Source organism: Candidatus Poriferisodalis sp. (assembly GCF_965208895.1).
Classification (GTDB): Bacteria; Actinomycetota; Acidimicrobiia; order Acidimicrobiales; family Poriferisodalaceae; genus Poriferisodalis.
Genome location: NZ_OZ242363.1, coordinates 519,045 through 850,000, shown reverse-complemented (window position 1 = coordinate 850,000; position 330,956 = coordinate 519,045). Strand labels below are relative to the sequence as shown.

Genomic DNA, 330,956 nt, shown 5'->3' with positions numbered 1-330,956 from the left:
CGAGACAGAGGCCACTGTGGCCTCTGGTCTCAGACGGAGATTCCCAGTTGGAGCACTGGTGCTGTCTGATACCAGTCAGCTCGTCCTCTGTTCTGCTGCCAGGGAGCGCTGCGTCGCGCTCTCACGCCGCAGCTCTTTGATAACTGCATAGCGATGCACGAGCATCAAGACCCTCTGCAATTGAGCAGAGGGGATTTGATTCTTCGAGACTGAGTATCGATATACCAAGCTACGAAGAGCCAATGGTGAATGCCTTGGCGCCGAACACCGATGAAGGACGTGATAGGCTGCGATAAGCCACGGGGAGCCGCCGAATAGGCTTTGATCCGTGGATATCCGAATGGGGAAACCCGGCACCTTTTATCGGGTGTCACTCCTGCCTGAATCTATAGGGCAGGTAGAGGGAACGAGGGGAATTGAAACATCTCAGTACCCTGAGGAAAAGAAAGCAACAGCGATTCCCGGAGTAGCGGCGAGCGAAATGGGAATAGCCTAAACCGAGTCCGGTGGTAAAGCCTGGTGGCGTTGCCGGATCGGTGTTGTGGGACATCCCCGACCGAGCACCAGATCGGTCAAGGAGTTACAAAGCAAGTAGATAGCGGAACCGTACAGGAAAGGCGGGCCACAGAGGGTGACAGCCCCGTACGCGAAATCTATTTGCCTCCTGGGATTGCTCCCGAGTAGCGCCGGTTCCGTGAAGGCCGGCGTGAATCTGCGAGGACCACCTCGTAAGGCTAAATATGTGTCGGCGACCGATAGCGAACTAGTACCGTGAGGGAAAGGTGAAAAGTACCCCGGGAGGGGAGTGAAATAGTACCTGCAACCATTGGTTTACAAGCAGTTGAAGCGCTACTGGACACTTGTGTTCAAGCGCGACAGCGTGCCTTTTGAAGAATGAGCCAGCGAGTTACGGTGTGTGGCAAGGTTAACCAGCGATGGGAAGCCGGAGCGAAAGCGAGTCCGAATAGGGCGCACAGTCGCATGCTGTAGACCCGAAGCCGTGTGATCTATCCATGGGCAGGGTGAAGCGGAGGTAAGACTCCGTGGAGGCCCGAACCGACCTAGGTTGAAAACTGGGCGGATGACCTGTGGATAGGGGTGAAAGGCCAATCAAACACGGTGATATCTGGTTCTCCCCGAAATGCATTTTGGTGCAGCGTCGCACGTTCAGCCATGGAGGTAGAGCACTGATTGGGCTAGGGGGCCCACAAGCTTACTGACCCCAGTCAAACTCCGAATGCCATGGCTCCAGAGTGCGGCAGTGAGTCCACGGGGGATGAGCTTCGTTGGACGAGAGGGAAACAGCCCAGAACGCCGGCTAAGGCCCCTAAGTGTGTATTAAGTGGCAAACGATGTGGGATTGCCCAGACAGCCAGGAGGTTGGCTTAGAAGCAGCCACCCTTGAAAGAGTGCGTAATAGCTCACTGGTCGAGTGGTCCTGCGCGGATAATGTAACGGGGCTAAATACACCGCCGAAGCCGCGTCTTTGAATTCGCCTGCGTCGGGGTGGTCTTGACCACCCGCGAGCGGCAGTTTGAGGGGTAGGGGAGCGTCGTGCCTGCAGCGAAGCCGGAGCGTGAGCGCCGGTGGAGCGGGTCCGAGCGAGAATGCTGGCATGAGTAGCGAGAGAGGGGTGCGAATCCCCTCCGCCGTAAGCCCAAGGGTTCCTGGGGAAGGCTGGTCCTCCCAGGGTTAGTCGGGAGCTAAGGCGAGGCCGAGAGGCGTAGTCGATGCACAACCGGTTGATATTCCGGTACCACCGCGTGCGCGCCCAGTCTGAAACACGGTTGCTAAGGGGCTGTCCTCCCTTCGGGGAGGGCGAACCGACCCACCGAGTGGAGGACAGCAATGAGGGGACGCAGGAGGATAGGTGAACCCAGGCGATGGTAGACCTGGGGTAAGCGAGTAGGACGGGGACTAGGTAAGTCCGGGCCCCATGAAGTCTGAGACGCGATGCCGAGCCGCTACAGGCGAAGTCACTGATTCCATGCTGCCTAGAAAAGCCTCTAGCGAGTTCACGTGGTGCCCGTACCTAAACCAACACAGGTAGGCAGGTAGAGCATACTCAGGCGAACGGGAGAACTGTGGTTAAGGAACTCGGCAAATTGCATCCGTAACTTCGGGAGAAGGATGACCCCAAGATGGTGACGACACTTGCTGTCTGAGCCTGAAAGGGTGGCACAAAATAGGGGAAAGCGACTGTTTACTAAAAACACAGCAGCGTGCGAAGTCGTAAGACCATGTATACGCTGTGACGCCTGCCCGGTGCCGGAAGGTTACGGGGAACGGTTAGCTCTTCGGAGCGAAGCTGTGAACCTAAGCCCCGGTAAACGGCGGCCGTAACTATAACGGTCCTAAGGTAGCGAAATTCCTTGTCGGGTAAGTTCCGACCTGCACGAATGGCGTAACGACTTTCCCACTGTCTCAACCACAGACCCGGCGAAATTGAAGTACGAGTAAAGATGCTCGTTAGCTACAGAAGGACGGAAAGACCCCGTGGACCTTTACTATAACTTGGTATTGGGTTGTGGCACGTGTTGTGTAGGATAGGTCGGAGACTAGGAAGCGTGTGCGCCAGCATGCGTGGAGTCAACCTTGAAATACGACCCTGCTCATGTCGGAACTCTAACCTAGGACCCTGATCGGGTTCGGGAACAGTGCCAGGCGGGTAGTTTGACTGGGGCGGTCGCCTCCCAAATGGTAACGGAGGCGCCCAAAGGTTCCCTCAGACTGGTTGGCAATCAGTCGTCGAGTGCAATGGCACAAGGGAGCTTGACTGTGAGACATACAGGTCGAGCAGGTGCGAAAGCAGGGCATAGTGATCCAGCGATTGCGTGTGGAAGCGTCGTTGCTCAACGGATAAAAGGTACCCCGGGGATAACAGGCTCATCTTCCCCAAGAGTCCATATCGACGGGAAGGTTTGGCACCTCGATGTCGGCTCATCGCATCCTGGGGCTGAAGCAGGTCCCAAGGGTTGGGCTGTTCGCCCATTAAAGCGGTACGCGAGCTGGGTTTAGAACGTCGTGAGACAGTTCGGTCCCTATCCTCTGTAGCTGTAGGAGATTTGAGGAAAGCTGTCCGTAGTACGAGAGGACCCGGATGGACGCAGCTCTCGTGTGCCAGTTGTTCCGCCAGGAGCACGGCTGGTTGGCGACCTGCGGAAGGGATAAGCGCTGAAAGCATCTAAGCGCGAAGCCTGTTCCAAGATGAGATCTCCCACTGGTACAACCAGGTAAGGCCCGTGGCAGATAACCACGTTGATAGGCCGGATGTGTAAGCGCAGCAATGTGTTCAGCAGACCGGTACTAATCGGCCGAGGGCTTGGTATCGATACTCAGCCTCGAGGAAGCGCATGGCACGTCCGTGCGCAGCGCGTGCATCGCTATTGCAGGAATCGCCGTGCGGGCAACACCGCACGCACTCTGGAACTGTGTGAACGGGAAATCCGGGCGCACTGGATCTCCGGTGGTTATGGCGGCAGGGCCACACCCGTTCCCATTCCGAACACGGAAGTTAAGCCTGCCAGCGCCGATGGTACTTGGGGGCAATTCCCCTGGGAGAGTAGGTCGCTGCCGGAACCCGAACCCCCGTCGTGCAAACGGCGGGGGTTCTTCGCGTCTGGGACCTAGCCTCGAAGGGTGTCAGAGAATCGGCGGCCACCTCGCAAAGGCCCGAAACGGCGTCCTGACAGCGATCGCGATCGACGGCAGACGCCCCGCAATCGAGATCAAACCGGTCGCCGTCGCAATGAACCCGCTGGCGGCGATCGTCGACGAGGGCGAGGTGAGGGCCCCCGAGCGCCGCAGGATCGATCGGGTCCTGCGCGCCGCCGCGACAAGCCGATTGACGAGGTTGCAGAGCAGGCGGCTCGCCGCACCGATTGGGGCGGCGTGGCCCGCAAAGGTGCCGCAGTGCTCAGACCGATCCCTGGCGCCGACCGGGGCGACGCTTACGCGGCCAAAGTGCCCGAGCGCCAGAATCGCCGACCTGAGCCGCCGCAGGGACCTCAGCGTGCCAAGCCGTCGGCGGCCCCCGCCCAGCGCCGCCGACGGCCCAACGTGCGCCTGGAGCTGCCCCAGCTGGACCCGGCATCGGTTCGAGGTATGCCGACCTCCGAGCAGGAGCGGCTGGCCCGGCGCCTGCGTGACGCGGGCGAGGACTTCTTGGCAGAGCGGTTCGGCGACGCGCTGTCCATATTGCGACCGCTGGCATCGAGATATGCCGCCGTAGCGGAGGTGCAAGAGCTCTACGGCCTCACGCTGTACCGCCTCGGCCGTTGGACGGCTGCGTCTCACCGGCTCGAGCACTACGAGACGCTGACCCGCTCTGTCGACCAGCTGCCGGTGCTGGCGGACTGTTACCGGGCGCTGGGCCGTCTCAATGACGTTCAGGAGGTGTGGGACCGGCTGAGGCATGCCGACCCAGATGCCCAGACGATGACCGAAGGACGCATCGTCGCTGCCGGTGCTCTGGCCGACGAGGGTCGGCCGCGCGACGCCATTCGCCTGCTCGAAGCGGGCCCGCTGCGCCCAAAGCGTCCTGGCGAGCATCACCTCAGGCTGTGGTACGCCCTCGCCGATCTGTACGACAGGGTCGGCGACCTACAGCGTGCCCGGCGCGGGTTCGCCAGGGTCGCCGATGTCGAGCCCGGTTTTGTGGATGTACACGACCGGCTGGCGGCGCTCGGCACCGGTGACGGCTGAGGGCAGCGCTTCGCGCCCGCTGCGCTGCCTGTCTGGCGCCTGCTCGTGTGCCCTGGTCTCATGCGATGGGTTTCACGGGCCGCTCGGGTCACGGCTGCGCAGATAGAGTGGACGCGCCATTCGGCGAGCGCCTCCCCCGGTACCGACCCCCGGTTCCGGTCCCCCCATACCGGTGCCGCCAGATCGCGCGAGGCAAGCGACCGACATGACGACCGACATCGAGCGCCTGCTCGGCGAGCAGGCCTCCTATCTGCTTGACCACACATGCGAAGGCATCGGGCGAGACCTGCTCACCCTGCCCGGGCCAGACTTCGTGACCGATGTGGTCGCCGGCACCGACCGCTCGCCGCAGGTCATGCGGAGCCTCCAGTCGCTGTTCGACAACGGTCGGCTCGGCGGCACCGGATACGTCTCGATTCTGCCGGTGGACCAAGGGATCGAGCACTCGGGTGCCGCATCGTTCGCGCCGAACCCGATCTTCTTCGACCCGGCATCCATCGTGGAGCTGGCGCTCGAGGGCGGCTGCAACGCCGTGGCCACAACATTCGGCGTCCTGGGAGCGGTATCCCGCCGTTACGCCCACCGCATCCCGTTCATCGTCAAGATCAACCACAATGAACTGCTGACGTACCCCTCCAAGTACGACCAGATCATGTTCGGCTCGGTCCAGCGGGCGCACGAACTCGGCGCCGCCGGTGTCGGGGCGACCATCTACTTCGGCTCGGCCGAGAGCGGTCGCCAGATTACTGAGGTCGCCGACGCATTCGAAGAAGCGCATGGCCTCGGCATGTTCACCGTGCTGTGGTGCTACCTGCGCAATCCGGCTATCGACCTGTCCGGCGAGGCTGGCGGCGTCGACCATCATGTGTCCGCCGATGCCACCGCACAGGCCAACCACATTGGTGTGACGATCGAAGCCGACATCATCAAGCAGAAGCTGCCCGAGAACAACGGTGCATTTGTCTCGGTGCCCGGCTTCGGCAAGACCCACGCCGCGGTGTACGACCGGCTGACGACCGATCACCCGGTCGACCTGTGCCGCTGGCAGGTGGCGAATTGCTACATGGGACGTGTGGGTCTCATCAATTCCGGTGGTGCCAGTTCAGGGTCCACCGACTTGGCCGAAGCCGTCAAGACCGCAGTCGTCAACAAGCGCGGTGGCGGCGTCGGATTGATCTCGGGCCGCAAGGCGTTCCAGCGACCCATGGCCGAAGGCGTTGAACTGCTCGGAGCCATCCAAGACGTGTACTTGGACCAGGCGGTGACCATCGCCTGATCGATGCGCAGACCCGGCCGTACCGATGCGGCCGCGACTAGCGTGGTCGCTTGGAGCGACCGCAATTGCCCCCAGGAGCCCCTTCTCTAGGAGACAACAGTGACCGATACCGCATCGCGCGAACTGCCGCTGCAGGAGATCGATGAGGTCATCATTCGCTTCGCCGGCGACTCCGGCGACGGCATGCAGCTCACCGGTGACCAATTCACGAGCATCTCCGCCGCGCTCGGCAACGACCTGTCCACACTGCCGGAGTTCCCCGCCGAGATCCGCGCCCCCCAGGGGACGCTCGCCGGCGTCTCGGCGTTCCAGGTCCGCATCTCCGATTTCGACATCACCACGCCGGGCGATGCCCCGACGGTGCTCGTGGCGATGAACCCGGCGGCACTGAAGGCGCAGCTGCACAACCTCACCCAGGGCGGCGCGCTGATCCTGAACACAGACGCCTTCAACGAACGTAATCTCGAGAAGGCCGGCTACTCGTCCAATCCGCTCGATGACGGCACGCTGGACGATTACCGCGCCTACCCGGTGCCGATGAGCCAGATCACCCGCGACGCTGTGGCCGAGCACGGGGTCAAGCCACGCGACGCGGAGCGATCCAAGAACTTCTTCGCTCTCGGCTTGATCTCGTGGATGTACACCCGGCCGGTCGAGCCGACGTTCGAGTTCATAAACACCAAATTCCGAGGCCGCGAGCAGGTCATCAACGCCAACACGGCGGCGTTCAAGGCGGGCTACAACTTCGGCGAGACGGCCGAGATCTTCGAAGCCCATTACGAGGTGAAGCCGGCCCCGCTGGCGCCCGGCGAGTACACCAACGTGAACGGGAACACCGCGCTGGCCTGGGGCTGTGTCGTTGCGGGCCAGCTCGCACGCCTGCCGGTCTTCCTCGGCTCGTATCCCATCACGCCGGCTTCCGACATCCTTCACGAGATGTCGTTGAAGAAGAACTTCGGCGTGCGGACGTTCCAGGCTGAAGACGAGATCGCCGCGGCAGCATCAGCCGTGGGAGCGGCGTTCGGCGGGGCGCTGGCCTTCACCTCCACATCGGGGCCGGGATTGGCGCTGAAGGGCGAGACGCTCAGCCTTGCGGTGAGCCTTGAGCTGCCGATGGTGGTGCTCGACATCCAGCGTGGCGGACCGTCGACGGGCCTGCCCACGAAGCCTGAGCAGGCCGACCTCATGATGGCCATGTACGGGCGGCACTCGGAATCGCCGCTGCCGGTGGTGGCGCCCCGCAGCCCAGCCGACTGTTTCGACATCGCCATCGAGGCGTCGCGCATCGCATTGAAGTACCGGACGCCCGTCATCGTGCTGTCGGACGGTTACCTGGCGAACAGTTCAGAACCTTGGCTGCTTCCCGACGTCGACAGCCTGCCCGACATCGGCGTCGAGTTTGCGACCGAATTCAACGGCACCAACGAAGACGGCGACGGCATCTATCTTCCCTATCTGCGCGATCCCGAGTCTCTGGCCCGCCCGTGGGCCATTCCCGGCACGCCCGGACTGATGCACCGCGTCGGCGGCATCGAGAAAGAGGACGGCACCGGCAACATCTCCTACGATCCGGAGAATCACCAGTTGATGGTGGACGTGCGGCAGGCCAAGATCGACGGGGTCGACGTACCCGATGTCGAGGTTGCCGGCGATGTCGATGCCGATCTCGTCATGTTGGGCTGGGGCTCCACGTGGGGCGCCATCGACGCGGCTGCGGGACGGCTGCGCGATGACGGCTTCGAGGTGGCCCACGTACACCTTCGCCACCTCAATCCGCTGCCCGCAAACCTCGGCGACGTGCTGCGGCGCTACCGGGCCGTCGTGTGTCCCGAGATGAACAAGGGCCAGCTGAGCGATCTGGTGCGGGCGAGATACCTGATCGATGTCGAGCACTTTGGCAAGATCGACGGCGTGCCCTTCACCACCGGAGAGGTGACCGCTGCGGTCCGCAAGCGCCTCGAAGAGCTGTCGGTCAGCAACTGAGCCCCAACTCACCCGTAACGAACGAGACCAGCCAACACCAACAGAGGCAAACTCCACGATGACAGATACCTCGATGACGCCCACCACACAGCCCGGAGACTGGGCCTCGGACCAGGAGGTTCGTTGGTGCCCGGGCTGCGGCGACTATTCCATTCTGACGGCGATGCGGATGCTGATGCCCAGCCTCGGCACCGAACCGCACAACACGGTGTTCGTTTCGGGCATCGGTTGTGCCGCCCGGTTCCCGTACTACATGAACTCCTACGGCGTGCACGGCATCCATGGCCGCGCGCCGGCGATCGCCACCGGCTTGGCGATGGCCCGGCCGGATCTCGACGTGTGGGTCATCGGCGGCGACGGCGACATGCTGTCGATCGGCGGCAATCACCTCATCCACGCATTGCGTCGGAATGTCAAGATCAAGGTGCTCCTGTTCAACAATCAGATTTACGGCCTCACCAAGGGCCAGTTCAGCCCCACCAGCGAGGTCGGCAAGGTCACCAAGAGCTCGCCGATGGGTTCGCTGGACGCCCCGTTCAATCCGCTGGCGGTAGCACTTGGCGCCGAGGCGTCCTTTGTGGCCCGGACCCATGACATGGACCGCCAGCACATGATGGAGACGTTCCGGCGCGCGCACGAACACGACGGCGCCGCGTTCGTGGAGGTGTTCCAGAACTGCAACGTCTTCAATGACGGCGCGTTCGAAGGGGTGACCAAGAAGCAGAACCGCGATGCCAACCTGATCCCGCTGAAGAATGGCGAACCCATCCAATTCGGGGCCGACGGCGAGTTCGGCGTCATCGACGAGTCAGGCTGCGCCCGAGTCGTGCACACCGCCGATGTGGGCACCGATGAATTGCTTGTGCACGACGAATCGAAGCACGATCCCTCGACGGCGTTCATGCTGGCTCGTCTGGCACGAGGACCATTCGAGCCGACGCCGGTCGGTGTGTTCCGCGCTGTGCGGCGCAGTGAGTACGCAATGGCCTCCACGCGACAGCTGGCTGCGGCCCAGGAAAAACAAGGTCCGGCCGACATTTCGCAGCTGCTGCGTTCACGCGGCACTTGGTACGTCTGACCGGCTCGTACCTCGAGCGGAAATCACTGCGGCGCGCCACGGGCGCGCTGGTACTTTCGGCTGCATGAACGTCGCCCGACGACGCCTCGACAACGAGCTGGTCCGCCGTTGCATGGTGCCGTCGCGGGCGGCAGCACAGGCACTCATCTCGAGCGGTCGCGTTCTGGTCGGGGGATCCGTCGCGCACAAGCCGTCCCGAATGGTGGCGGCTGGCGAGCCAGTCCACGTCAGCGGCGAACCCCCGCGATTCGTGTCACGCGGCGGGGACAAGATCGACGCTGCGCTGGACACATTCGGGATCGCCGTAGCGCGACGGCGAGTCGTCGATGCCGGTTCCTCTACGGGTGGGTTTGTGGACTGCCTGCTGCAGCGCGGGGCCGCGCAGGTCGTTGCCGTCGACGTCGGCTGGGGTCAGCTGGACGCTCGCCTGCGAGACGATCCGCGAGTGATAGTGCAGGAACGCTGCAACGTGCGCCATGTCGGGCCCGCCGACATCGGCGGCGCCGCAGACATCGTGACCGCTGACCTGTCGTTCATCTCGCTCGAGACGGTGATGCCGAACCTGGCGGCGTGCACGGCGCCGGGCGGGGACGCCGTGCTGCTGGTGAAACCGCAGTTCGAGGCCGGCCGGAGGGAGGCCTCGCGGGGCAAGGGCGTGGTACGCGACCCCGAGGTCTGGCGCAGAGTGCTCAGCGACGTGGCAACCAGGGCCTCGCTCAACGGTCTTGCACCGTGCGGCGTCACTGCCTCGCCATTGCGAGGCGCCGCAGGCAACGCCGAGTTCTTCCTGCATTGTCGGCGCGTTGTGGATGGCACATTCGCAGCGACCGACGATGCTGAGCCCCGGGCGTTCGACCTGGAGGCCGCCATCGAGATCGCCGTCGAGATTGCCCTCGAGGTGCCGCCCAGCGCTGGCGCAGCAGGAGCCGGCGGCATCCCCACCACCGGGGAGGCGTCACCATGAGCGGCGTGCTGGTGATCGCCCATGCCGAGCGGGCTGAGGCGCTGGCGGCGTCGACGCATCTCGTGGACTGGCTGGAAGGCGAGGGTCACACTGTCGAGATGGGTGGCGTGGAGGCGGCGGCGATCGGTCGTCCCGATCTTGAGGCCGGCGAGCTGACCGGCTCCGTCTGGGACCTTGCCGTCAGCGTGGGCGGCGATGGCACCATGTTGCGCTCGTTTGATCTGGTCGCGTCCGCAGGCGTCCCGGTGCTCGGCGTCAATGTCGGCCACCTCGGCTATCTGACCGAATTCGAGCCGGGACAGCTCACCGAAACGGTCGCCGCAGCGCTCGCAGGGGCCCTAGGGGTCTCCGAACGGATGATGGTCAGCGCACGAGTGCGCCGAGCCGCGGGCGAAGGTCGTGACGACGCAGGCGATCACGATCGAGATCCGCAAGACACCGAAGACACCGATGTGTGGACAGGACTGAATGAGGTCGTGCTCGAGAAGCGCGATCCAGGTCACACGGTCAGGCTGGAGGTGTGGCTCGACGGCGAGGTGTTCGCGACCTATGCGGCAGACGGCCTCATCGTCTCGACGCCTACCGGTTCCACGGCCTACAGCCTCTCTGCGGGCGGTGCGGTCGTTGCGCCGACGCACTCATCGCTGCAGGTCACGCCGGTCGCGCCGCACATGCTGTTCGACCGTTCGTTGCTGCTGCCGCCGGACACGGAAATCGGCGTTCGGGTGATCAGCGAACGGCCGGCGCTTGCCGCCGTGGACGGCCGCTCGGCCACGATGCTGCACACAGGCGACGAACTCGTGGTGACGCGCGCTCCCTACGAGGCCCGCCTCGTCACCGCCGGCGGTGGCAGTTTCCATCGTGTGCTGAAGCACAAATTCGGTCTGAAGGATCGCTGATGCTCGCCGAGCTGGCGGTGCGCAATCTCGGCGTCATCACGGGGGCCAATCTGGTGCTCGGTGATGGCATGACAGCGCTGACCGGCGAGACGGGCGCCGGCAAGACGCTTGTGGTGCAGGCGGTGCAGCTGCTGATGGGGGGGCGAGCCGATCCTGGGATGGTGCGTGCCGGCGCCTCTGAAGCAATCGTTGAGGGCAGGTTCGTGAGCCCTGACGGCAGCGAGCGCGTGCTGCGCCGCGTGGTCCCCGCAACCGGTCGCAGCCGCGCCTACCTCGACGGCGCTATGGCGTCGGCGCCGGAGCTCGCGGAGCTGGGAGCCGAACTCGTCGACCTTCACGGGCAGCACCAGCACCAGTCGTTGCTGCGGACACGCACTCAGCGTGAGGCGTTGGATCGCTGGGGCGGCATCGATCTGCGCCCGCTGACCGCAGCACGTGAGGAACTGCGGGCGTTGGGGGAGAACCTGGCCGCACTCGGCGGTGATGCGCGGGCGCGGGCGCAAGAGATCGATCTCCTGCGGTACCAGGTGGACGAGATCACTGCGGCACGGCTGGATGACGCCAGCGAGCTGGAGCGGATCACCGAGCGAGAGGACCTGCTGGCCGATGCCGCTTCGCACCTCGCGGACGGTCATGGCGCTCGCCAGGAGCTTGCCGGCGACGACGGGGCGATCGATCGGCTCGGGTCAGCGGCGGCCTTGCTGGCCGCTCGCAAGGCGTTCGCCCCCGTGAGCGACCGACTCGCCGCTGTGGCCGCCGAACTGGACGACACCGTCGCGCAACTGCGCGGCGTGCTCGAGACGATCGAGGACGATCCCCACGCGCTGGCCGACGTCCGTGCCCGGCACCAACTGCTGCGTGAGCTGACTCGCAAGTACGGCGACACGCTTGCCGAGGTGGCGTCGTTCGGCGCCCGAGCGGCGGAACGCCTCTCCCAGCTTGAGCGCCACGCCGAGCTCGCAGCTGAGCTGGAGGAAGGCATCGTTGTCGCCCAACGGCGTGTCGAAGCCGAGGCTCACGCCGTGGCCGCTGCTCGTCGTGCCGCTGCACCCGGACTCGCTGCCGCAGCCAGCAAGCACCTGGCGTCGCTGGCGCTGGCCGCGGGCACGCTGCAGGTCAACGTCAGCGGCGAAGGTCCGAGCGACAACGTCGAGCTGGCATTCAGTGCGAACCGGGGAGTTGCGCCGGGACCCCTGTCGAAGGTGGCCTCCGGCGGCGAGCTGGCGCGCGTGATGCTGGCACTGCGACTGGTGTTGACCGCTGGCCCCCCAACGCTGGTGTTCGACGAGGTCGACGCCGGCATCGGCGGCGAGACGGCGCTGGCGGTCGGCCAGGCGCTCGCCAACCTTGCCGAGCACCACCAAGTACTGGTGGTCACCCACCTCCCGCAGGTTGCAGCGTTCGCGCATTCCCAGGTCGCCGTCCGAAAGACCGACGACGGCGACGCGGTGGCCTCAGACCTCGTTGCAGTGGCGGGGCAGGATCGCGTCAGCGAACTCGCACGAATGCTCGCTGGTCAGCCGGCGTTGGCCAGCGGCCGCCAGCACGCGACCGAGTTGCTGGAGGTCGCCGCAGCGGGTCGAGCTGCGCGGGATCCGGCGCAGCTCGCCGCCGAGTTGGATCTGCTGTCCGAGCGCAGCGGCTCACCAGGGTGAGCATGTCCCGCTCGCGGTCGTTGTGGGGGCGCCAGCGCTTGCGCCGCAGCGGGGGTAACGGCCACGTCGAATTCGCCGGAAGGTGTCGCGTGGATCGCCGTACCAAGAACTTGGTGCGGCGCTTGGAGCGGGGCGAGATCGCCGTGGTTCACCACGCCGATCTCGATCGGGTCGCTGCCGATGGCCTTCTCGCAGCAGGTGCGATCGCCGTGGTCAACGCAGAATCGACGATGACCGGGCGGTACCCGGCATTAGGTGGGCTCACGCTCGCTCAGGCAGGAGTGCCGGTACTGGACGACATCGGTGAGGAGGCGTTCGCATCGCTCCGCGACGGCGAGGAAGTTGCTATCGCAGGCGATGAGGTGCTGCGAGATGACCAGGTGATGGCGACCGGGTATCGCCGCGATGCCGAACACTTCGAGCAGGTGCTGGAATCGGCGCGCATCGCGGTGCGCAGCGAGCTCGGCAGCTTCGCCCGCAACACGCTCGAGTACCTCGAGAAGGAGCCGCAGGTCCTCACGGACGAGCTGGAGATCCCGCCGCTGCGACATGAGCTGAGCCGCCGCCATGTGCTCGTCGTGGTGCGCGGCATCGACTACCGCGAGGATTTGGCGGCGCTTCGCCGCTCGGGCTACATGTCCGACATGCGACCCGTCATCATCGGGGTGGACGGGGGCGCCGATGCCCTTCTCGAAGCCGGTCTTGTGCCCCACATCATCATCGGCGACTTCGACTCGGTCTCACCGAGAGCGCTGAAGTGCGGGGCACAGCTCATCGTGCACGGATATCCCGAAGGGGGCGCACCGGGCGCGCAGCGGCTCGACGACGCCGGACTCAGCTACGACGTCATCGCTGCGCCGGGCACCAGCGAGGACGTCGCATTGAGGCTCGCCTTCGAGCGGAGGGCCGAGCAGATTGTCGAGGTCGGCTCGCATACGTCGATGGCGGACTTCTTCGACAAGGGCCGCCGAGGCATGGCGTCGACCTTCCTGACCCGGATGCAGGTGTCTTCGGCACTGGTGGACGCAAAGGGAGTGAGCCGCCTGTATCGCACCCAGGTGCGCAAACGCGACATGGCAATGCTCATCGTCTCGGCGCTGGTCACCATCGGCGTCATCGCTGCGGTGACCGAGCCAGGCCGGCTCCTGCTGCGCACGCTGTGGATCAACATGGGCCTCTAGGCCCCTCAGGCGCATGATCAACCTCCGCTACCACATCGTCTCCATCGCCGCAGTGTTCCTGGCTCTGGCGATCGGCTTGGCACTTGGCTCGACGTTTGTGGACTCGGTGCTGGTGAGCAACCTCGAGTCACGCGTGGACCAGCTGCAGGCCGACACCGAGTCGGCAATCGAGCGGCAAGCGTCGGCTGAAGAGTCTCTCGGCGAAGCCGAGGCCGCGCGCGATGCGGCGCTCGCCAGCGTCGAAGCCGCTGCGTCCGTGCGGTTCGAGGTGGAGGATCTCGTGCGGCCATACCTGCCGCAAGGGCGATTGAGCGGCACGACCACGCTCATCGTCGCACCGGAGTCCACTGACCGTGACGCGGTTGCGGCCATCCGGGCACGCCTTGAAGCAACCGACACGCAGCAAGGCGGGGTGCTGTGGCTCAGCGATGATCTGCGCTTGGACGATCCAGCCGTGCGCGAGAACGTCGCCGAGGCGTTCTCCTTGGCGGGCAACAGCCGCAACGCCATACAGCGGGCGTTGCGATTCTTGGTTCCTCAGGCGCTCTTCCGGCCGACCGAGGCCGGCTCCGCCAGGACGCTCGGCTCTGATGTCGACGCCATCACCGATTCTGGAGCACTCGACGGCTTTTCCCGCGGTTTCGCGTCGGTCCCCCAGACTCGTACTGCGCTCACCTTGCTCCGAGACCTGGAATTGGTCACCCACGACGGCACGGGCGCGGTCGCGCTTCATCGGCTCGGCGGGGAGAACCTGCGGCTCGTGGTCGTGACCGATGACGCGGCTGTCGGGTTGAACGAAGATTTTGTCTTCGACCTGCTGGCGGCGGTCGCCGATGATGGGCACGCGGGCACCGGCGTCATCGTCGAAGTTCGGGCGCCCGCCGCAGCCGGTGTCGGCTACGGCGCCGTGCTGGAGCGGGTCCGTTCCGACCCGGTGCTCGCGCAGGGCTACTCGACTGTCGACGAGGTCACGTCCTTCTCAGGCGATCTGGCGCTGCTGATCGCACTGGAGCGGCTGCCTGCTGTCAGCCACTTCTCCGGGGCGGACCTCAACCATGGATTGGGCCCGTCATGACCCATGCCGTGGCCATCGTGCCCGCCTTCAACCGGGCGGACACCGTTGGTGCCACGGTGACCGCGTTGGCGACTGTGCCCGATGTGCTCGACATCATCGTGGTCGACGACGGGTCCCGAGACCGCACCGCGGCCGCTGCCGCTGCCGCCGGAGCGCGAGTCGTCGAGCTCGCGCGCAATCGCGGCAAGGGAGCGGCGATCACTGCCGGCATTGCGGCGTCTGGCGCGCCCGATGCCTACTTGCTCATCGATGCCGATCTGGGCGATTCCGCCGCGCTGGCCGGCGATCTGCTGCAGCCGGTTGCGCTCGGAAAGGCGGACATGACGATCGCCGTGCTCGGCTCTACCGAACGCGGGGGCGGGTTCGGGTTCGTCAAGGGCTTCGCGGCACGCGTCCTGCGTTCAGAGACAGGAATGTTTCTTGCGGAGCCTCTCTCGGGTCAGCGTGCCGTGCGAGGTTCGCTGTTGCGGTCTCTGCATCTCGCCCCCGGTTTCGGTCTCGAGATCGGTCTGACACTCGATGCGGCCAACCGCGGGGCATCCATCTGCGAGGTGGAGGTCGGCTTCACGCATCGCCTCACCGGGCGTGACCTCAGCGGCTTCGCGCATCGGGCACGAATCGGCCGCCACGTGTACCTCGCCGCGCTGCCCCGCGTCGGCAGCCTCAAGTTGAACTACTGCCTGACCGCCTCCGTGCTGAGCCGCGTCCGGCTGCAGAGCCGGCCAGCGTCCCGACAGCAACGCCGTCGGGCCATCGAGGTGTTGCGAGCCAAGCGGTGGCGGCAGCGCCCGTGGCCGAGACTGGGCGCTTTGTCCCTGCGGCGCGTGCGGTCGTTCGCGGATTCGGGACCGCTGCAGCGCATGTGGTCCCGCTGGTGCCGACGCTTGCATCTGCTGCTGCAATCTTGGCGTCAGCCGCGGTGACGTTCGATCTCGAGCGAGACGTGAACCGCGTGCGTTGCTGCACGACCCGTAGCCGGTGACGATGACGGCCGATGCCGCCCTGCGGACTGCGGCTGGGTTGGCATTGATCTTCGTTGCCTCAGCGATCCTGTCGGCGATGCTGTGGCGTCTGGCGAGATCCCGGATGCGACGGGAGCGCTGGATGGGGGTCAACTACCGCGGCCAGCGGATCGTTGCGACCTCGGGGCTGCTCGTGGTCGCGATCGGTGTCGCCAGCTCGAGCGTCGTGGCGGCCTTGGCACGCCGTGCGACGGGATGGTTCGTCTACGTCTCGAATCCGATGGATCGTTCTTCGGCCGAGATGTTCGAAGGCTTGGGTCCACTGGATCTGATTCCCATCGACGCGCTCCGCACGCCCACGGCGGCCAGCGCCACCGGTGCAGCGGCGACCGCGTTGGCTCTTATGGCGTTCGGATTGCTGGGATACCGGGACGACACCCGAGGCGGCGGTGATGCGAGCGGATTCGTCGCGCACTTCTTGCGCAGCCTGCGCCGGTGCCGGCTGACGACCGGAGCGCAGAAGGCTCTCGGCGGGGCAGCAGTTGCGCTCCTCAGCGTGCAGTTGGTGCTGTTCGGCAACGTCGCCGCCCTGTGGAGCAGCATGGGATGGAGCGATGGGTACTCGGTGATGCGATCGCTCGAGCACCTCGTGAACGGGTCACACGAGAGCTGGACCGTGATGCCGTGGCTGCGGGGGGGTGCTGTCGTAGCACTCGCCGCCAACCTGCTGAACCTGCTCGACCGAGCGCCGGGTCGGGCAACCAAAGTTGCGCTGGCATGGTGGCTATGCGGGCTGGTGCCAGTTGCAGTGTTCGGTCCTGCTTGGCCGCAAGGCTTTCAATTCGCGGGGGTCGGCACCGGAGGATTGGCCTGGCAATCGCCGGCATTGTGGGCAGCCGGGGCCGTCGGCGCCGCGGTCGGCTTGCTGCGCAGTGAACTGGCGGAGGCACACATGCTGGGCGACACTGGCGTCAATCCCCTCGGTGCGGCCCTGGGACTGGCCACTGTCGCGATGTCCCCGGCCTCAGTCGAGTGGGTCGTGCTTATAGGGCTGGCGGTGCTGAACGTGGCGAGCGAGCGCTGGTCGTTCAGCCGGGTCATCGACGCGGTGCCGCTACTGCGGTGGCTGGATCGGCTCGGCTCGCCGTACCGGAGCTGAGAGACGGCAGCGCGGCGGCTCGCTGCATGGCAGCGGCGCTGGTTTCTATGCCCGCTGCATGGCAGCGGCGCACAGGCGGTGTTCGGCTAGGCGCTCGTCCAGGCTGGGATGAACGATCTGGCCGCCGGTGACGACCGGGCGACCGGCCACGATCGTGTCGCGGGCCGACAACGGTCCGCACCGCAGCCACGCCTCGATCGGATCAGACAGCGCGCCGGCGAATGCAGGGCCGCCGAGTTCCCAGACGACCAAATCGCCGCATGCGCCGGGTGACAGCTCGCCGATCTCGCCCACCCGGCCGAGACAGCGCGCACTGCCGCGGGTCGCCACATCGAGGACATCACGGGCGGAGAAGTAGACCGAGCTGTCATGTCCGGCGTCATCGCCGCCGCGGTCATGTCCATCGGCGGGCCTGCCGCTGTCCAGCCCTTTCTCGGCGCTCAGCTGCCGCTGGCCGTCGCGCAGCCGCCCCACCAGCAGCGCATTGCGTGCCTCGGTCCACATCGACGCCGAATCGGTACTGGCCGAGCCGTCCACCCCGAGCCCCACAGGTACGCCGGCAGCGCGCAGCTCGCGCACCGGCGCCAGGCCCACGCCGAGCAGCAGATTCGAACTCGGGCAGTGCGCCACGCCGGTGCCCCACCCGCCCAAGCGGGCGATCTCGGCAGGGTTTGGCTGCACGCCGTGCGCGATCCACGAGCGATCCGAGCCCCAGCCGCAGTGCTCGAAGTAGTCCACCGGCCGCATCCCGAACATCTCCAGGCAGAACCCGTCCTCGCCGGGGTCCTCGCACAAGTGCGTGTGCAATCGCACGTCGAGGCGTTCAGCCAGCTCCGCTGTCGCCGTCATCAGCTCAGTAGAGACCGAGAACGGTGAGCACGGCGCCAACGCGATGCGGACCATCGCGTTCGGCGAACGGTCATGGTGAACGCCGACCAATCGCTCCGATTCGGCAAGGATTTCCTCGGGTGTCTGGCAGACCTCATCGGGCGGCAACCCGCCGGCGGACTGGCCGAGCGACATCGAGCCGCGGGTGGGATGGAACCGCATGCCCAGCTCGGTCGCTGCGCCGATCTCTGCTGCGATCAAGTCGCCGGCACCGTGCGGGTGCACATACAGATGATCAGTGCTGGTGGTGCAGCCGCCCAGGGCCAGCTCGGCGAGACCCACCCATGCGGACAGGTACGCGCCGTGCTCATCGAGCCGCGCCCACAGGGGGTACAGCGTGGTCAACCAGTCGAACAGCCCGCCCCGAAGTGCCGGCGCGTACGAGCGCGTGAGGTTCTGGTACATGTGATGGTGGGTGTTGATGAGCCCAGGCGTCACTAGGCAGCCTCTGGCGTCGATGCGCTCCCTCGCCGCCGGAGGCGGATCGGCGGCACCCCCGATGGCACTGATGAACCCGCCGGTCACGGCGACCCAGCCGCCGCTGATCTCACGGTGCTGGTCGTCACAGGTCGCCACCAATGCGGCGTCATGCACCAAGAGGTCTGCCGGCGCCCTGGTTGATTCGTCTGGTGTGTCGTTCATGTTGTCCCGTCCGGTTGGTTGCCCTGTCGGAACGACGATCCCAGCGGGCTCGGTGAGCAGTCGTCAGACGCTCGCAGGGATCAGCCAACACGGTCCGATGCGACGGTAGCTTGATGACACATGCTCCACAGATCACCCCGACAACCGCGTGGCTAAGCACATTTTCGTCACCGGTGGAGTTGCCAGCTCTCTCGGCAAAGGGCTCACCGCAGCGTCGCTCGGCCGCCTGCTCGTGGCCCGGGGTCTGCGGGTCACCATGCAGAAGCTGGACCCGTATATCAACGTCGACCCCGGCACCCTCAACCCCTACGAGCACGGCGAGGTCTTCGTCACCGACGACGGAGGCGAGACCGATCTCGACCTCGGCCATTACGAGCGGTTCATCGACGTATCGCTGACGCGCGACTCGAACGCGACGACCGGTTCGATCTACCAGAAGGTGCTCGCCGATGAGCGGCGGGGCGAATACCTGGGCCGCACGGTGCAGGTCATCCCGCACATCACCGACGAGATCAAAGAGCGCATCCGAAAGCTGGCCAACAGCGACGTGGACGTGGTCATCACCGAGGTCGGCGGCACGGTCGGCGACATCGAGATCCTGCCGTTCCTGGAGGCGATCCGTCAGATGCGTCTCGAGGTCGGCCGGCAGAACATCTGCTACGTCCATGTCACGCTGGTGCCGTTCATCGGCCCGTCGGGGGAGCAGAAGACCAAGCCCACCCAGCACTCGGTCACCGAGCTGCGCAGTCGCGGCGTGCAGCCCGACGCCATCGTGCTGCGCAGCGAGGGTCCCATCGAGGACGGCTTGCGCAACAAGATCTCCAATCTCAGCGATGTCGAGCTCGCTGGCGTGGTGAACGCCCCAGACTCGTCGGTTCTCTATGAGATCCCGATGGTGCTGCGCGCCGAGGGACTCGACAGTTTCCTGTGCGGGATCCTTGGATTCGAAGACGTCGAGCCCGACCTGGCTGAGTGGGAAGCGATGATCGCACGCATCAAAGCGCCCCAGGCGAAGGTGCGCATCGGCATTATCGGCAAGTACGTGACCCTGCCCGATGCCTACCTGTCCGTCGTGGAGGCGCTCCGCCATGCGGCCTCCCACCACGGCGTGGAGGTCGACATCGAGTGGATTCACTCAGAGGAGATTGAGGGCCTGCTCGCCGCGGGGAGGCTGCGGCACCTCGACGGGATGGTGATCCCGGGAGGGTTCGGCTCGCGCGGCATCGAAGGCAAGATCGCTGCGGCTGCCTACTCGCGCGAGCACGACATCCCTTGCTTGGGGCTGTGCTTGGGACTGCAGGTCATGGTCATCGAGTTCTGCCGCAATGAGCTGGGCCTGCTGGGTGCCAACTCGACCGAGTTCGATGCCAACACGTTGCACCCGGTGATTGATCTCATGCATGCGCAGCGGGGCATCCAGGACATGGGCGGCACGATGCGGCTCGGTGCCTATGTGGCCCGGCTGGCGCCCCGCAGCCGTGTGGCTGCCATGTACGGCGACACGCTGGTCAACGAGCGGCACCGGCACCGCTACGAGGTGAACAGTGCCTACCGCCAGCGGATGGAAGAAGGCGGCCTGCAGTGCAGCGGGCTGTCGCCCGACGGGCGGTTGGCGGAGTTCATCGAGCTGGACGGTCACGCGTTCTGGGTGGGCACGCAGGCCCACCCGGAGTTCAAGAGCCGGCCGAACCGCCCCGCCCCGCTGTTTTGCGGTTTGGTGGGCGCCGCACTGGCTCGTGCCGAGGGACGCAATCCGCAGCTGCTGCCGGCATCTTCTGGAACCGGGCCGCTGGTCAACGACCCCTTGGGCTGAGGGTGGCCGGCGCACTGGCCCTCGAAGCCGAGGACTATCTGGGCTGGTTGTCAAACGAGCGGGGTCGAGCGGCGCGAACCGTGGCGTCGTACCGGGCCGACCTCGATTCTTTCGCCGGGTGGTTGGAGGCGCGCGGCAGCGGCCTGCTCGATGCCGCCTCATCCGACATCGCCGCCTACTTGGCGTTCCTGCGAGACGACCTCGGGCGAGCTCCCTCGACGGTGGCCCGGGCCGCGGTCAGCTTGCGAGGCCTCTACCGGTTCCTCGTGGCAGAGGACCTGGCGCCAACCGATCCAGCCGGTGCACTCGACGTGCCGCGCACCCCGGCGGGACTGCCCCGGGCGTTGCGGCGGGATCAGGTTCTTCAGCTGCTGGCCTCCCCGGTGGGAGACAGCCCGCTGGCGCGGCGCGACCGGGCGATGCTCGAAGTGCTCTACGGCATGGGCCTGCGGGCCAGCGAGCTGGTGGCGCTCTCGCTTGGCGACGTCGACCTCGACGAGCGGCTGATGCGGGTGTGGGGCAAGGGTGGCAAGGAGCGTGTCGTGCCCGTGGGGCGTCACGCCGCCGATGCGGTGGGCGAATGGCTGAGCGGTGCCGGCCGTGGCGCCGTCGAGCCGCCTGCCTGGCGGACGAGGGACGATTCCGCTGCGCTGTTTCTGAATGCCCGGGGCCGCCGCATTACCCGCCAGGGCGTGTGGCTGATTGTGCGCCGCCACGGCGACCGCGTCGGTCTCGGTCCCGATCAGCTGACGACCCACGTGCTGCGCCATTCATGCGCCACGCACATGCTCGACGGCGGCGCGGACATCCGCAGCGTGCAGGAGTTGCTGGGCCACGCCTCCATCTCGAGCACCCAGCGCTACACCGCCGTCTCCCAGGAACGGCTGACCGAGGTCTACCGCCAAGCACACCCCCGCGCCCGCTACTGACACACGAGCGCGACGACGTATATATGAATAAGGTGACCTGGATATACTACGGCTCGTGACGAAGCGGCTCATTGACATCGACGACGCACTGCTGGAACAGGCGCGGCAGGTGACCGGCGCCGCCACCATGAAGGACACCGTGAATGCCGCGCTGCGGCACACTGTGGAGGCACAGTTGCGCCTCAGGCACGTACGCCGTCTCGCGGACCTTGACGGCACCGATCTTGCCGATGAAGGCGTGATGGCCGCTGCATGGCGCTGAGACCGCTGTTCCTAGCGGACAAGAGCGCGCTGGCGCGCATGCACCACGATGAGGTCGCGAACCGGCTCTCGCCCCTGATTGTCGACGGGTACGTGGCGACATGTCCCATCGTCGATCTTGAGGTCCTGTACAGCGCTCGCTCACTCCAGGACTACGAGTCGATCGCAGCGGAACGTCGCGCCATGACGTCGTTTCCGATCACCGAGGTGATCACCTCGCGGGCGCTGGAAGTTCAGCATCAGCTAGCGCAACGCGGTCAGCACAGGGTCGCACTGCCGGACTTGTTGATCGCCGCAGTCGCCGAGCTGAACGGCCTGACGGTCCTTCACTACGACGCCGACTACCAACGGATTGCTGCGGTGACTGGCCAGCCGACCGAGTGGATCGTGCCCCGGGGTTCGCTCTGACGTCTTGGACGCGTCAGGCCCTGCTTCGGCCACTTGGACTGATCCTGCGACCCGGCGTGCAGAGCTTGAACCCTTGCAGATGTAGCTCGTGCAACAATGAGCAAGACTGATTGCATGGCTGGCCGGGATCACATCCGCGAGCACCTGCGTCGATGGCGCGAGGAACTGATCGATCTCAGCCGGAGAAATCGGCTGCTGTATTTCAGGCACCTGCGGTCGGGTTCGCTCGAATTCGAGCAGGCAGCCGGGGACGTGTGGCGGCGCCTTCGGCGAACCGGCTCATCGGGCGGTTGGGGCGTCTTTCTCCCATCTCCCGAGTCTGACGACGGAGAGGTGATCGACCCTGAGGTTCCGCCGCAGCCGTCTCCGAGGACCGACGAGCTAGTCGTGGTCGAGAGTCTGGGGAAGAAGCGCTCCGACATCGAGAAGAGCCTCAGAACGCTTCGAAGCAAGTCTCGCTCCGAGTTCATGGACACCGGTCTCCATGTGCTTTATCTCGGGCTCGGCATGCTCAGTTGGCCCGAGCCGGGAAGTGACGAGACGGTCCACAGCCCGCTGTACTTGCTCCCTGCCCAACTTGAGCATGACGCCGTCACCGGCGCTTGGCGGCTGATTGAATCCGCAGATGCTGAGCCCGCCATCAATCCGGCCTTGGCAGCGGCACTCGACAGGAACTACGGCATCAAGTTGCCCACGCTGGACGAACTGGGCGACGACAGCTACACCGAGGCAGTCGAGGCACTTCGCACGAAGCTGCCCGACCGGGAAGCCTGGGCCATCGACGAGCGCGTCGTGCTGAGCACCTTCAGCTTCCACAAGTACGCGATCTACCGCGATCTCGAGGAGAACGAAGACCGGGTCGTTGCCCACGATCTGATCCAGCTTCTCGTTGAGGGGCCGACGAGCGAAGTGCACGACGCAGTCGACTTCGCGCCGGTGCCGGAGGAGCACCTGGATCAAAGGCATCCCCCTGAGGAGCTCGCGTGCATCCTCGACGCGGATGCGTCACAGCGCCAGTGCGTTGTCGCCGCTCGAGCAAGCCGCAGCTTCGTCATGAGCGGCCCACCGGGCACTGGCAAGTCGCAAACGATTGCCAATTCGATCGCGCAGCTCCTCTATGACGGCAAGACGGTCTTGTTCGTCTCAGAGAAGGCGGCTGCGCTCGACGTCGTGCTCAAGCGTCTTGCTGATCTTCACCTCGATGAATTCGTGCTCGAGCTTCACAGCCACAAGGCGACACGCAAGGCCGTCGCCCAAGAACTCGGTGCGGCCTTGACGAAGCGCCCGAACGCGCCAGTTGGCTTCACCGATGACGAGCGGGACCGCGTCGCCGAACTTCGCCGGCTGCTGACTGACCACGCAATCGCCGTCAATGAAGTTCGCCAACCGCTCGGTCGCAGCGTCCACGACGTCGTCGGCGAAATCGTCAGTGTCGATTCATCTCCGGTTGCCCCGCTCACGACGCTTGAGGCATCTGATCTGTCTGCCCGACGCTTCCGGACGATGCTCGAACAGGCTGAGCGGCTCAGCGAGAACTGGGCTCCATTTGAGCGCGGGAGCGCGTTTCTCTGGCGCGAAATGGTCCAGAACGACGTATCTCGGACGAGCGTCGTTCAATGCCGCTCTCTCGTGGAGGAGCACCGATCAGCAGCAGCAGCTCTCCACAGCCTGTGCAAGGAGATCCACGAGGAATTGCACATCGTGGATGATCCCGCGCTAGGTGACATCGATTGGCTCTCGGCGTTGATCGATCTCATTGAACGGCGGCCTTCAGTGTCGCCGGACTGGCTCACGGTCAGCAGTCACGACGCCGTCAGCGAGCAAGTCAATCACCTCGCCGATCTGGTTGACGCGCTGCAAAGGGTCAAGAGCGACCTGAGCGCGTGGCAGTCCGAATGGCGTGAACTCGACCCGGTCGCGTCCGCCCAGCTTCTGCAAGCCTTGGCAACGGCAGAAACACTCGACCCGCCGGTGAGTGCCTTGCGGGATCGGGCGGTGTCCGAACTTCAGGATGTTCGATCCGCGTGCGACGCTGCAACACGGCACATCGAGGCTGCTCGAGGGCACGCATCGTCGCTGCTCGACGCCTTCGAGTTCCGCGACGAGGCCACCGTGGGTTCGTTGGCGACGCTCGCCGACTTGGGCAAGCTCGCCAGCTCGGAGTCGCCGCCAGAACCGAACTGGTTCCACGGGGATCGGCTGCGTATGGCGCGCGCTGCCGTTTCTGCACTTGAGCCACTTGTCACGCAATGGCGCGACTACGCAGCAGAACTCAGGCACACCTTCAAGCGCGGCGTCCTTGAACTTGAACTTGCGGGGCTGCGGCAACGTTTCGGCGCGCTGCATCGAGGTGTGCGCAAGCTCAGCAAGCAGTACCGGCGCGACAAGCGAGACCTCGCATCGGCCACCGTGATCGGCGCCGTCACCAAGCAAGTGATCGAACGTCTCGATGACGCTGTGCGGTGGCAGGAAACCGACCAGAAACTCAGGAGCGAGATCACTCGTCACGCTGACGCTCTCGGCGAGTACTGGCGGGGCATCGACGATACGGACTTCGAGCAGATCAGACGGGCGACCGGCATCGCTGATCAGGCAATTGAGAGGTCAGGCGGCACGGTCAGCCGGGAGGGCCTCGCCCGGGTCCTTGGTCGCGGTTCGGAACTTGTCGCCGTAGCGGTAGCAACCGCTGAGCAAACAGCCGACGAGATTGCCCAATTCCGAGGTTGTCGACTGCAAGCGGTGGAGCGACGAGCGATCGAGGAGCTTCAACGCCTTGCAGTGCCCGCTGCTGTCAAGTGGTGTCAGGACCAGAACGCGGTCCTCGGCGACATCGAGACAGCCGTCGCCGGTGTTGTCGGAATGGTCGGCAGCGCGGTGACGGTGAATAAGGCCGTTTCGATCCTCGGCAAGCGGACTGAGCACGCACGGCTCGTGGAAGCTGCTGATGAGTCAATCGGACCGCTGCGCGAGTATCTCGCCGAATTGGCAACGGCGCCTCAGGCCGAGTCGTTGCGCGAAGCGTCGGCATGGGTGCGCGAGGTGCGCGGGCACTTCGCGATGAAGAATCCAGATGGCGGCAACGATGTCGCGCCGGGGCCGGAGACTGCAGCTGCGATCTTGGTGACACCGCTCACGTCGGCTCGCATAGCCCAAGCATTCGGCCAAGCTGAGCGCTCTCGCGAGCAACTGCTCGAGGTCTTCCAGGCGGACTACGCCACCTCGATTCGCGCACGACTCGCAGAATCATTCGACGCGGCGTTCGACTTGCTGGACGGGCTGGCATCAAGCGTCGCCGATGTCGAAGTCTGGTCGCACTTCGACCAGTCGCAGCGTGAGCTTGCACAGCTCGGCCTCCAACCAGTCCTCGACCTCTGCGAGCGCCGCTCAGTCTCGGGATTGGACATCCCGCGCATTGTGAAGCATTCGGTGCTACGACGCTGGGGAGACGCCGTCATGAATAGCGATCCCCGACTGGGGGCGGGTATCGCGCTCGATCACAACCGGATTCGTCAGGAGTTCCAGCAACTCGACCGCAGGTTGGTGGAGCTGTCGGCCTCCGCCGTCATCAACGCGTGTGCGCAGCGTCGGCCGACGTCAGTAGCCGGCGGTGCAGGACTCATCAAGCGCGAGGCGCAGAAGTCGAGACGGCACTGGCCAGTGCGTCGGCTGCTTGACGAAGCAGGCGATGCGGCGCGACGGCTGAAGCCGTGCTTCATGATGAGTCCGCTGTCGGTGTCACAATTCCTGCCGTCTGACCTTCGGTTCGATGCCGTCATCATCGATGAGGCTTCTCAGGTCACCAAGTCGGACGCTGTGAATTGCATCTACCGCGGCCGCCAGCTCATCGTCGCAGGCGACGAGAAACAGCTGCCCCCCACCAACTTCTTTGCCAAGCTGGTCGACGACGATGCTGACGACGGAGACGATGGTCCGGACGACTTCGAATCGATCCTTGGCGACTGCAAGGCGCACGGATTCCCCGACCTGCCGCTGAGGTGGCACTACCGCAGCCGCCACGAGCACTTGATCGCATTCTCAAATCGCAGCTTCTACGAAGGCGAGTTGCAGACTTTCCCCAGTGCCGATTTCGACGCACCAGACCTAGGGGTCGAATTCTTCCGTGTCGACGGCATCTACCGGCGCGGAACGACGAGGGACAATCGCGAGGAAGCGGCGATGGCGGTCGCGCGCATTCTGCATCACCGGCGGAATCACCCGAGCCTGACGATCGGTGTCGTAGCGCTTTCGTCTGCGCAGGAGGATGCCGTTGAACGCGAGTTGGAGCGCCAAGCGCGCGGCGAGCCCGAGTTGAAGGGCCTGCTCGATAGCGATGACCGCTTGTCGGGCCTTTTCGTGAAGAACTTGGAAACCGTTCAGGGTGACGAGCGCGACATCATCATTCTCACTGTGGGCTATGGCCGAGACGAGAACGGCAAGCTCACGATGGGTTTTGGGCCGCTCAACCGAAAAGAAACCGGCTGGCGTCGGCTCAACGTCGCCGTGACGAGGGCTCGACGGCGAGTCGAGGTCATCGCGTCCATCTCGGCCGGTGACATCGTCTCCGACAACCCATCGATAGTGCATCTTCGCCGCTATCTCGACTATGCCGAGCGCGGCCCCCAAGCGCTCGCTCTCGAACCTGCAAGTTCGCAGGGCGATGTCGAGAGTCCATTCGAAGCCGACGTGCTGCGGGCAGTGAGAGAGATGGGCTACGAGGCTGACCCGCAAGTCGGTGTCGCCGGATACCGGATCGATATCGGTGTCCGGCATCCCGACCGACCGGGTGCATATGTGCTGGGTATCGAGTGCGACGGCGCCAGCTACCACTCCTCCAAGGTGGCACGGGACCGTGACCGGTTGCGACAGGACGTACTCGAACGTCTGGGCTGGACGATCTACCGGATCCGGAGCACATTGTGGTTCACCAATCGCGCCGCAGAAGTGGCCAAGCTCCGCGAGGCACTCCAGCGAGCCATCGATGCATCGGCCGACGACATGGTGAGTGTGACGGCGCGTCACGTGTCTGCAGAGACCACGCTTGATCCCGGGAGTCCCGGAGATTCGCTCGAGCCGGTCACGGTGCCGTGGGAGAGCGGCCAAGGCGGCTGGCCGGACGACCCGGGGCTTGGTGGTGGCAGCCGAGAGACTCACCGGGACGACGCTCTGCACGTGGTATTCGACGAGATCGAATTCGATGCGGTCCCAGAATGGGCGACGCCCTACGACGCACCTCAACTGCCCCGAGTACAAGGTGACGGGTGGGAGTTGCATGACCCCGTTTCGCGGCCAGCCGTCGCGGACCAAGTGCTCCGTATCGTCGACGATCATTCGCCGATCCACCGAGAAGATGTTCTGCGCGCTGTTCGGGAATCATGGGGACTTCAACGCGCTGGCGCACGTGTGCGCAAGGCGTTCGACGAGATTGTTGACCAAGCTCAAATCGATGGCCGCATAGAAGCTCGCGGCGTGTGGCTGTCCAGCAGCGTTGTCGAGGTCGCTGTACGCGTGCCCACGTCATCTGAAGCGCCGCGCCGCGCGGTGGCGCGGGTCCCCCCTGCGGAGATCCAAATGGCCGTTCGCTGCATTCTTGAAGATGCGGGTCCTTGCGACCGGGATGATCTCTGCCGAGAATGGGCACGCATCTACGGCTGGAAGCGGACCGGCTCCGACATCGATGGTGCATTCGATCAAGCAGTCGAGGCGCTACGGGATACCGGTGTGGTTATCGGCCAGAACCCGTTGCGTCTCGTGGCGAAGCCTGGCGAGTAATCGGAGAGTCTCGATACTCCCGTGCTCGCCGGCGCATGAGCTGAGAGCTCCAAGGCGTCCGATCTGTCAGTGCCGACGGCTCGTCGGAAAGGCTGTTGCTGCCCGACGCTTGCCCGAGCGCCGTCAGGGACTGCGTGCAGCAGCTTGTCGACTGGCGGAATTGTGATCAGGCGCACCGTCTTCGAACTCAGGAGACGACAGTCGAGGTTGCCCGTCGGATCGGGTGTGAATCTTGCGTTCGTGCGTGTGAACGTCTCGGTGGCACGGCTCGCAGAGTGAGGCGAGATTCGGAATCTCGGTGAGGCCGTCGTTTTCGAAGTAGTCGATGTGGTGCGCTTGGGTATGTTCGGAGGTGAGTTCGCAGCCGATACAGCCGCCGTCGCGTGCTGCGAGCACGAGCCGTTGGGCGTCGTTGGCGTTGCGTGTGCGCCCCAGCGCAAGCTGCGACCAGTCGGCCGAGAACATGGCCGGCAGCACCTTGGCGTTCACGCCGTACTCGACGAGCATCTGCGCTGACAGGGGAGTGCCGTCGTCGAGGCGGGGGTTGGCGAGCCGGTCGCTGGCGATGTCGTAGTCGGCGATGATGAGCAAGTTGGTTGCAGCGCGCCGGGCGGCTTCGTTGCCCAGCAGCAGATCGCACAAGGCATCGGCCGTGAGCTGCGCCCGTGACGGAGCGTCGTCGTCGCCGCTGTCGTCAGGGTTGTCTTCAGCATGGCGTTGGCGCATCGAGCGCACCGCAGCCTGCAGGGCCGCGCTGAGCTGGCGCCCGGCGAGGAAGTCGAACTTGCCGCGCAGGTGCCACATGCCGTCGTCGCCCATCCGCAGCGACGCCGAGCGCTCATGACGCTGCAACGCCAGCTCGGCGTCGATGGGGCTCAGATCCTTGGCGGCAGCCTCGGCCGCCAGTTCGTCTGCGATCTGCAGGCTGTAATTGGCGAGCGGGTGGCGGGCAATCGTGTCGGACGGGTAGGCGCGCGCCAGTTCCAAGAAGTCGTCTTCGCTGCGGCGGTGCTTCTTGGGTGCTTCGCGGGCGATCACCTTCGCATGGGACATATGAATCTCGCCGGCCTGCATCGCGTCGAGCGTGTCGGTGAAGCCCTCTGAGACCAAGCTCTCGGCCAGGCGGGCCTCGGAGCGGGCCTGCGCGCCGTTCATGCGTGTCTGGTCGCGTAAGACATACGCGGTGGCTTGTGCGCCGTAACGCGACGTCATCTCGCCCACCGCCGCTAGATAACGGCCCTCGATGCGAGCGCGCTCAGCGGTCAACTCGACCAGCAGATCCGTGAGTTCACCAACGTCCAGCGCATCTAGATCGGCATCGCAACTGGCCGCATTGCCGCCGACTATCGCGCCGTCAGCAGCACATCCAGCGGCAGTATCACGCCGCTTGGCAACCTCTGCGGCCGAGAACGCGCTGAGTGAGCTGTTCCGATGGTCGGCGGAACCGGCGATATCTTCGACAGGTCCGAAATCGCCACCCGCCCACACCGCCGCCTCATTGGGCCATGCCGAACCGGCAGTGGGCCATGCAGACGCAGTGTCGACGCTGGCTTCGGGTGCATCCACATAGTCAGGAGCGAGTTCTCGCACGACATCGCCGAACATGGAGAGAGCATACACCCGTTTGCGGACAAAAGCAAACATCCGCGCGCACGAATCTCAGCGAGATTCGCGATGGGCTCCGCTACTTGGGCAGGAAGCCCATCGATTCCTTGGCGCGAGCCAAGGTGACGCACGCCACGGCCTCGGCTTTGTCGGCACCGGCGGCGATGATGCGGGCGAGCCCGGCGGGGTCTGCATCGAGTTCGGCCCTCTTAGCGGCGATGGGCTCGAGCATGGCGACGACCGCGTCGGCGGTGTCGGACTTCAGGGTGCCGTACTGGCGGTAGCCCGTTGTGGCCTCAGCGGGGCTGCGACCCGTGGCAGCGCCCAGGATCGACAGCAGGTTCGACACGCCGGGCTTGTTGTCGGGGTCGTATCGCACCTCGCTTTCCGAGTCGGTCACCGCCCGAGCGAACTTGCGTGCAATGTCGGCAGGGTCGTCGAAAATGCCCACCGATCCTTGGGGGCTCTCGGCAGACTTGGACATCTTGGCAGTGGGGTTCTGCAGGTCCATCACACGAGCGCCGACCGTGGGAATCGCTGCCTCAGGAATCACGAACGTGTCGCCGTAGCGGCTGTTGAACCGTTGTGCCACGTCACGGGTCAGCTCGAGGTGCTGGCGCTGGTCGTCGCCCACCGGCACCCGGTCGGCGTCGTAGATCAGAATGTCTGCCGCCATCAGCGCCGGGTACGTGAACAGGCCCGCGGAGACATGGTCGCCGCCGTGGTCGCCTCCCTCGGTACGGGCCGACTTGTCCTTGAACTGGGTCATCCGGCGCAGTTCGCCGAGCGACACCGTGCACTCGAGCAGCCACGACAGCTCGGTGTGCTGGGGGACGTGGCTCTGGACGAACAGCGTGCAGACGTCGGGGTCGAGGCCGACCGAGATCAGCGTGGCCATCGTGCCAAGCGTCGCAGCGCGCAGTTGCTGCGGATCCTGCTGGATGGTCACCGCATGCAGGTCGACGGCGCAATAGAACGCGTCGGCATCGTGCTGGTCGATCGCCCATTGGCGCAGCGCACCGAGATAGTTGCCGAGGTGTACGTCGCCGGTGGGCTGGATGCCCGAGAGCACTCGTGTCATGGCGCCTGACGGTACCGGAACGGTGTTCGCCGACCGCAAAGAATTCGGCGGGCCGGGCCTGCCAACCTCACAAGAGACGTCGGTGGCAATCGGGCAAATATCCCAAGCGCTCACCACATGCCGCGGTACCTTCGGGCCGCGTGACCCACGAGGTGCACACCGAGGCCTTTGCCGGCCCGCTGGATGTGCTGGTGAAATTGGTTGTCTCCCAGGAGGTGGACATCTGGGAGGTGTCGTTGACGCGCCTGGTCGACGACTTCGTCGCCGTCATGGCCGCCATGGACGATGACCACCCGAAACACGAGCGGGAAATATTGGGGGACGCTGTCGGCCACACCGTCGGCGACGGCAGGATCGACATCGACGCTGCCAGCGCGTTCGCCCTGCTGGCTGCGACCTTGATCGAGCTGAAATCCCGCCGGCTGCTGCCCACCCCGCCGGTCGAGTTGGACCTTGAGGAAGAACTGGCGGCGTACGGACTGCGAGACACCGCATTTGCGCGGCTGGTCGAGGGTCGCACGTTCGGCGCAGCCGCGAGCCTGCTGCGTGAGCGCTGGGATGCCGCAGCGCTGCGGTGGCCCCGTAGCGCGGGTCCCCCCGAGTCTTTCCTGGCATTCGCACCGGATCTGCTCTCAGGAGCGTCTCGAGAAGACCTTGCCGCAGCGATGGAACGGGTGCTTGCGCCGCGGCCGGTACCGCAGGTCGACCTCAGTCACCTGAGGGCCGCCGGCATCACGGTGGACGAGGCGGCTGCAAAGCTCGTCGATCGACTCGCATCCATGGGCTCGGCGACGTTCCGTGAGCTCACCAGCGAGATCACCGAGCGCATCGTGGTGGTGGTGTTTTTCTTGGCAGTGCTCGAGCTGTTCGGATCGGGGCTTGTCGAGCTGACGCAAGCTGAGCGCTTCGGCGACATCGGCGTGGATTGGATCGGCGACGGCGTGGCGCTGCCGGCTGTAGCGGGCGGCTTCGGAGAAGACGCTGCGTGAGCGGCACCGCGCAGACCACAAGGTCGTACGCGCGCACGCACGCGCAGGGTCGCCGCGTCGAGGACGTTTCGTGAGCGGCACGCTCCCGCCGACCGGGGCCGCGCGAAGTCTGAGATTGGTCAGCGACGAGGGTCGTACCGTCGTCGAGCCTCGCGATGCACCAGCCGATCCGGCCGCTGCGCCACCGGCCCAGCCACCGGCCCATCCTTCGATCCCCGCCAGCGGCGGCACGCGCGATGGCGCATCGCAGACGCACAACGGCTTCGCAGACATCGCGGCTGAATCCGGGGTCGGAGACCCGCAGTTCGACGGGTCGCGTTCTGTCGATGACAGCGAGCTGTACGCGGCTATCGAGGCGGTGTTGATGGTCGCGACCGAACCTGTGCCGGCCGATGTACTGGCCGCGGTAACCGGGGCACCCACCGCAGACGTCCACACGGCGTGCAACGAGCTCGCCCGGGAGTACGGGAGGGCCGAACGCGGCTTCACCCTGATGCAGGTTGCCGGTGGCTTCCAGCTGCAGACCGCGGCGGCAGTCGCGGAATACGTTGAACGCTTCGTGGGCTCCCGCCGATCGGCCCGGCTGTCCGCTGCAGCGATGGAGACACTGGCAGTCGTGGCCTACAAGCAGCCGATCTCACGTGCGCAGATCAGCGCCATCCGGGGTGTCAATGCCGAGGGCGTGGTCCGCACGCTCGCCGACCAAGGCTATGTCGCCGAGGTTGGCCGCGACCCGGGTCCGGGCAACGCTGCCCTGCTGGGCACGACGACGATCTTTTTGGAGCGATTGGGCCTCCACAGCCTCGACGAGCTTCCGTCGTTGGCGGAGCTGAGCCTGGACACCGATGCGGTAGAGGCCATGGACCGCGAGGTTGCCTCCCTGGGCCCGAGCGGCCCGTGAGCCCGTATCGATTCGAGACTGGGAACATGAGCGGGAAGCGGCGGGCAGCGCAGCCAGAAAGTTCGCCTCTCCTCGCATGTGCGGTGCCCGGCCAGACGATGTGACCCCTACGGACGGGCCGAAAGACGAACCGGAACGGCTGCACAAGGTCATGGCCCGCGCCGGTGTTGCGAGCCGTCGCACGTGCGAGGAGCTGATCGCAGCCGAGCGCGTCACGATCAACGGCAAGACCGCCCGGATCGGAGATCGCGCAGGCCCGGCTGACCGGATCGAGGTCGACGGCGCGATCGTCACGTGGGACGCGGCGACGGTCCACTACCTGGTGAACAAGCCGCGTGGCGTGCTGAGCGCAGCTTCCGATGATCGGGGAAGGCGCTGCGTGACCGATCTGGTCCCCGCAGGAGTGCGCATCTACCCGGTCGGGCGGCTGGACGCCGACTCTGAAGGGCTGATCATCGTGACCAACGACGGCGAGCTGACCCACCGGCTGACGCATCCGTCATGGGGAGTCGCCAAGGAGTATCTCGCTCACGTGGACGGGGTGCCGTCGCGCGGGGCACTGGCACAGCTGCGAGCTGGCGTCGAGCTCGACGACGGCCCGACGGCGCCGGCCGTGGTGTCGATGCCGCAGCCGTCGGTGCTGCGCATCGTGATACATGAGGGGCGCAACCGTCAGGTCAGGCGAATGTGCGATGCCGTGGGACATCAGGTGCTGCGTCTGGTGCGCACCAGAATCGGCCCCCTCTCCGATCCCGCCCTGGCCCCCGGCGAGCACCGGCGGCTCACCGACGACGAAATCCGTGAGATGCACCGCGCCGCGCAACGGCGCGGTGGTTGATGTTGGCCGCGCAGCGGCGCGGTGGTTGATCTTGGCCGGCGCAGCAGTGCGCTGCGCCGGCGGCGACGCAAGGTGCGTTCGGCGTCTTCGCTGTGCCACAGGCAGCGACCACAATGGACGTGACGCACGGAGGGCCTCTGGCATGACCGACGCGAATCGCTGCCAGTACACGGGAGCACGAAGATGAGCCTCGCTGAGACGTACCGGCTGTCGGGGCGCTACACCGACGACAGCGGCACGACGTTCATGACCGGGCTGCAGGCGCTGGCTCGCCTGCCGATCGAACAGCTGCGGGCCGACCGGCGCGCCGGGCTGCGTACGGCCGCCTTCGTTTCGGGCTACCCGGGTTCGCCCCTCGGCGGGTATGACGCCGCGGTCGAGGCGGCCCGCAGCGCAACCGATCTGCCGATCGTCCATTCGCCGGCTGTCAATGAGGAGCAGGCCGCGACCGCTGTCATGGGCAGCCAGCTGGCCACCAGCCGGCCCGATGCCACCTACGACGGCGTGCTCGGGTTGTGGTACGCGAAGGCGCCCGGCGTGGACCGCGCTACCGATGCGCTGCGCCATGCGGTGTTCGCCGGCGCTGATCCCTGCGGCGGCGCAGTCGCCATCGCCGGCGACGACCCCGCCGCCAAGAGCTCGACGATCCCCTCGAGCTCTGCGGGGTCGATGGCTGACCTGCACATCCCCGTGCTCTATCCGGGCACGCCCGCCGAAGCGCTCGACCTGGGCCGCCACGCGATTGCGATGTCTCGGACGACGGGGCTGTGGACGGGTCTCAAGATCGCGGCCGATGTGGCAGACGGCGCCGCGACGGTGCTGCTGGATCCCGACAGGTTCGACCCGGTCATCCCGCTGGTCGACGGCGAGCTGTACCGCCACCGGCCCGACGGCTACCTCCTCACGCCCCACACGGTCGACATCGAGCGCGAGATTGTCGAAGTCCGCTACGAGCTGGCCATCGCGTATGCGGCGGCCAACCACCTGAACGACGCCACCGTCGACCCGCCCGATGCCTGGATTGCAATCGTGGCGTCGGGCATTACCTACCGCGAGGTTCGCGAGGCGCTGCGGCGTCTGGGCCTCGGCAGCGACGAATCGATTCGAGACGCCGGCGTGCGGCTCGTGCGGATGGGCATGCCCATTCCGTTCAGCGCCGAACGGGCCCGCCACTTCGCTCGTGGCGTCACGGAGATCTTCGTGATCGAGGAGAAGAGCCCCAACATCGAATCGCTGCTGAAGGACTCCCTCTACAACCAGTCGCACCATCCCCGCATCGTCGGCAAGACCGACGAGCACGACCGGTCGCTGCTCGCCTCGTTCGGCGCGCTGACCGCTGACGACTTCATCGAGCCGCTGCGCAGGCGACTGGAGGTTCGCATCGGTGACCGGCTGGTGCCCGCCCGCCCCGAACGCGTGCGCATCGAGCTTCCGTTGGCACTGCCGCCCGAACAGAGCCGCTCGCCGTATTTCTGTTCCGGTTGCCCGCACAATCGTTCCACCGAGGTACCCGACGGTGCCGTGGTCGGTGCCGGTATCGGCTGCCACACCATGGCGCTGTTCATGGATCCTGAGCGAGTCGGCGACATCGTGAGCGTGACGTGCATGGGCCAGGAAGGCACGCAGTGGATCGGCATGTCGCCCTTCGTGGAGACCCAGCACATCTTCCAGAACCTGGGCGACGGCACCTATTTCCACAGCGGGCAGCTGGCGATTGTGGGCGCCGTGGCTTCGGGCACCAATATCACCTACAAACTCCTGTGGAACCGAGCCGTCGCGATGACTGGGGGGCAAGATCCCGCCGGTCAGCTGGAGGTGCCCGACGTGGCAGCCGGGCTGCTCGCGGATGGCGTAGCCAAGGTGCTCATCACCACTGATGACCCCACGGCATACCGGAGCCGTGCCCTGCCTTCGGGCGTCGAGGTCTGGCACCGCGATCGTCTGATTGAAGCTCAGGAGATGCTCGCCGGCATCGACGGCGTCACCGTGCTGATCCACGATCAGCAGTGCGCGGCCGAGGCGCGGCGGGCCCGCAAGCGAGGCACCCAGCCGACGCCTGCCAAGCGAGTGGTGATCAACGAGCGAATCTGCGAAGGGTGCGGCGACTGCGGCGCCAAGAGCAACTGCCTGTCGGTGCAGCCCGTCGACACGTTCTTCGGCCGCAAGACCCGCATCGACCAGACGTCATGCAACTTGGACTACTCGTGTCTGGACGGCGACTGCCCGTCGTTCATGACGGTCAGCGAGCCCGGGCCATTGCGCGCGGCAGTACGCGAGATGCTGGCGCCGCTGCGACGCACCCGCACGCCTGCCACCGGTGATATATCGGACGATGCTGTCAGGCCCGAGCCGCCTGATGAGCTTCCCGATCCGGTGCCGCTGGTGGGTCCCGATGAGGTGTCGGTGCGCATGTGCGGGATCGGCGGGACCGGCGTCGTGACGGTGAACCAGTTGCTCGGCACAGCGGCGATGTTCGACGGCTTCGAGGTGCGAGGTCTCGACCAGATCGGGCTGTCGCAGAAGGCGGGAACGGTCGTGGGTGATCTGCGGCTGAGGCGGATCGGCGGGCCGGCAACGGCACGCCTCGGCAGCGGCCAAGCCGACGTCATCGTGGCCTTCGATCTGCTCGTGGCGGCATCGGCGGCGGGCCTCGATGTGGCCGACCCCAACCGGACGATGGTGGTCGGTTCGACGTCGCCGACGCCGACCGGCGCCATGGTTGCCGATCCGGGCATCGACATGCCGGCGACCCAGGATCTGCTCGACCGGGTGGCTGCGGTCACCGTCGAAGGCAGCCGGCACTGGGCCGACGTCGCTTCGCTCGTGACGGCGCTGTGCGGCTCTGCGGTGAGCGCGAACGTCTTCGTGGTCGGCATGGCCATCCAGGCGGGTGCATTGCCGATCACACCGGCCAGCGTGGAGTCCGCCGTCGAGCTGAACGGCGTGGCAGTCGCGCAGAACATCGTTGCGTTCCGTTGGGGACGAGCGATGATCTGTGATCCCGCGATGGTGACGGCGGCCGCAGAGCAGTACACGGCCGCTGCAGCAGACCGCGGTACCTCCGACTCCGCAGGGGCCGATGTGCGCAGTGTCGGTGAGTCGGGGCCGTCGAGCGCCCTGTCAGGGCGCTTGGCGTCCCGCATCGATGAGATGGTGGACGGGTTGGCCAGCGAGGGATCTACGGGAGACCTCGACGGGCTCCGTGCGGGACTGCGCCGGTACGTCAGCGAGCTGCGCGCCTACCAGTCAGATCGGCTGGCAGCGCAGTTCCTCGACGCGGTGGAACGCGTGGCGCATGCGGACCAAGCCGCCGGAGACGGGTCCGTGCGGTTGACCGCAACCGCCGCAGCGGGGCACTTCAAGCTCATGGCCTACAAGGATGAGTACGAGGTCGCCCGACTCATGTGCGATCCCGAAGCGAATACAGCGGCCACCGACGTGGCGGCATCCGTCGGCGGCACGGTGTCATGGAGTCTGCACCCGCCGTTGCTGCGGGTGCTGGGGCGCACCGCCAAGATCCGGTTCTCGACATCGTGGCGACCCCTCTTCGCATTGCTGGCGCGTGGCAAGCGCCTGCGAGGTCGCTGGTGCGACCCGTTCGGCCATACCGAAATCCGCCGGACCGAGCGGTTGCTGCCAGGCGAGTACAGGGAGGCTCTCGAAGCGGCGCTCGAGGCGCTCGAGCGGGACGCGGGTGCGGCCCGTCGTGAGGCTGAGCCGGTAGGCGAAGCCGTGGCCCGAGCGGCCCGTGAGCGCAGCGAACAAGAGCGGGAAATGAATGGCATTTCAGCGGGAAGGCACAGCAGTTCGCGCAGTCTCTATGAGCAGGCCGTTGCCATCGCCAGGCTCGCTGAGCTGGTGCGCGGCTACGAAGACGTCAAGATGGCCACGGTGGCAACGTTCCGTGCCGAACTTGGTGAACATGTCGGCGAGCTGGCGCCGCGTGCCTGAGTGACCTGGTTGGGCGATCGCTGCCCGCAGAATCTCACCGGATCCACGCTGGGGACATTCAGAGCCATCGGTACCCTTCGGTGCGTGGCCTCGAGTCCTGCCGAAACAACGCGGCTGCGGTCGCACACCGACTCGTCGTCGAGGCGCGCCCAAGTCGTGGGCACGGGCTTGATCGGCGGATCTGTCGCAGCCGCACTGCGCAAGTCGGGATGGCACGTGACCGGGCGCGATGCCGTTGGCGACTACGCACAGCGAGCATTCGAGCTCGGCTGCCTCGATGCCGTCGGCACGGATCCCGACGCGACGTTCTGCGTGGTGGCGGTGCCTGCCGCTCTGCTGGCCGATCAGGTTGCGGCTGCGCTGGTCGACACGGCAGCCACGGGCGCCGTGGTGACCGATACGGGCAGCGTCAAGACGCCCGTCGCCCGAGCAATCGCCGACCCCCGCTTCGTGCCGGGTCATCCGATGGCCGGCTCGGAACAGGAAGGCATCGAGGGCGCGAACCCGGACATGTTCGCCGGCGCAGTGTGGACGCTGACGCCGAACGAGACCACTGACGACGATGCGCTGCGGTCCTGCCAGGCAGTGCTGGCAGGGTTCGGGTCCGATGTCGTGACGATGACGCCCGAACGTCACGATGCCCTCGTTGCGGTGGTCAGCCATGTGCCGCACCTCGCTGCGGCATCGCTGATGTGCCTGGCCGACGACCGAGCCCTCGACGACGCACCGCTGCTTCGCCTCGCCGCAGGCGGATTCCGGGACATGACACGGATTGCCGCTGGTCATCCAGGCATCTGGCTGGACATCTGCGGCGAGAACCGTGACGCCATTGTGAGCGTGCTCGACGAGCTGGCTGAGCGAATGGCGCGGATGCGAGATGTCGTAGCTGAGGCAGACCGCGACGGACTGCGCGCCGTGCTCACCCAGGCGCGGCGCGCGCGCACCAACCTGCCGTCCCGCTACGTGCGACCCCAGGAGATGCTCGAGGTGCGGGTGCCGATCCCTGACCGCAAGGGCCAGATCGCAGCCATCACCATGCTCGCCGCGGATTGTGACGTGAACGTGGCCGACATCGAGGTGGCCCACTCGCCCGAAGGCGCCGAAGGCGTGCTGGTGCTGGTGGTGGCACGCACCGAGGCGCAGCGCTTCCTGGCGGCTCTGGCCGGGCAGGGCTATCACCCCACGACGCGCGATCTGGCATGAGCGCCGGACGGGCGATCGGGGTCATCGACCCTTTCACCAATGGCGCGTCGGGCACCGCGCGTTTGCCGGGTTCCAAGAGCATCACGAATCGGGCGGTGCTGTGCGCCGCCTTGGCTTCGGGGCGCAGCACACTCGACGGTGTCCTGTTCGCGGACGACACCGAGGCGATGATCGAGGCGGTGACCGCCCTCGGCGCGGTGGTGCGGGTCAACCGCGGCAAACGCCGACTCGTCGTCGACGGCATCGGCGGCCGGCGATCCCGATCCCATGACGCCGCAGACGAGCCGGTCATGGTGCACGCGCGGTCATCGGGCACGACCGCTCGGTTCATCCTGCCGGTCATGGCAGCCCTCGGCGGCCGGTGGCTGCTCGACGGCGATCCCCAGCTGCGCACGCGCCCGCTGGATGATCTGCTCGCGGCGCAGCGCTCGCTGGGTGTCGAGGTGCACGAGCTCGGCGAGCACGGCTGCCTGCCGATCGAAGTGATCTCCGCCGGCGATGTTGACGCACCACTGCTGCGCCACGTGCGGATCCGGGCCGATACCTCCAGCCAGTTCGCGACCGGGCTGCTGCTCGCGGGACCGCTGCGCGGCGGCATCCACGTGGAGATCGACGCGGCGTTCGACACCGTGAGCCGGCCGTACATCGACATGACGGTGGCGGTCATGGAGGCGTTCGGCGCCAACGTCGTCGTGCCCAGTGCCGATCGTTTCGTCGTGACCGAAGGCGGCTATCGCTCGACGGTGTACCCGATCGAGCCGGATGCTTCAGCAGCGAGCTACGTCTGGGCAACGGCTGCGCTGTGCGGCGGCGAGGTGCGAGTGGAGGGGCTCGGCAGCAACAGCATCCAAGGCGATGTGCGCTTCGCCGAGGTTCTCGGCGAGATGGGCGCGGAAGTCACGGTGAGCGACGATGCCATCACGGTCGGCGCGCCGCCGGGCGGGACGCTGCGTGGAGGCTCGTTCGACCTGCGCGACTTCTCCGACACCGCGCAGACGCTGGCAGCGGTGGCGGCGTTTGCCGAGGGCACCACTGCCATCGAGGGCATCGGCTTCATCCGCCGCAAGGAGACTGACCGCATCGCCAATACGGCGGCCGAGCTCGCTAGGCGCGGCATCGACGCCGTTGCCGAACCCGATGGCATCACCATCCGCCCGAACCCCTTCGGGCTCCGGGCGGGCCTCGTGGACTGTCATGGCGATCACCGCATGGCGATGGCGATGACGCTCGTAGGTTTGCGGGTGGCCGGGATCGACATCGACGACCCGGATTGCGTCGCCAAGACGTTCCCCGACTTCTTCGATGCGCTCGAATCGCTCAGGGCTTCGCCGGATTCGCTCTCGGGGCCGACCGAGCCCTCCGGTCCGGTCATCGCCATCGACGGTCCTGCAGCGTCAGGCAAGTCCAGCGTGGCTCGTGCTGTGGCGGCTGAGCTTGGAATGGACTATCTCGACACGGGGGCGATGTACCGGGCGGTGGCGTGGGCAGCCCTGCAAGCGGGCATCGATATCACCGACCAGGCAGCGGTAGCGAAGATTGCACGCACGGCGGAGATCGAGATCTCCAGCGCGAATGGCGCCCAGCGGGTCACCGTTGACGGTGACGATGCCACGGCGGCGATCCGCAGCGCAGAGGTGGATCGCCACGTCAGCGTGGTGGCCGCCAACCCGCAGGTGCGTTGGGTGCTGACCCGCCGTCAGCGTGATTGGGCGAACCGCGTGGGCGGGGGAGTGATGGAGGGTCGCGACATCGGCAGCGTGGTGTTCCCCGACGCCGTGCTCAAGGTGTTCCTCACCGCCGCTGCGGCCGAGCGGGCCCGCCGCCGACTGATCCAGCAAGCGGTTGCCGCCGGCAGAGCGGATGGCGCGAATCCCGATGGCGAGGCGGTCGCCGAGCTGGCAGCGGAGCTGAGCGCGCGGGATCGGCTCGACTCGGGCAGGGTTGACTCGCCGTTGCGAGTGGCACCCGGAGCGGTCATTGTTGACACGAGCGAGCTGTCTCAGGACGAGGCCGTCGAGACCATCACCGCGTTATACCGCCTCGCGACCGAGCCCCAGGAAACTGTTGGCCCGCATCGGGCGGGGCGCCGATGAGCGGAACCGACCGACCCGAGACCGAGCTGCGCGACGGGCCGCTGAACAGAGCCGTCTACAAGATCATGAAGTACGCCATCTGGGGGGTCTTTCGGGCCTGGAACCGCATCTGCGTCGACGGGCTGGAGAATCTGCCCGACGGCCCGTGCGTGTGGGTGCCCAACCATCGCAGCTACATCGACACGCCGATTCATGCCGCGATTCCAGCGCGGATGCGGGTAATGGGCAAGGACTCGATGTGGAAGTACCGCTTCTCAGCCTGGCTGTTCACGACGATCGGCTGCTTCCCGGTGAACCGCGACGCGCCTGATCGGGCGGCACTGCGCACTGCACTGGATGCACTGCGCCACGGCGACGACCCGGTCGTGATGTTCGGCGAGGGCGAGCGCAAGGACGGCCCGCGCGTGCTGCCGCTCATGGACGGACCGGTGTACCTGGCAGCGCGGGCACAGGTGCCGATCGTGCCCGTCGGCATCGGCGGCACGGCCGCGGCCATGCCGCGCGGCGCCAAGTTCATGTACCCGCGGCGCATCAAGTTCATCATCGGCGAACCGATGGACCCGCCGCCGCCAGGGCCCAATGGCCGGGTGTCGCGCCGAGCAGTGAGCGAACTCACCGAGGAGCTGCGCGAGCGCATCCAGGAGCTGTACGACCAGGCACAAGCCGACGTCGGCACACCCAACGTGCGCTGAGCGACCTGACTCTGTCGCATCTCGCCCGGCCGAACTCGGTCTGCCTCAGCGGTAGGCGTCCTTGCGCGGGGTGATAGCGGCGATGCGGATCACGTGGCCCGAGACTCGATAGATGATGCGGTGGCTTCGGCTGAGGCGGGTCGAGCGCAGACCGCGTAGCTGTCCTTGCAGCCTTTTGCCGAGCGCTGGGTTGTGGCCGAGGCGCCGGATAATCTCTATCGCCCGTTTGCGTTGCTGTTCGGGCAGGTCTCTCAGCGACTTGGCAGCACTGCGAGACAGCTCGGGCACGGCCGAGATCTTGTGCTGCTAGATCTCGTCGAGTCGAACGAATTCGCCGGCGGCGAATTCGGCCTCGCCCTGTGCGATGGCTGTCATCGTGTCGCTGTCGCCCAGGATGTTCAGGGTCTCGATGAGCGATTCGTACTCGTCGCTCGACACGATGACGGCCACCGGCCGTCCGTGCTTGGTGATGACGCACTGTGTCCCTGTCCGGTCGATCTCGTCGACGATCTCGCTGAGGTTGCTGCGAACGTCGGTCAAGGGCGCCGTCGCTGGGATCGGATCGAGCCGCGATGACACAGCGTCACTGTACATATTTCTGTGCAGAAGTTGCGACTGATACTTCGGTGGCTGAGCGAGGCCGCATGTCGGCCCGGTGAATCGGAGTGCCGGCTGTCACAGCTCGGCTGCGTTGGCGCCGAGTCTGTGCATATCGGCTGCGTCGGTGGTGAGGACCTTGACGTCGAGTTGGTCGGCAAGCACGGCGAGGCTCGCGTCGACGACATCGCTCGTGCCGGTGCGGGCACAGCGCTGGCCGATGACGCGAGGGTCCCCGAAGGGGTACACGTTGACCGACTTGACGAGCATCGCCAAGGGCACCTGTCTGGCAGGTTCGCGCCATGCTTGGGCCAGGGCAGCATCGTTCGTCGCCGGGATCACTCCGTCGGCGTGCATCTGGCGGACCAGCGCCAACACGACACGCCTTTTCGAAGGGTTGTCGAGCGCGATGAACACGCCGGCGTCGAGAATCACCGGCTTGACCAGATCTCCTCGGCGCGGGCCGTCTCCGCCTCGGTCGGCTCTCCCCATTCGGCGGTCGCCCACTCGACGAATTCGTTCATGGCATCAAGCTGAGCGTCTCTCGTGGCCAAGAGCCGGAGCCCTTCTTCGACTGCCTCGCGTTCGGTGCGACGCCGAGCTGCAGTCGACCTGAGGTCGCCCAGCGCTTGAGGCCCAAGGAACATCGCCTTGCGCTTCGGCTTGTCAAAGATGGCTTCAGGCATACAACCAGCATACGTCGGCATGCAAACAGTGCAGGATTCGGTGTCGGGGTCGCTTGGCGGAAGGCGTCGGCGCTCCCGGCAGTCCGAGTTCTAGCATCACTCGATTCATGAGGTCTACTGAATTTTCCTGAAATATGGCGAAAGTTAAGATGCCGCAGAGGCGAGTCCAGCGAGCACATCGCTCGCGGCTGTCGTGCGGTCAGCGGCGCTCACGCGCGCCGAAGGCGCGACGGCGAGGGTGGCATGCACGGCAGCCTCCATGGCGCTGAGGAGGTCGCGCAGTTCTCGCGGCGGGGGAAAGTACTCGTCCTCGTCGGTGATGGTCACTTCGGTGGTGCCGTCCTGGGGAGCCAGCTTGGCGATGACCGCCTCGACGAGTTCCTCCGGCGCGGACGCCCCAGCGGTGACGCCCACGGTGCCGAACAGATTGTCGGGCAGCTCGGAGGCGGCGTTCACGCGCAGCACGCGCTCGCAACCCGACTCGGCGGCCACCTTGGCGAGGGCCATGGTGTTCGAGGAATTCGCCGAGCCGATGACCACCACCGTGTCGCAGCCGGGCGCGATCTTCTCGAGGGCGCCTTGGCGGTTGGTGGTGGCAAAACAGAGGTCCGAGCGCCCCGCCATCCAGACGTCGCCGAAGCGAGCCTTGGCGGCGTCGGCAACATCGGACCAGTCGCGGTGGCTCAGCGTGGTCTGAGCCAGCACGGCCACCGGTGCATCGGTGTCGTCGAGCGAGTCGATGTCGGCGGGCTCGGACACCAGCGAGATCGACTCAGGTGCCACCGCCATCGTGCCAACCGCTTCGTCATGACCCTCGTGGCCGACATAGACGACCCGAAAGCCCTTGCCGGCGCGCACCCGCACCTCGTGGTGCACCTTGGTGACCAGCGGGCACACTGCGTCGACCACGTAGCCTCCCCGCAGGCGAGCCTGCGACACCACCTCGGGTGCCGAACCGTGCGCTGACAGCATGAGCGGCCGCCCTGCCGGCACCTCCGCGACATCGTCGACGAACACCACACCGAGCCGCTCGAACCGGTCGACCACAAGGCGGTTGTGGACGATCTCGTGGTAGCAGTACACCGGCGGCGGGAACGAGCGGACGAGCCAGGCGAGCGCCTTGATGGCCATTTCCACGCCGGCACAGAAGCCGCGGGGCGCAGCCAGCAGCACCCGGTCCACAGCCACCCAGACGACGCTACCGACACGGCACGTCGGGTTCCTATCCTGAGTGTGTGTCAAGGCCGGTTGTGGTGGCGGTGGAGCCCGGCTCGGCGGCCGAGATCGCTGGGTTGGCCCCCGGCGACGAGGTGATGTCGATCTCCGGCGTCGTGCCCACCGACGTCATCGCCTGGCAGCTGCTGGTGGACGAAGCCGATCCCACCCTCGCGGTGCTGCGCGGCGGGCACGAGGTCACGGTCGGCGTCGGCAAGGCCGCCGGGGTGCCGCTCGGCGCCGAGGTGCATGCGGCGATCTTCGACCGGGTGCAGACCTGCGACAACCACTGCGAGTTCTGCTTCATCTACCAACTTCCGCCCGGGCTGCGCCGCAGCCTCTACTTGAAGGACGACGACTACCGGCTGTCGTTCCTGTACGGGAACTTCACAACGCTCACCCGATTCACCGAGCTGGATCTCGAACGGGTGCTCGATGAGCGCTTGTCGCCGCTGTACGTGTCGATCCACGCCACCGATCCCGAAATCCGGGCTCGGATGCTGCGCAACCCGCGAGGCGCGACCAGCCTGCGGTGGCTCAGTGCTCTGCTCGACGGAGGCATCGAGGTACACGGCCAGGTGGTGGTGTGCCCAGGCGTCAACGACGGGGCCGTGCTGGCCGACACGCTGCTGGGCGTGCTGGATCGCTTTGGGTCACTGGAGACGCTGGCCGTGGTGCCGCTGGGCGTGAGCTCGCACCAGCGGGAGCCGGCGATGCGCCCGCACACCGCCGCCGAAGCTGCAGCGGTTGTCGACCTGTGCGAGGAGTGGCAGCAGCGCTTTTGCGATGTGCTGGGCAGGCGACTGGTGTACGCCGCCGACGAGTACTACCTGCTGGCGGGCCGCCCCTTCCCGCCCGCAGCCACCTATGGCGACTTCCCGATGCACGAGGACGGCATCGGCATGGCGCGGGCGTTCGAGCAGGAATTCATGTCTGCGGGCACAGGCGGATGGAGCGATGCCGGCCGCGAGCCCCCTCCCGAGCCCGCCGCGACCCACCGGGCACCGGCCGCGGGGTTCTTCTCGTGGGTGGACGGGGCCCCCGCCGAGGGCTACCGGGCCGTTCGCGCTCCCGGGCACGGGGCGAATCGCAGCGGGGAGATCGACCCCGGCGGCCTGCCGCTGTCGCTGCGCCCGACCCCGGTGACCCTGTCGTCGCGGTCCCCGCAGCGGCGAGGCCGCGGCCACCAGGACCGCCCGATCGGCATTCTCACCGGCACCTATGGTGCTGCGGTGCTGGGTCCGCTGGTGGCTGCGTGGCGCAGCGAGACCGAAGCCGCCATCGCCCCGCCGTCCCCCGACGTGCGGGTCATCGCCGTTCCCAACGAATTCTTCGGCGGCAACATCGGTGTCACGGGCCTGCTCGCCGGTGCCGACATCGCAGCCACGCTGCACTCCGAGCCGGCGGGTCACCGCTACCTCGTGGCCGATGTGTGCCTGTCGGGCGGGCGGTTCCTGGACGGCGTCGCACCGGCGGACCTGCCGCGCGACGTTGAGATCGTCCCGACCAGCGGTGCGGCGCTGCGGCGGCTGCTCGACACCGCAGTCGTGCCCGAGCATGGGCGCTCCGGCGCCGAGCCAGCCGCACCCACCGCAGCGGGAGCGCCGCGATGAGCGCAGATCTGCCGGTCGTCGGCATCGTGGGCCGGCCCAACGTGGGCAAGTCCACCCTGTTCAACCGGCTGGTCGGGCGCCGCGAGGCGGTCGTGGCGCCTGAACCGGGCGTGACGAGGGATCGCAAGGCAGCCGGGGCCGCTTGGCGAGGCCACCGGTTCGTGGTGGTGGACACGGGTGGTTGGTCGGCTGTCGGCGACGTGCTCGACGGCAAGGTGTCGCACCAGAGCGAGCGAGCGATGGCCGACGCCGATGTGCTGCTGCTGGTGGTCGACGTGACGGTCGGCATCACCGAGCCCGACGCCCGCATCGCCGCCATGCTGCGGCGCAGCGGCCGACCGACCCTGGTCGTGGCCAACAAGGCGGACAGCGGATCCCGTGACGACGGCCGGTGGGATTTCAATCGCCTGGGACTCGGCGAAGCTTGGGCAATGTCTGCCCTCCACGGCCGCAACGTCGGCGACATGCTCGATCGCGTGCTGGAACTGCTCGAGCTGGACGAGGCCGACATCCCCCGCAGTCTCCCTGGGAGCGACGAGATGGGTTCAGATGCTGCCGGCGAGCCCATTGCGGCGGGCGGCGGGAGCGGCGAGGACTCGGTCGGCGGAGGCGAGGATCCCGTCGACGAAGAAGCGGACGTGCCCGCAGTGGCCATCGTGGGGCGGCCCAATGTCGGCAAGTCGACGCTGTTCAACCGGCTCATCGGCGATGAACGCTCGGTCACCCACGACCGGCCCGGCACAACCCGCGACACCATCGACACGCTCGTAGAAACCGAAGCGGGCCCGGTGCGATTCGTCGACACCGCGGGCATGCGGCGCAAGGCCCGGGTCGACGCAGATACCGAGTACTACGCCAATCTGCGGGCTCTTCGCGCCATCGACGCCTGCGACGTGTCGCTGCTGGTCATCGACGCCGCCGAAGGTGTAACGGCGCAGGATCAGCGTCTCGCCGAGCGCATCGATGCGGCCGGCTGCCCCATCTTGGTGCTGCTCAACAAGTGGGAGACGCTGGACCCAGAGCACCGTGAGGGCGTACTGGGGGAGCTGGCACGTCGCCTGCATTTTGTCGGGGAAGCGCCCGTGCTGCGCATCAGCGCACTGACGGGACGGGGAGTGCACCGGCTGGTGCCTGCGATCTCCGCCGCGATGGAGGCATATGAATCGAGGGCGCCGACCGCCAAGGTGAACGAGATTGTCCAGCTCGCGCAGTCCGCGCAGCCGGCGCCCGGCGGCGCCCGAGTGCTGTACGCCACCCAGGCCGCGACACAGCCGCCGACGTTCACGCTGTTCGCGAACCGCGAAATCCCGGCCACCTACCTGCGATATCTCGAGCGGCGCTTGCGGGAGGAATTGGGCTTGGCGAAGACGCCGCTCAAACTCAGGGTGCGGCGACGATGAGGCCGCTGTCTGGACGACGCGAAACGGCCCCGCCCGCCCAGCGGCAGAATCGCCGGCCGTCGCCCCAGGTCCACGACCATCCGCGCACGCCCCTGGGCAGCGAAGGCGACCCTCCGCAGCCGCAGCGCTCGAGCGCGCCCTGGCACTTCTGGCTCGTCGTCGTCATGGCCAGCGTGTACCTGGGCTGGCGCGCGGTTGAAGGCGTCGTGTGGCTGATCCAGTGGGTCGCCTGAGCGATCGAGCCAGTATCGTGCCAGCGGTACGGGCTGTGGCGCAGTCTGGTTAGCGCACTGGTCTGGGGGACCAGGGGTCGGAGGTTCAAATCCTCTCAGCCCGACCACAGTGAGGTCCGAGACGCCAAGGAGACACATCATGAGCAGTGCAGCGACGAAGCAACGCAAGCCCGAGATAGCAGTCGTCGAAGAGCCGGGACGGGTCACCGTCGAGGTGGACGGCGTGGTCGTGGCAGATTCGACGTCTGCGGTGGTGCTCACCGAGGGACGCCTGCCGCCGCGCCACTACCTGCCTGTCTCGGACCTGAAGATGGACGTGTTCATCCCGAACGACTCATCGACCCATTGACCGTGGAAGGGCGATGCCCGCTACTGGTCAGTAGCAGTCAACGGTCAGCGCTTTGACGACATCGTGTGGTCGTATCCCGATCCGATCCCTGAAATGGCCGAGATCGCCGGGCTGATGAGCTTCTACGCCGAGCGCGACGAAGTGTCCCAGATCATCTCCTGACATCGACGGAGCCTCGCTGCCATGAACGACCGTGGTGTCGCGGGATTCCCCCGATTCAGGCCCGCACCCGCATGGCACTGTCGCCGCCTTGAGCGCGAACCGCCCGTAATCGTTACAGGCAGGTCTGGAGAATTCTGAGAGGCTGCAGAATCATGGAATCTGACCAAGCAGCGCTCGACAGAGTAGAGCGCCAGCAGAGCCTCGCCGCTGATGCAGCGTCTGAATCGAGGTCTGCAATGGGCGGAACTCCGCCTTCGGCGGCGAGTCCGCAGCGAGTGCGCTACGCGTCTGTGGACACATTCCGGGGCGCTGTCCTCGGTCTCATGATATTCGTCGCACCAGCGACAGGACTCGCAGGTCACTATCCAATGCTCGGGCATGCCGAATGGAACGGAATCACAATTGGTGACCTCGTTTTTCCTTCCTTCCTGGTCACGAGCGGGCTGAGCCTTTCGTTCCTATTGCGTGCACCGCTTGTGCGGGCGACGTATGCGCGATTGATTCGGCGACTGCTGGCGCTCATTGTGCTGGGTTTGGCCTATAATGCCTACGGGGACACTTGGCTTGATCTCTCAGACCTTCGGTTCACCGGTGTTCTGCAGATGATAGGAATATCCGGTGCCTGTGCTGCGTTCTTGATTCTGATAGCTCGGAAGTGGAGCGAGACTGATCGTGTGGGACTGCTGATCGGTATTGCGACTGCCATGCTTGTGGCGTATGGAATCGGACTCTATAGTGGCTCTTGCGGACCTGCAGGCCGGTGCAGTGTCTATTCTGGCATCGATGCTGCCCTGCTGGGGGCAAGCCATCTATATCGAGGCGGACAAGCAGGTTTCGACCCTGAAGGCATCATGGCCTCTCTCGCAGCTACGGCATTTGTGCTTTTCGGTTTCAGCGCCGGCACCATGCTGCAAAGACATGGCAGCCTAGACTTTCGCAAAGTCCTCATGGGCGTGGGCGCACTTGTCGCGTACTGCCTCGCTAGCGGCCTAGCGCTGTCGTTGTGGATGTTGCCCAACAAGCGACTCATGACGCCCGCATTCGTGATGTTCACGACGGCTATTGCATTGGCAGCTTTCGGAATTATATACCTGCTCATGGATGCGCGTTCCGACAACCATTCTGAGCAGCGCAACCGTCGATGGGTATGGCTATCCGTGGCGCTAGGCCGAAATGCTCTCGTGGTGTACTTGCTGGAGCGGATGCTGTATCAAACCGCTAAGTTTGTACACTTCGGTGATAGGTCAGTGCAGACTCTGTTGCTTGACGACTTCTTGCCGTTCGGTATTCCGAGAGCCCATCTGATCTATTCTGGGATCGTTCTCGTAATCATTCTGGGCGTCACCGGTACCCTGCACCGCCGTCGCGCCTACTGGGCACTTTAGATTAGGCTGCAATGCAGGTCGTTGCCAAGGTGGATTCTATGCGCGTGTTGGAAATGCGGCTGTGGGCCCGTTGGGGGGCATTGCTGGTAGTGGCCGGTGTACTGACTCTGCTGCTTGCCGGGGCCGCGCAGTCGGATGATGTGAAGCCTTCGACGGGACCTGAGGCGCCTGCCTCAGTGACAGTCTCGTACCCGACGGGAACCTCGGGAAGCCAGTTGCTGCTGTCGTGGACAGCGCCCACGAGCACGGGCGACACCCAGATACTGCGCTACGAATACCTCAGCAACGACCTCGTCGGCAATGACGATGGCAATGCAGAAACTGCCGCAGCCGATGACTACTCTAGACGCTGGCGCTCGCTCAGTGTCAGGCTCGGCCTCGATTGCACCAGGAAATGCACCGCCGTGGTATCAGACCTGCGGCAGAGCCGTGCATACGCGTTCAAGATCAGGGCGATTACTCAGATCGGTGCTGGCGCGCCGAGTATGCCCACCGCAGTGCGTACCACCGCCTCTATACCATCCGCCCCTTCCCAACCTACTTTGACCGCTCGCGATGGCACTCTTGACGTTGCTTGGGTCGCGCCGACTGGCACAAGCACTGGCGGCTTGGCGATCTCCGACTACGATGTCCGCTGGCGAGCCGCAGGCCAGTGGATTGAGGCACCCGACACTGTCCACAGTACCGCAGTCAAATATTCGATCATGGGTCTTCAAAACTGCTTGCCTTACAGCGTCCAAGTGCGAGCGCAGTCACCACGCGGTGTAAGCAAATGGTCATCAACAGCCAAGGGCACCCCGACCGGTCCATCCACGGCATCACCAAAGGCACCCAGTCAACCGACCACAGTGCGCGGTGATAGATGGTTGCGTCTGACATGGCACGCCCCAGCTACGTGCGCCAATGCTCCAATCACGGATTACGACGTTCGCTGGCGAGTCGTCGGTGCTGCCGCTTGGGTCACTCACAGCGATGATGTATCGCCCGACACATCTGCGGATCTCAAGCGATCACGTACCATCACCAATCTGAACAACAGCACCCTATACGAAGTGCAAGTGCGTGCAGCAACGAATTCAGCTGAGAGCCCTTGGTCAATCGCAATAACGACAGCAACATTCATCAAACCAAACAAGATGAGCTACATCGTCGTTCCGCACCCAGATGACGAGATGCAGGCCTGGTCTCTTATTGAAGATTCACCCGACAACTACCAAGTATTTATTGTGATGACGCGGGGCGAGCAAACTTCGTATTGCTCGTCTCCCGGTCATGACGCTGGTACCGGCGAAGCGGCACCTGATCCGTGGCCAACCGGGAAATGGACATCCACATGCGAGGAGGCTCGCGAGAGTTCGTTCTTAGATTTTCTGGAAGGCATGGGGGCTACTGACGACGGGTTGCCTACAGACTACACATATCGTGGAAAAAAAGGCCCGTTCGGAGCCGGCGGAATTACCATATGCAGGTACGATTCTGGTGGCTGTATCTCGGATCGAACTGCCGATGTATGGACATCGGCACTTGCATCGGTCGTTTGGTTCAATCTCGGCGACGGCGATCTCACGAAAGAAGAGGTGACGTGGGCCATCAAAGCCGTGCGAGACAATCGCTCTTTGCTCGGCATCAACAGCACTCTGCCTAACCACAACCTCATTGGCGCAAGTTACTGGAACAAGAACTATACTGGTTGCTTTGTCTATCCTCATGGCGACCATCGCGCGGTTCACGAAGCGCTCTGGCACAGTGACTTCAATGTTGGCTATCAAGCTGTCGCCAGTTGTGAATCAGATCCGGATGTTTCCCGGACTGAATGGGTGACATATGCGCATTTTGATGATGCTTTCGACACATCAGGATCGACGCGTTTGGGAGAACATGTTGTCCACTATGGCTGGTTGCAGAGCGGCAACCCTGGCTACTGGCGCGGCGATTACAGCGGCCAAGATGAACTCTTCCATCGAAAGCAAGGATTCTGGGTGCGCTTTCCGTAATGGTGCGAGGTAGGTCGGCAGCCATGCGGCTGAGACGGATATTGGATCAGTTCAGTGTCGCGGCCAGTTCGAGTGCTTCGCCCCAGGTGGGATGGCCCGCAAGCAGGCGGCGGAATCTCACGAACGGCCTGATCGCGTTGAGCGCCATCACTCCGCTCAAGCGGCCGTCGCGCCGGTAGCCCGCAAGGAACGAGCGGCTGGAGTCTCGGTTGTGTGTGTTCGGGCCGTCATTCGCTGATCCGACCAGCACCTCGACATCGTCATCGGCATCGGGGTGGCCCGCGATCTGGATGCGGGCGTCGTACTGGTCGGACCACACGAACGGAACCGAGTGGTAGGGCTGTGCCTCGTCGGGGGCAATGAGGTTGCGACCCACCGCCATGCCGTGCTCGACGGCGGCCGTCCAGTGCTCGACCCGGATCGGCGCGTCGCCGTGCCAGGGGCCGAGCCAGCCGTTGGGCGCCCGTGCCACATCGCCGACGGCGTAGATCCCGGGCGGCCCGCAGCACAGCGTCGCATCGCAGACCACGCCGTTGTCGATCTGCAGGCCCGAGCCCTCCAGCCACGACGTGTTCGGCACCACCCCGATGCCGACGACTACCAGATCCGCGGGGACACGGCTGCCGTCGGCCATGGCGACCGCTTCGACCCGGTCGGTGCCCAGCACGCCGTCGACCCCGACGCCGAGACGCAGCTCGGCGCCGTTGTCGTCGTGCAACGCACCCACCCGCGCGCCCATCTCAGCTCCCAGCCCACGCATGAGCGGGGCCGTGGCCGCTTCGATCACCGTGACCTCGCAGCCGCGAGCCACCGCAGACGCAGCGACTTCCGAGCCGATGAAGCCACCGCCCACGACGGCGACCCGTGCGCCAGCGCGCAGACCTTCCCGGATGGCCATCGAGTCGTCGAGGGTCCGCAGCGTGTGCACGCCTGCGATCCCCTCGGTTCCCCGCAGCGATCGAGCCGCTGCGCCCGTTGCGATGACGAGGCCGTCGAATGGCAGCGTCTCGGCGCTGCCTCCTGCTGCCGGTGCAATCGAGACCGTGCGGGATTCGGTGTCGAGCCCGACGGCGAAGGTGCTCGCCATGACCTCCACGTCGATTTCGTCGTAGGCGCCATCTGGGTCAAGAGCCAGCGAGCCGGGGTCCTGTTCGCTGGTCAGGAACTCCTTCGACAGCGGGGGCCGGTCGTAGGGGAGATGCGGCTCGGCGCCGATGAGCGTCAGCGGCCCGTCGTGACCCGCGGCGCGCACGCTGTGGGCGGCGCGTGCACCCGCCAAGGAGGCGCCGACGATGACGATGCGTTTGGGTGAGTTCGACACGCGAGCAGTGTGTCATCTCCCGGGCGAGACGAGACCGACGGTGCATCTCAGGTGTGGGCAGACCGCGCGCGGGCGGGCCAGCGGTGCTCTCGTACTCAGCTAGTTGCCAAGGGTTCGGACCAAGACTGGCGGGGCCGACTCACGAGCGCTATAAATGTTCCTCACACCTGCGTAATTACAACAGTGTGATTCGAGCAGTCGCCGTGGCCTGCGAGCACTCGAGACGGCACCGCGTTGGGCAGGGGAGAGGGACGAGAACGGCATGAAATTCCCACGACGCATAGCGCATCTCGGTGCCTGTCCAACCCAAGGCGTCGGCAGATGAGCATCACCGAGGCATCTGCGGCCGAGGCCCGGAATCGAGCCGATGCTGCCGATTCGCCGGGCATGCGCGTGCAAAAGCGCGACGGCTCCATGCAGGCCGTCGATGTCAACAAGATCGTGCGCGCTGTCGAGCGCTGCGCAACCGAGTTGGCCGGCGTCGATCCCATGCGCGTCGCGACCCGGACCATCTCGGGCCTCCATGACGGCGCCACCACCACCGAACTCGACGAGCTGTCGATTCGCACGGCCGCAGCGCTGATCTCAGAGGAGCCGAACTACTCGAAGCTCGCAGGCCGCCTGCTCGCCACCTACATCGACAAGGAAGTCCAGAACCAGAACATCTACTCGTTCAGCCAGTCCATCGATCTCGGCGGCGAGTGCGGGCTCATCCATCCCGACGTGGTGGCATTCGTCGGCACCAACGCCCGCAAGCTGAATGACGCGGTCCTAGCGGAGCGCAACGGCGGCTTCGAGTTCTTCGGGCTGCGCACCGTGTACGACCGGTACCTGCTGCGGCACCCCGAACGCCGCACGGTCATCGAGACGCCCCAGTACTTCTTGCTGCGGGTCGCCTGCGGGCTGTCCCGCACCGCAGAAGAGGCCATCTCGTTCTACGAGCTGATCTCCAGCCTGCGCTACCTGCCGTCGTCGCCCACGCTGTTCAACTCGGGCACTGCGCATCCGCAGATGTCGTCGTGCTACCTGCTCGACAGCCCCGAAGACTCCCTCGAGGGCATCTACGACCGCTACAGCGACATCGCCAAGCTGTCGAAGTTCGCCGGCGGCATCGGCGTGGGCTGGCACCGGGTGCGCTCCCGTGGATCGCTGATCAGCGGCACCAACGGCCTGTCGAACGGCATCGTGCCGTGGCTCAAGACGCTCGACTCCTCGGTAGCTGCGGTGAACCAGGGCGGCCGGCGCAAGGGCGCGGCGTGTGTGTACCTCGAGACCTGGCACGCCGACATCGAGGAGTTCTTGGAGATGAAGGACTCCACCGGCGATCACGCGCGGCGGGCCCACAACCTGAACCTGGCGAACTGGGTTCCCGACGAGTTCATGCGCCGCGTCGAGAACGACTGGCAGTGGTCGCTGTTCGACCCCAAGCGTGTGCCGCACCTCACCGACCTGTACGGCGACGAGTTCACCGATGCCTACCGCGAGGCCGAAGCGAGCGGTACCTACGAACGCCAGGTATCGGCCCGCGAGCTGTACAGCCGCATGATGCGCACCCTCGCCCAGACCGGCAACGGCTGGATGACCTTCAAGGACGCCTCGAACGCCAAGTCCAACCAGACCGGCGAGCCCGGCAACGTCATCCACCTGTCGAATCTGTGCACGGAGATCCTCGAGGTCACCAGCGACGCCGAGACTGCCGTCTGCAATCTCGGCTCGGTGAATCTCGCCAAGTTCGTGCGCGACGACCAGAACAATGGCCGCACAGTCGACTACGAAGCGCTCGGAGAGGTCGTTCGCACGGCGGTGCCCTACCTGGACCGCGTCATCGACATCAACTACTACCCGACGCCCGAGGCCGCCCGATCGAATGATCGCTGGCGTCCCGTGGGGCTCGGCGTCATGGGCCTGCAGGACGTGTTCTTCCAGCTCAACCTGGCCTTCGACTCACCCGAGGCGCTCGGGGTCGCTGCTCGGATCGCCGAGGAGATCTACTACTGGGCTCTGTGGTCGAGTTGCGAGTTGGCCCGCAAGCATGGACCGCACGCGGCATTCAGCGAGACCCGTGCCGCGGTGGGAGAGTTCCAATTCGACCTGTGGGGCGTCGAGCCGGCCCAGCCTGAGCGCTGGGCTGAGCTGCGCGAACGCATCGGTCAGCACGGGTTGCGCAACTCGCTGCTGGTGGCAGTTGCACCGACGGCCACCATCGCGTCCATCGCCGGCTGCTACGAGTGCATCGAGCCGCAGGTGTCCAACCTGTTCAAGCGCGAGACGCTGTCTGGCGAGTTCATGCAGATCAATCGCTACCTGGTGCGCGAACTGCAGCAGCGCGGCCTGTGGAGCGAGACCATGGCCAACCAGGTCAAGATGGCCGAAGGCTCCGTGCAGAACATCGCGGAGATCCCCGCCGAGGTGCGCTCGGTGTATCGCACGGCGTGGGAACTGCCCCAACGGTCACTCATCGACATGGCCGCGGCACGCGGCGCCTTCATCGACCAGAGCCAGTCGCTGAACCTGTTCATGGAAAGCCCCAACATCGGGAAGCTCTCCTCGATGTACATGCACGCGTGGAAATCGGGTCTGAAAACCACGTATTACCTGCGATCGCGTCCGGCCACCCGCATCAACCAGACCACCACCGACTCCGTCTCGCAGCCCGCCACGTCAGCGGCGGCCCTGCCGCAGCGAGAAGCGACCGTCGCGGCGATGCCCGACGCAGCCGCCGCCGTGGCGTGCTCGCTGGAGAACCCCGAGACCTGCGAAGCCTGCGACTGAGGCGTCGCGACCACCAAGAGGCACACGACCGATAGAGGACCCTCATGGCGCTTGTTCAGCCAGAGCCCGAATTCACCCCGCCCCTGCGCGACCCGAATCCCGACGGCGCTCCCCGAGCCGACCCGGCTTCAGACCCGGCCGCCGACCGGTTGCGGGGTCGCCGCAACATCTTGGACCCGGGCTTCGAGTTGACGCTGCGGCCCATGCGCTACCCGCAGTTCTTCGACATGTACCGCGATGCCATTCGCAACACCTGGACGGTGGAGGAGATCGACTTCTCCGACGACATCGTCGACCTGAACCGCAAGCTGGCACCGGCTGAGCGACACCTCATCAACCGGCTGGTGGCGTTCTTCGCGACCGGCGATTCGATCGTCGCCAACAACTTGGTGCTGAACCTGTACCAGCACATCAACAGCCCTGAGGCTCGGATGTACCTGAGCCGCCAGCTGTACGAGGAAGCGCTGCACGTGCAGTTCTACCTGACGCTGCTGGACCACTACATCCCCGACATCTCCGAGCGGGCGGCGGCATTCGCGGCCATCGAGAACATCCCCTCGATCGCTGCCAAGGCCGATTTCTGCTTCCGCTGGATGGACAGCGTGTGGTCGGTCGACCGGCTCACCACCACCGAGCACCGCAAGGCGTTCGTGCTGAACCTCATCTGCTTCGCTGCGTGCATCGAAGGACTGTTCTTCTTCGCTGCCTTCGCCTACGTGTACTTCCTGCGGTCGAAGGGGCTGCTGAATGGCCTGGCGGCCGGCACCAACTGGGTGTTCCGGGATGAATCGGCGCACATGAACTTCGCCTTCGAAGTCGTTCGCACGATCCGAGCCGAGGAACCCGATTTGTTCGACGAGGATCTGGCCGAGCGGATCAGGCAGATGGTCACCGAAGCGGTCGACGTCGAGACGCAGTTCGCACACGACGTGCTGTCGGGCGGTGTGGCGGGCATGTCGGTGACCGACACCCGGGCGTATCTCGAGTTCGTCGCCGATCAGCGTCTCGCCCAGCTCGGCCTCGCCAAGGAGTACGGCTCGAAGAACCCCTTCTCGTTCATGGAGTTGCAGGACGTGCAAGAACTCACGAACTTCTTCGAGCGCACAGTCGCCAGCTACCAGGTCGGCATCGAGGGCGACGTCGCCTTCGATCAAGAATTCTGAGCTAGGAGGCTGAGCCGATAGGCGAAGCCGTGGCCCGAGCGGCCCGTGAGCGCCGACTCAAAGGAAATTGGGAACAAGAGCGGGAAACGACTGGTGCGACAACGGAAGGGTTCACCTATTGGCGCTTCCTCTACGCGCCGGCTGAGGCGTCGAAGGCTGCGATCAGCTGATCCACTGCGGCGGCGGGCGTCAGCCGGTCCGCATGCACGTGCTGTTCGATTTCTGCCAGCAGATCGCGGACGCTGGCCCCCAGGCGAGCACGCAGGCGTTCGGCGAGCATTGCGTGCATCCAGCGAACCCGTTGGCCGGCTCGGCGTTCACCGAGTTCGCCTGAGGCCGTCATCGCACGGTGGTGTTCGAGCACGTGGTCCCACAGTGTGTCGAGGCGGACTCCGGTCAAACCTGAGCACGTGATCACGGGGGGCGTCCATGTCGGCGAGACCGACTGCGTCATGTGCAGAGCCAGGCGGTAGTCACGCGCCGCCGCTTCGGCTCGTGCGGCGTTGTCGCCGTCGGCCTTGTTCACCGCAATCAGATCGGCGATCTCCAAGATGCCCTTCTTGATGCCCTGCAGGTCGTCGCCGGCACCCGCCAGCATCAGCACGATGAAGAAATCCACCATGTCGGCAACAGCAATCTCAGACTGGCCGACACCCACCGTCTCCACCAGCACCACGTCGAAACCGGCGGCTTCGAGCACCAGGATCGTTTCGCGGGTGACGCGCGTGACGCCGCCGAGCTGGCCTGAAGCGGGTGATGGCCGCACGAATGCAGCTGGATCGTTCGCAAGCGACGTCATGCGGGTCTTGTCGCCGAGGATCGAGCCTCCCCAAACCGCCGAGGTGGGATCGACGGCGAGCACCGCCACGCGGTGGCCCTGTCCCGTGAGCGCTGTGCCCAGCGACTCGATGAGCGTGCTCTTGCCCACGCCGGGCACGCCGGTGATCCCCACCCGATGCGCGCCGCCGCTGTAGGGCAGCAACTCGCCCAGCAGCTGCTGTGCGGGCTCGAAGTCTTCGTGTCGTTGTGACTCCACCAGAGTGATCGCCCGGCCGATGGCAGCCCGATCACATGCGCGCACGCCAGCGGCGAGTTCTGCAGTGTCGGCGGGCGGGGCGTGGTCGGCCACTGAGTGCAACGTACCGGCACCCGGGGCGCTGAGGCAGAATGGGCGTGTGGGTTTGCTGAAACGACTGCGCACCGGGGATCGCACACATCCCGCTTACGAATTCCTCGGCGAGGGCGACCATGTGCATTCGCTGGTACCTGCGCAAGGGGGCTTGCACCCGTTCTCGTTGCTGGTCATCAGTGTGGGGGCACTCGCGGGCATCGTGCTCACGGTCGATCTGCCGTGGGTGCAGATCAGCTTGATCTCCACGACGGTGTTCGCGACTGCCGCCGTGCTGACGATGTCGCGCTACCGGCTCTTGGCTCTCACCGATGCAGACGTCGTTGTCATGCGTACCCGCGCCCTGAGACCGGCCAAGCCGGTGGAACTGCTCAGCCGGATCGAGCGCGTCGAGCCCTTCGGCATCCGCGGCTCGGCGTGGGGGCAGATCTTCGTGGGCACCGAGAAGCTCTGGGTGCACCGCCGCTATCACAAGCACCTCGATGAGGCCGATGCGCTGCTCGTCGCTGCGCCGCGCAGCATGCGAGCCGCCTCAAGCACTGCGTACCGCGCCGCTCGAGCCAAGAAGAAGGTGCGCAACGTGGGAGGCCGCCACCGCTGAGCAGGCAGCAGCCCCGGCGGCGAGCCCACGCTCGACGCTGGAGTGGCCGTTCCGCGAGCCTTCGAATGCAGAAGTGGCTTGCGCGAGCCGGCTTGTGGTTGCCCCGTCAGCCGGCCTCGAGCAGGTCGAGCATCTCGGCTGCGGCTTGCGCGATGACCGTGCCCGGCGGGTAGATGGCCGCCGCGCCGGCAGCTCGGAGCGTGTCGAAGTCTTGAGGCGGGATGACGCCGCCGACGACCACGAGAATGTCAGGCCGGCCCAGCGCCGTCAGCGCTTCTCTCAGTTCGGGAACCAGCGTGAGATGTCCTGCTGCGAGCGATGAAGCGCCGACCACGTGGACGTCGTTCTCGACCGCTTGGCGGGCTGTCTCGGCGGGTGTGCTGAACAGCGGTCCGATGTCGACGTCGAAGCCCAAATCGGCATACGCGGTCGCCACGACTTTTTGGCCCCGGTCGTGCCCGTCCTGGCCCATCTTGGCGATGAGAATTCGCGGCCGGCGCCCGGTTCGCTCGCCGAAGGCGGCGGCCCGGTTGCGCACGGCATCGACGGCGGCCGCCATCGGATTCGTGCTGCCGCCTGCGTCGGAGCCGCCTGCGCCTTGAGAACTGTCGCCAGTCATCTCGCTCCCGTACACGCCGCTGATCGTGCGGATCTGCGCAGTGTGCCGCCCGAACACGTCTTCCATAGCGGCGCTGATCTCTCCCACGGTGGCATGGCAACGTGCTGCGTCGACGGATGCGGCGAGCAGGTTCCCTGTGCCGGAGCGCGCTACCTCGCGCAGCGCATCCAGCGAGCGCCGCACCGCATCGGCGTCGCGCTCTGCCCGAAGGCGATCCAGCTTCGCCAGCTGGGACCCGCGCACCTCGGCGTTGTCGACGCGCAGGATGTCAACCTGAGTGTCCAGTTGAGACCGGTAGCGGTTCACGCCCACCACGGTCCGCTGACCTGCCTCGATGCGGGCCTGCGTGCGTGCTGCGGCTTCTTCGATGCGCATCTTGGGGATGCCGGCCTCGATGGCGCGGGCCATGCCGCCGAGCTCTTCCACCTCGCCGATGTGTGCGGCTGCCCGCCCAGCCAGCTCTGCGGTGAGCCGTTCCACGTAGTAGCTGCCGCCCCACGGGTCGATCACCCGCGTCGCGCCCGCTTCGTGCTGCAGGAACAGCTGCGTGTTGCGGGCGATGCGTGCGCTGAAGTCGCTCGGCAGCGCCAACGCCTCGTCGAAGGCGTTGGTGTGCAGGCTCTGGGTGTGCCCGTCGACGGCAGCCATCGCCTCGATGCACGTGCGCACCACGTTGTTGTAAGGGTCTTGGGCAGTGAGCGACCAGCCCGAGGTCTGGCAATGGGTGCGCAGCGAAGTCGACCGCGGGTTGGCGGGCTCGAATGCAGCGACGAGCTTGGCCCACAGCAGCCGGGCGGCCCGCAGCTTGGCGACTTCCATGAAGAAGTCCATGCCGATGCCCCAGAAGAAGCTGAGGCGCGGCGCGAAGTCGTCGATGCCCATGCCGGCGCTGATGCCGCAGCGCAGGTACTCCAGCCCGTCCGCCAGCGTGTAGCCGAGCTCGAGGTCAGCCGTCGCCCCCGCTTCACCCATGTGGTAGCCCGAGATCGAGATCGAGTTGTAGCGAGGCATCTCTTTGGATGTGAACTCGAAGATGTCGCTGATGATCCGCATGGAGGGTTGGGGCGGGTAGATGTAGGTGTTGCGGACCATGAACTCCTTGAGGATGTCGTTCTGGATGGTCCCGGCGAGCTGGGCCGGCGCGACGCCCTGCTCCTCTGCGGCCACGACATAGAGCGCCAGCACCGGCAGCACGGCTCCGTTCATCGTCATCGACACGCTCATGGCATCGAGGGGGATCTCGTCGAACAGGGTGCGCATGTCCAGGATCGAGTCGATGGCCACGCCTGCCATGCCCACGTCGGACGCCACCCGGGGGTGGTCGGAGTCGTAGCCCCGGTGGGTCGCCAGGTCGAACGCCACCGACAGCCCTCGCTGCCCGGCTGCCAGGTTGCGCCGGTAGAAGGCGTTGGAGTCCTCGGCGGTGGAGAATCCCGCGTACTGGCGGATCGTCCACGGCTGGTTTGTGTACATGGTCGGATACGGGCCGCGCAGGTACGGTGCAAAGCCGGGATAGCCGTCGAGATAGGTGCGCCCCACGGGGTCGTCCCGGTCGGGGTCCGGTCCACCGTCGTAAAGGTCGGCGATGTCAGTGGCCGTATACAGCGGCGCAACGTCGATGCCCTCGGGGGTGGCGTGGGGAGCGGGGGAACGACCGGTCTCGGCGGCGAAACGCTCCGCCCATGCCGCCCGCAACGCACGCGTGCCTGATGAAGGGCGTTCTGGCGACTCCGCATCGTCGAGCTCCAGGTTCGAGAAGTCAGCCACCACGCTCATGACGCTGTCGTTCCTCGTTCATAGGGTGCCGCCCAGCGGTGGATGCCCAGCCCGCCGTCGAGTTTGCCTGCCGCGCCGTCAGTCACCTGGTTTCGTGCTTCCCCGCCACCGCGGCTTTGCTCGTCGCCCGTTCGAGCGGCTGCCATGTCGCTCGGCTTGGCCTCGGCGCTCACGAATTCGGTGACGCCTACGAGCACCTGGTCGCCTGCGTCGACGCGTTCATGGCGTCGGGCCCGTTCGGCGGCGATCGATGCTTCCATCTCGCCGCTGCTCATCGCCGTGCAGATGCCGCCGGCAGCTTCGATCTGGCGGAACCGCTCCCAAGCAGCCTGCGCCGTCTTGCGGGTGAGGTCTTCGAGGTACCAGCTGCCTCCAGCGGGGTCGATGACCGACCCGATACGGCTCTCGTGGCGGAGGATCAACTGCGTGTTGGCGGCGACGCGCCACCCCAGCCCACTCGAAGCGGGTCCGGCGATGACCGAGTCGAAGGGGCGAACCGTGATGGCATCGACCCCGCCGTTGGCGGCGCCGAAGGTGGCAGTCGTGGCGCGCAGCATGTTCACCCACGGGTCGACGGTGCTCAGCATTGCCGTCGAGGTGACAGCGTGCATCTGCATCGGCAGCGAGATGCCGCCACCGGACAGGTCCATGCCGCACGCGCGGAGCACACGGCTCCAGCACATCCGCAGCGCCCGGCACTTGGCGGTCGCCACAAACGGGTCTGGCCCTGCCGAAAGCGTGAAACCGAGCAGGGGTGCGGCTGTCTCGATTGCCAAGCCCGGACCTTGGGCAGCGTCGCACAAGGCGCGCAGCCACGCGACCCCCGAGGCCAGCATCGCTGCCAACTCAGTCGAGTCTGTCGAGCCCGCGTCGGCGAGCACCGATCCGTCGACCTCGATCGGCACCGTTGCAGGCCAGCCGACGATGATCTCGGCGGTGCTGCGCGCAGCTGCCTCGAATGTGCGGACGAGGTCGTCGCCCTGCGAAGCAAGTCGGCCCCCGTCGATGCCTGCATCGCTGGCAGCCGCCGCAATCGGGTCGATGCCCAGCCACGACCGGGTGTGCTCGGGGTCCGCACCGCGTCGGCGCAGCACTTCCAGCAGGGCGTCGGCGTGCGCCGACGACATGCCGGCTTGCAGGTGAATCGTGGTCCCGGCGCCGGCGGCGTCGCCGACAGCAGCTTCGAGCAGCGCCGCATCGTTGGGGGCGCTCCAGCCACGCGCCACCGTGACCGCATCTACGCCTGATGTCGTGTCGACCGCTACGGCGTCGGGTGTCCCGGCGAGGCGAATGTCGTGGATCTGGCGGACTTCCCAGCCGCCCCAGCCGCCGGCCGCATCGGCACCGCGAGCGAAGGGAGGAGCGCCCGGCACTCCAGCAGGGTCGGCGTCGGTGCCGTGACGATGGGCGGTGTACAGCGGGGCGACCTCGATGCCGTCGATCAGCGTTGTCACCAACGACGACAGCGGCCGGCCGCGCAATGCGCCCTCGGCTGCGGCCTCCCAGTCGTCCCCACCGACATGCGCAAAGTCGGAATCGGCGGCCAGCGAAAAGGAGCGCGGGGCAGGCACGATCCGCAGGGTAGCGACGGGCCACGGGCCAGTAGGTTCCCGGTTGTGATTCCGCGCCGTCGCTCGCCTCGCATCTTGGGGTCGGCACCGGTGAGCTGGGCGACGCACAACATCGACAAGGCCGCGAACCGGATCGGTTGGTTCGTCGCTGTCGGCACCCTGGTTTTGTGGCTCGTTTCCTGGGCGATTGAGGACCCACGATGGCATGGCGAGCTGCTCACATTCGTGCTGTTGGCAGTCGTAAACGCGTGCCTCGGAGGACTGATCTCGATGTGTGTCGCGGGTGCCTGCCTGCGACGGATGAGGCACAGGTGCCTGGCGCCGCCTGACGGCGGCGCTCACCGCCACGCGCACGGATCGCCGAAGTAGCCAGCGGAGTCGGCGACAGATCGACTGGGCGGTCGGCCCGGCGGACGCCGTCGGCCGTCGCGTGGATTTGTCGGTGTCCGTGGCATCCTTGCCGCCATGGATTCCCCGCCGCAGACGGTGACCTCGGGCGCGGCGGCAGCCGCCGATGCTGAGTGGGCGCAGACGGCTGGGCGGTCAGGTGCGGGGGCCGGCGCTGAGGGGCTTCCGCCGTATCGCTACGACGCCCAGATGGCGAACGAGATCGAGCTGCGCTGGCAGCAGCGATGGCGTTCAGATGGCACGTATCACACGCCGAATCCCAGCAGTCCGCTCGCAGGCTCGACGGACGGCATCACCGGCGACGCGCCGCTGAGTTCGACTGCTTCGGCCGCAGGAGGGCCGAAGCTGTTCATCATGGACATGTTCCCGTATCCGTCCGGTTCGGGACTGCATGTTGGGCACCCGTTGGGCTACATCGGCACCGACGTCTACGCACGCTTCAAGCGCATGTGCGGCTACGTGGTGCTGCACCCGATGGGCTACGACGCGTTCGGCCTGCCGGCCGAGGAACATGCCCGCCAGACCGGCGAGCACCCCCGCATCAATACTGAGCAGAACATCGCCAACATGTCGCGCCAGCTGGCTCGGCTCGGGCTTGGGCACGACGATCAGCGGTCGCTGGCCACCACCGACGTCGAGTACTACCGCTGGACGCAGTGGATCTTTCTGCAGATCTTCAACTCCTGGTACGACATTGAATCCGACAAGGCGCGCCCGATCGCCGAGTTGATCGAGCTGTTCGAGACCGGGAACAAGGCCACCACCAGCGGCACCGCGTGGGGCGACATGGACGATGTCGAGCGGCGCCTCGAGCTCGATGAGCATCGCCTGGCCTACCTGGGGGAGGCGCCGGTCAACTGGTGCCCCGCCTTGGGCACGGTGCTGGCCAACGAAGAGGTCACCAACGAGGGCCGGTCCGACCGCGGCAACCATCCGGTGTTCCGCCGCCCCATGAAGCAGTGGATGATGCGCATCACGGCGTACGCCGACCGGCTGCTGGCCGATCTCGACCGGGTGAACTGGTTCGAGAGCGTCAAGATCATGCAGCGCAACTGGATCGGGCGCAGCGAGGGTGCATTCATCAGCTTCGCCGTCGACAGCGCTGATGCGGGAACGGGCACCGACGGTGCCACGGCGCCCGACGGCGACGGTTCGAACGACTCCGGTCCGGACTGCTCAGATCCACAGGGCCGTGACGCAATCGATGGCGGCCCGAGTGACGCCATCCGGGTCATCGAAGTGTTCACCACCCGGCCCGACACGATCTACGGCACCACGGCCATGCTGCTCGCCCCCGAGCATCCCCTGGTCGACAAAATCGTCGCCGACGAGTGGCCGTCGGGCACCGATCCGCGCTGGACCGGTGGTGCAGCCACGCCTCGCGAGGCCCTCGAGGCATACCGGGCACAGGCATCATCGATGACCGACCTGCAGCGCCAGACCGAACGCGACAAGACGGGCGTGTGGCTGGGCGTGAACTGCCACGTGCCCACGACCGGCAAACCCGTACCCGTGTTCGTCGCCGACTATGTGCTGATCGACTACGGCACCGGCGCGGTCATGTCGGTGCCGGGCGAGGACCAGCGCGACTGGGACTTCTCGGTGAAGTTCGGCCTGCCGATCATGCGCACCGTGGCGCCGCCGCCCGACTTCGACGGCGAGGCCTACGACGGCGGGGGACTGGCGATCAACAGCGAATTCCTCAACGGCCTAGAGAAGGCCGACGCCATCGAGGCCATCTGCGACTGGCTGGAAGACCACGGCTGCGGCCGCCGCACGGTCACCTACAAGCTGCGCGACTGGCTGTTCAGCCGTCAGCGCTACTGGGGCGAGCCATTCCCGATCGTGTACGACGAGACGGGCCTGCCGCTGGCCGTGCCCGAGAGCGAATTGCCCGTGGAACTGCCCGAGCTCATCGACTGGGCGCCCCGGGCGCTCGACGAGTCATCGGATCCCGAGCCGCCGCTGGGCCGCGCCACCCAGTGGGCCACCGCCATCTACGACCTCGGCGACGGCGAGCGCACCTACAGCCGCGAGCTCAGCACCATGCCCCAATGGGCCGGATCGTGCTGGTACTACCTGCGCTACCTCGACCCGACCAACGACGACGTCCTGGTGGATCCAGACGTGGAGCGCTACTGGATGAGCGACGCGGCCGGAGGCGTCGGCGGCGTCGACCTGTACGTCGGCGGCGTGGAGCACGCCGTGCTGCACCTGCTCTACGCCCGCTTCTGGCACAAGGTGCTCTACGACCTGGGCCACGTGAGCGGCCCCGAGCCGTTCGGCCGGCTGTACAACCAGGGATACATCCAGGCGGCGGCATACCAGGACGAGCGCGGCGTGTACGTCGAGGCCTCCGATGTGGTCGAGCGTGACGGGAAGTTCTTCCACGAAGACAGCGAGGTCACCCGCCACTTCGGCAAGATGGGCAAGTCGCTGCGCAACGCCGTGACGCCCGACGACATTTACGGCGCGTACGGGGCCGACACGCTGCGGACCTATGAGATGTTCATGGGCCCGCTCGACCAGGGCCGGCCCTGGGAGACCCACTCGGTGATCGGCTCGCACCGTCTGCTGCAGCGCGTCTGGCGCAACCTCGTCGACGAGCAGACCGGCGAGCTCACCGTGACCGACAGCGAGCCCGATGCCGATCTCGAGCGCATGCTGCACCACACCATTGCGTCGGTCACCGATGCGATGGAGGACCTGCGCTTCAATTCCGCGATTGCGCGCATCACCGAGCTGAACAACGAGCTGACCCGTCGTGGCGAGCCGACGCCCTGGCCAGTCGCAGACGTGTTGGTGCGGCTGCTGGCGCCGCTGGTGCCCCACTTGGCCGAGGAACTGTGGGAAAAGCTCGGCAACACCGAGACAGTGGTGTACGCGCCCTTCCCGCAGGCCGATCCGGCGCTGCTGGTGGCGGAGACCATCGAGGTGCCGGTGCAGGTCAACGGCAAGGTGCGCAGCCGCATCACAGTGGATGCAGCCATCTCGAACGAGGACTTGGAGGCTGCAGCGCTCGACGACGAGCGCATTGCGCAGCTCACCGCCGGCGACGACATCCGGCGCGTCGTCACCGTGCCGGGCAAGCTGGTGAACATCGTGGTTGCGTAAGCCACCAGCACGGGAGTCATACAGGAATGGGGATCGCTCCCGCGCCCGATAGCACTAGTCTCAGCGGTGGACCGATCGGGAATCGAACCCGATGCCGGGCGTGTCAAGTGCAGCGGCGGAGAACCATCTCTCGGCCCCTGGCCTTCGGGTCGCTCGGAGCCGCACCAGTCCGCTGGTGCGGCTCTTCGCGCTGGTCGGTCCAGACTGAACTGAGGGCACGAGAGGCACCGCGCACGGCGGGCGATAGGCGGCGCAGCGCCGCGGCGCAAGCGTAGGCCGCGTGCCAAGCTCTTGCGGCAGGCTTTGAGCGGGGAGCGACACATGAGCGGCAAGGAACAGAGCGCACTGGGCGTCACGGCCACCGAGACCCATGGCGGCAAGCTCGCCGCGAAGGCGCTGAAGGCGGCGGGTGTGGAATGCGTGTTCACCCTGTCGGGCGGGCACGTCATGGGCATCTACGACGGCTGCATCGACGAGGGCATCGAGGTTGTCGACGTCCGCCACGAGCAGGCTGCGACCCACGCCGCCGATGCGTGGGCTCGCCTGCACCCGGGCAAGGTCGGCGTGGCGATTCTCACCGCAGGTCCTGGGGTGACCGACGGCGTGACCGGAGTGGCGAACGCCTGGCGGGCCAACTCGCCGATTCTGGTCTTCGGCGGCCAGGGGCCGTTCAAGCATGCTGGGCGCGGTTCGCTGCAGGAAATGGACCACGTGTCGCTCATGCGACCGGTGACAAAGTGGTCGGGCGCATGCGGGGAGACCCGCCGCATCGCCGAATACATCGAGCTGGCCGTGCGCACTGCGCTGAGCGGCATTCCAGGGCCCTCCTTCCTGGAGATCCCGATGGACGTGCTGCACGGCAAGGTGGATCTCGACGCCGTCGAGATGCCCCAGTTCCGCGACTACCGGGTGGTATCAGCCGCACCCACAGGAATCCTGGCCGAGGCTGCGGAAATCATCGCCGGCGCCCGCACCCCGGTGGTGATGGCCGGCACTTCGCTGAAGTGGAGCGAGGGCGGCGGCGCGCTCGGCGCGTTCCTCGATGCCACGGCCATCCCGTGTTACGTGAACGGCATGGCCCGCGGGGAGATCAATTGGGACCACCCCTCGTTCCTGTCGCTGACACGGTCCGAGGCGCTCGCAGCCGCCGACGTGGTGATCCTGGCCGGCACGCCGCTCGACTTCCGCATGAAGTTCGGCCGCGCCATTCCTGCCGATGCCCGTATCGTGCAGCTCGACCTTGACGAGACGCTCATCGGCCAGAACCGCGCTGCCGAAGTAGGGCTGGTGGGCAACCTGGGCGCCAATTTCGAGGCACTGGGGGAGCTGTTCAAGTCGAGCGGCGTCTCGGTGGACGCCTCGGCGCACCTCGCCGCGCTGGCGGCTCGCGAGGCCGAGCTCGACGAGGCCCGCAATGCCGAGCTGAACAGCGATGAGGTGCCGATCGATCCGCTGCGGCTGTGCCGCGAGATCGCCGACGCCGTGACCGACGACATGATCGTGATCGGCGACGGGGGCGACATCGTGGCGCAGGCCTCCAAGGTCATCCGCGTGCCGCGCCGGGGCACCTGGATGGACCCCGGCCCCCTCGGCACCCTTGGCGTGGGCATGCCGTTCGCCCTGGCTGCGCAGAAGGCTCACCCTGACAAACGCGTGCTGATCGTCTATGGCGACGGCTCATTCGGCCTGAACGGTTTCGAGTTCGACACCGCCGTGCGCTTCGGACTGCCCATCGTGGGCGTCGTCGGCAACGACGCAGCGTGGGGGCAGATGCTGCGTCCCCAGGCCAGCCTGTACGGACAGGACCGGGTGGTCGCCACCGAGCTGAACTTCACCCGCTATGACAAGGTCGTCGAAGCCATGGGCGGCCACGGCGAGCACGTCACCGAGCCCGGCGAGATCGCCCCGGCGCTGCAGCGAGCCTTCGACTCTGGCCTCCCCGCACTGGTGAACGTCGAGATCCGTCAAGACCGCGGCGCCATGAAGGGCTCCACCTACGTGTGAGACAGCAGCGGCGCGTGGCGAGGCGGTAGGCGCTGAGCGGGTACCAGAGCATCGGCATCTGCAAACCGGTTGTTGTCGGTCGCCTGTGACGTGCAGGGTGTGACGAGTTCGGTTTCCTGCGCGCAGCGGGCTACGGCAGGATGTCGTGCGTTCCGCAACGGTGCCAGCGAATGTGCAGGAGACCTGCTTGTTGTTGAGTCCCGAACGAGAAGATCGCTCGGCCGTCCTCGGCCCATCGCATCTCGTAGAGACTCTGCACGCCTTGCAGCTTGTGCACGAGTCCGTCACGAAACCATGTGGCGTCGCCCGATTCCATCTCCCGGAGGTCCTCGACCATCAGGTTGCGCACCCGCAGCAGCAAGAGCTTCTGTGCTTTGGAGAGCCGTCGGAAGTCGCGCTGGAATGCCATGTCTTCCTCGTAGGTCGGCATGTGTGCCGTTCACTCGATGGAAGGTTCGTCGAGCAGCGATTCGAGGTGGGCGGCGAATTCTTCCTCGGTATAGATGATCCCGGTCGAATCGTCGAGCGGCGGACCCTTGCCTTGGGACTCGATGATGTCGGCAAGTGTGACCGGGCCTGGCTCGTACAGGTGCGATTCGCCGGGGCGTGATGTGGGCAGCCAAGCGATGATGAGCGCTGACTCGTAGCTGACCCTCACGAGCCGTCGCAGGTGGCGGATGAGGTTGAACGGCTCGTCGGCCCAGTCACGCCAGCCGTTGGGATCGTCGACGATGCCGGATGGCTTGTCGTGCTTGACGCGGAGGCTGTCGATGGCCCATTGCAGCGGGGTGCGGCCTGACACGGTGTAATGCACCGTTTCGAGTGGAATCCCGACGAGGCGGCACCGGCTGTTGACCATGAGCACGGTGGGGTCGTCGCTGCCATCGGGGCGCTTGCCCCAGCGCATCCGTCCCTCGATTCGGTAAGCGCTGTGGTCGGCATCGCCGTTGTCGGGTTCCCCGTCCACCAAGCACTGCACGGGGTATTCGTCGACCGTTTCGTAGCCGATGTGCAGGTCCATCAGCTCGCGGCCGGCGGACCGGAATGCCTCGAAATCATCAGCGAGGGGAATGCGGGGCAGGTTGCGCTGCAGATCGTGCCGGTAATCCATGCGCCAGTCCGGCGAGTGCATGATGCCGTACAGGTACTCCCAGATGCCATCCTTGGTGATCTCGGGGCCGTACTTGGCTTGGAACTGCTCCAGCGCCCAGTCGGAGATGTTGTCTGGGTCGGTCCCAGCACTCGCTTCAGGCAGTCCCAAGTCGAGCGTCTCGCTCATGAAATCCTCCGTCGCGGAATAGCACGGGTGGGCTGATTGGTTCCGCAGGCGCTGAGATCGGCCGGGCGCGCAGTTGCCAAGGACGCGAAGATCGCTCGGCTGTTCGGTGATGTCACCAGCAGAACTTCGACGGGGCTCACGGCCTGCTCCGAGGTGCCGCTCGGCAAGCTGGATCCAACGCGTGCAGGTCCGGCAGTGTCGTGGAGGCGAGAACGGCGAACACGGTCCGGTTCGACGGCGTCGTCATCAGCAGGGCCTCGTCCTGGGCGCGAAGCGCGCTCCGCCGTCCAGACAGTTGAGATCGATGCGCTGTCTGACCGCGAGTGTCGAGAATCGTGTCCTGCTCGACGGGCTGCTGACCGAGATTCCTCTCTCTCTCTCTCTCTCTCTCTCTCTCTCTCGGTGCTCGTCTCGGAACATGGCGCTGATCGACTTCACGGAGGAGAGGATGCGAGGGTCCTCATAGAGCCAGAGCTTGGTGAAGGGCCGGTACAACACCTCGCGGATTCGGTCTTCTTCGAACACGATTGGCTCTCGGCGACGCAATGTTTGCTTGAGAGTGCCAGTCCACTTGATCCGAGCGAGGTCGTCGTTCGTCGTGCATTCATCGACGCTGCATCCGGCCTCGACCAGCTCGAGCGCATCGCTGTAGGCATCGATCAGCAGGCGCAAGCGTTGAGCGAGTTCTTCGCGCGAGAAGGAGTAGACATAAGTGTCGCAGTTAGTTGCTATTCCGAGTGCGTGATCGCCCACAACACTGGTGATGTCGTCACCTCGTCGTCCGGGCTCGCACACGGGCATCAGGTCGTTGAAGCTCCCGTCGGTCACATTCATCCAGTCATGTGACTCGTTCTCGAGAACAGTGATGAGACGTCCATTCGTCACGTCGCCGAGATCGGCAAGCCAGTCGAACTTTTGGCGGAGACTGGAATTCTCGGGCACTTCGGCATACCGGAGCACCGCACGTCCCCCCCCCCCCCCCCGTCACTCGTCGGGTTGCGGACAAGAATCGTGACCTGCACGCCGACGCGAGCCCCTGTGCCCTTGCGCACCTCGGATTGCTCGCGAATTTCTATCCCGAACACAACTTGCCCCTCGCGAGCGCGCTCTTCCCCGGACTTCATCGCATCACCGAGCAGATTGACTACGTAGACGGACGTGTATTCGTCGCGCAAGGCCGCACGCATGCCTGCGAGAGACGGAGCGTTCGACAAAGAGTTGGGGTGGACGAACGCGATCACGCCTGGCTTGGACGGATCATGCCCGGGCTGATCGAGCCGATCCGATGCCCACCGGATCGCTTCCACGTACAGGTTGCCCATGGCTTTGCCGGCGCCTCGGCCGGTGACCTCTCGGTGACGGCGGCCGTAGGTGTCGCGGACGCGTTGTTCGATATGGGGGTGCTCGACGTTGGGGTTGTCGTCGCCTGCTGACTTTTGCCCTGCTGACCACGGCGGGTTGCCGATGATGACTTGGATGGGCAGTTCGTTCTGCTGGCGGGCTCGGGCGCTGTTGTAGCCGAGCGACCCGGTGCCGGGCAGCACCGATGGGTCGTGGGCGAACGTGTCGGTCAGCACGATGCCGCTGAACGGTTCGTAGCTGCCGGTTCGCTCGCGGTAGCCCTCTTCGATCTTGATCGCAGCGAGGTAGTAGGCGAGCAGCACGATCTCGTTGGCGTGAATCTCTTGCACGCTGCCACCGGGCACCAGCGGGTTGTGGGTGTTGACGAACTTGCGAGCAAGGTCGTCGTCGGCGATGAACGGCTTGCCGTCGCTGTTGCGCTGCGTCAACAGTCGGTTGATGAAGGTGCCCGTCCCGGTGAACGGATCCAGAATGTGTACGCCTTCGGACGTCAGGCCCCGGCCGAACTCCTGGCGCAGCACGGCATCGACCGAACGCAGCATGAAGTCGACCAGCTCCACAGGGGTGTACACGATCCCCAAGCGGGTGATCTCCGCAGGCATCGCTTCCTTGAAGAACGACTCGTACACCTCCAGCATGATCTTCAGCCGGGCATCGGAGTCTGTTGCGCCCGACAGCCGGTTGCGGACGCTGTCATAAAAGCGATCGAGGTCCGCGGCCTCGTCTCGGAGCCGGACATCGGCAGCCTTGAACTCGTCGAGCAGTTCGTTGAGCGCCTTCGAGATGGGGTTGCGATCGGCGAAGCCGCTGCCGGCAAACAGCGCCTCGAACACCGGCATCGTCACCACATGCTGCGCGACCAGCGAGGCAAGGTCGCCCGTCCTCACCGCACCGCCCACGGTTGCCTGCATCTGTTCGGCAAACCGGTCGAAGGTGGCGGCCAAGTCGGCATCGGCAGCAACTGCAGTGCCGATGTGGCTGGTGATCGTGCCGGTGATGCGTGCGACCTCGCGGCCCCAGCGATCCCAGTACTGCCGGTCGCCGCACGATTTCACGAGCTGTGAGGCGATGGCGTGCTCGAAAGGGAGCCGCTGCTGGCTCGCCCGAACGCTTGCATCGGCATCGGCTCCGGCGGCGTCGCATTCGCAGTCGCCGTGCGCCTTGCCGCAGGTGCCGCACAGACCGCTCGGCAGCACGGTGATCGGCGGCTTGCCGGTCAGGTCGGCGGTATTGATGAGCACGTCGAGCCGCTCGTCATGCGAGCGCAGCGCCTTGAGCACCTTCCACACGGCCTTGAAATCGGAGCCGTTCAGCACCGCGTCATCCAGCAGGCTGGCGCCCGACGGCACCACGACCGGAAGGATCACGTAGCCCACGTCCTTGTGGGGGGCACGGCGCATCACCCGTCCCACGGCTTGGATCACGTCGACCTGCGACTGCTTCGGCTCCAGGAAGATCACCGCATCCAATGCGGGGACGTCGATGCCCTCGCTCAAGCAGCGGGCGTTGGTCACAATCCGGCAGGCGCCGTCGGGGTCGCCTTGGCGCAGCCAAGCGATGGTGTCGGCACGTTCGAGCGCATTCTTCGAGCCATCGACATGGCGGATGTCGCAGGCCAGCAGTGCAGGTCCGGCGCCGCCGCCGGCTGTGGTCGAGCGGCCGTGGACAGCGCCGGCGATCGCTTCGATGACCGGGTTCCAGTAGCGCTCGACGAGTTGGGAGTTGCGGATCCGGTTGGTGAACGCGATCACCCGCTGTGCCGCGTAGTCACTGTTTACGGCCCCGGTGACTCGGCCTTCGGGAGTGGTAGTAGTCGGATCGGCCAGACCGTCCCAGCATCCGGCGAACTTCACTGCGTCATGGATGCTGAACTTGTGCGCTTCGTCGACAGCGATGTTGTCGTAGGCATCGAGCACGGGGTTCTCGGCCACGGCGATGACCAGCACCTTGTAGTCGGTGAGATGCCCGCCCTCCACGGCGTCGCCGAACGACATGCGGAACATCTCGGGGCCGTACACCGCCGGATCGTCCATCGAGTACACGTCGAAGCTGCCGGCAGCTTGTTGCACGCGGCTGCGCGCTGACTCGGTGTACACCCGGGGCGTTGCAGTCATGTAGAGCCGTTTGGCCGCACGGACTCGGCTGGGGTCGTGAATCAGCGAGTACGGCGTGACCGTGCGCTGCGACGTCGATGGCGGCTTGCGAGCCGCGACGTCCTCGATGCCGGTGGTGCGGTGAGCTTCATCGCAGATCGCCACGTCGAACCGAGGCGCTGGGCCGAACAGGCTCGTGTCTGACTGGGCGTCGGCGATGAGGCTCAGCGACTGGTAGGTGCAGAACACCACCGTCATCGCTGCGGCGTCGGACGCAGCAAGCTGCGCGGTGATGCGCTCGGGGTCGGTCGTGACCGCCATGGCCAACTCGACCAACGGGGCGTCTTCTGCGGTGTGCCCGGCGCGGGTATCCGAGCAGACTCCGATGTACCGATGCGGGATGTCGGGGTCGCGCTGGCTCGCCCACTCACGCATCGTCTGGTTCATCAGCGCGATCGACGGCACCAAATACAGGACACGACCGCCGATGCCGGCGAGGCGCTCTGCGATCCACAGCGACACCACCGACTTGCCGGTCCCGCAGGGCAGCACGAGCCGGCCCCTGTCGTGCGAAGCGAACCCGTCCAGGACCCTCGCCACCGCCTCGGCTTGGAAGGGCTTGGGTGCGTGGCGCTCGGGAGCGACGAAGCGAAGTCGTGACGGATCGTCGAGACACTCAGCCCAGTTGACGGGCCAGGACTCCAGGTCGCTGCGGTGCAGCACTTCGCATCGGGGCGCCGCCTTCTCGATCATGAGGCGGGCCTGCGCGGTAGGCGGCGCGGTCAATACCAGCAGTCGTGCCGTGAAGTCGCCGGTCGCCGAGGCCGAGATGAACGAGTCGACCGCGCCCTTGTCGACGCGACCGACGGCGTAGGCCTTGGTCTGGATTGCGCACAGGCCCCCGCCTGCTTCGGGAGTCTGCTCGGCTACGAGGTCGATGCCGATGTCCGCTCCGTAGCCACGGGAGACGCGTTCGGGCCATTCGCTCCACCGCCATACCTGCTTGAAACGCTGCGGCCCGTACACGTCGGGGTGGCACTGGAGGGCGCGCTGCATCAGTCGCTCGAACGCGGTGCCGCGAGCCTGCGGCGACGTGTAGCGATCTGCGAGTAGCCGGAGCAGATCGACCGGGCGGTCCTCTGCGGCTTCCGATGCGCTCATCGGCAGCCCGATGGAAGCCGGCGTGCGTCGTGCATTCCCCGAACAGTACCGGCGCAGCGAGCGGCGGCAGGAGTGCGCCAGTGCAAGCCCTGCCCGCAGCAGGCATGCCGCAGAGCGTGCCGCCGAGGCTGCCTGCCGACGCCGTTCAAGCCTCATCTGCACTCGACGTCACTGTTGAGGTGTCGCACGGACTCTCAGGCTCGACGATCAGATCGGCCGCAGCGATGGCCGATGCGATCTCGTCTGTGGTGATCCGGTCAAGTGCTGCTGCGAGCTCGAAGCCCTCGTCGGAGAGCATCGCCGTCCAGAGATCCTTCGTGAAGCCCACAGTGTCCAATCATCTTGGGCAGTTGTGTGAAATTCAAATGATTTTTATTACATCTGGCGATCTATGCGTGGACTTCTCGGGCTTCTCGCTCGGTCCATTGCGAGGCCGGGGAGCGGTTCGTTCTACGCTCGCGGCATGTGCGGGCGGTTCGTCTCGGCGGCAGATCTTGAGGCCGTGGCCGCGTACTTCGACACCCCGATGCCCGGGTTCGACGTTCCTCGCAGCTACAACGTGGCCCCCACCACTGACATCGTGGCGGTCGTGGACGGCCCCGATTCGCGTCGGCTCGAAATGTTTCGGTGGGGCTTGGTGCCTCGTTGGTCCCCCGACCCCGCCAAGGGTCCGCCGCTGTTCAACGCTCGCTCGGAGACGGCGGCCACGAAGAACTCGTTCCGCGGGCCGTTCAAGCGGCGCCGTTGCATCGTGCCCGCCGACGGCTTCTACGAGTGGCCCCCCGCGTCCCCCGCGACGAGCCGCGACGAGCGCCCGCTGCCGCACTACATCACCCGATCCGACGGCGGCATGCTCGCCATGGCCGGACTGTGGGAACGGTGGTCGCCGCCAAAAGACGCCGCCGCCGGCACTGAGCAGAACGCGCTGCATTCGGCCGCGGTGCTCACCACGGTGGCGAACCGATTCATGGCGCCGATCCACGACCGCATGCCGGTGCTGCTGGAGCGATCCGCGTGGGATGCGTGGCTGGATCCCGCGAACGACGGCATCGACGTGCTGTCGGCCATGTGCGCACCTGCTGGCGAAGGAATCCTGCGCTCTCACCAAGTAGGCCGCGCGGTGGGCAACATCCGCAACAGCGATGCCACTCTCATCGAACCAGCGGACTTCGCCGAAGCGGTGCCGGATCGGCTCTTCTGAGCTGCTTCGGCGCTGCTCGTACACGGGCGCCGCGCACTGCAGGCAAACCCGGCCTTGCGTAGCCAGGCGCAGCGAGCGCAGCTCGGCTCAGCCGAGTGCTGCCAGCTCAGCTTTGATGGCTTCGGCTGGTGCGGTCAGATCCTCCGCCGAGGCCATCGGCAGTGGCCGGGCGAAGTTCATGTCGGACATCGAGTTCACCCCGCACACATGGATATGGCAATGCGGCACTTCGAAACCGGCGATCACCAGCCCGATTCGCTCAGGTTTCAACGCCCGCATCTGCGCCTCGCCGATGCGGCGGGACACATCGAACAGGTGAGCTTGCAGCTCGGTCGGGACGTCCAGCCAGTGGTCGATCTCCGCGATCGGCACGACGAGCGTGTGGCCCACCGACAGAGGGTTGATGGACAAGAACCCGACACACTGCTCGTCTCGCCACACAAATGTCCCGGGCAGCTCTCCTTCGATGATCCTCGTGAATACGGTGGCCATGGCGCGCAGCCTAAGCCCAGACCCACCTGTGAGGTCCAAACCTTGAACTCATTGGGAAACGATCTTCGCACCCGGCCCAGCGCCAACACCTACCCCGACCGACTGTTCTCTTGCATGGTTGACATGGCTACCTCCTCATTGAGGTGACCGGGAAATGGGGGAGGCACCGTAAATCGCTCGCTCGTGCCTCGAACTTGATTCGGATCGGTGGTGGTCACGGCCCCGCGCATATGAGGCATAGGGTCAGGATCGATCCTTAACGAACGTTAAGGAAATGATCCAATGCGACTTGCAGATGGCTCCGAAACACATCTTCGACACCGCGGCCGATGGCGGCGACGAACAGTATTCTCAATGGTCCTGACGGCGGCGCTCTTGGCGAGCACGGTGAGCGTCGGCGCTCAAGGCGCCGATCCGGTCATCGAGGGCCAGCTGGCCCAAGACACGGGCACGAGCCTCGGCGCCGAGCAGGCAGCAGATCTTGCTGTCGCCTCGTACGCCGCTGAGTTCGGCGTCACCGAGGCCGAGGCAGTCCGGCGCCTCGACCGCATCCAGCCGATCCAGGACATCTTGGCGTCGATCCGAGAACTCGAATCGTCTCGGATTGCGGGATGGGGCATCGACCACGTGGGCACCTTCACCGGCTGGGTGTGGCTGACCGGCGACGAGGTTCCCAAGCCTGCTTCGACAGCGATCGCGGTCGCACACGGCGACGTCGAGATCCGCACCGGTGCCGCGCACACGCTCGCCGAGCTGCTCAAAGCCCAGGACGGCTTCGGTGACGGCAGCAGCATCGGCCCTGTCGGGCGCGTCGACGACCAGACCGGCGTCGCGGACTACTCGGCTGCGGTCACCTTCACCGCGCCGGACTTGGGCACCAATACTCTGCACATCGGCATCGACCCTGCGCTGCTGGGACCCACAGAGCCGACCGAGCTTCGAGGCACCGAAGACGGCATCGGCCCCGTCGGCAGCACCGACACGCCTGCCGCAACCGCTTCGGCGACCGACGCCGAACTGGCTGCTCTCGCAGCGCAGATGACCGCCGCCTACCAAGGCCACATCGGCGTCGCCTACTCCATCGTCGACGGACGCGACCACGGCGACATGGCGATGTTCGACGGCGGACGCGCCATGAGCTCTTGCACATCGGGTTTCGCCGCTCGCCAGCGCAGCACCCGCACCTTCGGCATCATCACCGCCGGCCACTGCCGAGAACCGCTGACGATGCACGGCGTATCGTTGCCGTGGGTGACCGGCTACAAAGGCACCACCGCAGACGCCCAATTTCACGAGATCCCCTCCGGTTCAGGGCATCAGCTCAAGTCGCAGTTCGTCGATTACCAGAGCACGCCCCCTGAGACCCGCGTCGTACGGGGCGCCGAATCGTGGTCGAGGATGCTCGGCGACATCGTCTGTCACACAGGCAAGAAAACTGGCAGTACCTGTGGAACCGTGATCAACATCTACTATCGGCCAACCAACTCTGGCGCGTGCTACGCCGATGAGTTCAATACCCCTGCGGACTGCGCTGCCCGTTTTGTCCGTGTGTACGGATCCGGATTGAAGGGCTGCAAGGGTGACAGCGGCGGACCGTTCTATCGAAATTCCACGGCCTACGGCATTCTCAAGGGCGGTACTGACGCCGATAACTGCATCTCAACCGGCAAGAAGCTGACCTTCTCAGCTATCGACAGAGTCGAGGATTTCTTGGGCGTCGACATCCTCGTCGCCAACAACGTCACCATCGGCTGAGGGCTGGTGTCGCACCAGTACGAGGAGCTTGGACCGCGAATGACGCCCCGCCGCACTGTGCTGGTTCTGGTGATCGCTGCGTGGCTTGTCTTTGGGTGTGTCGCCCAGGGGAGCAGTCTCGACGACAAGCAGGCACCTGCTGCCCTTCCGAGGAACACAATCACAGAGACCCGCACTGACGTCACTGCTCCTGCCGCTACGGCCGACACTGTCGCCGCATCGAGCGCATTGCGATGCCAGTCTTCAAGCAGCGGCAGGTGCGTATATGTCCCGGAACATCGGCCGTTCGAATCACAGCTCGATGGCATCAATCGCGCCCCGGCCAGTTTAGCAGCGAATGATGATTCAGTCGCGAGCACTCTGCCGCCCCTCGGGGCGCCGCCGTCGCCATTCGTGGGAATGTGGGACTTCGACCCAGATGGAGACGGCCAGATGGCCGAGCTGTGCGGCTACCTGATCATCGAGGAACCCTACGTCCATGTGCTGGAGACCGAGCACGATTGGGGGCAAGGCTTCGACCCGGGACTCCGTCGGGACGGCAACGGCAGACTGCTGTATTCCATGATCATGCTCCCGCGTCCCGGAACACGGTATGACCCCGACACCCGGTCGCTGTGGGTGCACGACGAGGGCCCGATGACGGACGGGGATCACGTCTCGGTCGGCGGAGGAGAAGGACCCCGCCGCCAGCCCGATTGGGGTGAACCAGACGTGCATCAACGAAATGTGTGGCGAGCCAACGGCATGGGCCCGGCCGACTACCCCTGCCGTTGAAGCGTCGAGGTCTGGCTCCCGCATGCTCTTGGCCTTGGGTGTGTAGATCTCGATCCGGTAGTGGAACCCGAAGAGGCGCTCAGCACGCGGGCGGTACCACACCAGGGGATCGAACGGATTGATCAGCACCGTCCGGGATCGCGTGCGGCCACGCTTCAGCCCGGCCGGCACATAGCCTGAATCGCCGCCCGCCTGCTCGCCCTTACCCCTGCGTTCGGGCCACGGGTTCGCCTGTCGGTCCCGCCTCAGAGAGCATGAGCATGTCGGTACTGTGAGCCGGGTGAGCGAAACGCCCGATGCGTCGTCGAACCCCGACCTCGGGTGGCGGCCGTTCACTGTGCCCAACCTGATTAGCTTGGCGCGGCTGGGCTGTCTGCCGTGGTTCGTGTGGTTGGTGTTCGGTGCCGAGGACCGCTGGGCGGCGGCGCTGCTGCTGGGTGCGCTGGGGGCCACCGACTGGGTCGACGGCTGGGTGGCGAGGCGTTTCGACCAGGTCTCCGAGCTGGGCAAGATTCTCGACCCCACCGCCGATCGGCTGCTGTTGCTGGTCGCGCTCGTCGTGATGATCGTCGACGGCTCGTTGCCGCTGTGGATTGCCGTGCTGGCGCTGTTCCGCGAGGGAGTCGTTGCCATCGCCGCGTTGGTGCTCGGTGCCCTCGGTGCTCGCAAGATCGACGTGACTTGGTGGGGCAAGACCGGCACGTTTCTCATGATGTTCGCCGTGCCGTTCTTTCTCGCGGGGCACAGCGATATCCCCGCCGCGGATGCGTTCGGGATCGGGGCGTGGATCTTCGTCGCAGTGGGCCTGCCGATCCACTACTGGTCGGCGGTGGGCTACATCCCTCAAGCATTCACTGCGGTGCGGCAGGGGCGTGCTGCCCGCGTCAGCGGCTGAGCACTTGGCCGCCGACACCCGCATGGAAGCCCGGCGCAGTGAGACCTCGTGCTGTGTCAGCAATCGCTTGCGTGGAAGCCCGACTCGGCTCGGCCGAGCGCGCTGCGGACTTCGGCGAGACTCGGCATGGCAATGGCTGTGTGACACGGCTCTAGCTACTGGGGCGACGGCAATCCGGTAGGTTCGTGGACATGGAGATTCCCGCCGAGCTTCGCTACTCGAGCGATCATGAATGGGTACGTCCCGCAGACGGCGGGGTGCAGGTGGGCATCACCGATTTTGCGCAGGATGCGCTCGGCGATGTCGTGTATGTGGAGTTGCCCGAGATCAGTGCACAGGTCACCGCTGACGAGCCGATGTGCGAGATCGAGTCGACCAAATCCGTTTCGGACATCTTTGCCCCGATCTCGGGGGAAGTGGTTGAGGTGAACGTCACGCTGGAGGACGAACCGCAGCTGGTCAACGAGTCGCCGTATGGCGACGGGTGGCTCTGCGTTATCGCCCCGCTAGACGACGCGTCGCAGGCCTCTACGGAGATGGAAGCACTGCTCGATGCCGACAGCTACGCCGCGTTGATCGCCGAGGACATCTGATCTCCATGTCTGTGACCTGCGGCACATGCGGAAAGGTAAGTGCCGAGGATGCCCGGTTCTGTTCCGGCTGCGGGATGCGACTGGACACGACCGGTGACGCACCCACCGAGATTCTCGTGCCGGTGCGCGTTACCGAAGTCCCGCCGTACGCCGGTCAGGCGGAGCTCGTGGTCACGTCGGGCCATCGGTCCGGGACCCGCTTCGAGCTGGCCGGTGACCGGGTCACCGTCGGCCGCCACCCCGACAGCGACATTTTCCTGGACGACATCACCGTGTCGCGCCGTCATGTGGTGCTCGAACTCGGTCCGGCGGGACACATCCTGATCGACGTGGGCTCGTTGAACGGCACCTATGTGAATGGCGTTCGCACCGACGGCGAGGTGAAGCTGAGCAGCGGCAATGAGTTGCAGATCGGCAAGTTCAAGCTGCTGTACCTGATCTCCTCATTCGGATTGTGAGCGCACGCCCCGAGTCGTACGCACCCGGAGCACGGTTGTCGATCGGCGAGGTCGTGTCGTTGCTGCGGTCCGAGTTCAATGATCTGACCGACTCCAAGATCCGGTTCCTCGAAGATCGCAAGCTCATCTCGCCGGCCCGCACGTCAGGGGGTTACCGCAGTTTCGGGCCGCATGACATCGAAGTTCTTCGCTGGATCCTGACCCGTCAACGCGACCAGTACCTGCCGCTCAGCATCATCGGGGAGCGGATCGACCGAGGCGAGCACCTGGCTGACATCTGGGGCATCGGGATTCACGAGGCCCCCGGATCGTCCCCCGCGGCGACGGCTGAACCTGAACCCGAAGCACCCTCCGAGTTCAGGGCTGCAGGTGCCGCTGCGGCGACTGGCGCCGCAGACGCAGCCGAGGGTCCCCAAGAACCTGTTCCCGCGGATGCAGTCGAGAGCGCAACAGATCCGGTCTCGACGGCGCCAACCGCCGGCCCCAAGCCCCCATGGATCGCTCCCGACGCCGCCGCGACGTACAGCGCCGCGGAGCTGAGTGCCGAGAGCGGACTCACTGTCGAAGAGATCGCCGAGCTGACCGATTTCGGTCTTCTCGTGCCGCTCGACGAAGCCGACGAAGCTCGATCACTGCCGCCCCAAGCCGAAGCAGCGCATGCTGCGGCGGTGCAGGCCTCGTTGGGCCTGGAACCGCCTGCGCCGCGTTACAGCAGCGGCGCCTTGCTCGTCGCCCGTATCTCGCGCGAATTCGCCACATACGGCCTGCAGGCCCGTCACCTGCGTGTGGTTCGCAATGCCGCAGCGCGCGATGCATCGATGTTCGAGCAGGGCATTCAACCGATTCTTCATGCCGGCGGTGCTTCGGCCGACCTTGACGCGCAGCGCTCCTTGGGTCGCCTGATCGCGCTCTGCGAGCGGCTGCGCTCCCACGTGATGGGGGAGGCCTTGCGCCGATATTGGCGCTAGTCGCTGAGTGTTCGCCGGCTCACCGGGAGCAGGGGCCGAAGTAATGTGCGGGCCATGGTTGAGATGGAGCTCCTTGGCGTGCAGGTGGAGATGCCCTCGCAGAGCCCCTTGCTGTTGCTGCGCGAGACCGGCGGTTCTCAGCGCGTGCTGCCGGTGGTGATCGACACCCCCGAGGCCCAGGCGATCTACCGCGGCATCGAGCAGATTCGAGTGCCGCGGCCGCTGACGCACGACCTGATGGCGGCCATGCTGGACGTGCTCGGAGCGACGCTCGTCAAGGTCACCGTCACCGACCTGCGCGACCGCACCTTCTTCGCCGAGATGGAGGTCACGGTCGGGGAGGCCACCCATACGATCTCCGCTCGGCCGAGCGACGCCGTGGCGCTGGCGGTGCGGGCCGACACCCCCATCTTCGCCAGCGAATCGGTGCTCGACGAAGCGGGGCAGATCATCGAGCTTCCTCCCGATCCCCCCGCCGATGTCGACCCCGACGAGCTCCTCGACGAGTTCAAGCAGTTCCTCGACGACGTGCGGCCCGACGACTTTGGGCCCGCGGCGGAGGCCAGCGACCCGGAGTGAGGCGCGGTGGCCCGACCGCTGCTGCGGCCCGAACGGCCGCTGCCAGCTCCCGTTATCTGGCCGCTTGCGTCGCAGCGGCGGGTCGTCGTACGCTCTGTGGGAGCGCGGATCACAAACCAGTAGTTCGCAAAATGTGATTTGCGGCGTCCGCTGTGGATGGGGGAGGAAAAACCGATGGCCGTTCAGCAACGAGCCCTGTCGTCTGAGCCAACGGCATCGGGAGGCGCCGACACGCCGAGATCCCGCTCGGCGCCTCTCGCGTCCACCGGCGAAGCAGACCTCTCCGAGTCAAGCGGCGCTGAAGCCCTCGGCGCGCTCGCGGAGGGTTTCTTCGGCCCGCAGACTGCCGAGCTTGTCGGCATCACCTACCGCCAGCTCGATCACTGGGCCCGCCAGGGGCTGGTGAGGCCGTCGGTTGCGAAAGCCACCGGCAGCGGATCACGGCGTCGCTATTCCTACAACGACCTCGTCGAGCTGAAGATCGCCAAGAAGATGCGCGACGCCGGCATCGACCTGAAGTCGATTGCGCGGGCGTTCGACTACCTCCGCAACCAGCTCGGCGGCGAGGTTGCGTCGGCGAACATCGTCATCAGCGGCACCGACGTGTTGCTGGTCGACGACGACCAAGTGCTGAGCCTGCTGCGACAAGGCCAGGCGGCCATGCTGACTGTGCTGCCCGTAGCGGGCGTGCGCCGCGAGCTCGACGCCGACGTGGTGAAGCTGTTTCCTGACGAACCGATCGCCGTGCAGCTCAGTCTGGACATCGGCAGCGAACCGGGCGACGGCATCACCGATTGACCGCCAGCGGCGTTCCGGCCGCTGGCCGACTGGGCACCAGCTGACGCGGTGCCCGCTATGGCCGACCGGTGCTCAGACGAACCGAGTCAGTCCGGGTTGTCGGCGGGCGAGAACTGCAGCGACGCCGAGTTCATGCAGAAGCGATCGCCCGTCGGGCGTGGGCCATCGGGAAAGACGTGGCCCAAGTGCGCGCCGCAGGCCTTGCACATCACCTCGGTGCGGACCATGCCCAAGGAGCGATCGACCTCGGTTTTGACCGCAGCGTCGTCTACCGGCTGGGTGAAGCTGGGCCAGCCGGAGCCGCTCTCGAACTTTGTCTCTGAGCTGAACAGCTCGGCACCGCACACCACGCAGAGGTAGTCGCCCTCGGCATGGTTGTCCCAGGTCTCGCCGGTGAAGGGGCCTTCGGTGCCTGCCTCTTGGGTGACGTGGTACTGCATGGGGGTGAGCCGCTCCCGCAACTCCGACTCAGTGAATGCGACAGGTCGTTCCGTCATGGAACCCACGGTAGCGACGCCGAGGCGGCCTGACAGGTCGCGGCGAGCCCGTGGGCCGGACTAGCCGGCGGCGGGGGCTTCGGCGTTGACGGCCCGCACGATGTCGACCATCTGTGCGAGCGTGTCCAGCCGGTCGGCGGCCGTGGCCCCCTCAGGCTGCAGACGCAACACGTCCACTCCTGCGTCGCGATACGCCCGGACCTGGTCGGTGACCTGGTCGTGGGTGCCCAAGAAGTTGGTCTCGGTGACCAGGCGGTCGGGCACGGCGGCTGCGGCGCCAGCGCGATCGCCGTCGAGCCACAGACGCTGCACGTGGCGGCACTCGTCGGAGAAGCCGGCGCGGCGGTAGGCGTCGTTGTAGAAGTTCGCTGTCGCCGAGCCCATCGCGCCCAGCGTGAACGCGAGGCCGGGGCGCCGCGGCGCTATCAGCTCTTCGATGTCGTCGCCGAACTCCACGGCGCCGCCCGCCTGGCACGCGACGGCGCTCGGCGGGCGCCCGGCTGCTTCGGCACCGGAGAGCACCTTGCCCCACGTCACCTCGGGACGGCTCGGCACGAAGCACACGCCCACCCAGCCGTCGGCGGCCTCGCCGGTGTAATGCAACGACTTGGGCCCCAGTGTGGCGAGCCAGATCTCGATGCTGTCGTTGGCAGGCTGTGCCAGCCGCAGCGACTTGCCCTGCCCGTCGGGCAACGGGAGCACATGGTGCCGGCCGTCATAGGCAATCCTCTCGCCCGCAAACGCCTGGCGGCAGATGTCGACGGTCTCGCGCAGCCGCCCCAGCGGGTCGGCGAAGCGGACCCCATGGAGCCCTTCCACCACTTGGGGCCCGCTCACGCCGAGCCCCAGGATGAACCTGTCGTCGGTCATTGCGGCCAGCGAGAGCGCGGTCATGGCGGTCATGACCGGGGTACGGGCCGAGATCTGCAAGATGCCGGTGCCGAGCTGGCAGCGTTGCGTCACCGCGGCGAGGTAGGCAAGCGTGCTGACGCCGTCCATGCCCCATGCCTCGGCGGACCACAAGATATCTACGCCGAGGCGGTCGGCTTCTCGCAGAAACTCGACCTGTTCATCCCAGTCGCGGCGCTTGCCCGACGCCGGACCTCCGAATCCGATGGCTGTTCGCACGCCGGAACCCTAGAGGCTGAGCAGGCGGCGAAGCCGTGGCCCGAGCGGCCCGTGAGCACAGTCGCATTCGGATCGGGAACAAGAGCGGGGAGCATCTGGCTACTGGTTGCTCAGGCGGGGTGGAGTGTCACCAGGCCACCGAGCTGAGCCAGGTCTTGCAAGGCTTGGTCGTAGAAGAACCTCGCCGAGCAGGCGTCGCGTGCCCAGGCTTCCTCGTCGGGCGTGGGGTAGCCCCCGACGGCCCCGACGCTCAAGTCACCGGTCGTCGTCGAGCTGACGGCAGTTCGATTGCCGACGAGCAGCTCTTCGAGAGCGTCGCTGCGGTCGCCGGGTTCGTCGAAGACGAACAGCCGCTCGCCGTCAGTCACGAACGGCGTGACGTAGTAGGCGCGGTCGCCACCGGGCGTCTCGGCGTCGAGCCGCAGCATGAGCACCCCATCGAACGGGCTGAACGGCCCATCGCCTGACTCGCCGGTCACAGCGGGCAGCGTACAGAGTGCCTGCATTATCAGTAAGCGGCGGCGCCGATAGGTAAACCTTCCCGCTGTCGCACCGGTAGTTTCCCGCTCTTGTTCGCTGTCGCTCACGGGCCGCTCGGGCCACGGCTTCGCCTATCGGCTCAGCCTCTGAGTACCGCATTATCAGTAAGTTCAGGTATCACTAGGTTCAGCACGGGTCCCGCAGAAGGCGGGCCGGCGCATACGCAGGGGGATCAGCGATGACAACCGAGCAAGCGGGCTACCTCGACACCGAGTACTTCGGCTTCGAGCAGGCCTTGGCATCCAGCGGTGTGCTGACCGTGACATTCAACCGGCCCGAGTCGATGAACGCCTCGACCCATTCGATGAAGCGGGATCTGATCGAGCTGATCACCCAAGTGCAGATGGACGACGCGGTACGGGTGGTGGTGTTCACCGGCCAGGGCCGGGCGTTCTGGGCGGGCGACAACCTGGGCAGCTACGAGCAATCCCGCCCCTCTGCCACGCCCACGATCTTCGGCGGGCATCACAATGCCGCCGGCACCTACAACAGCCTGCGGACGATCTCTCAGGCGGTCAACACCGCGGTGCGCCGCCTCGACAAGCTGACCATTTCTGCCATCAACGGCTTCGCCATCCAGACCGGCTTCAGCTTCGCGCTGGCGTGCGACTTCCGGATTGCGGCGCGTTCGGCTCGCATGGGCTCGGCAACGCTGCGTTTCGGTCTGCTGCCCGACGAAGGCGGCCAGTGGCTGCTGGTGCAGCACCTCGGCGTGGCCAAGGCGACCGATTTCATGATGCGCAAGCGGATCGTCGACGCCGAGGCCGCGCACGAGCTCGGGCTGGTGCACGAAGTGGTCGACGACGAAGAGCTGCCGGCTGCTGCGGGCAAGCTCGCCGACGAGCTGGCCGAAGGGCCCCAGGTGGCCATGCGCATGCTGAAGCGCTCGATCCTGCTGGCAGCAGAAATGACGTGGGAGCAGTCGCTCGACGAGATCGCCTCCAAGACAGCCATCACCGACCACCTGCCCGATGCCGCAGAGGGCGTCGCAGCATTCCAGGCCAAGCGCCAGCCGGAGTACAACGACTGGCTGCGCTGAGCCCCCGCCCCAAGAGGCTGAGCCGATAGGCGAAGCCGTGGCCCGAGCGGCCCGTGAGCGACAGCGAACAAGAGCGGGAAACGACTGGTGCGACAACGGCAGGGTTCACCTATTGGCGCTTCCTCCAAGTTCCGGGTGCTGGCATACTTTCGACGTGAAGCGCGCCGAGCAGATCGATCAGATCAAGACCCTGTTGGCGCGACTCGACTCCGGCACCAACGTGGATGCCGGCGGTGTGAGGTACAACCCCACGTCGTCATACACCGATCCTGAACTTGCAGCAGTGGAGCGCAGCGAGTTCTTCGACCATCATCCGCAGATTGTCGGGCTGTCGGGCGATCTGGCTGAGCCCGGGTCGTTCATGACCTTCGATGAACTCGGCACACCGATCCTGGCGACGCGCACTGCGTCGGGGGAGTTCAAGGCGTTCGTGAACGCCTGCCGGCACCGCGGTGTGGTCATCGAGTCTGCCGAGCGCGGCAGAAAGCGCCGCTTTGCGTGCCCATTTCACAACTGGACCTACGACGGCAACGGGACGCTGGTGGGTTTGCCCAAGTCCGACCACTTCGGCGAGCTGGATCGCGCAGAACTGGGACTGGTCCCGCTGCCGGCGGTCGAGCGCGAGGGCTTGCTGTGGGTGCATCCGCAGCCCAATGGCGTCATCGATCCCGACGAGCTGCTGGGCGCCGAACTGGCCGCAGACCTCGCCGACTGGGATCTCGGCAAGCTGCGCCGGCTCGGCGGCGACCGGTACGACGTGGACTGCAACTGGAAGCTCGCCATGGACACGTTCGGCGAGACGTACCACTTCCCGGTGCTGCATTCCGACACGCTTTCCGCGGCCTTTCACGGCAACGTGCAGTGCTATGACACCTTCGGCCGGAACCACCGAATGCTGCTGTGCCGGCGCGAGATCGACGAGATGCGCAAGCTCCCGCCCGACGACTGGGACCTGTGCACCGCCACGCTGCCGGTGTATTGGCTGTTCCCCAACACGCAGCTCATCCCCTCGGGCAGCGTCGTCTATGTCGTCCGTGCCTATCCCGACGCCCAGGATCCGGGGCGGCACACGAGCCGCATCTCGTTCTACCTGCGGCCCCACGTCTCGGTTGACACAGCGTCTGGCGATGCAACTGGCGAAGATGGCGTCCACATGGCCGAAGAGGTGGCTCGCGGATTCGGGAACATCATCCGTGACGAGGACTATGCGATGAGCGCCAGCCAGCAGCGCTCAGCCAACAGCGGTGCCCTCAGTCACGTCGTGTTCGGGCGCAACGAGCCTGCGTTGCATCACTTCCACAACACCTACCGGGCCGCGCTCGGCCGCGAACTGCTGCAGTTGCACCCGACGGGCTGATCGACGACACCGCACCAGCGGCGTCGGTGATTCAGCTCTGGACGAGTTCCTCGAGCGCACCCAGCAGCATCCTGACGTTGCGCATCCGGGCGGTGTGGCCCATGCAGCCGATGCGCCACACCTTGCCGGCGACTGGGCCGAGCCCGCCGCCCACCTCGATGCCGTAACGCTCGAGTAGGGCGCGCCGCCCCGCGGCATCGTCGAATCTTGCAGGCAGCGTGACGGTGGTGAGCTCGGGCAGACGGTGGCCCTCCTGCGCCCACAGTTCGAAGCCCAGCTCGGGCAGGCACGCATGCAGTTCGTCGCCGCAGGCCTGGTGGCGCGCCCAGGCGTTGTCCAGCCCCTCATCGAGCACGGCGCCGAGGCCGGCATGGAGGCCATAGAGCATCGAGATCGGAGCGGTGTGGTGGTAGGCGCGGGCGCCCTCGCCGACGACATAGGCCCGGATCATGTTCAAGTCCAGGTACCAGCTCTGGGGCCGGCCGACCAGCGAGTCCAGCGCGCGGTCGCTGACGGTGAGCGGAGCGAGACCCGGGGGCACCCCGAGGCACTTCTGCGTGCCGCTGTAGGCGATGTCGACGCCCCACCCGTCGATGTCGACTTCGATGCCGCCCAGCGATGTGACGCAGTCGGTGAGCAGGAGCGCATCGCCCTTCGCTTCGCCCAGGGGTGCGATGTCGTTTCGCACGCCAGTGGACGTCTCTGCGTGGACCACCGCGATGATCTTCGGCGACGGGTGGGCCTCGATGAGACGTTGCGGATCGATGGCGCGGCCCCAGTCGGTGTTCACGGCCACTACCTCGGCGCCACAGCGTGCAGCCACGTCGCACATGCGGGTGCCGAAGACACCGTTGACGCCGATGACCACCGCATCGCCAGGCTCGACGAAATTGCAGAAGGCCGCTTCCATGCCTGCCGAGCCGGTGGCGCTGACCGGGAACGTCAGCAGGTTCCGGGTCTGCCACACGGTCCGCAGTCGCTCGTTGGTCTCGTCGAGCAGAGCGATGAATTCAGGGTCGAGGTGGCCGAGGATGGGGCGGGTGAATGCCTCCATCACCTCGGGATAGGGGTTGGAGGGCCCCGGCCCCATCAAGATGCGGTCGCTGTGTGTCACGAGCCCGCACGGTACTTGCCGCGTGCTCAGCGTTCCGGCGGCGGGCGCAGCAATGCGATGAGGCTGGAGGTGTCCCAGCGGCCGCCGCTGAGCTCCTGGACGCGCTTGTAGAACTGGTCGACGAGCGAGGTGACCGGCAGGGGAGCGCCGTTGCGCTGCGCTTCGGCCATCACGATGCCGAGGTCTTTGCGCATCCAGTCCACCGCGAAGCCGAACTCGAACTCGTCGGCCATCATCGTGGTCCCGCGGTTGGACATCTGCCACGACCCCGCAGCGCCCTGCGAGATGGTCTCCAGCACGGCGTCGAGATCGAGGCCGGCCCGCCGGCCGAACTCGAGACCCTCCGACAGTGCCTGGACCAGCCCGGCGATGCAGATCTGGTTCACCATCTTGGTGAGCTGTCCCGACCCGGCGGGACCGATCAGAGTGACCGTTCGCGCATAGGAGTCCATGACCGGCCGCGCCCGTTCGAAGTGTCCCGCTTCGCCGCCGCACATGACGGTCAGGACGCCGTTCTGCGCCCCGGCTTCGCCCCCGGATACGGGCGCGTCCACAAAGCCCACGCCTTGCTCGGAGGACACCGCGGCCAGCTCACGTGCCAAATCCGCCGACGCCGTCGTGTGGTCAACGAGGATCGACCCGTCGCTCATGGCGCCTAAGGCACCGTCATCGCCGTAGGCGACAGCACGCACGTCGTCATCAGCGCCGACGCACATGAACACGATCGATGCGCCGGTGGCAGCCTGAGCCGGTGTGGGTGCCGTCACCCCGGCGTGTTCGGCGGTCCAGCGCTGAGCGACGCTCCTCGTGCGATTGAACACGGCGACCCGATGCCCGGCCGCAGCCAAGTGACCGGCCATCGGGTAGCCCATGACGCCGAGTCCGATGAAGGCGACATCATCTGGCACGGCGGACCCCTTGGTTCCTGGCGAGCATTGCTCGCACCTCGTGCTTGCGAACTTTGCCGAGTGCGGTCCGGGGGAGCTGCTCGGTCCAGAACACGGCCTTGGGGTGCTTGAAGCGCGCAAGCTTGCCGTCGAAGAGTCTGAGCAGGGCTGCCGCGGCAGCGTCGTCGGGGTCATCGGCTAGGCGACCAGTGCTGCGGGATGCTTGGGCCGGGCGTGCGGCGACGATGACGGGCACCTCGCCCCAACGATCGTCGGGCACGCCCACGACGGTTGCCTCCGATACCAGGTCGCTGCGGGCAAGCACCTCTTCGAGTTCCGCGGGATAGATGTTCTCGCCCCCCGAGATGATCATGTCCTTGCGGCGGTCATCGATGAAGATCCAGCCCTCGTCGTCGGCGTGGCCCACGTCGCCGGTGCGAAACCACCCCTCGACCAGCGCTTCGGCCGTGGCCCCCCCATCGCGCCAGTACTCCCGCAGAACGCTCGGCCCGCGTACCCACAGCTCGCCGCGCTCCCCCGCAGCGGCGTCGGCCCCGGCATCGGTGACGATGCGCACCTCGCACATCGTCGAGGGCTTGCCGCATGAGCCCCGATGGGCGGCCGCTTGGTCGCAGCGCAGGTGTACGGCGATCGGCGCCGTCTCGGTGGATCCGTAGATCTGCCCCACCGGCACGCCCCGGTCGAAGAAGGGCTCGGTGGCGGCCATCGGCACGGGAGAGGACCCCGTCATGATGCCGCGCAGCGAGCTGAGGTCGGCGCTGGCAAAACGCGGGTGCGCTGCCACGGCGTTCAGGGCGGCGGGCACCAGCACCGTCCATGTCGGTTGCCACTGTTCGACGTCGTCGAGAAACTGCCCGGCGTCGAACGCCCTCTCGATGAGCACCGCGGCCCCTCCCAGCACAGCAGGCAGCGTCTGGATGTTCAGCCCGCCGACGTGGAACAGCGGGATGGTAGTGAGCACCCGGTCTGTGCTGGTGAGGTCGTGGGCATGGGTCGAGTTGACGGCATTGGCCGCCATTGCTGCTTGATCCAGCAAGGCGCCCTTGGGGTGCCCGGTGGTGCCCGAGGTATAGGCCAGCAGCACCGCGTGGTCGGGCGTGCCCCGGCGAGGGGGTGCAGTGCCCGCAACTGCGAAGCCGTCGGGCTCGTCGGGCACCACCCGCCGCTCGCACGGTGCGTCGACGGCCGCGCCATGTTCGGCGAACGCCGAGTCGACCGCCAGCAGGGCGGGCTCGGCGTGATCGAGGATCCAGCGGTGCTCGGGCGGTGCCAAGCGCGAATTCAGCGGCAGATAGATGGCGCCCAGCCAGGAGCATCCGAGCATCAGCCGTAGCGCAGTAGGCCGGTTCGGGCCGAGCCACGCCACCCTGTCGCCCTCGCCGATGCCGGCGGCTGCCAGCCAGCCCGCTGCTGCTGCGACCTGGTCTGCGAAATCGCGGTACGAGTGCTCGATGCCTTCGAAGGCGACTGCCGCCGCGTCGGGGCGATGATCTGCCCAGCGCTCGATACGCGCTGCGAGGTCAGTGCCGGCCGCCAGCGGGCGGCAGTCGGGAGGCACGGCTGCGTCAGGGGCCTCAGCTCTCAGCGGGGAAGGGACGCTCACGGTGCTGTCCGGTGGCAGCGGGGTTGACGGGCGGGAGGACGGCCGGCAGTTGGGTCGGCTCGCTCAGGCCAGGTCGCCTTGCAGGGCGCCGTCGATCACCACTGCGTCCCCGTCGAGAGAAACGCTGTGGTTGCGCATCGGCAGATCGAAGTGCCCCAGTGTGTGACGGCCGGCGTGCTCGTTGGCACCGGTCGAATACAGGAAGTTGCCGGCGAAGGCCCGCTGTTCGGTGCCGTTGGTCTGGCTGCGGTCGTACAGCGACATCGTGTCCCAGCGGGCGCCGGGGTTCATGCCCCAGCCCACGTGGCTGGTCGCGTAGGCCTCCTGGTCGCCCCAGGCGTCGGTGTAGCTGCGGAACAGGGCGGCGTCGGTGCCGCCGCCTTCGACGTTGACGACGTAGTCGTCGTCGATGTGCAGCGTGACCGGCGACTCGATGTAGCGCTTGAACGTGAGGTTCATGTCGCCGCGGTCCATCACGATGGTGCCGTTCACCGTGCCCGCTTTCGGGAACGCCAGGCACAGCCCGCCCGGCCAGTGGCTGATGGTGCCGGGCCGGGCCGTGTACCCCCAGCCGCCGCCGCACGGTGCTCCGCTCACGTCGACGACCAGGTCGGTGCCCGCGGCTGAGCTCACGCGCATCTCGGAGGCCGCGATCAGCTTCTTGATGCCGACCTTCACCTTCGGTTCGAGTTCTGGCGTCGGCCGCAGCCGCTCGAGGGCCTCGGGGTGCTCGTTGGAGACCATGAGGATGCGGGTGCCCTCTCCCAGGATCTCTGGGAGTTCCGACGCGTGCAGCATCCCCTCCACGGTGCAGTCGACGACAAAGTCGACGGCCCCGAGGGCGGCGATCACCGCCGTCGAGCCGGCAATCGCGTCGGACGCGCCCGTCGAGCGCACCGGCACTGGGGCGGATTGGCGCGGCGTAGGGACAACGATATGAATCGGCGGTGTGCCGAGGCGATCCAGCGCCAGCTCGGCGAGATTTACGTTGACGGCCCTGCTCTGGCTCTCCGACAGGATTGCTGCGGTCTGCGGGGGTTCGACACCGCACATCTCAAAGACCGTCGAGAACGCGTCAATCCACTTCGCTTCAATTCGTTCGACCAGCATGTGGTCCTCCAGACTCCCGAAGCTCTGTGACTACGGGCCAAGTTAGAGGTTGCGCAGATCGGCGCGTCCGCCTCCGTCCTCAGGCGGCTTCGACTGCCGCAAGGTGCGCCGCGTCGTTGAAGCGCCGCACCTGCCAGAGGCGACGCCCGTTCCACTCGAGCAATTCCAGCTCGGTGATGGCGGTCACCGCGGTGACCACGCCGACGCCGCGGTGACTTGGCGCGATGCCGAATGCCATGGCCATCGCGGCCGAGGAGATGCCGCCATGGCAGCCCATGAAGACTGTCTTGGCAGGGTGAGCTGCGGCGATGTCGTTGAGTGCCTGTGCCACCCGGTGGCGAAACCCTGCACGGCTCTCGCCGCCCTCGAGCACAGGTGTGTAGGGCTGGTCCATGGGCTGGATGAACCCGAAGTGCTCGCGCGCTGCCTCCCACGTCATGCCGTCGGCGGGACCCAGGCGCATCTCCTCAAGATCGTCGTGGAGGTGAATCTCGAGACTGCCCCGCTCGCTGTCTGTACCGAGCGCTGGCAGCACGATCTCGGTGGTCTCGCGGGCCCGAGGCAGGGGCGAGGAGTACACGACCTGTACCTCGGGTTCACGTCCGGCGGCGAATCTGTCACGCAGCGCTGCGGCCTGGGCGCGACCCAGCTCGGTGAGACCTCGGCAGCCCTTGGGTCCGCCGACGACTCCTTCGGCCATAGCGACGGACTCGCCGTGGCGGACGATCAGCAGTCGCGAGAGCACCTGCTCGTCAGCCATATCGCCCGCCGCCGACATCCACACCGCAAGACTCTAGGAGCGCACAGCATCTGCCAGTCGAGGCCGGACCTGGTGGCCCCGTGGACCCGCTCCAACGGCGACCGGGGACACAGGCGGGCAACGAGACGTGCCGCGGCGCGAGGGTGCGCAAGCCTGCGTAGGTACTCAGTCGACCGAGTCCAGGGTGTCGGCGTGCCTCAGCGTGGTCCCACGGCGATGTTCTCGTCTCGGTGCGGTGCCGACGAGGTCGGTCGGCGCAGCGACCGCGCAGTGCGTCGTGAGTTGCAGCGAATCCGGGTCGAATACTGCAACGGCCCCGCTGCAGGCCTCCCTGGCCACACAGAGCCCGGGAATGCGTTCCACCGTGGTGACCGCGGCGATCACCGCATCGGTGAGAAGCACCGCTCGACGCGAGAACACGAGCGCCTGGACACCGTCGTGGGCGGCTGCGGCCGGATGGGAGTAGCCGGCGCAACCCAGTTGCTCAACCGTCGATGCGGCGGCTAAGTCGGCGCCGTCGATAAACAAACAGAATTTATGCGTGGACGTCACAGGCGCTTCACCTTTCGCTGCATCACTCGATGCCGGAGGCCCTATATGCACGGCCAAGCGTCCGACGGGTCAGCGGCACTCTAGTAGCGATTGCATACGCGGTGTCAAGAGAGTTTGTTTCAACTAATTTCCGTAGTTTCTGTGTAGTTTAGGAAACTGTCTCTGGCAGTCGATTCGGGTGCCGCCGTGAGCTTGGATGTGGCGACGGGCAGGCGTGCGATCGTGGGACGGCCCGCAGAGCTGTGCCGGCGCAACCGGAGGGCACCCGCGCCGTAGCCTGCTGAGTTACACCACGACAGCTCCGGAGGCAGCGATGGGATCGATCGAGGCGGAAGTCGAACCGGCCGAAGCGGGGTTCGACGCCAGCCGGCTGGACCGCATCGCAACGCACCTGAATCGCTATGTCGACGACGGCCGCCTTCCGGGCGTGTCGGTGCTGCTGACGCGTGGCGGCCAGATCGCGTACACCCACCGCTACGGCGATCGCGACTGTGAGCGGTCGCTGCCGGTCACGTCCGACACGATCTATCGCATCTACTCGATGACCAAGCCCATCGTGTCGGTCGCCGCCATGCAGCTCTACGAGCAGGGCCACTTCCAGCTCAAGGATCCGATCTCGCGCTGGATTCCGGCCTTCGCGAATGCACGCGTCTTCACCGGTGGAAACGTGATGCAATACCAGACCCGAGAGCCGGCGGGCGAAGTCACCGTCCACAGCCTGATGACCCACACATCGGGCCTGACGTACGACTTCCACTTCGCCAACGAGGTCGACGCGCTGTACCGGGCGAACGGCTTCAATTGGGGGGCTCCGGGCAACCTGGAGGAGACCTGCGAGGCGCTCGCGTCGCTCCCGCTGCTGTTCGACCCGGGCACCGAGTGGAACTACAGCTACTCCACTGACGTCCTGGGGCGAATCGTCGAGCTGGTTTCGGGGCAGTCGCTCGACGACTACCTCGTCGAACACGTGACGGGGCCGCTGGGCATGGTCGACACGGGCTTCGAGGTGCCGCCCGCCGACGCCGAGCGCTTCGCGGCGAACTACACGACCGCGACGCTGGCGGCCCGTGCCGCTGCAGGCAACACGGGGCCGTCGATGCCGGCGTATCGCCCCGACGATCCGGGCCTGGTGCGCACGCTGATGGACGACCCTCGCACCTCGGCGTACCTGGGACCGCCCAAGATCCTCTCCGGCGGCGGCGGGCTCGTCTCGACCATGGGCGACTATCACCGATTCACCCAGATGCTGTGCAACGGCGGCGAGCTGGGCGGCGCGCGCATCATCGGCCGGCGCACCCTCGAGTTCATGGCCAGCAATCACCTGCCGGGCGGCGCCGACCTGACCGAGTGCGGCCGTGCGCTGTTCTCTGAGGCGGCCTTCGACGGTGTCGGCTTCGGGCTGGGCTTCTCGGTGGTGCTCGACCCGGCCAAGGCGAAGGTCGTCTCCAGCAAGGGCGAGTTCGCCTGGGGCGGGGCTGCCTCCACGGCGTTCTGGGTCGACCCGACCGAAGACCTCACGCTCGTGTTTCTCACGCAGCAGCTGCCTTCCAGCGTCCACCCGATCCGGCCTGAGCTGAAGGCGCTCGTCTACCAGGCGCTGGTGTAGGGCCGGCTCAGTCGACGCCTACCGCTGATTGACTGCGCACATGTCAGATTTCGATTTGGTCATCGTCGGAACCGGTTCGGCAAATTCCATCCCAGGTCCCGAGTTCGACGACTGGTCGATCGCAATCGTTGAGCGCGGCACATTCGGCGGCACCTGCCTGAACGTGGGCTGCATCCCGTCGAAGATGTTCGTGTACGCGGCCGACGTCGCCGACACCATTGCGACGGCGGGCGACTACGGCATCGCTGCCACCTTCGACGGCGCCGATTGGCCCGCCATCCGGGACCGCGTGTTCGGCCGCATCGATCCGATTGCGAGCGGCGGGCGCGACTATCGCATGGGCCGCGAATGCTCCAACATCACCGTGTTCGAGGGGGATGCCTGTTTTGTGAGCGACCGGCGTCTTGTGGTGCGGATGCACGACGGCAGCACTGAGTCGGTGTCGGGGCGACACGTCGTGCTCGGTGCGGGCGCTCGTGCGTTCGTGCCGCTGTACCGCGGCCTGGGCACGGTACCGGCGCACACGTCCGACACCGTGATGCGGCTGGACTCGCTGCCGGAGTCGATGATCGTGCTCGGCGGCGGGTACATCGCCTGCGAGCTGGGCTACGTGTTCTCCGCGCTGGGGACCGCTGTCACGGTCATCAACCGCGGCGAGCGCCTGCTGCGGGCCGAGGATGACGACATCTCACAGGCCTTCACGGCCGCTGCGCAGCGACACTTCGATCTGCGCCTCGGCGCGACGGTGACCCTCGTGCGCGGCGGAGCCGCGACCGGTGTCCCAGTGCGCGGCGGAGCCGCGACCGGTGACTCAGCGCGCGGCGAGTTCGTGTATGCCGCCGATGGCACGCCGAGCGCCCAGGGCAACACCTACACGGTGGAGTTCACCCGCGGCGGTGCCGCCGAAGCGGTGAGTGCCGATGTGCTTCTGGTAGCCACGGGCCGGGTTCCCAACGGCGATCAGCTTGCGCTCGATCTCGGGGGCGTCTCCGACGAGCAGGGTCGCGTGCTGACCGATGAGTTCTTCCGCACCTCTGCGCAGGGCGTGTGGGCCTTCGGGGACCTGTCGAGCGAGGTCCAGCTCAAGCACCTTGCCAACGCCCAGGTACGGGCCCTGCGCCACAACCTGCTGGTGGCCGAAGGTCAAGCAGACGGCCCGATGCGCACGGTCCGCGAAGACCTGGTGCCCCATGCGGTGTTCTCCCACCCCCAAGTCGCCTCGGTGGGCCTCACCGAGCGCGACGCCCGTGCTGCGGGCCTGCCGATCACGGTGGCGAACAAGCCCTTCGGCCACACCGCCTACGGCTGGGCCATGGAAGACCACTCCAGCTTCGCCAAGCTGATCGCGCACGCCGAGACCCGCGAGCTGCTCGGCGCCCACATCATCGGGCCCCAAGCCTCCACGCTGATCCAGCAGCTCATCGGGGGCATGGCGTTCGGCCAGACAGTCGACCAGATGGCCCACGACCAGTTCTACATACACCCGGCCTTGACTGAAGTCATCGAGAACGCGTTGCTCGAGTTGTAACTGACGCCGCTACTCCACGCGACAGGCTTCGGGGATCAGGTTGATCTCCCAGATCACCTCTTCGAGCCGGTCTTGCGCCGACACCGCCTCGTAGCGGCACGGCCGCTCAGGCGTGACCGTGGACGGCGCCAGCCGCATCACGGGAAAGTCTGACCGAACAGTGACACTCGGTCAGACTGCTGGGGTCAGCGGTTCGGGCCTGGTCTGACTCTGGGTGTTCCGGGCTCACCGCCTTGCAGATGATCTGCCGGTCTGGTGCTCGGGCTGCTGGCGTCCACCGACCGGTCGGGTGGGCGGAACGCCATCCGAGTCTTGGGAGAGCAGCCTGACTGTCCTGCCGCCGTCCCGCCGATGGTGCCTGAGGCTCTCCCCACGGCCCGCCACGGTCGGCTCTGGATCAGATCCGCACAAGGCGTCTTCCTCATTCTCCGAGCGATCGGAGTTGTCGTCCATGCATCTGCATTTGCGCAGCTCGTGGACTCATGTGATACTCGCAGTTGACGTCACTTGCACTCCGAGCGGCGTGGATCATCCGAGTGAGGGGAGCAAGGGCGCGAAGAGTCCGTATAGCGGCAGCATTTCTGATAGTACTCGCGGTCCTTGCGATTCCGAGCATTGCTGGTGCCGACGGTGCCGACAGTTACCAAGAAAACTACTGGAATCACAAAGACTTCTGGACCTCAGGACACGTCGGTGACGATACTCCAACATGGGACGATGAGAATAACTATGTCTCCACCTACGATGTTGAAATCAGTTTGTACGACTGCAGGACCCACAGTGGAGACATTAGCTACGACGAGACTGTAGGTCTTGAGTTGCGCCGTCAGATTACCCTTTGGCCTGATCAAGGCTACGGCGAATCGCTATTCTACTGCGAGGACGAAGATTATCACGCTTGGGTGGGTGTGGACGACAATGGGACCTTCTTTGCCGAGCTGGACGAGATAATGGGAGTGCGGAGTGGCACCCAAGTGCATCTTAGCCGTTCTTTCGTCAGCATTTCCCCCTAAATCAGTTGCCCTAGTGTGAAGCAGTTCCAAGGCACGTATTCGCACCCGGTGTACTTGCTTGAAGCTCTGAGGCCCGTCCGTGAATAGTTCTGCCCAGCTCGGTTTTGACGCTTTGACATTCCGCTATGGATTGAGTACGCCGGTGTTTGCTTCTTTCGATTACGATTTCGACGCCGGTGCGACGCTCTTGCTCGGTCCGAACGGGGCCGGAAAGTCGACGATGCTTGCCCTTGCTGCGTCAGTAATGGCGCCCCAAGGTGGCGCGGTGCGTTTCAATGGAGAGGACGTGACGCACCGGCGAACTCGTCGACGCTTGCGTAGAGTCATTGGTTGGCTTCCGCAGCTCACCTATCCGTATCCTGGGATGCTAGTGAAGGAGCAGGTCGCGTATGCAGGCTGGCTGAAAGGCATGAATCGTTCGGACATTCGAGAACGTACCGACGAAGTGCTTGACCGCGTTGATCTCTCGACGCTGACTGATCGCTACGTGTCTGAGTTATCAGGGGGAGAACTCAGACGGGTGGGACTCGCGCAGGCTTTGGTACACGAACCCAGCATCGTTTTACTCGACGAGCCCACCGCGGGTCTAGACCCTGTTGAAATAGCTCACTTCGGGGCGATTCTGAGCCAGCTCAGCAACTTTTCGATTCTCATGTTATCGACCCACAGGATCGCTGACTATTTCGAGCATTTCGACTTTGTGACCGTGCTGTCGGCCGGCCGAGTCTGTTTCCGCGGCACCGCCGACGAGTTTACCGATGGCCATGCTGGCTACACTGACGCCTATATTCATGCCATTCGTGGCGTTTCTGTCTAGATGCTGCAACGTCGCTGGTTGTGACAATGGTGCGACGACGTACCTCGCTTGTCGTCCTCGGAGTTGCTCTTTGCGCTTTGGCAGCTCGGTCTCACTCCATCTTCGATGGAGACTCCGGGGCACTCGACTACTATCTCGATGACCGTCTGGGCGATGCCAGTAATCTGCTGACTTCACTATTGGTGCCCCTGCTTGCCGGTTACCTCACTTGGGAAATCGGAAAGCTGAGAAAGAGCAATGCACTGCGCGGCGATGCATTGAAGAGTCATTGGCAGATAATTCTTCGTGCGGCTGTGCCGTCGATTCTTGTGTCATTCGCTCTTTTCGCACTAGTGCAGGTCTGGTATGTGAGCCGCATACCGATCACCCCACGGGGACTGTTGGCGATGATGATACCGTACTTGGTACTGCTGTCGGTGTTCGCATTCTGGTCTGCAGTCGCAGTTCGCGTCCCGACTGCGTTAGCGGTGCCTCTGGCAGTGATCGTGACATGGCTCGCGATTGCTTATCCGCCTTCGATCGGCTTGGTGTGGCCGCGCCACATGACTGGCACCCTTGCGGGTTGCTGTTCGGCGTACGAGGCGTTGTCGATACGGGCCATCGGCGCAACGCTGCTGCTCGCAGTGGCGTCTGTGATCGTCGCTGTAGCGCTCTCTTCGAAGCGACCGGAGCTGTGGGTCCTTGCTGCGGTGTTGCCCGTCGCAGGTCTGTTGGCGGTCGGTATTCGAATGGTGGAACAACTCGGCTGGGACAGCGTCGTTCCTCGACCCTCATCGGAACTGGTGTGCGAGCAGCATGGTGCGACACAGGTGTGCTTGTGGCCGGAGCACGAGGAGCTCTTCGAGGCAGTCGGAGCAGAAACCTCGATCGTGCGCGATCGGCTCGGCGCATCCGGGATCAGGACACCGCAGACGTTTACCGAAGCGGCAGATACGACGGAATGGACCTACGACAAGCGCGTTGACCGTACAATCGTTCCTGCTCGAAGTCAAGATCACACGTGGACGCTGCAACTGCACCCAAGGGTCCTTGAGGTGCCCGGGGCGCTGCGTGCACGGCTGACGAATGCAGTGATTCCACGACCTGTCTGTCGATCGCGTCACACACCTCCTCATGACGAGCGCAGGTCATCCGAAGATCTCGTGCCGCTGGCCCGCGCTGTTCTGTGGAACTTGGTCGCTGGCGACACAAGCCAATTGCCGACACTCACCGCCGACCAGCTGCAAGTTGTCGACTATGTTCTCGCGGAACCCGATCGCACATCAAGGTTCATCGCAGCAAGCGTTCACGCAATTCTCGGCTGTCACTCAGTTGACACTGAGAACTTGGCCGGTCTGGCAGATTGATGGTCCGCGTGACGGGACTGAAACTGTGGCTGCGCGCGCGCCGACCTCGGTTGACGCTGACCGTCTTCGCGCTGCAAGCGCTGCATCCGTGGCTTGCGTCCCAAACACTGGTGCCGCTCCCCGATCTGTTGCTCGGAGATCTCGTCGACACCCCGATAGCGGTGCTGGCGCCCATCATCATGGTGGCCATGGTGCAGGTCATCCTTGACACCGATAAGGGAGATCGGATCGCGTGCCCGTTGGTCAGATTCCACCTGTTCGATGTCGGTCTGCTGGTCGCTCTGGCCGCAGTCGGGCTGATCAGCGGCTTGATCGGCAGCTGGCAGATGGACTCGTACTCACACTTGATCTGGGCGCGCAATTCGCTGATCTACCTCGGAATCGCATGTGTGTCTCGCACTATCGGCGCAACACGGGCCATGACCATCGGGCCGCTCATTGCGGGTATGGCTGTGGTGCTGTTCGGCCGCGGCCAGACCGGAGAGCCAAGTATCTGGGCGTTGACGCTTCGACCGCCCGACACAGCGGCATCCATCGGGCTGGCTGCCGCCGTCTTCTTGGTTGGAGCGTCGTTAGCGGCAGTCCAGCCACCGCACAACTCACGGCTCATCACCAAGGGACTGCGATAGTCGCGGTCTGGCTCATTGACGCTCAACGTCTGGCCCGGCCCTGGCCCGACGCCGAAGCAGTTCGGTTCGGTCGCGGTTACTCCACGCGGCGGGCGTCGGGGATGAGGTTGATCTCCCAGATCACTTCTTCGAGGCGGTCTTCGGCGGAGACGGCTTCGTAGCGGCACGGGCGATCCGGGCCGACCGTGGACGGCGCGGGCGTGAGGATGGTGGACGGGCGGGGGTGGCAGAACTGCACCACGCTGAGGCGGCTGCCGCGCTGGGCGGGGTCGGCCTTGACGCGGTGCCAGCCGGCGCCGATCAGGCCGTTGGTGACGTGCTCGAGCATGATGCCCGAGTTGATGATGACGTGGTCGTCGGGCGGGGCTGCGTCGACCCACTCGCCGTCTATCTGCACTTGCAGGCCCCGCTCGGTGGCCCGCGGCAATGCCGTGATGAGGTTGATGTCGGCGTGCTCGTCGGCCCAGATGTGGCCCTCGGCACCGGCGGCGGGCGCATGTGACATCGGCGGGTAGTGGATGGCCCGCGACAGGTGCGTGCCGAACGTGGTCATCCTGTCGAAGTACGTCTCATGGGCGCCGATGCCCTCGGCGATCACCCGCAGGAAGCGCCGCTGCAGTTCCACCAGCCGCCGGTGGAACTCGGTGAGGATCTCGGCGGCGCCGCTGATCTCATCATCGGGAAAGATCGAGGGCCGGTACCAGCGACCGTAGGTGACGGTGAGCGGGTGGCCTGCGGGAGGCAGGTCGCTCCAGTTGAACATCTCCTTCCAATCGGGAAGGTCGGAGACGGCGGCGGTCTCGGTGAGCGGGCCGGTGTAGCCGCGAGCGCCGAACGACTCCGCGTCGACATAGCGCGCCTTGGTGTCGGGCTCGAGCGCGAAGAACCGGCCGAGCACGTCGTACGCCTCGTCGAGCAGGCCGCCCGAGAGATCGTGCGCGGTGTAAACGAAGCCCGTCCGCAGGCTTGCCATGACGCCGTCGGTGACCGCCCGGCGCTGGGCTGGCGAACGGTGCTCGAACGCGAGCAGGTCTACATCGAGAATCTCGTCCATAACGCTCCTCAGTGTTGCTGCTAGCCGCTCAGCCAGGCCTCGTAGCGCACCGGGTCGGTCCAGGCGCCGGTGTGTGCGTCGAAGCTGGCCGCCGCGGGCGCCATCAGGGTCGGGTCAGTGGTGCGGGCTCTGGTGCTCGACACGGTGCCCACCCAGTCCGGCACGTCGAGCACCATCTCGGGTGGGCAGTCGTGCGGCGGCCGGGCGGCGATGGCGACGGCCGGCAGCGCAGCGATGGACGCGTCGCGGCGGGCCGGATCGTTGCCGTAGAAGACCGGGTCGTGGATCTGGTGCCACTTGTCGGCGCCCATCACGATCACGTCGAAGCCGGCTGCGATCTCCGACAGCAGCTGCACCTCGGTGACGGCAATCTCGAGCCAATCGATCGGCGCAGCGACGGCTTCGAGGACTGCGATCCGGTCGGCGAGCCGCGGGAGCTGCACCTCTTCCTTGGCGAGCGCCACCCGGCTCACTGTCCACACGAGCACATCGAGACTGTGCTGTTTGACCACGGCCTCGCTGATGGCGAGATGCGCAGTGGTCGGCGGGTTGAACGAGCCGGGAAACACCCCCCGCCGCCCCATGACCATCGCAGGCCTCAGCGGGAGCCCGCGATGTTGCTTCCGGTGAGCGCACCGGCGATCACGATCGTTCCGACCGGGCCGCCGGTCAGCTCGCCGATGACCGCAGCGGCGTGGCCGCTGTCGCGCAGCTCGCGCACCGCCTCGCCCGCGCGGCCGGGATCGAGGCTGAACAGCAGGCCGCCTGAGGTCTGGGGATCGCCGAGCACGGAGCGGGTGAGCTCGTCGCCGCCGTCGAGGCGCTCGGCGAGGTGCTCAAGGTTGCGCCCGGTGCCTCCGGGCACGAAGCCGCTGGTCGCGAGCCCGATCACGTCGGGCAGCAGCGGCACTGCGCCGGCTTCCACAGCGGCGCCCACCCCGCTGGCTGCCGCGAGCTCGGCGAGGTGCCCCAGCAGGCCGAAGCCGGTGACATCAGTGGCTGCCGTTGCTCCTGCCCGGATCGCCGCAGCGGCGGCGGCATCGTTGAGCCTGCACATCTCGGCCACGCCGGCTTCGTAGGCCCCAGACAGCGCGCCGCCTCGGACGGCCGCTTCGGGATCGGAGCGCTTCAGTGCAGTGGCGAGCAGGCCCGTGCCCAGTGGCTTGGTGAGCACGAGGGCCTGGCCCGCCTGCCCGCTCGCATTGGTGAGCAGGCCTGTGCCGGCTGCGGCTGGTGTGTCACAGGCTCCCATGGCGGCGTCGGCTGTGCCAGAGGGGGTGCTGAGACCGGTCACTGCCATGCCATAGAGCGGTTCGGGGCCGTCGATGGTGTGGCCGCCGGCCACCACCCAGCCGCCCTCAGCGGCGGCGTCGGCTCCGCCTGCCAGCACCTCGCCCAGCAGGTCCAGCGGCAGCACCTCGCGGGGCCAGGCGGCCAAGTTCAGCGCGAACAGCGGTCTGGCCCCCATGGCGTAGATATCGCTGGCCGCGTTGGCCGCAGCAATGCGGCCCCACGTGCGCGCATCGTCCACGATCGGGGCGAAGAAATCGGTGGAGCTGACCAGCAGCTGGCCCTCGGAGAGCCGCCACACGGCGGCATCGTCGCTGGTGTCGTTGCCGACCAGCAGATCTGGATGCGATGGGGGAGTCAGGTGGCGCAAGACCTGCGCAAGCTCGGACGGGCCGAGCTTGCACGCTCAGCCCGCGCCGTGGCTGTACTGGCTCAGCCGGAACGCCGGGCTGTTCGGTGTGCTGTCGGTCGGCACAGCGGCAACGGTACCCAGAGGCTGCGCCGGTAGGCGTAGCCGTGGCCCGAGCGGCCCGTGAGCGGAGCGGACAAGAGCGCGAAGAACTGATGCGACTACGGGAAGGCTGAGCTGTCTGCGTGGGCGCTATCGGTAGCTGCAGACAGCGTCGACAATGAGTGCCAATGCTGCGTCGGCATCGATGCTGACGGCAACCTCGCAGTTGGGGGAGGCATCTGTGCCCGGCCGCTCGTCGGCGACGGTCATGCCCCGGGTGAGCGTGCCGTCAGTCTCCACGTCGACATGGCGGGCCGTGAAGGTGAACAGGTCGGGCCGCGTGACCGCCAGCACAGCGCAGGGGTCATGCATCGGTGCAGCCTCCAACCCCGCCCGCTCGCGGTAGCCGGCCAGATAGAACTCGAACAGGTCGGCGACGAACGTCGACACCCCGCCGCCGTGGGCTCGCAGCGCAGCAGTCTCGGTGGGGCCCACGCAGAGCTGGTGGGTGAGGTTCAGCCCCGCCATGCGCACCAGTGGCGCGCCCGCAGCGAACACGATCTGGGCCGCGTGCGGATCGGCCCAGATGTTGAACTCGGCGGTGGGCGTGACGTTGCCCGGTCCGATCGCGCCGCCCATGAGCGAGACACCTGCGATGCGCTCGACGATGTCGGGGGCCTGCCGGAATGCGAGCGCGATGTTGGTGAGCGGCCCCACCGGCACGAGCCACACGTCGTCGTGCGCCCGGACCGTCTCGATGACGCAGCCGACGGCGTCGTTGCTGGTCTCGCTGCGGTGAACCTCGGGCCTCGGCGGGCCGTCGAGACCCGTCGCCCCGTGGGCACGCGGCGCATGGGTGGCAGGCACCAGCAGCGGCCGATCCGCGCCCGCATGGACAGGTATGTCCAGCCCGGCGAGCTGGCACATCAGCAGCGCATTCTGGGTGGTCAGCGCGAGCGGCGCGTTGCCCGACACGGTGGTGATGGCCAGCATGTCGCAGTGGCGCGCCGCCAGCAGGATTGCCACGGCGTCGTCGTGACCTGGGTCGCAGTCGAGGATGATCTTGGGCGCTGCCATGCGGCTCACTCGGTCATTGTCGACGGCACAAGGATTCCGTGATGACGGCGTGTCGGCGCGGGGCTAGAGCTTGGTGATGCTGGGTGCGGGGGCTTCGGTTTCTCCCCAGTAGTGGGGGAGCCGCAGGTAGCCGAACCGGGTCAGCTCCACAGCCGACGGCAGCCCCTGGATCGCCTTGATCCGCTGGATGGAGCGGATGTGCGAGGACATCTCGTAGAAGAGCATCCAGATCGCGCATTCCAGCGTGTTCACCACCCGCCGCTCGTCGTCGGGGTCGTGCCAGGCGCCGCGGGGCAGCACCGTGATGACGTCGTCCCAGAAGTGGGTGCTGTGACGCGACTCGACCATCTCGCGGAATGTCTCGATGGGGTGCGACGCCACCACGTAGCGCATCCAGCTCAGGCCGAGGTCGAGCTTGTCGAGTAGGTCGGGCACTTCCCAGAACAGGGCAGGGTCGAGGCGCAGGTTGTGCTTGTTGTTGGGGCCTTGGTGATGCTCGGACCACACGATGGGTTCGGGGATGTTGCCTTCGGGCCACAGCAGGGCGCCGCAGCGGCGCTTTGAGAAGATCATCGATACCCAGGCGATGTGGCTGACCTGCCGGCGGATCGACCACCACATCAGTTCCCGCTCGGGGGACTGGTCGTCGAGATCGAGCTGAGCGTCGGTGAGGCCGTCGATCTCGGCGCGCAGCCACGAGTCGATGTGGGAGAAGTACGGCATCGTGCCGGGCTCGGCATCGACCGGCATCTCGAGCACTCGCGGATCCACTCTCGCCATGACCGAACGCTACCGATCCATTCCCCGTCGAGCCGAGCTGCCCCAGCCATGTCGCCACGGCAAGTCTGTGCCGCAGCCATGTCCCCACGGCAAGTCCGCGCCGCAGCAGTCGGTTCCGCTGCACCTGCTCGCGGGGCTAGCCAGTCTCGAAGGCGCGAGGGTCGGGACAGGCGCACATGAGGTTGCGGTCGCCATACGCGCCGTCGATGCGGCTGACCGGCGGCCAGTACTTGTCGGCAATCAGCGTGGCCACATTGGTGCCCATCGGGTACACCGCTTCGGTACGCGAGTAGGGGTGCGCCCACTCGCCGGTGAGCGAATCGATCGCGGTGTGAGGCGCGTTGACGAGCGGGTTGTCATCGATGGGCCATTCGCCCGAGGCGACCTTGTCGATCTCGGCGCGGATCGCCGCCATCGCATCGCAGAACCGGTCGATCTCCGCCAGCGACTCGCTCTCGGTGGGCTCGATCATCAGCGTCCCGGCGACGGGGAACGACATGGTCGGGGCGTGGAAGCCGAAGTCGATGAGCCGCTTGGCGACGTCGTCGACGCTGGCCCACTGCGAGTACGGCCGCAGGTCCACGATGCACTCGTGGGCGACGAGTCCGTAGCGGCCCTGGTACAGGATCGGGAAGTGCTCGCCGAGGCGCGACGCCAAGTAGTTGGCCGACAGGATCGCCGTCTGGGTGGCCCGGGTGAGTCCCTCGACGCCCATCATCGCGATGTACATCCACGGGATCGGCAGGATGCCCGCCGAGCCCCACGGTGCCGACGAGATGGCGCCCGGGCCGGTGCTGGGACCCGCATCGGGGGCGAGCGGGTGGTTGGGCAGGTACTTGGCCAAGTGCAGGCGGCACGCTACCGGCCCGATGCCCGGCCCGCCGCCGCCGTGGGGAATGCAGAACGTCTTGTGCAGGTTGAGGTGGCTGACGTCGGCGCCGAAGGTGCCGGGCGCCGCGAGGCCGACGAGGGCGTTGAGGTTCGCGCCGTCCACGTACACCTGCCCGCCCGCCTCGTGCACCTTGCGGCAGACTTGGCGGATGCCGTCTTCGTAGACGCCGTGCGTGGACGGGTACGTGGCCATGAACGCCGCCAGGTTGTCGCCGTGCTCCGCGATCTTGGCGTCGAGGTCGTCAAGATCGACATCGCCGTCGTCGGTGCAGCCCACCACCACCACCGCCATGCCGGCCATCACCGCGGAGGCCGCATTGGTGCCGTGAGCGGAGGAGGGGATGAGGCACACCGTGCGGTGGGTGTCGCCACGGTCGTCGTGGTAGCCGCGGATGGCGAGCAGCCCGGCCAGCTCGCCCTGGGAGCCGGCGTTGGGCTGCAGCGACACAGCGTCGTAGCCGGTGATCGCTGCCAGCCAGCGTTCGAGGTCGGCGATGATCTGGCGGTAGCCCTCCCACTGGTCTTTCGGCGCGAAGGGGTGAATGTCGGCGAACTGCGGCCAGGTGACCGGCGTCATCTCAGATGCAGCGTTGAGCTTCATGGTGCAGCTGCCCAGCGGGATCATGGACCGGTCGAGCGCAACGTCGTAGGAAGCGAGACGGCGCAGGTAGCGCATCATCTCGGTCTCCGAGCGGTACGCGCTGAACGTGGGATGGGTGAGGTATTCGCTGGTGCGCGTCAGCTCGCCTGCGATGGGTGATGGCGCGGAGGCGGCCAGCGCCTGCACCGAGGCGACGTCGTGCGTCTCGCCGCTGGCTGTGCTGCCAAATGCGTCGAGCACCCGGGCGACGGTCGCCTCGTCGCAGGTCTCGTCGAGCGAGACGCCCACGGTGTCGCCGTCGATGCGCCGCAGGTTGATCCCGGCGTTGAGGGCTGCTGCCAGCACCTCGTCGGCGCGGTCGGGCACCTCCACGCTCAGCGTGTCGAAGAAAGTCTCGTTGCGGGGGCGCAGGCCCAAGTTTCCCAGGCCCTCGGCAAGCCCGGCGGTGAGCCAGTGGGTGCGCTCGGCGATCTCGGCCAGGCCCTCGCGGCCGTGCCAGACCGCATACATCGAAGCCATGACCGCCAGCAGCACCTGTGCGGTGCAGATGTTGCTGGTGGCGCGTTCGCGCCGTATGTGCTGCTCACGGGTCTGCAACGCCAGCCGGTAGGCGGGCCTGCCGGCCGCGTCGACCGAGACGCCCACAAGCCGTCCGGGCATCGAGCGCCGGTGCTTCTCGCTGGTGGCGAGGAACGCCGCGTGCGGTCCGCCGAAGCCCAGCGGCACGCCGAAGCGCTGCGAGCTGCCGACCACGATGTCGGCGCCCTGCTCACCGGGCGGCGTCAGCACGCAACACGCCAGCAGATCGGCGGTGACCGCCGCGATCGCGCCGCTGCCATGCAGGGCTTCAATTGCGGGCCGAAGGTTGCGGACGGCGCCGCTGCTGCCGGGATATGCCAGCAGCGCGCCGTACACCTCTTCGGGGCGGAGTTCCGTCGCGGGATCCCCGACGACGAGCTCGATGCCAAGCGGTCCGGCGCGTGTGGCAACCACATCGATCACCTGGGGATGGCAGTCGGCGTCGACGAAGAAGCAGTCGGGCCCGCTGCGTGTGATGCGACGGGCCATGGCCATCGCCTCGGCAGCCGCGGTGCCCTCGCACAGCAGCGATGAGTTGGCGATCTCCATGCCCACCAGATCGCACACCATCGTCTGGTAGTTGAGCAGCGCTTCCAGCCGTCCCTGGGAGATCTCGGGCTGGTACGGCGTGTAGGCCGTGTACCACGACGGATCCTCCAGCACGCCGCGCCGGATGACCGCGGGGGTGAGCGTGCCGTAGTAGCCCAGCCCGATCAGCGAATGCATGGATTGGTTGGCGTTTGCCAGCCAGCGCATCGCTGCGGCGGCTTGAGTCTCGGTCAGGGGCTGCTCGATGCCGTCGAGCACGATCGGCTCGTCGATGCGGATCTCCGCGGGAACTGCGGCGTCGACGAGCGTTTCGAGCGAGCTGAACCCGAGGCGCTTCAACATGGCGGTGATGTCATCGGGACGAAGGCCGACATGACGCGTTGCGAACGCCCCTGGGGCTGCGAGCTGCTGTTGGAATTCACTCATGGCTGTCACTCATGCTTTGGGGGACTCGTGGTGGCTGCGCACCCTGCTCACGCCACCGATGCGCCGACAGGCGGCGCCGTTCTCGCGCCGGTCGGTGGCGCCGGTCGGTCGCTCTGGTGTGCGGCGTCATCGGTCACGCCCAGTGGTCACGACGGCCGCCAGTAGCGGTGCTCGACGAACGGCAGGGGCGCCACCTGGCATGGCTCGGCACCCTTGCGGCCCTCGGCCAGCAGCTCGGTGCCCGCCGCGGCATGCTCGGCTGCGACGTAGGCCATGGCGATCGGCGCATCGACGGTAGGGCCGTAGCCGCCGCTAGTGATCATGCCGATGTCGGTGCCGTTCGGGGCCCTCAGCACGGCACCGTCGCGGATCGGGCGGCGGCCTTCTGCTGCGATGCCAACCCGCAGCCGTGGCGGTCCGTCACTGAGCTGCGTCGCGATGAGTTCAGCGCCGGGGTAACCGCCGTCGGCGCGCCGGCGTTTCGGTATGGACCAGCCGAGACCTGCTTCGGCCGGCGTGGTCGCCTCGGTCAGCTCGTGGCCCACCAGGGGCAGCCCCGCTTCGAGCCGCAGCGTGTCACGGGCGCCGAGCCCGGCGGGAGAGACCTCCTCCGCGCTCAGCAGCAGCCGTGCGATGTGCACCGCTTCGGCGACGGGCATGGCAATCTCGAAGCCGTCCTCGCCAGTGTACCCGCAGCGAGACACTTCGCAGTCGACGCCGTCGATCGGCAGGGTCGCCGTGTACATGAACGCCAGCTCGGCGGCGGGCGCAGCCCAGCGTGCAAGCACCTCGGCTGCGGCAGGCCCCTGCAGCGCAACCAGCGCCAGGTCGGCCCGTACCTTGATGTGCACCGTGCCGGCGAAACCGCCGCCACCGCCGTCGTCGTTGCGCCCGCTGTCGGTGCCGCTGTCGCTGCCTTCGTTCGCGGCTCGCAGCATGTCCAGGTCTGCATCAGTGCGCACCGCGTTGACCACGATTCGCAGGCAGTGCCCCAGGTTGGTCACGATGAGATCGTCGAGCACCCCGCCCCCCGCCGTAGTGAACAGCGTGTAGCGCATCCGACCGGGCGCCAGATTGACGATCGAGCCCGGCACGCAGCGCTCCAGCCACGCAGCCACCCTGGCGGTCCCATCGGTGCCCGTGGGGTGGAGCTCGACGATGCCCATGTGGCTCACGTCGAACAGGCCCGCTGCGGTGCGGGTGGCTCGGTGCTCGGCCACGGTGCCGTCGCCGTAGCGCATCGGCAGCGCGTGGCCGCCGAAGTTCACCATCCGGCCGCCGAGCTCGGTGTGCAGATCGAACAGCGGGGTGCACACGCCGCCGGTGTCGGGATCTACGCAGGGTTCGCCAGCGCCCTCGCCGCTCGCGTCAGTCATCGACCGTGATTCTCGGCGCAGTCATCAAGCGACGTGTCTCAGTCGGCCAGCAGCTCGGCGATGCGACCCTTCGGGCGTCCGACGATGGCCCGGTTGCCGTGTACCACCACCGGGCGCTGCATGAGCGCCTTGCGCTGGCTCAGCAGGTCGACGACCGCTTCGGGATTGCCCACGTAGTCATCCGCGTTCAGGTTCAGCTTCTTGAATTGCGAGTCCTTGCGCACCAGGTCTTCGACGGGGTCCTCGAGGATCGACACCAGATGCTCGAGCGTCTCGCGGTCGGGCGGCGTTTTCATATACAGGACGATGTCGGCTTCCACTCCAGCTTCCTCGGCGACCGCCAAGGCATTCCGCGAGGAGTTTCAATGGGGGTTGTGGTAGATCGTCACTTCGGCCATGAGGCCGAAGTTACCTGCGCGAGCCGTCCAAGTCTCGGCATGGCGGCATGAATGTCAGCGCAGCAGCGTCGAGAGCGGCCGCTCCGCGTTCAGCGGCGTCGTCGATGCGTCGGCGGCCTCGACTTCTTCGCGTGTGACGCCCAGCATGAACAGGATCGCATCCAGGTACGGGACGTTGACGGTGGCGTCTGCCGACTCGGCCACGATCGGCTTGGCGTTGAACGCGATGCCGAGCCCGGCCGCTGTCAGCATCGGGAGGTCGTTGGCGCCGTCGCCCACTGCCACGATCTGCTCCAGCGGCACGCCCTCGATGTACGCGAGCTGTCGCAGCAGCCGTGCCTTGGCCTCGGCGTCGATCACCTCGCCGACCAGTTCGCCGGTGAGCCTGCCGTCGCGGATCTCGAGCTCATTGGCGTAGGCGTGGTCGAATTTGAGTCGCTTCGCCAGGTGGTCGGTGAAGTGCGTGAACCCGCCGGAGATGATCGCGACCTTGTAGCCCAGCCGCTTCAGCGTTCGGGCGAAGGTGCGGGCCCCGCGTGTCAGATTCATGTGCACGATCGCCGAGTCGATGATCTCGGTGGGCTGGCCGGTGAGCAGCTTCACTCGCTGTCGCAGCGACGTCTCGAAGTCGATCTCGCCGGCCATCGCGGCGGCCGTCAGTTCCGCTGAGCGCGCTTCGTGTCCTGCTTCGGCGGCCAGAAGGTCGATTACCTCATCGCGGATCAGCGTCGAGTCGACGTCCATCACGATCATTCGGGTCGAGCGCCGTGACAGACCGTGAGGCTGCACGGCGATGTCGATGCGCCGGTCAGCGGCCACTTCGATCAGGTCGGTGCGGAGCTTGTCGCCCTGCGCGCCTTCGACCAGGAACTCGTAGCTCCATACCGGGAAGCGTGAGAGTCGGTGGATGCGATCGATGTTGCCGCCGCTGGTGGCGATAGCGCTGGTGACGACCGACAGGTCGGCCGGGCTGAGCTCGGGCGCCAAGGCGGTGACCACGAGGCGCTCCACGTGCCGGGTCGGCGTGGCGTCGACGACCTCGAAGTTCATCTCGAGGCCCCGCTCGTAGCCGAACAGCAGCACTTCCTTGACGAGATCTCGGCCTGCGGGAACCGTGATTGCGAGCCCGAGTGTGAGCTGGCGGCGCACGACGACCTGTTCCATGTCCCCTACGTCGGCGCCGGCATTGGCGAGCAGAGCCAGCAGGTCGGTGGTGATTCCCGGGCCGTCGGGACCGGTCACCCGGATGAGGATCGTGTCCTTCGGCACTGCATCGTCGTGCGGGGCCATGGGAAGGCGCAGGCTAGTTCGCCCCTGGATCGGGCCTTGGTCGCTTGGTGAATGCACTCGGCGGGCGAAGTAAGTGCGCCACGGCGGTACAGCGGAGCGGGCACCGAGACGGGGTGCGAGATCCGTGGATGGGGACAGCGGTCGCGGGGGTGCGTCGGGTTGAAGCGATGTGACAGCCCGGGCGTAGGCTGAACCCATGCCGAGTTACCGATCAGTCACGTCCACTGCGGGCCGAAATCAGGCCGGAGCCCGGGCGCTGTGGCGAGCTACCGGCATGACCGATGACGATTTCGGCAAGCCGATCATCGCCATCTCCAACTCGTTCACCCAGTTTGTGCCCGGACACGTGCACCTGAAGGATCTCGGTCAGCTTGTAGCCCGCGAGATCGAGGCCGCCGGCGGCGTGGCCAAGGAGTTCAACACGATTGCCGTCGACGACGGCATCGCGATGGGTCACGACGGGATGCTCTACAGCCTGCCGTCTCGTGATCTGATCGCTGATGCGGTCGAGTACATGGTGAATGCGCACTGCGCCGATGCGCTGGTGTGCATCAGCAACTGCGACAAGATCACCCCGGGGATGCTCAACGCCGCGATGCGGCTGAATGTCCCCACAGTGTTCGTGTCCGGCGGCCCGATGGAGGCCGGCAAGACGAAGCTGGCTTCTCAGAAGGTCGACCTCATCAACGTGATGGTGGTTGCTGCCGATGAGTCGGTCAGCGACGAGGACGTGGCCGAGATGGAGCGGTCGGGCTGTCCCACGTGCGGTTCGTGCTCGGGCATGTTCACCGCGAATTCCATGAACTGCCTGACCGAGGCGCTGGGGCTGTCGCTGCCCGGCAACGGGACGGTGGTGGCGACCCATGCAGACCGCCGCGAGCTGTTCCTGGAAGCGGGACGCGTCGTGGTCGACCTGTGCCGGCGCTACTACCAGGAGGGCGACGACACGGTGCTGCCGCGCTCGATCGGCAGCTTCGAGGCCTTCGAGAACGCCATGACGCTCGACATCGCCATGGGCGGGTCGACCAACACGATCCTGCACCTGCTGGCGGCGGCTCAGGAAGCAGAGCTGAATTTCACCATGGCCGACATCGACCGGCTGTCGCGCAAGGTGCCGAACATCTGCAAGGTTGCGCCGGCGTCGGAGTTCTTCCACGTCGAAGACGTGCACCGTGCCGGTGGGGTCATGGGCATCCTGGCCGAGTTGAATCGGGCCGGCCTCATTGCCAACCAGGTGCCTACGGTGCACTCGTCGACCATGTTCGATGCGATCTCGCAATGGGACGTTGCCACCAATGACGATCCGGCGCTGTCCGAGTTCTTCAGGGCCGGTCCGGCGGGTATCCCGACGCAGGTGGCGTTCAGCCAGTCTGAGCGTTATCGTACGCTCGACGTCGACCGCGAGCGCGGCTGCATTCGCTCCGTCGATTGTGCCTACTCGGCCGACGGCGGGCTGGCGATCCTGTATGGCAACTTGGCGCCCGACGGCTGTGTCGTCAAGACCGCCGGCGTCGACGAGTCGATCTGGGTGTTCTCCGGGCCGGCGCACGTGGTCGAGAGCCAGGACGAGGCCGTTGAGCACATCTTGGACGGCAAAGTCGTGGCCGGCGATGTGGTGGTGGTGCGCTACGAGGGTCCGCGTGGCGGTCCCGGTATGCAGGAGATGCTGTACCCGACGTCATACCTGAAGTCGAAGGGGCTCGGCAAGGCGTGTGCGCTGGTGACAGATGGTCGCTTCTCGGGCGGCACCTCAGGTCTGTCGATCGGCCATGTCTCGCCGGAAGCGGCTTCGGGCGGGCTCATCGGGCTGGTGCGCACCGGCGACACGATCGAGATCGACATTCCGAACCGCACGATCAACTTGGCCGTCGACGACGCCGAGCTTGAGCGGCGGCGCGTTGAACAGGATGCCGCCGGTTGGGAACCGGCCGAGCCGCGCCCGCGCCAGGTCAGCACTGCTCTGCGTGCGTACGCGGCTATGGCCACCAGCGCCGACCGGGGCGCAGTGCGCGACCTGTCCCTGCTGGGCTGAGCCGGTCTTCCGGTGCTTGGAGGGGGCTCTTTGTGCGACGTGCTCCTGCTGGGCTGAGCCGGTCTTCCGGTGCTTGGAGGGGGCTCTTTGTGCGACGTGCTCCTGCTGGGCTGAGTGCCGTTCGCGGTGCCGTTCGCCGCTGTGAGCGTCTGCGCTGCGGTTTCGGGCTGTAGAGCGCCTACTCAATTGACAACCATGAACCGCCTCGGCTGAGTCATCCCTCCGCAGGGTCGGCGCTGCCGCCGTAACCTCGCAAGCGTGACGGCCGGCGGAGCGACGCATCTCGACTCAGCGCGCGGCTGGGTCTCGGCCTGCGGTGCAGCCCTGAGCGTCATGGCGGCGTTCGGGACGATCTACAGCTTCAATGCGTTCGCCAAGAGCATGTCGGAGGAGTTCGGCACTGGGCACGGGCCGATCAGCCTCGTGTTCGGCATCACGGTGTTTCTGTTCTTCGGCAGCGCCGTGGTCTCAGGCCGCTTCTATGACCGTTTCGGCATCGCTCCGCTGCTCATCGTGGGCGGATCGATGTTCTGCGGCGGCCTGTTCGCGATGTCACACGTGTCGGTGCTGTGGCACGGATATGTGCTGTTCGGCGTCGGCTTGGGCTTCGGCGGCGGGATTTTCAACGCTCCGTTGTTCGCGCTCACGGCGATGTGGTTTGCCCGCCATCGCGCCGTGGCCCAGGGCCTCGTCGCCACGGGTTCGGGTTTGGGAGTCGTGCTCTTTGCACCGCTGGCGCAATGGCTGCTGGAGATCTATGGATGGCGCGGCGGCATGCGGGTGCTCGCTGTGTTGTCAGCCGGCATCTTCGCGGCGGCGCTCTTCATGATCAAGCGGCCGCCGAAGATGGAGATGGGCGATCCGCAGCGTCATCGCGCTCTTGTGGTGCGTTCTGTGCCGTTCTGGCAGATGGCGGTCTCAGGTGTGTTCTTCACGGCGGCCGTCATCGGGTCGTTGGGCTCGGTGGTCACGTTTGCCCAAGACGATGGCCTCCCGGCACGGGCGGCGGTGGCGCTGTTGACGGTCATCGGATTCGCGAGCGTCGTGGGCCGCATGGCGCTCACGAGCATGGCCCGGCCGCTGGGCTCGGTCCGGCTGCTCAAGATCGCGTTCTTCGGGCTGCCGGTCGCGTTTGCGGTCTGGTTTGCGACGACCCGAGTCGGCGGGCTGGAGGCGAAGTTCGTTCTCCTGATTGTCTTCGCGTCGATCCTCGGGGTCTCCTATGGCGGCTTCGTGGCGCTGCTCGGGGACGTCACGGCTCACCTGTTCGGTTTGGCGGGCATCGGTGCGGTGATGGGCTTGCTGTTCTTCAGCGCCGGCACCGGGGCACTTATCGGCCCGCCGTTGATGGGCTTCACTGCCGATGCGACCGGCGGCATCGGTCTATCGATCGCCATAGCGGGCGTCATCGCAGCCGTCGGCGTTGCGGTACTCCTGCCTATGACACGCCACCCGGTCCCGCTCCCCACCTACATCGGACCACCTGGTGCGCCCCCTCCGCCCCGCCCCGCCCCTCTCGCGGCCGAGGTTCCACGTCCATTGGTGCCCCAACCGTCGGCCGCAGCGCCGCTGGCGGCTCCGTCGTCCCGTCCGCTCGCGCCGCGCCCGTTGGCGGCCGGCGGACCGAATGGCAAACCAGCAGTACCGATGATCAGACCGGTCGATGACCCGGTCACGGCCGACCCATCGCTGGCGCCGACGACCGCCGACCCGCTGCTACTCTCGGCTCCGCTGCGCGGCGCCCCGCCCGAGGTGTTCTGGCCTCTCCCCGCCGACGGAGCCGCTCAGCGCAACGGATTGGAAACGCCGGATCTCGTCGTTGACGTGGCGGACGAGGAGAGGGACGAAGCCCGCCGCAACTGAGCGCCCTCGCTGGTGCAGTTGCGAGGGTCTGGCCGCTCCAGATGCCGCGCACTGCGATGTGCAGCTGGTCGCAGACGACGCGGCTGGTGGGGTGGTCGCGAAGGTCTGGCCGCTCGAGACGCCGCGCGCTGTGCTGTGCAGCGGCCGAGCGCTTTCGCTGGTTCACTTGCGGCGTGCGTGCGTGCCCGTGACGCAGCAAGGAGATTGGTGTGAGCGATACGTCGCTGAATCCACAGGCGACTGACCATGTGCCGGCGGTGCCTGTGGAGGTGCTCAGGGGAACAGTGCAGGAGCAGTGGATCGACTACAACGGCCATCTCAACGCCGGCTACTACCTCGTGGCGTTCGACGACGCCATCGCGCCGTGGATGGACTTCATCGGCCTCGGCACTGCCCACCGGGAAGTGCGTGACATCACCACGTTCTCGGCCGAGAACCACATCACCTACGTGCGCGAGATCGGACCGGATGAGCCGTTCGTGATCTCGGTCCAGATGCTCGGCTTTGACCGCAAGCGCATTCACGCGTTCCAGACGATGACCCAGACCCGAGAGGACTACCTCGTGGCCACCTGCGAGGTCATGTCACTGCACATCGACGGTCCGACCCGGCGCGTGGGCCTCATGGCCGATGAGCCGTACCGGCGCCTCGGCGAGATCTGGGAGGCGCACCGGCATCTGCCGCTGCCCCCACAGGTCGGCCACGCAATCAGCATCCGTTCCTCGGTGGAAGCGCTCCGGCACCCAGACCTCGCTTGAGCGCTGGGCGCGGCTGAGCTGCTGGCGCGGCCTCGCGTCCCCGGCCCCGTTCCCCGTCTTGTTCTCCCTCCTCATGTGATCGGGCTCACGCTCGACATGGCAGTGACATGGTGCGACGTATGCACCCCGTCTTGTTCTCCCTCCTCATGCGATTGGGCTCACGGGCCGCTCGGGCCGCGGTTTCCCCTGCTGGCTCGGTCCCTTGACTTCCCCGGTCTGGGCTGGACGGCGCTGACTATGTTGCGGCCGTGGAGATCTTCGGCGTGGTTAACGCCTCTCCCGACTCGAAGGCCGATTTCTCGGTGGTTCACGGCTGCGCCGAAGCCGCCACCCGTGGCGCCGAGCTGCTGGCAGAAGGCGCCGACCACTTCGACCTCGGCGGCGAGGGTTCCACGCCCGGCAGCGACGAGGTGGGCACAGAGGACGAGTGGCAGCGAGTCGTGGGACCACTGCGCGGGCTGCTGTCGCTGGGCGCCGAGGTGGCGATCGACACCCGCAAGCCCCAGGTGGCCCGGCAGGCACTCGATGCGGGCGCCACGGTGCTGAATGCCGGCGACGCGCTGCAGTCATCTGAGATGGTCGAGCTCGCCGCAGAGCGTGGGGTCACCGTGGTGCTGCCGTTCATGCTGGGCCACGACTTCCGCAGCATCCGCGACGTGAGCGGCGACCCCGTCACGGTCATGGTCGAATGGTTCGCGCAGCACATCGAACGCCTGCGCCAGGCGGGGGTGACACAACAGCTGCTGCTCGACTGCGGCGTCGGTTTCGGCCCCCACGACATGGACTGGCCCGACCGAGCGGAGTATCAGCGGGCCATCTACAGCGGTCTGGGGGAGCTGCGCCGCTTCGACCTGCCCCTGTATGTGCCAGTGCCCTGGCTGCAGACCCCCGACCGACTCGAGCTGCTCGACCTGGCGCTCTCCCAGAAACCCGATTACGTGCGAGCCCACCGCCCCGCCCAAGTACGCGAGCGGCACGCCATCCTCACCTCGGCCAGCTGAGACCGCGCCGTCACCAGCGAGCCGTCGGCAAGCGACGGGACCGGTCGCCACTCCAGTCCGCTGAGATTGATCTCATCCGCTGCGATCGATGTGACCCGGCCAGACCGAGCCCTTCAGCCGGCGTCGGATCACGCCGCGACCCCAGTCGTTCGCCGCAATAGCGCCGGCTCCGCGATCTTCACCGGCGACGGTGCCTCTCACGATGCCGCTCCCAGTTCCATTCCCGAACTCGTGCGTGATCGTTTGCATACACGGACCAGCTCAATCCGCAAGTGCCGTGTGCCTCGGCGTCCGGGGGCCTGTGTTGCCGGCGAGCTGCGCCTAGACGGTTAGTTCCAAGGGGTGCGGGCGGAACTCGGCCCTGGATGTGGCCGAGAATGGCCAAAAGACATCAGAGGTGGTGGGCCGACGCCGGGATCGATGTTCCTGTGCGCCTCAGATATTGGGAGGCTCTCCGCTGCATTCGCCGCGAACGTCCGCTCGCACGCCAGCCACGAGACGTCCACGAATGCCTTACCGAGTCTTTCAGTCAGTTTCATTGCAGATCATCGCTCATACCCTTGGAACTAATCATCTAGGTGGCCTAGTTACGTGCGCCTTGACATCCGCGATCTGCCCCCGGGCGTTCAGATTGGCGGTGCTCGGGATGGGTCGCTAGTGATGTTTGGCGGCTCGACCGGCGGTTGGAGCCTGTAGTGGCTGCATGTGGTGCCCCATTCGACGGTGAAGCCTTGTTGGTGGATCTTGTCGTTGTGGCAGTCGGGGCAGACGGTGACGAGGTTCTGGTAGTCGGTGTGGCCGCCGTGCTGCCAGTGGTCGATGTGGTGGTGCTGGCAGCGTTCGGGTGCTATGCCGCAGCCCACGCAGCCCTTGTCGCGCAACGCCAGCGCGGCGCGTTGGAGGTCGGTGGCGGTGCGGCGGGTGCGGCCCATGCGCAAGTCGCCGGTGGCGGCTTCGAAGATCGCTGGCAGCACCTCGGCATCGACGGCGATGCGGGCGATCTCGCCGATCGGGATCGGGGTGCCATCGGCGAGGCGGCCGCGGGTGAGCTGGTGATTCACCATGTCGTAGTCGGCCACCACGATCAGTGACGCGCCCGCGGGGCGTTCGGCGTCGCGATCGCAGATGAGCTGTGTGATTGCGTCGGCCATCCGCTGGGCAGGTGTGCGTCGCGCAGCAGGGTCTTCGTGTTGGCACAGGCGCCGCTCGGTGGCGGCGATCACTGTGCCCAGCTGGGCGCCGGTGAGCGGGTCGATGGCGAGGTTGAGCACCGTCATGCCGTCGCTGGAGCGGGTGAAGATCTTAGCGGTGCGCGCCTTGCGTTGCCGCTCCAGCACCGACGCGCCGTCATCCCGGTTGACATCGGCCACATGGCGCTCAACGGTGCGACGAAACTCGTCATAGCCCTCGTGCTGGGCTCGTTCTGCCAAGTATCGGTCGTCGATCGCAGCATCGCCCGCGGCACGGGCGATCAAGTGCGCGTGGCCCACCGGAACCGAGCCCGCCGAAAGCCCCTCACGGGTCGCGTCCAGCTCGCCGAGCCTCACCGCGTCGCGCACGTCGCCGCGTGCCTTGCGGCCCGAAATAGACATAGCGTCCGCAGCAGCATGCGCAGCCGCACCGTCACCGTCGCGGCGAGCGATCTCGCCCAAGGTGTCCGCCTTCATTGCGGCCAGCCCAGACTCGGCCCGAGCAATCTCACCCAGCCGAGCCTGCAAGGCCTCCCCGCACAGCCCGGCAACATCCACCGCATCCACACGCACCCCACCGGATCCATACGGGGCTGTCACACTGCCGCCCGCAGTCGATGCGCCGCCACTTGCCATAGAACAACCGTACGACAGGGATGTCACATCAAAACTGCTGAACCGGTGAGTCTCGGCTTGGGTCTGATCTACGATCCCTCCCGCTGACTGGCGATCGTCGGCGTCTTGGGAGGTTCAGTGGAACTTGAAGAACGGCTCGCCAAAGTGCGCACGGAGCTGTCGCCGGGCAACTTGGTGCTTGAGACAAACGTGCAGGTCAAGGTCATTCGCCCCGTGCTGCGCAGCTTGGGATGGGATGACGCTGATTCTTCGCATCTGCGAGCTGAATTCAGAACCGACTATGGCAGGGTTGACGAGGCACTCCTTGACGAATTCGGCAACCCCGTGGTGTTCATCGAGGCCAAGAAGCAGGGTCATCTGAAGGACGCGGCCCGCTACGACAAGGCCTTGCGACAGTTGTTCCGCTACGCCAGGGACGCGTCGGCACAGATCTTGCTGCTCACCGACGGGGAGACGTGGGATTTCTACCTCCGCCGGGCGTCAGGACCGCCGGCCGAGCGTCGCTTCCTGCGGCTGGCCTTGACAGGGCCTGTCGGTGTCGAACAAGCGGCTTCGGACCTTCGAACGTTTCTTAGCCGGGATGCCGTGCTTGAAGGCGACGCCATGCGTGCGGCCCGTGCGCGGTTGGAGCATGAGACGGCGCGAAGCGAGAGGCGACGTGATGTGCTCGTTGCGTGGAGAGCATTGCTGGAAGCGGGCCACAAGACGTTGCGATCGCTCCTGGCCGACAGGGTCGAACGAGATGTCGGTCAACGGCCCCCGTCTGCCGAGCTCACCGAGTTTCTTCGCGAACAGGGCGCACTGGCGCTATCAGGCGACGATCCGACGCCACCATTACCGCGGCCCTACACCTACGACGAATTGTTCCCAGACGACCGGCCTCGAACCAGCTACACCCACGACGAACTTGAGCACTTGTTGCCGGTGGAGATGTCCGAGGTCGTCGAATGGTGGACCGATTGGTGGGAACTCGAATATCAGGTGGAGTCCGATCCAGAGTCAGATGAATCGAGTAGCGACATCGCCTTCGTACTGGGGGCGCAAGGAACCCACGACGGCTGGGTGACTGCCGCCAACGAGATCCGTGGAGCTGCTGAGGAATACGACGATGTGCAGACGTATCTCGAAACCATGCGAATGGTGGAGCTTCGACAATTCGCAAAGCGTCTGTCCGTCCAGCCTGGCGGTCGAAGCAAGCAGGACATGGTGGAAGCGCTGGTTAAGTGCCTCGAATGGTTCTGATGGGCTGTAGCACCGGTCCCCCTCGGTGACCGCAGGTGGAACGACGCCCTTCTGGCGGCGGCCGGTTGGCCGGGTCGAGGGAGGCACCGACGCCCAACGGCGTAACCTCGTCCGATTGCCACGGCATGGGCGGTTTCGGTGTCTCCAAGGATGACCGCACGCTGCTCAACGGCCACGCCAGCATCAAGGTGCAACATCCGTTGGTTCTTGGCCGGGGAGCAGTCCCACATCGGACAACGCGGTGTCAGCGAATGGCGCACAGGGGAGAGTTCGAATCGTCGCCCGATCTGCTGCTGATACGAGGCCGGCGGATGCAGCAGAGCGGCTTCCCAGTGTGCCGCAGTGACTGGGCCGAGGATCGAGCGGTGGCAGGGCAGATGGTCATGTTGCTCGTCGATCTGTCGCTCGGCATCAACACCGATTGGCTCGATTGATGCTCAGTCTCATGCTCGCTGACATCCGCCAGCATGAGTAGGTCGGCTCGACCTGGCCGGCCCAAGCCGGGCCTGATCTACGCTGCTTCCCGAAGCCGGTGGGTCGCCGGCGCGTGGAGAGGTCCGAGCGGTGAGTTCTAACGAGTTGGAAGATGCACTCGCCAAGGCGCGAGACAACCTGAAATCTGGTCTCGTGAAGAACGAAGCGGGTGTGCAAGCCGCCGTCATTCGGCCGATTTTGCGTGAGCTGGGCTGGGACGATGCCGACCCTGGGCAATGGCAGGTGGAGTACCCAGTCGACGACGGCCGCGTCGACGAGGCACTTCTTGGCTCACTCGGCACCCCGCTGGTCTTCATCGAAGCCAAGAGGCCGGGCAACCTCAACCCAAAGGCCGAGGATCAGCTGTTTGGCTATGCGGCGAATCAAGGGGTGCCGATCTTGGTCCTCACCGATGGGGACACCTGGGACCTGTATCTGAGCATGGCTGCAGGCAAGCCAACCGAACGCCGGTTCGCCCATCTTGGGCTGATCGAATCCGACGATCTCGGTCTGGTGGCTCGTGATCTTCGTGAGTTCGTCGCACGAGACGCGGTGTGGTCGGGCAAGAACGATGATGCAGCCAAAGCACGCCTCAAGCAGGTCAAGGATCGCGAGATCGGCAAGAGCGGCCTTGAGGCTGCTTGGGCGGAACTGCTGCAGGAACCCGACGACATTCTGCGTGATCTTCTGATCGAGCGAGTCGAGCAACGCATTGGCGCCAGGCCCGCGCTTCCCGACGCCGAACGCTTCCTGCGCGGTCTACAAGGCTACGGAGCCGCCATTCCGCCGTCGGTCGCCGAGCCTGCGGTAGGCGGAGATGTCGCTCAGCCCCAGCCGGTGGGGTTCTCCGAGCGACCGCCCAAGAACGACAAGCTCAGAGGCTTTACGCTTCGTGGTGAGCGATACGCCGCAAGGAACGCGGCAGCGGTGGTTGCGCTGCTCGCAGACACGCTCGCCAGCATCAATCCCACGTTTCTTGAGCGCTGGGCGAACTCGGGCAAGGGACGAACGTTGCCGAGAGCGATTCGGCTGGGCCACCCGCTCCTTGCGGATCCTAAGCGTGGGGCTTGGTATACGCGGTTGCCTCAAAGCGACGAGTGGTATGTGATGACAAGTGTCAATGGAAAGCGAAAGCTGATCATGATGCAAGACATGGCAGCCGAAGCCGGTCTGGCTCGGGACGCGGACGTGCGGCCGATCCTGGGATGAACCCGCCGTTGGCTCTATTCCGCATGCCGTGCCAACAGACGCGCAGCACTACTATCGGGGTGCCGAAACACGCAGGTTGGGCCGGCGCCACACATCCCCGACCTGCGGGTTGGCATTCGACGACCACCCGACAACCGGCTTCTTCAAGAGTCTGCTAGCGCCAGCGCCACGTGGCGCCATCACAGCAGCTGCTGCGCAACTGCGGCGTCGGCTTCGGCCACCGCTACATGGACTGGCCCGACTGAGCGGGATATCAAGCGGGCCATCTACAGCGGCCTAGGTCAGTTGCGCCGCTTCGACCTGCCCCTGTATGTGCCTGTGCCCTGGCTGCAGACCGCCGACCGACTCGAGCTGCTCGACCTGGCGCTCTCTCAGAATCCCGACTACGTGCGAGCCCACCGCCCCGCCCAAGTACGCGACCACCACGACGCGATCGGTACGGCGAGTGCTCAGGCGGTGCCGTCGGCGCTGCCCGACCGCTGAACCGTCACCGGCGGCCTCAGCCGGCGACGGGCTCCAGGGCGACTCGGACGTGCTTGTGGTGCGGGGTGAGCGCCAGCCAGTCGCGGTCTTCGATGTCGGTGAGCTCGTTGACGGCCACGCCGTGAATCTTGTGCTCGCCGGCTTCGTCGGGGTACTCGGTGCCGAACCCGTGGGGGAGCGTGACGTGGCCGGACATGACCGTGTCGGTGACCTCGGCTGGCGCCTCGGCCTCGCCCCGCTTGGACACGATCCGGACACGATCGCCGTCCACCACGCCCAGTGTGGTCGCGTCGTCGGGATTGATTCGCAGCGAGCCGGCCTTGTCCTTCTTGCGCCACTCGGGGTCGCGTATCACGTCATTGGCGTTCGACGACCGACGCTCGCCCGCCGACAGGACGAATGGGAAGCGATCGTGCCCGGCGGCAGGCTCCTCGTCGTTCAGCGAACGGAATTCGTCAGCCAGCTCCTCAATGTGGACGTGGATCTTGCCGTCGGGGTGCGCGATGCGGTCCCACGTCTGGGAGTACTCGCTGACGCTGAAGATCATTCCCGACGGTGAATTCACGAGCTTGTCGAACAGGTTGTTGGCGAGCTCTAAACCGTCGCCGTCGATGCCGGCGGCGCGGACCTCGTCGGGGAATCGCATGGACGCCTGCATGGAGGAGCCGAACATGATCGCCGCGGGCGCCATGTTCCCCAGCGTCGGCCCGAGCGCGTCGTACAGAACAACGGGCAGCTTGGCTCCCACGTCGGGATTGGTGCTCGACGCCTCTCCCAGCGCCTCAATGAATGCCTCGCGCCCCTGCTGGGCCGCATCGGCCAGGCCGTCTGTGCCGTCGGGCCGTCCGCCCATCGCAGCCACCAGCCGGCTGTGGATCTCGGCCTCGGGCAGCGAGTCGCCCAGCGGCTCCAGGATCGGGTGCCGCACCTGGAAGTAGTTGGACGGCATCTCGCCGGCGAAGAACGTTGCCTCCGGCTTCTCGTATTGCGAGGCAGCCGGCAGCACGTAGTCGGCGGCCCGAGCGGTCTCGGTCATCGCCACGTCGATGACTACCAGGCATTCGAGCTTGGCGAAGGCCTCGCGGAACCGCTTCGAGTCGGGCAGCGTGTGCAGCGGGTTGGCTGACTCCACGATCATTCCCCGGAAGCGGTTTGGGTGGTCGGTGTCGATGCAGTCGGGAATAGCGGCGCACGCCAAGAGGCCCGACAGCATGGCGCTGCCGGTGACGGGGTCGGTTTCGCCCTCACCCGAGTGGCCACAGATGGGTGCGAGGCGCAACGGCAGGTTCATGCCGCCTGGCTTGGCGAAGTTGCCGGTCACCAGGTACAGCAGGCGCTGCAGCCAGCTGTTCAGCGTCGAATGCGGTGCCATCTCGATGCCGAGGTCTTCCTCGGTGGATAGCGACTTCGCAGTGCCCATCGTTCGGGCAGCGGCACGCAGTTCGGCCTCGTCGATGCCGCACTTGCGGGCGCAGTCGGCGATGTCCGCACCCGAGATCAGGTCACGCAGCTCATCCCAGCCGACGCACTGCTCGGTCAGGAACTTCTCGTCGGTGAGGCCCTCGTCGACCATGATCGCCAGCAGCGCTGCCAGGGCCCACGCATCGGTGCCTGGGCGAACGCGCAGGTGATGATCGGCCATGGCGGCAGTCTCGGACACCCGTGGATCCATCACGACGAGCTTGCGGTCGTCGTCGTTGCGGATCTTGTTCAGCTCGTTGCGCGACTCGGGGAAACCGTGGCTCTGCCAGGGATTCTTGCCGATGAACACCGCGCAGTCGGTGTGCTCGAAGTCGCCCATCGCACCGATGCTCTGCTTGCCGAACATCTTGCCCTGGGCCCAGTACATGCCGGTCTTCTCTTGAGCCAGTGCGTTCGAGCGGTACTTCACGCCCAGCGTTTGCAGCACCCCGCGGGCGTACGCGCCGGGGAAGTGGTTGCCCTGCCCGCCGCCGCCGTAGTAGAGGATCTTGTCGCCGCCGACGGCGTCTCGGATGCCGGTCAGGCGCTCGGCGACCTCCGCGATCGCAACGTCCCAGCTGACCTCTTCGAAGGTGCCGTCGTCCCGTCGACGCAAGGGCGTCGTGAGGCGGTCGCGCCCGTTCTGGTAGTAGTCGATCCGCAAAGCCTTCTCGCAGGTGTAGCCCTTGGAGGCCGGGTGCTCCTTGTCTCCTCGCACACGCGTGATTTTCCGGCCGTCGAGACGCACCTCGATGCCGCAATTGTTCGAGCAAAGCACGCACGCGGTCTTGTGCCAGACCTTGGTGGGATCTTCGGGGGCACCGGTGGTCTTTGCATCTGCGACAGCTCCGCCGGTGCGCTTGGCGCGAAGTGCGGCGAGTCGGTCTTGGGCGTCAGACATGGCGTCTCCTCGGGGTCAGGTGGCGCGGACACCGCAAGGGTAGGGGACCCGTTCACGTGCTGCCCGAATCCCGGTGCCGCTGCTGGCAAAGCCGCAGCGCACATCATCGACTCGCGAAACGGGTCTTGCGGGGACGGCCCCGGGAGGAAGGGGCTAGCGGGACAGGCGCAGTGGAGGCGGGCCCAGCGGGCCGCTAACTTCGGTATTGCCGGATCGGTGCATCCGATCCAGACGACGGATGGCCCCGATGGGTCGCAGGAGGAAATGCACGTGCGCATCAGTGTGGATGCCGACAAGTGCCAGGGGCACAACCGCTGCTACTCGTTGGCGCCGGAGCTGTTCGATGTGGACGACTACGGCTACGCCACGGCGGCTGGCGATGGCGAGGTGCCTGCGGGCATGGAAGACAAGGCTCGCCTGGCTGCTGCGAACTGTCCCGAATACGCGGTGCTGATTGAGGAATAGCGCTCGGAGCGAGTCGCTACCCGGGTGAGGCGAGACGGTCGCGCAACGCAGCGACGCTGCGGCCTGCGCCCCAGTCGTTGCCCTCCAACGCCAGCAGCAGATCGACCAGATTGCGGTCGCGAGCTGCGCAGAGTTCCGCGACCGACTGACCTGCGGACTGCCCGTCGACCTGTGCGATCAGCGCCGCGGTGAATTCCGGCGTCAATTCGGGCACATCGGTGAGCTTGGTCCACGGAAGCTGCAGCGCTGGGGCGAAGTGCTCGATGAAACGCCCCAAACCCCCCTCGCCCCCTGCGGTGGCATAGGTCTGGAAGACGCCCATCTGTGCCCAGCGCAGACCGAATCCGAGACGCATCACCTCATCGATCTCGCCGGTGGTCGCCACGCCGTCGTGAACCAGCCACAGCGCCTCGCGCCACAGGGCTTCGAGCAGCCGGTCGGCCACGAAGCCTTCGATCTCCGTGCCGATCCGCACAGGCGACATCCCCGCCGCGCGGAGCCAGCGCATCGATTCTTCAACTGCACGCTCAGAGGTTTGGCTGCCGGCGACGACTTCCACGAGCGGCAGCAGGTACACCGGGTTGAAGGGGTGGCCGACAACGAGCCGTTCGGGGTAGACCATCCCGGCCTGCAGATCGCTCGGAACGAAGCCAGATGTGGAAGAAGCGATGACGGCATCTGGAGCAGCGGCCGCCTCGATCGCTGCGTATACCTCCCGCTTGAGCTCCAGTCGCTCGGGCACGCACTCGCAGATCAATTCTGCGCCACTCACTGCAGCAGCGCAGCCTGCCGCTGGCCCGGCCACGACGACGGTGCCTTCGCCGGCCGCTGGTTCGGCGAAGCCGGCCGTTCCCTCCTCGCCAGATGGCTCGTCATCTGCAGCTCGTCCGTGAGGCAGCAAGCCGAGGCGATGCCAGGCGCTCCTGGCCGCTGCCAGTGTCTCGTCGACTCGCTGCTCTGTATCCGGTGAGGGATCGGCCACAGTCACGTCCACCCCGCAGAGCGCCCAGCGCGCCGCCCATGCTGCACCGATGACGCCGGCTCCCACCACGCCGACATGGGTTGGCAGCTCGAAGTCGGCTGTCGCGCCAGGGTCGGCGGGAGAACGGTCGGTCACCGCCGCTTGAGCTCGAGCTTGTCGCGGACTTCGGCGGGGCCGATGACCCGGTAGTTCATCGCTTCGAGGATCTGTTTCGCCCGCGCCGTCAGATCGGCATTGCTGGCGAGCCGGCCGCGTTCGAGATACAGGTTGTCTTCGAGGCCGACCCGAGCATTGCCGCCAGCGACCGCCGCCAGTGCCACATATGGCAGCTGATCGCGACCGAGTGCGAACGCCGAGAATGTCCAGTCGTTGGGCACGTTGTTCACCATCGCCATGAACGTGTTCAGGTCGGGTGGGGCGCCCCAGCGGATGCCCATGCACAGCTGCACCATGACCGGGGCTTCGATGACACCAGCCTCGACCAGCGAACGCGCCTCCCAGAGCTGTCCTGTGTCGAATGCCTCGATCTCGGGCCGCACGCCGAGCGCTTGGATCTGGCGGGCCATCTCCATGAGCGTGTCGTGGGTGTTGGTGGCCACGTAGTTGCCCTCGCCGAAGTTCATCGTGCCGCAGTCGAGCGTGCAGATCTCGGGCAGCAGTTCTCGAACGTGCGCCAGGCGCTCGGTGGCGCCAGCCATGTCGGACTTGAGTGGATCGGGCGGCAGCGGCTGCTCAACCGAGCCGATCACGAAGTCGCCGCCCATGCCGGCGGTGAGGTTCAGCACCACGTCGGTGCTCGATGCCCGCACCCGCTCCACCACCTCTCGGTAGCAGTCGACGTCGCGGCCTGCGTCGCCGGTGATGGGGTCGCGCACGTGCACGTGGCAGATCGCAGCGCCCGCCGCGGCGGCGTCGATCACGCTCTGAGCGATGTCGGCGGGGGTGTAGGGCACCTTGTCGGACTTGCCGACCGTGTCGCCGGCGCCGGTGACAGCGCAGGTGATGAAGACGTCAGCCATGTGCGGGGATCTCCTTGCCGGCACCGGCTTGACCGGTGCGCGATGCGACAGCACCGGCTTGTCCGGTGCGTGATGCGACAGCACCGGCTTGTCCGGTGCGCGATGCGACAGCGCGGCGCAGCAGCACGCGCAGCCGCGAATAGAACTCGTCGGTGTCGATGTAGGTGCCGATCAGCCGCCGGCGCGTACCCGGACGCGGCTCGAATGCTTCTCGCCCGTGGAGCACTCGCCGGTTGTCGAACACGACGATGTCTCCGGGCCGGAACGGGTAGCGCATCTGGAACCGGTCCGAGCTAGCCGTTGCGCTCAACAGACGCAGCGCGGCGTAAGCACGCTCGACGTCGGCGCCAGCCATCGCGGGAAAGGCCCGCACCGGGTGGAACGCCCGGTAGGTGTAGGGAATGCGGCCGTCACCCGTGTCGATGATCGGGCCTCGCCAGCGGTGGTCGTAGTCGGGCGAACGGTTGAAGAAGATCCACTCCAGCGTGGTGAGCGCCTCGAATGCGCCTGGTTCGCAGTCGCGCAGATGGTCGGCGATCGCCAGCCCGTCCGCCATGGTCGACCAGCCGCCCTCGACAGTGTTCTCCACGCAGTGGAGCAGCTGCAGCCCTGGCGGCACCTCCCGGGTCGGCAGGTCGGTATGGGGCGCGAGACGCAGCCCGGTATTGGCGACTGTGGTGGGCGTGATGTCGACGTCGACATGCCAGGTGAGGCCGAAATTGGAGTCGCGCATCGCGCCGATGCGCTCAGCGAGCCGAGCAACCGTGCCGGGATCGGTGCCGCAGGCGGACAGCCGGATGAGGCCGCAGCGAGCCAGGCCGTACAGCGCAGTCTCCAATGAGTCGTCGTCGCACAGCGTTGCGGGGCCGTCGTAGGTGACCGGCTCTGGGTGCGACGCTGCGGTCCACGGTTCCGGTGCAGGAATGACGGCAAACGGCTGATGCATGTCGTCTGCGACATGGCGCAGCCAGCCCGGATGAAACGTGGCGTCGCGATGCTCCGGCTCGAAGGTCACATCGAGCGCCCCGTCGGCCACACAGATCCGCCCCAGCGTCAGGTCGGGGGGCAGATGCGCCGGATCCAGCTCGCACTCCCGGGTCGCCAGATTGATGCCGCCGGGTCCGGGAGCGTTCTCGCGCAGCCATCTCGGGTGGCATTCGAGCGTGGTCCCGTCAGGCCACACCAGATCCGCTGTGCCATGCGCGCTGAGACATGCCGATGAGAGCGCCGCCCACGGATACTCGTAGTAATCCGGTGTGGGGCAATCCGGGGTGGGCGGCTGGGCAAATCCCCGCTCGGTCACTGGCCAAATTGTCTCACAGCGGCCTGACCGGTCAGTCCATCGCGGCGAAGACCTCAGGCGGCTCCCGCCACGGATCGGCTGGGCTGCCTGCTCGCGCCGCCGCGATCGCCTCCCACACCCGTTGCGGGCTCATGGGCATGTCGATGTGCCGGACCCCGAGGTGGGCTACTGCATCGATGACAGCGTTCTGCAGCGCCGGCGTCGAGCCGATGGTGCTGGCCTCGCCGATGCCCTTGGCGCCCAGCGGGTTGAGCGGCGAAGGCGTCTGTGTGCTGTGGACCTCGAATTGGGGGAACTCCGCGGCCGACGGGAATAGGTACGTCATCAGCGTGCCGGTCTGGGGGTTGCCGTCGTCATCGAAGAGCACCTCCTCGTACAAGGTCTGCGCCGCCCCCTGCGCGATGCCGCCGTGCTGCTGACCAGCGAGCAGCAGCGGGTTGATCACCGTGCCGGCATCGTCGACCGCGATGTGCCGCAGGTAGTGGACTTCGCCCGTGTCGGTGTCGACCTCCACCACAGCGACGTGCGCGCCGAAGGGAAAGCTGGCCTCGCCCTGGTCGAAGTCGAGCTGCGCAGCAAGCCCTGGGTCGACGGGCTCGCCGCGCTTGGACGCGTTGACCTCCGCCTCGGTCGGGTCGCCGAGCAGACCCGCCGGTGCCCCGTCGACCGCGCCGGCCAACTGCACCCAGTCGACGGATCGAGCCGGCACACCGGCCACGCTGAAAGTGCCCACCTTGGCGTCGAGCACGATGTCGTCTGCGCTGGCTTCGAGCAGGTGCGCTGCGAGCCGCTGCGCCCTGCCGATGAGCACGTCCGTGGCGGTGGCGACGGCCGAGCCGCCGACCTGCACCGACCGTGAGCCGCCCGTGCCGCCACCTCGGGGCACCAGATCGGTGTCGGATTGGATGAACCCGATCCGCTCGACATCGATGCCGGTGCGGGCCGACACGATCTGGGCGAAGGTCGTGTGATGGCCCTGGCCGTGAGCACTCGTGCCGACACGGATGGTGGCGCCGCCGTCTGGCTCGATGCGCACCGCGGCGAACTCGCTGGTCAGACCGCCGGCGGTGATCTCCACGAAGCTGGCGACGCCGATGCCGAGCTGGCGCACATCGCCGCGCTCACGCCGCGCACGCTGCGTGGCCCGCAGCTCGTCGTAGCCCGCCAGCTCGACCGCTCGCTGCAGCGGCAAGGCGTAGTCGCCGCTGTCGTAGGTCACGCCGGTGAGCGTGTCGAAGGGGAAGGCATCGGGGGAGATGAAATTGCGCAGGCGGATCTCGATGGGATCGATGCCGGTCTCGATGGCCGCTTGGTCGACGAGCCGTTCGAGCAGGGCAGCCGCCTCGGGCCGCCCGGCACCGCGGTATGCCCCGGTCGGCGTCGTGTTGGTGACCGCAGTGGCGACATCGAACCGGATTGCGGGAAATGCGTAGGTGCCGTTGGACATCCGCTTGGTGCCCGCCGGCAGCATTGTGCCGATGTTCGGATAGGCACCGGTGTCGCCCACGAGGCGCACCCGAAGTCCGGTGAAGGTGCCGTCATCGCGCACGCCCAGTTCCGCGTACTGCACCTGGGCGCGGCTGTGCGCCAGCGTGGTCATGTCCTCGCTTCGCCCGGGCGTCCACGTGACCGGGCGGCCCAGACGGTCGGCCAGGGCCGCCACCACCGTGTGCTCGTGGTACAGGCCGGCTTTGGCGCCGAAACCCCCGCCGACATGAGGTGCGATCACACGAAGCCGCGGCGCATCCCAGCCGAGCGCCGCCGCGAGCTGCATCTTCATGAGGTGTGGCATCTGCGTCGCGCAATACACCGTCATGCGGCTGTCGTCGCCGGGTATGGCGGCGCACGAATTGGGCTCGAGCGGCACCGCGGCGATCTTCTGGTTGACATAGCGGCCTCGCACGATGTGGGTCGCGCCGTCGAGCGGGTCGATGCCAGGCGGGTCGGTGATCTCGGTTGCGACGTTGTTGGGCCGCTCGTCGAAGAGTGCCGCCGCCCCGGGGGCGAGCGCCGTCTCGGCGTCGGGAGCTGCGGGCAGCGGGTCGTAGTCGACCCCGACAAGCTCGGCAGCGTCGACTGCCTGAGCCAAGGTTTCGGCCACAACCACGGCGACTGCTTCGCCCACGAAGCGGACCTTGCCGGTTGCCAGCGGTGGGCGAGCAAATTCGTCTGACACCTTGACGAAGCCGTGGTGCGGGGCGACGCCGAGCTCGCCAGCGGTGGCCACCTCGATCACGCCCGGCGCCTGCTGTGCTTCGCTGGTGTCGATAGCGCCGAGGCGCGCATGGGCGATGGGGGATCGGACGAACACCGCGTGGCACATGCCCTCGGCGGTGTGGTCGTAGACATATCGGCCGCCGACCGTCAGCAGCTCAGGGTCTTCGGTTCGTCGGACTTCGTTGCCCAGGATCGATCCAGCCATGGGCGGCGAGGCTAGTGACGCGTTGTGACACCGGACCGGTTCGGCGTGCTCGTCACGCTGCTGCGGTGACCGGCGGCCCTGTGCCGTACGCTGCCGCCGTGACCGGCGGCGACGTGTACACCCACGGCCATCAGCCGGCGGTGGTCGCCCAGCATGCGAGGCGCACCGCTGAGGACTGCGCGGCGTTCGCCCGTCACGTGGTCGGGCCCGATGCCCGCATCCTCGACGTCGGCTGCGGCCCGGCCTCGATCACCGTCGGCCTCGCCCGCTGGGCCGAGCGCGGCCACGTCACCGGCATCGAAGTCACCGACGAGATCTTGGAGACTGCGGCTGCCACGGTTGCCGAAGCCGAAGTCGACAACGTGACGCTGGCCAACGAATCGGTGTACGAGCTGCCCTATGGCGACGCCACGTTCGACGTTGCCTATGCGCATCAGGTCTGCCAGCACCTGTCGGATCCGGTGTTGGCGATCGCCGAGATGGCCCGGGTGGTGCGCCCCGGCGGCTGGGTGGCGGTGCGCGACTCGGACTACTCGACGATGCGGGGCTACCCGTCCAGCACCGAGATCACCCGGTGGCGCGAGGTGTACCGGCAGGTGTGCCGCCACAACGACGCGGAGCCCGACGCCGGCCGCCACCTGTTCTCGTGGTTCCGTGCGGCCGGGCTGCCCGATGTGGCGATGTCGGCGTCGGTGTGGCAGTTCTGGACGCCCGAGACACGTCGCAACTGGGGCTACTCGTGGGCGGATCGGTGCCTGAACACCAGCTTCGCCCGCCAGGCCGTCGAGTACGGCTACGCGTCGGCCGACGAGATGGAACAGATCGCCGCCGGTTGGCGAGCGTGGGCCGACGATCCCGACGGGTACTTTCACTTCATCCACAGCGAGGCGCTGGCGCAGATCAGCTGAGTCCCACAGCGGCCGGCACGGCTGCGGCTCGCATCTGGGCGCCGATTGCAAGGCCTCAGTACCCGGTCGCCTGAGCCCGAGAGCGGCTCGCATCGCTGCTGCCGGTGGGGCATCTCCGGTCACCGGCCGCCGGTCGCGGGTTGCTCGACGTTCGTCTCCAGTTCGTGGGCGAACGGCGGATCGGCACCGGGCCGCGAGCATGTGATCGCCGCGGCGACCGCAGCGCGCTCTGCGATCCCACGCCAATCGACGAGGCTGAGCGAAACGAGCGCTGAACGGTCGCCGCCGAGCCGGTCCCACAGCGACGCCAGCACCGAGCCGACGAATGAGTCGCCGGCGCCGACGGTGTCGGCTGTGTTGATGGCGTCGATCGATGAGGCTGCCACCTCCAGCTCGCCCTCGTCCGTGTACACGGTGACTCCCTGGCCGCCGCGGGTGACCATCACGGTCGTGATCCGCCCGGCGAGCAACTCTGCAGCGCAATCGCCAGCCTCGCGACGGGGCCAGATCCACGCCAGGTCCTCATCGGACGCTCGGTAGAGGTCGCAGGCGCTCAGCCAGCGCTGGTGGAAGTGGTCCCACCGATCCCGGTCATCGATGATCGCCGGCCGAACATTGGGGTCGAGCGAGACGAGGCCGTCGTGACGCGCGGCCAGCCCGGCCAGCACTTCGGCGGTTCGCCCGCGGAACATGCCCAGGGTGCCGCCGTGCAGGATGTGCGGGCCGTCGCCGAGCGCAGCCGAGTCGACCGCTCCGAGCGCAGTGTCGGCGGTGTTGTCACCTTCGAAACGGAACGACGGACGGGGCGAGAGCTGAATGATTGCCTTCGCTGTCGGCTCATCTCCTCGCTCGCAGGCGCGTAGCTCGACACCGCTGCGCTGCAGGTGTCGCCAGATGAGGTCGCCCGCCGCGTCGGTGGACACCCGTCCGACGAAGGCGACCGGCGCGCCGAGCCGCGCAGCAGCGACAGCCGCGTTCATGGGCCCGCCCCCCGGCACCGAACGGGCCTCGTCGCCGTCGAGGACATCGACCAGCGCTTCGCCGCAGCAGACGATCATCGGGCCGCCCTCACTGCGGCTGCCGCCAACTGAGCCGTCGTCGTCGAATTGCCGTCACTGCATCGGCACCGTGGCCGCGCTGCGCCGCCGTCACCGGTCCCTCGGAATGCCAATGTCTTCACGGTGGCAGTCTCGCCTGCGCGGGCAGGGAAATGGTTTGCTCCAACCGCGAGACTGTCCGCCATGTCTGACGTGATGTCTGAGGCGATACCCGATAACTACCCCGACCTCGTCGACCGGGCGGCGCGGCTGTTCGGCGACGCCGAGGCGATCCGCGACGGCGAGGTGTCGCTGAGCTTCGCAGACATCAAGGGACTCTCCGACGAGTGCGCCGCAGCGCTGGTGGCATCGGGCGTCGAGCTGCGCATCGCCGACGACGAGGGACGGGACCTGCCAATCGGGCAGCCCGGCGAGATGTTGGTGCGCGGGCACAACGTCATGGCTGGATATCTCGACAACCCTGAAGCCACCGCCGAAGCCGGGCCGGACGTTTCGACCGGCCGACTTGGCTTGGCCTAACCCAGGCGCTGTGCAGCGGCGATGAGCCGGGCCAGTTCGGCCACGTCGGCATCGCCGCGGAAGTCTCGGGCCAGGCCTTCTGCTTCGTGGCGCAGCGTTCGCATCAACGGGTCGTCGACGAACCAGCTCTGGCGCAGGACTTCGGCGAACTCGGCGGCCACTGCGGCCAGCCGGAAGTGTCGATCCGCGTTGTCGAAGCTGCGATGCGCATCGCTGCCGCGGATCGTCTCGGACACCTCGGTGATGTTCTCGCTGGCCGGTCGCTGATACCGCAGCGTGACCTTGGCGAGCGTCTCGCTGCTGCGACGGCTCCGGCTGTCGGGGTCGACCAGCGTCAGCTCATACAGCGCCGTGGCGCTCTGGGAGATGGCGACCTCGCCGGCGTCGACGGCATCGTTGCGGAAGTCGCGGTCGGCCACGTCGCGGTTCTCGAAGCCAAGCAGCCGGTAGGCGGCCACCGTGTCCGGGTTGAAGATGACCTGCACCTTGGCGTCACGGGCGGCAACCGAGACGAACGAGGTCACGTCGTCGCCGAGCAGCCGCCACGCTTCGTCATGGTCGTCGATGTAGTGGTACGAGCCGTCGGCCCGGTTGGCGAGCTGCTCCATCAGCTCGTCGTTGAAGGGGCCGAGGCCGACGCCGATGGTGGACAGGCCGATGTCGGCGCGCTCGCCGAGCTGGCGCAGGATCCGGTCGGTCTCGGTGGCGCCGACGTTGGCGACGCCGTCGGAGAACAACAGCACCAGCACATCGCGCCCGGAGTCTGCCTCGCTCTCGGCCATGCGGTAGCCAGCGACGAGGCCGTCGGCCACGTTGGTGCTCCCGCTGGGTCGCACGTCTCGCTCGATGCGACGGATCAGGTCGTCGTGGTTCCGGCCGACAGCGGCCGGCCGGCTGACGGTGCGTGCCCAGTCGGCGTAGGCCACCACGCCCACCCGGGTTTCGGGCTCCAGGCCTTCCAGCAGCAGGTCGACGGCGTCATAGACCAGTTCGATGCGGCGGGTCCTGTCGTTGCCGGTGCCGATCTCTTGGTTCATCGAGCCTGAGCTGTCCAGGACCACGATGATGCTGTCGGGCCGCACGGCGTCGGACACCACGTGCGGCGCCTGCACGCCCACCCGCAACAGCAGGTCGCCGCTGTCGGCGAACGGCGACGGGGCAGCGTCCACGGTGATGGTGAACTCGTCGATCTCGTCGTCGTAGCCGCCGTTGAAGTAGTTGACGAATTCCTCGACCCGCACGGCCTCGAAGGGCGGCAGCTGGCCGCCGTCGAGGAAGTTGCGGGCAATGGTGTACGAGGCGGTGTCGACATCGAGCGCGAAGGTCGAGAACGGATCGTCGTCGGTGTCGACGAACGGATTGACGCCGTAGTCGACGAACTTGTCGGGCTCGGTGCGCCGCCGTTGCGTCGGCTCGTAGGGCTCGATCTCTGGTTCCCCAGAGTGCTCCGAGACGGCAGCTTCGGTTTGCTCGTGGGCGCCGCCCGAAGATCGGCTCGAGATGGATTCCTCGCTCAAGCCACCGTCGTCTGACATCTCCTCATCTGCTTCGTCGGCGAAAGCGGCCTCGATGGCCTCCTCCGCAGCGGCACCGCCGAGCGCCCCGGTTTGCTCTTCGTCGGCCATGTCGTTGGAGGATTCGGTCGTGGCCGGCTGTGCCCGGCCGTCCGAGGCAGCCGCGGTCGACTGCGTGATGGCGTCGGAGTCGGCCGTGCCTGCGCCGTCGACGGAGGCGTCGTCGGCCGATGTGCACGATGCCACCACCAGGCACAGTGCCAGCAGCGCAGCGACGATCCGCCACGCTGTGGTGCCGGCCCCCTGCCGGCGATGTTGTGGATTGCAGCTCTTCATCACGTCAGTCCCCTTTGCGTTGGTTGGCTTCCGTCGCATCCGGCCTGCAGCGCTGCTGCGGGTGGTGCGACTTGATGCCTCGACGCATGCGCGGGGAGCTGCGTTCCGCGAATTTCAGATGAGCAATAGCCCTGTCACGGGAACGCAACGTGCGACGACTGAACGACACGCACGCGCAACAGCTGTCATGTGACGCACCGGCGGGCCGTGGCGGTGAACACCGCAGCCGGGGGAGTCGGCCGGGGGAGTCAGCGTTGTGCGCGACGCACTGCCGGCTGGGCGATGTCGGTGGCGGTCAGTCCTGCTTGGACTTGCCGGCGGCTTTCTGGTTCTTCTTCCAGACGCGGACCTCGGCGAGGGCGTCAGGTCCGTCGATATCGGCGACCGAGCGCGGGTGCTGGTCGGCGAATGGACCGGCCACGGCCTTCCACCCGCGGGGGACAACCCCGAACCGCTTGGCCAGGATGGCGACGAAGATCTTGGCCTTCTCGTCGCCGTAGCCGGGAAGGGCCCGCAGCCGGTCGAACAGTGCCTTGCCGCTTCGCACGTCGGCCCATATGGCACCCGCGTCGGCGTCGTAGTGCTCGACGACGTGACGAGCCAGCTCGCCGCATCGCCGCGCCATCGAACCCGGGAACCGGTGGATCGCCGGTTTTTCCTTGAATGCAGCTTCGAGCTCGTCAGGTTCCATGGCGGCAATGGCGGTGACCGAGTAGCGATCGCCAAGGCGCTCAGCCAATCGGGCAGGGCCCTTGAACGCCCACTCCATGGGGATCTGCTGGTCGAGCATCATCGCCAGCAGCAGCGAGAACGGGTCGTCCAGCACTAGCTGATCGGCCGCCGGATCGCCCGTGACCGCCAGCGTTCCCTGTTCCGAACCAGCGCCGCTCGCCATAGCGCCGCACGCTACCGCGACAGCACCCGCCGCTGTTGTCGCGCGCACATCGCCATCGACACCGTCCCTGGGCCTGAACAGCGAACTGCGAATGATGCATCTGCGGTGCGCTCGACTTCGCGTAACGTCGAGGCATGGATTGGTCGAGTGTGACGCCGATGTTGACGGTGTTCGCCGCCACCGCTATTGCGTTCGCTGGCGCTGTGTGGGCGCTGATCAAGTGGGGCTTCGGGGGCATCAACGACCGCTTCGACGACCAGAACGACCGCATGGATGCGATCGTCGATCTCATCAACGTCCGGTTCGATGCGATGGATCAGCGCTTCGACGACCAGAAGGACCGTATGGCTGCTCGCTTCGATGCCTTGGATGCCCGTTTCGATGCCGTCGACCATCGGTTCAACAACCAGAACGGCCGCAAGGATGCTCGCTTCGATGCCGTCGACCATCGGTTCGAGGGTCTCAACAAGCGCGTTGACGGCATAGACCGCCGCATCGACGAAATGCGCATCGACCTTCGGGCAATTGTCACCAGGGTCGACGCGTTGCAGGCCTCCACCGCCATCGCCTAGTCACTGACCGTCCCGAACAGCCCCGAGATGGAACTCAGTGACATCGCCGCTGGGATGAGGTTGTCGGGCGTCGTTGCGGGCAGCGACGTCACTGTCGTCGCTGCTCAGGTGCACGGGCCTGCGTCAGCCACGCTGACCTACCGCACGGCGGAGGGCCTTCTCGGGGAACGGCTTGTCACTGCGGCCGATCTGGCTGACATCAGCGAGGCCGCAGAGAGCCACTGGTCCTTCGACGCGGAAGGCGCCATGTTCAAGCTGGCCTCAGAAGCCCGCCGCATGCAGATGGCCCACCTTGCCGATCCATTCGCAGCGGTGGATACCTCGAATATCGACCCGTACCCGCATCAGATCGACGCCGTTTACAACCGCTTGCTCACCCTCAAACCGCTGCGGTTCCTGCTGGCCGACGATCCAGGTGCGGGCAAGACGATCATGTCGGGGCTGCTCATCCGCGAGCTGATGCTGCGTGGTGACGTGACCCGGTGTCTCATCGTGGCGCCGGGCAGCTTGGTCGAACAGTGGCAAGACGAGTTGTGGGACAAGTTCGGCCTGAGCTTTGATCTGATGTCTCGTGAGAGCGTCGAAGCATCCCGCACCGGCAACCCATTCGTCGAGCGCAACCTGCTCATCGCCCGCGTCGACCAAGTGGCCCGTTCCGACGAGTTGAAGGATCGCTTGCAGGCGTCCGAATGGGACCTCGTCATCGTCGATGAGGCCCACAAGATGTCCGCGCACCGCTACGGCGATGAACTGCGCCGCACCAAACGCTTCGAGGTCGGCGAGGTGCTCCGCGAGTGCACACGTCACTTCTTGCTGCTCACCGCTACACCCCACAACGGCAAGAACGAGGACTTCCTCGCGTTCATGACGCTGATCGATCCCGAGAGGTTCGAGGGACGCCTGCGGGCCACGAACGGCAGTGGGGGACCCAGCGAGGTGCCCGACGTCAGCGACGTGATGCGCCGGCTGGTGAAGGAGAACCTGCGGACCTTCGAGGGCAAGCCGCTCTTTCCGAAGCGATACGCCCAGAGCCTGCAATTCGAGTTGTCTGGGCCGGAGAACGAGCTGTACGAGGCGGTCACTTCCTACGTCCGTGAGGAGATGAACCGGGCCGCGCGCATGACGGCCGAAGGTGACGCTCAGCGCGGTGTGATCGTCGGCTTTGCGCTCGCAGGCCTGCAGCGCCGGCTCGCGTCCTCGCCGGCAGCCATCTACCACTCGCTGCTGCGACGGCGCGATCGGCTCGCCAACCAAGCAGCGGAGCTTCGACAGCTCGCTGCCACCGGGGCACCAATCCCGGTGCCTGAGCTTCCCAAGGGCGTCCGCATTGCCGATCTTGAGGACTTCGACTTCGATGACTTCGACGAGGTTGAGCTTGCCGAGTTGGAGAATCTGACCGTCGACGCCGCAACGGCGGCCGCCACTGCCGACGAACTCGAAGCCGAAGTGCGGACATTGGACCGGTTGGTGGAACTGGCCGATGGCGTGCGGAACAGCGGCGTGGACGCAAAGTGGACCCGCTTGCGGGACCTGCTTCGCGCTGAGCAGTTCGGTGCTGGATCGTCCGTGACGGCAGCCGACGGCGCGGTCGACGCTCGCAAGCTGATCGTGTTCTCCGAGCATCGAGACACGCTCGACTATGTGTCGGGCCGCATTGCCGCCGAGCTCGGCAGACCGGAAGCAGTCGTCACGATCCACGGCGGCATGAGGCGCCAGGACCGCCGCGTCACTCAGGACCGCTTCCGCGTCGATCCGACGGTGTCAGTGCTTGTTGCCACCGATGCGGCTGGTGAGGGCGTCAACCTGCAGGTCGCCAACATGATGGTCAACTACGACCTGCCGTGGAACCCGAACCGCATCGAGCAGCGCTTCGGGCGCATCCACCGGATCGGCCAGCGTCGGCCCTGTCATTTGTGGAATCTGGTGGCACACGAGACGCGGGAGGGCCAGGTATTCGAGCGGCTCTTCGCCAAGATCTCCCAGCAGCGCGAGGTGTACGGCGATCAGGTGTACGACGTGCTGGGCGACGCTCAGATCAACGTGTCACTCCGGGAATTGCTGATGAAGGCGATCCAGGCCGACACCGACCCAGCCCACGCAGAGTGGATGAACACCGTCATCGACGGCGAGATCGGCGAGCAGCTCCGTGAAGTGCTGGAAGAGCGTGCGCTCGTCGCGGGCATGGCCGATGCCGGGGCGAACGACGAGGTGCGCCGCCGCATGGAAGAGGCTCGTGCCCGCAGGCTGCAGCCGTGGTTCGTGCACGACTTCTTCACCCAGGCGTTGCAGCTGTACGGAGGGCGCATCTCAGGCCGCGAGCGCGGCCGGTACGAGATCACGCGGGTGCCGGCCTCGGTCAGGGCGAGTGCTGATCCGGCCCTTGGAGCCGTCCACGACCGCTACGCCCGGGTGACCTTCGACAAGGACTGCATGCAGCCCGACGCCGAGTCCGCCCGAAAGGCGGGTGGCTCCGGCGACCGAGCCGACCTGATCTCGCCAGGGAGCACGCTGTTGTCGGCGGTGGCTGGAAAGGTGCTCGCCGATCACGGTGACGCGTTGCATCGCGGCACGGTGTTGGTGGACACGGGTGACCCCTCGACCGAGCCACGACTGCTCGTGTACCTGGATCATGTGGTCACCGATGGTCGGATGGTGAACGGCGCCCGTCAGGTGGTGTCACGCCGGTTCCAATACGTGGAAGTCGACCGGGAAGGTGCGGCCCGCGACCCCGGCGCGGAGCCCTACTTGGGCTACGAGTCGCTGACTGCTGAACAGAAAGCACAGCTCGCCGGCGACCTGGACACCGTATGGGCGAGTCAAGCGGCCGAATCGGTGGCGCGTGATTGGGCCATCGAGCACCTCGCCGGGCCACATTTCGAGTCGGTGGCGGCTGTGGTGAAAGACCGAGTCGACCGCGTGAGCGAAGCGGTACGGGTACGTCTGGAATCCGAGATCCGCTACTGGGACCGACGCACCAACGAAATCAAAGCTCAGGAGATCGCGGGCGGCAAGCCACGGCTGAATTCGGGGCGAGCGCGAGCACGCGCCGACGAGCTGGCATCGCGACTGCTGCGCCGACGCGCCGAGCTCGACTCAGAAGCCGACCTGCACAGCAGCCCGCCCACGGTCGTCGCCGCAGCGGTAGTGGTTCCGCAAGGACTGCTGGATCAGCTTGCGGGTGCGCCGCCAGACCCGGCTGCCGTAGCTGACAAAGCCGAGACCGACCGGCGTGCAGTGGCTGCCGTCATGGCTGCAGAGCGAGCACTGGGCCGCCTCCCAACCGAGCAGGAGCACGCGAACCCAGGCTTCGACTTGATGTCAGTCGACCCAGACACTGGCGACCACTACTTCATCGAGGTGAAAGGCCACCTGCCCCGAACAGACGAGATCCACGTCAGTGCCCGCCAAGTACGCCAAGCCCAGAACGACCCGGACCGTTGGCGACTCGCAGTGGTCTCGGTGCCCGATGACCCGGCCGCTGAGCCCCAGGTCCACTACCTGGTCAGGCCATTCGCCGACGCCACCATGCCTTCCGCTATGACGAAAGTGGCGCTGAAAGTAGCGGCGCTCCTCACAGACGCCAGCCCACCTCGCTAGCTCCTCCGTCTTACTGCTGTTGCACGGGAGCTGGCGATCTGCCTGGCGGCCGGTGCCGGGACCTCAGCGTTGGATCGCTCCCAGTGGTTCGAGAAGACCCCAGCACGCTCGCCAGCCTTAAGCAGCCCGCGCAGCCGCGGAGATACCGCCGAACTGAACCGCATCAAGGGTGCGTGGACAGGCAAAGGCGAGCACAGCTGGCCGACGGGAGGCTTGGATCTGCCGCGAAGCGCCCATATATACTGGAATTCTCGCACGAACTATACGAGAAATCTATTCTGCATGTGCTCAGCACGCGAGGAGTCGGCAATGCTGCTGCGCTTTGAGATCTCCAACCATCGTTCGATCATGGACCCAGTCGAACTGTCGATGATCGCCGTCGACAAAGATCGCGAATCGGCGCGTCCACTCGGCTGGGGTGATGAGAAGGCCTTGACGGTCGCCGGCATCTACGGCGCCAACGGATCGGGCAAGACAAATGTCCTCGACGGCTTCGCATGGTTGCAGCACGCAGTGAGGTCGTCGCTAAAGGGATGGGAACGCGCCATCCCACGCGACCCCTTCGGCTTTGGTGCCGAGGACGCTCGCCCGTCGGGATTCGGCCTGGACATCGTTGTCGATGGCGTACATCACCGTTACGAACTCGCAGTCGACGACTCGACCGTCCAGTTCGAAGCTCTCTACAGCTACCCACAACGGCGGCAGCGAGCGCTGTTCGTGCGCGAGGGCGAGGACGTTGCGTTTCGCCGCGGTACGCGCATTACGGGCGGTGGCCGCGAACTGCTCACGTCGACGACGCTCGCTCTGTCAGTCGCGAGCCGCCTGACGGAGGAAATCGAAGCGGTAGCGGCTGCTGTGCGCGGTATCAGCTTCATCGGCGTCTGGCCTCGGTCATTCATGCCGGCCGATATCCGGATGCATCGATTTGGGTTCGGTCGCGGCCGGCACGACTGGCACGAATCACTGCTGGAGGTCTTCGGCGACGAATCACCGAAAGCGTCGGCGGGGGGCGACAGCAGCGGGCGCTCTCGACAAGACGCGGACCGCGCACGAGCATTGGCCATGCTTCGGTTCGCCGACTTCGGTGTACATGACGTTGAGGTGGCCGATCACTCGGACGAGGTGGGGTACCGGGGCAGGCGATTGCGGCTGCTGCACGACGTAGCAGGCACACCGCGTCCACTGGAACTTGGCGAAGAATCGAGCGGCACACTCACCTGGCTCGAACTCATGCCGGATCTGCTCGCCGTCCTCCAAGACGGCGGTGTACTGGTGGTGGATGAACTCGACTCCAGTCTGCATCCGGCCATATCGGGAAAGCTCGTCGAGATGTTCCAAGACCCCGAGACCAATCGGCACGATGCGCAACTCATCTTCACCACGCACGACACGAGCCTGCTGGGCAGCCTGAATCGCGACGAAGTGTGGCTGACGGACAAGCGCTCAAACGGCAGCACGGACTTGACGCCGCTCTCGGACTTCCGCGGTGATCGCGTGCGCCGGTCCACAAATCTCGAACGCGGCTATCTGCAAGGCCGTTTTGGCGGAGTCCCCGTTGTCGATCAGTATGTCGTCCGCGAGGCTCTGGGCCTGGATGCCTGAGGCACCAGTTTGCCTACACGACGCCCAAGTGCGAAGCCGCTGCGCCGCCGTCGGCCCCAAAAGGACGAGCGACCGCGTTTCGTCATCTTTTGTGAAGGCACGGTCACTGAACCGGTGTATCTCAATGCCTTCGCTGCACTCCCGGAAATCCGCAGAGTGGCAGCGCTCGATGTACGCGGCATGGGGTACGACCCACATCGTCTAGTCGCCGAAGCAAAGCAAGCCCGGCGCTCAGAGCCAGGTGCCCGTGAGTCCAGAACCGAGTATTGGTGCGTCTTCGACGTCGAGGCGCCCGAGCCGCATCAGGGCCTTCGTGACGCCGTTCAAATGGCGAGGGACAACGGCATCGGTGTCGCGGTATCCAACCCGTGCTTCGAATTGTGGCTGATCCTGCACCATGCCGAACACACGCGGTGGCTCGATACCGAAGAAGCCCAGAGCCTTCGGCGGCATAGCGACGGCTCGACCGGCAAGGGGCTTGACACGGTCGAGTACATGCAGCGCCGCAAGACTGCGGCTGGCAGAGCTCGACAGCTGGCAGAGATGCATGAGCGAGACGGAAGCAGCTTCCCTGGCGACAACCCGTCCTCCGGGATCTTCCGTCTGCTCGAAGCCGTCGAGCAGGCACCTCGACAGCACGGCGGTCCGGCGAAGCCATCCCCGTCTCACGGATTGGAGTGAGGCGACCGCTCCGTGTGCAGCCGTTGGCGACTGGTCGAACTGACTTCCCGGCTTGGGCAGGCAGCCAAAATGGCTGAAGCTGCAGCGAGAGGGGCCTGAGCGCCCCGCGACCGGAACGGATTGCCCATGTTTGACAGTCGGCGAAGTTTGGCTGAAGCCATCCGACTGCGTGAGACGAGTCGCATCGTCCTCAAGGAGGTTCGCTTCTCAGGGCACCGAGTCATGGCGCCAACCGGCGATGCCTTGGCCGACGAGATAGCGGCGTTCGCGAACAGCCGAGGCGGCGTGCTCGTGCTTGGGGTGGAGGACAAGTCTCGCGACATCATCGGCATCCCTCAGGACAGGCTCGATGCTGTCGCCGACTTTGTGAAGGAAGTGTGCAACGACTCCATCGTCCCGCCGGTCGAGCAGTTGTTGCTGGATCGAATCCCGCTGCCGACGAGCACTGGGCACACAGCAGTTGTCGTGAAGCTCGAAGTGCCTCGGAGCCTCTTCGTGCATCGCAGCCCGGGCGGCTACTTGCATCGTGCCGCCGACTCGAAGCGCGTCATGACGCCGGAATTCTTGGCTCGCCTCTTCCAACAGCGCAGCCAGACGCGCTTGATCCGGTTCGATGAGCAGCCCGTGGCGAGCGCATCCGTCGCGGACCTCTCTGAGGATCTGTGGGCGCGATTTCGCACCTCGCGCTCAGACCACGACACAGAGACGTTCCTGGCCAAGCTCGGCATGGCTGTCCGAGCCGACGATGGCGCCGTCACGCCAACCGTCGCCGGTGCGCTCATGGGCAGCGAGACGCCCGAACGCTGGATGCCGAATGCCTATGTGCAAGCTGTCGCGTACAGGGGGACTTCCGTCATTGCCGATGGAGTCGCTGCGAGCTACCAGTTGGACGCCGCTGACATCACGGGACCCTTGGATCGGCAGATCATTGAGGCGAGCCGGTTCGTTCTCAAGAACATGCGTCGACGCGCTTCCAAGACCGTCGGGCGCGTCGACGAGCCCCAGTTCGACATGGCGGCCGTGTTCGAAGCACTGGTGAACGCCGTCGCGCACCGGGACTATGCCATGCACGGAGCGAAGATTCGCCTGCGCCTCTTCGAAGACCGACTGGAACTGTTCTCGCCTGGCGCGCTCGCGAACTCGTTGACCGTGGACTCTTTGCGGTACCGCCAGACAGCGCGCAACGAGACGGTCTGCAGCCTGCTGACGCGATGCCCCGCGCCCGACGAACCGTGGCTGACGGAGGGCCGCGCCCATTTCATGGAGAAGCGCGGTGAGGGTGTGCCGATCATTCTCGACAACAGCACGGCACTCTCGGGGAAAGAACCCGAGTACCGCGTCCTCGACGACGCCGAGCTGATGCTGACCATCCACGCCGCACCCACTAACCAAGCAGGCGGCTGAAGTCCGGCGGTCCGCGCAATGACGAGGACTGAGCAGGAGATAGCAGCGGCGAGTGTCGCGACCGACGGCATCCGCGGCGCTCGCTCAAGGCGGGCTTACGCTCGGGCGATGGCTCGACGCAAGTCTCGACATGGTGGGCGCGTGAGGCACAAGGGAACTCGCCCGAATCCGCGCGGGGGCCTGCCTCGGCTCGATCCGGAGACCCGCTACGGACTCGAATTCTTGGAGGCGAGCGCCGCCGGCCTCGCCGGTCGCTGTTCCGAGGCCGACGAGGCCGACGCCTGGGCTTCCGTCGTGCAGGATTTTGTCGCCTTTCCGAGGGCGCCGGAAGGCCTCCAGCCTGCGCTGCTGCTTGCTCACGCCCGAGAGACAGGAGGAGCGGCCGGTGCTGCCTTGACTGCTGCGCTTGCCGCATACGGACCGAAACGGTCACAAACGGCGGCTCGTCGGCAACTGGACCAGATGAAGTCGTTGGGCGAGGTGCCGCCATGGGCCGCCGAGATGGGCTGTGCGACCCCGGTCGAAGCCTTCCTGCGGCGAGACGAATGGGGCGAGGGATGCGAGATCACGATCCACTATCGGCGCCCCGGCGGCAGCCTTCACGGATTGCTGGTCGACATCAATTGATTCATGTGCGGGGCGGCACGCGGCTTCGACCTCGTCCACGAGCGTGACCTCGCAGTCTGGCCTGCCGACTTGGCGCCGGATGAGCGTGGCAGAACAGCGGTCGAGACGGTGAGCTTGGCGGACGCCCGAGCGTTGTGCCTGCGCGCGCTGGACATCTACACGTCCCTCATTTCAAACGACGAGTTGGAGATGCTCGAAGACGGGCTCGACTTCGAGGGGACGCACTTGAGCTTTGTGGCCGGCCATCGGCTCGACCTGCTGCCCGAGGGTGGCACCGACGCTGCGCTTTTTCCCGCTGAGGAACCCGACCGCAGCGCTGCGCTGGAAGAATTCTGGCGTACAGCCCGCCCGGCATGCGAAGGAGACGACGAACTCTCTTCCCTGATCTCAGGGCTGCAGGTGTTCGCTTCGCTGTGCCGCGACGGCGATGTCCTGCACTGGAACCCATGCAGGGTCGAAGCCTTCATGGGGGGCTTCGTCGCGGACTACAGCCCTGCAGACATGCCGGTGTGTCGGGAGTTCGCCGAGTCGCGCCCCGAAGTGTTCGACCGACACTTCATGTCCACTGTCGAGTCGGCGTTCCCGCGCTGGCTGCGATTCGCCGCCGAGCATTGCGAGCCGAGCAACGAACACCTGCAAGAGAATCTGTACGCAGCTGCCGAAGGGTTCGAGGACTGGCGGATAGCGGTTCGCGAATACGAAAGGGCTCAGATCGGCGCGCCCGAACTGTGGCTGCCGCGCTCGGCCTGAGCTGCGACGAAACGGGGCTAGCGCCGATGATTGGCCCACTGGGCGCGCAATGCATATCGCTATGCTGATTGCATGGCACAGTTTGTGACTCGCATCGACGATGCGGTTGCCGGCCAGATCGACGAGCTGGTGGCAGCGGGAGCGGTCGAATCTCGCTCAGACGCGGTCCGGCGCGGCCTCACGGCCCTCATCGACGTCCATCGGCGCAAACGCATCGGCGAAGCCATCGTGGAGGGCTACCGGCGGCATCCTCAAAGCGAGCAGGAGGTGGGATGGGCAGACGCGGCCACGGCAGCGATGATCGCTGAAGAGCCGTGGTGATGCCCGCTCAGGGCGAGGTGTGGTGGGCCGAGGCCAACGACAAGCGCCGCCCGGTGTTGGTCGTTACTCGCAGCGATGCTGTGCCGGTGCTGACGTGGATCGTGGTCGCCCCGGTCACGCGGACAGTGCGCTCGATTCCGACCGAGCTGCGGCTTGGCCCCGACGAGGGGATGGCGTTCGAGTGCGCGGCGTCGTTCGACAACCTGCAGCCGATCCGACGTTCGTTCCTCACCGAGCGAATCGGCGCCGTCGGATGGCGGCGCATCGAAGTCTGCGACGCGCTCGCGGCACTGGCCGACTGCTAGCCGACCAAGCGTTCTCGAAGTCATAGAAACGGGTCACGCGTGCGATGCGCTCAAGTGCTGCCTTGACCTCGCCGTGTGCTGTGTGGCCCGGCTGATCGACGCTGGGTTCAATGGCGCTCATGGTGCTTTGTTGACGGAGTGCAGCAGCCAGTTCGGCTCCGTTGGTGACGACGAATATCATCGGAGCACCAGTCGCTGCGAAGGCATCCGCGAACGGCGGTCGGCAGTGGGCATACGATCCTGCGATGGCCCGACCCAAGTCCCGACGTGGCGGGCGCGTCACTCCCAAAGGGACGCGCCCCGGCGCAGGTGGCGGCACGCCGCGGCTCGACCCGCAGGCTCGCTACTTGCTCGAACTGCTGGAGGCGAGTGCAACTGAGTTTGCGGCCCGCGGCCCCGATGTTGACGAGGCTGACGGCTGGGCGTCAGGAATGCAGGAATTCGTTGCGGTGCCTCACTCGCCAGAGGGCCTGCAGCCTGCGCAAGTGCTCGCCCACGCCCGCAAGATCGGCGGCGCTTCCGGTGCGGCCATGACGGCTGCGCTCGGCGCATACGGGCCGAGCAGCGCGCGAGCGACGGCTCGACGTCAGCTCGAGCAGATGGCGTCCTCGGGCGATGTGCCGACGTGGGCGACAGCAGTGGGCCGAGCAACGCCGGCGGAAGCCTTTCTGTGGCGAGACGAGTGGGGCGAGGCGTGCGAGATCACGATCCACTACCAGCGTCCCGACGGGCGCCTCCACGGCTTGCTGGTTGACATCAATTGGTTCATGTGCGGGGCCGCTCGCGGTTTCGAACTTGTGACAGAGCGCGAGGCCTTGGCATCGGCCGGGCGCGACCGCCCAGGAGTCGAGCAATTGAGCTTGGCCGACGCCCGAGCCCTGTGCCACTGCGCGCTCGACATCTACATGTCCCTCGATGCCAACGACGAGATGGAGCCGTTCGAGGAGGCGCTCGAATTCGAGTGGCCGGACTTGGGATTCTTGGCAGAGCAGCGACTGAGCCTGCTGCCCGAAGGCGGCACCGCAGCTGCGCTGTACCGCGCGGAGCGTCCCGACCGCAGCGCTGCGTTGGACGAATTCGGACGCGCGGCCCGCCCAGCGGGCGAAGGCCATGACGAATTCTCCGCCATGACCTCGGCGCTGCGACTGTTCGGAAGGCTCTGCCGTGATGGCGATGTCCTGCACTGGACACCGTGCCGGGTAGACCTCTTCTTGGAGAGCTTCGTTCCCAACTACAGCCCCGCCGACGGGCCTGTGTGTTCCGAGTGCGACAAATCACACCCTGATGTGTTTGATGCAGCCTTCATGTCCACCGTCGAGTCAGCGTTCCCGCGCTGGCTCCGATTCGCGGCCGAGCATTCTGGGCAGACCAAGGAACTCTTGGATGAGAACCTGCATGCGGCCGCCGATGGATTCGAGGACTGGCGGGCAGCGGCCCGTGAGTACCGACGAAATCAGGTCGGCACGCCGGAACTGTGGCTTCCGCGCTCAGCTTGAACGGCGACGCGGTAGCGCCGCTCGGCTTCGTCGGCGGAGGTGCCCAGCAGTTCGCCGATGCGCTGCCATGAGGTGCCTTCGTCTCGCGCCCAGCAGACGGCTTCGGCGATCTGGTTGCGGCTGACCTCGGTCGGCTTCTCGATGGTGCGCTCGGCTTGCACTGCGAGTTCGAGGTACGTCTCATGCCGGGGACCTGGCAGGCGGCCCAGCCAGTCGAACGAATGGAAGTACTCGCAGATCTCGTCTGCGCGCGTCTCGAAGTCTTCCTCGGACCAGTTAGCGAAGTCGGGTCGTTCTATCGCCATGTCAACCTGCGCACGTCTCCGGCCCGTGCGGGCATTGCATGGATGATGCGAACTTCATGTCGCTCCTGATCATAGGAGACCCCCACTTCGATCGGGTTCCCGTCCCTCGCGCCGCCGACCGACACCCGGACGTCGTCATCAGAGATCACGATCATCGGGTTGCGATACGCATGCATGATGTCCTCGTCCGGAACACAGTGACGGTGGGCCGCGTTGAGGATGCGAACAGTAGGCGGAGAACGGTTCACAGTCGTGCGAACGTAGGCACGACTGCGAAGGCGCTCCAAGGCATTTTCGAGCGGCCATGAATTTTCCATCCGAGCCGCCAGCCCGCCGCTCACGGCTGGGCTGCGACATCTGTCAATTCGGCAGGCCTCGAGTTCATCGGGCAGCGCGCGTGCGCGCAAGTAGGGTCGGCGACCGTGGTAGCGGGGGAGCACAGACCGAAGCTGATCGAGGTCGCGCTGCCGCTGGCGGTGATCAACGCCGAGGCGGCGCGGGAGAAATCGATCCGGCATGGGCACCCGTCGACGTTGCATCTGTGGTGGGCGCGGCGGCCGCTCGCTGCGGCTCGGGCGGTGATCTGGGCTTCGCTGGTGGACGATCCGTCGGCTGAGGGGTATCGCGACCCCGAAGGCAACTTGCTGGCGACCGCGGATGCGCAGGAGGCTGAACGGCAGTAGATGCGGACGCCCCGCCGCAAGCCGAACGCTTCGAAAGCCTGGACCGGCTGCGCCAAGCGCGCCGCGGTGCTTGAGGGCTATGCGCCCGATGGCACGCTCAGGGTGCCGTAGATTTCCTCGGCTTCGTCGGCGGAGGTGCCGAGCAATTCCGCGATGCGCTCCCACGAGGGGCATTCGTCTCGTGCCCAGCAGACGGCTTCGGCGATCTGGTTGCGGCTGGCCTCGGTCGGCTTCTCGATGGTGCGTTCGGCTTGCACTGCGAGTTCGAGGTATGTCTCATGCCGGGGACCTGGCAGGCGGCCCAGCCAGTCGAACGAGTGGAAGTACTCGCAGATCTCGTCCGCGTATTCCCCATTCTCGTCCTGCGCCCAAGCGGCGAAGTCGGGCCGTGCTATCGCCATGTCAGCCTCCGCACGTATCCGACCCGTGCGGGCATTGCATGGATGATGCGAACTTCATGTCGCTCCTGATCATAGGAGGCCCCCCACTTCGATCGGGTTCCCGTCCCGCGCGCCTGCGCGTGAGCAGGGTCAGCGGCCGAGGCAGCGGGGGAGTACGGAGCATGGCACTATTCGGTTCGGCTGAGAACTCGCTCATAAGCCTCCAGCGTGCGAGCGTCGAAGCAGACGAAGCGAATCTGACGGACCTTCGTCGGCGTCGAGCGCACGGTGTTGACAGCGACCTCGGCAGCGGCAGTCCTCGGGTATCCGTGGGCACCCGTCGCGATTGCGGGCAAGGCGACACTCTCGGCGCCGACTTCGTCGGCGCGGGCGAGTGATTCCCGATAGCACGACTCGAGCAGCACCGACTCGCCGTACGATCCGCCTCGCCATCGGGGACCCACGGCGTGAATGATCCACTGCGAGGCCAGTCGAAAGCCTGGCGAGATCTTGGCGCGACCCAACTCGCATCCGCCGACCGTTTGGCAATACGCCCGCAGCTCGGGACCTGCTGCTTTATGGATGGCGGCATCCACACCGCCCCCGCCGAGCAGGTTTGCGCTGGCTGGATTGACGATGGCGGCGACGCGCTCGGCCGTGATGTCCCCGAGCACCGCTTCGAGCTGGGGCTTGCTCTGGATCAGGACCGGCAGCAACGGCGGCATGGGCTCACCGGAAACGTGTGCGATGAGATCGCGGAGCCGCTCGCGCTCGCCCAGGTCGGAATCACGGTTGTAGACGTCAGGGTCGCACTCGACCCGGGCCGAGGTGATCATGAACCCGGTCTCCTTCGCTGCAAAAGTGACCTCGTAGATGCCCAGGCCCGTCCAGCTGCGGTGCAGGTAGAGGCAGTCGCCCTCCAGGAAGGCGAACCACTTGTCATTCATGTCCACCGGGACATAACCCATGGCGATCGCCTGCATCTCGGCGCCCGACAGCAGCATCTGCGGAGGCGGTATCGGCGCGGGTTGCCGGATGGGCGTCACATCGTTCCAATCCCGCCGCGTGGCCGCATCTTCCGACGGACCGTCCGGCCCCCACAGGGCCCTGTTGAACAAACTCAAGCCGTCTTGTGACATGCCTCCACGGTAGGAAGGGGGTGCCACAAACTGTCTGGCCGGCAAGCGGACTCGCCGGCTTCCGCCATTCCTAGGCTCCCGCGGGTGCCGGCCACGTCGCTCACCGACTTCATTGCCGGAGGTCTTCTCGGTGTGGCGGCCGGTGATGCGCTCGGCGCCACGGTCGAATTCATGTCAGCGGCCGAAATCCAGCGGCGGCACGGTGTTCATCGGGACATCGTGGGTGGCGGGGCATTCGGCTGGCGTCCAGGCCAGGGAACCGACGACACCGACCTCACTTGGGCCGTTGTCGCGGGCTATCTCGAGACGGGTGGCTCGGAGAGCCTTGGGGCAATCGCTCGGGAGTTTCTGGAGTGGTTCGAAGCCGATCCACCTGATGTGGGTATCACCACCCGCCAGGCGCTTCTGCAACTGCGCCACGACGGCGATCCGGCGACCAGCGGCCTCACGTCGGAGCATTCCTGCGGCAACGGGTCGCTGATGCGGGCGCTCCCGTCGGCGCTGGTGCGCAGCGATTCCACGGTTCGCCAGGCCGAGAGCGCTCAGATCTCCGCGGTTACCCACGCTCACAGGCGATGTGTCGACAGCTGTGTGGCGTACAACGAGATTGCGGCAGCGCTCCTGGACGGGTGCACCGCGCTTGAGTACGCCGACCGGATGTGCGGCGCTGCTACCGAGTTTGCGCGAATGCGATCTGCAAAGTGATGCGCTCGGAGCGGCCGACTGCTAGCCCACGCCAGCCGCCAAGGCATCCACGAACGATGAGCGCCGGCGGGCATACGATCATCCGATGGCCCGACCCAAGTCCAGAAGCGGCGGGCGCGTCACGCCCAAAGGGACGCGCCCCGGCGCACATGGTGGCAAGCCGCGGCTCGACCCGCAGGATCGCTATTTGCTCGAACTGTTGGAGGCGAGCGCATCAGGGTTCGCGGCCAGCGGACCAGATATCGACGAGGCTGACGGCTGGGCGTCCGGAATGCAGGAATTCGTCGCAGTGCCTCACTCGCCAGAGGGCCTGCAGCCTGCGCTCGTGCTCGACCACGCCCGCAATATCGGCGGCGCAGCCGGTGCGGCCATCACTGCCGCGCTCGGCGCATACGGACCGGGCAGCGCGCGAGCGACAGCTCGACGTCAGCTCGAGCGGATGGCGTCCGTGGACGATGTGCCAACATGGGCGACAGCATTGGGCCGAGCAACTCCGGTGGAAGCCTTCCTGTGGCGAGACGAGTGGGGCGAGGCGTGCGAGGTCACGATCGAGTACCGGCGTCCCGACGGGCGCCTGCACGGCTTGCTGGTCGACATCAATTGGTTCATGTGCGGGGCAGCTCGCGGTTTCGAACTTGTGACCGAGCGCGAGGCCTTGGCATCGGCTGGGCGCGACAGCCCAGGAATCGAGCAACTGAGCTTGGCCGACGCCCGAGCCCTGTGCCACTGCGCGCTCGACATCTACATGTCACTTGATGCCAACGATGAGATGGAACCGTTCGAGGAGGCGCTCGAATTCGAGTGGCCGGACTTGGGTTTCTTGGCAGAGCAGCGATTGAGCCTGCTGCCCGAAGGCGGCTCCGCGGCGGCGCTGTATCCCGCGAAGCGTCCCGACCGCAGCTCTGTGTTGGACGAATTCGGGCGCGCAGCTCGCCCCGCAGGCGAAGGCCATGACGAATTCTGGGCCTTGATCCCGGCACTGCGACTGTTCGGAACGCTCTGCCGCGATGGCGATGTCCTGCACTGGACACCCTGCCGGGTAGACCTCTTCCTGGAGAGCTTCGTTCCCAACCACAGCCCCACGGACGGGCCTGTGTGTTCCGAGTGCGACGAATCACACCCGGATGTGTTTGATGCAGCCTTCCTGTCCACCGTCGAGTAGGCGTTCCCGCGCTGGCTCCGATTCGCGGCCGAGCATTCGGAGCACACCAAGGAACTCTTGGATGAGAACCTGTATGCGGCCGCCGATGGATTCGAGAACTGGCGGGCCGCTGCCCGCGAGTACCGGAGAAGTCAAGTCGGCACACCGGAACTGTGGCTGCCGCGCTCAGCTTGAACGGCGACGCCGTAGCGCCGCTCGGCTTCGTCGGCGGAGGTACCCAGCAGCTCGCCGATGCGCTCCCATGAGGTGCCTTCGTCTCGAGCCCAGCAGACGGCTTCGGCGATCTGGTTGCGGCTGACCTCGGTAGGCGCCTCGATGGTGCGCTCGGCCTGCACCGCGAGTTCGAGGTACGTCTCATGTCGGGGACCGGGCAGGCGGCCCAGCCAGTCGAACGAGTGAAAGTACTCGCAGATCTCGTCTGCGCGCGTCTCGAAGTCTTCCTCGGTCCAGTTCGCAAAGTCGGGTCGTTCTATCGCCATGTCAACCTGCGCACGTAGCTGGTACGAGCCGGCGTTGCATGGATGATGCCGTTCTCACGTCGCCCCTCACGATACGAAGCCTCCACTTCGATCATCCGTGACCACTGCGCTCTTCTGTGGTCGGCCGGCATTCACAGCCCTCGGCGACGAACCTCGGCCTCGCGGTCGCAGACGAGGGCCTCGCGGTCGTACATGCTGGCCAAACTCTCGAAGAGCGCTGCCGTTCGGGGCCGCGCCCTGAATCGACGGCTCATCTCTCGGTAGTGCATTGCGTGTTCCCGTTCTTGGTCACCACCTTCAGTGAACGAGCGTGATGTGATGCCACGTTGGTTGCTCACGGCGCTGAGCAGGCCGCTCTCGATGTCTTCATTCTGCAATAGCTCCAGGAGGTCAACGACTGCCTCGGCAGGCCATAGCCCCTCGGGATTCGGGGGCGATGCCGCGAGCGCGTGACCGATTGCGCTTTCGCCTGCCGCGACTCGATCTGTCGCCGCCAGTAGTGAGCGCACGCGGTCAACCCAATCGTTGAGATGGCTTGCGCTGAGCACGCCGTCGTCGACGCCGGGGGCGAATTGCCCTACCGGCCACTCGTGCAGCACCCAATAGGCATTTGATGCGATGCGCTGTCGGCGTTCTTTCTCCGCGAGCTCGTCGCCCGGCTCGGCGTCGGCGGGCTTGAACGCCAATTCGACGAGATGCACGAACATCTCTGGGTCGCTGGCGATTCCTCGGTACAGGTTGGGTGCTTTGAAATCCGGAAGGTGTCCGAGCTGCGCGAGAAAGTGCCATTCGAGCATGGCCAGACGGTCGATGCCGATGCAATCGCGGTGTGCGTCGAGCACGCCGAGAAGCTCGATGACGTCTGCACGAGCTAGCGCTGACACATCTGAGGCGTCAGCGAGATGATTCAGCCACTGCTCAAGGCTCTCGGCCGCCTCCGAAGCGAATTCACAAGTGGGCGAACGGCTTCCGAGTTCACGCCAGAGCAACTCCAGCACGACATCATGCCGTTTGGCGTCGCGCAGGCGATGACAGATGGAACGCAATTCGTCCATCTCGTGCGAGTGACCCAACTCGTACGGACCGACTTGATCCCAGTAGGCGGAGGCAACGCCGGGGCTGTGCTTGTCGACCCGCCTCCATGCTTTGGAATCCGCAGGTGCCGAGCGGAGGACTGCTGCCTCACCACGAGGGCCCAGGCGATGATCACGGAGCAAACGCTCGATGCCGTCCCAGCCCAACGCAGCAAAACGACGATTGAAATAGCCCATCGCGAATCGCGTGATGGTGTCGTCTCCAGATTGGAGGGCTCCCACAACCTCGCGGTCGCGAGGCGGCTTGTTTGGTGCGAGGGCGCCGCCGACCTGATCGGGCCGGTCAGCGGCGGCGGCAAGTTCAAGTACCGCTTCGAACCCGCGGTCGCGCAGGATCTCATCGACGGCCTCGGTTTGCTTCTGTTCAAGTGCCTCACGACGGGCTTGCCATCCCGCAGCGCTGTCAACGCCTTCGATGGTTGGGGTGCGTGACGAGAAGAGGTACCCGTAGGAGACGCCGGTGTCGGATGGCCGCAGGAGTTCGAGCACTCCGTCGAGAGGTTCGAGTTCGGCTTCGGGAAGCGCCCATTCGGTATCGCTGAACTGCCGGTGGCGCGCCACGAAGTCCCGAAGCACGGGCCACACCAAATCCTTCAGTGACTCGTCGGGCTGGCTCTCGGCAACACCGCACAGACGATGAATCGCATTGTGACGGGTCTCGCTGGGAAGGTCTCCCATGCGGGCGATCAGGTCAACCCAATGGTGGGGGTCGCGGTCGATGTCATCGAGCAGCATCGCTGGGACGGCCGAGACCGTCTCGGCATATTCGCGGCGAGAGACTGTGGGCTGGATGGGCCTCCAGTTGCGGTAACGAGGTGGACTTCCCGATGTCTGGACACTGTGGCGGCTCGGCAGCATCGACAGCATCAGATGCCACGCAATGCTTGGATGGGACCGTCGCAGCATTCTGACTGCCGACAATCGGTCCTCGACGGTCGCCGAGGTGTGCGGCATCCACGGGCACATGATCGAAATGAGGCTCTCCAGCAGCCGGTCGAGGTCTCGCGCGCTTAGCCGGTTCTCACGTCGCCTACTGGAGTCAATCGAGGCAAATTGTGCGAGCAGATCAGTAGCGGCGAGCAAGTGGTCGGCTGACCACGCCATCACTCGCAGCGCGTCCAATACCTGACGATGCGGCGACGGTGCCCAGAAGCCGAATCCATCGGTGTCGTCATCAGTGAACATGGTGCGGGTGAACGCATGCTGTTCGGCGATGCAGCTCCGAAGAGCTTGCAGCACGACATCGGGATCAGCCTCGGCGAGCAGCGGCAACATGTCGGAGATTGCTGTCCAAGTACGTGGCGTCGCATCGTCCTTGGCTGATTGGAGCAAGCGTTGGACGACACCGCCCGCAAATCCTTGGCCTGACGCGGCAGCACCCTGGCTCCCGGCGAGCGCGAGCGTCGTTGCGATCCCGCGTCGAAGCTGAGGGGAATACTTGGCTTCGACGCCTTCGATCTGCGCGCGGAAGAGATCGTCGCCGGACAAGTCGCTGAGAGGGTCACGGGCAGTGAGCACGTCATGGGCGACGTCGGCGAATTCCTGGACATCGGCGTCGTCGATCTGGTCTCGCAGCAGCATCCAGGTATCCGCCGGCGACACGGAATGCCACAGATCACCGACTGATGCCATCGGTGCATCACCGAGACCCAACTCATTCATGCCGTCGGTCACGTCCCTGTATGAGCGCCCGAGGAATTGCTCCACCATTTCGAGGTCGCCTTGGCGAGCGTTGTTCCAGCTGCCGAGGAGCAGGGTTCGCCGCACGGTCCTGTCGATGTGCCCCTTGGCCCACTCTGGCGTGTGCAAAGCCGGATCCTTGGCCAGTCGCCGTCGCAGTGCGATCAAGCTGGTGCGAGCGATGCTGCCGAGTTCTTGGGCCTCGTGCAGATCGAATCCCGCTGATTCGAGCCGTTTCGCGACCACCTCTGAATCGGCAGCGCCCAGTGTGACGGCTGCCTGCGGGATACCAGGCGTCGGCACGATCATTCGATGCGGACTCCCGATGGGCAGGTGCTTTGCAAACTCCGCTGACGGCACCACCATCGTCAGCACGCCAGCATTCGACGGCAAGCCTGGCTGAGTTGTCAGGGCATCCTGCACGAACAACGCCGCAGCCGCTTCGTGGCTGTCCACGTAGAGCACGTGGTCCATATCCCTACCCGCGGCGCCACCCCCACTGAGCGCCGCAGCGACGAACGCGATGATCTCGTCAAGGTGTACTTGACCGCCAACGGTGATGGCCCCCCGACTCTCCCTGCAGCGATCGCGCAAGGCCTTGGCCTCTTGCTCTCTCCCTGCGAGCACCACGCCCTCGTCCAGTGGCGGGTTCGTCGCTGCCAGCCACTTCTCCGACTCTCTTGCCAACAGGGCGATGCCCGAGGTCGGCTTGCCGATCTGTTCGCGCATCCAGATGGTCGTAGCGACAGCGCAGGCAAGCCAATCTTCCAGGCTGTCGACGTTCAAGGCGCTGACTCTGCCGAAGTCATCTTCGCTGGAGCGTCCAGACTCGAAGGAGCGTCGCCTGTCCCAAGGGGCGCATGCAACCGACACGTACGCAATCTCGTCGCGCTGGCTGGGTGCGAAGTCCTTGAGCCGCTTCGAGTAGTCGTCCGCTGCCTTGTTGTGGGTACTGCTCTGCTGTGTCGTGAGCTCCCATATCGATTTCCCCGCGGGCACGAAGCGATTCCCGCGAGCGCACCGCACGACGCCATCCAAGCCAGACAACGCCACCCCTGTTCCCGCAGGCATGTCGATCCACTGGGCTGACGGCTCGGTCTCGGCGATGAGGCCGCGCACCAGCCGCGGGAACTCCCTGTCCGCGTTTGCAGACTTCGCCCATTGGATCAGGTCGTCCCGACTCACCCTCAACGATTCCGGCACGGTCGGTACGAGATGGACGGGAGGCTTCATCGCTCGCTCCAAGTCACGCGCGACTTCACAGTCTTCGGCAGAGCACAGCGCCAGCAGACCGCTGCCGCGAAGCGATTCCACGATGTGCCCGAGGTCACGGACGCGGTTCGCCGGTCGGGGGAATCGACCGGCCAGCTCGTTGAGACTCTCGCCCGATGCGACCGATTTCCGCAGATGGGAAAGGTCGTCGGCGGCACGAGCAAATGTTTCTCGCAGTTCGGCTGTCGCGATCGTCTGCAGACCGGCACTCAGAGGCTCTTCGCCGCGCAGCTGCACTTCCGCAGCGATCTGCTCAAGCCAGCGTCGTCGTGCGGCGTCATCATGTAGCTCGCCAAGCGAATGGAGCCGTTGGCCCGCAGCGATCAGCACTCGGTCGCGCAGTTCGTTGTCACCCGATGTGGAAACCGCGCGCAGCCCCGAGATCCAAGCGTCCTCGAAGTCGTAGAAGCGGGTAGCGCGCGCGATGCGCTCCAGTGCCGCCTCCACCGCGCCGTGCGCTGTGTCATCCGGCTGGCCGGCGCTGCTTTCGATGGCGCTCATGGTGCTTCCCAATCGTACGAGGTGACCCCGTCGGGTCGAACGTCGATTCCGGCTGCCAGCTCCGGCTATCCGAGCGCTTCCTGCGACGTCGCAGAGACGTCGGCTGTGAGCTGAGGCGGTTGTTCGCGTTGCGCGGGGCCATCATTGTGGCCTTCTCGGGTGTCACATCGCACTCCCAGCAGTGAGCACGGGGCATCAGTCTGAGCGCACTGCGTGCGAGACATGTTCACCGAGCTGACATCCCAGTCGGGATAGCGCCGATGCCTGCCGCTACACGAACCGCATTCATGTCGAAGCTGAGCGAGGTGGTGTTGCCTCTGTGCGCGTGCGCCCCGGCATCGCGAGCTTCCGGGCAGCTCCGCCCTTCTGTCTGACACTGCAATGCTGCGGTGAGCAGCGCGTGGCCGAAGCGGCGACCCCGGTCGACGGCCAATTGGCGCGGATGATGTGGCACCTCGTCGGTACAGTCTGCTTGCGAGCACGCTTACCCGATGGGTGGTCACCAGAGGGGCACTCGCCAAGCACGCAGGGGCGACGGTATGGATCAATCAACGGCGCCGATGGCAGTGGGCGGCGATAAACCCTGGTCGCTCCCGCGTCACGCTGAGGCCCCCCCGGACGAGGTTTGGCACGAGTGGGCCGAGCATCAGGACCGGCCGCTTGCTGTGGACCTCTTTTGCGGCGCTGGTGGGTTGAGCTGGGGTTTGGAGGCTGCTGGCTACCGAGTTGCGCTGTCCGTCGACACGGACGCGTGGTCGCTCGAGTCGCACAGCCACAATTTTCCGGGCAGAGCCGTAGCGCTCGACCTCGGCACCGAGGACGGCCGCGATGCGGTGGTCTCGCAGTGCGAAGGCCTCGATATCGACCTCGTCGCCGGTGGACCGCCCTGCCAGCCGTTCTCGCTGGCCGGACGCGCCAAGCTTCGAAGCCTCGTGGAGACGGGCGCACGAGATGCCAACGACCAGCGACGGGAGCTCTGGCAGTCGTTCTTGGACGTGGTCGAGCGCTTGGAGCCAAGGGTCGTCCTAATGGAGAACGTCCCCGACATGGCGCTCGGAGACGACATGATGGTGGTGCGGCTGCTGCTGGACCGACTGGAGCAATCGGGCTATCAGGCTGACGCCCGCATTGTCGGTGCTCGCGGGTACGGCGTGCCGCAGCAGCGTCGCCGATTGATCGTCGTAGGCATGCGTGGAGGGCCAGCGTTCGATTGGCCTCGTGAGAGCGAGATAAGCGAAGCAGTGTCAGTTCGCGATGCGATCGGCGACCTGCCAGCGCTCAGGGTCATTGCCGAGCGTCCAGTGGGGTCGCCGGAACTGTCATACTCCGGGGAACCCGGGAGCGAATTCGCACGCAAGGCCCGCAAAGACTGTTTCGGCGATGCTGCGAACTTGGTCCACGATCACTACACACGGCCTGTCCGCAGCGACGATCTGGAGGCCTTCAGCATCTTGCAGCCGGGTATGAAGTACGGTGAACTACCCGAGAGGCTCCGGCGCTACCGTCGCGACATCTTCAATGACAAGTACAACCGACTTTCGTGGGAGGGCCTGTCTCGGACCATCACAGCCCACCTAGCCAAGGACGGCTACTGGTATATCCATCCAGGGCAACCTCGAACAATCTCGGTTCGCGAAGCTGCACGCCTCCAAACATTTCCCGACAGCTTTCGCTTTGCCGGTGCTCGATCGCACCAATTTCGACAGATCGGTAACGCAGTACCACCGACGCTAGCTGAAGCTATGGGGACGGCATTGATTGACGGCCTCCGCGATTCGATTGCAGAAAAGGACAAATCCAATCACGGAGGATCAGACCGTTTGGAATCCGTTGAAGCCGTACCATCGTCAACGCCCCCTGACATTCGTGGCGATCGCGCCGCCGTGCGGGAACATCTTGCCGGCTGCGCGAAATCGTTGGATCTTGAAGGCATCGAGCAGGAGGCAATCGAGGGTTCCATATCTCATGGTCGATCGATCGTTTCGGAATCGTTGTTGGCTTCCGCCGCATGGGTCAGCCTCTTGGCGGGAGAAACTACGAGGCTGGTGGCATCCGCGCCTGTGCTCCGCGCGGTGAGTCGCTTGATGGGCTACGCCTCGCGCAGTGCGACCAGACGTTCAGACCTTCGCCTAGAACTCGCGAAACTCGCAGGCAGTGGCGAAAATGCCGGATACTGTAACGCAGCCCTGCATTGCCTTGGCCGCGCGATTTGCAAGCCAACGCCCAATTGTGAGGAGTGTCCTATGCGCAATGCTTGTGTGCATCATTGGGCAACGGAGATCGGTTGATGCATGGCGTCCAAGACCCGCACTGAACATCGCGCCTTCAGGCCACGAGCTCGCCTTATGGCAACGCTCGGCAATGAGCTTATCAGCAGTGAGATTGTGGCCTTGTCGGAATTGGTGAAGAACGCTTACGACGCAGATGCGCACCACGTGATGATCAGATTCCAAGGGGGCGTGCGCTCCGATGGCTCACTTGACCCCAATACCGCATGCATACACATTCTTGACGACGGCTGTGGTATGTCGGAGCAGACATTGCTTGGTGCGTGGTTGGAGCCGGCAACTGCGTACCGGGCACGCGAAAAGGTCACGAGGAGTGGCCGGCGCGTGCTCGGCGAGAAGGGCGTAGGACGGTTCGCGACAGCAAAGCTCGGGGAGCAGCTTGAGATCACCTCGAAAATGAAGAATCATGACGAGGTCCGGCTTCGAGTAGATTGGTCGGACTTCGAGAATGCAGACTTATATCTTGACCAGGTCGATGTAGAGTTTGAATCAAGGCCTGCGAGCTTCTTTGATGCCGCCAATGCCGAGAGCGCAGCGATTTGGTCCAGAAGTTCCATTATAGGTGGTCACAGTCAATTGGAGCAGGTATGCGCGAGTGGCACCTTGTTGAAGATAGACAGACTACGGTCTCGCTGGACCCGACACGATGTCCAAGTTGCCCAAAATGCGCTCGCCCGCCTCATCAGCCCTCTCGACAGCAACCCTGATATCGAGCGTGATTTCCGCATCGAATTTGTTGGCCCCGATGATCTCGGTTTTGACGGCGAAATTCAGCAAGACGAGATTTTCCAGAAGCCAAACTATCAGCTCATAGCGGAGGTGAACGAGCGCGGAGTCGCGACAGTGATGATGCAATTGAAGGACAGCCAACAGATCGACACGGAAGATGTCGACCTGACTCCGGACGGAAGCATCCTGCCATGTGGCCCATTCCTTTTCTCGCTTAATGTTTGGGATCGAGATACCGCATCACTTAGGCAGATAGCTCGCACGGCGAAGATCGCACGAGAAGCACTCGATGGCGCCAGCGGCATCAGCATCTATCGTGACCGCTTCCGAGTGTTACCGTATGGCGAACCGCGGAACGACTGGTTGCGATTGGACCTACGTCGTGTGAACAATCCGACACTGCGTTTGTCTAACAACCAAATTATCGGCTATGTACGTATTACCCGTGATGGCAATCCCAACCTACGCGACCAATCGAATCGCGAAGGCCTGATAGAGGGGCCGGCGCTCGATAGCCTCCGGGATACAATTGGACAATTGATCGCCTTGCTCGAGCAGGAGCGTTACAAGCAACGACCTAGAGCATCTCGTCAGAGTCGTCCGAGCTTGTTGTCCCCTGTAGATCTTTCGCCCATTACGGACTTGCTCAGCGAACGTTACCCAGGGGATACTGAGGCGCAGCAGCATGTCGCGAGCGCGCAGCAGGAAATTGATGATCGACTTCGGCACGCGGGAGAGACGCTAGCTCAATATCACCGCCTTGCAACGCTAGGTCAACTCGTTGACATCATTGTGCATGAAGCCGCTCAGCCGATCGCTACCATCGGACATACCGCCTATGCGGGCGTCGAGTTGACGAATGCCTTAGCGTCTCATGGCCACGAGCTAGATCAATCTGCGGGTCAAGTGCTAGCACAATTCGAACGCATCCAAGAACAGAATCAAAGAATCGACGAAGTCATCAAGAGAGTGAAGCCCTTCGGTGGCCGAAAGCGGGGACGCCCACAGCGATTCACTGTCGAATCAGCGATCAATAATGTTGTCGGCCTCATGGCACCCCAAATGGATGAAGCAGGCGTTCAAATCACAATATCGCCGACGCAGCATGAGGTATCGCTCGACGGAACTGAGACACAAGAGGTTCTGTTCAACCTACTCAACAATAGTTTGCATTGGTTGATGAAGGTGCCGCGTGATAAACGTAAAGTTGATATTTCCGTCACGCGATGCGAAGACGATGCACTATCGATCATGGTTGAGGACTCTGGCCCAGGTATAGCGGATCACGACCAAGACCATATCTTCGACGCGTACTTCAGTACGAAGCCGGACGGGACGGGTCTCGGACTAGCGATAGCCGGAACGATCATTAAGGATTACTACGACGGAAATCTAGAACTGTTATCGCCTGGCGAGCTAGGTGGTGCAAGGTTCCGAGCTGTATTTCGAAAGCGAGTGACGTGACAACACCTATCCGCATCTTGCTGGTTGATGACGATGTCGCTCTAGCTGAGAGTGTGGCCGGCAATATTCAGCAGTCCTTGGCCGGCCGGTTGGCGGTGCCATTTGATGAAGCCGCGGTCGACACTGAGCACGACTTCGGAGTGGCACTTGAGCACCTGTCTAATCGCAAGTTCGATGTGTTGATACTGGATATCTTGCGTGATTCAGTTGGCGGTGCCGTTCCGGAGGACGCGGGTCGAGAAGTCTTCGAGGGTGTGCGTTGTCACCAGTTCCTGCCGATAATATTCTATGCGGGTGATCCTAGCGCAATTGGGGAGTTGGTGGACCCGCCATTCGTTCAGGCCGTCGAGAAAGGCCCGAATGTTGAAGAGTTGCTTGGCGCGGTCGTCGATGCTGTCAATAGCGGGCTACCTTCTATTCTGAGAAGGATTCATGACAGTGTAGACGAAACGGTAAGAGATTTTGTGGAGACTTTTGTCACACGGAATTGGCAGCAGATTGAAGACAGTGCGCCAGATATAGCATATTTGCTCGCACGTCAGCTTAGTACGGCCTTCGATCTGAATGCTGATCAAATTGCTGAAGCGGTTGCAGAGGTGCCGGATGACGAGAGGGCGTCTGTCCCATCAGATGCGATTCATCCCCACAGATATTATGTCGCGCAACCGCAAATTGAGTACGCAACAGGGGACATTTATCGAGCTTCGCCCGTTAGTGCTCCGGCAGGCGACGCGGTAGAAAAGCGCTACCTAGTGCTCTTAACGCCGACATGTGACCTAGTCGGACTTGGTAGCGATGACAATATGACACAGGTGACCAAGGCCGATTTCGTGCTGATGGGCACCTGTCGGCCGGTAGAAGAATTTGACCAATTTGCGAAGTGGCAAGAAGGCATCAAAGATGGCAGCCCGAGCAATAGTTCGAGACAACGTTTGGAGCGTTTGCTGACTTCTCGACCCGAGCATGGCCAAGCTGACCGCTATTTCTTCTTGCCCGCGGCGTGGGGTCTCCCGGATTTGTTGGTTGATCTACAGCAGGTTGCGAGTATGCAGCTTGATGATTTTCTTGAGCTGGATAAGGTTGCGTCGCTTGACAGCCCATTTGCACAGGCGTTGTCGCAGCAATATGTCCGCTTTGTAGGCAGGATTGGCGTTCCGGATCTCAACCTGCGGGTGACGCTGGATCGCATGCAACGTAGTGTTGCCGAAACCGATGACGCCGATTAATCGGGTGCCCCAGCAGAGTAAGCCGTGAATGGGCCGAAGCTGATTGAGGTGGCGCTGCCGTTGGCGGCGATCAACGCTGAAGCGGCGCGGGAGAAGTCGATTCGCCATGGACACCCGTCGACGTTGCATCTGTGGTGGGCGCGGCGGCCGCTGGCGACAGCTCGGGCGGTGATCTGGGCATCGCTGGTGGACGATCCGTCGGCCGTGGGGTACCGGGACCCCGACGGCGACTTGCTGCTGACTGCGGATGCGCAGGAGGCTGAACGACAGCGGCTGTTTCGGATCTTGGAACGGCTGGTCAAGTGGGAGAACTCCAACGACGCCGATGTGCTGGCGGATGCCCGAGCCGAGATCGACCGGGCTTTCCCAGAAGGACCTCCACCGATCTTGGATCCGTTTGCTGGTGGCGGGGCCATTCCGCTGGAGGCGCAGCGGCTCGGGCTGACAGCGCTAGCTGGGGATCTGAACCCGGTTGCGGTGCTGATCAACAAGGCGATGATCGAGATCCCGCCACGCTTCGCTTGCCTGCCGCCGGTACATCCCGAAATTGACAAGAGTCTGACCACCTGGGAGCGGGCACAGGGGTTGGCGGCGGACGTGGAGGCGTACGGCCGTTGGATGCGCGACGAGGCTGAACGGCGTATTGGGCACCTCTACCCGGATGCCACCGGGCCCGGCGGCGAGAAGCTGACACCAATTGCGTGGATTTGGGCGCGGACTGTGGAGTCGCCTGATCCGAGCTGGTCAGGCCATGTGCCGCTCGTGGCGTCGTGGACACTTTCGAAGAAGAAGGGCAAGCCATCGATCTGGATTGAACCCATTGTCGACCGGGCTGCGCAGTCGATTAGCTACGCAGTACGGGAAGGCGGCGAACCGCTCTACGGCCGAACTGTTGAACGCGGACGAGGAACTTGCTTGGCTACAGGTGCAGCCATCTCCGGTGAATACATCAAGGCTGAGAGCCGCGCCGGGCGGATGGAGCGACAACTGATATCAGTTGTCGCACAGAGCGACCGAGGCAGGGTCTTCCTCTCGCCCGATGCCACTGACGCCAAGGAAGCGATGTCGACGAAACCGTCGTGGCGACCTTCGGGAAGGAACCCGGAAAGGCTAACCGGTGGCACCGTGTACGTCTACGGACTAGACGAGTGGTGGAAGCTCTTCACGCCTCGGCAGTTGGTTGCTCTCACGACGTTCTCGGATCTGCTCTCCGAAGTTGCCGAAAGAGTGCGCGGCGACGGGATTTCAGCGGGAAGCACAGGCGATGGCGCGCGTCTGCGTGACGGCGGTCGCGAAGCTGATGCCTACGCCGACGCCGTTGTTACCTACCTTGCACTAGGTATCAGTCGCCTAGCCGATATGTGCAATGCGCTGTGCCGTTGGGAGTCTTCTCGAACGCAAGTACGTAACTTGTTCGGTCGTCAAGCGATACCCATGGTGTGGGATTTCGCTGAGAACAATGTATTCGGCGAGGCGGGTGGCGACTATCGCGTTTCTCTGGGAAGCGTCGTCAGAGCACTTGAGCGTTTGCCGGCGACGGTTCCGGGATCTGCAGAGCAGCGCGACGCACGAGCGCGGGTGCGCGAAGCCGATGATGCGGCCGTGTCAACCGATCCTCCCTACTACGACAACATCTCGTACGCCGATCTGTCGGATTTCTTCTACGTGTGGTTGCGCAAGGGCCTCGCAGACGTCTGGCCTGATGAGTGTTCCACGCTGCTGACGCCGAAGTCGGAGGAATTGATCGCCAATCGGTATCGCGCCGGCTCGAAACCTGAGGCGGAGATGCACTTCGAGTCGGGAATGGCCGAATTCATGCGCGAAGTAGCTGGCGCAGGCCCAAGCACCACGCCCTCCACGATCTATTACGCCTACAAGGCCACTGAGGCCAAAGACGGTGAAGTCCGCACGACTGGCTGGGACACTTTCCTTCAAGCCGTGCTCGAGGCCGGATTGCAAGTGACCGCAACCTGGCCGATGCGTACTGAACTCAGCAACCGACTCGTGGCTTCGGGTACCAATGCGTTGGCGTCGTCGATCGTGCTCGCGTGCCGGCCGCGAACAGACTCGGCAGTCATGGCCAGCCGAGGTGAATTTATCGCTGCGCTGCGGACTGAACTGCCCGAGGCCGTGCGCATCTTGCAATCAGGCAATATCGCGCCGGTCGATATGGCCCAATCCACGATCGGGCCAGGGATCAAGGTGTTCTCGCGGTATGCCAAGGTCGTCGAGGCCGATGGGACCACGATGCGAGTGTCTGCGGCGCTGTCGATCATCAACGATGTGCTGGGCGAGGTGCTGGACGGCGAAGAAGCCGAATTGGACCGCGACACCCGGTTCGCGCTGACCTGGTTCTCCGAATACCAGTACGGGCCAGGGTCTTCTGGCGATGCGGAGAGCGTGGCCAAGGCCAAAAACACATCGCTTGAGGGGCTTGACGAGTCGGGCATCGGCGAGGCGCGAGGCGGCAAGTTTCGCCTCAACCGGCGCGACGAACTCAAGCAGCCATGGTCGCCTGCCGAGGACGACCGCTTCACCATCTGGGAGGCTCTGCAGTACCTCGTTGCGGCCTTGGAGCGCTCCGAGTCAGAGGCAGCTGATCTGCTCCACACCCTCGGCGGTAACGCCGACCGGGCACGCCAGCTCGCCTATCTGCTGTACCAGAAGGCCAACGACAACGGCTGGGCCGCCGAGGCCAACGCCTACAACAGCCTCATCACCGCTTGGCCCAGCCTGCGCGAGGGTGCCGTAGCAGCGGCCGCTCGCGCCACGGCGCCAGTCGAAGGAGAGATGTTCTCACAATGAGCCGATCGAACCGTTGTCGCTGTTGCTGGATCCCGGTTCCGCTCTGTCACACCGCTTTGGTTGACTGCACCCATGGGGGCCTGCGCGGCCGGGTTCTGGTCACGGTGCAGATGGAGGCGCAGGAGAAGATTGCATGAGTGCCGACATCGTTCTCGCAGACTTCTTCTCCGGCTGTGGTGGCACCGCGCGGGGGTTCGCCGACGCTGGGATCCGTCCGGCATTTGCCACAGACTGGGACAGTGAAGCTGTCGAGACCTTTCGGTTGAACTTTCCGTCCACCACGGCGATCAAGCGCGACATTCGAGAACTCGACCCCCAGGAGGTCGCTGCGTCGCTGCCGCCGAGGAGCGAGGCCATCCGGCTCCTTGCTGGCTGCGCGCCGTGTCAGCCCTTCGCCGGGCACCGAAACGCCGCGACCGGCCAAGACCAACGATCGGATCTGTTGCTCGAACTGCTGCGATTCATCGAGACGCTGCAACCGGCGCTGGTCTTCGTCGAGAACGTGCCCGGGATGCAGCGAGCGTCGACGCAGCACGGTCCCTTCGCCGAATTCACCGATGAACTGTCCAAGACTCACCATGTGGCGTACGGCACCATCTCGAGCGCGGATTATGGGGTGCCCCAGACCAGGCGCCGGCTCGTGCTCATCGCGAGCAGCCTGAGGCCGATCGGCATGCCGCCGCCGACGCACGGCCCCGACGCCGGGCTGCCGCATGCGACAGTGCGCGACTGGATCGGCTCGCTGCCGCCCGATGTCGACGGGCCCGAAGCGGCCTCGGTCAGCAGCCACAGAGCCATGCGCCTCTCGCCGCTGAATCGGCAGCGCATCGAGGCCACGCCGGAGGGCGGCGACCGGCGGAACTGGCCGGAGCACCTGTGGCCCGACTGTCACCGCGACGGCTTCAGCGGCCACACCGATGTCTACGGGCGACTGAGCTGGGACAAGCCGGCGCCGACCTTGACCACGAAGTGCATCAGCTACAGCAATGGACGATTCGGCCACCCGAGCGAGCATCGTGCGCTCACCGCCCGCGAAGCAGCGCGCCTGCAGACGTTCCCGGATTCGTTCCTGTTCGCCGGGGGACTGACCGCGCAGGCTCGGCAGATCGGCAATGCGGTTCCGGTCTTGCTGGCGCGGCGGTATGGACAGCATTTCGTCGAGCACGTGGCCGCGGCTCATGGGCGGCACAGCAATGCCGCGAGTGCTGAACCGCCGAGCCCGGCCTCAGACGGCAGAGTCGCGATGAGGAACGCAGCGTGACTGGGTTTCGAGCCAGGGCGCGAGCGGTCGACATGCTCGGCAGGCAGCAGATCGCGAACCTGCCCACGGCGCTGAGCGAGCTATTCAAGAACGCCCACGATGCCTACGCCACATACGCCATCGCGGACTACCACCGCAATCTCTACACGTTGGCGGTGAGCGATGACGGCGTGGGAATGGACCTTGAGACGTTTCAGCAGTCGTGGCTGACGATCGCCACCGAGTCGAAGTTGGACCGCTCGCCCGTCGCCGAACCGCTTGGCATGCAGCCCAGAGTGCAACTCGGCGAGAAGGGCATCGGCCGGTTCGCCATCGGGGCGCTCGGCCGCCAGGTCCTCGTGTTATCGAAGCGAAACGGTTGCCCCGCGGTAGCCGCGTTCGTGAACTGGCAGATGTTCGAGCTGCCAGGCATTGACCTCGACGAAGTGCCAGTGGGCCTGATCGAGCTGGATGCCGATGTATTGGCCGCCGACGACCTGCGTCGCCTCAAGGTTCCTCTTCGCGAGGCAGTCGAGCGTTTCCGGCAGCGAGACGGTTCGCCGACATGGCAACAAAGACTTGACGCCGTGCGTGCGACTATCGACGCGTTGCCCGAAGATCCCTACAGGGCCATTCCAGGCTTGCAGGCCCTCGAGAAGGCCGGCACGACCTTCCTGATCTCGCCAGTGTCGGAAGATCTCCCAGCCGACATCGAGCCACAAGGATCCGACAAGGCCTCCCTGTTCGACCGAACGCTGCACGGGTTCACCGACGTGTGGCTTCGGGAGGCCACGACGCCGGAATTCTCGGTCGACGTCATGGACCACCGCGGCGGAGGCGACAGCGAGAGCCGACTCGATCCCAACGAGTTCTTCGGTGCGGATGAATTCGACCAGGCCGATCACCACATACGCGGCGAGTTCGACGAGCGCGGCAACTTCTCAGGCACCATCCGGATCTTCGACGAGGGCGCGACCGGCCTCGAGGTTTCGTGCCCGGACTCGTTGATGCCTCGTTGCGGCCCGTTCACGTTCGAGGTCGGGGTCGTACAGGGCATGGCCAGCGAATCGATGCTCGACCCCGAGGCGTTCCGAGTGATGAACACAAAGCTGCGGAAGCTCGGCGGCCTGTACGTCTACAAGGACGGCATCCGCGTGCAGCCATATGGCCGACCAGACGTGGACTACCTCGAGATCGAGGAACGGCGGACCCTCGGCGCCGGCTACTACTTCTTCTCCTACCGGCGGATGTTCGGCGCCATTCGCCTCACCAGCGGGCGGAATCCCGGGCTGCAGGAGAAGGCGGGCAGAGAAGGCTTCACCGGAGGCCGCGCCTACTCCGACTTCCGCAGCCTGCTGATGAACCTTCTTGTCGAGCTGGCGGCCAGATACTTCCGCACCAACGCACCTGAGGTCCGTGCCTACGAGCAGGGCCGAGAACGCTTGGTGAGGCAAGACCAGCTGCGCAAGGAACGAGACAAGCGGGCCGCTGCCGGACGACGCCGGCTCAGCGGCCAGCTCGTTGCCGCAGAACGGCTTCTCAACGCGACCGACATCGGGCAGAAGGCCTCGAGCATCGTCGACGAGCTGCGCGCCGACCTCGATTCTGCCGACCGCCTGCAGCCAGCGACGAGACGCGTAGGCGAGGCCAAGCATGCACTGCGCCGGCTCATCGAGCCTCTGACGTTCGATGAGCCCGAAGGGTTTGCGCCAACAGAGTCGATGCGGCGAGACATGGCTCACGTCGAGCGTGCTTTGTCCGATGTTGAGCAGTCGCACATCCAGCCTGCGCTGAAAGCTGTCGACGAACTGGCTGCCGATGTCGAGGCCCGGCTCGTGGCAGCAGAATCGGACGAGCGCGAGCGCCGCGCGTTTGTCCGAGAGCGAATCGATTCGGCACGAAGCCGAGTGCGCGACGCCGAGCATGAAGGGACACAGGCGCTGAGCGCCATGAGCGCCAGCGTCAGGTCGGCTCTTCAAGGACTTCGCGGTGATTTCGACGAACGCTTACGCGCCGTCGCTGAGCCGAGTGCTGCTGGCGGCCAGGGCTGGATCGAGGAGCAAGCCGAATTCGAGCGAGCACTCGACTCGCTTGCGGCCGATTCGCGCAGAGCTCTTATGAGGGTCGCAAATCTCGTTCGGTCGAGCAGTGCGGTGTTCGACGCGAACACCCCGACGCCGACCGAGCTCGCCGCGGCCGCCGATGCCGAGATCGTGGAGCTTCGAGAGCAAGCAGATGCCCAGTTGGAATTCGTGCAGCTCGGCATGGCATTGGCCGTGGTCGATCACGAGTTCCGACAGACGGTGTCCAATATCCGCAGCGATGTGCGGCGGGTCGGTTCGTGGGCCAAGAAGAACCCGCCGCTTGTCAGCGTGTACGAGAGCCTGCGACGTGACTTCGATCATCTCGACAGCTACCTCACGCTGTTGACACCCATGCAGCGGAGGATCCGGCGCACCAAGACGACCATCAAGGGCAGCGACATCGCACGATTCCTCGGCGAGCTGTTCTACGAGCGAATGCGCTCAGCGAACGTCACGCTCGAGGCCAGCCGCGAGTTTCGAGCGCTCAAGATTGAGGGCTACACGTCGACGTTCTATCCGGTCTTTGTCAATCTTGCCGACAACAGCCTGTACTGGATCGGCCGCTCCAAGGCCGAGAAGGCCGGCATCATCGAAATCGGATGCCGCGGTGAGACGATCCTCTACCGAGACAGCGGCCCAGGCATCGCCGATGACGTCGCCGATCGCGTATTCGACTTCGGCTTCACCACGCGGCCGGGCGGGAGCGGGCTGGGATTGGCCATCGCCAGCCAGGTTCTGGAGCGGGCAGGCTGGTCCATCGGCCTCGGCGACTGCAGTGACGGGGCAGAGTTCCTCATCGGTCCAAGTGGTCGGCAACGATGAGCGCCATCGGCGACTACTTCCGCACTGCGCTGCTGATCGATGACCGAGTGGCTGCCGATTTTCGCCCCCTTGAACGCCTGCACGACGAGGCGGCCGCAGGCCGGGCAGAGAATCCGGCACCAGGTCTCGCTGTGCCCGCCGAGGAAGACGAGACGCCAGTTCACCCGTCGGAACTGGTCCGAGCGTTCCTCGCATCCGGCGTGGTGTGCAGCGTGCTCGAAGCCGGCGAGGAATCGGAGGGTGCGGGAGGCGGTCCCGGGTTGGTGCAACAAGCACTGCAAGGGGCGCAGATTGCCGATCTGCTGATTCTGGACTGGCTCATCGACGGCGACGAATCGGTGACAATTGAGGCAATCGATGCAATTGCCTCGCATGGCACCGAGCGACTCAACGTCGTCGTGGTATTCACCGGCGCTCACAGTCTTGGCGATGTCGTGCAACGTCTCATCGACGCAGCCGATTTTCGAACCGTCGAAGGCGCAGATGATTTCATCGTGCGGCGCGGCGACACGGTGGTGCTCGTTTTCGGCAAGCCAGGAGTCCGGCTGGTCGGCGGCGAGGACCGTCGGCAACCGGCCGAATACGGCGAACTGCCGGGAATGATCTGTGATGACCTCGAACTGGTCTACCGCGGCCTGATGTCCGAGTTCGCATTCAGCGGCATCAATGCCTTGCGCGAGTCTGCACCGCGGATTCTCGCAACCTTCAATGAGGGGTTGGACGCTGGTGCTTTGATCCACCGAGCGCTCCTGCCGGACCCCGATGAGGCAGCAGCACAGTTCATTCGCTTGCTCTGCAGCGACATGGAACTTGCACTGCGCGATGCAGAGATCTCCAGGACTTGGGATGTTGACGCTTCGTCGGAGTCGATTGCGAGAGCGATCGCAGCCGGCGATGCATCACGGCTGGCTGACAGATTGCGACGCTCGCCGAAGGTTGCAGGTGATCTCAAGAGTCTCAATGACGACGAACTGGCCTGTGAGGCGATTTCGCGCGGGCTGGCCGGCATGGGGCTGAGCGATTCGAAAGTTACGGAGGTGTCGGCCGACTTGGCGGCAGCGATAGCTGACGCCCGGCCGTCCAGCGAAGATCTCGCAGTTCTCATCAACACGAACGGATTCGGCAGTACGGCACCGCGGCTTGAACTCGGTGTTGTGCTCATGCGTGAGTCAACGGCGGAGGAAACTCACCAGGTCGGCGATGATGCCGACCAGTGCCTGTGGCTGTGCGTCCAGCCCTTGTGCGACAGTGTGCGGTTGCGGGAACCGCGAGCGTTTCCGCTCGTTCCAGTCCGCGCGGACGCTGACAAACCCCAGGCGATGATCCTCTCCCCTGATGGTGCGCCTACTCGCATCTCGTTCGACACCCATCTGCATCGGCTGATACAAGTGAGATTTGCGCCCGGTGAGGCTCGGGCGGTAGTCGCTCACGGCGGTCCGACAGACTGGCACTTCACTGACGAAGACGGCATCAGTTATCGCGTCGTCACCCGGTTGAGACCCGATCTGGCGGCGCAGGTGGTCCACGCCCTCGGCTCGGCTGCCACACGCATCGGTACCGACCAGTCCGAGTGGCTGAGGCGAAACGTGCAGACATAGGCCGGATTGAGCCTGCGCAAGAGCCAGGGTGAATCTGGGAACCGAAGCGGCCCGTATCGTAGGCGTCGCCCGCAAGATGCAGAGGCGCCTCAGCCTCCCATGTCGGAACTTGGGCGTCGGAGGTCACCTTGGCCAGCAAGCGGAAAGGCAGGCGCGCACACAGTGGCAAGCCCAGCCCGAAGGGCCACCGTCGGGCCCCCCGTGGCGGCAGCCGCCGGGTCACCCCCAAGGGCACACGAAGCGGAGATGACCGCTCGGGCCGCAAGCAAGCCGACACCGGCACCCGCAGCGGCGTCGCTGGCACCCGTAGCAACGCTGAGCTGCTTCAAGAATTGAGAGAGTTCTACGGGTCGGCGCCCCGGTCGCTCACGGTCGAGATCGGTGTGTACCTGGACGATCTGCACAGGAGCATCAAGCGCTTCGGCGGTGAGCACTCGTTGCTTGAAACCGAGGCCGTGCTCGCGGACTGCGTCGGCACCTCCACGAGGACGAGCTGGTCGGACCACGGGGCCAAGCAGGCCGAGGCACTCGAGTTCGCCTCGTCGGAACGCAGTGAGGCGGGGGCAGTCGCAGTTGCGGCGCTCGCCGTGTACGGCGAACCTGCTGTCACGTCCAAGGCGCGAACCGTGCTTGGCGAGTTGATCGAATCGGGCATCGCCGTCCCCGAGTGGGTCATCGCTCTCGGCGCGGCCGAGCCGGTGCGTGCCCGCAAGCTCCGAGACGCATGGGATGACCACTGGACCCTCGTGGTCACCTACGCCAGCCCCGATGGATCAGAACATGAGGTCTGGTCGTCCATTCATCCGTACTTCTGGGGAATGGCGTACCAATTCGCAGTCGCATCAGCAAACGCGGGGCTGATACGCGAGGCGGACAGAACGGAAGTGATCGAGGAATTGAGCTTGGCCGAAGCTCGTGCGATTCTCGACCACGGAATCTCCGAGTACGACGCCTCGATGCGGAGCAAGGAGGAAGCAGCCGGTCTGTTCGATGACGGCTGGGAATGGGATGCCGATGAAGGCGACCTTTCCCTCCGCCCGCTTGTCGGTCAGCGAATCCGGCTGCTGCCTGAAGCTGACCCAGGTCATTCGCTTCATGCGGTGCCGTCTGCCTCGACGGGGTTCCGGCGTGGCTCGTACCGTTTCGAGGGCGAGGCCGTCGAGATCACCAAGGAATTCAACAAACTGGCTCGCCCGTCCTCGGAGCGACCGAGCGACCTCGGCGACTTGGCGTTCACGCTCGGAATGTTCAACAGCACCTGTCGCGTCGCCGACGGCCTGCGTTGGACTCCGCCGAAAGTGCACATGTTCATCGAGCACTGGCTCCCGAACTTCGGACTCGAGACCGGCGGGGACTGGACGGGCTTCGATGAGGTGGGTGATGGATTCGAACCGTCCGCTGAGTGGCTGGCGACGCTCAACTCGGCGTTTCCCCGCTGGCTGCGGTTCGCAGCAGAACGCCGCGACGATCCGGACGAACTGCTGCAAGAGAACCTCGAGTCTGCCCGTGCATCGATGAGGGAGCTGCGCAGCAGGGTGGCGGGATCGTGAGTCTCCTGCCCCAGGACGGCCGCGGGGCGGGCGACACATCATCTGCATGTCGGCCTGCATGCGTTTGGCCTTGGTACGGCCAGAACTTGACCTCGGCAGCCCCGGTCCCACGAGAACGCGAAGGCTCAAAATGCGCTTGCGGCATCATTCGCATCGCGTAGGGTTGACCCATGGACTGGGCAAGCGTCCCGCCGCTGCTGACGATTTTCTTGGCCGTCGTTGTCACGGTCGCGGGCGGCTCGTGGGCAATCATCAAATTCGGATTCCAGCGTGCCATCGAGTTGTTGAACGCCCGCTTCGATACGGGCGATCAGCTCCGCGACGCCCAAGGGGCCCGATTTGACGCACGTTTCGACGCGGTGGATGCACGTATTGACGCACGTTTCGACATCGTGGATTCACGGTTTGACACGGTGGATTCACGGTTTGACGCTGTGGACTCGCGTTTCGACATCGTGGATTCACGGTTTGAGGCGGTGGATTCACGATTCGAAGCCGTTGACTCCCGCTTCGACAAAGTCGACGTCAAGATCGACGCCGTCGACAAGCGCGTTGATGCCGTGGATCGTCGCATCGACGAGCTGCGTGTCGACCTCCGGGCTGTGGTGAACCGGATTGAAGCGTTCCAGGCCGCCATCGTGCCCGCAGCAATCGGTCCGGCTTGACGCCCAACGGCTGAGCGAGTTCACGGCATCGGCCGAGGCGTACTGGCCGGGCGCGCCTCGGCGGCGCGAGATGTGACAGCCCGGTGGAATGATGTGGCGGCTGCCTGTGCTGCCGGTCGTCGAGAGGTGTGCATTCCATGGTGATGGCGAACGCTGAGCGGGTGTCGAAGGCGCTCGACCTGCTGGCTCACGGGCTTCGGCCCAAGTGCGAGCAGACTTGGCAGGGCTTCTACGGCGACGATTGGCTGGACCAGCTGCGCAACCAGATGCGCGGCAACGCGCGCGATGGGGGCACCACGTCGGACATCGCCTTTGTGCTGAATGGCATGAAGGCCACATGGAACGAGATCTTCGGGCACGGCTTCTCGCCCGCGATTCGGTCGCTCGTGTTCGAAGTGGCTGAAACCCGCAACAACTGGGCGCACAAGCAGCAGTTCTCCACCGATGACACCGCCCGAGCGCTCGACTCGATGGAACGGTTGCTCGAGGCATTCGGCAACACCGAAGAACGTCAGCAGATTCGCAACTCACGCCGCGACCTCATGCGGCAGATGTTCGACGAAGAAGCGCGCTCTGAGCGGCGCCGCACTGCCGCCAAGCCCACCGAGGGTCAGCCCCAGGCGGGACTGACGCCGTGGCGGGAGGTCATCACGCCCCACAGCGACGTGCAAACAGGCCGGTTCGACCAAGCCGAATTCGCCGCGGATCTGTATGAGGTGTCTCAGGGCACCGCCGATCACGAGTATCAGGACCCTGGGGCATTCTTCGCTCGAACGTACCTGACGGTCGGGCTGCGGGAACTGCTGGTCGGGGCGGCCCGGCGTCTGTCTGGCAATGGCGGCACACCGGTCATCGAGCTGCAGACCAACTTCGGCGGCGGCAAGACCCACAGCATGATCGCCCTGCACCATCTGGCGTCCGGTGTGCCGGCGGCGAGGCTGTCAGGCGTTTCGGAGATGCTGGCGGAGGCCGATGTCGAGCTGCCAGCGAAGGTCAACCGGGCCGTCCTCGTGGGGCAGGTCATGTCGGTCGCCGATCCCAAACGGGTGAGCGACGACACGGCGTTGCACACGATGTGGGGGCAGCTCGCCTACCAGCTCGGCGGCCAGGAGGGCTACGAGTTGCTGCGCACCGATGACGAAGCCGGAACTAACCCGGGTGAGAAGTTGCGCGAGCTGTTCCGCCGTTACGGCCCAGCAGTCGTGCTGATCGACGAGTGGGTGGCATATGCCCGGCAGCTGCCTGACGCGGGCGCTGACGGCCGGCGCGTCGCCGCTGGCGACTTCGACACCCAATTCACCTTCGCCCAAGCGCTCACCGAGGCGGCGTCCGCGTCGGAAAACGTCGTGGTGCTGGTGACGATCCCCGCATCGGACATCGAGACCGGCGGGCCGCGTGGCCATACAGCGATGGAACGGCTCAAGAACGTCGTCGACCGCACTGCGACGCCATGGCAGCCGGCTTCAGCGGACGAGTCGTTCGAGATCGTGCGGCGACGGTTGTTCGACTCCATCTCGCCGGCGAATGCGCGGGTGCGCGACGGCGTCATCCGAGCCTTCAGCGAGATGTACCACGACGCCGCCGGCGAATTCCCGCTGGGCAAAGGCGAGGCCGATTACCGGCGGCGCATGGAACTCTCGTACCCGATCCACCCCGAGCTGTTCGACCGTCTCTTCGAGGACTGGTCGGCGCTCGACAAATTCCAGCGGACCCGTGGTGTGCTGCGGCTGATGGCGATCGTCATCTCGCAGCTGTGGCAGCGGGGCGACCAGTCGCTGCTGATCATGCCGGGCAACCTGCCTATGGATTCCGCTGGGGTCGCGAGCGAACTGAAGAAATACCTGGAGGAAGGCTGGGACCCGGTCATCAAGTCGGACGTCGACGGGCCTAATGCGCTGCCGCTGAGCATCGACAAGACGTTCTCGCACTTCGGCCGGTTGTCGGCAACCAGGCGAGCGGCTCGCACTGTGTACATGGGCTCGGCGCCACGGCCCGACGGCAAGCGCGGCGTGGACGTGAAGTCGGTGGTGCTGGGCTGCGTTCAGCCGGGCGAACCCACTGGTCAATTCGCTGACGCGCTGCGCCGTCTTTCTGATCAGGCCACACACCTGTATGTCGACGGATCGCAGTACTGGTACTCGCTGATTCCCAACGTCACTCGAATCGCGGCCGACAGGGCTGCATCCAACTTCAGCGACCGCGACGCCGACGATGAGGTTCGCGGCCGGATCGCCGCCCAACGGGACCGGGGCAACTTCGTAGCTGTGCATCCTTTCGTCGCCGGACCAGGTGACGTGCCCGACAACGACGACGGCACCCATCTGGTCGTGCTGGAGCCCGACGCCACCCACTCGACCGGGGACCAGAATTCGCCGGCCATCAAGCTGGCAGCACGCGTTGTGACGCAGCGGGACGCCGGCCCGAGGCTGAATCAGAACCTGCTCGTGTTCGTGGCCGCTGCCGCGAACCGACTCGCGGAGTTGCGCGGGGCGGCCCGGTCGTTCTTGGCGTGGAGGTCAATCGTCAAGGACCATCTCCCGCTGGATCTCACCGCCCAGCAGAAGCAGCAAGCCGACAGCAAGCTGACCGATGCGTCCAAGCAGGTCGACAGCCTCATTGCAGAAACCTTCACCCAAGTGCTGGTGCCCTCTCGATCCCCCGGCACCGCGGACATCGACTGGCAGTCCACGAGAGCGACTACGACGGGCGACATCGGCGAGCGGATCAGCCGCAAGCTGGGCACGGAAGAGAAGCTGATCGGCCGCTACGCCGGAGTGCGGGTCCGCATGGACCTCGACAGGCACGGACTGTGGACCGAGCGAGGCGACGTTTCGGTCGCAGCGTTGTGGGAGGCATACGCCCGCTATCCGTACATGCCCCGCCTCACCTCACGTGACGTGCTCGATCATGCCGTCAGCGATGGCGCGTCCCGACTGAACTGGCAGCAGGAGACTTTTGCTTACGCCGAAGCGCATGACGGCGATACCTGGGTCGGTATCCACACAGCGCAGCACGTCACACTGCCGGCCAGCGGGCTGCTGATACACCCCGACTACGTACCTGCGCCGCCAGTGCCAGTCGATCCCGGCGAAGAGGAGCCGATCGGCCCAGGGGGTGAAGACACGCCTGGGGGTGAGAAGGGTCAAGGTGGCGAGCGTCGGGATCCGGACTCCGGCGGCGATGATCGTCCTAACCCCACGCAGTTCTACGCCCAGTTCCATCTCGACAGGATTCGAGGCGCACAGCAGCTCGGAGACATCCTCGAGCACATTGCTGCACATCTCGGGCCAGAGGTGCAACTCGAACTCGAGTTACGGGCCACGAATACTGACGGCTACGACGACGGCATCCGCCGAACGGTGAGCGAAAACGCCCAGAGCCTCGACGCCCGAGCCGCCGAATTCGAATAGCCGTTTCGCCTCGCGGTTGCGGCGAGCAGAATGCTGCGCGTGGAGGGATGCATCTTCTGCCGGATCGTGGTCGGGGACGAGCCGTGCCATCTCGTGTATGAGGATGAAGTCCATCTCGGTTTCTTGGACGTCTTCCCCAACACCGAGGGTTTCAGCGTGGTCATCACAAAGCTGCACCACCCGAGCGACATCGCCCGAGTGGACGCCGATGTGGCGGCAGGCCTGCTCGAGGCGGCGCGCCACCTCGCGGCGAAGATCGCCGCGACGTATGACGACGTGGACCGCTGTGCTGTCGTGTTCGAGGGAATGATGATCGACCACCTGCACGCCAAGGTCATCCCGCTGCACGAGACCGTCGGCGTGACGCCGGGCCCCGAGCCCGAGACAACCGCCCGCAGCCACCAGTACTTTGAGACATACCCCGGCTACGTGACGACTGAGATCGCATCCAGGAAGGCAGACAACGAACACTTGGCAGCAGTGGCCGCAAAGATCAACGCAAGGGAAGGGCGCTAGTGGGCGAAGCAATTCCGTTTCCGCAGACGCAGCCGCGGGGGTATGAGTGGCTGGAGGGCGAGCCGGCGTTCGACCCGGAACAGCACTTGCAGCTCGAGGGACCGGCTGAGGTGCTGATGCTGGCCGATCTGGGTTACGACGCTGCCGAGATCGCCACGAAGGCCACGCCGGTTGCGCTGTCGTCGCCGTTCCGGATGCTGAGCGACGAGGGCGCAGCGGTCATGCTGGAGACGGCCCGGCGGCTGCGGTGCTTCACCCGGCCGGCAGGGGAGCGGATCGAGCGAACCGTGCGTGGCGGCTGCTACCGCTCACGCTGGCTGCGCGACCTGTGCCTCAGCCCGGAGGTCACGGCGCACCTCGAAGCCATTTACGGCATCGAAATCGCACCGCACCCGATGCCGGTGCACCTCGGCCACCTCAACTACGAGCCGTCACAGATCGACAGGGCCATCGACAAGTGGCATCACGACACGCTGCCGCTCGACTACGTGCTGGCCGTGACCGACCCGGCCGATGTCGCCGGGGGCCGCTTCGAGTGGTTCGGGGGCACCAAGCACGAAGCCGCCGATCTGGCCGACGCCGGCCAGCAGGTCCCCGCAGCGCGCACGGTCGCTCCCGACTTCGCGGGGGCCGGATACGCCATTGCTCTGCACGGCGACATGGTGGTGCACCGCGCCGGGCCGCTCGACGAGATGTGCGAACGGATCTCGATGGTGAACGGGTACGTGGCGACCGACACGACCATCGACGAGCAAAGCCGCACTTGCGACCTCATCGAGGTCGACGACCACGAGACGCTGTGGACCGAGTGGGCCAAGTTCGCTGCGTGGCGGTCGCAGGGCCGCCTCGCGACCCTCGTCGAAGAGCTGGAGTTCACTTCCGATGCAGACGCGGTGATCGCCGAGCTGGAGCACGCGATCGGCGACGCGCAGCGAGCTGTCGCCGAGATGCGCTCACGTGAGCGCGGAATGCAGCACTACGGCGGCTGAGCATCCCCTGCTCGGCAGCGCCGGGCCGAGTCGTCGCATCGGCACCCGGTCATCGCCGCAACGGTCCTGGAGTTACGGTCGCTAGCTGGCTGTGGCGCGGGGCGAGCGGCGGATTTGGGATGCTGACGCCATGCAGACGCACATGCTCATCGGAGGCAACTGGCTGGCTGGAGACGCAGCAAGCCGCATCGACGTGCTCGACCCCGCCACCGGCGGCGTCGCGGCAAGCGTCGCAGCGGGATCCCCGGCCGACGCCGTCGCAGCGTGCGATGCTGCCGATGCCGCGCAGCCGGGGTGGGCAGCCGAGCCGCCGCGGGTTCGCTCGGAGATCCTGCGGGACGCTCACCGGATACTCGTTGAGCACACCGATGAGCTGGCCGACCTCATCACCCTCGAGAACGGCAAGCCCCGCGCTGACGCCGCCGGCGAGGTGGCCTACGCGGCAGAGTTCTTCCGCTGGAACGCCGAGGAAGCTGTGCGCATCCACGGATCGATCAGCGTCGCCCCCTCAGGAGCGAACCGGATCATCACCCGCCACCCCCCGGTGGGTGTCGTGGCGATGATCACGCCTTGGAATTTCCCCGCGGCGATGATCACCCGCAAGCTCGCCCCGGCGCTGGCTGCCGGCAACGCAGTGGTCATCAAGCCGCCCCGGGAGGCCCCGCTGACCTCGCTGCGCATCGCCGAGCTGCTGGCCGAGGCCGGAGTGCCGCCCGGCGTCGTCAACCTGGTGCCCACGTCGAACTCCGGTGCCTGGCTCGACGCCGTAGTCGACCACCGGGCCGTGCGAATGCTGTCATTCACCGGCTCCACCGAAGTCGGCCGGGTGCTGCTGAAGCGCTGCGCCGACCGGGTGCTCAAGGTGGTCATGGAGCTCGGTGGAAATGCACCCTTCATCGTCTTTGCCGACGCCGACCTCGAGGCCGCCATCGCGGGCGCCATGGTCGCCAAGATGCGCCACTCGGCCGAAACCTGCACGGCCGCCAATCGCTTCTTCGTGGAAGCGCCAGCTCATGATGAATTCGTTGAGCGCCTGGCGACGGCTATGGGCGCCATGAAGGTCGGCAACGGCAGCGATCCCGACGTCAGCTGCGGTCCGATGATCAACGCCGCCTCAGTCGACAACATCGACCGGCTGGTGCGCTCGGCGCTCGACGCGGGAGCGACCGCCGTCACCGGCGGCAGCGCCATCGACGGCCCGGGGTTCTTCTACGAGCCGACGGTGCTCGGCGGCGTCGAACCGGGCGCGCCCATCACCCGTGAGGAGATCTTCGGCCCTGTCGCACCCATCTCCAGCTTCACCGACACCGACGCCATGATCGCTGCCGCGAACGACACCGAGATGGGCCTGATCGGCTACGTGTACACGCAAGACCTCGCCAAGGGCCTTGCGGTCAGCGAACGCATCGAAGCCGGCATGATCGGCCTGAACCGCGGCGCAGTGTCCGACCCCGCTGCTCCGTTTGGGGGCATGAAGCAGTCGGGCCTCGGCCGAGAGGGCGCCAGCGAGGGCATCTACGAGTTCTGCGAGACCCAGTACATCGCCGCAGAGTGGTAGCCCGGCCTGCCATAGGGTGGCCGCTCGAACCCTGAGGCGCACACACCCATAGCCTTGCCCTCAAGTGCTGTTTGCTGCGTCGGCACCGCCGCTATTGACCGAACTGGCAATCATGCTGGTTGCGGGGACACTGATCGCCTTCGTGTCGGCGCGCATCGGCGTCGTTCCGATCGTTGGCTTCCTCGCCGCGGGTGCGGTCATCGGCCCCAGCGGAATCGGCATCATCAGCGACATCGACTTGGTCAACCAGTCGGCTGACATCGGGGTGATGCTCCTGCTGTTCACGCTCGGCATCGAGTTCAGCCTCGAACGGGTGCGACAGCTCGCGTCGATGTTCCTGATCGGAGGGGCGAGCCAGGTCGGGCTCACCACAGGCATCGTCACCGCGATCGTTGTCGCCTTCGGCGTCGAATGGCGCACGGCAGTGTTCACCGGCTTGCTTGTGTCGCTCAGCAGCACCGCCATCGTGCTCAAGGTGCTGGCCGCACGGCGGGCGACCACAACGCCGACCGGCAACATGTCGATCGCACTGCTTATCTTCCAGGACTTGGCAATCGTCGCCATGGTGCTGGCCGTGCCGTTGCTCGGCGGGCAGACCACCGGTCCCGTAAGCGCCCTGCTCGCGCTCGCCAAGGCGGCAGGCATCGTCGTCGCGGTGATCGTCGCGGCTCGCACGCTGATGCCGGCGCTCCTGCGCTACGTCTCTCGATTCCAGTCCCACGAGGTATTCCTGCTGGCCATCCTGGCGATCTGTTTCGGCACGGCGTACCTGACGAGCCTGCTCGACGTGTCCATCTCGCTCGGGGCGTTCCTTGCCGGGCTGATGGTGAGCGAGAGCCGCGTCGCCGCGCGGGCGCTGGGCGAGGTGATGCCGCTGCAGATCCTGTTCTCGGCCACGTTCTTCGTGTCGATCGGCATGCTGCTCGATGTCGGCTACCTCGCCCGCAACTTGCCGCTGGTGATCGGCCTCGCCATCGGCGTCGTGGTCATCAAGCTGTTCGCGACCGCATCGGCCGCACTGCTGCTGCGCCAGCCTCGTGCGGTGGTCGTGTCGGGGGCACTGGTGCTGGCACAGGTCGGCGAATTCTCCTTCGTCCTCGAACGGGCCGGCGAGGAAGCCGGGCTCGTTCCGGCCGGCCTCGCCAACGGCACCGACGCCTTCATTGCGGTCACCGTGCTGCTGATGGCATTCAGCCCGTTCGGGGTGCGATGGGGCGAATCACTCGCAGGACGGCTCGAGGCGGCGAACAGCGACAGTCCCGCTCGCCGCCCCGCGGTCGACCTCGATGACACCGCAGACGCCGCCGAGCACGAGCCGCTGCAGGATCACGCCGTCGTGAACGGATTCGGTCCCCGGGCGCGCCGCATCGTCAGCGCCCTCGAGCTGGCACACATCCCGTACACGATCGTGTCGATCGACCCCGAAGCTCAGCGCTGGGGTGTCTCGACGGGCCGACGGGTGCTGACCGGCGACGTCTCGCGGCACCTCATAGCGGACCGGGCGGGCCTGCGTGACGCCCGGATCGTGCTCGCGGTGGACAGCCCGCCGTCAGTTGTCGAGCAGTTCGCCCGCATCGCACGCGAGCACAACCCTGATGTGATCGTGCTGGCGTGGGCGGCAGACCCTGCCGATGCTGCGGATCTTGAGCGAGATGGCCTGGTCGACCACGTCGTCGCAGAGCGGCAGGCCGCCCTCGATGCGCTCATTGCCCATGCCCTCGGCCACTTCGAGCTGCCCGAGCCGGCAACCGAGGCTGTCACCCACGCCGTGTTGCACGCAGAGGTGCCCCGGCCTGAAGAGGAAGACTCCTAGCTGCCACGGCGGCCACATGCCGCCGGGGGCGGTTCAGTCGAGGAAGCTGGGGTCGCGCTCGAGGACCTTGTCGTAGATCGGTTGGTAGCTGAACCAGCCGGCCAGTGGGCTGCCGGTTTGCGTCGCCGTGAGCTTGGCGGACTCGTGGCGGATCGGGATCGGCGTGCCGGCCGCTTCGGCCATGAGCTGGCTCTGGCAGGTGCGCTCCATGGTGATGAACCACCATGCGGCCTCTTCGACGGTTTGGCCCACCGTGAGCAGCCCGTGGTTCTGCAGGATCACGGCCTTGCAGCTGCCGAGCGCTTGGCCGATGCGCTTGCCTTCGGACGTGTCGAGCACCACGCCGGTGAAGTCGTCAAAGAGAGCATGATCCTCGTAGAACGCGCACGCGTCCTGGGTGAGCGGGTCGAGCAGGCGTCCCAGGCTCGACCAGGTCTTGCCGTACAGCGAATGGGTATGCGCCGCTGCGATCACGTCGGGCCGGGCCTTGTGCACCTCACTGTGAATGGCGAACGCCGCTTGGTTCAGCGGGTAGCGCCCCTCCACGATGTTGCCGTCGTGGTCGACCAGCAGCAGGTCCGACACCTTGATCTGGCCGAACCCGACGCCGAACGGGTTGACCCAGAAGTGATCGGTCAGCTCGGGGTCGCGTGCGGTCACATGGCCGGCAACGCCCTCTTCGAACCCGAACAGCGAGAACGCCCGGTACACCGACGCGAGGCGCTCCTTGCGGTGCTGGCGTTCGGCCTCGATCGTGTCGAACGTCGGGGCCTCCGGGATCGGGATCTCGGTGAACGGGTCTGCGGTGGTGTCGGTGGTCGTCGTCACGGACGACATCGTACGACGCAGGAGTCACGGTGACCGAGAACGCAGACCCGGGACGCTGAGGAATCGTGCCTCTACAGTCATCACGGTGAGCAGCGCTGATGGTGTCCCGCCAAGCAGTGACGCACCGGTGAGGTGCCTCGACGGGGTTCGTGTCGTCGAGCTGACCACCGGCATCGCCGGACCGTATGCAGCGCGCTTCCTCGCGGACCAAGGCGCTGCTGTGGTGAAGGTCGAGCCGCCCCGCGGCGATCCGTACCGCAGCGACCCAGGCTTCCAGGCCGTGAGCCGCAACAAGCGCTCTGTGGTGCTCGACGGCGTCGAGTGGGAGCGGGCACCACTGCCGGTGGGCACCACCGGCCCGCCGGCGTCACTGCCCGGCATCCTGCGCCCGACCGCAGCCACGCTCGACACACCGACGCTCAGCCAGCTGCTGGCCGCCGCCGATGTCGTGTTCGTGCCCGACGGGCCGACTGCGTCTGCGGTGCGGGCGGTCGCACCGGGCGTGGTGATCATCTCATGCCCGACCTGGGGAGACGAAGGGCCCTACGCAACCCGTGCGGGCACGCCATCGCAGGTTGCTGCGGTCACCGGCATCGGCTGGAACCAGATCAGCTACTCCGAAGGTCCTGTCGAGCTGGTGGTGCCGCTCGCCTCCTACGGGGCCGGGATGCTGGGGGCGATGGCTGCTGCAGCAGGCCTGTACGCCCGCCGGGCGCACGGCGCAGCACACGTCTACACCGTCTCGGAAGTGTCCGGCTCGGGCGCCATGCAGATCGGCGACTTTGAGGTGCCCGAGATGGCCGGGCTGGATCGTGACGGTTCGTGCCCGCTGGGCTCGGCCGGCCGGCTTCCGGTGTACCGGCTGTTCCGGGCCGCCGACGACCGCTGGATGTTCGTCGCCTGCGGCACGTATCCCTTCTACGTGGCAATGCTGCGCGCCATCGGCCGGGAGGATCTGCTCGAAGATGAGCGCTTCCCCAACCCGCCGTGGGGACTGCTCGACCTTGAGCCGCTGGCGGAGATCACGCCCATCCTGGAGGATGCCTTCGCTGCCCGCCCCCTCGATGACTGGCTCGAGATCTTCAGCGCCCACGACGTCCCGTGCCAGCCGGCCCAGACGCGCGAGGAGTTCATCGCCTCACCGCTTGCAGCCGCCAACGGGCTCGTGACCACTGTGGCGCACCCCGAACTCGGGGCCGTGCGCACACCGGCGCAACCGATGTGGATCGACGGCTGCGACGAGGTCGAGCTGCGCCCGGCGCCACGGCTGGGGGAGCACACCCGAGACGTCCAAGCTGAGATTGACGAGGGCGCGTGGCCCGCACAGACGGCACCTGCCTCGGCCGCAGGCGGCGAGGCGCCGCTGCGAGGAGTGAATGCAGTCGACCTCAGTTCGTTCATCGCCGGCCCGGTCATCACTCGCCATCTGGCGATGCTCGGTGCCGAGGTCACCAAGATCGAGCAGCCGGGTGGGGACCCATTCCGTGTGCTCGGCCCGTACTTCAACGGCTGGAACCAATCCAAGCGCTCGATCTGTCTCAACCTCAAGGACACCGCCGAACACGCGGTCATGGCTCAGCTCGTCGCCGACGCCGACCTCATCGTGGAGAACTTCCGACCTGGGGTGGCCGCACGTCTCGGCGTCTCCGATGACGACTTGCGCCGCATCCGTCCTGATGCGGTGCTGGTGAAGAGTCCCGGCTATGGACGCGACCCCTCGATGGCAGATGTGCCGGCCTTCGATCCGCTGCTGCAGGCGCTGGGCGGGATCATGGCTGCGCAGGGGGGCGATGACGAACCGGTGTTCCTGACCGTGCCGGTACATGACGCCGCGACCCCGATGATCGCTGCGTTCGGCGTGCTGTGCTCGCTGTACCGGCGGCTCGGCGACGGTGAGGGCCGTACCGTGCGCACCTCGCTCACCCAGACCGTCATGGCGGCCCAAGCAGCCGAGTTCGTGCAGTACCCCGGGCGACCGGAAGCTGAGACGGGCGGCATGGACTACCGGGGCGCCGGAGCCGACCGCACCTACGTCGAGATACCGGGTGCCGACGGCCCCGAGTGGGTCTGGCATCAGACGACGCCCGAGGGCACCAGCGACCTGCCGGTCGAGCGGCGGGGCTTCGTCGGGTCTCAGGTTGCAATCGAGAACAGTCACGTCGTCGAGTTCGGCGAAACCGAATGGGGCCCGATGACCCAGCTCGGCTCCCTCATCGGCGGCATCGGCGTGACGATGCGCCGCGCCCCGTTTCTCGACGAGCATCATGGCGAGATCGACGCCGAGCTCACCGCACGCCAGAGTGCCGCCACGCAGCCCGCAGCGGCCGATTGAGACCACCGATTCCGGCTCGTATCGCGCAAACAACGTCACTACGGTGACGGCATGGCGACTGCTCGACTCGCGTCCGAGGATGTTCCGATGCTGCGCGGGACGGCTCGCTTCACTGCCGACTTGCCGCTGCCAGACGGCTGCCTGCACGCTGCGTTCGTGCGCTCGACGGCGGCCCACGGCGAGTTGCGCAGCGTCGATATGCGCGAGGCCGAACAGGCTGCTGGCGTGGTTGCCGTCTTCGAAGCGGCGGGACTCGGGCTGGAGCCGCTCGAGTATTACCGCGCCACCACGATGGGCGGTCAGATGGCGCGACCGCTGCTGGCGCAGGGACGAGTCCGGTTCGTCGGCGAACCGGTAGCGGTGGTTCTGGCCGAGTCGCCGGCCAGTGCCCTTGACGCTGCAGAACTCGTCGTCGTCGACATCGATGAGCTGCCGGCGGTCATCGACGTCGAGCTGGCTGCGGCCGACGACGTGCTGCTCTACCCCGATGCCGGCACCAATGTGGTGCACCCGCTGGACCCGCCTGACAGCGGGGGGTTCCTGTCAGCGCCCACCGAGCTTGACGATCCCGCAGCGCCGCCGGCCGAGACCGGCGAGGATCCCTGTGCGGGAGCGCACTGCGTGGTCGAGCTGGTGTGCGAGAACGGCCGCATCAGCTCGGTGCCGATCGAGCCGTGCGCCATCGTGGCGACGCCGTTCGAAATGATGCGTGGGACACCGCTGGCCGACGGAGCATCACCCGATTGCGAACTCGACATCTGGAGCACCGGCCAGGGCGTGCACAGCGCCCCGTACCTGTACCGCCGCATGCTGGGCATCCCGGTGACCGCCGTACGGGTCCGAGAGCCCCATGTCGGCGGCGGCTTCGGCGGCCGCGGCGACCCCATGCCGGAGTTCTTCGTCGTGGCACGGGCCGCCCAGCTGCTGGACCGCCCCGTGCGCTGGGTGGAAAGCCGCCAGGAGCAGTTCATCTCGATGCCCTACGGGCGCGGTCAGCGGCACCGCATCCGCATGGGCTTCGACGCCGACGGCCGCATCGTCGGGATCGATGTCGTGATGTGGTGCGACGCAGGCGCCTACCCCCACATGGCGCCGATGCTGACCGCGGCCAGCTACCGCCAGAGCACCGGCCTGTACCGGGTGCCGCGGCTGCGCTACCGCATCGGGTCAGCGGTCACCAATGCGCCGCCGACCGGCGCCTACCGTGGCGCCGGCCAGCCCGAGGTGAACGCCGCGCTCGAACGGGCCATCGACGCCGGCGCCCGCAAGCTCGGCCTCGACCCGGCCGATGTGCGTCGGCGCAACCTGCTGGGTGCCAGCGAGCTGCCGTATGACACCGGCACCGGCATCACGCTCGACAGCGGCGATCCGCACGGGGCATTACAGGCTGCCCAGGACCTCATCGACGCGAAGCGCTGGCGGTCGCTCGCTGCGGAACGCCGCGCCGGCGGCGGCCGGACCAGTCTGATCGGCGTCGGATACGGCTGTTACAGCCAGACATCGGGCAGCGGAGATGATCCCGACTACGCCTCGCTGGAGCTGGGCGCCGATGGCAGCGTGCTGGTGACCTGCGGCAGCCACGGCCATGGCCAGGGCCACCACAGCCTGTGGGCGCAGATTACGAGCGCCAGGGTTGGGGTCGCCACCGATGCGGTGAGGGTCAACGATGCCGATTCCGCCACATCCACCTCGGGCGGCGTCACGGGCGGCTCACGCACATCGTTTGTCTTGGGCAGCCAGATCGCCGAAGCTGCGACCGAATTGCGCGCCCGCATCTGCGAGGTCGCGGCCGAATTGCTCGAAGCCAGCCCAGACGACATAGAGGTCACACCCGACGGAGCGCATGTGGCCGGCGTGCCGTCCCGGTTGGCCAACTGGACCGACATCGCGACGGCCGCACCCGATGGCATCAGCGTGACCGCCACTGAGCGGCGAAGCGGACCGACTCACCCCTATGGCACTCACGCCGCTGCCGTGGAGGTCGACGCGGAGACTGGCCGCGTCCGTCTGCTCGCATTTGCAGCGGTCGACGACTGCGGGCGGATGCTCCACGAGACCTCGGTCGAGGGCCAGCAGCACGGGGGAGCCGTCGCGGGCATCTCCCAGGCGCTCATGGAGCTCGCCCAATGGGACGCTGACGGCACGCCTCGCACGACCTCGTTCGTGGACTACTTGATCCCCGCAGCCCCAGACGTGCCGGCAATCGAGACGGCTCGGCTCGGCACCCCTACCGACCGCAACGAGCTGGGCGCCCGCGGCATCGGTGAGAACGGTGCCATTGCGGCCCCGCCCGCTGTGCAGAACGCCGTCATCGATGCCGTTGCGCACCTCGGCGTGACCCACATCGACATCCCGGTCTCGCCCCAGCGTGTCTGGGAAGCAGTCAACGCCGCCGCGAGCTGACCTGACGGCTGGAGGGCTCAGGTACGCCGTCGCGCTGCGCCGGGTGGCAGGGCCGCCCGCGTGCTGAATACTTGAGTTCTCGCACACGCCCCTGGAGGCACCCATGGTCGAGCCGGACTTCCTGCACTTCGACACGCTGGCGCTGCACGCCGGTCAGCGGCCCGACCCCACCACCGGCGCCCGGGCCGTGCCGATCTACCAGACGACGTCGTTCAGCTTCACCGACACCGAACAGGCGGCCAGCCTGTTCAACCTGGAGATCCCCGGCCATATCTACAGCCGCATCTCCAACCCGACGGTCTCGGTGCTGGAAGAGCGCATCGCTGCGCTCGAAGGCGGCGTCGGCGCGGTCTGCACCGCCAGTGGCATGGCGGCGTTCCACTTGGCGTGCGCCACGATCGCATCTGCGGGCGACCACATCGTCGCCAGCCGCAACATCTACGGCGGCACTCACAACATCTTGAGCCTGACGCTGCCCCGTTTTGGCATCACCACGACGTTTGTGGACCCCCGTGACCTCGACGCGTGGCGCGACGCCATCCAGCCCAACACCAAGGTGCTGTTCGGCGAGACGCTGGGAAATCCCAACATCGAGGTGCTCGACGTACCGGCTGTAGCCGCCGTTGCCCACGAGGCCGACCTGCCATTGATGCTCGACGCAACATTCACCACCCCGCACCTGATGCGACCGATCGAGTTGGGCGCTGACATCGTGATGCACAGCGCCACGAAGTTCATGGGCGGTCACGGCGTCGCTATCGGCGGCGTCGTGGTTGACGGCGGACGCTTCGACTGGGCCGCCTCGGGCAAGTTCCCGACGCTCAGCGAGCCCTACGCCGGCTACCACGGCATCGCCTTCACCGACGAGTACGGCCCCCAGGCACTGTCGATGCGAGCCCGAGCCGAGGGCTTGCGCGACTTCGGCGCTGCGATGAGCCCCGCTACGGCGTTCTACCTCTTGCAAGGACTGGAAACCCTGCCCCTGCGGATGGATCGCCACGTCGCCAACACCGAAGCGGTGATCGAATTCCTCACCAGCCACGACGCGGTGAGCTGGGTCAGCCATCCGTCGGTGCCGTCGCACCCTGATCACGATCTGGCGAAACGCCTGCTGCCAAAAGGCGCGGGAGCGATCCTGAGCTTCGGCGTCGAAGGCGGGCGCGAAGCAGGTCGACGGTTCATCGAGGGGGTGCGGCTGGCGTCCCACCTCGCCAACGTGGGCGACGCCAAGACCCTCGTGATCCACCCCGCCAGCACGACCCACCAGCAGATGAGCGCCGAAGACCTTGCCGCTGCGGGGGTCGGCGAGGACCTGGTGCGCTTGTCGGTCGGTCTCGAACATCCCGGCGACATCATCTCGGACCTGTCCCGCGCCCTGCGGGCCTCCCAGAAGGGTTGAGCCGATGACAGCGACTGAGGCATTTTCACTTGACGTCCGCGGCCAATCCGTCGGCGTGGCCACCGGGGGAGTGATCCCCGACGCGACATCGGCGTCTGGGGCACCGGTGGTGCTGCTCGTGCACGGCGCCGGCATGAATCGCACCGTGTGGCAGCTCCAGACACGCTGGCTGGCGCATCACGGCTACACGCCGCTCGCCATCGATCTGCCAGGCCACGGCAACAGCAAGGGCGAGCCGCTCGGCTCAGTGGCCGAGATGGCCGGCTGGCTCGGCGAGGCCATCACCGCAGTGTGCGAGCAGTTCAGTTGCGACGATGTCCGCCTGGTGGGCCATTCGATGGGTTCGCTCATCTGCACCGAAGCCGCTGCGGCGGAACAGGACCGGATTGCCCGGTTGGTCCTGATGGGCACTGCCGCGGGGATGCCGGTGCATCCGGCGTTGCTGGGTGCTGCCGAGAAGAACGAGCTCTTGGCGCCCGAACTCATGACCGCATGGGGACACGGCAACCGGGCGCACGTCGCCACCAACCCCACGCCCGGGCTGTGGATGGTCGGCGGCGGAATCGCCTTGCTGGAGCGGGCCGACGGCGGCGTGATCCACGCCGACCTGTCTGCGTGTGCTGCCTACGAGGCCGGAGACGTTGCCGCACGAGTGATGTGCCCAGTGACGGTCATCGTCGGCAGCGAGGACAAGATGACCCCGCCCCGGGCGGCAGCACCGCTGATTGCGGACTTTGCCAATTGCGACGTCGTCCACCTCGCCGGTGCCGGGCACATGATGATGAACGAGGACCCCGCCGCCGTCCGCACCGCGCTCGCAGCTGCTCTGGCATAGACGACATCGGCCGTGCGCGTGTTGCGTGCGGCTGCCATCATGTGCCGGCGGCATCTAGACGCGACCTGCCGCAAAAAGGAGCCGGACATGGCAGTCGAACGATTTCCCGTGGAGGCCTCGCACATCCTGATGTTCGCGAGGTCCATCGGCGACACGAACGCGATCTACAGCGACGCTGAGTACGCCGCTGGCACCGAGGTCGGTTCGATCATTGCGCCGCCGACGTTTGCGCAGTCGAGCGCGCAATTCGACCCCGACTATTTCCTGCGCCCCAAGCCTGACAAGAAGTGGTTCGGCAGCGGCCGCACGGCCTCCGGCACCTTGGTGCGCGACCTGTCCGAGGCCGACGGCGAGGACGTCGCAGATGAGCGCGAGGACGACAAGCAGTCCGGCTCTGCTGCGGGCGGTCTGCACGCCGAGCAGCACTTCACCTATCACCGGCACCTGAAGCCCGGAGACGTGCTGCACACGGTGACCTACGACGGCGAGCGGTGGGAGAAGCAGTCCAAGCGGGCAGGCATCTTGAAATTCTCCGAGGCCGTCACCGAGTACCGCGACGAGGACGACGAGCTGGTCATCACGGCCAAGGGCGTCGGCGTCGTCACCGAAAAGGTCATCGACAACTAGCGGTTCGCTGGAACCCGCCAATCAGACCAGCATCCAGAAAGGAACCCAGACATGGCACTCAGCGCATCGCAGCTCAATGTCGGCGACAGCTACTCCGAAGAGATCGTCGACGACCTCACCCGTACCCAGATCGTCCAATACGCAGGCGCATCTGGCGACTACAACCCGGTCCACACCGATGAGAAGTTCGTCACCGAGGTGGCGGGCTACCCGACAGTGTTCGCACACGGCATGCTCACGATGGGCATGACCGGCCGCATGGTCACCAACTTCGTCGGCGACGGCCGCCTCACCTACTACGGCGTGCGGTTCACCAGCCAGGTGTGGCCTGGCGACACGCTCACTGCAAAGGCCGAGGTCGCCGAGATCCGCGACGAGGACGGCCAGAAAGTGGCCGACCTCACCATCACCACCACCAACCAGGACGACCGCCCGGTCCTCACAGGCCAGGCCACAGCCCGCCTCGACGACTGAGGGACGCTTTGGCATCACCGCCAATGTGCTACAATGTAGAACATGGCGGAAGTCGGCATCCGGGAGCTGAAGCAGAATGCATCCGAGGTTGTCGCGCGAGTTGAGGCCGGCGAGGAGATCACAGTGACGAACCGGGGTCGGCCCGTAGCGAGGCTGGTTCCGCACGTTCGCAATCCGCGTCGGTCACGTCTTGAAGAGTTGATCGCTCGCGGGGAGGCCACGCCAGCGACTCGCGACATCGCAGAGTTCCTGCCGCCCCCTCCGGCACCGCCCGGACGTAGTTTGTCAGAGGTGCTGCTGGAGATGCGGGCCGAGGAACGGTACTGACACAGCCGTCGAACGGTGAGCTTCTACTGCGACACGTCGGCACTCGTGAAAGTGGTTGTCGAAGAAGCGGATTCGGCGGCTTTCGCAGCGTGGTTGACCCATGCGCCGCGATCGCTGTATTCATCCGATCTGACACGTACCGAGCTCATGCGAGCAGTTCGTCGCCATGCGCCCGCCTTCGGGGCCCGGGCACGCTCACTCTTGGGCACTGTGGCGCTTGTGCAATTGACGCCTCCGCTGCTCGAGCGGGCTGCCTTGCTCGACCCCCCCGAACTCCGCAGCTTGGACGCAATCCATCTCGCTACTGCGCTGAGTCTCGGTGGCGAACTTGAAAGCCTCGTCACCTACGACGAGCGGCTGGCACGCGCAGCGCGAGCGTGCGGCATCCCGACACTCGCGCCAAGCTGATTCCTGTGCGATGCCGGCCGAAACCGTGAGCCGTTCGTACGACGAGCGCGGGTGACGTCGCGGCTGCTGGGTGATGCGCGCCGACATCTACGACAGGGCGACCGTCGCAATTGCTCATATAAGTTGATCGTCGTGCTCTACGGCGCCCCTCACCTTGAGCCGGATATGACGGGCTAAAGCGCTGTCTCGTCGGTTCGACCTGCGCAGGATCGCGAACGTGGTCAGGTTGACGCTGGGGTGCTTGCCACCTGCGCTGCCAGCCGCGAGGCGCCGAGCTCATCCCCTGGGCCTTCAGCACCGGCTGAGCCTGCGGTCGCCCAAATAGAATCCCGACATGGCTGCTGCGGTAGCGGGACGAGATTCCTTCGACGCGATCAATCAGGAAGTCGGCGCGAGGCTTGCCGAGCGACGTAGCGAACTCGCCCGCTCCATGCGTCAAGTAGCAAATGACGCTGAGGTGTCCACCAGCCATCTGAGTGACATCGAGAGCGGCGCCTGCCGCGTGTCTCTTCCGGTCCTGTTGCGCATCGTCCGAGCGCTGAATCTGACCATAACCGAGCTCCTGCCCCAGATCGGCGGCCATCGGGTGTTTCGGACGAGCCTCGATGACGCACCCGGCGACGCGGCCAGAGTGCTCTCTCACCACGACCTGGATCTGAGTATCGCCTTGATACGCCTCAACGACGGTGGGTCTCACCAGATCGACAATCCGGAGCGGGCCGACACATTGATCTACGTGCTCAGTGGCTCCGTCGCGTGCGACGCCGACGGGACAGTGGTCCAGCTCGAGGAGGGCGACACCCTCGACACAGAACAGGTTGTCCGCCACCGGCTCAGCGCTTTGGTGGACGCCCGGGTACTCGTCGCATTCAGCGAACCGAATCGTTAGGCCCCGACGAAGAGCGCCACGGCTCCCCGACTCAGACCTCCACGAGTTCGCGAGCGCTGTTGTTGCAGCGGCGCGCCCCGCCGTTCTCGATGACGACAATGTCCTCCAACCGCATGCCCCACCTGCCGGGTATGTAGATCCCGGGTTCGACGCTAAATGCGTGGCCGACCTGCACCGGATCTGTGTTCAGCTGGGTGACGTACGGATGTTCATGGACCTCGGCGCCGATGCCGTGACCTGTTCGGTGGATGAAGTTGTCGCCGTACCCGGCTGCGCTGATCACCCGACGCGCTGCGAGATCGACGTCGGCGAGCAAACGCCCCGGCTGTGCAGCCTGCACAGCTGCCTCTTGGGCTGCGGCGAGCACCTCGTAGGCCTCGCGCACATCCGCGGGCGCCGGGCCGGTATGCACGCAGCGAGTCGTGTCGCTGCAGTAGCCGTTGAGCCGGCCGCCGAAGTCACACAGCACGATTTCCCCCGTGCGAACGGTCCGGGAGCCGGGATGGTGGTGCGGGCTTGCGGCATTGGGGCCTGACGCGATAATGACGAACTCGACCGTCTCGTGGCCGACCGCGATGAGACGCTCAGCGATGTCCTCAGCAATCTCCGCCTCGGTTCGCCCCAAAAGGGGAATCTGGCCGTGCTGGAGCTGGGATGCAACTTGGTCTGCGAGCGAGCCGGCTGCGGCCAGGGCGGCTCGTTCCTCAGGGCTCTTGATCAATCTCAATCCGCCGACTGAGTCGCTGAGCGACCGAAGTTCCAAGCCCGGCGAGCTACGCTGCAAGCCCAACAGGTGCAATGCCCATAGGTCGTCCGACACCAGGACTGCGCCTCGTTGGGGCAGGGCCGCGGCGATCACGCTGGCCGAGTCGGCCGTGTCGTCCCAGGTATGTACCGAATACACCGACGGCCGACGGCGGACCCTCGCTTCTTCCAGTTCGGGCACAATCAGTGTGGGAAGCGCGTCTCCTGACGAGAATCGCCCGACGAGCGCTGTGATGCGCTCTAAGGGCATCGCGTCATAGCCCGTCAAGTACTTGAGGTCCGCTCCGCCTCCGAGCAGAATCCCGTTGGCGTCGGCTTTCTCGGTTCGCTGCCTAACTTGATGCCAGCGTCGAATCAACTCCTCGTCGTCTACTTCGTATTGCATCGATGGCTTCCTTCCGGTGGGCCGATTGGCGAGGCTGCGTATGGAGGTCTCGGCGCTACGGCCTCGCCGCGGTTCGCGGTCATCGATTTCTTCGCCTGACCAAGTGGTCGATCGAGACTGCTGCGAGAATCAGCCCACCCTGAACAACTTGCTTGTATGTGGGGTCGACGCCGAGCAGGTTGAACGCATTGCCGATGGTCTGCAGTAGAACCACGCCGACGACGGTCCGCCAGATCGCGCCTTCACCTCCGAATATGCTCGTCCCCCCGACAACGACAGCGGTTATTGCTGAGAGTTCTAGGCCGATGCCGATGTCCGCCTGAGCAGAGCCAGTGCGGCTCGAGGTCAAGACTCCAGCGAGCGCAGCGCATGTGCCGGACATCACATAGGCAAATGTCCGCACGGAGCCGACCCGGATGCCCACAAGTCGGGCAGCATCAGCGTTCCCGCCAATGGCGTACAGAGACCGGCCCAAGGTGGTGCGAGCCAGTGTCAGGCCAAGTATCACCGCGACGACGACGAAAATCCAAACGGACAGCTTGGCGTCGAGGAACGTCTCGGTTCCGAGCGTCTTGTATCCGCTGTCGGCCACGGAGACTATGAGACCGCTGGTAGTCAGCAAGGCAATGCCGCGAAAGATGATGCTCGTCGACAACGTTCCGATGAACGAATTGACCCCGGTGGAGCTCATCACGAGTGCGTTGAATGCACCGAGCAGCGCGCCGACCCCTACTCCGGCGACAAGGCCGGCCCACGGGTTGATCGAGGCCACCTTGGCCGCCACGACTGCCGCTACCGCGAAGACCGAGCCCGTCGAGAGGTCGAAGATCCCAGCGATGATGCAGAGTGTGACTCCAACAGCGATAAGGCCGAGGGGCGCGGCCTGGTCGAGGAGATTCAGCAGATTGCGCTTCGTCAAGAAGCGATCGCTCTGGACGGCGATCGCCAGCACTAAGAGCACGTATGCGACGAGTATCCCGTAGCGGCTCAGGTAACCGGTCAGCCTCGACAGGATCACGCGAGTCCTGCTGCAGGCGACGTGTCGGCAGCAAATGCCGCTCGCAGGAGCGTTGACTCGTCAGCGGAATCGCCGTCGAATTCTCCGACTACGCGCCCATCGCGAAAGACGTAGATGCGGTTCGCGACCGCCAAAGCTTCGTCAAAGTCCGATGTGACCATGAGCACGCTCATTCCTGTCTCGGTCAAGCTGGCAAGAACACCGTGAATCTGAGCGGTCGATACCACGTCCACGCCCCGTGTGGGCTCGTCGATCAGCAGCAGGCGCGGCGGCTCGACCAGCCATCTGGCCAGCAGGGACTTCTGCTGATTTCCGCCGGACAGCGACGAAATCGGCTGGCTCAACGTTTCGGCCCGGACGTCCACGCGGCGAGCCGCTTCGGAGCTGCGTTCGCGCTGCTGGCTCCCACGAAGCACGCCCCAACGGCTGATGGTTCTCATGTGGGCGACGGTGATGTTGGCATCGACGCCAAGTCGGGGGAAGACCCCGTCGAGCTGTCGAGATTCTGAGATGTACGCAATACCGGCGCGCTTGGCGGCGCGTGGGTTTCTGATGCGGCGGGCGACACCGTCTATCAAGATCGAGCCTGAATGCGGACTGTGGATCCCGTAGACGGAGGTAAGGAACTCGGTGCGCCCTGATCCCACGAGACCAACTATGGCCACGATCTGGCCGACCGAGACGGTGAGGTCGACGTCCGCGAACCCTCGGCCCGTCAGGTGACGGGCCTCCAGCCGCGGAGCGGCCTGCGGCGACGCAGCAGTGGGGCGGCAGCTCCGGTACGCGTCCTGCGGGGCGCCGATCATCTGCTCCACGAGGTCGTCTGCGGTCAGCTCGGATGTCGGAGCGTGCAGTACGACTCGGCCGTCTCGCATGACGGTCACGACATCGCACACCCCGAGCACCTCGCTCAGGAAGTGTGAGACGAGCACAACCGCCACGCCGTCTTGCGCGAGGTTACGCATCACCTCATAGACGTGCATCGCCTCGTCCACGGACAAGCTCGATCGAGGCTCGTCGAAGATCACCATGCGAGCGTTTCTGGCAACCGCACGGAGGATCTCGGTCTTCTGCCTTTGAGACTGCGAGAGGTCGGAGACTAGGTCCGAAGGGTTGAGATCGAACCCGGACTCGTCGATCAGTCCTTGAGCGCGCCCCATCAGTTCAACGTTGCTGCAGACGCCGAGCCGGCTGGGCAGCTGTCCGAGCAGAAGGTTCTCGGCGACCGTGAGCTCCGGTACAAGTGACAGCTCTTGAGAGACCATCGTGACCCCGGCGTCGAGCGCAGCTCGTGGCGAACCGAAGATCGTCGGGACTCCCTCTGCTTCGACGTGCCCGCTGTCGGGGCTGAGCGCCCCGCAGAGCATTTTCGCGAGCGTGGTCTTGCCGGCGCCGTTCTGGCCGACGATGCCGTGAATCTGCCCTGCATGGAAGGAGACGTCGGCGGAGTCCACGCAGCGGACTCCGCCGAACGTCTTGGTCAGGCCGACGGCCTTGAGCAACGCCTGGGAGGCGACGCTGCCTGGGCCCTCGGGGGCTGACGCTTCCACCGTCGGGGCGGTTAGCTGTCCCACTGTCCTTCGAAATCGCCGATCACGTTCGCTGTTCCCTTCACGTTCGGGACCAGCGTCGTGGTGTCGAAGGAGCTGGGCGGATTGCCTCCGGTGACGGCCAGCACAGCGAGCTCGAACGCGGTGCGTCCTGCGTCGCGCTCGGCGTCAAGGAATACAGCGTGCCAGCGGCCCTCGCGAACCGCGTCAACGGCTTGGCGAGCGCCACCGTTGCCGATCAGCTTCACGCTGACTTCTGCGTCGTTGGCAGCCTGCTCAGCGCCGAGGATCGCTTGCGATGAGCCGACCATCACATGAACGTCACCATGGGCGACGAAGACGTCTTGAGCGGCGCTCAGGCCGGTGTCGGGCAGGTACCCGCCCTCGACGCTGGTGATCAGCTCGACACCGACCGCTGCTTCGATGGTCGCGTGAAAGGCCTCCGTTCGGGCCACGTCGAGCGGCAGCGCGCGGAAGCCCTCGAGAAAGGCGACATTGCACGGGCTCGTGCCTTCGCACGCTTCGATCGCCATCTCGGCAAGGATCACGCCGTTGTCCACTGGAGCTGCCCCGACGAAGATCAGGCCCTCGACTTGAGGTTCGACCGTGCTGAAGTCCGGGCCAATCGGCGTGAATTCTCCCACGACAGGGATCCCGGCAGCGAGAGCCTCCTCGATGACAGGAATAACTGCGTTGCCGTCATTCGCCTGAATGATGAAGGCATCCCAGTCACCGGCAGTGATCGCATCCTGTATCTGGGAGATCTGAGTGTTGGCATCGAAGACCGGGTCGAAGAACTGCACCTCTGCGCCGATTGCGTCTGCGCCCTCTTGGATTCCGGCCCAAGTCGCCTGGGCGAAACCGTTGGCAGCCGCGAAGCCGAAGAATGCGATTCGAAGCGGCTCGTCCGACGGCGGCTCTGTCGCCGCGGCCGGCTCGGGTTCGTCCGCGGGCTCCGGCGCGTCCGTCGGATCGGGTTCGGCGGTAGTCGCCGGTTCCGCTTGAGCCGGTTGTTCCGTGTCCGGACTCTCGGCGGCGTCGCCGTCTGCATCTCCGCAGGCACTAGCCAAGACGGTGAACGCCAACAGGAAGGCCGCTATGCGGAGTATTGGTCTGGTCATTGTTGTCTCCTTGGTTGGGTCGGGAGCTTCCGGTGATCCCAATTCGGACTTGTCGACTGAGTCGACTCCGTCGTCAGGTCGGTCACGAATTGCCGCTTCCGTCCGGTGGGGGATCAGCCAGGCCATAGACGTCGCGGGCGATCTCTGGAGTGATCACCCCGTCGGCGACGTCGGCCCTCACGGCACCGCCGTCACGGTCAGCTGGATCTCCGAAGCCTCCGCCGCCGCCGGTCTTCGTGCGGATGATGTCCCCTGCAGAAAGGCGCACATTTGCGCACTTGAGAAAGTGACGTTCGTCGGGACGGCCGGGGTTGAGGACGACGTCGGGAGGCTCGGCGGTCCAGCCGCCAGCCAGCCCCCACGCCGGGGTCCGGCTGCGCTCGAACCATGCAGACATTGAGGAGTCAGCCAGGATCTCGAACTCTCGCTCGACGCCGACGCCGCCCCGGAACTGGCCATGGCCGCAGGAGTCCGTTCGGTATCCGTAGTGACGAAGCCGTACGGGATACTTGGTCTCAAGTACCTCGATCGGCATGTCTTTCAACGAGCCGTTCACGTTGTTGATCAGTCCGTCTTCACCGTCGGAGCCGTCCCAGGCACCCCAGCCGCCCACCGTGGGCTCCACATGTAGCCACGGCTGCTTGGTGTCGGGATGGGTGCCGCTGAGGTAGATGACCATCGAGTCGCCGTAGCTAGCCGCCGCGGCTCGTTCGGGCACGGCTTCGGAGAGGGCCTTGACCACTAGGTCGATGAGCAGCCCCAGGGGCGTGAAGTACCACTCGACGGGAAACGGCTCGTTTGCGCCCACAACTGAGCCGTCCCGAACGCTGACGCTCAGCGGTCTGAAAGAACCGCCGTTGGCCGGCCGGTTCGGGTCGACGAGCAGCTTGTATGCGACGCGGGCGGCAGCGACGGCCTGCGTCGCGCCACAGTTGACCGGGCCTCGACAGGCGTCGTCGCTGTCGCTGAGGTCGATCGACATCTCATCGCCGTCGATGGCCACTTCGACCCGGATGAACACTTCGCGGTCGCTGATCCCGTCGCTGTCGATGCTTCCTTCGGCCCGATAGGTGCCGTCGGGAATCGAGGTGATGAAATCGCGTTCGAGCCGTTCGGCTTGGGCGAAAATCTCGTCGCGGGCGTCGAGCACAGCGTCGGTACCGAATCGGCGATAGATCTCGGGCATCCGCCTGGCGCCGGTGTGGCAGCACGCGATCTGGGCTCCGAGATCGCCCATGGCTCCGTGGTAGAAGCGACTGTTCTTGCCGATCATCTGAGTGAGGGTCGGGCTCTGGGTGCCTGCTTCGACGACCTTGATAGGAGTGAGCCTCAATCCCTCTTGAAATACGTCGGTCGAGTCGATGGTGCCGCCAGGGTCCTTGGATCCGACGTCGAGCCAGTGGGCGCGGGAGGCCGCGAACCCGATGAGCACTGACTGGTCGAAGATCGGTTCCATCACGGTCATGTCGTGAAGGTGAGTTCCGGTGACGTACGGGTCGTTCATGATCCATACGTCACCCGGCGCCCATACGTCGCGGCCGTACTGCTCTTCGATGGCGATCGTGCACGCTTCGAGGTTCCCCAAGAAGATCGGAAGGCCGGCCGATTGGCCCAGCACCCGGTGCTCGGCGTCGAGCAGGGCCACTGAGCAGTCCTTCATCTCGTAGATGATCGGGGTGTAGGCCGAGCGGATAAGGGTTGCGTTCATCTCGTCAGCGACCGCTATCAGGGCGTTGCGGATGATCTCGACGGTGACGGGGCTGACGGGGCCACTCATAGAGGGCCGCCTTTCTCGGATTGGTCGTGAGCCAAGGCGGAGAGGTTCCCGTAGTCGTCGACTTCGAGTCGCCAGCCCGGCGGGATGACTGTGGTGGCCGTCGGCTCGGAAATGACGAGCGGGCCGCTCAGGTCCGAGCGGGGAGCCAGGCCGTCGCGCCGCAGCAACGGGGTATCGAAGACCGAATCCCCAAAGCGGACCGGGCGGATGTCGACTGGGTCGGAAGGCGGCCGCGAACCCATCGGCCTCGGCGTGGCCCGGCCAAGGTCGCCGAACCCGGTGGTGCGCACAATGGTGAACTCGATGGGCGCCTCTGCGTTGCTGTGCCCGAACCGACTGTGATGAGCGGCGTCGAATGCGGCCTTGATCTGCTCGCGCCAACCGTCGGCGTCTCCGATGCTGTGGCTTCCTGCCGGGATCGTGAGCGTGTATTCCTGGCCTATGTAGCGGGCGTCGATCGCATGGTGCAGTACGACTGAGTCGTGGCTGACACCCTCAGACTCGATCTGAGCGCGCATCTCGGCGCCCATTTCGCCGAAGATCTTCTGCAGGGTCTCGAGATCCGCAGCCGCATGCGAGTACGGGAACCCGCGGGCCGTGTCGCGGCGAAGCCGAGTCTCGAGCATCCCCCACGCGGAGAATGCTCCCGGGAATCGGGGAACGATCATCCGCTCGATGCCGAGTTCTTCGGCGAGGAAGACTCCGTGCATGGGGCCGGCTCCGCCGAAAGCGACGAGGGCGTAGTTGCGTGGTTCGATGCCCTTCTCGACGGTGAGCGTCCGGATTGCCTGGGCCATCTTGGCGTTCACCACATCGACGATCCCTTGAGCCATCTCTGCGGTTTCGAGCCCCAGCTCGGAGCCGAGAGTTGCCAGAGCGCGATGCGAAGCCTCAGTGTCGAGCGTGAACTCGCCGCCGGCGAATGCCCCCGGGTCCACCCGTCCCAAAGCCACGTTTGCGTCTGTCACGGTGGGCTCAGCGCCGCCTCGGCCATAGCAGGCCGGTCCAGGCGACGCCCCGGCGCTTCGAGGACCGACCCGCAGACCTCCGGCTTCCCGGTAGGCGACGGAGCCGCCTCCCGCGCCGATGGTGTGGATGTTGACGACCGGCATCAGCAGCGGGAAGCCCTCCAGCGACGCCTCGGTGGAGATGTCCGCCTCCCCGTCCACGATCAGGCTGACGTCGAATGACGTGCCGCCCATGTCGACGCATATGAGGTTGCGGTGACCCGTGAGCCGGGCGAGGGACACGCCTCCCATGGCGCCGCCGACCGGTCCCGACAGCAAGGTCTGAACGGTGTGGTCCCGGGCCGAACGCGCAGTGATGATCCCGCCGGAGGACTGCATGATGTGCAGCGGCACGTCCATGCCGTCGGCGCGCAGTCCCTCGGAGAGCTCTGCCAGGTACGTACGCACTATCGGGGCCGTATATGCATCGAGTACCGCGGTCGAAGTGCGCTCGTACTCCCGCCACTCCCGGGCCAGGCGATGCGAGAGGCTGATCGGCGCTTCGGCGCCGAGCTCTTGACGCAGCACCTGTTGGGCCTGCAATTCGTGGTCGGGGCACTCGTAGCTGAACAGCAGCGCGACCGCGATCGACGTGTAGCCGCCCTCGCGGTAGCGGCGGGCCGCTTCGACTACGTCGTCGTGGTTCAGGGGCTCGACTTCGCGGCCGCGCGCGTCGAGCCTGCCGCGGACCTCCGCCGTGTCCGATCGTGACGCCAGCGGCCGCGGCTTGCGGTACTGCACCTCGTACATCTCGGTCCGGTTACCGCGTGCTATCTGGTAGACGTCCCCGGCGCCCGCGCTGGCGATCAGCAGCACTTTCTCGCCGCGCCGCTGCAGGAAGGCATTGAGCCCTTGAGTGGTGCCGTGCACTGCGAACGACACCGTTGAGAGGTCGTCCACCACAGTGCGCATGGCGCGGTGCACCCCGACCGACAGTTCGCCGGGCGTGGTCGATGCCTTCCCGGCGCTGTACTGGCCGGTGGCCTCGTCGTAGGCGACGGCGTCGGTGAACGTGCCCCCGATGTCCATGGCGACCCGGTATCGGCTCATGACCAGCCCTCGGTGACCTTGCCCCCGAACAGAGCCAGCGCGTAGCAACCGCCTCGGCTGTGCGCTGTGATCGGCACTTCAAGCAGTTCGTTGAGCGCCCCGTTGTTCGAGTTCCGCCTCGGATGCTCGATCCAGTCTTGGTACGCCCTCGCGTCGGTCCAGGTTCCCACGACCAGCACTTCATCGGGACCGGTCCAGACCTCGACTCCGAGGCAGCCCTCCACAGTCAGTGCCCGCTCGACGATCCCCTCAGCCTCGAACAGATCGACCACCGCGTCGGCTTGGCCCGTCTTGGGCTTGAGCGCCAAGACCGTTCGGATCATCATCCTCTCCCGACTGCCTATCCGGTATTAGTACATATCTTTATAGTTGCTGTCCAGATAAGTTGCAAGTCGTGTACCAATACCGGACGGCGCCGGTTCGCGTGATGCGCGCAACCGCACCGAAGAGCGCTCAGACGGCCGCCAACGGAGTCGCTCCGTGGTAGAGGTCGAGCTACAAGCCGTCGGCCGAAATCTGGCCGAATTGCGATCAGCGCGAGAGCTGACGCTGCAGGATCTTGCCGACCTCACCGGCTACACCGTCTCGTACCTCTCCCAGATCGAACGCGGTGAGTCGGTGCCGTCGCTGTCCGGCCTCGCCAGCGTGGCTGCCGCGCTCGGCGTGGAGATGCGGGCGTTGTTCAAGGAAGCTTCCGGACCGCGGCTGCACGTCTCGCGCGCCTCGGAGCCGCTCGCGCTCAGGACCGGCCTCTCCGACAGCGGGGATCCCGCGCATCGCTACACAGTGCTGGGCGCGCACGGGAATGAAGGCGCGTACACGGCGCTCATCCATGAGCTGCCTCCCTTAGAGCCGCCGCTGCGATACCGGCACTTCGGCGAGCGCTTCGCCCTGGTGCTGGCAGGCTCAGTGCGTTTGACGCTGGGCGGAGAAATGCATGACCTTGGCGAGGGGGAGTGCATCCACTACGGCTCGCACGAAGAGCACACATTCGAGGTGACGAGCAATTCGGACGCCGTGGTGTTGTGGATCGTCAGCCCCGCGATCTTCTAGCGTTTCTAGCGCCCGGTAGGGGAGGCAACGGCAGCCAACGAAGCGCCTGACTCGTCGAGTTAGACGTGGCAAGACCGCTCCCTCGGGGTCAGCCTGAGATCCTGCGCTGGTGAACCCGGAACTGGGCTGGGGTCTCGTTGGTGAGGCGCGCAAAGCGCTTGGTGAAGTCGGCTTGGTCATAGAAGCCGGCGAGCACGGCTACTTCTGCGAGCGGCAGTTCAGTGTTGGACAGCAACTCGGCGGCCCGTTCGACTCTCGCCCTCAGAACGTACTGCATGGCCGACAACCCGAATGCGTTGCGCATTCGACGCTCCAACTGGGACGGTGACAGCTCGGCGGCTGTAGCGATGTCGATCACACGGATGGTCTCGGCAAGGCGCTCCCGCACGAGCTCCACCACGTTCCGAAGCGCCCGAACGGAATCTTCATCTGAGCTGGAGGTGCGCAAGTCTCGGCTGATGCTGACGAGGCCGCCGACTTGCTCCGGATCTTCCCGGGCAGCGACCGGAAGTTTGGTCGTCACATACCAGCCAAGGCTCGCATCCTCTCGTTGAATCAATTCAAGTTCGTCGCGCAAGGGACGACCTGTGGCGAACACTCGGCGGTCTTGCTCCTCGTAGCGCCTTGCTAATGGCTCGCTGAACAGATCAGGGGCGCGCCGGCCGATCACGTCCCGCTTGGAGCGGCAACCAGCCCGTCTCACGAAGGCGTGATTGACGGCTCGGTAGCGGCTGTCGGTGTCCTTCATGCAGAACATGACGTCCACGAGGAGATCGATGAGTTCCAAGATCTCGGGCTGCGCAATAGGGAACTCGCCGCGATTCAACAGACGGTGGATGTCGGAGGTCACGCGGCTGACAGTATCCCTCGGCCGAGATTGTACGAATCGACCTCTTGGACACTCCCGTTCGACCAATACCCGGAGGGCAAAGGACCGGCATCGTGCCATCAGATGCGTTCTGCGGTCCGAAATAGAAGTGAGCGGGTGAACTGTGGACGAGCACAACACTGATCCTGAATTTATGGCTGAGGGGGCTATCGAACAGGTGGAACGGTGGCTCGAGACTCCTCTCGCGTCGGACTCGAGACCGGACCGCGCCGCGAGCAAACGACTAGCAGGAGTGGTGAGCGACCGAGCCGGCACGGCGTTCGCGATGAACTTCGTGGACCGAGCGATCCGTCCTGAGGATCCCTCGGTGTCCATCCGTCAGCTGGCGTCGTTGGTCGGTGAGGCGAAGCTGCCGTCGTTCCTGTCGCCGCTGGACAAGCTGCTTCTCCGAATCGGTGCTCGGGTCGGGCCGAGATTCCCGCGGCTCGTAATGCCCCTAGCGAGGAAACGGATGCGAACACTGGTCGGTCATCTCGTCGTGGGCTCCGAACCCGACCGGTTAAGCGCTCATCTGCGGGCGCGCGTCGCTGCCGGTTTCTCGCTCAACGTGAATGTGCTCGGCGAGGCGGTTCTCGGTGATCTGGAGGCGGTTCGCCGGCACCAGGAGGTTCTCGAGACACTCATGCTGGCGGACGTGGACTACGTCTCGGTGAAGCTCTCATCGGTGGTGTCCCAGCTCAACCCGTGGGACTTCGACGGTTCTCTTCAGCGGGTGACTGAGGCGCTTCGTCCCCTGTTACGAGCGGCCGCCGTAACGACGCCCGCGACATTCCTCAATTTGGACATGGAGGAGTACAACGACCTTGAGCTCACCGTCGAGGCGTTTCGGAGGGTGCTCGATGAGCCCGAGTTCGCGGCTGTTGACGCCGGGATCGTGCTGCAGGCGTACCTACCCGACTCATTCGATGCGCTTCGCTCGCTGGTCGACTGGCATAACTCACGGGTCGAGACGGGCCGACGCACTGGCTTCATCAAGATCCGGCTGGTGAAGGGTGCGAACCTGGCGATGGAGCGGGTCGAAGCAGCCACGCACGGATGGCCACAGGCCCCCTATGCCCGAAAGGCTGACACTGACGCCAATTACAAGCGCTGCCTGGACTGGGTGTTGACGTCGGTACGCACCGCGTCGGTGCGCATCGGCGTCGCCAGCCACAACCTGTTTGACATGGCATGGGCCGACCTGCTCGCCACCGAGCGCGGGGTACGGCACCGCATGGAGTTCGAAATGCTGGAAGGCATGGCTCCCGCGCAGGCCGCTCGCTTGCGCGATGACGGCCGGGGTGTGCTGCTGTACACGCCGGCTGTGGCCGAACGGGACTTCGATGTTGCTATCAGCTACCTATTCCGACGCTTGGAAGAGAACGCATCCGATGAGAACTTCATCCACCACCTCTTCGGACTACGGCCCGGCAGTCCCAGCTTTGACATCGAGGCAGCGAAGTTCCGTGAAGCTGTCGGCAACCGATGGACGGTGAGCCATGAGCCTCGCCGTCTCCAGGACCGCACACGTGCGGCAGAATCCGCCGACCCTAGTCAGTGCTTCTACAACGAACCTGATACCGACCCCGCATTGGCGACCAATCGTCGGTGGATCCTCGAGATCGTCTCGCGTGGCTGGAACGGGCCGGGTACCGGCATCACCCGTGATATCGACGAGATTGATCGGCTGGTCCGCGACGCTGCCGCGGCGCAACGCGATTGGACTGCCCGATCGCCCGCGGAGCGGCGCGAGACTCTGTGGAGAGTGGCTGACGAGCTGAGCCGCAGGCGCGGCGACCTGGTGTCGGCCATGGTTCACGAAGGTCGCAAGACCGTCGCCGAGGCGGACCCAGAGGTGTCCGAGGCCATCGACTTCGCCCGCTGGTACGGCGATCGGGCGCTTGATCTGACCGGTTCGGATCTTGTGCGGTTCGAACCCTTCGGCACGGTGCTGGTGGCGTCGCCGTGGAACTTCCCGGTCGCCATTCCGTCCGGCGGGATACTCGGCGCGCTTGCCGCGGGCAATGCTGTCATCCTCAAGCCCGCACCCGAGACACCCGGCTGTGCGGAGATCGTGGCCGAGTGCTGTTGGAGCGCGGGTCTGTCCCCGAAACTCGCGGCGTTCGTCCGCACGCCCGACGATGACGTCGGACATCACCTGGTGACCCATCGCGGCGTAGCAGCGGTGATCCTGACCGGGGCCTACGACACCGCCCAGACATTCCGCGCATGGAAGTCGGACATGCGCCTATTCGCCGAGACCTCCGGCAAGAACGCCATGGTGATCACACCCAGCGCGGACATCGACCTGGCCGTCGCGGACCTAGTGGCGTCAGCATTCGGGCATTCAGGCCAGAAATGCTCAGCGGCCAGCCTCGCGATCTGCGTCGGCGACACCTACACATCGACTCGGTTGCGCCGCCAACTTACGGATGCGGTGTCGAGCCTGCAGATTGGACCCACGACAGACCTGGCCACCAAGATGGGTCCCACAATCTGCCCGCCCGAGGGCAAGCTGCTGCGTGCCCTCACCGAGCTCGACGAGGGTGAAGAATGGCTGGTCGAGCCACGCCGGATCGACTCCCACACCTGGACGCCAGGCATTCGGCTGGGAGTGCGGCCCGACTCATGGTTCCACCAGACCGAGTGCTTCGGCCCAGTTCTGGGAGTGATGCATGCCCCGACGCTCAAAGACGCGATCGCACTGCAGAACTCGACCAGCTACGGGCTGACTGGGGGCATTCACACGCTCGATCCCGCAGAGATCCGCCAATGGAGCGACGCGGTCGCAGTCGGCAATGCGTACATCAACCGCCCCACCACCGGCGCCATCGTCCGGCGGCAGCCGTTCGGCGGCTGGAAGCGATCCACGATCGGACCCGGTGCCAAAGCCGGCGGCCCCAACTACGTGGCACAGCTCGGCATCTGGCATCCCGTCGAGACGGGTCTCAGCGACGACGAATGGCTCAGCGCGGTTCAAGCCAGCGACGACGAAGCCTGGATGACGGAGTTCGCCAAGTCGCATGATCCGACCGGGCTCTATTGCGAATCCAACGTCTTTCGCTACCGGCCACTGCCACGCATCGTCATGCGCGCGGAGGCCGACGCCACGTATCGAGACATCGCCCGAATCCGAGCCGCAGCGAAACGATGCGGAGTCGAATTGATCACCTCGCACGCTCTGCTCGAATGCAGCAGCCAATTCTCCGCACGGCTAGCTGGATTGGATGTCGAACGGGTCCGAGTCGTGGGGACGTGCCCCCAAAACGTGCGCGCGGCAGCCCACGACGCGGGCGTGCACATCGCCGACGAACCTGTCACCGCCGAGGGCCGAGTCGAGCTGCTGCATTTCCTGCGTGAGCAAACCGTCAGCCACACCACCCACCGGTACGGGAACATCCTCTAGAGCGGAACAGGTCGGCCCTCAGCAGCGGTAGTCGTCGATCTGGCTGCGAGGCTAGGGAAAGATGCCGAGGTATTCGTAGCCGGAGTTAAGTGCGCGTGCTGCTTCTACATAAGCCGCCAAACGCCAGCTGCATCGAAATTCGGATGCGGTCTTGAACACGCGTGCGGATGCCTCCAGCATCTTGCCGTGCAACGCTTCCTCTACTCGTTCAAGCGGCCACCGTTCGGCGGTTCGGTTCTGGATCCACTCGGCGTGCGACACGATGATGCCGCCGGCATTGGCGAGGATGTCCGGGATCACCATCACGCCCGCGGACTCAAGCGCAGCTCCAGCCTGCATGTCGATCGGCCCGTTGGAGCCCTCTGCGATGAAATTCGCCCTGACGTCGAGTGCATTTCGTTGTGTGATCTGCCCGCCGAGTGCTGCGGGGACAAGGACGTCGACATCGAGTTCGAAGATCTGGTCCTGCGGGATCGCTTCGGCACCGCGGAAACCGTGCACGGTGCCTGCTAGGGAGGTGTGCTCGTTCAATGCTCCGATGTCGAGTCCGCGGCAGCTTTGGATCGCCCCATGTGCATCAGACACCGCGACAACCGAAGCTCCTTGTTCAGCGAGGCCCTCGGCGACGTGGCGACCCACATTCCCATAGCCCTGGATTGCGCACTTCAGTCCTTCGAGTTCGAGGTTCAGCTGGCGGACGAAGTACCCGAGTGACACGACCAGTCCCTGCCCGGTCGCTGACGCACGACCGAAGCTGCCGCCTACTGCAACTGGCTTGCCCGTGACGACGCCGGCGCCACTGTGCTTCGCGCCCGACGCCGAACTCTGGACGAACGTATCCATGATCCACGCCATACAGCGGTCGTTTGTGCCTACGTCTGGCGCCGGGATGTCGTGGTCCGGCCCGATATTGGGGCCCAATGCATGAGTGAAGCGACGTACCACGCGCTCCAGCTCGGTGTCGGACAGCACATTGGGATCAACGACGACGCCTCCCTTCGCTCCGCCGAATGGCAAGCCGTGCAAGGCGGACTTGAGTGTCATCAGCCTCGCAAGCTCCCGCAGTTCAGCAATCGTGAGATCAGGATGGAATCTCACGCCGCCCTTGTAGGGACCCAGCGCATCGTTGTGCTGAACGCGATAGCCGCGAAACATCCGAATGCCGCCCGTGTTCATGCGTACGGGGAAATCGACTGTGACCTCGGTTTGGACCGAGTTCAGAATGTTGATGAGATCTGTGTCAAATCCGGCCATTCGCCAAGCTGACGAGAAAAGATCTGAGGAAGTACCAGTCCAATGGCTCGCTTTCGTCGGGGATTCGAGCATTTCCCCATTGTGGGTTGGTTGACACCAGTCGGTCTTGTACGTTTCGCGCCTCAGAATCTGACGAATCGACCAACTATCGGTTCGAGCAAGTGGTGCTCCTTGGATTCCGCGGTTATGGCCGTTGAGGAAGTGCTACGGCGTTGAGGGGAAACTTGCCGGAGTCCCAGCGTCGCCGAAGTGACGGGCTACCCGACGGTGTTCGCACACGGGATGCTCACCATGAGTATGACCGGCCGCATGGTCACCAACTTCGTCGGCGACGGCCGCCTCACCTACTACGGCGTGCGGTTCACCGGCCAGGCCACCGCCCGCCTCGACGACTGATCAGCCGGCTAGCCCTTCGCCCTTCCGGCGCTGTGTTAGCCCTTCGCCCTTCCGGCGAAGCCGAACAGCTTGCCGGCGACCTTGCGGATCTGGATCTCTTCTGAGCCTTCGGTGATCCGGTACCGGCGGTGGTGCCGGTAGATGTGCTCGAAGGGCATGCGGCGTCCGTAGCCGTTGCCGCCGCAGCTCTGCATGGCCCGATCCGCCGCATCGCAGCAGAACCGGTTGCCGCGGTAGTTGCACATGGCCACCTTGTCGGTGATCTCCATGTGGTCGACACCCTCGTCCATCTCCCACGCGGTCTTCCAGATGAGGGCCCGGATCATCTCTGCCTCGGTGTAGAGCTCGGCCAGCGGGAACTGGATGGCTTGGTTCTGCGCCAGCGGCTTGCCGAAGGTAGTGCGGTTCTTCACGTAGTCGACGGCCACGTCAATGCAGTGCAAGCCGGCGCCCACCGACGATGCCGCCTGGCGGATCCGGTTCTCGTGCACGAACAGCTGCGCAGTCTGCAGTCCTCGGCCCTCGGTGCCCAAGATGTCGTCGTTATGGACCCGCACGTCGGTGAGGCGCACATGGGCGTGGTCGGTGGGCATGTTGAACGTCCACATGAACTCTTCGACCTTGAACCCCGGTGAGTCCACCGGGACGATGAAGCACGTTATGCCGTGCCCCTCGCCGGGGTTCCCTGAGGTGCGGGCGAAGATGTAGTCGTGGGTCGCGTGGTGCAGCCCGGTGTTCCAGTATTTCTCGCCGTTGATGACCCACTCGTCACCGTCGCGCACGGCGTTGGTCTCCATCCAGGTGGCGTCGGAGCCGTGCAGCGGCTCGGTCAGACCGAAACCGATGCGGGCCTGGCCTTCCAGCATTTTGGGGATCCAGTACTCCTGCTGGGTGGGTGAGCCGTAGCGCTCCATCATCAGCACGGTGGGGAAGTTGCCGATGATCGAGCTCTCGTTCTGCAGGTCGTTGTGCAGGCCGAGACCGCGGCGCGCCAGGTGCTCTCGGATGATGGCCATGCCCAGGTTGGTGCCGTCGCTGCCGCCGAAGCGTTCGGGCAGGTGCCAGCGCAGGAACCCGGCCTCGTCAGCCTCCTTGCGCATACGAACCAGTAGCGCTTCCCATTCCGCGTTAGGCAGACCGTCGCGCTCCCAGTCGGTGCGCGAGTCCTCTCGTCGGTGGTCGAAGAAGCGGATGTTGTCGTCTTCGTTCTCAATGGGCTTGATGACGTCGTCGATGAACGTGTCGAGGTCACCGAGCAGCTGCGCGATGTCGTCGGGAATGGTGAAGTCCATGCGCGGCAAGCTACTGGCCCGCCTGTGGCGCCCGCCGGGCTGCGGGGCCGGTGTGCGACGATGGTGTGGAGGAGGTCCAGATGGGCGAAGCGTTCGACGAGATCATGACTGGCCTTGCCGATGTCGAGCGCTTTGTCGAGGGCAAGCGCCAAGGATTCGTCGTGCACGATGGCGAGGCCGCTGGCAGGAGTGAGGAAGACGACGAAGGGGCAGAGTGGTGACGGCATCGGCGATGTCCGTGCTGGTGTGGTCGGATTACCTGTGACCGTGGTGCCATCTGGCACGGGCCCGGGCGGCCCCTCTCGCAGAGCGTCACAATCTCGACATCACCTGGCTGGCCTACGAAATCCATCCCGAAGTGCCCGTCGAGGGAGTCGAAATCCGCATGAGTTTCGAGCGTGTGGAGGCGCTTGCGGAGGCCGAGGGGATCCGATTCGTGACGCCCAAGCGCCTCCGAAACAGCGCAAAGGCGCATCAGGCGGCTCTGGCGGTCGAGCATGCCGACCCCGAGGCCGCCGAGCGCTATCACGACCGACTCTACGCGGCGTACTGGGAAGAGGAGCTGGACGTCGCCGATCCTGAGGTGCTGGTCGGCTTGGCGTCCGACGTCGCCATTGATCCCGACGTTCTGCGACGAGTGGTTGCCAACGACGAGTTGATGCCGGCTTTGCGGGCCTCTATGGCCCGGGCCAATGAGTGGGGCATCAGTGCCACGCCCAGTTGGCTGTTGGACGGCCGGCTCGTCATCCCAGGAGCGCAGGACGACGACTTCATGACCGACGTCATCAGGCGCCTGCGTGAGCGACCCGCGCCCGACGCAGGCTAAGCGCGGGGCGGCGGCACCACGGGCAAACCGGCTTCGATCCAGCCTTCGACGCCGCCGTCGAGGTCGGTAGCGCGGGCAAAGCCCATCTGCTGCAGCTGGCCTGCGGCAAGGCTGGAGCTGTAGCCCTGATTGCAGACGACGACCACATGGTCGTCCAAGCCCGCAGCGGTTCCTTCCGAGGCGCCTGACGCCGGGTCGAGGCGCCACTGCAGCACCAGCAGCCCGATGTGCTCCGAGCCTTCGATGATGCCCGTCCGTTCTCGATCTTCGCGTGGCCGTATGTCGATGACGCGTAGTCGCTCGCCCTCGGCGTGGTCCGCAGCTTTCATCAGATCGGCCAGCTCGGCAGGAACGACTCGCTCCAACCCCGAGCGCGCTTCGGCCAGCAAGTCGTGGACTGTCTTGCGCTGCCGTTCAGGCACTGCTCATCGCTCCAAACGCCGCCCTGACGCGCGAGCTTCTCACGCTCAGGGGTTGTCGATGAATTCAACCCAGTTGCCGTCGGGATCCTCGACCATCCCGACCACCACGCCGGGCCGTGCTTCGAGCCGGCGCCAGATGATGTTGGCCCCGGCGTCCTCGCACGCGGTCATCACTTCTTCAAAGTTGCCGACGGTGAACGTGAAGTAGCGCAACCCGGTGCCGCCGGTGATGCCGCCGGCAACGCCAGCGGGCACGTCCGCGACGGGCACCACCAGCTTGAGCAGGCTCTTGTTCGCCCACAGCCGATGCATCTGGGCGATGCCCACCTGCTCCATGTTCAGCGTCGCCTCGAATTCGAGCCCGAGTACGTCACGGTAGAACGCGAGCATCTCATCGCCGTTGCTGGTGACGATGCCGAGGTCAAAGCCCTCTTTGGTCGGTTGCAGTGCCACGTTGTCCCCTGTCTGTGCTTATTTCGCGCGTGATCTGGCCGGTTGATCCGTGTGTTCAGTCGTAGCTGACGCCCAGGCCGGCTCGGGCGTCGGTCTGGATGCCGTATGTCGGGATCGGGTAGCGCAGGCCGTTGCGTGCCAGCGCCTCCATGCCCTCCACGGCGACAACCAGATCCTCAGGCGTGAGCGCAACCAGCATCTCGTCTTCCATCACGCCGCCGTAGCGCCGTTCTGCGAAGCACGGGATCGACACGCTCGGCTCACCGGTTCGCAGCGCACGGCCCCACGAGTCGGCGCAGGCCGACTCGCCCACGCAGCCCCATTCCAGCTTCTTGTACTCCCGCCACTGCAGGCCGTTGATGAAGATGATCATCTGGGCCGGCGTGGCGTAGATCATGCAGACATCGGGCGGGTCGAGTCGCTTCGACGACAGCGGCGAGACGACCATCGCCTCGTAGGTGCCGTAGGGCACGAAATCCATGGCGTGCTGGTGCGCGGAGGCGTCTTCCAGCGTCTCGTACCACACCCCCGCCATGCGGTCGCCAGACAGCCATTTGTCGTCCTGGGGATGCAGCCCGATGACCGCGCCGCATTGGGCGCCGACGAGGTCGTCCATCGTGAAGCCGACCGTCCAGTTGAGGCGGCAGGCCATGCCCACGATCTGGTCGGTGGTATGGATGGCGTTGGGGCGGCGCACACGTGGCACCGCTTCCATGTCCTCGACGGTCTCGAAGAGCTTCATGCCGATTGGCGTGGTGCGCAGCCGAAGGACGGCCTGCAGTCTGCCCAGCAGTTCGTCCCAATCGATCGACGCGGTTCGCACATGCGCTGCGGTCTCGGTCGTTGCATCGGTCTGGGCCACGGCTTCTCCCTCTCGTCCGGCTGCCCTGTCGTTCCCGGATTCACAGGCCCGCCGTCGTCGCAGGGTCACGCTAGTTCGGCGACCACTAGCGTGAGCCGCCGAGCGAGCGCAGACCGAGTGACGGGAGACGGGGCAATGGCAGATGGACTGAGAATCGAGCGGGACGGGCGTGTCGGGCTGGTGATCATGGATCGCCCGCCGCACAACTTCCTGAGCTACCGCCAGGTGCATGACATCGCCGACGCCATGGTGGAGCTGGAGCAGGACATGAGCATCGGCTGCGCCGTGCTGGCTGCCGATGGCCGCTCGTTCTGTGCAGGAGCCGATCTGGGCGGCGAGGGGGTCGGCGGCGGCGCCGAGGAGAAGGTCGGCGGCAGCGCAACGCTGCAGCTGTACCAGGGCTCTGGTCGGCTGTTCGATGTGACGCTGCCGATCGTGGGAGCGATTCACGGCCCTGCCATCGGCGGCGGGCTGGGCCTCGCGATGGTGCCCGACATCCGCATCACCTGCCCCGAGGCTCGGTTCTGTGCGAACTTCGCCTCGCTGGGGATTCATCAGGGCTTCGGCATGAGCGTCACGATGCCGCTGCTGCTGGGGCCTGAGCGCGCTGCGAAGGTGCTGCTGGGCGCCAAGCGCTACAAGGGCGACGAGGCGGTCGAGCTGGGCCTGGCTGACGAATGCGTGCCGGCCGATCAGGTACGAGACCGTGCCGTCGAGGTGGCCCGAGAGATCGCAGCCAACGCCCCGCTGGCCGTGCGCGCCATCAAGGCCACCCTGCGCTTGGGCCTGGGTGACAAAGTGCGCGAGATCACCCAGCGAGAGGCCGCCGAACAGCTGCGGCTGTCAGGCACCGAGGACGCCCGCGAGGGCATGAAGGCTGTGTCCGAGCGCCGGCCTGGGAACTTCACGGGGCGCTGAGCCGGCTTGGGGGCGCCAAGCCGCCTTCTGCGATCTTCCAAGGGTCGCGAGGCGCGACATGATGAGTGTCATGCGCATCGCGATCACAGGGTTTCGTGGACTGATCGGCAAAGCACTCGCAGCGAGCCTGCGGGCCGACGGCCACGAAGTAGTGGGCGTGTCCCGAAGCCCGGGTCCGATCGCAGCTGCTGACAGCGCCGCAAGATCTGGCAGCACGACAGCTGCGACAGGCGCGTCAAGCACAGCGGGCGAGACAGTCGTGTGGGACGTGGCCGCCGGGACGATCGACGCAGCCGCGCTGGAAGGGCTCGATGCAATTGTTCACCTGGCCGGGGAGAGCATCGGCGGACGCTGGTCGGCTCGCAAGAAGGCAGCGATCATGTCGAGCCGTGTCGAGTCCACCAAGCTGCTGGCCGACACCATCCGTTCGCTCGACGCCAAGCCGTCGGTATTCGTCAGCGGATCTGCCGTCGGCTTCTACGGCAATCGGGGCGAAGAGGAACTGACCGAATGGTCGCTGCCCGGCGATGGCTTCCTGGCTGAGGTCTGCAAGCAATGGGAACGGGCTGCGGTGCCGATTCCCGACGCTGGTGTGCGTCTCGTGCGCATCCGCACCGGCCTGGTAGTCGGGCCTGGGGCCGAGGCCATCGAGCGGATGGCGAAGATCACGCGGCTCGGTGCCGGCGGTCCGCTCGGCGACGGCCGCCAGTGGTGGAGCTGGATCAGCCTCGACGACGAAGTGCGGGCCATCCGCCATCTCATCGACAGCGATGTGGATGGGGCGTTCAACCTGACGGGCCCGAACCCCGTCCGCCAGCGCGACTTCCAGCGGGCGCTGAGCGCGGCGCTGCGCCGCCCGTCGTTCATACCGGCACCGCAGTTCGCCATCCGGGCAGCGCTGGGCGAGATGGGCCAGGCGCTGCTGCTGGATTCCACCCGAGTGCTTCCCGACGCGCTCACCGAGGACGGGTTCGAATTCGCCGATCCCGACTTGGAGACCGCGCTCGCAGCAGCTCTGTAGAGGCGGCGATCACGCTGTTGGGTCTCGTTGGCGTGGTTGTGGCGGTTCTGGGGCGGCGGCGAACACGCTGTCGATTACAGCCCGGCGTTCTAGCGTGGCCGCCATGACTCACGGCAGTGATTCACAAGGCGGCGCCGAGGGCGCTCTCGGCGCGACCGTCCGGAGGGATCAGTGGGGGATCGCCCACGTCGAGGCCCAGACGGCCGAGGCGGCATTCGCAGCGCAGGGCTGGGTGGCGGCCGGTGACCGGATCTGGCAGATGGAGTGGGACCGACGCCGGGCGATGGGACGCTGGTCCGAGGTCGTCGGCATGGCCGGAGCTCGCGAGGATGCCTTCTTCCGCCGGCTCGGACTCGCCGCGATCTCCCAGACCGACTACGAAGCGCTTGAGACCCGCACCCGAGCGATGTGCGAGGCCTACGCCAGGGGCGTGAACCGTTGGCTCGCCGACCACGCCGAAGCGCTGCCGCCCGAGTTTGAGCGCCATCCGGCACCGCCCGAACTCTGGGAGCCGTGGCACTGCGTGGCGGTCTACAAGCTGCGCCACATTTTCATGGGCACGCTCACGCGCAAGCTGTGGCGCGGGCGCATCATGGCCCAGGCTGGCCCTGATGCTGTGATGGCCACCGTCGGCGACATCGAAGCCGACGCTGCGATGGTGCCGGGCGATGCTCCCCGCCCCGATCTGCTCGCCGACGCAGCGAGCGTGCTCGACGCGAGCGCAGCGGACATGGCGGCCTTGGCGGCGGCTATGGACTCCGACGGTGCATCCAACTCATGGGCGCTCAGCGGCGGGCGCACTGCGAGCGGCAGGCCGCTGCTCGCCGGCGATCCGCACCGAGGCATCGAATTCCCGAACGTGTATCACCAGTGCCACCTGCGCTGCGACGAATTCGATGCAATCGGCATGGGCTTCCCCGGCGTGCCGGGTTTCCCACATTTCGGCCACAACGCGGAGGTCGCCTGGGGCATCACCCATGGCATGTGCGACGACACCGACGTGTTCGTGGAGCGATTCGAGGAGGGTTCCGCGCTGGGGGAGCCGTGGCGAACCGAGAAACTCGAGATCCGTGGTGAGGGCACGGTTGAGGTGCTGTGCGGGGCGACGCCCCGAGGTCCGGTGGTGCTCGGCGATCCCGCCGACGGGTTAGCGCTGTCGATGCAGTGGACCGGCATGTTCGGTGCCGACACGACGCTCGACGCGATCTGGCCGATGCTGGTGTCCCGTTCGACGCCTGAGCTGATCGAGGCCGTCCGGCCGTGGGTGCTGCCCGTCAACAACCTGCTGGCGGCTGATCGCTCCGGTGCGATCGCTTTCAAGATCCGGGGCCGCGTCATCGAGCGATCTCCGGCGAGCCGATGGACCCCCGTCCCCGGCACCGACGAGTTCGCCTGGGACGGCTTGGCGCCAGTGCCCTTCGAGGAACTGCCCCAATGGAGCGATCCTGCGAGGGGCTACCTGGTGACCGCCAACAACCGCACGGCCGATGGCGGCCCGTTCATCTCGCTGGACTTCGCCGGACCGAGCCGCCATGACCGCATCTGCGAATTGCTGGCGCCCATGAGCGACGCAACCGTTGCAGACATGAGCGCCATCCACGCCGACGTGACCTCGCTCGTGGCCCCCAGAGTGCTCGGTCTGATCATGGAGTACGCAGTCGAGTGCGGCCACGAGTTGTCGCACACGTTGCTCGACATGCTGGCTGACTGGGACCACGCCATGACCGCTGACTCGGCGCCGGCGACCGTCTACGCAGTCATCAAGCGCCGTCTCATCGAAGGCATCGTCGAGCGGCTCGGCATCTCAGGCGCCGAACTGGGAGCAGTAGGGTGGCCACCCGCCGCTGAAGCGAGCCGTATGGCCGCAGGCGCCGCCACTCGCATGCTCTGCGAGCGAAACCTCGACGTGGTGCCCGGGCTCGACAACCCCATCGCACGGCGCATGGCTGCCAGCGCTTGCGTCGACGAGGCCGCGGCTGAACTGCAACAGCGGCTCGGCCCAGACCCCCAATTGTGGGAGTGGGGACGGGTGCACCGAATGGCGTCGCCTCACCCTCTGGCCTCAGCGCTTGCCGCGGCGCGGGACCTTCACCCGCCGGTCGACGGCTGCGCGGGCGACGGCGACACCGTGCGCCAGGGCGGTACGGCGCCTGAGACAGGGGAGCGGGCCATTCACGGTTCGGTCGCCCGCTACGCGTTCGATCTCGACGACTGGGACCAGTCCGGCTGGGTGGTTCCGCACGGCGTGTCGGGCGTGCGCGGCAGCGGCCACGACCTCGACCAGCGACAAGCGTGGCTCGACTGCGAGCTGATCCCGATGGCCTACAGCCCGCAAGCAGTGGCCTCGGTCACGGCCCATGAGTACGAGATCTAGGCCCACGTTGCCGCACTGCCGCTGCGCATGCGCCGCGGCCCAGCCAACGTGAGCACCGACGGGGACGCTGCGCCACCCATTTGCGAGCATCGATTGTCTCCCCAAGCCATCGCGTACAAGGCCCGGCGCAAGCCGTCGGTGCCGATCCGGATGCCCGATCTAACCGACCATGCTGCGGTCGCGAACTGGCGGGCTGCGACCAATGCCATGTGGGGCGAAGACGACAATCCTGCGGAGCCACACCGTCGAGAGGTCATCGGCGGCATCCCATGCTTGGCCGCCGGCCCATCGCCCGGCACCGACCCGCCGATCGCGGTCTATGCGCACGGCGGCGGTTACGTGCTCGGCAGCGCGGCTGTTGCGATGCCGATCACCGCCCGCCTCGCAGCTAGCGGTCTGCGAGTGGTCTCGGTGGACTACCGCCAACCGCCCGAATTCCCATTCCCAGCGGCGCTGGACGATGTCCTGTCCGTGTATCTCGCACTCGCCGCCGGTGACTCCCCGGTGGCGCTCGCCGGCGACTCATCTGGGGGAGCGCTCGCACTCAGCGCCGCCGTCATCGCCGCTGCGGAGGGCGTGCCGCCTGCCGCAGTTGCGCTGCTCAGCCCCCTGCTGGACCACGTGTCCGTGCCGGGCAATCGGCTCGCCGATGACGAGGGACGCCGCCTCATCGACTCCTACACCGGCAACGCAAACCCAGCCGACCCTCGCCTGTCGCCGCTGCGCGCTGCACTCGGCGGGTTGCCGCCTGTGCTCGTCCAAGCGGCGACCGATGAGCCGCTCGCAGCCCAGGCCCGCGAATTCCGGCGACGGGCCGGGGCAGCCGGTGTTGCCGTGACTCTCGATCTCTGGGAAGGCATGTGGCACACTTGGCAGTACCACGCGCTGCCCGAGGCCGACGAAGCGCTCGCAGAGGCTGCTGGTTTCCTGGCAGCAGCCTTCAGCCCGGCGGATTCGCGGTGACGGCGGCGACAAAGGCGTCAAACAGCGCCGCTTGCAGAATACTTGCGTGTAACTCTGGCATATCGACTGCCAAGTGGCTCGGTGCTCGCGGATTCCTCAACGGCACGTCAGCTGAGGTCGCTCCTAGTGCGGATTGGGGATGTCGTCGTCGCCGAATTCATCCAGGCGGTGGGCCGTTGGTTGCAGTCCAGAGTGCCGATATCGGTGTCGCGACAATGCGGTCGTCGAGTTCGAAGGTGTCGTGGCCGGCGTAGAGCACCACACCGGCGACGAACATGTCGCCCACCGAGTCTCGGAGCCAGATCAGGTGGCGAGCGTCGCTTCGGCGCACCTTGGCCGCCGCCTTGATCTCGATGCCGACCAGACGCCCTCTTGGCAGTTCGGCGATGACGTCGACTTCCCGCCGACCGTTCTGGTCTCGCAGGTGCGAGAGCCGGTAGCGCATGTTGGAGACAGCAGACTCGGCCCGAAGCTGAGCGACAACGAAAGTGTCGACCAGCGCGCCCAGCAACACGCCGTCGCCCCAGGCATCCTCACGGTCCACGTCGAGGATCGCGGCCATCAGCCCGGAGTCGACCAAGTAGCGCTTGGCGGTCCGGCTCAAGCGCTTGAGCCGATTCGTCGACCAAGCGTTGAGGTGGTCGGTCACCACGAGGTCGCTCAGTAGCTGTTCGTAGGACTGGGCCGTGCGACGGTCGATGCCGGCCGCCTCGTACAGAGTCTTGTCTTGGGGTGTGCCGGCCGAATTGATGGCGAGTGCCTCCAGGTATCGACGCACGCGACTCGAATCGGGCGCGACGGCGTGGGAGCGTGCATCACGAAGTGCCACCTGGTCGGCGTAGCTTGCCAGCCAGCGCTGTGCGCCGGATTCGCCAAGTTCGAGGACGGGCTCAGGGAAGCCGCCTCGAAGTGCGAGCTTCAGGTAGTCAGAAATGTCGCACGGCGGCGTGCTGCCGGCCAACTCCTCGCCGGCTGCGACCCGGTCGATGAAGGGACGAATGGTTGTTCCCGAGGCCTCCGCAACGGTCAAGGGGTGCATGGGCAGCATCACGACGCGCCCAGTGCCGGGCCAGAGTCGCTCGTCGGTGTTGGAACGCGCTGAACCGGTGATGATGAAGCGACCCGGTCGCCGCTCGGTGTCCACTGCGCGCTTCACGGCGCCCATGACGGCCGGAAACTCCTGCCACTCGTCGAGCAGTATCGGTTCGGCCCGGTTTCTCAGGGCGGCGTCGGGATCCGACCGCAGTGCGTTGGATCCCGCTTCGGTGTCGAGCCTCAGCACCGTGGCGGCGTGCCGAGCGGCGGTGGTGGTCTTCCCGCAGGCACGCGGTCCGACGAGCATGATCGCCGGGAACTCGGTCAAGCACTCAGCGAGCAAGGCATCGACATGCCGAGGTAGGTACTCGGAGGTCATTGGGACATTCTAGCGAGCAATACATGCAATGGCGTGCATACACGGGAATTAACGCAGTTCTAGCACAGACGCCGCGCCCAGTCGACGACGCGCCACGCCGCCAGCACAGTCGGCGAAGGCCGGGTTGCCAGCGGTGGGGTTTCTGGCAGTGCTGGCAAGGTCCAGTTGGCTTCAGCCGACGAGCCGCTCGCAGAGGCTGCTGGTTTCCTGGCGGCGTCCTTCTAGCCCTGCAGATGGGCCGTGACGGCCGCCACGACGGCGGCGGGCTGCTCGTAGGGCAGCATGTGCCCGGCACCGTCGACCAACTCGACGCTGGCCTCGGGCAATGCCGCTTGCCATGCGTCTGCGTAGGGCGGCGGGATCAGCCGATCCTGGCGTCCCCACACGATCAGCGTGGGCACCGTCACCCGGTAGGCCCGCTCGGAGAACCTTCGGTTGGGAATCGGGAACAGGATCTTGCCGGCCATGCCCTGCTGGCGGGCGCGGGCCACCATGAACCGCGTCAGCGTCTCATTGTCGGAGAAGTCGGCACCGCCAGTCAGCACTTCCTCGCCCACGTTGGGATCGGCGAAGAGCACCTCAGCGAGTTGGTAGGGGAGCATGGCGAAGATGTCGGGGATCGGGTGATCGCCCAGCCACATCCCCGCAGGGCACAGCAGGGCCATGCGCGCAACTGACTGAGGTGCCAGAGCGGCCATCTCTGCCGCGATCATGCCGCCCATCGAATGGCCCAACAGGTGCAGCTCGCCGTCGCCCTCCAGCAGCCCCATCTCAGTGGCCACATCCCAGCCGTGCAGCGCAAAATCCTGCATGCCTGAGAGGCGGTCCTCGTCGCCGTGCTCGCTCCAGGCCGGCCACACCGGTGCCACCACCCGCAGCCCGGCTTCGACCAGGCCGTCGAGCACGGGCTCGCCCGGCAGCCATCCACCGGCGCCGTGCAGTGCCAGCACCGTCGCCGTACCGGCAGACGCCCCGCCGGCAGGCTCATAGACCCGCACGGGTGCAGTCACCGAGCGCCGAGTCGTGACGACGAATTCTTCGAATGCTGGCGCAGGTGCTGTCTCGGTCGAGCTCATGTCACTGGGCCCTTGGGAGCCTCGGGGTAGCGGCGGGCGTCGGCCATGGTGTCCTCGGGACGAACCCGCTCGTCCATGGGATTGCACCACCAGTCCTCCGCGTCGGCAAACTCGTCGCCCCAGATGCCACGCAGGCCCGGCATGACCTTCTCGGCGAACAGCTGGCTGGAGTAGCGGGTCTTCCAGTCGGGCATGTTGCCCATGTGCAGCAGGCAGAACACGGTGCCCACGCGGAGCCGCTTGATCATGTCTTCCATGCGCTCGCGCACGGTGTCCGGCGAGCCTGCAATCACGTAGCCGCCCTCGACGAGGTCCTTCCAGGTCAGCCGCTTGAACAGTGCCTGGTTCTCTTTGCGGAACTGGTCGAGCTTGCCTGCCTGGATGGTCTTGACGGTTCGGTAGCCCGGCGGGTCGGCAAAGCCGGGGAACACATGCAGGCAGCGGTTGAAGAAATACAGCATGTGCTCGCTGTACAGCTCTTCGGCCTCAGCGTCGGTGGCCGCCGTGCAGATGATCTGCGCGAACCCGGCGCGGCCCGGCGTCATCGACTTGTCCATCTCGGCCACCCGGTTCCAGTAGCCATCCATGAGCGTCTGGCCCGCCAGATAGCCATTGAAGCTGAGGTAGGAGTAGTTGTACTCGTGCTCGAGACAGAAGTCCCAAGTCTCGATCGAGCCGCCGCCGGGGATGTAGATCGGCGGGTGCGGCTGCTGGATCGGCTTGGGCCAGCAGTTCACGTACCGAAGCTGGGTGTACTTGCCGTCGAAGGCGAACACGTCAGGGTTGGTCCACGCCTCCATGATCAGGTCGTGCGCCTCGTAGTACTTCTCACGGGTCAGCGCAGGGATCTGCCCGTAGGTGAAGTTGGTGTCCATTGGGGTGCCCACCGGGAAGCCCGCTACGAGCCGACCGCCGCTGAGGCAGTCGAGCATGGCGAATTCCTCAGCTACCCGGTGCGGCGGGTTGTACAGCGCGATCGAGTTGCCGATCACGCAGATCGCCGCCTGTGAGGTCCGCCGCGCAAGCCCTGCCGCGATGATGTTGGGGCTCGGCATGATGCCGTAGGCGTTCTGGTGATGCTCGTTCACGCCGATGCCGTCGAAGCCGAGCTCGTCGGCGAACTCGAGCTGGTCCATGTACTCGTGGTAGACGCCGTTGGCGCGTTCGGGATCGAACAACGACCCGTCGATGTCCACCCATACCGAACGGTGTTCGGTCTTGAAGTCGTCGGGCAGGTCCGGCCACGGCATCAGGTTGAACCAGCAGAACTTCACGGTCATGTGGGGACTCCTTGGGTGACTGGACTCAGCGAGACAACAGTGTGGGCTAACGGCGAGCGACTCGGACGGGGAGGTGGGTGTAGCCGTGGATGAACGACGAGAAGGAGCGCTGAGGCTCGGCTTGGATCTCGATCCGATTGAAGCGCGGGAGGATCTCCTCCCACAAGACCCGCAGCTGCAATTCGGCCAGCCGGCTGCCCAAGCAGTAGTGGAAGCCGTAGCCGAATGAGAGGTGACGATCGGCGTTGTGGCGCTCGACGTCGAGATCGTCAGCATTGTCGCCGAAGACATCTTCGTCCCGGTTGGCTGACACGTACCACATCAGCACCTGGTCGTCCTTGCGGATCTGGCGGCCTCCGATCTCGCAGTCGGTCGTGGCGGTTCGCCGCATGTAGGACAGCGGCGTCTGCCAGCGGATCATCTCGGGAACGAAGTTGGCGACGAGTTCGGGATTCGCGCTGAGCTTGTCGTACTGGTCGCCGAACTTGTTGAGCGCATACACGCTGCCCGACATCGTGTTGCGCGTGGTGTCGTTGCCGCCCACGATCAGCAGGAGCAGATTGCCGAGCTGGTCGGCAGCGGCCATGTGGCGTGTGGCCTCGCCGTGGACCAGCATCGAGATCATGTCGTCACCCGGGTTGGCCCGCCGCTCTTCCCAGAGCCCTTCGAAATACGACAGGCACTCGGCGAGCTCCTCGCGCCGTTGAGCGCCGGACTCCACCACTCCACCGGGTTCGGGCAGCGTCGTGACGACGTCGGACCAGCGGGTGAGCTTGCGCCGATCTTCCAGCGGGAAGTCGAAGAGCGTTGCCAGCATCAGCGTGGTCAGCTCCCGACACCGTCTCGACCCAGTCGAATGTCTCGCCCTCAGGGAGCGAGTCGAGCACGGCAGCCGCACGTTCACGGATGAGCGGCTCGAGGTTTCGCAGATTGCTCGGCGCCATCATCGGCTGCACCGTGCGGCGCTGGCGGGTGTGCTCGGGCGGGTCCATGGCGATGAACGCCATGAGCTGTATCGAGTCGGACGACTGTCGGTCGATCGGCGGCCCGATCGCGATGCCGTGCGCGGACGAGAACGTCTCGTGGTCGCTCTCGACGGCGCGGACGTCAGCCCACTTGGTCACCGACCAGTAGCGACCCGCGGAGCCCAGCTCGTTGAAGTGGACAGGATCTTCCCGGCGCAGGCGCGCGAAGTGATCGTGCCAACGGTCGTCGCGAAACAGGTGGGGGTTCAGCGGGTTGATGTCTTCGAGGGCAAGTTCGGCCGCCGGCGGGACACCGCCGCCGAAGACTGCCTGTTCCCGCTCGGGATGTCGACCGGCACCGGCCCGCCACGCCTCCCGCTCAGCCTCAGTCGTGTCTGCCACGTCGGTCACCCCCAACGACGAATCGGCTGCGTTTCGTCGGCCAACTGCAGACCCTACGGGGACGGCTCGCGCGGCAGTCCCAGCACTCGCTCACCGATGATGTTGCGCTGGATCTCGCTGGTGCCGCCCGCGATGCGCATCCCCGGTGCGTACAGGAACGCCTCGGTCTCGGGCGAATCGAGCATGGCCTCAGCGCCGCGCAGGCTGGCACCGATCGCGACTTCGTCGTAGCCGAGCTCGCTGTTCGCGAGCTTGGACACCGGGGCCATGCGTGGATCGGCGCCGTGCAGCTCCATGAGCGCAGCGAGGGCGCTGCCACGGGCGAGCAGATCGGCAAGCGACTGCCTCCCGAGCGGCCCCGTGTCGCCTGCCGCCTCGATCATCTTGGTCAGACGCTTGCGCAGGCTGATGACTCCCGAGGCGCCCGCTCCGCCCCGCTCGTCGGAGAGCACCGCCATCGCGACGCCCCAGCCGCCGCCGCGCTCGCCCAGCAGAGCGTCGTCCGGTATCGAGACATCTTCGAAGAAGACCTCGCAGAACTCGCGATCACCGGTCATCTGGGTGATCGGCCGCACCTCGATACCGGGCAGCGTCATGTCGAGCAAGAAGAAGCTGATGCCGCGGTGCTTGGGCGCGTCGGGCTCCGTGCGAGCCATCAGAATGCCGTACTCGGCGAATTGCGCATTCGACGACCACACCTTCTGGCCGTTCAGCACAAAGCGGCTGCCGTCGGCAACAGCGGCCGTCCCGAGTCCGCCGAGGTCAGACCCCGCACCGGGCTCGCTGAACAGCTGGCACCACAGCATCTCCCCGGTCAGGATCGGGTGCAGGAATCGCTCGCGTTGGCGCTGGGTGCCGGTGCGCAGGATGGCTTCGCCGGCCAGCACGATTCCCTGCAGGTTCAGGTAGGGCGCGACGCCCGCTCGCTCGCACTCCTCCATCCACACGCCGGTGTGCGCCCGGCTCAGCCCTTGGCCGCCGACCGAGGTGGGCCAATGCAGCCCGGCCCAGCCGTGGTCGTAGCAGTACCGCTGCCATCGCCGTGCCTGGTCGTGCATCGCCGGCACCAGGATCGCCCCGTACGCAGGGCAAGCCACACCAGAATCGACCGCCTCGGCCAGAAACTGCACAGCCTCCGAACGGAAGGCGTCGAGTTCGTTTCCGGTGGCTTGGGCCTCAAGTGTCGTGCTCATCGGCTTCGCAGTGTCCCTTGCTGTATTCGCTGCCCTCACGGTAGCCGTGGGGTGACGCGCCAGCCCTAGCATCGCTGCCATGGCCGACCTTGACCACACCAATCCAGCGCTGACCAACGAGACCATCGAGCTCTTGCAGCAGATGATCCGCAATGCCTGCGTCAATGACGGCACGGTCGAATCGGGAGAAGAGGTGCGCAACAGCGACCTGCTCGAGACCTATCTCGAAGGCCCCGACGTGGACCTGCAGAGCTTCGAGTCTGAACCGGGCCGCCGATCCCTCGTGGCACGCATCACCGGCACCGACCCAGCCGCACCGAAGCTGTGCCTGATGGGCCACACCGACGTGGTGCCCGTCAACGCCGACGGCTGGAGCCGTGACCCCTTCGGCGGCGAACTCGTCGAAGGCGAGGTGTGGGGGCGCGGCGCGGTCGACATGCTCAACCTCACGTCGTCCATGGCTGTGGCATTCCGCCACATCGCTCGCAGCGGCTACCGCCCACGGGGAGATGTCATCTATTTCGGCGTGGCCGACGAGGAAGCCGGCGGCACCTATGGCGCCAAATGGATGGCGGAGCACCATTGGGATGCCATCGAGTGCGACTACGTCCTCACCGAGTTCGGCGGGATGCCGAACCACACGCCACAGGGAACCAAGATCACGCTCGCAGCGGGCGAGAAGGGCATCGGCTGGCGCCGACTCACCGTCCGCGGGACACCCGGTCATGGCTCCATGCCGTTCGGCACCGACAATGCCCTGATCAAGGCGGCCGAGATCGTCCGGCGGATCGCTGAATACCGGCCGGCCCCCCAGCTCACCGAGATGTGGCAGCACCACGTCTCGACGCTGCGCGTCGACGACGAGACCCGCGAAGCGCTGCTCGATCCGGCCCAGGTCTACGACGCGGTGGCCGGCATCGATTCACCGGGCCTGGCGCGTCACCTGCATGCGTGCAGCCACACCACATTCAGCCCCAACGTCGTCGGCGGGGGCAACAAGACGAACATCATCCCCGACAAGGTGGAGATCGAAGTCGACATTCGCACGGCACCTGGTGACCCCACCGAGGTCAACGAGCACCTGCGGGCCGCGCTCGGCGAACTCTTCGACGAGGTCGAGATCGAGCATCTTCACGACGACCCGGCCAGCTTCTCGCCGACGAACACGCCGATGTGGCAGTTGCTGAGCGACCTCGTGGCCAAGGCGCATCCAGGTGCACCTGTGATCCCGCAGCTCATCGTGGGCGCGACCGATGCTCGGTTTTTCCGGCTGAAGGGCTCCGTGGCCTACGGGGCCGGTCTGTTCAGCGACCGGGTCAACTCCAACGACTTCATGCTGCGATTCCACGGAAACGACGAGCGCGTCGACACCGAATCGCTGGCGCTCACGACTCAACTGTGGATCGACGTCATCGAGAACCTGGGCGATATCGCCGCGAGCTGAGCGGGCACACGCGGCGCGCACGACGACGAGCACGCACGCTTGGACACCGGATCGCCAGTCGGGCACGACGGACTCGTCGCCTGATGGTCACGCACGTTGCTGAACAGTGATACGCTTACGTCTACTAAACAAACGTTTAGTAGACGTAAGCGTATATTCTGGCGCAAGGAGCGAGGATGTACAGCAGATTCAAGCCGGACAAAATGATCAAACATTCATGGACCCGTCATGCCATGCAGGGAACCGCAGCGGCATTATTCGCTGCCGCATCCATACTTGCGCTTGCGGTACCGGCGGCACACGCGGCCAGTTGCGACTTCACTGGCGGTTACACAGATCGCTATTCGTGGACGCGAGATGAGGGCGACTCGTGCAGTGCGATCGGCACCGACGCACTTGTATTTGATGCTGATATCGGCGAGTTCGTTTGGTTTGGCACGAAGTGGAGCAATAGCTGGTATGTCAAGCTGACCCCGGGAACAACCGTACACAACTATCACTCGGTCGGCTGGCTCAACGGGTGATCCAGTACGCTCGCAGCGCAGCCTGTCTTGACCGGAGCCAGGCTCGATGCAATACAGCAAAACGGCGCGGGCCGGTCCGTTGCGTCGGTGTCCACTTGGCTGTTGCCGTGCTATCGCTCGCGACCGCAGGCTGCGGCGGTGCGACGGCAACCGAGGCGACGGCGTCCACGCAGCTTGTGCAAAACACACCAGGGACGCAACCATTGCAGTCTCACGACCAAGAGTCCCAAGATCAAGACACGCTTGTGTCAGACGGACTGCCTACGAGCACAACTTCTACTGAGGCGACAGAGGAATCCGCAGCGATACAACGTCAGATCGAAGCGCTACAGGACGAACGTGTAAGTGACGATGAGTACGTCGCCGCCTACGAAGCATTTGTTTCATGCTCACGTGGCCTCGGAGCCGACGTCATTGAGCGCGGTCGCGATGCGCGGACCGGACTGATTCGCTACGGCTATAGCGACGAACACGCAGATATCGTTCGCAAATGCAATTCGTGGCATTTCGCGCGTATCGACGCATGGGTCCAGACACGCGACCCTGACGTGCATGAGGAGCGACGGGCCGAAAGCGTGCGCTGGTTTGAGGAAGACGTGGTGCCCTGCTTGGAGCGGTTTGGGATCGAAGTACCGGATCACCTAACGGGCGAGCAGGAAGACCCCGAGGAGCGCGAGTATTGGACGCAATACTCGGACTATGTGATGACGGGTGATTGCGAGTGAGTCGTGCCCGCCGCGATGGCCGAGTGACACCTCCGATCCCGAGGCGATGCGCGGTAGTAGTCTCCTGAGGGCAGCGTAGGGCTCGCGATGCGTGGTGCGCTGATCGGGCTGTCGTGTGCAGTATTGGCGGCGGTCGTGGCCTTGCTATTGGTGTGGCGCGACAATGCGGCAACGGAGGCGTTCGCTTCCGCTCGTGGCCGCCAGTTCGCGCTTGTTGGTATCGAACAAAGCCGTGAACCGCAGCCTGCCGTGGTGGAAGTCACCAGAAGTGAGCCGCGTATCGTTAGCTCGCTCGGTCTTGAGGGAATCGTTACTGCGGTGCACTTCCGCGCTGGCCGACTCGGCATGGCGGAAGCTGTTCTCGACCTCGACGGTGTCACTCGGCACGCCCTAGTTTCCGAGAGTCCTCCCTATCGCGTTCTGGAGTCGGGCGAGCATGGCGATGATGTTGCCGATGTGGCGGCATTCCTATACGCAGCAGGCTATCTCAAGAGCCCTGCTCACCTGATATACGGACCAAGAATGCAGCACGGAGTGAGCGCGTTCGAGATGGCGAGCGGACGTGCCGAAACGGGGCGATTCCAACCGCACTACGTCGCATGGGTCCCGGCTGACCACACCAACGTTGTGCTGCAGGTTGGCCTAGGCGATCGCGTCAGGGCCGATATGCCACTTCTGCTTGAACCCGAGTCGGTCACCTCGGCGAAGGTGCAACTGTCCGTGGGTGAGACATCCGTCGAAGCCCCAAACCGCTGGGTATTTCAGGTCAACGGTGGTCCGCTTCTCGAATTGGATCGAAGCGCGAATGTACTGGACGCAACCTTGCCGAACCTCGCAGCGCACCTGCAATCTTTGCCGCCTCGTGTCGCCCAAGAGCCGGTGCGGGGTGTGGTAATGCGAGCCAATCCGATCGAACGACAGTCGGTACCGACGCGTGCGGTGCTCGTGGGCCTCGGGGGCTCGACGTGTGTCATAGATGAGGATGACGCAGTGCACCTCGTTGATGTACGCGCCAGCAGCGGCGGAGTGTCCTATATAGAAAGATCCCTGCCCATAGATATCCGCGTCATGCTCGACCCTCAGCAGACTGGTCAGGTTCGTTGCGGCTCATGATGACAGGAGTCGGCCATACCATCGGCGAACGACGATTGTTCGCCGAGGTGAATCTACGCGTCAGCAGCGGCGAGTCGGTTGCCGTTGTGGGTCCGTCGGGTGCCGGAAAATCAACACTCTTGGCGATTGCTGGCGACTTGCTCCGACCGAGCACAGGTCGTGTCGAAGTTTGTGATGAACGACCGTCCGATCACTCGCTATTGCCTGTTGCGCAGCAATGTGCATGGGTGTTGCAATTCGCGGCAGTATTCCCGAATCGGACCGTCGCGGACAACGTCTCAGTGCCACTGATGCTCGCAGGTGTTGAGGCCGGGGAAGCAGACGAGAGGGTCAGTCATGCTCTTCGGCTTGTTGAGCTTTCGGAGCAAGCCGAAGCGCGCGCTCGCCACCTGTCGGGAGGCGAATTGCAGCGCCTCAGCATTGCTCGCGCCATTGCAGCTCGGCGGCCGGTTGTACTCGCAGATGAGCCCACATCTCAGCTTGACGCGCGCCTCTCTGGGCTAGCCGTTCGTTCATTGCTTGCAAGCTGCCAGGACTCGATTCTCGTCCTCGTGACGCATGACCGCGACATTGCGCGTCTGTGCAATCGTTGTTACGTCTTATCCGACAGCGGCCTGACACTCTTGCGGCCGACGCACGACACGGCCCTGTCCGGATTACCAGCGGCCGACGCGGAGCGGCAAGTACCTGGAGTGTTCGAAGTTCGGCGGCAGCGGTAATGCGTGCTCGCGCCGTGTGGCGCGAAGCGACACAGAACGTCTGGCGTGGACGCCTGGCAACGTGGATGCAGGTTCTCGTGATCGGAGCCGGACTCGCTGCCGTCTTTGTGGCAGAGTGGACCAGCGCTGCCGACGCGGCGCAACGCAGCGCGTCGCTCCGGATTGACGGTTACCACGTCTTGGCGGTCTTCGGTGCCGAGGATGGCAATAGCACGGTTGAGCGCATCTCACGGGAGCACTGTGAGCGCTTGGTTCATTCAAGCGGTGTGACCGCAGCAGGTAGCGTGGGCGCGCTCAGGCCGACGTCAATCCGGCAGGCCCCGAACGCGGTTGTGCACGAGTCGGGCGCGACAGCTGGGATTTTCGCCGTGCTTGATACCATCGATCCTGCATGGTGGGACGGCTCGAGCTCCAGGAACGGTTCCGTATTTGACAGGCTGCTGATGTCGCCTTCGCACATGGACGCTAATGGACTCGCCATGGGCGCCTCGATTGCGCTTCGCAGCGACGTGATTGTGGACTTGGGTAATGACGTAGCGGACCGGGGCGGTGCCCGGGCAAGAGCCAGCGACTCGATGTCGGCAGGCGACGCACTCATCACTGAGCGCGCACTCGCTAAACACGACGTCAGAGTTGTTTCTGGTGCTCCGCTGGAGGCGCTCGGCCGTGGCTATCGGAGTGCCATGCTGCGCTTGGTCCCGCCGGTTGGCAGCGCCGAAAGCTGTCTCATCGCCCTCGAGGGAGAGTTGTTGAGCGGGTACACGGCCCCGATCGCCACGGTGCTCGCCGATGAGACATTGACCTATCGACGTGTAGTACTCGGTGCTGAACGATTGCAGACCGGCGACGACTTGTACCGCGAGCGCCCTTGGCGACACCTGTGGATAGTCGTCGCGGCTGTCGCATTGGCGTTGCGCGCCTTGGTGCTTTGGACGCGACGGTCGGAACTCGCGCTCTATCGATCCTTGGGAGCGCGGAGGTCGGAGGTCCGATCAATCGCCGCAGCAGAATTCGTGCTCGTTATGGGCTGGAGTGTGCTTATCTCGCTTGGCATCGCCGCGGTCACCGTCGCCACCGTCGACCCCGGGCAGTACGTGTGGGCACCGGCACTCCCGTCGCTGCTCGCAGCGACTTGTGCGTCACTAGTCGCAGGTGTATTTGCCGCGGTTGCTGTGCCGACGGCTCGGCCCATCGATGCCATGAAGGATCGATGAATCAGCCGGTGCAGGCCACCCGCGGCTCGATGTGCGGGAGGCGGCCGGCGCGCAGCGAGATCACCGCACCTGCTTCGTCGACTTCCCACACGACGCGCTTGTCGACATCTGGAGCGTCAACCGGCACGTACTGGATCGCTGAGAGTCCGGGCCCGTCTTCGATCCTGTCGCCGAAGGCTTCGATGATCTCGCTTCTCGTGGAGCCGATGCCGTAGCCGGAGATCGTCGTGATCGGACCGGAGTCGATGTCGACTCGCACGATCTCCGCATTGACGGCCAGGAACCGGATGCCCGCAGGGCCGTTCTGGACCGTGAAGTAGCGGCAGGCGTCAGTGCCGCCCGGGACGGCGATCATCAGCGAATCAGCGGCCGTGCGAGCGTCTTCGAGTGACTGCCCGATCTGCACCGGCCCCAGACCTGCAGTCGACAGCTTCGATTCGAGCGTCACGTTGGAACCCGACGGGTTGTCGGTGGCCATGGCGTCGTCGGCAGCGGTCGTCGGCGCAGGCGTGACGACGGTGGATGTCTCGGTTTCCGTGTCCGACATCATCTCGTCGTCGGCGGCCGTCGTCGTGGTCGCGTCGGTTTCGTCATCGCTGAGCAGACCGCAAGCGCTGACCAGCATCGCAGCGGCCAGCGCCACGGCAAGAGCACGCCATCGTGCGGAGTTGCCTCGCGTCAAGCTGCGTGGGGAGTCGAGTTGGTGCACGGCAGTCACCCTTCCAGTCACACCCCTCAGGGGAGTCGGCATCCAGTCGAGAGTACCGAAGCCAGCACCGGGGCGCGGCGACACCGGCAGGCAGCCCTGCTGCGGGCGTAAGCTCGGCGGTCGAGACCTCATACGAAGGGGAGCGCGCGATGTCCCACGACACAGTCATTCGAGGCGGCTTGGTGGTCGACGGGACCGGCGGCGATGCCCGCGTCGCCGATGTCGCCATCGACGGCGAACGGATCACCGCCGTCGGCGAGGTCGAGGCGTCCGGGCGCACAGAGATCGATGCAGCCGGCAAGGTCGTCACGCCCGGTTTCGTCGACATCCACACTCACCTCGACGCCCAGCTTGCGTGGGACCCCATCGGTTCGAGCTCGTGCTGGCACGGCGTTACCTCGGTGGTCATGGGCAACTGCGGGGTCACGTTCGCTCCCGTCAAGACCACCGACATCGAGTACATCGCCGAGGTCATGGAGTCGGTCGAGGACATCCCGAAGCAATCGATGATGCAGGGCCTGCCATGGGACTGGCGCTCATACGGCGAGTATCTGGCCTTCCTGGACGGCATGCCCAAGGGCCTCAACGTCGGCGGCATGGTCGGCCATGTCGCCGTCCGCTGGCACACGATGGGCCCCGACAGCCTCGACGAGCGCCCCGCGTCGGAGTCACAGGTCGCAGCAATGTGCGAGCTGGTGGACGAGGCGATGGGGGCCGGTGCGCTGGGATTCTCGACGTCGCGCACGCTGCTGCACCGCACACCCGACGGGCGACCGATCCCCGGCACCTTTGCTGACGACAACGAGCTGTACGCATTCGGCGACGTCTTGGGCCGCCACGGCCGGGGCGTGTTCGAATCGGCACCGCGCTTCGAAGCAGCCGGACCCGATTTCGCGGGAGGCCGCCACGAGATCGAAGTGCTCGGCGAGATCACGCGGCGCAGCGGCCAGCCCAGCACGTTCGGCCTAGTGTACTCGGCCCGCAAGCCGGAGATGAGCGACCTCGTGCTCGGGTACGTCTCCGAGCAAAACGCAGCCGGCGCGCAACTTCGGCCCCAGACCACCTGCCGGGCCATCGGTGTCGTGTTGGGCATCCAGCACCGCACGCCGTGGGATCGAGCGGGCGAGACGTGGCGCTCGCTGCGCAGTCTCGACGTCGCCGGACGCCTCGACGCGATCCGCGACCCGGCAACTCGTACGGCACTCGTGGCCGAGGCGAACTCGTCGGAGTCCAATTCGACGGGCATGGCGAACTCGCTCGTCGATCTGAGCCGGCTGTACCTGCTTGACGCTGTCAACCCGAACTACCGGATCGGACCCGAGGGCACCCTCGAAGCGCAGGCCGCGGCCGCCGGTGTATCCCCGGTGGAGCTCTTCCTGGACGCGACCGACCGCTCCGACGGAACGGTGATGCTCAGCCTGCCGGTGCTGAATCAGGACTTTGATGCGATCGAACGGATGCTGAGCCATGAGTCCATCGTCATGGGACTCGCGGACGCGGGGGCACACGTCGGGCAGATCATGGACTCCAGCCAGCCCACGTTCTTCCTGAGCCACTGGGTGCGCGACAACGGGTTCTTCTCACTGCCCGAAGGCGTTCGCCGGATCACCTCGGACACTGCCGACCTGTTCGGGCTGGTCGACCGGGGGCGCCTTGAAGCCGGCCGGTTCGCCGATGTCAACATCATCGACGTCGATCGCCTGTCGCTGTCGGGTCCTGAGTACGTGTACGACTTCCCGGGCGGCGCGGGCCGCTACATCCAGCGGGGCGCCGGGTATGAGGCCACGCTGGTGAACGGACAGGTGTTCATGCGCGACTGCGAGCACACGGGTTCGCTGGCTGGACGGACGCTCCGCTCCACCGACTGAGCCCTAGAACTCACGGGTAGCGTCGCTGCCTTATGGCTTCTGCACCCCCAATGAACATCAACACCGATGCGATCTGGCGTGTCACGCTCGACACGTCCAAGGGCCGTATCGTCATGGACCTCGACCCGCAGCTTGCGCCGGCGACGGTGAACAACTTCGTCAACCTCGCACAAGACGGTTATTACACGGGGCTCACCTTCCATCGGGTCGTGCCCGGATTCGTCATCCAGGGCGGTTGCCCCGAGGGATCGGGGCGTGGAGGCCCGGGGTACCGATTCGCCGACGAGCCCGTCAAGGGCGACTACACGCTGGGTGCGGTGGCCATGGCCAACGCCGGGCCCGACAGCAACGGCAGCCAGTTCTTCATCTGCATCGACGACTGCCGCGCCAAACTGCAGCCCGCCTACAACCTGTTCGGCCATGTGACGGAAGGAATGGACGTAGCGCTGGCCATTGCAGTCGGCGACACCATGGACACGGTGACCGTGGAGGAACTGCCGCGTTCGTGACGTGGCAGCGACAGGTCCGGCCGCGTTCGTGACGTGGCGACCTCCGAATACTTGGGGGCCGCGCGAGTAGCGTGTCCGAAGCAGTATCTGCAAGGAGGGCTCTGATGAGCGGCAGCCAGACGAACGACCCAAGTGCCAATGACACAGTGCTGTACGAGGTTGACGACGGCGTGGCGGTCGTCACGCTGAACCGTCCCGAGCGGCTGAACGCCTGGACCGGTGAGCTGGGGACCGGCTACTTCGACGCTCTCGACCGGGCTGCAGCCGACCCCGACGTCCGAGCCGTCGTGGTGACCGGTGCTGGCCGGGGCTTCTGCGCCGGTGCCGACATGGACAACTTGCAGGGCATTTCCAGCGGCGGCGGAGAGAGTGGCGGAGATGCGCCACGGCTGCGCAACGAGCGTCATGACTACGCGCTGACCATTCCCAAGCCGGTTGTGGCTGCGATCAATGGGGCATGCGCCGGGCTGGGCTTCGTCCACGCCATGATGTGCGATGTCCGGTTCGCCGCCGAGGGGGCCAAGTTCACCAGTGCGTTCGCCCGTCGAGGCCTCATCGCCGAGCACGGCGTGGCGTGGATGCTGCCCCGTGTCGTCGGCCCGTCCCATGCGTTGGACATCCTCATGTCCGGCCGGGTCTTCCTTGCCTCCGAAGCCAAGGAGATGGGCGTCGTCAGCAAGGTGGTGCCGCGCGACGAGCTGCTCGACGCCGCGGTCAGCTACGCCCGTGATCTCGGCCGCTACAGCGCGCCGTGGTCGATGGCGCAAATCAAGCGGCAGGTATGGGGCCAGCTCGATCAAGCCCGCAGCGACGCTCTTGAAGAGTCGAACGCCCTCATGCGCGAGTCGCTGCGGCGCACCGACTTCAAGGAGGGCGTGCAGAGCTTCGTCGAACAGCGCGATCCCAACTTCGAGCCGGTCGTCGCCGACGGCTAGCCAATCGCGTCAGCTCGCTCCGGCACCGCCAACACCAGCCCGCCGTTGTCACACCGTGATGCCGGCAGGTCTCCGGTGATATGAGCCGGCGATGAACGACACGCTCGTCGCGTTCGCGGTCCTGGCTTGGCTGGCGTATCTGGCCAGCCGACTGCTGGCACGCCACCACCTGCCCGAACTGGTCGCGTTCCTCATTGTCGGTGCCTTGCTCGGCCCCTCGGGGCCGCCGGTGATCAATTTGATCGACGCGCCGTCGCTGGTTGCGTTGCGGCCGGTCACCGAGGTGGCGCTGGCGGTGCTCATGTTCGTGATCGGTGAGCGGGTGTCGGTACGTGCGCTGCGAGCGGCGCGGTGGACGTTGACCACCGGTGTCGCCCAATTCGCCTTGAGCGCGATTGCGGTCTTCTGGGTGACGAGCAGGCTCGGCGCAGATCGGCCGGTGGCGCTGGTCCTCGGGGCGCTGGCGGGCGCTGGTGCACCCATGACGATCGCGCACATCGTGAGCTCGGTGCGCGCCCGTGGCAGCTACCCCACTGGCATCGTCGGTACCCACGCGGTGTCCGACGCGCTGGCCACGACCACGTTTGCAGCAGTTCTCCCCATTGCGTTGCTGCTGTCCGACGAGGCTGCCGACATCGGCAGCGCCATGCTCGACTTCGTTCAGCTCGGCATCGGCGGCGCAGTGCTGGGACTGCTCGGGGGCTGGTTTATCTCGCGCCTCGGCTTTCAGATCGAGACTTCCGGCGAGCTGCTGCTGTTCGTGCTGGTGCACATCGTGATCGGTTGGACCATCTCGGGCTGGCTGGACATCTCGCTGCCGCTGGCTGCGTTGGTGGCCGGCGCTACGGCGGCGACGGTGTCACCCCAGGCGTTCTCGGTGAGGCTGTTCCGGACGATCAAGACCATCGAACAGCCGTTGTATCTGCTGTTCTTCGCGCTGGCCGGTGCCTCGATCCACCTCTCCGACGTGCCCAAGGTGGGCTTGGTGGGCGTCGCGTACATCGTTGTGCGGGTCGCAGCCAAGATTGTCGGCGGCCTCGGCGGCGGCTTGATGGGGGGGCTGGGCTGGCGGCGGTCACTGAGACTGGGCGTCAACTTGACGCCGCAGGCCGGGGTTGCTGTGGGCCTGGCGGTCATTGCGTCGGAGCGGCTCGGCGACCCGGGCGCAGAGGCGGCCACGGTGGTGCTGGGCGCCGTGGTGCTGTTCGAACTGGTCGGGCCGCTGCTTGTCGCGCGGGACCTGCGCGGCTGGTCATCTGCCGAAGACGAGAACGGTGACGTCCCCGAGGAGTTTGAGCTGCCCCATCGCGTGCTCGTCGCAGCGCCCGTCCCGGTGGAGCTGCCCGAGTGGCTGATCGACCAAGCGGCACGATGGCGGTCTTCGCTGGTCGTGCTGATGCCAGGGGAGCGCGACGAGCCGCATGCCACGAAGATCGGCGAGCTCTGCAGCAGCCGCGATGTCGACTTCGAATTCCGCTCGCTGCGGAACGAGAGCCTCACCGGTGCAGTGGTGCGCTCGCGCAGCCAGCATCATGCGGACCTTGTGGTGCTGTTCGCACCGCGGCCGCCGACTGGCGCGTCGCGCCTCGTGTTGTTGCCGTCGGAGCGGATTGCACGTCAGCTGCCGGTGCCGGTGCTGACGTTTCCGCTGAATCAACCCGAGTCCGATGCAGAATCGCCCGATTCTGATGCTGCGCGTGGGCAGCGGCCCCGACGCCTGCCCTGGCAGAGCCCGGGACGGAGCGAGTGAGCGCGCCGCCCCAGGGCTCGGCGCGCGACAGCGTGCCGGGTGCGGGGGAAGACCTCGTCGCCGCGGCTCGAGACATTGCCTCTGCCGCGGGATCGCTCACGCTGCGATGGTTCGGTCGGCGCGACCTCGGCGTCACCTGGAAGCGGGACGGCACCGAGGTGACCGAAGCAGACCGGGCAGCCGAACGTCTCGTCCGAGAACGAATCGGCGAGCAGTTTCCCGATGACGCGATCTTCGGCGAGGAAGAAGGCGGTGCAATTCGACCGGACGGCCGGACATGGATTGTCGATCCCATCGACGGCACCCGGGGTTTCGTGCGGGGCGTCCCCCTCTACGCGACCCTCGTGGCGCTGGTGGACCCCTACGGTCCGCTGGTGGGCGTCATCGATCTGCCGGTGCTCAACCAGACGCTCGTCGCTGGACGGGGCACCGGCTGCTGGCTCGGCGACCACCGTTGCACGGTGAGCGATCACCCCGATCTCCGCGGCGCGCTCGTCAACACCTCCGACTACAACACCTTTGAGCCCTCCCAATTCGAGGCATTGCGCGCCGCAGGCGCGATGATGCGCACATGGGGCGACGCCTACGGCTACTTCCTCGTCGCAACCGGTCAGGCGGAGGCCATGATCGACCCGGTCTGCGAAACGTGGGACTTGGCGCCGATGCCGGTGATCATGTCTGAAGCCGGCGGCGTCTTCACTGACGTTGCCGGACAGCCCGACTTCCGCAACCGCGCCGGCATTGCTTCCAATGGCTCGCTGCACGCTGCGGTTGTCGCTGCGATGCAATCGCTCCCGGGAGATCCCGATGGCGGGTGAAGCACGACGTCGGGCGGAGCTTCGGCTGCCCGAGCGCGATCGCATGCCGCGCTGGGTGCCCCGCGCCATTGGCTTGGCGATGCTCGCGGTCGTGGGCCTGGCCACGGCGGCGTGGCTGCTCGACCGGCTGCGCGATCTGCTGGTGGTGCTGCTGGTGTCGTTGTTCCTCTCATTCGCGATGGAACCGGCGGTCAACTGGCTCGCGAACAAGGGTCTCAAGCGGGGCCTCGGCACAGCGTGTGTCTTCTTGGCGTCTGCATTGGCCGCAGGGGCTTTCGGAGCGGCCATCGCATCGGTGCTGGCTGAGCAGATCACCAAGCTCATCGAAGACGCGCCCGGCTATCTGGCCGACATCGAGCAGTGGGCCGACGAGCAGTTCGGCTTCGAGCTCAGCACCGACAACGTGGCAGCGCAGTTCACCGAGGGCGGGACTGCTGCGTCGCTGCTGGGCGACGTGGCGGGCAACTTGGTGTCCGTTGGTTCGGCGGCAGTCAACGTCGGGCTGCAGCTGTTCACCGTCGCGCTGTTCACGTTCTATCTCGTCGCCGAGGGTCCTCGGCTGCGGCGTCTGGTGTGCTCGGCGCTGAGTCCGGAACGGCAGGCGGTTGTGCTGCGGGGCTGGGAGCTGGCTATCGACAAGACCGGCGGGTACATCTACTCGCGGACACTGCTCGCGATTGCGGCGTTCTTGGTGCACTGGGCAGCGTTTGCGATCATCGGCGTGCCCTCGCCGCTGCCGCTTGCGATGTGGGTGGGCGTGCTCTCGCAGTTCGTGCCGGTGGTGGGCACGTATCTCGCGGGCTTGCTGCCGCTGCTCATAGCACTGCTTGACAATCCGATCTCGGCGATCTGGGTGGTCATCGTGGTGCTGGCGTACCAGCAGCTCGAGAACTACATGCTGTCGCCTCGCGTCACTGCTCACACCATGAACATTCATCCGGCGGTGGCATTCGGCTCGGTGCTCGTCGGCGCTGCACTGCTGGGATCTGTCGGGGCGTTGCTGGCCGTGCCTGCGGCAGCAACCATCCAGGCCTTCGTGTCGACCTACATCAAGCGGCACGAACTCATCGAATCTGAGATGTTCGAGTCGCAGTCGGCTGAACCGGACGAGGCCGTTGTCGTGCCCGAGTTGGCCGAAGGCGCCGATGAGGCTGGCGAGCCGGCCGAACAAGACGAGTCGCCTGCGGGCTGAGGCGAGCGGGTTCGGCCGGTGACGATCCTCGTCGACGACGCTCTGTGGCCGTGGCGCGGCCGCCGCTGGGCCCACCTCGTCTCGGACGAGAGCTATGACGAGCTGCACCGGTTCGCAGCTCTCATCGGCAAGCGGCGCGCTGCCTTCCAGGGCGATCACTACGACGTCGATGAGACGGAGCGAGAGCTGGCGCTGCGAGCGGGCGCCGTCGGGGTAAACAGCCGTGAGTTGGTGTCGCGGCTGCGGGCTGCGGGGCTCAGAAAACCTCGAGGTGTTCCATCACCGCGTCGATAAAGCCGAAGTTCTTGGGCGTGGCGAAGTGATCGCAGCCACGCAGACCCGTGAATGAAGCATCCCCCAAGGCGTCGAGGAGCGGATCCGCGGGGCCTGCGAAGTCTTCGGTGCCGAGGACCACTCGCACCGGATGGGTGATGCGTGCGAATTCGGCAGCTCCGAGCGGTGCGTGCTTGCGGCGCATGAACGCCGCCAGCGCTTGGCCGTCCTGGTCGGGCTCGGCGGCATAGCGGGCGAAGGTCTGGGCGTGGACATCATCGGCCTCGGCTTCGCCGGCGACGCCGCGCGCGATCCGTTCGGCCTGTTCGTCGTCGCGTTCGAACAGGTTCCGGCCGACGCCTGAGACGACCAGGCGACCGAAACGCTCGGGTGCCATCGCCGCCATGACCAGCAGCGTGCGCGATCCCATCGAGAAGCCCACACCGTCGACAGCTTGATCACCGAACTCCGAGGCGAGCCGCTCGACCAGCTTGGATTCCATGTCGGCGTACCCGGCTGGGTCGTGGTGCTTCGGTGCTGAGCCGTGTCCGGGAAGATCCCACGCGATGACCTCGCGTCCGCCGTCGGTCAGCAGATCGATGATCCCGGTCGGCTGCCAAGTGCTCGCCACCGAGCCAGTGAAGCCGTGGAGCAGGAGCACGGGGTTCGCCATGGCGGGAAGTCTGGCAGAGCGGTGACCTACCCTGCATCCGAGCATTGGGCACCCCAGCACCCCACAGCGGGGCGCCACCCGCCCGAGCCCCGAACAGAACCTGAGTCTCCCCAACAGAAGAAGACGAGCACCCCACATGAGCACGACGACTGCGCCGCCCATCCGGATTGCCAACTGCAGCGGTTTCTTCGGGGATCGCCTCGCTGCCGCTCGCGAGATGGTCACCGGTGGCCCTATCGATGCCCTCACGGGCGACTGGCTCGCCGAGCTGACCATGCTGATCCTGTCGCGTATCGCGGCCAAGCGGCCCGGCGCCGGCTACGCCCGGACGTTCGTCACCCAGATGGAGGAGGTCATGGGCACCTGCCTGGACCGGGGCATCAAGGTGGTGACCAACGCCGGGGGTCTGAATCCTTCGGGGTGCGCCGACGCCGTGGCCGAGGTCGCGGACCGGCTGGGCCTCAACCCGTCCATCGCCTATGTCGACGGCGACGACCTGACGGACCGCTTGGGCGACTTGATCACGGCCGGGAACGACTTCGCCCATCTCGACACAGGTCAGCCTTTGGGCGAGCTGGCCGATCGGATCGTGACTGCGAACGCGTACATCGGCTGTTGGGGAATCGTGGAGGCCCTGCATCAGGGTGCTGACATCGTCATCACCGGGCGCGCCACTGATGCAGCCGTCGTGGCCGGGCCCGCGGCGTGGCATCACGGTTGGACCCGTGACGACTGGGACGCGCTGGCCGGCGCGATCGTTGCGGGGCACGTGATCGAGTGCGGCGGGCAGGCCACGGGTGGCAACTACAGCTTCTTCACCGAGATCGCCGACATGACCTATCCGGGATTTCCGTGGGCCGAGGTGGCAGCGGACGGCTCCAGCGTGATCGGCAAGCACTCGGGCACCGGCGGCGAGGTGTCGGTCGGCACGATCACCTCGCAATTGCTGTACGAGATCCAGAGCGAGCGCTACCTCAACCCCGATGTGGTGAGCCGTTTCGACACCATCGAGCTGACCCAGATCGGGCGCGACCGGGTCCGCATCAGCGGCGTCCGCGGCGAGCCCGCACCCCCCACGCTCAAGGTGGCCATGAACTACCAGGGCGGATTCCGCAACCAGATCTCCATTGGGCTGACTGGCCTCGACATCGAGGCAAAGGCAGAGCTCATCGAGCGCCAGTTCTGGCATGCGTGCCCCTACAGCCCTGACGACTACGAGACCGTGGTGCGCAAGTTCCTGCCGACGCACAAGGCCGACCCAGGCACCAACGAGGAAGCCGTCGCCGTCTACAAGATCGTCGTGAAGGACCCCGACGAGCGCAAGGTCGGCCGCGCGTTCTCGAATGCAGGCACCGAGATCGGCCTGTGCTCGATTCCTGGGATGTTCGGCACCGGGGGAGGCCCGGGTCCGGGCCAGCCCTTCGGGGTGTACTGGCCAGCGCTGGTCGACGCGGAGCTGGTTCCCATGCAGGTCGTGGTGGACGGCCGCCGGACCGTGGTCGACAGCACCCCTCCCGACATCGCCTTCTCCGGAGTGGCGGTGGCGCCCCCCGAGCGGGTCGAGCCTCCCGGCGGGCCGACACGCACGGTGCCGCTCGGCACGCTGTACGGCACACGCTCGGGCGACAAGGGCCCGAATGCGAATCTGGGCATCTTCGCCCGTTCGGCTGAGGCCTTCTGGTGGCTGTCCGACTTCCTGACCGTCGAACGGCTCGCGCAGCTCATGCCTGAAGCGGCCGAGCACCGAGTAGATCGCTACGACCTGCCAAATATCTGGAGCCTCAACTTCATTTTCCACGGGCTGCTGGAAGAAGGCGTGGCTGCGTCGACCCGGCAAGACCCGCAGGCGAAGGCGTTGGGGGAATACCTGCGCGCCAAGCTGGTCGAGATTCCCGAGGCGCTGCTGGGCTAGCCGGCTATTGCCCCTGCAGGTCTTGCAGGGACATTCGTGGGCCGTGGCGCGGGGGTGCCCCGGCAGACTTGGCCAGTCCTTGTACACGGGCACGCTGGCCGCGGTAGGGCTCGAGCAGTTCCAGCATCCGGGCGTCGTCGCCGCGCCGCTCCCCGGCCAGGTGCCAGGTGACGTAGTTGGGGATCTGGTAGTCGCCGACGATCACCGAATCGGGATCGCCGTGGCAGAGCAACACGACGATTGACGCCGTCCACGGTCCGATGCCCCTGACGGTCTGAAGGTGGTCGCGGGCCTCGGTGGGCGACAGCCGTGCCACGCTCTCGAGCGTGCCGGCCCGCCGGGCGAAGGCGATGATCGCCTCGGCGCGCCGGCGTTCGATGTCGAAGCGGTGAAATTCGTGGTAGGCGAGCGACGCCATGAACTCGGGGGCAGGCGGCAAACGGAGCATGCCCGGTGCCGGTCCTGGCGGGCGGCGACCCCATCGCCGCAGGATGCCCTGCCATGAGTTCCGGGCGTTGAGCCCGGGAACCTTCTGGCCGCACACCGTTGGAACGACATGCTCCCAGACCGTGCCGGTAGCGGTGAGGCGGCGCTGCGGCCAGCGACGGACCCAGCCCGCAACGATGCTGTCGTGGGGGACGAGGGCCGCGGGCTCATCGTGAGCGCCCAGCAGCGCCGGCACTCCGGCGACGGCATCCGCCGCGCCCGGTCCCCACCCGGCGACCTCGACAGCGTGTCCGGCACGAGTGATGTGCAGCGTGGCCTCGCCTGCGGGCGTGTCGGTGGCCCGCCAGATCACCGGGCCGTCGTAGAGCACCGGCCCCAAGGCGCCCTTGCCGCCCACGCGTCCGAGTGCCTTTCCTGCATCCACGGAGAAGCTGAACTCGAAGCGCTCCCGCACGTCGGGCTGCGCCGTTCCCGATGCGGCCGCTGTGCTGGGGCCCGACGGCATCACAAGTGCTGCCTAGGCGTTGGGCTCCGCGATGACGGGATTTGTCAGCGTGCCGATGCCTTCGATCGTGATGGACACTTCGTCGCCCGGGCTGAGCAGGCGCGGCGGGTCGAAATACAGACCCACACCCGCCGGCGTTCCCGTGGCGATGATCGTGCCCGGATCCAGCGTGAACGCCGTCGAGAGGTGCTCGACGATCTCATAGCAGTTGAAGATGAGATCGTCGGTCTTGGCGTCTTGGCGGACCTCGCCGCTGACCTCGGTGACGAGGCGGCACCCGTGTGGGTCAAGCGAATCGCTGGTCACCATCCACGGGCCGCACGGCCCATGGGTGTCCCACGACTTGCCCATCATCATCGTCGGGCTCGCACGCTGCCAATCCCGCACGCTGACATCGTTCATGATCGTGTAGCCGGCGATGTAGTCGGGCGCATCGGCCGCCGACACGGCCCGGGCAGCGCGCCCGATGACGACCGCCAGTTCTCCCTCGTAGTCGACCACGTCGGGCGCGGCTGCGGGGATGTGGATCGGGTCGCCGGGTCCGACGATGCAGTTGTGGTGCTTGTTGAAGATGATCGGCACCGACGGGGGCTCCCGGCCGCCCTCGGCTGCATGAGCCCGATAGTTGAGCCCGACGGCGAGGACGGTTGGCGGGCGCCCCACAGGTGAGAGCAGGTCGGCCTCGTCGAGCGGGGTCACTGCGCCCGTCGCCATGGCTTCGACCGCAGCCACCACGTTGCCGTCGCAGGCGTCGAGCAGCGACGTCAGGTCGGTATGGGCGGTCTGGAGTGTCGCCAGGCCGTCGTCGGTCACGATGGCCAGCGCCGGCTGGCCGTCAAGGAGATGTCGTGCGATGCGCATGCGCCGACGCTACAGCGGGCATTGTGCGGATCGCTTGAAGGTGGCACTCTGGCACTCCATGGCTCGCCATGGCGCCGGGGGCTCTACCCCCGGCGTATTCGACTCTGTGCTGGATCCTGTCACGGGACTCCCCGACGTGCGTGTATTCGCACTCCTGCTCGACCGCAAGCTGGCGTTGGCTCGGCGCGCCCTGCAGCCTCTTTCGGTGGTGTTCTTCGAAGTCGACGGATTCGAGGAGCTCAGCGGCACACAGGCCCGGGTCGCCCAACGGCTCGCGGCACGCTTGGTGCGTGGCACGCTGCGCGAGTCCGACAGCGTCTGCCATTGCACCGGCGGGATTCTGGCCGCAATCCTCGACGACACGCCTCACGGCGGTGCGGTGTGGGCCGCCGATCGGGTTCGCCGTGAGGTCGCCGCGCGCTCGTATCACACCGGCGTCACGCTCTCGATGGGCGTGGCCAGCTATCCCACCCATGCCCTCGAAGCAGCCGAATTGCGCGACCGTGCCTACGCCGCACTGTTCGTCGCCCGCTCGCTCGGCCCCTCCCGGCTCGAGGTTGCCGAGCCGATGCCGCGCTAGGGCGCTCGACTGCGTTCGGGTTCAGTAGCCCGCAGCAGAGCCGGTGAGCGCGCGTGGATCCGCCGCTCCGGCGAGCACACCGTCGTGCACCTCGATGAGATGCGCATGGCCGTAGGAGTTGTCGTGCGGGCGGTCGATGCCGACCCGGTGGCCTCGCCGGGTGAGGTCGGCAACGCTGTCGCTGGTTGACCACGGCGCGTGGCCCTCGATGTACATCTGGAGATTGCCGGGATCGGCCCAGGTGTCGAAGCCGGTTCCCTCGGCGGCGCCCCAGCGCCAGCGGCCCGAGCCGATTGCCGTCGCCGGTTCTTCGCCGGCGCACAGCGTCCGGGCCAGTACTTGCAGCAGCACCTGTGGCTGGGCGTCGCCTCCCATTGTTCCCACGACCGAGCGCAGCGAACCGTCGGCGCGCTGGACTATCGCCGGGGCGAGCGTGTGAGGAGGGCGCCGCCCCGGTCGGTACTCGGCCGGGTGGCCCGCGACGAGATTGAAGCCGATGCCCCGGTTGTGCAGGCTGATCCGGTGCGTCGGCGTCCACAGCCCCACGCCCCAGCCCCCGGCATTCGACTGGATCAGCGAAACGCCCATGTGATCGGCATCCACCGCCGCGAGATACATCGTGTCGCCGGTACCGGTGCCCGAGCCGAGCGCTGCCGCTGCGTCGGGCGAGATTGCGGCGCGGCGCGGTGCCAGCCGCTGCGGTGCGATGAGCGCAGCGCCGTCAGCGTCCTGCGACAGCACTGCGGGGCGATCCCAGCCCGCCTGCTTTGCGGCCTCGGCCAGCAGGTGTGCGAATAGCGGGTCTTCGGGGTCTGCGGGCAGGTCGAGACCTGAGGCAATCCATGCGCCCGCCAGCGTGAGGTAGCCCTGCGAGTTCGGCGGCACGGTCCACAGGGTGTGCCCCCACGCATCGGCACGCAGCGGCGTCACCCAGTCGGCGTGGGAGCGGGCCACGTCGGCCGTGGTGTACTCGCCGCCGCCCAGCTCGATGAGATCTTGCGCGAAAACGCCTTCGTAGAAGGCTTCGCGGCCACCGTCGACGATCTCGCGCAGCGCAGCGGCGACACCGGGCCGGGTGATGAGATCTCCCGGCTGGCTCCGGGGCGAGTAGTCGTCAGCGTTTGCGATGCCGTCGAGCAATGCCGCGGCGGCGGAGCCATGAGGCGAGAGCGGGAAGCCGCCGCTTGCGAGGTCGATGGCCGTCGAAAACACCTCCGACAGCGGCGCCCGCCCGAATCGTTCGTGCAAGCTCATCCACCCGTCGACACACCCGGGCACCGGCACACTGCGAATGTCGGAGCGGAAGCGCATGCGCGTGCGGCCCTCGGCACGCAGGGCATCGGCGTCGGCGCCGCTCCCGGCTCGACCGCTTGCATTGAGCGCGGCGGGGGCGGCGCCGTCGGCGTCGTGGACGAGCGCCCACAGGTCTCCGCCCATGCCGCACATGTGCTGGGTGGTCACCGCAAGCACGGCCGAGGCGGCCACTGCTGCGTCTGCCGCTGAGCCGCCCGCGCGCAGCAGCGACACGCCGGCCTCGCTCGCAAGGTGGTCGACACTGCACACCATGCCGCTGCGGGCGTAGCGGGTGGCAAACGGGACCTGCGTACGGCTCATGGATCGAACGGTAGACCCGCAGGTCTGCCGCCGCCTGCGCGACAGAACATGCCGCCTCAGGGCAGCAGAACGTTGGGATTGAGCAAGCCAGCGGGGTCCAGCGCTCGTTTGATCGCGCCGAATACCGCCAGCTCGGCCTCCGAGCGGTTGAGGTGCAGCTCTGCGAGCTTGGCTGTCCCGATGCCGTGCTCGGCTGAGATGCTGCCGCCCAGCTCGGCGACGTAGCGCAGCACCGCTCCGTCCACGTCGTCGGCAGGTTCAGCCCCATCGGGGCCCAGCACGTTGACGTGCACGTTTCCATCGCCAAGGTGACCGAACAGCAGCGGCTGCGCCTCAGGATCGACAGCCCTGATGACGGCCTCAACGCCGTCGGTGAACTCAGCGAGGCGAGCCGCCGGCAGCGTCACATCCAGCTTGTGAGGGATGCCCGCAGCGGAGATCGCCTCGGTGACGTTCTCTCGGAACGCCCACAGGCGCTGTCGTGCAGCCGGCTCGAGCGCCACAGCCGCGTCGACGACAAGATCCTCCAGATCAGCGACGGCTGTGCCGAGTTCGTCGCTGGGATCGGTGCGGGCCGCGGCCTCAGCAATCAGCCAGGCGGCGCCGACGTCAGAATTGCTGGCGCCGCCGTCGTTCAGGCTGCCGACAGGAGGTGCGACGCCCAGATGGGACGACACCAATGCCATTGCTCCCTCGAAGACAGCTTCGAGCGCATGCAGGGACGCGACGCTGCGACGTAACGCGGCGGCCGCAATGACAGCATCGGCAGCTGACTCGAAGGCCAGCAGGGCGGTGGCACGCTCGGGCTGGGTGGGGTGCAGCCGCAGCCGCACGCGCGTGATGATGCCGAGTGTGCCTTCGCTGCCTGCAAGCAGGCTCCCCAGGTCGTAACCGGTGTTGTCCTTCTCGAGGCCCGCCAGGTGGCTCACGACCGTCCCGTCGGCGAGCACCGCTTCGATACCGACGACCTGAGCCCGCATGGCGCCGTAACGCAGCACGTTGATGCCCCCGGCGTTGGTGGCGACCATCCCGCCGATCGTCGCCGAGTCGCGCGCTGCGAGGTCCACGCCCACACTGAGACCCGACGCAGCGACGTGGGCCTGGGCGTCGGCCAGGGTCACCCCCGCGCCCAATGTCACTTGGGTCGCGAGCTCGTCCACCGGCTCGCAGGCATTGAGACGACGCATCGACAGCACCGCCTCGCCTGCGAGCGGCACGCTGCCGCCGACGAGACCCGTGTTTCCTCCCTGCGGCACGACGGCGATACGGGCGGCTGACAGCACTTCCATCACTGCGGCGGTCGCGGCAGTGTCGCCAGGGCGTACCACCAGCGGCGTCGAGCCGGTGAAGCGGCGTGTCCAGTCGACGACGTAGCCCGCAGTGATCTCGGGATCGGTCAGGACGTGTGCCTCCCCGACAATCCGCGACAGTTCGCCGACCAGCGTCGCGTCGATGGCTCCGAAGCTCATGCCGCCGCCTCGTGCGTCCCGCTTGCGAGGTTGAGTGCTGGCTTCATGCGCTCATGCTCCCGTCGGCGAGCCGGTGGGAGGCTCTGGCCTGGTGACGGTGCGGTCGCCTGGCTCCCGCCACTGGCCTCGCCCGGCCAGCACGTCCAGCAACACGGTGGGCTCATCGGTCATCACGCCGTCCACGCCGGTGTCGAGCAGCCGGTCCATCTCGACGGGATCGTCGATAGTCCAGACGTAGACGCTCACGCCGATGCGGTGCGCGTAGTCGACCAGCCGTCGGGTCGCGAGCGGGATGGGACCCTGCCGCGGTGGGATCGAGGCGATGCGCCCCCGGAACGGCCGGTCGCGGCGAGTCTCACCTGCGTGCTGACGGTCCTGGGGTGAGCGGTCTGTCCGTCGGCGGCTGCCGGAACCGGACCGCGACGGGCGGCGCGGCCGTGCCGGGCGCCCGGTCAGGCTCATCATCCGGAGCCGAGCGATCTCCCGTGGGCTGAAGCTGAGGCAGGCCGCATCGCCGAACGCCTCGTCGACGCGCTCAAGGCGTTCGTCGGAGAACGAGCCGATGCACACACGGTCGAGCACGCCCGGCCGCCTGAGTGCCTCGATGAGCGGTTCGACGGCCGCATCGGTCTTGGGGTCGATGCTGATGCGCACATCATCGAACGCGTCGAGCAGCTCCTCGAGGCGGGGGATCGGCTCACCGCCGATGCGAGCTGCCGACACCTCGCTCCAGGTCATCTCCGAGATGCACCCGACACTGTCCGACGTCGGTGCGAGCTCGTCGTCGTGAAAGACCGCGAGGACGCCGTCAGAGGTTGCCTGCACATCGGTCTCGAGGTAGCGGTAGCCGAGGCCGACGGCGCCTTCGAAGGCAGCCATGGTGTTCTGCGGCCACATGGCACTGCCGCCGCGGTGGGCTATCGGCACCGGCCCGGGTTCGTCAAGGAACGGGTGCACCGACGTCACAGCGCCAGTATCGCGGCTCCGCTCGGAGAAACACCGGGAGCGATGCGTCGGAACCCGAACACGGTTCCCGGCACATGCCGCCCTGTACACGGCGTCCAATGCTGTCGCCGGTACCGTCACGTCGATGTCCGACGGCAACGCAGGGGAACAGGACCACGGGGGCGATCATGTGTCGCCGGTCGATGCCTTCGCCAGGTGGGCGGCTAGCGAGCCGGTGCCGCTGGACCGGGCGGCGCTGGCCATAGCTGCTCACTGCCGGGCGGATCAGGTGGACGAGGCAGCGGCGCTGGCTGAACTGGACCGTCTCGCCAACGCGGTGCGCGAGCCAACACCAACCGCAGTCGTCGAGCTGCTCTTCAACGCAGAAGGCTTCGGCCCGAATCGGGGGCGCTTTGCCGACCCGGCGAACAGCTACCTCGACCTAGTGGTTTCGCGGCGGATGGGCATACCGATCACACTTGCTGTCGTCACGATCGAAGTGGCCCGCCGCGCAAGCCTCGATCTGCACGGCGTCGGCATGCCAGGCCACTTCCTGGTCGGCACACCCGATCCCGACACCTTCATCGACGCATTCGACGGCCACATCATCGACCGGGCTGGTGCCGCAGCGATCTTTGCCCGCTTCGAGCCGCGCCAGGCGTTCGACGATGCGTTCCTGCAGCAAACGCCGGCCGAGGCGATCCTGCTGAGAATGCTGAACAACCTGCGCACGCTGCACCTGCGCCAACCCGATGCACCATCGCTGGTGGCCGTGCTGGAGCTGCTCATACGGCTGCCCGGTTGCCCGATCGACGAGTTCATGCGTCTCGGCCAAGCGCTCGCGACGCTGGGACGGCCCGACAAGGGCGCGCAGGTGCTGGAATCCGCCGCCGACCAATTCGGCGGAAGCGATGCCGAACACCTCAACCAGGCAGCAACCCGCCTCTGGGCCCAGTTGAACTGACCACTGCGGCAACGGCACGAATGATGTTCGCAGTGGGATGAAAATACTGCAAACAAATTGAAAGCGCTGCACATCGCTGTGATCATCGGCAGTCCATGCGGATCTTCGCGATGGAGGCAGGATGACCGAGTTCGACAGGGCTCGAGAGATGCTCGAAACGTGGCGGACGAGTCAGACGGGTGTGCGTTTTTCCGAACTGGCCAAGGTGTGTCGCGTGTACTTCGGCGAGCCTCGGCGCAGAGGGAGCCACCTGATCTACCGGACGCCTTGGCAGGGCTTGCCTAGAGTGAACATCCAGAACCACGGCGGAGACGCGAAGCCCTACCAGGTGCGTCAGGTCCTGCGTGCGATCGACTTGATGGAGGCCGACAGTGAATGATCCTCGGTACCTGTATCGAGCTTCCTGGTCGGACGAAGACGATGCCTGGATTGGCGTGTGCAACGGCTTTCTGCTGGTGAGCCACATCGCTCCAACGGAGGCGGAATGCCTCCGCGGCATTCGTGCGCTGGTGGACGACATCGTGGCGGATCTGCAAGGCAATGGCGAGGCGTTGCCGCCGCCGCTCTCTTGGGATGCTTTCGACGCCCGCCATCTCGACACGGCAGTCGGCTCGACCAGCTGAACAACCTGCGCACGCTGCACCTGCGTCAACCCGATGCGCCGTCGCTGGTGGCCGTGCTGGAGCTGCTCACGCGGCTGCCCGGTTGCACTCACCACAAGGCGTGGCGGGGAGCAACGGTACGATTGCGGCGGCGGAGGTGCGAGATGCCGGTTCGGATTCGGCCTCAACGACATGCCCCAGCACCGGTGCCTGTCTTTGGGCGCGTGCGAGTCGCTGACCTGCCCCCGGCGATGGCTGAGCGGGGCAACCGGGAGCATGTGCCGCTGACGTTCTTCGTCCGCGAGTGGGATGCCTGGCCTGATGAGCGCAGCGCCATGATCGCCGATACCCCGACGGGCGACGACGCCGACGACTTGTGCCGCATTGCGGCGGTGGTTCATGCGCTCTGTGACCGTGACGGCGTCCCGGTGCCGGCTTGGGTGTTCGACCACCGATCGGAGGTCGACATTGCGTGGGGCAGGCATTGCGTCATGGAGGGCTTCATCTGGGAACAGACCATCGCTGACGCCCCCGCTGCCTGCGCCTACCACCGCGTCTGGTTCGACCGGGAGTTCGTCGGCATCACGTCCAGGCGCCGCCGACGGGCTGTGTCTGCGAATCTGTGAGCGATCTCCCTCAGCACACATTCGCGGAGATGCTCGATCTCTTCGAAGAGGTCGACGATGTCCTGTCCGCGTCGGCCCCGCCGGGCGTGATGTACGTGCTGTATGTGATCGGCGGAGTCGCGATGGGGGCACTGTTCGATGGACGGATGACCCAAGATGTCGATGTCGCCACGGCCGAGATTCCGCCTCAAGTGCTGGAGGCAGCCTCGGCGGTGGCGCGGCGCCGCAACATCGCTGCCAATTGGATCAACAACCAAGCAGCCGGCTTCGTCGAAGCGGATCTCCCGCCGTCCGCGTTCGATCCGATCTACGAAGGCAGGTGTCTGCTGGTTCGCGGGGCGAGCCCTCGGATTCTGCTGGCCCTCAAGCTCATGTCCGGTCGTGGCCGCGACATAGCCGACATCGTCGAACTCGCTGACGCAACCGGCAGCCGCAGCACGGACGCTCTGGTCAGCCTTTGCGACGAGGTCTTCGCAGATACCGAGTCGTACCAGTTCGAGCGGGACTGGGTCGAAGCCGTCTGCTCGGACATCGGCCGACTGCTGAGCAGCCGACGTTCCGGCGAGGACATCGCAGCCGCTGTCGCAGCCCTGGCCGCCGAATACGACGGCACTACCGATCCCACCGAATGATGCGCATCCTGACGGCCTGACGAGGGAGCGCGAACGCTGGCAGGAACCGCGGGCCGGTTCGGCGGCAGCGACACGCCGCTGCGAGCGATGTCTACAGACCGATGGCGAGGTCGGACCGGCCTCGCAGGTGGGTGCGCTCGTTGACCGACAGGACGCTGCGGTGACCATGGCTTGACGCGAAGACGCGGGTGACCGAGGTGTAGTCGACGTCGAATCGCAGGAATGCGTCGGCGTCGAAGCCCAAGCAGCGAGCCAGATAGGCGTTCACAACCCCACCGTGGCATGCCAGAGCGACGCGCTGGCTGCGGTGATCAGCGACGATCTCGTCGACGGCATGGTTGACCGTGGCGATGAACTGCGCCGTGCGCTCCGCATCGCCGAACGAGCCCGTCGCCAGCTCGTTCCAGCGCTCGCGGTCGGTCTCCTTGAGCACCTCCATGGGCACGTACGCGGGGGAGTCTCGGTCGAACTCGCTGAGGCCGTCTCGCACGGCCGGCACCAGACCGGTCGCGCCGCCGATGGCCTCTGCGGTTTGCAGCGCCCGCCGCATCGGGCTGCTGTAGAGGGCGTCGACGCCCATCTCGGACAGCCATTCGGCCACGGCTGCAGCTTGCTGGAGACCGATCGCCGACAACGGCGGGTCTGCGGGCTGCCCATCGTGTCGCACGACTCGTTCGGGCTGGCCGTGACGGACGAAGACGAGCTCCACGGCGGCTGACCCTATTGGCCCAACGCACCGAATCTCTGCAATCGACAGCAGGATGCCTTGACGGGAGCGGTACCGTGGTGCTACATGGCAAGACGGACCAAGATCATCGCCAGCGTCGGACCAGCCTGCAGCGACGCAGCGACCATGACAGCCCTGATCGAGGCGGGTGTCGATGTATGGCGCCTCGGCTTGGCTCACGGCACGCTCGACGAGCAAGTCGAGACGTTCCGACGGCTACGCGCCATCTCGGAGGAATCCGGGCGCCACATCGGGATCCTGGTGGATCTGCCGGGACCGAAGGTGCGCTGCAAGCCGTTTCCCGAAGGCGGCTGCGAGGTCGCCCAAGACGCCGTGCTCTCGCTCGGCATCGACGGCGATGCCAGCACGGCAGACCGGATCGTCGTCGACTACGAGGGTCTGCTGACCGACGTGGGCCCCGGCGACCAGCTGTCCTTCGGAGACGGCAATGTCGTGCTGGTAGTCGAGGACCGAGCATCCAACGCCCTCAAGACCCGCGTTTTGCACGGCGGTCACCTCGAAGGACGACCGGGTCTCCACGTCGACTCGTCCAAACTGCGGATGAGCACGCCGACCCCACAGGACCTGAAGCTCGCCGACACGTTCATCGACTTGGGCACTGACATGGTGGCGCTGTCGTTTGTCCGCTCCGCACACGACATGCGTCGCCTGGGCGTCGAGCCGCACCCACGCGGCCCGCTGCTGGTGGCCAAGATCGAGACCAACGCTGCGGTGGAGAACCTCGACGGGATCATCGAGGCGTCCTCGGCGGTGATGGTGGCCCGCGGCGACCTCGGCGCTGAGTGCGACATCGAGGAGCTGCCACATCTGCAGAAACGGATCATCGAAGCTTGTGTCGCGCACGGCCGACCGGCCATCACCGCAACGCAGATGCTGGAGTCGCTGCTGCACTCGCCGGTGCCGACCCGGGCCGAAGCCTCCGACATCGCCAATGCAGTGTTCGACGGCACGTCCGCGGTGATGCTGAGCGGCGAGACGGCCATCGGCCACGACCCGGTGAACGCCGTGCGGACCATGGCGCGCATCACCGAGCGAGCCGATGAGCGCTTCGACTATGAGGCGTGGTGGAACCGGCTGCTGTCGGTGCGCAGGAACGACGACCGCTCCGCCGACTACATGCGGGTGACCGACGGCATCACCCAGGCAGCGTCGAGACTCGCGACCGAACTCGGCGCCCAGGCCATCATCTGCCTGAGCCGGTCGGGATTTACCGCACGCAGCATGGCCAGATTCCGCCCATCGATGCCGTTGCTGGGACTCACACCCGAGCCCCGCACTGCGATGCAGCTCTCGCTGTCGTGGGGGACCCGCCCGCTGGTTTTCGGCGAGCGCCTGACCCCGGCCGAATCAGCGCTCGAAGCAGTGCACGCCGCAGCGCGGTCGGCGATGGTGCGAAGCGGCGACATGGTCGTGGTGGTCTCCGGCTCGAGCCCGGAGTCTCACGCCACTGACAACTTGCGCGCCATGCGCGTTCCCTGAGACTGAACCGCTCGGCGAGGCCGCGGCCCGAGGCGCTTGTCAAGGCGTCGCGGAGTTGCCCTGAACACGATTACGAAACACGTCTGCTAGCGCTGGATCAGCCCGTGTCAATGTCGATGTCCACGTCGATGCGGCTGGGGTCGATGCGGTCGGGCCCGCACAGCGGATTCTCGGGCACCTGGACCGTGCGGCCGAGGACATCGCAGGAGCAGGTCTGTTGACAGTCCCGCAGTCCCGACCACTGGACTGCCAGCGCTGCCGCGGCGCCGACGAGCACCACCGAGATGAGCACGGCCAGCGCCAGCTTGCGGATCATCCGCAGCACTACGACGGCCGCGATCACGAGGCAGGCGATGCCACCGACGAGTGCTGCGCTGAGGCGGTCAGCATCCAACCACTCGGGCAGCACTCATCTGAGGGTACGCACCGTCGCTGGGGAGCACAGGGATCGATTCCGGGTCTGAGCAGGGGTGCTCACTAGAGTCGAGGCGAATTTGCTGACTTTGACGAGGTTCCCCAATGGCTGCCACTCCGATCGACCTGCGTCCGGGCGGTCTGCCCGAGACGGTCCTGGATCCGGCCCCGTCGCCGGCCGCAGCCGCATTCGAAGCGGCCATGGAACTGCCGCTGGCCGACCGTGCGGCCGCACTGGAGCGTGTCGCAGCCCGTTGGCCGCGGATGCTCGAAGCGTGGGCGGAACTGGGCCGCTGCGCGGCGGGCAGTGGTCGCCACGTCGAGGCGTACGCCTATTGCCGGGTGGGGTATCACCGCGGCCTGGACGCGTTGCGAGCGGCGGGCTGGCGCGGCAGCGGCTACGTCCGCTGGACGGCGCCCACCAACCACGGCTTCTTGTGGTCGCTGCTGGGCCTGGGTCGCTCAGCCGCCGCCATCGGCGAGGACGACGAGGCCGACAGGTGCGCCGGGTTCCTGGTCCAACTGGACCCCGGCGGCGAGCCCCCAACCGGTGAGTGGCCTCAGGCGTGAGGCCTGCCGGCGTCGTGCTGTGCGGCGGCGCTTCGACGCGCATGGGCAGCGACAAGGCCAACCTGGAGCTGGTGGGACGACCGCTGGCGCTGTGGGTTGCCGACGCCTTGAGGGCGGCGGGGGCGCACCCGGTGGTCGCGCAGGGAGGCAATCCGCCCGCACCTCTCGTGGCTGAACCCGACAGCACGCCACTTTCCGGACCGCTCGCTGGTCTGGTCGATGCCCTCGAGCGTCACGGCGATGTTCTCGTGTGCCCGACTGACGTGCCGACGGTGCCTGTCCACCTGCTCGCCGCTCTGATTCGCACGGCACACAGCACGGGCGAGCCGGTTGTGCTGGCCCGCAGCGACCGTGTCGAGCCGCTGATCGGCCACTACGCCCGCGCATCGCTCTCGATGCTGCGGGCGGGCCTGCGCGACGGCGCACGTGGACCGAAAGCTGTCCTCGACCTCGATGCCGTCCCGACGGTGTCGGTGGATGTGGCTGACGTTCTGAATGTGAACACCGCCGCCGACCTCGCTGCAGCCGGGGCGATCGTGGCGACTCGTGACATTGCGCGACCGGGAGTGGGTTGACGGCCATGGCACGTCGGCGCGAGCGGCCCCAGCGCGAAGGGGCCCAGCGCGGGGTGGCCCAGCGCGAAGTGGCACAGCGCGAACGGCCGCAGCACGAATGGCCGCAGCACGAATGGATCGACTCCCAGGCTGCGCTTGAGACTCTCGTTACCGATCTGGTGGCCGCCGACTGCATTGCCGTGGACACTGAGTTCCACAGAGAGCGCAGCTACCGCCCCCAGCTAGCACTGGTCCAGATCGCATTCGACGACCGGGTAGCGCTCGTGGATCCCACGACGACCGACGTTGCCGTCTTGCGTGCCGCCCTCGATGCCGACATCTTGGTCGTGATGCATGCATGCGCCCAGGACATCGAAGTGTTGTCCCAGGAGTGCGGCGCCATACCGTCGAGGCTCTTCGACACCCAGGTGGCCGCCGGTTTTCTGGGAATGAGCACACCGTCGCTGGCGGCGCTGGTCGACCGCCTCCTCGGCGTGCGTCTGACCAAGGGTGATCGGTTGACGGACTGGTTCGAGCGGCCGCTGCGAGCAGCCCAGCAGCGCTATGCGGCAGACGATGCGGCGTACCTCATCCAGCTGTACGACGAGCTTTGCACCCGCTTGAGGGCACTGAACCGGTGGCAATGGGCGCTGGACGAGTGCGAGCAGTGGCGCAGGCCCCCTGGACCGCCCCCGGATCCATCCCAAGCTTGGACCCGCATCAAGGGAGCGCGCCAATTGCGCGGGCCCCAGCGGGCGGTGGCGTACCGGCTGGCCGCATGGCGGGAGCGAACCGCCAGCGAGCGGGACATCCCTGTGCGCTTCGTGCTGTCGGACATGGCACTGCTGTCGATCGCGCAGCGGCGCCCGCGCAGCGTCAGCGAGTTGCAGGGATTGCGGGGCGTGGACGGCAACCAGCTCCGCGGAAGGGCGGGCGATCGGGTCATCGCCGAGGTTGCGAGAGGTCTCGACATGGCATCGGGCGACATCCCGTCGGGCGCGCTGCCGGCGGGACCCAACGTGGACGCGGCACTGCAGCCGGCAGTTCCCCTCGTCGGCGCCTGGGTGGACGAGGTGGCTCGTGGTGAGGGCATCGATCGCAGCTTGTTGGCGACCCGTTCCGACATTGCGGCATTGCTCGCCGGCGACCCCGCATCCCGGCTGAGCACCGGCTGGCGGGCCGAAGTGGTAGGCGACGGCATCAGGTCGCTGCTGGCGGGGGAGGCCGCTCTGGCGTTCGATCCGGCGGAGGGCTTGCAGCTCGAACCGCGGCCCGGCGGGGGGCCTGAGCGCTGCGAATGACACGCAGCGTTGCGCCTCGGGCGGTAGGGTGGCAGGGCACTTCGTAGAGCACAGGTGCCTTGTCCTGCGCGGATACAGGCACGTCCGGATGCAGGCAAGCGAAGCCTCGCAGTCGAGCACGAGGAGCCAGCCGGTGAAGAAGGGTCGACATCGCCGCTACGAGGAGGCTCGCAAGTTTCAGCGGGCCACAGCGGAGCGCTTCACCATCGAGGACTACGACTTCGATAACTCGGATCGATTCGGCGTCGAGTTCGACGACGAGGATTCGGATCCCGATGATCAGTACGGGCACCTGGCCGACAAGTACGACGACGACTACTCCGATCTCGAGGCCAAGTACGCCGATTTCGACGGTGACGCCGACGCTGACTCGGACGCGAACTCCGAGGCGTCCCAGCGCGAGAGCGCCTGAGAGTCCCAGACGACTCAGCTGCGAGGCTGAGACGGTTCAATCGCGTCGTCGAACAGCGGGATGCGGCAGCAATCGCGCAGAGGCGGCGCGCTCATCGAGCTCGGAGCACAACTCGGCATAGATCTCGGGTCCGCAGATGGCTGTCAGCTCGTCGCATAGCGCTGTGAAGACGCGCTGGCTGCCGACGTGCGCGTTCGCCGACGACGTGCACCACCAGGAGACGTCGGTGTCAGGTCCTCCCCAGTCGCGCAGCTCCCATTCCCGCACCATCGTGTAGACGTGGCCCGTGACGGTCTCGTGGTCCTCGCGGCGGATCGGCGCCTGCCAGCAGATCTCGGGCTTGGTGTCCATCGGCCGCCGACCGGTGCGCTCGGCCAGTACGTGGAAGGCACAACCCGCGCCGGCGGGGTAATCGGCCCGGTTCGCGAACACGCAGGCTCCGTCCACGACCAGAGTTCGCCACCAGCCCTCGCCGTCTTGCCACAACGCCTCTGCGCAAGCGCGGTAGTGCTGCCAGATCTCGGCGTCCAGTTCGGCGATCATCGAACGGATGTGCGCGAGGTCGTCGTCGCCGTTGAGGTATGCACCGTGGCTGCAGCAGCCCAATGCCAGCTCGGGGGCCGGTTCGGTGTCGATTCCCGGACAGCCAGCGCCATAGATGCACGTCCAGGCGCTGGTGAGAAATGTCACATCGAACAGCCACGTGCGATGCTCGTGCGGGTCCTCCAGCGAGAGCCATTCCCGTGCGTCGTCCCTGGGGCTCCAGTCATCGACGCTCACACCGATATCAGAAGCCATCCGCGGCGAGCCTACGAGGCCGAGCTCGCGAGGCCGGGGCCCGAGCGGCCCGTGAGCCCGTATCCCAGAGGAATTGCGAACAAGAGCGGGCAACATCAAGGTGGCCGATTTGCCAAGTCGATCTGAAGCACCTGTGGGGTACGGTCGCGCTGTGGTTCCTGAGGCTGATACCGCTGCAGATGCGGCCCTGCTTGGCGACCTGCGCGGTGTTGTCGGTGACCGGGCACGCGACAACGACTTCGAGCGGGGCTTGTACAGCCGTGACGGCTCGATCGAGGGCAGTTTGCCCGCCATCGTGTGCCTGCCCGAGACTGCCGCCGAAATCGCGGAGATCGTGGGTGTGTGCCGGCGACACAGCCGGCCGTTCCTGGCCCGTGGCTCGGGAACCGGCTTAGCCGGGGGAGCAGTGCCGGTCGGCAGGCCGGTCGTGGTCGCCACGGCGAAGATGGATCGAATCATCGAGGTCGACGTCGACAATCGCGTCGCCTGGGTCGAGCCCGGGGTGCTGAACCTCGACCTGTCGCGAGCATTGACGCCGCTGGGGTTCCACTTCGCCCCTGATCCCTCGAGCCAGCAGGTGTGCTCGCTCGGCGGGAACATCGCCAACAACTCCGGGGGACCGCACTGCCTCGCCTACGGCGTCACCACGGCGCACATCGCCGCACTTGAGGTGGTGCTTCCCTCCGGCGAGACCACCATGTTGGGCGGGGTGGAAGCAGAGCCGCCTGGACTCGACTTGCGCGGGCTCTTCGTGGGCTCCGAGGGCACGATGGGCATCGCCACGAAGGCCGCGGTGCGTCTCACGCCGAACGCGCCATCAGTCCGAACGCTGCTGCTCGATTTTGACGATGTCAGCGAGGGCTCGGCCGCCGTCAGCGCCATCATCGCCGCGGGGCTGGTGCCGTCCGCGCTGGAGATGATGGACCAGCGTGCCATCGAGATCGTGGAGGCGTTTGCCCACGCCGGCTACCCGACCGATGCCGCAGCGGTGCTGCTGGTCGAACTCGACGGCCTGCCCGGCGGTGTCTCCGCAGGCGTGGAGATCATTCGCGAGGTCGCAGAGCAGTACCACGCCGGCCACGTGCGAGTCGCAGCCGACGACGCGGAGCGAGCCCTGCTGTGGAAGGGCCGAAAGAACGCATTCGGCGCGGTCGCGCGGATCAAGCCCGACTACTACCTGCATGACACGGTGGTGCCCCGCTCGCGGCTGACCGAAGTGCTCGATCAGGTGTACCGGATCGCAGACGCCTACGACCTGATCGCGGTCAATGTGTTCCACGCAGGCGACGGGAACCTGCACCCGATCCTGGCGTTCGACCGGCGCGAACCCGGTGTCGACGAGCGAGTGAAGGCCGCAGGCCGCGACATCGTCGCTGCATCCATCGCAGCGGGCGGCGTGCTCAGCGGCGAGCACGGGATCGGCTTGGAGAAGCGGGACTACATGGGGATGCTGTTCAGCGCCCACGACATGTACACACAGGATCTGGTGCGCGAGACCTTCGATCCTGACGGGTTCGCCAATCCGCTGAAGGTGATCCCGTCGGGTTCGCGCTGCAGCGATTCATTCCACCAGCACGTGCCTGAAGGTGCTTGGGTGTGAGTTCGCAGTCCAGCAGCGCCGGAGCGCCGCCGGCGATGAGTTCGGGCACTGGCCCCGCTGAAGTCAGCGCCAGTCTCGCCGCGCGGATAGATCCCGCCGTCACCGAATTCGCCCGCGCGGTCGGTGCCAGCGATCCGATCACCGTGGTGGGCACGCGCACCCATTGGCACGTCGGCGGCGAACCGGCCGCGGGCACGCGTGAGATCCGGGCGCCCGCCGGTGTGTGGGAACACGAACCCTCCGAGATGACGGTGCGGTGCGGCGCTGCCACATCCGTCGGCGAGCTGAGCGCGCACCTGGCGCACACCGGCCAGATGATCCCTCTCGACCCTGCCGACGATGCGGCGACGGTCGGTGGAGTGCTGGCGTGCGGGTTCAGCGGACACCGCAGGCTCCGCTACGGGCATGTGCGCGATCTCGTGCTGCAGACGCGCCACGTCGACGCCAGCGGCAAAGTCGTCACGGCCGGCGGCCCGACGGTGAAGAACGTCTCGGGCTACGACCTGCCCCGCTTGCTCGTGGGATCGCTGGGCACGCTCGGCCTGCTGGCCGAGGTGATCCTGCGAACGCTGCCCGTGCCGCCAGCGGCGCAGTGGCTTCACGGCGACGGCGATCCGTTCGCAGCGTTCGACCTGCTGTACCGGCCGAGCAGCGTCCTGTGGGATGGCACGCAAGCCTGGATCCTGTTGGAGGGCGATCCGTCCGACGTCGCCGCCGAGGCTGCGAGGGTCGAACCTCTGGGCTTTGGCCCCACAACGGACGCGCCGCATGTGCCCGCGACAGGGCGTGAATCGATGCGACCCTCGGATCTGCGAACGCTCGCCGGCACCGGGGGCGGATGGCTGGCAGAAGTGGGCGTTGGTCTGGTGCATCGAGTCGAACCGGTCGATGCGGGACCGGTCGCGCCGGCCAACGCAGCGTTGATGACCGAGCTGAAACAGAGACTGGATCCTGCCGGCCGGCTGAATCCGGGCAGGAGTGCATGGTGAGTCCCGTGGCCCAGACGTCGAGTTCTGCTGGCACCTTCGCGCTGCAGCTCGAGATCGACAGCGACACGCTGGCTTCGTGCGTCGCCTGCGGGATGTGCCTGCCGCACTGCCCCACCTACCGGGTCACAGGGGAGGAGTCGGCGTCGCCGCGGGGGCGCATTGCCCTGATGCGAGACGTCGCCGAGCGGGGCGAGGCCGACGCTGCGTTCGTGGAGTTCATGGACGCCTGCATCCAGTGCCGCGGCTGCGAGACGGCCTGTCCCGCGGGCGTGCAGTACGGGCACATGATGGAGGTCACCCGCGAGGCGCTTGCATCACAGACCAACTACCAGCCGCGGCTGCGGCGGCTGGCTTACCGGGCGCTGGGCATGCCCCGCTTGCTCGCGGCGGGTTCACGCCTGCTGGCGCTCGCTCAGCGACTCGGCGTATTGGGTGCCGCACGGTTGCTCAGCCGGGTCGGGCGGTTCCGCTCGCTGGGCACCGCAGTCGGCGCACTGCCCCGGGTGCCCCTGCGACAGCGCCGTTTGGTCCCCAGCGGGAGCGATGTGTGGCTGTTCACAGGCTGTGTCATGGACGCATGGATGCGCGATACCCACCGGGCGGTGCAATCGGTCATCGAGGCGACCGGCGCCGGTGTGGCGCTGCCGCCGCCACGAGCTGCATGCTGCGGCTCGTTGCACACCCATGCCGGTCTCGGTGCCGACGCTCGCCGCCTGGCGCGCAGGGTGATCGCTTCGCTGCCAGGCGATGCCCCGATTCTCGTCGACTCAGCCGGCTGCGGAGCAGCCATGAAGGAATACGGCCACCTGCTCGGCACCCCCGAAGCGCACCGATTCGCCGAGCGAGTGCACGACGTTCATGAGTGGTTGGCTGCGCGGGTCGACCTATTGCCCGCCGGTGCCCCGATCGCGTTGGATATCGGCGGCCCAATCACTGGCGGCCCAGTCACCGGCGATGCGGCGCAGCGACCACGCGTCGCAGTGCAAGACCCCTGCCACCTCCGCCATGTGCAGCAGGCGCACCTGCCGGTGCGCGCCGTGCTTGACCGCTACGTGGATGTGGTCGAGCTCGACGACGACGGATTGTGCTGTGGCGCAGGCGGCGCGTACTCCCAGCAGCACCCCGATATTGCCAACGCTGTGCGCGAGCGCAAGGTTGCCGCCATCGAGCGCTCCGGCGCAGACGTCGTGGCCAGCGCCAACCCGGGCTGTTCGCTGCACTTGCGTGCTGCTGGGCTCGACGCGCGCCACCCGCTTGAGATCGTGGCAGAACACCTGCCCGGCGGTGGAGGCGCAGGCTTGTGAACGACGAGCTGATAGGCCCCATTCACGTCGAGCGGAGCCGGTGAGCGTGAACGACGAAATCAACCAGTTGGCGGATCGTCTCGACGACACCGCCGAACAGCTCGCTGAGCTGTCCATAGAGCTGCTGCAGGGCGCACTCGCAGATGCAGACACGTCCGACGCACGCTCCAAGCTTGAGCGCAGCGTTACCCGCGCCCGCCGTGCCACGATCAAAGCAGCGGCCATCTTGCGCGAGTCAACGGGCGCGTCGGATGGGTACGACGACTAGCGGTGGGCGGGCGCGGTCGGCTGCTCAATAGCCAGCCGAAATGCGGTAGAGCTCGCCGATGAGGTCGTCGTACTGGCCGGTCGCCAGGGCCACGGCGTATGCCGCTCCGACGGTGGCACCAGCAATGGCGAACGGCAGCCGGTCGAGCAGCCTGCCGACGGCGGGCACTGCGTACGGCGCGACTGCAATGAGGAGCAAGGGGAGCAGAACGCCTGCCATGTACAGGCCCATGAGCGCGAGCGTCCGAGGGCCGTCGGTCGCGGCATCGTTGAGGATGTCGCCGAGATGCTCACCGACACAGGGTCGCCACAGCCAGCCCGCCAGCGCTCCGCCCACGAGGCCCGCGCCGGTGGCGAGCGGCGAGGAATGACCCTGCGCCCGCCACGCCGCTAGATAGGTGCCCCCAGCGAGCAGCCCGCCGATCACCACTGCGATGCCTCGTGACCCAACCCACCAGTGGCCGGCGGCCTGCGCCCACGCCAGGAATGCAGCGCCAGCGATGTAGTACAGCGCCACGGTGAGCCGCGCCTTGCGGGCTACCAGCACGAGCGCCAGCCCCGGTGCGAGAGCAGTGAGCGTGCACGCCCACGTGATCACGCTAATGCCCTCTGTGAGGGTGTCGACAAGAGTGCTCACGGCGGCCCGCTCGCCGATCACGTCTCCGCGAGGAGCCGCTCGACAATCTGGTACAGCTCCTCATACTTGCGCGGACTGTCGCCCCGGCGGTCGAAGCGGATTTGGTTGTCGCTGTCGATCACGTAGACCCGGGGCCAGTAACCGGTGGGGCCTTCCTGCCAGACGTGGAAGTTGTACTTCTGGGTGTCGAGCGCGATCGGCCACATGACACCGAGGTCGGCGGCGGCATCAATGATGTTGTCCACGTCGGCCTCGTAGGCGAACTCTGGAGCGTGGACGCCGACAATCTCGACACCTTGGTCGCCGAAGTCCGCGTACAGCTCACCGAGTGCATCCAAGGTGTTCTTGCAGTTCCGGCAGCCGAACGTCCAAAACTGCACCACGGTGATCTCGTTGTTCGCGCGGATCTCCTCCAACGAGGTGGCCTCGGTGTTCAACCAACCATCGAGCCTGCTGAGGGTGAACGCCGTCCCTAGCACCGGGATCGGCTCAAGTGGTTCAGTTGTCGTGGGAGTCGCCGGAGCAGATGTGGTTGCGGCGCCTGTTGCCGGCAATGCCGACCCGGTTGCTGCTGTTGCAGGCGATGCTTCGCCCAGTTCGGCCTGCGTTGCTGCCGTCAGCGCACTTGCAGTCTCAGTGGACACCGGATCGTCGTCAGGGTCGCCGACGGCGGTCCAAACAATGAGCGAAATGCCCACGAGCAAGACGCCGACCGCGACGAAGCGAGACAGAGAAGTCTTCATCTCAAGCGCAGCGTACGCCCCGCCTTGGTGCCCATTCGAGTGTCGGAGAAAATATGGAGACTGAATGGCCAGCCCGTGTTCTAGGGTGAGGTCATGGCGTTCGGCATCATCGCAGCGACGCAACTTGTCGTCGAGGCGTGGGCGCTGCTGGTGGCCGCCGGAGCAATCGTCGTCGGCATGTTCGGCACCGGCATGAGCATCATCTTCCATCTCGGCGGCCGAATCGACGGTCTGACGACCGAGGTTGGATTGGTGCGTGAACGCGTCGCGCGTCTTGAAGGCAGCTCCGGTCTACCCGCCCCAGACCCGCCGCCGACAGCCTGAGCAGCAGTCGCTAGACGCGACTGCCGAGCGATTCGAGCGGGATGAGCTTGCGGTCGGTGGCGTTGTCGGTGGGTCGCAGGATGCGGCTGTGCACCTCAGGTGCACCGTCGGCGTTCTGGTAGCCGGTGAGACGCTGGCGGGTGCGCCGCCCGAGCGGTTCTGCGATGTCGCGGAAGTCTTGTTCGGTGAGTCCTTGGCCATGCTGCGCCCCTGCAGCGCGGGAGATGTTCTCGTCCATCAGGGTGCCGCCCATGTCGTTGGCGCCGGCCCGCAGGATCTGTTGAGCCCCCGGCGGGCCGATCTTCACCCACGACACCTGGATGTTGTCGATGAGTCCGTGGTAGGCGATCCGCGGCACGGCATGCATCAGCAGCGTTTCCCGGAAGGTCGGGCCGCGGCGCGCACCCTTGCGCAGGTAGATCGGGCTCGCCATGTGCACGAACGGAAGCGGGACCCATTCGGTGAACCCGCCGGTGCGCTTCTGCAACTCACGCGTCGCCACGATGTGGTTCGCCCAGTGCTCTGGCTGTTCGATCGATCCGAACATGATCGTTATGTTCGAGTGCAGGCCCACCGCATGCGCCGCCTCATGGCATTCCAGCCACTCGGCGGTGTTGATCTTGTCGGGGCACAGCACAGCCCGCACCGAGTCGTCGAGGATCTCCGCAGCGGTGCCCGGAAGCGACTTCAGCCCGGCCTCCTTCAGACGCATCAAGTAGTTCACCAGCGACTCGCCGAGCCGCTTGGCGCCCTCGATGACCTCGAGAGCGGTGAAGCCGTGCAGGTGCATGTCGGGTACGACATCGTGGATGGCCCGGCAGACGTCGATGTAGTAGTCGCCGTCGAAGCTGGGGTGAATGCCGCCCTGCAAGGTCACCTCGGTGGCGCCCAGCTCGGCGGCCTCGATCACTCGCTCCTGGATGTCGGCCAGCGTCAGCATGTAGGGCGTGCCCCGCAGGTTCAGCGACAAGGGACCCTTGGAGAAACCGCAGAACTTGCACTTGAACGTGCACACGTTCGTGTAGTTGATGTTGCGGTTGTGCACCCAGGTCACGATGTCGCCCACGGTTTGGCGGCGCAGCTCGTCGGCGACCTCGCCCACGGCGACCACCTCGGGGCCACGGGCACCAAACAGCGTGACGATTTCGTCGTGGCCGACCTGCTGGCCCGCCATCACACCGTCGAGCACCTCTCGCACGGTGCCGCGGGCAAACGAGGGCCCGCCCATGATGTTCGTGGGCAGGTGGCCGGCACCGCCTGAGTACCACTGTGTGGAATTCTCGTCTGCCACCAGCACGTCAGCACCGGAGCCGGCGTCGAGATTCTCCATCGTGCGCTCGGGCATCTGGCTGCCGGGATCGTCGCGGCCCAGGCCCTCAGCGTCAGCCCGGTCGAGCACGCTGAATCGGTTGTCGTCGGCGATCCAGGGGTGCGGTTCGGCTGCAAACTCGGGACGGGCATCACCGGGGTACACGAACTCGGGATAGATCGTCAGCCGCGGAGCAAGCGTGAACCCGCGGGCCTCAGTGACCTCGCGCAAGCGATCGAGTGCCGGCCACGGGCGCTCGGGATTGACATGATCGGCGGTGATCGGCGAGACACCGCCCCAGTCGTCGATGCCGACATCGAGCAGCCCGCCGAATTCCTCGGTGAGATTCGGCGGGGCTTGCAAGTGAATGTCGGCCGGCAGGATCAGCCGCGCCAGTGCAATGGCCTGCGCGTACTCATCGGGCGGGCACGGGGGCATGTTGTGCATGGACGTGCCCGCCTTGGGCAGGAAGTTCTGCACGATCACTTCCTGGATGTGACCCCAGCGGGCGTGGCTCGCGGCAATGGCCTCGAGTGCCGCCAGACGGTCGGCGAGCGATTCGCCGATCCCTACGAGGATCCCGGTGGTGTACGGGATGGCCAACTCGCCGGCGGCTTCGAGCGTGGCCAGACGGCGAGCTGGCTCTTTGTCGGGCGACCCCCGGTGGCAGTCGAGGTGGGGGTTCAGCGACTCGATCATCATTCCCTGGCTCGGCGAGACCTCGCGCAGCGCCGCCAGTTCGCCCGAGGTCATGGCCCCGGGGTTGGCGTGGGGGAGCAGCCCGGTCTCGTCGCGTACGAGCCGGCACATCTCGACCAGATAGTGGACCGTGGAATCCCAACCGTGCTCTGCGAGCCACTCCGCTGCCGCGGGGTAGCGCAGCTCAGGACGCTCGCCGAGCGTGAACAGCGCCTCGTGGCAGCCGGCCCGAGCGCCGCTGGCCGCGATCTCGAGCACCTCTTCTGGAGTGAGATACGGCGAGTCGAGCCGTGCGGGGGGCTGTGCGAACGTGCAGTAGCCGCACTTGTCACGGCACAGCATGGTGAGCGGGATGAACACCTTCGGGCTGTAGGTCACCCGGGTGCCGAACGCACGGTCACGCACCTCCGCCGCACCCTCAGCGAGTTGGCCGAGCGGCATGGCTGCGAGCTCCAGCGATTCAGTGGACGGCTGTGGCGCCACTGCTGCGCCGTTCGAGGACGCGCCGTTGGCCGCTGGGTCTTCAGTGGTATGCGACGGTTCGATGATGGTCACAGGGCCCCTCCGTTCGTGGGGTGTGGTCGAATGGCTCGGGCAGGCGCGGTGTCACCGCGGCTGGCGCGGCTGCGGATGCGAGCCGGACTCACCGGCTCGTCGCAGGTGGGGCAGCGGGTCGCCAGCTCCAGCGGGGTGCCGCAGTCGGCATGCACCAGCACCGTGGGAGCAGCGCCGTCCTGGCACCACCGATCTCCCCAGGCCATGAGTGCCAGCAAGCTGTTCGAGAGGTCGAGTCCCTTGTGGGTCAAGATGTAGTCGAATCGGACCGGCCGGTGCTGGTACGGCACCTTGGCGACGACTCCGGCGTCAACCAGTCGGCCGAGCCGGTCGGCCAGCATGTTGCGGGCGATGCCGAGGTCGTGCTGCATGGCGCTGAACCGGCGCACGCCGCGGAACAGGTCGCGCAGGATGAGCAGCGTCCAGCGATCACCGACGATGTCGAGAGTTGCCTGGATGGAACAGCTGGGCTGGCCCGTCGTGACGGTCTTCACGGCCGCGCACACTACGGCAGTAGGTTTCGGTTTGCAACTAACTCACTTGCTTCAGGCGAGCGAGTCAGCCCGGCGAGGTGTCAGGCGAGCGAGTCAGCCCGGCGAGGTGTCAGGCGAGCGAGTCAGCCCGGCGAGGTGTCAGGCGAGCGAGTCAGCCTTCGTCTGGAGCGACACCAGCAATTCGTCGAAGCTCTTGGTGAACGCTGCGACGCCTTGCGCCTCGAGCGTGTTGGCGACGGCGTCGAGGTCGATGCCATGGGACGTCACCGCGTCGAGCACGTAGCGGGCTGCGGATTGGTCGGCGTCGACGGTGCGGCGGAGCTTTCCGTGATCGCAGAAGGCCACCAAGGTGGCATCGGGCATGGTGTTCACGGTGTGAGGACCGATCAGCTCGTCGACATAGAGCGTGTCGGGGTACGCCGGATTCTTCGTGCTGGTCGACGCCCACAGCGGGCGCTGAACCTGCGCGCCCAGCGCTGCGAGATGTTCCCATCGGGGACCGCTGAAGATCTCGCCGAAGCGGCCGTATGCGGCTTGCGCCTGTGCGACCGCCGTACGGCCGCGCAAGCCCAGCGCACTGGCGGAGCCGACGGCGTCAAGTTGACGGTCGACCTCGGTGTCGGTGCGGCTCACGAAAAACGAGGCAACGCTGGCCACGTCCGACAAGTCGGTGACGCCCGCAGCGACACGGTCTTCGAGCCCGCTGAGATACGCCTCGGCCACCTGCTCGTATCGGGCAACGGAGAAAATCAGCGTCACGTTGATGCTGTTGCCCTCGGCAATCATCTGACGGATGGCCGGAAGGCCCTCCGCCGTTCCGGGAATCTTGACCATCAGGTTGGGCCGCGCAATGCCCTGGTGCAGCTCCTGAGCGGCCTGCGTGGTGGCCTCGGTGTCGTGCGCGAGCGAGGGATCGACTTCGACAGACACGAAGCCGTCCGAGCCGCCCGAATCCGCATGCACCCCTTGGAGTGCCTGCAGCGCCCCCCGGATGTCGCTGGTGACCAGCTGCCAGTAGGCATCGTCGACCGAGACACCGCCGCAGACCAGATCGCCGAATTGCTCGTCGTAATCAGGAGACGACTCGATGGCCTTCTGGAAGATCGACGGGTTCGATGTCAGACCGCGGATGCCGCGCTCCACCCAATTCTCGAGTTCGCCGCCGGTGATCCAGCCACGGCGCAGGTTGTCGAGCCACGGGCTCTGCCCGCATTCGGAATACAGCCCTTCCAGGCGCCCGTTCGTGGTGCCGTCATCGCCGCCGTCGGTCATGGGGATCCTTCCTTGAACGTTGCTGTCTAAGACGATGCGCGGATAGGTGAACCTTCCCGCTGTCGCACCAGATGTTTCCCGCTCTTGTTCGCTGTCGCTCACGGGCCGCTCGGGCCACGGCTTCGCCAATCGGCTCAGCCTCTAAGGGTCTACAGCAGCTCGCGTGCCGCATCGGCGATGGCTGGAGCGGTGAAGCCGAAGTGGTCCATGAGCACCCCTCCGGGTGCGCTCGCACCGAAGCGATGCATGGTGATGGTGGCGTCGGCATAGCGGTCCCAGCCCATCGGAGACGCAGCCTCCACACCGAGTACGGGGACGCCCTGGGGGAACACGGCCGCTCGATAGGCGGGGTCTTGGGCTTCGAAGAGATCCCAGCTCGGCATCGACACCACCGAGCTGGCGATGCCGTCCTCGGCGAGCAGCGCGGCCGCTGCCGTGCAGCACTGCACCTCGCTGCCAGTGCCCGCCAAGATGACCGCAGGAGCCGGGGTGTCGATCAGGACGTAGGCACCGCGCGCGACTTGCGCAGCGCGGTCGGTGCCGTCGAGCACGGGGACGTTTTGGCGTGTCAGCACCAGAGCAGTCGGGCCATCTCGCTCAACCGCTATCTGCCAGGCCTGAGAGGTCTCATTGGCGTCGGCGGGCCTGATCACGCACAGGCCTGGTATGGCGCGCAGCGATGCGACGTGCTCGACCGGCTGGTGTGTCGGCCCGTCTTCGCCGACGCCAATGGAGTCGTGTGTCCAGACGAAGACGGTTTTCGCGCCGCTGAGCGCAGCCAGCCGTACCGCGGGACGCATGTAGTCGCTGAAGACCAGGAACGTGCCGACGGCGGGCAGCACCCCGCCATGCAACGCCATGCCGTTGGCGATTGCGCCCATGGCGTGCTCGCGGACACCGAAGTACAGCTTGCGGCCCCCTGGATTCTCCGCCGAGAGCACTTCGGCCGTGACGTTCGTGCCGGTGTTGCCGGTCAGGTCGGCACCGCCGCAGATGAGGGCGGGCACGGTGTCCAACGACGCGTCGAAGACCCGGTTGGCGGCAACCCGCGTCGCCATCTGGGTGCCGGCCTCGAATGTCGGCAGATCGGACAGCCGGCCGCCCACGGCGCCCGCCGACCACAGCGCGTCGAGCCAGTCTCGGTCGTGCCCGCTTGCCGCGAACCGGGTTTCCCACTCGAGCCGCTCAGCCGCGCCGCGGGCACCGGCTGCCAGATAGGCCTGCGCCACGTCGTCCTCTACCAAGAATGAGGCGTCGGGATCCATGCCCATCGCCCGCTTGGCGGCGGCGATCTCGTCGGCGTCGGTGATCGCTCCGTGCGCCGCCGAGGTGTCCGATGCCGTGGGCATCGGGTAGCCGATGTGGCTGCGGACGATGACCACAGAGGGCCGGTCGCTGACCAGCATGGCCTCGCGCAGGGCCCGCTCGAGGGCTTCGACATCCTCGGCCCTGTCTCCGAGGTCCGAGACGTGCCAGCCGTATGCCTCGAATCGCCGAGCCGCGTCGTCACTCAGCGCCAGGTCGGTGCTGCCGTCGATCGTGATGCGATTGTCGTCGTATACGGCGATGAGTCGCCCGAGTCGCTGGTGCCCGGCGAGCGATGCCGCCTCGTGGCTGATGCCTTCCATCAAGTCGCCGTCGCTGATGATCACGAACGTGCGGTGGTCCACCAGGTCAGCGCCCAGCCGGGCGCGCAGGCCTCGTTCGGCCAGTGCCATGCCGACGGCGTTGGCGAAGCCCTGACCCAAGGGTCCGGTGGTGACCTCCACGCCCGGGGTGAGGCCGCGTTCGGGATGGCCCGGCGTGATCGAGCCGAGCTGGCGGAAGTCGCGGATGTCCGACAGCGTGACGCCGTAGCCCACGAGGTGAGCAATGGCGTAGGTGAGCATCGACGCGTGGCCTGCGGACAGGATGAACCGGTCGCGGTCGGGCCAATTGGGTGCGGTGGCGTCGTAGCGCAGGATGCGGCTGAACAGCACGTGCGCCAGCGGCGCCAACGCCATGGCCGTGCCCGTGTGGCCGCTGTTGGCGCGCTTCACGGCGTCCATTGCCAGCGCCCGGATGGTGTTGATCTGCCGAGCTTCCAATTCGATGTTCCCGGCTGATGCATTCATGTCGATGCGCTCACGTTTCGTTGTTCACCCTGATGGAAGTGGTCGGAAATCTGGTCATCTGATCGTGGCGGTGTCAGCGATGCGCCTCAGACGTCGCTGTCAGGCTCTTCGTTGTCGGTGAAGAGCGCCATCGAAGCCGTGAAGCCGTGCAGGTAGGAACGGTTGCCGACGGGTCCTATCTCGCCAGCGCAGAACATGCCGGCGAGTTCGGTGCTGGTCCGCTCGACGATCATGTGCGCATCGTGATGGGGCGTCTCGAACAGATGGGTGCCGCGGCCGTTGCAGGTGAACAGCAGGGCGCCTGAGGCCGACATGGCTTCGGGCGCCCGGTTTCGGAGTGCGGCGGTCAAGTCTTCGTGAGCCGTGAGCGCATCGCGTACGTGGAATTGCACCGTCGCGCCTACCGGTGCTTCGTCACCGATGGCGATGGCGCCGCTCTCGCGGTCTGCACCGAGCACGCCGCGGATCAGGAAATCGCCTCGCTCGAATTCGATCTTGCGTTCGTCGGTGACCCGGCCGACATGCAGGCCCCGCTGGACGAGCTGCTGGTCTGCTGGGTCGAGCTGGGAGAACATCTGCTCGAGCCGTTCGAACGGGGGCATGCCGCCGAGCGACCGCACGACGTTGCCCTCGGCCTCGGTGATGATGTAGGGCTGCCCGATGGGCCGGCAGCCTTGAGAAACCAAGTGTGTGACGCTCGCGCTGCCGCCGAGGACCAGCGCAGCAGCGCCGGAGCGATGCACGCCGCCGTCGACGACGATGCGGTTGCCGCCGGGCATGGGAGCACCTGAGGACAGTCCGCCGAGCACGCCGACCTGGGGCCAGCGTTCGGCCCAGTGCGCGAGCGCCGCATCGGCTGGGTATGAGTACGGGTCGGCCAGCAGGATCATCGAGAGTTCGCCGCTGGCCTGCACCTCCTCGAACGCCGCGGCGAGTGCATCGTCGTCGTCGGCCGGTCCGGGCACGCCGTCGAGCCGGACAGCGCGCGCGCGTGGGCCCTCGATCGAGCCCAGGCTGCCGGCCCACAGCACCGCCGCGGTCTCTTCCTCGATCTCGCGCTCACCTGCGGCGACCGAGCTTGCGGTCGTGCCGACGAATGCGCCGGGGTTGAGCAGTTCGACGACGGCGGCGGCAATCTCGTCGGTGTGAGCGAGGTGGTCTCCCGACGTGAACAGGAGTGCCACGTCGGGCTGAGCTCCCAACGACTCCAGCACGCGGCCGACGATCTCGCCGGTCGCCATACCGGGATCGGCGTGCTGGGACAGACCGACGGTGAAAGGCATCGCTGATCGGCGCCTAGCCGCTCTGGGCCGCCGGAGTCCCGGTCCAGCCGCCCGTGCCAGCAGGCGCCTCCGGTGCCTCGGGGTCGTCTGCGGGTGGGCTCATCGTCAGCGGGATCACCACGGCGTCGCCTTGATCGACGCGGCAGTGGGCCTCGATCGTGGTTGGCTCGTCGAAGGTCAGCTCGGCTTGGACGAGGTTGTAGCCGAACTTGCCGGGCTCGACGCTGAGCGGCTGCACGTTGCGCGCGACCTGCTCGTCGCCCCGCATGAACCGCACCTCCAGTGCCGCGAGGCCGGTGTGCGTCTCGGGGCATCGGACGAGCACGAGCATGTGCGGCGTGATGGTCACCGGGAACGGCCCCGGTGCGGCCATCGAGAAGTGAACGCCGCCGAGATCGATGCGTGCGGCACCGCCCGCGGCCTGCCGCATGTCGAAGTGCTCGATGAACAGCGCTGACATGATCTGCACGCTGTGGATCGTAGGCGTGCGGAACGGCCGACAGGCGAACGCTCTGGGCGCCCCGTCGTGCCTGTGTGCCGAGCTCACGGGACGCGCCGGATGCGCCGCCGTAGATTGCCCTCATGGCACACAGCGCGAAATTCGACGGAACCTATGGACCCAGCACGTGGGACTGGGTGCGAGAACAAGCTGACGACTATGAAGCGTCGGCCGGCAGAGAAGCGAACACGCTGCGCGACACCGGGTTGCCGGTCATCGTGATGACGACGGTGGGACACAAGAGCGGTCTGGTGCGGAAAGTCCCGCTGATGCGCGTCGAGCACGACGGCGAGTACGCGATCGTCGGCTCCAAGGGCGGCGCGCCGGCGCATCCCGGCTGGTACCACAACCTGATGGCCGATCCGACGGTGCTGATCCAGGACGGGCCCGAGCCGTTCGAGACCACCGTGCGCCTGATCACTGGCGCCGAGCGTGACGAGTGGTGGGAGCGGTGCGTCGAGGCCTTCTCGCCATACGCGGAATATCAGGCCAAGACCGATCGCGAGATCCCGGTCTTCATCACCGCCCGTCGCGACTGACCTCACGGCACGCGCAGGAGCCTGACAGGGCAGAGACACGAGGTCCCAGCGCGTGGTTGCTGCCGTCACGAGCCAGGCAGCGCCAGCCGACGCGGGCTGCTCGGGGCGGGCTACGAGTTCAGCCCGTGGGCCCGTGGAGTACGTAGTCGTCCTCGCCTCAGTCGAAGCCGTCTGACCCGAGGTTGCACCGTTCGGCGCAGATGCAATACATTCATACTTTGCCGTCATCGTCTTCACAGATTTCGTCTGGGCTTCCCCCAAGTTGTGGAGGGTTGATCAATCGAGGCGTGTCGACTCAATCGACGGACCGTTGAGCACGCCCTGAGCGATGGCTCGGGGTGCTGCTCACAACCTCGAACCGCGCCACGGCGGGACCGCTTGGTTCCCGCCGAGAGGGCGGCGGCTGTGAGTGGCTAACACGGCCCTGCTTCGGAGAGAACCACCTATGTTTCGACAACCGCAGGTGCGCCGATGGTGGGCCGCGATGTCGCATCGCTGGAGGGAGACTGTCGGCACGGTCGCGGCCGTGGCGATGGTCGCCGTCGCCATGTGGTGGATGTGGCCCGAGAGTAACGACGGTGACGCCACGGCAGATGAAGCCGCAGCCTCGCAGGCCGCGGCGACCTCGACGCTGCCGCCGCCCAGAACCGCGACGACCACGACGGCAGCGCCCGAATGGCCGCCGTGGTGCGGCCGGTACGCCGCCCTGCGTGTCGCGAACGACGCCTACGACGACGCCCAAGCCGCCTACGACGACACTCTCGACGCCTACTACGCCGGCAACGAGGATGCCCGGTTCAGCCGGCGCTTCGACGCCCGCGGTCACCACTACGACGATTACCGAGCCGGCTGGGACGCGTTCCACGATGCCCAAGCCAGCGGCAACCTATTCTCCGACATCGAGTTTGACCCTCCCGCCCTCGCCCGCTATAGCGCCGCCGTGGATGCCGCGAATGGCCGCTGGACCGACGACTTGAGCAGTCTGGCCCGAGCCGCGGGCGAGCGCGGAAAGGCTTGGATGTCTCTTGACCCCGCCGTCGAAGCTCTTAACAGAGCTGCCGTTGGGGCGCTGCGGTCCGCTGTGCCCGATGGCGTGGACTGGCTCGACGTGAAGCAGACGTGCGAGGCGTGAGCGCCGCCCCGGCTTCGTTGCGACGCTGCATCGACCACCCCGTCGCAACGCTGCGCGCCATCATGTGGCGCAGCGCGTGGCTTGTCGTCGCGGCAATGACGGCAGCGCAGCTCGTGGTGCCGTCCGCTGCGGCCCACATCATGCGGTGCAAAAGTATTGCTTACATGTGATGAGTGCTTTGCTACCATGAGGGCATGACCAAGACAAACGAGCGCCTTAGGCTGCCGAAAGGCAGCAGCATGACGCCCGACCAGTGTCAGAACCTGCTTGATGCGCTCACGGAGTGTCTTGAAGCGCGCAGGCACTATGACGCAATGGACCATGAGCTCCCCTCGCTTGCCGGCGGAGCAAACCCCGACGACCTTGATACGCCCGAGAATGTCGAAGTAGTGCTGACGGGTCTGCGGGCCAACAATCGACGCCGTAGGGCCGTAAGGCGGGCTCACGCTGCTGGTGCCTCGCTGGCTTTGGCGGGACGCTTCGTCGGCGTGTCCAACGCCACGGCACATCGGTGGTGGAACGGCTTCATGGCGGAGTCTGACGGCGAGTAGACCCTCGAGGTCTTTCGGCACACCACCACCTTGGCAATGGAGAAATTCGGGCAGTTGAAGACTCGTTCGGAGTTACGCTGCCGACATGCCTCAGCGGCCTCCGCCCACCCCGATGCGCGACGACTTGCCCGGGAAAGACCCGCATCCGGAACCGACCGAGTCGATGTTCCGCTGGCCCCAAGCGCTCCCAAGGGCGCGGGGCCCGTGGCACGTGTACATCTCCACGGTCCTGAGCCTCGGTGAACGTCAACGCGTCGACGAGTCTGCGCAAGACAATTGGAAGGCTGCGGCAGACCAATCGCTTATGAGCTGGGTGCTGGTGGGTACGCACATTCAACGCGCCATGGACGATCTGGCCGAAACAGCCCCGGCCAAGCGGTGAGCGGAGAGGACGTCTCGAAACGAGACGACGAGTCGGATGAAGACGTAGAGCGCTACGAGCGGACGACGAGCCTCAGCTACGTAGGCCCTCTGCCGCCGGCCTCCGAATTCGAACGCTACGAAGCGGCTGCACCAGGCGCGGGCAAGGCAATCTTGGAGCTCGCCGATAACAGTTCTCGGCGAGCCCACGAAGCTCAACTCGACAGCAACAAGACAGCAAGGCATATCACCTGGTCCGTGGTCGTCATTGTCGGCATCGTCGCAGTGGTCGTACTCGTCGTCTCACTGGCGCTCATCGATGCGGGCGCCGAAACGCTCGGCGCCGTGGGGAGCATCACCGGTGCCGTGTTCATCGGGTTGGGGGTCCTGTCGCAATGGATACATGCACGGCGAACCGAGCGGGCTAACAGCGCATAGTTCCTGTTAGCAGGCGTCACCCGCTCGCGGCCCCAAGTCTGTTGACTCGGGCGCCTTGGCCCGTGAGGTCGGTGTATGCAGAACTAGCGGGCGAGCAGGTGGCGGTACACGGCCGCCGCGCGTTCCAGCTCAGAGATGTCGACCCATTCGATGGCTTGGTGAGCTTGATCGATGGAACCCGGGCCGAACACCACAATCTGGTCGGCGACCTCGCCGTAGCGCAGTGCATTCGTGCCGAAGTCGGCAACGGCGGGGCTGTGGCCTGACATTTCCGCCAGGGCGGCGACGAGATCGCTGCCGGGCGCTTGGAAGAACGCGTTGCTGCCAAACCCGTTCGCCAGTTGGACCTTGACGCGAGCCGGCAGGGCTGCGGCGCGAATCAGCTCAGTGAGGCGGGTGGACTCTTGTTCGTAGTCCTCCCTGTCGGCGATGCGTCGCCCGACGTAGAGCTCGCAATGGTCCGGCACGATGTTGCGTGCCCGCCCGCCGCTCATCTCGTTGACCGACACGGTGCCGGCGCCGAGTGCGCCGACCTCGTGCTGGCTCGCGAGCCGTTCCTGCTCGGCATCGATCGCTGCGACGATTCGTGCGCCCGCTGACAGTGCATTGATGCCGAGGTGGGGTTTGGAGGAGTGCGCCGCACGCCCTTCGACCTCGACTTCGAGGCCGAGGCCGCCCTTGTGGCCGTACACCGGTGCGCACATGGTGGGTTCGGCGACCACGATCTGCTCGCGGCGTTCGTTGCGTTCGAGCAGCCGGTCGCGGTACGCCGAGGCGCCCGCCAGACCGCCGCCCTCCTCGGAGATAGTGCCGACCAGCTCGACGGTGCACATCGGCCGGCGACCCCCAGCGGCCATCTCGCCGAGCACGGCAAGCACTACGGCCAGAGTCGCCTTGGTATCGACCGATCCCCGCCCCCAGACGCGCTCTTCGCTGATGCGGCCGTCGAAGGGGTCGCCCTCCATGTGCTCGACGCCGACCGTGTCGAGGTGCACATCCACCGCAAGCATGCGTTCGGTCTGGCCGGCGAACAGGGCGTAGACGTTCGGGCGACCCGGCTCGATCTCGTCTAGCTCGACCTCGGCGCCCAGCGCCGCTGCTCGCTCCGCGACCCAGTTGGCCATGTCGGCCTCGGCGACGGTGCCCGATCGTGGGCCATGGTGCATTGGGTTGACACTGGGGATGCGCACCATCTCGCTCAGCAGCTCCGCGATGGACTGGCCGGTTGCTGTGCCGCCAGTGGTGCCTGTCGCTGTGCCGTCGCTCATGAGTCACCTCTTCGTGGCGGAGCGTACGCGCAGCACAGTGGCGGTGCCGCGAATGAGGGCTTGCCATCTGGCGAACCCAGTGAACGGCGCAGATCGCCGACATTGCGTGATCCCAATGGCGAGACTGGGTTCATCGAAGTGGGTTCGCCACGATGCAGGCCTTGACGACTGAGGCCGTACCGTTATGCCCCATGTCGAGCAGTCCTGCCTCAACTGGCCCACCGGACACGACCTCGCCGCCGGCCGCGGCCGCGAGTGGCGCGCGGGTGCTGGCGGAGCTGCCCGCCGGTGAGCGGGTGGGCATCGCCTTTTCGGGCGGGCTCGACACCTCGGCGGCGGTTGCGTGGATGAACGAGCGTGGCGCGCTGGTGTGCGCCTACACGGCCGATCTCGGCCAGTACGACGAGCCGGACCTGTCGAGCGTGCCGCAGCGGGCGCTGGACTACGGCGCTCATGCGGCGCGTTTGGTGGACTGCCGGGCTGCGCTCGTGCGAGAGGGCCTGATGGCGCTGCAGTGCGGCGCGTTTCACATCTCGACGGCGGGACGCACGTACTTCAACACCACGCCGCTCGGGCGGGCGGTGACCGGCACGATGCTGGTGGCCGCCATGGCCGAAGACGGCGTGGACATCTGGGGCGACGGCTCGACGTACAAGGGCAATGACATCGAGCGCTTCTACCGCTACGGCCTGCTCGTGAACGCCGAGCTGCGCGTCTACAAGCCGTGGCTGGACGCTGCGTTCGTCGACGAGCTCGGCGGTCGCGCGGGCATGAGCGAGTTCTTGGTGTCTCGTGGCTTGCCGTACCGGGATCCCACCGAGAAGGCCTATTCCACTGACGCGAACATCTGGGGCGCGACCCATGAGGCCAAGAGCCTCGAGGACCTGGCGACCTCGATGGAGATCGTCGAGCCGATCATGGGCGTCGCCCAGTGGGACCCAGCGAACGACATCGAACCCGAAGACGTGACCGTCCGCTTCGAGGCCGGCTGGCCGGTGGCAATCGGCGGGCGCGAGTTCACGGCCTCGGGCGCGCAGAGCGCCGACCATGTCGCATTGGTGCTCGAAGCCAACTCCGTGGGGGGTCGACACGGCCTCGGCATGAGCGATCAGATCGAGAACCGTGTGATCGAGGCCAAGTCGCGTGGCATCTACGAGGCCCCGGGCATGGCACTGCTGCACATTGCCTATGAGCGACTGCTGTCCGCGATCCACAACGAGGCCACGCTCGAGAACTACCGAACGATGGGACGCCGCTTGGGCCGGCTGCTCTATGAGGGACGCTGGTTCGATCCCCAAGCGCTCATGCTGCGCGACTCGCTGCTGCGCTGGGTCGGCTCGGGCGTCACCGGCAAGGTCACGTTGCGGCTCCGCCGCGGCGACGACTACTCGGTGCTCGATACCAGCGGCGAGGGCCTGACCTATGAGCCCGATCGACTTTCGATGGAGCGTGTCGAAGACGCTGCCTTCGGCCCGGCGGATCGGATCGGGCAGCTCACCATGGCCAACTTGGACATTGCCGACAGCCGAGCGAAGCTCGCCGCGTACCGGGAATCAGGCCGGCTCGGACCCGGCGGCGTGGCCGAGCTCGACAGCTGAGCTGCCGCGCCGTGGCGGGTACATCGGGCGTCAGCCCGCCGAAGGGACGCGGAAGCTGTCGAGGATGTCGTTGAACGTGGGACTCGGCCGCATGGCAGCCTCAGCCAGCGCGGGGTCGGGCAGGTAGTAGCCGCCCAAGTCGACGGGATCGCCCTGGCAGTCCACCATCTCGGCGAGTATCTGCTGCTCGTTACCGGCGAGAGCCGCGGCCAGCGGTGCGAACTGGCTGGCCAGTTCTGCGTCGGTGCCCTGGTTGGCCATCTCGTCGGCCCAGTGGTTCGCGAGATGGAAGTGGCTGGCGCGGTTGTCGGGCTCGTTCACCCGGCGGCTGGGCGCACGGCCCTCAGCGAGCCAGGTGCCGATGGCGGCGTCGAGGGTGTCGGCCAGCAGCTGCGCGGCGGGGTTGTCGGCAACCCGTGCAAGGTGCTCGAGCGACACCGCCAGGGCAAGGAACTCTCCCAGGCTGTCCCAGCGAAGGTGGTTTTCGGCCACCATCTGCTGAACGTGCTTGGGTGCCGAGCCTCCGGCCCCCGTCTCGAAGAGCCCGCCGCCGGCCATGAGCGGCACGACCGAGAGCATCTTGGCCGAGGTGCCCAGCTCGAGGATCGGGAACAGGTCGGTGTTGTAGTCGCGCAGGACATTGCCCGTCACCGAGATGGTGTCGAGTCCGCTGCGGATGCGCTCCAGCGAGAAACGGCAGGCATCCGCCGGTGCCAGCGTCCCGATGTCGAGCTCGCCGATCGAGGCGTCGGTGCCCTGCCGCTCGGCCAGTCGGGCACCGACCTTGCCGATGAGCTGCGCGTCGTGGGGCCGGTCTGCGTCGAGCCAGAAGACCACAGCCGCCCCGGTGAGCTGCCCGCGCTCGATGGCCAGATCCACCCAATTGGAGATCGCTGTGTTCTTGGTGGTGCACATGCGCCAGATGTCGCCGGCTTCGACCTCGTGGCTCATCAGTACCTCGCCAGCCTCGGACACGACCCGCATGCTTCCGGCGACGTCTACCTCGTAGGTCTTGTCGTGGCTGCCGTACTCCTCGGCCTTCTGGGCCATGAGGCCGACATTGGGCACCGAGCCCATGGTCGTGGGGTCGTAGGCACCGTTGGCACGGCAGTCGTCGATCACGGCCTGGAACACGCTGGCGTAACTCGAGTCTGGGATGACCGCCTTGGTGTCTTGCTGGTCGCCCTCGGCGTTCCACATCTGGCCGGAGGCTCTGATCATGGCCGGCATGGATGCGTCCACGATGACGTCGCTGGGCACATGCAGGTTGGTGATGCCGCGATCGGAATCGACCATGGCCAACCCGGGCCGCTCATCGAGCGTCGCAGCGATGTCGGCCTTGATGGCGTCGCGCTGGTCGACTGGCAGCGATTCGACGACGGCCAGCACGTTGGCCCAGCCATCGTTGGGATCGGCGCCTGCCGCGTCCAGCACCTCGCCGTGCCGATCGAACACCGGCGCAAAGAACGCCCGCACGGCGTGACCGAACACGATCGGGTCCGAGACCTTCATCATCGTGGCCTTGAGGTGCAGCGAGAACAGCACCCCGCTCGAACGGGCATCTTCGATCTGAGCGTCGAGGAACTCGCGCAACGCGACAGCCGACATGAAGGTGGAGTCGGCCACCTCGCCTGCGTCCACCGGCACTTTGCGCATCAGTCGCACGTTGCCCTCGCCGTCGACGTGCTCGATGCTCAGCGAGCCGGCGCCTTCCACGGTGACCGACTGCTCGTTGGAGCGGAAGTCGCCGCCGGACATCGTCGCCACATGGGTTCGGCTCTGTGGCGACCAAGCCCCCATCGAGTGGGGGTACTGCCGGGCGTATTCCTTGACGGCGCGGGGCGCGCGGCGATCGGAATTGCCCTCGCGCAGCACCGGATTCACTGCCGAGCCCTTCACCCGGTCGTAGCGCTCTCGAATCTCCTGCGCGGAAGCATCGGCGGGGTCGTCGGGATAGTCCGGCACCGCATAACCCGCTGCTTGCAGCTCGGCGATGGCGTCCTTGATCTGCGGCACCGAAGCGGAGATGTTCGGCAGCTTGATGATGTTGGCATCACGATCCTGGGTCCACTCGCCGAGCTCGGCCAGTGCATCGCTCCTGCGCTGGTGAGGCTCGAGCGTGTCTGCGAAGACCGCGATGATCCGACCGGCGAGAGAGATGTCGCGCGTCTCGACCTCGACGCCTGCCGCGTCGGTGAACGCGGTGACGATCGGCAGCAGCGAGTACGTCGCCAGCGCCGGCGCCTCGTCGGTATGGGTGTAGACGAGCTTCGAGCCAGTGCTGGCAGAGCTCGTGTTGGGGGGCGAGGAGGTCATCGACATAGCGATTCGACGCTACCGCCCGCCGGGTCAGCTGGCCGCGTGCGCAGCAGCCGAGCTTCCCGCCAAACGGCCGAACACCGCGCCCGCCGAGAGGCCCGAGCCACCGGGGTAGTTGCCGTAGAACAGGCCGCCGACCAGCTCGCCCGCCGCATACAGGCCCTCGATCGGTCGCAGATCGGTGTCCATCACGCGTCCGGTTTCGTCGATGCGCAGGCCGCCGAACGTGAACGTCAGCCCGCACGTGACCCGGTACCCAGCGAACGGCGGCGTTTCGATCGGCATCGCCCAGTTGGTCTTGTCGGGGCTGAGACCAGAGGTGCGGCGGCCATCGAGCACGTTGGGGTCGAACGCGACGGTACGGTCGACCGCAGCGTTGAATTCGGCGATGGTCGCCAGCGCGCCCTCGGTGTGCACGTCGTCCATGCGAGCGCAGAGCTCTTCGATGCTGTCGGCGGTGACCTTGGTGACCTGCCGGATGCGGTATTCGTCGCGCAGCAGGTGATCAGTGTTGGCATCGAACACCTGCCAAGCCGAGTGACCGGGCTGGGCCAGGATCTCGCGGCCGTAGCGGGCGTAGGTGTAGTTGCGGAAGTCGGCGCCTTCGTCCAGGAAACGCTTGCCATTCTGGTTCAGCACGATTGCGAACGGGTAGCTGTGCTTCTGGAAGCCGTCGCCGACAGCGAGGTCGCCGAACTCCGGGGCGTTGTAGTCCCAGGCGACCGCGTGGGCGCCGCTCCAGTTGCCATAGGGCATGGCGCCGATGTCGAGCGCCATGGCGATGCCGTCGCCGGTGTTGAAGCGGGTGCCGCGCACTTTGGCCAGGTCCCAGCCGGGGCCGAGGTAGCGAGTTCGCCACTCGGCGTTCGCCTGGAAGCCGCCGGCCGCCAGCACCACCGCGTCGCAGGCAACGTCGACGACGCGGCCCTCGCGACGCACGCGAACGCCCCGGGTTGCGCCACGGTCGTCGGTCAGCAGCGAGCGCCCTGCTGCTTCGTGCCACAGCGGGATCTGATTCCGATGGAGCGCGGCCCGCAGGGACTCCACGAGACCCTCGCCGCCGCCGACGGATTCCACGGTGAGGCCGCCCCAGAACGTGAACCGCCCGTCCACCTTGAAGGCCTGACGTCCCCAGATCGGTGCGAAGCGCACGCCGTGGCTCGCCATCCACAGCAAGGTGTCCTTGCTGCGGGTGACGAGCGTGTCCGCTAGCTCGGGATCGCACCGGTAGTCGGTGATCCGGCCGAGGTCGGCGTAGAACTCTTCTTCGGTGTAGGTGCCGAAGTCGGTCATCTCGACCTCGGTGTCGGTGAGGTCGGGCATCAACGCCCGCAAGTCCTCGACGCCGTCGTAGGCAAAACGGATCGCACCGGCAGTGAAGCGGCTGTTCCCGCCGGCTTCGGCCTCGGGCGCCCGCTCGAGAACAAGCACCCGTGCGCCGCCTTCGTGTGCGGCCAGCGCAGCGCACATGGCCGCGTTGCCCGCTCCTATGACCACCACGTCGTAGTGCTGCGAGTTCTGAGGCGGCGGCGCGCTCGGAGGCTGATTCACGCCGGGCGAGCCTATGAGGCTGAGCCGATAGGCGAAGCCGTGGCCCGAGCGGCGCCCAGGCGGGAACCCGGTCGGTGCGCGACGTACGCTGCCGCGATGAGCGAAGAGCAGACAACGACCGACACCGGCGAGCCCGTGGTCATCGACCATGAACGCCTGGCCGGCTTCATTGCCGAGATCTTCCGTCACACTGCGTGCTCGGATGCCGAATCCGAGCGAATCGGCCGCAGCCTTGTGGGCGCCAACCTCGCCGGACACGACAGCCACGGCGTGATCCGCTCAGCGTTGTATGTCGATCTGCTGGCCAACGGCGTTCAGCTCGCCGACCAGGAACTCAAGGTGCTGATCGACTCGGGTGCGCTGATGCTCGTGGACGGTCAGTACGGCATGGGCCAGACCGTCGGTCCTGCTGCGGTGGCGATGGGCATCGAGCGCTGCAAGGAGCTGGGCGTAGCGGTCATGGGGCTGCGCAATGCCGGGCACCTCGGTCGGATCGGCGAGTACGCCGAGATGGCTGCCGCACAGGGGCTCGTCTCGGTGCACTTCGTGAACGTCGCCAACAGCCGGCTGGTAGCTCCGTTCGGTGCCAAGGCGCGGCGCATGGGCACCAACCCGTGTGCATACGGAGCCCCGGTCGCCGGTCGCCGGCCCGTCATCCATGACTTCGCCACGTCGGTGGTGGCCGAGGGCAAGGCGATGGTCGCGCTGCACGGCGGTCCGGCCGTGCCGGACAACGCGTTGGTCTCCGGCGACGGCGAGATCACCGGCGACCCGCGGGTGCTCTACACGTTCGAAGAGGGCCAGCGGCCCAATTCGATGGACGGCCCCGGGGCATTGCGGGCCATGGGGGAGCACAAGGGCTCGGGCATCTCGGTGATGTGCGAGCTGCTGGCCGGTGCGCTCACCGGCACGGGCACAGCGGGCCCGCGCCGGATTCGTTTTGCGAACGGCATGCTCTCGGTGTACGTCGACCCGGCCCAGATCGATGCTGCAGTCGGTGAGACCGACGATGGCTACAACGGGATCGCGGCGGATTATCTCGACTGGTTCTGCGAGGCGGCGGCAATCGATCCCGACCAGGCGGTGAAGCTGCCCGGCGACGTCGAGCACGAGCGTCGCCAGCACCGCATGGCCAACGGCATCACGCTGCCCGCGGAGACCTGGGAGAGCATCTGCAGCGGCGCCCGCGCCGCCGGCGTGCCCGAATCAACGATCGCTGTGGCAGCCGGCTGACGCCTCGCGCGGCGCACCGGCCGGGCAGCACTTCGTTCGGCGTGTGGATGATGTGGATGGGCGATGCGCCCACCAGCAGCCGGGCAGGGCTCAACTGCACCTCCCTTCGCTGCCACGGTGTCAGGGTAGTTGGGGGCGCTCATCAGCAGAACGCCGTGTTCCCTCTTGAGCACATGAACGCATCGATGTGGGCGTCCCATTCGGCCGTGGTGAGCTGCGGATGTCGCTGCGGAGCCGCTGTATGCGGAGGCCACGGCGTGCAAGCTGCCGGTCGCGAAACTGCTGCAGAAAGCCATCCGCGCCGAGCGAGTCTGAGCTTGTGTCGGGATGCCGATCCGGTACGCTCAAAGTGTCCGGTTGGCCACGGAGGGCATGGACGGGAGCGCGTGGAGTGCATCAGTGATCGCCAGAGTTCCTTTGGTCCTGGAACCGCAACCCGAAGGCGGCTTCACCGTCACCTCGCCTGTGCTGCCCGAACTCGTGACTGAAGGCGACTCTGTGTCGGAAGCACTCGCCAACGCCGAAGACGCCTTTGCGGCAGTCGTGGAAATCTACGAGGACCGTGGTCGCCCGCTGCCGCCGAGCGTTTACCTCGATGACGAAGATGGACCAGTAGCAGTCGAGGCGCTCGTTGCCATTCCGTGAGATACCGGGACGCAGCTCGCAAACTGAACAGGCTGGGATGCCATGAGGTGCCCCGCATCGGCGGCGGCTCGCATCGGCGTTGGTTCAATCCCGAGAATCAACGTGACACCGTGCTTCCCGACTGGCGCGGGCGCGACCTGAAGATCGGAACCGTGCGTGCCGCTGTCAGACAACTGGGCATCGACTGGCGCCGGTTCCAAGACGCATAGGCGCGCTACCCGTCAAGGGTGGGGCCGGCAGCGCGAGTGGCGTCACGGAAATTCGTTTCTGGCTCCCTCGATGTGGGTGCCAAGATCGGGCAGTGACGGAGGGGTGTATATTTATGCGTATGCCGAGGATGCAGGTGTACCTGCCGGAGCCGCTGTATGCGGAGGTCAAGGCGCGCAAGCTGCCGGTCTCGAAACTGTTGCAGGACGCCATTCGTGTGGAAGTCCAACGCCGCGACCTGATTGCTGCGGCAGAAGCTGACGCGGCGGATCTGTTCGAGGAGGTCGGCGCACCTGATCCGGCCGAGATTGCCTGGGCAGAGGACTTGGCAAGGCGTTTGGCTCGACGTGACGAGCGCGCTGCCAGCTGAGTCCGAACGTCATGGCGCTCGTGCTTGACTCCGGTGGAGTGTCGTTCCTCGCAGGCCGCAGCAGGGGAGCTGGCGTGTTGCGGCTCACGCTTGTCTCAGAAGGTGTCTGGCCGCCGCTGGTGCCCTCGCCGGTGCTGGTGGAGTGCCTGCGCGATCCTGGCAGGGACGCCAACACCAACTGCCTATTGAAGTCCTGCGGCATCGTGACGGACATAGACGAGGGTGTGGCGCGCCGGGCAGCTTGGCTCAGGACGCGTGCTCGTCGCGGCTCGGCAATCGACGCACTGGTGGTCGCTTGTGCTGAACCTGGAGGATCGGTACTCACCGGTGATCGCGGCGACATCAGTGCACTGGCTGCGCATGCCCGTGATGTCAGGGTGGAGCAGATCTGACTCAGTGGTGCTGAGGTTTGTTCCCTACTCGTCGAGGGTCGGGCCTTGGCCCTGCACTCGGGTCTGGCGCATGTAGCGGCGCCAGCGGTCGGCGTCGTAGCCGGCACCGCGGTGCAGCATGCAGCGGTTGTCGTAGATGACGGTGTCGCCCGGGCTCCAGCGATGCGAGTACACGTCTTGGGGCCGGGTGGCGCCGGCGTTCAGCTCGTCGATCAGCCGCCGGCTCTCGATGCCGTGCCACCCGACAATGGACCGGGCGTGAGACCCGACGTAGTAGTTCTTCAATCCGTTGTTGGGATTGGTGCGCACGAGCCGGTGGGGGATCGGCGGCAGCGATGCTGCGTGGTTGAAGTCGACCGGGGCCACCTGGGTGCGGCTGAAGACGTAGTCGTGCAGGACCTGGAGGTCGCCGATCTCGGCTTGGCGTGACGCGTCGAGCCGCTCGTAGGCAGCCCGCTGGCTGGCGTACTCGGTCTCGCCGCCCTCGCCGGGCACCTCGTAGGCGTGCAGGATCGACACGTATGACGGCACGAGCCGGAACGACGAGTCCGAGTGCCAGAGGTTGTTGCCCTTCTGATTGCGGGTCAGCGGATCCGATTCGTCTCGCTTGGAATCAGCGTCGATCACGTTGCCGATGGTGCCGAAGTACACGACCTTGCCGGTCTTGCCGAACACGACATGATTGGGCTCGGGCTCGCCGAGCAGTTCGGTAAGTGCGAGCTGTGCTTCGTCGGACATGTCTTGGCCCGGGAAATGCAGCAGCGAGTATGTGTCGATCGCGTCGACCAGGGCCGCTCTCGCCTCGCTGTCAAGCTCTGCGGTCAGGTCGATTCCCGTGACCCGGGCTCCGAAGTCGGGATGGATCGGATCGATGGTCAGCATCGGTTCAGCTCCGGTCCTCAGTCCTCGCTGCTCAGTTCTCGTGGCGGGCCAGCGAGCCGCCTTCGGCTGCCAGCCGTTCCAGCAGCGGGCTCGGCGTCCAGTGGTCGCCGCCCAGAGTCTCGTCGTAGTGGCGAATGCGGCCCAGCACCTCGGCCAGCCCGATCTCGTCTGCCCAGTGCATCGGGCCGCCGGTGTAGATCGGCCAGCCGTAGCCGTTGATCCAGGTGACGTCGACGTCGCTGCCTCGCAGTGCGATGCCTTCGTCGAGGATCTTCGCGCCCTCGTTGACCATCGGGTACAGGCAGCGTTCGAGGATCTCCTGGTCGGTGACCTCTCGCAGCACCGCCCCCCGCTCGGAGGCGAATTCGCGGATCATCTGCTCGACCTCAGCGTCGGGGGTCGACGCTCTGGTGTCGGGGTCGTAGATGTAGTAGCCCCGGCCGTTCTTCTGTCCTCGCCGACCCGACTCGCACAGCACCTCGCGCACCGTCGAGCTCGACGAGGTGGCTTCATTCCAGCCGACGTCGAGCCCGGCGAGATCGCTCATGGCGAACGGTCCCATCGGGAAGCCGAAGTCGTACACGACCTTGTCGATCTGGGCCGGCGCGGCGCCTTCCAGCAGCATCTTCTCGGCCTCGATGCCTCGCATGAACAGCATCCGGTTGCCGATGAAGCCGTGGCAGACGCCGCACAGCACCGGTGTCTTGCCGATCCGCTTGCCGATCGACATCGCAGTGGCAATCGCCGTGTGCGAGGTGGCATCGCCCCGCACGACCTCGAGCATCCGCATGACGTTGGCAGGGGAGAAGAAGTGCATGCCGATGACGTCTTCGGGGCGCGACGTGGCCGAGGCGATCTCGTTGACATCCAGCGCCGAGGTGTTGCTGGCAAGCACCGCACCCGGCTTGCAGATGGCGTCGAGCTGGGCGAATACGTCCTTCTTGAGCGCCATGTTCTCGAAGACGGCCTCGATCATCAGGTCGCAGTCGGCGAAATCGCCCATGTCGGTCGAACCCTGCAGCAGGTCCATCCGGGTCTGCACATCGTCCGAGGAGATGCCGCCCCGCGCAGCCGTGCGCTCGTAGTTGCGCCGCACCACGCCGAGACCCCGTTCCAGACTCGCCTCATCGCGCTCCACGAGGGTGACGGGGATGCCGATGTTGGCGAAGTTCATGGCGATGCCGCCGCCCATCGTGCCCGCGCCCAGGATGCCGACACGCGCAATGTCGACTTGGGGGGTGTCCCGCGGCACGTCTGGCACCTTCTGAGCAGCTCGCTCGGCGAAGAAGTAGTACTGCTGCGCGTCGGCCTGCGAGCTGCCCATCAGCTCGCCGAAGATGCGCTGCTCGGCAGCGAGGCCTGCCTCGAAATCGCCGCTGGTGCCGGACTCGACAGCGGCCTCCACGCAGCGGACGATGCAATCGGGTGCCTCGAAGCCTCGCGTCCTGCGGGCGATGGAGGCCCGGAAGGCGGCGAATTGCTCGGCCCCGAAGCCCTCGAGGCGGTCGTTGCGGTCGCGGATGCGCGGGCGGGGCATGCCTTGCGCCACCGCCCGGCGAGCGAACGCCACCGCCCCGGCTTCGAGATCGGCCAGTGAGCTGCCGACGATCTCGTTGATCAGTCCGCAGTCGAGCGCCTCCGCAGCGCCGATGGGATTGCCGCTGACCATGATCTCCAGCGCTCGCTGCGGGCCGGTGATGCGGGGCAGGCGCTGCGTGCCGCCACCGCCGGGCAGCAGGCCCAGCTTCACCTCGGGCAGACCGAATTGCGCCGAGCTGATGGCGACGCGGAAGTGCGCGCACAGCGCCACTTCCAGCCCGCCGCCGAGCGCGGTGCCGTGGATTGCGGCCACCACTGGCTTGCTGCAGTTCTCCATGGCTTCCTGGCCGGGTACGAGACCGGGCGGCTTGGGGGGCTGGGAGAACTCGGTGATGTCGGCGCCGGCGATGAAGGTGCGGCCGTCGCAGATGAGCACGATGGCCGTCGCGTCACTGGCCTCGGCAGCAGCCATGCCGTCGATGAGGCCCTGGCGCACGTGGTAGCTCAGCGCATTGACGGGCGGGTTGTTCACGATGAGCAGTGCCACGTCGTCGCGGCGTTCGAGTCGGACCGACTCGGTGATCTGGTTCTGGTCCTGGGTTGTCATGGGCCGCAGCGTACGCAACGACGGCCCCGCGATTTCGAGTCTGACGCGCTGGAGGCGGCAAATTCTCCCCGATGCGGCCGGGGCCGGGCGATACGCTGCGGATGTCTTGGGCGCACCAGGAGCCCCGAGCAGCATCGAATGGAGCGACGGTGACCGAGAAGCCCGACCCGTTCACGGTCCCGTTCGGGACCATCTTCTGCGACTGGATGACGACGGCGCGAGCCGACGACGGGCCGTATGTATACGGCGGAGCCGCAGAGCCGTTCGGCGACTTCTCGATCAGCCCGGCTGCCCACGTGCTCCATTACGGCAGCGCCATCTTCGAGGGCCTGAAGGCGCACCGCCAAGTTGACGGGTCGTTGGCCATCTTCCGGCTGGACCGCCATGTGGACCGCATGGTGTCCAGCGCGACCCGCCTCCGCCTGCCGGCTATTGAGGGCGATGTCTTGCACCAGATGTGCGTGGACGCTGTCGAAGCGAACTCAGGCGAGGTGCCCGACCCGCCTGGATCGCTGTACATCCGACCGACGCTCATCGGCACCGAGCCCGATATCGGCGCTGCGGCTCGCCCGACCCGCAGTGCGTTGCTGTACGTCGTCAACTGCCCGGTCGGCGACTACTTCAAGGGCGGGGTCCGGCCGTTGACCTTGCTGGTGGAAACCGAGATTCCGCGCACTGTCCCGCAGTTCGGCATGGTGAAGTGCGGCGGCAACTACGCCATGGCGCTCGCTCCCACGCTGGATGCCATGGCCGGCAACGAGGCCATCGATCAGATGCTCTTTGCCACCGGCGGTGACATCACTGAGACCGGGGCGTCGAACTTCTTCCTCGTCGACGACGAGCGGGTCGTGACCCGACACCTCGACGAGTCGTTCCTGCACGGTGTGACCCGTTCGTCGGTCATCGAGCTCGCCGCATCGCTCGGTTACGAGGTCGAGGAGCGCTCGATCGACCCTGAGGAGCTGGTCGACTGGGCCGAGCGGGGCGAGGCGTTCCTGTCGGGCACGGCCGCCGTGCTGGCGCCCGTCGGCACCATCCTGTACGAGGGCAAGACGCTCACCGTGGGCGACGGCGAACCGGGGGCCAACACGATGCGGTTGCGCCAGGCGCTGGTCGACATCCAGGTCGGCGCCGCGCCGGATCCATTCGGCTGGCGCACTCCCGCCAAGGGCTGAGGGCCATGGGCAGCCGGGACGACGACCGCATTGTCTCCTGGACCGCGATGGAGCACGGGACGGCCGAGGACTACGAATTCCTGGACCGTCAGCACTACGCACACACCCGGTCAGGGCTCGTCGACAATCTGCTGGACATCCTGGGATGCTTGCGCGGCCCCACGCTGGGGTACCAAATCGACCGCTACAACCATTCCCTGCAATCGGCCACCCGGGCGCTGCGCAACGGCGAGTCGACCGACTTGGTGGCCGCGGCTTTGCTTCACGACATCGGCGATGCGTTCGCGCCGGAGAACCACAGCGCCGCCGGCGCTGCGGTTCTGCAGCCCTACGTCGATGAGCGCACCCACTGGGTGATTGCTCACCACGGGCTCTTTCAGGGCTACTACTACTTCGGTCATCTCGGCGGGGATCGCAACGCCCGCGAGCAATACCGCGACTCGCCCCATTACGACGCCTGTTTGGACTTCTGCCAGAACTACGACCAGAACTGCTTTGACCCCAAGTACCCGAACCTCACAGCGGAGGAATTCCGTCCCCTGCTCGAAGAGGTCTTCAGCCGCCCCTCACAAGTCCCCGCCACCGCCCCACTGACCTGAACCCGGCCCGGCCATCGCAAGCGGGGCCGCGTCACCAGAGAGTGGCGACGGGGAATTCCTCGAACGCCCGGTCGAGGCTGACCAGCGTCAGCGATTCGATCTCGGCCTGGGCCGCCAGCATCCGGTCGAACGGATCCTTGTGCGCGACTTCGTACAGACCCGCTTGGCGCGCATTTGCGTAACTGATGGGCAGGTGGTGAAACGACTCAGCGAGGGTCTCCTCGTGAAAGCGCGAGATGACGCGCGGTGGCACGACGAGGCGACCGCTTCGGTGCTTGGTCGCAATTTCCCAGGCGCTGGCGGCGCTGACATGAACCGTGGCGGCAGGATCGGCAATTGCCTCCAGAGCTGCTGGCGACAAGCGACGGTCGTTACTCCACCACCACAGCAGAGCATGGGTATCCAGAAGCAAACCGCTCATTCGCCTTCCCAGGCTGCCAACTCGTCGTCCGGGAGCGGGTCAAAAAACTCGGGCGGGACGGTGATGCCACGGATCCGACCGGGTGTGCGACGTCTGCGCGGCACGTACGGCACCAGACGGGCGCAGGGCTTGCCTGCCCGCGCAATCACGATCTCCTCGCCCGCCTCAACCCGGCTGAGCAGCTTCGACAGGTGCGTCTTCGCCTCATGCACGTTCACAATTTGGGACTGTTCCATGCTTTTTCAGCTCTTTCAAGTTAATTCTGTCCAGGCACCTACACTAAACTTAGTCTAGTGACTAGACTAATACGGATAGGCAACGGTTGATCCACGCACCAGGCACACGAGCAGGACGCGTCGCACACTTCGGACCGATCTGCATTCCCGCAACGCGCTATGGACGACTCCCAGAACGCGCTGTAAACCATTCCCAAAACGCGCTATAAATGATTCCCGAAACGCGCTATTGTTGACTCGCAACGTGCCGGGTGAGGATCTCAGCGAAATGCCGGAACTACACGCGAGGCTCACCATGCCTGGCTACTTGCCGCGCGTCGCCGACTTCCAGATCGAGGCATCTCTTCGGCGGCGTGGCGCGGTGCTGATCGAAGGCGCCAGGGGTTGTGGCAAGACGTGGACGGGTCGCAACCATGCCCGGAGCGAAGCCAGATTCGATGCCGAGGCCATGCGCCTGCTCGCCGCAGCCGACCCGGCCTCGGCACTGGCCGGCGACGTGCCGCGCCTGTTGGATGAGTGGCAGAACGCTCCGGGCATCTGGAATCCGGTGCGGCGTGCATGTGATGACCGGGCGCAACCTGGGCAGTTCATCTTGACCGGATCGGCCACTCCCGCCGACGACGTGACCCGTCATACCGGAACCGGACGCGTGGGTCGGGTCCTGATGAGAACCATGTCGCTGTATGAGTCAGGGGTTTCGGGGGGCGCGGTCTCGTTGCGCCGACTCTTCGAAGGAGAGGACCAATCGTCGTTGCCGAGGCCTGGTGTCGGGCTGGGCGAACTGGTACGGCAGCTTGTTGCAGGCGGTTGGCCCGGCGGACTCTCGTTGGGTGACGAGAGTGCTCGCCTGGCAGTGGGCGACTACATCGACGAGATCACGCGAGCCGATATCCCGCAAGCGAGCGAGGTCCGGCACAACCCGGCGGCCGTGCGGCGACTGCTGCGGTCGCTGGCGCGCAACGTGTCAACCGAGGCCAAGGAAACGAAGCTGGCGGCGGACATGGACGGTGAAGCGCCCGGCCGCCATACCGTCGGGGCGTATCTGGATGCGTTGCGGCGCATCTTCGTAGTGGAGGACCAGCCCGCATGGTCGGTGACACTGCGGTCTCGGGCATCGTTGCGCAAGCAGGCGAAGCGGCACTTCGTCGATCCATCTCTGGCCGCCTTCCTGCTGCGCGCCTCGCCGCAACGGTTGCTGGCAGATCCTGAGACGCTCGGGCTGCTCTTCGAATCGCTGGTTGTCAGGGACCTGCGCGTCTACAGCGCGCCGCTGGGCGGCGAGGTCTTTCACTACCGGGACGACACTGGCTTGGAGATCGATGCAGTCATCGAGCGCCAAGATGGCGCTTGGATTGCTGCGGAGGTGAAGCTGAGTCCAGCGGCCGAGGTTGTGGACCGCGCCGCGGTCTCACTGCTGCGGCTGCGGCACAAGATCGCCGCACACCGTGTTCAGGACCTCGCCGGGCTCATGGTGGTGACCTCGGTCGGCGCCGCATACCGCCGGCCCGACGGTGTGCATGTCGTCCCCATCACTCAGCTCGGTCCGTAGGCCTCTCAACAGGTCGCCTCCGCCCGCTATGCGCCGCTCTGCGAAGTCGCGTCGTGGTCGTGGTCGGCGAGCGCATGCTCGCTGCGGGCGTGGCGTTCGAAGGCCTGATGGGCGAATCGAAGCCGTCCGCGGCCCGCCGCCACGGCGATCCCGGCGTCGATTGCGCGCCGACGGTACGCGTTCACGGTGTTGGCCGACCAACCGAGGCGAACCGCCAACTCCCGTACTTCGGCGACGCCGCCCAGCGTGGCAATGGCAATGGCGAACTCTCGGTCCTTGGCCGACAGACCGACCCAGACCGGCTCGACGAGCTGTTGTGTCATCGCTAGGTCGGCGACGTCGATGGCAGCAGCCATGTCGGCTGCGGAGACTCCGGTAGAAGCGAGTCCATCGACACGTTCCCATGCGGCGTAGCCGATGTGCTGAATCATGAATGGATAGCCGACCGCAGCTGCGATGCCGGCGTCGAGGGCAGCGCCCACGACAGGGACTCCGGCAGCGGTGAAGGGCTCACCCAGCGCGAACCGCACCTCGTCGTCGGTGAGACGAGACGTCTCCGCGCGTGCGCACCGGTGAAAGAAGGTCATGCCGGGATCGGACAACAGCGTTCGAGCGACATCGGGCAGACCGCACCCCACGAACATCAGCGGTCGTTCCTCGCGGCGTGTCACATGCTGCAATATCGAGGCCAGCGGTCGCAGCGCGTTCGCCGCGCTGGCCTGCAGCTCGTCAACGGTCAGCAGAACGCCGACACCGTTGGCGGAAGCCTGGTCGGCCAATGCGGTCAATGTGCTGCGCAGGTCGCCCCGCTCAGGCAGCGGGACCGGTCTGTCTGGCAGCCCGTCAGGCGAACCCGTCGCCTCCGGCGAGAAACCTAAGGCGGGCGCGGCCCACGATGCCGGACGCACTAATTCATGCGCCCGTTGCATCACGTTGGCGGCAAGATCCGGGCGGTCTGACCCCGCTACCTGCAGCACTAGCCAGCCTTTCTCCGCCGCCGAGCGGGCAATGACATCGAGCAGAACGGTCTTGCCCGTGCCCCGACGTCCCGTCACCACCAGGGTGTAGTCGGGGTGACGCGGACCGCTGTCCATTGCCATCGAGACGCGACCGATCACGTCCGCCCGACCCGCCAGTACTGGCGGCGCTGTGCCGAACGTTGGTGTAAACGGGTTCGACTGGGACACTCACCGTACCTTTGCACTGCTACTGACTATGGAGTTCTATAATATAGAAGTTCGTAGTCATATGGCCGCAGACCTGGCACGGACGGAACCGATGCGGGGCAGAGCGCCGAGTCAGGGCACAGTCTGCTCAGAGGCGGGTGACCGAGTCGCCGACTCGGACCGTGCCGGGCTGGATGACTCGGCAGTTGACGCCGCGCAGGCGCAGGCTGCTTCCTTCGCCGGTGTTGACGAAGCGGAGGGCTTCGCGGCCGAAGCGGGCGGCGAACTTGGCGCAGCCGGTGTGCGGTTCGACGGCGACCTCCACCACGGCAGTGCCGATCGACATCTGTGTGCCTACGGGCAGTGCTTCGTGGCCGATGTCGAGGTCGGCGTAGATCTGGTCGCCCGCCAGCGGCCAGCGCTCAATCGGGCCGATGACCGCTTCGGCCGCGCGCGAGTTCATGATCGTGATCTGCTTGTTGGGATGCGGGCCCCCATCGGCCGACAGCGACGTCCCGCGCTGGTTCCACGTGTCGCCTTCGATGCCTTCGGCACCGTTGATGCGGGCCTCGTTCAGCACCTCTCGCTGGTCTTCGGCAGGGCGCCGGACGATGAGCTGGATGATGCCGTCGCCGACGGGCGCTTCGCGAATGCGCGGCAACGCCGCCTCCAACTCGGCAGCGCTGCGATGGCGCGCCTCATCGGCTTCGTTGCGTTTCGTGGCGGTGCCGGTCTCGGTTGAAGCGTTCATGTCGCGTGCTTTCTCAGGTCATCCGCAACGGCGGTGATTCCGGTTGCCAATGGGGATTATTGCGCCGGATCAGCTTGGGACGATACGAATTCGAGCTGCCGGTCCCGCGACGCCGCCTCCGGGCTGCGGTCGGCCGGGTTGCCGAAGCCGCCCCCACCCGGGAATTCCACAATCAAGCGGCGATTACCGGGAATGACTGAGCGGCCTTTGGAGCGCACCTCGGTGCCGTCGTCAAGCGACAGCCGTCCCAACGCGCCCGGGCCTCCGCCATGTCGGCCGCGGGCCGCGAACACCGTCCGCTCATACGTCGCACTGATCGAAAAGTCTCGCCCTTGGCGGTTCTCCAGCTCGATGACTTGGCCGAGCCCGCCCCGGTACCGGCCGGGGCCGCCCGAATCGGTGCGGAACTCCTTGCGCCAGAACACCAGCGGCGAGCCGATCTCGTTCACCTCGACGGGCATGTTGCGCACACCGCTCGGGAACGCCGTCGCCGACAGCCCGTCCGCCTGCGGGCGGGCGCCCGCGCCGCCGGAATGGAAGCTCATCAGGATGAAGCGCTCGAGCTTGGCTTGAACGGACTCGTCGCCCGAACTCCCGACGGATGTCTTGGAGTGATTGGTCGTGGCGACTCCGGTGTCCGGCTGCCACATGCCCGTTCCGAGCAGATTCCACAGCGACGACGTGCCCTCGGCGGGCACACGTTCGGGCACCACCTGGCTCAAGCAGCCGAACACGGCATCGGGGAGCAACTGGCCCATCACGTGCCGCACGTTCACGGCGGCCGGATGAGGGGCATTGAGAATGCAGCCCTCGGGCGCAAGCACCCGGACGGCATCGAGCGAGCCCGTGTTGTTCGGGATGTCCGGGCCGATGATGCACCGCACCCCGAACGACGTATACGCATCGGTGTAGGCCATCGGCACGTTGATGCCCCAGCTCGATTGGGGTCCAGTTCCTGCGAAGTCGACCTCAATGCCGTCCTTGGTGAGCGTCAGGGCGCACACGATGTCGATCGGCTCCTCGATGCCGTCTACCCGCATCGTCGAGCTCCAGTTCCCGCTCGGCAGCTCGCCGATGGCGTCGAGCATGGCCCGGCGCGACGACGAGATGATGTGACTGGCCAGTTCATCCAGATCAGCCATGGCGTACTCGTCCATCATCGTGACCAGACGCGCAGCGCCGGTCTCATTGCAAGCAGCCAGTGAGTGGATGTCACCGATGACCTGGACCGGGTCTCGCACGTTGGCCTCGATGATCGCCACCACGTTCGGATCGAACACGCCGTCGGTGGCGAACTTCAGTATCGGCAGGTACAGGCCCTCGTGGTACACCTCTTTGGAGTCGGTGGTGAAACCGGCTCCGCCGATGTCGACGACATGGCTGGTGCAGGCGAACAGCGCAACCAGCTCGCCCCGCAGGAACGCCGGCGTGACCACCACGATGTCGAACAGGTGGCCGGTGCCCTTCCACGGATCGTTGGTGAGGAAGATGTCGCCGGGGCGCATCTGCGAAGCGGGGAAGCGGTCCAGGAAGTGCAGCACCGAGTACGCCATGGAGTTCACATGGCCGGGCGTGCCGGTCACCGATTGGGCGAGCATCCGCCCCTGCGGATCGAAGATGCCAGCGGACAGGTCGCCGGCCTCGCGGGTCGACGTGCTGAAGGCTGCTCGCACCAGCGCCCGCGCCTGCTCTTCGGTCACCGAGATGAGGCGGTTCCACTGCACGCCGAGCCGAACCGCATCGAGCTCGGCCTCGACGTGGCTCGCACCCATCGGTGCGGTTTCGACGTCGGCGATCTGGCGGGCACCGCTGGGTGCCGTGCCGCCGGTGAGCCGCAGATGCCCGCCCGCCATGACCGTGGCCACGCCTCCGGGAGGCACCACCGTCGTCGTCTGGTCTTCGGTGATCAGCGCGGGGCCGACGAGCCACGCGCCCTCGGTCAGGGAATCGCGCTCGAACACTGCGTGGGCGACTGCCCGCCCAGTGGCGGTGTCGGTCACGAGCGTGGTCGTGGGGGAGTGGACCGGCTCGTCGGCGACTTCGCGGTGCAGCGAGGCGACTTCGGGCCCCGGAGTGCGGACCTCGAGCAGCCAGCTGAGCACCTCGATCTCGAGGTTGCCGATGTGGCGCGTGTAGAGCTGCTGGTAAGCCTTCGTGAACGCAGTGCGAAGCTGGCTGCGCACCTCGCCATCGATCGGGCTGTCGAGGTCGTCGTGCAGCAGCGCTGCCGCGTCAATCTCGACGGTGATCTCGTGACCCTGACCGCGGTAGCGCATGAGGGCGCGTACGTGTGTGGCGGTCTGTGCGTCGGGAGCCGCAGCGTGGACGATTGCGTTGGCCTCTGCCGACATCTCGCCGAGGAGTTCGGCCAGGTTCGCCACTGTCAGCTCGCTCACGCGGGCGTGGCGAGTCCGCACCGACTCATGGGATACCGGCGCTCTCAAGAAACCGATGGCCGATCCCACGCCGGCCCCCGCAGGCACCACGATGTCGTCGATGCCGAGCTTGGCCGCTACTCGGGCAGCGTGCAACGGTGCCGCGCCGCCGAAAGCGATCAGCGTGCCGCGGCTGATATCGCTGCCCTGGTCGGCCGCGTGGACGCGTCCGGCATTCGACATGTTCTCGTCGACGACCTCGGCAATGCCGATGGCAGAAACGGTCGTCTGCAGGCCTGACGGTTCCGCCAACGAGGTGGTGACAGCCTTGGCGGCGGCATCGATATCGAACGTCATCGTCCCGCCGGCGAATCGCTCCGGCAGCAGTCTGCCCAGCACCGCGTCGGCGTCGGTCACCGTGGGCTCGACGCCGCCGCGCCCATAGGCAGCGGGCCCTGGCTCGGAGCCGGCGCTGGCCGGCCCGACGCTGATGCGCCCGAGCGCATCCAGGCTGGCGATCGAACCGCCACCGGCACCGATCTCGACCATCTCGATCACCGGCAGTCGCAACGGGAGCCCGCTGCCCGCCAGGAAGCGGTACTCGCGGCCCACCTCGAATTCCCGGTTCGTACGGGGATGGCCACCCTCGACGATGCACAGCTTGGCGGTCGTGCCGCCCATGTCGAAGCTGAGGGCCCGTTCGCAGTCGAGGCCGCGGGCGATCTGCGACGCCAGCAATGCGCCGCCGGCAGGGCCGCTCTCGATCAGCCGGACAGGGAAGCGCAGCGCCTCGTCAAGCGTGCCGAGCCCGCCGCCGGAGGTCATGAGAAACATCTCGCAGCCCAAGCCCAGGGCCGCCAGCCGCGCGTCCAGATCGGTCAGATAGCGCCGCATGAGCGGTGCGATGTAGGCATTCGCACACGCAGTGGAGAAGCGTTCGTACTCGCGAATCTCCGGACAAACCTCGCTGGACAGGGTGACGGTCGCCTCAGGCCAGCAATCGGCCAGGATCTCGGCGGTGAGCTGTTCGTGTCGGGCGTCGAGGTACGAGTGCAGGTAGCCGACGGCAACGCTGGTGACGCCATCGGCGGCCAGCGAAGACGCAGCGGCCCGCACGGCGCCTTCGTCCAACGGCATCAACACCGTGCCATCGGCGGCGAGCCGCTCTGGAATGCCGACGCGCCGGTTGCGCGGCACGAGCGGTTCCGGCCGGCGCATGTACAGGTCGTACTGCTCGAACCGGTTCTCGTGCGCCATCTCGACCGAATCGCGGATGCCTTGAGTTGTGAGCAGTGCGGTGCGGGCGCCGCGACGCTCGATGAGGGCGTTGGTGGCGAGCGTTGTGCCGTGAATGAACACCTCGACATCGCCAGGAACAACGTTTGCCTCGCGAAGAACGCTGCGGACGCCGTCGAGCACCCCATCGGCGGGCGCGTCAGCGGTAGTGAGCACCTTGGTGGTGTGAAGGACCGGAGCGCCGCCGCCGACCACCTCGAGTGCGATGTCGGTAAATGTGCCGCCGATGTCGGCCGCAAGCCGGGCGCGGGCGCCTGTCATCGGCCCAGCGTAGGCGCGTCGCCGTCGCCAACTGCGGGGGTACCGTGCAGGCGTGGCAAGCGGCGATCAGCGGGCCGGCAGGCCGCCTTCAGGCTCGGGCAGCAGCCTGCGCGTCGGCATCGTGCGGGCAACATGGAATCCCGACATCGTGGACCGGCTCGCAGCAGGCACCCAGCGGGGACTGGAAGAGCTCGGCGTCACCGACACGACCGAGGTGACGGTGCCCGGCTGCTTCGAAATCCCGCTGGCGGCAAAGCTGCTTGCCGAGGCCGGCCAAGTGGACGCGATCGTCACCATCGGCGCAGTGATCCGCGGCGAGACTACGCACTACGAGCTGGTCAGCGAGGGTGCCGCCCAGGGCGCGATGGCCGCCCAGCTCACCACAGGCATACCGATCGGCTTCGGCCTCGTCACGGTCGAGAACGAAGCGCAGGCCCTAGCCCGCAGCGAAGGCCCAGGCGGCCACAACGTCGGCGAAGACGCGGCCTACGTCGCCGTCGCGATGGCCCTACTCGCCCGCGATCTCTCCGCTGGCCCAGAGACTGTCACAATCGAGTAGTCCATGTAATGGACGCTGCACTAGTTCAGCAACTCACCCAAGGTGCAGCGAGCAGCCAGTACCAGAAAAGCAACTGCAACGGCAGGGAACAGACACTGACAATGAGAACCTTTCGGGATGACAGCCACGAGGCAGATATTGTCGAGGAGAGCATCCCGCATATCGCAATCGACCAGCTGAGTAGCGTGTTCGGTGAGTCATATATCTCATAGCATTTCCAATCCATGAGATCGGCGTAGCGAATCGTGACAATGCTGACCCAGAAGAGAGTGCAGAAAGGTTGCACAATTGTCCACACAGCGATCTTCGCGTAGCTGTCAAGCGAGCGCATGTGACGCCGAAACGATCGGTACAACTGTCTTGCGCTGTCGATTCGCTGCATTGCTAAATTGAGAAGGTGTGACTGTTGCTCACCAGTTGCATCGCGTTCGCGCCCATACAGCAGGATTACGGTTGGCGCTTCGCTTTCCTTCAAGATCCCATGTTGGTCCCGTTCCGACACCGCTGGGAGAGAGAGCGTGACACTTAAATTGTTGCTTGATTGATTTCCAGCTTCTGACCTTCACTGCCGGCCCGTGAACCTTGAGACAGTTCTTGATTGCGTTCCAAGCCAAGGCATAGTCGCCGACTCTGGACATGTGACGCAGAAACCATGTTGGGACGACATGGATAGAAGTGTAACCAGTGTTATCAGCGTTGTGTGTATAGCCTATTTCGCTAATGTATAAGGAGCCGCAGTCGTGATAACCGGTACTAGGTCGTTCGCCACAGCCTGAGTCGAATATCCACCAGCAAACGTCCTGTTGTCCTATTGGTGGCTCGAACTCATCGATTGCTGGTGGATCCCCCCTCATGTTCATCAGTATTGATGTCTTCATTATCTTCGTCGTTCTTGGCCTCGGTGCCTTCTTCGGAGTTCTCATCCTCGGCTTGATCCTCAGGGGCCCCATCAGGGGAGTCGTCCGCCTCGTTCTGGCCCGGCGCGCCTTGATTCTCGTCCGTTTCGGGTTGGCCTGCCTCAGGTGGCTCAGACCCGTCGGACGACTCGGAATCCGGGGGATTCTCTGAATTCTGATCATCCTGCGCATTGCCGTCTGCATCTTGCTGTTTCTTCTCAGGTTCGAGATTTCCCGATTCGGCTGCTGCTGGTTGGGCAGTCAGTGCGAACATGAGGAGACTGCAATGAATGCAGCCGATAAACCCTTGAGAGCAATTTTCATTCTGGTTCCCATCTTGGGCGGATGCTGAGTGCTGAATTGTGACACAGATTCCAACAATGCAAACCTACTGCGCTTCCGCGGGGCCCGGCTGCATGCGCACCAGCACCTTGCCGACGGCTTCGCGCTCATCAAGCAGCCGGTAGGCCTCGGCTGCCTGCTCGAACGGCAGCACCTGTCCGATCGGCGGCTTCACGGTGCCGGATTCGATCATCGTCAGTAGGCGTTCATGGATGCGGGCCGGGATCGTCGGATCAGCGTAAACGGCCTCGCCCCAAGCGGCGCCCACGAGGCTTACGTTGCGCAACAGCAACCGGTTCACCTTGACCGTCGGGATCTCGCCCGCAGCGAAGCCCACCACGACGAGCCGACCGAAGCGTGCCAGCGCGCGGATGCCGTCGAGGAAACGATCCCCGCCGACCGGGTCGTAGGTCATGTCGACGCCTCGGCCGCCGGTGAGCTCGAGCACTTCGTCCTTCCAAGTGTCGCTGATGAGCACGATGTGATCGGCGCCGGCTGCGCGAGCGATCTCACCCTTCGCCTCGGTGGACACCAATCCGATGATCGGACCAGCGCCGACTCCCTTCGCCACCTGGATACCCGATGTGCCCACGCCGCCTGACGCCCCCAGCACCAGCACCGATTCGCCCTCGCGCAAGCCAGCCCGGTCGATCATGCAGAACACGGCCGTCTGGTAGTTCATGACCAGAGCAGCGCCCTCTTCGAACGACAGCTCATCGGGCAACGCGAACAGGTCACGGGGCGCCGAAGCCGTGACTTCGGCCAAGCAGCCGTTCGACCATACGCAGACGCGGTCACCGGCTGCGAAGCCGGAGTCGTCGGGTGCCGTGCGCACCACGCCTGCGGCCTCGATTCCCGGCCGGAACGGCGGATCTGGCCGGTACTGGTAGAGACCTTGACTCTGCAGCAGGTCGGGGAACGACACCCCGCCGCACACGATGTCGACGATGACCGATGCACCATCGGGATCGGCGACCGGTTCGGGAGCATCGACGACGGCAACGCCGGCTGGGCCTGTCAGGGATTGCACTTCCAATGCACGCATGACGACACGATGGCACACCGAGCACGCTCGCACCCGCGGTGACCCGGCGTGCGGGCTTGGCCGTGACGGGGCACACTTGCGGGCGGCTCGCCGCCCAACTGTCCTCGAGTCGGCAGATGCCGATGCGGGGGGGACCACGGCGCATCGGTGACGGCGAAGAAACTGGCTAGGAAAGCACTGGTACTGTGGCCAGCGCGCGAGGCTGAGCGCCGCAGGAGCTTGCTCGGCCCGCCCATTGTGACAGGGGAGAGCGATGCGGTATTACTCATGCGACTCGCATGTGGTCGAGGCGGCCGAGATCTATGCAGGACTGACTGATCGGTTCGGTGAACGGGCGCCTTTCATCAGCAAGGGCCACAACGACAAGCCGGGCACATGGCTCGTGCTGCCAGGCGGCATTCGGCCGGTGCCGGTGGGCCGGCTGGGCATCGCGGGGGCCAGCCTGTCCGACCCTGCCACGCACGCCCGCATCGAGCAGGGCTACGACGGTTTCAATCCCGGCGTCATGGACCCGGCCGTCAGGCTCGACGAGCAGGTCCGGGACGGCATCGTCGGCGAGGTCATGTATCCGAGTCTGTCGATGTTCACCTTCGCCATCCCCGACGACGAAGTGCGCGACGCTGCGTTCCGCAACCACAACGACTGGGTGCTCGACTACTGCTCGGTGGACCGCGACCGGCTCATCGGCGTCGGATGCTTGCCCCTGCCCGACATGGAGCGGTCCATCGCCGAGATCGACCGCTCAGCCGAGCTGGGAGTGCGCGGATTCGCCATCCCCGCACACATCGATCCGGCCAAGCCGTACTGCCATGCGGACTTCGACCCGTTCTGGGCACGCGCTCAGGAGTTTGGCGTGCCGCTCACCATGCACATCTTCACTGGGTCCAGCCTCGAAGGCGGCATGCCCACACACTGGGGCACACCGGGGGGCCATCTCAAGGGCTACACGCTGGCGCATACCACCATCGCCAACACGATCATCGACCTCATCTGCGGAGGCGTCGTGGAGCGATTCCCGGAATTGCGCTTCGTCTGCGCAGAGTACGAGACCGGCTGGGTCGGCCATTTCAAGCAACGCCTCGACCACGCGGCGTACCGCACGCCGTGGGAGGTCTCCGACGAGCTCACCATGAAGCCGTCGGAGTACTTCGACCGGAACTTCTGGGTGACCTTCGAGGACGATGTGGAAGGCATCGCGACGAGGCACTCGATCGGCGTCGGCAATCTGCTGTGGGGCAACGATTACCCGCACCACGACTCGATCTGGCCGAACTCGCAGCCGATCCTCGACGAAATTCTCGCGAGTGTCCCTGACGATGAGAAGGAACAGATGGTCTGGAGCAACGTCCTCGAGCTCTACAACCTCGACCCCGACGTGCTGCCTGCTGCCTAAGTCGTCCCGCTGTGTGCGCGTGCTGCTCGCCGCACACGCGGCCCTACGACGGGTGCCTGTGGCTGCATCGCGCTGGGCTTGCCGCGTGTAGCGCCCGCGGCTAGGCCGTAGCCAACGGTCCCAGGTGGGCGCGGATGGACTGTGCGACCAGTTCGCCGTTCTCCATCGGGCCGAAATGGCTGAGATCGGCGAATGCTTCGAGGCGACCGTTGCCGAGCGATTCGGCTATGGGTTGGGCGACCTGTGGCGGAATCTCGTTCCACTGGGCGTAGGAATCGCCGCGAGCCACCACTGTCGGACACGTCACCGCTGCGAAATCGCTGTAGACGACGGGCACGCTGGCCTCGTAGATGCGTGCCTCGGTGTCGCCGGAGCACGACAGCCGAACTGCGTCGTCGCCGGAGGGGTACGTGCCGATTTCGACGTATGCCCGCACGGCCTCGGGCTCGCAGCGCGAGAATGGAGGCTTCGAGACGAAACGCTCATATGCCTCGTCGGCAGTCGCGAAGCGAATGCGTCGTCGCCTCGATGCCACCACGAGCTCGTGATCGGAGTCGGGCCTGGGGAATTCGGAGGGCACGAGCACCGGTTCGTAGAGATACAGCCCCCGGTACGTCCCGGGCTGGCGCAGCTCGGCGAGCAGCAGGCTGGCCGCTCCCAGGGAGTGGCCGACGGCCAGCATGGGCTCGCCGCCCAAGGCGTTCACTGCGGCCAGCACTTCGTCGGTGAACCGGGACCGCTCGACGGACATGTCGTCGTGCTGGGGACGCGAGGCACCGTGTCCCCGGAAGTCAAGGCCCCAGCACTGGAACGAGTCTGCCAAGTGAGGCACGACAGTTGCCCACATGCCGGCGTTGAGGCCGTTGCCGTGCGTCATAAGCAGCGGGGTGCCGTGACCGCCGAGGTCGTGCAGCACGGCGTGTTCACCGTCGGATGTAGTCAGGCGCATCATCGCCGAGGCACGTTAGTGCAGCGCGGCGACGCGCTCGGAGGTCTCCTCAGAGCAAGCGCCGATAGGCGAAGCCGTGGCCCGAGCGGCCCGTGAGCGACAGCGAACAAGAGCGGGAAACGACTGGTGCGACACGGAAGGGTTCGTCTATTGGCGCTTCTCAGGACCGGATCGGGCTGTTGCGGGCAGAATGGCACCATGGCGAACTTCACACGCGACTCAGTGGACATTCATTACGACGAGTACGGCGCCGGCTTCCCGCTGTTGCTGATCGCACCGGGAGGGATGCGATCGGCGGCGTCGTTCTGGGAATCGACACCGTGGAATCCGATCACTCAGCTCTCAGACCGCTACCGGGTCATTGCGATGGACCAGCGCAATGCCGGCCGCTCGACCGCCCCGATCTCGGGCACCGATGGCTGGACGACCTACACGGCCGACCAGCTCGCCCTCATTGACCATCTCGGCTGCGAGCAATTCCATGTGGCGGGCATGTGCATCGGCGGCCCCTACATCATGGGCCTCATTCAGGCAGTGCCCGAACGGGTGGTGAGCGCGACACTGTTCCAGACCATCGGGCTCGACGAGAACTGTCACGCGTTCTACGACATGTTCGACGACTGGGCGAGCGCCATCCGCGCAGACCATCCCGAAGCAGACGAGGCCGCCTGGAATCAGTTCCGCTCGAACATGTACGACGGCGACAATTTCCTGTTCAACGTGGACCGCGACTTCGTCGCAACGGTCCAGACGCCGCTGTTGGTGCTGCTCGGCGGCGATTTGTATCACCCGGAGTCGTCGTCGCGGATCGTCCACGAGGCGGCCCCGAACTCGACGCTGATCGAAGACTGGATGGACGGAGACGCTCGCAGCGCAGCGATGGATCAGTTCGCTGCCTTCCTCGCCGAGCACACTCCCTGACCGAACTGTGCAGCAACACGGCGATTCTGCTGTTGCAGGCTCGCCACCGGAGATATCGGACTTCGAAGGGCAGCGACATGAGCCGTCGGAAGCAATCTCGATTCGGTCGTGTCAGGGCTGAGATGGGTTCGTTCTTCTCGGGGGTCTCTCGCAAGAACTCACGGCGTCAACCGCATCCGTTCGAAGAGGCTGCCCGGCGCATCGTTCGAGTCCCGTCGATCGTGGAATCGAGCAAGTCGCGGCCGACGGCTACAAGCTCGATGAGGGTTCGCATCGCGGCTGAGCCGATGGGTGATGCCTCTTGGCACTGCCGCTCAGGGTGGTGAACCGCTTTCTGCTGCTGTGCCATCTCGCCAGACGATGCCGCGTGGAATCACTAGTGCTCGACGCGTGAAATCACTAGCTAGGGCCGCGTTAAAGCACGAATACAGCGTCTGTTTCGCACTAGGCTCGGCACGATGCGCGGCTATGTTCACCGCTTGACAGATCCACTGATCGAACAACTGCTCGCCGACCTGTCCGCAGTGTTGGTCGTGGGCGCACGCGCCGCCGGCAAGACCACTACGGCGCTTCAGCATGCCGCTTCGTCTGTTCGTTTGGATCACGATGCTCAAGCAGCCGCGTTTCGTGCTGACCCTGATGCCGCACTGGCGGGTCTGGCCGAACCCGTCCTGCTCGACGAGTGGCAGGCCGTGCCCGCTGTGCTGGGCGCCGTGAAGCGAGCCGTGGATACCGACCCGCGGCCGGGCCGTTTCATCGTCACCGGTTCGGTGCGCTCGCATTCGGACGACGGCATGTGGCCAGGCACTGGGCGGCTCGTGACAGTCGACATGCACCCGTTGACCGTGTCGGAGCAGCTGGGCACTTTGACGATGCCTCTGGTCGATCGCGTGGTCGCCGGTGCGCCGCTGATACCGGCCGATCCTGCCCCGGACCTGCGGGGCTACGTTGCCTTGGCACTGAGAGGCGGCTTTCCCGAAGCTGCGCTGGCCGCATCCGACAGCACGCGGCAGCGTTGGCTGCGTTCCTATCTCCGGCATGTCTCCGAGCGCGATGCACCTGCGTTGGAAGCCGGCCGCGACCCGGTGAAGCTGACGCGCTTCATCGAGGCGTATGCGCTCAACTCTGCGGGGATGGCGACCGACTCCACGCTCTTCGGGGCCGCCGACATCAGCCGCGATACTGGTGTCGCATACCACCGGCTTCTGTCGGACCTGCGGATTGTGGCTGATCTGCCCGCATGGGCCTCGAATCGGCTCTCACGGCTGGTGAAGGCACCGAAGCGGTTCTTCGTGGACTCTGCTCTCGTGGCTGCATCGGCCGGAGTCACCGCTCCAGCCGTCATGTCGGATGGAAATCTGCTCGGACGTCTCATCGAGACCTTTGCGGTAGCGCAGCTTCGAGCCGAGTCGGCTGTCAGCGACCTGTTCCCGCGTCTGCACCATCTACGTGAGGCTCAGGGACGGCGCGAGATCGATGTCATAGCGGAGCTTGCCGACAGGCGCATCGTCGCTATCGAGATCAAGTCAGCTGCGGCGGTGTCCCGGTCTGACGCTCGACATCTGCTCTGGCTCAGGGAGAGCGCCGGCGACCGCTTTGCGGGCGGAGTTGTTCTGCACACCGGTCCCCGGACTTACGAACTCGGCCAAGGAATCACGGCTGCGCCGATCAGCACGTTGTGGGCGTGAGATCGACTCAGTAAGTACTGTGCGCGCATGGCGCACTCAGAGAATGCTGAGGACATGACCACCCGCTTGGACGGCAAGGTGGCCGTGGTCACCGGAGCGAGCCGGGGCATTGGCGAGGCCAGCGCCCGAGCGCTGGACGCGGCGGGGGCGCAGGTGGTGCTGACGGGTCGGACGACCTCGGACCTCGACCGTGTCGCGGCCGAACTGGCCCATGATCCGGTGGTATTGACGGCCGATCTGGCTCCCGCGGGTGCAGGCACCGACTTGGCCAGGCGCATCCTGGGCGAGGTCGATGGCGTGGATGTCTTGGTGAACAATGCCGGCATTCCCATGCGCCGTACGCCGGGGCAGCTCACCGAGGCCGACTTCGACCTGGTGTTCTCGATCAACGTGAGGTCGTTGGTGATGCTGAGCATCGGCTTGTCCCCGTCCATGATCGCCCGTGGCGGCGGCTCGGTCATCAACATCAGTTCGGTGGCCGGTGTGCACGGCCCGCTCGGTCGCGTCGCTTACGCCGGCACCAAGGGTGCCGTCGATGCCATGACACGCTCCCTCGCTGCCGACTGGGGCCCTGATGGCATCCGGGTGAACTCGATTGCACCTGGGTTGATCGCGACGGCCATCTGGGAGGAGGCACGCAACAACGTACCCGGGCTCATCGATGATCTCGCTGGCCAGATCGCGCTCAAGCGCTGGGGCTACGGAGACGACATCGCGGACGTGGTGCTGTTCTTCGCATCTGATGCATCCCGCTACGTCACTGGCGAGACGCTCGTCGTGGATGGTGGCATGGCACGCGTGTCGGCGTCCAACGCCCCTCCCGCACTTCCCGAACTCGAGGACTGAGGCTTGCGCTGACGCGCTGAGGGTGCCGGACCGAGGCCCGGCACCCTCAGTTGAGTGCTGCTTCAGCCGCTAGCCCGTAGGGGCAGCGGGTATGTGCAAGTGCTTACGCAGCTGCGCGAGCGGCGTCGAGCCAGGCGTCGACCGTCCCACGGTTGTTGGCGATCCACTGGATGGCAATGTCTCGTGGCGGCGTGCCACCGTCCTGGTCGACGTTGGCCAGCGCTACGTCAATGACTGACAGGGTCACGGCTTCGAACAGTGCCCTGGCAGATGGATTGGCATCGAGGAAGTCGTTGTTGGCGGTCACCTGGATGTCGGCAGCGATCCAGCCGAGCTGGCACAGGCCGTCGGCGGATGTAGCGGCAGACGGGCAAGCGTCCTCACCGATCCTCGCATTGACCGGATTGCCGTCGGCACCGAGCTGGCTCCATGCCGCGCCACCCTCGACACCCAGTGGGTTCGAGTCGTCGATCACGTTCTCGACGCCCATCCAGTACACGTTGTCGCCGGGACGCAGCTGCGTCAGGTAGGAGGTCGGTGTCCACGTGTATATCACCATCGCCTTGCCGTCGTCGGCATTATCAACTGCTTGGGCAAACATCGCGTCGTAGCCAGCCTTGACCTGCTGGATGTTGTCCCAGCCGCTGAACAAGATCTGGCTCTCGATGATGTCGTCGCAGGTCCAGTCTTCGGGGCAACCGAAGATGTCGGCGATGCCGTTGCCGGGAACAGCGTCAACCTCGTCGAATGCGGCGATCGCGTCGGCGTTGCGGTTGAGCTCATCCATGGTGTAGACGCCGTGCTCGTCAGCGAATGCCTTCGTCACCAGGAATCCTTGGAGCCCGCCAGCGACCATCTCCTGTCCGACGATGGACACGTGCTCCTCCACAAGCGAGCCGTCGGGGAGTTCGTTCTTCAGCCACGAGAGGTGACCTGGGTACCAACTGTTGGGCCAGTAATCCATCTCGCCCAAGGCCATGGCGGTGTAGCCGTTGCTCGGGCCGAGCTCGATCGCAGCGGGGTCGGAGACGTCGAAGCCGAGTTCTTCGAGCATCAGCTTGTAGAGCTCTGCCTGGAAGTAACCGCTCGACCAGTTCGCCCGGCCGGCCAGGACGCTCACGCCCTCGCCGGGAGTCATCGACATCTCGTCGGCCATGTCCTCGTCGGCCATGTCCTCGTCGGCCATGTCCTCGTCGGCCATGTCCTCGTCGGCCATGTCCTCGTCGGCCATGTCCTCGTCGGCCATGTCCTCGTCGGCCATGTCCTCGTCGGCTGAGGCCGGGGCCTCGGTTGCGTCAGTAGCAGTCTCGTCGCCGCCGTCATCGTCGCTGCCGCACGCAGCGGCAAACAAGGCAAACGCCGCTAGCAAGAGCAGCAGCTTCGACATTCGTTTCATAAGCATTGCGGAGATCCTCCCTGATCTACGTCAGATTGAGTCACGCGGCGCACCGTGTTGTGACCACGCTGGTGTGGCGCCGATCGCCCGGCTCGACGAAGGCTCCCGGCATGGCAGCGTAGTCCGGCGCCTCGCGTGCCCTAAACCCTAGCTCGGCCGCGCATATGTGTTCGGTAAACACTGCGCCCTCCCGGACTCGCCACACCTCACGGCGTACTTGCCGGGACGTCGCCATACACCTTGTTTCGCTCGAACTCCGCAAGGGTGCCACGGCTCGAGGCGAAGATCGTTGCACCGGCGCACGCCGCGATTACCGCGCCCACGCCCGACACGAAGTTCACCTCCGCCACACGGGCGATCGAACCAATCCAGCCAGCGGACGCGAGGGCTATGGCAAGGCCCATGCCTCCCGCGATGGTGCTCCAGCGATAGCGCAGACGCTCGTCGGTGCCGAATACCCCGATCGCGGGGAGCACCAAGCCCAATACCGCCAAGCCTGCCAGCAGCGTCCAGATTCCCAGACGTGAGCCATCGCTCTGGTAGCCGTTGAAGATCACGTCGCCCTTGCGCTGGGCCTCCGACCGCGTCGTAGTGAACTCGTTGCTCGCAGCGCTCTCGGCCTGTTTGGCCACGATCTCGGCATTGCGCAGTTCCTCTGCGCGCGCGAGGTTTCCGGCGGCCTCCTCTTGCGCCGCCGCAGCGGAGAGTTGGTTCGACTCACGGGCCTGGGCCCGTGCCTCCTCCTCGAGGGCGTCGAGTTCGGCCTGCAGCTCGGGACCGATGACTGAGCCCTCCCTGGTGTCGAAGCTCCAGCCCGAGTACACCCCGATCACCAGCAGCAGCACGGCAAAGGCGCAACCGGCCAGCCTGCCCCAGCCGATGCGGGCGGACAATGGACGCCGCGCCGTCATGGGAGCACTCCAGAGCCAGGAGAGTGCGCCCGCGACCGCAACCAGCCCTGCCACCACGGCGACCCACACCCCGATGCCCGTTGCGTGAACTGCCGCGGCGCTCGGTGGGTTGGTGAGCAGGAACGCCAGCGACAGCCCCATCGAACCCGAGGCGAACATCACCGCTCCGTGTGGGCCGAACCACGGCGGCGTCAAGCCGGGCCTCAGCAGCATCATGGCTGCTGACGACAGCAATGACAGGGCAAGTGCGGCCATGAAGATGCCGTACCAAGAGCCGCCTGACGGTGACACGCCGTTGAAACTGTTGGACAGGAATTGGGTCTCGCCGGTACAGGCCAATTCCGAGGTGCTTCCGCTGATGCCGCTCGGGTCGAGTTGGGCGGCGTCCACCCACTCGCCGGTGCACTCCTCGGTGCGCAGGTCGGCGTCGTCGAATCGGGCCCAAGCCGAGACTCGGCCGGCGTCCACGCTCCACGGCAACAGCAGCGCGACCAGCATCACCAGCGCTGCTGCGCCAGCAACGATGACCGAAGTCCGCTCGCGGCCCGACGCCGCAACGAACTCTTCGTCGGGCGCCTCGGGCTCCTCGGCGAGCCTGGACGCCTTCTCGGAGGCGGCAGACTGAGCCGCCTCCATCAGCCGTTCGGGTGTGCGGTGATTGGACCAAGCTGTGACGATACGTGACATCAGATTGCGACTGTCGGCGTCGGTTTGGCTGATCCGGTCGAGTACCACGGCCACCAAGAAGAATGCCAGGCCGCCTGAAACGCCAAGGGCAATGTTCTGGTTCTGGATGCCCTGGTACAGCAGCCGGCCCAAGCCTCCTGCGCCCATGATGGCGGCGATGCCGAGCATGGAGATCGACAGCAGCAGCGTTTGGTTGAGACCGGTCATGATCGCCGGACGAGCCAGCGGCAACTGCACGTCGAAGAGCACACGGCGCTCCGGAGCGCCATAGGCGCGGGCCGCCTCCACCACGTCTTCAGGCACTTGTCGGATGCCGAGATTGGTGAGCCGGATCAGCGGTGGCAGAGCGAAGGTCATCGTGACCATGGTCGCTGACACAAAGCCGATCCCGAAGAAGTAGATGAACGGCAGCATGTACACGAACGAGTGCACCACTTGCATGGCGTCCAAGACCGGTCTGACCACCGTCCACGCACCGTCGACGCGACCGCACAGAACGCCGACCGGGATGCCCACAATCACGCACAGGAGTACTGCTACAGCGATGAACCCGAGAGTTCGTGCTGTCTCCACCCAGTACTCCGCACCCAGCAGGCCGCAGCCAATCAGCGCCACTGCTGACATCGCTCCCACTGCGAAGCCCCGTACCAGCCAGCCGATGACGAATACCATCAGGCACACGGTGACCCACGACATCTGCACGAGCCATTGGTCGACGATGAGGTCGAGAAGCCTGGAGAATGGCCATTTGATGACTTGGAGCGTCGCGTCGAGGTTGTTCTCCACCCAGCGCACCGTCTGCTCGCCCCAGTCGCCGACGGGGATCGTCCATTGGTCGAGCACCGTGTTCTGGCGCAGCTGCGACGTGAGACCCGAACTGCATTCCCGCAATTCGCCTTCCTCGTCGACGATGGCGTTGACGCATTCGATCGGTTCGCCCTCCTGAGCGAACTTGCGCCTGCCCGACGCAATGAGCTCATTGGGGCGGGTCCGGTACCACAGCACCGCCAGCAGCCCCAGGAGCCCGCCGCTCGCGACGCCCCAACGTCGGCCTAGTATGCCGCCGACCGCCATGAGCGCCGGGATCGCGAACAGCGCGATCAGCACCAGCCACTCGATTCCCGCCTGGAGCCAGTCGATGACTACATCTCCGGCCTCGGGGCTCGTGACCGTGTCGATGAAACGGTCGATGAAGTGCCCCTGCTGCTGCGCACCGTCGGCCTGCGCCAGCGCGCTGGCCCCGGTTGCCGATGTCGCGCTCACATGAACACCTCCCGCTCGAAGTCCTCTATGAGTTGCTCGACGCGACCCATCTCCTCCATGATGAGGCGAGGGTCGAGGTTGCCGATCAGTTTGCCGTCGTCGTCCACCACAGCGATGGACAGTCCGCGCCCTGCGGCCGCGTACAGCTCATTGAGCGTGGAATCGGGGCTGCATTTGTCGAAATCGGACCTCAACGCTTTCACGAGGTCATTGCTGCCCATGCTTCGGGCACGGAGGCCATCGGCCGCCGTCAGCAACGACACCGGCCGACCGTCGGCGTCACAGCAGAACCGGCCCGCGATGTCTTGGCACAGCGTGAGCGCGTCGCTGAGCGACATATCCGGCGGAATCGGACGGGGCTCGGACATCACCTCGTGTGCTTGGATGACACGCCCCTGATCGACGTCTTGAATGAACTCTGCTACGTAGCCGGTCGCAGGCTCGGTGAGGATCTCCTCGGGCGAGCCGATCTGCACGACGGCGCCGTCTTTCATGATGCAAACACGGTCGCCGATGCGGAGCGCTTCGTTGAGGTCGTGCGTGATGAACAGGATGGTCTTGTGGACACGGGACTGGATGTCCATCATCTCGTCCTGCATTTGGCGCCGGATCAGCGGGTCGAGCGCAGAGAAAGCTTCATCCATCAACAAGATGTCCGGATCCGAGGCGAGCGCTCGGGCAAGGCCGACGCGTTGCTGCATGCCGCCCGAGAGCTGGGCGGGTCGATGCTCGGCGAATGCAGCCAGACCGACCAGCGACAATGCCTGCAACGACGCCTGGTTGCGCTCGTCGCGGCCGATCCCTTGCACCTTGAGCCCGTAGCCAACGTTGTCGATCACGCTGCGGTGAGGGAAGAGCGCGAAATGCTGGAAGACCATGCCCATCTTCTCGCGCCGGAACTGCTGCAGATCGGTGCCGTCGAGCTTCTGCACGTCGACGCCGTCCACCAGCACCTCGCCGGCGGTGACGTCGTGCAGCTTGTTGACCATCCGGATGGCAGTGGACTTGCCGGAGCCGGACAGTCCCATCACGACGAAGATCTCGCCGCGCCTGACCGAGAAGTTCACATCGGTGAGACCGACGACGTGGCCCGACAGCCGCTGCACGTCGTTCTTGGGCACGCCCGAACGGGCCAGCTCGAACGCTCTGCCCCGAGGCTGCGGGCCGAAGATCTTGTACACGTCGTTCAGGCGGATGATCTCGTCGCCCTCAGCAGCGCCGTTGGCAGCCTCGTCACTCATGCGTTCCCCCGATACGTCGCTTTTCACCATAGGCGCGCCGCGCGCGACCTTGGGTAATCGGTGCTGGGCCGCCCGCAATCGCCTCCGGCCGACGCCAAGACCCGACGTGGCGCCATCTCGGCGCCCTCTTGTGCGAACCTTGAGCCGTGACGCGTCTCGGGTTCCTGCTGGACAGCGGCGCGTGCATTGGCTGCCACGCGTGCACGGTGGCATGCAAGAGCGAGCATGACGTGCCGCTCGGCGTCAATCGGACGTGGGTCAATTACGTCGAGACTGGCGAGTTTCCCCAGACGCAGCGGCACTTCGCCGTGATGCGCTGCAACCACTGCGACGATGCCCCCTGCATCGAGATCTGCCCGACCGGTGCGCTGTTTCGGGCCTCCAACGGTGTCGTGGACTTCGACGATTCTCGCTGCATCGGCTGCAAGGGCTGCATGAACGCATGCCCGTACGACGCCCTGTACATCTCGCCGGCGACCGGAACTGCGCACAAATGCAACTTTTGCCAGCACCGGCTGGAGGTCGGTTTGGAGCCGTCATGCGTGAGCGTGTGCCCGACGCGAGCCATCACGGTGGTCGATCATGACGACCCCGATGATGCGGCCGCCGTTCGAATCCAGCGCGAGGAGCTGCCGGTGCGGGCGCCCGAGCGTCGCACCCTCCCGAAGGTGCACTACGCGGGCACGGTGCCCGAGGCCTTGGATCCGCTGGCCCGCCCCGTGGCCGACGACGGGCTGATCTGGGCCGATTGGACCGGCAGCGCAGCCTGGCCGGCCACGTCGAGCCCTGCGCCGGCCGCACGCACGGCCTACACGGTGGCCCATGACGAGCCTTGGGGCGCCAAGGTGGCCGGCTACATGGTCACCAAGGGCGTGGCGGCCGGTGTGATGCTGTGGGCTGCCGCTGCTGCGCTGCTTGGCTGGGACGACCGTGCTGCGGTCGCCACTGGTCCAGCCGTGATCGCCCTGGTCGCGCTGGCGGTGACGGGCGTCTTGCTCATCGCAGATCTGAAGCGGCCCGAGCGCTTCTGGTACCTGTTCGCCAAGGGACGGCTTCGCAGCTGGATCACCGCAGGTGCGTGGGTGATCATGGCCGACGCTGCGTTGGTGACGCTGTGGGGCATCGCGGGCCTCTGGGGGGGTTCTGCCTGGTTTGTGGTGCTGATCGGCCCGACAGCGGTGTTCTCTGTGCTGACCGCTGCCTATACCGCGTTGTTGCTGCGCCAGTGCCGGGGACGCGTGATGTGGGCGGACCGCCCCGTTCTTGCGCTCATCGGCCGGCTGGTCGGCGAAGCCGTGCTGGGAGGCGGCGCGGTGTGGGGAGCCTTCCTGGCCGTGAGGGCTAACGCGGCGATCTTCGCCTGGGTCCCGGTGGTCGCTGCGGGAGTCCTGGCATGGCTGTGGCGCCACGACCGGGAATTCCTGCGTGCGGCCCAGGCGGTACCGCTGTCGTGACGGCACCGGAGCAGATGGGAGCGGGCGTGCAGCCTGGAGCAACGGGATTGTCGGCTGCGCCACCGCACGCGCAGTGGCATCACTGGACCGAGCTCGACGCCGCCTCGTGGCCGCAGCGCAAGGAACGCAACTACACGCTGGTGCCCACGACCTGCTTCAACTGCGAAGCGGCGTGCGGCCTGGTCGCCTACATCGACCGCGACACCGATGAAGTCGCTCGTTTCGAAGGGAACCCCGAACACCCTGCATCCCGGGGACGCAATTGCGCTAAGGGTCCCGCCACCATCAACCAGGTTCATGACACCGAGCGCATCTTGTACCCGCTGCGCCGGACGGGCGAGCGCGGCGGGGGCGGATGGGAACGGGTGAGCTGGGACGAGGCGCTGACCGAGATCGCTGCCCGCATCCGAGCGGCCATCGTCGAGGACCGCCGCGACGAGATCATGTACCACGTCGGCCGACCGGGCGAGGACGGGTACACCGAGCGTGTGCTGGTCGCGTGGGGCATCGACGGGCACAACAGCCACACCAACGTCTGCTCCTCCAGCGCCCGGGTGGGCTACGCGACCTGGATGGGGCATGACCGGCCCTCCTCGGACTTCGCAAATGCCGAGGTCATCTTCCTGATCTCGAGCCACCTCGAGGCGGGGCACTACTTCAACCCGCACGCCCAGCGCATCATCGAGGCCCAGCAACGGGGAGCGAAGGTCATCTGTGTCGACCCGAGGCTGTCCAATACCGGCGCCAAGGCCGACCACTGGCTGCCGGCGTGGCCCGGCACCGAACCGGTCCTGCTGCTGAGCCTGACCCACCTCTTGCTCGAAGCCGGTACGTGGGACCGCGCCTTTGTTCATCGCTGGACGAATTGGCAGACCTACCTGGCCCAGACCCGACCTGACCTGCCGCCGACGTTCGAGTCGGTCGAAGTGGCCCTGCGCGACGCGTATGCGGAATACACCCCCGAGCGGGCAGCAGAACTGTGCGGGGTGGACGCGGACGAACTGCGCGAGATCGCGCACGCCATCGGCGGGGCGCACGGCCGTTTCGCATCCCATAACTGGCGTGCCGCGGGGGCTGGCAATCTGGGCGGCTGGCAAACCGCCCGCTGCCTCTTCCTGCTCAATGTGCTCACCGGGTCGGTTGGCACGGTGGGGGGCACGACAGGCGCGGGCTGGCACAAGATGAAGCCGGCGCCGCCGCTGCGTCCGCCGCCGGTCGAGCACTGGAACGAGATGTCGTGGCCGCGTGAGTACCCGCTCAGCCACCACGAGATGTCGATCCTGCTGCCGCATTTCCTGCGAGAAGGCAGGGGCAAACTCGACACGTACTTCACGCGCGTCTACAACCCGGTGTGGACGAACCCTGACGGGTTCAGCTGGCTGGAAGCGCTGAGCGACCCCGAGCGGGTCGGCTGCCACGTTGCACTGACGCCGACGTGGTCGGAGACAGCATGGTTCGCCGACTTCGTGCTGCCGATGGGCGTCGGCTCCGAACGCCACGACCTGGCGTCATTTGAGACCCACGCAGGCCAATGGCTGGGCTTCCGTCAGCCGGTCATGCGCCGGTATGCCGAACTGCGCGGCCGCGAACTCGGCCCCGACACGCGCACTCACGAGTTCAATCCGGGCGAGGTCTGGGAGGAGAACGAGTTCTGGATCGACCTGTCGTGGCGGATCGATCCCGATGGCTCGCTCGGCATCCGCCAGTGGTTCGAGAGCCCGTCGCGGCCCGGCGAGCCCATCAGCATCGACGAGTACTACGAAGCGATCTTCACCGACGAGGTACCGGGCTTGGCCGACGACGCTGCGGCTGCGGGCCAGTCACCGCTCGAGTTCATGCGCGATCGCGGGGCCTACGCCGTGCGAGGCGATCCCTACGGTCACCACGAGCGCGTCGTGCAGCCACCGCAGCTGACCGGCACCGCGCTCGGCGATGACGCGGTCTACCGGCCGGTGCGCGACTCGGTCCGTGGCGCAGCCATGTCACTGCCCCCGCTCGGGGACGGTTCAGTGGCGGTGCAGGTCGCGGGAGCGGCCCGTCAAGGGTTCCCGACGCCGTCGCGCAAGCTCGAGCTGTACTCCACGACGTTGGCCGAGTGGGGCTGGCCCGAGCACGCGACACCTGGCTGGATTCCCAGCCACGTGCACTGGCAGCGGTTGGATCTTGCCGGCGACGAGCGGATTCTGGTGCCGACGTTCCGCATTCCGACACTCATCCACACCAGGTCGGCGAACGCCAAGTGGCTGGCAGAGATCAGCCACCGACATCCCTTGTGGATCCACCCCTCAGATGCCGAAGCGCTCGGCATCGAGATGGGAGGCCTCGTGCGGATCAGCACCCGCATCGGCCATTTCGTCATCTCGGCATGGCGCACCGAGGGCATTCGCCCAGGTGTTGTGGCGGCCTCGCACCACATGGGCCGTTGGCGGCTCGACCCCGCAACCGAGCCTGAGGCTGAGCCGCAAGCGAGAGGCCCTGCTGATGCCGCCCGACCCAGGTCGTGGGCCGGTGGTCCCGCAGAAATACAGCGGGACGGCACAGTGTGGAAGCTCCGGCGCACCGGGTCGATGTCGCCATTCGATTCTGACGATCCCGATTCTGAGCGGGTGTGGTGGAACGACACGGGCGTGCACCAGAACCTGACGTTCTCGGTGCAGCCTGACCCGATTTCGGGCATGCAGTGCTGGCATCAGCGGGTGCGTGTGGGACCCGCCGAACCCGGTGATCGCTATGGGGACGTCGTGGTCGATACCCAGCGCGCCCGGGCCGCGTACGAGGAGTGGCTCGCCATGACACGACCGGCTCCCGGTCCCGGCGGGCTCCGCCGCCCGACGTGGCTGGCGCGCCCGATGAAGCCTCACGCAGACGCCTACCGCCTCGATTCCTGAGCCGGACGCGAGTTCGCCATGGCCTCTGAGCGTCCATCGCTGGGGCTCAACTACTTGGGCGGCTGCGTCGTCTCTTGGGAGTGCCCCGCGTGAACACGTGCGACTGCGGGTCAGACCGAGGGTTCGGCGTATTCCCTGTCCAAGATGGCCAGACCCAGCTTGAGTGCACTCGATGCCGACTCGCTGCTGACCGAGTTGACCATGGCTGATGCGCTATCCCGCAGGACGGCGATTGCGGGAGTGGGGACTTTTCCAAGAGCGGCTGCCAACAACAGTTCCCCCACGATCAGCCGCCGATCGGCCTCTGAGTTGTAGCCATTCAGCAGCTCTTGCACAATCTGGGCGCTCGAGTTGACGTCTCGGCCCCACCAGCATTCCTCGGGCTGCAGCCATCGAATCAGCGAAGCCAGGATGAACGGGTCGTAGTAAGAGCGGAAGATCGACGGGATCTCAAATTGCCGCCATTCGGGCACGGTTCCGGGCGATGCCTGCGTGTGTCGCCGTCGCTGTACCGCGGAACCTACGGCGACCAAGCTCGCAAGACCGGACAGAGACTCGCCGTACCAGCTGCCGGGACGCATTACCACCGGATCGTCTTTGTCCATGGCCCAGAAGATTCCCATGTTCTCCCGGGCGTCGAGCAGGCCCTCGCGCAAGTAGTCCAGTCTCGCGCGGTAATACTCCGACGCTTCGATTTCGGGCCAGTGGCTCAACGAGTTGAGATAGTCCTGTTCATCCTTGATCGGCGATCGGCCATAGGGAAGCAGGCTCTCGTACACCGCCAAGAAGCGACCGCTTCCGAAAGGATTGACAATTGTCTCTCGCTCGCGATGTGACGGTGGCCGCAGGTGCACCGTCAACGCTCCGACTTCTGCGGCGGGCCGGTGGGCTTGCCTTCGGACGTGCTGAATGCACGCGAGGATGCTGTGCAATGACGCGCCGGTCACCACACCGAGCGAGACAATGCAGATTCGTTCACGCTCGACAATCTGGGCACTGATGTCGTCGGGTATGCGTTCAACGTCAGCAGCCACTGAGCACACATCGACTCCGGGCGCGACTGCCTCAAGCACACTGCGGAAGAAGTGCTCTCCGGCCCCTTCGGCTCGCTGGAATTCGCTGGCGATCCCAACGAACAGTTGTGCTTGTGTGAGGAACATGGCGGGGTCGTTCTCGGTGCATCCTCTGAGGTAATCGGACACGGCATCTTGCAGCGGCGAGGATTCTGCACTCGCGTCGGTGCTGTCAGCGGGTCCGTTCGGGCCCACTGTGTTCTCGACGTCTGCGCTGGTCAGCAGCGGATCGAAGTCGACTCGGACGCCCATCGTGAACCTATGGGGCCGAAACGGGGCGCTCGATGGGTGAGGTTCAACGTCGAGCGCGAGCGCGTCAGCGTCGTCGCATATGCGCCAGAAGTCCCGCGACCGTTCGGCGAACCTGATGTCGGGCATGACCAGTTCGGGGTCGGGTAGCACCAAACCGTCGAAGGAACGCGGATCAATCTGAACGACACGCGAGCGCTTGTCCGACTTACACAGCGAGCACGACTCCGCCGATGACTCGTTGCGACGGAAGTCGACGACTTCAGGGCAGAACCAGGTGCATGAGTTCCCGACGAGGTCCCCCAAAGACCCGTCGAAATCGGTGGCACCAGTGCCGAGCTTGTCCACGAACACGTGCATGCGCCAGTGATCGTCGACCATGCTCCGCAGCGCTGTCGCGAGCCGTTGCCTGAGCGTGCCGGTAGAACTCACCGATAACAGCGCCAGTACCGGCGCATTACTTACAGATACCTCGCGGATCGCCTTGGTGAACTCAGGCAGCGTTGCGGGATAGGAATGCAGCGACTGCATTCCACCGATCTGGATTCCGGCTGCAGCGCACTGAGATCGTAGCGCTAGCACAATCGGCACGATGGTCGACGTATCGATCACCACCCCGGTGGCCTCTGCGACGTCACCCAGCAGCCACCACGCAAGCACGTCTGCGTCGCGGATCGTCCTCACAGCATCCGCCAGCCGCACGAAACTGCCGCTGTGGCGCCCGCTCGGCAAGCGGTAGTGGTATTGCTCGGGCTGCCACAGCGCCCGGCCGTTGCCTATCAAGGAGGCAAGTTCGACTTCGCGGTCAGAGGCGGAGCCGGACCGGCGATCGCTATCGACAGCCGACCATCGGATCGAGTGGCTGTCGCCGATGTTTGCGCTGGCTACGCCCGTGGCTGCTGCGACACGCAACTCGCCCAACTGCCTGTCGAGGTCCTCCAGCGCCGCGACCGCTTCGGCATCATCGGGCGCAGATGTGCCCGGCCAACGGACCACGACCGTACCGACGTTGCCGAGGCCTGACGCTGATAACCGACGCAACTGGACGAAGGAATCGGAGATGTGCTGCGGGTCCCGGGTGTCAACATCGACGAATAGCAGGGCTCCCGGCAATGCTGCGGGCGTGCTCTCAAGCACGACTCGCGTGGGTGTCAAGCGGGCGTACATAGCTCGCGTCAAGGTTGTCCTCCCCAGGTTCTGTCTGCGGGCTAATGCAAGGGTCCAGGGCTGCTGAGAGGTGCCTATTCCGATTGCCCGAGCCGTAAGATCACGTGGGCCGTCGTGCCGTGAAAGCCGAGCCGTTGGTCATCACACACCGACAACTTGGGGGCTTCGCCCGCGCCTTGATATTGCGCATGAGCACGAATCGTCTCTGGTTCGCCGCTAGTGCGGACTGAACCTGTAGTCAGATACAGGTCGCCACCGTGCTCTTGTAGGATCTCTGTAATCCTCCTATAACCCTTGCCGCCATTGCGTCCATAGGGCGGCAGCGCTCTCGAAATCAAGCGCCGGATGAGTTCTGCCGGGTCCGGTTGCTCAAGATCCGTGGCCTTAGCCAGCTTGGGTAGCAGGGTGGCGACGATGCCGAACCCAGTATCAGCCGCGATGAAATGCAGCCGGTCAAAGCTATCTCTGCCGCCGCGGGTTGTGTACAGCTGCACGTAGGACCGTTGCAGCAAGCCGTCGCGGGTGTGAACCACCACGTTGCGACTGCAGAATGCGTACGCCAGATTGGACACAAGTTCGTAGGTGATTCGGCCAAGAGTCCGAGTCAGTCGTTGCTGCGCTTGTACGCGACTCTCCAGCTCGTGAGCACTCGAAACCCACTCACGCCTTGATCGCACAAGTTGTGAAATCCATCTGTGGATTTGATTGCCGGTCAACTCGTGGTCCAGATCCTCGGCGCCGGCATACGCGTGCGGGTTCAAGAAAACTACGAACTCGCCGTCAATGAGTACATCCGGTTCGTGTTGGGTCGCAAAGATTCGTTGCCGAAAGTTGGAGTCGAGCGGCGACCAGGTCCGCTCCCAGTCCACAGCGGGCCATGACTCTGTCTGGTGATTCGTATCTATATGTGTCGTGGATGACGGCCTTTGTTTGATGGCAAACGCACAGCCTGTTCGTTCAAGATTTCGACGACCGTTAGGGTTCGAAGGCGGTCTGACAATGAGGTCGACATCCACGAATTCTGTGAGTAATTCATTAGCAATGATCTCAGTCCAGTGAGAATCAAGTCGTTGTTTAGTGCTTTGTGCAAGGCTTCTGAAATCGAGCAGTATCGGCCCAGTAGATTCCGAACTCAACTCCCGAATAGACTCGATCAGCGCATACGCGTCAGAGGCGGATGATAGCTTGTCTATTTTCACAGTCGCGTCGCGATGAGTATCTATTTTGGCAGGTGCTGTATCCATGTATTCGGGAGAACCTCATTTGGCTATATGATTGAACCTCGTTCGCCTGCATCTAGGCGCTTGGACCGGAGACTAGCAGGAATCTTGCATTCGAGAATTGAATTAGCGGCATCTCCCGCGAAGTGTCCGGATGATGCAGTGGAGGAATCTGATAGAGGGTGGCCTTATCGTCCTAGCGCGGTTTGTGTGCCTTGCGGGAGCCGGCTTCCCAATCCTCCATCTCGGGCGCATCGGTGACGGTGCCCAGCACGTTGAGCTGCGGTGCCTCGCGCAGTGATCGCTTCAGTTCGGCGAATCCGGGGAAGCGGGCCAGCTCGATGACCGCGTTCCACAACGGCACCGCTTGCTCGTCCGATGGGACTCGCGAGATCACCGGTCCGAAGAAGGACAATCCGTCGGGCGGCTCGAACGTGATGATCGGTGTGCCCACGTCACGCCCGGTGCGGCTCAGGGCGAGCTCGGTTTCCGCCTCGATTTCGGCATCCCAGGAGTCGTCGTCGACTGCGAGCGCATACTCGGTCGGCAGTCCGGCGGTGGCCAGCGCTCCAGCGGTGTGCTCCGCGGTGCCGATGCGGTCCCGCAAGCCTGATCCCTTCGGCATCTCCCAGTAGTGCTGACCCATCGCGTCGTACAGCGGCCCCATGACGTTGCGGCCGAGATCCGCTCGTACTTTGGCGGCGACCCGCAGCATCCGCAGCCCGGCGGTGTGCCCCCGCTCATATCCGGCCGGGAAGTCTTTGGCATAGTCCCGGTCCTTGTTCAGGACGCGCAGCGAGATGAAGCGCCAGTCCACCGTGTAGCCGGTCTGGGCAACCACCTTTTCGACCCAGCGCGACGTGATCCATGCAAACGGGCACACCGGGTCCCAGAAGAACTCGAGATCGGGTGGTGTGTCAGCATCCGTTCCGGTGTCTGTAGTACTCATGCGCGCATGGCTAGCACATGGGTCCCACAGCCATGAGTGGTCCTGCCGGTGGCGTGCCGGCGCCCGAGATGGTCGAAGTGGCCGACGGAGTCGAGCTCGCACTGCACTGCCTGGGCGGCGATGGGCCGCCGCTGCTGTTCGTGCATGCCACGGGTTTCAACGGCCGAACCTACGGACCGCTGACGAGCCGCCTGACCGAGCACTTCACCGTCTGGGCGCCTGACCTTCGCGCCCACGGCTGGAGTCCGCCGCCCGTTGATCGGGACTTCTTGTGGACGACGCTGGCAGCCGACTTGCTGGGGATCGTCGACCACTTGGGGATCGCCCAGGGGGAGTTGGACTGTGTCGGCCATTCGATCGGCGCGGCGACTCTGCTGCTGGCCGACACGCTGCGGCCCGGCACCATCGGGCGCATGTACGGCTACGAGCCGGTCGTGTGGCGTCTCGAAGATCAATTCGGCCCGGGTGAGAACCCGCTGATCGCTCTCACCACGAAGCGCCGGGAGGAGTTCGCCTCACGGGGCGAAGCCTTCGAGCGATTCGCCTCCCGCCCGCCCTTCGGCGGCGTGCGGGCCGATGCGCTGGCGAGCTATCTCGCAAACGGATTCGAAGACCTGCCCGATGGCTCTGTGCGGCTGCGCTGCCGCGCCGCGGACGAGGCAGCGACCTACGACGGCGAATGGGTTTCGACCACTGCTCGCCTGGAGGGCAGCGCTACTCCGGTGGTCATCGGCAAGGGCCTGGAGATGACCTTTGAGGACATCGGCGTGCCGGCGCACGAGGCTCTGCCCAACTCGAAGCTGATCACGTATCACGGGCTGGGGCACTTCGGGCCCTTCGAGGCGCCCGATGTGATCGCCTCTGACGCGCTGGCGACCGTGCTCGGTCACGAACCCGCAGGCACGCACTCCGAGACGAACTCCACCAAGTAGTCGGCGATCCGCTCGGGCTGGTCGCGATGAGCGACATGGCCGCAGTCGGCCAGCAGGTGGCCCCTGGCATCAGGCGCTGAGCGGACGATTGTGGACACCTGCGCCTCGGTGCCGTACTGGTCGCCCTCGCCCTGAAGCACCAGGACCGGGCAGGCGATGCGCTCGATCAGCGGCCTGATGTCCCAGTCGCGAAACTGCGGGGTCAGCCAGACGTCTCGCCAACGTTCGAATGCGAGGCGCGGGTGGTCGTGGTGACGGGCGAGCCCGGAGATGACCGGCTCGCGCTGGCTGTCGATGGCACGAATGCCATCGATGCAGACGTCCTCGATGAACGAGTGCGGCGCGATCACGGCCACGCCGAGCGGCACGACTGATTCCAGTCCCGCTGCTATCAGCGAGATGGATGCTCCGTCGCTGTGCCCGATGAGCACGGGCGAGCGGACACCGAGTTCGTGGAGCACTGCGGGCAGCACTTCGGTGGCCTCGCGCTCCATGAACCCGTCGCTGTAGGTCTCGGGCACCGGGTCTGAGCGTCCGTAGCCGCTGCGGTCGTAGGCGATGACGTCGAACCCGCATCGGCGCGCCAGCACTTCGGGCAGTTCCCGCCATTGGGTGATGCTGCCGAGGCCCTCGTGCAACATCACGATCACGGGGCTTGCGCGGCCGTGTTGGTGCCCGGTGCCGGTGTCTCCAGGAGAGATCTTGCGGTATGCGATGCCGACGCCGTCGAGCTGCAGGTGACCGTCCACGGTGACCAACTCGTCGATCACGTTGCCATCCGGCGTGGGGGAGATGCCCAACGGTTCCCAGACCACTGGTTCGTCATGCGCACAGTGCCCCGCGGCCAGCCGCTCAGCCCCAGGCGCGTGCAACAGCGCGGGGCAGCTCTTCGATCCATTGGATGAGGTCGTGGCCGCAGACGCGCTCGGTCCAGTCGTGCGGCGATTTTGCGAAGTGCAGCCATGCTGCCCACGCCTCGGTGGCCTGGTGGAAACCGCCCTCGAGAGTGCCGGCACACAGGTGCACGAACGGAGCTTCGGCGGCGTTCCAGTTCATCTGCTCGTTCGGCGGCATGCCGGTGGAATACGCCATGGCGTGACCGAACTTGTCGCGGTGCATGTGACCGACGGCGAGAGCGTGACCGCCGCCGTCGGATGCGCCGAACACGCCGCGCTGGCTGCGGTCGCCCGAGACGCCGAAGGACTGCTCAGCCCAGGCGGCCAGCTCTTCGACGAAGAAGCGCTGGTGGCGGTCGAAACGGTCGTTGTCGAAGCCCGGCAGGTACTCCATGGCCCGTTCATTCCCATAACCGCCCATCGGCGCGGAGTGTGCGGCGACCAGCACGAAGCGGGGCACCGTTTCGTTGGTGATGCCGGCGTCGAGCCGGCGGATGTACGGGCCGATCATGCCGCCGTCAGTGGCATACAGCACTGGCAAGGGCTCTGCGTGGGAGTGCTGAGGCGGCAGGTACACCGTCACCTTGCGCTTCGAGCGAAGTGACGTGCTGTCGACGGTGTGCTCCCGGATTTCCCCGCGCAGCTCGTCGTCGGGGTGCGAGGGCAATTCGGCGGGTGCCTCGGGCCCGCGGAACCGGTGCGGCACCGGGCCGCGCTGGCCGCCCAGCAGGCTCCCGGCGTCGTCGAGCGGCCAGAAGCCATAGCCGATCACGGCTTCGGGGAGGCGTTCGATGCGCACGCTGAGCGCCCACAGGTCGCTGTGAGCCCCGTCGCTGGCCCCGTCACTGCTGTCGCCGCCGACCCGCCACATCGGCAGCTCGATGACCGGTCCGGGCAGCACGCCGGCGGCATCGCTGCGGCAGGCGAAGGTGAGCTCGTCGCCGTCATCCCAGCAGCCGGCAGGGTCCGCCTCGAGCCGCTCTTCGAGGAATGCAGGGCTCGGATCGCGCCAGACGCGGCATAGGCGTTGACCCGGCGGAAGCCCGCCTTCTTCGGCGCGCTCGCGAGCGAGCTCACGGTTGCGACGGTCGATCTCGGTGCGGCGCTGCGCCAATGTCGGCAGGCCAATGCGGGCGCGGGCCTCGTCGTCGACGCTGCCGTCGACGGGTGCCAGCGCCAAGTCGCCCAGGTGCGTGGTGACGACGGTCCCGAATTGCTGGGGCCTGCCACTCAGCAGGCTCATCTTGTCGGCGCATTCGGCGAAGACGGCACCGGCGCCCGGCACGCCCTCGCGGTGAGCGCGCGCAGCCAGCTCGCCAGCGATGGAGAACATCTGCGGGCCGCCGTGAACGCTGAGCGCTCGAGCCGCTCGCAGTGCATTCGCTCCCTGGGCCTGCTGCAGTTCCGGCGTGCGCGCCAGCAACTGGACCAGCATCGGAATTTCGGCAGGCTCCGCCATCTCGATCCGGGCCAGCAGGTCGCCGACACCGTCCGCCGCCGAGTCGCCCCCGGCCGTACCCGGGTTCTCCGTGCCCTCGCCGTCCATGCCGCCCTCCGACCGAGCCCATGCGTCGGGGATCCGTTTGGCCCCTGGCCGCGCTGCGAGGCTACTGTCGGCGCCGGAACCGCTGCCGGGGCCCTGGCGCCACTGCGGCGGTGTGACCTTCGGGCGCATACCGATGCGCCCGCTTCGATAAAGGAGTTTCGGTGAGCGAAGAACCCCTGGTCCTGGTCGAACAGCGCGGTTACGTGCAGATCCTCACGTTGAACCGGCCGGATGCGATGAATGCATTCAACATGGCGCTGTCGGAGGCGCTCGGAGAAGCGCTCGACGCCCTTGATGCCAATCCCGACGTTCGTGTCGGTGTGATCACCGGCGCTGGGCGGGGATTCAGCGCCGGCATGGACCTCAAGGCGTTCGTCAGCGGCGGCGGAATCGACGCGATGCCGAACCCGGCGGGGCGCGGCTTCGGCGGCATCGCCGAGCGCAGCGCGGCCAAGCCGCTCATCGCCGCCGTGGAGCGTTTCGCCTTGGCCGGAGGCCTCGAGGTGGCGCTGTCGTGCGATCTCATCGTGGCGTCGGAGGGCACGATGCTCGGCATTCCCGAGGTGGGCGTGGGTCTGTTCGCCGGTGCCGGCGCGCTGCTGCGCCTGCCACGCCAGCTTCCTTACAGCCTCGCCATGGAGATGGCGTTGACCGCTGAGCCGATCACCGCCGAAGTTGCCCACGAACACGGCATGGTCAACCGGGTCTGTCCCAAGGGCGAGGCAGTCAACGTGGCCGTCGAACTCGGCGAGCGCATCGCCCGTAACGCCCCCAAGGGCGTGCGCGCTTCCAAGGCGCTGATCCGCAACGTGCTGGGCGTGGCCGAGGACGACTTCTGGGCGTTCCAACAGCCGGCGCTCGAGGACGTCTTTGCATCGGCAGACGCCATCGAAGGAGCTACTGCATTCGCTGAGCGGCGCGATCCGAACTGGGAGGACCGCTGAGCCGCTGGACAGAACGAGGCGACATTCCCCGCGGTGCCGAGTACGACGACCGCTGGGCGCGCAAGGCCGCGCGCGGCGAGTCCATTCACGGTGAGGCCGACCTGGTCGACTCGCTGACCCCGCAAGGTGGCAGCGTGCTCGATGCCGGCTGCGGGACGGGCCGCGTGGCCATCGAGCTGGCCCGGCGCGGCTTCACGGTGGTCGGGGTCGATTTCGACCCTGCGATGCTCGACTTGGCACGAGACAAAGCACCCGAGCTGCCATGGATCGAGGGCGACCTCGCCGCCACCGTCATCGCCGACGAAGCGGGCGGGCGGCGCCGGTTTGACGCCGTCGTCGCTGCGGGCAATGTGATGATCTTCCTCGAACGCGGCACTGAAGCCGCCGTGGTCGCCAACATCGCAGCGCACCTGCACCCGGGCGGCGTGCTCGTGGCGGGCTTCCAGCTCAGCGACGGGTACATGCAGCTGCACGTATACGACGCACTCGCCGAACGCAACGGTCTGGAACTCGAAGCCCGCTTCTCGACATGGGAAGGTGCCCCGTTCGACGGCGGCGACTACGCCGTCTCGGTTCACCGCCGCAACATCTGAACACGAGACGCCCGAACGCCAAGCGCTGGTGCGAGCCGCACAAGAGGAAGCGCCAATAGGTGAACCATTCCGTTGTCGCACCAGTCGTTTCCCGCTCTTGTTCGCTGTCGCTCACGGGCCGCTCGGGCCACGGCTTCGCCTGTCGGCTCAGCCTCTCAGCGACACGCACTGACTGTCATGCAGCGACGGTCAGGTGTGTGCCTGGGCCGGGCGGCGAGGCACCCACTTCTGTCCCCAGTTCTCCAGCGCTCCCAGAACCGGCTTGAAGTCCAGAGCGGCCTCGGTGGGGATGTACTCGAAGCGAGGCGGGCGTTCTGAATACTGGCGCCGTTCGAGCAGACCGCTCTCGACGAGGTGGCTGAGTCGACTGGTCAGCACCGTGGGAGCGATGCCGAGATTGTTCTGGATGTCATCGAAACGGGAGAGTCCCAAGAGCACTGTGTCGCGCAGGATCAGGGGAGTCCACCACTCGCCCACGAGCTCAAGCGACTGCGCGATCGGACACGCCATATGCCCGAAACTCTTGCGTTTCATAGATTCAAGGTACCAAATGTCGGGGTTCAGCCAGAAGAGGGCCGAGCCGGGAGGCGGGTGGCCACCAGGCTCGCCAAGGCTGCGGCCGATCCGAGGTAGGCGAACGCCCAGCGGAAGGTGCTGATCGTGGGCTCGCCCGACGCGCTGGTACTGAGGATCGCTACCAGGATGGCGACGCCGATTGCCCCAGCGAGCTGGCGTGCTGTCTGGGCGACCGCACCGGCGACGCTGAAGTGCGCAGGGTTGACCTCGGAGACCGCCGCCCCGTTCAGGATGGCCGGCCCGGCACCGATGCCGGCCCCCAGCAGCAGCAGAGCTGGGAGCACATCGAACAGGTAGTGCGGATCCGGTCCCGCTCGCACGCAAAGCCACAGCGCACCCAGGGTGAACAGCAGCAATCCGGGGATCACGACGGCGCGGTATCCGAACCGATCCGCAAGCGGCCCGCTCACATTTGCGGAGATCAAAGCCGTGACGGGCAGCGTGACGATCGCGACGCCCACGGTCACGGTGGAGTATCCGGCGATCTCGGTGAAGTAGAGCACCATGGCCAGCAGCGACGCGAAGAAGCCGAGACCGAACAGGAAGAGCGACGTGAACGCGATGCGGAACGATGAGACGGCCAGCAGCGCTCGCGGCACGATGGGCGCCGGATGCCGAGCGGAGCGTCGGGCAACGGCGACGATCGACGCCGCGCACATCACCAGCAAGCCGAGCACCGCCGGCGAGGCCCATCCCCATTCCTGTCCCTGAACGATTGCCAGCGCAAGGCCGCCTGTCGCGCCGCCGAGCAGCGCCGCTCCGACGAGGTCAGGGGTACCGGCTTCGGGTTGACGCACGCTCTCGGTCAGCACTGCGATGCCCCAAACCAGCGCAACGATGGCCACAGGGACATTCAGGGCGTAGGCCCAGCGCCAAGAGCCGTATTCGATGAGAAGGCCACCGACGACGGGACCGACCGCGGTCGACAGCGCGAGCGTCGAGCTCCAGACCGCAACCGCAGTGCCGCGCCGTTCGATGGGCCACGCGGCGACCGCGAGCCCGAGCGATGCCGGGGCCATCATCGCCGCGCCGACCCCTTGCAGCCCGCGCATCACGATGAGTATCGGCAGCGAGGGTGCCGCAGCGGCCAATCCGGCGCCGACCACGAAGCAGGTGATGCCGATGTTGAGCATTCGCAGGCGGCCGAACCGATCGGCCCAGCGTCCGGCCACGACCAGGAAGCCTGCGAAGGTGACCATGTAGAAGGTCAGCACCCATGAGGTGTCAGCGGTGCTGGCGCTGATGAACTCCCGACCGATGTCAGGAACGGCGACATTGGTGATCGACAGGTCGAGTCCCACCACAAAGTTGGTGAGCGCCGTCGCGCCGAGCACCTTCCATGCTTGCCGCGAGACACGGGCAGTGGTCGGGGGAGTGACTTGTTTCACGATAGTCACTCTAGCGGAGAACGAGCCCGACGGCCCGTGGTCGCAATGGCGACGTGATCAGTCGGTGGGAAGGCGCGCGAGGAGCTCGATCTTACGTTCCTCGTACTCGTCAAAGCTGATCTCGTCGTTGTCGAACTGGTTCTGCACCTCTTCGACGAGACGAATCAGGTCCGCGGCCGACAGTTCCTCGTCGAGGTTGCCGTCGAGCACGGCGCCAGTGCCATCGGGCTCGTCCGTCTCGGCGACAAGCGGTCCGCTCTGGGGGATCTTGCCCATGCGCTTGGCGCGCTTGGCCTCGGCCTTTGCCTTCTTGGCCCGGTCCCTCTGCAGTTTCTCGAACGTCGTGCGACCAGCAGCCATGACTCACACCTCGCTGTAGGGATACGGGGGCTAGGGAAGCGGCACACGGGGCGAACCTCGGCACTGAGCGGTTCGTGACCTCGCTCAACGCCACAGTGCCTCGCGCCGCCGGAGCGGCCGCAGTGCCTCAGGCCGCCGAAGCGACCAGTGCGCAAACGGGGCAACCCGCTCTGCGCGATCCGACAGGCATGTTACCGGCGCTGTCACGGCGCTGGTCAGCGCGTAGGGCTCAGCGCTGCGGCCAGACGTGTCCTGAGTAGTGCGAGCGCAGCGCCTTCTTGTCGATCTTGCCGGTGCCTGTCAACGGGATTGCTTCGGCAACGACGATGTCGTCGGGCAGCCACCAAGACGCCACGCGCGGCCGGATGGCGTCGAGCACTGCGTCGGCGTCGAGCGTCGCCCCGCCGGCCAGCTCGACAATGAGCAGCGGGCGCTCGCCCCAGCGTTCGTGCGGCAGGCCGATGACCGCGGCGGCCGAGACGCCGGGCGCGGCGAGAGCGGCATTCTCCAGTTCGATCGAGCTGATCCACTCGCCGCCGCTCTTGATGACGTCCTTGGATCGGTCGGTCAGGGTCAAGTAACCCTCCGAATCCAGCGCACCGACGTCGCCAGTTCGCAGCCAGCCGCCGTCCGAGGCAGGCAGATGCGAATCCGCGAATGCATCGGGCTCGGCGAGCTCGCCGAGGTAGTACGCGCCGCACATCCACGGGCCGCGTGCCTGTATCTCGCCGACGCTGTGCCCGTCATGAGGCAAGGCGTTGCCCTGCTCGTCGGCCACCCGCAGTTCGATGCCGTACAGCTCGCGGCCGGCCTTCGCCTGGCGGGCTCGCTGATCGTCACGGCTGGCGCGCTGGACTCGATGGGTGAAGCGCCCCGACGTGCCCTGGGTCATCTCGGTCATGCCCCAGACGTGGCTGACCGTGACGCCGTAGTCGTCTTCGAGTGTGTCAGTGAGCACCCGAGGCGCGGCCGAGCCGCCGACTGCCACTTTCTCCAGGGACGGCACGGTGCGACCGGTGTCCTGGAGGTACTGCACGACGCCCAGCCAGATCGTGGGAACGCCCGCCGAGAACGTGACGTCTTCGGCTTCGATCAGGTCGACGAGCGCTTCTGGGTTCAGGTTGGGTCCGGGCAGCACGAGCTTCGCGCCGCTCATTGCCGTGGCGAACGGCAGCGCCCAGCCGTTCACGTGGAACATCGGAACGGCGCCGAGCACGGCATGGCCTGAGTGGATGTCGTGCCCGTCCCCGGTGCAGCACGCCCACGTCTGCAGCACGATCGAGCGGTGGCTTTGCAGGACGCCCTTGGGGTTGCCGGTCGTGCCCGACGTGTAGCAAAGCGTGGCGGCTGAGCGCTCGTCGAACTCAGGCCACGCGGCGGGTCCCGCGGTGCCGCCAATCCAGTCCTCATATGCGATCTCGCCGGGCAGGCCCGCGGGTGTGTCCGGACGGCCGAGCACCACCCATCGGCGGACCGAGGGCGTGCGCGCAGCGAGTCGCGCAGCGATGTCCACAAAGGACTGGTCGACCAGCACGATGCTGTCGGCGGCGTCGTTGAGGATGTATGCCAGTTGGTCGTCGTGAAGCCGCGGGTTGACGGTGTGCAGCACTGCGCCGATCCCGGTGATGCCGTAGTAGGCCTCGAGATGGCGGTGGTCGTTGCAGGCAATCGTGGCCACCCGCTCGCCAGGTGCGATGCCGTCGGCGGTCAGGGCGGCTGACAGCAGGTGCGCCCGCTTGCCGATCTGGCCCCAACTGCTGCGCGTCGTGACGCCGGCTGAGTCGACAGCCACGACATCGGTGTCAGCATGGCTGCGCGCCGCATAGGAGATGAGGGTCGAGACCAGCAACGGCCGGTCCATCGTGTTGCCGAGTAGGACCGGCTTGGCGCACTCCGCTGTCATCAGGCGCGACTCTTCGCCGACCTCGGCGTCCCGCAGCTCATCGAAGCAGGCTGAAGAAGGCACGTACGTCGTCGACGAACAGCTCGGGTTGTTCGAACGCTGCGAAGTGCCCGCCTGCGGGCATCTCGGACCAGTGGCGAATGTCTGAATAGATCGGCTCGGACCAGGCGCGCACGGGCGGAATGATCTCTTTGGGGAACTTCGCCACACCCGTCGGCACGTCCACCGTCATGCGGGGCATCTGCCGGAAGCTCTCCCAATACAGACGGCCCGACGAGGCTGCGTTTGCGTTCAGCCAGTACAGCATGACGTTGTCGAGCATCTCGTCTCGCCCCAGCGCGTTTTCCGGGTGACCGTCGCAGTCCGTCCATGCCCAGAACTTCTCCAGGATCCACGCAGCCTGACCGGCAGGCGAATCGGTGAGGCCGTAGCCCAGCGTTTGCGGCCGGGTGGACTGCTGCTTGGAGTAGCCCGAGTCCCAGTCGTTGTAGTGCTTCGCAGCCGCGAGCGCTCCGAGTTCCTCCTCGTTCGGCTCGCGGTCCTTCGGGCGGCTGCCGCGCATCACCATGTTCAAGTGGATGCCGAGACACACGTCAGGGTGACGGCTGCCCAGCGCACTGGTGACTGCGGAGCCCCAGTCGCCGCCCTGTGCGCCGAAGCGGTCGTAGCCCAAGCCGGCCATCAGCTCGGCCCAGCAGTCGGCAATCTTCTCGACGCCCCAGCCCGCCTCGGTCGGCTTGCCGCTGAAGCCGTAGCCCGGCAGTGACGGGCAGATCACGTGGAAGGCATCGGCCGCACTCCCGCCATGGGCGACCGGGTCGGCCAGGGGCTCGATGACCTTGTGAAACTCGACCACCGAACCGGGCCAGCCGTGGGTGATGACGATGGGCATCGCATCGGGCTCGGGTGAGCGGGCGTGGATGAAGTGCACGTCCATGCCGTTGACTTCGGCCATGAACTGGTCGAACCGGTTGAGGGATGCTTCGCGGGCCCGCCAGTCGTAGGTGTTGGCCCAGTAGTCGCAAACTTCTTGGACGTAGGCGAGCGGGATCCCCTGGGACCAGTCGTCCACGGGCTCTGCTTCGGGCCAACGGGTTCTCGTCAGGCGGTCCTTGAGGTCTGCCAGTTGCTCGTCAGCGACGTTGATCTGGAACGGTTCGATCTGCATTCGAGCACGGTAGTCCGCAGGTGTGACGTCGCCCCGGGGTGTACGAGGGCAGGGGCGCCCGTGCTTCAAACAGATGCGGCGCTCTTTGTTGGCTCGCGGGGTCGCAGGGGCGCCGCATAACTGCGCGCGGCCGCCCCTACCCACGCACACCCCTTGTTTCGTGGCGCGTTCGGCGGCTTGCTCAGTCGTAGACGAAGCCCAGTTCGGCGGGAGGGGGGAGTTCGCCTCCTATGTGGCCGTTGGCTCGGAGGCTGGCAATCTCGGCGGGGGCGAGGCCGGCTACCTCGTTCATGACTTCGTCGGTGTGTTGGTCGAAGAGGGGGGAGGGGCCTGCCTGTGCAGGGCGGGTTCCGTCGAGGGCGAAGGGGCTGGCTATGTGTCGCATCGCACCCGTGATGGGGTGCTCGACGATCTCGATGTGGCCCGCCAGGGGTTGATGTGCTGGTGCCGTCCAGGGGTCGCGGCAAGGCTCGGTGCGGGCGCCTGCTCGGCGCAGGGTTGCTTGGAGGTTTGCTCGGGTTCGGGTGGGGGCACCGCCGTTGGGCTCGCTCTCTTCGAGCAGGTCTGTGATGACCTGCGCAGTCTCGGTTGCGTCGGCGACGACGGCGAGCCAGCCGTCTGTTCCTTCTATGAAGCCGCTCCATGCTGCGCCGGGCTCCCGATTGCCCATCCGGCCGATGTCTCGGCCCGCCATCGATGCCAGCACGAGCGCTTCGCCGTTGTGCTGCCAGGTTCCTTCCTGCTGGGAGACGTCGATCTCGATGCCTTTGCCGGTGCTCTCGGCGTGGTGCAGGCCGCTGAGCAGGGCGAACCCTGCAGCGATGCCGGCGATGGGGTCGGGGAAGTAGATGTTGGAGATGCGGGCGCCCTCATGCTCGTAGCCCTGCCGCTGCCCGAGCCCGCCCATTGCCTCGATGATCGAGCCGAAGCCGACCGCGCCGGAGTAGGGACCGTCGACGCCGAATGCGGGCATGCGCACCAGCACGATGCTGGGGTTGACCTCGGCCAGCGTCTCGAAGTCCAGCCCGAGCTGGGGCAGCACGTGGGCCGAGAAATTGGCAACCAGGGCGTCGCAGTTGCGCACGAGTTCAAGGAACGCGGCCTTGCCTTCGGGCGTTGCCAGGGTGACCACGCAGTCTCGCTTGCCCTTGTTGACGGCGTTGAAATGGCCGCCTGCCTCGTAGAAGCGGTTGTCATGGACCAGGTGCTCGAGGCCCGGCGCCATGCCATGGTCGTAGGGCCGTTGCGTCCGGAAGCCGTCGAAAGGATTCTGCGCCTCGATCTTGATGACGTCGATATCGAGCGGCGTCAGCAGGTTGCCGATGTATGGGCCAGCCCAGGCGATGGTCATCTCGATGACCCGCAGACGACCGGTGGGGCGCAGTTTGGCGGCGGGGATGTCGGCTGGCGTTGAGCGATCCGTCGGGGTTGCGTCAGCGGCCGTCGAAGGCTCGAGCGTCGAACTGCGGGCCGCCCTGGCCGCGACTGCGGGGAGCTGGTCGGCGCCGCGATCGCTGACTCGTTGGGCCCGCACCGGCAAGCCGGGAGCGGCGAACGGCTGGATCGGGGCGGACACGGAGCCCGACGGCGTCTCGACGGTGCCGAGGAAGCCGCGTTCGGCGAGGTGCTCGTCTGCCAGCGCATCGAGCGGGGTCATCACCATGCCGACTGCCCATGGCGTTTCCAGCGCAAACTGGAACAGCTCCCGCTTGGTCCGGGCCGCGTACCACGGCTCAATGACCTCGCGAATCTTGTCGATGTGGCGGACCCTGCGGTGGCGGTGGCTCAGCTCGGGATCATCGATCCACTCGGGCACGCCGATGTGCAAGCACTGCATTTCCCAGTCGTCCCGCCGGAGGGATCCCGGGCACACGTAGCCGTCGGCGCATTCGATGGCGCCCGATGGGTACGCCGTGGGCGGGTGCGGCCCCACCAGCGGCCTCGGCCGCTCGCAGTGCAGCGAGTCGCAATAGCACAATTCCACGGCGGTCAGCAGCGCGCCCAGCCACGACACATCCATGTGGGTTTCGGCCCGTCGCAGGATCAGGTGGGCAGCCCACGCTGCCAGGCCGCCGGCGCAATATTGGGCCTGCCAGCCCGGCAGTCGCAGCGGCTCGGCACCCTCGTCGCCGTTGAAGCCCAAGAATCCGGTGGCGGTCTGCACCAGCAGCTCGTCGGCGATCACGCCCGGATCGTCGGCGCCCGCACCCCAGGCGGTCACCGTTACGAGCTTGGGCACACGTTCGCCGTCGGCAGCGCTGGTGGCAAGTCGCTGGGGATTCCACGGCCCGTCGGCAAGCCCGGCCAGGGTGTCGCTGGCGATCACCACGTCGGGCCACGACGGGTCCACGCCGTCAGCGGCGCAGTTCAGCTTTCCAGCGTTCAGATGCACATACAGCGGGCTCAGCTCGCCGGACTGCAGCGGAACATCGTCGACCGGCTGGCGCCGAGCAGGGTCGCCACCTGGCGGCTCGACCTTGACCACCGTGGCACCAGCGCCTGCCAGCAGCCGACCGGCGAACGGCCCGGCAATGCCGGAGGCCACCTCCAACACCCGCATCCCCGCCAGCGGCGGTCGCTCCGCCGCTTCGGCGTCGATCGATTCAGGCACCGGGTCACCGTACCGCCCAGCCGAGAGGCTGAGCCGATCGGCGAGGCCGTGGCCTGAGCGGCTCGTGAGCGCTGCGAACCTCGGCGGAAGCGGCAGCCCCCGTCGGGTGCACGCCGCACCACGCCGTGTGTCAGCCCTGCGCGCTCTTGAGCATGTAGTCGGGCTGGTCGTACGGCTCGATGCGTACCACTCTCAATCCGGAAACAGACTCGACGGCTGCGCTCGCGGTGGCAACGGCGTCCTCGAATGTGGGCGCCGAGCGTGTGAAGTCGAGGTAGTCGCCTTCAAGATCTGTGCCGACCACGGCATCGTCACAGCCGGCGTCGAACAGCGCATCGAGAACGGACTGTTCCATCACGCTCACGCCGTGGGTGCGAGCAATGAACGCATGGACCGGCGCTGATCGCTTCGTCATGTCCCATCCTTCGGCAAGTGTGCGCACCGGCACTTCGTCACCTTGCGCCTGACTGTACCGGCGAAGTTCTGCGCATTTCGTGGAGTGCCCCAAATCGACAGTCTGCATATTCCGCTCGGGCACACCGCAGTTCCCCATGCGTGACTCGAGCGGCCTCGCGAGCGAATAACGGTCCACCCGGCCGCGCGAGCAACGGCAAGTGCTTCCCGCACTTCCTTCTTCGGGTGTCGCGGTACCCGATCCACAGATGCAGGATAGAATCGAAATATATTAATATCTATTGAAATTAGATCTCATATAGTCCGCCGACCTCAACGTGGCCGAACCGTGATCTGAGGTTCGGTCTCCTTCCTTGGCAGCCCCGCTCAGGACGCGGCAGGTGCAGAGAGGGGTTCGGTAGGGTCCGCGGATGAGTTCCGAACATCCGCCCAACGGCCACCACACCGGCGTCACGGTCTGCCTGAGCTTTGACTTCGACGCAGTCTCGATCTGGACGGGTCCCCGTGGGTCGCGGTCGCCCAACCTGACCGCCCGCGGCGAGTTTGCAACGATCGGCGCGCACCGGCTGCTCGACCTGATGAACGAACGCAGCATCCCGACCACGTGGTTTATCCCGGGCCACACCATCGACACCTTCGGCGACGTCTGTGCCCGGGTGGTGTCCGACGGTCACGAGGTGGGCTACCACGGCTACTGCCACGAGGCCCCGTCGTCGAAGCGCGACGAAGCCGACGAGCGGGCCATCCTGACCCGCTCCATGGACTGTCTGGAACGGCTCTCGGGCAGCCCGCCGGTCGGGCACCGGGTGCCGGGCGGCAACTGCGGCGACCGCTGGATCAGCCTGCTCATGGAGCACGGCTTCTCCTATGACTCCTCGATGGCCCGCAACGACTACGCGCCCACCTGGTGCCGCTTGGGCGATGTGCCCACCACCGACGGGCCGCACCGCTTCGGCGACGAGGTGGACCTGGTGCAGCTTCCGTTCGACTGGATCCTCGACGACTGGCCCTACTTCAGCTACGACGGGCCGACGGTCCAGGGGCTGCGCACCCCCGATCACGTCTATGACGTGTGGTCGGCCGAGTTCGATTATCTGAACGTACGTGTCGGCGCCGGGGTGTTCGTGCTCACCATGCATCCCCAGTGCATCGGGCGGGGCAGCCGCATGCTGATGCTCGAACGGCTCATCGACCACATGGCGTCCCAGCCGGGCGTGACCTTCGCCACCATGGCCCAGGTTGCCGACGATTTCCGGGCTGCCGCCACGCCCGGAGACTGTGCCAATCGTCGCCTCTAGCCGGCGAGCGGCGAACCGCCGCCGGTCAACAAGCGATAGCTTGCCGCCGAGCGTCGCGACGCTGATGCAGCCGCATCACCAGACCGGGAGAGCCTGCG

General features: G+C 66.0%; 275 protein-coding genes, 1 tRNA gene, 2 rRNA genes and 5 pseudogenes. 164 read left to right on the top strand and 119 right to left on the bottom strand.

The annotated features are described in order from the left end of the window. The first annotated feature begins 222 nt into the window (after positions 1–222). The 13 genes from ACOGJB_RS03870 to ACOGJB_RS03810 all read left to right on the top strand — a co-directional run bounded on the left by ACOGJB_RS03870 (position 223) and on the right by ACOGJB_RS03810 (position 16,936). A 23S ribosomal RNA gene (locus ACOGJB_RS03870) occupies positions 223–3,330 on the top strand. A 132-nt stretch (positions 3,331–3,462) separates the two neighbouring features. Next, positions 3,463–3,579: ribosomal RNA gene (gene rrf, locus ACOGJB_RS03865) — 5S ribosomal RNA — on the top strand. A 333-nt stretch (positions 3,580–3,912) separates the two neighbouring features. Further along, entirely contained in the window at positions 3,913–4,704 is a 792-nt protein-coding gene (locus tag ACOGJB_RS03860) for a hypothetical protein (RefSeq protein WP_419839503.1), read from the top strand. 205 nt (positions 4,705–4,909) lie between these two features. Beyond that, complete coding sequence (locus tag ACOGJB_RS03855; RefSeq protein WP_419839502.1) at positions 4,910–5,980, top strand: class I fructose-bisphosphate aldolase; 1,071 nt, start codon at positions 4,910–4,912, stop codon at positions 5,978–5,980. Between the two features lie 99 nt (positions 5,981–6,079). Next, entirely contained in the window at positions 6,080–7,963 is a 1,884-nt protein-coding gene (locus ACOGJB_RS03850) for a 2-oxoacid:acceptor oxidoreductase subunit alpha (RefSeq protein WP_419839501.1), read from the top strand. Positions 7,964–8,021: 58 nt separating this feature from the next. Continuing rightward, positions 8,022–9,041, top strand: a complete 1,020-nt coding sequence (locus tag ACOGJB_RS03845) for a 2-oxoacid:ferredoxin oxidoreductase subunit beta (RefSeq protein ID WP_419839500.1) — start codon at positions 8,022–8,024, stop codon at positions 9,039–9,041. Between the two features lie 64 nt (positions 9,042–9,105). Beyond that, positions 9,106–10,005, top strand: coding sequence for a TlyA family RNA methyltransferase (locus tag ACOGJB_RS03840; protein WP_419839499.1), 900 nt, complete (start codon positions 9,106–9,108; stop codon positions 10,003–10,005). Continuing rightward, positions 10,002–10,904: an NAD(+)/NADH kinase gene (locus tag ACOGJB_RS03835; RefSeq protein WP_419839498.1), complete on the top strand. Its 903-nt coding sequence runs from the start codon at positions 10,002–10,004 to the stop codon at positions 10,902–10,904. The genes ACOGJB_RS03840 and ACOGJB_RS03835 overlap by 4 nt, the downstream gene beginning before the upstream one ends. After that, entirely contained in the window at positions 10,904–12,559 is a 1,656-nt protein-coding gene (recN, locus tag ACOGJB_RS03830) for a DNA repair protein RecN (protein WP_419839497.1), read from the top strand. The genes ACOGJB_RS03835 and recN overlap by 1 nt, the downstream gene beginning before the upstream one ends. Positions 12,560–12,561: 2 nt before the next feature. Beyond that, on the top strand, positions 12,562–13,740 hold the full coding sequence (gene steA, locus ACOGJB_RS03825) for a putative cytokinetic ring protein SteA (RefSeq protein WP_419839496.1): 1,179 nt from the start codon (positions 12,562–12,564) through the stop codon (positions 13,738–13,740). Positions 13,741–13,753: 13 nt separating this feature from the next. Next, positions 13,754–14,815 (top strand): copper transporter, encoded by a 1,062-nt coding sequence (locus tag ACOGJB_RS03820; protein ID WP_419839495.1) that lies wholly within the window; start codon positions 13,754–13,756, stop codon positions 14,813–14,815. Continuing rightward, entirely contained in the window at positions 14,812–15,738 is a 927-nt protein-coding gene (locus tag ACOGJB_RS03815; protein WP_419839494.1) for a glycosyltransferase, read from the top strand. The genes ACOGJB_RS03820 and ACOGJB_RS03815 overlap by 4 nt, the downstream gene beginning before the upstream one ends. A 61-nt stretch (positions 15,739–15,799) precedes the next feature. Beyond that, the gene (locus tag ACOGJB_RS03810; RefSeq protein ID WP_419839493.1) at positions 15,800–16,936 is read left to right on the top strand and encodes a hypothetical protein; all 1,137 of its coding nucleotides are present in this window, start codon (positions 15,800–15,802) and stop codon (positions 16,934–16,936) included. A 45-nt stretch (positions 16,937–16,981) separates the two neighbouring features. Here ACOGJB_RS03810 and ACOGJB_RS03805 read toward each other — a convergent pair whose 3' ends face one another. Then, positions 16,982–18,466 carry an amidohydrolase family protein gene (locus tag ACOGJB_RS03805; RefSeq protein WP_419839492.1) on the bottom strand — a complete coding sequence of 495 codons (1,485 nt, stop codon included), beginning with the start codon at positions 18,464–18,466 and terminating at the stop codon, positions 16,982–16,984. Between the two features lie 148 nt (positions 18,467–18,614). On the opposite strand from ACOGJB_RS03805, the gene ACOGJB_RS03800 reads away from it, so the two are divergent. The 5 genes from ACOGJB_RS03800 (at position 18,615) to ACOGJB_RS03780 (ending at position 27,646) form a co-directional block, all read left to right on the top strand. Beyond that, entirely contained in the window at positions 18,615–20,279 is a 1,665-nt protein-coding gene (locus ACOGJB_RS03800) for a CTP synthase (protein ID WP_419839491.1), read from the top strand. Between the two features lie 2 nt (positions 20,280–20,281). Beyond that, positions 20,282–21,208 (top strand): tyrosine recombinase, encoded by a 927-nt coding sequence (locus tag ACOGJB_RS03795; RefSeq protein ID WP_419839490.1) that lies wholly within the window; start codon positions 20,282–20,284, stop codon positions 21,206–21,208. A gap of 55 nt (positions 21,209–21,263) precedes the next feature. After that, on the top strand, positions 21,264–21,470 hold the full coding sequence (locus ACOGJB_RS03790; RefSeq protein WP_419839489.1) for a type II toxin-antitoxin system VapB family antitoxin: 207 nt from the start codon (positions 21,264–21,266) through the stop codon (positions 21,468–21,470). Continuing rightward, positions 21,461–21,877 carry a PIN domain nuclease gene (locus ACOGJB_RS03785; RefSeq protein WP_419839488.1) on the top strand — a complete coding sequence of 139 codons (417 nt, stop codon included), beginning with the start codon at positions 21,461–21,463 and terminating at the stop codon, positions 21,875–21,877. The genes ACOGJB_RS03790 and ACOGJB_RS03785 overlap by 10 nt, the downstream gene beginning before the upstream one ends. A 114-nt stretch (positions 21,878–21,991) precedes the next feature. After that, positions 21,992–27,646, top strand: coding sequence for a DUF3320 domain-containing protein (locus ACOGJB_RS03780; RefSeq protein WP_419839487.1), 5,655 nt, complete (start codon positions 21,992–21,994; stop codon positions 27,644–27,646). Positions 27,647–27,769: 123 nt separating this feature from the next. Here the strand turns inward: ACOGJB_RS03780 and ACOGJB_RS03775 are convergent, their stop codons facing one another. Together ACOGJB_RS03775 and trpS are read right to left on the bottom strand one after the other, a co-directional pair. Next, on the bottom strand, positions 27,770–29,251 hold the full coding sequence (locus ACOGJB_RS03775; protein WP_419839486.1) for a hypothetical protein: 1,482 nt from the start codon (positions 29,249–29,251) through the stop codon (positions 27,770–27,772). Between the two features lie 79 nt (positions 29,252–29,330). Continuing rightward, the gene (gene trpS, locus ACOGJB_RS03770) at positions 29,331–30,332 is read right to left on the bottom strand and encodes a tryptophan--tRNA ligase (protein ID WP_419839485.1); all 1,002 of its coding nucleotides are present in this window, start codon (positions 30,330–30,332) and stop codon (positions 29,331–29,333) included. A gap of 140 nt (positions 30,333–30,472) precedes the next feature. On the opposite strand from trpS, the gene ACOGJB_RS03765 reads away from it, so the two are divergent. The 7 genes from ACOGJB_RS03765 to ACOGJB_RS03735 all read left to right on the top strand — a co-directional run bounded on the left by ACOGJB_RS03765 (position 30,473) and on the right by ACOGJB_RS03735 (position 40,999). Beyond that, a complete protein-coding gene (locus tag ACOGJB_RS03765; protein ID WP_419839484.1) occupies positions 30,473–31,321 on the top strand; it encodes a segregation and condensation protein A in 849 nt (282 codons plus the stop codon). Positions 31,322–31,391: 70 nt separating this feature from the next. Further along, positions 31,392–32,222, top strand: a complete 831-nt coding sequence (scpB, locus tag ACOGJB_RS03760) for an SMC-Scp complex subunit ScpB (protein WP_419839483.1) — start codon at positions 31,392–31,394, stop codon at positions 32,220–32,222. A gap of 100 nt (positions 32,223–32,322) precedes the next feature. Next, positions 32,323–33,060, top strand: a complete 738-nt coding sequence (locus ACOGJB_RS03755; RefSeq protein WP_419839482.1) for a pseudouridine synthase — start codon at positions 32,323–32,325, stop codon at positions 33,058–33,060. A gap of 183 nt (positions 33,061–33,243) precedes the next feature. Next, positions 33,244–37,011 (top strand): indolepyruvate ferredoxin oxidoreductase family protein, encoded by a 3,768-nt coding sequence (locus ACOGJB_RS03750; RefSeq protein ID WP_419839481.1) that lies wholly within the window; start codon positions 33,244–33,246, stop codon positions 37,009–37,011. Between the two features lie 84 nt (positions 37,012–37,095). Next, the gene (locus ACOGJB_RS03745) at positions 37,096–38,214 is read left to right on the top strand and encodes a prephenate dehydrogenase/arogenate dehydrogenase family protein (protein WP_419839480.1); all 1,119 of its coding nucleotides are present in this window, start codon (positions 37,096–37,098) and stop codon (positions 38,212–38,214) included. Beyond that, positions 38,211–40,307, top strand: coding sequence for a 3-phosphoshikimate 1-carboxyvinyltransferase (gene aroA, locus ACOGJB_RS03740; protein WP_419839479.1), 2,097 nt, complete (start codon positions 38,211–38,213; stop codon positions 40,305–40,307). Before ACOGJB_RS03745 ends, aroA begins: the two co-directional genes overlap by 4 nt. Further along, positions 40,304–40,999 (top strand): lysophospholipid acyltransferase family protein, encoded by a 696-nt coding sequence (locus tag ACOGJB_RS03735; protein WP_419839478.1) that lies wholly within the window; start codon positions 40,304–40,306, stop codon positions 40,997–40,999. The genes aroA and ACOGJB_RS03735 overlap by 4 nt, the downstream gene beginning before the upstream one ends. Positions 41,000–41,044: 45 nt before the next feature. Here ACOGJB_RS03735 and ACOGJB_RS03730 read toward each other — a convergent pair whose 3' ends face one another. From ACOGJB_RS03730 to ispH, 5 genes are all read right to left on the bottom strand, one after another. Then, positions 41,045–41,287: a type II toxin-antitoxin system RelE family toxin gene (locus ACOGJB_RS03730; RefSeq protein ID WP_419839477.1), complete on the bottom strand. Its 243-nt coding sequence runs from the start codon at positions 41,285–41,287 to the stop codon at positions 41,045–41,047. 18 nt (positions 41,288–41,305) lie between these two features. Then, positions 41,306–41,578, bottom strand: a complete 273-nt coding sequence (locus ACOGJB_RS03725; protein ID WP_419839476.1) for a type II toxin-antitoxin system Phd/YefM family antitoxin — start codon at positions 41,576–41,578, stop codon at positions 41,306–41,308. Positions 41,579–41,674: 96 nt separating this feature from the next. After that, complete coding sequence (locus tag ACOGJB_RS03720) at positions 41,675–42,031, bottom strand: hypothetical protein (protein ID WP_419839475.1); 357 nt, start codon at positions 42,029–42,031, stop codon at positions 41,675–41,677. Then, positions 42,028–42,282, bottom strand: a complete 255-nt coding sequence (locus tag ACOGJB_RS03715) for a hypothetical protein (RefSeq protein WP_419839474.1) — start codon at positions 42,280–42,282, stop codon at positions 42,028–42,030. Before ACOGJB_RS03715 ends, ACOGJB_RS03720 begins: the two co-directional genes overlap by 4 nt. Before the next feature lie 144 nt (positions 42,283–42,426). Next, the gene (gene ispH, locus ACOGJB_RS03710) at positions 42,427–43,470 is read right to left on the bottom strand and encodes a 4-hydroxy-3-methylbut-2-enyl diphosphate reductase (RefSeq protein WP_419839473.1); all 1,044 of its coding nucleotides are present in this window, start codon (positions 43,468–43,470) and stop codon (positions 42,427–42,429) included. 47 nt (positions 43,471–43,517) lie between these two features. On the opposite strand from ispH, the gene ACOGJB_RS03705 reads away from it, so the two are divergent. From ACOGJB_RS03705 to ACOGJB_RS03675, 7 genes and pseudogenes are all read left to right on the top strand, one after another. Next, a complete protein-coding gene (locus ACOGJB_RS03705; RefSeq protein WP_419839472.1) occupies positions 43,518–45,110 on the top strand; it encodes a DUF512 domain-containing protein in 1,593 nt (530 codons plus the stop codon). Continuing rightward, positions 45,107–46,510 (top strand): ribosome biogenesis GTPase Der, encoded by a 1,404-nt coding sequence (gene der / locus ACOGJB_RS03700; RefSeq protein WP_419839471.1) that lies wholly within the window; start codon positions 45,107–45,109, stop codon positions 46,508–46,510. Before ACOGJB_RS03705 ends, der begins: the two co-directional genes overlap by 4 nt. Next, positions 46,507–46,743: a hypothetical protein gene (locus ACOGJB_RS03695; protein ID WP_419839470.1), complete on the top strand. Its 237-nt coding sequence runs from the start codon at positions 46,507–46,509 to the stop codon at positions 46,741–46,743. Before der ends, ACOGJB_RS03695 begins: the two co-directional genes overlap by 4 nt. Positions 46,744–46,772: 29 nt before the next feature. Next, positions 46,773–46,850 (top strand) — tRNA-Pro (locus ACOGJB_RS03690). A 32-nt stretch (positions 46,851–46,882) separates the two neighbouring features. Beyond that, a pseudogene (locus ACOGJB_RS03685) lies at positions 46,883–47,254 on the top strand (DUF427 domain-containing protein). Positions 47,255–47,577: 323 nt separating this feature from the next. Further along, the gene (locus ACOGJB_RS03680; protein ID WP_419839469.1) at positions 47,578–48,639 is read left to right on the top strand and encodes a hypothetical protein; all 1,062 of its coding nucleotides are present in this window, start codon (positions 47,578–47,580) and stop codon (positions 48,637–48,639) included. A gap of 11 nt (positions 48,640–48,650) precedes the next feature. After that, positions 48,651–50,633 (top strand): fibronectin type III domain-containing protein, encoded by a 1,983-nt coding sequence (locus tag ACOGJB_RS03675; RefSeq protein WP_419839468.1) that lies wholly within the window; start codon positions 48,651–48,653, stop codon positions 50,631–50,633. 46 nt (positions 50,634–50,679) lie between these two features. Here ACOGJB_RS03675 and ACOGJB_RS03670 read toward each other — a convergent pair whose 3' ends face one another. Continuing rightward, positions 50,680–51,954: an NAD(P)/FAD-dependent oxidoreductase gene (locus ACOGJB_RS03670; protein WP_419839467.1), complete on the bottom strand. Its 1,275-nt coding sequence runs from the start codon at positions 51,952–51,954 to the stop codon at positions 50,680–50,682. Between the two features lie 321 nt (positions 51,955–52,275). On the opposite strand from ACOGJB_RS03670, the gene ACOGJB_RS03665 reads away from it, so the two are divergent. Continuing rightward, complete coding sequence (locus ACOGJB_RS03665; RefSeq protein ID WP_419839466.1) at positions 52,276–54,726, top strand: ribonucleoside-diphosphate reductase subunit alpha; 2,451 nt, start codon at positions 52,276–52,278, stop codon at positions 54,724–54,726. Positions 54,727–54,929: 203 nt separating this feature from the next. After that, positions 54,930–55,889, top strand: coding sequence for a ribonucleotide-diphosphate reductase subunit beta (locus ACOGJB_RS03660; protein ID WP_419840675.1), 960 nt, complete (start codon positions 54,930–54,932; stop codon positions 55,887–55,889). Between the two features lie 130 nt (positions 55,890–56,019). Here ACOGJB_RS03660 and meaB read toward each other — a convergent pair whose 3' ends face one another. Next, entirely contained in the window at positions 56,020–57,018 is a 999-nt protein-coding gene (gene meaB, locus ACOGJB_RS03655) for a methylmalonyl Co-A mutase-associated GTPase MeaB (RefSeq protein ID WP_419839465.1), read from the bottom strand. A 46-nt stretch (positions 57,019–57,064) separates the two neighbouring features. Here meaB and ACOGJB_RS03650 point away from each other — a divergent pair, with 46 nt between their 5' ends. Beyond that, positions 57,065–57,619 (top strand): hypothetical protein, encoded by a 555-nt coding sequence (locus ACOGJB_RS03650; protein ID WP_419839464.1) that lies wholly within the window; start codon positions 57,065–57,067, stop codon positions 57,617–57,619. Between the two features lie 106 nt (positions 57,620–57,725). Here the strand turns inward: ACOGJB_RS03650 and scpA are convergent, their stop codons facing one another. After that, a complete protein-coding gene (scpA, locus tag ACOGJB_RS03645; RefSeq protein ID WP_419839463.1) occupies positions 57,726–60,014 on the bottom strand; it encodes a methylmalonyl-CoA mutase in 2,289 nt (762 codons plus the stop codon). Next, a complete protein-coding gene (locus ACOGJB_RS03640; RefSeq protein WP_419839462.1) occupies positions 60,011–61,585 on the bottom strand; it encodes a methylmalonyl-CoA mutase family protein in 1,575 nt (524 codons plus the stop codon). Before ACOGJB_RS03640 ends, scpA begins: the two co-directional genes overlap by 4 nt. A gap of 465 nt (positions 61,586–62,050) precedes the next feature. On the opposite strand from ACOGJB_RS03640, the gene ACOGJB_RS03635 reads away from it, so the two are divergent. Both ACOGJB_RS03635 and ACOGJB_RS03630 read left to right on the top strand, forming a co-directional pair. Further along, positions 62,051–65,107, top strand: coding sequence for a leucine--tRNA ligase (locus ACOGJB_RS03635; protein ID WP_419839461.1), 3,057 nt, complete (start codon positions 62,051–62,053; stop codon positions 65,105–65,107). Positions 65,108–65,428: 321 nt separating this feature from the next. Beyond that, positions 65,429–67,111 (top strand): thiamine pyrophosphate-binding protein, encoded by a 1,683-nt coding sequence (locus ACOGJB_RS03630; RefSeq protein ID WP_419839460.1) that lies wholly within the window; start codon positions 65,429–65,431, stop codon positions 67,109–67,111. 130 nt (positions 67,112–67,241) lie between these two features. On the opposite strand, the gene ACOGJB_RS03625 is transcribed toward ACOGJB_RS03630, so the two are convergent. The 5 genes from ACOGJB_RS03625 to ACOGJB_RS03605 form a co-directional block, all read right to left on the bottom strand. Beyond that, entirely contained in the window at positions 67,242–67,541 is a 300-nt protein-coding gene (locus tag ACOGJB_RS03625) for a hypothetical protein (RefSeq protein ID WP_419839459.1), read from the bottom strand. 9 nt (positions 67,542–67,550) lie between these two features. Further along, positions 67,551–68,390, bottom strand: coding sequence for a type ISP restriction/modification enzyme (locus ACOGJB_RS03620; protein ID WP_419839458.1), 840 nt, complete (start codon positions 68,388–68,390; stop codon positions 67,551–67,553). Between the two features lie 246 nt (positions 68,391–68,636). Next, the gene (locus ACOGJB_RS03615; protein ID WP_419839457.1) at positions 68,637–69,143 is read right to left on the bottom strand and encodes a type ISP restriction/modification enzyme; all 507 of its coding nucleotides are present in this window, start codon (positions 69,141–69,143) and stop codon (positions 68,637–68,639) included. 128 nt (positions 69,144–69,271) lie between these two features. Further along, positions 69,272–73,006: a DEAD/DEAH box helicase family protein gene (locus tag ACOGJB_RS03610; RefSeq protein WP_419839456.1), complete on the bottom strand. Its 3,735-nt coding sequence runs from the start codon at positions 73,004–73,006 to the stop codon at positions 69,272–69,274. A 145-nt stretch (positions 73,007–73,151) separates the two neighbouring features. Next, a complete protein-coding gene (locus tag ACOGJB_RS03605) occupies positions 73,152–73,334 on the bottom strand; it encodes a hypothetical protein (protein WP_419839455.1) in 183 nt (60 codons plus the stop codon). A gap of 135 nt (positions 73,335–73,469) precedes the next feature. Here ACOGJB_RS03605 and ACOGJB_RS03600 point away from each other — a divergent pair, with 135 nt between their 5' ends. Beyond that, positions 73,470–74,207: an SOS response-associated peptidase gene (locus ACOGJB_RS03600; RefSeq protein WP_419839454.1), complete on the top strand. Its 738-nt coding sequence runs from the start codon at positions 73,470–73,472 to the stop codon at positions 74,205–74,207. Between the two features lie 87 nt (positions 74,208–74,294). Here the strand turns inward: ACOGJB_RS03600 and ACOGJB_RS03595 are convergent, their stop codons facing one another. Beyond that, positions 74,295–74,699: an HIT family protein gene (locus tag ACOGJB_RS03595; protein WP_419839453.1), complete on the bottom strand. Its 405-nt coding sequence runs from the start codon at positions 74,697–74,699 to the stop codon at positions 74,295–74,297. A 354-nt stretch (positions 74,700–75,053) separates the two neighbouring features. Between ACOGJB_RS03595 and ACOGJB_RS03590 the strand changes: the two genes are divergently transcribed. Together ACOGJB_RS03590 and ACOGJB_RS03585 are read left to right on the top strand one after the other, a co-directional pair. Beyond that, entirely contained in the window at positions 75,054–76,454 is a 1,401-nt protein-coding gene (locus ACOGJB_RS03590; protein ID WP_419839452.1) for a hypothetical protein, read from the top strand. A gap of 393 nt (positions 76,455–76,847) precedes the next feature. Continuing rightward, positions 76,848–77,228, top strand: a complete 381-nt coding sequence (locus ACOGJB_RS03585) for a hypothetical protein (protein ID WP_419840797.1) — start codon at positions 76,848–76,850, stop codon at positions 77,226–77,228. A 36-nt stretch (positions 77,229–77,264) separates the two neighbouring features. Here ACOGJB_RS03585 and ACOGJB_RS03580 read toward each other — a convergent pair. Continuing rightward, a pseudogene (locus tag ACOGJB_RS03580) lies at positions 77,265–77,399 on the bottom strand (DNA glycosylase AlkZ-like family protein); the annotation flags it as partial. A gap of 109 nt (positions 77,400–77,508) precedes the next feature. Here ACOGJB_RS03580 and ACOGJB_RS03575 point away from each other — a divergent pair. From ACOGJB_RS03575 to ACOGJB_RS03550, 6 genes are all read left to right on the top strand, one after another. Then, positions 77,509–78,123 (top strand): CDP-alcohol phosphatidyltransferase family protein, encoded by a 615-nt coding sequence (locus ACOGJB_RS03575; protein WP_419839451.1) that lies wholly within the window; start codon positions 77,509–77,511, stop codon positions 78,121–78,123. Positions 78,124–78,314: 191 nt separating this feature from the next. Further along, complete coding sequence (gene gcvH / locus ACOGJB_RS03570; protein ID WP_419839450.1) at positions 78,315–78,716, top strand: glycine cleavage system protein GcvH; 402 nt, start codon at positions 78,315–78,317, stop codon at positions 78,714–78,716. A 74-nt stretch (positions 78,717–78,790) separates the two neighbouring features. Continuing rightward, the gene (locus ACOGJB_RS03565) at positions 78,791–79,174 is read left to right on the top strand and encodes an FHA domain-containing protein (RefSeq protein ID WP_419839449.1); all 384 of its coding nucleotides are present in this window, start codon (positions 78,791–78,793) and stop codon (positions 79,172–79,174) included. Beyond that, complete coding sequence (locus tag ACOGJB_RS03560) at positions 79,171–80,142, top strand: MerR family transcriptional regulator (RefSeq protein WP_419839448.1); 972 nt, start codon at positions 79,171–79,173, stop codon at positions 80,140–80,142. Before ACOGJB_RS03565 ends, ACOGJB_RS03560 begins: the two co-directional genes overlap by 4 nt. Before the next feature lie 54 nt (positions 80,143–80,196). Beyond that, positions 80,197–80,721: a bifunctional nuclease family protein gene (locus ACOGJB_RS03555; protein ID WP_419839447.1), complete on the top strand. Its 525-nt coding sequence runs from the start codon at positions 80,197–80,199 to the stop codon at positions 80,719–80,721. 174 nt (positions 80,722–80,895) lie between these two features. Next, positions 80,896–81,519, top strand: coding sequence for a MerR family transcriptional regulator (locus ACOGJB_RS03550; RefSeq protein ID WP_419839446.1), 624 nt, complete (start codon positions 80,896–80,898; stop codon positions 81,517–81,519). Between the two features lie 86 nt (positions 81,520–81,605). Here the strand turns inward: ACOGJB_RS03550 and msrB are convergent, their stop codons facing one another. The 3 genes from msrB to ACOGJB_RS03535 form a co-directional block, all read right to left on the bottom strand. Continuing rightward, a complete protein-coding gene (gene msrB / locus ACOGJB_RS03545) occupies positions 81,606–82,016 on the bottom strand; it encodes a peptide-methionine (R)-S-oxide reductase MsrB (RefSeq protein WP_419839445.1) in 411 nt (136 codons plus the stop codon). A 60-nt stretch (positions 82,017–82,076) separates the two neighbouring features. Then, on the bottom strand, positions 82,077–83,144 hold the full coding sequence (locus ACOGJB_RS03540) for an LLM class flavin-dependent oxidoreductase (RefSeq protein ID WP_419839444.1): 1,068 nt from the start codon (positions 83,142–83,144) through the stop codon (positions 82,077–82,079). Positions 83,145–83,254: 110 nt separating this feature from the next. Further along, entirely contained in the window at positions 83,255–83,623 is a 369-nt protein-coding gene (locus ACOGJB_RS03535; protein ID WP_419839443.1) for a hypothetical protein, read from the bottom strand. A gap of 239 nt (positions 83,624–83,862) precedes the next feature. Here ACOGJB_RS03535 and ACOGJB_RS03530 point away from each other — a divergent pair, with 239 nt between their 5' ends. Then, positions 83,863–84,723: an enoyl-CoA hydratase/isomerase family protein gene (locus ACOGJB_RS03530; RefSeq protein ID WP_419839442.1), complete on the top strand. Its 861-nt coding sequence runs from the start codon at positions 83,863–83,865 to the stop codon at positions 84,721–84,723. Between the two features lie 154 nt (positions 84,724–84,877). Then, positions 84,878–86,080 (top strand): aromatic ring-hydroxylating oxygenase subunit alpha, encoded by a 1,203-nt coding sequence (locus ACOGJB_RS03525; protein WP_419839441.1) that lies wholly within the window; start codon positions 84,878–84,880, stop codon positions 86,078–86,080. A gap of 31 nt (positions 86,081–86,111) precedes the next feature. Here ACOGJB_RS03525 and ACOGJB_RS03520 read toward each other — a convergent pair whose 3' ends face one another. The 6 genes from ACOGJB_RS03520 to ACOGJB_RS03495 all read right to left on the bottom strand — a co-directional run bounded on the left by ACOGJB_RS03520 (position 86,112) and on the right by ACOGJB_RS03495 (position 92,127). After that, the gene (locus ACOGJB_RS03520) at positions 86,112–87,170 is read right to left on the bottom strand and encodes a pyridoxal-phosphate-dependent aminotransferase family protein (protein WP_419840674.1); all 1,059 of its coding nucleotides are present in this window, start codon (positions 87,168–87,170) and stop codon (positions 86,112–86,114) included. Between the two features lie 50 nt (positions 87,171–87,220). Then, the gene (locus ACOGJB_RS03515; RefSeq protein WP_419839440.1) at positions 87,221–88,102 is read right to left on the bottom strand and encodes an NAD(P)-dependent oxidoreductase; all 882 of its coding nucleotides are present in this window, start codon (positions 88,100–88,102) and stop codon (positions 87,221–87,223) included. Then, a complete protein-coding gene (locus ACOGJB_RS03510; protein ID WP_419839439.1) occupies positions 88,092–89,705 on the bottom strand; it encodes a class I adenylate-forming enzyme family protein in 1,614 nt (537 codons plus the stop codon). Before ACOGJB_RS03510 ends, ACOGJB_RS03515 begins: the two co-directional genes overlap by 11 nt. 63 nt (positions 89,706–89,768) lie before the next feature. Continuing rightward, on the bottom strand, positions 89,769–90,815 hold the full coding sequence (locus ACOGJB_RS03505) for a peptidase M29 (protein ID WP_419839438.1): 1,047 nt from the start codon (positions 90,813–90,815) through the stop codon (positions 89,769–89,771). 79 nt (positions 90,816–90,894) lie between these two features. Continuing rightward, the gene (locus ACOGJB_RS03500; protein WP_419840673.1) at positions 90,895–91,593 is read right to left on the bottom strand and encodes a histidine phosphatase family protein; all 699 of its coding nucleotides are present in this window, start codon (positions 91,591–91,593) and stop codon (positions 90,895–90,897) included. 147 nt (positions 91,594–91,740) lie between these two features. Then, a complete protein-coding gene (locus tag ACOGJB_RS03495; protein WP_419839437.1) occupies positions 91,741–92,127 on the bottom strand; it encodes a hypothetical protein in 387 nt (128 codons plus the stop codon). Between the two features lie 313 nt (positions 92,128–92,440). On the opposite strand from ACOGJB_RS03495, the gene ACOGJB_RS03490 reads away from it, so the two are divergent. Together ACOGJB_RS03490 and ACOGJB_RS03485 are read left to right on the top strand one after the other, a co-directional pair. Further along, positions 92,441–93,733 carry a serine hydrolase domain-containing protein gene (locus ACOGJB_RS03490; protein ID WP_419839436.1) on the top strand — a complete coding sequence of 431 codons (1,293 nt, stop codon included), beginning with the start codon at positions 92,441–92,443 and terminating at the stop codon, positions 93,731–93,733. A 40-nt stretch (positions 93,734–93,773) separates the two neighbouring features. Then, a complete protein-coding gene (locus ACOGJB_RS03485) occupies positions 93,774–95,261 on the top strand; it encodes an FAD-dependent oxidoreductase (protein WP_419839435.1) in 1,488 nt (495 codons plus the stop codon). A 9-nt stretch (positions 95,262–95,270) separates the two neighbouring features. Here ACOGJB_RS03485 and ACOGJB_RS03480 read toward each other — a convergent pair whose 3' ends face one another. Beyond that, complete coding sequence (locus ACOGJB_RS03480; RefSeq protein WP_419839434.1) at positions 95,271–95,399, bottom strand: hypothetical protein; 129 nt, start codon at positions 95,397–95,399, stop codon at positions 95,271–95,273. Positions 95,400–96,353: 954 nt separating this feature from the next. On the opposite strand from ACOGJB_RS03480, the gene ACOGJB_RS03475 reads away from it, so the two are divergent. The 3 genes from ACOGJB_RS03475 to ACOGJB_RS03465 all read left to right on the top strand — a co-directional run bounded on the left by ACOGJB_RS03475 (position 96,354) and on the right by ACOGJB_RS03465 (position 99,066). After that, positions 96,354–97,091, top strand: a complete 738-nt coding sequence (locus ACOGJB_RS03475) for an ATP-binding cassette domain-containing protein (RefSeq protein WP_419839433.1) — start codon at positions 96,354–96,356, stop codon at positions 97,089–97,091. Between the two features lie 77 nt (positions 97,092–97,168). After that, a complete protein-coding gene (locus ACOGJB_RS03470; RefSeq protein ID WP_419839432.1) occupies positions 97,169–98,437 on the top strand; it encodes a DUF7224 domain-containing protein in 1,269 nt (422 codons plus the stop codon). An 8-nt stretch (positions 98,438–98,445) separates the two neighbouring features. Continuing rightward, entirely contained in the window at positions 98,446–99,066 is a 621-nt protein-coding gene (locus ACOGJB_RS03465) for a hypothetical protein (RefSeq protein ID WP_419839431.1), read from the top strand. Positions 99,067–99,142: 76 nt separating this feature from the next. Here ACOGJB_RS03465 and ACOGJB_RS03460 read toward each other — a convergent pair whose 3' ends face one another. From ACOGJB_RS03460 to serB, 9 genes and pseudogenes are all read right to left on the bottom strand, one after another. Next, on the bottom strand, positions 99,143–100,120 hold the full coding sequence (locus ACOGJB_RS03460; RefSeq protein WP_419839430.1) for an isopenicillin N synthase family dioxygenase: 978 nt from the start codon (positions 100,118–100,120) through the stop codon (positions 99,143–99,145). Between the two features lie 20 nt (positions 100,121–100,140). Next, a complete protein-coding gene (locus ACOGJB_RS03455; protein ID WP_419839429.1) occupies positions 100,141–100,704 on the bottom strand; it encodes a hypothetical protein in 564 nt (187 codons plus the stop codon). 14 nt (positions 100,705–100,718) lie between these two features. Next, positions 100,719–101,846: a selenide, water dikinase SelD gene (selD, locus tag ACOGJB_RS03450; protein ID WP_419840672.1), complete on the bottom strand. Its 1,128-nt coding sequence runs from the start codon at positions 101,844–101,846 to the stop codon at positions 100,719–100,721. Between the two features lie 165 nt (positions 101,847–102,011). After that, positions 102,012–102,938, bottom strand: coding sequence for a nucleoside hydrolase (locus tag ACOGJB_RS03445; RefSeq protein WP_419840671.1), 927 nt, complete (start codon positions 102,936–102,938; stop codon positions 102,012–102,014). 63 nt (positions 102,939–103,001) lie between these two features. Beyond that, positions 103,002–103,718 (bottom strand): hypothetical protein, encoded by a 717-nt coding sequence (locus tag ACOGJB_RS03440; RefSeq protein WP_419839428.1) that lies wholly within the window; start codon positions 103,716–103,718, stop codon positions 103,002–103,004. A gap of 136 nt (positions 103,719–103,854) precedes the next feature. Next, the gene (gcvP, locus tag ACOGJB_RS03435) at positions 103,855–106,764 is read right to left on the bottom strand and encodes an aminomethyl-transferring glycine dehydrogenase (RefSeq protein ID WP_419839427.1); all 2,910 of its coding nucleotides are present in this window, start codon (positions 106,762–106,764) and stop codon (positions 103,855–103,857) included. A gap of 146 nt (positions 106,765–106,910) precedes the next feature. Beyond that, on the bottom strand, positions 106,911–108,140 hold the full coding sequence (gene gcvT, locus ACOGJB_RS03430; protein ID WP_419839426.1) for a glycine cleavage system aminomethyltransferase GcvT: 1,230 nt from the start codon (positions 108,138–108,140) through the stop codon (positions 106,911–106,913). Between the two features lie 38 nt (positions 108,141–108,178). Further along, positions 108,179–108,487: pseudogene (locus tag ACOGJB_RS03425) on the bottom strand (arsenate reductase family protein); the annotation flags it as partial. Between the two features lie 105 nt (positions 108,488–108,592). Continuing rightward, positions 108,593–109,828 carry a phosphoserine phosphatase SerB gene (serB, locus tag ACOGJB_RS03420; protein WP_419839425.1) on the bottom strand — a complete coding sequence of 412 codons (1,236 nt, stop codon included), beginning with the start codon at positions 109,826–109,828 and terminating at the stop codon, positions 108,593–108,595. Between the two features lie 196 nt (positions 109,829–110,024). On the opposite strand from serB, the gene ilvD reads away from it, so the two are divergent. The 4 genes from ilvD (at position 110,025) to ACOGJB_RS03400 (ending at position 115,482) form a co-directional block, all read left to right on the top strand. Next, on the top strand, positions 110,025–111,860 hold the full coding sequence (ilvD, locus tag ACOGJB_RS03415) for a dihydroxy-acid dehydratase (RefSeq protein ID WP_419839424.1): 1,836 nt from the start codon (positions 110,025–110,027) through the stop codon (positions 111,858–111,860). 258 nt (positions 111,861–112,118) lie between these two features. Beyond that, positions 112,119–113,723 (top strand): MFS transporter, encoded by a 1,605-nt coding sequence (locus ACOGJB_RS03410; protein ID WP_419839423.1) that lies wholly within the window; start codon positions 112,119–112,121, stop codon positions 113,721–113,723. 209 nt (positions 113,724–113,932) lie between these two features. Then, positions 113,933–114,481: a thioesterase family protein gene (locus ACOGJB_RS03405; RefSeq protein WP_419839422.1), complete on the top strand. Its 549-nt coding sequence runs from the start codon at positions 113,933–113,935 to the stop codon at positions 114,479–114,481. A gap of 248 nt (positions 114,482–114,729) precedes the next feature. Continuing rightward, positions 114,730–115,482 (top strand): dihydropteroate synthase, encoded by a 753-nt coding sequence (locus tag ACOGJB_RS03400; protein WP_419839421.1) that lies wholly within the window; start codon positions 114,730–114,732, stop codon positions 115,480–115,482. A gap of 626 nt (positions 115,483–116,108) precedes the next feature. Here ACOGJB_RS03400 and ACOGJB_RS03395 read toward each other — a convergent pair. Continuing rightward, positions 116,109–117,308, bottom strand: a complete 1,200-nt coding sequence (locus tag ACOGJB_RS03395; RefSeq protein WP_419839420.1) for a DUF222 domain-containing protein — start codon at positions 117,306–117,308, stop codon at positions 116,109–116,111. A 117-nt stretch (positions 117,309–117,425) separates the two neighbouring features. Between ACOGJB_RS03395 and ACOGJB_RS03390 the strand changes: the two genes are divergently transcribed. The 4 genes from ACOGJB_RS03390 (at position 117,426) to ACOGJB_RS03375 (ending at position 120,716) form a co-directional block, all read left to right on the top strand. Continuing rightward, the gene (locus tag ACOGJB_RS03390) at positions 117,426–118,550 is read left to right on the top strand and encodes a type I restriction endonuclease (protein ID WP_419839419.1); all 1,125 of its coding nucleotides are present in this window, start codon (positions 117,426–117,428) and stop codon (positions 118,548–118,550) included. Positions 118,551–118,801: 251 nt separating this feature from the next. Further along, a complete protein-coding gene (locus ACOGJB_RS03385; protein ID WP_419839418.1) occupies positions 118,802–118,984 on the top strand; it encodes a hypothetical protein in 183 nt (60 codons plus the stop codon). 130 nt (positions 118,985–119,114) lie between these two features. Further along, positions 119,115–120,233: a hypothetical protein gene (locus tag ACOGJB_RS03380; protein ID WP_419839417.1), complete on the top strand. Its 1,119-nt coding sequence runs from the start codon at positions 119,115–119,117 to the stop codon at positions 120,231–120,233. A 285-nt stretch (positions 120,234–120,518) separates the two neighbouring features. After that, positions 120,519–120,716, top strand: a complete 198-nt coding sequence (locus tag ACOGJB_RS03375; RefSeq protein WP_419839416.1) for a hypothetical protein — start codon at positions 120,519–120,521, stop codon at positions 120,714–120,716. Between the two features lie 16 nt (positions 120,717–120,732). Here the strand turns inward: ACOGJB_RS03375 and ACOGJB_RS03370 are convergent, their stop codons facing one another. After that, positions 120,733–123,078, bottom strand: coding sequence for a molybdopterin-dependent oxidoreductase (locus ACOGJB_RS03370; protein WP_419839415.1), 2,346 nt, complete (start codon positions 123,076–123,078; stop codon positions 120,733–120,735). A 264-nt stretch (positions 123,079–123,342) separates the two neighbouring features. On the opposite strand from ACOGJB_RS03370, the gene ACOGJB_RS03365 reads away from it, so the two are divergent. Continuing rightward, on the top strand, positions 123,343–123,543 hold the full coding sequence (locus tag ACOGJB_RS03365) for a ferredoxin (RefSeq protein WP_416246666.1): 201 nt from the start codon (positions 123,343–123,345) through the stop codon (positions 123,541–123,543). A 16-nt stretch (positions 123,544–123,559) separates the two neighbouring features. On the opposite strand, the gene ACOGJB_RS03360 is transcribed toward ACOGJB_RS03365, so the two are convergent. The 4 genes from ACOGJB_RS03360 to ACOGJB_RS03345 are packed head-to-tail and all read right to left on the bottom strand — an operon-like array spanning position 123,560 to position 129,269. Further along, positions 123,560–124,660 (bottom strand): 3-hydroxyacyl-CoA dehydrogenase NAD-binding domain-containing protein, encoded by a 1,101-nt coding sequence (locus ACOGJB_RS03360; RefSeq protein ID WP_419839414.1) that lies wholly within the window; start codon positions 124,658–124,660, stop codon positions 123,560–123,562. Continuing rightward, positions 124,657–125,544: a 3-keto-5-aminohexanoate cleavage protein gene (locus ACOGJB_RS03355; protein WP_419839413.1), complete on the bottom strand. Its 888-nt coding sequence runs from the start codon at positions 125,542–125,544 to the stop codon at positions 124,657–124,659. The genes ACOGJB_RS03360 and ACOGJB_RS03355 overlap by 4 nt, the downstream gene beginning before the upstream one ends. Next, positions 125,537–126,847 (bottom strand): TauD/TfdA family dioxygenase, encoded by a 1,311-nt coding sequence (locus tag ACOGJB_RS03350; RefSeq protein ID WP_419839412.1) that lies wholly within the window; start codon positions 126,845–126,847, stop codon positions 125,537–125,539. Before ACOGJB_RS03350 ends, ACOGJB_RS03355 begins: the two co-directional genes overlap by 8 nt. A 31-nt stretch (positions 126,848–126,878) precedes the next feature. Next, complete coding sequence (locus ACOGJB_RS03345) at positions 126,879–129,269, bottom strand: xanthine dehydrogenase family protein molybdopterin-binding subunit (RefSeq protein WP_419839411.1); 2,391 nt, start codon at positions 129,267–129,269, stop codon at positions 126,879–126,881. Positions 129,270–129,367: 98 nt separating this feature from the next. Here ACOGJB_RS03345 and ACOGJB_RS03340 point away from each other — a divergent pair, with 98 nt between their 5' ends. Next, entirely contained in the window at positions 129,368–130,177 is an 810-nt protein-coding gene (locus tag ACOGJB_RS03340) for a methyltransferase domain-containing protein (RefSeq protein WP_419839410.1), read from the top strand. Between the two features lie 119 nt (positions 130,178–130,296). Here ACOGJB_RS03340 and ACOGJB_RS03335 read toward each other — a convergent pair whose 3' ends face one another. Next, positions 130,297–131,235 carry a PfkB family carbohydrate kinase gene (locus ACOGJB_RS03335; RefSeq protein WP_419839409.1) on the bottom strand — a complete coding sequence of 313 codons (939 nt, stop codon included), beginning with the start codon at positions 131,233–131,235 and terminating at the stop codon, positions 130,297–130,299. A 183-nt stretch (positions 131,236–131,418) separates the two neighbouring features. On the opposite strand from ACOGJB_RS03335, the gene ACOGJB_RS03330 reads away from it, so the two are divergent. Continuing rightward, entirely contained in the window at positions 131,419–131,754 is a 336-nt protein-coding gene (locus ACOGJB_RS03330; RefSeq protein ID WP_419839408.1) for an AMP-binding protein, read from the top strand. Here ACOGJB_RS03330 and ACOGJB_RS03325 read toward each other — a convergent pair. Together ACOGJB_RS03325 and ACOGJB_RS03320 are read right to left on the bottom strand one after the other, a co-directional pair. Beyond that, positions 131,751–133,604 carry a YfbK domain-containing protein gene (locus ACOGJB_RS03325; RefSeq protein WP_419840670.1) on the bottom strand — a complete coding sequence of 618 codons (1,854 nt, stop codon included), beginning with the start codon at positions 133,602–133,604 and terminating at the stop codon, positions 131,751–131,753. The two genes, ACOGJB_RS03330 and ACOGJB_RS03325, sit on opposite strands and share 4 nt — an antisense overlap. Positions 133,605–133,899: 295 nt before the next feature. Continuing rightward, positions 133,900–134,499 (bottom strand): HhH-GPD-type base excision DNA repair protein, encoded by a 600-nt coding sequence (locus tag ACOGJB_RS03320; protein WP_419839407.1) that lies wholly within the window; start codon positions 134,497–134,499, stop codon positions 133,900–133,902. Between the two features lie 134 nt (positions 134,500–134,633). On the opposite strand from ACOGJB_RS03320, the gene ACOGJB_RS03315 reads away from it, so the two are divergent. The 10 genes from ACOGJB_RS03315 to ACOGJB_RS03270 all read left to right on the top strand — a co-directional run bounded on the left by ACOGJB_RS03315 (position 134,634) and on the right by ACOGJB_RS03270 (position 145,854). Continuing rightward, the gene (locus tag ACOGJB_RS03315) at positions 134,634–135,071 is read left to right on the top strand and encodes a hypothetical protein (RefSeq protein WP_419839406.1); all 438 of its coding nucleotides are present in this window, start codon (positions 134,634–134,636) and stop codon (positions 135,069–135,071) included. Between the two features lie 27 nt (positions 135,072–135,098). After that, on the top strand, positions 135,099–138,668 hold the full coding sequence (locus tag ACOGJB_RS03310; protein WP_419839405.1) for a helicase-related protein: 3,570 nt from the start codon (positions 135,099–135,101) through the stop codon (positions 138,666–138,668). Positions 138,669–138,737: 69 nt separating this feature from the next. Beyond that, positions 138,738–140,270: an AAA family ATPase gene (locus ACOGJB_RS03305; RefSeq protein WP_419839404.1), complete on the top strand. Its 1,533-nt coding sequence runs from the start codon at positions 138,738–138,740 to the stop codon at positions 140,268–140,270. Positions 140,271–140,279: 9 nt separating this feature from the next. Continuing rightward, positions 140,280–140,951, top strand: coding sequence for an RloB family protein (locus ACOGJB_RS03300; RefSeq protein WP_419839403.1), 672 nt, complete (start codon positions 140,280–140,282; stop codon positions 140,949–140,951). Between the two features lie 147 nt (positions 140,952–141,098). After that, complete coding sequence (locus ACOGJB_RS03295; protein ID WP_419839402.1) at positions 141,099–142,355, top strand: ATP-binding protein; 1,257 nt, start codon at positions 141,099–141,101, stop codon at positions 142,353–142,355. 141 nt (positions 142,356–142,496) lie between these two features. Beyond that, on the top strand, positions 142,497–142,982 hold the full coding sequence (locus ACOGJB_RS03290; protein ID WP_419839401.1) for a hypothetical protein: 486 nt from the start codon (positions 142,497–142,499) through the stop codon (positions 142,980–142,982). Positions 142,983–142,985: 3 nt separating this feature from the next. Beyond that, positions 142,986–143,732 (top strand): hypothetical protein, encoded by a 747-nt coding sequence (locus ACOGJB_RS03285; protein WP_419839400.1) that lies wholly within the window; start codon positions 142,986–142,988, stop codon positions 143,730–143,732. Positions 143,733–143,804: 72 nt separating this feature from the next. Beyond that, entirely contained in the window at positions 143,805–144,053 is a 249-nt protein-coding gene (locus tag ACOGJB_RS03280) for a hypothetical protein (protein WP_419839399.1), read from the top strand. Next, on the top strand, positions 144,053–144,358 hold the full coding sequence (locus ACOGJB_RS03275) for a type II toxin-antitoxin system PemK/MazF family toxin (protein WP_419840669.1): 306 nt from the start codon (positions 144,053–144,055) through the stop codon (positions 144,356–144,358). The genes ACOGJB_RS03280 and ACOGJB_RS03275 overlap by 1 nt, the downstream gene beginning before the upstream one ends. A 245-nt stretch (positions 144,359–144,603) precedes the next feature. Beyond that, positions 144,604–145,854, top strand: coding sequence for a hypothetical protein (locus ACOGJB_RS03270; protein ID WP_419839398.1), 1,251 nt, complete (start codon positions 144,604–144,606; stop codon positions 145,852–145,854). Here the strand turns inward: ACOGJB_RS03270 and ACOGJB_RS03265 are convergent. Both ACOGJB_RS03265 and ACOGJB_RS03260 read right to left on the bottom strand, forming a co-directional pair. Next, on the bottom strand, positions 145,812–146,159 hold the full coding sequence (locus tag ACOGJB_RS03265) for a hypothetical protein (RefSeq protein WP_419839397.1): 348 nt from the start codon (positions 146,157–146,159) through the stop codon (positions 145,812–145,814). The genes ACOGJB_RS03270 and ACOGJB_RS03265 overlap by 43 nt on opposite strands. Further along, positions 146,150–146,500, bottom strand: a complete 351-nt coding sequence (locus tag ACOGJB_RS03260) for a hypothetical protein (protein WP_419839396.1) — start codon at positions 146,498–146,500, stop codon at positions 146,150–146,152. Before ACOGJB_RS03260 ends, ACOGJB_RS03265 begins: the two co-directional genes overlap by 10 nt. An 81-nt stretch (positions 146,501–146,581) precedes the next feature. On the opposite strand from ACOGJB_RS03260, the pseudogene ACOGJB_RS03255 reads away from it, so the two are divergent. Further along, a pseudogene (locus ACOGJB_RS03255) lies at positions 146,582–146,839 on the top strand (DUF1156 domain-containing protein); the annotation flags it as partial. 80 nt (positions 146,840–146,919) lie between these two features. Here the strand turns inward: ACOGJB_RS03255 and ACOGJB_RS03250 are convergent. Beyond that, positions 146,920–147,243: a hypothetical protein gene (locus tag ACOGJB_RS03250; protein WP_419839395.1), complete on the bottom strand. Its 324-nt coding sequence runs from the start codon at positions 147,241–147,243 to the stop codon at positions 146,920–146,922. 167 nt (positions 147,244–147,410) lie between these two features. Continuing rightward, a complete protein-coding gene (locus ACOGJB_RS03245; protein ID WP_419839394.1) occupies positions 147,411–148,361 on the bottom strand; it encodes a macro domain-containing protein in 951 nt (316 codons plus the stop codon). Between the two features lie 84 nt (positions 148,362–148,445). On the opposite strand from ACOGJB_RS03245, the gene ACOGJB_RS03240 reads away from it, so the two are divergent. Continuing rightward, positions 148,446–149,066 (top strand): ADP-ribosylglycohydrolase family protein, encoded by a 621-nt coding sequence (locus ACOGJB_RS03240; protein WP_419839393.1) that lies wholly within the window; start codon positions 148,446–148,448, stop codon positions 149,064–149,066. 85 nt (positions 149,067–149,151) lie between these two features. Continuing rightward, positions 149,152–150,228, top strand: coding sequence for a hypothetical protein (locus tag ACOGJB_RS03235; RefSeq protein WP_419839392.1), 1,077 nt, complete (start codon positions 149,152–149,154; stop codon positions 150,226–150,228). Positions 150,229–150,359: 131 nt separating this feature from the next. On the opposite strand, the gene ACOGJB_RS03230 is transcribed toward ACOGJB_RS03235, so the two are convergent. Further along, the gene (locus ACOGJB_RS03230; protein WP_419839391.1) at positions 150,360–150,707 is read right to left on the bottom strand and encodes a hypothetical protein; all 348 of its coding nucleotides are present in this window, start codon (positions 150,705–150,707) and stop codon (positions 150,360–150,362) included. A 131-nt stretch (positions 150,708–150,838) separates the two neighbouring features. Continuing rightward, complete coding sequence (locus ACOGJB_RS03225; protein WP_419839390.1) at positions 150,839–155,254, bottom strand: hypothetical protein; 4,416 nt, start codon at positions 155,252–155,254, stop codon at positions 150,839–150,841. Positions 155,255–155,793: 539 nt separating this feature from the next. Here ACOGJB_RS03225 and dcm point away from each other — a divergent pair. From dcm to ACOGJB_RS03155, 14 genes are all read left to right on the top strand, one after another. After that, positions 155,794–157,542 carry a DNA (cytosine-5-)-methyltransferase gene (dcm, locus tag ACOGJB_RS03220; protein ID WP_419839389.1) on the top strand — a complete coding sequence of 583 codons (1,749 nt, stop codon included), beginning with the start codon at positions 155,794–155,796 and terminating at the stop codon, positions 157,540–157,542. A 57-nt stretch (positions 157,543–157,599) separates the two neighbouring features. Next, positions 157,600–159,735 carry a sensor histidine kinase gene (locus ACOGJB_RS03215; protein ID WP_419839388.1) on the top strand — a complete coding sequence of 712 codons (2,136 nt, stop codon included), beginning with the start codon at positions 157,600–157,602 and terminating at the stop codon, positions 159,733–159,735. Next, positions 159,732–160,961, top strand: a complete 1,230-nt coding sequence (locus ACOGJB_RS03210; RefSeq protein WP_419839387.1) for a hypothetical protein — start codon at positions 159,732–159,734, stop codon at positions 160,959–160,961. The genes ACOGJB_RS03215 and ACOGJB_RS03210 overlap by 4 nt, the downstream gene beginning before the upstream one ends. A 48-nt stretch (positions 160,962–161,009) precedes the next feature. Further along, positions 161,010–163,766 (top strand): DUF1156 domain-containing protein, encoded by a 2,757-nt coding sequence (locus ACOGJB_RS03205; protein WP_419839386.1) that lies wholly within the window; start codon positions 161,010–161,012, stop codon positions 163,764–163,766. A 133-nt stretch (positions 163,767–163,899) separates the two neighbouring features. Continuing rightward, complete coding sequence (locus ACOGJB_RS03200) at positions 163,900–165,027, top strand: DNA cytosine methyltransferase (RefSeq protein ID WP_419839385.1); 1,128 nt, start codon at positions 163,900–163,902, stop codon at positions 165,025–165,027. Then, complete coding sequence (locus tag ACOGJB_RS03195; RefSeq protein ID WP_419839384.1) at positions 165,024–167,912, top strand: ATP-binding protein; 2,889 nt, start codon at positions 165,024–165,026, stop codon at positions 167,910–167,912. The genes ACOGJB_RS03200 and ACOGJB_RS03195 overlap by 4 nt, the downstream gene beginning before the upstream one ends. After that, positions 167,909–169,510, top strand: a complete 1,602-nt coding sequence (locus ACOGJB_RS03190) for a response regulator receiver domain (protein ID WP_419839383.1) — start codon at positions 167,909–167,911, stop codon at positions 169,508–169,510. The genes ACOGJB_RS03195 and ACOGJB_RS03190 overlap by 4 nt, the downstream gene beginning before the upstream one ends. A 128-nt stretch (positions 169,511–169,638) precedes the next feature. Next, complete coding sequence (locus ACOGJB_RS03185) at positions 169,639–171,060, top strand: hypothetical protein (RefSeq protein ID WP_419839382.1); 1,422 nt, start codon at positions 169,639–169,641, stop codon at positions 171,058–171,060. A 170-nt stretch (positions 171,061–171,230) separates the two neighbouring features. Beyond that, entirely contained in the window at positions 171,231–171,725 is a 495-nt protein-coding gene (locus ACOGJB_RS03180) for a hypothetical protein (RefSeq protein ID WP_419839381.1), read from the top strand. Between the two features lie 137 nt (positions 171,726–171,862). Beyond that, positions 171,863–175,135, top strand: a complete 3,273-nt coding sequence (locus tag ACOGJB_RS03175) for a DUF499 domain-containing protein (RefSeq protein WP_419839380.1) — start codon at positions 171,863–171,865, stop codon at positions 175,133–175,135. Between the two features lie 39 nt (positions 175,136–175,174). Then, positions 175,175–175,651: an HIT family protein gene (locus ACOGJB_RS03170; protein ID WP_419839379.1), complete on the top strand. Its 477-nt coding sequence runs from the start codon at positions 175,175–175,177 to the stop codon at positions 175,649–175,651. Next, a complete protein-coding gene (locus ACOGJB_RS03165) occupies positions 175,651–176,640 on the top strand; it encodes a hypothetical protein (RefSeq protein ID WP_419839378.1) in 990 nt (329 codons plus the stop codon). Before ACOGJB_RS03170 ends, ACOGJB_RS03165 begins: the two co-directional genes overlap by 1 nt. 130 nt (positions 176,641–176,770) lie before the next feature. Further along, positions 176,771–178,198 (top strand): NAD-dependent succinate-semialdehyde dehydrogenase, encoded by a 1,428-nt coding sequence (locus ACOGJB_RS03160; protein WP_419839377.1) that lies wholly within the window; start codon positions 176,771–176,773, stop codon positions 178,196–178,198. A gap of 64 nt (positions 178,199–178,262) precedes the next feature. Next, positions 178,263–180,011, top strand: coding sequence for a cation:proton antiporter (locus ACOGJB_RS03155; protein WP_419839376.1), 1,749 nt, complete (start codon positions 178,263–178,265; stop codon positions 180,009–180,011). A 33-nt stretch (positions 180,012–180,044) separates the two neighbouring features. On the opposite strand, the gene ACOGJB_RS03150 is transcribed toward ACOGJB_RS03155, so the two are convergent. Then, positions 180,045–180,839, bottom strand: a complete 795-nt coding sequence (locus ACOGJB_RS03150; RefSeq protein WP_419839375.1) for a class II aldolase/adducin family protein — start codon at positions 180,837–180,839, stop codon at positions 180,045–180,047. Between the two features lie 85 nt (positions 180,840–180,924). On the opposite strand from ACOGJB_RS03150, the gene ACOGJB_RS03145 reads away from it, so the two are divergent. The 9 genes from ACOGJB_RS03145 (at position 180,925) to ACOGJB_RS03105 (ending at position 190,533) form a co-directional block, all read left to right on the top strand. After that, the gene (locus ACOGJB_RS03145; RefSeq protein WP_419839374.1) at positions 180,925–183,171 is read left to right on the top strand and encodes a CoA transferase; all 2,247 of its coding nucleotides are present in this window, start codon (positions 180,925–180,927) and stop codon (positions 183,169–183,171) included. A 51-nt stretch (positions 183,172–183,222) separates the two neighbouring features. After that, positions 183,223–185,574 carry a xanthine dehydrogenase family protein molybdopterin-binding subunit gene (locus ACOGJB_RS03140; RefSeq protein ID WP_419839373.1) on the top strand — a complete coding sequence of 784 codons (2,352 nt, stop codon included), beginning with the start codon at positions 183,223–183,225 and terminating at the stop codon, positions 185,572–185,574. Between the two features lie 103 nt (positions 185,575–185,677). Continuing rightward, the gene (locus ACOGJB_RS03135) at positions 185,678–186,973 is read left to right on the top strand and encodes an O-acetylhomoserine aminocarboxypropyltransferase (RefSeq protein ID WP_419839372.1); all 1,296 of its coding nucleotides are present in this window, start codon (positions 185,678–185,680) and stop codon (positions 186,971–186,973) included. A gap of 4 nt (positions 186,974–186,977) precedes the next feature. After that, entirely contained in the window at positions 186,978–187,808 is an 831-nt protein-coding gene (locus tag ACOGJB_RS03130; protein WP_419839371.1) for an alpha/beta fold hydrolase, read from the top strand. An 87-nt stretch (positions 187,809–187,895) separates the two neighbouring features. Then, positions 187,896–188,435, top strand: coding sequence for an FAS1-like dehydratase domain-containing protein (locus ACOGJB_RS03125; RefSeq protein ID WP_419839370.1), 540 nt, complete (start codon positions 187,896–187,898; stop codon positions 188,433–188,435). Positions 188,436–188,486: 51 nt separating this feature from the next. Continuing rightward, positions 188,487–188,909, top strand: a complete 423-nt coding sequence (locus ACOGJB_RS03120) for a MaoC/PaaZ C-terminal domain-containing protein (RefSeq protein ID WP_419839369.1) — start codon at positions 188,487–188,489, stop codon at positions 188,907–188,909. 42 nt (positions 188,910–188,951) lie between these two features. Further along, positions 188,952–189,236, top strand: coding sequence for a type II toxin-antitoxin system Phd/YefM family antitoxin (locus ACOGJB_RS03115; RefSeq protein WP_419839368.1), 285 nt, complete (start codon positions 188,952–188,954; stop codon positions 189,234–189,236). 15 nt (positions 189,237–189,251) lie between these two features. Next, positions 189,252–189,644 (top strand): type II toxin-antitoxin system VapC family toxin, encoded by a 393-nt coding sequence (locus ACOGJB_RS03110; RefSeq protein ID WP_419839367.1) that lies wholly within the window; start codon positions 189,252–189,254, stop codon positions 189,642–189,644. 334 nt (positions 189,645–189,978) lie between these two features. After that, positions 189,979–190,533, top strand: a complete 555-nt coding sequence (locus ACOGJB_RS03105; RefSeq protein ID WP_419839366.1) for a helix-turn-helix domain-containing protein — start codon at positions 189,979–189,981, stop codon at positions 190,531–190,533. Positions 190,534–190,564: 31 nt separating this feature from the next. Here the strand turns inward: ACOGJB_RS03105 and ACOGJB_RS03100 are convergent, their stop codons facing one another. From ACOGJB_RS03100 to ACOGJB_RS03070, 7 genes are all read right to left on the bottom strand, one after another. Further along, the gene (locus ACOGJB_RS03100; protein WP_419839365.1) at positions 190,565–191,683 is read right to left on the bottom strand and encodes a M24 family metallopeptidase; all 1,119 of its coding nucleotides are present in this window, start codon (positions 191,681–191,683) and stop codon (positions 190,565–190,567) included. A 79-nt stretch (positions 191,684–191,762) separates the two neighbouring features. Continuing rightward, on the bottom strand, positions 191,763–192,701 hold the full coding sequence (locus ACOGJB_RS03095) for an ABC transporter permease (protein WP_419839364.1): 939 nt from the start codon (positions 192,699–192,701) through the stop codon (positions 191,763–191,765). Beyond that, positions 192,698–194,251: a sugar ABC transporter ATP-binding protein gene (locus ACOGJB_RS03090; RefSeq protein ID WP_419839363.1), complete on the bottom strand. Its 1,554-nt coding sequence runs from the start codon at positions 194,249–194,251 to the stop codon at positions 192,698–192,700. The genes ACOGJB_RS03095 and ACOGJB_RS03090 overlap by 4 nt, the downstream gene beginning before the upstream one ends. Before the next feature lie 11 nt (positions 194,252–194,262). Beyond that, complete coding sequence (locus tag ACOGJB_RS03085; RefSeq protein WP_419839362.1) at positions 194,263–195,372, bottom strand: substrate-binding domain-containing protein; 1,110 nt, start codon at positions 195,370–195,372, stop codon at positions 194,263–194,265. Between the two features lie 82 nt (positions 195,373–195,454). Further along, positions 195,455–197,149 carry a hydantoinase B/oxoprolinase family protein gene (locus ACOGJB_RS03080; protein WP_419839361.1) on the bottom strand — a complete coding sequence of 565 codons (1,695 nt, stop codon included), beginning with the start codon at positions 197,147–197,149 and terminating at the stop codon, positions 195,455–195,457. Beyond that, complete coding sequence (locus ACOGJB_RS03075) at positions 197,146–199,206, bottom strand: hydantoinase/oxoprolinase family protein (protein ID WP_419839360.1); 2,061 nt, start codon at positions 199,204–199,206, stop codon at positions 197,146–197,148. Before ACOGJB_RS03075 ends, ACOGJB_RS03080 begins: the two co-directional genes overlap by 4 nt. Continuing rightward, on the bottom strand, positions 199,203–199,532 hold the full coding sequence (locus ACOGJB_RS03070) for an antibiotic biosynthesis monooxygenase family protein (RefSeq protein ID WP_419839359.1): 330 nt from the start codon (positions 199,530–199,532) through the stop codon (positions 199,203–199,205). The genes ACOGJB_RS03075 and ACOGJB_RS03070 overlap by 4 nt, the downstream gene beginning before the upstream one ends. 154 nt (positions 199,533–199,686) lie before the next feature. Between ACOGJB_RS03070 and ACOGJB_RS03065 the strand changes: the two genes are divergently transcribed. Then, positions 199,687–200,259 carry a helix-turn-helix domain-containing protein gene (locus tag ACOGJB_RS03065; RefSeq protein WP_419839358.1) on the top strand — a complete coding sequence of 191 codons (573 nt, stop codon included), beginning with the start codon at positions 199,687–199,689 and terminating at the stop codon, positions 200,257–200,259. Positions 200,260–200,347: 88 nt separating this feature from the next. Here ACOGJB_RS03065 and ACOGJB_RS03060 read toward each other — a convergent pair whose 3' ends face one another. Continuing rightward, the gene (locus ACOGJB_RS03060) at positions 200,348–201,109 is read right to left on the bottom strand and encodes a helix-turn-helix domain-containing protein (RefSeq protein WP_419839357.1); all 762 of its coding nucleotides are present in this window, start codon (positions 201,107–201,109) and stop codon (positions 200,348–200,350) included. 274 nt (positions 201,110–201,383) lie between these two features. Between ACOGJB_RS03060 and ACOGJB_RS03055 the strand changes: the two genes are divergently transcribed. Beyond that, positions 201,384–204,533: a bifunctional proline dehydrogenase/L-glutamate gamma-semialdehyde dehydrogenase gene (locus tag ACOGJB_RS03055; RefSeq protein WP_419839356.1), complete on the top strand. Its 3,150-nt coding sequence runs from the start codon at positions 201,384–201,386 to the stop codon at positions 204,531–204,533. 51 nt (positions 204,534–204,584) lie between these two features. Here ACOGJB_RS03055 and ACOGJB_RS03050 read toward each other — a convergent pair whose 3' ends face one another. Then, complete coding sequence (locus ACOGJB_RS03050) at positions 204,585–205,787, bottom strand: Glu/Leu/Phe/Val family dehydrogenase (RefSeq protein ID WP_419839355.1); 1,203 nt, start codon at positions 205,785–205,787, stop codon at positions 204,585–204,587. A 243-nt stretch (positions 205,788–206,030) separates the two neighbouring features. Between ACOGJB_RS03050 and ACOGJB_RS03045 the strand changes: the two are divergent. After that, positions 206,031–206,183 (top strand): annotated as a pseudogene (locus ACOGJB_RS03045) (dehydratase); the annotation flags it as partial. A gap of 35 nt (positions 206,184–206,218) precedes the next feature. Here ACOGJB_RS03045 and ACOGJB_RS03040 read toward each other — a convergent pair. Next, on the bottom strand, positions 206,219–207,475 hold the full coding sequence (locus ACOGJB_RS03040) for an acyl-CoA dehydrogenase family protein (protein ID WP_419839354.1): 1,257 nt from the start codon (positions 207,473–207,475) through the stop codon (positions 206,219–206,221). 80 nt (positions 207,476–207,555) lie between these two features. Between ACOGJB_RS03040 and ACOGJB_RS03035 the strand changes: the two genes are divergently transcribed. Both ACOGJB_RS03035 and ACOGJB_RS03030 read left to right on the top strand, forming a co-directional pair. Next, positions 207,556–207,696: a hypothetical protein gene (locus ACOGJB_RS03035; protein ID WP_419839353.1), complete on the top strand. Its 141-nt coding sequence runs from the start codon at positions 207,556–207,558 to the stop codon at positions 207,694–207,696. 56 nt (positions 207,697–207,752) lie between these two features. Next, complete coding sequence (locus tag ACOGJB_RS03030) at positions 207,753–208,301, top strand: DsbA family oxidoreductase (protein ID WP_419840668.1); 549 nt, start codon at positions 207,753–207,755, stop codon at positions 208,299–208,301. Here the strand turns inward: ACOGJB_RS03030 and ACOGJB_RS03025 are convergent. From ACOGJB_RS03025 to ACOGJB_RS03015, 3 genes are read right to left on the bottom strand one after another with little or no spacing between them, the layout of a single operon-like run. Further along, positions 208,298–208,723 carry a rhodanese-like domain-containing protein gene (locus ACOGJB_RS03025; RefSeq protein ID WP_419839352.1) on the bottom strand — a complete coding sequence of 142 codons (426 nt, stop codon included), beginning with the start codon at positions 208,721–208,723 and terminating at the stop codon, positions 208,298–208,300. The two genes, ACOGJB_RS03030 and ACOGJB_RS03025, sit on opposite strands and share 4 nt — an antisense overlap. A 45-nt stretch (positions 208,724–208,768) precedes the next feature. After that, complete coding sequence (locus ACOGJB_RS03020) at positions 208,769–209,176, bottom strand: VOC family protein (RefSeq protein WP_419839351.1); 408 nt, start codon at positions 209,174–209,176, stop codon at positions 208,769–208,771. A gap of 55 nt (positions 209,177–209,231) precedes the next feature. Next, entirely contained in the window at positions 209,232–209,999 is a 768-nt protein-coding gene (locus ACOGJB_RS03015) for a DUF169 domain-containing protein (RefSeq protein ID WP_419840667.1), read from the bottom strand. A gap of 174 nt (positions 210,000–210,173) precedes the next feature. Between ACOGJB_RS03015 and ACOGJB_RS03010 the strand changes: the two genes are divergently transcribed. From ACOGJB_RS03010 to ACOGJB_RS02995, 4 genes are all read left to right on the top strand, one after another. After that, a complete protein-coding gene (locus ACOGJB_RS03010; RefSeq protein ID WP_419839350.1) occupies positions 210,174–210,956 on the top strand; it encodes an enoyl-CoA hydratase/isomerase family protein in 783 nt (260 codons plus the stop codon). Between the two features lie 70 nt (positions 210,957–211,026). Beyond that, a complete protein-coding gene (locus tag ACOGJB_RS03005; RefSeq protein WP_419839349.1) occupies positions 211,027–211,977 on the top strand; it encodes a TIGR01777 family oxidoreductase in 951 nt (316 codons plus the stop codon). A gap of 103 nt (positions 211,978–212,080) precedes the next feature. After that, the gene (locus tag ACOGJB_RS03000; RefSeq protein WP_419839348.1) at positions 212,081–214,351 is read left to right on the top strand and encodes a penicillin acylase family protein; all 2,271 of its coding nucleotides are present in this window, start codon (positions 212,081–212,083) and stop codon (positions 214,349–214,351) included. Positions 214,352–214,399: 48 nt separating this feature from the next. Further along, positions 214,400–215,314, top strand: coding sequence for an alpha/beta hydrolase (locus ACOGJB_RS02995; RefSeq protein WP_419839347.1), 915 nt, complete (start codon positions 214,400–214,402; stop codon positions 215,312–215,314). 157 nt (positions 215,315–215,471) lie between these two features. Here ACOGJB_RS02995 and ACOGJB_RS02990 read toward each other — a convergent pair whose 3' ends face one another. From ACOGJB_RS02990 to ACOGJB_RS02965, 6 genes are all read right to left on the bottom strand, one after another. Beyond that, complete coding sequence (locus ACOGJB_RS02990) at positions 215,472–216,728, bottom strand: ATP-binding protein (RefSeq protein WP_419839346.1); 1,257 nt, start codon at positions 216,726–216,728, stop codon at positions 215,472–215,474. Between the two features lie 221 nt (positions 216,729–216,949). Continuing rightward, entirely contained in the window at positions 216,950–217,804 is an 855-nt protein-coding gene (locus ACOGJB_RS02985; RefSeq protein ID WP_419839345.1) for an alpha/beta fold hydrolase, read from the bottom strand. Then, positions 217,801–219,084: an LLM class flavin-dependent oxidoreductase gene (locus ACOGJB_RS02980; RefSeq protein WP_419839344.1), complete on the bottom strand. Its 1,284-nt coding sequence runs from the start codon at positions 219,082–219,084 to the stop codon at positions 217,801–217,803. The genes ACOGJB_RS02985 and ACOGJB_RS02980 overlap by 4 nt, the downstream gene beginning before the upstream one ends. Before the next feature lie 46 nt (positions 219,085–219,130). Further along, entirely contained in the window at positions 219,131–219,475 is a 345-nt protein-coding gene (locus ACOGJB_RS02975; protein ID WP_419840666.1) for a cytochrome P450, read from the bottom strand. Positions 219,476–219,713: 238 nt separating this feature from the next. After that, positions 219,714–220,451 carry a hypothetical protein gene (locus ACOGJB_RS02970; protein WP_419839343.1) on the bottom strand — a complete coding sequence of 246 codons (738 nt, stop codon included), beginning with the start codon at positions 220,449–220,451 and terminating at the stop codon, positions 219,714–219,716. A gap of 53 nt (positions 220,452–220,504) precedes the next feature. Further along, a complete protein-coding gene (locus tag ACOGJB_RS02965) occupies positions 220,505–221,644 on the bottom strand; it encodes an acyl-CoA dehydrogenase family protein (protein WP_419839342.1) in 1,140 nt (379 codons plus the stop codon). A 79-nt stretch (positions 221,645–221,723) separates the two neighbouring features. Here ACOGJB_RS02965 and ACOGJB_RS02960 point away from each other — a divergent pair, with 79 nt between their 5' ends. From ACOGJB_RS02960 to ACOGJB_RS02935, 6 genes are all read left to right on the top strand, one after another. Continuing rightward, a complete protein-coding gene (locus tag ACOGJB_RS02960; RefSeq protein WP_419839341.1) occupies positions 221,724–223,088 on the top strand; it encodes a M20/M25/M40 family metallo-hydrolase in 1,365 nt (454 codons plus the stop codon). A gap of 176 nt (positions 223,089–223,264) precedes the next feature. After that, entirely contained in the window at positions 223,265–223,612 is a 348-nt protein-coding gene (locus tag ACOGJB_RS02955; protein ID WP_419839340.1) for a hypothetical protein, read from the top strand. Between the two features lie 95 nt (positions 223,613–223,707). Then, positions 223,708–224,337, top strand: coding sequence for a hypothetical protein (locus tag ACOGJB_RS02950; RefSeq protein ID WP_419839339.1), 630 nt, complete (start codon positions 223,708–223,710; stop codon positions 224,335–224,337). A gap of 87 nt (positions 224,338–224,424) precedes the next feature. Beyond that, complete coding sequence (locus ACOGJB_RS02945) at positions 224,425–225,450, top strand: peptidoglycan-binding domain-containing protein (protein WP_419839338.1); 1,026 nt, start codon at positions 224,425–224,427, stop codon at positions 225,448–225,450. Then, complete coding sequence (locus tag ACOGJB_RS02940; protein WP_419839337.1) at positions 225,447–226,169, top strand: ABC transporter ATP-binding protein; 723 nt, start codon at positions 225,447–225,449, stop codon at positions 226,167–226,169. Before ACOGJB_RS02945 ends, ACOGJB_RS02940 begins: the two co-directional genes overlap by 4 nt. A gap of 458 nt (positions 226,170–226,627) precedes the next feature. Continuing rightward, entirely contained in the window at positions 226,628–227,383 is a 756-nt protein-coding gene (locus ACOGJB_RS02935; RefSeq protein ID WP_419839336.1) for a hypothetical protein, read from the top strand. Between the two features lies 1 nt (position 227,384). On the opposite strand, the gene ACOGJB_RS02930 is transcribed toward ACOGJB_RS02935, so the two are convergent. Next, positions 227,385–228,113 carry a hypothetical protein gene (locus tag ACOGJB_RS02930; RefSeq protein WP_419839335.1) on the bottom strand — a complete coding sequence of 243 codons (729 nt, stop codon included), beginning with the start codon at positions 228,111–228,113 and terminating at the stop codon, positions 227,385–227,387. 128 nt (positions 228,114–228,241) lie between these two features. On the opposite strand from ACOGJB_RS02930, the gene ACOGJB_RS02925 reads away from it, so the two are divergent. The 7 genes from ACOGJB_RS02925 (at position 228,242) to ACOGJB_RS02895 (ending at position 235,458) form a co-directional block, all read left to right on the top strand. Continuing rightward, positions 228,242–229,960: an N-acyl-D-amino-acid deacylase family protein gene (locus tag ACOGJB_RS02925; RefSeq protein ID WP_419839334.1), complete on the top strand. Its 1,719-nt coding sequence runs from the start codon at positions 228,242–228,244 to the stop codon at positions 229,958–229,960. 32 nt (positions 229,961–229,992) lie between these two features. Next, positions 229,993–230,469 (top strand): peptidylprolyl isomerase, encoded by a 477-nt coding sequence (locus ACOGJB_RS02920; protein ID WP_419839333.1) that lies wholly within the window; start codon positions 229,993–229,995, stop codon positions 230,467–230,469. A 104-nt stretch (positions 230,470–230,573) separates the two neighbouring features. Next, positions 230,574–231,404, top strand: coding sequence for an enoyl-CoA hydratase (locus ACOGJB_RS02915; RefSeq protein ID WP_419839332.1), 831 nt, complete (start codon positions 230,574–230,576; stop codon positions 231,402–231,404). A 91-nt stretch (positions 231,405–231,495) separates the two neighbouring features. After that, positions 231,496–233,154, top strand: a complete 1,659-nt coding sequence (locus ACOGJB_RS02910; protein ID WP_419839331.1) for a cation:proton antiporter — start codon at positions 231,496–231,498, stop codon at positions 233,152–233,154. Further along, positions 233,151–233,972, top strand: a complete 822-nt coding sequence (locus ACOGJB_RS02905) for an inositol monophosphatase family protein (RefSeq protein WP_419839330.1) — start codon at positions 233,151–233,153, stop codon at positions 233,970–233,972. Before ACOGJB_RS02910 ends, ACOGJB_RS02905 begins: the two co-directional genes overlap by 4 nt. Continuing rightward, a complete protein-coding gene (locus ACOGJB_RS02900) occupies positions 233,962–235,164 on the top strand; it encodes an AI-2E family transporter (RefSeq protein WP_419839329.1) in 1,203 nt (400 codons plus the stop codon). Before ACOGJB_RS02905 ends, ACOGJB_RS02900 begins: the two co-directional genes overlap by 11 nt. An 18-nt stretch (positions 235,165–235,182) precedes the next feature. Then, positions 235,183–235,458, top strand: a complete 276-nt coding sequence (locus ACOGJB_RS02895; protein WP_419839328.1) for a DUF4031 domain-containing protein — start codon at positions 235,183–235,185, stop codon at positions 235,456–235,458. Here the strand turns inward: ACOGJB_RS02895 and ACOGJB_RS02890 are convergent. Continuing rightward, the gene (locus tag ACOGJB_RS02890; RefSeq protein WP_419839327.1) at positions 235,421–236,110 is read right to left on the bottom strand and encodes an alpha/beta fold hydrolase; all 690 of its coding nucleotides are present in this window, start codon (positions 236,108–236,110) and stop codon (positions 235,421–235,423) included. The two genes, ACOGJB_RS02895 and ACOGJB_RS02890, sit on opposite strands and share 38 nt — an antisense overlap. Positions 236,111–236,246: 136 nt before the next feature. On the opposite strand from ACOGJB_RS02890, the gene ACOGJB_RS02885 reads away from it, so the two are divergent. Further along, positions 236,247–238,022, top strand: a complete 1,776-nt coding sequence (locus ACOGJB_RS02885; RefSeq protein ID WP_419839326.1) for an acyclic terpene utilization AtuA family protein — start codon at positions 236,247–236,249, stop codon at positions 238,020–238,022. A gap of 4 nt (positions 238,023–238,026) precedes the next feature. Here ACOGJB_RS02885 and ACOGJB_RS02880 read toward each other — a convergent pair whose 3' ends face one another. Together ACOGJB_RS02880 and ACOGJB_RS02875 are read right to left on the bottom strand one after the other, a co-directional pair. Beyond that, on the bottom strand, positions 238,027–238,977 hold the full coding sequence (locus tag ACOGJB_RS02880) for a DNA-3-methyladenine glycosylase family protein (RefSeq protein WP_419839325.1): 951 nt from the start codon (positions 238,975–238,977) through the stop codon (positions 238,027–238,029). A gap of 9 nt (positions 238,978–238,986) precedes the next feature. Continuing rightward, on the bottom strand, positions 238,987–239,835 hold the full coding sequence (locus ACOGJB_RS02875; RefSeq protein WP_419839324.1) for a fumarylacetoacetate hydrolase family protein: 849 nt from the start codon (positions 239,833–239,835) through the stop codon (positions 238,987–238,989). 58 nt (positions 239,836–239,893) lie between these two features. Between ACOGJB_RS02875 and ACOGJB_RS02870 the strand changes: the two genes are divergently transcribed. Further along, complete coding sequence (locus tag ACOGJB_RS02870) at positions 239,894–240,415, top strand: GGDEF domain-containing protein (RefSeq protein ID WP_419839323.1); 522 nt, start codon at positions 239,894–239,896, stop codon at positions 240,413–240,415. Between the two features lie 21 nt (positions 240,416–240,436). Here the strand turns inward: ACOGJB_RS02870 and ACOGJB_RS02865 are convergent, their stop codons facing one another. The 3 genes from ACOGJB_RS02865 to ACOGJB_RS02855 are packed head-to-tail and all read right to left on the bottom strand — an operon-like array spanning position 240,437 to position 244,464. Further along, complete coding sequence (locus ACOGJB_RS02865) at positions 240,437–242,029, bottom strand: gamma-glutamyltransferase (protein ID WP_419839322.1); 1,593 nt, start codon at positions 242,027–242,029, stop codon at positions 240,437–240,439. Between the two features lie 56 nt (positions 242,030–242,085). Continuing rightward, positions 242,086–243,498, bottom strand: a complete 1,413-nt coding sequence (locus ACOGJB_RS02860) for an FAD-binding oxidoreductase (protein WP_419839321.1) — start codon at positions 243,496–243,498, stop codon at positions 242,086–242,088. A 51-nt stretch (positions 243,499–243,549) separates the two neighbouring features. Then, a complete protein-coding gene (locus ACOGJB_RS02855; RefSeq protein ID WP_419839320.1) occupies positions 243,550–244,464 on the bottom strand; it encodes a glycerophosphodiester phosphodiesterase family protein in 915 nt (304 codons plus the stop codon). 124 nt (positions 244,465–244,588) lie between these two features. Here ACOGJB_RS02855 and ACOGJB_RS02850 point away from each other — a divergent pair, with 124 nt between their 5' ends. The 5 genes from ACOGJB_RS02850 (at position 244,589) to ACOGJB_RS02830 (ending at position 247,267) form a co-directional block, all read left to right on the top strand. Further along, entirely contained in the window at positions 244,589–245,407 is an 819-nt protein-coding gene (locus tag ACOGJB_RS02850; RefSeq protein ID WP_419839319.1) for a SirB1 family protein, read from the top strand. Between the two features lie 148 nt (positions 245,408–245,555). Then, a complete protein-coding gene (locus ACOGJB_RS02845) occupies positions 245,556–245,786 on the top strand; it encodes a toxin HicA (RefSeq protein WP_419840665.1) in 231 nt (76 codons plus the stop codon). After that, positions 245,779–246,030 (top strand): hypothetical protein, encoded by a 252-nt coding sequence (locus tag ACOGJB_RS02840; protein WP_419839318.1) that lies wholly within the window; start codon positions 245,779–245,781, stop codon positions 246,028–246,030. The genes ACOGJB_RS02845 and ACOGJB_RS02840 overlap by 8 nt, the downstream gene beginning before the upstream one ends. A gap of 203 nt (positions 246,031–246,233) precedes the next feature. Further along, on the top strand, positions 246,234–246,635 hold the full coding sequence (locus ACOGJB_RS02835; protein ID WP_419839317.1) for a hypothetical protein: 402 nt from the start codon (positions 246,234–246,236) through the stop codon (positions 246,633–246,635). Continuing rightward, entirely contained in the window at positions 246,632–247,267 is a 636-nt protein-coding gene (locus ACOGJB_RS02830) for a hypothetical protein (protein WP_419839316.1), read from the top strand. The genes ACOGJB_RS02835 and ACOGJB_RS02830 overlap by 4 nt, the downstream gene beginning before the upstream one ends. Before the next feature lie 91 nt (positions 247,268–247,358). Here ACOGJB_RS02830 and ACOGJB_RS02825 read toward each other — a convergent pair whose 3' ends face one another. Beyond that, the gene (locus ACOGJB_RS02825; protein WP_419839315.1) at positions 247,359–247,976 is read right to left on the bottom strand and encodes a histidine phosphatase family protein; all 618 of its coding nucleotides are present in this window, start codon (positions 247,974–247,976) and stop codon (positions 247,359–247,361) included. An 84-nt stretch (positions 247,977–248,060) separates the two neighbouring features. Here ACOGJB_RS02825 and pyk point away from each other — a divergent pair, with 84 nt between their 5' ends. Further along, on the top strand, positions 248,061–249,494 hold the full coding sequence (pyk, locus tag ACOGJB_RS02820; RefSeq protein WP_419839314.1) for a pyruvate kinase: 1,434 nt from the start codon (positions 248,061–248,063) through the stop codon (positions 249,492–249,494). A 97-nt stretch (positions 249,495–249,591) separates the two neighbouring features. On the opposite strand, the gene ACOGJB_RS02815 is transcribed toward pyk, so the two are convergent. After that, positions 249,592–249,903: a hypothetical protein gene (locus ACOGJB_RS02815; RefSeq protein WP_419839313.1), complete on the bottom strand. Its 312-nt coding sequence runs from the start codon at positions 249,901–249,903 to the stop codon at positions 249,592–249,594. 110 nt (positions 249,904–250,013) lie between these two features. On the opposite strand from ACOGJB_RS02815, the gene ACOGJB_RS02810 reads away from it, so the two are divergent. From ACOGJB_RS02810 to ACOGJB_RS02795, 4 genes are all read left to right on the top strand, one after another. After that, the gene (locus ACOGJB_RS02810) at positions 250,014–250,478 is read left to right on the top strand and encodes a DUF3151 family protein (RefSeq protein ID WP_419839312.1); all 465 of its coding nucleotides are present in this window, start codon (positions 250,014–250,016) and stop codon (positions 250,476–250,478) included. Beyond that, the gene (mobA, locus tag ACOGJB_RS02805; protein ID WP_419839311.1) at positions 250,475–251,053 is read left to right on the top strand and encodes a molybdenum cofactor guanylyltransferase; all 579 of its coding nucleotides are present in this window, start codon (positions 250,475–250,477) and stop codon (positions 251,051–251,053) included. The genes ACOGJB_RS02810 and mobA overlap by 4 nt, the downstream gene beginning before the upstream one ends. 5 nt (positions 251,054–251,058) lie before the next feature. Continuing rightward, positions 251,059–252,333, top strand: a complete 1,275-nt coding sequence (locus tag ACOGJB_RS02800; RefSeq protein ID WP_419839310.1) for a ribonuclease D — start codon at positions 251,059–251,061, stop codon at positions 252,331–252,333. A gap of 133 nt (positions 252,334–252,466) precedes the next feature. Beyond that, on the top strand, positions 252,467–252,745 hold the full coding sequence (locus ACOGJB_RS02795; protein WP_419839309.1) for a hypothetical protein: 279 nt from the start codon (positions 252,467–252,469) through the stop codon (positions 252,743–252,745). A gap of 36 nt (positions 252,746–252,781) precedes the next feature. On the opposite strand, the gene ACOGJB_RS02790 is transcribed toward ACOGJB_RS02795, so the two are convergent. Continuing rightward, a complete protein-coding gene (locus ACOGJB_RS02790; RefSeq protein WP_419839308.1) occupies positions 252,782–253,543 on the bottom strand; it encodes a hypothetical protein in 762 nt (253 codons plus the stop codon). 151 nt (positions 253,544–253,694) lie between these two features. Here ACOGJB_RS02790 and ACOGJB_RS02785 point away from each other — a divergent pair, with 151 nt between their 5' ends. The 4 genes from ACOGJB_RS02785 to ACOGJB_RS02770 are packed head-to-tail and all read left to right on the top strand — an operon-like array spanning position 253,695 to position 257,704. Further along, the gene (locus tag ACOGJB_RS02785; RefSeq protein WP_419839307.1) at positions 253,695–255,143 is read left to right on the top strand and encodes an FAD-binding oxidoreductase; all 1,449 of its coding nucleotides are present in this window, start codon (positions 253,695–253,697) and stop codon (positions 255,141–255,143) included. Continuing rightward, a complete protein-coding gene (locus tag ACOGJB_RS02780) occupies positions 255,140–256,132 on the top strand; it encodes an FAD-binding protein (RefSeq protein ID WP_419839306.1) in 993 nt (330 codons plus the stop codon). Before ACOGJB_RS02785 ends, ACOGJB_RS02780 begins: the two co-directional genes overlap by 4 nt. Next, entirely contained in the window at positions 256,126–257,436 is a 1,311-nt protein-coding gene (locus ACOGJB_RS02775) for a (Fe-S)-binding protein (RefSeq protein ID WP_419839305.1), read from the top strand. The genes ACOGJB_RS02780 and ACOGJB_RS02775 overlap by 7 nt, the downstream gene beginning before the upstream one ends. Positions 257,437–257,476: 40 nt before the next feature. Then, positions 257,477–257,704 (top strand): hypothetical protein, encoded by a 228-nt coding sequence (locus tag ACOGJB_RS02770; RefSeq protein ID WP_419839304.1) that lies wholly within the window; start codon positions 257,477–257,479, stop codon positions 257,702–257,704. 24 nt (positions 257,705–257,728) lie between these two features. Here the strand turns inward: ACOGJB_RS02770 and ACOGJB_RS02765 are convergent, their stop codons facing one another. Both ACOGJB_RS02765 and ACOGJB_RS02760 read right to left on the bottom strand, forming a co-directional pair. Continuing rightward, positions 257,729–258,340, bottom strand: a complete 612-nt coding sequence (locus ACOGJB_RS02765) for a hypothetical protein (RefSeq protein ID WP_419839303.1) — start codon at positions 258,338–258,340, stop codon at positions 257,729–257,731. A gap of 17 nt (positions 258,341–258,357) precedes the next feature. After that, positions 258,358–259,083 carry a redoxin domain-containing protein gene (locus ACOGJB_RS02760; protein WP_419839302.1) on the bottom strand — a complete coding sequence of 242 codons (726 nt, stop codon included), beginning with the start codon at positions 259,081–259,083 and terminating at the stop codon, positions 258,358–258,360. A 93-nt stretch (positions 259,084–259,176) separates the two neighbouring features. On the opposite strand from ACOGJB_RS02760, the gene ACOGJB_RS02755 reads away from it, so the two are divergent. Beyond that, the gene (locus ACOGJB_RS02755; RefSeq protein ID WP_419839301.1) at positions 259,177–259,407 is read left to right on the top strand and encodes a hypothetical protein; all 231 of its coding nucleotides are present in this window, start codon (positions 259,177–259,179) and stop codon (positions 259,405–259,407) included. Between the two features lie 10 nt (positions 259,408–259,417). Here ACOGJB_RS02755 and cofH read toward each other — a convergent pair whose 3' ends face one another. From cofH to ACOGJB_RS02725, 6 genes are all read right to left on the bottom strand, one after another. Continuing rightward, positions 259,418–261,856 carry a 5-amino-6-(D-ribitylamino)uracil--L-tyrosine 4-hydroxyphenyl transferase CofH gene (gene cofH / locus ACOGJB_RS02750; protein WP_419840664.1) on the bottom strand — a complete coding sequence of 813 codons (2,439 nt, stop codon included), beginning with the start codon at positions 261,854–261,856 and terminating at the stop codon, positions 259,418–259,420. A gap of 110 nt (positions 261,857–261,966) precedes the next feature. Next, a complete protein-coding gene (locus ACOGJB_RS02745; protein ID WP_419839300.1) occupies positions 261,967–262,464 on the bottom strand; it encodes a winged helix-turn-helix transcriptional regulator in 498 nt (165 codons plus the stop codon). Positions 262,465–262,602: 138 nt separating this feature from the next. After that, positions 262,603–263,736, bottom strand: coding sequence for a transaldolase (gene tal / locus ACOGJB_RS02740; RefSeq protein WP_419839299.1), 1,134 nt, complete (start codon positions 263,734–263,736; stop codon positions 262,603–262,605). A 149-nt stretch (positions 263,737–263,885) separates the two neighbouring features. Then, positions 263,886–265,850 (bottom strand): transketolase, encoded by a 1,965-nt coding sequence (gene tkt, locus ACOGJB_RS02735; protein WP_419839298.1) that lies wholly within the window; start codon positions 265,848–265,850, stop codon positions 263,886–263,888. A gap of 86 nt (positions 265,851–265,936) precedes the next feature. Further along, a complete protein-coding gene (locus ACOGJB_RS02730) occupies positions 265,937–267,133 on the bottom strand; it encodes an FIST signal transduction protein (RefSeq protein WP_419839297.1) in 1,197 nt (398 codons plus the stop codon). Positions 267,134–267,146: 13 nt separating this feature from the next. Further along, on the bottom strand, positions 267,147–267,602 hold the full coding sequence (locus tag ACOGJB_RS02725; protein ID WP_419839296.1) for a hypothetical protein: 456 nt from the start codon (positions 267,600–267,602) through the stop codon (positions 267,147–267,149). Positions 267,603–267,715: 113 nt separating this feature from the next. On the opposite strand from ACOGJB_RS02725, the gene ACOGJB_RS02720 reads away from it, so the two are divergent. The 5 genes from ACOGJB_RS02720 to ACOGJB_RS02700 all read left to right on the top strand — a co-directional run bounded on the left by ACOGJB_RS02720 (position 267,716) and on the right by ACOGJB_RS02700 (position 270,652). Beyond that, entirely contained in the window at positions 267,716–268,171 is a 456-nt protein-coding gene (locus ACOGJB_RS02720; RefSeq protein ID WP_419839295.1) for a nitroreductase family deazaflavin-dependent oxidoreductase, read from the top strand. A gap of 445 nt (positions 268,172–268,616) precedes the next feature. After that, on the top strand, positions 268,617–269,303 hold the full coding sequence (locus tag ACOGJB_RS02715) for a hypothetical protein (protein WP_419839294.1): 687 nt from the start codon (positions 268,617–268,619) through the stop codon (positions 269,301–269,303). 194 nt (positions 269,304–269,497) lie between these two features. Continuing rightward, positions 269,498–269,854 (top strand): hypothetical protein, encoded by a 357-nt coding sequence (locus tag ACOGJB_RS02710; protein ID WP_419839293.1) that lies wholly within the window; start codon positions 269,498–269,500, stop codon positions 269,852–269,854. Positions 269,855–269,939: 85 nt separating this feature from the next. Continuing rightward, positions 269,940–270,236: a hypothetical protein gene (locus ACOGJB_RS02705; protein WP_419839292.1), complete on the top strand. Its 297-nt coding sequence runs from the start codon at positions 269,940–269,942 to the stop codon at positions 270,234–270,236. Then, positions 270,233–270,652, top strand: a complete 420-nt coding sequence (locus tag ACOGJB_RS02700) for a hypothetical protein (RefSeq protein ID WP_419839291.1) — start codon at positions 270,233–270,235, stop codon at positions 270,650–270,652. Before ACOGJB_RS02705 ends, ACOGJB_RS02700 begins: the two co-directional genes overlap by 4 nt. A gap of 83 nt (positions 270,653–270,735) precedes the next feature. Here the strand turns inward: ACOGJB_RS02700 and ACOGJB_RS02695 are convergent, their stop codons facing one another. Further along, complete coding sequence (locus tag ACOGJB_RS02695) at positions 270,736–271,920, bottom strand: M20 family metallopeptidase (protein WP_419839290.1); 1,185 nt, start codon at positions 271,918–271,920, stop codon at positions 270,736–270,738. Positions 271,921–272,111: 191 nt separating this feature from the next. Between ACOGJB_RS02695 and argG the strand changes: the two genes are divergently transcribed. Continuing rightward, positions 272,112–273,518 (top strand): argininosuccinate synthase, encoded by a 1,407-nt coding sequence (gene argG / locus ACOGJB_RS02690; protein WP_419839289.1) that lies wholly within the window; start codon positions 272,112–272,114, stop codon positions 273,516–273,518. A 30-nt stretch (positions 273,519–273,548) separates the two neighbouring features. On the opposite strand, the gene ACOGJB_RS02685 is transcribed toward argG, so the two are convergent. Together ACOGJB_RS02685 and tcuA are read right to left on the bottom strand one after the other, a co-directional pair. Beyond that, positions 273,549–275,840, bottom strand: coding sequence for an NADP-dependent isocitrate dehydrogenase (locus ACOGJB_RS02685; RefSeq protein ID WP_419839288.1), 2,292 nt, complete (start codon positions 275,838–275,840; stop codon positions 273,549–273,551). Positions 275,841–275,867: 27 nt separating this feature from the next. Then, on the bottom strand, positions 275,868–277,388 hold the full coding sequence (gene tcuA, locus ACOGJB_RS02680) for an FAD-dependent tricarballylate dehydrogenase TcuA (protein ID WP_419839287.1): 1,521 nt from the start codon (positions 277,386–277,388) through the stop codon (positions 275,868–275,870). Positions 277,389–277,484: 96 nt separating this feature from the next. Between tcuA and ACOGJB_RS02675 the strand changes: the two genes are divergently transcribed. The 5 genes from ACOGJB_RS02675 to ACOGJB_RS02655 all read left to right on the top strand — a co-directional run bounded on the left by ACOGJB_RS02675 (position 277,485) and on the right by ACOGJB_RS02655 (position 280,235). Then, positions 277,485–278,621, top strand: coding sequence for an Ldh family oxidoreductase (locus ACOGJB_RS02675; RefSeq protein WP_419839286.1), 1,137 nt, complete (start codon positions 277,485–277,487; stop codon positions 278,619–278,621). 399 nt (positions 278,622–279,020) lie between these two features. After that, positions 279,021–279,266, top strand: a complete 246-nt coding sequence (locus ACOGJB_RS02670; protein ID WP_419840663.1) for a type II toxin-antitoxin system HicB family antitoxin — start codon at positions 279,021–279,023, stop codon at positions 279,264–279,266. After that, entirely contained in the window at positions 279,263–279,475 is a 213-nt protein-coding gene (locus ACOGJB_RS02665; RefSeq protein WP_419839285.1) for a type II toxin-antitoxin system HicA family toxin, read from the top strand. The genes ACOGJB_RS02670 and ACOGJB_RS02665 overlap by 4 nt, the downstream gene beginning before the upstream one ends. Positions 279,476–279,609: 134 nt before the next feature. Beyond that, the gene (locus ACOGJB_RS02660) at positions 279,610–279,843 is read left to right on the top strand and encodes a hypothetical protein (RefSeq protein ID WP_419839284.1); all 234 of its coding nucleotides are present in this window, start codon (positions 279,610–279,612) and stop codon (positions 279,841–279,843) included. An 11-nt stretch (positions 279,844–279,854) separates the two neighbouring features. After that, positions 279,855–280,235 carry a hypothetical protein gene (locus ACOGJB_RS02655; protein ID WP_419839283.1) on the top strand — a complete coding sequence of 127 codons (381 nt, stop codon included), beginning with the start codon at positions 279,855–279,857 and terminating at the stop codon, positions 280,233–280,235. A 24-nt stretch (positions 280,236–280,259) separates the two neighbouring features. Here the strand turns inward: ACOGJB_RS02655 and ACOGJB_RS02650 are convergent, their stop codons facing one another. Together ACOGJB_RS02650 and ACOGJB_RS02645 are read right to left on the bottom strand one after the other, a co-directional pair. Beyond that, positions 280,260–281,117, bottom strand: coding sequence for a TauD/TfdA dioxygenase family protein (locus tag ACOGJB_RS02650; protein WP_419839282.1), 858 nt, complete (start codon positions 281,115–281,117; stop codon positions 280,260–280,262). Positions 281,118–281,148: 31 nt separating this feature from the next. Beyond that, positions 281,149–283,263, bottom strand: a complete 2,115-nt coding sequence (locus ACOGJB_RS02645; protein ID WP_419839281.1) for a 3-hydroxyacyl-CoA dehydrogenase NAD-binding domain-containing protein — start codon at positions 283,261–283,263, stop codon at positions 281,149–281,151. A gap of 149 nt (positions 283,264–283,412) precedes the next feature. On the opposite strand from ACOGJB_RS02645, the gene ACOGJB_RS02640 reads away from it, so the two are divergent. Then, positions 283,413–284,438, top strand: a complete 1,026-nt coding sequence (locus ACOGJB_RS02640; RefSeq protein WP_419839280.1) for a branched-chain amino acid aminotransferase — start codon at positions 283,413–283,415, stop codon at positions 284,436–284,438. 5 nt (positions 284,439–284,443) lie between these two features. Continuing rightward, positions 284,444–285,037 (top strand): HD domain-containing protein, encoded by a 594-nt coding sequence (locus ACOGJB_RS02635; protein WP_419839279.1) that lies wholly within the window; start codon positions 284,444–284,446, stop codon positions 285,035–285,037. A gap of 31 nt (positions 285,038–285,068) precedes the next feature. On the opposite strand, the gene ACOGJB_RS02630 is transcribed toward ACOGJB_RS02635, so the two are convergent. Next, positions 285,069–285,458, bottom strand: a complete 390-nt coding sequence (locus ACOGJB_RS02630) for a type II toxin-antitoxin system VapC family toxin (protein WP_419839278.1) — start codon at positions 285,456–285,458, stop codon at positions 285,069–285,071. Beyond that, the gene (locus tag ACOGJB_RS02625) at positions 285,455–285,694 is read right to left on the bottom strand and encodes a type II toxin-antitoxin system Phd/YefM family antitoxin (RefSeq protein ID WP_419839277.1); all 240 of its coding nucleotides are present in this window, start codon (positions 285,692–285,694) and stop codon (positions 285,455–285,457) included. The genes ACOGJB_RS02630 and ACOGJB_RS02625 overlap by 4 nt, the downstream gene beginning before the upstream one ends. Positions 285,695–285,989: 295 nt before the next feature. Here ACOGJB_RS02625 and ACOGJB_RS02620 point away from each other — a divergent pair, with 295 nt between their 5' ends. After that, the gene (locus ACOGJB_RS02620; RefSeq protein ID WP_419839276.1) at positions 285,990–287,243 is read left to right on the top strand and encodes an ATP-binding protein; all 1,254 of its coding nucleotides are present in this window, start codon (positions 285,990–285,992) and stop codon (positions 287,241–287,243) included. A 26-nt stretch (positions 287,244–287,269) separates the two neighbouring features. Here the strand turns inward: ACOGJB_RS02620 and ACOGJB_RS02615 are convergent, their stop codons facing one another. The 3 genes from ACOGJB_RS02615 to ACOGJB_RS02605 form a co-directional block, all read right to left on the bottom strand. After that, positions 287,270–288,430 carry an AAA family ATPase gene (locus ACOGJB_RS02615; protein ID WP_419839275.1) on the bottom strand — a complete coding sequence of 387 codons (1,161 nt, stop codon included), beginning with the start codon at positions 288,428–288,430 and terminating at the stop codon, positions 287,270–287,272. Positions 288,431–288,557: 127 nt separating this feature from the next. Next, on the bottom strand, positions 288,558–289,160 hold the full coding sequence (locus ACOGJB_RS02610) for an MOSC domain-containing protein (RefSeq protein ID WP_419839274.1): 603 nt from the start codon (positions 289,158–289,160) through the stop codon (positions 288,558–288,560). A 56-nt stretch (positions 289,161–289,216) separates the two neighbouring features. Next, on the bottom strand, positions 289,217–293,092 hold the full coding sequence (locus tag ACOGJB_RS02605; protein WP_419839273.1) for a hydantoinase B/oxoprolinase family protein: 3,876 nt from the start codon (positions 293,090–293,092) through the stop codon (positions 289,217–289,219). A 52-nt stretch (positions 293,093–293,144) separates the two neighbouring features. On the opposite strand from ACOGJB_RS02605, the gene ribH reads away from it, so the two are divergent. Then, entirely contained in the window at positions 293,145–293,651 is a 507-nt protein-coding gene (gene ribH, locus ACOGJB_RS02600; protein WP_419839272.1) for a 6,7-dimethyl-8-ribityllumazine synthase, read from the top strand. Positions 293,652–294,476: 825 nt separating this feature from the next. Here ribH and ACOGJB_RS02595 read toward each other — a convergent pair. Both ACOGJB_RS02595 and ACOGJB_RS02590 read right to left on the bottom strand, forming a co-directional pair. Further along, positions 294,477–294,821: a hypothetical protein gene (locus tag ACOGJB_RS02595; protein ID WP_419839271.1), complete on the bottom strand. Its 345-nt coding sequence runs from the start codon at positions 294,819–294,821 to the stop codon at positions 294,477–294,479. A 114-nt stretch (positions 294,822–294,935) separates the two neighbouring features. Beyond that, positions 294,936–295,934, bottom strand: a complete 999-nt coding sequence (locus ACOGJB_RS02590) for an NADPH:quinone oxidoreductase family protein (RefSeq protein ID WP_419839270.1) — start codon at positions 295,932–295,934, stop codon at positions 294,936–294,938. Positions 295,935–296,187: 253 nt separating this feature from the next. Between ACOGJB_RS02590 and ACOGJB_RS02585 the strand changes: the two genes are divergently transcribed. Next, positions 296,188–297,327: an amidohydrolase family protein gene (locus ACOGJB_RS02585; protein WP_419839269.1), complete on the top strand. Its 1,140-nt coding sequence runs from the start codon at positions 296,188–296,190 to the stop codon at positions 297,325–297,327. A 100-nt stretch (positions 297,328–297,427) separates the two neighbouring features. On the opposite strand, the gene ACOGJB_RS02580 is transcribed toward ACOGJB_RS02585, so the two are convergent. Then, the gene (locus ACOGJB_RS02580) at positions 297,428–298,279 is read right to left on the bottom strand and encodes an alpha/beta fold hydrolase (RefSeq protein ID WP_419839268.1); all 852 of its coding nucleotides are present in this window, start codon (positions 298,277–298,279) and stop codon (positions 297,428–297,430) included. 195 nt (positions 298,280–298,474) lie between these two features. Between ACOGJB_RS02580 and ACOGJB_RS02575 the strand changes: the two genes are divergently transcribed. From ACOGJB_RS02575 to ACOGJB_RS02565, 3 genes are all read left to right on the top strand, one after another. After that, the gene (locus ACOGJB_RS02575; RefSeq protein WP_419839267.1) at positions 298,475–299,197 is read left to right on the top strand and encodes an alpha/beta fold hydrolase; all 723 of its coding nucleotides are present in this window, start codon (positions 298,475–298,477) and stop codon (positions 299,195–299,197) included. 479 nt (positions 299,198–299,676) lie between these two features. After that, the gene (locus ACOGJB_RS02570) at positions 299,677–300,885 is read left to right on the top strand and encodes an ATP-binding protein (protein WP_419839266.1); all 1,209 of its coding nucleotides are present in this window, start codon (positions 299,677–299,679) and stop codon (positions 300,883–300,885) included. A gap of 27 nt (positions 300,886–300,912) precedes the next feature. Then, on the top strand, positions 300,913–301,731 hold the full coding sequence (locus ACOGJB_RS02565; RefSeq protein ID WP_419839265.1) for an SDR family NAD(P)-dependent oxidoreductase: 819 nt from the start codon (positions 300,913–300,915) through the stop codon (positions 301,729–301,731). Between the two features lie 103 nt (positions 301,732–301,834). Here the strand turns inward: ACOGJB_RS02565 and ACOGJB_RS02560 are convergent, their stop codons facing one another. The 3 genes from ACOGJB_RS02560 to ACOGJB_RS02550 all read right to left on the bottom strand — a co-directional run bounded on the left by ACOGJB_RS02560 (position 301,835) and on the right by ACOGJB_RS02550 (position 307,229). After that, positions 301,835–303,133, bottom strand: coding sequence for a glycine betaine ABC transporter substrate-binding protein (locus ACOGJB_RS02560; protein WP_419839264.1), 1,299 nt, complete (start codon positions 303,131–303,133; stop codon positions 301,835–301,837). Between the two features lie 200 nt (positions 303,134–303,333). Next, positions 303,334–305,988 (bottom strand): ABC transporter permease, encoded by a 2,655-nt coding sequence (locus ACOGJB_RS02555; protein ID WP_419839263.1) that lies wholly within the window; start codon positions 305,986–305,988, stop codon positions 303,334–303,336. Then, on the bottom strand, positions 305,985–307,229 hold the full coding sequence (locus ACOGJB_RS02550; RefSeq protein ID WP_419839262.1) for a quaternary amine ABC transporter ATP-binding protein: 1,245 nt from the start codon (positions 307,227–307,229) through the stop codon (positions 305,985–305,987). The genes ACOGJB_RS02555 and ACOGJB_RS02550 overlap by 4 nt, the downstream gene beginning before the upstream one ends. 146 nt (positions 307,230–307,375) lie before the next feature. On the opposite strand from ACOGJB_RS02550, the gene ACOGJB_RS02545 reads away from it, so the two are divergent. Both ACOGJB_RS02545 and ACOGJB_RS02540 read left to right on the top strand, forming a co-directional pair. Further along, a complete protein-coding gene (locus tag ACOGJB_RS02545; protein WP_419839261.1) occupies positions 307,376–308,683 on the top strand; it encodes a 4Fe-4S dicluster domain-containing protein in 1,308 nt (435 codons plus the stop codon). 26 nt (positions 308,684–308,709) lie between these two features. Next, entirely contained in the window at positions 308,710–311,571 is a 2,862-nt protein-coding gene (locus ACOGJB_RS02540; RefSeq protein ID WP_419839260.1) for a molybdopterin-dependent oxidoreductase, read from the top strand. A gap of 110 nt (positions 311,572–311,681) precedes the next feature. On the opposite strand, the gene ACOGJB_RS02535 is transcribed toward ACOGJB_RS02540, so the two are convergent. From ACOGJB_RS02535 to ACOGJB_RS02525, 3 genes are all read right to left on the bottom strand, one after another. After that, complete coding sequence (locus ACOGJB_RS02535; protein ID WP_419839259.1) at positions 311,682–314,030, bottom strand: hypothetical protein; 2,349 nt, start codon at positions 314,028–314,030, stop codon at positions 311,682–311,684. 104 nt (positions 314,031–314,134) lie between these two features. Beyond that, a complete protein-coding gene (locus ACOGJB_RS02530; protein WP_419839258.1) occupies positions 314,135–315,304 on the bottom strand; it encodes a hypothetical protein in 1,170 nt (389 codons plus the stop codon). Positions 315,305–315,476: 172 nt separating this feature from the next. Further along, entirely contained in the window at positions 315,477–316,229 is a 753-nt protein-coding gene (locus tag ACOGJB_RS02525) for a hypothetical protein (RefSeq protein ID WP_419839257.1), read from the bottom strand. A gap of 32 nt (positions 316,230–316,261) precedes the next feature. On the opposite strand from ACOGJB_RS02525, the gene ACOGJB_RS02520 reads away from it, so the two are divergent. Continuing rightward, the gene (locus ACOGJB_RS02520; protein ID WP_419839256.1) at positions 316,262–317,161 is read left to right on the top strand and encodes an alpha/beta fold hydrolase; all 900 of its coding nucleotides are present in this window, start codon (positions 316,262–316,264) and stop codon (positions 317,159–317,161) included. Here the strand turns inward: ACOGJB_RS02520 and ACOGJB_RS02515 are convergent. Further along, positions 317,116–317,976 carry an alpha/beta fold hydrolase gene (locus ACOGJB_RS02515; protein ID WP_419839255.1) on the bottom strand — a complete coding sequence of 287 codons (861 nt, stop codon included), beginning with the start codon at positions 317,974–317,976 and terminating at the stop codon, positions 317,116–317,118. The genes ACOGJB_RS02520 and ACOGJB_RS02515 overlap by 46 nt on opposite strands. Positions 317,977–318,013: 37 nt before the next feature. Further along, positions 318,014–319,603, bottom strand: a complete 1,590-nt coding sequence (locus ACOGJB_RS02510) for an alpha/beta hydrolase (RefSeq protein WP_419839254.1) — start codon at positions 319,601–319,603, stop codon at positions 318,014–318,016. A 161-nt stretch (positions 319,604–319,764) separates the two neighbouring features. Between ACOGJB_RS02510 and ACOGJB_RS02505 the strand changes: the two genes are divergently transcribed. Continuing rightward, the gene (locus tag ACOGJB_RS02505) at positions 319,765–320,547 is read left to right on the top strand and encodes a crotonase/enoyl-CoA hydratase family protein (protein WP_419839253.1); all 783 of its coding nucleotides are present in this window, start codon (positions 319,765–319,767) and stop codon (positions 320,545–320,547) included. Next, positions 320,544–321,140: a class I SAM-dependent methyltransferase gene (locus ACOGJB_RS02500; RefSeq protein ID WP_419840662.1), complete on the top strand. Its 597-nt coding sequence runs from the start codon at positions 320,544–320,546 to the stop codon at positions 321,138–321,140. Before ACOGJB_RS02505 ends, ACOGJB_RS02500 begins: the two co-directional genes overlap by 4 nt. 189 nt (positions 321,141–321,329) lie before the next feature. Here ACOGJB_RS02500 and ACOGJB_RS02495 read toward each other — a convergent pair whose 3' ends face one another. From ACOGJB_RS02495 to ACOGJB_RS02465, 7 genes are all read right to left on the bottom strand, one after another. Then, the gene (locus ACOGJB_RS02495; protein WP_419839252.1) at positions 321,330–321,674 is read right to left on the bottom strand and encodes a winged helix-turn-helix transcriptional regulator; all 345 of its coding nucleotides are present in this window, start codon (positions 321,672–321,674) and stop codon (positions 321,330–321,332) included. A 26-nt stretch (positions 321,675–321,700) separates the two neighbouring features. Further along, the gene (locus tag ACOGJB_RS02490) at positions 321,701–323,104 is read right to left on the bottom strand and encodes an MFS transporter (protein ID WP_419839251.1); all 1,404 of its coding nucleotides are present in this window, start codon (positions 323,102–323,104) and stop codon (positions 321,701–321,703) included. Between the two features lie 57 nt (positions 323,105–323,161). Beyond that, positions 323,162–323,464, bottom strand: a complete 303-nt coding sequence (locus tag ACOGJB_RS02485) for a hypothetical protein (RefSeq protein ID WP_419839250.1) — start codon at positions 323,462–323,464, stop codon at positions 323,162–323,164. Between the two features lie 229 nt (positions 323,465–323,693). Beyond that, positions 323,694–325,430 (bottom strand): long-chain fatty acid--CoA ligase, encoded by a 1,737-nt coding sequence (locus ACOGJB_RS02480; RefSeq protein WP_419839249.1) that lies wholly within the window; start codon positions 325,428–325,430, stop codon positions 323,694–323,696. Continuing rightward, positions 325,405–326,535 carry an epoxide hydrolase family protein gene (locus ACOGJB_RS02475; RefSeq protein WP_419839248.1) on the bottom strand — a complete coding sequence of 377 codons (1,131 nt, stop codon included), beginning with the start codon at positions 326,533–326,535 and terminating at the stop codon, positions 325,405–325,407. The genes ACOGJB_RS02480 and ACOGJB_RS02475 overlap by 26 nt, the downstream gene beginning before the upstream one ends. A 181-nt stretch (positions 326,536–326,716) precedes the next feature. Further along, entirely contained in the window at positions 326,717–329,146 is a 2,430-nt protein-coding gene (locus tag ACOGJB_RS02470; RefSeq protein WP_419839247.1) for a CoA transferase, read from the bottom strand. Positions 329,147–329,276: 130 nt separating this feature from the next. Then, the gene (locus ACOGJB_RS02465; protein ID WP_419839246.1) at positions 329,277–329,561 is read right to left on the bottom strand and encodes a hypothetical protein; all 285 of its coding nucleotides are present in this window, start codon (positions 329,559–329,561) and stop codon (positions 329,277–329,279) included. Positions 329,562–329,970: 409 nt separating this feature from the next. Between ACOGJB_RS02465 and ACOGJB_RS02460 the strand changes: the two genes are divergently transcribed. Next, positions 329,971–330,858 (top strand): polysaccharide deacetylase family protein, encoded by an 888-nt coding sequence (locus ACOGJB_RS02460; protein ID WP_419839245.1) that lies wholly within the window; start codon positions 329,971–329,973, stop codon positions 330,856–330,858. Positions 330,859–330,956: the final 98 nt, after the last annotated feature.

Bases quoted from the DNA above. Each gene is read 5' to 3' on its own strand.
- ACOGJB_RS02675 (WP_419839286.1), top strand. From the start codon at position 277,485: ATGAGCGAAGAGCAGACAACGACCGACACCGGCGAGCCCGTGGTCATC.
- ACOGJB_RS03835 (WP_419839498.1), top strand. From the start codon at position 10,002: ATGAGCGGCGTGCTGGTGATCGCCCATGCCGAGCGGGCTGAGGCGCTG.
- ACOGJB_RS02655 (WP_419839283.1), top strand. From the start codon at position 279,855: ATGGCGCTCGTGCTTGACTCCGGTGGAGTGTCGTTCCTCGCAGGCCGC.
- ACOGJB_RS02625 (WP_419839277.1), bottom strand. From the start codon at position 285,694: ATGGAACAGTCCCAAATTGTGAACGTGCATGAGGCGAAGACGCACCTG.
- ACOGJB_RS02860 (WP_419839321.1), bottom strand. From the start codon at position 243,498: ATGAGCTTCGGAGCCATCGACGCGACGCTGGTCGGCGAACTGTCGCGG.
- trpS (WP_419839485.1), bottom strand. From the start codon at position 30,332: ATGACACGAGTGCTCTCGGGCATCCAGCCCACCGGCGACGTACACCTC.
- ACOGJB_RS03000 (WP_419839348.1), top strand. From the start codon at position 212,081: ATGACTCACGGCAGTGATTCACAAGGCGGCGCCGAGGGCGCTCTCGGC.
- ACOGJB_RS03215 (WP_419839388.1), top strand. From the start codon at position 157,600: ATGGCAACGCTCGGCAATGAGCTTATCAGCAGTGAGATTGTGGCCTTG.
- ACOGJB_RS02910 (WP_419839331.1), top strand. From the start codon at position 231,496: ATGAACGACACGCTCGTCGCGTTCGCGGTCCTGGCTTGGCTGGCGTAT.
- argG (WP_419839289.1), top strand. From the start codon at position 272,112: ATGTCGAGCAGTCCTGCCTCAACTGGCCCACCGGACACGACCTCGCCG.
- ACOGJB_RS03695 (WP_419839470.1), top strand. From the start codon at position 46,507: ATGAGGCCGCTGTCTGGACGACGCGAAACGGCCCCGCCCGCCCAGCGG.
- ACOGJB_RS03250 (WP_419839395.1), bottom strand. From the start codon at position 147,243: ATGGCGATAGCACGGCCCGACTTCGCCGCTTGGGCGCAGGACGAGAAT.
- ACOGJB_RS03245 (WP_419839394.1), bottom strand. From the start codon at position 148,361: ATGTCACAAGACGGCTTGAGTTTGTTCAACAGGGCCCTGTGGGGGCCG.
- ACOGJB_RS03310 (WP_419839405.1), top strand. From the start codon at position 135,099: ATGGAACTCAGTGACATCGCCGCTGGGATGAGGTTGTCGGGCGTCGTT.
- ACOGJB_RS02520 (WP_419839256.1), top strand. From the start codon at position 316,262: ATGAGTGGTCCTGCCGGTGGCGTGCCGGCGCCCGAGATGGTCGAAGTG.
- ACOGJB_RS03355 (WP_419839413.1), bottom strand. From the start codon at position 125,544: ATGGCTGACGTCTTCATCACCTGCGCTGTCACCGGCGCCGGCGACACG.
- ACOGJB_RS03625 (WP_419839459.1), bottom strand. From the start codon at position 67,541: ATGCCGACCTACGAGGAAGACATGGCATTCCAGCGCGACTTCCGACGG.
- ACOGJB_RS03130 (WP_419839371.1), top strand. From the start codon at position 186,978: ATGACAGCGACTGAGGCATTTTCACTTGACGTCCGCGGCCAATCCGTC.
- ACOGJB_RS02685 (WP_419839288.1), bottom strand. From the start codon at position 275,840: ATGTCGATGACCTCCTCGCCCCCCAACACGAGCTCTGCCAGCACTGGC.
- gcvH (WP_419839450.1), top strand. From the start codon at position 78,315: ATGGAGATTCCCGCCGAGCTTCGCTACTCGAGCGATCATGAATGGGTA.
- recN (WP_419839497.1), top strand. From the start codon at position 10,904: ATGCTCGCCGAGCTGGCGGTGCGCAATCTCGGCGTCATCACGGGGGCC.
- ACOGJB_RS03275 (WP_419840669.1), top strand. From the start codon at position 144,053: ATGCCCGCTCAGGGCGAGGTGTGGTGGGCCGAGGCCAACGACAAGCGC.
- ACOGJB_RS02980 (WP_419839344.1), bottom strand. From the start codon at position 219,084: ATGACCGTGAAGTTCTGCTGGTTCAACCTGATGCCGTGGCCGGACCTG.
- ACOGJB_RS02475 (WP_419839248.1), bottom strand. From the start codon at position 326,535: ATGCAGATCGAACCGTTCCAGATCAACGTCGCTGACGAGCAACTGGCA.
- ACOGJB_RS03805 (WP_419839492.1), bottom strand. From the start codon at position 18,466: ATGAACGACACACCAGACGAATCAACCAGGGCGCCGGCAGACCTCTTG.
- ACOGJB_RS03855 (WP_419839502.1), top strand. From the start codon at position 4,910: ATGACGACCGACATCGAGCGCCTGCTCGGCGAGCAGGCCTCCTATCTG.
- ACOGJB_RS02695 (WP_419839290.1), bottom strand. From the start codon at position 271,920: ATGAGCGACGGCACAGCGACAGGCACCACTGGCGGCACAGCAACCGGC.
- ACOGJB_RS02990 (WP_419839346.1), bottom strand. From the start codon at position 216,728: ATGACCTCCGAGTACCTACCTCGGCATGTCGATGCCTTGCTCGCTGAG.
- ACOGJB_RS02590 (WP_419839270.1), bottom strand. From the start codon at position 295,934: ATGCGTGCATTGGAAGTGCAATCCCTGACAGGCCCAGCCGGCGTTGCC.
- ACOGJB_RS02730 (WP_419839297.1), bottom strand. From the start codon at position 267,133: ATGCCTTTCACCGTCGGTCTGTCCCAGCACGCCGATCCCGGTATGGCG.
- ACOGJB_RS03160 (WP_419839377.1), top strand. From the start codon at position 176,771: ATGCAGACGCACATGCTCATCGGAGGCAACTGGCTGGCTGGAGACGCA.
- ACOGJB_RS02760 (WP_419839302.1), bottom strand. From the start codon at position 259,083: ATGAAGACTTCTCTGTCTCGCTTCGTCGCGGTCGGCGTCTTGCTCGTG.
- ACOGJB_RS02485 (WP_419839250.1), bottom strand. From the start codon at position 323,464: ATGGCTGCTGGTCGCACGACGTTCGAGAAACTGCAGAGGGACCGGGCC.
- ACOGJB_RS03370 (WP_419839415.1), bottom strand. From the start codon at position 123,078: ATGTCTGACGCCCAAGACCGACTCGCCGCACTTCGCGCCAAGCGCACC.
- ACOGJB_RS03175 (WP_419839380.1), top strand. From the start codon at position 171,863: ATGGTGATGGCGAACGCTGAGCGGGTGTCGAAGGCGCTCGACCTGCTG.
- ACOGJB_RS02850 (WP_419839319.1), top strand. From the start codon at position 244,589: ATGTCCGACGGCAACGCAGGGGAACAGGACCACGGGGGCGATCATGTG.
- steA (WP_419839496.1), top strand. From the start codon at position 12,562: ATGTCCCGCTCGCGGTCGTTGTGGGGGCGCCAGCGCTTGCGCCGCAGC.
- ACOGJB_RS02575 (WP_419839267.1), top strand. From the start codon at position 298,475: ATGGCGAACTTCACACGCGACTCAGTGGACATTCATTACGACGAGTAC.
- ACOGJB_RS03120 (WP_419839369.1), top strand. From the start codon at position 188,487: ATGGCACTCAGCGCATCGCAGCTCAATGTCGGCGACAGCTACTCCGAA.
- ACOGJB_RS03610 (WP_419839456.1), bottom strand. From the start codon at position 73,006: ATGAGCGCATCGGAAGCCGCAGAGGACCGCCCGGTCGATCTGCTCCGG.
- ACOGJB_RS02935 (WP_419839336.1), top strand. From the start codon at position 226,628: ATGGACGCTAATGGACTCGCCATGGGCGCCTCGATTGCGCTTCGCAGC.
- ACOGJB_RS02755 (WP_419839301.1), top strand. From the start codon at position 259,177: ATGGCGTTCGGCATCATCGCAGCGACGCAACTTGTCGTCGAGGCGTGG.
- ACOGJB_RS03285 (WP_419839400.1), top strand. From the start codon at position 142,986: ATGTGCGGGGCGGCACGCGGCTTCGACCTCGTCCACGAGCGTGACCTC.
- ACOGJB_RS03480 (WP_419839434.1), bottom strand. From the start codon at position 95,399: ATGCGGCTGGCGCCGTCCACGGTCACGCCTGAGCGGCCGTGCCGCTAC.
- ACOGJB_RS03270 (WP_419839398.1), top strand. From the start codon at position 144,604: ATGGCCCGACCCAAGTCCCGACGTGGCGGGCGCGTCACTCCCAAAGGG.
- ACOGJB_RS03190 (WP_419839383.1), top strand. From the start codon at position 167,909: ATGAGCGCCATCGGCGACTACTTCCGCACTGCGCTGCTGATCGATGAC.
- ACOGJB_RS02925 (WP_419839334.1), top strand. From the start codon at position 228,242: ATGTCCCACGACACAGTCATTCGAGGCGGCTTGGTGGTCGACGGGACC.
- ACOGJB_RS03395 (WP_419839420.1), bottom strand. From the start codon at position 117,308: ATGGCAAGTGGCGGCGCATCGACTGCGGGCGGCAGTGTGACAGCCCCG.
- ACOGJB_RS03620 (WP_419839458.1), bottom strand. From the start codon at position 68,390: ATGAGCGAGACGCTCGACTTGGGACTGCCTGAAGCGAGTGCTGGGACC.
- ACOGJB_RS03675 (WP_419839468.1), top strand. From the start codon at position 48,651: ATGCAGGTCGTTGCCAAGGTGGATTCTATGCGCGTGTTGGAAATGCGG.
- ACOGJB_RS02565 (WP_419839265.1), top strand. From the start codon at position 300,913: ATGGCGCACTCAGAGAATGCTGAGGACATGACCACCCGCTTGGACGGC.
- tkt (WP_419839298.1), bottom strand. From the start codon at position 265,850: ATGAATGCATCAGCCGGGAACATCGAATTGGAAGCTCGGCAGATCAAC.
- ACOGJB_RS02460 (WP_419839245.1), top strand. From the start codon at position 329,971: ATGAGTTCCGAACATCCGCCCAACGGCCACCACACCGGCGTCACGGTC.
- ACOGJB_RS02875 (WP_419839324.1), bottom strand. From the start codon at position 239,835: ATGCGCATCGCACGACATCTCCTTGACGGCCAGCCGGCGCTGGCCATC.
- ACOGJB_RS03600 (WP_419839454.1), top strand. From the start codon at position 73,470: ATGTGCGGGCGGTTCGTCTCGGCGGCAGATCTTGAGGCCGTGGCCGCG.
- ACOGJB_RS03315 (WP_419839406.1), top strand. From the start codon at position 134,634: ATGGATTGGTCGAGTGTGACGCCGATGTTGACGGTGTTCGCCGCCACC.
- ACOGJB_RS03590 (WP_419839452.1), top strand. From the start codon at position 75,054: ATGGTCCTGACGGCGGCGCTCTTGGCGAGCACGGTGAGCGTCGGCGCT.
- ACOGJB_RS02965 (WP_419839342.1), bottom strand. From the start codon at position 221,644: ATGAGCACGACACTTGAGGCCCAAGCCACCGGAAACGAACTCGACGCC.
- ACOGJB_RS03140 (WP_419839373.1), top strand. From the start codon at position 183,223: ATGGCGACTGCTCGACTCGCGTCCGAGGATGTTCCGATGCTGCGCGGG.
- ACOGJB_RS03225 (WP_419839390.1), bottom strand. From the start codon at position 155,254: ATGAGCGCCATCGAAAGCAGCGCCGGCCAGCCGGATGACACAGCGCAC.
- ACOGJB_RS03735 (WP_419839478.1), top strand. From the start codon at position 40,304: ATGAGCGGAACCGACCGACCCGAGACCGAGCTGCGCGACGGGCCGCTG.
- ACOGJB_RS02630 (WP_419839278.1), bottom strand. From the start codon at position 285,458: ATGAGCGGTTTGCTTCTGGATACCCATGCTCTGCTGTGGTGGTGGAGT.
- dcm (WP_419839389.1), top strand. From the start codon at position 155,794: ATGGATCAATCAACGGCGCCGATGGCAGTGGGCGGCGATAAACCCTGG.
- ACOGJB_RS03485 (WP_419839435.1), top strand. From the start codon at position 93,774: ATGTCAGATTTCGATTTGGTCATCGTCGGAACCGGTTCGGCAAATTCC.
- ACOGJB_RS03505 (WP_419839438.1), bottom strand. From the start codon at position 90,815: ATGCTGGTCGAACGAATTGAAGCGAAGTGGATTGACGCGTTCTCGACG.
- ACOGJB_RS03550 (WP_419839446.1), top strand. From the start codon at position 80,896: ATGGCCGTTCAGCAACGAGCCCTGTCGTCTGAGCCAACGGCATCGGGA.
- ACOGJB_RS02900 (WP_419839329.1), top strand. From the start codon at position 233,962: ATGGCGGGTGAAGCACGACGTCGGGCGGAGCTTCGGCTGCCCGAGCGC.
- ACOGJB_RS03810 (WP_419839493.1), top strand. From the start codon at position 15,800: ATGACGGCCGATGCCGCCCTGCGGACTGCGGCTGGGTTGGCATTGATC.
- ilvD (WP_419839424.1), top strand. From the start codon at position 110,025: ATGCCGAGTTACCGATCAGTCACGTCCACTGCGGGCCGAAATCAGGCC.
- ACOGJB_RS03785 (WP_419839488.1), top strand. From the start codon at position 21,461: ATGGCGCTGAGACCGCTGTTCCTAGCGGACAAGAGCGCGCTGGCGCGC.
- ACOGJB_RS02960 (WP_419839341.1), top strand. From the start codon at position 221,724: ATGGCCGACCTTGACCACACCAATCCAGCGCTGACCAACGAGACCATC.
- ACOGJB_RS03345 (WP_419839411.1), bottom strand. From the start codon at position 129,269: ATGGCTGGATCGATCCTGGGCAACGAAGTCCGACGAACCGAAGACCCT.
- ACOGJB_RS03840 (WP_419839499.1), top strand. From the start codon at position 9,106: ATGAACGTCGCCCGACGACGCCTCGACAACGAGCTGGTCCGCCGTTGC.
- ACOGJB_RS03845 (WP_419839500.1), top strand. From the start codon at position 8,022: ATGACAGATACCTCGATGACGCCCACCACACAGCCCGGAGACTGGGCC.
- ACOGJB_RS02585 (WP_419839269.1), top strand. From the start codon at position 296,188: ATGCGGTATTACTCATGCGACTCGCATGTGGTCGAGGCGGCCGAGATC.
- ACOGJB_RS02465 (WP_419839246.1), bottom strand. From the start codon at position 329,561: ATGACGAAGCGATCAGCGCCGGTCCATGCGTTCATTGCTCGCACCCAC.
- gcvT (WP_419839426.1), bottom strand. From the start codon at position 108,140: ATGACTGACGCGAGCGGCGAGGGCGCTGGCGAACCCTGCGTAGATCCC.
- scpA (WP_419839463.1), bottom strand. From the start codon at position 60,014: ATGAGCGTGGTGGCTGACTTCTCGAACCTGGAGCTCGACGATGCGGAG.
- ACOGJB_RS03660 (WP_419840675.1), top strand. From the start codon at position 54,930: ATGCGCTACCCGCAGTTCTTCGACATGTACCGCGATGCCATTCGCAAC.
- ACOGJB_RS02710 (WP_419839293.1), top strand. From the start codon at position 269,498: ATGACCAAGACAAACGAGCGCCTTAGGCTGCCGAAAGGCAGCAGCATG.
- ACOGJB_RS02915 (WP_419839332.1), top strand. From the start codon at position 230,574: ATGAGCGGCAGCCAGACGAACGACCCAAGTGCCAATGACACAGTGCTG.
- ACOGJB_RS02650 (WP_419839282.1), bottom strand. From the start codon at position 281,117: ATGCTGACCATCGATCCGATCCATCCCGACTTCGGAGCCCGGGTCACG.
- ACOGJB_RS03125 (WP_419839370.1), top strand. From the start codon at position 187,896: ATGGCAGTCGAACGATTTCCCGTGGAGGCCTCGCACATCCTGATGTTC.
- ACOGJB_RS03680 (WP_419839469.1), top strand. From the start codon at position 47,578: ATGATATTCGTCGCACCAGCGACAGGACTCGCAGGTCACTATCCAATG.
- ACOGJB_RS02610 (WP_419839274.1), bottom strand. From the start codon at position 289,160: ATGAACGCTTCAACCGAGACCGGCACCGCCACGAAACGCAACGAAGCC.
- ACOGJB_RS03460 (WP_419839430.1), bottom strand. From the start codon at position 100,120: ATGGACGAGATTCTCGATGTAGACCTGCTCGCGTTCGAGCACCGTTCG.
- ACOGJB_RS03010 (WP_419839350.1), top strand. From the start codon at position 210,174: ATGGCAGATGGACTGAGAATCGAGCGGGACGGGCGTGTCGGGCTGGTG.
- ACOGJB_RS03530 (WP_419839442.1), top strand. From the start codon at position 83,863: ATGACAACCGAGCAAGCGGGCTACCTCGACACCGAGTACTTCGGCTTC.
- ACOGJB_RS02560 (WP_419839264.1), bottom strand. From the start codon at position 303,133: ATGCTTATGAAACGAATGTCGAAGCTGCTGCTCTTGCTAGCGGCGTTT.
- aroA (WP_419839479.1), top strand. From the start codon at position 38,211: ATGAGCGCCGGACGGGCGATCGGGGTCATCGACCCTTTCACCAATGGC.
- ACOGJB_RS02885 (WP_419839326.1), top strand. From the start codon at position 236,247: ATGAGCACGACGACTGCGCCGCCCATCCGGATTGCCAACTGCAGCGGT.
- cofH (WP_419840664.1), bottom strand. From the start codon at position 261,856: ATGCCGCTCGGCCAACTCGCTGAGGGTGCGGCGGAGGTGCGTGACCGT.
- ACOGJB_RS03080 (WP_419839361.1), bottom strand. From the start codon at position 197,149: ATGAGTGGCCCCGTCAGCCCCGTCACCGTCGAGATCATCCGCAACGCC.
- ACOGJB_RS03035 (WP_419839353.1), top strand. From the start codon at position 207,556: ATGGGCGAAGCGTTCGACGAGATCATGACTGGCCTTGCCGATGTCGAG.
- ACOGJB_RS03635 (WP_419839461.1), top strand. From the start codon at position 62,051: ATGGATTCCCCGCCGCAGACGGTGACCTCGGGCGCGGCGGCAGCCGCC.
- ACOGJB_RS03230 (WP_419839391.1), bottom strand. From the start codon at position 150,707: ATGGCGATAGAACGACCCGACTTTGCGAACTGGACCGAGGAAGACTTC.
- ACOGJB_RS03365 (WP_416246666.1), top strand. From the start codon at position 123,343: ATGCACGTGCGCATCAGTGTGGATGCCGACAAGTGCCAGGGGCACAAC.
- ACOGJB_RS03775 (WP_419839486.1), bottom strand. From the start codon at position 29,251: ATGTTCGGCGATGTCGTGCGAGAACTCGCTCCTGACTATGTGGATGCA.
- ACOGJB_RS03085 (WP_419839362.1), bottom strand. From the start codon at position 195,372: ATGACCAGACCAATACTCCGCATAGCGGCCTTCCTGTTGGCGTTCACC.
- ACOGJB_RS03555 (WP_419839447.1), top strand. From the start codon at position 80,197: ATGGTTGAGATGGAGCTCCTTGGCGTGCAGGTGGAGATGCCCTCGCAG.
- ACOGJB_RS02945 (WP_419839338.1), top strand. From the start codon at position 224,425: ATGCGTGGTGCGCTGATCGGGCTGTCGTGTGCAGTATTGGCGGCGGTC.
- ACOGJB_RS02550 (WP_419839262.1), bottom strand. From the start codon at position 307,229: ATGAGTGACGAGGCTGCCAACGGCGCTGCTGAGGGCGACGAGATCATC.
- ACOGJB_RS03440 (WP_419839428.1), bottom strand. From the start codon at position 103,718: ATGGCGAGAGTGGATCCGCGAGTGCTCGAGATGCCGGTCGATGCCGAG.
- ACOGJB_RS03135 (WP_419839372.1), top strand. From the start codon at position 185,678: ATGGTCGAGCCGGACTTCCTGCACTTCGACACGCTGGCGCTGCACGCC.
- ACOGJB_RS03715 (WP_419839474.1), bottom strand. From the start codon at position 42,282: ATGCCTGAAGCCATCTTTGACAAGCCGAAGCGCAAGGCGATGTTCCTT.
- ACOGJB_RS02705 (WP_419839292.1), top strand. From the start codon at position 269,940: ATGCCTCAGCGGCCTCCGCCCACCCCGATGCGCGACGACTTGCCCGGG.
- ACOGJB_RS02800 (WP_419839310.1), top strand. From the start codon at position 251,059: ATGGCACGTCGGCGCGAGCGGCCCCAGCGCGAAGGGGCCCAGCGCGGG.
- ACOGJB_RS03780 (WP_419839487.1), top strand. From the start codon at position 21,992: ATGGCTGGCCGGGATCACATCCGCGAGCACCTGCGTCGATGGCGCGAG.
- ACOGJB_RS03595 (WP_419839453.1), bottom strand. From the start codon at position 74,699: ATGGCCACCGTATTCACGAGGATCATCGAAGGAGAGCTGCCCGGGACA.
- ACOGJB_RS03325 (WP_419840670.1), bottom strand. From the start codon at position 133,604: ATGAAGAGCTGCAATCCACAACATCGCCGGCAGGGGGCCGGCACCACA.
- ACOGJB_RS03815 (WP_419839494.1), top strand. From the start codon at position 14,812: ATGACCCATGCCGTGGCCATCGTGCCCGCCTTCAACCGGGCGGACACC.
- ACOGJB_RS03455 (WP_419839429.1), bottom strand. From the start codon at position 100,704: ATGGGGCGGCGGGGGGTGTTTCCCGGCTCGTTCAACCCGCCGACCACT.
- ACOGJB_RS03750 (WP_419839481.1), top strand. From the start codon at position 33,244: ATGAGCCTCGCTGAGACGTACCGGCTGTCGGGGCGCTACACCGACGAC.
- ACOGJB_RS03180 (WP_419839381.1), top strand. From the start codon at position 171,231: ATGGACTGGGCAAGCGTCCCGCCGCTGCTGACGATTTTCTTGGCCGTC.
- ACOGJB_RS02890 (WP_419839327.1), bottom strand. From the start codon at position 236,110: ATGGCGAACCCCGTGCTCCTGCTCCACGGCTTCACTGGCTCGGTGGCG.
- ACOGJB_RS03330 (WP_419839408.1), top strand. From the start codon at position 131,419: ATGTCTGACGTGATGTCTGAGGCGATACCCGATAACTACCCCGACCTC.
- ACOGJB_RS02635 (WP_419839279.1), top strand. From the start codon at position 284,444: ATGGGCAGCCGGGACGACGACCGCATTGTCTCCTGGACCGCGATGGAG.
- ACOGJB_RS02870 (WP_419839323.1), top strand. From the start codon at position 239,894: ATGGCTCGCCATGGCGCCGGGGGCTCTACCCCCGGCGTATTCGACTCT.
- ACOGJB_RS03630 (WP_419839460.1), top strand. From the start codon at position 65,429: ATGAGCGGCAAGGAACAGAGCGCACTGGGCGTCACGGCCACCGAGACC.
- ACOGJB_RS03665 (WP_419839466.1), top strand. From the start codon at position 52,276: ATGAGCATCACCGAGGCATCTGCGGCCGAGGCCCGGAATCGAGCCGAT.
- ACOGJB_RS03105 (WP_419839366.1), top strand. From the start codon at position 189,979: ATGGCTGCTGCGGTAGCGGGACGAGATTCCTTCGACGCGATCAATCAG.
- pyk (WP_419839314.1), top strand. From the start codon at position 248,061: ATGGCAAGACGGACCAAGATCATCGCCAGCGTCGGACCAGCCTGCAGC.
- ACOGJB_RS03445 (WP_419840671.1), bottom strand. From the start codon at position 102,938: ATGGCAGCGCCCAAGATCATCCTCGACTGCGACCCAGGTCACGACGAC.
- ACOGJB_RS03500 (WP_419840673.1), bottom strand. From the start codon at position 91,593: ATGTCGGCGGCGGGCGATATGGCTGACGAGCAGGTGCTCTCGCGACTG.
- ACOGJB_RS03520 (WP_419840674.1), bottom strand. From the start codon at position 87,170: ATGGGGCCGGGGCCCTCCAACCCCTATCCCGAGGTGATGGAGGCATTC.
- ACOGJB_RS03075 (WP_419839360.1), bottom strand. From the start codon at position 199,206: ATGAGCCGATACCGGGTCGCCATGGACATCGGGGGCACGTTCACCGAC.
- ACOGJB_RS02510 (WP_419839254.1), bottom strand. From the start codon at position 319,603: ATGGACGGCGAGGGCACGGAGAACCCGGGTACGGCCGGGGGCGACTCG.
- ACOGJB_RS03200 (WP_419839385.1), top strand. From the start codon at position 163,900: ATGAGTGCCGACATCGTTCTCGCAGACTTCTTCTCCGGCTGTGGTGGC.
- tal (WP_419839299.1), bottom strand. From the start codon at position 263,736: ATGACCGACGGCGGCGATGACGGCACCACGAACGGGCGCCTGGAAGGG.
- ACOGJB_RS02920 (WP_419839333.1), top strand. From the start codon at position 229,993: ATGGCTTCTGCACCCCCAATGAACATCAACACCGATGCGATCTGGCGT.
- msrB (WP_419839445.1), bottom strand. From the start codon at position 82,016: ATGACGGAACGACCTGTCGCATTCACTGAGTCGGAGTTGCGGGAGCGG.
- ACOGJB_RS03100 (WP_419839365.1), bottom strand. From the start codon at position 191,683: ATGCAATACGAAGTAGACGACGAGGAGTTGATTCGACGCTGGCATCAA.
- ACOGJB_RS03385 (WP_419839418.1), top strand. From the start codon at position 118,802: ATGGCGCACAGGGGAGAGTTCGAATCGTCGCCCGATCTGCTGCTGATA.
- ACOGJB_RS02775 (WP_419839305.1), top strand. From the start codon at position 256,126: ATGGTGAGTCCCGTGGCCCAGACGTCGAGTTCTGCTGGCACCTTCGCG.
- ACOGJB_RS02715 (WP_419839294.1), top strand. From the start codon at position 268,617: ATGTTTCGACAACCGCAGGTGCGCCGATGGTGGGCCGCGATGTCGCAT.
- ACOGJB_RS02605 (WP_419839273.1), bottom strand. From the start codon at position 293,092: ATGACAGGCGCCCGCGCCCGGCTTGCGGCCGACATCGGCGGCACATTT.
- ACOGJB_RS03040 (WP_419839354.1), bottom strand. From the start codon at position 207,475: ATGGACTTCACCATTCCCGACGACATCGCGCAGCTGCTCGGTGACCTC.
- ACOGJB_RS02525 (WP_419839257.1), bottom strand. From the start codon at position 316,229: ATGAGTACTACAGACACCGGAACGGATGCTGACACACCACCCGATCTC.
- ACOGJB_RS03235 (WP_419839392.1), top strand. From the start codon at position 149,152: ATGGCCCGACCCAAGTCCAGAAGCGGCGGGCGCGTCACGCCCAAAGGG.
- ACOGJB_RS02865 (WP_419839322.1), bottom strand. From the start codon at position 242,029: ATGAGCCGTACGCAGGTCCCGTTTGCCACCCGCTACGCCCGCAGCGGC.
- ACOGJB_RS02845 (WP_419840665.1), top strand. From the start codon at position 245,556: ATGCTCGAAACGTGGCGGACGAGTCAGACGGGTGTGCGTTTTTCCGAA.
- ACOGJB_RS02955 (WP_419839340.1), top strand. From the start codon at position 223,265: ATGTACAGCAGATTCAAGCCGGACAAAATGATCAAACATTCATGGACC.
- ACOGJB_RS03265 (WP_419839397.1), bottom strand. From the start codon at position 146,159: ATGGCGATAGAACGACCCGACTTCGCTAACTGGTCCGAGGAAGACTTC.
- ACOGJB_RS02595 (WP_419839271.1), bottom strand. From the start codon at position 294,821: ATGTTCGCACTGACTGCCCAACCAGCAGCAGCCGAATCGGGAAATCTC.
- ACOGJB_RS02720 (WP_419839295.1), top strand. From the start codon at position 267,716: ATGGCACACAGCGCGAAATTCGACGGAACCTATGGACCCAGCACGTGG.
- der (WP_419839471.1), top strand. From the start codon at position 45,107: ATGAGCGCAGATCTGCCGGTCGTCGGCATCGTGGGCCGGCCCAACGTG.
- ACOGJB_RS03070 (WP_419839359.1), bottom strand. From the start codon at position 199,532: ATGATGATCCGAACGGTCTTGGCGCTCAAGCCCAAGACGGGCCAAGCC.
- ACOGJB_RS03005 (WP_419839349.1), top strand. From the start codon at position 211,027: ATGCGCATCGCGATCACAGGGTTTCGTGGACTGATCGGCAAAGCACTC.
- ACOGJB_RS03565 (WP_419839449.1), top strand. From the start codon at position 78,791: ATGCGACTGGACACGACCGGTGACGCACCCACCGAGATTCTCGTGCCG.
- ACOGJB_RS02620 (WP_419839276.1), top strand. From the start codon at position 285,990: ATGCCTGGCTACTTGCCGCGCGTCGCCGACTTCCAGATCGAGGCATCT.
- gcvP (WP_419839427.1), bottom strand. From the start codon at position 106,764: ATGAGTGAATTCCAACAGCAGCTCGCAGCCCCAGGGGCGTTCGCAACG.
- ACOGJB_RS02810 (WP_419839312.1), top strand. From the start codon at position 250,014: ATGGCTGCCACTCCGATCGACCTGCGTCCGGGCGGTCTGCCCGAGACG.
- ACOGJB_RS03490 (WP_419839436.1), top strand. From the start codon at position 92,441: ATGGGATCGATCGAGGCGGAAGTCGAACCGGCCGAAGCGGGGTTCGAC.
- ACOGJB_RS02985 (WP_419839345.1), bottom strand. From the start codon at position 217,804: ATGAGCTCGACCGAGACAGCACCTGCGCCAGCATTCGAAGAATTCGTC.
- ACOGJB_RS02790 (WP_419839308.1), bottom strand. From the start codon at position 253,543: ATGGCTTCTGATATCGGTGTGAGCGTCGATGACTGGAGCCCCAGGGAC.
- ACOGJB_RS02645 (WP_419839281.1), bottom strand. From the start codon at position 283,263: ATGACAACCCAGGACCAGAACCAGATCACCGAGTCGGTCCGACTCGAA.
- ACOGJB_RS02975 (WP_419840666.1), bottom strand. From the start codon at position 219,475: ATGCGGCGAACCGCCACGACCGACTGCGAGATCGGAGGCCGCCAGATC.
- ACOGJB_RS02495 (WP_419839252.1), bottom strand. From the start codon at position 321,674: ATGAAACGCAAGAGTTTCGGGCATATGGCGTGTCCGATCGCGCAGTCG.
- ACOGJB_RS03050 (WP_419839355.1), bottom strand. From the start codon at position 205,787: ATGGCCGGATTTGACACAGATCTCATCAACATTCTGAACTCGGTCCAA.
- ACOGJB_RS03115 (WP_419839368.1), top strand. From the start codon at position 188,952: ATGGCGGAAGTCGGCATCCGGGAGCTGAAGCAGAATGCATCCGAGGTT.
- ACOGJB_RS03320 (WP_419839407.1), bottom strand. From the start codon at position 134,499: ATGGCGAGCGGCGCTGGTTCGGAACAGGGAACGCTGGCGGTCACGGGC.
- serB (WP_419839425.1), bottom strand. From the start codon at position 109,828: ATGGCCCCGCACGACGATGCAGTGCCGAAGGACACGATCCTCATCCGG.
- ACOGJB_RS02940 (WP_419839337.1), top strand. From the start codon at position 225,447: ATGATGACAGGAGTCGGCCATACCATCGGCGAACGACGATTGTTCGCC.
- ACOGJB_RS02580 (WP_419839268.1), bottom strand. From the start codon at position 298,279: ATGATGCGCCTGACTACATCCGACGGTGAACACGCCGTGCTGCACGAC.
- ACOGJB_RS03820 (WP_419839495.1), top strand. From the start codon at position 13,754: ATGATCAACCTCCGCTACCACATCGTCTCCATCGCCGCAGTGTTCCTG.
- ACOGJB_RS03280 (WP_419839399.1), top strand. From the start codon at position 143,805: ATGGCACAGTTTGTGACTCGCATCGACGATGCGGTTGCCGGCCAGATC.
- ACOGJB_RS03335 (WP_419839409.1), bottom strand. From the start codon at position 131,235: ATGATCGTCTGCTGCGGCGAAGCGCTGGTCGATGTCCTCGACGGCGAC.
- ACOGJB_RS02530 (WP_419839258.1), bottom strand. From the start codon at position 315,304: ATGGATACAGCACCTGCCAAAATAGATACTCATCGCGACGCGACTGTG.